This is a genomic window from [Leptolyngbya] sp. PCC 7376, assembly GCF_000316605.1.
In the GTDB taxonomy this organism is placed as follows: Bacteria; Cyanobacteriota; Cyanobacteriia; order Cyanobacteriales; family MRBY01; genus MRBY01.
In genome coordinates this window covers 115,343-576,715 of sequence record NC_019683.1, presented here as the reverse complement: position 1 = coordinate 576,715, position 461,373 = coordinate 115,343, and the positions used below count along the sequence as shown (strand labels likewise).

The window sequence follows — 461,373 nt, the reverse complement described above, 5'->3', positions numbered from 1 at the left end:
TTGTTAGAATTGATCCCGAATATAAACAGCTGTTTTTTTCGTCAAAATCTCCACTGATTACATCAAAACAAAAAACGTATCTACTTGTTTACATAACGCAATGGAGAATATAAAAAAAAGCTGAATAAAGACAATGTTTGAAATGCTCCATATAGGCTATTGCCTATGGTTTTGAGTCCGCTTTGTAGCAAATCTTACACAAGTCATAATAAACACACATAAAAGCTCCGATCAATATTTCCCTTTAGCTCCAGCCACCGTAATGAATAGCCAATCCTGCTCTATTTCCTCTTGCAAAAATTGTAGTCATTTCCGTACAGAAGGCAGAAGGGGTGGCATTTGTGAGCAATTTGGGACATTCACTGATCCCGCCTGGAGCGCTTGTCCTCTGGCGATCGCAGCTTTCGAGAGTGCAACAGAAGAAATCCAACCACTCGCTGCATTAGAGCATTCCTTCACTCTAGAGCTACCAAAAGTGCCTATTGTGAAAAAGTCCCCTGACAAACCAGCTTATTCTGAGTTGACATAAGCCTAGTGAGCGATATGTTATGTTGCTTTTGACTTGAAACATTAAGACATAAACTTGTTAGTAAATGCTTATATCTCAGAAGGTTATCTTAATGAGAACTTAAGATGATTCTGGGATGAATTTGCTGTGTTTTATATTTTGTTCATTACATAAATGACAATCAATGTGGATGTCACTATCGGTGTTATTCTCAACATTTATTGTTGCATGAACTTTTAAACAAATAACTTTCCATAACATAAATATTGCTAGCTTAGGCGATTCTTTATTTGTTGAAGCATTGGTTCAGACTCACTATTTTTGCATCCTTCAATTGCAAAGATATAGATATTCTGTAAATGCCCGACTACATAGATAAGTATTTATTCTTGGGGGATATCTTCACCATCAAACATCAAAAAATCTCCCTTTAATCGACAAAAATCGGTAAAATAAAGCGTAAAGGCAAGATTAAATCATTTTTTGAGCCCAATTTTTAGACCTCAAAACTATTGCTGCTTTAATAGCCGTTTTCCTTTCGATCTATGCTTCAAGACAGCCTGACAATTCGTTACTACCAACGTTTGACTGATGCCATGGTAGAGCTATGGCGGCGGGGCAATCGTTATGAAGATATACGTAACTACATGGATGGTTACATTGCTTGCTTGCGCCATACAGGTTCATTAGAGGCGTACAAAATCCATCGTCTAGAGGATGAGGCTTTCCGTTTTCTGCGTGATCCCTCGAATTTTGAGCTGGCTTATCCGCAGACGCAAACGGAAACAGACTACCGTTATTAATGTCTGTTTTGACAAGTGAGTTTTTTTTGCATCAATAGATTGAATAATGCCTCGACTAAAAAAAATATATCGCTGCTACCAAAGTGAATATTGATGTTGTTTCGTTGTGTGTTTTATCTCTCATGCATTAATTTTCTGGTGCAATGCTCAGAGCCATTATTCTCTTTTCCTGATATTTTTATACTCTTAAACTCGGCATTTTAGAAGATTTTTTTAGAGGATCTGCAAGGAGGAGGGTGCTTCCAACATATGGCATGAAGCCTATTGAAAGCCTTTCTTCTCAATATTTCCCAGGATGGTGACTTGTTCTGATTACTCCGCCAAAATCATCTGGAGACGGTGAGTCTGAGTCAATTGGATTTCTGCCTCGGTAATTTGATTCAGCATATAAACGACATGTTCAGCATGGAGCAATGTGCCATCATTTCGGCAGCTACCTCGGTAGCGAATTTGCACTTGGTTACCTTCTAATACTTGTTTGAGAGTAATGGCCGTGAGGCGATCGCACAAATTAATTTGCCGAATTTTACCTTTCTTCGATTTTTTCTCGAAAAGAATTTCTGTTGCATCCTGTACCTGCTGAATCCAACTCTCCCAAGTTTCAGTGGCGATCACCTTATCAGTTTTGACATTGATCAAATATTCCGCTTCTGTGAGTAATTGTGTGGCAGCCTTGGATTTGACGGGCACTTCCTCAACCTTAAGTACTGGAATATCGACTGGTAATTGCTCTACTAAGCGTTGTCGAAAATCATTTAGATCGAGAATTTCTTTTAATTCAAAATCAATAATTTCCCCTTCACTAGTAGCGCCAAGAGTCAGAGCGTTGGCGATAGAAATTCTGGGACTTGGGTGGAAGCCATTGGTATAAGCAACAGGCAATGATGCTCGACGGACGACGCGATCAAAGAGACGCACCAAATCAAGGTGACTCACTAAACGCATATCGCCTTTTTTCCCGAACCATACTCGAAATCGTTGGAGACGAGGCTGATCTTTTTGGAAGCCACCAACAAATTCCGGGATTTCTGGAGGTTGATAAACAATGTTGTGACCAAAATCTGTGCCGCAAATGCCACAGTGGGAACAACCATCAAAAGCGCAATCCGGAATTGTTGCTGCCTCTAGCGCCCGATGTAAATCATCCTTGAGCCATTGCTTGTCGATACCTGTATTGATGTGATCCCAAGGCAATGGTGCATCTAGAGGATCTTTATCGTCGAAATTCTCGAAAATATTCCATTCGCCACTTTCAACTTTGCGATATTTCCATGTGAGGTTTGATTCGGCGATCGCTTGTTCCCATGCCCCATAGGCTTTATCGAGATTTTCCCACCAGGAGTCCATCCCTGCACCAAGTTCCCATGCCCGATGGACAACTTTTGATAGACGGCGATCGCCCCGCCCGACAAAATCTTCCATTGCCGAGATTCGGTAGTCAGTGTAATTAACTTTGAGACCCTTAATCTTACGCATTTCTGGTTCAAGGAGGGCTCGTTTACGTTGGAATTCTGTGCTCGAAACAGAATGCCATTGGAAAGGTGTATGTGGTTTGGGCGTGAAATTAGAAATAGTGATATTGAAATTTAGGCGCTTATTACTGAGATGCGCACATTCTTGCCGCAACCAACGCAATGTTTCCGCAATGCCTAACACATCAATATCTGTTTCGCCGGGTAGACCAATCATGAAGTAAAGTTTGACCTTATTCCAGCCTTCTTTTACTGCTGTTTGAATCCCGCGCAGCAACTCCTCATTCGTCAGACCTTTATTGATGACATCCCGCATCCGTTGGGTTCCAGCTTCCGGCGCAAAGGTTAGACTTGCTTTCCGCGTGCCACCAACGACATTGGCAATATTTTCATCGAAGCGATCTACTCGCTGACTCGGCAGTGATAACGAGACATTTTCATCCTTAAGACGATTTCGGATTTCAATGCCTACCGCAGGCAACGCCAAATAATCAGAACAACTTAGCGAAAGGAGTGAAAACTCGTTATAACCTGTTGCCCGCATGCCTTTTTCGATAGCATCTACTACCTTTTCTGGTTCTACGTCAGTGGCAGGTCGCGTTAACATTCCTGGCTGACAAAAACGACAGCCCCGCGTGCAACCTCGACGGATTTCTACCGTGAGGCGATCGTGAACCGTTTCAACAAAAGGCACGAGACCAATGGAATACGCAGGGATCGGTGTGGCAACCCGTCGTAAAATCCGCCTAGGTACATCGTCACGAATCGGATGCACTGAGCCATCAGCTTCCGCCATTTCATAAAAACATGGCACATAAACACCTGGGACTTGTGCCAAATCTAGTAGTGTTTCCTCTTTGCTTAAGCCGTTAGCTTTCGCTTCTTCGAGAATAAAGCCAACTTCTGGTAATAGTTCTTCGCCATCACCAAGCACGACAAAATCAAAAAAGTCTGCATAGGGTTCAGGGTTAGATGTTGCTGTTTGTCCCCCCGCAAAAATGAAAGGATAATCACCATCTTTTCGTTCCTGCCAGGTCAAAGGAATCTGAGCTAGAGATAACATTTCGAGGATATTGGTTGCCCCGAGCTCATAACTCAAACTAAAACCTAAAATGTCAAATTCTTGCAGCGATCGCCGTGACTCTAGGGCAAATAATGGATAATCTTTTTCTTTTAATTTTTCTGCGAGATCAGCAGAAGGAAGATAGGTGCGATCGCAGAGTTGGCGAGGCTGAGCATTGATCACGTTGTAGAGCAATATGTGACCAAGATTTGAGGAGCCAACCTCGTAAATCTCTGGGTAAGTCAGCACCCATCGAATGACGGCTTTATCCCAAGGCTTGTGGACTGCACCCAACTCATTCCCCAGATAACGGGCTGGCTTAAAGACATCCGTTGTGATTAACGCTTCGTAATCAGCTGGTTTGGGACGAGAAACAGCAACTACCACAAAAAAGATCTCCGCCAAATAAAGGAAATTTATCAGTCCTCAATTATAGCGGAGACCTATGAAGATATAGGCAAAGCTTTCTAAGCAATAAACTCTATGCAGCCATCAATTCGTAGCGATGACCCAAGAAATCTGCCTCATCTTCGTAAACTTGGACAAAACGGTCGAGCTGAGTGAGCTCTAGAATCATCCGAACCTGAGTATTCGCGAAACACAAACCAAATTCTTTTCCTTGAGATTTAGCGAGACGATTTGCTTTAACGAGAGCAACAACAGCCGCACTATCAACTAATTTAACTTCTTTTAAATTGATTAAGATTTTGTTAAAGCCATCTTCTCTGATTGCTGTAGTTAATAATTCACTAAACTCAGTAGCATTAGCAGCAGTCAAAGGCGTTTCTGGACAAATCGTTTTCAAGTTTTGGTAAGAAGTCATTGTGCTTATATTCTCCATGTGGGTTTCCCCTTGCAATCATCTTATCCAAGGATTTAGCGAAAAATCAGCTCTGAATAAGAACATTAAGTAAAGCTTGGAGGCCTTTTTTTTCGAAGTATTTATACAATCTTTAAAAAGATTAGAATCCCAGTATGTACTATTGCTATCACTGTAATCTGGCTCATAATAAAATCTGAACACCAAGGGATGGTTCGTGAAGGTCTAGTTATTTTATTTGCACTTTGTATGCTTTTTTACAGTTTTATGAAGCTCAAAAAGTGTGAATCGTCTAAAAAAAAATTGAACGTCTAAAATGAAGTTGAGATAAGAATCAGGGTCGTGATCTTAATCACAATAGAAATGCGGTGTAATCACCCAATAAACAGTAGTAAGGAACAAAAATAATAGTGCAGGTCTCTAAATAGTTAGGTACTGTTCCATCTTTATTATTATGAACACTCCATTTGCAATTCGTCGTTTGGTTGAGAAGGCTCTTTTTATCAAGCAGATGACTCCCGAAATCGAAAATGCCATCAATTCAGAACTGACTCGTCAGGGTCATGTGTCCGATGTTGATTATGAAGCCCTGGAGCTATTAATGTCGGAAATGGATGCTGGCCGCATTCAGCTCGTTCCTAGCCGTTTCCTCGCCTAAGGTCTCTAAACTTTTCCCGCTGAGGGACAGAGGTGGGCGATCGCACAATGTTCGCACTGAGGCTTTCTTGCGTTACAGACTGCGCGTCCATGGTAGATAATCCGGATCGACCAATTTTCCCATTCTGGCTGGGGCAAAAGCTTCATGAGATCCCGCTCGATTTGGATTGGGTTGTCTGATTTGGTAAGGCGCAAGCGATTTGTTAGCCGCTTTACATGGGTATCTACTGTTACACCGGAAATAATCCCAAAGGCATGGGCTAGAACAACGTTGGCTGTTTTTCTCGCTACACCTGCCAAGGTTAAAAGTTCTTCCATGCTCTGAGGTACATCGCCACCATACTGAGACATAATGCGCTCACAGGCCGCTTTGATGTTTTTTGATTTGTTGCGATAAAAGCCTGTTGAACGGACAAGTTGTTCTAATTCTTCAATATTTGCACCAGCAAAGGCTGGGGCGTCAGGAAATCTGGCGAAGAGTGAAGGGGTAACTTTGTTGACGCGCTCGTCAGTGCATTGGGCAGACAAAATGGTTGCAACCATCAACTGGACTGGCGTCTCATAGTCTAGGCTGCAAGTCGTGTCTGGATAGAGTTCATGGAGCATTTCGAGGACAGCTAATGCCCGTTTCTTTTTGCTGCGGGGGTAAGTGACTGCCATTAGGATTGCTGATAAGCGTTCAAGATTTTGTATTGTAATAATCTTTGGCTACAAAATCTTGAAATAAGGGAGTCATCTGCAAGGTGAAACTTAAATCCCGTTGATTTTTACCAGCCGCTTCATCCCCTTCAGAAAGTAGATACCTAGACAGCTTAGCGAGTTAATCCGGCGTTTGAAAAAGAGTGATTTCTTTGAGGTCTTGGGGATGGGTCACAAGATGGTTTTGCACCCATTTACAGCTCTGACTCAGCAGATTGTCTAAATCCAAATTTGACAATTGCATTTTCTCATCGCTATTGGACACTGCCTAATTTATAGCGCCACCATCATGCTCAAGGGTTTGCCGCTCTTTCCCCCTGTAAGTTCCACAATTTCGCTTGCCCGTCATCAAAACTAACAGAGATCAGGGTCTTCCCATCAGGACTAAACACTACTGATCAGATAAAACTGCCATGGTCAAGGGTTTGCAGTTCTTCTCCTTGCAAGTTCCACAATTTTACTTTCCCGTCCTCACCATAAGAGGCAAAGGTTTCCCCATCGCCACTAAGCACCACATCAATGACATAACTGCCATGGTCAAGGATTTTTTGTTTTTCCCCTTGTCGGTTCCACAGTTGCGCTTTTCCGTCACTAAGAGAGATGAGGGTCTCCCCATTGGGACTAAATACCACCTTGGCGACAGAACTGCCATGGTCAAGGGTTTGCAGTTCTTCCCCTTGCAAATTCCACAATTTCACTGTCCCGCCGCCGTTGTCACGACCAAGGGAGGCGAGGGTTTTCCCATCGGGACTAAATACCACATCAAAGACATCGCCATGGTCAAGGGTTTTCAGTTCTTCTCCCTGCAAGTTCCACAATTTTACTTTTCCGTCTTTGCCGCCAGTGGCAAGGGTCTCCCCATCAGGACTAAACACCACCTGCCAGACATAGCTGCCATGGTCAAGGGTTTGCAGTTCTTCTCCCTGTAAGTTCCACAATTTTACTTTTCCGTCTTTGCCGCCAGTGGCAAGGGTCTCCCCATTGACACTAGATACCATATGCCAGGCATGGCGAAGGGTTGTCAGTTCTTTACCTTGTAGGTTCCACAATTTCGCTTTTCCGTCATAACCAACAGAGGCTATGGTTTGCCCATCAGCGCTAAACACAACCTGCTGGACAAGACTGCCATTGCCATGGTCAAGGGTTGTCAGTTCTTCTCCCTGTAGGTTCCACAATTTTATTTTTCCGTCATAATCAACAGAGGCGAGGGTCTTCCCATCGGGACTAAACATTACCTCAGAGATAGAAATAGGGCTGCCATGGTCAAGGGTTTGCAGTGCTTCTCCTCGCAAATTCCACAATTTCACTGTCCCGACACTGTCATAACTACCTATAGAGGCTATGGTCTTTCCATCAGGGCTAAAGGTCACGTCGACTGCATTTTCTATCGTTGTATATTCAATTTCTATGCTGGCTAATTGCTGTTGTGCTGCATCCTGAGCCGACACAGCCTTCACCGAAACTGGTGCAACAACTGCCGTAATGGTCAAAGCGGCGATCGCCCCCATGACATTCAACAAATTCCGCCGATTCGCGTTTTCTAACGGCGTTTTCATTTTTAGTTTGCGCAATAGGTTTTGATTGATTTTGATTTTCGCCATTAGCCACAGTCCTAGAACTTTACCGACGGAACCTTTGCCTCCGTTGTAAATTTATTTTTTGCGGCTGGCGCTGAAAAGATACAAGTCTTTGAATGCCCGCATCCATGCATCAAGTAAGATCAGCGGGAATTGAGTAAATATTGGGCAGGCGATCGCTAGTTTGAGTAATGCTTTTGGGACATCAGCTTCATCTTTAGATAGTCAATTAAAGCTAAAGTCCCACCGCCCTAAAGCTTCCCACCACCAAGATTTTATGAACCAAATTTGTAAGGGTATCTTCGAGGTTCTTGGGGGATTTGGGATTATCTGCCATTGGGCTTCGGGATGCGGGATTGCTTGTATTTCAATTATGGAGAAAATTACTCAAACGGTTCGACAATCATCGAAAATCCCTAGCATTGTGATCCCTCCGGCTTCGCCACCTCCCTTTGTCAGGGAGGCAATGGGGAACAGGAACTAAAACTTTAAAACTTCAGAGCCTGAGCGGTTTTTGCGAGTTGGATAAATTCGCTGCGATAACCCTCAAGATCTGCGCCTTTCGCATCTTGGGCAAGTTTGATAACTTGGTCGAAATTGCTTTCGCCACGATATTCTGAATCTCGCAATAGCATCCCAAATTCTGCCACGGCCGCCGCAAATTGGAAATCTTCTGAAGTACCACGCCATGGAATGATTTGGTTGGCGATCGCCTGTGTAATCAATTCAGACGTATCACCAGTGGGCTGCTTATAACGTAATTTGAGTTGCATTAGCTCATCACTGAAATCAGATGTGGTGGTTGTATTTTCTTGATATTTCAATTCATCAACCTGCGGCAAATCGATAGGTGATTCTGCACCAACCGGAACGACCTCATAGAGCGCTGTGACCTGGTGGCCTGCGCCTAGTTCTCCTGCATCTTTTGTGTCGTCATTGAAGTCTTGCGCTGCCAATAAACGATTTTCATAGCCGATCAATCGATAAGCTTGCACCAAGTTGGGGTTAAACTCCACCTGAATCTTGACATCCTTAGCGAGGGTCACCAGAGTGCCACCCATCTCGGTCACAAGGACTTTTTTCGCTTCGAGAATGCTATCGATATATGCGTAATTACCATTACCGTTATTGGCGAGTTGTTCCATCTTTGCATCCTTGAGATTACCCGATCCAAATCCCAAAACCGTTAGGAAAATATCCTGTTCTCGCTTCTCTTCAATTAACCGAACGAGTTCTGAATCGCTAGACATGCCGACATTGAAATCGCCATCGGTCGCCAAAATTACGCGATTATTACCATTCTCGATGAAACTGTCTGCTGCTTGCTGATAGGCCAATTCAATTCCTTCACCACCAGCCGTTGAGCCACCAGCTTCCAAGCTTTCGAGGGCTGCCAAAATTGTTTCTTTTTCTGCCCCGGATGTCGGTGGTAAAACTAATCCTGCGGCTCCAGCATAAACCACGATTGAGATACGATCTTCTGGCCGCAATTCATTGATAAGCAACCGGAAACCCGATTTCAGCAATGGCAATTTGTCAGCGTCATTCATTGAACCCGACACATCAAACAAAAAGACTAAATTATTTGGTGGTAATTCTTCGCTGGCTAATTTTTGACCCTGAAGTCCAATGCGCACAAGACGATGTTCTGGTTGCCAAGGTGCAGTTGCCACTTCGGTATTAATCGCAAAGGGTTTGCCATCGGTGGGTTCGGCATAGTCGTAACTGAAATAGTTGATTAACTCTTCGATGCGCACAGCGTCAGGTGGCGGCAACATTCCATCATTAAGAAAACGACGCACATTGCTATAGGCTGCGGTATCTACATCGATCGCAAAGGTAGACAGTGGGTCAGTTTGGGCGAGGAAAAACGGATTATCTTCGATGAGATTGTAATCTTCTTGGCTGAGATCTTCACCCTGAAAGGGTTCGCTAGGGGGTTGCATTTCCCTTTCTGCTGGGGCTGCCGCTGTTGGCATTGGTGCTTCTTCTGCTAATTCCGTCGCTTGGTCACCCTCTGCCATAGGCGATCGCCCAACTGTTTCATTTTGAGGGCCACTCGAACAACCCGCTAAGATTTGCCCGCCCGCTAGAAATAATGCCAACAGTAATGCAACTTGGCGATCGCCTAATTTTTTTTGCCCGAAACTGCCAAGAAAATAACCCATAACCTTTATTCCTCTATCGATTACTTTCAAATTAGCAGCAGGATTTATCGAGATGCTTGGGGTTTAGAAAATGGAAACGTTAGCCCAACGGCAACGGCATAACTGAGATAACTTCGTAGATTCAGAAGGGCGATCGCCTCGGATCACCCAATTAAAGTGTGCAATTAAATAGCCTGCTCAAACCGCTTGATTTCACCGCAAGCGATATAGGACTTTCCGTCGGGGCCTGTGCGGACTTCCTCGACCACGTACATCATGCCTTCCTCTCGTACTGATCGCGGAAAGCGCATATTCCAATTTGGCTCGTAACCATCGGCAACCACTCGCGCCCGTACTTTTCGACCTGCCTTCACACATTGCACCAACACACCATCACCAACCGCATCTGTAACAGGAAGAGCTGCAGCATTGGCTGGACCTCTCGATGCTTTGCGAGCTTTAGCTGGACTAGAAGGCGATCGCCGGGCAAACCGATCCACTTCCCCTGCTTTCACGAAACGTGTAATCGTCCCTTGTAACCGATAAAACGTCCCATTCTTCGACAACTCTAGTCCTTCCACCACATAGCGAGCGCCTTCAGCGCGAATCGCTCGGGGAAACTGGATATTTTTATCGGTGTCGTAACCCTCGGATAGCACTTTAATGCGTAATTTGCCCTCTTCGCGAATACAGTGCAATTCGATACCATCACCAAGCTCATTGACCACCGTCATAGCAAATATTTCATCCCCGGCAGTGACACCACGACCCACCAAATCACGACGATTTCGGCTCAGGGTTTGATAGGTCTGATCCCGCATCTCCTTACGGCTGGCATTGCCTAGGGCTTTTTGAGCGATGCAATCGCCGAAATACTCTAACTGCTCAATTTCCTCAGCAATTTCAAAATTCTCATCTAGCCCTTGATCCTTCAGCTGTTGAACCAATTCCCGCAGGATTCGTTCTCCTTCTGGATGTTGCCCTTGTTCTGCCAGAGCCAGCGCTGTTTCTTTGGTTTTGGCGATGGTCAAATGGCTAATCTCCAACAAGATATGACTGGAGGATGCCGCCGCCGCTTCTTCCACAGTGCCAATCTTAGCCACCACATCCACCGTGCCGGAAATAGGCTCAATGCGATCGCTCTTCACCACATCAGCACTATAGTGAACTGTCATCACAGGCAACTCTCCCACCGATGCCGCGGGCAAATTCAAGCTCAATCCTAAAAGCTTATCCTCTCCCTCATAAAGTTCTCCCAAACTAATCACAGACTGTCCCGCATTGTTTTGACTTACCTGCGCCAAACTAAGCGTTTCAGCTAACTCAACCTCAGGGGCTAGCTCTAGAGTTGTAACCAAATTTTGGCCAACAACTGCTCTCAAACTAGCTAGTTCAATACCAAAAACATCGGTCGCATCATCAATACTTTGAATGAAGTAAAAATTCCCACCAGCAACTCGCGCCATACCAATCAATAGGTCTTCATTAAAACCCTGTCCAAAGCCCAATGTTGTGGTAACAATTCCTTCTTCCGCTTTTTGTTTTGCAGTATTAGTTAAAATCTGAGGATCACAAATACCAACATTCGCTAAACCGTCAGTTAGTAACAACACACGATTGATTTTTTGTGGATCAAATTCTGCCTTTACATGTTCACAGCTTTTCAACCATCCTCCAGATAAATTAGTGAGTCCACCAACTTGAATACTACGGATTGCTTTCTTCAGCAATGCTTTATCAGTGACAGCCTGCGGGGGAATAACGGTATCCACCATGTCGTCATATACAACCAACGACAAGGTATCGTTTGGCCCCATTTGGTCGACCACAGCCTCAGCTGCTTGGAGAGCAAATCGTAAGCGGTTTCCAGCCATTGAACCAGAGCGATCAATCGCTAGGGAAAGATTTAGATCCCGACGAGGCGTTTGGGGGATATCAACCTGGAATTTAAGCAGTAGGTTATTTTTTGCAGCGGCACCAGCCGGTAAAATGACTCGATCAAAATCGTAGTTCGTCTTAAGCATGGTTATCTTTTAGAGTGAACAATCTAGGCCATTTAGCTCTCTACTATTATAACAATTTTGCAGACTTATTGCCTTCATTTAAAGCCATAAAAAAACAATTTTTTTTAAAATTTTAAGATGGCGTATTTTGTGGCAAAAATAGGAATTTTGATTGTTTTTTTGTCGGTGATATTTTGGGGATATACTATGGTGTTTGTCTCTCTAATAATTATTCCAGAAAGATTGCTTTAATCGCTTGGTGATCACTCGAAATTAGCAAGCTGAAAGCTTAGGGAAAGTAATGATGGGAGATGAGATTTTGCGGATTTTACAGGTCACTAAATATTGCTGGTATGCGAGCTTGGTGCATGCAATTTCTGAGTAGGCTAAATACTTTTACTAGAATTGGAGATTTTTAGTTTTTCCAGTTGAGCCAATGACGCTCGTGACTACAGTTGCTAGTGCCCACAAACCTTTAGAGTCATCGCTGATTTCTGCCTTGCCTTTGGATCTTGTTGTGGTTTGAAGAGAGGTTCAAGGTAAACTAGCAAAGTTAATTTATTGTCCTTTGTCCTTTCCCATGGCAACTTACCTCATTGAAGTTGGTACAGAAGAACTACCTGCTGATTTTGTCGCTTCGGCGATCGCCCAATTACAGACTCGCGTTTCGGAGAGTTTGGGTGAGCAGTTTCTGACTCCAGAATCTATTGAGGTTTATGGTACGCCTCGTCGTTTGGCGGTTCTATTGAAAGGCTTAGCGGAAAAGCAAGCGGATCGCGAAGAGGAGATTAAAGGGCCTCCGGCATCGGCAGCATTTAGGGATGGCCAACCCACTAAAGCAGCGGAAGGTTTTGCGCGGAAACAAGGAGTTGCGGTTGAGGATTTAGAAGTTCGCCCGACAAAAAAAGGCGATTTTGTCTTTGTACAAAAAACAACTCTCGGTCGTGAAACGAAGGGCATTATTCAAGAATTAGTTTTGGGTTGGTTTACGGCGCTGGAAGGTCGTCGCTTTATGCGGTGGGCGGATGGTGATTTGCGTTTCCCTCGTCCTTGGCGTTGGTTGATTTCTCTCTGGGATGACGAGATTTTGCCTCTCGAAATCACTATTGGTTCTGACACCTTAACCTCGGGTCGCCAATCTCGTGGTCATCGCGTTCTCTGCAAAGATGAGGTGATTATCGATACCGCTGAAAATTATCAGGCGAAGTTGCGGGATGCGTTTGTAGAGGTTGATTCTGATAAGCGTCGTGCAACCATCGAGCAGGCGATCGCCGAAGCTGCGGCAGGTATTAATGGTGACGCAGACATTCCCGAAGATTTGTTGGATGAAGTGATTAACCTAGTGGAATATCCCACGGCGGTTGTCGGTAATGTCGAGGAAGAATTTTTAGAGTTGCCAGTGGAAGTGATTACGACGGTGATGGTGACCCACCAACGTTACTTCGCGGTGAATAGTAAGGAAAATCCCGATGAGTTGTTGCCGAAATTTATCACGATTTCCAATGGCGACCCGACAAAAGCAGACATCATTGCAGCGGGTAATGAGCGAGTGATTCGGGCACGTTTGGCGGATGGTCAATTTTTCTATAAAGCTGACTGTGACGAGCATCTCGATACTTATCTACCGCAACTCGAAACCATGACCTTCCAGAAGGAATTGGGCACAATGCGCGAAAAAGTAGACCGCATTATGGAGATGTCCCAGCAAATTGCCGAGCAACTTGATTGTTCTGATGCCGAGAAAGAGGCGATCGCCAGCACTGCGATGTTATGTAAGGCAGATTTAATGACGCAGATGGTCTACGAATTCCCTGAGTTGCAAGGGATTATGGGTCAGAAATATGCGGTGGTCAGCGGTGAATCGAAAGAAGTTGCCGAAGGTATTTTCGAGCATTATCTTCCCCGTGGCGCAGATGATATTATGCCCCAAACCCTAACGGGTCAAGTCGTTGGTATGGGCGATCGCCTCGATACCTTAGTTAGTATTTTCGGGTTGGGGATGTTGCCGACGGGTTCCTCTGATCCTTTTGCGCTACGCCGGGCAGCGAATGCCATTGTTAATGTCACTTGGGAAGCGCAACTTGGGATTAACTTGGCAGATTTGCTAGCCCAGGGTGCAAAGGCATTTGTTACGGCTCACTCGGATAAAGAATCTCCCCTCGATAATCTCCAAAAGTTTTTCATTCAACGCATTCAAACCCTGCTTCAAGATGAAAAAGGCATTGATTATGATTTGGTCAATGCGGTGTTGGGTGGTGACTCTGAGTACACCGAACGCGCTTTAACCGACCTCCTCGATGTCGGCGATCGCGCGAATTATTTGCAGAGTATCCGTAACGATGGGCAACTGGAAAAAATCTATCCCACGGTTAATCGTTCGGCAAAGTTAGCGAAAAAAGGCGATCTTGATACCACCAGCTTGAATCCTGAAGGTCTCGTCAATCCCGATAAATTCGAGCAGAAATCTGAGCAGGAACTTTACGATGGCCTCGTGAAACTTGTTCCCACCACCGAAGCAGCCCAAGCGGAACGCAACTATCAAAAACTTGTGGATGGTTTAACGGAACTAGCGCCAACGGTTGAGCGATTCTTTGATGGGGAAGACAGCGTCCTCGTGATGGCCGAAGACCCTGCTATTAAAACGAATCGTCTAAATCTCCTCGGTTTACTTCGTAATCATGCCCGTGTCCTCGCTGATTTTGGGGCGATCGTTAAACAATAGATATCGCTTGAGTCTTGATAGTTCCCCTCCTTGTAGAGGTTAGGGGTGGGTTCTCGATCGGTTATGTAACCATGTTTGGGTGCTTGCTGGTTTGGAGGCGAGCCAAACAGTAAATTTCTTGTTTACATAAATTCTTCGATAAGTGAGCTGCGTTAGCATCACAGGTGAAATGTTTTTCGTCTGTACATCATGAGAGAAGCAAGATAATGAGTAAATCGAAGCCGCCACAAAGCCCACCACCGCCACCACCATCTTCTGAACCACCAACATCATCTGAACCACCACCATCATCTGAACCACCTCCAACGACTGAAGCTCCTCCTCCTGCGCCACTATCGACTGAAGTGCCTCCATATGACCCACGAGATGAAATTGATAGTAAGGTAAGGGCAAGGGAACAGGCGTTTGATTTTAAGACGGTTCAGTTAGATGAGCGGGGTCAGATTGTTAAGCAGATTCATACCAGAGTATGGCAATTGGTAGAAAGCCTTAGAGGTGGGGTCAAGCTAGAAATGGTGCGGATCCCCAAAGGGGAATTTGACATGGGGGCATCGGAAAGTGAGAAAGACCGAAATAATAACGAGTCACCCCAACATTCTGTCGCGATAGAAAAAGACTTTTACTTTGGTAAGTTCCTCGTTACACAGGCTCAATATGAAGCTGTAATGGGAGAGGGTTCTGTCGAGAATTTCAATGAAACAGGTCAATATCCAGTTGCTGACATTTCGTGGGATGATACTCAGAAATTTTGCGAGAAGTTAACGGAGATCAGCAATAAGAGAGAAAGTGGCTTGAAATTACAATATCGACTGCCTAGTGAGGCGGAGTGGGAGTATGCTTGCCGCGCTGGAACAACGACGCCTTTTTACTTTGGAGAAACTTTAAGTCCAGAAGTTGCCAACTACTATCATCAAGGGATGAATAGAATGACAACCCCAAAAGGTAAATTTCCGCCGAATAGGTGGGGCTTACAAGATATGCATGGCAATCTCTGGGAGTGGTGTCAGGATGATTATCATGCTAGTTACCAAGATGCGCCAACTAATGGCAACGCATGGGTTGATGAACCACCCAATGACATTAAAATTCTGCGCGGCGGTTCTTGGAACTACTCTCCTACTTACTGTCGTTCTGCGTCTCGCATCAGGTGTAACCGCGACTTCAGGCTCAGCGACGACGGCTTTCGGGTTGCTGTTTCCCCCCAGTGATTGCCCTCTTTGCACTCTTGCCCTCCGCCGTTTTTTGTAACACACTTGTAGGATGGGTGGAGCGAGTAAATAAATTATTACCCTCACCAAAAAATCATCATCGAGCGCAACCCATCTTTTTTTGAATTTAATATCCGAAAAATCATCATCGAGCGCAACCATCTCTTTTTTGATTTTGATATCGATCTCCAAAACGATGCGTTACGACGGAACATGATTTTTCGGTGGAGATATTTTTATTTTTGCCGTCTCCACGCATCCTACGGTTTATTCTCTACCTCGAAAAAGATGCGTTACGACGGAATGGGATTTTTCGGTGGAGATATTTTTATTTTTGCCGTCTCCACGCATCCTACGGTTTATTCTCTACCTCGAAAAAGATGCGTTACGACGGAATGGGATTTTTCGGTGGAGATATTTTTATTTTTGCCGTCTCCACGCATCCTACGGCGGTGGATTGACGAAAATTTCCAATCTTCGGGCTTCTCACACAATTGATGCTTGACGGGGTTGAAATGAATGTAATTCAAATGATTCATAAAATCCCGCTCATCCCGAATGTAATGCTCCCAAAATCGCCGCTGCCAAACATATTTCTCGCCCCGCTTCTCCCGCGATAAATTTGGCTCATGCTGAAATTGTGGCAAATGTCCGATCCTGCGGGTCACAAAACCTTTGATGCGCCTCATCCGCCCCGAAAAATCATTGTCCCCTTCCGGCAAACTCATCAACAAATGAAAATGGTCGGGCAACAACACAAACCCTTCAATACCAAACGGATAATCTTGCCGCACAGATTGAATCGCCTGTCGCAATACTTGCCGCGGTAAATCATCACATAACCAAGATTGCCGCTGATAGGTGACCTGCGTGATGAAATATGTACCACCTTCCAACTTTACCCGTCGATAATCCGTCATCTTTTCACATTACATTTCATGGAACGGGTGGCACGAACAACAAAAAATTTGCCGTAGGATGGGTGGCGCGAGCAATAACAACATGACACAAACCAATAATTTCACATCGAGCAAAACCCATCAATAAACAAGCCCCATAAAAATGATCCCAAAAAGATGCGTTACGACGGATGAGAAATGATTGGTTAAATGCATGGTTTTACCACCGTCTCCACGCATCCTACGTAAAATATAAAAGCGGTATGTGTTGTGCGAGAAAACCATGATTGCCCTAACCGAACACCCTCAAATGACCCCTGAGGAATATCTAGAGTTTGAAAAGACCAGCGATATTAAACATGAATATATCGATGGTGAAATTTATTCGATGGCTGGCACTGGAGGCTTTCATAACATCATCAGTGGAAACCTCTACATTCTGTTGCGCGGTAAACTCGGCAATTCTGGATGTCGTACCTATTTTGCAGATATGAAGGTCAGACTTAATGAGGGTCGAAAATTCTTTTACCCAGATCTTTTAGTCACTTGCGACGAACGAGACCAACCAACAAATACTTATACAGATTTCCCGAAGGTAATTGTAGAAGTCCTATCACCATCAACCGCATCCTTTGATCGTGGCGCAAAATTTGGGTTTTATCGCAGTATCCCGAGTCTGCAAGAATACATCCTTATCAACTCCGACACATATTTAGTGGAATGTTTCCGCCGTCAAAAAGAAGACATGTGGTTATTCCAAACCTATAGCGGCTTAGAGGCGATCGTCGGATAGGTACGCAATTATAGTAAGGAATAGGGCTCAGGGTGCAGTAATAACTACGTCTTAAGCTTTGTATCCATTGCCATAAAACTATCCAGTCACTGCTATATGTCAAAAAAAGATTATGACTAATACGCCATAATCCTAGTGAAATAATCTCTATCTTGATGAATCGCGCGATTTACGCTTCGTCAATTTCTTTAAGAATCTCAATCGACATCTGGCAAAGATCTTCATGGCAGTGACCATTCGACGCCATAATGCCACCCCACTTTTTCACATCGCCTTGGTTGTAGGGCACTTCACCTCCTTCAAAATAGGTAAACTTACCACCTGCTTCCGTGAGAATTAATTCTGGCGCGGCAAAATCCCAATCCTTTGCCGCCGATTTACCAGAGACGGAAATGTAAACGTCGGATTGCTGTTCGAGAATAGTCGAAATCTTACAACCAACACTACCCACATAATTACGGTCTTTGAAGGGCAAACGATTCAATAAATCTTGGAACCGTTGGTCGCGATGGGTACGGCTTGCCACAAGCAATAGCTCTTCAGGCTTGTTACGCTCGGAAACTCTAATCGGAGTTACGATGCCATCACGAGTTTCCACGAAAGTACCATTACCTTTCAAAGCAAAATAAAGCTTTTCGGCTTCAGGAACAACGACGACACCAATAACGGGGCGACCTTCATTTGTGAGACAAATATGCACTGCGTATTCACCAGTTTGGTCAATAAAGTCACGGGTGCCATCAAGGGGATCAATAATCCAGACCCAAGGATGGTCAACTTTTACGCCATCGTAAGTCTCTTCACTTAGATATGCGAAATCCTCTGTGCCGAGCTTGGCATGGAAATTTTCAATGATATAGTCGTTGGTCGCAAGATCAGCTTTGGTCACTGGGCCATCAGCTTTATCGGAAATATCTTTGATGTCACCTTTGTAATAGCTACGGAGTACATCTCCTGCCCCCCAACCAATCTCGCGGGCGATCGCCAAAACTTCTTCTAAACGTTGTTGATTCATCCTAAAAAATTATCCGTTATCTACTGAACTTGAAACCGAACTACACCTAAACCCTAGCGATTTCGGGAAAACAAGAAGACGTCTTGCTCCTGGTAAATCGTATCAAAACTCTGATCTTCTGAAACACGCATGATTAATTGGTCAACAAAAGCTGCATCACTCAGCCAACCAGGATGTCTACGGTTCAACAAAATATAGTCAAATGTTTCGAGAGTTTCTTCAGGTTGCTCTTGACGAGTAAATCGAATATTTTCTCGATGACTGAGATGGGGAGCAATTTGGGAGGCTGTATACACTCCTCCTTTACCTTCAACTAGGGCGATCGCCTCGTGGGTTTGCCAGAGATTATCCGTAGCAGAGAGATAGTGCCCACCAAAATAAGTAAATTTAGCCAAACAGGCAAAAGTGATCAATGACCAAATAATAATGGCCCTCCGCTGCTGAAAAAAACCTTTCTCTGCTGCCAAACTTGAGATTAAGCCAATAATCAGGAACGGCAAAATAGGCAACGCATATTGATGTACCAAATCCTTTTGAGCAAGATGGTCGGCCAATAAATTTAAACTCATCGCGGGAAAAGCACCGACTAGTGCACTAAAACTAAAGCGAGACCATCCCCAAGCAACAGGCACAAACAATAAAACCAAGTATTCAAGATTACTTAGAGAAAATAAAATCGAGAAAATCCGTTGGGGTTGCAGAATCAAATTCCTTAAAATCTCAAAAACAGAATCCCCTAAATAGCTGTAACGCCCAACCGCAGCAGCTTCACCACCACTAAAATTCGGGATAATCCATTGAGTCGAGAAAATAAACCAGGCCACTCCTAAACTAATGGCGATCGCCCCATAAAGATTTTTTCTTTCCACTAATAAAAGCCATATCCCCAATCCCAGCACTGTTAACGACAAAACAGCCTTACAGCCCAGAATGAAAACCAAACATCCCAGAAATAACCATAATTGCTGACGACGCGCAGCCAAAATTGCCCAGAACAAAAACGGAACTGCGATTACCTCAGGATGAAAATCAAACAGATTGGCATTAAAAATAACTGGATACAGCAGATAGACAAACATCATCGCCTGAGCCTGATATCGACTTAAACCAGCATCAAGCGATAAATAATAGGTCGGAAAAATCCCCGCCGCCAAAGCACAAGCTTGAATCAAAAATAGCCAATAAACCGAAGGAAATAATATATACGGAATGGCAAGCAAATAATGCATCCAAGCAGCATGATCCCCCAGTATATGGAAACCCATAAATGTGCTGAAAGGAGATTCACCCTGACTAATCAAATAAATAGCTTGATCAAAAATGCCTAAATCATAGGCATCTGACTGAAACAGCCAATGCCGTAGACTACTCAAACCAAACAAAATTGAACTAGAGACTAGAAAAACAATCCATAGTTCTTTCGATGCTTTGCTGGGACGAATCGAGGATTCCATGATGTTGGCGAGATTTATACAGAGGGGAAATTAAATTGACCTTCAGTATTTCAGAGATCAACAATTCCTCAAACTAAATCACCACAACATCGAAATTGTTTAATCAAGGATTTTCCTGTCATGCAGCATTGGGTCAGGGAACTCACACTATAAGCACTTAAGCTTCTTCCGTAGACTTCTACTCATCTTCAGATTGAGACTTATTTTGTGTCTTCAATAATGGGAAAGCAATGACATCACGAATACTTTCGGAATTGGTAAGCAGCATCACAAGGCGATCAATACCGATACCTAAACCAACTGTGGGAGGCATTCCGTATTCGAGAGCAGTGACAAAATCTTCATCCACGTCACAAGCTTCCACATCACCAGCAGCTTTTTTCGCTGCCTGAGCTTCTAATCTTTCTCGCTGATCAATAGGATCTGTTAACTCAGAAAAACCATTCGCCAACTCACGACCCACGACAAACAATTCAAAACGCTCTGTCAAACCAGGCTTATCGCGATGAGGCTTAGCAAGGGGAGATACTTCTACGGGATATTCCGTGACAAAAGTCGGTTGAATTAAGGTTTCCTCTACTTTCTGCTCAAAGGCTTCATTAAGCAGTTGACCAATACTATTCACTTTCTCTGGTACGCCCACACCCGCATCTTCCGCAGCTTTAACCGCAGTGTCAAAGTCATCGAAGGCAAGAAAATCAACACCAGTCGCATCTTTCACTAGGTTTTGCATCGTTTCCCGTCGCCAAGCAGAGCCAACATCCACAATTGCCTCACCATAGGGAAGCTTCACTGTGCCGATAATGTCCTTTGCAAGGGTACGAATGAGATCTTCCGTTAAATCCATCATGTCGTGATAGTCACCATAGGCTTGGTAAACTTCAATCGATGTAAATTCGGGATTGTGCTTGGTAGAAACGCCTTCATTACGGAAGATACGACCCATTTCAAATACCCGTTCAAAACCACCAACGACTAAACGCTTTAAATGGAGTTCCGTTGCAATCCGAAGATACAGCGGCATGTCGAGGGTGTTGTGGTGAGTAATAAATGGACGTGCTTCTGCACCGCCAGCCTCACCTTGGAGTACAGGGGTTTCAATTTCGAGAAAATCTTTGTCTTCTAAGTAACGACGAATTGCAGCGGTAATTTTTGCACGACAGCGAAATGTCTCTCTAACAGCGGGATTGATAATGAGATCGACATAACGTTGACGGTAGCGTTTTTCGATGTCAGTCAAACCATGCCACTTGTCAGGAAGGGGCAAGAGGGATTTAGTAAGCATGGCAAATTCGCTCACTTTGACGGATAGCTCACCTTTTTCTGTGCGCTTAATAATTCCTTTCACGCCGATGATGTCGCCGACGTCAGTTAATTTTTTGAGATGATTAAATGCGCCTTCGAAATCGGGCATTCCTGCATTAATCAGTTTTTTGTCGAGATAGAGCTGAATTGTGCCAGTTTCATCTTGGAGGCTAAAGAATGCGAGTTTGCCAAAAACCCGTCGCGCTAAAATCCGTCCCGCAATGGAAACATGATCTTCGACTTCTTCGCCCGCTGCAATGTCCTTATATTTGTCTTGAAGTTCTGCAGTGTGGTGACTGACTTCCCATTTATACGCATAGGGATTCATGGCGATCGCCTGAAGCTGTTGTACCTTTTCTAGGCGAGCAGCACGAAGTTCGTCACGGGTGGAAGAAGAGGAATCAGACATGTATTTGGGCTTAGCGTAAAAGGGATAAAAGTCGCAGAACTCGGTTATTATAGCGGCTCACCCTTCAAAAGAGCATTATTTTCTAGGCTCTCTTTTAACAGGGTTTTCATCACGAATCTCTATCGCTTTTGTTGATCTACCGATATTGCTCCACTTAACCGCACCATGGGTGGGCGATCGCCTCTCAACTTTCTCAGCACATTTATATAAAGCCAATAAAAAACCAGCCTGAGCTTAAAAGACTGGTCTACCTGAGCTTGCTGTATGAGAGGAGAAACTCAATGCCAAGATGGCACAGAACATATTGCCTACTGGAAAAGACTGTTCTTAAAAAATCTTGTGATGAGCTTTCTGTAAATAAATGTAACAGATCTTCTGGGATCTTGCAATATTTCGTTACAAACATTCTTGCATCAATCTATTTGGCAAAATCAGAGCTTCTAGTGGGTAGGGATTTTCGGTAGATCATCTATGGATTAGAGATGGCAACAATGATCCCCTTTTTTCTGCTTTGATCATTTCTCAAATATTTTTCTAACACAACAAAATAATTATCTGGAGAAACGGTAGAGAATGAGTACTTGTGCTCACGGAGTTTGTTTGAACTTTCTTGAATACTTCGCCAGGGAACTAAATTTAGTTGATACGATAAAATCCATTAGTTTAAGAGTGAGAAAAATATCGCAGTTAACTAAGCAGAAAAATGTTCATAGCTCATAGGCTAAAACAGCAAAAAGAAGATTCAAATTTAGTTTAGTTAAACAGTCGAAATATTTTAGGAAATAGAGCATATGAGGCATTACTGCGACGAGTGGATACAAGAATGGTGTGACGGCAATGGTTGGACAGAACCGACTCCTGTTTCACCAAACTTCTACTGGGCATTTCCACCAAATGCAGTAATGCCAGAACCAATTCCAATGGAAATTTTGCGGCTTATTAAGGCAGAAAAAGGATTAACTGCTGATGAGAAAAAATGGCTGGGTTCCGCCGTTTTGTTTAGCTTCGGTTGTGCTGTTCTTAGTATTTTTTGGCGTTGTCCAGTGCCATTAGTAATGGCTTTTGCATTTAGTGCGATTACCGTGGCGCGACTTGATGTTGAAGATTAAGTGCTGAAACAAAGTTGTCATTTAGTACTGTTTTACGCAGGTGTTTCTAGGAAGCTTAACGACAGGTCTTAACATCATTTCCGAAAGAGAAAATCTGTAATTATTTAGTGTTCCCCTCGCTTCTTGTCATAATAGTGAGGGATTTTTCTTAATCATTTAAATTTAGTGCTGCGGTTGTGCTGAGATATTTTCTGCCATTTCTCGATTCTGAAGTTAAACATTGGGCATTGGAGGCAAGGTTAATCCGTTGGTTAACATTTCTCTGGCTCTGCATTGGTCTTGTGGCCATGTTTTCTGCCTCATATCCAGTGGCAGATCTCCGGCAAGGGGATGGTTTTTATTTCGTCAAACGTCAGCTAATTTGGATTTTTATTGGTCTCTTCTTTTTTAATGTCATTGTGCGATCGCCCCTGAAATCGCTCAATAAATTATCAGGCTGGTTGCTCTTTCTGTTTTGGGGTCTGATTATTCTTACCTTGATCCCCGGCATTGGTATTGAGGTGAATGGCGCAACCCGTTGGCTTGGGGTAGGGCCAATTCGAATCCAGCCATCAGAATTAGCAAAGCCATTCTTGATTTTGCAAGCAGCTCAGGTTTTTGGGCGATGGCGTAAACTCATGTGGCATGTGCGCTGGAAATGGATCGGTGTGTTTGCCGGAATCCTCGGTTGCATTTTGATTCAGCCAAACTTAAGTACAACAGCTCTTTGTGGCCTAACGCTATGGTTTATTGCGGTGGCAGCGGGTTTATCTTGGCTGCAGCTCGGCGGTACAGCAGGGTTAGGGTTAGCAACGGCGATCGCCAGTATTAGCGTCCATGAATACCAGCGCCGACGCCTGATGTTTTTTCTGAATCCCTTTGCGGATGCTCGCGGTGATGGTTACCAGCTGGTGCAAAGTCTCTTAGCTATTAGTTCTGGGGGAGTTTGGGGAGAAGGCTTTGGTTTATCCCAACAAAAACTTTTTTACCTACCTTTTCAGGACACTGATTTTATCTTTGCGATTTTCGCCGAAGAGTTTGGGTTGATTGGCTGCATTTGTTTTTTACTATTGCTCCTCACCTACGCCAGTCTCGGCACCTATGTCGCTCTCCGTTGCCAGCATTTAGATCGACGATTAATTGCCATTGGCGTCACCTTTATGTTGGTTGGCCAATCGATTTTAAATATTGGCGTTACCACTGGTGTTTTGCCGACGACCGGATTGCCTTTACCGATGTTTAGTTATGGCGGTAGTTCGGTAATTTCAAGCTTAATCTCCGCTGCTCTATTGATCCGTGTGGCTCGGGAAGGCAAGGAAGCTCAGGTCATTACCCTACGAAATAAACGCCAGAAACTAGTCGCTCTGACCCCACCAACGAAATAACAAATATCACTTAATTCTTGCTCCACTGAGGAAAAGCTATCGCGATGTTCACCTTAAAAGATGTTTTCTTTGCTTTTGTCTGGATTGCCTTACTCGTTTTAGCGGGGCGTCTAATCAAACAAAAGATTGGTTGGATTCGCCGCCTTTATCTACCGGAATCGATTGTCGCAGGAGTATTAGCATTATTGCTTGGCCCTCAAGTTCTCGGGGCGATCGCCACCTCAGTTTCTGGAGAAGGAACATTATTGGGTGACGGTCTTTTCCCAGAAGCTATCCGTACCATCTGGTCTCAGTCTCCGGGAGTATTTATCAATATTGTTTTTGCTGCTTTATTCCTGGGCGAAGTAATCCCCAGCCCCAAGCAAATTTGGCGACGGGCAGCTCCCCAAGTGGTCTTTGGGCAAACCCTTGCGTGGGGTCAATATGTGATCGGAATTTTAGCGACTTTGCTGATTTTAATCCCTGTCTTTGACGCAAATCCTATTGCTGGCTCACTAATCGAAATTGCCTTCGAAGGCGGCCATGGTACGGCCGGAGGGATGGCTGATACTTTTATTGAGTTGGGCTTTGAAGAAGGTGCTGATCTTGCCCTAGGCCTCGCCACAGTGGGTATTGTTTCAGGGATTATCACGGGCACATTGTTAGCTGAATGGGGACGTAAAAAGGGTTATGTGGCAGCAGCAGAAAAAAATGTAGAACAGCCCGATGACCTGCCTGAACTCTCCCATAGCAATAATCCAGCAGTGAGGGAAAAACGACGTCAACTCACCCAAGGATTGTTGATTGATCCCCTATCGCTTAACTTCGGTTTTGTGGGTATTGCCATTATTATCGGTTGGCTCATTTTGAAAGGTCTGGTGTTATTGGAATCGGTCACTTGGGGATTGAGTGGTTTCACGATGATGAGCTATGTACCGCTATTTCCAATGGCCTTGGTTGGTGGCATTATTGTGCAGATGATTATGGTGCGCTTAGATTTAGATGCTTTAATCATCCCTGAACTCACCAAAAATATTGCGGGAATGGCTCTAGACGTCGTTGTCGTGACAGCCCTTGCCTCAATTTCCCTAAAAGTCATTGGTGGAAATTTAGGGATCTTCTTGACTCTGAGCGTCGTAGGGATCCTGTGGAATGTGACGTTCTTTTTATTTTATGCGCCTAAAATTTTTCCCGACCATTGGTTTGAAAAGGGTATTGGCGACCTCGGTCAATCGATGGGTGTCACAGCAACAGGCATCTTATTACTCCGCATGGTTGACCCAGATAATCGTTCTGGTGCCTTTGAAAGTTTTGCGTATAAACAACTCTTTTTCGAGCCAATTGTGGGTGGTGGTCTCTTTACCGCAGCAGCTCCTGCATTGATTGCCCGTCTCGGTTTAACGACAACTTTACTGATTACCAGTGGTCTACTCATCTTTTGGCTTGCGATTGGTTGGGTCTTAATGCGTCGGCGATCGCCTGCAATTCGGCCATAAAAAAGGTGAGAGCCTTCATCGGCCATACCAATCAAAAATTCATTCAACAAAAAAGCGTCTCTAGAACCCGGAGGTTAGAAACGCCATACATGGAGAAAAGATTGATTTTTTATAGTTACTGAGTCGCCGAATTAAGCATCATCGCGCTTCTTACGCTTAGCAGCCAAACCACCGAGACCGAACAGTGTCGGTAAGATTGCTGCTGGTGTAGGAACCTCAGTGATTTCATCTTCACGCTTCACACGAAGTGTGCCGGAGAAGGTTGCAGTATTGTTTGAACCATCCTCAACGATAAAACTAGTACCGATTTGGCTACTGAAGGAGCCAAGCGCAGCCGCAGTTTGACCAGTGCTTGTTTCGATGAAGCCATCGAACACGAGATCAAAAATTGTATCAGCACCCACTTCACGGGCAGAAAAAGCGACAGAACTTACATCAAAGTCTGCAATAGAACCATCAGCCAAAAGAATATCGGTGATGAAATCATCTAAAGGTGCAGTGCCGAAAGCATCTGCATCGGGCAAAGAAATATCGCTGATACCAACAAAGTCACCTAGCTGAAACTTACCTGCAGTACCAGTGGCACTAAGGCCCTCTTGTCCAGATGTGCCAAATTCCCAAAAGTCAAAATCATAATTTCCGCCACCACCATTTGTGACTTCGAGAGTACCAAGGATGTCGATTTTGTCGTCACCTTCAAGGGTGAGAGCCTGAGCGGGCGTTACAGAGACCATGGATACTCCCATAACCGTAGCTGCTGCGACCCCTAAACTAAGCTTATGTTGAAACATATTCATGTGTCTCCTAAAAGAGAAAGATAGGATATTAATCAAAAACCAAACGGTCGTTTTTTTTATAACCGTAGACAATTACTATAATCAAACCACAAAAAATATTTTGTGCGCATAAAATCGGAGCTTTTACATCAATCTTTTTGGCAACTTTAAAAACGCAGAAGAAATCAAGTATTTTCACGCAACCTATCTCAAGCCAGCTTGTCCCAAAATACTTAGTAACCGATGAAATCTTTGTTTTTAAAGGATTACAGGAGACACATAAGTGGTTTATCCGAGTCAAACAAACATCAAACTCTAAAATACTTACGCAAAAAAAACTACGTATTTTTCAAAATCTAGACTAATATTTTCATCACTTCTTAAAATCAAAATATCGATTATATGTATTTCAAGATGCAAGCCTTTTTGTTCATGTAAAATAATTCATTCCCGAAAACTTTCTTTTGGATAAAAACTTTAAATCCTCTTTTTGTATACCTAAGAGAGCCAAATACAATCCTTTATTTTTTACAATTGATATAACTAGGTATTTTGATTTCGCAAATCGATTGTGTTATCCAAATAGCTCTGTAAGTCAGCACGATACAGAGTGAATTCACCGACAAAGATTCAATCTAGGCCATAATGCTGTAATGCTTCTAGGGTGTGATCGCCCCCAATAGCAGCCTCGCAAAACAGTAGAGAAGAAACCATAGCCCTCCTCACACCACCCATTACTGAATGCTTTTTCTCAAATTAAGCAGCAAATATTAAGCGGCGATCGCCACCGAACTAACAGGTAAGGTAATCTCAAACTCGGTGCCTTCATCAGGAGTGGAGTTGCAAGTCAAGTTACCGCCGTGGTTTTGGACAATAATCTGATAACTAATCGATAGACCAAGCCCTGTCCCTTGACCAACAGGCTTCGTCGTAAAGAAGGGGTCAAATAGCTTCGATTGGATATCTCCCGGAATGCCGAGGCCATTATCTTTGATTTTGATAATGAGGCGATCGCCTTCCGGAGAAATATTGGTCGAGATCTTAATTTGAGGCTTGCGATAAAAATCATCTTGGAGAGCCGGAGTCGATGGTGTTGAGGCAGAAACCAACATTGGGCGCGATGGCTGGGATTGTTGAGGATATTTCTTCTGCGCTTCATTTACAGCATCAATCGCATTTAACAGCAAATTAAAAAAGACTTGATTCAGTTGACTGGGATAGCATTCAATCTTTGGGATAGTCTCATACTGACGAATCACCTGAATCTTGTGGAAATCATGGTGTGCTTGCAATCGATTTTGAATCAAGAGCAAAGTGCTATCAAGACCATCATGGATATCCGCCATTTTTAATTCCGATTCATCCAGACGCGAAAAAGTTTGGAGCGACATCAACAGATTCCGAATCCGGTCAACCCCTGTGTGCATAGAGGAGACTAATTGCATAATATCGTCCTCCAAAAATTCGAGATCGACAGCTTCGCGCTGCTGACGAATTTCCTGGGGAGGATGCGGATAATACTTTTCATACAAACTCAAAATATCTAAAACCTGCTCCACATACCCCCGCGCATGCTGCAAGTTGCCATAGATAAAGTTAATGGGGTTATTAATCTCGTGAGTAATACCAGCCACCAGCTGCCCTAAACCCGACATTTTTTCAGTTTGAATGAGTTGTAACTGTGTATGCTGCAAATCTTGCAAAGCCTGCTCTAGTTCTGCGGTCATCCGTTCCCGGTGGGCAAGGTCTTCTTGAAGTTTGGCATTGGCTTCATGGAGTTGCTGAGTGCGTTCTTTAACTACTGTTTTTAGGTGATCATGGGCCACTTGTAATTGTTCTTCTGCATGTTGGCGTTCTTGAATTTCCAGCTCTAACTGCTGATTTTTCTTGGATAATTCTTCAGTTTGCTCATCGACCATTTCCTGCAAGAGGTCGATCATATGGGACATCTCGTTAGGTCGCAGCACTTGGAAAAAACTGGTTTGGGACAGGAGACCAAGCATTTCGCCGGTGTCACCCACCACCACCAGACGACGCACCCATTGCCGATTCATGGTTTGGTGGGCTTCCCAAAGAGACGTTTTTGGGGAGAGGGTAAAGAGCGGACTACTCATCACCTCGCCTGCTTTTGTGGCTTGTAGATTGAGGTCTAAGCTCTGAAACTGAACGATGTCTCTTTCGGTAACAATGCCGATAGGTTGGGGGCGATCGCCAATGTTTTCACAAATAACTACACAACCGACTTGATGGGTTGCCATTAATTTTGTGAGATCAAGTAATGATGTTTCGGTTTCAGCCGTGACAACCGTTTTGACCATCACATCTGCTACGCAATGCAGTTTGGTCAAAAGACTTACTGGCGGTAAAACTTTGCGCAGACTGTCATATGTGATTACGCCAAGGGGACGATCTTGCTCATCGACGACAGGTAAATGCTTGAGATGGTGATGCGTCAGTAAATTGAGCGCCGTAAAAATATCTTCGTCAGGAGTACAGCGGATAGAGATAGCAGGAATCTGAATTGCTTCGCCGAGGGTCAGGTTTTTTAGCTCTTCGCCTTCTGCAATGAGTCGAATGAGGTCTTTTTCTGTAAAAATGCCGCAGAGTTTGTCGTCTTGTTCAACGACTAAGCAATTTGGGGCGCGGAAGACAATGGCACCGTGGTCGCTCAGATCGCAATGATCTCGTTGACGCACCATCTTTTCTAGGGCGATCGCCAAAGTCATATCTAGATTCCCGGTGAGGAACTGCTCCTCAATGACTGAGGTAATCCCTAAAGCTGCATTAAAAGAGTTCAACACGACATTATTGCCAGAGGTACGGAATTGAGAATCTCAACTGCTTTGCAAGTAGCCTGAATCTTGCACCAAATCTGAGTCAAGAGATCCCGACACTGACTAGTCTGCTCTGTGAAATACAAAAATGTAATTATGCTTAAGGGAATTTAGATTTTATTTATATTTCTTGACAAGGCTATTCCGGATTATTGGCAGAGTTGGAGAAAGACAAGGGCTTAATTAGCTATGGATACGGGGTTCTGGGTGAAGTGTAGATAGGATTTCACTCTCGGCGATCGCCAACTCTTCTAGCCGTTCATTAACCAAATCGGTGTCGTAATAAATGGTCGCGAGCACCCAATAAGCACCATAATGTCTAGCCTCGGATGCCATCAGTCCTCGATAAAACGCCGCAAGTTCTGGCTCTGGGCAATGTTCACCTATTAGACCAAGTCTTTCGTGGGAACGTGCCTCAATTAAAGCGGAGATTAGTAAAGAGTCAAGCATCCGGTCTGGTTCTTGGGGTCGGATCAGTTTATGCAATTTGCTGCCATAGGGCGGTGCATTCAGGGGGGCAAGGGGGATATTTTTGCGTTCGAGCCATTGATTTACCAGCTCAAAATGTTCTAATTCTTCTTTGGCGATCGCCGTCAGTTCTCGCACCAACTCTGTCGATGATGGATAGCGAAACATCATATTAATGGCGACACTGGCAGCCTTCCGCTCGCAATGGGAATGGTCGAGCATCACTTCATCGAGATTATTTAATGCCAATTCAATCCACTCAGGAGAAGTTGGTTCTTTGAGAAATTTAATGCGGGGCAGCGTCGCTGTGGTCATCTGTTATTACGTCTTCAGTTTTGGCAGGAAAAGTAATGCTCTCGTAAATCTCGGTTAATGGTGCGTCAATGTCAAGGGCTGGGAGTTCGGCGATCGCCTCCAAGCCACTATAGGTTTGAAATAGCCAGATGTCTTCTTGGCATTGCAGAATATAGCAGGCAAGGAGTGGGTTAAGACAGAATAGGATAGAAGCAATAAACATAGATGCCATGCCTGCTCCCCATAGTCTTGATTTACGCCTAAAAGCTGTTGCCGCCTTCGATAAAGGTGAACGAAAAAGTGATATCTGTCGCTTCTTTGGTATTAGCCGAAATACGCTAGACCTGTGGCTGAAACGACGAGAGAAAATCGGTTCAGTCGCTCCGAAGACAGATTACCGTCGAGGCCCTCAACCGAAGATTAATGATCTAGATGCTTTTCGTGCTTTTGCAGAGAAATATGGGCATCTAACCCAGAAGGAAATGGCGGAGAAATGGCCAGAGTCTATTAGTGATGCATCCAGACGTGAAGCTCTACGGAAAATTGAATTTACTCGAAAAAAAGACCTATCGATATCAAGAGAGAGATAAAGAATTAGAAAAAGCATTTGTGGCACAACTGAAGCAGTATGGCCAAGAACGACTCGTATATATCGATGAAAGTGGATTTGATAATACCTTAGATTATGGGTATGGCTACTGCCATAAGTCAGAGAGGTTTATCGCAGAGAAGTTAGGTCATCGTACAGAACGAGTTAGCGTGATTGGAGGATGGCGAGAGGGAGAGCAGATAGCACCGATGGTATTTGAGGGCTATGCCAACAGCGCCTTAGTTTGCCAATGGGTAGAGGATTGCTTAGTGCCAGAGTTGATTCCGGGTCAAATTATTATTCTGGATAATGCCAGTGTTCATCCAAAGGAAAGAATACAAACATTGGTGGCGAAGGCAGGATGTGAAGTGATATTTTTGCCACCCTACTCACCACACCTGAACAAGATAGAGAAGTTTTGGGGGAGGTTAAAGAAGGAGGTAAGTAAGCTCATCAAGAAGACTGAGGATTTGTTCGATGCCATCAGAATAGCCTTCTGTTCTATGTCCTAACCTTCTCCTTCGCTGCTATAGAGGTATGAATCCATGAAGGTCAAGGTACAGGAACATCCCAGAACTTGAGATAATGAATCAGCAATCGAATCGAATGCTTTAACATCTCTAAAGACTTGGAATAACATAAGGTCTTTCGATGGAGTCGAGCGAGATAATGCCGCAATCGAGTGTTCTCTCCTTCGACACGAGTCATGTAGGTCTTACTGATAATCTGGTCACCATCGGGTACAAACATGGGATAAACATGCCAGCCATCTGTGATGTAGAAGAAGCATCTCCAGAGACTAACCATTGCCCATAATGGTTTGAATGTCTCTGCACTTCTGTCACCAACAGTCCAAGCGAGAATACCTGGTTGGAAGTGGTCTACGGCAGTCCAGAGCCAGACCTTATTTTTTTAGCACCGACGAATGTTTGAAGTTCATCGAGTTCGCCAACCTGAGGCACCTGCTCAGGTGCATAAGCATCAGGTAGCAATTCAGCGACTTCTTTGACCCAAGTGATTACGGTAGTGTGGTGCACTCCTTTCACCCGTTCAATGGCTCGAAAGCCCATACCGTGGGCATACATTTTGAGGCATTCACGTTTGAAGGCATTTGAGTAGCCGAGCTGGCTGTAGCGGTCGATAAACTGACGACCGCAATCTACACAGATGTGATTCTGTTTGCCTTTTTTCTTTCCATTCTTACGGATATGAGTAGATTGGCATTCTGGACATTCCATTGCGTCAACAACCTCCATTCATACCTCTATTCTGCAACGCCGTCTTCTTTATGACAGCGGAAGCACTCCACTAAATATATAGCAATGGACACAAGGCTTCATAAGTAGCTGTTATTGCCCCCTAAGAGGATGTCTGAAAAGGGTCTGACCGTAACTTTTGTCGAAATGAGTTGCACGTAAAAATAAGCACTTCAGGCGATCATCGATCTGGATAACGCAGCGGAATCAAATCATGCACCATCGCCACATTGCAACAAGAGGTATATAGAGGCGTTTCGGGCAACGGCGAAAAAATCAGATTTGCTTTTAGTTTTTTATAAAGTTTCGGGAGTCCAAACTGCGTCCATAGTAGACGTTTTGCATGGCCTTTCATCCCAAAATCTGGACTCATCCCTGCCGGAATCGTCGCTTTTATTCCGTCTTTGATAAAGGAATCTAGGGAAGATCCAGATCGCAAGATACAAGTATCTAGCTCTTCTAAATAGGGCACCACATTTTGCGCGTAGATGCTAATATCAGTTGGTTTTGCTGACAGAACAGAAAGATTAACTAGCATCATTCATGATCAATTCCCAACGTGGGTCAATATCAGTTTGCTGTACTTGATATTCTGTCGCCAAATGTTTAATTCCTGCTACTACACCAAGACCTGCAGCACCTGCGGCAATCGGAAAAGCGGCTGCAACCATAACTCCTGCGACCATGCCACCACCAATTAATCCTCCAAGTGTCGCTAATCCAGAGGTAATGCCAGCAGCAGACAAACCAGCAACTGAACCCAAAACACTAATTGCTCCTGTAATCGCCCCCATTCCTACTGCACCGCCGCCAACAGCACCAATTGCCTCTGAAATTTTCTCTTTTTCCGAGTTAGATAATTTTGAATACTTGTTATGACCCAGAGTAATTAAAATTGCCCCTTGTTTGAGCATGTCATCAGAAGGATACGTCACAGCTGATAATAACCTTGAAATCGTTGCCTCAGAACAACCAATAACATAAGCCAAATCTTTGAATGTTGGTTTCTTTTGATCAGTTTTCAGAAATTGAGCCATGGTAGAGGCAAAATTAGAGCGATTAAGTTCAGACATTAAAACTTACAAAATATTCAATAAAAGCTGTTGTCGGTGACGGAGTATAGAAGATATCTTGCGCTTTAGGTTAAAGATATCGCTAACACACGACCTATACGTTGAATTTACAATAACTTGTCTTGCGGATTATTGCAGTTCTCTCATTAGATATGACAGGTTGTTTTATTGAGAAATAGATATTTGGCGATCGCCCATTCACGACACAAAAGCGATATAAAATTTTTGCAAAAAAAAATCCCAGCCCGAGGGCCGAGACTATCAATCAGGGTGCATCTACCAATACTGTTATCCCAATCCCATAGCACTCAATCCGGAACATAAAGGGCGATCACCCATTTATTTTTCTGGATGGCAAACTTCGCTAGCCTAAAGCATGAGAAAAATATGCAAACAAAGATGAAACCAAAAGCATTGATGTCTTGGAGTAGTGGCAAAGATAGCGCTTGGGCACTCTACCAACTCCAGCAAAATCTGGACATTGAGGTGGTTGGTCTATTTTGCATGGTGAATCAAAATATTGAGCGTATCTCTGTGCATGGCATACGCATTCAGCTGCTCCAACAACAAGCCCAGAGCATTGATTTGCCTCTAGAAATTATTGGAATTCCTCTTCCTTGTAGCAATGTCGAATACGAAGCCATAATGGCTCGATTTGTTGAACAAGCTAAACAAGAGGGAATTCAATACTTTGCATTTGGGGATTTATTTCTTGAGGATGCTCGCAATTACCGCAAAAACATACTAAAAGATTCGGGGATTAAGCCACTATTTCCGATTTGGGGAATACCTACCGCGACCCTTGCAAAAACGATGATTGGGAGTGGTTTAAGGACGATGATTGTCTGCGTCGATACTAAGCGAATGCCACCTGAATTTGTCGGCAGAGAATTTAATATCAGTTTTTTAGAAGACCTATCACCACAGATTGATCTCTGTGGAGAAAATGGAGAATTTCATAGCTTTGTATTTGATGGCCCGATGTTCACAGAGCCAATCGGAATTGCTTTAGGGGAAACATTTACACGAGAGCATCTCATTTTTGTTGATGTACTGCCACAAAATATTTAAGGGACTAGAGAAAAGTACTAGCTGACTTTTATCATCTACTCCCTTATTAAACACTCGCTTGAATTAATTCAAATTTCTAGCTGCGAGCAATACCTTCTTGTCGGGCAGCTTGGCCTACTGCTGCCGATACAGCCGTTGCGACACGCTCATCAAATACAGAAGGAATAATATGTTCCTTATCAAGTTGAGCAGTACTCACTAGAGAGGCGATCGCCTGAGCCGCTTGGAGACACATATTTGTTGTAATGCTTGAAGCACGACAATCTAACGCCCCCCGGAATACGCCAGGGAAAGCCAACACATTATTAATTTGGTTGGGATAATCACTACGACCCGTTGCCACCACTGCCGCTTTATCAAAAATCAGTTCAGGTTGAATTTCGGGGATAGGGTTAGCCATCGCAAATACGATTGGGTCATCGGCCATCGATTCCACCATTTCGACAGAAACCACGCCCGGCGCACTTACCCCAAGAAAAATATCAGCACCTTTCATCGCATCGGCAAGGTTGCCTTCAGTCTCCACCGCAAAGGTCGCTTTCTCTGGCGTGAGGTTTTCGCGTTTAGTGGAAATAATGCCCCGCGAGTCACACATTAAAATATCCGTCACGCCTGCTTGACGGAGCAGTTTGGCGATCGCAATGCCCGCAGCCCCAGCACCATTAATCACAACGCGGACATCCTTGAGTGTTTTCTTCACGAGTTTGATGGCATTAAACAGAGCGGCAAGGGAGACGATCGCTGTGCCATGCTGATCATCATGGAAAATCGGAATATCAGTTTCAGCTTTGAGACGTTTCTCGATTTCAAAACAGCGGGGTGCAGCAATATCCTCAAGGTTCACCCCACCGAAAACAGGCGCTAAATATTTAACGGTTTTGACGATTTCATCAACATCTTGGGTATCGAGACAGATGGGAAAGGCATTAATACCTGCAAATTCTTTGAAGAGCATTGCTTTCCCTTCCATCACAGGCATCGATGCTTCTGCTCCAAGATTTCCTAAACCCAGCACAGCACTACCATCGGTGACGATCGCCACCATATTGCTTTTTACTGTGAGATCAAAAACCCGCTCTGGAGATTCGGCGATCGCCTTACAAACACGACCAACACCAGGTGTATAGGCCATTGCCAAATCTGATTGCACCGTTAGGGGAATACGACTTTCTACAGTGATTTTTCCACCACGGTGAATCGCAAAAGTACGGTCAGCAACATCTACAACTTCGATATTTTCGACAGCTTTAACGGCCTCGACAATTTCATCGGCATGCTTATCACTAGACGCATCCACGGTGATATCCCGCAGCAAAAATTTCAAATCCCGTTCAATCAGCTCAATATTTCCTAAGCTACCCCCGACCTTGGCAATCGCCTGGGTTACTTGCGCCAAAGTCCCTGCTTGGTTGGGAATACGCAGACGGAGGGTAACGCTGTAACTCGGATTTGGGGTGAGGGCAACCATAATTTTCTGTTTAAGGCTCGGTAACTAAGGGCTATGAGAAAAATTCCCATCCCATTTAACCTCACTTTCCCCGATTGCAGAAGCCGCAGCTCCGCAGAATTGTGATCAGGCGATCGCCTATTTTTATCTTCACTTCTAACCAACACTCCCATGACGAGCATTGGGCAACAAATGGGCGATCGCCTCAAAAGCAGGAGCAATCACAAATTAAGCAGACTCTTCCGAGTACCCCTGTAAATTTTCGGGATTTGTATCTTGGAAAATCCGAGTTGCTAAATCACGATACTGACTCACATCGTACTTATAAATAACGAGATACTTACCCATATTGAGACGATTACGATAGGGCAACGCATCACCACTACCCATTAAAACACCGATACTATTCCCTACGAAAAAACTGCCCATTGCCCCACCGATAGCACCAGCCAAACCACCAACAATATGATTCCCTGGCGTTCCAGCCCAAGCGAAAGTATTTAGCCCAGTGATGTAGTCAAAAACAAATCCACCGAAAAAGCCAAAAGGCACCAACCAAAATGACATTAACTTTGCTTGTTTTTTCCCTTGCTGAGTGGGATCGATAAACCCAAACTCATCTGCTGTTTGATAGCCTTTCCCAAGGATCGTTAGATCAGACTTCGGAATCTCGGATTGCTCTAGATCGGTGTATGCAGCTTCAGCGGTGATGCGGTCAGGGTAAACAGCGATCAAATAGTTCATTAGACAGGCAAATCAAATACAACTCAACATCAAGATCTGATTGTAGGCGATCGCCATCCGCATCGTAGCCAAACATTTCTTCACAAAGGCACTTATTTAAGCCTAGCCAGATACTTTTCGGAAGATTGTTCCTAAAATCACCGCGATCAACATCAGAAAACGGCCTTAAACATTAAGAGAACACTACTAAAATTTATATTTCAAGCACCCGTACTGTAGATACTAGAAAAGCTTAGCTAGCAGCATTTACAGTTCACACCAAACATTGGAACTTTTTGAACCATGAGTGTCGGCGCGTGACGTTCTGTAACGTTTATTACGTTATATTGCGTCCACCGATAGTTTGTGTCCGGGAGAACGCAATATTTGTCTTGAGTATCCAATGTTTTTCGTTATATATGCTACGGATTTCTCTGGCGCTGCTGCTCGGATAACGCGTAGCAGTACTTTGTGCTAGCTCGGTATTTTTTTGAGATTTCGAGCTGAAATTCAGCATTAAGAGATGCACTAGGATTGCTCAGGGATCGGGTTGGGAACCCCACCTTTAACGGTCATTTCCCCCACCGAAAACCCAAATATTGATTGATAAAGGAGATCCTCTTCTTATGACTTTTGGACCCGCATCCAGACTCGGCGTTGCTCTCTTTGAAGAGACTGACCCGATTGAGTCCATTCCGGGACAACGTGCAGATGAGCAAGAAGCTATCATTCGTGCTATCTACCGCCAAATCTTAGGTAATGCCTATGTAATGGAAAGCGAGCGTGCTTCTGTAGCAGAATCGCAATTCAAAAGAGGCGAATTGAGCGTTCGTGAATTTGTACGGGCGATCGCCAAATCCGATTTGTACAGTAGCCGTTTCTTTGAAACAACACCTCGTTACCGTTTCATCGAGCTCAACTTCAAACACTTCTTGGGTCGTACTCCCAAAGACCTTGAAGAAATGCGTGTGCATAGCACCCTCCTCGACAACGGTGGCTATGAAGCAGAAATCGACTCTTACCTCGACAGTGACGAATATCAAGCGACATTCGGTGAAGACTTTGTCCCTTACCTCCGTGGTTATAAGACTTCCGCTGGCATCAGCATGGTTAGCTTCACGCATACATTTGCAATGCAGCGTGGCGCATCTAGCAGTGACCTAAAAGGTAGTATCTCTGGCATTAACCCTGTCCTCAACCGCAACGTGATCAACAACACTCCAATTCCTGTTGTTTCACCTTCTGCTGGTTCTGCTGGTAATGGCTGGTCTTTCCAAGAGTCCAATGTGCGCGATGCTGGCTTGACTCGTCTTGGTTCTGGTGCAGGCGAAAACGGCAAGATGTTCCGCATCGAAGTTACAGGCTATGCTTCTCCCGGCAAAGTCAATCGCATTTCCAAGTTCCGCCGTAGCAACAAAGTTTACTACGTACCTTTCAATCGTCTTAGCGATGAGTACAAGCGGATCCATGCAACTGGCGGTGTAATCTCTAGCATCACACCTTGCTAGATCTCGCAATTCTAAGCTTTTTTTAAAAAAACCTCTTTAATTTCTTTAGGAGCTTTCATTCCATGAGTGTAGTTTTAGATACTCCAGTCGAACTTTCCAGTACAAGCAATGCCGATGTATCCACTGTCGTTCGTGCGGTTTACAAGCAAGTGCTTGGAAATCCCCATGTAATGGAAAGTGAGCGTCTAGTTGAAGCTGAGTCTCAGCTTGCTAATGGTGAGCTAACAGTACGTGAATTTGTTCGTGCTGTTGCAAAGTCTAGTTTTTACCAAAGCCGCTATTTTGAATCCTGTGCGCCCTACCGTTTCGTAGAGCTAAATTTCAAGCATCTTCTCGGTCGTTCTCCTGCTGACCAAGCAGAGCTTTCTGAGCACATCTGCAAGACAGTTGATGCTGGCTACGATGCTGAGATTGATTCTTATATCGACAGTGAAGAGTATATTACCAACTTCGGTGAGAACATCGTTCCTTACTACTGTGGTGCGCAGACTCAGGTAGGTCAAAAGAACGTAACTTATAACCGTACGCTCTCTGTTTATCAGGGTTATGCAGGTGTTGACAGTGCGTTTACTGATGCGCGTCTTGTTGACGATCTTGCTTGTGATCTCTCCACTGATGCTGAGACTCCTTCCACTGGTGGTCGTATTGCTGGTTATGCAGATGCAACTGGTAAGACTTTCAAAATTGTTGCAACTAGCTTCAAGTTTGACAGCCCCCGCCGCGTCAGCAACAGCGAGTACATCGTTCCTGGCAATCGCATGACACCTCAGATTCAGCGCATTCACCGTGCTGGTGGTCGTATCGTCAGCATCACTGAAGTCAACTAGTTATTGTCCTGTTTCGGTTGTGTTCAATCGATATTGGTCAGGATAACTAGGCAAACCCCACATTGAGCATGGGTTTAGTCGTTGGTGATCGCCGCTCTCGACAACGAATTCATTAGATTATTCATTGCCTTTAGGGGCGATCGCCAATTGCTACCCATGCCTGTACCGACCCCTTTTTATAAAAATTTAAATTTTTAACACCATGGCTATTCCTCGACTTGATTACGCGCCAAACAGCCGAAACCATAGAGTAAAAGGCTTTGAAGTCGCTGGTGAAGAACAATCTCAATTTTTCAATGTCGAAAATACATCATCGAGCTTAGAGATCGAGTTAGTAATTAGAGCTGCATATCGCCAGATTTTCAACGAGCAACAGATGTTAGTTGCGAACCGCAAGCGCGAATTGGAATCCCAGCTCAAAAATAAACAGATTACGGTTAGAGACTTTATTCAAGGTCTCCTGCTATCCGATTCATTCCGTCAACGTAATGTTGATGTCAACAATAATTATCGTCTTGTCCAGATGTGCGTTCAGCGAGTGCTAGGACGAGAAGTCTACAACGAGCAGGAAAAAATTGCTTGGTCCATCGTCATTGCGACCAAAGGCATGCAGGGTTTTGTGAATGACCTGCTCAATAGTGACGAGTATCTGGATAATTTTGGGCTCGACACAGTACCCTACCAAAGACGTCGTATTTTGCCGCAGCAACTCCAGGGAGAGTCTCCCATTGCTCGGATGCCACGCTATGGCAACGATCACCGTGATCGCCTAATTGCACAAGGCTACTTCGGTGATATTCCTTTTGTAGACAAGCCTTGGGTGGCACCTACTTGGGTCAGTGTTGTCGGCAAAATCATCACCTACGGTGGTGCTGGGCTACTTTTACTGGGAACAGTTTCAGTTGCCCTTGCTGCATTTGAAATCATCAATTTGTAAGGCGATTTATTTCCATTGCCCCTGCAAATTGGCAGCATAAACAACCTTTTAAAAAATCACTAATACTTTAGGAGACAACGAATGTCGACTTTAACAGCTGGCTTTACGGGTGCCCCCGTCGAGCTCCGCGACAACGCGACTGAAGACGAACTGCAAGTCGTTATCCGCGCAATCTACAAGCAGGTCCTCGGCAACGTTCATGTTCTCTCTGCACAAGCATTTGAAAGTGCAGAGTCCATGCTTCGCAACGGTGACATCACTGTCCGTGACTTTGTCCGCACAGTTGCTCAGTCTGATTTTTATCAGAGTCTCTTCTTCGAAGGCAGCCCTGCTTACCGCAGCATTGAACTAAACTTCAAACATCTGCTCGGTCGTGCACCTGAAGGTCAAGGCGAAATCTCTGAGCACGTCACAACTTACACCACAGAAGGCTATAGCGCTGATATCGATTCTTATATCGATAGCGAAGAATACGCTAATGCTTTCGGTGAAAACGTTGTACCTTATCCCCGTACAATCAGCACTCAAACTGGCTTTAAGAACAATACGTTCAATCAAACTGTTTCCCTCCTTGGTGGCTATGCAACTAGCGATCGCGGTGGTGATGCAGCACTCGTTGGCAGCATTGCAGGTAACCTTCCCCAAGAAGTTAAAGTTGCAAGCTCCCGCGGTGGTGCAACAGGCGCAACAAACAAGCGCTTCCGCATCGACATTGCTGGCGCAGGTACAACTCCTGTCAAGAAGTTGAGCAAGACTTACATCGAAGTCAACTACAAGCAGCTCTCTCGTAACATTCAAAACATCCAGAAGGCAGGCGGCACTATTCTCGGGATCACCGAAGTCGCGTAAATTTCTGTTTAAGCAATTCTGAACTTGTTTTAGATTGCACTCATCTCACAAGTATTGCGGATCCAAATGCAGCGGACTATTTCGGTAGTCCGTTTTTTATATTGCGGAATATTACGACATATCCTTCGCAAAAGCATCGCCATTAATTTAAACTAAAGAAATATTTTTATAATAATTCCTTTTAAAAACCTGGCAATTTAGTCAAAACAAAAGTCGATTTTTAATTCTTTTTTAAGATTTTTATGGATATAGAAAAATTTGTAGAGAGTTCGCTCGGTCAGTGGCGATCGCAGCGTAGTGCTCACCATCTTGCCTTCGGTCACTTTGAACAGGTGACATCGACAATTAATATCGAACCTCTCCCGAAAGAAAATCCTGACGTTATTGCTCTTTGCAAAACCTACGATATAGACCCAGAAGTTACAGCGACACCATTTCGGATGAGCTGGGAAGGAGAATCTGACTGGGATGACGATGAAACCTTTTCTGGCACAACAATTCTAATTCCGATCCCTGATACAACAGATTCTCAAAAAGGAAAGTTATTACGTGATCAAGGATATGCTGAAACAATTAGCTCTGCCGGTGAATATTACTTCGATCAAGATGGTGCATTTGTTTTAAAGACAACATATGATCGTGCCGCAGCAGAAGAGAGAATTTGGTTCGCAAATCCTAATTTCAGAATGCGAGTCTCATTGATTAAAACAAGTGCGGGTAGTGGTGTCGTGACAGCTTCTTTTTCATCAGAAATTCGCGAAGAAGCGACAGCCTAATTATTTTAAAAATACTTAAAACTGACTGTAGCTATGGTTTATCAAGTCGATAAAAAAAGTCCCTCTCCAGCAGAGCAGACATTAATGTATTCTCTGGCGCGCACCATGGCCGGTGGATTTAGCAACCAAAAGCAATCTTTTGCTGATTCAAAAAATTACGCCCACATCCGTGTTTTCTTTCGCCCTTTGCCCTGGGAATTTTTTAATGGCATTGGGTTTTATTCAGAGCAAGTCTATGACTATGATCTCTGGTTACCTTACCGCCAAGGCATTCATCGGTTCGTACCCCATGGCGATGAGGTTTATATCGAAAACTATAGTCTCAAAGATGCTTTGCTCTATGCTGGTGCTGGTCGCAATCTAGATATCCTCCGCAGTATTAAACCAGAGGTAATCGAACGCCGCTGTAATTGCTCAATGATCTTTCGGCCTGAAAATAATGGTTTTCAAGGTCGAGTAGAAGGGAAATGTTGTGTAATCGAAAAGCGTGGGAAAAGAACTTATTTGGTGAGCGATGCACGTTTTACGGAGACAAGCTTTATTGGGTGGGATCGAGGTTTAGATGTAGATACTGATGAACAAGTCTGGGGCTCAGCTATTGGGCCTTTAGAATTCGACAAAACAGATTCTTATGCAACTGAAGTTCTAGAGAATTATTAGGTTAACCTGTTTTTTATTTGGTCATTATTTACAGATTAAAACGATTCAATCAATGTTTGAAAATTGTCTAGATAGATATTCTGAAAAACAGTCCACTTTGAGGAAGAAAAGTCGCTATCATATTGTTTGATGATTTTATTTTTAACTCGCGTTTAGATAGCTTAGTGACTTGACTTGGGATTGCGATGCTACCTCCGGTTGCCAACAAAAAAATGAAAGCTTGGATTCGGAGTCGTCACTTGATTTGTTCCGGTAATTTTTTTATTTTTGAAACACTTGATTATTCAACGATTGAACGATTTGAGCAATGTGTCGAAAGTTTGGGCGGCACTTTGATTTCAGTTGAGCCTTTGAAACGGGTTTGGATCGGAACTCATCGTCGAATTTTGTTATACCAAGCGAAGGCCAGCTTACATACACCACACCATGCTTTAAAGCAATATTGGTATCAGAAAGGCAGTTTCAAAAGTCGTTTTGATGAATCTGCTTAAGGGGATCTATCTAGGATATGTGTGTGTTTAGAAACGACTAGTTGCTGTTTAGATCTGGGTGATTTGTACACGAGGTAAGTATTGAGTTTTCTATGTTTGGGGTGATCGCCGATTATATTTGTTAACCCTTCAGAGTTTGGGGGGATCGGAAGGTATTTTTACTGACTCATTTGAATGTGTTATTTTCCAAGGAAGACTTTTTATGACTAAAGCTTCATGTTATTGACCGATGATTTGTTGTTGAATTTTAAGCGGTGCGAGCGGCGAGCTTTTCTGAATCTGTATGGCGATCGCCGCGAAAAGTCTTCGGAAAAAGATTTTTTGATGAAGCTCCGCAAGGAAAACCAACTGCAAATCGACGCATATTTAGGTCAACGTCCTTATAGCCAGCCGCAATCAAAGGACTGGGAAACGCGGGCGCAGGAAACGGAAGCGCTCATGGCGGAAGGGGTGGAGTGCATATATAAAGGTGTGTTGCTGCATCATTTCGATGGGTGGGAAGGGACAGAGATTGAACAGCTCACTCTGATTGGCAAACCGACAGTATTGTTGCGGCAAGTGGGTGAATCGCGTTGGGGCAAATGGCATTATCGATCTGTGAGTGTCAAGCTTGGTCAAAAACCAAAGCCTGAATATAAGCTCACCTCGATGCTTTACAGTTTTTTGCTCGAAAATATTCAAGGGCGATCGCCACGGCTAACTCAAGTAATTTTGCGATCGCGCCGGCCTCACAAAGTTGACATGGAGCTTTGGTCAGAGAAACTCCAGCAAACAATTACTGACTGTGTCAAAGTCCTCAGTCATCCAATAGAACCGGAAGTTTTTATCTCACGGCAACGCTGCCATCTCTGCTCTTGGCATAATCATTGCTATGCGATCGCCCAAGCCGACCAACACCTTTCTCTTGTCCCTGGTGTCACCCCCAATCGCTACGAATCTCTGCAAATCATGGGCATTGATAGCATCGAAACCCTCGCAAAAACCTCTCCGAAACATCTCGGTCAACATCTCGGTGCCGATATCGCAATGCAACTGCAACAGCAGGCTCGCGCAATTGTCCATAAAGAAGTGGCATGGCGGATTAATCGTCCGAATAAAGTGCAGCCTCTCCCCAAACAGGATGTTGAACTCTTTTTTGATATCGAAGCAGAACCTGACCGCAATGTTGATTATTTGCTCGGTGTTTATTTTGTCGACCATCGCAATCAAGTCGAAAAATTTTATGCTTTTGTCGCCGAAACTTTAGACGAAGAAGAAAAAATTTGGCATGAGTTTGTAGAGTTTGTGCAACAATTCCCCACTGCACCGATCTACCATTTTTCCCCTTATGAGCGAGATACTCTCAATCGCCTCGGCAAAAAATATGGCACACATTCCAACGACATACAAAGTATTGTGAGTCGGTTAATGGATATTCACCAATGGGTTACTAAATATCTCATCTTCCCTGTCGAGAGTTATTCTCTAAAATCCCTTGCTAATTCCTTAGGTTATCGCTGGTATGAAGCGGGAGTCAGCGGAGATCAAACAGTTTGTTGGTATGACACCTGGCTTGAAACGGGCGATCGCCAACTTTTAGATGCGATCATTCGCTACAACGAAGATGATTGTCGGGCGACTCATCATCTCAAACAATGGGTTACAGAGTTTATTGACTCCAAAGCAAAAGTTGCTCTTTTATCTTGATCCCCAATTGGTTTATGACCAAATAATGCCACCTGAGCCACTAACTATGTACTTTTCTTAAAACTCTTTTCAAAAGTACTGCTCTTTACGAAAACGCTTCATAAGCAATGCTAATGTGAAGAACAAGTGAAGCTGAACAATCGCAGTTTTTCTAACAGTTGACTTGCAGTTTTCGGAAGATGCGGAGGCAACAGCATGGTGAGTTTTTTATTGATCGCATTTCTCTGGGTGATCGCCCTAGCGAGCGTTTATCTTTATCAATCATCTGATCATGAAGTCATGAAACTTCTTGCTATCTCAGCCGCCGCAGTCTGCATTATTTGGGGCTTTGCAACCACCCACTGGGGCTTACATTTACTTTGCCTATTGGTCTTAATGCGCTACCGGTTTCGCTTCCAACTTAAACCTATTCCGGTAGACGATTTCTAAAGCAAATGCGATGATTGGGGTGGCTTAACTTACGCCACAAATAGTTGAAATAGAGTTTTCGCTTTGTGCAATATATCGGGACTTATCTGACGTTTAGGTAGGTCTCTTTTTTTATCCGAGTTGCCATTTGCAAATATTTCAAAAGTGAAACTCACCATACTCTGAGCATGGTGAATTTCAAAATCTAACGGCATCTAGTTGGCGATCACCTCTTAACTTCTACACCTTAGAGAGTATCGAGAAGTGATTTCGCTAAATAGAAACTTGCAATGGTTTTTGCATCGATACGATCGCCGCGCTTGATCGCCTCTTCAAATTCAGCAGGTGTCCACAAAACGACTTCGATATCCTCATCCTCATCCTGAGCTGGAGGATTTTCAAGCTTTGTTAGACCCGTTGCTAAATAAGAGAAAATCCACTCATCTGAATAGCCAGGACAAATTGGGAATTTACCGAGGAATTGCCAGTTTTTTGCGTCATAGCCAGCTTCTTCTGGTAACTCATGCTTCACTGTATCGAGAGATTCTTCACCATCCTCAATCGTGCCAGCCGGAAACTCAAAAATACGACCTTGCATCGCAAATCGATATTGCTTTACCAAAACCAACTTGCCATCATCTGTCACAGGCACGATCAAGGCACCACCTGGATGCCGCACGCAACCATATTCCCCCACAGTCCCATTCGGCAAACGCATCCGACTGACTTCATAGCTGAATTTTCTCCCAAAGTATTTAGCAATTGGTCGTAGCAACTGAGGCAACGCGTAATCAGCAGACATAGATGATAGTTCCTTAAAACTGAACAGATGATAGCGGATGATGGCAATCTCACCAAAAATCCTGTAGTATTGATTATTCTGAAAATTTAGAAGTTAGGCGCTGGCAACGCTAGCTAGTTCATGAGTACTATTTTAGCGGATAATCACGCTACGAGTCCTGCCAGTATTAAATTCAGCCTAAATATCCAGTCTTTTCCGCACGCAAACCAGTTCTCGAAATCCTATGAAGCTCCCTATCATTGCCGTAATCGGTCGTCCCAACGTGGGTAAATCGACCCTTGTGAATCGTATTGCTGGTGACCAACAGGCGATCGTCCATGACGAACCTGGCATTACTCGTGATCGTACCTATCGTCCTGGTTTTTGGCAGGATCGCAATTTTCAGATTGTGGATACAGGCGGTATCGTCTTTGATGATATTGAAGAGTTTTTACCACTCATTCGCGAGCAGGCGGCGATCGCCCTCAGCGAAGCATCTGTTGGTATTTTTGTAGTGGATGGTAAAAACGGTATTAGTGCAGCAGATACCGAAATTGCAGAATGGTTGCGTCAACAGAAAGTGCCCATTGTGATTGCCGTAAATAAGTGTGAATCTGCTGAGCAGAGTTATGCCCAAGCCGCTGAATTTTGGGAATTGGGTATGGGTGAACCGTTCCCGATCTCTGCCATTCACGGTAGTGGTACGGGCGACATGCTCGATAAGGTGATTGAACATCTCCCGGCAATGGGTGATTTAGAAGAAGATACAACCATTAATGTCGCAATTATTGGTCGTCCAAATGTTGGTAAATCAAGTTTGCTCAATGCTATGACTGGGGAAAAACGGGCGATCGTTTCTCCCATTTCCGGCACAACTCGCGATGCCATTGACATGCTTGTCGAGCGTAATGACCAGCAATATCGACTGATTGATACTGCCGGGATTCGCCGTAAAAAGAATGTCAATTACGGCGCAGAATTTTTCAGTATTAACCGTGCCTTTAAAGCAATTCGTCGTTCCGATGTAGTGCTGTTTGTGGTGGATGTGCTCGATGGCGTAACAGAGCAAGACCTTAAATTAGCCGGACGGATCATTGAAGAAGGTCGGGCAGTGGTGCTGATCGTGAATAAATGGGATGCTGTCGAAAAAGACACCTACACGATTAATGAGCACAAGAAAGAATTACAGGCGCGTCTCTTCTTTATGGAATGGGCGGAAATGCTATTTATCAGTGCTCAGACGGGTCAGCGAGTCAACAAAATTTTAGACCTCGTCGATCAAGCTGCCGAATCTCACCGTCGTCGTGTCAGTACTTCTGTTATTAACGAAGTCATCAAAGAAGCAGTAACCTGGCACTCCCCACCAACCACTCGCCAAGGTAAGCAGGGCAAAATTTATTACGGCACACAAGTGCGCAATCAACCACCAACAATTTCACTGTTTGTGAATGATCCGAAGCGATTTAATGATAATTACCGCCGTTATATTGAAAAGCAATTCCGTAAAGATTTAGCGTTCCCTGGTACGCCCATTCGTCTTGTTTGGCGTGGTAAGAAGGTTCGGGAAGTGGAACGCGGCGGCACGAGTAACCGAGCCACTAGAGTTTAGAACTTGAAAGCGGGGCGATCGCCCATCTCTCTGAAATAAAAAATAAGTAGGTTTCACTATGCAAACATGGCGAGCAAACGAATATGGGCAAAACGCAGCTTTTGTCTCAGAACTTGGGTCACCTGTTTTAGCCTTGCTGAGTCCCCAAGCAAGTGAGCATATCTTAGATCTAGGCTGTGGTGATGGCACGTTAGCGCTGCACATTCAGCAAGCTGGCAGTTCTGTGGTTGCGGTGGATTTTAGTGAAAGTATGGTTGCTGCTGCACAACAAAAAGGTCTCAATGCCCAAGTCATGAATGGTGAGGTATTAACTTTTGAGTCGGAATTTGATGCCGTATTTACGAATGCAGCATTGCATTGGATGTTGGATTATAAAGCAGTGATTGCTGGCGTTCACCAAGTATTAAAACCAACGGGTAGATTTGTCGGAGAGTTTGGTGGAGCAGGGAATATTCAATGTTTGCTAGAGGCGATCGCCGCAGTATTTAATGAGAATCCAGAATTTGGAGAGTTCCAATCACCTTGGTATTTTCCCAGCCCAGAAGACTATACAAAAGCCTTAGCAGAAGGCGGATTTCAAGTTGATTATATGGAATTGATTCCTCGGGCAACTCCTCTTAAAGCAGGAGTACAGCCATGGCTAAAGATTTTTGCAGATCAGGTGATTGCCGACCTCACTCCAAACCAACAGCAAACTTTTCTTGATGCTGTCACAGAAAAAGTGAGACCTCATTTATATACAGACAATGCCGGTTGGGTCGCTGATTATGTCCGGCTGCGATTTGTCGCGAGACCAATATCCTGAGCTTCTCAAGAGACTAGCAATAAAATAAAAAAAATCAGCCCCTGATCGACAGGAGCTGGTCATCAAAATATTTTTTTCTCTGAGTAGAAGATCAAGAAAGATTATCCACTAGCAGGAAAAATCGATTTACCACTTGTTGTTTTCAGCTTGATCAGCAACATAAGCTGCAACGTTAGCGATCTGATCTGCAGGGAGGCGACCACCAAAAGCAGGCATTGCATTCTTACCATTTTCTACCTGGTAAGCAATAGCGTCTGCAAGGGATTTGGAACCATCTTTGTAGCCTTCAAGATTAGCCTTTAGAGCATCTTCTTTAAGGGTTTTGGGGGGCATAACTGCATTGTTACCACCGATGTGGCAAGCATTACAGTTAGCGGTGAAAACTTGTTCACCAGCAGCAAGATCAGCCGCAAATGCAGCAGTACTGAAAGTGAAAAGGGATACGAGTACAGTTAAAGTAATAGCCAGTAATTTTTTCAAGGATCTTCCTCTTAAAGCTCTCAACGAAAAAAGATTTGATTAAGGTTTAATATAATCAACCAGTGATCATTTTAGCGATGTTACTGCTTCGTTCAAACGCTTCTGCCAAATTAATAAAAATTGTTTCAATTCGTCACAAAATATTGCTATGCAGACTGACCCCAGAATCCTAGATAACGCGGCGATCCTGACAACAAACCGTATCAGTAAAATTTATCGCACAGGGTTCTGGCTCAATAAAACAAGTCAATCTCTAAAGAACTGTTCTCTTGAGGTGATGCCGGGGGAAACGTTTGGGCTATTGGGGCCTAACGGTGCTGGTAAAACAACCATGCTCAAGATTTTGTTGGGGATTATTCGGAAAAGTGCAGGGCAGGCAACGCTCCTAGGTAAGCCGATCGGCGATCGCCAAACGAGAGAAAAAATTGGTTATCTACCGGAAAATGCCTATTTCTATGACTATCTAACGGCTTGGGAATTTTTGGACTTTACGGGGTCACTCTTTCAAATCCCCAAGAAGCGTCGCCACAAACGTATCAACACACTGTTGGATACGGTGGGTTTGGCAAAAGAAATCGCCAAGAAACGCCAAATGCGCAAGTATTCCAAGGGGATGCTCCAACGAGTTGGGATGGCACAGGCATTAATTAATGACCCAGATTTGGTGTTCCTCGATGAGCCGATGTCTGGTCTTGATCCACTGGGACGCTTTCAGGTGCGGGAAATTATTTTGTCGCTAAAGGAGCAAGGCAAAACCATCTTTTTTAATTCTCACATTCTCGCTGACGTCGAACAAATTTGCGATCGCCTCGCAATTTTGTCGAAGGGCGAAATCATTTGCACAGGTACTCTGAGTGAATTATTGGGGACAGAAGATCGTTATCAAGCCATCGTACGCGGGGGAGACCAAACCCAGCTCAAAAAATGGCTCCCAGATCTACAGTTACGCGAGGGGAAATGGCATGGGCATCTGGTCGGTGATCAACAAGCCTTTTTAGCATCTCTCAATCTGATGGGTGCAAAGCTCATGGATCTAAAATTGGCGCGACCGACCCTCGAAGACTTTTTTATTGAGCAAATCCGCTCCCATGACCCGAACGCTCACATCGAAGAAAATCTACAGGCGATCGCCTAACCGTTTTTATCTTTCGTCAGAGTGGCGATCGCCATAGTGCTTATAAAAAGCTGTTGCGCACTAACTTAACGCCAGGGTTGATCTATATCCATATTGGCTTCTTCATGGATATAACTAGGCTTTTCTGTACGTGGCAATTGACCAGAGAGCACAAGCTGAGCCATCGTATCGCAAATCACACGGGTCGCCATCAGCGAAGTCATATCGCTCACGTCATAGGGCGGAGAAACTTCAACTATCTCTAGGCCACAAACCGGCGCACGTGAGACAATTTTACCCAACAAATAAAGCGCTTCACGGGGGAGTAATCCACCTGGCTCAGGCCAACCTGTACCCGGCACGAATCCAGCATCGATACAGTCAATATCAAAGCTAATCCAGACACAGTCCGTGCCATCCATCGCGCGCTCTAATGCGAAATCTACCGCTGCATCCATGCCCATATCCATGATGTCGGTCACAGTTAGGATATTGGTCGCACGTTCCCGGCAAACTTTGACGCCCTGGCGAGGCACTTGCCAGCCACCGATGCCTAGCTGTACCAGATTCTTCGCGGGGGCATTGGCCATATTGGTCGCATGAAACCAGGGACAAGTGTGCATCCGCTCGTCTAAGTCCGTTTCTTGGGTATCGACATGGCGGTCAAAGTGAATAATGCCGACTTTTTTATCGCCTAAATGACGACAAATTCCACGCACTGTCGGAAAGCCAATGGAATGGTCACCGCCCAAGATAATTGGGAAAGCACCCGAACTAAAAATGTGAGCGATTCCTTTAGAAATTTGATCAAATGATTTTTCGTTATTGCCAGGAATCGTAAAGATATCACCGACATCGCAGAGCTTAATTTGTTCGCGAAGATCAACGCCTAATTCAAAATTATAGGGAGTGTACAAAGCTGATATTCGGCGAATACCTTGGGGACCAAAGCGAGTGCCCGGACGATAAGTGGTTCCGGAATCGTGGGGGACACCGACGATCGCCACATCATAATTACCGACTAGGCGAACATCCTCGACATAAGGCGCCTTCATGAAGGTATTGATACCCGCATAGTGGGGCAGCTCACCCCTAGAGAATGTAGAAATCGTGCGATCACCGATACTGTCTGCGGCCTCTAGACCATATTCCAGACCTTGGTCAACTTCCTGCTGCCAACCCGTTAAGGGAAGATGAGTTTCGAGTTCCAGTGCCCGTTTAGCTTCTGACATCGGCTCTGAATTGGAGTCTGGTTCCTGAAAAGTTGGGTTATCTGTCATGATTTACACGTTCATAATCAAAATTCTGAGTTGATACTTTTACCAATTTCTTTTGGTCAATGTTGAGGGGATTAGGCTGATATATTCCCTCGACAATTAGGTTTGCCTATCGAGGGATACACCTTGGTTTAGACAGACAGAAGAAATGATTTTCTTCTTTGCTGAGCGAAAACCACTTCAGAAGCATTAAAGATGTTTGATTTCCTCTAAAGTTCTTTCCCGTAACTTGCCAGCATCAAGGCGACGGTAAGTGAGATTAGAGACGAGGACGAAGGCAATCAAACCCACGATTGGACTAATCAGCGTTGGGAAACCGTCAAAATCAATGGTGAATGTGCTGTTGGGAATATAAAAAAGGGTGTTGTCAATGCCAAACATGGTGGGCATAAAGGCAAAGAACACAAGTCGGGTGATAGAACCTGCAATGATACAAGCGAAAGCTCCTTCTGGCGTTGCCTTTCTCCAAAACAGACCACCCAACAGAGGAACAACTAATCCAGCAAAACCCAGGTCAAAGCCCAGCAGCAATAGCACTCCCGTTTGGGGAACCCTAAGTCCCAAGAAGACCCCTAAGAGCGTAATAAAAATAGCCATTAAGCGGGTAATGAATAACAGGCGATCGCCGCCACCACTATGGCCATCACCAATTTCATGGCGAATTCCAAAAACATTGTGGGCTAAGACTGACGATGTTCCTAAAATTGCACCATCAGCAGTTGAGAGAGAAGCCGACAAAATTGCCGCTAATACAAGCAGACCTAACAAAGGCGGCACAGCATTTTGAAGTAAAGCAAACAGTACTGGTCCATCAGCGACAACTCCAGCCTCGTCGAGAATTCTATTCGCTGAAAGTGCAATGACTGAAAATGGGATACCAATGATTAATGTGCCAAGAGAAGCTGCATAACAAGATTTTTGAGCTGTTTCGGGGCTTGCAGCCGCAAAAATTCGAGCCATAAAATCAATCGCTACCATATTGCCTAGTCCTAGAGCCAAAATACTAGCCCAGTTAATCGCAGCCCCAGAACTTACCGCCGTCAACTGTTCCAGTGCCAGAGGACCCATCCCAGGCTCGATCACAATACCGAAATTGGCCACGAGATAAAACAACAAACCTAATGTACCAAGCAAAGCAATCACGACTTGCATGGCATCGGTATAAGCCACAGCAAATAAGCCTCCAGATACCGTATAGGCAAAGACAAGAGCTGCGAGCAAAGTAATGCCACCGACATAGCTAGTTCCGAGGAACGTTTGGAACATATAGCCACCCGCAACGAGGTTACCAGCCAGCAGAAACGAAAAACTCACACACATAATGCAAGCTGCAATCAGCTCAACAGTGCGACCATACTTAACTCGATAGAAGTCAGGAATGGTAATCAATCCCATGCGATTCATGGGTTTTGCCAAAAATGTCCCAGTTAAAAATAAGCATAAAGATAAGCCGATAGGTAAAGCTGCACCAGCCCAAAAGCCAAACTCAGACGACAAATCTGTATTACCCAACGTTGCATTAGAATCCACCGACTGAGCCATCAAAGTAGCGGCGGCCAAGGGCAACGCTAATCCCCGTCCAGCGACCAAAAAGTTAACGCTATCACCCTTAATTTGCTGGGAAGCCCAGGCTCCAATCCCCAATGTTCCCAATAGAAAAATAATAATTCCATAGGAAAAAGAAGTATGTTCCATTGATCTATCTCCAAACTAGATATCGAACATTTGTAAGTTTCTGCAAAAACGAAAGCCCAAGAGACAGTGTGTGATCTTGAAAAATCAACAAACGCCTCCCGGGCTTTTATCCCTCCGTGAACCAGTATTTCTGGATGTGAGAAATCGACTGGCTGTATCTCTCGGACCAAACACCCAGTCATGTCAAAGAGCTGGAACCCTAGATACAAATTATTAATTATTATTTTTTAGAAAACTGATAATCAGGTCGGTGTCAACTATCTCTTTAGATTAAGTTTTGGAACTTAAAAATCTGCTTGAAATATAGCAAGTATCAATGGATACGTACGTATCCATTGATACTTGCTAAGTCTAAAATATTTGCATTTTATGACTTAGCAGAAGAGGTATTAATGTTGAATTTCATCGACATTATTGTACACAGAGAGCCACGTTTAACCGTCTATATCAAATACATCGAATCAATTACATATATTGGCCTGTAAGCTCTATGGTGAACCAGAATTTTCTTGATGTAGATTCTTAGTGAGACAATACTCTTCATTCCTCAATAAGATATTCTTCCGTAAATCAATTGAGAAACCATTTTTTTAAATGTTTTTGACGATTGCCTCTTCTTACTTATGCCTTAGTCGCATGATGTACTGAAATATTGAAATGTAAGGAATATTCTCTCTGAACTAGATTTGTATAAAGGGCGGGATCTTGGTAAATGCCATTGATACGTTGAATGACGCTAGTCTTCACTTTAATCTCAGAAAATCAGAGCAACATTCTCTTCAGACAATAATTTGCACTGAGATAAAAAATCATCATGCCAAAATAAAAATTTCAGATAATAGTCGCAAAATTTCTAAGACTATAAAAGAAAAGATTTTTAAGCATTTGTTTACACAAAAAACGAAAAACGGAACTGAGCTAAGGATGGCGATCGCCCATCAAAATTATCACTAAAAAACTTGGTGGCAGCATCACCGTCCAATCTGCACCTAATCACGCCACAGCATTTTGCATTCAAAGACCTATATCCGAAAAAAATAATTCTCCGGTATCGAGAATCTCCAACTCAGATCATTGCCTATAGTCTGGATAATGACGTGATCGCTGTTTGAGATCACAGCCTACTGTCTAGCCTATAGCTAAGATTCTAAAAGTTCTTTTGGGTGTAATTGTCAGCTTCATCATATGGCTCGAATATATGCAGCGCAGCAAATTCTAGAGCGATGCTTAGCTGATATTTAAAACAAATCAAATTGTCCATCTTGTTAAAGCCTCCATACACTCCCCATGACCGCCATCGACAATCGATCTAACGTAAAGCCCGAAATTGCGGGTTTTAATATTGTCGAGCAACTATATCTGGGGTCTCGCACAGCAGTTTATCGCGCTAGACAATCAGGCTCAAACAATCCAGTTATCCTCAAAGTATTACAGCGAGATTACCCGAGTTTTAAAGAACTCGTTCAGTTTCGCAATCAATATACGATCACTGCCAACCTGCCGATTTCAGGCATTATCAAGCCCCTTAGTTTAGAGGCCATAGATAATAGCTATGTGCTGGTGATGGAGGATTGGGGTGGTATTTCCCTAGACACTTTCCTTCAAGAGCAAACCTTAGATCTAACTGATGTGCTGGCGATCGCCAGCCAACTCGCCGATATTCTTCACGACCTTCATCAGCATCGAGTTATTCATAAAGACATCAAACCTGCCAATATTCTGATTCATCCTGAGTCAAAAACAATAAAGCTAATTGACTTTAGCATCGCCTCTCTACTGCCCAAAGAAACCCAGGCACTCCAAAGTCCCAAAAGCCTAGAAGGCACCCTCGCCTATCTTGCCCCAGAGCAAACGGGCCGGATGAACCGAGCAATTGATTATCGTACTGATTTCTATGCCCTCGGGGTAACGCTATACCAGCTATTGACTGGGCAATTACCTTTCCATAGCGACGAGCCGCTAGAACTTATCCATTGCCATATGGCACAGCAACCCACTCCCATCGCTGAGGCCAATCCAAACATACCAACCATGGTGGCAGCGCTCGTGGCAAAACTGATGCAAAAAAATGCGGAAGACCGCTATCAGAGTGCTCTGGGTCTGAAATACGATCTAGAACAATGCCTCACACAATGGAAAAAACAAGAAGAGATTGCTGAATTTTGCTTAGGACTAAGGGACGTCAGCGATCGCTTCCTCATTCCCGAAAAGCTCTACGGACGCGAAGCCGAAACAAAAACCTTACTCAATGCCTTTGAACGCGTTGCCCAGGGTCAAACCGAAATGATGCTGGTAGCAGGCTTCTCAGGGATTGGTAAAACAGCAGTCATCAATGAAGTTCATAAGCCGATTACCCGCCAGAACGGTTACTTTATCAAAGGAAAATTTGACCAATTTAACCGTAGCACTCCCTTTTCAGCCTTTGTCCAAGCCTTCCGTAGCTTAATGGGACAGCTTTTAGGAGAATCTGATACTGACCTCACCCGCTGGCGGACAAAAATCCTTGAAGCTGTGGGCGAAAATGGTCAAGTCATCATTGATGTCATCCCAGAACTAGCGACAATCATTGGTGAACAGCCTCCCTTGCCCGAACTATCCGGCATCGCCGCACAAAATCGATTTAATCGCCTCTTTAGTCAATTTGTGCGAGTCTTCACCACGAAAGAACATCCCCTAGTCATTTTCCTAGATGATCTGCAATGGGCAGATTCGGCTTCTTTGGGGTTGGTCAAACTCTTAATGGGAGACTCAGATGCAGGCTACCTATTGGTGCTTGGAGCCTATCGGGACAATGAGGTTTCCCCAGCTCATCCGTTGATGCTCACTTTGGAAGAGATGCTTCAAAAGGGAGCAAATATTGGAACCATTACGTTAGCCCCTCTAGATCTAGACGATATTACGAGCCTAATCGCGGATACATTACTATGCTCCCAAGAATCGGCACTAGCATTAGCTAAATTAGTATTCCAAAAAGCCCAAGGTAATCCATTTTTTACGACGCAATTTTTGCAAGGCTTGCATGAAGATGGTTTTATTGCCTATTCAGCAGAGGGGGGATGTTGGCAATGCGATATCGCCCAGGTCAGAGCCTTAGCACTCACTAATGATGTGGTGGCTTTTATGGTGAGTCGGCTGAAAAGACTAAGCAGTGCAACTCAAACAGTGTTAAAGCTTGCAGCTTGCATCGGTAGTCGTTTTGACTTGGTAACACTGGCTGTGGTGTGTGAGCAAAGTCAAGAGGAGGTCGCCACTGCGTTATGGGCCGCCCTAAAAGAAGGGTTGGTGATTCCAGAAAGTGAAACTTACAAATTTTTTCAGAACCATGATGATTGCATCCCCACCGTAGACAAGCTAGCAGTGGGCTATCAATTTTTACATGATCGTGTACAACAGGCGGCTTACGCCTTAATCCCTGAGGCCGAAAAAGTAGCAACTCAGTATCACATCGGTCAGTTGCTACTGGCCTGTATGAATGAAGCAAACGACGATGCCCTCCTCTTCAATGTGGTGGGTTATCTTAATTTCGGTCGCGATTTTTTAGTGGACGACGATGAACAGCGACAACTCATCCAGCTGAACTTAGCCGCCGCCCAGAAGGCTCTTAATTCAACGGCTTACGATGCCACTATTGATTACTGTAAAACGGGTATCGAGCTATTGGGGGATGAAGGATGGCAACATCACTATGATCTGACACTGTCTCTCTATCAAGCATTGGGGTCAGCTCAACTGAGTAGTGCGAACTATGTGGAGTTGGAACAAACTACAGACAAAGCCTTTGCAGAGATTACATCAGCAACCGATCGCGCCGAAATTTGTGTCTTACAGTTAGTCGGCTGTTGTTTGCAAGGGCGCTATGCTGAGGCGATTGATTGGGGTTTAACAGGGCTGCGAGATTTGGACATTGACATCCAAGAGGACAATATTCCAGCACTAGTTGAGCAAGAGTTTATTCGCTTAGCTGAAATGATGGGCGATCGCCACATCTATGACTTATTAGAACACAATGATCAAGTCCCACCCCTCAAAATCCAAGCCGCAATTAAGTTATTAGTGGCGATTGATCCGCCAGTCTACATTACGGGCAGAAATAGCCTCTATGCGTTAGTCGGTCTCCTCGGAACTCGTTACTCTATCGAATATGGCAACATTGCAGAATCATCTAAATCCTATGCCAACTACGGTATGCTGCTCGGCTCAATTCAGGGTGACTATCAACGAGGCTATACTTTTGCTGAAATGGGGGTTGAGCTAGCCCATCGATTCAATAGTAAGGCGATGCAATGTCAAGCGGGACTCATGCTTGGCTCATTTGCCCATCCTTGGGCTCGACCAATTGCAGGTTCCTCGAAGGTCAATAACGACAGTTTTTTAGCCGGGATGGAAGCAGGAGAAACCCAGTATGCAGCCTATAACCTCTTTGGCAGTGTCTTGAATCTCCTCTTCCAAGGAGAAGACTTAGGGAGTTTAGCGAATACTATTCTGCCGAGCTATGACGCTGTTGAAAAACAGGTAGATAGTGAGATGCTCCGAATTGCACTGGCAGGTGCCCAGATTTTTGTGCAACAGTTAGTCGCTGCCAATACCACTAGCCCGGAACAAACAGAAATTATTACCGAAGCCCAAGCTGTTATCCGAGCAGGGGAGATATCTCGTAATCAGTTGGGGTTAGCCATTCACTACTCATTGGAAATGCATCGCTGCTGCATCATCGAAGACTTTGAGAAAGGGTGGCAATTTTTTCAGCAGCTTCAACCGATAGTGTCTTCTCTAGTGGGCTTTCCAACCCATAGCTACTACTTTTACTATGGCTCCCTCGTTCTTCTAAACACGGAATTTGACGAGGCATCAGATCTTGAACACAAGCGTTGGGAATGGATTGAGGCAAATCAAAAACAGCTCAAAATTTGGGTTGATAGTTGCCCAGAAAATTTCCTGCATAAATATTTGTTGGTAAAAGCTGAATGCTGCCGAGTAAAAGGCGATCGCCTCGGTGCAATGGACTTATATCATCGGGCAATCGACGAAGCGCACACTAATGGATTTATGCAAGAAGAAGCACTCATCCATGAATTTGCGGCTCGGCTTTACCACCAACAGGGTAAGGATAGCTTTGCGATGCCCCATATCCAAGAGGCTTTTTATGGCTATGCCCGTTGGGGGGCTGGAGCCAAGACGATTCAGATTGAAACCCAATCCCCTCGGATTTCTAGACCAGCACAAAGCACTGGGAGCGATTCAGTTTCTACTTCAATGATTAATCGCTATGTTGGCGTGCAGACGAGAGCGCAATCGAATACGAGTTACTCCATCAATGCAACGTTAGACCAACAGGCTATCTTTAAAGCCTCTCAAGCGATCGCCAGTAACATTGACCTCAATGCCTTACTTACCGAGGTCACTCGGATTATTTTGCAAAATTCTGGTGGCGATCGCTGCGCCTTAATTTTGCCGAGTGAAGCTAACGAGTGGCAAGTCAGAGCGATCGCCACCCCAGAAGAACTCCAGCTTTGTACAACTCCCCTCGATAATAATCCCGACCTTCCAGTCAAACTTATTCAATACGTTAAAAATACGCAGGAGATTATTGTCATCGATGATTTAGAAACGGACTTACCTGTCATTGATAACTACCTCATCCAGCGTCAACCCAAAAGTGTTTTGTGCATGCCGCTACTCAACCAAGGTAGCCTCATTGGCATTTTATATCTCAAAAATCGTTTGACTAGAGGGGTGTTTACAGAAGAACGGATCCAGACGATCAACATCCTCTGCACTCAGGCGGCTATTTCTTTAGAAAATGCGCGGCTATATGGAAAGGTGCAGCAGACATTAACAGATTTACAGCAAGCCCAATTAAAACTGGTACAGAGTGAAAAAATGTCAGCCTTAGGTGGCTTAGTGGCGGGGGTTGCCCATGAAATTAATAATCCTGTTGGTTGCATTCTCGGCAATGTCGGGGCCACTCAGGAATACATCAGTGATTTACTCGGGTTGCTCGATCTCTATGCCGAAGAACTTCCTCATCCCAGCGATGGGCTCAAAGAAGAATTGGAAGCTGTCGATCTAGAGTATGTACGCGAAGATTTACCCAAACTGATTCGAGCCATGGAAGATAGTGGCGATCGCATCACATCTATTAGTAAAAGTTTGCGTGTCTTTTCTCGTGCTGACACAGATCAAAAGCAACGTTTTGATATTCACGAAGGCATGGAAAGTACCATTTTAATTCTGCGCCATCGTCTCAAAGCAAATCCTGAACGTCCTGAAATTAAAGTTATTAGCGACTATGGTGACATTCCGCCTATTGATTGTTTCCCTGGACAATTAAACCAAGTCTTTATGAACATTTTGGCAAATGCCATTGATGCTTTAGACGAAGCTAATCTTCACTCTCATTTTGCAGACATCGAGAAGTGTTCACCTCAAATTACGATTCGCACAGAGGTAGACAATAATCAAGTCAAAATCACCATTTCAGATAATGGTCGCGGCATTTCTGAGACGGTACAAGATAAGATTTTCGAGCATTTGTTTACCACTAAAAAAGCGGGTCAAGGCACTGGGCTAGGGCTGGCGATCGCCCATCAAATTATTGTTAAAAAACATGGCGGCAGCCTCACCGTTCAATCCGAGTTAGGCCAATCTACGACATTCTGTATCCAATTACCCATATCAAGTATTTCCTAGGCGTAGGGCAATTACATCTTTTTGTATCCTCTCTTCAAGCCATCAATTCCGGCTGAACCGAAACATGGCAATACGATGTATTAAATCGAGTTTTTAGCTCAATATCGTATGCAAATCAAAGTCTGGTAAATCAATGAGGAAAAGACTTCAGTAAGTCCAAGATCATTGGGCAAGATGGGCAGGTAATAGGGAGATGGCCGTGGTGGCTAAAAATAAGATTGCAGTGATTGTTTCTAAAAAGGCAACATTTTTGATCTGAGTCGTTTTGTACCAATCCCGTTGCCAGAGAATCAAGCTAAATTTCGCGAGAACAATGGTAAAGGTGATCGCACTTAGGCTTGCTAACCAACCAATCCACCACAGTCCTAAAATGATCAAACTGGCGACCGCATGGTAAATCATGGCCGGAATGAGTGAAGCAGTCTTTGGCTTGCGCAACTTTACCGTAAAAATAGTGCTGCTAAAAAACAAGGTATTGAGACACCACAGACCGAAGAGAGAGATTGTCCAAGTGCCAGTGGTAGCAACATAGGTAAACGGGACGGCTAAACAAACGGCAGCGAACGTTAAAATTTCATTGAATACGGTCTTTTGTCGACGATAAAACACGGCAATGCTATCAATAATCAAAGCGGCGATCGCCCCTAGATAGATCCATAACAATGAGGGAACTTGTAGATATAAATACATGGCAGCACCCAACGATAGCCCAGCATAAAGGCTCCCCCACAAGAGCAATCGAGGCTTCCAACTGCGTCGTTGTTTAATTTGCAACACCAAAGGATGCTCTGCCTGAAACCCAGCAAATGCACAAACTAAAGCCAATGTGGTTAAGAATGTCCATCGTTGAGCGGCAGCAGCTCCCGTGATAAAAGACACCAACAAAATCACATACACTCCATGTTCCGGAGAAACAACTGGACGATACCAAGTCCGAGCACGGGATGAAGACGAGGATGTAACCGCTCCAGGTTTAGTAGTTGTGTCGGGATTAGAAAGGGTCATGGCCGTCTCCTATCTTCATTGCAGAGATACCCAGTGAGATAAGGTGAAAATTAGGTGAGTCCGCCCAAGCGAATGCCTGCTCCCATGATGACAAATAAAACAGCGAGGGTCGTCACACCCACAATATGGAATGCTAAAGAATTCAAGGTTTCAGAGGTGAGGTTGGGGATGATAAAAAAGCGAGCATGGATAGCTAATGCCAATGTGCCTAGTAGCAATAGCAATTTGATGCCGATATAGGTGGAGAGAAATGAATCAAATGCCCAGAAGGTTTCGAGTCCGGGAAAATAAATCCAAGTGAGTCCCAGACCAGTAATGACCTGAAGGAGTAACGCTGCCAAACCAAAGTTCTCAAAGTGTGATTCAAATTGATGGATGCGATCAGGATCTCGGTGTTTGAGAGCTTGGGGTAGTACCGTGGCAGCAAGAACGAGATGTCCTCCAGTCCAAACAGTTGCGCCGAGGGTATGTAAAATCACCAAAATTTTAAACAACATCAGCGATCGCCTCCTGTTATTTTCTGCAAGCTGTGAATCAGAATCGTGATCGTGATTGTCTTCATATTTTTATGGCGATAGATACCTCATATCCCTGGATGATAATGGAAAGATCGTTGAGGATTGAAATACTGTGCCGAAGATTTCAGCTAAAACAAAAAAATTGGTAATGCGATGTATTGGTGAAAAATCATGATTCCAACGCGCTACAAAAGTAAACTCTCACATTTAATGTCTTACCCAACTAGTGCGGGAAAACTTTCAGAAGCTTTGAAAGATACACCACAATTTGAGGAGTTATCGGTTGCATTTTTCGACTCTTGCCAACACCCAAATAAGCTAGAAAATCCTTGTTGTATTTTACGGATTGGCTATTCCTATCGGCGAGTCAATTTGAGCAGTGATAACAAAAGTATCGAGCAAGGTTGGTATGACCCAAAATGGAAAATCATAGTTTATCCTGTCCCAAGAACTTCTGTCAGTGCGGTAAAAAAGTTGCTTGATGAGCATGGATTTGAGCAGATGCGGCAATGGCTATTGTCATATAAAAGTGCGACAGGGAAAGATGGAAATTGTTGGTTACATCTGCTCTACGATCTGGATGAAAACAATCTCAAGTTTGAAGTCAAAGATGAGCTAATTGGTTAGGCTAGCGGGCGATCGCCAATTTTCCTGTTATTTCCATTCCTAATTATTGTTGTTCTCCTAAATTTGGAACATTGGCATATTTCCAGAGGCAAAATAACGAAGCTAAACCAAGCACTATCTCGATAACGGCAGCTGTGATTAATGATTCACTCGGCCATCCATCAAGACCAATACTCACAATCCTAGCGACACCATAGGAGAGATAAAAAGTACTGGCGAGCAATGTTGCGGTGAAGGTCAGTCGCGAGATAAAGATGCCTGCCAGAATCAAAATGCCATAGGACAATAACGCCATTGCTGGAGCACGAATTTCGCTGAGTAAATTCAAGTTTTCGCCGATATCAATGTGGTTCATGGCATAGAAGTCGGCTGGGGATAATTGAATCATTGCACCGACGGCGATCGCCACAAGGGCATCAATGGCCAAAACGAGTTTTAAAGATATTGCGTCTTTCATGATTTTTTGCTCCAACTAACGGGCGATCGCAAAACAGATGGAGGCAAGCATTCCAGCAATGGTGCGTACATGATTCCACAATGTCCAGTCTTTAAGAAATTTCGTCCAGAGGGTAAAACCTTCATTACTACTGGGATTGACCACGGCAAGGGCATCGTTGAGCGGGATATTTCCGGCAATGGTGACGCCAATTGTGCCAATAAGATACAGCAAACTGCCAATCAATAAGTAGCTGGAATTTGGATTGCTCCAATCTCGTAACGCGGCAATCGCCAAGATTAAGGAAGCGACCGCAGGCAGGAAAAATGCAGCCATAAACAAGGGATTAATCACCGTGATGTTGATCGATTGCATGGTTGCAATGCCCGATGCCGAGGGTTGTTCACCGAGGGCTTGCATCACAAAGGTTGAAAACGCGTAGAAAATACCACCGCTAACAGCACAACCCACCGCTGCAAAAAGGATTAGGGGCGATCGCCAAGTTTGAAAAATGTCCATAATAGTCCTCGAAAATAATGTGATTTAGAAGTTGTGAAATTGCTTGGTGATTAGTAGGACAAGCCCGGAGTTTTGCCGATGTAGAGAGAGTTAGTGAGCTGCTGCAATAGAAAGTCTGCGACATCTGCCGTGGAGATTTTGAGAGTGATAGTGCGATCATCCGTCGGAAAACCATGGCGATAATTTCCAGTGCGATCGCCGTCGATAAAAGCGCTGGGACGAACAATTGTCCAATCGAGTTGACTCTGGGCAACAAGCTCTTCCTGAACCAGATGATCTGCGAAAACCTTTCTGAGGATGAACCCAAACATCACGTATTTCCAATAGAAATCGAGGTTATTCCAGCTTTCACCCGCACCGAGCGTAGACTGACAAATGAGGCGACGCACCCCAGTTTTTTCCATCGCTTGGATAATGTTGCGAGTGCCTTCCGAACGCACATGACCCGACAGTTTTTTGCCTGAACCCAACACACAAACCACCGCATCTTGTCCGGCGATCGCCTTCTCAACAGTTGAAGAATCCATCACATCCCCCGCAAAAAGTTGCAAGTTTTTCTGTGGAATCTCTAGCTTTTCAGGATGGCGAGAAAAAGCAGTTACCTCATGACCTTGCGCCAAAGCCTGCTCCACAACCTGATGACCAACTGTTCCAGTAGCACCAAAAATTACGACTTTCATTTGTTTCTGTCCTTCGTTTGAAATTGACTCTTTCAGATTAGGCAAAACAACTTTTTGAAACTTGCACATTCTTGTGGAACTATCATGATCTTGCGACAAGTTTTTTGCGGTGGTTGCATGCAAACATCGAGAACCCCTTTACAATCGAGGCAAGACGAACGGCATTGGTGCAATGAATAGTCCTTCTTCCGAGCCAGACCAAGGCAATTTTTTCTTCCATTCATCCGACGAAACCCAGAGCTGGCAAAACATCCAGCTTGCCCATATGCGCCATCCCGCCGGGGAATGTGACTCGACCGCGCCAAATGATCACATCCTCTGTATGTCGTTAGCGCCCCGCCCTGTGCATCTATTGCAAAAACAAGACGACAAAACTTATACAGGGATGTATGGCAAAGGGGACATGGTTATCACCCCAGCCCAATCCCGTTTTTTTGCCCGCTGGGAAACCGACGATCATCTTTTGCAAATTCGTCTCAGCGATCAATTTTTACGCACCGTCGCCACAGAAAGTCTCAACACCGATCCTGATCGCATTTCCCTCATCACAGAATTTCGCACACGCAATACTCAAGTCGAGGCGATCGCCATGATGTTGCTAACTGAATTAGAGCAAAATCAACCCACTAGTCAGCTATATATTGACTCCCTCGCCAATATTTTTACCGTCAATTTACTGCGTCAATACACAACGAAAAAGCCAAAAATCAAAACCTATGAAGGCGGTTTGCCTCCACATCAACTGAGCCAAATTTTGGACTATATCGACAGCTCACTAGAACAGGATATTAAGCTCACTGACCTTGCTCAACTATTAGATATGAGCCAATTTCATTTTGGCCGCCTGTTTAAACAATCTATCGGTCTATCTCCCTATCAATATCTCATTCAGCAGCGAGTCGAACGGGCAAAAAGACTTTTAAAAAATACCGATTATTTAATTACAGATATTGCCCTAGAGTGCGGTTTTAATAGCCATAGTCATTTAACGAATAAATTCCGCAAAATGACCGGAATGACCCCAAAAGCTTTTCGAGTGCACTAATATTTTTTGCAGAAAAAATGAACAGAGTTGCAGTTTTTGGTAATACTGGCGGCGGAAAATCAACTCTTAGCAGACAGATCGCCGCAGTCACAGGTTTACCATTACATGTCTTAGATAAAGTTCAATTTAAATCGGGTGGAATCCCCGTCTCTCCTGAAGAATTCACACAAGCTCATCAAAGAATTCTAGATAGTGAAAGATGGGTTATTGATGGCTTCGGCAATCCAAAATTGCTGTGGCAACGACTGGATATTGCCGATACTCTCGTTTATATCGACTTGCCGATCTATATACATTTTTGGTGGGTAACCAAGCGATTTATCACGGGTTATATTCATCCCCCTAAAGGTTGGCCAGAGAATAGTCCCCTTTGGAAAAGTTCGATGAATAGCTACAAAACTCTTTATCTCTGCGAAAAGTACCTCACTCCGAAATATCGAGAGTATGTAGAGAAATCAAAGACAACTAAAAATGTCTACCATCTGCGATCGCCCAAAGAAATCACTCAATTCGTAAAATCACTGAGTTGAATTATGGAAGAGAAACAAAAGCTAGTAATAACTCTTGAAGAAAATGCTCTCGACTCTCTTGTTCATGGCATTGAACATTATCTCCATGGAAAACGAAAATCAGATTGGAAGTACACAATTCTGCATGTTTTTCATGCAGTCGAACTTATGTTGAAAGCTAGACTTGCTAAATATGATGAGAAGCTTATCTATAGCAATCGAAAAAATGGACATACCATTAATTGTTCAGAAGCAGTAAAACGCTTAATCGATGAAGCAAATATTCCACTAAGTGGTTATATAGAGCGCATATCAAATAGTAAGAAAGCAGATAAACATAGGACTCTTTTATCACTTTACTGGAAAAAATATTGTGTGGTACAAAATACTCCAAGCTTAAAAGACACTTTGCTAGAGCTATGTTTACTCAATTGGTGTGTAATTAATCTTGACAAACATGTTAAATTTCAAAAAGTCGAATATCAATTTTCTAGAGAATTAGAAGAATTACGACAATCAAGAAATAATATTGAACATAAAGAAGTTGAGATTAGCAAAAGTGATGTTGAAAGTTTCTTAGGTGTAGCATTTCGCTTTTTGGATGACTTCGTTAGTTTAGAGCTCGGAATAAGTTTGTCTGAGAAATTAGAAGAGCTTGATGAACTTCGAATAAATGAGTTGATTGAAGCCGGTGTTTCAGAAGAGAATATACAAGATCAAGACAGCTATAAAACACTTTCACTTGCTTTTTTATCTTATATACATTCTTTGTCAGATCAAGGTATACCACTGCATCCAAAGAGAAGAGTTGATCATACATTCTACACTTGTGAGCTATGTAGCGAGGAAGCAGTTGTTCTACCAGATCCGAGAACATATTCCATGATCACTCATTGTTATAATTGTCGTTCAAAATACAAAGGCTATATATGCTCAATGTGCGATCAATTTTATTTAGAGTATATGGGTGAGTGGGAAAAAGGTGAGTGCAGAACTGAGCTTTCAGAAAGAGAAATTTTACAGATACTCGAAGATGATGACGTATCTTTCTGTCCAGCATGTCAGGATCGGATTATAGACCTATAGTGGAACAGAGAACTTCATAATAGTGCTTCACTTGAATACAGTTTTTGTATCAAGAATCAACTATTTTATAAACACATCAATCTGTTGTTGATTCAACTCACTTCAACTATACAGTTGACCGACTACTCTCGCTAGTAGACAAATCAAGATGACAAATACTTTAAAAGTTTTGGTGACTGGTGCAACGGGACGAACTGGCTCCCTTGTTCTACAGAAATTGCAGGCGTTACCGGAGCAATTTACCGCTAAAGGTTTTGGGCGATCGCCTCACGCATCTTTTCTTCGTTCATTTCAAGCACAACTCAGAATCTCTAGTGGAGAATCTTGTAAGTCTACTTGCTGGGAAGAGTGAATCGCATAACCTTCTTTAGAAAGCGCAGAAATAATTTTCTGGAGGTGTTCCGTTCCCCGCGTCTGCAACACAAACTGAATATTGACAGACTGAAGCGGCAAACTGGTAAAAGCTCGCTGATGTTGAACTTCGATAATATTCGCACCGGCATCACCAATACATTGAGAGACTGCGGCTAATCTTCCGGGCAAATCCTTTACATCGACATTTAGCCGGACTAATTGGCCAGAACGCACTAATCCTTGCTGCACAATGCGAGACAAAATCGGCAAATCAATATTTCCGCCACTCAGAATGATTCCCACTGACTGATCGGCAAAGCGATCACCCAAACAAATCAAACAATTCATCGACTCACTGTCAAACTAATGCAGCCCGTGAGAGTGACGGTAGCCATTGATCATTTGCTTCATTCCTTTGTGCTACGGCCTCTAATGAACAGTGGAAAGCGAGACAAATAAGATAAATATTTTTTGTGGCAAGGAACAATGCAAAAAAACTTCGTTATGGTGAACTTACAGAAGGCATAAAGCGACCTCAAAACCGATAGAGAGAAAAGAAGTCACTATGGATAAAAAAAAGGGCGAGAATAAATATCTTCAGCAAGTCTTACAAGAAAAAGCAGAAATCGATCGGAAACTTCGACGTCGTGCGCCATCCTCTCCTATTCCCCAATCCAATACTGGTGCGGTAATTCCACAGCCCATCCACAGAGCTATCGATTATCGCATTACAGGTTTCTGGCTTTGGAAAAGTGTCATTGTTCCGCCTAATGTATACATTGTGCATACGCGTCGTGGACATCAGCAGCCGATTCATATTGGTAAAGGTATTTCGTTTCGGTTTAATCCCCTAACTGATGCATTTCTCGTTATTCCGGCTGCGGTACAAACCATCTTGATTAATGCCAATTGTATTTGCATCGAGCGGCAAGGGATTTTGGTGCAAGCCTATGTGCAGTGGATCATTGATGATATTGATACTGCCTATTGGAAGCTTGATTTTTCAGATCCAGAAGATCCCATGGGCATTGTGAATGTACAACTGAGGGAGCAAGCCGAAGCTGCAATTAAAGATAAAGTCGCAACCCTCAGCATTAATGATGTCTTGAGTGATAAACAGTCAATTATTGAAGAGTTGACTCATCGTTTGCAGACGGTGGCAGAGGGAAGCCGCAATGATGGCGATCGCCTCAATACATCGGAAGGGTTAGGGCTAAAAATTGTGACAGTACAAATCAAAGAAGCAGTCGTCAGCTCCACGCAACTGTGGCAAAACCTTCAGGCTCCTTTTCGGGCAGAACGGGCAAAAATGGCTCGGCTAGCGCAACTCGAAAGCGAAGAAGAAATCAATGAGCGGGAATTAACCAATCGTCTGAGTAGTGAACGGGGCGACCTAAACGTTACGAGTGAAATTGAACAGTTGCAAGCTCAACAAGCGCGGGTTGCCTATGACCGGGAACAAGCAGAAAAGTTACGACGGAACCAAGTTGAACAGGAAGCTGAACGGCAAATGTTGGCAGAACAAAATCGTACTGCCCAAGCGAAAAATCAAGCCCGTTTAGAGTTGGCGTTGCAAGAGCTAGAACTGGAACAACAACAAATTACAGCGGAAATAGACAAGTTACAACAGCAAATGCAGTTAGACGCAATCGAAGCTGAAAAGAATCGTGCTGAGGTTGCAGCTAATTTGGATATCGCAGAGCTGCGTCACACCACAAAAATGGCTCAGGGCGATCGCCAACTAGAATTGGATCGGAAGCAGCGGGAAATTGAAAATGAATTATCGGAAGCAAATCTTCAGGCACGATTGATCACTCAGTTACCAGAAATTGCAAAGAACTTGCCTGCTCCCCAAGAACAACGAACAACAATTATTTCTGCTGATGCCCAAGAAAGTGCACTCAATCCCCTTTTAGCGCTGCTCGCTGGCGTTTCAAATTTCACTCAAGATTTTTTGAGAGAGAAAAACTCAGGAAATGATTAATGCTTATTGATCAGTCGGCAGATTTGCACAATTAAAACAGAAGAAGTCTGCGAAATATTAATGCGATAGATTTGTTGGTTTTTCTCACCAATTATTTCGCTCATCCCAATACTTCCACCACCAAACATCGAGAAATCCAAAGAAACTAAAGCTGTCTATCATCTGCGATCGCCCAAAGAAATTGCACAATTCATAGAATCTATCAATAACTGATAACAGCCGTTTATCTAAAAGTGAATATCTTACTAATTGCTTAAAACGATTTGTCAAATAAGTTTATTGAAAAATCACTGTTTCAATTCAGTTTCTCTAGTTTTACGCTCATCCCAATACTCAGTGCAAGCGGCCACATTATAAGGGGATTCGTTCATTGCTTTTTCAATAACCGCTACACCAAGAGAAATACGTTTCTTTGTTTGTTCATCCCAAACTGTTATGCCATTGTCCCAAAAGCAGGACTGTTCAAGCTGTTCCAGTGTGAGTTTTTGGAAGTCAGAGATGCCTCCTAAAAATTGTATCTCTGACAGATTGGCCTTCGTAAAATCTGCCTCATCTAAATTTATACTGACAAGCCTCACTCCTTTTAGATTCGCTTTGGTGAAATTTACTCTTTTTAAATTTACACCAGTAAGTCTTGCTCCTTTTAGATTTGCTTCAGTAAAATTTGCTCCTTCCAGATTTGCACTTATAAAATCTGTTTTCTCTAAATTTGCGCTCATAAGATATGCTTCTTCTAGACTTGCAAGCATAAGATTTGCTTTTTCTAGATTCGCATTCACTAGCCCTGCTTCTTGTAAATTCGCCTTAACAAGATCTGCCCCTTCTAAATTCGCATCCCAAAGCAATGTTCTTTCTAGATTTGCCCAGCTAAGATCTGCGTCTTTTAAGTTCGCATTGACAAGATATGCCTCTTTTAGGTTGACTCCTGGAATATGAGCATTTTGGAGATTGATCCCAAGTAATGACACATTATTTTCATTTAGATCCTCTAGAGCATCTGTACGACCACCACCATGAACTTGTCCAACCGCTGAATTAATAACTTGCCAAGCCTGATAATTTGATTGTTTCTGTCGATCTTCTGCTCCTGCAAAATAGCTGTAAACAGCAATAATTATGGCTGCTTTCCCTGCGAAATCTAGGATCTCAAAAATTGCCATTTTATAAAGTAGCGCAGCTAAGTCTTCCAGTCTTCTTTCTGTCTGAAAAGCGAAGGTAATCACATATTGTTTTAATTGCCACAAGCGCACTTTGAAACGATGCTTCTGTAAATACTCTATTGCTTGCTGCCAATCTGCATCCGAATTCTCTTCGATACCATGCTTTAAACGTTGCTGATAAATCTCAAATGCCGTCTTTTCAGTTAACTTTTCAGGAATAGGTTTTGGTGGTTTTGCCATTGTTATTTTGGATCGATGCTTCCAAACACCTTAAGCCATTAGAGACTAGAGATAAAATCACTCGTATTCTCCTTGCCACAACAGAAAAATACGGTAAAGTTTTGCTGTATTAGTGATCGCCCGCTAAATTAATCTCCCACACACTGATTCATGTCGTGGAGCAGATTGCTTTAAGGTGTGGCTTAGAGGATGTCTGAAAAGTCTTTATGTTCGATAAATACTGCGTAAATTCCGCCAGGTTGATCGCCTGAAGTACTTATTTTTACGTGCAACTCATTTCGACAAAAGTTACGGTCAGACCCTTTTCAGACATCCTCTTAGTATTTTCATTGGTGATAAATCGAGATGGCAACTCCTCTCAAAGTTTTGGTGACTGGCGCAACGGGACGCACAGGCTCCCTCGTTTTACAGAAATTGCAAGCATTACCAGAGAAATTTATCGCTAAAGGTTTTGGGCGATCGCCGGAAAAAGCGACTGAGATTTTTGGCAATACCGATAACTTTTACTTTGGTAGCATTCTCAACCCCACGGATCTTGAAGTGGCGATCACCCTGCCAGCGATGACCATCTACCAAGTTAAAGGCAAATGGCTAGAGGTTGCATAATAACCAGAAGTTTCTAGATCGAGCACCTCTTCAACACGTTGGTAATGGGCTTCCGCTTCGGCCAGTGAATTCCCAATACTGGTGAGGCCAAGTTTGCCGTGTTGGGATAGGGTTCCCATCAAATGAAATACAGTACCTGTTTTCGTGCTGCTATCGAAATGTAAGCCGTGCGCCGCAATGATATCCATCAAATCACTGGGCAAAAGTCCTTGGTATTGGTTTTTCTGGAGATTATCAGAGGCAATGTAGTATTTTTCTTGTCCTTGCGGTGTAAAAAATAAGCCTGATTGATAATCATACTCACCATTAGTCAATAACTTGAGGGTCATCAGAGGATGGGTTGTTCCTCCTTTACGGAGGTTAATTTCAATTGCTTGGAGATCCCAGGATTTGTCTGGCTGTTGGGTCGCGATAAAGTCAACACCAAAGCGCTCCATTGCACCCTTTGCTGCCAGAATTTCACCGACCTTTAAACCGAGGATTTGTAACTGGAGACGATATTCTGCCGCAGCAGGGAAGGTACATCCCAAGTAAATTTGACCATCCTGCCCACCTAAAATTTGATCATGGGTAGAGAGAATTTCGACCTTTCCACTCGGCAAAATCAACCCTTGCACACTCGGTGATCGCTTGGTTTCCCCTTCGATAAATGCTTCGGCGATCGCCCCAAGTTCTGGAATTCGTGAAGCAAAATGTTCCCAAGTTTCCGTTGCTGCTTGGAAATTCATTTCCGGTAAAGCTTTCGCAATTAATGTTTGCCGTTCAGTCAGGGTTGAAACGGGAGGCAATGGGCGCAGATCAAGCACTGCATTTCCCTCCCCGGAAAACCCCTCATTCAGCTTAATTACAATCCTCTGAAGTTCCGGCTTTCGATGCCATAGCGACGCTGTGACTTCAACTAAATCTGGGACTGTTTTCACGAGATGACTACCATCAGGGAATGGAATTTCTGCCAACTCAAAAGCTTGACGACTACCACTTTTTGAACCCCAGTGACTCACGTCTGGACTAGCTGCAAAGAGTGGCACTTGGAGCTTTTCCGAGAGTTCTTTTTCTAACTCAGTGGCGTTATAACACACCATAAATGACTGATTGGGACGCAGTGCCCGTCGGATTTTAGCGACGAGGCGGGGTCGATCCAGAATTTTTTTTGTTAGTGGCTTGTAAGAGGTGTCGTAGGTGGTAATCAGCAGCAGGCGATCGCGGGCATGGGAAAACGGAATTCCCGATAAAAGTTGGAGATAGTAATCAATGATCAGAGGGGCGAGGGGCTGCGCGGTGACATAGATGAGCCGAGTGAGGGGATTACGCAGCCGAATGAGAGAGAAGAGTAAACGTTCCTCGTAGTGCAAGAAACCTGGCACGTTCTGACCAACCTGCTGGTCGATACTAAAGGACGGAATCACTAAAATATCTTGGTTACCCGTTTCTAGCTCTTCGTCATCTTGCCAACATTTTTTCAGCTGATGCTGCAATGCGGCGAAGGATTGGAAATCATCGGAAGCACTCGGCACGGTTTTCTCTCAGCTGAACATCAATCGAAATACCTGTAGCCTCCATACTAAAGACCAAAGGATACGGTGTGGCGATCGCCTTAATAGTATTAGAGATCTTATAGCAGGAACTAGCGAGCGACGAGAGCAATTCCCAGTCTTGGCGTTATTGCGTTTGAACTTAGCGCGGCGATCGCCCCAAGAAATCTCACAATTCCTCGAATAAACCAGCTCTTGATTTTGTTCTCGCATTTCATTATCACTAGACAAAATTTACTCAGGTAGCACTGTTTATAATTAGAATGCAATCTTATTTTGAGGTGATCGCCATGGTTTCGACAGATGAGGTTGTCGTATTAAACCCAACAGTTAAAATCCCAAGCCGCGCTTTAGAAGAGATTTGTCAACGTTGGAAAATTACTGAGCTATCCTGTTTTGGTTCTGTACTGCGGGATGATTTTCGAATAGATAGTGATATTGATTTGTTGGTTAGTTTTGCCGCAGATGCCAAGATTACTTTTTTCAATCTCGATACCATCGAACAAGAATTTAGCGAGCTTTTTGGCGATCGCCCCATAGACATTGTGACCCGCCATTCCATCGAAAACAGTCATAATCCAATCCGCCGCCGCAATATTCTTGAACACAGCCAGGTTTTATACAATCGATGAATCGAGACCAAGAGATATTGCTAGATGCAATAGAAGCGTGTAATCTCATTTTGCAATTTAGCCAAGGCTACAACTATACAAACTTTGAGGAAGATAAAAAGACACAATCGTCAGTTCTATATCAGATAGCGATTTTAGGAGAAACAACAAATCGCTTTTCTACAAAATTCATTGCGGAAAACCCTCAAATACCATTCCATGCAATTCGCGGCATGCGAAATCGCGTCATTCATGAATACAAAGAAGTAGACTCTTCAATTTTGTGGGAAGTAATTCGGATCGATATTCCAAACTTATTAAGCTCATTGCAAAGGATTAAATTTTAGAGATGATTGCCCAACGAAATCGCAAAATTCATTGAATCAATCGGCAGTTAGTTTTGTTTTTTACATTTGCCCATTCAAACATAATTTAAAATCCCTGATGGAGAATTTTGTCAGTCAACTTGTTGGGAAGTATGAATTGGATAACCTTGTTCCAAAAGCGCGGCAATAATTTGCTGGAGGTGTTCCGTTCCTCGCGTTTGCAACACAAACTGAATATTGACTGATTGAAGCGGCAAGCTAGTAAATGCCCGCTGATGCTGTACTTCGATAATATTCGCGCCAGCATCACCAATACATTGGGATACTCCGGCCAATCCTCCCGGCAGATCTTTGACATCTACATCCAGCCGAACCAATCGACCGGAACGCACCAATCCCCGCTGCACAATGCGGGACAAAATCGGTAAGTCGATATTTCCACCACTCAGAATGATTCCCACTGACTGATCAGAAAAGCGATCGCCATATTTCATTAAGGCTGCAACCCCAACGGCTCCGGCTCCCTCGACAACCGTTTTTTCTCGCTCTAACAAAAACCGTACGGCATTTTCAATCTCAGCTTCCGACACCAATAAAATCTCATTCACCCATTCCCTCGCAATCGGTAACGTCAATTGACCAGGAGATTTTACGGCAATGCCTTCCGCAATTGTTGAACTACCGCAAACTGCCAACTCTCCTTGCAAAGCTCGGAACATCGAAGGAAATCGCTGGGTTTGTACGCCGATAATTTTGATCTCAGGTTTTATACTTTTTGCGGCGATCGCATTCCCACCAATCAAACCACCACCACCCACTGGCACAAGGAGCACATCCAGCTCAGGGTAAACGGTCAACATTTCAAGGGTGATCGTTCCCTGTCCCGCAATAATGCGCTCGTCATCGTAGGGATGAACCGTCTGCAATCCCTGCTCATGGGCTAGTTTTTGTCCGAGCATAATCGAATCGTCTAGGGTATCCCCATGAAAGATCACCTCAGCTCCAAACGCACGGGTACGCTCCACTTTGATATTGGGAGTGAATTTTGGCATCACAATCGTTGCTGGAATACCAAGCTGTTTCGATTGATAAGCCACAGCCTGAGCATGGTTGCCCGCAGACATTGCCACAATGCCTTTTTCTCGTTGTGCTGCATTTAAAGACAGCAATTTCACCAAAGCACCACGCTCTTTAAATGAGCCAGTAAATTGCAGATTTTCAAATTTCAGTACAACTTCTGTGCCAACCAGTTCCGATAGCGATCGCGACTGACGACAGGGCGTATTTGATACTCGTTCATGAATAATCTCAGCAGCCTTGCGAATATCCTGAAGCGTGACAGTCATCTCAACCTCCTCGACTCGTGTGCTCGGCTAGGACAGGAATTTTATCTGAGATAACACCATACTTTCTGCCAATTCGAGCTAATGCATCAATGCAACGATCGAGATGTTTGCGGGTATGGGCAGCGGAAATCTGTAGACGAATGCGAGCCTGACCTTTGGGCACAACCGGATAGCTAAAACCAATGGCATAAATCCCCTCTTCCAGCAAATCGCGGGACATATCTTTGGCCAGTTGAGCCTCGTAAAGCATAATCGGCACAATCGGATGGATACCAGGTTTAATATCAAAACCCAAATCCGTTAGCCTCTGGCGAAAATAGTGGGTATTCTCAGCAAGGCGATCGCCTAACTCTCGATTCTGCTCAATTATCTCTAACGCTTTGAGACTCGTGTAAACAATGACTGGAGCCAGACTATTGGAAAATAAATAAGGGCGCGATCGCTGACGCAATAAATCAATAATGACTTGGCGACCGGAAGTGAAGCCCCCCGAAGCTCCGCCCAAAGCTTTACCCAGCGTGCTGGTAATAATATCGACTCGACCCATTACACCGCAGTATTCGATAGAGCCTCGACCTGTTGCACCGAAAAAACCAGTGGCGTGACTATCATCGACCATCACTAAAGCATCATAGCGATCGCCTAAATCGCAGATTTGCTTTAACTTGGCGATCTCCCCATCCATGCTAAAGACACCATCGGTGGCAATTAATCGAATTTTGGCAGACTGAGTTTGCTGTAGAGCCTGCTCCAAATCCGCCATATCACTGTGGTTATAGCGATAACATTTCGCTTTGCATAACCGTAATCCATCAATAATGCTGGCATGGTTAAGAGCATCACTAAATACCGCACAGTCATCATCTAAAAGCGTTTCAAACAAGCCACCATTGGCATCAAAACAAGACCCATAGAGAATGGTATCTTCTGTGCCGAGAAACTGTGAAATCTTCGCTTCTAACTCTTTATGGATAGTTTGAGTACCGCAGATAAATCGCACCGAAGACAGACCAAAACCATATTTAGCAAGACCTTCCTGGGCGATCGCCACCAGCTCTGGACTATTGCACAACCCTAAATAGTTATTTGCACAAAAGTTAATCACGTCTAGCCCTGTGCTCACAGAAATATCGGTTCCCTGAGGCGATATAAGAATGCGTTCTTCTTTATGCAGACCGGACTGGCGAATCTCTGCCAAAATTGACTGAAAGACGGGGGAAGCTGTTTTCATCATCGTGGTATCTCCTGCTATTTCGACATAAAACCTGTCTCTAACTAATTGCCAATACCTTTGCGAGACAGTTGCTGGAGCATATCTGTCACAATTGCCGACAAATCATAATGATGTTGCCACCCCCAATCCTGCCGCGCTTGGGAATCATCAATTACCATTGGCCAAGAATCGGCGATCGCCTGCCGGAAATCGGGAGCATAATCACAACTAAAATCAGGCAAATGCTTTTGAATCTCTGCAACGAGTTCTGCGGCGGAAAAACTGACAGCGGCAATGTTATAGCTAGAGCGAACGGTAATCGAATCAGATTTCGCATCCATCAGACCCAAAATAGCGGCGATCGCATCCGGCATATACATCATTGGTAAGCGAGTATCAGGGCGGACAAAACAACTGTAATTGCCAAATTTGAGTGCATCGTAAAAGATTTCTACTGCAAAATCCGTCGTGCCGCCTCCGGGCAAAGTGCGATGGCTAATGATGCCGGGTAGACGCAGACTGCGTACATCCACGCCAAATCGATCAGCGTAATAGTGGCAAAGCATTTCCCCTGTAGATTTTGTAATGCCATACATGGTGGAAGGATCTTCGATCACGATTTGGGGAGTATTAATCTTGGGAGTATTCGCCCCAAACACAGCAATCGAACTTGGCCAAAACACTTTCACTTGGTGCGCTTTCGCCACTTCCAGAACATTTCTGAGACCCTCGATGTTTACCTGCCAGCAACGATAAGGTTGCATTTCCCCCGTTGCCGACAACACCCCTGCGAGATGATAGATGGTATCAATATGATCTTGCTCTACAAGTTCTTGCAGTCGCCATATATCTGTGACGTCCAGAATCCGATACGACTGGCGATTTGCGCCTGAGTTAGAGGGGAGTCGGCGGCCAGTTTCAATTACTTTTTTCACGCCATGATAGTCATGCAGGGCGATCGCTAAATCACTTCCAATCTGACCATTAGCACCGGTAATTAAAATACTTTCTACTTTAGTCAAAATCCCCTCCCAGCAAATCATTTTCAGAGTTAAATTCAAGCAACAAAAAACATCAGAATGAACTGAGAATGCCCATTTCTATTGAATTCGGGAGCTTTATTCTGGGTAGATCGACGCCTTGAAATCCACTAAAATCATTAGAAACAAAAAACAGAAAAACTTATAGGGTTAGCTGAGAAGTTTATTGACAGATAAATTTTCAAATGGATTTAGGGAACTCATCAATAGCAGCTAACACAATCATTATTGACGGTTTTTATATCGAAATCGACCCGTCATGACTAGAATCCAAAAATTGAACGCTATTACATCTATTGTATTCATTCTTTTAGAGAGTGTCAGGTTTTGTGTAGTCTTTTGTGTAGTTTGTCTCTCTGTTTCTTCCTGCTTTAAGCAACAACAAAAAGAAAGCAATTTCGATTGCAATAAGCTCGGAATCAGCATCTCTAATCTAATACTTATCTGCGTTATTTTTTGATGGCAAATCAAACGTATTAAATCAAATTAAAACAATGGTGCCAAAGTCAATATGAGTGTTCCAGCTACAATAGTCATTTATAACAGTGCAGGAATGATGAGGGATAACTTTGGGGCGATCGCCTGGAGAGTTGCCAATAGCCGATCTATCTCTGCCAATGTGTTGTAGTGAACTAAACCAATCCGCAAAAAACCACCCTTTGATTCAATACCCAACCGCTCAGTGAGATTGAGAGCATAAACATTACCGTGCCAAGTGAAAATATCGCGATCGCCTAATGCTTTAGCCAGTTCATAGGGCGTATATCCTTGCAGATGAATTGAAACAGTGGGGACACGCCAATCAAAATGTACCAGTTCCGTAATGCCATAGATGGTGACCCCCGATATCTGCAACAATCCCATCACTAAATGCTCGCAAAGTTTTCGTTCGTATTGGCGAGTCGCATCTAGAGCCGCAACTAAAAGCGCATGGCGATCGCCACGGGCAGATGATACCCGACGACCCAACTCAGTCAGATAGTCAATTGTGCCGATGACTCCAGCCAACCCCTCAAAATTCAGTGTGCCAGTTTCCCAGCGAGAGGGAACGACATCCGCCGCAGGTCGAACTTTGTAGGGACGCAAACGTGCCAAATGTTTCCGTTTGCCGTAGAGAATACCGACATGGGGGCCAAAAAATTTGTAGGCAGAACAAACAAGAAAATCGCAGTCCATTGCCCGCACATCGATCGAACCATGGGGAGCATAATGCACTGCATCAACAAATACCCAAGCCCCTACCTGATGAGCTAAACGAACGATCGCCGGAATATTATTAACCGAGCCACTGGCGTTAGAGGCATAGACCACCGCGATTAACTTTGTGCGATCGCCCACCTTCTTTTCAAGATCTGCCATATCCAAGGTGCAATCACTCGGGTTGATATCCACCATTCGCACCACAACCTCTTTTTCCTCCAATGCCATCCACGGCGCAACATTAGCATCATGGTCTAATCGCGTCACAACAATTTCATCGCCCGCCTTTAGTTCTCTGGCGATCGCCCGACTAAAGCGAAAAGTGAGCGAGGTCATATTTGCACCGAAGACAATTTCATCACCATCGCAACCCAGAAAATCGGCCATCGCCTCCCTTGCCGCTGTGATGGTGGCATCGGTACGTTCACTCGTGATAAAAGCACCGTGGGCATTGGCGTTCGAGTGCACCAGATAGTTTGTCATCGCTGAAATCACTGAATTAGGGACCTGTGTCCCACCCGGCCCATCGAAAAAGATGACGGGTTGCCCATTGTGTTTCTGGGTTAGTGCTGGGAACTGTTGGCGAATCCAATCAATATCAAAAGACATGACACTCTCTCCTATCGCAACGGTATGGATAAACGATGTGCTGAACTAGGTTGACAACATCGGTTTGTGAAAATCGGTAATCACTAAACCCGGACTCGTAAAGACAAACACATCTCTAATTCCTGTACCTCGCTCAGCATCATCCACAAAGAAAGGAGATGTGTAATGGAAATATCGGCGATCGCTAATCACAAGAAATTCACCGGGATTCAGAATTTTCGTGATGATTGGCTTACTCTCTGGGGAAGTGTACAAAGACGTTTTCGCCCCATCAACATTTTGACGACTCAGACAAAAGATCCCCATAGTTTCCCCGCCATCCTGATGAATCCCTTCTGGACAAGGTTGTGCAGGTTGTCCACTCGTCGCCACAGTACGAATTTGGTGGATACCGACTTCGCTAGACCCAGAACAAAGGCGGGCAAAATCAAAGAATTCAAGCACTAATTTTTGAAAATCTGGCAAGGTAAATAATTCTGGCTCTAATTCTGCATATTCTCGTACAGCCCCCCCTAGTAATGAGTTGCCATCTTGACCTTGAGAGAAATAGTTGGGTGCTAATGGATAGAGGCGATCGCCCAAAACTTGCACACGAGAAAAACGTCGGCAGCGATACCCTCTCTCCAAATATGGATCGACTGGGAGATTCTCAAAGAAGGGTTCAAATTTTGCCAAATCAATGGCATTAAGGCTTTCAATCGCATAGTCAGTTTTGCAATTAAAGTTTTGAGTCTGTCGTGTTTGCAACATGATTACTCCTATTTGGATTTGGAATACTTCAAAAATGTGGCGATCGCCCAACTAAACAGCAAAGTTAGTGAGAGCATGTTTGCGCCAAAAACACTCTCATCGTTTCGGTAATTCTGTCGTGACTAAGTCAGGACAAGTGAGGACAAATACATCCCGAATACCGTTCTCAGTCGAGAGTGCACGGGTGGGAGATGTGTAATGGAAATATTGGCGATCACTGACCACGAGTAATTCCCCAGGATTGAGGATTTTTGTCATCACAGGTTGCTCACTATCCTTCGATTTAAATAGCGAGGTTTCAGCTCCTTCAATGTTGTGGCGACGCAAACAAAAGATACCGATCGTATCCACACCATCTTGATGGCGACCTTCTGGGGCAGGATGACCAACATGATCCATCCTGGCGATTGTGCGAATTTGATGAACACCAATCTTATTGGAGGTTGTGCATAGTCGCGCAAATTCAAAGAATTCAAATATCAACTTCTGGAAATCAGGCAGATCAATCAATGCTTGGTCACATTCGGGATAATCTCTCACCACGTCACCTAGCAAGGGATTGTAATCTTGACTCTGGAATAAATAGCCATGGGGTAATCGATGAATGCGATCGCCAACCACTTCTATATGCGAAAAACGTCTGAATCGATAACCACCTTCGAGATAAGCATCAGCAGGCATATCCTCGAAAAACGGCTCAAGTTTTTTCAGGTCAATCGAATTAACATGCTCCAAAGCGTAGTCAGTTCGACAATTGAAATTAACACTTGGAATATTCGTCGCATCCATCGTCAATGCGGGAACATGATGACTCGGCAGCTGTTCTTTCCGCAGCCCAGTTTGCCTTGCTTGCTGTAAATCTTGGGTAAGTTCATCGATCATTTCATGAGTGACATGACCCATCGTGAAGATGTGGGACATATTTCCGACCGTTGCCAAAGACCATTTGCGAACAATCCACTCCGGCGGACGATCAAAGATCACGGATAAACCAAGATCATTTTTCCAAACATTCAAGCCTGCATCGGTAATCCGCTGAACGGCATAGTCTGCGGTTTCGAGCATTTTTAACGCATATTTAGTCAATCCACTAAATCCTTTTGTGGCGATCGCATACCAAAGGAAGATGGGAGCCAACCCATTACGTGACCCTGACATCGTGGAATCAAGACTACCCACGTAGTCAATTTTTTCCCACTCATGCCTCATGTTGCCTTTCAGCGTCATAAAAATGGCGCAAGGAAAAGGCGTCCCAATAAACTTATGTCCGGAGACCGCGATACTGCCGATGGGGAGACGAAAATCGAAAATAGGAATCTTGTTTGTGGAGAGCTTAGCATCATGATCATTTTCCTGACTCACCTCAAGAAAAGGTAGAAATAGTCCACTCAATGCCGCATCAACATGAATGTAAAACTTCTCGATATGGTGTTGACGCAATTGTTTAACAATCTCCTCCAAATCATCGTAGGCACATTTAAAGGATGTCCCCATGGTCACCACAATCAGAGGAGGATTCGCATCGATATCACTTTGCAGAATGGCATCCATTAATTTGGATACCTTGATAGATCCTTTTGGCGTAGACGAGATAATCTCAGAGTCAATCGCCAACATTCGCAGCGCCTTACGGATCGAATAATGGGTCTCCTCAGAAAAATAGGCGATGGGCTTGGGAGATACAGACGATGTTGATTCTGACTCTAGAAAAACACGGCCTGTATACAGACCATACATATTTGCCTCAGTGCCACCACTAGTCACATAACCCCAATAATCCTTCTCTTTTGCATGAAAAAGTTTGGCAAAGAATTCGATGATAGGGCGTTCCATCATCCGTGAGTGAATGCCATAGGTGCCCGCGACAAATGGGTCACCAACATTATTAATATGGAACTCCAAAAAATCAGACAGAGCAGAATAATCAAAGTCAGCGTTAACTTGATATCCTGCAAAGTGAGATTTTTGGTCACGAAAATACTCTTTCAAACCATCCATATGACTTTTTATTTCATGCCTTTCTAATTTCTTTGACTGATTAACCAAAGAAAAATCTTCCAATACAATCTTTTTTTTGTCTTGTAATTCATCACTAATTACTGACATAATTTAACCTCCTGACCGGACATCCCTGTCGCAAGGGAGCCACATTAAAAAACGGCCTATATTTTTTTCGAGAATCCGAGCTTTATCTCATTATTCAGCCAGCACAATTTACTACGGCATAGACTTTTTCTACTGCCACAAACCCAAATATCAGATAAACTCTCGACTTTACCTGGCTACTAAAGGACGATCGTCAATTAGGGAAGCATTATGCAACCTATATCTCTTCACGAAAAATACTTCCCTATCAACGATTTACTGATAAAGGATTACTTCAGTCCTAGTTATTTTTTACCTATGTTGATTTTTTCAAACCAGGGAATCCAGAAAAATGACATTCTCTGAACATTTGATGAATCCAGTTATCTTTTAACATCAACTGCCTCGAAGCTTCGAGAAAAAGCTCCTCTAGTTGCTCATGGCTAGCACCTTTCACTGCATCGCCTAACATCTTCAAACGAAACTGCTGCTCCATTCGGAGCGTACTTGGATTATCTGTCATTGTCTTCACCTCAAATCAGAAAATACTGCCTTATGCACTTTTGAAACAGGAGTATTTACTGCGAAGTGAAACTTTTTGAGCAAGTCCTATTCAGAAAATCAATGTGGACTTGTTTCTTTAAAGTTTTAATCAGAAGGCAATAGAATCACCTATCACCTCACAAATATCCTGTTACCGAAAGGCTAGTCTATAAGATCTTACAAAAACACAATCGATCACCTTGACGAAAGGTCGCCATAGGCGGCAGCTTACGATCATTTGGCTTCCAAGAAAAGATCTTAATAAGTTACAACAGAGAATTGGATTCACCTCCAATTTCTTTAGACTGACACTTTACTAAGACTATTATAACAAATCTCTTTTTTCATTATTCTTTAACAATTCAAGCAATAACGAAAAACCATTTACACTATCTTTAAATTCTTCCAGAGATAAGTATTTTCGATTTCCATCTTATAGCGGCACTCTATTATCAACGATTTTTAAGCCTATATTTTTTCAATCAAAAGTAGATCTAAATCCGAATGCCACGAACTTTGAATAAAGCAATCTTTTCAGAACACTAACTATATACTTCAAGCATGAATAAATTAGCAATAAAGAATTCTCTCTAACCTTTTTTATTGAGTATGGCGATCGCCTCAACGGATTACACAATTTCTAGAGTCAATTAGCTCTTGATCATCGAAGTATTTTCAAGAGGGTAAGTTTAGACTAATCCCACCAAAGCGTTAATGTCTTTGTCCTTAATAAATCTCTCTGCATCACCTCTAATCCAAAATCATCGGAATCTGGATCAAGCCCTTCCATTAGCTCTAGATTTTCAGGTGGTATCTGTTGCCCATGTGCCTCCGCGATCTCGATGAGATCCATTAAACAGCCATATCCTTGATCAATAGTGTCAGGGCAAAACTCATAGACTTCTTCGCAAAATTTACGCAGCTCTTTCGGCATTGTCTTGAAAGCTAATTTCACTGTGGCATAATCGATTTCTAAAACATCGAACTCAAAATTCTTTGACCATGTTGATAGGCGTTCAATAATATTTTCTGTCGTCACATCGCAATTGATGCCATTCGTTCCTAAAGTTCGTATTTGGTTAAATGCTTGATTTAAATCCATATGTTTCATCATAGATAATCTAGAGATATTGGATTGTCTCTATTTTTTTCAATCAAGTATGGCGATCGCCCCAGAAGATGCCACACTTTCTAGAGTCAATAACTCATGTTAGGAGTTTGTTTAAGACTGACGATTACTTTAGAGTATGGCTTGGTATTGCTATTTTTATTTGCTGTTAACCGGAATGTCTAATCCTCTCCAAATTCTTGTCACTGGTGCCACTGGACGCACAGGCTCCTTAGTCGTTCAAAAGCTGCAAGCATTACCAAAGCAATTTTCGGTTAAATGCTTTGGGCGATCGCCTCAGAAAGCCACAGAAATATTTGGCTCCACTGAGAATTTTTACTTCGGTAGCATTCTGGAAACACAGGCTCTTGAGACAGCTATTGTAGGCTGTGATGCCTTAGTGATTCTCACCAGCGCAACACCTCAAATGAAAGCGCCTTCCCAAACCGGACAACGGCCAGAATTCGCCTTTCCAGACGGAGAAATGCCCGAACAGATTGACTATCAAGGTCAGCTTAACCAAATTAATGCCGCAAAAAAGGCTGGAGTTCAGCATATTGTGCTCATTGGTTCGATGGGCGGTACTGACGAAAATCATTTTCTGAATACCCTCGGCAACGGCAATATTTTGATTTGGAAACGCAAGGCAGAGCAATATCTTGTCGACTCCGGCATTGACTACACCATCGTTCGGGCAGGTGGTTTGCTCAACGAAAAAGGTGGTAAACGAGAACTCGTCGTCAGCAAAAATGATGTCTTGCTCAAGAACACTCCTGATGGCATAACAACAGGCATTCCTCGCGCGGATGTTGCAGAAGTTGTAGTGCAAGCTTTACTCGAACCCAATGCCCGCAATAAAGCATTTGATGTGGTAACCAAGCCGGAATCTCAAGCAACAGTCACCAATAATTTCTCCGCTCTATTTGCCCAAACTCAACCGGGTTTATAGCGGTTTACTCTTTGAGATTTACCAAATGTTGATGCTGTAAATTTGCGGTTCTGACTCACCAATAATTTCGCTGATCCAAATTCCACCACCGCCAAACATCGCGCCATATTGATTAAGCAAAAGGTCATCAATTGTATTTGTCATAATTCGGGCTTCCCACTGGGTTAGGTCAGCTTCGCTTAAGATATCGGGAAGGTCGCTATTGGAGACCTCGGTGGACTTTTCCTCATCAGGGTAATTCACTTTGACAGGGTCTGTACTGAGAGAGGCAAGTGCCTGCCAATTTCTCTCATAAACAGCTTGATAAATTTGGTCAGCGGTGGCCTTGAGTTGAGCCTCAGAAATACCAGTCACATCTTCTCGGTCGGCAGGAATATCATCATCCGAGGTATAAAACGGCTCTAAATAAGGCTCTTCTAGTAGGACAGTATCACCTTGGCTCACCAGCAAATTATTGCCATACTCAGAGATTTCAGCTTCGTAGGTGATGTCACCTGATACCCACTCATAGATACAAACATCACCACCACAGGTACGTGTGCCTTCTGTCAGAACGATACAAGGGTCTTCGAGACCATCCCCAGTGTTACAGCCATAATAGGTAAATCCTTGGGCGCCTTCTGCAATGGTAATCTCCCATGACTCACTCTGATATTGACTCAAATAGAAAATCTCGCTAACGGTATCAGTGGATGGCGATTCCAATTCACTTTCGTTGTCGATTTCCGTTTCGGGAGCCTCGGCAACAGGAGTTGTTGCTGGACTTTGGGCAATAGGTTCACCAAGTGTTCGGTTGTCTTCTAAAGTCTCACCGGCCTCATTTGTTATTGCGTTAGAGGTTTCTGATGGGGTCTCTTCAATTGCCTCTTCTTCAATCGCAGGGCTACAAGCTGTCACCGTCAGAGCAAAGACACTCAAACCAACCGTTAATGTTTTTGTGAGCCAATCATTTTTCATAGGAGCCAAGGCTATTTTTTCGCGCCACCAAATTCCGTACTCTCCCATTATGAAAGTCCGGTCTGGAGACGTTCGATTGTTGCAGCGTTTTGTTACCTCTTCAGGCGATCGCCCTACACACAAACCTAAATTTCAGTGAGAGATTTTTTCAGAGCAGCCACCACTTGCTGCTGTTCTGGTTCGCTCAGATCGGGAAACATCGGCAGCGACAAAACCTGATGGGAGCATTCTTCCGCAATAGGAAATTGACCTGATTGATAGTCATATTCCAAAAAGACAGGCTGTAAATGTAGAGGCTTTGGATAATAAATCATAGAGCTAACCCCCTGTTCCTGAAGTTTTGCTTTGAGAGTATCCCGCTTGCCATCCTTCACTAAAAGTGTGTACTGATTCCAAATATGAGTTCCGCCATTAGGGCTAGTGGGTAATTGAATCTGCTCTTCTAAACCGGCCAATAATTTTGTATAGCGTTGGGCGATCGCCGCCCTCTGTTTATTCCACTGGTCGAGATGGCGCAGTTTGATATTGAGGATGACTGCTTGGATGGTATCAAGACGACTGTTTACACCCATTACATCATGTTGATACCGAATTTTTGAGCCATGTTGCCGTAGCATCTTGACTTCAGCGAGCAGTCTTTCATTGTGGGTCGTAATGGCACCACCATCACCGCAACCACCAAGATTTTTCGTGGGGAAGAAACTAAAACAACCGACATCACCAATCGCCCCAACTTTCTTATCACCCCATGCAGCTCCAGTGGCTTGGGCACAGTCTTCAATGATTTTTAAATTATGGTCAGCGGCGATCGCCATGAGCTTATGCATATCAACGGGTCGTCCGAAAAGATGCACTGGAATGACGGCTTTTGTCTTGGGAGTGATGGCAGCTTTAACTTGGTCGAGATCGAGATTAAAACTATCCGCTGTAATATCAACAAAAACGGGCGTTGCCCCCATCATACAAATTGCTTCGGCTGTGGCAATAAACGTAAAGGTAGAAGTAATAACTTCATCGCCAGCCCCAATGCCTAATCCTTTTAAGCCGAGAAATAATGCGTCAGTTCCAGAGTTGCAACCTGCTGCATAGGGAGTTTCGTGATAGGCCGCAAAATGAGTTTCAAAGTCTGTGACAGGTGCGCCGCCGATGTAACGCCCAGAGCTGAGAATATCTAGAACGGCTGCATTGGCTTCATCTGCAATGGTTGCGTATTGGCGTCCTAAATCAACGGGAGGAATTTGGCTCATAGGTGGCGGTGACGGAGAAGTGGCATAAATATAACTGTTATAGGGTATTGGAGTTTAAAAAAAAAGCAAGATGGACGAATTTATTCAGCTCGACGGAGGGGATTTGGGATGGGCTTTTGGATTAATCGCATTGGCGATCGCCCTATCTCGGTGGCAAAAGCTTGATCTCGAAGGACAATTTCTCATCGCCACAGGACGCACTCTTCTCCAGCTTGCGGTGGTGGGCTATGTGCTGGGAGCGGTCTTTGCATTGGCACATCCGATACCTGTGTTCGGCATTATTCTGGTGATGCTCTCCATCGCGGCGATCGCCTCAAAAAATCGTCTACAGGGCGCAGGCAATTTTCCGTTAATGTTTGGGTCAATTTTTCTTGGGTTTGCGTTGCCTCTAACCTATGTGTTGATCTTTATCGTGCAACCTGAGCGTTGGTATGACCCACAATATTTGATTCCGTTGTCAGGAATGATGATGGGCAATGCGATGAATAGTGCGTCTCTTGCGGGGGAAAGACTCAGTAGCCAAATCAAATCTAGTCGCCTCGAAATCGAAACTCAGCTCTGTCTCGGCGCAACTCCAAAACAGGCGATCGCCACCTATCGCCGCGAAGCAATCCGAGCCAGCCTAATCCCAACTATTAACGTCATGATGGTTGTCGGACTTGTCAGTTTGCCCGGTATTTTTACAGGACAAGTTTTATCTGGCATCGATCCTTTAAACGCAGCTTCCTATCAAATCCTCATTCTGTTTATGATTGCTGCCACTAATATGCTCAGTACATCTCTCGTCACAGAAGGCATTTATCGGCAATTCTTTAACAATGAGTCTCAACTAGTTCTGGAATAAGGCGAGCAATTGTAAGTATAGATTTTTATGATTTTTCAAGGACAAGACCAAAATGTCATTTACTAGTCAAACATCAAAAGAATGTTAGATAGCCCAGCGCTCCGAACACCTATCGCGATTAGTTTAGGGGCAATTATAGGTGCACTCTGTCGCTATTTTGTCGGTCAGTGGCTCACTCAATCCCTAGCGCTAGAGTTTCCTATTGGAACTATGCTCATCAACATCAGTGGCTGCTTTTTAATGGGATTCATAACAACTTTAGCTAGCCATCGCCTATCATTAAATCCAGACGAATTGCTGTTAATTACCACAGGCTTTTTAGGAGCCTACACAACATTTTCATCCTATGAGCTAGATGCCGCTAACTTGCTGGAGACTAGAAATCTACTAGGAGAGTTGACATATTGGATAGGTAGTCCGTTACTAGGTTTTTTTTGTTTTGGTCTAGGGGTGACTTTAGGTAAGGTTCTTAAATCTTGGAGTATTTCTGAAGATTAATAAGAGAATCAATCGTCGGTTTTATAGCCAATATCGACCCAAGAAAATTCCTAGCTCAACACAAACAAATCCTAAGATAGGACTGCCCAACCAATATAAAAAGGCGACGGCAAGTCTATCACTGCGGAATAAATTGGCTGAGTCGAATATGTAAGAAGAAAAAGTCGTATAGGCTCCCAAGAAACCAACTAAGATAAATTTTTGAATCACAATCGGCAGCTCATAAGCTGCAGCGAGAGCTGCAAATATACCAATAATTAGCGCCCCAGTCAGGTTCACAAATAACGTCCCATAGGGATATTGAGAACCTTGTTTTTGTATCCAGAATAAGCTTATGTAGTAACGACTTAATGCACCGAAGACAGCTCCGTAAGCGACGATCAAGGGAATCCAATCCATAATTTTAAATATTGTGTGAATATCCTTAAAAGTAATTCGGTAGTCCTAAAAATATAAGATGGCAGGCTGAAGTGAGATGAAGTTGCACATTTTAAGTGACTTACACAATGAATTCGAACTATTTGAAGCACCTCAAACGAATGCAGATGTGGTGATTCTTGCTGGCGATATTCATGTGGCCAAGAAAGGGATTGATTGGGCTATCAAAACATTCCCAAATAAACCTGTTATCTACGTTCTCGGGAATCATGAATATTATGGCAGAGCATATCCCAAACATATTGATGCTCTAAAGTGTCTAGCTCAAGATACCAACATCCATATTTTGGAAAAAGATAGTCTAGTTATTGATGGAGTAACCTTTCTAGGCTGCACATTATGGACAAATTTTGAGTTGTTCGGCGCACCTAAAATTGCAGGCTATGAAGCAACTCAGGTGATGACGGATTACAGGAAGATTCGCGTTAGTCCACAGTATCGAAAGCTTCGATCACTAGATACCGCCATTATTCATCGAAAATCTTTAGATTGGCTAACTCAGAAAATAACAAAGCTCAAAAATAATGAGCAAAAATTTGTTGTGATTACACATCATGCTCCTAGTAAGCGATCAATTGCAGAGAAAGAGAAAGCGAATATACTCAGTGCAGCTTATGCTTCTCATCTTGACGATTTTGTTGCAAAATCCAGCGCTATGCTGTGGATACATGGCCATATTCATCACACCCAAAACTACTTCATTGGTCAAACGAGAGTAATTGCTAATCCCAAAGGTTATCCTGACGAATTGAACCCTAGTTTTATTCCTGATTTCCTCGTTGAAGTGTAAATATCTCAGGTTGCAAAATCTAGATAGTGACGTATTCAGTCGACTTTGATACTCACTAGAATCAGGGAAGACAGACTAATTTGGGAAATAAACAGTTATCATGTTTTGCCTAGGTTTCTATACCCATAAGTGAGAGAACTGCTGCACCATGTTTACTGCTGCCCGCCCCACTACTCCCAAAATTCCTACTGATCTGTTTGCGGCGATCGCCGACCTAAAAAAAGACTTAAACGCGATTGTCTTGGCGCACTACTACCAAGAGCCAGATATCCAAGACATTGCCGACTATATCGGTGATTCTCTCGGACTATCTCGTCAAGCTGCCGAAACAGATGCAGAGGTGATCGTTTTTGCTGGAGTGCACTTCATGGCAGAAACCGCGAAGATTTTGAATCCTCACAAATTGGTTTTGTTACCCGATCTCAATGCAGGATGCTCTTTGGCTGATAGTTGTCCCCCTACCGAATTTGCAAAGTTTAAGGCCGCAAACCCAGACCATATCGTCATTTCCTATATCAACTGCACCGCCGAAATTAAGGCAATGAGCGACATTATTTGCACCAGCTCCAACGCCGTCAAAATCGTCAATCAAATTCCTGAAGATCAGCCGATTATTTTTGCACCAGATAAAAACCTTGGTCGGTATGTGATGGAGCAAACGGGTCGAGATTTATTGCTGTGGGAAGGTAGTTGCATTGTCCACGAAACTTTCTCTGAGAAACGCATTATCGAACTAAAGGTGGAAAATCCAGGCTCTGAAATCTTGGCGCACCCCGAATGTGAAACTCCTGTGCTTAGCCATGCTGATTACATCGGTTCTACGACAGCATTGCTGAAATATTCAAAAGAGAGCGATCACCAAACATTTATCGTGGCGACAGAGCCGGGCATCATCCACCAGATGGAAAAGGATAGTCCCGACAAAACCTTTATTCCTGCACCTTCAACTGACGAGACCTGCGCCTGTAACGAATGTCCTCATATGCGCCTAAATACCCTCGAAAAATTGTATTTGGCGATGAAAAATAAGACCCCCGAAATCACATTGCCTGAAGCGACTTCAACCGCTGCCCTCAAGCCTATCCAAAAGATGCTGGAGATGAGTCGTTAAACAGGCCATTTTTACCGCGAGTCGGCTCTAGCGTTACGATAATTTGTATAGCTAGAAAGGCATTTAACTATGGTTGCCACTGCGCCACGCCTCATTTCTCAGGAACAGGCATTTGATTGGGTAGACAAAATCATTGCGCGAGCCGAATCAGATGGGGTCTCCGTCTACATTGAGGAGCGGGAATCTGCGCTAGGGCGATTCGGGGAAAATCAAATTCGCCAAAACCTCCAGAAAAATCAGTTTGAAATCCGCATCACTAGCTATTTCAAACAACAAAGTGCCAGCGTAACAACCGTTGCACAGGACTTGGACGGCATTATTTCGGCTCTCCGTCGGAGTGAGGATTTAGCACGCGTTGCTCCAGCTGATCCAGAATGGATTCCGCTTTTAGAACCACAAACCTACGTAGATTTTTCAGCAAAGTTTGATGAGGCAACCTACAGCTATTCACCTCTGGAGCGGGGAGAACTGATCCAAAAAGTTTGTCAGCAGAGTGCCGCAGCGGGGACAGAGGGGTCTGGCATTCTCAGTACGAGCGCAACCGCCTATGCACTAGGCAATTCGGCAGGGTTACGAGCCTACGACAAAAAAACCAACGCAGAGTTTAGTTTTACCGCGAAGATTGGAAATGGTTCGAGTTGGGGGAGTCGCACTGCCTGGGGTCTTGAGGAGCTGCCCATTGAGCAAATTGTTGCAACAACTTTGCAGCGGGCGACCATGGCTCAAAATCCAACACGATTGGAGCCAGATACTTATCCGGTGGTCTTTGGAGCTGGGGCGATCGCCAATCTCATTCCCCGAATGATTTGGAATATGTCAGCGCGGTCGGCTGATGAAGGTCGTAGCTTTTTCTCTGGTGAAGAAGGAAGTAATCGTCTCGGCGAAAAACTGTTTAACGACAAGGTCAATCTTTATCGCGACCCGAACCATCCGTTGTTTCAATTTAGTGCGTTCAGTAGTGGCGGCTTACCGGGCGATCGCCTACCGATTATTGAGGCGGGCGTGGTCAAAAATCTTAATTACGACCGCTATTGGGCCACCCAAAAAAACTGTGCACCGAATGGCAGTTTCTTCCCATTAGTTATGGCTGGCACAGACCAAACCTTGGCGGACTTGATTGCTGGTACAGAGCGGGGCATTTTCGTGAATCGCGCTTGGTATGTTCAGTCGGTAAATCGTAAGACTTTAGAGCTAACTGGCATGACACGAGACGGGGCATTTTGGATTGAGAATGGGAAACTCGCCCAACCGATCTATAATCTCCGTTTTAATGAAACCCTCCCGAATCTACTGAATAATATCGAGGCGATCGCCACACCAGAACGTCATGGCAGTTCAGTTGTCCCAGCCATCAAAACCAGCGCTTTCCATTTCAGTAGTGTGACCGATAGCATCTAAAAATTGGGCAAAAAAAATCCTCCCTAAATTAGGAGGATATCTGGAGAATTAAGCTTGTTCTAAACGAGCTTGATATCGGGGTAGTAGGTCAAAATATCGTCTGTGCTGAGGGTGTCACCTTTTGCTTGGGGTGTCCATAGAACCTCCAGAGCTAAGAGGCGATCGCCACCGAGCGCACCCACTTGACGAATGGCTTTTTCAAGACTTTGGGAATCATTAATTTTCGGTAAATCGAGTTTTCCGAGAGAACCAGCAATGATGGTCACCATAATGTACTCGTTATTATTTTCTTCAGTTTTAACGAGATCAGACACATCACTTTTCGCCTGAACATTAAGCTCATTATTGACGTTGGTTAGGGTCTCAGCAGTGAATTTACTACGTTCACCGAGCGCCAACTGATTAAATTTTGCTTCTGCCGCATCAACACCAGACTTTGTTGTCTCAGCCGCACCATACACCCAATATTCAGGGTGACGGAGCAAGGCCAAAGTGGACTCTTGCAGCACCTTCGCACGACCAGCTTGGGTACCAGTGTCAGCAGTTGCCGCCAACTTGTCTAAATCTTTTTGTAAATCCCGCGCCTGTGCCAACAAACCCACTTGCACTTTCGCTACAGAGATTTGGTTGGACGGAGTACCAGAGTAGGAGTAACCATTAAGGCTATCTCCTTCATTACCGCCAGCCATCACATTTTGGAATGTGCGCACCAAGAAACTGGCGATCGCCAGCATGATGAAGATGCCAAAGATACCGCTAAAGCCGCCAAAGCCAAAGAAGGGTAAGAGGAAAGGGAAACCAAAGCCACCGCCATAGCCATAACCATAGCCACCACCAACGGGCGCACGGCGAGCAGGAGCCGAATAACTCCGACTGGGCATACTTCTACGGAAAGAGCCGCCACCCATACGACCACCACTGCGCGCCGCCCAAGCATTATCTGCTGGGGTAAAAATGAGCGCAAAGGACAGCATCACTGCCAAAGCTCCGTATAAAAAGCGTTTAAACATAATCGATTATCAAAGTTATTTCAGTAAAAATTCTTAGATTTATTCTATCAATCTGAAGAATTTAAGACATTTATGGTTTTCCCTAGTCAAACCAGCCAATATCTTCTTCAGGAATGCTAGAAGCCGGTTGTGTCGGAAATTGCAAATTAGCTTGATAGCTAGAAATACGCGCCAACACTAATGCTCGGTCTTCATCCACAGTGCGCTCTTTAGGCTCTGGTTTCGGTTCTGGCTCTGGTTTATTCACTTCAGCTTCAAGCACCTGCACCTGTGCATAGAGTTTTTCCACTAAACCCTGCTGCTTCGTTAACTCTTTCTTTAATTTTGTTTTTTCAGCAGAATCTGTTTTGAGAGTTTTAATGGTTTTCTCTGCCGTGGCGATCGCCTTGTTTTGAGTCGCGATTTCACCTTCTAGCGCCTTAACCTGCTTCGCTAAGGCTGCATTTTTCGCAGCCACTTTTTTTGCTTCCGCAGCCGCTTTTTCAGCTTCTGCATCAGGAATAGGAGCCGCCTTCACCTCAGATGGCTGACTTTGCAACCATTCAATATGCTTTAAAAGTTGTGCCTTTGTCATCCGGGACAACGCAGTTGCCGAGGGTTGCGTCGGTAATTCAACCTTTTTAGCTGCGGCCTTAGGCTTAGCGGCGGCTGCCTCCTTACCTTTCTCTGTGGTGTCCTGTTTTACTTCCTGCCGGAGTAGATCCGATAAATTCTGTTTACTCGTTGCCATAAGTCCCCCGTTAATTTATGTCCAATCCCGTTGCAATTCATCCGCGACGCGACGATAGTCCGTTTCTGCATCCTTAGTCTTTTTACCACGCATCTGACTAATGGGAACGCCAGCTAAGACCGCTTGTTCATGAGCTTTATACGCCCGCACAAACGAATGGCACACCGGAATGCCCAGCTCGATTAAAGTATTTTGGGCATCGATACTTTCCCGCAAACTACGACTATCAACCTTCGTTAGCAGAACGCGATGTGATACTCCCACAGGCTTAATCGCCGTTTGCACAGTTTCGATGAGCGCACTTAAATCCATCGGTGCAGGAGGCGTTGGTAAAACAACAGAGTCTGCTGTTTGTAGCACTGCTTTGAGAGCTTCTGAGCGCAAAGCTGGCGGCGTATCTACCACAATCAGATCGTAGCCTTCTATTTGCCGTAAATTCTTAAGTGAATTTGGCTTCTTCTCAATACTAATATCCAGGTTCCACTGCTCAGGATTGCGATCAACCCACCAAGCTGCCGATCCCTGAGGATCACTATCGACTAACAATACCTTTTGTTTTTCCGCAAAAATTGCCGAGAGATTTACTGCAGTCGTGGTTTTTCCCACGCCACCCTTCCCGTTGATCACCGCCAAAATCCGATTGGACGCCACAGTCTTCTCTACTCTTGCGCTAAGTCAATATTTACGGTGTGTAATTATAGCGGCTTCGTCTACGCTCCTCCCCAAAACGCAACTATTCTTGAATTGGCGCTCATACAGCGATGTTCAGAATTCCAAGGGGAAGTGGGCTAATATGAGCAATAAATTCTAATGTTTGTTCTCTTCTGTTCAGTCATTTTGTAGAAATTATGAGTACAGCTTCCTCTGCAGTTTTCGATAATCCTCAATTTGATGAGTGGCTTAAACAGGAAATTCTCAGGCTGAGTGTCGATGCACTTAATAAACATATGGTCGTTTGCACTGCTTGTGGACAAGTCAAAGGCGATTACATCATTGACTATCAAGCTAATGAGTATCGTTTTGATACGCCAAAAACCTATGCGTTTTTAACCTTTATCCTCTCTCAAGGCTAGGTAGTTTCAGGCGATCGCCATCACCTTGCAATAAAAAATCCCCTCGATTCAATCGGGAGGACTTTCGTAATTACACTACCTCAAATGCAAAGGTGAGTTAGTTCATCAAATTAGTTCGCGTCAGCGACGCCTAAACCAATCGAACAAGTAACACCTGTACCGCCTAAACCGCAGTAACCACCCGGGTTCTTAGCGAGATATTGCTGGTGATATTCTTCAGCATAATAAAATTCGGGCGCATCAAGAATCTCTGTGGTGATTTGGCCGTAACCTTTCTCGGCGATCGCCCCTTGATACATTTTCAGAGATGCTTCCGCAGCCTGCTTTTGAGCATCCGTATAAGCGTAGATACCAGAACGATATTGAGTGCCAGCATCATTACCTTGGCGCATGCCTTGGGTGGGGTTATGACTTTCCCAAAAGACTTTTAATAATGTGTCGTAGGAGACCTGAGCGGGGTCATAGGCAACGAGGACAACTTCGTTATGGCCCGTCATCCCAGAGCAAACTTCTTGGTAAGTAGGATTTTTGGTGTAACCCGCCGCATAGCCTACCGCAGTGCTATAAACACCTTCAGTTTGCCAAAATTTGCGTTCTGCACCCCAAAAACAGCCCAAACCGAACATTGCGAGTTCAATAGATTCAGGGAAAGGCCCCTTAATGGGATTGCCGTTTACAAAGTGCTGACCGGGAACAGGCATCTGGTGATCGCGACCGGGAAGTGCCTGATCTGGCTTGGGCATTTCGGATTTTTTACCGAGTAAACCAAAAAACATAAAACAGTAGGCTCACAGTGAGATTGTCCCCTTGATTGTAGACAAAATCCCAAAACCCTTGGAGAACCTCTTTGGGGGGATATCCTCAGGAATACCGAACAATTTCTGATAAGATCTTATAAAATCTTAAAAAAACGTTACTTAACCGAAATTTAAATGAATGTACTGGTGGTCGGTGCTACGGGCACTTTAGGCAGACAGGTCGCGCGGCGAGCATTAGATGAAGGTCATCAAGTGCGTTGTCTTGTTAGAAGCGCCCGCAAAGCCTCTTTTCTTAAGGAATGGGGTGCAGAATTAGTTGGTGGAAATATCTGCCAGCCAGAATCTTTGCCGCCTGCCCTCGAAGGTATTGATGCCATTATCGATGCGGCGACCGCCCGTGCGACGGATTCAGCTGGGGTAAAAGAAGTTGATTGGCAAGGTCAAGTCAATTTAATCCAAGCAGCAAAGGAAGCTGGTATTACACGCTTTGTGTTCTTCTCGATCCTCGATGCCGAGAAGTATCGTGAAGTGCCGCTCATGGACGCAAAGTATTGTGTAGAGCGCTATCTCGAAGAAGCGGAGATGGACTTTACCATCCTCCGTCTTGCTGGTTTCATGCAGGGTTTGATTGCGCAATATGCAATCCCCATCCTCGAAAATCAGGCGGTCTGGATCACCGGAAAAAATTCGGCGATCGCCTATATGAATACCCAGGATATTGCCCGTTTTGCGGTACAAGCATTAAACATTCCAGCAACCGAAAAAGGCTCTTTCCCTGTTGTTGGAACCCGTGCTTGGAAAGGTGATGAGATTATTAGTATTTGTGAACGATATTCTGGTCAGCCGTCTAGTATTGCACGCTTATCCCTCGGTTTCCTTAGGTTGATGCGAGCGATTACTCGTTTCTTCCAGTGGAGCAAAAATGCATCTGACCGTCTTGCCTTTGCAGAGGTGATGGCATCTGGCAATTCCCTTGACGCACCGATGGAAGAGGTTTACAAAACCTTTGAGCTAGACCCGGCAGATACCACAACTCTTGAGAACTATCTCCAGGAGTACTTCAGTCGTATTATGCAGAAGCTCAAGGAAATCGATTATGAGAAGAATAAGAATAAAAAGAAAAGTGGTAAGAAGAAGCCTAATATTCGTACTCCGTTCTAAATGACGCTCTGGGAAGAGACATTAATGCGTAAGCTTAATCGTTAATATCTCTTCCCATGAGGTCAAAATGCTTGCTATCCACTCATTAGAGGAATGCAGCATAAATGATAACCTATAGGCTTATATCCCCTAAGTTTTCAGGACAATTTTGCTTGTGCCTAAAGCTGGCATTATTTACAACGATATCAAACCGATCGCCTGCCAAGTTGCCCAAAAACTCACTAAAATGTTGCGGCAGAACGATTGGGAAGTAGAGACTGCAACTGGTTTTGGTGGTTTGTTAGGATATGCGAAACCAGCAGATGCAACATCCCCTGCTGTCACAAATCGCCCCGTTTGCCATACGCAAATTGATCAATTAATCCCACCCAATTTCGATAAGGAGATGGCATTTGTCATTGTGTTAGGGGGAGATGGAACAGTGCTATCTGCAGCACGGCAAGTGGCACCGATGGGTCTGCCAATGCTGACGGTAAATACAGGTCATTTAGGATTTCTAACGGAAATATATCTCCAGCATCTCGATGAGGCGATCACCGAACTCCTAGCCGGAAATTATGAGATTGAAGAGCGGTCGATGATTGCGGTGCAACTCTTCCGTGATGATGACTTGTTGTGGGAAGCCCTAAGCCTAAATGAGATGGTACTTCACCGTGAGCCATTGGCTGGGATGTGCCACTTTGAACTTCAGATTGGTCGCCATGCCCCGGTGGATATTGCAGCAGATGGCATTATTATTGCGACTCCCACAGGTTCAACAGCCTATTCTCTCAGCGCAGGTGGCCCGGTTGTGACACCGGATGTCCCAGTCTTCCAGCTTGCGCCGATTTGCCCCCATTCCCTTGCCTCCCGTGCCCTCGTCTTTTCGGATAGTGAGCCAGTCAATATCGTGCCAGCCACTTCCCACCGTTTGATGCTGGTGGTAGATGGTAATGGTGGTGCCTATGTACTCCCAGAAGACCGGGTTTATTTAGAGCGATCGCCCTACAACGCAAAATTTGTGCGGTTACAACGTCCTGAATTTTTCCGTATTTTGCGAGAAAAGCTCGGTTGGGGAATGCCTCATGTCGCAAAACCATCCTCAAGTAAATTTACTTAATATCTCTGCTTACTCCTTGAAGTGAGTTGTGTGCGGCGATCACCACGCGTCTACCTAGGGTAAATGAGAATGGGTTTATAAAAATTTATGCTGTAGCCCTTAGGTAATTTTTAGAATCAAGACAGTGTCAGTATTCATTTGCCTGAGGAAAAAATTAATCCTTTTCCATGACCCAGTTCCCTGCTTTTACCGATGGTTTAGCCTATGTTCTTCTTATAGGTACTAGCCCTAGTTTCAATCAGAAAATTAGCGCAGATCTCGCCAAGGTAGGTTATCAAACTATCGCCGTCGAGGATCCAGAACAGGGATTTCAGCGAATTCAGCAGACATCTCCCAGTATGCTCGTCGTGGACTATAACGTCCTTGGCAAAAAAGGTATTGAATTTTGTCGGATGCTCCGCAGTGACAATCGTGTGTTCCCCATCTTGTTTCTCGTTACCCAAGATCGGGTAGAGGAAAGGGTGGTGTGTCTTGAAGCAGGCGCCGATGACTATTTACTACAACCTTATCAACGAGAAAAGCTGAATCAAGTACTGAGCGTTTATCTCCAACCACAGCCAGAACAACGAGAGCAGCTCTTATTTGGCGATCTTGTCCTCGATCTCAATAGTCGGCAGGTATGGCGATCGCCCACAAGCATAGACGCAGAATCAGAAGATGATCAAACGCCTGAAATTATTGACCTCACCGTCAAGGAATTTGAACTGCTGAAGTATCTCATGTCCTATCCACAGCAGGTATTAACACGGGAGCAAATCTTAAAAAATGTTTGGGGTGAAGACTTTCAGGGAGAATCGAACGTCATTGAAGTTTATATCCGTTATCTACGCCTCAAAGTGGAAACCAAAGGCCATAAACGCCTTATCCAAACAGTGCGTGGTGTCGGCTATGTTCTTAAAGATGGTTAACCTTTTTGCTAATTACAAGCTCATAATTTAGCCCAAAAGATTGTGAGAGTGGGAATCAATACTCCATGGTGCAAAAAATTATTAGCCCTTATTTATTAAAAATTTATGATGACTTTGCCCCAACGCTTATTGCCTTATCTCTTCTGTGGTGTTCTGCTAATCGGTTGTGTACCGGCACCTCCCGATAGTGTTAATCCAGAAACAACAGCTCCTCCGGAAACATCCCAACCTGTTGTGACAACGCCAACACCTCAAGGACAGATGCTCCCCATTACCGCTACGGCAACAATTGAGTCATCGAGTCAATCTTTTGAACTAGAGGTAGCTGCGACCCAAGAGCAACAACAGTTAGGGCTAATGTACCGCGACTTTTTACCGGACAATCGGGGGATGTTGTTTGAGTTTGAGCCGGCTCGTCCTGTGAGCTTCTGGATGAAAAATTGTCTGATTAATCTCGATATTATTTTCCTAAAAGATGGTGTTGTTCAGGCGATCGCCCGCGATGTGCCGCCCTGTGAAACGGAACCTTGCCCCACCTACGGAACACCACGCGATATTGATCAGGTGATTGAAATTCGCGGTGGCTTGTCTGATGAGATTAATTTGACAGAAGGGGATGAGATGACGGTGAGCTTCATTGAGTCTTAAAGTCTAGAGCTCGGGCGATCGCCTAAAATTTGTGGAGGCAGAACTGACACGATGCCACCCCTCGCAAACTTTAGAAAGGATGGCGAATGAGCTATAGTCCCCGTCTTCAAGATATTCCAGCCAGTGAAAGACCCAGAGAACGACTTGTCGAAATTGGTGCCAAATATCTCTCCAATGCGGAACTTCTCGCTATTTTGATTGGCTCGGGCGATCGCCACCAAGGATTATCAGCCATTGGCCTCGCTCAATTGATTTTGCAAACCTTTAGTCAGGGCAAGCGAGATCCGTTTGATATTCTCCGTAGTGCCAATCCCCAAGAACTTACCAATATTCAAGGAGTAGGGCCTGCCAAAGCTGCCCAAATCCTGGCAGGTATCGAACTTGGCAAACGTGTTTTTCAAGCAAAACCCAGAGAAAAAGTCATTATTGATAGTCCCGAAGCGGCGGCGATCGCCCTCAGCAATGACCTGATGTGGCAGGAACAAGAACGATTTGCGGTGCTGTGCCTCGATGTGAAAAACAAGCTAATTGCGACCAAAGTAATTACCATCGGACTCGCCACCGAAACCCTCGCCCATCCTAGAGAAGTGTTTCGCGAAGTGATTAAACAGGGAGCTGCCCGCATTATCATTGCCCACAACCATCCCTCCGGTAGCCTCGAAGCCAGTAATACAGACCTCCAACTGACCGAACGCCTCCTCCAAGCCGCCCAAATCATTGGGATTCCTCTCATGGATCATCTCATTCTTGGGCATGATAATTTCAGCAGTCTTCGTCAAAACTGTAGCCTCTGGGATGACTATCCTCAACCGGAATAATCTCCGAGTAATACACGTAAAGATCGTGAAGTGATGGGCGATCACCTCCGACTTTTAAAACAGGTTCTTATATCTTCTTAAAATACCTTTACACCACTCTTAACCTAACTTGATATCTCAGCTCTCCATAGCCTCAAGAAACGAAGAAAAATAGCATTTACAACGAATACCCTAAGCAATCCTTAGATAAACATTAAAATTTTAACTTGCGAAGAAACCCGTACAAGAAAACTCGTATTAACCCACAGCATAAAATCGAAGAAGCTTTTAGCATGATCCCCAGAACACAAGCTATTAGGATTCATTTTCCTAATCTTAATATTATCTTTTTGTTGATCAGAGAATATTGTCAAAGTCATGGGACTTTCAAAAAGAAATCAAACATAAAATCACATTAATGTTTAAGAAAAACGACAAAATATTCGATTAGAACTCTCCTCAAAAAACTTCACGCTAACGTTAAAGAAAGCTCTCCTTATCTGTAGACATAATCTAGATTTGAACAATATGACTAAACGAACTTTTGGCGTAATTGGACTAGCCGTAATGGGTGAAAATCTCGCCCTCAACGTAGAGAGAAATGGCTTCCCTATCGCTGTCTATAACCGCACCGCCAGCAAAACCGAAAAATTCATGGCAGAGCGTGCCGTTGGCAAAGACATTACAGCCGCTTATAGTCTCGAAGAATTTGTGCAGCAGCTTGAGTCTCCTCGCAAAATTTTGGTGATGGTAAAGGCTGGCAAACCCGTTGATTATGTCATTGAAGATTTGAAGCCGCTCCTCAACAAAGGAGACATGATTATTGATGGTGGGAACTCCCTCTATGAAGACACCGAGCGCCGCACCAAAGATCTAGAAGCATTAGGTCTTGGTTTTGTTGGTATGGGTGTCAGTGGTGGTGAAGAAGGTGCCCTCAATGGCCCTAGCCTCATGCCCGGTGGTACAGAAGCGGCTTACCGCGAACTCGAACCCATCGTCACAAAGATTGCTGCGCAAGTTGATGATGGCCCTTGTGTGACTTACGTTGGCCCCGGTGGCGCAGGTCACTACGTCAAGATGGTTCACAACGGCATCGAGTATGGCGATATGCAGCTTATTGCGGAAGCCTATGACCTCCTTGCTAATGCAGCAAAGCTAAGCCATACCGAACTCCATGAGGTATTTGCCGAATGGAATCAAACAGACGAGCTAAATTCCTTCCTCGTTGAAATCACGGCTGATATTTTCAAGAAAATTGACCCTGAGACAGAAAAGCCTCTCGTTGAACTGATTCTCGATTGTGCAGGTCAGAAGGGTACTGGACGTTGGACTGTGGTCAGTTCTCTAGAATTGGGTGTTCCCATTCCAACAATGTATGCAGCGGTAAATGCACGGGTGATGTCTGCTTATAAAGACGAAAGAAAAGCAGCTTCCCATGAGCTCCCTGCCCCAGAACGAGTTTATCGCGGCGATATCAAGACATTTATCAACCAAGTTCGTGACGCGTTGTATTGCTCGAAGATGTGTTCCTACGCCCAGGGTATGGCGCTTCTCGGCAAGGCTTCTGAAGAGTATGGCTACAACCTAGATCTCGGTGAAACTGCTCGCATTTGGAAAGGTGGCTGTATTATCCGTGCGGGCTTCCTCGACAAGATTAAGGCGGCTTATGTCGAAAATCCTGAGCTTCCCAACCTCTTGCTTGCCCCTGAGTTTAAGCAGTCGATCATCGATCGTCAGACGGCTTGGCGGACAGTAATCCTCGCAGCAAATGAGCTTGGTATTGCGGTTCCTGCGTTTAGTGCGTCCTTGGATTACTTTGACAGCTACCGTCGTGAACGTCTCCCCCAAAACCTGACTCAGGCTCAGCGCGATTACTTCGGTGCGCACACTTATGAGCGTACGGACAAGGCTCGTGGTGAATTTTTCCACACAGCTTGGGCTGAGTAAGCTGAGTACAGCGATTTATAAATTCTGATCCCCCTAAATCCCCCTTGAGAAAGGGGGACTTTTTTTATGCTTTAAACGGCTGAGAAGAGAGGCGATCGCCGCACTGGCAAGGTATTTCCCTGTCATGAAGATTATTTGGCATGATGCAAGCATTAACGGCATATCTTTCGATGTTGAATCTTCAGAGCTGAAATTATTTATTGAATTCAACGCCAGTTTAGGTGACGAACTTCTTACAAGCCCTGATGAATTCGTTGCTGGAGTTTGTCTATTTCGAAATGTGCAGGGCACACAGGAAATCAAAGAGCTATGCAAACAGTTTTCTGAAAATGAAAAAATATTCGGTGATGTATTGTCTTGTGAAACGATTCAGAAAGATGTTTTGAGCACAACAGTCTTGAAGTTCATCTTGTTCAACTTGGACTCAAAAACGCAGGAGTTTGTAGTGCTCGAGATCGATTCGGAGCCTTATAAATTTCAAGTTCTTGGATAATTACAGAGAAAATTCATGAGGTTATGCCAGAAATCGTTAAGATGAGGGACAATTCTGGTTTGAACGACAGCCCATGGACTTAAAATCACTCATTCGCGATATCCCGGATTTTCCGAAGCCCGGCATTTTGTTTCGGGACATCACCACCCTCCTCAACCATCCCGAGGGCATGCGCTACACAATGGATGCGTTGACACAGCTTTGCATTGAAGCGAATCTCAAGCCAGATCATGTAGTGGGGATGGAGTCACGGGGTTTCATTTTCGGACCAACCCTTGCCTACAATCTCAACGCTGGTTTTGTACCTGTACGGAAACCGGGAAAGTTACCTGCGGCGATTCACTCTGTGGAATATGAGCTGGAATATGGCACTGATACCCTCGAAATGCACCAAGATGCAGTGGGTAAAGGGGACAAAATTTTAATCGTTGACGATCTGATTGCGACGGGCGGCACAGCGAAAGCGACGGCGGATCTTCTCACGAAGGTAGGATGTGAAATTGTGGGCTATGTCTTTGTTGTTGAACTAATCGCTCTCAAAGGGCGCGATCGCCTGCCGGATGCCCCTGTTTTATCCCTTGTGCAATATTAATTTTTTCTCTTTAGTAACTCTGTAATGGCTCTTCGTAAACTGCGTGAACTTTTTGATCAAGAAACGTTGCTCTATATCCTCAAGCGATTGGGGCAGGCTCTTTTGACGTTGTTCTTGGCGTCAATTTTGAGTTTTCTGATTATTCAGCTCGCACCGGGGGATTTCCTTGATCCGCTCCGCCAAAATCCCCAGTTATCGGAAGAGACATTACTCGATCTCGAACGACGGTTTGGATTGGATCAGCCAGTATTTGTGCAATATTGGCGGTGGCTATTTAATGTCATTTTCCGGTTTGATTTTGGCATTAGCTTTGAGTCTTTCCGCCCGGTGCATGAGCTCCTCCTCGAACGGATGCCCGCAACTCTCCTACTCGCAGGAATCTCAATTTTTGGGACTTGGGCGATCGCCATTCCATTGGGTATTTTGAGTGCGGTTAAACAAAACACCTTTCTTGATAAAGCCTTACGAGTGGTGAGCTATGTTGGACAGGGTTTCCCCAGCTTTATCACCGCGTTGGCATTGTTACTGGTTGCGCAAATTCTTTCGCCGCTGTTGCCTGTGGGCGGCATGACAAGCATTAACTACACTGATTTACCGTGGTATGGCAAGATTCTCGATATCGGTTGGCATATGATTTTGCCGATGATTGCGCTGAGTTTGACGGGCTTTGCGGGCTTGCAAAGACTAACTCGTGGTCAATTGCTCGATGTGTTGCGGCAAGACTATATCCAAACGGCACGGGCAAAAGGTCTCCCCGAAAATAAAGTCATTTATGTCCATGCGTTGCGGAATGCAATTAACCCTCTGATTACACTGCTCGGTTTTGAATTTGCGAGTTTGTTGAGTGGGTCTTTTATTACCGAGTTTTTCTTCAATTGGCCGGGACTGGGTACATTAACGCTTCAGGCAGTGCAATCGCAGGATCTGTACCTCGTGATGGCAGCGCTGATGATTAGTGCGACGATGTTGATTATCGGTAATTTACTGGCAGATTTACTGCTCAAATTTGTTGATCCACGTATTCAGCTCGCCGATTTGAAATAGAGTCTCAGAACGTAGGATCCCCCTAAATCCCCCTTTGTAAGGGAGACTTGAGCTTATTGGTACTCTCACAATCTTTTGAAAGACGAATACGACCTACTCTTCGTCTCGCTGAAGTTCTTCGGGGAGGTCAATAAAGACTTTGTCGTTCGGTTGCACGCCGCTAATAATCTGAGTGCGATCGCCAACCGTTGCGCCAATAACAATGGGTTTAAATTCAGGCTTTCCTTCATCATCTGGGACGAGTACCCCGGTATCGCCCTTTTCGGTGGCGATCGCCACGGTGGGGACAGTCATAACGCTGGCAAGATTTTCACCAATAAATGTGACGTCAGTATTCATCTTTGAGCGTAGGAAACCGCGACCGGACAACAGTGCAATTCTCACCTCAAAGGACGTGACATTATTTTCGATAATCGCTTCAGGTGCAACGAGTAAAACTCTGCCTTGAAAGACTTTATCGGGGAATGCATCTGCCACAATTTCCACATCTTGACCCGGCAGAATTTGGTCAATATCCACTTCTGGAACCCTTGCTACCACTTCTAATCCTTTGGCGATCGCCAGAATCGATGAAGATGTTGCCGAAGCCGTTGCTGAAGCAGAAGTTGTGGGTGTAACGAAAGCCCCTTCTGACGCAAACTTTTGGGTGATTACGCCATCAAACGGCGCACGAATAATCGTGTCATCATATTGCACTGAAATGATTTCTTTTTGGGCTTGGGCTTGTTCAATAAGGGCGTTGAGGCGCGTTAATTCTGGTTCCGCGTTACGTTGCTGCCGATCATAATTAATTCTGGCTTCCACAGCCGCTGCGCTAAGGGCTTCCAATTCAGGATTAGCTGTATTTTTTAACTGTTCTAAGCGCCGTTGGGTTTCCACTAAACGTGCTTCAGCATTGCGAAATTCATTGACCACATCATCACGGCGATCTTCATCAATTGCACCACTTTCCAACAGCGAATCAAACCGTTGTGCTTTCTCGGCAGCATTCTCGAAATTAGCTTCAGCCGCAACGAGTTGAGCTTGAACTTGGTCAATCTCCTTCGGGATGCGCTGTTGGGCTTGCATCAGGCGGGCATTAGCTTGCTCAAATAGTGCTTCGGCGCGGCTAATGTCTGCATTGAGATTACTCTGAGTGGCACGAAATTCGGCGATGCGCTGCTTCAGGAGGGATTCAGCCTGTAACCCTTGATTAAATAATTCTTCGTTGTCCATAATGGCCAGCTCTTGCCCTGCTGCAACCACTTGACCTTGCTCGACTAATAATTTGTTGAGAATACCGGGATTCTTCGGGCTAATATTAACGCTCTCAATCGGCTCTACAGTGCCATTGGCCTCGATCCGTACCGCTAAATTTTCGAGGGTGACAGGAACGGTTAAATCCGCAAGGCGCTCTTCAATGCTGGCAGGACGACTACTCAAAACCCTGTGGACAGGAAGGCCTACGAGAAAGACACCACCAGCAAATGCCGCGAGTACAAGCAAGATTTTCTTAGGGTTAACGGCAGATTCAGTCATAGAGCGTTTAGCTGGGGCGGAATAGGTCAACAGTTTCGTAGTCTACTGTAATTAATCAAAATTGACTGCCTCGATTCCGGCATCGTTCCGAAATAATTCAGTGGCGATCGCCCTCATGAAGAGAAAGCTTCCTGCAATCTGATGCTCCCATTTGCCTCCCTTACAAAGGGAGGTGGCGAAGCCGGAGGGATCCACAATCACGAAACCATACCTATTTTCATCGACTAAACTAAGACTATCGACGCTCAACGAAAGCTATGGTTGCAAATGCGGTTCGCTGGACAGTTCAGGATCTCGAAGTCATGCCAGATGATAGCGGCTGGAAACGCTACGAAGTTATCGATGGAGAATTATTTACAACCCTTGCACCCTCCATTTGGCATCAAAGTGCTGCTGGTCAGCTTTTAGTTGCTTTGGCTAATTGGTCAAAGAATTCTGGATCGGGTCGTACTCTGATGTCTCCTGGTGTTGTTTTCTCACCTGAAGATGCAGTGATTCCTGATTTAGTCTGGGTAGCGGATCAGCATCTAAAAAACAGGATTAACGAAAACGGGCATTTCACTGTTACACCAGAATTGGTTGTTGAAGTGCTTTCTAAAGGAGAAAACTACGAGAATTGGGATAGGGTGACCAAACGTAAGTTTTATTCCATCCACGGGGTGCGGGAATATTGGATTGTGGATTGGCGGCAGAAAACCATCGAAGTCTATCGTCGAAATCAAGCGCAATTAGAGTTGGTCTGTACGCTCCTAGAAGATGACATTCTCACCTCGCCTTTATTGCCGGAGTTTGAGGTGGCGATCGCCAAAGTATTTAGCTGAAGTACGCAGGCAATAAAACTACGAGAGCAGCGATAAAAAAAGGAGAATTAACGGATGGTTGTCTCTACTGAGCTTAAAATTACGCCTACTGAATATTTAGAGCGCGAGAAAACAGCAACAGAACGAACAGAATTTATTGACGGTCAATTATTTCCCATGGCAGGAGCCTCCGCAAATCATAATCAACTGACAAGTAAACTGACTGGTTTTCTAACTGTTGGTTTAGACGATGAAATTTTTGATGTCTTCGTCAGTGATATGCGGGTCTGGCTACAAGAAACAGAGAGCTATGTTTATCCCGATCTTGTTGTTTCTAAATGCCCTTCTGTTTTTATTGATGACAGTCAAATGGAATTAACAAATCCTTGTTTTATTGCTGAGGTACTCTCTCCCTCAACGGCAAGATACGACAAAAAAGCCAAATTTGATCTCTACAAAACAATACCGACCTTAGAAGAATATTTAATATTGCCTCAAAACCAACAGAAGATTGAACTCTACCGCCGCCTCCAACAAAATCAGTGGCTTTTAACCGAGTTCGAGATTGATGATTCACCAATTATGCTTGAATCGCTTAATCTCGAAATTTCGTTGCCAAAGCTCTATAAAAAAGTCATCTTTTAATTAAACTCTAGGCATGCCAAGGTATTTAGCTGAAGCAAACAGGAAATGAAATTACGAGAGCAGCTACAGGAAAAACGAGAAGAGATTTTGGCGATCGCCGCGAAACATGGGGCGTTTAATGTGCGAATTTTTGGGTCAGTGGCGCGGGGTGAAGAAAGAGAAACGAGCGATATTGATTTTCTGATTGATTATGACCTCGACAAAATCTCATCTTGGTTTCCAGTCCAGCTAATCAGGGATTTGGAAACCAGTCTTGGCATGACAGTTGATGTCGTTACCGAAGCTGGTTTGAAGCCGCGTATCAGAGAAAATGTGCTTCAGGATTGTATCGACTTATGAGAAATGATCTAGAACGATTTAGAGATATTGAGGAGGCGATCGCCAAAATTGAGCAATATGCGATCAAAGGGAAAGCTGAGTTTTTTGAGAATGAATTGATTCAAACTTGGGTTATCTTCCAAGTTCAGATAATCGGTGAGGCTGCGCGTTCCATATCAGAAGAAACTCGCCAAAAATATCCTCAAATCGAATGGCGTAATATCATTATTTCCGAAATGTGCTTGTTCATGAATATTTTCGGATCGATCTCCAAATTGTTTGGCGAATAGTGGAGACAGAAATTCCCAAGCTGAAACGCCAGATTCACGAAATTCTATTTGAATAAAAATTTTTCGCGGAGGAAAGTTTAGTTATGAAATTGAGAGAGCAGCTACAGGAAAAACGAGAAGAGATTTTAGATATCGCAGCAAAGCATGGTGCATTGAATGTGCGGATTTTTGGATCTGTGGCGCGAGGTGAAGAGACAGAAAATAGCGATATTGATTTCTTAATTGATTATGACCTCGATAAAATCACGCCTTGGTTTCCCGGTGGTTTGTTGATGGACTTAAAGGATTTACTGGGTTGTGATATCGATATCGTCACAGAGAAAGGTCTCAGTCATCTCATTAGAGATCGAGTGATGGCGGAAGCAAAACCACTATGAGCACATCCAAAGATCAGATTTATTTGGAACACATTATCGAGTCTGCTCAGCTCATCCAAGACTATACGCAGAATAATACAGCAAATTTCAGCCTAGCAAGGTGTATGAAGTAGTATAGGTGAGTTGACTGGTGAGGAAGAAAGTAGCATCTTGCCGAAAGCCTACTCATTAGACTTAAGACAGAAAATAGTGGATGCCTACGAAAGGGGTGGTGTGAGTCAAAGTAGTCTTGCCCGACAATTTGGAGTGGCGAAAAGTTTTGTACAAAAGCTCCTCGACCAAAAACGACTGACAGGGTCGATTGCTCCGAAAAAACGAAGCCAACAAACACCTCCCAAATTAAACGAAGAGCATCAAACAATATTGCGCCAGTTGCTCACCAAGAAAAACGATGCGACGCTAGCGGAACTATGTGATGAGATGGAGAAACGCACTGGTCTCCGTGTGGCCAATAGCACCATGCATCGCACCTTAAGAAGAATGGGATATAGCCTCAAAAAAAACATTCTATCCAGACCTTAAGGCGACAAAACGAGTGCAACAAGCCAGATATGATTTTTGGCAGAAAATGCAAGCGACTCTAGCGAAAAACTTGATTTTTATCGATGAATCGGGCGTGAACTTAGCCATGACAAGACTGAGGGCACGTTCTGAGAAAGGGAAACGAGCTTATAGTCCGAAATCCAGTAAACGAGGCAAGAATGTTTCTTTGATTGGAGCATTAGGCTTCAAGGGAATGGTCGCTAATTATCATCTGCTGGGGAGTACGGATGGATTAACCTTTGAAGCATTCATCAGCCAGAAGTTAATACCAAACTTATGGGCGGGAGCATGTGTGGTGATGGATAACTGTTCGATTCATTTAGGAGAGTCAGTACGCACAATGATTGAGGCCGTGGGAGCTAAGTTGATTTACCTTCCTCCCTATTCTCCAGATTTTTCACCCATTGAAAATTGCTGGTCAAAGTTGAAAAGTACCTTGAAAAGTATCGGGGCAAGAACTTATCTAGCTCTAGACAAGGCAATTGAGGTAGCTTTTTCCAAGATTACCCTTGATGATATTCGATGCTGGTTTACACATTGCTGCTATTGCACCTCACTCGACTAGAAATTGCTATAAAAGTCGTTTTCTAAATAACCGCCTAGTGCAAGATGGGGTGATGCGGCGGCTTCAAACAATGGCGGAGTCAACGCAAAGATTGTCCGGTAGTGGTGCACTAGTAATGGTTGTGGAAGAATAGGGGCAAGATTAAACGTCAAGTCTCACCGTGCTCACTTGCCCTCAATGTCAGTCTCCCAGCACCATTAAATATGGTCACACCCATTCGGGAAAGCAGCGCTATCGTTGCCATGAATGTGGTCGCCAGTTTGTGGAACATCCTGCCCACCCTCCCATTGCAACTGACACTCGTCAATTGATTGACCGTCTCCTATTAGAACGTCTCTCTCTCGCTGGTATCACTCGTGCCACAGGGGTCTCTCTGCGCTGGCTACAGTACTATGTCAATGCCAAATTAGAGACTGTGCCTCACGAGTTACCTGTGACTCAAAAAAAAGAGGGCAACTGACCATCGAAATGGATGAATTGTGGTCTTTTGTCGGTAGTAAAGGTGAGAAAGCATGGATTTGGCTGGCTCTTGACCGAGACACCCGAGAGGTGGTGGGATATGCCATCGGAGACCGTAGTCAAAAGACTGCGAAACAATTATGGGATTCTCTGCCTCCTGTGTATCGTCAGTGTGCGCTGGTCTACACCGATTATTGGGATGCCTATGGCTGTGTCTTACCGAGTAAACGTCATCGAGTTGTGGGCAAGGAGACTGGACAAACAAATCATATTGAGAGATTCAACAACACTCTACGTCAGAGAACGTCCCGCTTAGTCCGTCAGGCACTTTCCTTCTCGAAGAAGTGGGAAAACCACATTGGAGCAGTGGTCTATTTTCTCAGACACTATAATCTCTCTCTTCAGTTATGACCATTACTTGTGCATCACTACCGATTGTCCGAGGACATTAAACAGAAAGCTCCAAATATTGACTGGCGTGGCTTATCTGGCTTCAGAAATGTGTTGGTGCATGATTATCTCAATGGCGTTGATCTGGAAAGGGTTTGGAGTGCCATCGCCAACGATTTACCAGAGCTAAAGAAAACCGCCAAATTTTTATTGAAAACGATTGACCTGCGACAAAAAGAAGATGGGTAGGATGTGTGGAGACGGCAAAAAATTGTGATTTTATTGAAGATTTAATGTCCGTCGTAACGCATCTTTTTTGATGGCAAATAGATCGAAATTGATGGGTTGTGCTCGATGGAAAATGGTTGCTTTACGGAATGAATATCTCCTCGCGTCACCCATCCTACATTTGCGTTAATTCTCTTCTGGTAGTGGCTCAAACTCTTTAGCTTTGGCCTCATTAATAATCTTTTGAGCTTCTTCCAAACTTAACGACAAATCTTTCTCCGCCAAGATTTGAGGGAGTTGGTCACAGTCTCGATTTGGATCAATATCTGAAATATTTTTTGGGAAAGCAACATTGCAAAGAAATGGTTGTACTTCTCCTGACAACTTCCTTGGAGTCAAGTTTTTTGTAAGCCGTAAATCAGTCGCTAATATTGTGCTTGTTCCGAGGTCAATATTTCTGAAGTCAACGTCTCTGAAGTCAATCTCCCTAAGGTTCGCAAAACTAAGGTTCGCAAAACTAAGGTCGGCATAAGCGAGATCCGCAAAACTAAGGTTCGCAAAACTAAGGTCGGCATAAGTGAGATTCGCAAAACCAAGGTTCGCAAAACTAAGGTCGGCATAAGTGAGGTTCGCGGAGTCGAGCTCAGCGCTTAGTAGGAAAGCATCTCTGAGATCGGTATAAGCGAGGTTTGTAGAACTGAGGCTCGTATTGCTAAAATTTGTAGAACTGAGGTTCGCATAACGAAGGTCGGCATACTTAAAGTCAGCAGAAGTGAGATTTGCAGAGCTGAGGTCGACAGAATTGAGGTTTGCAGAGCTGAGGTCGGCAGAACTGAGGTTGGCAGAATTGAGGTTCGCATCTCTGAGGTCAGCATAACTAAGGTTTGCAGAATCGAGCTCAGCAGAATTGAGAGGAGCGACTTCTAATGAACGACATAAACCAAACATACGCTCTGCCAAATAGCTAAATATCCACTGCTGTCGATATTGTTCACTACAACCTGCTACCAGTACTTGCACTGCCTGTTTTTCTTCATAGCCTCCTTCTTGATCGAGACTAATGTAATGTTGCTTGACGCTATTTTCTCGGTATTGTATTTCAATCAATCCTCCAACTATTAAAACAGGGATGAGTGATAAACTCACTATTCTAAAAATATTTATACGCCTATAGCGAATACTTTTTTTGATAAAAACTCTTGCTATGTCTGATAAAGGAAATTCATCTTGATGTTGATCCTGAAAAAGTTTAGCCTCCTTAAGTGGTAGACCTTGTAGCAAATAGCCAGACTTCCCATTTTGTTCCTGCCAAGCTTCTGCACCTGCTTCAATTTTTCGTTGCTGTCGTAATCGATCACGATTCTCCTCAATCCACTGGCGAAGGAGTCGCCAATGACGAATAAGAGCCTCATGTGCAATGTCAACAATTGCCTGACTTTCTTCCTGTGAGTTTTTTTTTGTCATTTTACTGGTGACAATTAACCGATTATCAGGAGCAGCTAATTTTTCAATCACTTTCTTTACCAATGCCGCTGGATATTTTGGCTCTACGATCAAGCGACTCTGCAATACCCGTCGTCTCGTATCTTCTACTTCTTCCCCTAGTTGCGTTAGCTTAAGAAAAATATGTTGTGAAGTTTCTTTTTCTGCTGTTGTCTCAAAGCTGTTATGGATTTCTGTTGCTCGTTTATCCAGTGTCCCTGTAATCCCGCCAAGCTCTTTGTAATATGCAGCTAAAGTCAGCAGATTCCCTGCTCGTCGGTGCCATAGTTCCTTAAGTGTGTATTGCAACAATGGTAAACTTCCTGGCGCTCTTGCAATCTCATTGAGTATCTGCGTGACAAGGGTTTGCTCCACCTCTAACCCCACTTGTTGTGCTGGCTGACAGATCGCTGCTTTTAGTTCCTCCGCTTGCATCGGCAATACCGAGATCATATTTTCCTGCACCCGTTGCGCCAGCCCACTGTATTCATGCTCTAGACATTTCCCAACAAAATCCGCCCGCATCGCAATAATCAGACAGAGCTTTGCTTCCGTTCCCGCCAAAGCCCCCATCAAACAACTTTAAATATTGCTCCCGTTCCTCAGCACTCTCACAGCGAGTAAATACCTCCTCGATCTGATCCACCACGAGAATTATCCTTGGCGCAGACGACACCTGAATTAAGCGCTTTAATCCCTCTGTCCCTTCTTCCAGCAAACCCTTTGCCTTACCGAGTTCCGCCGCCCGATCCAGATCCGACAATCCCTCATCCACAAACGCCAACGCTAGATTTTCGAGAGGATTTTTATCCGGTCGCGTGATCCGAATTTGCCAACTATCACTGCCTGTAATCCGTCGCCCCAGCTTTAGTTGATGCAGTAAACCCGCCCGCAACACCGATGATTTTCCATTCCCAGAAGCTCCCACCAACGCCATAAAGTTTGAGGTACGAACTTTGTCCAATAGCTCATCGACTAGCACATCCCGCCCAAAGAAATATTTCGGATCTTCGTCATTACAATCAAAAAACTCCAACCCCTTGTAGGGACAAATCCCACTATCCGTTTGAGCCCCAGATTTTTGCTCCGCTTCGACCTGCCATGATCGAGTGAGATTGATTGCTTCCCCAAAGTTCGTACAGATCGGCGTTTGTAATTCCCCTTTGAGCGTTTGATTTACATAATCTGTCAGAGCAAAAGTATCAACCCAGCGCCCCGGCAAACGGTTGGGGTCAAGGCCATCCAGTAGCGCCTTAGTCATCACACTGTAGGAACTATTCAGATCCGACCAAGACCCTTCAAACTCCCGCGATGACGCAATAAAACAACGATCTTTCGCGAAGCCATTATTCCCCGGATTTGCTTCATGGATGAGCAGCTGCCCACTGTGACAACAATCCAACCAAATAACCTGTTGCCGAATCGGACTTTCTTCGAGTAACTGCCGGAGCCAATTCATCGATAGCCCATAAAACTCAAAATCTGGGTGCGTATCGCTCGTCGCCAAAAAACCTTCTGAAATGCCGAGGGTATTTCGTAGCCCATGCCCCGAAAAATAAAACAGAGCCGTATCTGGGATATGTTTACCTTCTGGCTTAAATAATTGCACCAGAGCTTGTTTGAGTTCCTTTAGCCGTACTTCGAGTGACTGCCCCACAACAGGCTTATTCTCATCGTCGATCGCCTCTGGTAACCGCCGCACTACATCAAAATCCCCGTGCTTTTCCAGCATCTGGGCGATCGCCTCAGCATCTGCCGCAGGAGAAGTGAGATTTTTTAGACTTTCATTTTGATAAACATTAACCCCAACAACAAGCGCGTCCCGACTCATAACTTTGGCGATAATCTGGTGGCAATGACACCTCCAATGTATAAGACCAATGGCGAACCTAGTCCCCATCCAGCTCGACGACGGCACAATTATTCATATCCAAGTCCAGGGCGATCCCGCTGAGTCCCCAGCCCCTACCCAAGAACGTACCCGTGATGATGTGGGCGATGGAGAGAAAGGATTACGGGATGCTATTTCAGGAGTAGGGCGGGCGATCGCCAACCCTACCGAAACCACTGCCTCAACCTTTGAAAATATCGAAAACACCATTCGCGGCTATACCCACTACACCCTGAATGCATTCCGCAAAGTCGCTAACGCAAACATTGATAAAGTAACCCTCGAATTTGGCATCCAGATCGAAGGAAAAGCAGGCATTCCCTACATCACCGAAGGTACCGCCGCCAGCAACCTCAAGGTCACCGTTGAGTGCTCTTTCCCCGACGACAACTCCGCCCAATCCGAGGAAGAATAACTAAGGCGATCGCCGACCCAATCCAGCAGAGGAAAACAAAAGTGTGCTTCCTGTAAAAATCAACCAATCTTATTGCAACTTTTGCCTAAAACAGCCTGTGCATATATGGTTGAAAGTATTCATTCTTGATATTAATCTGTCATTATTTTTGTTGTTAAAAATCACAATAAATATCAAGTTTTTTGTCCAAAAAGATAGTCATTGATTCGCTGTCTTTTTGTCTGTCGTCTATTTTCTTAATTAATGTCTAACACCAATGTCAGTCAAACTAATATTAGTCAATTAGAATATGATGCATCTAGCCATTTTTATGATGTGATCATGAATGGTTTTCAGATGGATTTTTCATTATATGAAGATCTAACTGCCATCCTTAAACCGGAGTCTGTTCTCGAACTCGGATGCGGTATGGGTCGTTTATTTCCGATTTTTGAGCAGACTGCCAATCATATTTGTGGTGTTGATCTTAGCGATAACTTATTGACCCAAGGTAGAGAATTTTATGTCAACCGAAATAATCAGGATATAACAGTTTCTTTTGTCAAGGAGAATATGTGCTCTTTCCAGGAAAATCGCCAATATGATTTGATTGTTTTTGCATTGTCTGTACTCAAGCATTTACCAACCATTGCCGATCGTTTAGAAGCTTTAGAAACCGCAAAAAAACATCTAAGGCAAGATGGTTTTATTGTGATTGACCACACAGCTTTTTTGTATGCATCGAGACCAGTGGAATGGACAGATGCCAAAGATTCATTAGTGGAAGGTTGGCTCCCTGAGCCTAACATCCTTGACAATTACCAATGGAAAAAATCAATTGATGGCGATATAGATATCCTCGAATGGCGTCGTTTAGAAGGCAACAAGATTCCATTCCAAACAAAATTCACCACTTATCGCTATGACGTTAGTGAGCTGCTTGGCCATATCGAACAATTGGGTCTCAAACACGAAACGTTACTTACAGAATGGGGAATTAATGGTTTAACCAGCAAAGGTAAACGCTTTATTGGTTTGGTGAGTCATCCTGAAAATACGAACAATCCGAAGGCAGCACTGCTCGAAAAGGTTAAACAACGTCAAGAAAAGTTCTGGTCTGATCATGATCTGCATCTAGCTACTCACAATAACTAACGTGAGTTCTGGATAAGGAAAGAAAAGAAGAAAGCTCATATCGTGGCAGTTGAAACCAATCCACAGCTTTCTCCTATGCTTAGTTTAGACGCTTTATTTTGTGACGTTGACGATTTCTGCCAGGTCTTTGAACCTCAGTGGCATCAAGAATTACTGAGCTCTTGCAAAAGGTATCGTCACCGTTCTAGAAGCCTAAGCTTGAGTGAGGTGATGACGATACTGATTGCATTTCATCAATCTCACTATCGTAATTTCAAGCATTTCTATCTCCTGATGGTGCGACACTATTGGCAAAAAGCCTTTCCCAAAGCAGTGAGTTATCAACGCTTTGTGGCATGGATGCCCTCCAGCTTAGTGCCTCTATGTGCCTATTTATGTGACTGTTATGGAGATTGCACAGGCATTAGTTTCATTGATGCCACCAGTATCAAAGTTTGTCACAATCGCCGTATTGCCCAACATCGAGTCTTTAACGGTCATGCCGCTAGAGGCAAAACCTCTGTTGGGTGGTTCTTTGGCTTCAAACTCCATCTGGTCATTAATGACCGAGGAGAATTACTTCATGTACAAATCACTCCTGGCAATATTGATGACAGAAAGCCTGTCGTTGAACTGTTACGGAATTTATTCGGCAAAGTTTTTGGAGATAAGGGCTATGTGTCCCAAGCTCTGGCACAACATCTCAAAGAAGAACATGATGTGATGTTAATTGCTAAACCTCGCCGCAATATGGAGAATCGCTTGATGCTCTGGCAAGATAAATTCATCGCTCGTAAACGAGCTTTGATTGAAACCGTGATTGACCAACTGAAGAACATTTCTCAGATTGAGCACTCTAGACATCGTAGTCCAGCAAACTTCTGTGTCAATTTGCTGTGTGGCTTGATTGCCTATTGTCATCAGCCTAAGAAACCTTCTCTCCAACTCAATTAGAGTCTCATTTCCTTATCCAGAACTCACGTTAATAAGCAATCCACCACTTTCTCCCATGACCAGTCTAGAACCTTTGTTTTGTGCCGTTGATGATTTCTGCCAAGTCTTCGAACCTCAATGGCAACAACAGCTGCTGGCCTCGAAACAACGGCGGCGACGTCGCTCAAGAAGCTTGAGTTTAAGCGAGATAATGACGATATTGATTGCATTTGATCAATCTCATTATCGTCACTTCAAGTATTTCTATCTCATTAATGTGCGTCATCACTGGCGAGGAGCTTTTCCCAGAGCAGTGAGTGACCAACGTTTTGTGGAGTGGATGCCTTCGACGTTAGTACCTCTCTCTATGTGTCTACCTACAGCACTGTTATGGTCAATGCACAGGTATCAGCTTCAAGTATCAAAGTTTGTCACAATCGCCGCATCTCTCAACATCACGTTTTTGATGGCCATGCCGCTCGAGGTAAAACCTCTGTGGGTTGGTTCTTTGGTTTCAAACTACATCTGGTTATCAATGACCATGGCGAATTACTCAATGTTAAAATCACGCCTGGCAACACCAATGATAGAAAGCCGGTAGTGGAGCTTTTGAAAGGGTTATCGGGAAAAGTCTTTGCCGATAAAGGTTACGTCTCTCAAGCTCTGGCACAGTATTTACAAGAAGAATATGATGAGAGGCTTCTAGCTAAGCCTCGTCGCAATATGAAGAATCACCTGATGCTTTGGCGTGACAAAGTGCTGGCTCGTAAGCGAGCTTTAATTGAGACCGTCATTGACCAACTGAAGAATATTTCTCAGATTGAACACTCTCGCCATCGCAGTCCAGCGAACTTTTGTGTCAACTTGCTTTGCGGTCTCATTGCCTACTGTCATCAGCCTAAGAAACCCTCTCTTCAGCTTGATTAGAACCTCATTTCCTTATCCCGAACTCACGTTAACTAGATAACGACTACACTTCTAATCCACTAACTAGAGAGTCGGGTGATCCCAACTATACTTAACAGCAGTCAAGACGGCGATCGCCTAATTTCTCTCCCCAAAAAACATAAATTTGCGAAACTACCCGATTTCTACCCGAATTCTTCCCCAGATTCTCCCAATTCATTTCTTAGGGTGTGAATGTAAGCGAATTCTACTCACTAACCTATGAAATCTTTCTCTATCAAATTTGCGGCGATCGTTCTCGGAGCAATGGCTATTTCGGCAACAGCATTGGGGATGTCTTCTAGAGCCGACGAAATGGCCGACTGTCCTGATGTCTTTGAAGGCGTCAATCTCAGTGTTCAACAAGAAGCAAAACTCTGGAACTTAGAAGATAATCTTGATGCACAAATCGATAGCATTTTCCCACTGTCCGAAGCTGAGGAAATGAAAATTGAGCAACTCGAAGTTCAGTACGAAGGGCAGTTTGAAAGCATCTTATCTGCGCAACAGCTTCAGCAAATTGAAGCGTTGGATGAAGAAATCGATCAACAACTCATGGCGATCGTTCCGGAGTGGTTTGAGGAGGAAGAAAAAGAACCTGTCTTGACTCAGGCACAAATCCAGAAAATCGATGCCCTCGATCAAGAATATGAGGAGAGTTTCCAGAAGATTTTGACGACGGAGCAAAAACAAAAAATTGACAGCCTAGAATACCAACTCGACGAAGAAATCGAAGCACTATTGCCCAAACCTACAGAGAGCCAAGAAGAGCAAATTATTGCAGCGGAGGAAGCGTTCGAAGCAGAAGTGGGTCAACTCCTAACACCGCAGCAGTTGGAAGTCGTTGAGCAAAATCTTGCTTGTGAATGGTCTGAAGACGAATAGTCGCTATTAGGGAGGAGAAATCTAGCATTTCCCTCCCTAAACTTGTTTGAGACGATAGCCAACACCATGAACAGTTTCAATCAAATCTGATGGCGCACCAGCTTTACGGAGTTTTTGGCGCAAACTTTTGAGGTGAGATTTCACCGTTTCCTCATCCGGTGCAACATCCAGATCCCAACATTGATCAATAATCACAGCACGACTCAAAACCCGCCGACCACTCCGTAAAAATAAGGCAAGTAGACTAAATTCTTTTGGGGTCAATCGCAGCAACTCGCCATCATAAAAAACTTCATGGGTCGCTTGATCAAGTTGTGCTTTTTCCCAAGTCAACAGAGAGCTAGCTTCACCGAGATTTCCTCGCCTCGCTAAAGCCCTTAGACGAGCAAGCAACTCCAATAAATCAAAGGGTTTAACGACATAATCATCAGCTCCCGCGTCTAATCCAGCAACTTTATCTGTGTTGGTATCCCGTGCTGTCAACATCAAAATCGGGACACGTTTCCCGGCTTGCCGTAACCGCTGACAGAGATTAATACCATTGATTTTGGGGAGCATTACATCCAGGATGAGTAGGCCATATTCTAAATCCGTTGCCTGAATCCAGCCCATTTCGCCATCGGTCACCCAATCCACGATATAGCCTGTATCGGTTAAGGCTTCGGTTAAACTTTCACCCAATTGTTGATCGTCTTCGACTAGCAGGATTCGCATATTAGTAGATTACACAAACACAAAAGAGGCGATCGCCAAACAAAAAAAAGACATACGCTACGATGGCTCTAGTATAGGCAAATCAAACGTTTTAGAGTTATTCCTGCTGTTCTCGAAACATAACGACAACTATTCTATTTTGATGAAGTTTCCCTCGACACAAAAGTGGCTTTCCTTTGGTTTTGGGGCGATCGCCATACTTCTAGGGCTAAATGGCATTGTGTTACATCAGAAAATTGTCGGTCGGCAGGAAACCTTAGAAACCTCTGTCGCGATCTGGGAAAACTATGGTTATTTAAATTTCTCGATGACCATTGTGGCTTTAGCGGAGGTGAGTCAACAAAATTATCTCGCAACGGGTAATCCAGAGGCTTTAGCGACCTCCTCTGAGCAACTCAATATTTTGCAGGAAATTCGTACGGAACTTTTGGCAGAAAAAGAGGCTATTGAGGCGATCACCTCCGAAGAGTTCCCAGATGATCTGGAGGCTGAAGAAGAATTTTTTGAAACCCAAGAATATCAAGAATCCCTAGACGCCCTTGATAATGCCCTAGTAATTTATATCCAGCGTTTACAACAGGGCATCGAACAGTACGATTCCAACAGCCTAGATGTAACGATCCAACTCCAACTGGCTCAACAGCTGAATGAAGCTCAGCTCGAAATACAGGAAGCTCTACTTAATTTTGTCGAACTTGAGCTGATTGATCTTGAGATGGCCGAGTCCGATACCCGCGTCCAAATTAACAATGACCTCTGGTTAATGTGGTTAATGTTGGGATTGAGTTTAGTCGCTTTAGGCATTTTGTATGGTTGGCTATTGCGAACTTCCAATCAGGGCGATCGCCACGCAGCAGAACTCAGTAAAAACAATAAACTTCTTTCTGAAAAATTAGAGATTGCCATGCGTGAACTGAAGCAATCTCAGTCTTCACTACAAACAGAATCCGATCTGCGACAAACTTTGGAAGCCACTTGTCAGGAAATTGAAGAAGCAAAGGAGCTCACTGACCTTAAACTGAATTTTTTCTCTCTCGCTTCCCACGAGCTGCGAACGCCTCTCAGTGCGATTCTGGTTTCCGCCCAACTGCTCGATAATCCCAATGCCAAATGGACAGAGGAAAAGCGCTCACGCAACCTTCGCCGGATTCAATCTTCAGCAAAAACCATGACCCAACTCTTGGCTGATATTTTGCTATTGACAAGGGCAGAGGCTGGCAAACTCGAATTTAATCCACAAGTCATTGAGCTGAAACCTTTTTGTCAAAAATTGGTTGAGGAAGTCAAATTTAATAGCCAAGCCCAACATGACATTGAGGTGATTCAGCAGGGAGAATGTGACCATGCCTATCTCGACGAAATTCTGTTGCGGGCGATGTTGATGAGCCTATTGACCAATGCCATTAAATATTCACCACAGGAAAGTCAGATTCTCTTCACCATCAAGGGAGAGGTAGAATGCGCCAACTTTCAAATCAAAGATCAAGGCATCGGAATTCCATTCACTGATCAGAAAAATCTATTTGAAATGTTTCGCCGTGGCACCAATACAAAAGGTATTACGGGTACAGGGCTAGGATTAGCTGTCGTCAAAAAATGCTTGGATATTCACGGTGGGGCGATCGACGTGCAGAGCCAAGTTGGTGTGGGAACAACTTTTTCGATAGAAATTCCTTGGAGTGCCCAAACAGAAAATCACGAAAAGCGACCGCAATTTTGAGTTCAGATAATTTTTTGCAACGTGAGTTATTGGAACCTTCTTCCATGGGATTGTCGTCAGTTTGCCTAATGAGTCGCTAGACTAAAAATCTAAATTGTTTTTTGTGAAGAGTTGAACTGTGCCTAGACATCATTGGTTAATTGCCCTTGGGGCTTGTGCGAGTGTTTTAATGACCGAAGCTCCTGTGCGATCGCAGGTAGCGGTGCCGCTGACCCCAAAGTTGAACCAAGAGCAACTCGAAGAGGAAGGTCTCAAACTGATTGATGATGCGATTCAGCTGTCGCGATTCCAGCAGTACGAATGGGCGATTCCTCGGGCAAAACTGGCCACACAACTTGTCCCCAATCGCTTTGAAGGCTGGTACATCCTCGGCACATTATTGGTGCAAGAAGAGGAGTTAGAAGAAAGTATTGCAGCTCTCAAACGGGCAAAGCGTTTAGAGTCGAGCGAAGGTGGTATTTACAGCATCCTCGGTGCAGCTTATTTCCAGAGTGGGGAATATGAGCTGGCAGTGCCAGAACTAGAAACAGCGTTAGCTCTCGGTGATGAGTCTATCGAAGTGTTGTTTGACCTCGGTAATGCACAACTCAAACTCAAGGACTATAACAAGGCGATCGCCACCTATGAGCGTGCGGTTAAACAGCGAGATGACTTTTGGCCTGCAATTAACAATATCGGCTTAATTTATTACGAGCAGGGTAATCTTGAAGCAGCTATTAAAAAATGGGAAACAGCTATCAATATTGACTCGACCATGGCAGAACCCAAGCTTGCGGTAGCAGTGGCAACCTATGCCCTAGGTAACCAAGAGAAAGGGTTAGAGTTAGCGCGCGAAGCTCTCAGTTTAGATGGGCGCTACGGTGATATTGAGTTTCTTGATGAAAACCTCTGGGGCGAAAATCTCCTCCAAGCCACCGAAATGGTTTTCCAAACGCCCTCTTTGCAAGCTGTGTTTGAAGAGCTGACAGAAAAATCTTTCCAACCCGAAGAAATGGAACCTTAGGCTCAACAGTGCGATACCATAAGCATCATTTCTGACGTAGGAAAATAGATTGCCGTGGCACAGGTTGCGCTTCAAAATATCCAGAAATCTTTCCTTGACCGCTCGACGCGTAAGCCAACGAAGGTATTACGAGGTATTGACCTCAATATCCAAGCTGGCGAATTCATGGTGCTCGTCGGCGCATCAGGGTGCGGTAAAAGTACGCTCTTACGGCTAATTGCGGGCTTAGAAACAGTGACAGGTGGGGAAATATGGATCGGCGATCGCCCCGTCAATAAATTGCCATCAAAGGCGCGGGATATTGCGATGGTGTTTCAAAATTATGCGCTGTATCCCCATCTCAATGTTTACGACAATATTGCCTTTGGTTTGCGACGGATGCCGACAGCAGATACGAGTACCAACTGGCTGAGTAATCTTGGCCGTGGGGTCACCGGTGTTTTACCAAAATCATTACGCTATCAACCGCCCCAAGAAAAAGTCATTCGCAGCAAAGTCGTACAAGTCGCGCAACTTTTACAGATTGACCATCTCCTCACGCGTTTACCAAAGCAACTTTCAGGTGGCCAAAAACAACGGGTTGCACTCGGACGGGCGATCGCCAGAAATCCCCAAGTTTTTCTCATGGATGAGCCACTATCCAACCTCGATGCCGCACTCCGCAGCGAAACCCGCACTCAAATTGTGCAACTTCAGCAGCAACTGGATATCACAACCATTTACGTCACCCACGACCAAACCGAAGCAATGACGATGGGCGATCGCATCGCGGTGATGAATGAAGGTGAAATCCTGCAAGTAGCCCCACCATTAGAAGTTTATAACTATCCCGTCAATCGTTACGTTGCAGAGTTTATTGGGTCGCCTCCAATGAATTTTCTGCAGGTTGCAGTGTTGCCGAATGGCGTCATCGAACATCCTCAATTCCGATGCACTATCACTGGTTTCTGGAAAGAAACTCTCAAATCATATGAAGGGCGATCGCTTCTTTTGGGGATTCGACCAGAACATTTGCGAGTCAGTCCAGCAGCAACAAAAAATATGGAAGTTACCGTTGATGTGGTAGAAGCTCTCGGGAACGATACATTTTTAACAGCTCACCTCACCGAAATTTCGAGCACCACCATCCGCGTCAGAACTGAACCACACACCACTTACCGTCCCCAACAATCTTTGTGGCTACAGCAAATTTCAGCCTAGCAAGGTGTATGAAGTAGTATAGGTGAGTTGACTGGTGAGGAAGAAAGTAGCATCTTGCCGAAAGCCTACTCATTAGACTTAAGACAGAAAATAGTGGATGCCTACGAAAGGGGTGGTGTGAGTCAAAGTAGTCTTGCCCGACAATTTGGAGTGGCGAAAAGTTTTGTACAAAAGCTCCTCGACCAAAAACGACTGACAGGGTCGATTGCTCCGAAAAAACGAAGCCAACAAACACCTCCCAAATTAAACGAAGAGCATCAAACAATATTGCGCCAGTTGCTCACCAAGAAAAACGATGCGACGCTAGCGGAACTATGTGATGAGATGGAGAAACGCACTGGTCTCCGTGTGGCCAATAGCACCATGCATCGCACCTTAAGAAGAATGGGATATAGCCTCAAAAAAAACATTCTATCCAGACCTTAAGGCGACAAAACGAGTGCAACAAGCCAGATATGATTTTTGGCAGAAAATGCAAGCGACTCTAGCGAAAAACTTGATTTTTATCGATGAATCGGGCGTGAACTTAGCCATGACAAGACTGAGGGCACGTTCTGAGAAAGGGAAACGAGCTTATAGTCCGAAATCCAGTAAACGAGGCAAGAATGTTTCTTTGATTGGAGCATTAGGCTTCAAGGGAATGGTCGCTAATTATCATCTGCTGGGGAGTACGGATGGATTAACCTTTGAAGCATTCATCAGCCAGAAGTTAATACCAAACTTATGGGCGGGAGCATGTGTGGTGATGGATAACTGTTCGATTCATTTAGGAGAGTCAGTACGCACAATGATTGAGGCCGTGGGAGCTAAGTTGATTTACCTTCCTCCCTATTCTCCAGATTTTTCACCCATTGAAAATTGCTGGTCAAAGTTGAAAAGTACCTTGAAAAGTATCGGGGCAAGAACTTATCTAGCTCTAGACAAGGCAATTGAGGTAGCTTTTTCCAAGATTACCCTTGATGATATTCGATGCTGGTTTACACATTGCTGCTATTGCACCTCACTCGACTAGAAATTGCTATATCACTTGATTTGGAAAATTTACACTTTTTTGACCCAGATACCGAGTTTTCGATTCGTCCTATGGGAGCATAAATTGTAATCGGTTTATTTTCCTGTAATTCCTAAAAAACATGTCGCTTTTCGAGCAAATTCAACAGACGACGACCCATGCCAAAAATCTAGGGGCATTAATTTCACTCACGACAAAACAAGAGCTCGTAGAAGATCAAGGCATTTCGTTTGTGGTCAGAATTCTCGAAAGAATCAATAAAAAAGAAAACTATCAGGCTAAACAGGTCAAGCGGCAGATCAATCCTTTTTTGCCCTACGAGCAAGATTTATTTGTGTGCGATCTCTCGGCAAATCATGTGTGCTTGCTGAATAAATTTAACGTCGTCGATAACCATATTTTGATCATTACGCGGGATTTCCAGTCGCAAGAAGATTGGATCACGCAACCCGATTTTGCGGCTCTCGCGACCTGTATGGCAGAGATTGACGGTTTAGCGTTTTACAATGCCGGGCAATCAGCCGGAGCCAGCCAACCCCACAAACATTTACAACTTATCCCTTTCTCTGATGGCCTTGATCAGTTTGATGTGCCGATAGAGAAGGTGATCACCCAACTAGATTTCACCACAGCCCAACCGACTAGCCTTACTATTTTTCCGTTTAAACATGCGATCGCCTCAATCCCAGAGCATCACGATGGCCAGACCCTCTTTGAGATTTACGAAAGCTTACTGAACTATCTAAATTTCATCGATAAACCCCTCGCCCAAGGTCAACAAACTCAACCCTATAATCTCCTTGCCACCCGCCGTTGGATGATGCTCATTCACCGTACCCAAGATTGCTATGAACGGATTTCAGTGAATTCCCTCGGATTTGCTGGAGCTCTACTAGTGCGCGATCGCCCTCAACTGGACTTCCTCAAAACTCTGACCCCAATCCAACTCCTTGGGAAAGTAGCTCAAGCTATTTAAACAGCAACATCAAACAGAAGTAATCCTTAAAAATTAGAGAACTGGAGGCGAGTAGTCCGACCAGTCAAGCTTCTCCCTTCAACCAATATGTCGGCACTTATGAAACCACCACAATCATGATTGATGGCGAAATCGTTGACATAGAAGAGTCTGGCATAGTGGGTTTGACCTTAGAGCAAAAAGGAGAGGTATTGATCGGGTCGCTCTTGGTTGGCTTTCCCGTTAATGCATTTAGTTTTGGTGTACTCAGTACGACCTACGGTGATGGCGAAACTTCTGGGGAATATTGGTTGCCCACATTAAAAAATATTCGAGAGTTTCAAGAGAGTAATGTTAAACGCCAATTGTGCAGTAGCTCAATACTTCCATTCACTCTAAATTTCGCAAACAGTGCCATGCTCAAGTCCACCATGTGTTTTGATTTAGAGACGACCTTCGTCCTGCGATGAAACCGAGCAAACCAATGGCGATTGTCTGAGTTGTTTCTCTCAATTGCTATTGTCTCTTTCTTGCTAATGACATGAAAAGCATCTGGGTGATTCTCTAATAGCTGTTGATAGGGTTTCCAATTATCGGTGCAATAGACAGTGATTTGCCATTGCGATAACCGCTCTAGTAAATGACCTAAAGTTCGACTATCACGACTTCCCAATTCCCAGTCAATGAGTCGCCCAGTATTACGGTCATATGCTTTCCAGACCCAAAGTTTGTTTTTTTCTCTTGGATAAAATGCCATAGCTCATCTAGCTCCACCACGACAGCAGACTCAGGAGTGGGCTTTTCATAATTGGCTTCACCGAAATCTCTTACCCAATTGAGCACTGATTGAGCTGATACACCGAGAATCTTGGCTGTCGCATTCATGGACATACCACTCATATACATCAATACAGCTTCTAATTTCATCCAGAGAGGCTTGCCCCGCTCTTTAGAAAAGCTTGTAAATTGATAATTACACTGCTTACACTTAAATCGTTGACGATTTTTAGCAAATCCACTTTTGATGATGTCTTGAGCATTACATTGGGGGCAGTGAATTGTCATAGCGAGAATTTCTAGGAAACGACTCACTCCATTTTGCTATAGCATTACTTACTTGAAACTCTCAAATATACCTACTCCTATCCAAAAGAACTTGTCTCTGAGTGGAAATGCAATGTGAAGTTTTGCGCTTCATCGCAAGACTGTTAATTAGACACTGCGTTAGCATACTTTTACATAGAGACAATAACTGAACATCAAGAATAGCAATGGATTCAGCCGTGGAACGGTAATGCATAGCGAACTTCCCGACCCTAACTTCACACAATAGATTCCTCGCCTCATATGGACATCAAAGTAACTGGTTTAACGCAAGATGAGCTCGACTTGGCAATTGTGCGATCGCCCTTGGTTGTTTCTCCAGAAACGATGGTGATGGATGTCATCTCCCAAATGAGTGGCTTACGCAATCTCTGTTGGGTGGAAAAAGAAATTAATCGTATCGATATCGAAATTGCAGCCCGTTCTAGCTGTGTCATTGTGGCTGAAAATAATCAATTGCTCGGGATCCTCACAGAGAGAGATGTCGTGCGATTAACCACTCAACAGATTGTTTTGGACAATTTGCGTGTGAGTGATGTCATGAGTGGAGAGGTCATTACCCTACGTGAATCAGAGTTTGTTGATATCTTTTGCGCTTTAAATGTTTTTCAGCAGAATCGTATTCGTCATTTGCCTGTGCTCGATGACGAAGGTAATCTCACTGGATTATTAACCCATGAAAGTTTGCAGCATATATTACGCCCTATAGATTTGCTGCGCCTCCAATTGGTTAAAGAAATCATGGCCACCAATGTCATCTATGCAAATGCTCATGTGGACATGTTAGACGTTGCGACTCTCATGGCAGAGAGACGGATTAGTTCCGTTGTGATTGTGCGGCAACAATTAGATCAAGATCAGCAACCTCTCCAGATTCCCATCGGAATTATTACTGAACGCGATATCGTTCAATTCAAAGCATTGGGGATCTCATTACATGCATGCCAAGTGAATGCTGTGATGAGTTCGCCTGTTTTTTCGGTTCAGCCTGAAGATTCTCTCTGGGATGTGCAACAGCTGATGGAAGAGCGGTTTATCGGACGTGTCGCAGTTACGGGTTCCCAAGGAGAATTACTCGGTATTGTGACTAAGACCAGTGTCTTACAAGCATTTAACTCACTAGAACTCTACAAACTAGCTGAGATCCTAGATGCAAAGGTACTGCGGTTAGAAGCTGAAAAAATAGAACTTCTGGAGAATCGTGCCCTTGAATTGGAGCATTTGGTTGAACAACGAACATTAGCCCTGAGAACTCAGGCTGAGCATTCTCATTTATTAGCCAGTGTTGCTTCTCAAATTCGACTCTCTCTAGAGTTGCAACCAATTCTTGATACAACGGTTGAAAAACTCCAGGCATTTTTGGGATGTGATCGCGTTGCAATTTGGCAATTTCAGTCTGATCATGCTGTGATCAGTGTTGCTGAAGCGATCTCCGATAAGGTGAGGTCTCAGCTCGGACAACGGGTTTATGATCCCTGTTTTTCACCGGAGTGGGTTGATGCTTATCAAAATGGACGAGTCCGAGTCGTTGCTGATATTTACCAATCTGACATGGCTAAATGCCATCTATCTTTATTAGAAGAACTACAAACACGAGCAAAAGTATTACTCCCCATTATTGAAGGGAGAAAGCTGTGGGGTTTACTGGAGGCTACAGAAAGCTGTGCTCCTAGGCAATGGCATCCTGAAGAGGTCACTTTACTTGAGCAATTGGCAACTCAGTTGGCGATCGCCATCCAGCAGGCGACAGCTTATCAACAAGCTCATGGCGAATTAATTGAGCGTCGTCAAACAGAAATTCGTTTGAAGGAGAGCGAAAAACGTCTTGCGACCCTTGCTGCTACAGCTCCAGTCGGCATTTATCGCACCGATGCAAAAGGCAATTGTGTCTATGTTAATGAGCGCTGGTGTCGGATTGCAGGAATCGAGGCAGAAAAAGCCTTGGGGGCTGGCTGGATGCAAGGACTCCATCCAAGTGATCAAGAAGCCATTCTCAATGAATGGCAGCAATCAATCCGAGAAGAACGGCCTTTTAATTTAGAGTTTCAATTTAAAAGACCAGATGGTTTTGCTACTTGGGTGTTTGCTCAGGCAGTAGCAGAACATGATGAAGATGGACAGATTATTGGCTATATCGGCACAATCACGGATATCAGCAATTTCAAGCAAGCTCAGGAGCTGATCCTTCACCATACACTTCATGACCCTCTCACGAATTTGCCGAATAGAACTTTGTTAATGGAGCGGTTAAGATTTGTGCTTGCTCGCATGCAGGAGATGGATGACTATCGTTATGCCCTTCTCTTCCTTGACCTTGATGGCTTTAAAGTAATTAACGATAGTTTGGGTTACTTGATTGGGGATCAGCTTTTATTGGCGATCGCCCGGAAGCTAGAAAAGCATGTACGGGAAGTTGATTTTGTCGCAAGGTTTGGCAGCGATGAATTTGTAATCCTATTAGAAGATATCGATAAAACTGAAGACATTATTCAGATTGTTGAGCAGATTTTAGTCGATTTTAAAACACCACTTTTTATTGGTGAATATGAAATATTTACGAGTGTAAGCATTGGCATCGTGATTGGCACCCATGAATATCATCAGGCTGCTGATGTAATTCGCGATGCTGATATTGCCATGCACCGTGCAAAATCCCGGGGACGAAACTTATATCAGTTATTCGATTCGGCGATGCATGAACAAATGATGTATCGGCTAAATCTAGAAACAAGTCTCCGCAAGGCTGTCAAACGAAAAGAATTTATTGTTTATTATCAGCCTTTAGTTGATATTTTAAATCGTCAGCTGGTGGGCTTCGAAGCCCTTGTTCGCTGGGAAAATCCTGACCATGGCATGGTTTCACCAGCAGATTTTGTGCCGATCGCCGAGGAAACTGGTTTGGTTGCACAAATAGATCGTTATGTTTTTAAAGCTGCCTGTCATCAATTGGCCGATTGGAAATCGAGATTCCCTGATTGTTTCCCGCTCAAAATGAGTATCAACCTCTCTGCCCAGAGTCTTCATAGAGCCAACTTAATTGAAGGCATTGAAAAAACGCTAGCTGAAACAGGTTTAGATGGCACTGACATTTGTTTGGAGGTGACTGAAAGTATGGTGATTGACGATATTGACCAAACTATCAAGTTGCTCAACCAACTTAAAGCTCGCAACATTCAAATTAGCATTGACGATTTTGGGACTGGTTATTCGTCTTTGAGCTATCTTCACCGATTGCCTGCCAATAATTTAAAGATTGATCGATCTTTTATTGGTTTTATGGAAGTGGGCGATCGCAACTATCAAATTGTTCAGGCGCTGATTACCTTGAGTAAGCAATTAGATTTAACGGTTGTTGCAGAAGGAATCGAAACAAAAGAACAGCTGCAATGGTTGCAAGATCTTGAGTGTCAATTAGGGCAAGGTTATTTATTTTCAAAGCCACTAGGTTGCAGTGAAATTGAAAAAAGTTTTCTCGCAATGGATGTCGCTAATCAGTCATTAGACTGTTTAAAGTGATTTTGTGAGTTTCGCTAAAACAGTTTCGATCGCCTCAACAACCTCTTTGGACTTTTGAGGATTCTCGACATCGGCATGGGCGATCACAAACCGTTTGGAGTCGTTATCAAAATATTTACCGGAAGCTGTGGCGAATTCTTCAGATAGTGCCGCACGAGTCAGGATATCTACGCCAATCTGAATATCCTTGCCGGCCATCCCAAATCCTTCTTTGACCATTTTGCTACCAAGAAGTGAACCCGGATTAACAGCAATAATGATAGGGTTTCCGTTTGTTTGAGCAAGGACATGTGACCAAATTGTGATGGCTGTTTTGCTCTGGGCATAGGCCTCAAAATCGTCGGCAATTTTAATTTGACCCGCTAATGCTTTTAAATTTACGGTGGCTTGGGCGGCAGAGGATAAATTGATAATTCTTCCCTCAGTTGTCATTAGAGGCAACAGTTTTTGGGTGAGGAAATAAGAGGCGATCGCATTCACGACAAATCTCACATCTAGACCATCATCAGTAATGGGATTTGCTGTCTTGAAAATGCCTGCATTGTTAATGAGGATATCCAACTTAGAATATTTGGCGGCGATCGCCTGTGCCATAGCTTCAACATCAGCCATGTGGGACAAATCAGCAAGATAACTTTCTACTTGGCCATCTTCAGCAGCAAGAGCATTCGCAACGTTTTCAAGCTTGCTTGGATTACGGCCGTGGATCAAAACTGTATGGCCGAGGGACACAAATTTCTTGGCGGTTTCAAGACCGATGCCGTCCGTCGAACCTGTAATCAAAATTGTTTTGGTCATGGTTTTCTTCTAGGTAAACTCCGGCAAAATTTCATCGGCGAGACGTTTCATGGTGGTCTCAATATTGGCTTTATTAAAACGCAGGTTTAGCGCCACATGGTTCACGCCAATTTCTTCTAAAGATTTGAGGTGGTTAAATAAGTGTTTGGTGCCGAGGCGAAATCCCAGATGAATCGGTTGCGGTTTTGCTTGGGGATCATCGGCCAAATCAATATAAAGTGGTTGCAGCACGGGCTTATTCGGTTGACCAGAAGCTTTGAGATGCGATCGCCAATCATTAATAATCTTTGCTTGTAGCGGAATATTGCGCGGATAAATCATCCAACCATCGCCATTTTCCGCAAGCCAATCAGGATTTTGTTGACTGCCCCCAGTGATCAGCAACGGTAATTTTTTAGCGGTTGGTTTCGGCAACATATCCATTCCCCCCGTCACCACACCATAATCATTCGAGAAAGAAGGTTTGTCCTCGCTCATGTGCCGAATATATTCAAAACTCTCTCGAAATCTCGCACCACGATCATGAAACGATAAATTTAAAGCGGGATATTCTTCCGGGCGATCGCCGGATGCAACTCCCAGAATTAATCGACCACCGGAAAGTACATCAACTGTTGCCGCAGCTTTAGCGATATGGGCAGGATGTCGCACAGGCAAAATAATACTGGAAACACCCAGGGCAATTTTTTTTGTTTGTGCCGCCAAAAAACCAAGATAAACAAAGGGATCATAGGTTTGGCCTGCATCTCCAAAAGTCGGTACATTAAACGGCACATCCCGTAACCAAACCGATGCGAAACCTAGTGATTCTGCTAATTGAATTTGTTCAAGATGATGCGCCATAGTCGGCACAGGATTATAGCCATGGTTTTCAAGGGGGACGACCAAACCCACAGTCAATCGATTCGCTTGAAAAACTTGGTCATAGCCCCGATTAATCGTTTGAAATGCTTGTTCTTGTTCTTGTTTTGTTTTAAGCATCTGAACTTCTGACCTCCTAATGAGCCAGCTTTAAAGAAATTTCATCCTTCCTCGGGGAAGGTGCCGTAGGCGGAAGGGGTTTCAGTCGGTTGCGCCACTTATCGAAAACCCACCCCTAACCCCTCCCAAGAGGGGAACTTTTGTAGAGATATTAATTAATCTCCTGAACACCAACGACCAGCTTTTCCCAAGCTCGCTGATTATCCATATCGAACTGTGCACCATTATCGTCAGCCCACTGAAAACGTTCGAGGGCAGGGGTTTGACTTGTCGCCTGATAGAGCCAATATGCTTCCGCTTTTAGTGCTTCATCAATCGGTTTATCGATGGATTCATAAACACTTTGCTTACAAGCATTGATGGATTCAGCAGGCCAAAGGGCAATACGATGCGCCAAATTTTCCACATAAGCACCAATTTCATCGGGGTCAAGGGCTTTGTTCACTGTGCCATAGGCTTCCGCTTGGTCGGCATCAAAATCCTGCGCCCCCAAAATAATTTCCAGCGCCTTACCTAAACCTGTTTGTCGAGCCATCCGCGATGCGCCACCACCACAAGGCAAAATCCCCATGCCCACTTCCATTTGCATAAACTTTGCTTTACCACGAGCTGCAAATCGCATATCGCAGGCCAAGGCAAATTCATGGCCGCCACCCCGCGCAAAGCCTTCAATTTTAGCGATTGTGGCCTGGGGTAATTTACTGATACGTTCCAAAACCACCTGCAAATCAAGGAGTTTTACCTCATCGCGGGACACAGCTTGGGCAGACATTTCTTTGAGAAAACTGGTGTCGGCATGGGCCACAAAAATCTCAGGATGAGCCGATTGAAACACCACCACCTTAATGTCGCGATTGGCTTCAAGGTGCTGCGCCAACATATTCAAATCAGCCAACATCGGTAAACCCTGCACATTTACAGGCGGGAAATCGAAAGTCACCCAGGCGATCGCCTTTTCGACGCGAACGGTAAAGGTTGTGAACTTATCATCCATGGGATTACTCCTAAATCTTTTGAATTTGCAAAATAGTGATTAAAAACCAGTGTTTGTCCCTAAATTTTGAAAAGGTTAGAGACAAGATGGAAGGGAACAAATCAATTGATATGGGGTGTTGTTCCTCAATAGCTAGCTTAGATCCGCTACAAAGATATTGACAAGTACCTACATTTTTGTAAGTAATGGAGGTGATTGTTTGTATTACGGGAACGTTTAGGCTGTGGCAAGAAAATATAATTGGAAAACAGGCTGCGATGTGGAGGCGACGCTGAGCGTTATTGGCGGTCGCTGGAAGGCAATTCTAATTTGTCATCTCCTCGATGGGCGCAAACGTTTCGGAGAATTGCGGCGACTCACTCCCAATGCCACAGAGCGGATGATTACTTTGCAATTGCGGGAACTAGAAGCTGATGGGGTGATTTCGCGCCATGTTTATGCCGAAGTGCCGCCCCGTGTGGAATATGAACTTACCGACTTTGGCCGCACCCTAGAGCAAATTTTGGTTGATATGCAGGAGTGGGGGCGTGATTTTAAAGCGCGCCGATTAGCGGAAGAAAAAACTGATGAAGAATCATAGTTTAAGTTGGCGATTATTCTGAGCTGATACATCAAAAAAATAAACTTTCACTAAACTGTAGTGTTTGTGTCAATAACACGATCTATTCTTGTGGCAAGACTATGAATGTTGCCGAATTCTAATCACCAATCAAATCAGAGTTAACGGCAGTACAGACATAAATCCTTTGATTCAGGGTGAGCCGATGACTACAAATGAGAGACCATATAAAATCCTAGCTTTAGATGGCGGGGGCTTTCGAGGGGTAATGACAGCCCAAATCCTTGCCAAAATTGAAGCTGAGATCAGTGCCAAATATGACGGCTGTAAGCTTCATGAGTATTTTGACCTCGTAACTGGTACATCCACTGGTTCTCTATTGGCGGCAGGTATTGCACTGGGGATGTCCGCCAAAGAATTGCTCGATTTGTATGAAGAGAATGGCGATCGCATCTTTCCTTCAGGGATGCGCTTTCGACGTCGATTTACAGGCCTTCTCTCAAACCTGGGACTATACAACAATAAAACTGGTTTAGGGAAAGTCCTGGAAGAAAAATTCGGTGATGTTGCGATGGGTGCTCTTCCGGATGAAGCGCCTGTTTTATTAATTCCTTCTTATGATTTAACAGCCCGTCGTACAAATTGGTTTTGTAGTAATAATCCGAAGACTGATCCCGTTTGGTATGACTCAGTTCCTATTTGGAAAATTTGTACCTGTTCTTCCGCAGCTCCAACTTTTTTCCCGCCATTTGAATTGCCTTATAAAGATGGCACCGAAAGACCTTTTATTGATGGTGGTGTTTCTGTAAATAATCCCGCTTTAATTGGTATTGCCCACGCTTTATTTTTGCCCTATCGGGATGCTGTTGATAATCCGCCAGATTACACACTGAATGATTTAGCGGTGCTGTCTATCGGTACTGGAGAATCGATTGAGCCGTTTAGTTATAAGCAAGTGCGACGTTGGGGGGCATTGAAATGGGTGCAACGTTTGCCAGATTTATTTTTGCCTGCTCCTAATGAGGTTAACGCTGCGATTTGTTGGCAGATTATTCGGCAGGAAAGCGATGAAAATGCGAAGCGAGTTTTGCGTTTGGATTATGCGCTTCCGAGTCGAGAACAGTATATGGATAATGAAGGATATTCAAAATTAAAAGAGGTAGAGTCAGTTCATCAGGCTTTTCTGAAAAAACAGTTTGGAGCGATTGATAATCCTGACCTATTTAAGGCTTACAAAGATTTTGCTCAGTGTTATTTAGATGGAGAATTATTGTCTCGGGATTTGGCTCGTACTACTCTTCGAGATTCTGTTCCTCCTAATGAGGCGATCGCCGAATTTATTGAGAATAATCAGTATCCGACTAATAAGTATCCCCATAAGTGTGACTAGGTATTAACGGATTGGAGAGAGGTATTACCGTAGAGAGGTCTAGGTAGTCTGGGGATAGTGACAATATGGCTCGTAATATCGACACGGCGATCGCCGCGGTAACGGTTCTAAGTGACCGGGCAATGGTGACGCGTAAGGGCAATTTTTCGGTAACGCCCGAGGATCAACATTGGCTCATTTCGCCGTTGCCGCTGACTGTTTCCCCTGATTCGATTCGAGTAAAAGGCCGTGGTACTGCCGCCGTGAAATTCCTGGCGATCGCCACCGAAACTATTGTCACTGTCGAAAGCGCTGATCAGAAAATTGCACAACTAGACCGCGATATTGAGGCGCTACAAACACAGCTCAAAACCCAGAGCGATCGCCTCAAAACCCTAGAACTCCAACAAAACTTTATTGGTAATCTCAGTGAAGAATCCATTGAGCGATTTGCGAAAAATTTAGCGGCGGGAAAAATCACCCTGGATAAAGCCAGTAACTTTCTCGACTTTGTCGGCCACCAACATCAAACATTTGCTGAGCAGATTCAGACGTATAACGAACAAATCCGTCAGCTAAACCGCGAAATCCAAGCTCTCGAACAACAAAAATCTCTTCTGCGAAATCCCTCAAAAAAACGACATTATGAGTTGGCTCTCTCTGTGGAAGTGGATGGCAGCGGTGATTTCGAGCTGGAAATCAGCTATCAAGTGAGTCAGGCCTCATGGTTGCCGCGTTACGATCTCGCCATCGATACCGCCACTAAAACATTGACCCTCGATTACCTTGCCGATGTGGTGCAAAGTACTGGCGAAGATTGGCAGAATGCAGATCTCACCATTTCGACTGCGCAGGTGCAACAGGGTATTATTCCGCCGGAACTGTCACCTTGGTATCTCAATATTCGGCAGCCGGTTCCACCTCCAGCTCCCCGTGCCGCTGCCATGCCTCGCAAAAAATCAAAATCGCGATCGCCACAGCCTATGGTTGGAGCAGCCTTTGATGATATGGCAGAGTCAGCGGCGGCACCAGAGGAAATTATGGAAGAGGCTACTCCTGTCAAATCCGAAGTGAAACGGCAAGGCAGCACCGTGACTTTTCATGTGGGAGCCGGCGGTGATATTCCTAGTGATCGCAATCCCCATCAAGTCACGCTTTTTCACGGAGAATATCCTCTCAAGCTGAATTATTTGGCTCTACCTCGCAAGGTGAGTTTTGCCTACCTCCAAGCCACTTTCCTCAATCCCACTGACGGCGTGACATTATTGCCGGGGGTTGCCAATCTTTTCCGTGACCAAGCATTTGTCGGTAAAGATAATCTCAAAAATATTTCGCCTGGACAGGAAGTTACTCTAAATCTTGGCATTGATGAAGGGCTGCAAATTGAGCGTAAATTAGGCGATCGCCAAGTCGATAAAACCTTGATCAGTAAGTTGCGTCGGATTACCTATGCCTATGAAGTGAAAGTCAAAAATTTGCGGGAGCAGTCGCAATCACTGACATTACAAGAACAGATTCCGGTGGGACGCCATGAAAAAATCAAAGTAAATCTTCAGAAAGTCGAGCCAAAAGTGGAACCCACTAAGCTTGGAATTCTCGAATGGAAAACAGAAATTGTGGCTGGCGGTGAGCAACTATTCGCCTATCAGTTCACTGTAGAATATCCGCCCAATCTTGAAATTAGAGGTTTATTGGAATAAGTGGGATTGGCGATCGCCAATTGAAATTGCAACTAGATGGCTTTCAGCTCCTGATGCAATTCACGAGTTTTTGCTAATAATGTTTGCGTTAGTTTTGTACTTGCTTGAGTGATTTTGTCGCGATTGAGATTATCAATATATTCAATAGAATTTGCTTCAGCGACAGCGTACTCTGAACCTGAAAAAGATGATTTTGCTAGAGAGAAAAGATTTTGGATTTCAACAGTACTTTTTTCAACAGTTTGATTGAGTTGGTTGACGATATCTAATAGATTATCTGGCATCAAAAAAGTATTGAAATAGAGATTGAGTTCCTTATCTTTCGTTGCAATTTTCTCTATTTCAGTTTTGATTAAATATTGCTCCTCAGAAAGAAGGTATAACTCATCAAATACCGTGGCGATCGCCTGAAGATTTTGTGTAGAGAACTGCTTTGCTTCCGGAGCGATCTGACGTTGTGGTAGAAAACCAACAAGATCGAGGGCTACATTATCAGCAGCTAGATCAGCCACGATAAATCCAAGGGTGTTCAACGGCAAAATTGGCGGTAAAGTGACCTGCCCACTTTGATCTGCGAAACAACATAAAATACGGCCATGTTCAGGGAGCAATAAATCTGCCCAGCCGGTCAGAATGCGGGTTTGAGGGTGCCAACTGTAGCTTTCCTCTAAGGCTGTTGAGATGTCTCCCAATTGCAAATATTTCTGTAATCCATAAACCGCTAATGTTTGTTGGAAAATTTGGGTTTGGGCTTCCAGCTGGATTTGTTCCGCTGCAAATTTTTCGGCGATCACCAGCCAGGCTTGGGGAATATTGATCGTCGTTTTGGTCTCTGGATTAACCATGTTTATTCCACCTCCAGACGATCCGAAATCTCTGACTCTAATTCAAATGTGATGAGGCTAATCAGAAATAAACATTTCATTTTCCAAAACCGAATTAGAGTATCCCGATTGAGTTGGTAATACAAAGCTAAATTTTTCCACTTTTCGGGTTTTGGGGTGAAAAAAATCAATAATTTCTTCGCGAGATTTTGGCTGTTACAGTCGGGATATTCGCCGCCATTTCTATCGATATAATAGCATTTGCCTAAACGAGATTCTGGATCTGTTTCGATGTACTGTTTTAGTGGGCTTTCCTGGGTTTGTGGGTTGATTTGGCTTACCGGTGAGGTGTAGATTGCCAATTCCCAGAAGGCTGGGAGACATTTGCGTTCGAGGTGTGATTGGTAGGTCGGACGTTTGACTCCTAGCAGTCTGGTGATGCTTTCTTCGTTGATTTTGACTTGATAGAGTTGCTGCTGAAAATATTTTTCGAGCAAGAGAGTGCAGTGACAGTTGGGATTATTTTTGACGCAGATCTTTTGTAAGGTTTTTCGGTGTTCAAGGAGAAGATTTGAGATCTTTGTCGCTAGGGTCGGGGAATCAGATGTAGATTCCGATGAAGATGGCGCAGGAATTTTAGTGGCGATCGCCGGGTCGAGACTAACGGTGTACAGTTGCTGTTGCATCTGATCGAGATAATCCTCTAACCGTTGGCAATCAAAAAAGTAGCGATCATCTTCCGAGGGCGCTGACCAAAACTGAGGCAACAACTCCATCAAAAATTCAGTAGCCCAGGTCGATGAAATATTATTTTTCTGCTGAATAATTTCCAGAAATTCTGACTTGGTAAATCCATCTAGCGATCGCCCAGCTAATTCCAAAATGATTTCTAGAACTTTAATTTGATTGGTCTTTTTCTGAGGCGTAATAAGGTCGAGCAGCCGCCACTTTAAACGCAATTTACAGTTAACCCAAATACTCAATTTTGCCGTTAAACTTTGTCCTTGGGTGACCTGTTCTGGCTGAAATTCTGTCAAAATACGTGCGACAAATTCCATCGCAACATCATTGAGCAAACTATCATAATCCTCACGGTATTGTGCTGCGATTTCCCGTTGTGGACGTGAGAGGGAAGGCAACCGATAAAACACATCTAGCAATAGGTGCGATCGCCACTTTTTCCACTCAAACTTGAGACGACGTCGTTGGCGAGGAGTGAGGCCAAGATTTGCGGATTGTTGTTGAAGATCGAGTCCCCTAAGCAAAATATCCAGCATTTTCCGTTCGACCACATCTTGAGGTTGATAGGTCAACAGAAATTGACGGAGTGAAGCCACAGGGTTTGTCGTTGACACAGTGGAATTATCCTAAATATTGTAAAAATTTGAATCTGAAATCGAAAGCGCCAATATCCATCGGATTACCCTGAAAATCCTTATGGTTGGCAAGCTATTGTAGAGACGCCACTGTTGATGCCCACTAATCTAACAGATCCTTATGGAGAGAATGATTTCGCCCAGTTTTTATAGATTGACTTCGGGCTGATTTTGGGAGCGGTCGATCGCAAGTTTAAGTTGATGATAGGCTTCTGAGAGATACCCTTGTCCCCTTAGAAAACCAATATTGGCAGCAGGTAAAATATTGCTCACTGTTGCTGCATTAAAGTGTTGGACGAGTTTCTCGATGCTTTGCAGTTGGCGTTTCCAGTGAAAAGTTTTTGCCGTACGGAGTGCTAAAAGTTCACCATTTTGATTGGGAAGCAAATGTCTACCTGTAAATAAGCAGCCTCCCTCATTTTCGTAGTAGAGGCAAGAGGAACCTGGGGAAAATCCTGGTGTCCAAATTGCCGTTAAATTTCCCCGTTGCCAGTTGTCCTGAAAAGATGTGACCTTTGCCTCTGGCATTAAATAAGCTTCTTGTTCTTGGATCACAATCTCACAGTCGAGAGCACTCTGAATCTTTGCAACTTGGTTGCTGATTGCTGCTCGGTGAGTAATATATAACGTCTTAACGCCACCCTGTTTCTGCAGAAAATCGGAGATCGCCTCATGCCAAGGGGGACAATCTACCAAAGTATTGCCGCTTTTTTCTACAATGAAGTATGATCTCCCTCCCAAAGTTTCGCGATTTGGTGTGAAGCTATAGACCGTGGGGAATATCTCGCGAGGGGGCTTGGGGGGACGGGGATTGTTCAACGCGGTGTCGCCTATTTCTGTGCATAAATCGCTACTATTGTTGCATTCCCTCGGGGTTTCGACAATTTATTTGTGGTGGCGATCGCCGTCGAGAGTCTGAAGTATTTTTAACAAGGTTAAACATCGAATTTCATGGAAGTCTGGCTGCTATTTTTTATCATGGGTATGTTGACCTATGCCCTAATCCGTCGCACTGTACCGCCGGAAAATAAGGCACCCATTGGCTTGCTGTGGTTAGTGATGATGTTGCCTGCATCGTCTTGGCTCATCTGGATTTTGATCTATGGTGCGTCGGTGCCAATGCCAATCTTGGCGATGTTACCGCTGCTCATTATTTCGCCAATTACCTATTGGTCACTGATTGAATGGGGTAAACCGCCAACGAAAGAGGGTGAGGATAAACCTCAAACTGATGAAAAACTTCCCGATGCTGCCACCCTTGCTAATCGGATTTCCCTAAAGAAAGAAGAACTAAAAAATTTAAACAAGCCGAAAAAAGCCAATCGCCCCATCAGTAGTAAAGAGGAAGAAGCCCTGAGGCAATGTTTCCCGTGGGGGACTTTTTATCTACAGAATATTGATTATTATCCCCAGGCTGTGATTTGTAAGGGTAAGCTGCGGGCAGTGCCAAAGGATGCCTATCAAACGATTCGCACCAATATCGAGAATTTGTTTGGCGATCGCTTTGTCGTGGTATTCCAAGAAAGTTTTAAAGGTCAACCCTTTTTTGCTCTCGTTCCAAATCCTTGGAAGGCAGAACAAGAGTCAGAAAATCAAGAGCCGTTAACCCGTCCTTTGTTAGCGATCGCCTTGATGCTGATTACGGTATTTACCACGACAGTGATGGGCTTGGAATTACAAAATGTAGACCCAGAAATCCTCCAACAGAATCCTGATTTGTTGTGGCAAGGATTACCCTATGGTTTGCTCATTGTTCTAATTTTTGGGCTGCATGAGCTTGGTCATTATTTTGTGGGTCTCTATTACAAAGTGAAGGCGCACTTGCCCTATTTCGTGCCGATTCCATTTTTTGTGGGAACTCTGGGTGCTTATACCCAACGAAAATCCCCCATTCCCCACCGCCAAGCTCTGTTTGATATTTCGGCTGCTGGGTCGTTTATTGGCATGGTGATCACGTTGCCTTGTCTATGGATTGGTCTCAGTTTGTCGCAAGTCGTGCCGCTACCGGAAGAAGCCACATTATTAACGTTGAATGAGTTTGATCCGAGGTTTTCATTTCTCCTCGCATTAATCAGTCGCTTGGCAATGGGCGCACAGTTCACAACCGATATGGCCATTGATCTTCATCCTGTGGCGATCGCCGGATATGTGGCCTTTATTTTTGGTGGAATGCAGCTTTTACCCATTGGGCAATTGGATGGCGGATTAATGACCCATGCAGTATTTGGTCAACGGACAGCGGGTGTGATTGCCCAAGTAACACGCCTTTGTATGATTGCGATCGCCTTTGTGCAGCCTAATTTTGTATTCCTCGCGGTGTTTGCGATTTTGATGCCACTAGCCCATCAGCCAGCGTTAAACGATGTCACGGATCTGGATAATCGCCGCGATATTTTGGGCATTGTTAATTTAGTGTTTGTGATGCTAATTTTCTTGCCACTGCCAGGGGCGATCGCCACATGGTTGAATTTTTAGATTAATTGTCTCAATGACATCTCTGCTAAAAGGGTGATTCTTGTGCTGAAGCAAGGATAAAACGTTTAAACTGATCTGAAATTTCTACTGATTTTTTAGTAGAAAGACTGTAAAACTACAGCATCTTTGCGCCGCAATCTTTCTCTGATTCTGACAGTTTATTTGCCCAGTCACTCTTGCCACCAATGAAGATATCTGCATCTCTTTCCCAGCTCAGTCTTGCTACTGTTTTTGCGATCACTCCGGCCATTGCACTTTCCAATCCAGTCTTTGCAGAAACAGCATCTCCCCTCGCAATTTTGGTGAGTGATAATGCGTCCCAGATGACTACGATTGAGTCTGCCCTAAAAGATTTAGATGCCGAAGTTTGGCAGGTATCCCCAAGCGATTTTATTGGTGGCCATAATTTGCCATTAAGTATTCAGCGGCGATCGCCCAATAGCGTGTCGGTCATTGATGCGAAATATACCTTTAACAGTATCCCCGAAGGTCGTCCGATTTTTCTGATTGGACAAGGAGTCGGCGTGCAATCCATCGCTAAACTTGTCCCTTTGATCGAGCGGCCGATTGAGCTTGTGGCTTTTGTCGAGCCACCAAAGAATCAAGCGATTTCATATTCCGCTGTCGTAGGTCCGCAAGTGGGGATGTTTCTAAACTATTTCCAACTGCCCAACGAGAATAAGAATGCGAGCCTTGGTGACTTGCCTTGCGACCCGAACTTTGGTTGCTATCAATTTGAGAATCAAGGCGATCGCCTCGACACAAACGATTGGATTCAAGAAGACATTATTGCCAACTTTGACGCAGCACTAAATCAACCTAAAATCCCTCGGGCGATCGCCGTTGTGCCAGAAGTGCGTCCTCTTCAAACCGTTCTATCTGGACTACAAACTCCTAGTAATCAACCCTGCCAAGACGATATTTTGCTGCGGGCTGGTGGCGCAGACTTAATCATTAAACCTGGTACTGAATGGAAAACTTGTGGTGGCTACCGCTTAACGTTTCAGATCGATGGCAATTTCGTTCTCTATAACTCGACGGGCCGACCGATTTGGTCCAGTAATACATGGACGCCAAGAGATCCCTCTGATTTGCTGACGATTAAACCTAATGGCAATATTATTATTTCCCGAAGAGGTCAACCCCTTTGGTCAACTCAGACTGGCGGTAATCCCGAAGCGGTTTTCGCCTTTCATAAAACCGGAGAGGTGGCTCTATATACAAAAGATTTCCAACCTCTTTGGTCAACTAATACTCAAGGCCAATAATTGAGTAATAAAAATCTCCTGTTAGAACGACTCTAAATTGGGGGCGATCGCCTCAAGAGGGTTTGGCGTGGCGGGCTGAGATTTACGGGAAGGAATAACTGTGAAATAAGGTTCCAATTGAGACTCCTCTACCCAACCCGAAAAATATTGCACCGTTGTGCTTTCTGATGTCATGTCAATCAAATCTAGCTCGCCGCGCAGGGCATTGGCATCCAGAATGCCCGCATCCGTAAAACCGTTGGCACTAACACCAGACGCACCCAACGCTAGGAAATTAATATTCACCTCATCAAAACCCCGTACAAAGCGATCGTCTTCCCAGTGCCATTCTCGTCCTGGCCAGAAAACATTCGTTTCCCAAGGCGGTGTTGGCTGCACAGAATCCTCATTAAGCCAGCGATAGCCGCCCTCTGGAACCGTCACCTCCAGTCCGACCGGATAAGCTACCTCAAATCGACCAAGTCGCTCAGACTCTTCTTCAAATCCCAGCGGCTCCATGCTAGACCACCAATACACTTCCGTCATTTCATTGTCGTCTGATGGCGTGAGAGTTGTAATTGGCGTTGTGCTCAAAAGACTCCCATATAGCGGAATACCCGCTGTCGGAATCTCTGTCTCTAAGATAAATTCCCAACATTGCCAAGCATCCCAATCCTTCACGTCTTGCCATGGAAACTGACAAATACCGCTGCCCGTAGCAACCCACATCACCTCATCATCCAAAGTCAAATCCGTTGGAATAGCACCCACAAGCGGACTATTGTGCACACTGTAAGCTGCTGTTTTTCCCTGTCGCCATGAATCAGCCGTAAACGTATAGGTCACTAAACCTTTGGCTGGAATTAAACCAGAACCCTCAGCGGAATATTTCGTACCAAACCATAGCGTCACTTCCTCATCAACAGTGGTGACGAGCATATCGGTGATTTGCTCTGCGATGAGATTAACTGGTTGTGTTTTTTCTAAATCATTTGTGTTGATGTCGTAGCGAATTAGAGTTGTTAAGCCGTTAAAGCCCTCACCCTGCTCTGAAGAAACCGCAAAAAATAATGAGTCACCCACTTGGACAGCACCATTTACCTCTGGAAAACCGAGATCATAGCCAATCCCAGAGGCGCGGAGTTGCTCAAGGTTGTAGAGATCTAGAGTGTAGGGACTACTGGCATCCGGAGGGGTGATCTCAAAAATTACCTTATCTGGATTTTCGGTGTAATCAGGAAAAGGGTTTGGGGAAAGGTTGGTGCGATACTCGAATGATTGACCATCTGCTTCAATGGTTGTAGGAGGCGGATCACTCAATTCCTCAAAGGCTGCTTCGTCAAATTCATCACTGGGTGGTTCAATACTAGGTGGCAAAATTGACCACTCGCTATTCTCGCGGCAGAAAACCAGATCATGATTGATTGTTTGAAAGGTCACAGTATCAGTGCTTAGCTCTATTTCCTGAGGGGCATAGTTGAAAATATCAGTGAGGTAGGGTTGGCTGTTAACGTCAAATTTACGAGCCTCAGGATCACTGCTTGGGCAATTGGCAGTAGGCGTTTCCTCTACAGTGTTATTAGCAGACTCGCCAGGATTAGTTGCTGTATCTTCACAGGCCACTAATAATGCAACAGCGCAGCTCCACAGTAATGGCGATCGCCAAGATATTTTCATGCCAAACCTACTCCTAACAAAGCAAACTTCAGTGTGACGGCGCAACCTGATTGCACTGTGTCATCATCATATAAGCAGGTTTTTGCCACGGCTCACCCGTTACAAAAAATGATCAACACAGAAACATCTGCACAAGATTCTTATCGCAAAAAAGCGCTGCGTATTCTTCGACGTTTTGTGATTATTTTGGGTTTAAGTCTGTTGTTACTGCTTGGTGATAGCTTTTGGGCACCGCTTAGCAATGCAGAAATTCGTCAGTATCACAATGGCACTGGAGAAATGCTCGATCAGTCCCGTCGATCAATGCGAGATATTGATCGTCGATCTTGGCAAGTCGTGGTATTCCAAGATGTTCAGGATGGCGTGATTGGTCATACAGAACTACGTCTTGTTGGGTTTCCGGGGCAGATCGAGTTTCAGCATCCCCAGCCTTTAGTTATCCGGACTCGCACTGGACAAGATTTTCAGGCTCATGATGAGTTTGAAGACGGCGCACCTATGGCTAGTGTTGGGCAATTTGATGTGACAGAGATTGTTTCGCAGCTCCCAGAGGATGAACCTGTAATCCTTGAATTGCCGACTATCCCAAGGTCAATATTGAAAATCCCTACGTCATTTGTACTAGAGTGGCAACTGATCTCTTAACCAAAACTTTAATCAGATGATTAGCAGAACGCTCAAGGCTTTGCCCTGCAAGCTTTTAATCTCTTTTTGAGTTGTTATCCAAATGATAATCAGTACTCTGGAAGCCTTGTAATACAGGCAAGTAATCCTGTCAGCCGGAAATGTATCCGTAGTAACAAATAGAAAATGCTGCGCTGCTTTTTTAATGTCGAAAGATTACGGCCTGGGTGTCGTGAGTGAATGGCAGAGAATTTGGTGCGGCGGTTGTTTGTTCTGTCAGGTTCGGCTATATCGGCACTATGGAAAAGTCTCGGCTAAATCGCTACGCAAAACAGGGAGAGCCTCAGGCGATCGCCAGTTTTTTAGGAAATCACCTCGCACGCTTCAATGTGTGGGTGATCGCAACGCCGGATCGTCATTGCCTCAATCTCAGTGTCGAAAGCCTCGAACCGCCTTCGCCTGAAGAAATTATGCCGTCTATTGAGCAATTGCTGTATGAGTTGCAGCCGGAGAATGTTGAGCTCGTCAAAATCTCTGCAAGACACTACGGCGAACTTCAAGTGGTCTGGCAGAAAACATTTTTGATGAGTGAGATTGCTTTAGATGAAGGTAATGATCTGTCTGAGGCGATCACCACGACAACGGCAACGAGCACCATCAAACAAACGGAGACTTTTACCTCGTCAGCGCAATTGGCGATCGCCATTAATGAAACTTTGAAAGACTTTAATGTAGCAGCTAGGGTAATAGAGCAAAAGAGAGGCACTTTGCGGATCGAGCTGCGGGGCCAAGAAGTGCCTAAGCGCGCAGATTGTCTGATGGTGATTTATGAGCTGCTGCAATATTCTGCTTTGCCAGAGATGGAACGAGTGCATGTGATGGGTTCTGCCTCAAGGCAAGTGGCACCAGATTGGAACGAAAAAATTTTACTGGAAGATTTACAGCCCAACCGCAAACAATCTTTTTATGAAAAGATCGCTTCGATGGATATTGAGGAAGAATTTTGGATTCCCCTTGGCATTGGTCTTTTTGTTGGCGCTTTAATGTTTGCAGTACCGTTATTTGATTTTGCTTTTAGTGCAGCTGGAAGGTTGATTTATGATTTTGGGCAAGCCATTGGGTATAGTCTGATGGGTTATCTGCCGATGGGTATTGTGAATCCTTTTGAAGGGGGTGGTGTGCTGGCAAATTCTGTGCGATCGCCACTGTTGTTTGGCTGCTCTTATGCTTTATGGGGACTACTGCTATTTCTGGGTCGGCGCAAATTTTTTGTGATTTTTGCAGTCGTAATGATGGCTTTGTGGCATGGTCTTATTTACCAATCAACTATCCTGACAGAATTATTTTTGGGTGTGAGTGGGCAGTTAACCCTGTGGGGGATTGCCTCAATTTTGTTTTATTGTGCCCTCGGTGGTTATTCCTGCCGTAATCAAGGAGAGCGATCACTGTATATGGTTTTCGGTACATTTTTTATGTTTCACCACCTCGAAATGTATTGGCAGGCATGGCAAGAAAACACCGCAAATGGTCTGGATTGGGGGGCTCTGTTGGGGATTGCTTTAACGTTAACGCTACCCTATTTGACCTACCGTATTTTCGATGCCAATAAGCCAAAAAAAGATACCAATGAGGATTCTGCAACAAATCCGCCGTTGCAAGTTGGTTTAAATGTTTGATTAAAAATCTGACTGAAAGATCATAGTGAGGCGATCGCCTTTTCCACTGCGGCAGACCAACCCAGGCAGCCTGTTGCTGGAGCAATTTGCCAACCATATTTTTCGATGTAGGGAATTAGGTTGGGATGGGCACCTTTAACTCCCGGCACAACAATGGGGACATCCACAGCTTGAAGCATCGACAGATCATTGGGGCTATCTCCCAAACCGATTGTCGTGATTTTTTGCTCAGTGCTATGGGTGAGTTGCCATGCTTTTGTCATCAGCTGAACAGCACGACCTTTCGCAGCGCCAGCACCAAGTAAATGACAAAATCGATTACCCACTAAAATTTTGAAATTAGCGGTTTTGGCGATCGCCTCAAGAGTATCAACAGAAGTTTTTGGTCGAATAAAAGGCTCACTAAATTGGCGATCGCAAGCCCGTTTTAGCGCATTCTCTGGCAAATCTGTGACTGCCTGTAATTCAGCGATTGTTAAATCTCCGAACCCTTTTAAGATTTCGTCAATCTCCTCTGAGAGGTGTTTTAAACCCTGTCGTGCCTGTTCATATGTCACGCCTAAGGTCACTGTATTTAAACCATCGATAGGATTTAGGCTCAGATTTTCGGCGATCGCCAAGGACTGAAAATCAAACCGTTTGTCGTCCAGCTCTAGAAAAATACCGCTGCCATTTTCCACAATAAACGGGTCATTGAGTCCCAATGCTGCCCGTAAATCAATCACTTCCGCTTTGGTTTTACTGGTGGTGGGCATCACCGGAATCCCCGCCGCCTGAAGTTTTTTTATGGTGGGGATGGCCGCATCATAACGGTAATCGTCGTGGTTTAATAACGTGCCGTCGAGGTCACTAAAGCAAAGGAACATTGGTAATCCAAACAATTTGGTAGGGGTTCAAATGTAGTGTTTCGGTCTGCTCATCAATTTGCAAGCCACCAAGGAGATCATGCCACTCGTCTGTACAAATCAAGTTTAAATTTGAAACTGCCACAGATTTTGGGCGATTGCTAAGGTTATACAGACAAAAAATACTCTGACGGCGATCGCGACTTTGCCGCCATACCCCAAAAATTGCCTGACTCCGAAAATCGAGTGTATATTGCGTGGCATTCGGATGAAATGCAGGTTGTTGACGCCGAATGCTAATTAACCGTTTAAGTTCATTAAAGACCCAATGTTGATCGGTCTCAGGGTCAACCAGTTTGGCGCAGAGTTTATCGTAATCCCACTGGTGGCGGTTAATGCTGCGATTATGCTGCGTCGCTTCCAACTTGGCATAATCATTCGGTGTCGCAAAAAAACTGTGGATATAGATGGCGGGTACACCTTCTAAGGCCATCATGATCGCTTGAGCACAGAGAAATCGTTGCCGTTGCCATTCATCGGCTCCTTTAACAGTGCCTTTGAGTGCATCAAACAGAGAAATATTTAATTCATAGGGTTTGTTCGTGCCATCACTTTGACTCCGATAGTTAATCTTTGCGCCAAAACTCTTCATCGTGTCGATCAGTTCGGTAAATTCTTCCCCTTCGATTAATCCCTCTACTGGGCGTAATCCGATGCCATCGTGGGAGGCGACGAAATTGAAGTAGGCACAACCATCTTGGGCTGGCGGCATACTCTTCATCCATGTTTTGATATGCTTCGCCTCACCCCGGATAAGAGCATTGAGCAGGAGTGGTGGCAGGCTGAAGTTGTAGATCATGTGGGCTTCATTGCCCCGCCCGAAATAACTGAGATTTTCGCGATTCGGTACGTTCGTTTCTGTGATGACCACCGTTTCAGGATAGGTGACTGCTAACATTTCCCGAATTAGCTCAATCACGAAATGGGTTTCGGGGAGGTGGATGCAGGGAGTATTGAGTTTTTTCCAGAGAAAACCCACCGCATCGAGACGAATAAATCGTGAGCCATTTTTGCAATAGCTCAGCAAAATATTGATAAATTCCAGCAGCACATCAGGATTAGCAAAGTTAACATCGACTTGATCCGCGCTAAAGGTTGTCCATACGTGTTTGGTGCCATTGGCTGTCTCGACAGGAGTGAGGAGCGGGCTATTCCGGGGTCGGATCACTTGGTGGCAGTCTGTTTCTGGGGGATATTCGATGAAATAGTTGCAGCCAGGTTCTTCTTGGCGTAAAAACTGTTGGAACCATTCTGATTTGCTGGAAATATGGTTGATCACGAGATCTGCCATCACTTCGAAGTTCTCGGCGATCGCCGCAATATCCTCCCAAGTCCCCAGTTTTGGATTCACCTGTAAATAATCGATGACCGCAAAGCCATCATCAGAGCTATAGGGGAAAAACGGCAAAATATGGACGCCGCTGAGGACACCCTTGAGATGCTTATCTAGAAACTCTTTCAAGATCGGTAGGGTAGGGCGATCGCCATCAGACTCACTATCACTGGGCAATAATGTGTCTCCATAGGTGATCATCAGCATTGTTTTCTCGTCCCACAGATTTTTGGACGTGGTTCTCTCCGGCGGTTCTGCTAAAGCATGGGGGGCGATCGCCGCTAAAACTTTTTCTTGTAACGCCTCAAACTCAACCTCTGGATAGAGCGTGGGCAAATAATATCGGAGACGTTTAGCAAAATCAGACAAAACATCAGTCATAGTTACATCAAACAAATAGACATAATTCTTTGAGCACCCCAAAATCATGCATTAACGAGCCGCTATGTCATCCAAATAAAGCAATAGGACATCTGCATAGATCCCATCACCTTACGAGAACCAAACGTCGATCAAGATTCCCCTGCTAGTTCGGCCCACATAAAAATCCCAAAGTTAAGGAGTCGTTCAAATTAAGCCTTAGTCTAAAGCCTACTGCCAATAGCGCTGTAAGGGTTGTTACAACTTTTTTCACATATTCAAACGAGAATTAATGTTATATAAAAAACAGCTTTTTTTGTGACAAAAGGTCGCCAAATATGGATTTTAATCAAGAATTTATTACGACTATTCACGACTTTGATGCTGATGTCAGCTACCTAGAAGAGCGTTTAAATACCCTGAGCGAGACCATTCCGATGGCGTTGCTCATCCCCTCACTATACGAAGAGCTTCAACGACCTGCGCTCACGACAATCAAAGAACATCTGAAAAGTTGTAACTATATTCGTTTCGTTAATGTTTGCCTGTATGCGGAAACCAAGGAGCAATACAACCATGCCGTCGAATTTTTTAGCGAGCTGCCCCAGCAAGTTAATGTGATCTGGACGAATGGCCCCAGAGTTAAAGAACTAATCAGTAAACTGGCAGAGAAAAAGCTCGACTTATCTAGTTATGCCGGGAAGGGATGGGCCGTCTGGCTCGGTCTAGGCTTATCTTCCCAGCACGCTGATGTCATTGCTCTCCATGATGCAGATATCATTACCTTCGACCGCTCTCTCGTGGCCAAACTTTTTTATCCTGTTATGGAACCAGAGTTTGGTATTGCCTATAATAAAGCCTATTACACTCGCCTAGGCGCTGAAACTCGGGCAATGAACGGTCGAGCTGTGCGACTTTTTGTTGCACCGTTGCTGTCGACCCTTGAAGATGTTTTGGGTCGCAATGCCTACTTACACTATTTGAGATCCTTCCGTTATCCGCTAGCTGGGGAATTTGCCCTAACTTCCGTCTTAGCTGTTAATTTACGCATTCCTTGTGACTGGGGATTAGAGGTTGGGTTGCTCGCTGAAGTGTATAGAAATGCTGCACCTAAACGGATCTCGCAGGTTGATCTCGGATTTTTTGATCATAAGCACAAGGAAGTTGGGGCAGCACCAACGGAAGGCTTGCAAAAAATGTGTACCGAGATTTTGTCTTCCATTCTCCGCACGCTAACGGAAACCGAGTCTGTTGTTTTCTCAGAAGGCCATCAAACGGCAGTACAGGTGAAATTCCGACGAGTAGCTCAGGATTTGATTCGTCAGTATTTTGTTGATGCGACCTGTAATGGCATTCCCTATGACCGCCATCAGGAAGAAATTACGGTTGAGCGCTTCGAGAAAGTGATTCCGATCGCGTTTAAAAAATATCTCAATGAGCCTGTGGCATCGCGCATCCCGGATTGGACTAGGGCATTAGCTGTGATGCCTAATTTGCGGGAAATGTTGCAAGTTGCCGTCGAGAGGGATATGGCTGATGCAAAAGCGGCAAAAGTCTAGTTTTTAGATAATTTAGTTTTTGGGTTGATAGAGAGGCGATCGCCTCTTTTTTCTTGCTGGATTTTGATAAAAATCGTTTAGGCAGGATTAGCCGAGGAATTGGTTGATGAGTAATGGTGCAAACCGATTTAAGAGATAGAAGAAAACGAGAAATAAAATAGCTTTATTGATCACCATATCCCAACGTTTTTTAGGGAGCTGATGCTCTGGATATTTCACTTTCCAACGTCTTTTTGTGGCTGCTTGTCTCAAAATATCTGGGGTAATTGCTAATCGTTCGACTCGCTTGTAGGGAGGCGCAATGATAAACCCACCAATGTTTAAACCTGCCTCACCATGGTGAAAATACCAAAGATAATCATCGAGATCGACTTTGAATTTTGCAGCAAAGTTTTCGATAAAGTCTTCGCAAGCATCCGCTTGGATATCAAAGGTTTGAAAGAGATCGATATCGGTGTTTAATAAAGCTTCTGGCACCTCTAGTTCTGCTTCGATAAAGCGATATATTTCGGCGATCGCCACCATTTCTATAGCCTCAAATCAAGTAATTCAAATTTATTTTGGAAAGTAATTAAGATCAGAAATTTCTGCCATTGAAAATGGGACATTTTTTGGAAAAGATTCCGCCGGAAAATGTTCGACTGGGACATGATCTTCGATGGACATCGTAGTGCAAGCAGCTTGATAACAGTCAAAAAGGGCTGATTCAGCAAACTCTTTTAACGTTGGACTCGCTGAAAAATAATCATTAAGTTGGTAACGATACTCGCTCATTATTTCAATCCACCGATGACAACGATTTTGAGGTTGATGTTGCCATTTCAGCAGTTGTAATAACAACAACCGCAGCGTACTTTTAATCTTTAGTTCTTCATCAATCGCCATTGATTTTAGTACTCGACACAGTTGTTTGACATCATCTTTAGATAATTTATCTGTATTCATTTGACTGGAAGTCTGGGTTAACCACTGATGAAAATCTTGCCGTGGTAAAGACGACCACCCACTTTTAAAATTTTCCATAGAATAAAACGTGATTACCAGTTAATTTCGATACATTTTGACGAGTTCATCGAGGCTATTTTTAGACCCTTCACCGATTGCTTTCATTTGCCAACCATTATCTGTGCGGCGTAGTTCAGCCATCTTCATTAATGTTTGGTTTGTGAAAGCGGATTCAGATAACTTGTAATAGGCAATTTCGCGATTGGTATTAAAGTCAACTAAGCGAACAAAGGCATTTTTGATATTACTAAAATCCTGCCTTCTATCTTTACCCATATAAATATTCACTGTGAATAAAAGGCTAGAAATATTGTCAGGAATTTTGCTCAGTTCTACCATGATTTGCTCATCATCGCCTTCTCCTTCGCCTGTCAGATTGTCGCCTTGGTGATGGATGGCGCCAGAGTTATGGTGCAAGTTGGCGTAGTAAACAACGTCGTTACGGCTACCAAGAGCATCGTTTGAGTTTAGACAAAAAACAGCGGAGTCGAGATCAATGGTGGTGCTCGCTTTGAAAATATTAAAAATACTTCTGCGAGCAGGCTCTTGTGCCATATCCCAACCCAACCCCAACATGATTTTGTTGAGCTGAGGAGCTTCTTTTTTTAAGGAAATACTGTTTCCTTTTTTGAGTTGAATTGCCATAGGTCTTGAGAATGAAATGCTAAATTTTATTTACTGCTGCCAATGGGGGCGATCGCCGACAGTTCTAGATGGGGATGATCACCTCGAATTTGATTGAGGTTCCATTCATTTTTTAATAATAAAACGGGGCGTTCCCATACATCTTTAACAACCATTGTATTGAAAATCTTTCCGGCTTTATCTAGAGCCTCCCAACCATTAAGTACCCAACGGGCAACACTATAACCCATTGGTTCAAGGCGACTTTCAACACCATATTCATTTTGAAGACGGTGTTGCACGACTTCAAATTGCAGTTGACCAACGGCGGCAAGAATCGGCTCGCGCTTAAACTCATCAGTGGAATACATAATCTGTACTGCACCTTCTTCTTGGAGTTCCTTAATTCCTTTCTGAAACTGTTTGAATTTCGAGGGGTTAGGATTTTTTAGGTAAGCGAAAAGCTCAGGTGAGAAACAAGGAATGCCCTCATACTCAAGTTTTTTTCCTTTATAAATCGTGTCGCCAATGGCAAATACACCTGGATTATTTAGACCAATCACATCGCCAGCATAGGCTTCTTCAAGGGATTCACGACCTTGGGCAAACAGTTTTTGGGGACGGGAGAGCCTCACCGTTTTGCCAGTGCGGGCATGACTGACGGTCATATCTTTCTCAAATTTTCCGGTACAGACCCGCACAAAGGCGACGCGATCGCGGTGTTTCGGATCCATGTTGGCCTGAAGCTTAAAGACAAATCCAGTGAATTCTGGGTATGTCGGTTCAAGTTCGCCTAGGGTTGAGTTACGGGGTTCTGGTTTTAGGGCGTAGTCGAGAAAAGACGTTAAAAATAATTCCACACCAAAATTTGTCATCGCACTACCGAAAAAGATCGGCGTTTGTTGCCCTGCATGGATCGCTTCCATATCGAATTCGGCACCGATTTCGTCGAGGATTTCTAATTCTTCGCGGAATTGATCATAAAGTTCTGGCTCAATCAGTTCTTCGAGAATCGGGTCATCTAATTGGTAAATCGTATCTGTGGCAGCTTTTGTGCCGTGGGCTGCTCGTTCAAATAAATGTACTTGGCCTTCTCGTCGGTCATAAACACCTTGGAAGCGATCGCCCATTCCGATAGGCCAATTCACGGCATAGGTTGAGAGTCCGAGTTCTTGCTCAATCTCGTCGATGAGCTCTAAGGGTTCTCTGCCAGGACGGTCTAGTTTATTAACGAACGTAAAAATTGGGAGCGATCGCAACTTACAGACTTCAAATAATTTGCGGGTTTGAGTCTCTAGACCTTTCGCTGCATCCACGAGCATGACTGCATTATCTGCTGCCGCGAGGGTACGGTATGTATCTTCACTAAAGTCTTGGTGACCCGGTGTGTCGAGCAGATTAATTTGATAGCCATCGTATAGGAATTGCAACACGGTCGAGGTAATCGAAATTCCCCGCTGTTGCTCCATTTCCATCCAGTCAGAGGTTACCTTTCGCTGTTCCCGCCGCGCTTTGACCGCTCCTGCCTCATGGATTGCGCCTCCATAAAGCAATAGCTTTTCGGTGAGGGTTGTTTTACCCGCGTCAGGGTGGGAGATAATCGCGAAGTTTCGTCGCGTTCGGACGGCTTCTTCGATTTCGTTGAGTAATTCTGCTGACATGAATTTCTGTGAGCGCCTATATCTTGCTTAATTTAAGCCATCTTCTATTGTACGTCCTCATTCTCCTTCGGTGGCGATAGTCGCCATTACTCGCTTCAGCTTGAACTTTTACTTTTTACTAAATCCATAAACTGAGGCCAAACTTCATGTGGTTGCCAAATTGTCGAGATGAGTGATGCTGTTTCTGTTTCAGAAAACCCCAGATATCCCATAATTTAGCCATCGAAGTTGTCACTCCCAAACTCCAACTCAAAAGAAGAAAGAACTAAAACTTTATTATTTTTGACCCGTGATTTGTTATCAGATGAAAATCTTGTGAGTTCAAAACTTTGGGGATTTTCAGCAAAAAGAGAAGTATCAGCAGGCTGATTGTTAGAGCTGTAAAAGTTCTCTACACTGGATTTTTCGATTTTTTGAGGTGCAAAATTACTTTTGGCTTTCGTGGAAAACCATTGCCAATTTTTTAATATCTGTTGATTTTTAAATCATATTTTGAACCGCCTCTGGTTCCACGAGGTGCAGTTGAAATAAATGAGCTTATTCCAAATGTAAAACGAACATTAATACCATAGTTTATCGGCTCTCCATTAGATCCATCGTTATATTGTGAAGTTACACTTTCTACAATATCGACTGAATTCAAATATGCAACTGTTTCTTTATGGGCAAGAGCGATACCTTTAATTGGCAAAAGTTCTTCGTATAACATCAATGCTTCATCTAATGTGTCAAGCATTGATTGAATTTGCTCTGGAGTTGGAGTGTTTGGATCCAATGCAAATATCCTTAGCGGTTCTGAGAAATACGTTTTGCCACCAACAGTTACTTTTGATCGCAGCCAGATAGTCGTTTTAGTACTGAAATTGTAGGTCTTTCTAAAACTGAAAATCCCGTCGCCACGAATATCATCTCCAAGAGATAGTTGTCCGTTATCTTGCATAAAACCTTCCGAACCAATCACGGCACCTGTATCGCCGTCTAATCTCTGCAGTTCAACAACAGGTCTTGGTTCATTGGGTGAGCTTGGAAATTGATAAAAAAACTGTACTCTTGTTGGTACGTTAATCGGGAAACTACTAGGTTGGGCTCTGATAAATGCTGAACCCACTAGTGATGGCAAAGCTGGTGTACTAATTTGTACTCTCAAAGAACTGCCCGGTTTACCTCTTAGCTCAACTTCGAGTTGGTTATTTTGCTGTAGAGATACACGTTTGGAAACGACTTCAACATTTTGGTTGAGTTCTCTAGGGGAGAGAATTTCCACCCCATTCAATTTGATCACTGCGCTAGTAACTTTTCCTCTTTTTCCCTGAGGATTATTCGCGACGAAAGCAAAGGGAGCTTCCGTGTCAGCAACAGAAAAATTTTCAATGATTGTCCTTGGTTTACCGTTTTCGCGAGTATAGATTTTTTGACCGAAGACTAAAATTTGGGACTGGCGAGAGATATTAGTTTGAGCGGATATTTGCGGAAGTTTAAAAGATATCCCTATGCCTACCGAGAGCGCTACTGTCACTAGTAGAAATGAGAAAAACTTTCGTAACTTCAACATAATTTACAACTGAGGTGAGATCAATCAACTTTGACGATGAACTTGATAGCTTTAGTTTCCTAACTCAATTGTGGAAAATCATTGCCAATTTTTTAATATCTGTTGATTTTTAAATCATATTTTGAACCGCCTCTGGTTCCGCGAGGTGCAGTTGAGATAAATCCATTCATCCCAGTAACAAATCTAATGTTAATGCCATATGTTTTTGGTTCTCCGTTAGAGCCATCGGTATATTGAGAAGCTGCAATTTCTACAATATCTAATGAATTCAAGTATGCAACTGTCTCATTATGGGCTGCAGCCTCTCCTTTTATAGACAATAGTTCCTTATAAAGCTCTCGTCCTTCATTTGAGGCATCGATTATCGCCTGAGTTTGCTCTGGAGTGATGGGCGAAAGATCACGAGCAATTAAGCTATTAGGCTCTGAGTAATAAGTCTTGCTATCTACCGTTACTTTTGTTCGTAGCCAAATAGCTGTTCCTGTACTGAAATTATAGGTTTTTCGGAAGCTAAAGCTCCCATCATTACGGATATCATCTCCGAGGGATAGTTGGCCATTATCGCGAAGAAAACCTTCTGAAGCAATAACAGCCCCAGTATCTCCATCTAACCTCTGTAGTTCTACAACTGGATCTGGGCTGTCCGATGAGATTGGAAATTGATACGAGAACTGTACTCTAGTGGAAGTGTTAAGCGGGATTGTACTAGGCTGCACTCGAATAAATGCAGAGCCAATTGGTGGAGGTAGAGCTGGCGTACTAATTTGTACTCCCAAGGCACTGCCCGGTTTATCTCTTAGCTGAACTTCGAGTTGGTTATTTTGCTGTAGAGATACACGTTTGGAAACGACTTCAACATTTTGGTTGAGTTCTCTCGGGGAGAGAATTTCTACTCCGTTCAATTTGATCACTGCGCTGGTAACTTTTCCTCTTTTTCCCTGAGGATTAGTCGCGACGAAAGTAAAAAGAGCTTCTGTGTCGGCAACAGAAAAATTTTCAATGATTGTCCTTGGTTTACCGTTTTCGCGAGTATAGATTTTTTGACCAAAGACTAAAATTTGGGACTGGCGAGAGATATTAGTTTGAGCGGATATTTGCGGAAGTTTAAAAGATATCCCTATGCCTACCGAGAGCGCTACTGCCACTAGTAGAAATGAGAAAAACTTTCGTAACTTCAACATAATTTATAACTGAGATGAGGCCAATAAACTTTGACGATGAACTTAATAGCTTTAGTTTTCTAACTCAATAAAACGAAGAGCTTTAGTAAAAAAACAGCCTCAAAGCCATCTCACTCAAGAAAATCTAAATTTTCTGTTGCGATACGTTTTTGATGAAAAAAAGTGATTTTTTGATGATTCTGTAGGGTGAGAAAAAAGCAGATGAGGTGATCGCCTTCATCACTTGTTTTAGTGTGAATTTTTGCTTTGCGCTAACGACATAAACTGAGACCAAACTTCATTCGGTTGCCAGATTTTAGAAATAAGCGATGCTGCCTCTTTGTCAGAAAACCCAAGATATTTCATTCCGTACAAAGCAACGAAACAAGACACTCGCATATTTTTGGCGCAGTGAACCCATACTTTGAAAGGTTTATGCGCCTCCATCACTACACAAAACAATTGATATTGCGACAGTTCTGGCTTCTCCCAAATCACAGGAATGTGTATATAGTTCATATCTTGAGCTGTGACTAATTCTCCTTCATGGGCGATCGCATCGTCAGAAGTAGGTAATGCCAAATTAATCACTGTTCTATATTCAAGATTGGCAATTTCGGCGAACTGCTCAGCACGGGGCTGGCCAGAAGTCGCAAGCCCATCATTTACTTGGAGATAGTTGAGAATATCCATCTTGGTACGCCGAAATATAAAGCTCTTTCAGATCATTAATTAAAGGATAGCGAGGATTTGCGCCAGTACATTGGTCATCAAAGGCACGCTCTGCCATAGCTTCCACTTGCTCATAAAAGGCTTTATCTTGATCGCCCAATACATCCTTAATAGTTAGTGGGATATCGAGCTGCTTTTCGAGGTCTTCGATAGCACTTACTAAGCGTTCTACTTTTTCATCGGGAGTGCCACCACCAAGTCGCAAATGATCGGCGATCGTCGCGTACCGAGCTTTGGCATGGGGATATTCATATTGTGGGAAAATCGCCTGTTTGAAAGGGGCATCGGTGGCGTTGTAGCGGATGACATGGGAGATCATTAGGGCATTGGCGAGGCCGTGGGGCACATGGAAAGTGGAACCCAGCTTATGCGCCATCGAGTGACAAACTCCGAGGAATGCATTCGCAAAGGCCATCCCCGCAATTGTTGCGGCATAGTGGACTTTTTCGCGGGCTTCTTGGTCGGCAGCTCCCAGTTGATAGGCTCGCGGCAAATATTCAAACAACAATGAAATTGACTGTAATGCCAGCCCATCGGTAAACTCTGTCGCCATCACCGATACATAGGCTTCAAGGGCATGGGTCAACGCATCGATCCCACCAAAGGCCGTTAAACTCTTCGGCATATTTAGCGTTAACTCTGGGTCGGCGATCGCCATATTGGGAGTTAGCGCATAATCGGCGAGAGGATATTTGATTCCGGTTTTCTCGTCGGTCACTACAGCAAAAGGAGTTACTTCTGAGCCAGTACCCGAGGTCGTCGGAATCGCCACCATAATTGCTTTTTCACCAAGGGGTGGCAGTTCATAGACTCGCTTGCGAATATCCATAAATCGCATCGCAAAGCCTTCAAATTCCACTTCTGGATGTTCGTACAGCAGCCACATTACCTTTGCTGCATCCATCGGCGAGCCACCCCCAAGGGCAATCACCACGTCGGGTTTGAAGGAATTAAAAATCTCCAAACCCCTATTAATTGTCGCCAAACAAGGATCTGGCTCCACATCGAAAAAGGTGTGGTGTTCAACGCCGATTTCATCTAAAACTTTGGTGACAGGCTTGGTCATGCCGAGATCGAAAAGCGGCTTATCAGTGACAATGACTGCCCGTTTTTTTCCTGCCAATTCCCTCAACGCCACAGGCAAACAGCCATATTTGAAATAGACTTTCGGCGGCACGCGGAACCACAACATATTTTCTCGCCGCTTCGATACCGTCTTGATATTCAGCAAGTGCTCTGGCGTAACGTTTTCCGAGATGGAGTTCCCGCCCCAACTGCCGCATCCGAGAGTTAACGATGGCTCTAGATGGAAGTTATATAGATCGCCGATCGCCCCCTGAGATGCTGGGGTATTAATCAACAAACGTCCTGTTTCCAGCTTCTCTTCAAAGGCTTTAATGTGTTCGCTGTTGGCATCGTTGGTATAGAGCACCGAAGTGTGACCCCGCCCCGCAAACTCAACAAGGGCGATCGCCTTATTGACCGCATCAGCATAATCTTCGGCACAATACATGGCGAGGATGGGCGATAACTTCTCATAGGCAAAGGGTTCTGACGCTGAGATATCAGTTACCTCTGCAATTAAAACCCTAGGATTTTCTGGGATTTCAATCTCTGCCAACTCAGCTAATTTTTTAACGGGCTGTCCAACAATATCTGCATTCAGGCGATCGTTTTTGAGGATAATATCGCCGAGCTTTTGCCGTTGCAGATTATTAATGATGTATGCACCACGTTTCATAAACTCTTCTTTGACGGCTTTGTAGATAGATTTCTCGACAATCACCGACTGCTCACTGGCACAAATCATGCCGTTATCGAAGGTCTTACTGACGAGAATAGAACTCACTGCCTGTTGAATATCTGCCGATGCATCAATCACCGCTGGGGTATTGCCTGCACCCACACCAATCGCTGGATTGCCCGAAGAATAGGAAGAGCGAACCATGCCAGGGCCACCCGTCGCCAAAATTAACGCAATATCATCGTGCTGCATTAAGGCTTGCGATAACTCGATGCTCGGCTCATCAATCCAACCGATTAATCCCTCTGGTGCGCCGGCTTCGACTGCTGCCTCGGCAATGATTTTTAATGTGGCGATCGTGCATTTTTTAGCGCGTGGGTGGGGAGAAAAAATGATTGCGTTGCGAGTTTTTAGCGCTAGTAATACTTTGAAAATCGCTGTCGATGTGGGATTTGTTGTCGGAATAATGCCCGCAATAATTCCTAAAGGTTCCGCTATTTTTTCGTAGCCATAGGTCTCGTCAGATTCGACCACACCACAGGTTTTAGTGCCTTTGTATTTGTTGTAAATATATTCCGAAGCAAAATGATTTTTAATCACTTTATCTTCGATCACTCCCATGCCTGTTTCTTCTACTGCCAGTTTGGCGAGAGGGATTCTGGCTTGATTCGCTTTTAGGGCTGCCTGTTTGAAAATATGGTCAACTTTCGTCTGAGGAAAAGTTGCATATTTCTGCTGAGCTTCTTTAACTTTCAGCACTAGCTTTTCCAAATCGTCGAGGGTTTGGACAGTGAAGTTATCGAGGGGAAGAACCGTTGTCATAGCCAGAGAAGCAGGTGAAGTGAAATGGTAGAAAAAGTGGAGGATTTAGGAGGCGATCGCCGCACCGGAGTAAACAGGTAAACCTTTGGTTTTGAAAATATCGATGGTGTGGGAAACCTGTTGTGGGCTAGCGGGAGGCGTATCTTTAAGTTGATAGTCGTAGCCCAGCTCCTCCCATTTGTACGCACCCATTTGATGGAATGGCAGCACTTCAACCCGTTCCACATTGTCGAGAGTCGCCACAAAATCCGCTAAACCCCGAATATTTTCATCAGCATCAGTGAGGTCAGGCACTAATACAAATCGCACCCAAGTTGGCTTGTTAATTTCATTGAGATAGCGTGCTATTTTCAGGGTGGGTTCAAGATCTTTTGTCGTAACTTTTCTGTAGGTTTCTGGGATAAAAGATTTGATGTCGAGCAACACTAAATCAGTAAATTCAAGGATCGATTGTGCGATTGTGAGAGGTACAAAACCAGATGTATCAAGGGCAGTATGAATTCCTTCCTCATGGCATCGCCGAAAGATTTCTCGAACGAATTCTGGTTGTAATGTGGGTTCGCCACCGCTGATAGTGACGCCACCGTTTTTGATGTAGTTTTTGTACTTCAGAATTTCGGCCATCAGCTCATCGACGGTGACTTCTTTTCCGCCTGTGATTTCCCGGCAATCGGGGTTGTGGCAGTAGAGGCAACGGAGGGGGCAGCCTTGGGTAAAGATGACAAACCTGAGTCCAGGACCATCGAGGGTTCCGCAGGTTTCGACAGAGTGAATGCGTCCGGTTTGAGTCATGGTGATGACGTGAAAAAAGTTACTTGCTGAAATGAGATTTCTCTGGTTTCTCATTTGCCTCCCTTAATAAGGGAGGTGCCGAAGGCGGAGGGATCTTCAGTAGGTTATGCAGCTTAGGAGGATCCCCCCCCAGCCCCCCTTTACTAAGGGGGAGTTTAGATCCAGAGACCTTTATGGAAGGTGCGATTTACTACGTCTAACTGTTGTTCGCGGGTGAGCTTAATGAAGTTCACTGCATAACCCGATACACGAATAGTGAGTTGTGGATACTTCTCAGGATGATCCATCGCATCAAGCAAGGTCTCGCGGTTCAACACATTGACGTTTATGTGATGGCCAGTGCTAGCAAAATAACCATCTAATAAATTCACGAGATTGGTGCGGCGATCGCCTTTTTCACGACCGAGGGCATCGGGCACAATCGAGAAAGTATAGGAAATACCATCTTGGGCATCATCGTAGGGAAGTTTCGCCACGGATTCGAGGGCAGCAACAGCACCTTTATAATCTCGCCCATGCATGGGGTTTGCGCCGGGGGCAAAGGGTTCACCAGCCTTACGGCCATCGGGGGTACTGCCAGTCTTCTTGCCATAAACCACATTCGACGTAATGGTCAAAATAGATTGGGTTGGCAGAGCATCGCGGTAGGTGGGATGTTTGCGCACTTCACCCATAAACTTGCTGAGAATCTCACAGGCGATCACATCCACCCGGTCATCGTTATTACCAAAGGCTGGATAATCACCGTCAATGGCATAATCTACCGCTAAACCATTAGCATCACGAATCACTCTCACACGAGAATATTTAATCGCCGCGAGGGAATCCGCCACCACCGACAAACCAGCCATACCGCAGGCCATGGTGCGGAATACATCCCGGTCATGGAGCGCCATCTCAATCCGCTCATAGCAATATTTGTCGTGCATGTAGTGGATGATATTGAGAGCATTGACATAGGTTTTAGCGAGCCAACCCATCATCAGCTCGAACTTCGCCATCACATCGTCGTATTCCAAAACATCACCAGTAACTGGCGCAAATGCCGGAGCCACTTGGTCACCCGATTTCTCATCCTTGCCGCCATTGATCGCATAGAGCAAAGCCTTCGCGAGATTTACCCGTGCGCCGAAAAACTGCATTTGTTTGCCGATGCGCATACCCGATACGCAGCAGGCAATGCCGTAGTCGTCGCCATAATAGGGACGCATCAAGTCATCGTTTTCGTACTGGATCGAGCTAGTATCAATCGAAACCTGGGCACAAAATTCTCGGAAAGGTAGCGGCATCCGTTTAGACCAGAGCACTGTCAAATTAGGTTCTGGGGCAGCGCCGAGATTGTAGAGGGTTTGGAGGAAACGAAAACTGTTGCGAGTGACCAATGTCCGCCCATCTTCACCCATACCACCGATGGATTCGGTTACCCAAGTGGGATCGCCAGAGAAAAGCTGATTGTAAGCTGGTGTCCGAAGGAAACGTACCATCCGTAACTTGATAACGAAATGGTCTACTAACTCTTGCAATTCAGCTTCTGTAGTAATGCCTTCAGCTAAATCGCGCTCGAAGTAGATATCAAGGAAAGTAGAAACCCGTCCGAGGGACATCGCTGCGCCGTTTTGTTCTTTCACCGCGCCGAGATAACCGAAATAAACCCATTGGGTGGCTTCTTTCGCGGTTACTGCCGGACGACCAATATCAAAGCCATAGCTCGCGGCCATTTCTTTGAGTTCATAGAGCGCGCGGATTTGCTCGGAGATTTCTTCTCTCAGTTGGATTACCTTTTCGGTCATGGCATCCACTTCGAGGCTCAACAGTTGCGATCGCTTATCTTCTACAAGACGATCAATGCCATAGAGGGCTACCCGTCGATAATCACCAATAATGCGACCGCGACCATAGGCATCCGGCAAACCTGTAATGATGCCGGAGTGGCGGGCTTTGCGCATATCGGAAGTGTAGCCATCGAAGACGCCGTCGTTGTGACTCTTGCGGTATTTCGAGAAAATCTCAGTGACTTGGGGGTCAGGAGTATAGCCATAAGCTTCAAGGGATTTATTCACCACCCGAATACCACCAAACGGCATGATTGCGCGCTTGAGCGGTTTGTCAGTTTGCAACCCGACAATTTGTTCTAGGTCTTTGTCGATATAGCCGGGGGCATGGGCGGTGATTCCTGTGACAATGCTAGTGTCTGCGCCGAGAATGCCTTTTTCCCGCTCCTCTTTCATTAGGGCAGCAACTTGATCCCAGAGCTGGCGAGTCCAGTCAGTGGGAGGTGATAAAAAATCTTTGCCAGCAGTGTAGGGCTTATAGTTGCGTTGAATAAAATCCCTCACATCGATGGCTTTACACCAGTTCCCTCTGGCAAATCCCGACCATGCATCTTGTATTTCTTTTTTGGTCTGGGTCTCAAAGGTTTTTGGAGTAGCGATCATAGCTCGAACCTCCCGCGTTTTTTTGAAGCGATAGGTAGCTAGAAGTCCATAAAGTACTTCCACTAACTATATTGGTTCGATGTCGCACAATTATGCCTTCTCTAAGCTATGGTGAAACACCTAATAGTCTGTGGCTGTAATCATTAGAGTGGACTTCTATCTACACCTCTATTATCCTGCGGAAATTCGCACATAAGTGGATATTTTTACCAAGCTAAATAAGCAAGCTTAAAGTTGTTTTTCTTAACTGAGATGAGTGCTTATTTCGGACGTTATAGATTTCGAGAAAGGATATTTCTCTTGACCTTCTCCCTTTTGAAATTTCCCCAACAACACAAAACCCCTACCGACTCGGTAGAGGTTTTGTTGTTTTATTAAACTAAGCCTTTCGACTTTGGCTAAATCAAACTAATGATTAACCGTTGATTGCAGGCGCTTGGAGAGCTACAGGAGCCTCAGTACCAGACGCCAAGTCGAGAGGGAAGTTGTGAGCGTTACGCTCGTGCATTACTTCAAAACCGAGGTTTGCACGGTTAAGAATGTCAGCCCAAGTGTTGATTACACGACCTTGACTGTCAAGAACAGACTGGTTGAAGTTGAAACCATTGAGGTTGAATGCCATGGTAGAAATACCAAGAGCAGTGAACCAGATTCCGACTACAGGCCATGTACCAAGCAAGAAGTGCAAGGAGCGGCTGTTGTTGAAGGAAGCGTATTGGAAGATCAAACGACCGAAGTAGCCGTGAGCTGCAACGATGTTGTAAGTCTCTTCCTCTTGACCAAACTTGTAACCGTAGTTCAAGGACTCAGTCTCAGTTGTTTCACGAACGAGAGAAGAAGTAACGAGAGAACCGTGCATAGCGGAGAACAAAGAACCACCAAAGACACCAGCCACACCGAGCATGTGGAAGGGGTGCATGAGGATGTTGTGCTCAGCTTGGAAAACGATCATGAAGTTGAACGTACCAGAGATACCCAAAGGCATACCATCAGAGAAAGAACCCTGACCGATGGGGTAAATCAAGAATACGGAAGTTGCTGCGATTACAGGAGCACTGTAAGCAACACAGATCCAAGGACGCATACCAAGACGGTAGGAAAGTTCCCACTGACGACCCATCCAGCAATAGATGCCGATGAGGAAGTGGAAGATTACCAACTGGTAAGGGCCACCGTTGTACAACCACTCATCGAGGGAAGCTGCTTCCCAGATGGGGTAGAAGTGGAGACCAATTGCGTTAGAAGAAGGAACAACAGCACCAGAAATGATGTTGTTACCGTAGAGGAGAGAACCTGCTACGGGCTCACGGATACCATCAATATCAACAGCTGGTGCTGCGATGAAAGCGATGATAAAGCAGATAGTTGCGGATAAAAGACAAGGAATCATTAAAACGCCGAACCAACCAACATAAATGCGGTTTTCAACGCTAGTAATCCACTTACAGAACTTTTCCCACAAAGAAGCGCCTTCGCGCTGCTTTAGAGTAGTAGTCATGTTTCTTTATGATTACGGGTGAATTTTAAAAAAGTTAAGTTCTGGCGAACCAAAACTTGTTTGTATTTACGCAACATCTTATGTATTGCTTCTAAAATTCAAAAAGCATCTTTACATTTCTTGCCTGAGCTTTTTATTTCTTTACTAAAAGCCGGTAAAATGACCGCTCTGAAGCATTTTTTGAAATTTAAATACAATATTTTTGCCGTGACACTCTCATTTTTATTGAGTTATGTAAATGAGATTTGAGACTAATTCGGAAGGAATTTCATAAAGATTTTCAAGATCTTAATTTAATATTAAGGTCATTGTGGCTTTGGTGTCTAGGTGAGATTTCGTTGGAGAAATAAGAGCTTATGCTGCTTGTAGATAAGGCTGTTTTGTTGTTTTTAGTAGCGCAATATTTGATAAATAATGGTGCAACCAAAGGTTAAGAAAAATAGGCCTAGTAACCCAAGGAAAATAAGTATCAGCATGAGGTCGCGGCGAGGTGAGTGGCTGATTAACCATGGATTGAGTCTTTTTTGATGGCGATCGCCGCGAATGATTTTGCCCCAGAGATAAATAGGGTCACCGACTTGCCGCGTGTATTCTCGAATGGCGATAGACTTGCGATTGCCAAGATAGCCTTCACGTTTAATGTTGTTCTCCTCTAGGAAGGCGATCGCCTGTTTATCTGAAAAGTCTTGGAAGATATAGCAGGCAAGGAGTGGGTTAAGACAGAATAGGATAGAAGCAATAAACATAGATGCCATGCCTGCTCCCCATAGTCTTGATTTACGCCTAAAAGCTGTTGCCGCCTTCGATAAAGGTGAACGAAAAAGTGATATCTGTCGCTTCTTTGGTATTAGCCGAAATACGCTAGACCTGTGGCTGAAACGACGAGAGAAAATCGGTTCAGTCGCTCCGAAGACAGATTACCGTCGAGGCCCTCAACCGAAGATTAATGATCTAGATGCTTTCGTGCTTTTGCAGAGGAATATGGGCATCTAACCCAGAAGGAAATGGCGGAGAAATGGCCAGAGTCTATTAGTGATGCATCCAGACGTGAAGCTCTACGGAAAATTGAATTTACTCGAAAAAAAAGACCTATCGATATCAAGAGAGAGATAAAGAATTAGAAAAAGCATTTGTGGCACAACTGAAGCAGTATGGCCAAGAACGACTCGTATATATCGATGAAAGTGGATTTGATAATACCTTAGATTATGGGTATGGCTACTGCCATAAGTCAGAGAGGTTTATCGCAGAGAAGTTAGGTCATCGTACAGAACGAGTTAGCGTGATTGGAGGATGGCGAGAGGGAGAGCAGATAGCACCGATGGTATTTGAGGGCTATGCCAACAGCGCCTTAGTTTGCCAATGGGTAGAGGATTGCTTAGTGCCAGAGTTGATTCCGGGTCAAATTATTATTCTGGATAATGCCAGTGTTCATCCAAAGGAAAGAATACAAACATTGGTGGCGAAGGCAGGATGTGAAGTGATATTTTTGCCACCCTACTCACCACACCTGAACAAGATAGAGAAGTTTTGGGGGAGGTTAAAGAAGGAGGTAAGTAAGCTCATCAAGAAGACTGAGGATTTGTTCGATGCCATCAGAATAGCCTTCTGTTCTATGTCCTAACCTTCTCCTTCGCTGCTATATTTTGATGCAAAGAGACCGTGGGTTGTCCTAAACCGACAAAGTCATGGGCTGAAAAATTATAGGTAGAGAAGAAAAAACTATCGTTGCCGAGCTTGATTAGAGGGCGTTTGTGAGAAAGAGACTGCACTTCAACCATGCCACTTCGATCGCTCACCATGAAGTGCTCTTTGGACTCTTCGTCTAATAGGGTTAGGGTGCTATTTTTGCTTTTGGTTTCAGTAACGATAATCCGCCAGCTGACACAGGGAGTCTTTGTTAGAGGTGAATACTGACTTGCTCTACCCGCTAACTTGCCCGCCACATAAATTTTTTCGCCAATCTGTGCTGAGGTGATCGCTTTCGGCTTGTAAGCAAAAAGAGTCACTAGATTTTTCCACGCCACAAAATAGGCAAAATTTGCGCCAACCAAAGCTAAGCTTATGCCTACTAGGAGTTCAACTATTACCATGGCTACAATTGTCTGACGATACTGATAGATTTTCCTGGAATATTGTTTGTCTTAATCATCTTCTATTCTGTTGAAAAACGATTTTCATGCAACCATTGCTTCAAGATTACTCGAACAAAATAAAATTTCAATTTTCGATTATTCTGCCTCTTCATAATCGTCTGAACTATTTTGAATCTTGTTTGAAATCAATCTGTCAGCAGCAACATCAATGTCGCACTGAAATCCTTCTATTAGACGATGCGAGTCAAACATTTAGTCGCCAAGATATACAACAAATAGTAGAGAAATGCCGACCCTATCTACCATCTGAGAAATATACAATTTACTATCTACGACATCCTCAAAACCTTGGGGAATACTCCAACATAAATTGGGGTATAAAGCTAGCAAATAGCCCTTGGATTTATATTGTCCATGATGATGATTTATTACTGGAAAATACACTCCTCTGGTTTGAGGAGATTATTCAGAAGCAACCCTCTCTAGATTTGGTTAGCGGCGCTTCTTATACGATTGACGACACCGATAAAATTATTAAGAAGTCTTCTTTTCTGGGTAATCAAGGATTAGCGAATCAAGAATTTTTAAATTTGTTTTTAGCGAATAATCCATTGGAGTGCGTGGCAACAATTTATAGTAAACAGATTTTTGAAAAGGTTGGCTATTTCAAAGCAGATTTAGATGTTTCGGCAGACTGGGAACTGTTACGACGCGTAAGTAAAGTGACAGAGTTGCAATGGTATTACTTGCCCCAATATATTGGTGCTTGTCGTCATCATGAACAGCAAAAATCCAAGCAATATCAAACAAGTATTTCAGACCAATATATTTGGCAAGTTCTGAATTTATCGCAGCATTATTTTTCGTCTTTAGAACAAAGAACTTCAAAAAAAAGTCGCTATTGGCAATGTTTTCAAGCTGTAGAACATTATTTTGATGCTGGAGAAATGGATTCAGCTTTGTCGTTATGCCTCGATATTGTGGAGTTTTCTGACCTGGGTGATCGCCTGTGGCTAGAAGTGCTCAATCAATTTGAGTTGAAACATAAACAGCAAATCTATGAGCTGATGGTGATGCTGATCGACAAAGCTACTGAAGTGCACTAGCTCTCTAAACGTTTTTGCCAGTCGGCATCGAGAGTGGCTTGGTTATCCAAAGTTTGGTCGAGGAGGTCACGGTCTGTGCCATAGGCAATATCGGTTTCTCTAATGACTTTTTGTGCGGCAAATTGTTGGGCATATTTCAGTTTTTTCTGCATTGGTGGATAACCTTCTGCGAGGACAGATGCAGTGGCTTTGCGTTGGCTATTGCGGGCTTGAAGTTTGCCATTACGGCGTTGAATCCAAAAATATCGGACGAGGGGCACTGTCAAAAAGGCGATCGCATAGGCGATGAGAGCAGGATAGAGTGCACTGACTAAGCCGATAAAGCCACCGATTTGGGCAACCACTGCCGGGTCTTGGAGCATCGTGCCAAGGACAAGGGCGAGCACTAAATTCACGCCACCTAAGCCGATGGCGAGGAATTTTTGATTAACTGGTGCAAGGGTAAATGTCCAGCGATTTTCTTCGAGAAAGATTGGTACAGATTGCTTGCGACGTTCTTTTGCTTTGACCTGTAGCTCAGGGAAATAATAGATCAACTCGCCTTCCGGAGACACTTCGGGATAGCCGTTAAATCGTGCCATCACCGCCATCATGTGGTTTTCTTCGGCAATGCTATCGAGGTCATCAAAATAGGGGGCAATTTGCTCAGCAATCACTGCGCCATCGTTATTTTGAATCACTTGGCCAATACTTTGCCAGCGGCGATCTTCGAGGTTTGGATTCGGGTCGCCATCGCCAAAGAGGAATGAAAATACCGACTCCAAAAAGTTCATCTCAGAATCTTGGCTATTGCCCGCCGTCTGTACTCGCAATTGAGGCGATCGCCCGTAGCCACGACGGTAATAGCCTGGAGTAAACATGCGGAATAAATCAGGTCCCCACCAAATGAGCCATGTCGTTGGGATACCACCGCCACGGGAACGGGAATTGTTGTTATCATCGCGACTATTCGCTGCAAAAATGAGTGCCAGAATGGCGATCGTCATGATTGCAATCGAGGCCACGAGAGCAACCCCGAAGGAAATACGGATGATGTAGAAAACCGCTTGCCAGACTTTGTCGAGGGGAGCTTTGAGCCGTAATTTAAAAGATTTACTGGATAAAATCGACCGAAAATTTGACGGAAATTCGTAGATAATATCGCCTGTCTCAGCCACTTGGAGATTACCTCCTGCTTCTGACGCAAGACTGGCAAGTTGATTTTGGGCAAGCTGTACACTGAGTCCGGCTTGGCTGGCAACTTCCCCGACTGTGGCGCGATATTGCAGCGTTTCCACTGCTTTCATTAATTGGGGTGAAAAACTCATAAATTCTCGTCTTTCGTCACGAAATACAGAACTGGTCTTATCTACCAGTATAAAATTTGAGTTAGGTTCTGGGGAATTTCACAATGATTGTTACAGGTCTCATAATTACGGTGGTGGCGATCGCCATTGGATTTGCCCTAAACCGAATCATCGCCGCAGATCAGCGCTGGTTCTTTCAACTGCGCCGTCCCAACTGGCTAACCTTCGAGCAATTTATCCCTATCGTCTGGATCAGTATTTTCATTTGCGGCATTATCTCCGCAAACTATATTTGGCACACTGATCCCTACGGATTTCGCACATGGTTATTGCTCGCAGGCTATGGCATCCTTGAGATCGCAATTTTGGCCTATACCCCAGTCATGTGCAAGATGCGGAGTTTAATGGCTGGCGTGATTATTGGTGGTGCAGGTTTTTTTATTGGCCTGATTTTGGCGCTACTGGTTTTTCCAGTTTCACTTCTTAGTTTTGCGTTACTCGTCCCCTTCTTGCTCTGGAGCCCTATCGGTACATATATCACTTGGGAGATGCTTTGGCTTAATCCCGGCAAGCGTTAGACTCACCACTTTCAGTTTCTATTTGAAGTATCCAATTAAGAAAAAGATGGTTTGATCCTAGTATTTTATATCCTTGAAGCCATAAAAAATGCGCGTTTCTCTAAAAAAACAGAGATTGAAAATACACAATATTTGATGTGCTGAATAATGTCTATGCATGCTTTTAATAACCCAATCTTTAGATAGAGAAAATCCAAAGAAATAGGGTATTTCTTGTTATAATCTTTGAGGTAATAAAAGATATATTTTGCCTGATGAATCAGCCACAATTTTTGACCGAAGATGAATCTCTCAGCGTTGATGCTGCTTTATTATCCAGCCCAGAAAAGTTCCTCGCACGGCTGACAATTTCTTCCCATCGTCTCCTCGCGATTATTGCAGCTGACCGTGATTGTGCGATCGCCGATTTAGAGTATCAACAGATTATTGAATGGTTTGAAAAAGACAGTAAGGTGCGCCGCGAACAAGGAGTCGATGCTGCTGTCCTAAAGTGGTAGAGTGAGGGCGCAAGATGCCCATAACCGTGTGACGATGATCGCCCTCGAATCCTTTATTCCTTTTCCTAGACATATTCTTTTGGAAGCTTGCCTTACAGAGCTTGAGACGACAGCTACTGATGTGCAAGCCTTCAGTGATTTTTGCCAAAGTCTGTCACTTTTTTATCATCTCAGATACCACAAAAGTACCGAATCACTAAAAGCACAATATCTACCCTTCGATCCTGAGGAAGTGGATTATGGTGAAGGCGATCTCAACACTGGTGCCGATTTTATTGCGCAGTTTAGTCAGATATTAGAGGAAGCAAACTTTTCCTCGCTGTCGAAAGACACACTCAAAAAAGCCTTTGCAACAGAATCTTTGATTTCCCTCAAAACAGATGTGGATTTTGATGACTTTATTGAAGTTGTTTGCTATTGCCAAGGAGATATTTTTCAGGAAGTTAAGACGAAAAAAATCTTTAGGGAATTCAACAAAAAAGTCGATATTTATGAGCGAGTTGTTTTGCTTGTTCAGTTTAAATCTGCTGATTATTTTAAGCAAAAAAAGATTGATGTAAAAAAGCTTCCTTTTAAACCAGGGAAGATTTATATTTCGATGTATAAAAATATCCCTAAAAAGGATATCGAATTTGTCTTCCCCAATGTCGAAGTTGGGATGTTATTAAGGGATAAATTGTTATTTTGGATTCCGGCGATCGCCGCTGGTGTGCCGACTGTTTTCAAAATTATTCCGCAGTTTACCTTAATTATCGGCGTGATTTTATTTGTCGTCTTTGGGTATTTCCATATTGACTGGAATTTTGTACAGATTCAGTCAGAAGAAGCGAAAGACGTGATGCCTATTCTGGTGGCTATGCTCTCAGTTTTATTGGGCTGTGGTGGTTTTGCCGCACGACAATATGCGACTTATAAATTTAAATATCTCAAATTTCAGAAAGAAGTCACTGATACGCTATTTTTCCGTAACTTATCCAACCAGTTTGGAGTTGTGCAGCTTTTAGTGGATGCAGCTGAGGAAGAGGAATGTAAGGAGATTTTTCTCGTTTATTGTTTTCTGCTTAAGCATGGCAAGCCTTTGGACGCCAAAACTTTGGATCAAGAGATTGAGACTTGGTTCCTTGAGAAATGGAATTCAGCGCTGAATTTTGACATTGTGAACACCCTCAAAGTAATGGAAAACTTTGCTGGCGATCGCCCCTTAGTCACTAAAACAGAGGACGGTAGATATGTCGCAATGCCGATCGAAGAAAGCAAAACTCTCTTGCAAAAACTATTACAAGAGAGCGTTTAGATTTTTTTTAGTTAAAGGTCTGTCGGCTTTGTGGGAGCTATGCTTCCAGCGGATCTTTAATCATGAGTTTTGCGAGGAAGAAACATAAAATTGCATTTGCAATTAAGAATCCCTGTGCCAAGACGCCAGAACCAAGACCCCAAACGAGTGGTGAAGTAAAGGCATAAACTGTGAGGCAGGACGCCACACCGAGGCTTAAACCAACCCCGAATTTCTTTCCGAATTCTGTCCCAGCAATCAGGACGATCAAGCCGAAAGGAATCAAGACACTTGCGAAAATGGGGTTAAGAACGGGACTACCATTAATGGCATTACCGAGTTCAGGTAGAGAGCTACCGAGGACGCGGAAAGGTGCTTGGGAGAGATCAAAAATGTAAAAACCTTTGAAGAAAAATAGCCCTGAGCTACCCATCACTAGACCGCCATTAAAGGCCATGCTCCAGCCAAAGGGGAAATAGTTGCGGAGGACAAAAGCTAGTAGATAGGAGCCGAGCACCATCGCAATTTTTGGGAGGATGGCGATCGTGCCACCATCAATCCAGAAACGAGGATTCAAATAGCCATTGTCGCGCACCCAACGGAAGAAATCTTTGAAAGTAATCTTGCCTTTCACCGCTTCTCGGAGTGCTTCGCCAGCATTCAGATAACCCGCACCATAATGGTTAAAGGGATCGTCTTTAATAGTTTGGGCAGATTGTTTGAGCACTTGTAAAACTTCAGCGGGTTCTTCTACCCCTGCCGCTTTAATCATCGCTGCCACACCAGCCACATGAGGAGAGGCCATACTCGTACCTTTGTAATCCTCGAAAACGGCTTGACCAGAACTAGGATCGATAGTTTCTTGAAGAATGCCACCGGATTCACTGCCACCGGGAGCTGTAATATCAACGCCTGCACCATAGTTGGAATAAGGCGCTTTTGTTCCTGCTGCATCGATTGCGGAAACACCGATGACTTTCGGATAACGGGCGGGATAAGAAGCACCGTTTTGGTTTGCATTACCCGCTGCGGCGATAACCACTACATTTTTCTTGTACGCGTAATCAATTGCTTCTTGCATCAGACGACTTTCGCCGCCACCACCGAGGCTCATATTGATTACGTCTGCGCCATTATCTGCCGCAAATTTGATGCCTTCTGCGATATCAGAAATCGTGCCGCCACCATCTGCGCCTAGTACTTTAATCGGCATGATTTTTGCGTTGTAGGCTATACCCGCAACGCCATAACCATTATTGGTAGATTGGGCAATGGTTCCAGCAACGTGGGTGCCATGACCAACGTCATCAGCAGCTTTGGGGCGATCGCCGACAAAATCGTAACCCTTTACAAATTCTGTTTTTTCTAAATCAGGGACACGACTAACGCCAGTGTCAATCACAGCAACGGTAATACCTTCACCCGTATTTTCTGTCCAAGCTTGTTCGACATTAATTTGTTTGAGATTCCACTGCTTCGCGTAGTCGGGATCATTCGGAGCAGCAGTTTGGTAGATGTAGTTTGGTTCGATATATTCTGTCGATTTGGTGAGATCAGAATCTCGGAGCGCCTTCAATAATTTCGAGTGGCCTTCAACGATATATAGGTTATCTCCAAGGGAAAATTCGCTATTCAGCCTCGCTGTTGTGTTGAATTGCTTGGCCAAATTTTCGACTTTCTGGGCAATATCACCCTCGCTCAAATCTTCTCGAAAATCTATAACAACCGAATCATAGGTACCTTGGGTGGCTAGGCTAGGCATATTGATCAGCGCCAATCCCAACCCCACAATGAACAATAGTGTAATCAGTAACTTCCGCATGGGTGCATACCAAACCGACTCACCCACTGTAGCCTATTCTTTTTTTGATGCTGGTGAGGTTGCTTTTTTTGTAACTCTTTTTGTCGAAATTTTTGTCGAAGAATATCGAAAATGGCTAGGGGAGATCGCCGCATTGTCGCAGCTTGGCATTTGTTGCACAATGAGACGGAAGAAATGTCGAGACTTAAAAAATATGACTGCATTAACGATTCAGGCTGAGCAGTTGGAATTGGTGTATCTACTGGAGAAAGAAGATTTAGGCGAGACAGGAAAACAATTGCTTGAAGGCTTAGGGCGATCGCCGAAAACTATTTCGCCACGGTATTTTTATGACGCAAAAGGCTCGGCATTATTTGAACAAATTTGCGAATTGCCAGAATATTACCCAACGCGCACAGAAGCAGAAATCCTGAAAACTGTATCTCCAGAAATTGCCGAAATTACTGGCAACACTGAGCTAATTGAATTAGGTAGTGGAAGCTCGACGAAAACCCGATTTTTATTGGATGCTTATCAGCAATTTGGGCAGCTGGATTATGTGCCTGTGGATGTTAGTGCCAGTATTGTCGAGTTTGCCGCCGAGCATTTATTTCAGGAGTATAAAAATCTTTCTGTGACAGGCTTGATCGGAACCTATGAACAGGCGATCGCCCATCTACCTGACCCCGAAGACTTACCTCGAATGTTGGTTTTCTTAGGCAGCACCCTCGGTAATTTTTCAGCAGCGGAGAGTGATCGCTTTTTTAAACAGACTCGTCAATCTCTCCGCAGTGGCGATTATTTTTTGTTGGGAGTTGATCGCCATAAATCAACAGATATCCTTGAAGCAGCCTATAACGATAACCAAGGAGTCACTGCCGCGTTTAATCTCAATATGCTCAGCCATTTAAATGAGCGTTATGGATCAAACTTCGACTTAAATAATTTTCGCCACCGCGCTATTTACAACGTTTCAGAGCGACAGATCGAAATGCATTTGGATTGTTTGCAGGATCACACAGTTGAATTTCAAGATCTCAATGCAACTGTTGAGTTTCAAGCTGGCGAAAGTATTTTGACTGAGATTTCCCGCAAATTTGAACTCGGAAAATTACGGGACAATCTCGCAATGCAAGGACTCAAAACGGTGAAAGTGTGGGGCGATCGCCAAGACTGGTTTAGCCTTATTTTGACCCAGGTGATTTAAAGTTTTTGCCAGGCTATTTCTTCGCGGGTTAACCGGATTTGCGCCAAAGTTACAATCATCGGAATAATTCTGCCGTAATTTGTGGCAATCGCCCGCCACCCGAGATCCGCGAGGAACCAGCCCCACATCGCTGGCACCACCACGCTAAACACACTCCGCATTGCGCCATACTTTACAGCGGTTGTCGCTAACCCTTTTTTCGCAGCTTGAGATGATATTACTGTGGCTAATTTTCCTGCACCACTCGCTGTAACTCTCGCCATTTGGGATGACGCAAAATACAAGGCAAATTGTTTGGCAATATTTTTGAGAATCGCTGTTTTTAATAACGTGCTCACCGCTAGCGTGCTGCTACCCTGCAACAAAATTTGGAAAGGATTATGTTGGAGTTGCACTGGTAAGGGTTCTGGTAGAGATGCATCTTCAAGCGATCGCCGAACTTTGTGGAGTAAAGATGTCTTGTCCGCTGCGGGTAATTTCCGCCAAGCTTTCCCGGTGAGATGGAGAAAAATTTCTGCTTCGAGATCCGTAGTCGTAATCCCTGCGACCCCAGACAATTTCAAAAAAGTACAGACTTGCAACAACACTTGGCGATAGGTCAATGTTTCTGTCTGACCTAGCAAAACCGTAAATCCATCCGCGGCCAAATGACGAAATCGCTGCTCAATACATTCGATTTGGCGATCGCGATGTTGCGTTTGAATAAAAATCGGCTGTGGTGTATTGAGATAATCCAGCGGGTTAAACTTGCGGCTAAACAAGATTTGAGTCAAATGCTGCAATTCCTCATCCGTCGCTAGATTGAGGGCTGTTCTTAGCTCGTCCACGACAAACTCTCCGACAAAATTCTCGTCCATTCTAAACGAAGCATCCGAGAAATCACTGATACTAAAGTCGCAGAAATAGCCAATTCAAAAACTATTTTGTTTTCGTGGATTTTCGGCGGCCTGTCCGTCTTGAACGAGTCTTTAAAAGCTCACTAGTCTTTTCGACCTTGGGTGGGATGGAGTTCATATCAAAGACTGGAATGGTGAAGGAAAACTGACTACCTTGATTTTTCCCCTTGGATTCTGCCCAGATAGAACCTTTCCATCCAGTGACAATTTGGCGACAAATCGCTAAGCCCATACCAGTGCCTCCAGCGCTACGTCGTAGTGCCCCTTCTTCTTGGTAAAACAAATTAAAAATCGTTTCGAGACGTTTGGGTTCAATGCCGCGACCACTATCGCGAATACTCAAGGTCAACTGCTTCTCACTTTCGGCTGTGATATTCATTTCCACCGTGCCATCGTCATCGGTAAATTTGCAGGCATTATCGAGTAATTTTGCGATCACTTCCACCAGCCATTCACCATCGGCTTGAATCAATGGAAGCTCTGCTGCCACATTGTTAACGAGATTGGGTAATGGTTGACCGCCACTTTGGAGACGACGAGCCTTCATATGACTAATGGCCAGTTCCACACATTCTCGCAGTAACAAAGGTTCTTCTGTCCATTCGACGCGACCACTTTCGAGTTTGGACAGAGTTAAAAAGTCTTGCACCAGATTCCGTAATCTTTCGGCATCTTGGAGAGCTGTGTCCAGCATGACTTGGCGCAACTCTTCTGGCATATCTGGCTCATTGGCCAAACTTTCGAGACAAACTTGAATAGTTGAGAGAGGCGTACGCAGCTCATGGCCTGTAATGGCTACAAGGTTTGAGCGGGTACGGTCGAGGGCAGCGAGTTGTTCGTTAACTTCTTCGAGGTTGTTATAGGCTTCGGCTTGGATTAGAGCAACACCTACCTGCACGGCGATCGCCCCCACGAGGGCAATATCTTCCTGCCGCCAATGGATAGACTCAGCATCACAATGGTGAAGTTCGATCATCCCTAGCAATCGCCCTTGGTACAAAATCGGCACCAACAGCCACGACACAATCGAACAATTCTGCGCCAACTTTTTAATTTCACCCTTTACAAAATAGGGATCATTTTCTGTCCTATCAACGCCTAATGGTTCGCCAAGCGCGACGACTTCCTGAAAGAGAGGATTATTTTTTAGTGGCCAACTTTGGGTTTTAACCGAAATTTGTTCGCCTGTCAGAAACTCATGGCCAATCGTTGCTGTGTCAGAGTTTTCTTCGCAGCGGTAAATAATGCAGCGACAGACCCCTAGGCCATCCCCCAGCTTTTCTACTGCCAACTGCAAAATATCTTCTGTATCGAGCGATCGCCGGATTGCTGCGGTAACAGTATTAATTAATCGCTCCTTCTGCTCTTTGTTAGATAGGGAACGGTTGGCCTTAATGATTTTGTATTGACTCGCCTGTAGATAATTAACGAGGCGCTGTACAAACGGGTCTGCTGTGGCTGTTGGTGGCTGCTCAATAATATCAGCGGGAACCCCAGAAAAATAGGTATCTTTTGCAGTTCGAACTTTCTCTGCTAATTCTGGGCGGTAAACCAATACCCGATCTAATAGAAGATCCGCTGTCTTTTCCGTGATTAGGCGATCCTCTGTCCATAATCCCTCAAATCGTCTGGCGTTATCTGCGGCAAAGCTACCCGTTTTTCCCGGAGGAACAACCTTTTCTCGACAGACTAAACAGCTCGCAAATGAATCATTGAGGACAATTAAATGCCATTCATTACTGAGGGTATCCTCTGGCTCAAAGGCCACCATCTCAAACTCTTTCGATGCGTTTTCAAAGTCCGTTTCTGGTGCTGCAAAGACATACACTTGGTCTGATTTTTCAGCAATCCGCCGATAACGATTCGCCTCTTGACGGTAATATCGTTCCCGCTGAAAACTGGCAATGACAAGGGAAGCTCCACCACTGGCTAAAATCTGATCCTCCATTGCGTGAGACAACGCTGTGAGGGAAGACTTGAAGTAAAGCTGAGGCTGCCCATTAGGCACTGCAATCAGTAATTGCTCGACAATCGAGGGGTGAATGCTCATTGAGAAATGCTGTTGATCCTTGGGGGTATCGCCAAAAAAATTGGCACTCTTAACACTGGAATCCCTTTGATTATCCTTGATTCCACACTATTGATCAATTTTTACTCAGAATTTGTACTTAAGTATTCATCTCTGCTTCTGGAGGAGCTGGCAACACTCGCATTCTTGCGTACTTTAGGCCAGTAACACCCTGTAATGGTTCCACTGTGCCGGATTCAACTGCTGTGTCGAGCCACTTTTCACGTTGTAGATAGTAAACGTATTGTCGATATTGATCCCATTCATCATCAGTGGAATAAACAATCGTTAACATGCCAGGCTGGGTAATGCGACTTTTTGTATTCAGGTCACGCCCTTTATCGATACGTTTTTTGACGATTTCGTAGCGGGTATCCTTACTGCCTCGCACATCAAAGCTCTTTTCAGTTTGCTCATCGTGGTAGATATCGATGGTGATGTCCTGCACCAAAATCAGATGGGTGACTTCGATAGTAGTGTCGTAATCATTTTTGAGCTCAAGGCAAGCGCGGGCACAGTCACAAACTGCCCGAATTTGTTCATAACGCAGTGCATGGAGATGAAAGGCAGAAAAGCTGGGGTTAATCTCCGCGCCACAGTAAATCATATGGTCAATGCCATCTGTTACTTCCACATCACAGTAGTGAGGGATAATCGCCTGCATTTTTTGTTGCCAATAGTCCCAGGCTTTGCGGAGGCGATTGGTGATGTCGTGGATCATGTAGTCATAATGCTCACGGGCCACACAGACAGAGTCATGGGAATTGTCGCAGGCGGTTTTGTAGTCGGCGATCGCCTGGGGTACTTGACCTTTTAGAGTTTGGAAATAGTCAAAATAAACTTCGAAGTGTTGCCGAAGATATTCGATGGCAGTGACTTCGTCTTCGACATGGATGCCTTCCTGTAATCGCTGGGATTTTTCGGTGAGGTTAACTTCAAGCTGTTGTAAAAACTGAATGTTGTGTTGTTCTAGAACCGCCTCAATCACAGCGATCGCCAAAGCATATTGATCAAGCAAATCTTTCTGCACTGCTAGGTTTCGCTCTTGTGAGGAGCCACGAATATCTGAGATGCCATACATCGGATAGACTTTCTCAAAAATAATCGGGGCTGGTGCTAAACCCCAACTGCGTCGTTCTGCCTCTTCCCTAAACCGCCATTCTACAGATGGGTGAATGTGATTAAACGGGAGTTGATTTGCTGTTCTGAGGGCTGTTCTGAGGGCTGGGATTAGTTTTTGGCCGTGGCTAATATCCAGATGGTCAAAGTTATTGCGGCGATCGCTCAGCATGGCCACCATACCCATGAGCTGTTGCGTGTCACTATTTTCCTGCTGACAAGCTAAAACCAACGGAATGAGCAGCATTGATTTGATCCCTTGACTGACCAACTTTTTCTCAAAATCAGTCACACAATGGGAGGCTAAATCCGGCACATTCAGCACATGGTTGTGGGAGGCTGCCCGCAAAAAATGAGAGTTGTCGAGAGCGCGGATTGAGGCCAGAGTCGTTTGACGAATGCGACCATTTTTAATGCGATAGAGCTTGATCTTTTCGTGTTGGACGCTTAACAGAATGCCACCATGGGATCGAAATAACGATTTCATCTGGTGGGTGAGACTCTGAAATTTCTCTTCCTCAAAAATAGATTCGCGATCAACGAGGGATGCAATTAAACGCTGTAATAGTTCGCGGTTGGTGACATCCAAGCCTTCCCAGAGCCATTCTCCTGTCACTTTGTAATTGTCTAGATTGAGACGTTGTTCCCATTCGGGGTATAGAACGATGTCTTCAGGGGCAATATCCTGGAGGCCAAAGTCAGCAAACTCATCAATATCATTGTTAATCCGTTGGACGTGGAGGTGCTGCGATCGCAACCAAAACTGGATGTAGCGAGGATCTGCGCTGTCGGTGAGATTAAAAGTTGTGACGAGGGGCTCATCGAGAAAGCGCCATCGATCGTGGGAAATGCCATACACATCTCGCAAAACGAGTGGAAGCAGATGTCGGCGGTAAAGTTGTTCTGGAAACTCTTCGCTCACATCTTCGAGCAGATCAAAGATGCAAATATGTTGATGTTTAAGCGGCAGTTGCTGTTGATCAATCCCCGTTAAAGTTTCAAAGGCATGGTTGATTTTTCGCAGGACAAAAGACCCTGGTTCGAGCACTGCCATGAGGAGTTTGCTGTGCTTGTGGAGCAGGTCGTGCCAAGAGAGGCTGGGTTCCTCAAAGTCAGCAGTGGCAATGTTAAACGGATCACTGAGGGGGTTGTCGACGAGTAAAAGGGGCTGATCTTCCATAAAAATTGCTTCCGCGATGGGGTCACTCAAATCCGGATGGGATAAATCAACTCGATGCACCCAAAAAACTCCCCCCGAATTTTTACCTATTTTGCTATCTCTACGATAATCAAGGATCCGCAAAATGTCCTATGCCTCTAGTGTTGCGTATCGGCAGGAGCAAAATCCTGCCAAGTCGCAAATCTGTTTAGGCGATCGCCTCGAAGAGCTCGGAGTATGGTTTTTCTGGTGCGGCTTCATCGGTAACTGCTTCGATGATCTGATCAAAGGTATTGGCATCATCCAGAGCCGCCACACAAATTTCGGCGACGAGCTGGCGGGGAATACGTCCTTCAAATACCGTATCTGCACCAGAAAGAACGACAGAGGCGATCGCCTCAGTATTGAGGCCGCCGGGACGGACAATTGTATGTTTCAGCGAGCTACCGATGAGATAAGCTTCTGCTTGCTTTTTCCAAAACAATACTAGGCCGAATAAATTGAGTGGGTGGAAGAATTTCGAGACGCAGAGTGAAGTGACAAGAATAAATTGTTTTACGCTTTTTGCCTCAGCCGCATCAACAAGATTTTTTGTGCCAACATAATCCACTTGATAAAATCCAGCAATATTTAAACTAGGTCGCGAAGCTGCCGCCGAAATCACATAGTCACAATCGGCGATCGCCGCATCGAGAGTTGATTTTTTCTGGAGATCTGCTTCTATCAACTCAATGCCCTCAGGCAAAATCTCTTTTGCTTTGTCGATATCCCGCACCATCGCTCGTACCGAAATTTGTTTGTCCAGTAGAGTTTGGACGACACGACGTCCTGTTTCACCCGTTGCCCCAGCCACTAAAACTTTCATCTCATCGCCTCTTTCGTTACAAAACTACAAAATAAACTCTTGTTAAATATAATGAATTGGTGTTTCTTGGGATGCAACTTTACAGAAATGTAGGCATGATTCTAGGTACAACAAGCATATTCCTTGTCTTTTGAGTCTATGGACGCTTCAGAATCTTCGTCTCAGTTTGCGGATAGTCCGAATAGTGTAGCCTTGCCCCCGATGTCTTTCCAGACGCGTTTTAAGGGCATCATGCTCATGTACGCCGAGACGAATGTCGTTGCGGAGTATCTCAATCGTCATGAAGGGTGGTTTCATCGTTGTGCCCATCCGATGAAGGTAGAACCCTTTACAGAAAAAGGATACATTTTGACGGTTGGTAAGTTTGGGAATTTTGGATACGAGGTTGAGCCCAAGATTGCGGTGCTGCTCGATCCACCTGTGGAAACGCTCTACAAGATGTACAACGTGCCGGTTCCTGATGAGCCAAATCTTGGCTATGCCATCGATTATTCTGCGGAAATGTTGCTCAGCGATACGACCTGGCATTCAACGATTCATGATTTAGACAAAGCGGCAAAAATATTTGGCGATCGCCCGATTCCTGAGCTTATTACTCAAGTCGATTGGAATCTCGATCTGAATGTGAAAGTGCAGTTCCCAAAATTTATCTACAAATTCCCCCAGAAAGTTCTCCAAGCGGCAGGCGATCGCCTTCTATCAAGCATTGTTGCCCAGGTATCCCCGCGATTAACTGTTAAAGTACAGCAAGATTTTCATAGCACCCTTAACCTGCCCAAACCCCCCAAAAGCGCTAGCTGTTTTACTTGTCTGCGTCGCCCAGAACAATCAGAGTCTTTTAATACAGCACCAACATCAGCACAAAAAAAAGAGGGCATTGATCAGACCAATGCCCCTACACAAAGTATTGTGTTGTAGTTCTATTCCTAGCTATCTTTTAGCTTGAGGTCGGACTGGCTTTTGCTAATCCGCACACCTCGAAGCTTACATACGACCGATAATCTTGGTGACGATATCCATACCAGAAATTGCTTGCCAGCCGAATAAGCCGACGAGCGCTGTATTAAGACCGATATGGGTGATGCGTGCGAGTTCGTTGCCGCGCTGCATAAATGGTGTCAGAGAAGCTGAAACCGCAATAATACCGGTCATTGCGAGACCAACAATTAAGTGGGGACCAACAAAAAGTTTATCGTTGTTGATATAAGTAACTGTCATGCCGCCGATGGTACCGAGAACCATAAATGCGAGCAGGGCTGCACCGATCTGATGGTGCTTGAAACCAAACTGTTTTTTAATGAGTTCTTTGCGGACTTCTTTTTCTGCAGAACGGGTACGACGACTCTGAAAACCGAGATACATTGCATAGATTGCCAGTCCGAAGAGCACCCACATCATCGCGGGGTGAGCAAATTGTGACCAGACTTTAACTGATTCTGGGATAGCCATATCGAGTTAAATTTTTCCTCAAGTAGTGTTGCGAATCTTTATAAAAGTTAACTCATCCCCTTCATAAATGAAAACAATGTATTGCTGATTGTCGCGTCATGGGGAAAGGTTATGCTTCGATCGTTTTAGATAAGGTTTTCTGAAGTTATGGAGTCTGGTTATGGGTCTGCCAATTGATCTGGCATTTTGCCAAGCGATACGACAACAGGAGATCGGCACGGTGCGGTTGATGCTGGAGAAGGGGGCTGATGTGAACTGTGTAGATGGCGATCGCACGAGTCCGTTGATGTATGCGAGTCAACTGGGGAATTTGGATCTGGTCAATCTCTGTTTAGAGTTTGGGGCAGCACCTGATTTGCCGGGTCGTCATGGGTTGACCGCGCTGATGGTGGCAGCTATGGCTCAGCAGGAGCGGGTAGTCGACAAGTTGTTATCTGTTGGAGCCAGTGTCAATTTAGTGAATGAGGACGGTACAACGGCGTTAATGGTGGCCGCTTATAAAGGGTCAAAAGCTATTGTCGAAAAGCTCTTGGCGGCTGGGGCAACAATTAATCAAAGCGATCAAGATCAAGATACTGCTTTGAATTTAGCGATCCAAGGCCGACATCCAGATGTGGTTAGGTTACTGCTCGAAAAAGGGGCTAATCCCTATCAAGGTCATGGAGGATTAGTTTTAGCTGTGTCAGAACAGGCGATCGCCTGTCTAGAGGTGTTGCTGGAGTTTGGTGCAAATCCGAATTTACCCAGTGGTGATGGGCGCACACCATTAATGCACGCTGCGATGACTGGCAATATCGAGATTGTCGAGCTGCTTTTAACTGCGGGGGCGCAGGCTACTTTTAGTGATTTAGACGGGGATACGGCGCTGATTTTGGCAATTGAACAAGGAGATGAGGCGATCGCCGAGAGGCTATTAGCTGCTGGTGCAACTTTCCCTGAAACAGAAAATGTATTGCCCCTGGCTGCGATGTCTGGCAGTTTAAAATTGGTTCAATTTTTACTGTCTCGTTCCCTTGCGATTAATGGGAAAGATGATGCTGGCGATACAGCACTGCATGTGGCAACCCTTGAAGGTCATGGAGATATCGTGAGTTGTTTGTTGAAAAATGGTGCAAAGGTTGATCTTGTGAATGACCAAGGCGATACGCCACTCCTCATTGCTGCCTATCAAAATCATCAGGCGATCGCCCAGCAGTTATTAGATCGTGGCGCAGATATTAACTTCAGCAATGATGGTGAAACGACATTAACTATTGCCATCAAAGAACAATATGAACAATTGATTAATATTCTGATTGATCGAGGTGCTGACCCGAATCAAAAATTGGCAAAAGGCAAAACTTTATTGATGCAAGCCGCTGATAAAGGGAATTTAGGGTTAATGAATACCCTGATTGCTGCGGAAGCTGATGTGAATGCCCGCGATGATTTTGGCGCAACACCATTGATGTGGGCCGCTCACCGTGGCTTTATTGATGCTGTTGCATTGCTGCTCGACCGTGTGTCAGAGCTTGATCTTAATGCCACTAATCAACGCGGTGATACAGCACTAAAAATTGCGCAATTTAATAAATGCGACGCAGTTGTGACTTTTCTCAAACAAAAAGGAGCCTCTAGCTGAAGCTCCATTTAATGATGATGACAAAGTAATCTGTCTCTATTCAACCGCTGCGGCGTTGAGAAATTCTTCGAGCTCTAGACTTTCTGCAACATGAGGATTTGCGTCGATTGGTGCTTCTGGCGGGTTTGCATGGCGGGCATCGGTAATCCACCAGTCGAGAGCTGTTTCTTGAAGATCAATAGTTGCCCCTGTTTTATCGACGCAATAGCGACCAAATACCAGCTTGTCTTTGATTCTGACCCCAGAACCAAGGCGGGAATATTCAAAAATCACGCTACTATCGACTGTTGCTCCAGAACAAATCCAGCAGCTGGGGCCAATCATGGTAGGGCCAACAATTTTTGCACCATCTTCAATGCGGGTCATGCCACCAATATAAACAGGGCCTTCGATTTCGACCTTGTCCCAGTTCACTGCAACGTTTAAGCCTGTGTAAACACCTGGTTTCACTTCGATACCAGGAATACCAACATTTTTGACTTTGCCCTGCAACACATCTTGAATCGCTTGCCAATAATCAGGGACTTTACCGATATCTACCCATTCAAAGTCCATATCAAGGGCGAAAAATGGAGCCTTTGCTTCAACCAGTTTCGGGAAGAGTTCGCCACCAATATCAAATTCGCAATTGGGTGGGATATAGTCGATTACTTCGGGTTCAAAGATATAGATGCCAGTGTTGATCTTATTGCTGAGGGCTTCTTCGACGGAAGGTTTTTCTTGGAAGCTTTCGATCCGACCTTCGTCATCGGTGACCACAACGCCATAGCTTGGCACATCTTCGAGAGGGACAGATTTGGTCACAATTGTGGCGATCGCCCCTTTTTCGCGGTGCCATTTTACTGCTTCAGTGAGGTCAAGGTCGATTAAAGCATCCCCGCACATCACGATAAAAGTATCGTCAAAAAAGGGATTGAAGTCCTGAATCTTTCGGATACCACCTGCAGAACCAAGGGCATCTCCTTTTAGCTCACCATCTTCGATACTGCCCTCAAAGGAATAGGCAAGGTTAACGCCATAGCGCTGCCCATCCTTGAAATAGCCTTCAATTTCGTGGGCGAGGTGGCTGACATTCACCATAATTTGGTCGAAGCCATGTTCGGCGAGAAGATCCAGTAAAAATTCCATTACTGGTTTCTGCAAAATTGGAATCAGAGGCTTGGGGATGGTATAGGTGATGGGGCGTACCCTTGTGCCCCTGCCCGCTGCCAGAATCATGGCTTTCATGAATATTGTTGTCCTCGAATTGTTCGTTTACGGTGATCAGAAAGAAAAGCGTTATAGGCTTATGACACCCTGGGTGAATTGCTCATTATTCTACCTAAAGCTGCAATCTTCCTTAGGTGATTTGTCGCACAAATGATGATGTTATGTCTTTTGGTCTCCGTATTAGGCGATCGCCCCAGAGAAAATTCAGCATAGGATAGAAGAACAGATGTTTTATTTTGCAAGCAATGGCGATTAAACGAAGCCAAGGTAATACACCGCCAAAACAGGAAAAAACAACCCGTAGTTCAGGGCGTGACCCGCTCACTAATAGCCAAGCTTTACCGAATGAGACAGATCACTCTACGTCTGAAGATCGTATTCGTCCCCAAACTTTGGCAGATTATCTGGGGCAAAAGGATTTAAAGGAGGTTTTGGGCATTGCAATCGCCGCGGCGAAATCCCGTCAAGAACCGCTAGATCATATGCTGCTCTATGGGCCACCGGGGTTAGGGAAAACCACAATGTCGTTGATTTTGGCGGCGGAAATGGGAGTCAAATGCAAAATTACGGCAGCTCCAGCTTTGGAACGTCCTCGCGATATTAGTGGACTTTTGGTGGGGCTAGAGGCAGGCGATATTTTGTTTATCGACGAAATCCATCGACTGAACCGTATGGCGGAAGAATTGCTTTATCCGGCGATGGAAGATAGTCGGCTCGATATCACGATTGGAAAAGGGGTCAGTGCGAGAACTCGGAGTATTCCTCTGAAACCCTTTACGCTCATCGGCGCGACGACAAAAGTTGGTTCTTTAACGTCACCGCTGCGAGATCGGTTTGGTTTGATTCAACGGCTACGATTTTACGAAGTGGATGAGCTGGTTGCTATTGTGCACCGAAGTTCCAAAATTCTTGGACAGCCTGTCACTGAAGAGGGGGCGATCGCCATTGCGAGACGGGCGCGGGGAACGCCAAGGATTGCGAACCGATTGTTACGACGCATCCGGGATTATGCCCAAGTGAAAGGGTTTGATGAGATTAATCAAGAGGTGGCTGCCACGGCCATGGATTTGTATAACGTTGATCCGTTGGGTTTGGATTGGACAGACCGTCTAATTCTCGAAACGATGGTGAGTCATTTTGGCGGTGGCCCTGTGGGTGTGGAGGCGATCGCTGCTGCAACTGGAGAAGACAGCAAAACTATTGAAGAAGTTTACGAACCTTACCTTCTACAAATTGGATTTCTAAATCGTACGCCGAGGGGACGGGTTGTGACGGTGAATGCACGCAAACATTTAGGCTTGATAGATGGAGTCAAACCTCAAACGACACAGCTGGATTTGTTGTCGGATTAGGATGTGATGCGGCAAAGTAATAACCTGAGTTTCAGTGATTGGGCGATCGCCACCGGAAAACCTTTAGCTTCAAATCCCCTTAGAATATGTAGAACATAAAAAACAGATATTTAACAACACATTATGGTTTTTTCTCCGGAAACCTCTGCACTAATCTTTTTAGCGGTCACAACGTTTGGCATGGTTTTGTGGGGATATCAGCGATCACAGAAACAAGGTCGTGTTGGCCTACTCGCTTGGGGGCAATCCCTCACAGTGACAATGCCATGGCTCGTCTTTATCAGCTGTGTACTGCTTGGTATTAGTCTCAGTGTGCTTGGGGTATTAATGCTGTTGGTCTCGTCGGCAGGTATGTATATGTACCTCGGTAATTTGCGGCGAGAAGCAGGACAAGCTGAAGAGCTTAAACAAAAGGCGATCGCCCGCATTCAGGAAGAAGAAAACCGCCAGAACGAATCAACTCAGGAGACTGCACCAAATTCCGCTGCGAATGATACTTCTGAGCCGATGATTGATCCTATCGATGCCGAAGATTTGCAGGCTATTAAGGGGATTTTTGGGATTGACACTTTTTTCTCTACGGAGTCTATTCCCTACCAAGATGGCGCGATTTTTAAAGGGAACTTACGTGGAGATCCGGAGTTAACCCACCAGAAACTAACAACAAAATTAGGCGATCGCCTTGGAGATAAATACCGTTTATTTTTAGTGGAGGATCCTGAAAATAGACCCGTTGTGATTGTTTTACCCAGTACCAATGATCCGAAAACGACCACTCTTGTCCAGAAAAATTTAGCCTTAGTTCTCTTACTCGCCGCCCTCGCCACGACCCTTGAAGCCCTCGGCATTTTACAGGGCTTTGATTTGTCTAGTAATATTTCCCGCTACAAAGAAGTATTACCTCTGAGCTTGGGGTTATGGGTGGTTCTTGGTGCCCATGAAATTGCCCACTGGGTCGTCAGCAAAAAATATGATGTGAAGCTCAGCGTTCCTTTTTTCCTTCCAAATTGGCAAATTGGTGCATTCGGTTCAATTACTCGTTTTGAATCTCTATTACCCACTCGCACTGCCCTCTTTGACATTGCGATCGCCGGACCAATTGCAGGAGGATTACTCTCTATCTTGATGTTGGTGAGCGGTTTTGCCCTATCCCAACCAAATAGCCTTTTCCAAATTCCGAGCCAATTTTTCCAAGGCTCAATCCTTGTGGGAACCCTTGCCCGTCTCTTTATGGGTGATGCCATTCAAGAAGCCGTTGTCGCTATCCATCCCCTCACTATTTTGGGGTGGCTCGGTTTGGTGATCAGTGCCTTAAACCTAATGCCTGCTGGTTGCCTAGACGGTGGTCGAGTCATTCAGGCGATTTATGGCCGTAAAACGGCACGACGTACAACCCTCGCAACTCTTGTCGTTTTAGGTTTGGTCGCGTTATTTAATCCCTCCAATCCCATTCCCTTGTATTGGGCGCTGATTATTGCGTTTCTCCAGCGTGATGCTGAACGTCCTAGTCTGAATGAATTGCTAGAACCAGACGATGGTCGAGCAATTCTTGGTTTAGTAGCATTGTTATTTATGTTGATCACCCTCATTCCTCTGAGCCCCAGTTTGGCAGGACAACTTGGCATCGGGTCGTAGTCGCTAGAATAGAAACGCTAGCTAAATGGCCTCTGAAGCTTCAGACAGAGGACTACAGATTATGACGACAGTGAATGAGCCGTTTTGGGATGAAGGTTGGTTTGTGCCGCAGCAAACATTAGATCAAGAGCTAATTGCCCAGCTCAATTTTGTGCCAGGATTACGGGAAGCTTTGGTGGTACGTCAAGTCCATGCTCTCGAACATGGCACAGTGTGGATGTTGACGGAGATTGCTGAGCAATTTCCCGCAGAATGGCGGCGAGGCTATGCCGAACTCGGTGGGATGTCTACTGAAAAGGGGTTTTATCTTTATGGCGCGGTGGACAAAACGGATCTCTATCGAGCTGTCGCGAATGCGGGCGATCGCCTCCGGTCTGGCGAAGGGAATTTAGCCGTACATCCCCGCTGTGGCACAAACTTTTCTGTAACAATGTTTTTAACCGCTGGCTTAGCTGCTGGAGCCTCATGGCTTCTGCCCAAAGATCCGATTTCTCAGCTTGTTGGGATGGGCACTGCCGCTGCCACTGCCATGGCGATCGCCCCAGAGGTTGGCCGATATGCCCAGAGATATCTCACCACCGCAATTCCTTTTAATCTCGCCATTGAAGAAATCGAAGAAAGCACCGATTGGACTGGCAATCAGAGTCACTTTGTACGTCTGCGCTGGCAAGATTCGCAATAAAACTTAAACTCACTGTGTTACAGAAATCTACTCTGCGATAGTACGCTTATTTCATAAGTCTAATTACTTTTTTAGTATTCGTTTTAGAGGAAAAATAGAATGGCAATTGCACGCGGTGCTAAAGTTCGCATTCTCCGTAAAGAGTCCTACTGGTACAAAGACGTTGGTACAGTTGCCAGCGTTGATAAGAGCGGCATCATCTATCCTGTTATTGTTCGCTTCGACAAAGTAAACTACACCGGTTTCAGCGGTAACCCCAGTGGTCTCAACACTAATAACTTCGCAGAACATGAGCTTGAAGTTGTTAGCTAAATCTTCAATCTCGTGATTTCTGACAGTAAACTCAATTTCCCACATCGTCTTCTTGTAAGGCGATGTTTTTTTGTTGTTACTTCAATTTCCTGAAAGACAATGGGAAAATATTAAACCTAAACTAAAAACTTATACAAAAGGATTAACTCTGTGACCGTTCGCGTTCGTATTGCCCCTAGCCCCACTGGTAACCTCCATATTGGTACTGCCAGAACTGCCGTATTTAATTGGCTCTTTGCCCGCAACCAAGGCGGTACTTTTATTCTCCGCGTTGAAGATACTGATACCGAGCGATCGCGCCCCGAATATACCGAAAATATTAAATCCGGTCTTGAGTGGCTGGGCATGACTTGGGATGAAGGCCCATTCTTCCAAACCCAACGCCTCGATCAATACAAAGCCGCTATCCAAACCCTCCTAGATAAAGGCTTGGCATACCGTTGCTATTGCACTCCCGAAGAACTCGATGCAATGCGAGAAACACAAAAAGCGAATAATCAAGCCCCTCGCTACGATAACCGCCACCGCAATCTCACTGATGAAGAGAGAACTGCTTTTGAGACAGAAGGTCGTACTTCTGTGATTCGTTTCAAAATTGATGATGGCCAACAAATTATTTGGAAGGATTTAGTCCGCGGCAATATGTCTTGGCAAGGCAGTGATCTCGGTGGCGACATGGTGATTGCAAGAACACCCGAAGGAGACGAAGCTTTTGGCCAGCCTCTCTATAATCTTGCTGTTGTGGTAGACGATGTGGATATGCAAATTTCTCACGTCATTCGTGGTGAAGATCATATTGCCAATACCGCAAAACAAATTCTTTTGTATGAAGCGCTTGGCGCAAAAGTGCCTCAATTTGCCCATACGCCGCTCATTCTTAATCAAGAAGGCCGCAAGCTATCGAAGCGTGATGGTGTAACGTCAGTGGATGATTTCCGAAAGATGGGTTTCACTGCTCCGGCTTTGTCGAACTACATGACTTTACTCGGCTGGACTGCACCTGATTCTACTCAGGAAATTTTTACGTTGGATGAGGCTGCCAAGCAGTTTTCTCTCGACCGTGTGAATAAAGCTGGTGCAAAATTTGATTGGGATAAACTTGACTGGATTAATTCCCAATACCTCCACGAGATGCCTGGTGCTGAGCTGACTGATGCTTTGATTCCCTACCTTGAAGAAGCTGGGCACGGTGAATATTTAGGCGATCGCTCCTGGTTAGAGACTTTGACTGAACTGGTGCAGCCGAGTCTAACGCGATTGACTGATGTCGTGAAGGAAACTGAATTGTTGTTTGGTAATGCTATCGAACTTGATGAGAAAGCAACCAAGCAGCTCCAAACTGAGGGTGTTGTGACGGTATTGCAGGATGTTTTGAAAGCACTTAAAGAAACTGACGAGCTAGATGTCGCTGGTTGCAAAGCGATTATCAAAGATGTCACTAAAGTCCACGGTGTGAAAAAAGGCCTTGTAATGAAATCTCTTCGTGCAGGTCTAATGGGTAAGTTGCAAGGGCCCGATTTAATGCAATCTTGGGTACTTCTCCACCAGAAAGGTTGGGATGGCGATCGCCTTTCCCAAGCATTAAATGCCGTTTAATCTAAATATTTGAACCCAAGAAAATAGAATGCTTATTCCTCCCTAAATTTAGGGAGGATTTTCTTTGAAATTTAGCCGAAGAGATTGTATTTAACGTGAGTTCGGGATAAGGAAGAAAAAGGAGAAAGTGCATATTGTGGAAGTTAATAAGCAATCCACCACTTTCTCCCATGACCAGTCTAGAACCTTTGTTTTGTTCCATTGATGATTTCTGCCAAGTCTTTGAACCTCAATGGCAACAACAATTACTGGCCTCGAAACAACGGCGGCGACGTCGCCCTAGAAGCCTTAGTCTCAGCGAGATAATGACGATATTGATTGCATTTCATCAATCTCACTATCGTCACTTCAAGTATTTCTATCTCATCAATGTGCGTCATCACTGGCGAGGAGCTTTTCCCAGAGCCGTGAGTGACCAACGTTTTGTGGAGTGGATGCCTTCAACATTAGTACCGCTGTGTGTCTATTTGCGTCACTGTTATGGTCAATGCATAGGAATCAGTTTCATTGATGCCACCAGTATCAAGGTTTGTCACAATCGCCGCATCTCTCAACATCGCGTTTTTGAAGGTCATGCTGCTCGAGGTAAAACCTCTGTGGGTTGGTTCTTTGGCTTCAAACTACATCTGGTCATCAATGACTGTGGCGAATTACTCAATGTTAAAATCACGCCTGGCAACACCAATGATAGAAAGCCGGTAGTGGAGCTTTTGAAAGAGTTATCGGGAAAAGTCTTTGCCGATAAAGGTTACGTCTCTCAACCTCTGGCACAGTATTTACAAGAAGAATATGATGTGAGGCTTAGCTATAGCAGCGAAGGAGAAGGTTAGGACATAGAACAGAAGGCTATTCTGATGGCATCGAACAAATCCTCAGTCTTCTTGATGAGCTTACTTATCTCCTTCTTTAACCTCCCCCAAAACTTCTCTATCTTGTTCAGGTGTGGTGAGTAGGGTGGCAAAAATATCACTTCACATCCTGCCTTCGCCACCAATGTTTGTATTCTTTCCTTTGGATGAAAACTGGCATTATCCAGAATAATAATTTGACCCGGAATCAACTCTGGCACTAAGCAATCCTCTACCCATTGGCAAACTAAGGCGCTGTTGGCATAGCCCTCAAATACCATCGGTGCTATCTGCTCTCCCTCTCGCCATCCTCCAATCACGCTAACTCGTTCTGTACGATGACCTAACTTCTCTGCGATAAACCTCTCTGACTTATGGCAGTAGCCATACCCATAATCTAAGGTATTATCAAATCCACTTTCATCGATATATACGAGTCGTTCTTGGACATACTGCTTCAGTTGTGCCACAAATGCTTTTTCTAATTCTTTATCTCTCTCTTGATATCGATAGGTCTTTTTTTTCGAGTAAATTCAATTTTCCGTAGAGCTTCACGTCTGGATGCATCACTAATAGACTCTGGCCATTTCTCCGCCATTTCCTTCTGGGTTAGATGCCCATATTTCTCTGCAAAAGCACGAAAAGCATCTAGATCATTAATCTTCGGTTGAGGGCCTCGACGGTAATCTGTCTTCGGAGCGACTGAACCGATTTTCTCTCGTCGTTTCAGCCACAGGTCTAGCGTATTTCGGCTAATACCAAAGAAGCGACAGATATCACTTTTTCGTTCACCTTTATCGAAGGCGGCAACAGCTTTTAGGCGTAAATCAAGACTATGGGGAGCAGGCATGGCATCTATGTTTATTGCTTCTATCCTATTCTGTCTTAACCCACTCCTTGCCTGCTATAGAAGCCTCACATCATATTCTTCTTGTAAATACTGTGCCAGAGGTTGAGAGACGTAACCTTTATCGGCAAAGACTTTTCCCGATAACTCTTTCAAAAGCTCCACTACCGGCTTTCTATCATCGGTGTTGCCGGGTGTGACTTTCACGATGCAGCGATTGTGGCAAACCTTGATACTGGTGGCATCAATAAAGCTGATGCCTGTGCATTGGCCATAACAGTGACGCAAATAGATGCACAGCGGTACTAATGTTGAAGGCATCCACTCCACAAAACGTTGGTAACTCACGGCTCTAGGAAAGGCTCGTCGCCAGTGATGACGCACATTGATGAGATAGAAATACTTGAAGTGACGATAATGAGATTGATCAAAAGCAATCAGTATCGTCATTATCTCACTGAGACTAAGGCTTCTGGGGCGACGCCGCTGTCTTTGTTTTGAGACCAGTAATTGTTGTTGCCATTGAGGTTCAAAGACTTGGCAGAAATCATCAATGGAACAGAACAAAGGTTCTAGACTGGTCATGGGAGAAAGTGGTGGACTGGTTATCAGCTTCCACAATATGCACTTTCTCCTTTTTCTTTCTTATCCCGAACTCACGTTACAGAGAGGAATCAAGCTCGAAGGTATCCATGTCACAAAGCGTTGATAGCTCACAGCTAGAGGAAACTCTTGTTGCCAATCGCATTTCACCTTGATGAGATAGAAATGCTTGAAATTTCGATAGTGAGATTGATGGAAAGCAATGAGAATAGTCATCACCTCACTCAGACTGAGGCTTCTCTGACGGCGACGGTATTTTTTGCCAGAGCTGAGTAACGCTTGATGCCATAAGGGTTCAAAGATTCGACAGAAATCATCAACATGGCAAAACAGAGCCTCTAGACTGGACATGGGAGAAAGCCGTGGATTCGTTACAACTTCCACGATATGGGCTTTCTCCTTTTCTTTCCTTATCCAGAACTCACGTTAAATAGGTTGTTTGTTTGGTACTGAATTTTTTAAATAAATCTCTGATGTGTGGCGATCGCCGCAATCCTAGCTCATTTTTGGACGGCGCATTTTTTGATCTTCCATTTGAGACTTTGCTTTCGATGCACTCTTTCGCAAAAACTGTAATCTGGTTTCAAAGTCTTTACGCTTGCGACGATTTGGCGTTTGCTCGATCAATGTCTTGAGCGCGCTACCCAAACTTTTATAAGCATTCGGCAAAGTGTAGCCAAAGCGGGTTGCCAGTCGAATGGCTTGTTCATCAGCTTCAATGGCTACTGTCATCCGTTTTTCACCACTATTTTTTTGCCAGAGGCGATAGCCAGAAAAACCACAAAGTGCCAAGGCCAAAATTAAGAGCAGACCATCCTGTACCCACAGCTCACCGACTGCTCCACCCAGACCAATTGCTAAAGCTGCCATTTCCCAACCTTCGCGGGGAATCGTGTCGTTCTGAACTTTTGCGACTTCATGCCAAAAAATTAGATTACGTTGATCGATCGCCAAATTCTCCCACTTCGCGAGATCGATCTGTATTTCGATATCATCTTTCCCCAGTTCTTCGGAACGGATCAGAGGCGGGTTCACTTCCGTTGTTCCCTCAACCATTACCCAACTTTGCAGCTCAGGGGGCAGTAATGTTTTGAGGCGGCGTAGTTCACTCATTTCGGCTCTGGCAGAAAAAGTGGAGTAGGAAGTCATAGGATCGCGGTTAACTGAATATCTAGGGAATGTATAAGCAATGTTTGCAGAGTTTGGATTGAACCAACCCTGTCTTGCTAGGTTAGCAATAAATTTTAGCGCAAGGGGCGATCGCCACTGGTAAATTCCCTCACCCTTTAAAATTCACCGCAAGAATTATCTTGATGCATCACACTCAGGAATATTTATCTTTGCCATCATGAAGATTTGAATATCAAGCAGGCTCGATCAACATCAAAGTTTGACCAAACTCGATGGGTTCACCATCTTCAACTTCAATTCTCACGACTTTACCGCTCACCTCAGATTCGATTTCGTTCATGAGCTTCATCGCTTCAATAATGCACACCGTATCGCCGAGACCAACGTGTTCGCCAATGGATACAAACGAATCCTCACCGGGAGCAGGAGCGCGATAAAACGTGCCAACCATAGGAGAAGTCACAGCGATCCATTTCTCATCAATGCCCGAATTAGCAAGAGCTTCGGGTGTAGGAGCTGGAGCCGGAGCGGCTGTAGGAATCGCCACAGGTGTTGGGGCGATCACCGGCATCGCTGTAGTCATATCCTGAGGAATGATGGTGGGAGCAGCCACCACTGTTCCTTTACTCACACGCAGCTCAAAGTCATCGGTTTTGAGTTCAAACTCAGTGACATTAGTTTGCCCGATAGCATTTAGCAGCTCCTGAATTTCTTGTAAATTGATAGCCACAGAACGATTTATTCCTCTCGATGATTATGAACAGCAATGGAAAGTTCAGACTAGCTGAAGTTTCCTCATTTCTGATTCCCCTGATAATCTTTCTGGGGTTAGAACCATCAGCTGTGATGGTAGAGCGAAGATCTTATCTTCTTTAGTTTTCGCGACCTAGATACTTATCTTCACGGGTGTCAATTTTGATTTTCTCTCCAATGGAAATAAAGAGGGGAACATTAACTTGTGCACCAGTTGAAACGATTGCTGGTTTCGTGCCACCAGTGGCAGTATCTCCTTTCACACCAGGATCGGTTTCGGTGACTTCTAGAACGACAGTGTTGGGCAGTTCAACGTCGATGACTTGCTCATTCCAGAAAAGGACATTAACTTCCATTTCTTCGAAGAGATATTTAACGCGATCGCCAATTTGTTTTTCGTTTAGGCGAACTTCTTCGTAGGTCTCCATGTCCATGAAAACGTACTGATCCGAATCTTTATAAGTGTGCTGCATTGTACGCTTATCCAAAATCGCTTGGGGAACTGTCTCTCCAGCACGGAACGTTTTTTCAACAACGCTACCGGTTTGGGCATTCTTGAGTTTAGTTCGTACGAAGGCAGAACCTTTCCCTGGCTTTACGTGGAGGAATTCAACAACACGCCAGACGTTTCCGTCTAATTCAATGGATGTACCACTACGAAAGTCGTTACTAGAAATCATGGAGCTTAAGCTGCATTATGAGGCTTGCATCATCAAACCATATTTTACCGTTGTTGGGGAATTTCCTCGTAATTTACTCGCTAGGTTCATTAAACGATAGCTTTGGGTCAGAAAAGGGGTTTCTCTGGGTTTAAAGCTTGATTGCGGTGAAGATTATGGGATTTCAGGACTAAAGTCGCTTAATTGCGGAGATTTTGGCGAATGGCTCGGTTATTGTCATCGGGAAGTCTTTGGGATGGGCTTGACTGGATGTTGTTTTTTCGGGGTGGCGATCGCCGCAATGCCCATCACGGAAATTCCTTTTTGAGTGAGAGTGCGAGCTACTTCTTGGGCTGTTGTACCAGATGTATAAATATCATCAAGCAACAAAACGCGTTGCCGCTTTAATTGTGGAAGAGTCTTGGGATTAATCGAAAATGCTTGCCGAATTTCTTGTTGCCGCTCTGAGAGATTTAGATTAAAGAGTGCTTTTGTTGCTTTCGTCCGTTTGAGAGCATGGGAGACATAACGAAATCTATTGAGCTGTGCAAAGCGTTTTGCGATCAGGGCTGCCTGATTAAAACCTCGTTCCTTATATTTCTGAGGGTGCATTGGAATTGGGATGACCGTTAGCTTTTGAGAATCAGCAAAAGAGCGTTGCCAAGTTTGGGCGAGTTGTTCTCCAAGCCATGCACCCAGTAAAGGTTGATTCTGATATTTCATGGTGGCGATCGCCCGTTTCAAAATATCGTCATACTTGCCCCACACAAATAAAGGCAATGAATCTTGCCAATAGAGTTTTGGATTAGGTAGTTTGCATTGATGCAGTTGGCGATCGCAATCCCTACAGACCAGATCTCCCTTGGCCACACGTTGACAGAGCGGACATTGCGCCTCTAGAAAAATTGAAAGAAACCAGTCGAGCATTATGCTGATCCTCCACAAGGCTCAATAAAACGCAAAGATCTTCATCTAACTATATTCAAGCTTACAAGTCCCTCAAACCCTCAGATATAATTAGGGCAATTACATTCAATATTTATCTACCAGAGATTGAACGTTATTAACCTCTACAACAGTTTCTTTTGTGCAGGCAGAGATTTTTTGTGCTAAACACCAACTCGAATAAGAAGACTAGATATATTCATCTTCCTACATAAACTCTTATCTATAGCGGATTTATACGAAGCTCCATTGATTAAATAGCCATTCTTTTTACCTTCGATGACTGATCGCTTTGCGCAATTTTCTACTCGCCATGTCTCTGCATTGTCCATTGAAATGAGCACAATCTCACCTCATTAGGACAAAGCATCTCAAGCGCTTTTTAATCACTATTATTGCGACGGCCTCCTCCGAAAAAAAAGCGGCATTTCAGATTGTCTATGTCAATCTGAAATGCTGTGAAATCATGAGCCGTCCAATCTACGACCATGAGTTATCCTGCTTTTCCTAGAACTCCACATATTCTGATTGTTGATGATGAACCCGATAACTTCGATGTCATTGAAGGGTTTTTATTTACTGAAGACTATCAACTGAGTTATGTTGGCTCTGCCCAAAATGCTTTGGCGAGACTGGAAAAACATCTACCAGATCTGATCCTTATTGATGCGATGATGCCGGTGATGGATGGTTTTGGCTTCTGCCGACATGTACGAAAAAATCCACAATGGCAGCATATTCCAGTCATTATGATTACTGCTTTGGGTTCTGATTATTTGGCAGATTGTCTGGCGAGCGGAGCTGATGATTTCCTTGCGAAGCCCATTAATAAGGTCGAGCTGCGAGCTAGAGTGATTTCGATGCTGCGCATTAAATTTCAGTATGATGCGCTCAAAAATTCGCGTCAGTTAAGAAACGATCTGACGGATATGGTTGTCCATGATTTCACTAACCCAATTACGACGCTTTTACTGCAAACAGAAATCCTAAATCGCATGGAATTGCCAGAAAAGGTGGCGCAGGGCCTAACGCGCATTCGCCGGGCAGCTAGAGTTCTAGATGGTCTTCGGAATGATTTTTTGACCTATGGCAGAGCGGAAGCTGGATCTTTGACGTTGCAGAAACAATGTTTTGTAGTCCGAGAGTGGGTGGAAGATGTTGTTGCTGATTTTCAGGATCTGGCGAGATCAAGGAAAGTTGAGATTCAAATTGTGTTTGCTGATGGTTTACTAGAGACTTTTACAGGCGATCGCCCTTTGTTGGCGCGGGTCTTAAATAATTTATTGACAAATGCCCTTAAATTTTCGCCGTTTCAAACCGCAATTGAGATTGCACTCACCTCGACAATCGAACCTGTGTCTGGCAATGCGCTCTTGAGATTTGCAGTAAAAGACTGGGGACAAGGCATCCCGAATGAGAAGAAAGACTCAATTTTCCAAAAATATAGTATTGATCAGAAACCATTTAATTTGCCGCAAACGGGCTTGGGTCTAACGTTTTGCAAAATGGTGGTCGAAGCTCATGGTGGTGAAATTTCTGTGGTGGATAATCAACCAACCGGGACAATTTTTCAGGTAGAAGTCCCTGCGCTAGCAGCGCTGCCGCAAAACTTTTAATAACTTCTCAAATTCTGGAGGTAATGGGGCGATCGCTTCGATTATTTCACCAGTTATCGGATGTTCAACAATTAACTTACGGGCGTGGAGAGCTTGACCGGTTAAGTTTACTTTGAGAGTACGATTGCTGGAATAGAGCGGATCACCGACAATCGGATGTCCCATATGGGCACTGTGTACCCGAATTTGATGGGTTCGCCCTGTTTCCAGACGATAATAAAGCAGCGAATAATTACCCAGTCTTTCCTGTAATTCCCAACGGGTAAGCGCCGGACGACCAGACTCGATGACCGCCATCTTTTTTCGATCGATTTTGTGACGATCGATAGGAGCTTCAACGATGCCAGCTGGTTGCTGCGGACAACCGTAAACAACACCTAAATATTCTCGTCGTGCGGTTTTTGCTTTAATCTGTGCCTGTAAATGTTGGTGAGCTTGATCTGTTTTGGCGATAGCGATCGCCCCGGTCGTATCCTTGTCCAATCGATGTACAATTCCTGGCCGTTGTACTCCACCAATCCCTGCGAGGCGATCGCCACAATGGGCAAGCAAACCATGGACTAATGTGCCTGTGTAATGACCTGGAGCTGGGTGCACTACTACATTTGCTGCCTTATTGACGATCAGAAAATGGTCATCCTCGAACAGAATATCTAGATCCATCGCTTCCGGTTGGAGCTCTAAACTCACTGGTGCTGGAATTGTCACCTGCAGGCGATCACCCCCACTCAACTTATATTTTTTAGTCGTACATACCTTTTCGTTAATAGCAACTTGACCCTGACCAATAAGCTTTTGGATACGAGATCGTGAGAGATCATCTAATTGCAGCGACAACCATTGATCGAGTCTTTGTCCCTGTGCTTCTGCTGTTACTTGATACTGTCGAATATCTACCATTTCTGCTCTCCATCGATAAATTACAGTTCTTCTCGAAGTCTCCCAGCAGAACACTTACCGCCTTTTTTAGTCAACCCTAGCTTTCCATTTCAGAAGACAAAACAAAACAAAATTCAAACAATTTCAGAAAAGGGGCTAATCTCAATCGCACCCAATTTCATTTCAACGAAAAAATGTTAAAGTTATAGCAAAGTTCAGAATATTTTGGTTAATAAAAATGGATAGTGTAGCTTACATTCTCGTCTTGGCGATGTCCTTGTCCGTCCTTTTCTTTGCGATCGCCTTCCGTGAGCCCCCTCGCATCGAAAAATAAAAAAGTAAAAAGAACCTTTTTAGATTGCTTTTCCTAAATCAAGCTCCGAGCAGTGCCGAGACCGTAACGGGGATCTTGATTTAGGGTTTTGTGGTAAACACATATATCCCGCAATCACACACATTTGAGAGTTTATTAAATAAACTGTTTCGATATTATGCATTGCCCCTATTGTGACCATACTGATAGTCGTGTCCTCGAATCAAGAGCGACAGGAGCTGGGCGTAGCATTCGCCGTCGTCGTGAATGCCTAAGCTGTAAACACCGCTTCACTACTTACGAACGGATTGAATTTGTTCCGATCTCAGTCGTTAAACGCAATGGGCAAAGCGAAACCTTTGATCGTTCTAAACTTATCCGTGGTATGGCACGGGCTTGTGAAAAGACGGCAGTCTCCCCAAGCATTATTGAAACAATAACCGAAGAAATCGAAACCCAGCTCCAACAGAGCCCGAAGCGCAGCATTTCCACTGATAAAATTGGTGAGCTTGTATTGCATCGATTGCGTCAAGAGAGTGAGGTTGCCTACGTGCGTTTTGCATCGGTATATCGTCAATTCCAAGACGTTGATGACTTTATCAATACTCTCAATCATTTGCAAGATACCGCTAAAGAAGCGAGTGAGTGGTTGCAGGATGCTGAAGAAGAAGGAAATAATAATATTGTCTCTAAAGAAAAGTCCCCATCTAAGAAAACAATCCTGGCTTCCCCGACTAGTAAGTAACTGCGAAGCTGTTATTTATTGATTTCATTACATCGTGAAAAAATACTGCGATTTAAATTTGTATCTCAACCGTTTTTTGAGATACTATTGGTATCCTGTATCTTAGATATATTTACTTTTTGTCATTTTAAGATATCGATGATGGTCATACTTCGATTTATAACGTAGTACGACTCATTTTTGCTGCTGTAAATTACGATGCACCGCACTCCTAACTGCGATCGCCATTCCCTGTAATTTACCCACGCTGGTGAAGGAGATGCTTTCCCATCCCTTAACTATTCCTCTGGCGCGTTGGCATGATGATTTGATTTGGCTCTGTTCCCAATAGAGTAGCGAGAATCAAAAAAAATCACCACCCATCATCAAAAGAGGCAAGCAACAAACAGTTTAGGAGATTAAACACTAGGAATAGAACACACATGGTCAGTCAGAACACAACTACAGTAGATATTGGTTTTACCCACGAAGATTTTGCCGCGCTTTTAGATAAGTACGATTACCACTTTAGTCCTGGGGATATTGTTCCCGGTACAGTGTTCAGTATGGAGCCTAGAGGCGCACTGATTGACATTGGTGCAAAAACAGCAGCATATATTCCTATTCAGGAGATGTCCATCAACCGTGTTGATGCTCCCGATGAAGTTTTACAGGCGGAAGAAACACGCGAATTTTTTATCCTTACCGATGAAAATGAAGATGGTCAGTTGACGCTCTCCATTCGTCGTATCGAGTACATGCGTGCTTGGGAACGTGTTCGCCAGCTTCAGGCAGAAGATGCAACCGTTCGCTCCCTTGTTTTCGCGACAAACCGTGGTGGTGCGTTAGTTCGCATCGAAGGTCTACGCGGCTTTATCCCCGGTTCTCACATCAGCACTCGCCAAGCAAAAGAAGACTTGGTTGGTCAAGAACTTCCTCTCAAGTTCCTAGAGGTTGATGAAGATCGTAACCGCCTCGTCCTTAGTCATCGTCGTGCGCTTGTTGAGCGTAAGATGAATGGCCTGGAAGTTGGTGAAGTTGTTGTTGGTTCCGTCCGCGGTATTAAGCCCTATGGTGCATTTATTGACATCGGTGGTGTTAGCGGTCTGCTCCACATTTCTGAAATCTCTCATGATCATATCGATACACCTCACAGCGTCTTTCAGGTGAATGACGAGCTGAAGGTAATGATCATTGATCTTGATGCTGAGCGTGGTCGTATTTCCCTTTCTACGAAGCAGCTTGAGCCTGAACCTGGTGATATGCTCAAGAATCGCGAGCTTGTGTTTGAGAAGGCTGAGGAAATGGCTGAGAAGTACCGCCAGAAGTTGCTTGCTGAAGCGGCTGGTCTCACTGTTGAAGAACAGGAAGCTGCGGCTGATACTGTTGAGGTTGAAGAAGAGTTTGTTAGCGCAGTTGAAGAGTAAACTCTCACTCAATATCCTGGTTATTCAACAATTTAAATTTAATTAATAGATATTAGGGGCTTTATTGTCCCTTTTTTTATAAGCATTTCTAGAGAGGATATGAGAGGTCGCAGTAAGCTTATGAGGAATTCAATTAACCTTGATTGAGTTGATTGAGCAAAAAAATATTTAAAAACGACCAACTATTTTATGGCTGTTTTAGTCACAAACTATTGTCATGGCACAAGCTGCTAAGCAACAAGAACTATTCGACAGATATCCAGAGGGGTTTCCAGTGAGGACTCCGGGTGCAATACAATCCCATGGTTTTTTGTTGGCTGTTAATCCGACAACTTTTGTGATTGAGCATGTGAGTCAAAATGTCTCGTCATATTTAGATCAAACTGCAGAAAAGTTACTTGGAGAATCTCTACACTTCATTTTCTCTGAACAGCAAATTCTTGATCTAGAGGCCATTCTAAATAAACAATTTCATACTCCTCAAACGCATCATTTCGCAATTGAAGTGCAAGGAAAGCAATGTTGTTTTTCTGCTCTTATGCATCAGATAGAAGAGCTTCTTATTCTTGAATTAGAACCCACTGAAGCTAAGTCGAAACAAAATATCGCCTCTTTTCAGGAGGTTCTTGAAGATGCTTTGATGCAAATGCAGCAAGTTACTTATCTACGTAATTTATTGTTGTTTTTCGTCGAAAAAATTCGCCATTTAACTGGATTTGAACGGGTTTTGGTCTATCGTTTTGATCGCGATGGGGTTGGGATAATAGAGGCAGAAAGCAAAGCGGAACACATGACGTCATACTTAGGTTTGCATTTTCCAAATGTTGACATTCCAGTCTCGGCCCGTGAGTTGTTCCAGATGAATGCTTTGCGGCTTATTTCTGATGTTGAAGATGAACCTATACCTTTGCTCGCATTGAATGATTCAGAGCTTCTTGATCTGAGCTATGCAATTCTGAGGCCACCATCGCCTTGTCATGTCCAATATCTCCAAAATATGGATGTTGCAGCTTCTATGGTGATGCCGTTGATCAAAGATGGGCAATTATGGGGACTGATTAATTGTCATCATTCAAGCCCAAAGCATATCCCCTGTGACATTAGAACAGCTTGTGTTTTTCTGGGGAAATTGATGTGTTTGGAGCTGAATAATAAACTGAACTACACGGAACTTCAGGCTCAAAAACAACAACAAGCCTACTTATCGGAATTTATTGAGGCGATCGCCCAGGCCGATGATTTACAAACTGCATTAACTGAGCCGGATCAAACCCTGCTTGCCTTAATAGATGCTCATGGTGCTGCAATTTGCCTTGATGGGGAGATTACCTGTATTGGCAAAACACCAGAGATCAAAGACATTCGAGACTTTCTTTCTTGGGCAAACTCGAAAATAGAAAACAATATTTTTTATACAGAAGCGCTAGCGGAAGAGTATTTGCCAGCCGAAAATTTTCAGGCGATCGCTAGTGGTATTTTTCTGCTACAAATCTCGAAAGTGCGTCAGTATTCTATCCTTTGGTTTCGCCCAGAGGTTTCCCAGACGATTAAATGGGCTGGAGAGCCAGAAGCTCAGCTGGTAAAAAATGATGATGGTGACTTAGAACTTTCACCACGGCGATCATTTGAAGTGTGGAAAGAAACAGTACATCATCGTTCGTTACCTTGGCGTGACTCAGATATCAAGATTGCTTTGGAGCTACGTAGTTCTCTAGTGGGTATTGTCCTGAATAAAGCTGATGAGCTTGCCAACCTTAATTTAGAGTTACAGCGCAGTAACAAAGAGCTTGATTCTTTTGCGTATGCAGCTTCCCATGATTTACAGGAACCATTACGCGGCATTTATAATTATGCCAACTTGATGATTCGAGATTACCCAGACGCATTGGAAGAGGAAGGGGTTAAGCGTTTAGCGACAATTATGAAGCTGACCCAGCGGATGCAATCTTTGATTGAAGCGTTGCTGTATTTCTCGCGTTTAGGTCAGACTGAAATTAAACGGCAGGTCACGGATCTCAATGTCATCTTGAGTGAAGAGATGAATCTTCTACAACTGAATCACGAGCAAGCAATAACGGAGTTTGTGATACCGCGATCGCTACCGATTGTGAAGGTTGACCCAATCGTCATTAGAGAAGCTTTTAGTAATCTGCTCAATAATGCCCTCAAATACAATACGCAATCTCACAAACTCGTAGAAATTGGCTACTTAGCCCCTGATGATGATGAGTTTGGAGTGATCGCCAAAGAACATCACATCAAAAATCAGTTCATTTATTATGTGAAAGATAATGGCATTGGGATCCGTGATCGCCATCTACACAAAATTTTCACGCTATTTAAACGACTCCATGGCCGTGAGCAATTTGGTGGCGGTACTGGAGTTGGTCTCACAATAACCCGCAAAATTATTGAACATCACGGTGGAACGATCTGGGTAACTAGTGATTATGGAAAAGGTTCGACATTCTACTTCACACTGAACACATCCTGTTCAGAAAAGGCTGCGGCTGAGATATCAGATCCAGACGATTTCCAAAAGAAAAATGGTGGATGATTCCTAAATTAAAAATTAAATATTCAGACAATAGGGTTTGATGACATTAATATTTGTTCAAATAAGTTCACATTTCTTCCTGGCCCCCTCTTTTCTATATGGATAAATTGTTGAAATCTCCCCTATTAGTTGTTGAAGATAACGACGAAGACTTTACTGTTTTGATGGAATTTTTGGGTGATATGAATATCCAGCAACCTATCTATCGTTGCAAAGATGGGGATGATGCTCTAGATTTTTTATCCTATAAAGGAGCCTATACAAATAAGCAATTGATCCCCCAGCCATCAGTGGTACTGCTAGATCTAAATTTGCCAGGAACTGATGGCCGTGAAGTGTTAGAGCAGCTTAAGGAAGATGAGAACTTCAAAAAAATGCCGATAGTTATCTTCACGACCTCTAGTAATCCTCAAGACATTGATTTTTGCTATCGCCATGGTGCAAATGGTTATCTGGTTAAGCCAATTAACTTTGAACAAATGAGAATTACGGTACAAGCATTTGTTGATTTTTGGTTGAATGCCAACACTTTGCCGCAAGTTGTTTGATGTTACGATAACTATATATTTTTACTATGTTGTTGTGTCTTGACTAATCCCTAAAGTTTTTGGAAGATGACCGATTTAACCGGGATTGAGTTGGACGAACAGCAGACACGAATGTGGAAAAAATATTAGATTCTCAGTCTCTAACTGTCTTGATCATTGATGACTCTCCTGATGAGCGAGATATCTATGAACAGTTTTTGCTGCGTGATACCCATCAAAGTTATCTGACTGTAGGTACGGATACTGGTGAAGATGGCCTTCAGCTTTTAGATGCTCATGTGTGTCATCTGATTTTGCTGGATTTTAATTTGCCAGATATGAATGGACTGGAGTTCCTCGAAATTCTCCAGACATCTAATACTCAGATTCCTGTGGTGATGATGACCGGCCAAGGTAATGAGGCGATCGCCGTTCAGGCCATTAAACAAGGAGCCTATGATTATCTTGTTAAACGACAAATAACGCCTGAAAGTTTGCAATCTACAGTGCGAAATGTTTTAAAGCAGTCAAATTTACAAACTCGACTGCACAAAAGCAAACAACGCCAAAGTCTTATTACCTCTATCGCGCTCCGCATTCGCCAGAGTCTGGATCTAGAACAAGTTCTTGAACAGGCAACAGTTGAAACCCGTCAGTTACTAGAGTGTGATCGGGTGCTGCTTTATAAATGTGAATTGGATATGAGCGGTGTCATCGTAGCAGAATCAGTCAATTCTCAATATCAATCGACCTTAGGACAAAAAATCGTTGATACTTGCTTTCAAAATAATGGCGCTCAGTATTATGTCCAGGGTAAATGTACGACGATTAATGACATTCAGCGAGCAGGATTAACGTCCTGTCACATTGAACTGTTAGAACGATTTCAGGTCAAAGCTAATCTAGTTGTACCGATTTTACTTACGACGACTAGCCGTAATTCATCGGATCAGTCGCAGTCAACCCAACTCTGGGGGTTACTGATTGCCCATCAATGTGATGAACCGCGTTGTTGGACGATTGAAGAGACAGAATTAATCAAATTATTATCTTTACAGTTGGCGATCGCCATTCAGCAGGCGGAATTGTTATCTAAAACCGAACGATCCTTGCAGCGAGAGCAAGAACTGAATGCTCTAAAGTCCCAAATTATCGGTACTGTTTCTCATGAATATCGCTCACCATTAGCTTCAATTTTGGCCTCAGCTTCTACATTGAGAATTCATGGTGCGAGTCTACCAGAGGCTGCTCAAAAAAAATTGCTGAATATGATCGAGAATAAAGTCCGTCATATGAATCATTTGATCGAAGATATGCTCTTCTTTAATCAGATAGAAAGAGGGCAGATACCAATACAATCGACACCGGTTAATATTTCGGATTTTTTATTAGAGCAAATTGAAGAATATAAATTGAAAAAACCAAGCTATGCTATTAATTTGGAAGTTAAAGGGACAATAGAACCCTTTGAAAATGATCCTAAAATTCTTGGTCAAATTTTCAATAATCTTTTATCAAATGCCATTAAATATTCCCTAGATAGTCGTCATATTGATATCCAATTAAAAGGTTTGGCTTCCCAGGTGATTGTAATTATCAAAGATTATGGTATCGGGATTGATATTGATGATCAAGACTCTATTTTTGAACCCTTTCATCGAGGTGCTAATGTTGGCACAATTCCAGGGACTGGATTGGGGTTATCCATTGTTCAAGGGTGTTTAGATATGTGTGGTGGAAAGATTTCTTATACTAGCGAGCCTAACCAAGGGACAAAAGTAACGGTTGGTTTTCCTCGAAAAATAGATTGTCGTTTAAGTTCAGCTCGAAACTGTATGTAAATTGCTAATTGAGTCTATTAGAAATGAGCCGTGAAATACTTTAAGGATTACGGGAAGTAATGCCTGACCATTGAACTTTCTTTTCGTTACTGCGGCGGTAGGAGAAAAAGTTATCGGGTTCTTGAAATGTACAATGTGGAGCGATCGCCACTTGTGTTGGTGCTAAACCGAGTTGTTCGAGTTGGATTTGATTCACTCGACGGACATCGAGACGTAATTTGTCTGGCTCTGGATCGAAGAGTAATGGAGACTGTTCAATATTTTCGAGAGCAAGAATCATTGCCTCTGGGTCGTGCTCTAAATCTTTAAAGCCCAAACTTGTTCCCATCGCAAGGGCAACGTCGGTAGATACTTGATAAACTTCGCCACTAATTGCTGGGCCGAGCGCAACACATAAGTTGTTGAGTTCTGAACCTGCATCAAGAAATTTTTGAATTGCAGTGGGTAAAATACGTTTCGCTGTGCCGCGCCATCCTGCATGAACTGCTGAGACTTGTCCGGTGAGGCGATCGCCGATCAATGCTGGCGTACAATCTGCCGAGGCGACAAAAACTGCTTGTTCATTTCCATCGGTAATAATGCCGTCTGCCTGCGAGAAATGCTCCCCTTCCCAACTGATTTCTGTAGGAGATAAAACAACATTGCCATGTACTTGTTTCACTCGGTAAGCGTTTGGTTTGATGTCAAAAACAGCGGCAAATTCCTCTGGCATTTGGGGCGCAAAATGGGTTGTGAAAAAGCCGTGTTGCCAAGGTCGCAGAAGTTCACAGGTGAGATAAGGTTTCCCTTGCCATTCCTGCCATTGCCACTGTTCCGAAGAGGTCACGTCGATCATCCCACCAAATCCTGCCCTTTGACTAGAAATATCTGTCCCTTAATAGTAATAAAATCAGGTTCTCTCTGGGGCGATCGCCAATCTCAAAAGGCTAAGTAAGGCTAAGAATAGTTGCCTCCGTTGTCCATTACGAAAAGCTGGTATTTTAATGGAGGCAAAAAGCAAATGAGATAGAAACGGGGCGACCGATGGGATACCAACGTGTACTTTTAAAGTTAAGCGGTGAGGCATTGATGGGGGATCTCGGCTACGGGATTGACCCAAAGATTGTGTCTGATATTGCCCGGGAAATTGGAGAGGTCGTTGCGAGTGGTGTGCAGCTCGTGGTTGTGGTCGGCGGAGGCAATATTTTTCGGGGAGTACAAGCCTCGGCAAAAGGTATGGATCGCGCCAATGCGGATTATATTGGCATGATCGCAACAGTAATGAATGCGATGACCTTGCAGGATGCTCTCGAACAAATTGATATTCCCACTCGCGTACAGACGGCGATCGCCATGCAAGAAGTGGCAGAACCTTATATTCGTCGTCGAGCAATTCGTCATTTAGAGAAAGGACGCGTTGTGATTTTTGGCGCTGGCTCTGGTAACCCCTTTTTTACTACCGATACCACTGCGGCGCTGCGGGCAGCTGAGATTGATGCAGAAGTGATCTTTAAGGCCACAAAGGTCGATGGGATTTATGATAGTGACCCCGCAAAAAATCCTGATGCAAAACGCTACGAAAGCTTGACCTATACCCACGTTCTAGCCAATGATCTAAGGGTAATGGATGGTACGGCGATCGCCCTGTGCAAAGAAAACGATATTCCGATCATGGTGTTCAATCTCTTTGAAAAAGGCAATATCGTCCGCGCTGTCAAAGGTGAACCAGTTGGAACAATTGTGGGAGGTTCCTGTGCAGTTAAATGAACTCAGAGACAACATGAAAAAAACTATTGATGCGACCCAACGGTCTTTTAATAGTTTAAGAACCGGTAGAGCGAGCGCAGCACTTCTCGACCGAATTACAGTGGAATACTATGGTGCAGATACGCCCTTAAAGTCCTTGGCTAGCATCACGACGCCAGACTCTAGCACGATCATGATTCAGCCTTTTGATAAAGGCAGTGTCAGTGATATTGAGCGGGCGATTTCGATGTCTGACCTTGGGTTAACGCCCAATAACGACGGTACGATTGTCCGTTTGAATATTCCCCCTCTCACGAAAGAACGCCGTAAAGAATTAGTGAAAACAGCCAGCAAATTGGCGGAAGAAGGTAAAGTCGCGATTCGGAATATCCGCCGTGATGCGATTGATGATGTGCGAAAGCAAGAAAAAAATAGTGATATTTCTGAGGATGAATCCCGCGATTTACAGGATGACGTTCAGAAGATCACAGATGAGTTTACTAGCAAAATCGATGAGCTACTCAAAGTCAAAGAAAAGGACATTATGACCGTCTAATTTCTAGACTTGATATGATAGCGGGAAGGCTTTTTAGTCTTCCTTTTTTTATTTGTAATGTAATTAATCTGGATGTAGTGCTATGGAAGTTTTAAAGTCAGAGTTAACAACCCACGACAGTTTAGAGCTTGCCGAAGCCCTTGCCGCAAAGTTGGTGATCGCCCCGAATGATTGGCACCGAATGAAAGGGAATCGCAAAGCCCAAGCCAGTCAGCAACTCTCCGCAGCCCTTGTTTTTTTGTTGAATGATAATCCCAAAGCCGCATTAACCCATCTCCAGCAAGCAACTGGTTGGCTCGATAAAAGCTTGTCTGCTCCCCGATGCCCTGACCATAATCGCTAGAGTTCGAGTTCGTTCATTAGACGGTCAGTTGGCGACCACTTTGCTCATGGGTGATAAATGCCTGAACCTGCTGGCGATATCTCCAGATGGTTTTCTCTGACCATTCGCGGCTATTACTATTCACGAAAATATGAACAAGGGGTTCTCCTGCATCCGGCAGAATCAAGGCCCAATTATCGGACACCGGATCAACAATTTTTACCCCATCAATCAATTCCAAATTGACATCATCATGGGTCTCGACCAGATGACGCATTAAAGATCCCTTGATTCGCCATGGACAACGCAGCGTAAACGACTTGTGATAAACCGTTGGCAGTTCTACCCGAATCTGTCCCAGCGATCGCTCCTGAATCGTCAACATCTCAATTAATTTGGCGATCGTAAACATCGCATCAAAACCTGGGTGCAACTCCGGAAAAATAAATCCCATATCACCACTGCCACCCATCACCACGTTTATATTATTGCGACAGGCTTCCATCAGCGCTGTGGGATTTGCTTTTGTTCTAACCACTTTCGCATCATGGCGACGGGCAATTTGTTCTACCGCGCTTGACGCATATACAGGCACAACCACCGTACTGCGGGGATTGGAGGTTAGGAGAATACTGGTCATTAGAGCCGTTAAACTTTCGCCAATAATCGCTAAACCCGTCTCATCTACAAGGGTTAATTGCTCACCATTGCCTGCAACTTGTACGCCCATACTGGCACGTAACGCTTCCACCACATGGCCGAGTTGCAACAACAGCAAATCCTTTTCCTGACCCAGTAATGATGTTTGCTTCAAACTGGCATTCAGCACAATTGCATCACAACGGAATTTGGAAAGTAGACGAGGTAGTACCGCATTGGCAACGGCATAGGCATAGTCAATCACGACTTTAGAGCCACTATTTGTGAGTGCACCCACATTTAAATACTGTTCAAACCTCTGGCTATAGATGTCTACCACTTGGGCAGGCATTGCCATATCACCAATTTCTGTAATCGAAACCCGTCGCAAATCCTCTTTAAAGTAAGTGCCCTCAATTTTTTTCTCCTTTTCTTTAGAGATATTGATCCCTTGGGCATCGATAAATTCGATCAAGATATGATCGCGTCGTTCTGGATGGAGGCGCACATGGATGCCGCCTTCCACATCGAAAATGGTGGCCATTGTTCGGGCGATGGGAATAGCCGTAGCCTGTAGATTTTGAATATTAATGCCTGCTGACATCAGCCCTGCAATGAGTGACCGACTTACCATCCGAGAGACGCTGCGCTGATCACGGGAGACGATGACCGTTGCACCAACTCTAAGCGTTGAACCATAGGCTGCTCCTAGTTTGACGGCGAATTCTGGGGTGATATCAATATTGGCGAGTCCAGCGACACCCCGCTGCCCAAATAAATTTCGGTGGGCAGTATTGCCCCAAATGAGATTGATATTGAGAATAGCTCCGGCTTCAACCCGTTTATTTGGCCAAATCCTGACGCCCGTGCCGATATGAGCTTCTTCTTCAACGGTGGACAAAGCACCAATGACTGCTCCTTCAAGGACATGGGCACGGCGATCAACGCGGCTACCTCGAACAATGGTGCAGGCACTGAGATGAACTTCCTCGCCCAGCATGACGCCATTCCAGAGAATGGGTCGTTTGAGATCGGCGTGAGAGCCAACGGTAACGTTATCGCCAATTACGGTGCCGGATTCGAGATGCACTCTCGCACCGATACGGCAGTTATCGCCAATCATTACTGGAGGCTGAATCTTGGCAGTGTCATCAATAAAGGTATTTTGGCCAACCCATATGCCTGGCGATCGCTCTGTGTATGCATATTCCACTTCAACTTTACGTTCGAGGGCATCATATTGGGCGGTGCGATACGCCTCAAGATGGCCAACATCACACCAATAGCAATCCTCTGCAACATAGCCATACATCGGTTCACTATTTTGGAGGAGGAGTGGGAATAAGTCTTTCGAGAAATCGCACTCTTTGTTGTCAGGGAGATATTGGAGAACGTCAGGTTCGAGGATATAAGTGCCAGTATTAACGGTGTCGGAAAATATTTCGCTGGTAGATGGTTTTTCGAGGAATCGACAAATTTGGTGGTTATCGTCGGTGATCACTACGCCAAATTCAACAGGATTTGGAACGCGAGTAAGGATGAGGGTGGCTTTGGATTGTTTTTCGCGATGGAAGGCGATCGCCGCCGTGAGGTCAAAGTCAGTAACACTATCGCCACTGATCACGAGAAAAGTATCAGTGAGTAGCTCTTGGACATTTTTGACGCAGCCTGCTGTGCCGAGGGGTTGCTCCTCCTCAATGGCGTAGTGCATCTCGACCCCGAATTCGCTGCCATCCTGAAAATAATCCCGCATTACATCCGGCTCGTAATGGAGCGTTGCAATGACTTCGGTGATGCTATGACGTTTTAAAAGATTGATGATGTGTTCCGCGATGGGACGATTTAGCACGGGCACCATCGGCTTTGGTATATTGCACGTTAATGGGCGCAATCTTGTTCCTGCTCCCCCTGCCATCAAAATTGCCCGCATACTATTCAACTCTCCCGACGCTATTTGTCGTCCATAGTGGTTGGAGAAGACAGCTTGACCGGATTTATCTTGTCTAGCCCAAGAGATTTTGGACAAATATTTATATCTTCATCACACCAAACAATTACAACGCAGGTCAGAGGTCTCTAATGGCATTGTATGCGGTGTTTTTCGGGACTGGGAGCAGGATAGAGAAACTCGACAATTTTATTAAAGAAATGAGGGTTGGGTGACTTTAGGTTGTTATGTAAGCAATGTATTAAAAGGGCTATTAGGTTGCTGGGTAAGGATTTTTTTCAAATCCGACCGAGCATAACTTAATAGCCTTTCGATAAAGTATTTTGGATGGCGATCGCCACACCTATTTTTCTAAGAATCTATTTTGCAAATTGAATATCAAGGGTGCGCATATAAATTTGCATCCCTGCATCCTGTACTGGGAAGACATAGGCATCTTCATCGGATTCGTTGTGGTGGGAATGCCATAGACCAGGGGGCGTGACAAAAACGCTATTAGGTTCCCATTTCATTTTGATGGGATTGATAATGTTGCCTTCGCCATCAAGGGATTTGCCAATAAGGGTATAAGTATCTTCCTTCGCCGAAACCGCTAAGTCGAGAGCGATGGAGTTGTGGCGGTGAGGTTTTTGGGAAGAATGGGGCGGCACAAGATTGTATAGCGACCACATGGTATGGGTGACTGTGCGGGTGTCTTCACTCTCAGGGTTACCGAGAATAACGCCATTTCGGTTGAGGTTGCGACGGATGCCTTCTTCCCGAATACGCTCAATTTCGCTCGTCAAAAATTCACCAGAATAAAAGGCTGGTTCAAAGCGAGGCGTGGTGGGCTGAACGCCTAAATAAGCTAGCATCGGCGAATCATGCACCCAATACAACGCCGCATCGTCATCGGCATAGTGGGTCACGCCAGTGTTCATCGGCAGAGTGAAAGAATCACCTTTGCGCCATTCGAGAGTGCCATATTCTGTTTCGGTGCGACCAGAACCGCGCATCACATAAAAGACTTCGGAACTCGCTGCGGCGATCGCCTCAATCTGTTCTCCAGTTTTAATGCGAATGAAATTGGCGAGGAGATTAGGAGTTGTTGCGGGGTAACTTGTGCCTAGTTCAGTGGCGAGGTCGAGGGGAATAATGCGTGTCTCACCCGATTCGTGGAGGCTGGCAGGAAAAGCACGGATAGGTACAGCAGTGAGGGTTGGATTTGCTGCTTTGTGATATTCCCAACTTAAAGCCGTTTTTTGCCAAGTCGCATTGGTCAAATTCATATTGCCACTCTCACGAAGATAATCGTTATTAGGAAAAAAATTTCTCCCCGACAGCCCAGTGAAACAGTGTTGATAACGCTGGAGCAGACCGAAGAGATTCTTTACCTAAGTTAACACGCATGACAGCAGAAACTGTACGGATTGCAACAAAATCTCTGATTGCTCCAATAAGGGCGATCGCCCCTGATTTATAATTCTGCAATGGAAAATTTGACGATTACTCGGCCAGACGATTGGCATCTACATTTACGGGATGGCGAGGCGCTCAAGGCTGTTCTACCGGATACTGCGAGGCAATTTGCGCGGGCGATCGTCATGCCAAATCTCAAGCCTCCGGTGCGGACCGTTGCTGATGCGAAATCCTACCGTGATCGTATTCTTGTGGCGTTGCCAAAGAGCGTGAACTTTGAGCCGCTAATGACGCTTTACCTTACGGACAATACAAATCCCGAAGATATTATTGCCGCGAAAGAATCTGGGTTTGTCAAAGCCGTTAAATATTATCCTGCGGGCGCAACAACAAATTCTGACTCTGGTTTAACAGATATTCGGAAGGGCGATCGCGTATTTGAAGCGATGCAGGAAGTTGATTTACCTTTGCTGTTACATGGAGAAGTAACCCACAGAGATGTGGATGTATTCGATCGCGAGAAAGTTTTTATTGAGCAATATTTGATTCCGCTCAAAGAAAGATTTCCGAAATTACGAATTGTGCTGGAACATATCACCACTGAGAATGCAGTGAAGTTTGTTCTATCGGCCGATGAGCGAGTTGCTGCAACCATCACACCTCAACATCTTCTGTTAAATCGCAACAGCATTTTTCAAGGTGGCATCCGTCCCCACTATTACTGTTTGCCTATCCTCAAACGGGAAACTCATCGTCAAGCTCTCATCGAAGCTGCAACATCTGGAAACCCTAAATTTTTTCTTGGAACAGATAGTGCACCCCATGCCCGTGATCGCAAAGAAACATCCTGTGGCTGTGCAGGCTGTTATTCGGCGCTTCATGCAATGGAGTTGTATGCAGAAGCCTTTGAAAGCGTAGATGCTCTGGATAAACTTGAGGCCTTTGCCAGTTTCCATGGGCCAGATTTCTATGGTTTGCCTCGCAATAATGAAACAATCACATTAACGAAAAAAACTTGGCGTATTCCCAATGAGTTACCTTTCCCGGATTCTGGCCTAGTGCCGTTGCGGGCAGGGGAAGAACTGACGTGGCAAATGGCATGATGCTTGCAATGCCAGCTCTAAGTTAGTTGCGACGTTATTTAATATCCCCTTCATCGCGTTCAGTAAAAGACCTATTTGAACGTGAGTTCTGGATAAGGGAAGAAAAGGAGAAAGCCCATATCGTGGAAATTGATAACCAATCCACGGCTCTCTCCCATGCTCAGTTTAGATGCTTTGTTTTGTGATGTTGATGATTTCTGTCAAATCTTGGAACCTCTGTGGCAGCAACAGTTATTGACATCTACGAAAAAATATCGTCGTCGCTCTAGAAGCCTGAGTCTGAGCGAGATGATGACAATACTAATCGCCTTCCATCAATCTCACTATCGTAACTTCAAGCATTTTTATCTCATCCATGTGCGTCACTATTGGCGACCAGCTTTTCCGAGAGCCGTGAGTTATCAACGTTTTGTGGCATGGATACCCTCAACTTTGATTCCTCTATGCGTCTATCTGCGTCACTGTTTTGGACAATGTACAGGCATTAGTTTCATTGATGCCACCAGTATCAAAGTCTGCCACAATCGCCGCATCTCTCAGCATCGCGTTTTTGATGCTCATGCCGCTCGAGGAAAAACCTCTGTGGGATGGTTCTTTGGCTTCAAACTCCATCTAGTGATTAATGACCGAGGAGAACTACTCAATGTACAAATTACGCCGGGTAATATTGATGACCGAAAGCCTGCATTGGAGCTTTTGCAGGATTTATTCGGCAAGGTTTTTGCCGATAAAGGTTATATTTCACAGACCTTGAGACAGTATTTGCACGAAGAGCATCATGTGACTTTACTCGCTAAGCCTCGCCGCAATATGAAGAATCACCTGATGCTTTGGCAAGATAAGCTTTTGGCTCGTAAGCGAGCGTTGATTGAAACGGTCATTGACCAACTGAAGAATATTTCTCAGATTGAACATTCTCGTCATCGTAGCCCAGCCAACTTCTGTGTCAACTTGCTTTGTGGACTCATTGCCTATTGTCATCAACCTAAGAAACCTTCCCTCAAGCTTGATTAGAGCTTCATTTCTTTATCCAGAACTCACGTTATTTGACTAGGATTTCAAGGTGATTAAGTCATTCGGTTCAAACACACCATGCTCGGTGATAATGCCTGTAATCAAATCGGCTGGCGTGACATCAAAAGCTGGATTATAAAAGTCCACACCCTCTGGGCAAATTCTGGTGTCACCCACTTGGTAAACTTCTGCCGTATCTCTCTCTTCGATAGGGATTTGGCTACCGTCACTCAAACTAAAATCAATGGTTGACAGGGGCGCTGCGACGTAAAAAGGAACGTTATGGGCTTTGGCCACGATCGCCAAACTATAGGTGCCAATTTTGTTGGCAGCATCACCATTTGCCGCGATCCGATCTGCGCCAACTACAACGATATCAATCATCTTTTTCTGCATACAGTGGGCAGCCATATTGTCGCAAATATGGGTTACGGGGATACCTTCCTGCACACATTCCCACGTGGTTAATTTCGAGCCTTGTAATCTCGGACGAGTTTCATCGGCAAAAACTCTGTCTAAACGTCCTTCTCGCCATGCTGAGCGAATTACCCCAACAGCTGTACCATACCCTGCCGTTGCTAGGGCTCCAGCATTGCAATGGGTGAGGAGGGTTAATGGTTTTGATGTATCGGGTAACGCGGTTAAACCATAGTCTCCAATGGCTTGGCAGGTGGCGACGTCGTTTTGATGGATTTCTTTGGCTGTGGTTAGGAGGAGTACTTTGATGGCTGCAACGGATTCTGTTTTTGCTGCTGTTTTTGCAGTTTCTAAAACTCGGTTAATAGCCCAGAATAGATTGACCGCAGTTGGTCGCGTCTGGCTCAAAACGGAGGCGATCGCAGCCAATTCCTCTAGAAAAATTGCTGGATCATCAGTCTCAATGTCCCTTGCTCCGAGGTAGAGACCATAAGCCGCTGAAACACCGATTGCTGGGGCCCCTCTTACCACCATCGTTTTAATCGCTGCGGCCATCTCTTGATAAGTGTTGATTTCGAGGATTTCGTATTTGAGGGGAAGCACTCGTTGATCTATTAGCAAGACGCGCTCATCTTGCCACTGGATTGGGTTAATCGGCTTATTCATATCTTTTATTCGAGAAGGCTATGGGAAATAGCTTGCCTTAATTTCATCCCACAGCAAAATATAGACTCACTCAATCCTTCTGGTTAAGCGATCGCCGAACATTTCTCTGCGAAAGATTGCAGCCACTCTAAATCCATAATTGTTTCATTTCGAGTGACATGATAAGTCTGTAAACCTAGTTGATTTGCGCTCTTGATGTAAGCCACCGTATCGTCAATAAATAATGTTGTGGCTGGGGTTAAAGTTTGTTCGTAGATGACCCGTTGGAAGAAACTGTGATTTGGTTTGCGATCGCCCGTGTGATGGGAATAATAAGCCTTTTCAAATAGTTGATCGAGATGCTCATAACGATCGCCACACGTATCTTGGAAAATCTTGTCAAAAGCGAGTTTATGAATTGGATTTGTGTTCGATAGCAAAAATAAACGCTTGTGTTGGCCGAGGGTTTCGAGCAACTGAATTCGACTCAATGGAATATCCATCAACATTGCATTCCAAGCATTATCGAGGTCGGCATCACTACAATCCAAGCTCAAAATTTGCCGTAGCCCTTCCCGAAATTCCCACGCTGGAATTTGTCCCTTTTCAAAGGCATCAAATAGCTCTACTTGCCTGTCTTGACTATAAGGAAATTCTTGATCCTGACCATGCAACGCATTAAACGCCAAGATCATGCGAGGGTAATCAATATTTAAAATCACCCCACCGAGATCAAAAATAATCGCGTCGATTTTACTTAAATCCATAAGTTTTGCGGTTACCATTTGTTCTCAAACTTGATTTTACCAATTTCCAAAAATACATTGAGTAAACTTCTAAGGCGATCGCCGAATATCTCCGCTACCATGGCCATTAGGAATTTTTTGGGAGAAAAACGAGATGAGTGAAGCCACAGATTTTGTCACTGCGATGCACGATGATCTCGGGGAACATTACCAGCGCCTAATGATGAAGCATAAGGGAAATATTTCTGCGGATACTGCCCTCCATGTTGCTGCAACTCTGACTGCTGCCCAAAATAATGCTGCTTATATGAGCATGCTCCAGGATGAAGTGATGACCCTCCGTAAGGCGATGATTGCAATCGAAAAATCACGTCAAAAAGCCTAGAAGTCCTCTGCCCCCTTATAAAGTCTCTCGGTAGAAAGTGTCGCATTTGCAATAGATATTGTTGTGATTGCTGCTGTCACAGCCCTGAGGATTGACCTGCCTAAAGATACAGTTTCCATACCTTGGGCGATCGCCTGTTCAATTTCTTTGTCTGTCCAGCCCCCCTCTGGCCCAATACAAAAAGACAACTTAGAAGAATGTTTTGATGGTGGACTCGCTACGAGCACATCAAGTAAATGCTTAGATTTAGCTCTAGCTGCACAGAGATAATGTGGATGCTCAAGACTGTCTAGATAATCAGTAAACTTTAGCGGTGTCAGGATCTTGGGCACAAAAGCACGTTCCGATTGTTCTGCTGCCTCCGTCGCAATTTTTTGCCAGCGTTTTAATTTATTTGCACTCGGTTTCAGAATCGTTCTCGCGGAAATAATAGGTGTAATGCGAGTGACCCCCAGCTCCGTACAACAGCGCACCACCTCATCAAATCCAGATTTTGGCAGTGCCGCCACTAGATGAATTGGTCGAGATAATTCAGTTTTAAAAATATAAGGCTCTAATAGATTAAGCGTTTCCTCTGAAGTTAATGCCGCCAGCCAACCTTTGCCGCAACCATCCAAAACAATTAGGCGATCGCCAGGACGTAACCGTAACACACTTAGCAGATAATGTCGTTGCTCATTCGTTAAATTAACAATAGAAGCATCGCCAAATTGCTCTGGCGTAATTACCAATCTCTGCATAATCTTCGTTTGTCAAAAATCTGAAGTAACACTTCTTTCTGTCACTCACCACAATGGATAAGAAGCTAAGTGCCCAAGCTTTCTATAACTTTGGATAGATCTCTGTTAGTATTTATACCTAATCAATTTTCTTAACAAAAATTTAGATATTTTCTTAACCTCTCACCCAGTCTAACCCATGGTAAGCACTCAACTCCCAGACCTAACCCCCAAAACAGATAAGCACAAGGTTGTCATTATTGGTGGTGGCTTTGGTGGTCTATATGCCGCAAAAACCCTTGGTAAAAATGGTGCGGTAGATGTCACGCTAATCGATAAACGGAATTTTCATCTTTTTCAACCCCTCCTCTATCAGGTGGCAACGGGGACATTGTCTCCCGCTGATATTGCGTCACCACTTCGAGGGATCTTAAGCCGTAACGAAAATACCCATGTTTTGTTGGATCAGGTGCAAGATGTTGATCCAGAGACAAAAACTGTGGTGATGACAGAGGGTACTGTTCAGTACGATAGCTTGGTGGTGGCGACAGGTGTGAGTCACCATTACTTTGGTAATGACCAGTGGAAACCCTATGCGCCAGGTCTAAAGACTGTTGAAGATGCCCTTGAAATTCGCCACCGAATTTTTGCGGCGTTCGAGGCAGCGGAAAAGGAAACAGATCCTGCCCTACAACAAGCATGGCTCACCTTTGTGATTATTGGTGGTGGCCCGACAGGTGTGGAATTGGCTGGGGCGATTTCAGAGATTGCCTATAGTGTCCTGAAAAAAGATTTTCGGAAGATCGATACGGCAAAGGCAAAGGTGATTTTATTGGAAGGGATGGATCGGGTATTGCCTCCCTATGATCCTTCGCTTTCCGCAAAAGCGCAGCAGTCTTTAGAATCCCTTGGTGTTGATGTCCAGACGAGTAGTTTGGTTACAAATATTGAGGGCGATCGCGTCACAGTGAAGCAAGGTGAAGAGCAATTAGAACTTCACGCGAAAACGATTGTTTGGGCCGCAGGTGTCAAGGCATCTGGTATGGGTAAGGTTTTGGGCGATCGCCTAGATGCCAACCTTGATCGAGCTGGTCGAGTGATTGTGGAGCCAAATCTCAGTGTGGAAGGCTATCCCGATGTGTTTGTCATTGGTGACCTTGCCAATTTCCCTCACCAAAATGAGCGTCCCTTACCAGGAGTTGCTCCTGTGGCAATGCAAGAAGGTCAGTATGTTGCAAAGCTGATTAAACAACGCATCCAAGGTAATGAGATGGCACCTTTCCGTTACACAGAAGTGGGAAGTCTAGCGGTTATTGGTCAAAATGCAGCGGTTGTTGATTTGGGCTATGTGAAATTCTCTGGATTCCTTGCATGGCTAGTCTGGATTTTTGCCCATGTTTACTATCTGATCGAATTCGATAACAAGATGGTGGTCATGATTCAGTGGGGCTGGAACTATTTCACAAGAGGTCGTGGTGCTCGTCTGATCACTGGTGAAAAAGATCTAGCGAATGGCTTTAAGCTTTACCAGGATTATGCCGAGAAAGATACTAAGGTAAACGTTAAAGTCGAAGCCTAAATGATTGGTGCGTTGGTTAACTTTTGAGCTAATTAATTTTTGGAGAGAACCCTAAGTCAAATTCGTTCTTGACTTAGGGTTTTCGCTGAAAGATTCTCCAATATCCTTGTTTTGGCGATTAGGGACAGAATTAATTATCAATGTTAGAAATCAATTACCAGGCCGCGACAATTGATTGTCCATTCGGATATGCTTGACCTCGTCGCTCCAATGTAGTGCCATTTGTCGTTTTGCATCACGTCCGGATTACTTCATAAAGCCCAGGGTAATGAGGAAAAAGCTCTTTTTCTGGTTCTGTGAGCGATTTGAATTCGTCGCTGTTAACGACATTTGCAAAGTGCTCAGCACTCTCCCATTCTGCGATATTGACGAGTCCAAAGCGAGCCCCAGGAGAAACAGATTTATGTAGGCGCGTGGAAATAAAACCTGGCTGTGATCGCATATAGTCTGCCGCCAGTTCCCAGTAACGAATCGCTTCGTTTTCTTTGTCTGCTGGAAACTCAAAAGAATTGATCAGTATAATGTGGCTCATGGCATTCTCCGATTTAATATTTTTAGAAATCTGAGTTGATTGACAGCATGCTGTCAAGTTAAGTATCCTGTGTTGACAACATGCTGTCAACTAACAAGGGGCAATCATGCACACAAAAGAAGGCGAAGTGTTTACGCAAATCGTTCTTGAAATATTTAGGCTCAACGGTCTGCTCTTGGCTGAAGGTGATCGAATTACTGAACCATTTGGGCTATCGAGTGCCCGTTGGAAAGTCCTAGGCGCCGTTGCGATGTCGAAAATGCCATTGACAGTCGCGCAAATCGCCAAGGAAATGGGTCAAACCAGACAGAGTGTGCAGCGAATCGCAGACCGAATGGTGGAAGGTCGTTTCTTTACCTGGGCGGAAAATCCAGCGCATAAGAGGGCAAAGTTGCTGCAGTTATCAGCATTCGGGCGACAGGTATACCAAAAGCTAGATTCCGCTCAAGCACCGTGGGCTAACGCTGCGGTTAAGCAGCTTGACTTAACTGAACTGGAACATACGTTGGGTGTCCTTCATGAGTTGGTGAAACATTTTGAAAAATAACATGATGTTCACAGCATTCCGGGGCGATTGCACAGAAACACGTATGTTCGAATAAATAATCAAAATAACCTTTGTGAGTTTTTTCTAAATTAAAGATGTCCTGCTCTAAAGTTGTTAAGGAGACTTCTTTCTCTTGTGCAAGTTCTTCTGTTGCGGCGATCGCCGATGGTGCGAAATCTACCGCTGTTACCGCAAGACCTTGATCGGCCAGAAAAACTGCATCATGACCTCTCCCACATCCCAAAACAACAATCTTTCCCGATGAAGGGGTGATCGTTCCTTCAAAAAAAGCAACCAAAGGCGGTGTCGGCTGACCTAGATCCCAACGATATTCTGCTGTGCTATATTTTGTTTCCCAAAAAGATGACTGTTCAACTGACTTAGACATGATTTGATTTTGGAACTTTTAAGTGTGGCTGAGGATTTCATCGAAATTCTCCCTCCGTTGATATAGAAACACAGAAAATAAAGATTATTTAGTCGTGGATCTAAAATATTCAATTTAAAACCATTTATCATATTCTTGTGAATCCTATTACTTCTAGACGATTGCTGGTGATGCTCAGCTGCTAAATACGTCAATTTACGCCATTTTGTGTATGGATCCTCTCGATCTCAAGCATCACAGCACACGAATTATGGTGGGTGATAGTTGAACATAAAGACTAATTTTGCCGATGACCATTCATCTTAATTTGATAAAACGCTCATTGATTTTTTACCGATATGGTGTCATCGCACCCTAAACGTCAGACACTCCATGCAATATAGTCAAGCCCTTATTAAAGCCCTTGGTGATGTTATTTACGAGCGTTGTCTTGAATCAGGACAAGTTAGTTGGCGCGGAGATTTTGAGAGAATCCTCGGCTATGATCCCCAAGAGATGGGCAACGATAATAAATTATGGTTAGAGCGTTTATATATTGAAGATAAAACTAGGGTTCTGACAGAGATTGCGAGTGCCTATGAACAGCATCGACCCTACAATGTTGAATACCGTTTTCGGCATCATGATCAGTCCTATATTTGGATTCAAGATCGAGGAGTTCCCTATCATGCGACTGGTGAGGATGGTTGCTCGATAGTGAAGGTTGTAGGTGTCATGCGTAATATTAGCGATCGCAAACAGGCAGAGCTAGAGATGAAAAATGCTTTGTCGCGAGAACGGGAATTAAATCAGCTAAAAACTCGATTTATTGATATTGCCTCTCACGAATTTCGTACACCCCTCACATCAATTTTGGGATTTACAGAGCTATTAGATCAGTATTCTCATAAGTTTAGTCGCGAGACTCAGCAGAAACATCTCAAGCGAATTCGTAGTGCGGCAGAGCGATTGCAAGAATTGGTGGATGATGTTCTATCGGTTAGCCGTGCGGATGCTGGAAATGTCAGTTTAGAGTTGTCGCCCCTCGATATTGAGTATTTGTGCCGTGATATTTTCCATGAGCTGAATGCAGCCTTTGTTGCCAAGTCAGAATTAGAACTTTGCCTTGACCCAATTTTTCTTGGCGATCGCCCCCTGCGTCCTGTAATTGACGCTCGCATTATTAGGCATATTTTGACGAATTTGTTGTCGAATGCACTGAAATATTCTCCTTCCCGAGAGATAGTCAAGTTAGAAGTTCACCACACGAAAAGACAAATTATTTTTATTGTCAGCGACCAGGGTATTGGTATTCCGGCTGCAGATCTACCTCATTTATTTGAGCCATTTCACCGAGCGACTAATGTTGGCAAAATTCCTGGTACAGGTTTGGGATTGCATATCGTAGAGCGATATGTGGAATTACATAATGGTGCGATCATGGTAACGAGCAGCGTGGATGCAGGTACGACTTTTCGGGTCACACTCCCATGTATTTTCGTTGAAGATGTTTAAGTACTTTTGAGGTAAGTCCCGATGGAGAACTCATCTTTGCCCACCCAAGACAATCAGCAGCCTACTGTTTTGGTCATAGAAGATGATGATTCTATTCGTGAACTGATTGTGACATTGTTATTGGCTGAGGATTATGACGTTCTTGAAGCTGAAAATGGTGAGCTTGGATTAGCTGTGGCGATCGCCACTCCCCCAGCCTTGATCGTGTGCGACATTATGTTGCCAGGGATCGATGGCTATGGCATCCTCAATAGTCTCCAATCTGATCCCAAAACTGAAACAATTCCCTTCCTTTTTCTGACTGCCCTTGGCACAAAAGACAATATTCGTCAGGGCATGAACCTCGGCGCAGATGATTACCTAACGAAACCCTTTACCACTGAAGAATTACTCGATGCGATCCAAGCTCGTCTCCGCAAACATCGGCTATGGCGCACCCATTTTCGACAAAAACAGCAGGGCAACAGCAAAAGTATTAACTATACGGTTACCCATGATCCGATTACCCAGCTTCCGAATCAGCTAGCCCTCCGTGATGATCTCAATCGCCTACTAAAACAGTGGCAGCAAGAAAATTTAGACCATGTGACTCAAGATTCTGACGATGCATGGGTTGTGCCAATCTTTTATTTAAGCGTTGATCGATTTGAACGTATTAATGAACTGTATGGCTATCATTTCGGCAATACAGTGTTGAAAAATATTGTGCGCTATTTAGTGGGAACCATCTCCGAAACGGATTATTTAGCCTGCATTAATTACACAGATTTTGTGCTCATTTCTCCGCCCACTCGTAATGCCCAGCCTGCGGATCTGAGCGCTATCGTGAACCAAATTCTACAGGCATTTACCCAGCCCATTACGGTAGAGTCGCGAAAAATTTTGATTAATTGGCATGTCGGTATAGTGACAATGCCCCAAGCAGAATATAACTTTGATCGCTATCTCAATCAGGCGAAGGAGGCGATGGATATTGCCCGAAATCAAGGTAAGCAGAATTACTATATCCACCGTCCAGAAGATAAACAGCGTGGCAAATCCTCAAAGCTCCTGCTGGATACAGATTTATATGAGGCACTCCACCGTGAGCAACTCGTTTTATACTATCAACCAAAAGTTGATACGAATACAGGGAAAATACTGGGTGCCGAAGCATTAATTCGTTGGCAACATCCAGAGTTTGGCCTAGTGCCACCCGTAAACTTTATTCCCCTCGCTGAAAAAAATGGTTTGATTAGTGGGATTGGTCAATGGGTTTTTGAAGCAGCTTGTCGCCAATTGCAACAATGGCATGAACAGGATCTACCGCCAATTCGTTTAGCGATTAATCTATCGGGACGGCAATTTTACCAACCAAATCTCGCGCATAATTTGGCCGAGATTTTAGACTGTTATCATATCTCTGCAAATCAAATCGAGCTGGAAGTCACTGAAACGATTTTGATCTCTGACGTCGAACTGGCGATCGCCAATCTCCAGTCCCTAAAAGACCAAGGCTTTCCCATTGCAATTGATGACTTTGGCACAGGCTATTCTTCCCTAAGCTATCTCCAAAATTTCCCCTTTGACATTCTTAAAATCGACCGTTGCTTTGTCCGAAATATCATGCGGAATGTGACCAACTCCACCATCGTTAAACACATTATTATGATGGCAAAACAGCTAGAGTTAACGACTGTTGCTGAGGGCGTTGAGAGCGCAGCCGAATTTGAATTCCTAAAAGCCCATCACTGTAATGAAATTCAAGGCTATTTATTTAGTCCGCCTGTCGATATCGCGACCTTTAATCAAATGCTGAGAGATGATCCAAACTTCCTTGAACGCTTAAAACTTCATACCCAATAAGTGCCTGATTATATTACCCATTCCACAAAAATCTTTCCATAGGTTAATTCCCCTCTAGGCAGACAATAAAAGCTGCGGAGTACGATAGGATTAAGCCTATTCATATCAAAAATTTCGCACAGCTTAATCCAGCAATGACTTCAGATAATCCTTCAATTGCTTTCTCAATGGACGATTTCGCAGATGCCCTCGGTGAGCATGAATATCACTTCGAGCAAGGGCAAACTGTTAAAGGGAAAGTAGTTGAGCAAACTTCAGACGGCGTATTTATTGACATTAAAGGGAAATCTCCTGGCTTTGTCCCCACTGGAGAAGCACTCCTTGCTGGAGAAACGGATCTTCAAGAAGTTTTGCCTATGGGTGAAGAAAGAGAATTTTTGATTATTCGTGAACAAAACGCTGATGGTCAGGTTACTCTCTCCCGCCGTAAGCTCGAAGAAAAACGTATTTGGGAAGAGTTAGCACAGGCCGCTGAATCTGGAAGCTCTGTGCAAATTAGGATTACCGGCAGTAACCGTGGTGGCGTCACTGGCGATGTGAAAGGATTACGAGGTTTTGTGCCAAACTCTCACCTCGTGGATAAAAATGTTGAAGCGCTGATGGGTCAGGTGCTGACCGTCAATTTTCTTGAGCTTGATCAAGAACGACGTAAATTAGTGCTTTCTCAACGCCATGCTGCCCAAGTAGAAATTATGCGGAAGCTGTCGATTGGGGCATTGGTCACAGGTAAGATTGCCAACATTAAGCCTTACGGTGTGTTTGTCGAACTAGATGGCATGACTGGATTACTACACCGTAGTCAAATCAGTGATAAGCAGGTCCCTCAGCTTGAGGACTTGTTTCAGGTTGGTCAGGAAGTTCGCGTTCTCATTACTGATGTTGAGGAGAGTTCGAAGCGTATTTCTCTTTCTCTCAAGGCTCTCGAAAAATTCCCTGGTGAGGTAATTGAGCAGTTTGATGAGCTACAGGCTGATGCTGATGGACGGGTTGAGTCTGCTCTGAAAAAGCTCAACATTGTCGTCTAAAAACGAAAGATGATTCAAAAATAAATATTGATCCCCCTAAATCCTCCTTATGAAAGGGGGACTTTTTTTGTTATTTGACTTGAAGTTGGGAGGATGTACTACGTCCGAAAGTTTCGGGGTTGTACTGGAGGGAGACTTCGGCGCCAGGATAGTCGAAGTTGCCAGGTGTCACGGCTCTCACAAGATAGTGCAGGTTATAAACGCCAGCATCTAGGCGATCGCCATAAGCTATGACTTTATCTTTGTAGATTTTTTGATAATCAAGTTGCCAACTGTCTTGTTGAGGTTGGTAATAGGTGGTGGCAGTTTGGAAATCGGTATTAATAGCCTCAAATCCGGCGGGTAGAGGATCACTAATCAACACATGGTCAACAGGGTGATCAGTGATAATTTCGAGACCAATATCGAAGACTTCGCCAGCACCCACGGTGAAAGGTTCCTTGAGATCGTAGAGTCCATATTTACGAATCACTTCTGTTTTATTGGCAAGTCGGATATTGCGGGTAATGCGCATACCATTAAGTTTGCCCGGTTGGTTTCCTGTGAGCCGATACTCAAATTCGCTCAGGTAATGGAGTTTGCCATCGCCTTCTTTCTTGATAATCAGTTGGCGATCGCCCTTCGGGAGATCTTCCATCGGCACATTGAGAGTGGCACTGGGTTGTGTGTAGCCCCAGAATTCAAAGTCAGCCAGCTTTTTGCGGTCAAGTTTAACCGTGCTATCGAGGTTTGGCGGGGTGCTTTCAGTATTGCTATAGCGGGTTAGGGCCGTCAGAGCTTGGGCATTATCATAGCTAGTCTGCCATGTGCCATCGCGCCGTTGGTCGAGTAATCCTTGTAAGACTTGACTGACGGTCTCTGGAGTTTCGCTGAGTTCGACAAAGAGTTGCAGGGCTTGGGCTTGGGCGGTGGTATTGGAGTGATACCAGTACCAGCGTTGGGGCAAATTAATTTGGGCAGTGCGTCCAGTTTGATAAATTAGTTCACCCACATCGGTGGCGATCGCCTGAGCTTGGGTTTGCCAATCGGGGAGTTTCGCTAAATGACGAGCCAGTTTAATTTTGCCGACGGTATCAAATTCCTCGCGAGCATCATACAAGTCTGACGCAAAATCACCCCGCACGTTTTTAAACTGATCTAGTGCAACCAAGTTCCCCAGACGAACAGTGTCTTTGCAACTTGTGGATTCGCAAACGCTAAATTGGGTTGGGTTAGCCAACGTTTGGTCGAGGTAGGTTTGCAAACGATTGACCATATCCGCTGGTACGCTGAGCTTCGCTTGTTCGGCAAGGGCAATCGCCTCAGCAGCATAGGGATTGACATAGGGATCTGGTGTTTCATCACCAGGGAAAGACGCAAATCCACCGCTGGGCAATTGCAACTGCGCTAAATCCTCCAGAGCTTGCTTTGCTTCCGTTTTGATATCAAAGTTTTCAAAAGTTTGACCATAACGTTCTTTCAAAATGGCAATATTTGCGGCGATGGTAAGACGGCTCGCGGTAGGTTCGAGGAATGGGAAATCATCGTTATAAAAGGTTTGGCGGGCGGGTGCGGTCAATTCAGGAATTAAGGTACTCGCCAAAGTCAAGGTTAATCCCCCTTGATCACGCACCATATCACCGTCAATCTTTAGTGGGATGATCGCTTTGTCTTCCGTCAAAATTCCTGTGGTGATCGCCTGTTCTCTGACAGAAAGCTGCTTCACTTCAAGGGGCACTTCAAAAGCATCGGCATCTCGACCTTTTTGGGTGGTGAATTTAAAAGTGGCAGTGCCAGCTTTCGTGGCAACGACCGAAATTCTAAAGGCTTCAGAGTTATTGCCGATATCTTCTTTGAGAGTTTGACGTTGCTTGCGACCCTTCGCAAATTCCATCGCACCATTCACTTCCGCTTGGATTTGCACCTTACCTTTGCTACCCGTTGTATTCGTGACTAATACACCTCCTTCGAGGCGATCGCCCACCCGCGCAAATTGTGGCAACACAGGATTCGTGAGAAGTGGTTGAGTGGCAATGAAATCGGCTTCGGCATTACCAAAACGGGTTTGTTCATCAGTCGCTACCGCCAAAACTCGCCATGTGGTCAGGTCGTCCGGCAGCGTAAATTTCACTTCGGCTAAACCCTGAGCATTCGTTAGCACTGAACCGTTGTAATAGGCGATCGCCCGAAAATCTGTGCGAGTGCGTGTATTGGCTAAAGCTGATGATGCACCACCGCCATAACCCCAGCCTTTTTGCTCAGATTTATCGAGGGGGGCAATGCTGACATTCGGACGATTATCAGCCCAACGAGTGGTAATCGGTTGATAGCGATAAACCTCGTCGAGCAGATTTGGCGGACGGTAACCATTGAGTTGCAAAATGGCATCGTTCACCACCATCACTGTCACTTGTCCCGCAACAGCTTGACCCTGCTGATCTTTGAGTTCGAGCTGTAATGTTTGCTCTGCTCCAGGTGTGATTTTCTCCTGTTGAGGCTTAACGTCAACGGTTAACTCTTTCGTTTTGAGGTCAGTTTTAAAATCCGTAAAGCCAATTTTCATCAGCTTATCAACACCATTTTTGCGTGCTTCTTCGAGGGATTCTCCTTGCCGTACCAACACCGCTTCCACCGCTGCATTGGGCATCATATCGGACGTCACTGTAAAATTCACCGTCGGCGCTGCCCCGGAGACGGTTTGCTTCGTTTCATAAATTACACCGTGGCGAATCACAGAAAAATATAATTCGGCTTTTTGATAAGGAGACTGAATTAAAGCCGTTGCAGTGTCGCCAATGCCGTAATTCTTTTTATCGAGGGTCACCTCAATACGGTTATTGTCGAAGCGATCGCCCCAACTAAACCAATCGCCGCCACTCACCCAAATAAAACTATCTGTTGCCGCAGCTTCCTCCTGACCTTTGATTAGTGCATGGATGCGGTAGGAACCACTGTCGGGCGAGGTGAGATCGAAAGTAATCGGTTCGAGGGTTGACTTAACGGTTTCGGTGTCGACTGTTTCATAATCCACCTGGGGACGATTGACGCGACTGCCTTCAATAATTTGCGTGACGCGACTGTAATTGACCTTTTGCAGTTCAACTTTGACCGTTTGTCCAGAGATGGGTTGCCCTTCAGGATCAGTGACTAGCAGTCTAGTATTAAAAGGTTTTTCGGCTGCCGCGACAAAATCATGGCTTAAACCAATCAGGCGATCGCTGGGTAAAGCAGTAAAAACTTGAGTATTGGATACCGACAGATTTGCAGCATCGGTAACGGAGGCTTCGACGCGATAGGTGACGGGATAGGGCAAATCATTATCGACTTGAATTTCTTGAGAGCCTTGGCCTGCATCATCTAATTTTTTCTCTGTTTGCAACACGTCACTGCCGATAGATGGCTCTGATTCTGACCAATGCCATTGCCGCCCAAAGGTAAATTCATCCCACGCATCTGGTCGATAAAAGCCCCGCATCCGCGTTACAAAGTAATTCACCTTGCTATTGCTCACCGGCGCACCAAACAGATAAGTCCCCGTGGTTTTCGCAGTGAGGCGATCACCCATCTGGACAAACTTTTTACTAAGCCCGAGATCTACTTTGAAATTCGGGGGACGAAACTCCGCCACTCGGAAATTGCCATAAATGCTGTTGCCATTGCTTGCTTCGGCGCGGAGATAATAACTGCCTAAATCTTGATTTTCTGGGACATCCCATTCCACTGAAAACGTTCCAAATTTATTGGTTTGGTAGGTGTCGAGGGTCGTTTCTTTGCCTTCGGGATCGCTCACAATCACTTTGTAACTTTGGTTGATATCGCGACGCAGCTTACCGTTTTTGAGATAATAGGCAACGCCTGTAAAGTAAGCTTTTTCGCCAGGTTGGTAGAGTTGGCGATCGCTGAAAATTGTGCCACGACTTTGGGTTTCACCTGTATCCCAGCTTGCATAAACGCCATAGCCATAACCGCCGCTATATTCATGGGTTCTGACAAATGCCCAATCAGTATTCTCCTTTGCCACTACCAATAATTTGGGCCCATATTCCTGACCTCGTAAACATCGCTGCCATTCGCCGCCAGAAAGAATTAAATTCCCATCAGCGTCTGTTTTGCCTGTGGCACAAGCGCTGGGATTACCGCGTGTTTTACTCTCTAATTTCGATTGATAAATTTGAATTTCTGCATTGGCAACGGCTTTTCCTGTGTCGAGATGATGTACCCGTACAATGCCTGATTCTGGGAACCACTGGGCAAAAACGCCCAAATTAGTGAGTTGCACCATGCCGTAAAATTCCGGCGATCGCCACTGTTGTTTCCCATCTTGGAGATATTGATTAGCTTTTGCTTTTACCCCATAGGCCAGCATTCCAGTATCTTTTCCTAATTTTTCGCGAATGGGAATTGGCGTTTTGATAAGGGTGTTTTTTGTTTGCTCCACTGGCTGACTTTTCCAAGTGGATTTTGCAGGGGCGAGATCTGTGCTATTGCCCGCAGGATAGGGATTTTCGGCATAAACCAAATCGGTAGGCTGCACAGTGCGATAGCCAATGTCAAAACTTTGGTCAGGCAGATTAATCGTTTCGACATCAAGGCTTAAATCAGTGCCAGCGGGAAAAATATGAAAGCTCTGTTGCGCCCAAATATCCCCAGCTACATTGCCTGTATTGAATTTAATTTCCTTCGCAGTGCCAAGGGTTTGTCCAAACTCATCCTCTAAATTTTTGCCGAGGGCCACTGTATATTCTGTGGCTGGCTCCAGCACCCAAGGATTAATTTCTACCGAATGGCTGCCATTGTAAGCTCGCAGAAATAAATCATCGTCTTTAACTGGTTTCGGACTAATCGAAATATTGGCGATCGCCGAATCCGCGTTAATACCATTATTGAAATAGAGATAAGGACTACCCTGCTCAAATCGCCCGAATGCTTTTCCTGCACCGGGTTCCCCATAAAATTCCATCCGTTCATAGCGTAGAGGTTCATAGGTTTGGAAATGGGACGTGATCGCCTTGTCCAGCGGCAAATTTCCCTGTAGCGGCCGTAAACCTGGTTGCGCTTCAAACCGATAGTGGGAGGCTTTATTTAACGATTTTTTCGGTTTGACTAGATAATGCCATTGCTCCTGATCCGGCTGAAATTGCCCTTGGGTCACTTCATCACTCGTTTCCAAATTTAGCGTTGAAGCAACAACCTGACTTTCATCGTCATCGTTTACGAATAGGAGGCGATCGCCAGCAATATCGAGATCGAGAGGAATATTGCTAGTAAGACGACTTTCAACCTGTAAATCTAAAGGCGCAGAACTATCATCTAATTGATTTGGCGTACCCGGTAGACCCGACAACTTGATTTGTTCTGTTTCAAAAGTCCACTTCACATCCTGCGTCAGTTCGTGAGCTTCAAGATCCGCTAAACCAGCCTGCATCGTGACCTGAAAACGAGTGGCTTTAGGTAATGGCTGATCGGCTTGAAACCCAATCATTTTGGGCGTGAGAAAACGAAATTGCCCAGGGATGGGCGGAATTACCTGAAATTTTTTGAGAATTTCTTTTTGTTGAGGCGTATCAATGCGCTCAACAGGGATGAGGGGATGCTTAAAGAGCACTCGAATCTGGGCCAAACTTTCCGTGGCTCCCTTCGGACTAATCGACTCAATCCAGTCCGGTAATTCTGGTGTGGGTAATGAGTCTACGTGCGGGAAAACAATAGGCTTATCGGTCACCTGTACCTGATTGACCGAGGTCGTATTTTGGCAACCCGCTAGTCCTGTCACAATCAGGGAAACCGTCATCACAAAAAGCAGGACATATTTCCAAATACGACGACGAAAACCCATAAACTTCCCCACACTCTATTTTCTGTAATAACGGATTGCTAAGGGGGTTTACATTTTTTTCTATATTTCTTAAACACTACAATCAAGATGCCGTTGCCTTGGCGATCGCCCTATCCCTACGCATTTTGGCGGATAGAGCTCACTAAAAAAAGACCTTCCACACTGGAAGGTCTGCATCATACATAGGGAAAGTTGCAATTAAAGCTATTGCTTGGTGCTCGCTGTGCTCTGTACTGCATTGCTTTGCTGACCTTGAGCTCGGGACGTGAATGCACTGCTGATCTCCAATCTCTGCTTTGATTTATCTGCTTTCGTCGCTTGAACGAGATTTGCAGCTTGATCAATCGGGATGGGCTCGTAGGAAAAAGTTAGACCGTTAAAAGATAGTTCTGCCATAGCTATATTACGAGAGTATTGTTACTTGAAAGAAATAAAAAATAGGCGATCGCATTAAGCCAGCGCTCTAAAATCCACGTCACCAATAATTAACTCATCAAGTAAAGCCTCTAAAGCCTGAATATCCGCCTCATCAAAATCTACAAGACATAGCGATTCTTCCAGGAGTTTTGGCATCTCTGGCGCGTTAACTTGGTCATGAGTGGTTATGTTAATGGTCGTTTGAGAAGCCATAAATGAATACCGTAAAAAGGCGTAAATTTGAACAAAAAAGTATGATGGATATCCGAAAAACACGATTAATAAATGCATTTTTTGCACTGAAGCACTGAATCTTTAGTTTTAGGTGAAAACGCCTAGAGAGATTCTGGGGTATGGATACGGATATATCCCGATTGCACAAAGCTTTGATTGATTAAAAGCCAGCAACACAAGTGTTTTTTCTCGAAAAAAGAAAGAAATTACGGCAAAAAAATAGAAAGATACTGCTCAAAAAAGAACGAAAATTTCCTTTGTCTTCTGTGCCAATAGTATCGTATTTACACAATGAAAAATCTGTGACCATACGCCAAATTGCGGATGTCTATGATCAATAAAAATCGTGAGTGAAATCCTGAAAAATTCTAATTTAAATCAATTGATTATGTGATTTGAGTCACAAGAAATTGTCAGCAAACTAAGTCTTTGTTTGTGAAAAATAAGATACAAAAATGCTGAGCATATAAAAAATCCCCACACGTCTCAATCTTTGACGTCCGGGGATCTGGTGCAACAATTTCTTTCTTAGTCTTATTCTCCAATATCGACCATGAAAATGGCATGGGTGGATTCCCGCAAAAGATATATCGTTTCTGTGAAGGGCGATCGCCATAACAAGATCTTTTATGAGGATTCGATATATTTTTACGTAATTACCCAGATGATTTAAACATTGCAATAGGTGACTGAACCTCAGGAATGCAAGGTGGTTTCTGTACAATTCTCTAAGCTCAACCTTCGCAATCCCAATGACCGATAACACCCAAGTTCGTAAAGCTGACCATATCCGCATTTGTCTCGAAGAAGATGTTCAATTTCGCCGCAACACCACAGGCTTTGAACGTTATCGGTTTGAGCATTGTTGTTTGCCAGAGCTGGATCGGGCTGAGCTGGATTTGCGCACCTGTTTTCTGAATCGGCAGTTGGGTGCACCTATTTTGATTTCCTCAATGACTGGCGGTACGAAAAAGGCACAGGAGATTAATTTCCGTCTTGCAGAACTGGCTCAAACTTATCGATTAGCTATGGGCGTGGGTTCTCAGCGGGTAGCTATCGAAAAACCAGAAGTGGCGAAAACCTTTGCGATCCGTCAAAAAGCACCTGATGCATTACTCTTTGCCAATGTTGGTGCCGTGCAACTCAATTATGGTTATGGCATTGAGGAATGTCGTCGCATGGTGGATCTGTTGGAGGCAGATGCGCTGATTTTGCATATTAATCCTCTCCAAGAATGTATTCAGCCCAATGGCGATATTAACTTTAAAGATCTGCTAAATAAAATTGAGCAGGTTTGTCGTCAGCTTGAAGTACCAGTAATTGCAAAGGAAGTGGGCAATGGTATTTCCGTCAAAATGGTGCAAAAACTTCAAGATGTTGGTATTACAGCAATTGATGTGGCGGGGGCTGGCGGCACGTCTTGGGCAAAAGTAGAGAGTGAGCGATCGCCAAATAAAATGCTCCGACAACTAGGTCAAACCTTTGGCGACTGGGGTATTCCAACGGCAGAATGTGTGGCAGGGATTGCCCATTATGATCCAGAAATTCCTCTAATTGCTTCTGGTGGTTTGCGCAATGGACTAGACGCGGCTAAGGCGATCGCCCTCGGTGCAGATTTAGCTGGATTTGCCTATCCTTTCTTAAAGGCTGCGACAGAATCGCCCCAAGCCCTTGAAGAATTGCTACAACTGTTAATAGCGGAGCTGACCACAGTCTTGTTTTGTACAGGCAATGCAAATTTTGCCCAACTCCAACAGTCCCGGTGCTTGCAGAAACTTGCGAGCTAGCCTGCTACCGTTTGCCCTATCTTCATTTTTTGCCTGTCAGCATGAAAGATTTTTTTAAACAAATTTTCAGTAGTTGTTTGGGGACAATGCTTGCCCTTGGTCTACTGTCCACCCTCTCGATTACGGCATTTGTTGCCCTGATTGCATTATTTTCGTCCCAAGATTCCACCAGTTATGTTGAAGACGAATCAATTTTGGTGTTTGACAGCAGTTTAATTATTCAAGATCGCCAGCCATCGAGCAGTGTGGGAGATGTCCTCGTCGGTGATATTCCTAATGTGATGAGTCTACGGGACGTCACGAAAACTATTCGAGCAGCGGCGGAGGATGCGAAAATCACTGGCCTCTTTATTGATGGTCGTATGGATGGCTTTAATGGCTATGCCACGCTAAAAGAAGTGAGACAGGCGCTCAAGGCATTTAAAGAAGCGGGAAAAAAAATCTATGCCTATGATGTCAATCTCACCGAGCGGGAATTTTATCTAACCTCCCTGGCAGACGAAATTTGGCTAAATCCCATTGGTGCGATGGAGATCAATGGCTTTGGTGCAGAGCAAATGTTTTGGACAGGAGCCTTAGAAAAATATGGCATTGGTGTGCAAGTGGTGCGAGTCGGTTCCTATAAAGGGGCGGTGGAACCTTTTACATTGAAGGAGTTTAGTCCAGAAAATCGTGAACAAACCCAAGCATTTCTCGGAGATCTCTGGTCTGAGTTTAAAAACACCACGGCAGGCGATCGCCCCTTCGATGCAAATGCTTTGCAGACGATTGCTAATAACCAAGGCATTATCGAGCCAGAGGCCGCAAAATCCGCAGAACTGGTGACTCGATTAGCTTATTTTGATGAAATTCTTGCTGAGCTCAAAACCTTTACAGGGACGGATGAAGATGAAGATTTACCGCAAATTTCCCTGACTGCCTATCGAGATAAGCTTGCTTTGGAAGATTTTGGAGAATTTTCCGACAATATTGTCGCAGTCGTTTATGCAGAAGGCGGCATTGTTGGCGGTGAAGGAACACCCACTTCTATTGGTGGTGATTCTCTCTCGCGGGAATTGCGGCAGTTACGTTTTGACGACCAAGTAAAAGCCTTGGTTCTCCGCATTAATAGTCCTGGTGGTAGTGCGATCGCCTCAGATATTATTCTGCGGGAATTGAAATTAATTCGTGAAGCAGGCATTCCAGTGATTGTCTCGATGGGCGACATTGCAGCATCGGGAGGCTACTGGATTGCGACCGAAAGTGACTATATTTTTGCCCATAACAACACAATTACAGGTTCGATTGGCGTCTTTGGGTTACTGCCAAATATCCAAAAGATCGGTAATGATAACGGCTTTACCTGGGATACCGTCCAAACAGGAGATTTAGCGACCTTGGGCTCTGGTTCCCGCCCGAAAACGGAAAAAGAATTAGCGATTTTCCAAGGGTTTGTGAACGATATTTATGATGATTTTCTCGAAAGAGTGGCGCAGTCGCGAGGATTAACAAAAGACGAGGTAAACAAAATTGCCCAGGGTCGAGTATGGTCTGGGGAAGATGCCAAAAATATTAAGCTCGTTGATGAAATTGGTGGTCTAGATGCGGCGATCGCCCATGCGGTTAAAGTTGCGGAATTGGGGGATGACTATTCGGTTGGTGAATATCCATTGCAACAAACTTGGGAAGAAGAACTTCTCGAAAATCTTTTCGGCAATCAGGATGCTTTCCTCGGTGATGATGTCGTCACCCAAGAATGGCAAAAATTTCAAGAAGGTTTAGAACTGTGGCGATCGCTCAATGATCCCAAACAAGTTTATGCGATTTTCCCATGGCAAATGGATATTGACTAAGCTGCATTGTTGAATGAGAGCTTATTCAAAGAAAATTAAATAGTCATCATTGACATAGCCCACCGTTCCGCAAGCTTCCGTACGATACCAACCGTCAAAGGGTTGACTTAAAATACTTACTCTTTGACCAGGCTCGACGGAACACATGAGTGCGCCATTGGGAGCGGTGCGAATTCGGGCAGGAGCTTCACTTACCGTCGCTACCGTAAAACTCAATCCTGAGTTTGCTTCTGGAGCATCACTGCGACGCACTTCAGTTTGCCAAAATGTGTGACGCACTGGGCAATCGGTCTGATGTTTGGCATTGATGATATCCCATTCCAATTTGGCTGTATATTCATCGACAAATGCGATTGAAATGTTTCCTTCACAATGGGTTTGTCCGGTGCCAGCAACACTAAATTCACCTTTCACCTGATCCCCAGCTTCACAGCCTGTAGTTTTAAAGACTCGATTTAGCTGAATGGTGCCATTGTAAACTCTACCTCCAAATTCTGTTCGAACCTGCTCTAGTTGGCGATCGCCTCGACAAAGATTATCAAGTGCTTCAATAGTGGTGCGATTTGACTGCCACGGTAGAGCTTGCGCCTCTGTCGCGATCATCCCGATAGCTAACCAACAGCCTGCTGCTACAAGTCCAGCTTTCATGCTCACAATTCTCCCGCAAAAGATCATTAACCAGAGTATGCCCTGATTTTATCGAGGAAACACAAGTTGATTTTTTATCTTCAGGGCTGAGAAAAATGACACAGTATATGATGACGATAGATCTCTTATTGAATGTCTGGATTTATCGAGGTAGATGTTAGCGTTGTTGAAAGCTTGAAAAGTGTATTTTTTTTGTCAAATAATCTCGTCAGTTCAAGAAAAATCTAAAAACATTGTTGTATAACGAAAAAAAGGGAAATCTAGTTAAGGAATAATGAGTAGTGTGCAGATAGCCGATAATGGAAAAGCAGATAATACTTTAAAAAAAATATTATTGTTATTTATTCTCGCTGTTGTGGCTTACTGCGGGAATATTTTTAGTCTAGACCTCTTTTTTGGGGTCAATTTTTTATTTGGATCTATTGCGGTTTGGATTGTCTTATCTCTATATGGATCATTCTGGGCGATCGCCGTCGGCGTATGTGCGAGTACTTATACCTTTATCCTCTGGCATCATCCCTATGCCATTCTGATTTTTACCGCTGAAATCCTTTTTGTTAGCTATTTCTGGAAAAATCACCATCAAAATATTGTTTTCTATAACACGATTTATTGGCTGTGTTTAGGCCTTCCCTTATGCCTATTTTTTTATGGCGTGATTTTGCCCATAGGCTGGCAAGGCACTTTGATGATTGCTTTAAAGCAAGCGGTAAATGGAATATTTAATGCCGAAATTGCCTCTTTAATTCTGACTTTTATCCCTTTTCAACAGAAATATTTAAAGAAAAAAAGGCAAAAAAAAGCTTCTTTGCAACAGATTTTATTTACGCTTTTAATTGCTTTTATTTTGTTGCCTATTTTGGCTCAAATGGTTCTCTATGGTCAGGAACGGTTTAGCAAGATTGGAGAAGATGTTGAAACCGTTTTAAGGCAATCTAGTCAAGGTCTAAATGAGAAATTGCAGCTAGCTGAAAGTCAGTATTTAATTCTTTTTGATGATCTTTCGGATTTAATCGAGCGAGATGGAATTCAGCCTACTGCTGTGGCCGCATCAATGCAAAGTGTCCTTACCTTTTTCCCTGAGGTCGAGCAGGTAGAGTTTTTTGATCAAGATTTAGAATTGGTGATGCGACAGGGTCGTGATCTACCCGTATCCCCATCTGAAGACATTGATAGTTTTGGGATGTCTCACCAACTCCAGCTGATGGAAGCACAACAAACTGGGGAGACAGTTGCTGAGACTCATCTAGAGGATGGAGTGCCTTTTTTTAGCTATTGTTCGTCACTCCAGAATGAGCAGGGGACTGTTTGTGCTGACATTAATGTCAATTTCTTGAATGATTTTTTACAAACTGAGTTAAAAGGATGGCAACTTCCTCACTTACGGGCTGTGGTGGTGGATCAATCTCTGCAATGGGTATTGGCAGATTCTCGTGGTGTAGAGACGCCTGGGCAGTTATGGTCTTGGCTAGAGGGGCGGGATTTAGAACAGTTATCAGAGAATGTTTCGTTATCTCTACCGCCTGTGCAGTTGGGATTACCTGCAATCGCTCGCTGGTTTCAATCTGTGGGATTTTTGTCTTTCTCGCCGCCGGAAATGTTACTGCCAGTTGATATTTGGGTGACTTTAGATATTGCGCCCTATATTCAGGATTTAGAGGCTCACTATATTCGAAGTTTATCTCTGGTCTTAATCTTGCTCCTGGGGGCGATCGCCACAGCATTTTGGGTAAGCCGATGGTTAGGGATGCCGCTGAATCGTCTGAGTGCCATGACAACTGATGTGCAGCATAGTTTTCAGGAAGATCAAAAAATTATCTTGCCGACTAGCCAGATTTTTGAATTTGATAACTTGAGCCACAATTTTCAGATCATGCTCAATGTTTTGCAGCATCAGTTTGAGGCTATTCTCCAAAATGCTGCAAGTTTAGAGGAACAAGTCGATATCCGCACGAAGGATCTCCAGGAACAAATTCAACAACGTCAGTCAGTAGAGGAGCAACTGCGGCTAAGCGAGGAACGCTATGAGTTGGCGATGGCCGCGACGAATGACGGCATTTGGGATTGGGATTTAAGATCTAATGAGGTTTATTTGTCCCTGTCATGGATGCATATTGTAGGTTACGAAGATGAGCCTTTACCCCATTTGTATGAATCTTGGGCGCAGCTTGTTCATCCAGAGGATCTGCCCATTGCCGAAGCTGTGCTCAAAGAATATCTTGCTGGCAACACGCGATTTTATGAATCAACCCACCGAATCTTACATCGTGATGGTAACTATCGTTGGGTCTATAACAGGGCTAAATGTCTGCGAGATGACCAAGGGAAAGCATTTCGGATAGTTGGCACGATGACGGATATTAATGACCAAGTGGCTGCGGAAAATCAGCTTAAACTCGCTAAAGAAGAAGCAGAAAAAGCGAACCGCGCGAAGAGTGAATTTTTGGCGACCATGAGCCACGAAATCCGAACACCGATGAATGCGGTGATTGGGATGACTGGATTATTGTTGGATACGCCTTTAAGAAACCAGCAAAAAGAATTTGTCGAGATTATTCGTAGCAGTGGCAATAATCTTCTGACGATTATTAACGATATTTTAGACTTTTCCAAAATTGAATCTGGCAAACTTGAGCTAGAAAATCAACCCTTTCAAGTGCGACAGTGCGTTGAAGAATGTTTGGATATTGTGGCGTCGCGTGCCAATGAGAAATCTTTAAATATTGCCCATGTGCTCGATCCCCACCTTGCTCCTTGGGTGATGGGGGATGTCACGCGTCTACGGCAAATTTTGGTAAACCTTTTAGGGAACGCGGTCAAATTTACTGAGAAAGGAGAAGTTGTTGTTTTTGTGCAAGCGAATACCTGCGAGCTAGGGACAAGGCGATCACAACGGCTGACGTTTGCTGTTTTAGATACGGGGATTGGTATTCCGCCAGAACGCATGGATCGTCTATTTCAATCTTTTAGTCAGGTCGATGCCTCAACCACAAGGCAATATGGTGGCACCGGTTTAGGGTTGGTCATTAGTCAACGGCTGACCACTGCGATGGGTGGCAAAATGTGGGTGGAAAGTAATGGCAAAATTGCTGGTGACAAGTCAGAAATTACGTCGCCTCTCTCTCTTGAAGGTTACGAGTTTAGTCGCGCCCAAACGATTTTTTATTGTCAGCTACCGTTGGCGATCGCCCCTGAACAACCATTGATTCAGTTACAACAAAAAACAACTGAAGCAATTCAGCTCCCTCAAAAGAACGCTCTCATTTTGCATCCTAATAATCTCGTCAGCTGTAGCCTTGCTAGCCATCTTGCCCATTTTGGTGTGCAAACGAAAATTGCCGCATCTTTGCCAGAAGTTCTTGAAAATTTAAAAGAGCAAAAACCTTCTTTTGACGTTGTCCTGATCGCTCAGCGCATGGCGGATTCGGTGGGGATTTCTGCCGTGCAACAGATCCGTGAACAACACCCCACATTACCGTTGATGTTGTTAAGTAATCGTGGACGACAGTCTCACACCGACCATGATTCTGAGGATAAGTTTCGGACAACGTTATACCAGCCTTTTAAGCAATCGCATCTCTACAACAATCTGGTAAACCTATTTACTAAGCAAACTTCTAACTCAGCCCAAGCCGTAAAGGCTACTCCACTAAAACAATCACCGTTTGATAGTCGCCTTGGTGAAGTTTATCCCTTAAGCATTTTGTTAGCTGAAGATAATATTGTGAACCAAAAAGTTGCGCTCAATGTTTTGCAGCGATTGGGATATGTTGCTGATGTTGTGGCGAATGGTTTAGAGGTCTTGAGTGCTCTGAAAATCAAGACTTACGATGTGATTTTAATGGATATTCAGATGCCTGAAATGGATGGCTTAGAAGCGACTAAGCTCATCAAAGAACATTGGCAATCGATGAATCAGACTGCGCTTTGTCCATCAATTATTGCGATGACAGCAAATGCGATGACCGGCGATCGCCAGATTTGTCAAGAAGCAGGCATGGAAGACTATCTCAGTAAACCAATTCAAGTTCCTGCTCTCGTGCAAGTATTGAAGCAAACTGCTCAGCGCCGCCAAGCTTAATTGTCTAGTTTTTTATGATTTCGTCTAAGACCAGAGCGATCGCCAAACAAATTGAGGTAATGCTAACATGCGTCGCCAGCGAGAAGGCTCTTGGACAAGACGGTACAACCATTCGAGATGGAGGTTTTGCCAAACTTTTGGGGCTCGTTGTTTGAGACCAGACCAAACATCAAAACTGCCACCTAGACCAATCCATGTGCTGTCGGGACAGAGGTGACGATTTCTCCGAATCCAGAATTCTTGTTTTGGGACTCCCAGACAAGTGAAAATTAATTGTGGTTGTAACCGCTCTAATTCTGCTTTCCACTGCTCTTCTGTTTCTGGCGTTAGATAGCCATGATGGGTTGTGATCTGAAGATCTGGAAGATATCTCAACCATCTTTGTTTAGCTTTTTCCGCAACGCCTGGTGCGCCACCAAAAAAGACCACTTGCCAGTTGTGTTGCGCGGCTCTAGCGAGGAGGGCTTCTGCAACTTCGATGCCGGGAAAACGAGCTTGGTTTTTACCCCGAAATTTCAAATAAAAAACAACACCTGCTCCATCGGGAATAATCAGGTCGGCTTGTTTAATAACTTGGGCGATCGCCTTATCCTGCTGCGTCATCATCGCAATTTCTGCATTGAGCGTCACAACGTGAGTTCCTTCACCATTGTGAATGCGATTGGTTAGCCATTGAGGATAGTCTCTATGGAGATGGACGGGAATATCGAAGACTGGCAGACTGGGCAAAGCTTCGGTGGTCAAGATAGATGGCTGGGAATGGAACTCTAGGTGATGAGTCACAGCGTAATCAGAGAATTAGGTCTGAAGATTAAATATACGTCACACTTTACAGCCTTAGACTATGCATTGTGTGAAGTTTTATAGGCTAATGGAACTTTATTTTTCAAGAGATCCCCGCTCCTCTCTACATGCTGCGCAGTATTTTGGCGATCGCCGGACATTTTCACGAAGACGTCATAAAAATTTGAATCGACGCTGATCACTCGCCACAAAGCAAAGCCGGACGTGCTATCTTTACACACTGAAATTGGCAATTATGACTGGGGTCAAAAGCATGGGCGTCCAACCAAAACTAATTATTCATGGCGGAGCAGGCAGCTCCCTAAAAGGTAAGGGCGGTTTAGGAGTCGTGCGAGACTCTCTCCACAAAATTGTCGCTGAAGTGTACACTCTCCTCGAAAATGGTGGTAGTGCTGTCGATGCTGTCATCCTTGGTGCAAAACGTTTAGAAGATGAGCCCCGATTTAATGCAGGTACAGGTTCGGTGTTACAGTCCGACGGTCAGATTCGGATGAGTGCCTCGCTAATGGATGGCACAGCTCAAAAATTTAGTGGTGTTATCAACGTTGCCCGCATCAAAAATCCCATTGAGGTAGCCAAAGTTCTCCAAACAGAAACAGACCGTGTATTGTCAGATCTTGGCGCTGCGGAAATGGTGCGTGAATTACAAATGCCGATTCATGATCCTCTCACTGATTTACGTCTTCATGAGTGGATGGATGAGCGTAAAGGTAATTTCAGTAGCAGCATGGCTGGCGTCGTCGCCGAAGATGAGATGGCAAATTCTGCACGCCATGGAACGGTTGGTGTCGTCGCTTTAGATAAAGATGGCAAGGTTGCAGCGTCTACTTCCACTGGTGGTAAAGGGTTAGAGCGGATTGGTCGGGTGAGCGATTCGGCGATGCCTGCGGGTAACTATGCAACGGCGGCGGCAGGTGTGAGCTGTACAGGAATTGGGGAAGACATTATTGATGAATGTTTAGCGGCGAAAGTTGTGATTCGGGTGACCGATGGGATGACCTTAACGGAGGCGATGCAAAAGTCTATTAACGAATCGACCGAAAATAAACGAGACCTTGGTGCAATTTCTCTTGATGCAGAAGGGAATATTGTTTGGGGTAAAACCAGTGAAGTTCTGCTTGCTGCATACCATGATGGCGACGCAATTGGCGATACGCTGGAATGGCAAATTGAACCCGGTGTTGGTTCTGTTTGAAGCTGAAGATTTGATCCCCCTAAATTTCCCTTATGAAGGGAGACTTGGGACTACCATTACCCCCCTGAATGATTCGTTCCATCTTTAAAAAACTGGCGATCGCCATCCCTACTTTGCTGGCTATTAGCTTTGTTATTTTTACGATTTTGGCATTGGCTCCGGGCGACCCCATGAGTGAATTTGCCACGAATCCGGCGATTACCCCAGAGGTGCGGGAGGCAATTCGGCGATCGCTCGGTTTAGATCAGCCATTTTATATTCGTTATGTGAAATGGCTTTGGGCATTATTGCAAGGAGATTTAGGCTATTCGTTTACCAGTCGTAGTCCTGTTTTTAGCCTTATTCTGCAACGGCTACCGACAACGCTCTGGGTGGTGGGGATTTCCTATGCCGTCAGTGTGGCGATCGCCTTTCCCCTGGGGATTATCTCTGCGATGCGCCGAAATTCTTTGCTAGATCAATTGGCGACAACCTTCGCATTTTTGGGTTATTCCTTACCCACGTTTTTTACAGGTTTATTGCTGATTATCATTTTCAGTGTGCAGCTTAAATGGTTGCCTTTTATATATAACAGCACTCTGGAAGTTACAAATTTTTCAACCTTTTGGCAACAAATCCAGCAATCTATGATGCCTATCGCGGTGCTGGCGCTATACCAATCGGCAGTTCTCACTCGTTTTATTCGAAATGCCATTCTCGAAGAATTACCACAGGACTATGTTCGCACTGCCTACGCGAAGGGATTAGATGAGTTTGCCATTCTTCGTAAGCATATTCTCCGTAATGCATTGATTCCGGTTGTCACACTCATCGCTATCGATATTCCAAGTATTTTTACTGGCGCACTAATTACGGAACAAATTTTTCGCGTTCCTGGTATTGGCGCACTCCTCATCGAATCTATTAATCGCAATGACACACCTGTCATTATGGGCATCACGATTATCTATGCATTGTTGGTGGTGATTTTTAATGCGATCGCCGATCTAAGCTATAAAATCCTAGATCCCCGTGTTTATGATTAAGTCATAAGATTGTGAATAAAGTTTTTCCTTGTCGTATTTTGAAATCTATATTTTTATAGAGTTCTCCTTGTTCATAGAATTTGAAATTCCGCCAGTATACCTGTTTGTCAATTAAGCTTGTTTACAAGAAAAATAAGAGGTGATACTAGTATCTTGAATGAAAAATAAAATCTACTATAATTTGTTTTATTATACTTCTATACAAGCTAGATAAGGAAAAATAAAATATGTTTCAAAAAGTAATAAGAAAGATTTCTGGAGAGAAAGTGGAATCACATGAGATAGACACTCTAATTCTCAATGAGGCTGTGAATTTTGAGAAGAAAACAATTTTTATTGCTGTACCTAAAACTGGGACAACGTCTGTTCGAAAGCAATTAAGACAAGAGGGAAAAGCAATCGTTGAAAACCCACATCTTGATATTTTGCAAATACGCGATTCTCTATATGTATACTTTCTAAAAATAGCACTAGGAAATAATCGGACATTTCCCTCTAGCTCGGTTCCCACTAATAAGGAAGTGCATATTAGAGCAGATGAAACTTTCCGTACTTTTTTTAAATTCTCAGCAGTTAGAAACCCTTGGGCAAGAGCTGTTTCTCTTTACCATAGACGCGAAGGAGTGTTAATGAGTGAACAATTATCATTCGATGATTTTTGTAAGAAACATTTCTATGCTAGTGATACTTGCTTTCATCCAACACTACATAAAAACCAATTGGATTGGTTATGTGATGATGAAGAAAATCTTTTGATGGATTATGTTTATAAGTTGGAAAACTTTGATGATGCAATTACTGAAATAGCAGAACGCACAGATGGACGCATTCAGCTAGTGAATAGAAGGGCGAATAGCAATCCTAATTCTCTGGCCTCTAAATATAGGGAACTATATACAGAAGAAACCAGAAGGATAATTGCCCAAAGATTTGAAAAAGATATTGAGTATTTTAAATATACTTTTTAGTTAGATGCGATCGCCGATCTAAGCTATGCAATCCTAGATCCTCGTGTTACTCACTAATTTCTATATTTTGCTTGATACCAATGCGACAATGGTTGATGTTTCGTTACATTATGGAAGCTGAGTATTTTGGGATTTTTAGAGCCGCGATGACAAGTTCGCTTTGGAATTATTTCTTGATAGGTGCAATTTTCGCAACAGCATTAGAAGTTGTTTGGTTTTATTCTTCGAATCTATAGTGTCCCAAATCTCTGGCGATCGCCCTGTCCCTAATCACCTTTCAACCAATATTTGAACCAAGCTGGTACTTCCCGTAAATAAGAATAGATATCGCGCCTCTCAGTGAATACGGGATAGGAAGAACCGACTATTTGAAAACCATTATTGCGTAGGGAAAGTTTGGCACGGGAGAGATGATAAAGCTGGGATACGGCAATGACAGAGCTATCAGTCCCCAACATTTCTGTGGCATTTACGGCAGTTAGATGGGTATTGTTGCCATGGGAATCCACCACAATATCTTCACTGGGAATACCTGCTGCCTCAAGATAAGCTCCCATCACGATCGCCTCATCATGCCCTTCTTTCCCAAAACCGCCACTCACCATAATCCCCTTCACTTGATCGTTTTCATGGAGGGTGATCGCCCGATTTAATCGTTCTTTCAATCTTTGGGAAGGGACACCACTGATATGAACTTTATTGCCATAAACAATTGCATAATCCGCTGTCTGAATTGTGCTGCGGCTACCATCGACATAAATTGCGCCTACCGCAAGACCTGTACCTGAGACAAGGGCGATCGCCGAGATTTTGAGAAGACGGAGCGGCTTGATATATGACTTGAAATTCATCGGAATTAATGCAAAATCGCAGATAATGACAGCTTTTGCTTCAGTCTATTAACCCAACTTTCCGAAACAAACAGGAATATTGATTATGGCGAAAACGACTAAAACCTACTGGAATCCCCTGCATCCTAAAAACGCCGAGCAATGGGAAGTAATTGAAGGAACAAATGGTTTAATTGAGCAACTTTTTCTCGCGATTGATGAAGAAACTGGCGACTATACAAGGCTGACTCGCTTCAAGGCAGGGGCAGATACCACAGACTTTGGCGCGCAGATTCATGATTATCCCGAAGAAATTTTTATTGTGTCAGGACAGATCTATGACAAAGCTTTTGATCGTTGCCTCGAAGCTGGAGACTATGCCAGTCGTCCACCAGGTGAAGTACATGGCCCTTTTGTTGCGGAGACCGATTGCCTTGTATTAGATTGCTCCTACCCTAGCCAAAACACTGTGACTGAAAAACCATACAAATAAAAAAACTGCCCCCAAATTTTAAAAATCTAGGGACGAGCTGCATCTACCACTTCGTTATTCACTGGGATGGTAGGGATAATCAGGATGAAAAGAAAAACCTTTTTTTAGTCAGCGCTGTTATGGGACAAAATCTTCTCGGAGACTTTTTCTGGTACTGCCTGAAGATGATCATATTGCCAATCAAAGAAGCCGACGCCAAAAGTGAGCGATCGCAACTCAATAATTAGATCATGCATTTCTGCAATGGGATAGTGAGCTGTGATGTGATCCCAACCTTGCCAATCCGTCGAACTTTCATAGCCAAGGATTTGACCGCGCTTACCACTCACCAATTGCAGTGCATTGGAGGTGAACTCATTCGGGATATAGAGATTAATGGTCAGGATTGGCTCCAGAAGCTGTGGGTCACAATTCTGCATACCTTCTTTCATCGCAATCCGTGCAGCCTGTTTAAATGCTTGCTCAGAGCTATCAACGGAATGGTAGGAACCATTGGTGAGGGTTACATCCACATCGACAACGGGATACCCTAATGGCCCCTGCTGCAAAGAGTCTTTCACACCCATCTCGACGCCGGGAATATATTGTTTTGGCACGACGCCGCCTACGATGCTCTGGTGGAACTGAAAGCCACTGCCCCGTGATAAGGGTTTAATATCGAGATGAACATCACCGAATGCACCATGGCCACCTGTTTGGTGCTTATAACGTCCATGGGAATGGCCACTCTTACGGATGGTTTCCTTATAGGGAACCTTGGGCATTTGAGTGGACATCGGGATGTTGTATTTGCGGTTGAGGCGCTCTAAGGCCACCTGCAAATGGATGTCACCCTGTCCCCATAGAATCACTTCATGGGTATCACCATGTTGTTCCCATGCGAGGGACGGATCTTCGTCAATGAGTTTGCCGAGAGCCGCGCTAAGTTTCACTTCATCTTTACGACGTTCTGGGGTGATCGCCAATGCATAGACGGGTTGCATAATGTCAGCTTTGCGTAGCGGTTGAACCGTTTTCTCACCAGTGCTGAGAGTATCACCAACCTTAATTGAGTCCATCCGTGCTAGAGCCACAATTTCCCCCGTGACTGCTGTTTGAATTGCCTGTTGATGACCACCCATTAAATGATAAATGCCCCCCGGGCGATCGCCATTGAGGAGCATTCCATCTTTGAGTTCACCTTGCCACACTCTGACAAGGGACAATTTGCCGCCTTGAGGAGTGTAGAAATTTTTGAGAACTTGAACAATCGTTTCGCTCGCACTGGCTTTAAGTTGGCGACGACTGGTTGTAACTGTAGGGGCCGGAGCCTCTTTAACCAAGGCATCCAGTAATGGACGAATACCGTAATCCTGTTCCGCAATTCCGAACATCACTGGAACCACTTGGTCTGCACTGAGCTCTTGACGGAGATCCTGCAAAATTTCGTCTGAGGATGGCGCCACTTCTTCCAGGAGTTTTTCGAGGAGCTGGTCATCAAAATCCGCTAGGGTCTCCAGCATTTCTTCTCGAGTAATCTGTTCTTCAATCTTGAGTTCGGCAGGGAAGGGAACAGGATCAGCGGGCGAATCAGGATGGTAGTGATAGGCTTGCTCAGACACAAGATCGATAAAACCAATCAGTTCACGATCTTTGCGAATCGGGTATTGCTGAGGAACGAGAGGACGACTTGATGCTTCTTTGAGAGCATCTAAAATCTCAAGGAAATTATTTTTCGCCCGATCCATTTTGTTAATAAAAACAAGGTGGGGAATATCCCAGTCATCCAAGAATTTAAAGAGGGGCGCAAGGGTTAAAATACGTTCAGTTTCTGGTTCACAGACAATAATTGCTGTCCCGACTCCGACGAGGGCATTATATGTTTCTTGGAGGAACTCAATGGAACCCGGACAGTCTAAAAATGTGAGGTCAATATTGGCGTGAGTTGTACTGGCGACAGATACCTCAACGCTCATGCCGTGATCACGAGCTTCCGGGCTACTATCACCAACGGTATTGTGCTGGGCGATTGACCCTTTACGACTAATTTTTTCGGTTACAAATAAAAGACTTTCGAGGAGTGTTGTTTTACCGGAAGAATAGGGCCCAATGACCGCAATATTACGAATATTTTTTATTGAATTACTCATACTAAATCCCTAATTTTTGAGTTGAAATAATAAAAGCTATGCTAGAAAAGATTGTCGCGAATACCTCTAACGACAAGGACAGTAAAAGTACTCAGTTTAGGTGTGGGATCAGTTGCTTTTACTGCCTTAATCTGTGATTAGCCTATCTTTGTTTGGGGGCTTACCCACTAAAATCGATATGTCTTGTAAGGTATCTAGAGCTGGATTTAAAGTTCAATAAACATCTGTTAATCTTGTGACAAATCTATTCATTTCTCGTAATCTTTTTCGCTTAAGCTGTTGCTTATTTTTTTGCAGTGTGGCTATTAATCCAGTTTTTGCAGAAGAGCGATCCCCACAGATAAAACACAACTCTTCTTTGCCTGTAATCACACCGACGACGCCTGCAGCTAAAGAGAAAATGACCCAGGGATTGCAGCGCATCCAGCAAGGACAAGTTGCTCAAGCTATTCAACTCTTTAATGAGGCGATCGCCCTTGACCCTGAGCTTTGGCAAGCTCATTACAATCTGGGACTCGCTTATCGACAAGCTGGAGATCTCCAAAAAGCCGCAGATGCTTTTTATCAAACAGTCGTGATTCAGCCGAATTTTGCTTTAGGTTTCGCTAGTATCGGCGGTATTCTCCTCGACGTTCAGAACTGGTCGCAGGCACAGCAGTATCTTGAACAGGCGATCGCCGTTGATCCCAACCTTGCCATTGCCCATTACAATTTTGGTCTTTTGCACCGTCAATTTGGCCGTACAGCTGCCGCCATCCAAGCTTGGGAAACAGCGAATCAACTTGCCCCAAACTTAACTGAAGCTGCTATCCAACTTGCTGAAGCCTATCTCGATGGCGATCGCATCAAACAAGCAGAACATCTCATTACGACTGCTCTCAAACAAAACCCTCGCTTACCCGCTGTCCATTACTTACAGGGACGTGTCGCCGAAGCCCGTGGTAATCCTGAAGCTGCCCTTAGTGCTTTCCGAAAAGCTAGCGATTTAGATAAAAACTATGCCAATGCTTACTTTGCTGCCGCTCAAACTCTGATTCGTAATGAGCGAGAAAGTGCTGCGATCCCTTTGTTAGATTACGCCTTGCTCCTCTATACCCAGCAAGAACAAACTGAGTGGATGCGGGCTGCACAGAATTTACGCCAACAACTTTGAAGTTTTTGCTCAGATATGCGTCAATGCATACTAGCGGTCACTACAGAACAAAAAACCCCTGCTTCTATAGCAGAGGTCTTGCTGGAAAAAATCAATTAGTTCAAAAAATCAAAGCATTTTGCTTCAATTCATTCTTTAGAACTTGAAGGTTGTGCGGAGAGCACCAATAACGATGTCATCATTGCCACTGTCTTGGTTCGGAGAAGTTAACCAAATAACGCCAGGAGTGATAGAAATATTCTTGGTGAGTTGGTACTTGTAGAAACCCTCAATGTGCCAAGGTGTGTCATCACTTGTTCCAAGTTGGTCAGCACCAGCACCGTTAGTTAATTCAGTCGCATGGGGTTCAGCACCAACAATAATTGCACCCATGTTGCCTTTCTTGCCGAGGTCAGGGAAGACAGCTGCAACAGCGTAGTTCCAGATATCAGCTTCACCACCGCCAATAGCATCAACATCGGTGTAACCACCCCAAGCACGGAGACTAAACTTAGGACTAATGTCGAATTGTCCTTGGAGGCCGAAGGAATTACTTGTTAGACCACCACCACCAATACCAGTGAGGCCATTGGCAAAGTTTGTACCAGTACCACCGAATGCAAAAGTGCCAGTGGAGGTATCATAACCACGAACGTAAGTCGCACCGAACTTAAACTTCTTGCTGGGCTTAACAACTAACTGAGCGAGAGCGGAATAAGTACCATCGAAGAGACCTGCCTCTTCGGAGGGATCACTACCATTCTTGGCTAAATAACCAGCAGAGAGTTGGAACGTATCGTTAAAGTTGTGTTTGAAACCAATACCTGTAGTAGGGGCGCTGATGCCAAGACGATAAATGGGGTTCCGCTCACCGAAGCGAGATAGAGCACCATTTGCACCACCACCAGCTTCAAGACCTTTGTTGAAAGTGTCAGCGTAGAAGTGGTGGGCACCAAGACGGGCCATTGTGGTTACAGTGGTCTTTTTACCGAGCGGGAAGACATAGTGTAAACGGTCAATCACAATGTCGTTAGTTGCATCGCCAGTGTCGTGAGCAAAGCGACCTTCGTTAGTGCCAGTCTCTGTGGAGAAAGACGCTGTAGTATTACCTGCTGTTAGACGTGTATAAAGCTTGTCTTTACCAGTGAAGCTTGTAACCAATTGGAGACGAACTTTGTTGTGGAAAACAGTGTTTGCTTCTAAATCGTTGCCGTTAACATCATCTTCACCGAAAGCATCAGCAACAACAAATGCAACTTCACCAACGAGCTTCGTTGTTGTGGAGAATTGGTTGTCTTCGAGGAACTCAACGCGACCTTCGATATCGTCTACGCGAGCACCGAGAGTCGCAAGCTCAGCTTCAAATTCTTGAACGAGGGCACGGAGGCGAGTGATGTCTGCTGCATCGGGAGTTTCACCACCAACGATAAGACGCTCGATCTGCTGCATACAAGCGTTAAGACCAGCAGCAAATTCATAACGGCTGAGGGGACGGTTGCCGCGGAAAGTACCATCGGGATAACCGGCGATACAGTTGTACTTTTCAACGAGGTTACGGAGTGCATCGAATGCCCAGTCGGAAGGTGCAACGTCACGTAGTTGGAAGACGCTGTTGACTTGCATCATCGAGTCTTCTGTATTTTGACCAACGTTGTTGATGTCAAAATAGTCTTCGGCGATCGCCTGACCCGCGGGAACTAAAACCGAGGTTGCCGCGATAGCCAACGAAAGGTTTTTAATAAAAGTCATAATTTCTAATTCTCCTCACACTGAGAATCTATGCCCAAGGTAAAAACTCACGAGCTATACCCTGAGTCAATTCCATGACACATAATATCGTCATTCCATAAAAAAAGTTTAGTAGTGCAAGATACATAATGCTCAATCCCATGCGTATTCAGCACTTCCTATATATTTTTTTACATTGGAATTATTGGGATTGGTTTGCGAGTTCACACGTCTCGAACTTAACGCGATACAGTAAATAATGTAATTTGGTTCGTCTTTTAAAATATCCGCAGGTATGAAAATGTTTTTGTCCGAGCGAGGATTCCATCCATTACAGCAACTGGCCAGAAAATTGGTTGTTGTCTTTGCTATTTTGGTACTTGTTCTAGGGCTGACATTTCCGGCGATCGCCCAAGACAGCAAACTGAACTACACTTATTCGGAGCTTCCCAACAGCGATTTTTCTCACCAGCAACTACAAGCCGCAAGCTTTGCCCGAGCCGATGTACGTAGTAGTGATTTTTCTGGCAGCGATCTAAGCAGAGCTATCCTTTCAGAGGGGAAATTTATGGATACTAACCTGAGCGGAGCTGATTTAACTGAAGCATTTATGGATCAGGTCAATCTGTCTGGTGCTAATTTGACAAATGCCATTTTCACAGATGCAGTTGCCCCCGGCACAAATTTTACGGATGCCAATATAGCTGGAGCCGATTTCTCTGGAGCCTTGCTTGACCGTTATCAACTATCGCAGCTTTGTAAGCGAGCATCTGGAACTAACGCTATCACTGGCATTGAAACTCGCTACAGCCTCAATTGTGAAAATTGAGTCTTCAATAAAACAATTGCAAATTCACTTAGTATAAAATCAGATTTCGAAGAAAAAATTTCTGAGTTTAATAAGCGCCACCAGCAGCACACTGGTCATCGCCACGGCATTCCCCGCCATTGGCTGGCTCAAACATGACTTCCATGGCGATTTGGCGCTGATTATTAGTCATCTCAACAGCTTCTCCGGTCGTTACGGAGGCAATCGCACCACTTGGAAGAAAAATATTCACAAGCGCCGCATTTATCAATAAAAACTTAGAAGCTGTGCTCATGATCATCGTCTCGACAACATCGAGGATACACTTACCAAATATTCTAAACTAATAATTCCGTACATTCACGTATTTTAATAAATTAATTTTATTTTCTCAGTCTGTTGTCACTTTGACTATAACTATAGCAGCCTGGGAGTGAATCACACAAAATAGCGGATTTTTCTCACCTAGATTTCAAAAATTATATAATTCTTATTTGAATAGTACCTAATTCCGTGGCGAAAATGACAAAGAGTTTCATCAAGATATTGTGACTTTTTTGTAAAGCTTGTCAATTATGCTTGTTTCTCTAGGTTTTGTTCGATGAGATTGGCGAGATTTTGAGTCATCCGATATTGATTGCGCCCTCCTCGTTTAGCCTCATACATTGCGATGTCTGCCAGCTTTACAAGTTCTGAAGCCTTTGTATGATCGTCAGGGTAGACGCTGATCCCAATACTAACTGTAACTTTGATGTCGTGACCGTTGAGTTTATAAGGTGACGAGACTGTATCAAGAATTTTTTGCGCGACGATTAAGCTATCTGAGGGTTTTTTGATTCCAGGTAAAAGAACAGTAAATTCATCGCCTCCTAGTCGACTAACAACGTCACTCATTCTCAGACAATTTTTGATGCGTTGAGCGACAGCTTTGAGAAGGATATCGCCTACATCATGACCCATCGTGTCGTTCACCGGTTTAAAGCCATCTAGATCAAGGAATAAGAGACTAACGAGTTGTTGTTCAGCTTCACCCCATTCTAAAAGCTGCTCTAGGGTCTCATTAAAGAGTTTGCGGTTGGGTAGACTTGTTAGAGGGTCATGATTCGCGAGGTGACGTAGTCGTTTTTCAGAGGCTTTGAGCTCATGATTAGAGCGAGTTAACTCTTCAGCGGTGCGGCGGAGCTTGGCTTCTAATTTTTTGCGTTCGGTGATATCACGAATTACGCCAACGAGAAAAACGTTCCCTGCACCATCTTTGTGAATTGAACGCTTGGTTGCCAGGAGATAGTTGTCACCTTCTGAATCGGTGAGGGATTCTTCGGTTTCCTGAGCAAGATTTGTTTGTAGTACGTTTTCGTCTTGCTGGCGGAAATTTTCTGCTTCTGGAGAAATGAAAAGATCATAGTCGGATTTTCCCAGAACAGTGGATGCTGGACGGCCAATAAGCTGGCAAAAAGCATCGTTGACAACGGTCAAGATATAGTTCTTGTCTTTAACGAAAACAGGGTCAGGGATGTTGTTGATAATGAGCTGAAAAAACTCTTTTGAGCGGCTGAGCTCTTTTTCTTGGTGGGCGAGGTACATGGTGACGACGGTGGCTGAACCCATTAAGCTCAGCAGGCAAGGCACAAGGGGAAACATGATGCCTAATGTAAAAAAGGAGGATATAGCTACCGCCAAGGATACTGCTAATGCAGGTGATCAATATGGCGCCACCACGAATGGGCGATCGCCACCGCCAGATGACTCCTGATCCAAGCACTGCCCAGATGCAAATCCAGATGGCATCCTGCCATAAAGGAAAAAACTTCAGTAAAGGGCGATTATCTAAGGTTGCACTTAAAATTTCGCTGGTGAAATTTGCATGGACTTGTACACCACCAATGCGATCAACCGTCTGACCTAGACGTTTTCTGAAGGGACTAAGAAATAGATCTTTCGTATTTTCTGAAATATTACCAATGACAACAACGCGATCTCGGAAAAAGCCTGGGGGCACTTCATCATTCATCACTTCCGATAAGCTTACAGAGCGCAGCTTATCGGGGTTCCGCATATTCGAAATAATCTGATAATTATCGTCGGGGGATAGCCAGCCATAGATACTGTAAAATTCTCTGAGGTCATAGAAAATAGCAGAGCCAAATTTTAGGTGCTTTGGAGCTTCTGCTGGGTAACCTTCTGGAGGAATACCTTCCATGATTTGAAGATATTGCCATGCAAGCTGTAGTGAAAAGCTACGCTTGGTTTCTCCTTCCACAGACCAATACAAACTATTACGGCGTACAACCCCATCGGCATCAAGGGGGAAATTATTAAACCCAACACCATTTTTTAACTGGCCCGTTTCATCTTCCTTCCACATGATGGGTAAAGCCGGTGTGCGAAAGTCAGGATCGGAATGTAAAACTTCAATGCCAACGAAATAAGGCAACTCACGAATAATGTCTTCCAGTTGCACTTGGCCACGACCGATGGGGCGATCGCGAACAATATCTAAACCGATAACCGCTGGCTCCTGAGCATTGATTTTTTCAATGAGCTCTGCAAGGATCTCATCTTCGAGGGGCCACTTATATTTATTGATATCTCTTTGGTCAATCGCAACAATACGGACTCGATCATCAATCGGTTCCGTTGGACGGAGATTTAAGAGTGCATCTAATGCCGTTAGCTCAAAGAGTCGTAGCAAAGATATCAATCTTAGGCCGATAACAACAGCACTAACTGAACCTGCTGTTGCAAAAACACGGGCATTTTGTTTGGCCCAGCGCCTGGTCTTTACCCACAGCTTTCGGTTCAGTTTTGCCATTGTTGTTAATTTAAGAAAGAGAGTCGCTTGTTTTTACAGTTTCAACCTGCGGTGATCCGAAAGTTATTAAGAATGACTTTGATTTAGCGCGGTAATGCATACTTAAAGTCTTGTGATCCTTCAAAGCCAGAGGCTTGAGCTAATTCTTCTAGGCTTTGTGTCCCAGAATAACGTTCACCGTTGATGTCCCAGGTTGGAAATCCTTCGAGGTTCGCAGCAGAACAAACTTGGGGTTGAGGATTTTTGCCGCCCTCTGCACATTCTATGTAGTCTATTTTATCGAAGGCTTCGGAACCAAATAATTGCTTTTGTTCGTAACAGTGAGGACACCAGAATGCGCCAAATTTTTTTGCACCAATCTCGGTGAGGTGTTCTGCTAGGGCTAGTTCTGCTTCGCCTGAGGTTGTCGTAATGTCCCAACCACTTGGTGGCTGTGGTGCTTTGTTGGCAGGGACTGACGTGATAATTTCTTGGCCCGCATCGTTATAGCTTGGTGTATTGACTTGGGAAGCCCGCTCGATGCTGTTATAGATGCCGAGGGTACTAATTATTGTGATAATGCCAACGACGAAGGTAATCAGAAAAACTTCGCCAATATCTTCCCAGGCACGACCAAGAATTACGAAGATCAGGAAGGATAATGAGAACGCGGCTGAGGCAATGCAATATAAACAAATTCCGCCAATTTTAGCGAAGAGAAGATACATCAAATAACTACTGAAGATACTCATGGCTGTTGCGCCAATCAGTAGAAATAGCCATGTCCATTCTTCAAGTTTGGTACGGAGCTTCTTGTTTTCTTCGATACTGATGGCTAGAGGCGAGAGTGCAAATCCGGACATCCCTAGGTAGGCGATCGCCCCGAAGAGGGAAAGCGGTAATCCAAAGACTGTTGCGTAGGGACTAGAGAGCACATCGCCACAACTGGCAGCAGCTTCGGTACCACAGGCGACATCTCCACCGAGAATTCGAGTAAGCGTGAGATAAGTGGTTAGACAAAAACCAAGTATGGCGATCGCCCCGATTATCGGACGAGACCATTGATGAATCCAAGGTTGGGAACGTCTGCGTACCATAGCGTCTGAAACAATTTTTATACGAACAATTTACATCTTAGTCGCCAAAGACCGATGCTGACAGCCAACAAATACGAACTCTAGACAAATTTAGAAAAACCTTAATAGTGCCTCAGGGAACTCTCAGGATTTTGTGTTTTTGAGTTTAGGCAAACTGTTGCTGGCGCATTTGACGAATTTTTATGCCCTGTTGTGCCGATTCCATAAATTGCGAGACTCGCAGTGGATCAATCGGCTGGGAAATTTTACCGTGGCGCTTGAGGGAGCTTGCCACAATTGCCCCATCCGCAACCTGTAGCAAATTACCAATATTTTCCCAAGTTGCACCACTGCCAATCAAAATCGGTGTATTGCCTGAATTTTCGCGGGCGTCTTTAATATCGTCAATTTTTGGTGCATGACCCGTCGCCCAACCGGAAAGAATTACAGCATCGGCTAAACCCCGTTCCACGGTGTCGTGGATAGCTGCTGTTAAATTTGGTGTGCTGATAGGATGGGCATGTTTAACGAGAACATCGGCGAGGATTGCGACATCAGCGTCGAGTTCGCGGCGATATTTTAAAAGTTCGTGGGCATTACCTTCGATTAACCCTTGGTCTGTAGCCATAACGCCAGTCAAAACATTAACGCGAATAAATTTAGCATTAGTACAGGCGGCGATCGCCATCGCACTTTTCGCATCATTACGCAGTACATTCAGACCGAGTGGCACTGTTACCAAGCCGGCTAGACGATCCATGATCAAGGTCATGGCACTGATCGTTGCGGGATCTACCTTTCCTTTGGTGAAGGGGGCATCAAAAAAATTTTCAACAATGATGCCATCAATCCCACCAGCTGCTAAGGCTGCCGCTTCTTGTTCGGCACGGTCGAAAACCTTACGGAGATCACCCCCCCAACGCGCAGAGGTCGGTAGAGGCAACAAATGAACAACACCGAGGATCGGATTTTCGGTTTGGAAAAGGTGTTTGAGATCCACTGATTTCTTTTTCGCTTGTATGTACACAGTCGTCCCACTGGGAACGATGCCTCATCACCTTTTATAGGCTCGGAACAGGGCGTAAATTAGTATATCAGGGGCAGGACTCGCTTCCTTTTCGATTTATCTGAACGGCTTTTTTCTACAGTTAATGGCACTACATTCCTCGACTTTTTCAAAAAAAATACAAAAGCTCACTCCCTATTCAGAAGCAAGCTTTTAGAGTCTTAATCGATTTCATGCTGTGGCAGATCGTTTAAAGGGCGATCGCTACCTTTCTAGCCACCGCAGCTACAGCTACTCTCGGCACAACAACCACCCTCTGGATGTCCGTTAGCACAAGTCGTGCTGCAATAATTTTTTCCATCTTTTTTCACTGCCGACGCCAAATCCACCATGCAGGTGCAGTTGGGACAGTCACATTTTAGTTGCGTTGCAGTTGCCATGAGGATGTACCTTACCTATTCAAAATAAATGAAAGCTTGAACGAATATTCATGCTTTGGTGAAGTCTAACACATGAATAACTGTTCAGGTATCTGTGTGCGAAAAATGTTATGGCAAGAGGAAGAACGATATGGTGAGACAATGACTCAACGTTGCGTAAGAGTTTGGTGGGCTTAATGGCAGATGCGGAAACGGAAACCAGTAAGGTGTGCTGCGAGGAGCACTCAGTGTTTCCTTTTGAGCAGGTTTTAAGTCAAGAGCAAGCGCAACGGATGGCTGAATTTTTTGGTGTGCTGGGCGATTCAAATCGATGGCGCATTTTGTCTGCCTTGGCATTGCAGTCGATGCGGGTGAGGGATTTGGCGGCGAAGGTTGCCATGTCAGAGTCAGCTGTTTCGCATCAGTTGAGGATTTTGCGGACGATGCGCTTAGTTCGTTATGAAAAGCAGGGGCGTAATGTTTTATATAGCTTGAAGGATAGTCATATTTTTAATCTGTACCGTGAAGCTTTAGAGCATATAAATGAGCCGTCGGATGACTGAAAATTTGTAGTGTCAATGTCTGTGTCTGTTTTGATTGGCTTGGTAGAGAAGGGCGATCGCCAATAATTTCTTTAAAGCCATCAAAGGTGTCAATTTAGCGATTGACCATAGCCATGTCACAATGATGAGATTGCAATATCAATGCCAACCAACAGAGTTTAAGCGCAGTTAGCCCATGAATATTCGAGACGGTTTTGTCGGAGCAGTCGGTAATACTCCCCTCATTCGCCTCAACAGCTTTAGTGGAGAAACAGGCTGTGAAATTTTAGGAAAAGCAGAATTCCTTAATCCCGGCGGTTCCGTCAAAGATCGTGCCGCATTATTCATCATTAAGGATGCAGAAGAAAAAGGCTTACTCAAGCCCGGTGGCACAGTGGTCGAAGGGACAGCAGGCAATACTGGCATCGGCCTTGTTCATATCTGTAATGCGAAGGGCTATAAATGCGTCATTGTTATCCCTGAAACTCAATCGAAAGAAAAAATTGATTTGTTGCGGACGCTCGGAGCAGATGTGCGGACGGTACCAGCTGTGCCCTATGCCAACCCAAATAACTATGTGAAGTGGTCTAAGCGTTTGGCTGAAGAAACAGAGAATGCGATTTGGGCAAACCAATTTGATAATGTGGCAAATCGTCGCGCCCACTACGAAACCACTGGCCCCGAAATTTGGGAGCAAACAGAAGGCAAAATCGACGCTTGGACAGCAGCAACTGGTACAGGTGGTACCTATGCGGGTACAGCCTTGTATCTGAAAGAAAAAAATCCTGATGTGAAATGTGTTGTGGCTGACCCAATGGGTAGTGTGCTTTATAGCTATGTCAAAGAAGGCAAGCTCGAAAAAGAAGGCAATTCAGTCACTGAAGGTATTGGCCAAGGCCGTATCACCGCGAATATGGAAGATGTGCCGATGGATGATGCCGTGCGGGTGACAGATCCAGAAGCGCTAGAAGTGGTTTATCGACTTCTCCGCAAAGACGGCTTATTCATGGGCGGTTCCGTCGGCATTAATGTCGGTGCTGCTTACAAAATTGCGAAGGAAATGGGCCCTGGCCATACGATTGTGACAGTGCTGTGTGATAGCGGTGCGCGTTATCAATCTCGTCTATTTAATGATGAATGGCTTGCGAGTAAAGGCTTGTCTGCTGGCTAAAGATCGAAGGTTAGCGATCGCCCCATCAAATCATTCAGCGTTTAATACCGAGAGTTGGAGATGGTTGGCAACTTGAGGATTGACTACTTCATAGACCGATTCCTGCGGAGTAACCAAGGCTTCATAATTGCGAGTCAACATATGTTGCCGTTGTTCTGCGATAAATTCGGAAATATCTTCAATCGATATAATCCACTCCCGTGAGTATTTCTCGGCGATCGCCCTTTGTAATCCCAATTGAATTGCCCGTCGTTGTAACTTGCCTCCAGATGGCGAATGGTCTGGATCCCACTGCAAGCGCACATCAGAATTTTGTACTGCTCGCTGCCAATCTTTTTGGCTGGTATAGAGCTTCGGGATAAATTGTGAGTGCACAGCTTGGGCAAGGATTTCATCAAATGCAGAACGGTGAAGCTTAATCGCCAAAATTACTTCTTGACCTGGTTTTGTTCCCCAGCCAGAGCGGTACATCATCCAGAGGAAGTTGGGTTTAATCCAAGTCATTCTGGAAAGCTTGAAATGTTCTCCGCCAAAATAGCCATGTTTTGCAGCAAAATGACCAATTGCTGGTCTATAAGCTTGATAAACCGTGACTGATTCTGCATCGTATTGGGCCAAAATAACCTTCCCGGTTTGGGGCCAGCGGGCTTTTTGATCGAGATAAGGTTCAATGCGAAGGGTCATTTTCTTCAAAGGATCTACTAATTTTGATTATGCCGTAGAGATTTCGGGATAAAAGTTCTAACAATTTACGTCTGGTTTGGGTGATTTGCTCTTACGTTTGTGTTTGGGGCGATCGCCCATATTTTTTAGCTAGCCTGCGACCTACCATGTTCTTTTTCCCTGGATTATTAATTGCGCAAACCCCTGTTGAAGTCGTTCGACCGCAGGAGGTGCGGGTGTTGCCAGGGGAATTAAATGATGTCCCTGTGTTTAATAGCAATAGTCCCGAGAAGGTTTTGGGTGAAGGGGTTTTGCTCTCCACGTTTCCAGCGGCGGGTATGGCAAATCCTGAGGCGCATCTAGATTATGCGTTTGATGGTCGCTTCGATCTGTTTGCCCATCATGTTGCCCATGCCCAAGATCCTGAGGATTTACGGAGTCTCTACGTTGGGGCGATCGCCTACAATCCCAGCGACAAACCTGTAACAGTCTATTTTTTGACCGGGGCGAGCTATCTGAGCCAGCCCGATGCGCCGTTTTTTAATATTGATCCTTATATTTTGAATCCCAAGGGTGATGTGTTTGCAGGGCCAGGCAGTCGAGTGATGAGTGATGTCTTACGCGATCGCCGCCAAAGTATTTTTCCGCAATACATTACGATTGCGCCCCAGAGCTACGAAATGCTCGTAGATTTGCCAATCCCTGTAAAAGAACTGGAGCCTCCCCTTAATGGACGCTCCACCTATCTTGAACTTTATAGCGATGCACCGATTTATCTAGCAAGCCTTGCCCTCTTTGAAAAAGAAAATGATGATGGCACTTATCGTGCTCCAACCTTAGATGAATGGCAAGAGACTTTGATTTCTACTGAACTCTCTACACCCCGTGATCGCGCTCCCACAGTTCCTGGAGCAGGCGGTGGAATTATTTATGGCAGAGTCGCTGGAGTTTCCCTTGGTGGTGGCTGGAAAACTCAGATTTACGATACCGACCAATGGGATTTGACGATTCCCGCAGCTGGCGAAACTTTTTCCTACGGCATTAGTACCCTTGCTGCCGGAACCCATGGTACAGGACAAGTTCAAACTGCTGAGATGATTCGTCGCTATGATGACACCGCTTACGCAGCTCACGGCAACTACGGCGTGCACTACGATTTAACCTTGCCACTCCATAACCCCACCGACGAAACTCAAACCGTTATTGTCTCCTTTGAAACACCAATTAAACAGGATGCCACTGACGAGAAATTACGCTTTTTTGAACCTTTGCCCACATCGACATTTTTCCGAGGAACAGTGCAAGTGAGTTATAGAGATGACGAAGGCTTGCCTCGCACTAAATATGTCCACCTCGTCCAAAAGCGTGGCCAAGAAGGGAAACCTCTAGTTCAACTCGAAATGCCAGCTGGCGATCGCCGATTCGTGAATGTGCAATTACGTTATCCCCCTGATGCAACCCCACCCCAGGTGCTCAGTGTTTCGACGGAAGAGCTTGATTAAAGAACTTTAAAACTGCCTAAATGGTCTAAATAAATCGCTGTAACAGGTTACTATTTTCTTCGTTGAAAACTACATTTTGAGCCATCCTTTACGCCAAAAGAAAATCAGCAAAGCAACAGTGATTCCACCCATAACGCCGAGGCAAATAAAGTAACCATATTCCCAATTGAGCTCTGGCATATTCCATTTAGAATTTGCCGTATTGAAATTCATGCCATATAAGCCAGAAATGAACGTGAGAGGAATAAAAATTGTAGAAATAACAGTGAGTAGCTGCATCACTTCATTCATTTTGTTACCCATGGCTGAAAGATAAACATCCATCAAACCAGAAGCAAGCTCACGGTAGGTTTCAATGATGTCAATAATCATCACTGTATGGTCATGACAATCTCGAAAATATTGAAAATTATCGTGTTGAATCAAAGGACTATGGTCACGAATTAAATCACTTAAGGCATCTCTTTGTGGCCAAATAGCACGTCGCAATGCCAACAATTCTCGTTTGACCTGGTGGATTGCCGCAAGGGTTTCAGGAGTCGGGCGAATGACCACTTCATCTTCTAAATCTTCAATGCGATCGCCCAGCAATTCTAGTACTGGAAAATAGCCGTCAATCACCGCATCCCAGAGCGAATAAGCTAAAAAATCAGTGCCATGTTGCCGGATGACACCTTTATTCTGTTTGAGGCGATCGCGGATACCATCGAAACAATCAGATTCATCTTCCTCCTGCACCGTTAAAAGATAACGATTCGCCAGAATAAAACTGATCTGCTCTAGCCAAAAACTTTTACGATTGGCCATTGGCACAACCATCTGAGTAATAATCAATAGCTGATCATCATAGACCTCAAGCTTTGGTCGTTGAGGGACATTTACAATGTCTTCCAAAATTAATGGATGTAACCTAAAAACTTTGCCTAACCTCTGACAAATTTTTTGATCCCCAATACCACCTACATCGACCCAAGAGACTGAACTATTGCCTAAATGTTTTCCACATTCTTCCGGCGTTGTCTCCTCAATATTGAGCCAATCTGTTGCGTTATATTCAACCAATGAAATGACAGGTGGCAAAGCATTATGGTCAATGCGTAATGTGCCCGGCATACTTCCTGGTGATTCATAGGAATAACCAAAGGAATCTTCCCCACCAATCTTCTTTTTTTTCGAGAGAGACTGTAGTTTTCTAAAAGGACTAATCTTCATAAAGAGTACCAATAACTAAAAAGAAAAAACGGAATCACTATTAAGCTAATGACCCCGATTATTTAGTCTTCTGAAATGGAACTTTTAGACCGTTGCTTCTTCTTTTACCAATTTGTCCCAACCCAAATCTTTGAGATTATTGTTACGGCGTAATGGGCGAGTGACCAGCTCTAGAATGTCACGGGCATTAGTAAAGCCATGAATCTGAGCAAAGGTGAATTCCACTGACCATTTGGTACTGATACCACGTGCCTCAAGGGGATTTGCATGAGCCATTCCTGTAATCACAAGATCAGGCTGCAATTCTTTAATGCGCTGGATTTGATTGTAGTTATCGGGCTTTTCGATAATCTTTGGAACTGGCGTATTCATCTCTTGGCAAGTTTTTACCAGAAAATCTAATTCAGCTTTCTGATAGCGCTTATCCATATAGGGAATGCCAATTTCATCAACAGTCATGCCGCAACGAATCAGGAATCTCGCAAGAGATACTTCCAAAAGGTTATCGCCCATAAAGAAAACGGATTTGCCACGGATGAGCTGGAGATAATCTTCTAAGCTCTCCCAAATCTGGGCTTCACGCTCTTCGAGACCTTGGGGTTCGATGCCAAAGACAGAACAAATTTTCTCGACCCAAGCACGAGTTCCATCAGGGCCAATCGGGAATGGTGCGCCAATAAGTTTGCATTTACGGCGACGCATTAGAGTGGTGGCGGTACGGCTGAGGAATGGGTTTACGCCTGCAACGTAATAACCAGGCTTAACAACGGGCAACTCTGTGTAGAGTTTGGTGGGTAGCCAACCGGAAACTTTGACTCCTTGTTTTTTTAATTCGTGGGAAAGGTTCGTCGCAACGGGATCAGGTAATGAGCCAAACAGAATTAATGGATCATGCTCTTTGTACTCAGGTTCGGGAGGAGTATCGGAGGTAGGCTCATCTTTTTTCAAGCCTAGATTAAGTAGCTTCTGGAAACGAGTGAGGTTTTCGCTTGGCTCTTCGACAACTTGGGGAGGTTCTTCGGTGGGGCAACGGTTTGCCATTGCTGCAAGAACGGTGTCTTCGCCTTGGGTAAAGGCGTAATCGAGACCATTCGCACGGGCAACAACGATAGGAATGCCAATCTCTTCTTCGAGGCGAGGGGAAAATCCTTCGAGATCCATTTTGATGATCTCGGTGGTGCAAGTGCCGATAAAGACAATGACGCTGGGGTTGCGATCGCGCTTAATTTGTTCACAAAGGCGCTTCAGCTCATCATAATCGTTGAGCTTGGCGGAAATATCTGCTTCTTCGAGTTCTGCCATGGCGTAGCGAGGCTCGGCAAAAATCATTACTCCCATCGCGTTCTGGAGGAAGTAGCCACAGGTTTTCGTGCCAATGACGAGGAAAAAGCTATCTTCAATTTTTTGGTATAGCCATGCGACACAGCTAATGGGGCAAAAGGTATGGTAATTGCCGCTTTCACATTCAAAGCTTAACGCTGATTTTTCTTGGGCAACAGTCATAAAAATCTCCTGAGATACAACTTAGGGCGATTGTTTGAAATCGATTATTTTGAAAGGGTTTTGAGAAAAATGTTTTTTCCAAGTCTGATATCTGGGAGCGGCAAATCCGACTGCTGCTGAGAGAGGCGATCGCCCCCCAGTTTTAAATGAGGGGAAATCTTCTTTGCTGTAACTATTCAGCAGGAGCGGGAGCCGGCACTTTTGGAGGAGGAGCGACTACTGGTTTTGCCGCAGCACCAGATGATTGGAGGTTTGTTAATGTTTTCGTTGGGTCAAAGTTTAAGCCGATTACATCGACGACGGTGTCATAGTTCGCGTGAACCAAGAAAAAGTGATAGAGAATCTCTGCGAGGCGGGGCTCCATCGAACTCACCGCACCAATCACGACAGAACCTTGGGGACGACGGCCACCATCAGGGGTTTCGACAAATTCGCCACCTTCCATGAGGAGTTTTAGCCATTCATGGTTATTTTCGTAATAGTCCAGCCATTTACTTTTGATGCTGGGTTTGATTTGTTCAAAAAAGCTCACTGTTTACTCCTCGTCTAGTCAACTACAAAACTATGGGTTAAAGGTTTACGGGGTTGAGGTCTAAGTCCCATCTTCAAATATGGTTCTGATCGTGGGAAGAAAACCTACTCTGGATCAAAATTTAACCCAAGTTCATCTTTTACATCGAAGTACAAGCTGCGATTTTTTCAACAAGTTACAAAAATTCTGCCTTTTGGCTAGGTGGCGATCGCCTCGCAAGTTTTCTAAACCATCATCAGATCAAGCTCGTCTTCTTTCTCCTTGGGTGGATTGAGATAATAATCAGACAGCAAACTAAACAGCTCACGATCCGGCGCTTCACTAGGTACAACACCTTCAGGAGCAGCAAGCACTTGGTCGGCAATATTTAAGTAGAAATCACAAACATAATCCAACATTGGATCCTTCTCTGCCATCTCAAATAAAGTCTTACCCTTCACTCGCGACACACGAATATCTTCGATGAGCGGCAAAACTTCCAACACAGGCATGGGCACGTGGCTCACATATTTTTCGATGAGATCACGCTTCGAGGTGCGATTACCAATCAAGCCAGCTAGACGTAGAGGGTGAGTCCGCGCTTTTTCTCGTACCGATGCCGCAATGCGATTCGCTGCAAATAAAGCGTCAAAACCGTTGTCTGTAACGATGAGACAGTAATCTGCGTAGTTCAAAGGAGCCGCAAAACCGCCACAAACCACGTCGCCTAGGACATCGAAGAGAATGACATCGTATTCGTCGAAGGCGTTGAGTTCTTTGAGGAGTTTGACCGTTTCGCCAACAACATAACCGCCACAACCAGCGCCTGCTGGAGGGCCACCTGCCTCTACGCAATCAACACCGCCATAACCTTTGTAGATGACATCTTCTGGCCAAATATCTTCGTAGTGAAAATCCTTTTCTTGGAGGGTATCAATGATGGTGGGGATGAGAAACCCAGTGAGCGTAAACGTACTGTCATGCTTTGGGTCACAGCCAATCTGTAAAACCTTTTTGCCGCGCTTAGCAAGGGCAACTGAAATATTACAGCTTGTGGTTGATTTACCGATGCCACCTTTGCCATATACCGCAAGGGTCATTGTCATGGCGTTTGCTCCTAAATGTTGCAGGTCTGAGTGCATTATTAGGAATTTGTCTTTGGAATTAAAGAGCTATTTATTTTGAATCAATAATCTTTTCGCTTTTAAAATGATCTTGAAATTGATTAGGAGACTTTAAATCCATAAAAAGGCTATTTTTGGTTTTATAAATAAACTAATATAATTTTATATTTTATTTCTATATAAATAAAGACAATAAGCAAAAAGGTTCATTTTTACTACTATTGAGCATTTGCACTCAGGGATGATCACCATATTGTTTTGAGGCTAAAAAGATGACTTTTTGGAGAAATAGAAAGGGTTAAAAGTCTAGACACCAAAGCTTTGAGAGATGTGCTTGGGTGAAAAAACAAAAATGCTTTGTAACGGGATCAAGGAATGGGCGATCGCCAACTGAGATTCCCCACAGGATTTTTGATGAAGAAACATAACATCAGGGGCGAACATACAAAACTTCATGAAATAGGCCGCAAAAAAAGGGGTGGCGATTCGCTACCCCTCATTTGGGTCATAAGTAAATTGTTTAAATCAAAAAAACTAGACTTTTTTTACAGACTTAGAAGAGAAGCCGTGTTCTTTCAGTTCTTCGTCGAGGGCAATTTGATTGTCCACGCGGTCAACAAACATCACGCCATTGAGATGATCGATTTCGTGCTGGATGACACGAGACAGCAAGCCTGATGCTTTGATTCGTTTCGGCTTACCAAGTTCATCACGGTAAGACACTTCAATTTCGTCAGGACGCAATACTTCAAAATTAACGCCGGGAATGCTGAGACAACCTTCCTCGAAGCCACACATGTCTTTCCCGAATTTTTTTATTTCAGGATTGATCAAAACGTATGCTTCGTTTTCTGGATTTTCGGGGTCTGTATCCACGACGATAAGGCGCTTATTGATGCCAACCTGAGGTGCAGCTAAGCCAATGCCATAGGAGCTATACATTGTCTGAAGCATTTCCTTTGCCAAGACCCGAATCGAGTCATCAACCTTCGCAATTCGCTTTGCTTTTTGTCTTAGGACCTTATCGCCTAAGTAATGCAAATCTAGGGGGGGATTCTCTAACTTTTCCTTGGCAACAGCAACGGCAGCAGACATAAATTTTCTAGAACTCTTGGGTTAAACGACAGCTTTAGTTGTAATATATCCTCCCATTTTAACAACATTTCTTATGGCTTCCTGCAATTGGGCGATCGCCGATCTACCTGGATTGAGTGAGGAACATCAAAAACTCTTAAATGCCAACGATATTCGCACGACTCATCAGCTTTTGTTGGCGACTCAGAGCCCGAAAGCAAAGCATGATCTGGCGGCAAAATTACAGATTCATCCGCAATATGTGTCGAAATGGATCGCCTTGGCAGATTTAGCGCGACTAAAAAGTGTTGGGGTGGAATATTGCGGTTTGATTTTACATTGCGGGATTGCGTCGGTTCCCCAATTAGCCCAAACACCCTTTAATCGATTGCACCAAAGTATTGTCAAACTCCACGTTGCTAACATGCGTCGTCGAGATCTAGCACCATCGGTGGGGATTGTGAAGCAGTGGGTAGCAGAAGCGAAAAATCTTGCCTAATAATTTGAGGCAAAATCTTTGTCTGTGGACATAAAAATCAATGGGTTTATTTTATCGTCACCGTAAAGAAAAAGCAGTGGTGATGCACGAGTAATGGTCACAACTGAAGAGAGAGATTATAGTGTCTGAGAAAATAGACCATTGCTCCAATGTGGTTCTCCAACTTCTTCGAGAAAGAAGGTGCCTGAGGAAGTGTCAAGAATTTTCTTTGCTTAACGTGAGTTCTGGATAAGGAAAGAAAAGAAGAAAGCTCATATCGTGGCAGTTGAAACCAATCCACAGCTTTCTCCTATGCTTAGTTTAGACGCTTTATTTTGTGACGTTGACGATTTCTGCCAGGTCTTTGAACCTCAGTGGCATCAAGAATTACTTAGCTCTTGCAAAAGGTATCGTCACCGTTCTAGAAGCCTAAGCTTGAGTGAGGTGATGACGATACTGATTGCATTTCATCAATCTCACTATCGTAATTTCAAGCATTTCTATCTCCTGATGGTGCGACACTATTGGCAAAAAGCCTTTCCCAAAGCAGTGAGTTATCAACGCTTTGTGGCATGGATGCCCTCCAGCTTAGTGCCTCTATGTGCCTATTTATGTGACTGTTATGGAGATTGCACAGGCATTAGTTTCATTGATGCCACCAGTATCAAAGTTTGTCACAATCGCCGTATTGCCCAACATCGAGTCTTTAACGGTCATGCCGCTAGAGGTAAAACCTCTGTTGGGTGGTTCTTTGGCTTCAAACTCCATCTGGTCATTAATGATCGGGGAGAATTACTTCATGTACAAATCACTCCTGGCAATATTGATGACAGAAAGCCTGTCGTCGAACTGTTACGGAATTTATTCAGCAAAGTCTTTGGAGATAAGGGCTATGTGTCCCAAGCTCTGGCACAACATCTCAAAGAAGAACATGATGTGATGTTAATTGCTAAACCTCGCCGCAATATGAAGAATCACTTGATGCTCTGGCAAGATACATTCATCGCTCGTAAACGAGCTTTGATTGAAACCGTGATTGACCAACTGAAGAACATTTCTCAGATTGAGCACTCTAGGCATCGTAGTCCAGCGAACTTCTGCGTCAATTTGCTGTGTGGCTTGATTGCCCATTGTCATCAGCCTAAGAAACCTTCTCTCCAACTCAATTAGAGTCTCATTTCCTTATCCAGAACTCACGTTACACAAAATTCTTGACACTCCCAGAATTACACAACATTTTCAATACCGCTTAACACAAAGCTTATCGAAGGAAAATGATGATTCATCTGGAATACTGACTTGGCTACCCAATCCTGACAGTTTCAAAGCTTTCAGTAATCTCTAGTGCTTTGAACTCGACTAGATTATCTTGAGTCATGGTGTATTCCTTTTCTGGGAATTGCTTCTCTAGAAGGATACGCCTTTTTGAATCTCCTACCCTGTACCCCAGAAATAGTATTAGCTCAATGAAATTAGTATTAGCTAGGCTTCAAAATAATAGTTGTTCGTTCTTCTTACGAAGAATCCTGTTAGTTTTATGTTGCTTGCTTTTGTTAAGACATACACTAACCCAAATCGCTCAGTCCAATAGCGAACAAGATATTATCCGCATTGGAGTAGAGGATTCAGGTTGGCCGTTCTCATTCAAGGATCAGGATGGTGAGACAAAAGGATTCATAGTTGATTTGCTTGAGTATCTTGAAGAAGACAAAAACTGGCGCATTGTAAGAGTCGAAGGGACTTCAAGAGAACTGGGTGCTCAGCTAAAGAGCGGTGAATTGGATATTCATTTTCCGTATGTGAATCGAGACCGCGATGATGTATTTATTGTAAATGAGCCCATCGTCATAGCATGGGGAGGTGTGTTTGTTAATCAGGACAATGATATTGACTCTCCATTTCACTTGAAGGGATTGCGTGTAGCCGTAATTAAAGACGACTACTTTGGTGAAAAATTCAGGGAACTTACACAAAAGCTTGGTCTAGAGACAGACTTTATTACGGCAAACGGCACACGATCGGCAATGCAGCTTGTCGCCAATGGAACAGCAGATGCTGTAGCAATAGAAGAAATCGCTGGCAGCTATTATGCACGCGAGTTCGATCTCAAGGATACTCGGATGCAGTATGCCCATACTACCGGGCATTTCGCGGTATCAAAAAAGCGTGGTTTAACATTTGCCGTTCAGATATCTGAGGCATTAAAGGACTTCAAGAATAATAATCGAACCCAATACCTTGATCTGGTGAACAAGTGGTACGGTGATTTGACTAAGCCCCCATTACCAGCATGGGTAGAAGTCTCGCTTACTTATGGGACAGGAGCATTAATATTACTGACACTACTGTTATATATATTGACGCGTGAACTAAACCAGAAAAAGAATGAAATAAGAGTTAGAGAAGAGAATGAAGCACAACTCGAATACCGTTCGACTCACGATGAGCTAACTGATTTACCAAACAGACGAGGTCTGTTATCTGAAATTAATCGTTGCATAAACGAGCAAGGTGCATCAAGACGTAAATTTTATGTTTTATTCTTAGATATTGATAACTTTAAACGAATAAATGACAGTAAAGGTCATATCTTCGGTGATGAATTACTAGTTTTAGTTGCTCAGCGACTTAAAGCTCAAATCGCCGAGTGTCACACCTTGTCAAGATTTGGTGGTGACGAATTCGTCGTAATTGTAAAAGGCCGAAATGATAACAGCCTTCATCAAACATTGACGACTATCATCACAGCCATAAACAATGCTTTTCTTGACTCATTTCAGATAAAAGATAGCAACATTTATGTAACGGCTACCATTGGATTTTCCATATTCCCTGACCACGGGAATAATGCTACTGAGTTGCTTCGAAAAGCGGATATCGCATTATATTCAGGCAAAACATCAGGTAAGAATACTAGAATCTTCTATTCCGCCGACATTGAAAACAATTTTAATAAAACAATACGCGCAGAGAATTTTCTTCGTGAATCATTGCGTGATGGATTGGTTAAGATCCACTATCAGCCACTGGTAGATTTAGCATCTAAGAAGATTATCGGCACGGAAGCTTTGTTTCGTTGCGATCATCCAGGGTTATCTGGCGTATCTGTCGAAGAACTGATTTCAATAGCTGAGATGACAGGACTAATCTCTGAAATTGGTCAGTTTGTCTTAGTCTCAGCATGTAAACAACTCAGCAGTTGGCTAAATGAAGGAATGGAACTCGATTACATTTCTGTTAACGTGTCAGTTGAGCAGATTATTAGAGGAAATCTAGTAGAACTTGTTAAGAGTGCGCTTAGCACAACAGATATGCAAGCAGATTTCTTGACGTTGGAGGTAACAGAAGCTGTGCTGGCTAAGGATTTCAATGAGACTAGAACGACACTACAACAGCTACGTGATATTGGCGTAAACTTATCTCTTGATGATTTTGGAACAGGTTATTCTTCTTTAGCACTTCTGAAATCAATGCCATTTACAACTCTGAAACTCGATCGCAGTTTTCTTCAGGGGATCCCAAGTGAAGCCGCAGACAGATCCGTGGCAGAAACTATAGTTGGTCTAGCGGATGCATTTTGCATGACGACAGTAGCAGAGGGAATCGAGACTCAACAACAAGTGGATTATTTGCTAAAAATCGGTTGTAGCACTGGGCAAGGGTATCTGTTTGGAAAACCAGTCGATGCAAGCCAGTTCGCCTTAGATTATGGTAGAGGTGTTAAGAAATAGCTGACATTTAGGCGAACTGACCCCTGAGCAAGATACGCTGATTTCCCCCACATCAGCTTGAGAGCTTCTTTCAGAACTGAGTTGTCAAAATAGGTTTGAATGTGACTGTCTGATATTGTTTGAATCAGCCTAGAGATTCTGTCAGGCTTTTGATGAGGTGAATGATTTTCTCAGGCCTCGCCGTCAAATGGGAGAAGTCGTCTCTCTATCTGAACGAAGGGAGAAATTTCTTCAAGGAGTCGAAGAACTAAACAACATGTTCAATACCGCTTAACACAAAGCTTATCGAAGGAAAATGATGATTCATCTGGAATACTGACTTGGCTCACCAATCCTGACATTTTCTTTGCAAGGGGTCGAATAATTAAGAGGCGTAAAAAGTTGCCTAAATGTCCTTGGTTATTCTCTAAGATCAAAGAAGAACTAACCATGCGAAAAGATAATGGTTGCTCGCAAAACGACACCAAAAACGTTTGGGGATTGGGCATATCAGGCGATCGCCAAAAGTTCGGATCAAGTTTTTCGGTATGAGGGTGCGGTTTTAGAGGATAAGGATCCTGAAGATCTGCATCAAATGCGGGTTAATCTCAGGCGGCTTCGGAGTGTTTTTGCTGGATTTAATGCGGCATTAGATTGCGCGATTACCGAACGAAAAATTGCGAAATGTGGTCGTTTTCTTGGTCGGTTGCGGGATTGTGATGTCATGCTCGAAACGTTGACTCAGCTTGCAGATGGTGACTTGCCGAAATCAGAAAAACAAAGTCTAGGAGATTTGATTGCAGTCCTAAAACAGGAGAGACAACAGCAATTTAAGGCTACGAAAGCATTTCTTCTCTCTGGTAAATACCAAACGTTAAAATCGCAACTACAGGGCTGGTTGGAGAAACCAAAATATCAGGCGATCGCCGCTGTTGATATTCGTCTAATTTTGCCTGATTTATTGTTGCCACAACTTGCGACGTTATTAATGCATCCTGGCTGGCGGGTTGGTATTAGTCTGAAGAAAGCGACGACGGCTCAGCTCAATAAGCTCTTTGCTCAGCACAGTAAATATCTTCATAATCTCCGTAAAGTCGCCAAGCGATCGCGCTACAATCGAGAGCTATTTTTGTCGTTCTATGGCAAAGCTTATAAACGAGATCTCAAGCAAATTAAACAGGTGCAAAGCATTATTGGTGAATTTCAGGATTTAGATGTGCTCACTTGTTTTTTGCAGCAGCATTTCGAGCAGCCTCTCAGTAAAAAACTGCCAACAATTTCTAAACAGCTCAACTGCAAACGGCGATCGCTCTGGCAAGAATGGCAGCTATTGCAAAAGAAATTTCTTGATCCTGATTACAGGCGGGCATTACATCAAACATTGATTGGCTAAATACTGCTGTTTATATTTAGGCCACATTAACCTTGATCACGAATTCGGTGCCTTGTTCTGAGGAAGAATTGAATGTGAGTGTGCCGCCATGTTTATCGACGATAATTTGTCGGGCGATCGCCAACCCTAAGCCTGTCCCCTTACCAACATCTTTTGTGGTGAATGAATTGTTGAAAATCTGATTTTGGATGTCTTTTGGTATACCGATGCCATTATCTTGAATTTTGATTGTCACCGAATCCTGAGCCGAAGAGAAACGCGTTGAAACGGTCAGACGATTCGGTTGCGATTCGAGCTCTGCGAAACCCTTACCTTCATTAGACTCCTCTAGGGCATCGATGGCATTAGCGAGTAAGTTCATAAAAACCTGATTCATCTGTCCCGGAAAACAGTTTAGCGCTGGCACTTCCTTGCCGTAGTCCCGAACAACTTCGATTGCTGGGCGTTCCTCATTGGCCTTTAGCCGATGTTGCAAAATCAGGATTGTACTGTCTAATCCTTCATGCAATTGAAACAGAATGCGATTTTCAGTATCAGCTCTGCTGAATGTTCTGAGACCCTTGCTAATATTGGCAATGCGCTTAATTCCCTCACCCATTGAGTTCAAAACTTTGGGGAAATCAGCCTGGATATACTCTAAATCGATAGTCTCGATTTTTTCGATAATTTCTTCACTCGGCTCCGGCAAAGCATTTTGATATAAATCTAGCAATTCGAATAAATCTTGGACATATTCTTGAGCTGGTTCGAGATTGCCGGAAATAAAACCAACTGGATTATTTATTTCATGGGCTACCCCAGCAATGAGGTTTCCGAGGGCTGACATCTTTTCCCGCTGGATTAGTTGTAGTTGGGATTGCTGGAGTTGCTCTAGTGTGGCGGCGAGCTCAGTTGTTTGTTTCTCTAACTGTTGATTGAGTTTTTGTAGGGAAAGTTCGGCTTGTTTACGCTCGGTGATGTCGTGATAAGTGCCTAAAATTCCAATTATTTCACCATTAACGTTGCGAAGAGGGGCTTTATTTGTCTCTACCCAAGTATGTTCGCCTTTGCTATTGAGCTGAGGTTCAATAATGCCAAACTCTGGTTGGTCTGATAACATGACGCGGCGATCGCAAGCCCGATAAAATTCGGCTTCTTCTGTGGTCCAGGGCATATCAAAGTCTGTTTTCCCTAGGGCTTCTCCAGGAATCGTTAAGCCTGCATCATTTGCGAAGTTTTGGTTATAACCGAGGTAGACGGAATCTAAGTCTTTCCAGAAAATCGTTTCCGGTAGAGTATCCATCACGAGTTGCAACATTTGTTGCGAGTTTTTTAGCTCAAATTCGATTTGCTCGCGTTTGTTTTTTTCTTCCGTACGAGCTTGTTCGAGCGCTGCTATTTTGGCTCGCGCTTGGGATAGCTCTTGTTCTAAGCGAGCCATGGCCTCATCTGAGGGGAGATTTTGTATTTGTTGGTCTTCCATAATCAAGTCCCCAGACTGAGAGCAGATCTGATGTTTTGCACTACTGGCTGTAATGGTGATTCGATGATTGTGCCGCTCACCGTCAAACTGATGGGCTCAAACGATTAACGACTTGAATATTTTGTTATACCTATCTCGATACTTTAGCGCAGGATTTATTGTGAGATGTAATTTTTATGGAGACGTTAATCCGCAATCAAAAGGGCTGAGAATGACGTGGATGTTGTCAGGAAATACGGCGATAAAGCTAGGTGTCATCTTACAGCTATTGGGTCTATATCTTCGGCCTTCTGATAACCTCAACATCTAGAAGTGGCACTACTTCCTCTAGATGTTGAGATTCGCATCGATTGGAGGTTTATTCGTCAATTAATAAAACCAGGATGCTATTAGATGACGCGCTCATTGCCGCCATCAATGGGGACTTGGGCCGCGGTTGTTTTGGAGAATAAGACCCCACACATTTCTGCGGCGAATTCAGCGACATCATGGCTTGTGATCTCAACCTTTAAGACATTATTCGTTTTGTACTCATCGACAGTTAAACCATAGGCTTTCGCGCGATTTGCCAGCACTTCTTCTGTCCAAATCCCGGTGTCAAAAACGGCATTGGGGTGGAGGGAATTAATACGGATGCGATCGCCACCCCATTCGAGGGCTGCAACCCGTGTAAGTTGTGTAAGGGCTGCTTTTGAAGCGGAGTAAGCTGCTGCACCTTTGCCAGGAGCTGGAACATTTTTTGAGCCAATCACCACGACTCGACCACCATTGGGCGCAAGCTTCAGAAAAGGTTGACATTCTCGTAATAGCACCAGATTAGTATCAAGATTGATGTCCATGACCTGTCGCCAACTCTCGGTTGTCAGGGACGTGATCGGGGCACTTGCTGGAAAAATCCCGGCATTGAGAATCAGCATATCTAAGCCACCAAAGGTTTGAATCGCTGTTTCTAAGGCTGTGGCGATCGCCTGCTCATTGGTGAGATCACAGGTGATGCCACAAAAATCAAGACGATCATAGAGTGTTTCAATCTTTGAGTTGATGTCCAAGCCGATGACCGCTGCACCTCGTTTTAATAGAGAGTCAACACAGGCTTTCCCAATTCCCGATGCTGCCCCTGTCACCAGGGCAATTTCCCCTGTAAATTCCGCTGGAGTGCCACCTTTTTTTAGTTTGGCTTGCTCTAAATCCCAGTATTCAATCTCAAAAATATCTTTAGCTGGTAACGCTTGATAATTCTCTAATGCTTCTGAGCGGGCGATGATGTCCATGGTGTGGTCATAAATATCTGCTACAATCGCCGCTGCCTTAGCGTTACGCCCTGCACTACAGAGTCCTAATTCTGGATCGAGGATAACTCTGGGGGCTGGATCCAGCATGGTTTTGTCCGCCACAATTTGACTGGATTGGACTTGAAAATAGTTCTCATAGGACGCTGTATATGCTGTAATATTTCGACCAATTAAAGGGATACGTTTAGTGCGAATCACATGATCTGGGGTGGCTGGACCCTGTTGGGAAATAGTAGAGAGATCATCCCGTTGAGCAAATGACATGGCTTTTGGGTGGCGATCACATCTCAAAATCATTGGATAACCAGCAGCTTCAGATACTTCATGACGTAACTGAGCAAGGGGTTGAGCGATGGGTTTGGCTTCTTGTGTGGTCGTTGGATGGGAGATATCCCAAGCTTGTTGACTTTTTAAATATTCTTCTGCTTCGTTTACCAAGGCGATCATGAGTTCATAGGATTCCTTTGCCGTTGCGCCAAAGGAAAAAATACCATGGTTCATTAAAATCATCCCTTCGGTTTGGTCTGTCGCTTCAGCTGCAAAGCGTTCCGCACAAACCCGTGCCAAATCAAATCCGGGCATGACATAGGGAATAATCACCAGGCGATCGCCATAAATTGATTTAATGCGGTCGAGACCACCAGGCGTATTTGTAATCGTCACAACCGCATCGGCATGGGTATGATCCACATACTTATAGGGCAAAATGGCATGGAGAATCGTTTCCACAGACGGCGATGGCGCACTGGCTTGGGTCATTTGAGTTTTTAATTCATTGACCATCTGCGGGTCACTAAGGGATGGCAATTTCGCCAGCTTTAATAAATGAGCCATGCGCACAGGTGAAAAACCAGGCGATTCAATCGTTGCGAGATCCCAGCCACTACCTTTGACATAGAGAATTTCTTCGGACTCACCGACCAAATTAGTCTCAGTAATTTTGACCGATGTATTGCCACCACCATGTAAAACCAAGGAAGGATCACGCCCTAACAATCGTGAAGTATAGACCCGCAAGCCCAAATCATCCTGATAATTTGCGGCATCCTGATCATTCCACAAGCTTTCCATCGAGTGACTCTCTATATATTCTTCGTACAAATTTTACGGTTGTTTGGTCGCTAGAAGAAAATAAACTGGCATAGAGCAGCCAGTTATGTGATTGAGACAAAAGAGTTTGTGGTGATTGTCTCAAGGCCAATGGCGATCGCCGAGTTTCTTTGAGCTGAGACTGGTTTACAAACAAAATTCATGTACAGATTTTCTTTTGCGATGCTTATCTTGTAATACGGCGTTACTGTCGAGATGTTTCTTAATTCAGCAACGCTGGATAATCTGCTAAAACGTTTCTAGAAACACCTAAACATGGGTAACTCCACACCACAGAAACCATACCTATGAAACTATCACCTCAAGAAAGAGATAAATTAACCATTTTTACCGTTGCTCTACTGGCAGAAAGACGCAAAGACAAAGGCGTTAAGCTCAATTATCCTGAAGCCGTGGCATTCATTTCGGCTGCTATTTTGGAAGGCGCGAGGGAAGGAAAAACAGTTTCAGAATTGATGAGTTATGGCAAAACATTGCTAAAACAAGACGAGGTGATGGAAGGTATCCCAGAAATGGTTGACGAAGTACAAGTGGAAGCGACTTTCCCTGATGGCACTAAATTGGTGACCGTCCATAATCCCATTCAATAGCATTAACAATTAATCCAGCACTAGAGATATCGAGCTATGATTCCCGGTGAAATAATTACGAAAGAAGGCGACATCGAATTAAATGTTGGTCGTGAAACTCTGACAATTTCTGTCGCAAATACAGGCGATCGCCCTGTACAGATAGGCTCCCATTTTCACTTTTTTGAGGTGAATGCAGCCTTAGAATTTGACCGCGAACCGACGAAAGGAATGCGCTTAAATATTCCGGCAGGCACAGCCGTGCGTTTTGAACCCGGCGATGAAAAAGAAGTGGAATTGGTGACAGTTGCAGGCAGTCGCGAAATCTATGGGTTTAATGCCCTCGTCAATCAAAAATTAGACTAGAAAGGAATTGAGAGCTTTGGCAACAGCAGCAAGGTTAGGTATTGGTGGTCCTGTCGGTAGTGGCAAAACGGCCTTACTCGAATGTATTGTTCCCCTCCTCATGAAACAGGGGATCGAGGTGGCGATCGTCACAAATGATCTATTGACAACAGAGGATGCTGATCGCCTCAAAAGTGGTGGCATTTTACCGGGCGATCGCATTGTTGGTGTGGAGACTGGAAGTTGCCCCCATACTGCTATCCGCGAAGATCCCACAATGAATTTGTTGACGGTGCAAGATCTCGAAATCCTTTATCCCGATCTTGATTTAATTCTCATCGAAAGTGGCGGTGATAATCTCGCTTCGACCTTCAGTTATGACTTGGTTGATTCTTATATTTTCGTGATTGATGTGGGTGCTGGGGATGATATTCCTCGTAAAAATGGCCCCGGTTTTGTGCAAGCTGATCTCGTGGTGATTAACAAAATCGATATTGCACCCTATGTCGGTGCTGACTTGGATTTGATTCGTAAACAAGCTCCAGAACATCGACGTGGCAAACCGATTGTTTATACCAATTGCAAAACAGGTGAAGGATTAGATGAGGTGGTGAATTTTATCCTTGAGACGGTGTTATTCCGTAGTCCAGCATCGACGGCAGGATAAGTAAGATGACTCGGAATAATTTGGAGGTCGTACTAAAGTGCGATCGCCTCGATCAAACCATTGTTACCCACCAATACACATCCTATCCGTTGCGATTATCTGGGGTGTTTCGGCTTGATCGGGCTGATCCCCACCGTGCATATCTCTACATTACGAATACGTCACCGGGACTATTAGCCGGGGATGAATTAAACGTTTCTGTGACGCTGGAGGCTGGAGCTAGCCTGCATTTAACTGACCAATCCGCAACGAAGATTCATGCAATGCCCATCGCAGAGACCAAAGCGAAAAGTCATCTCCAGATCTCAGTGGCAGAGGGCGCCAGTTTAGAGTTTGTGCCGGAACCTCTGATTTTGTTTGCCGATTCTTCCTTAGAGCAGACCACCCAAATTCAACTTCACAATGATGCGGAATTGTTTTGGAGTGAGATTGTGTTGCCCGGAAGATTGGCAAGGGGAGAATGCTACGACTTTACTCACTATTTCAATCGCTTAGAGATTACGTCAGATTCGGGAGAACGGTGGTTTCGGGATTCAATTCACTTGGATGGTAAAGACAATTTGTTTAAAGATAGTGAGCTGTTTGCAGCCAAACGGGTGTTAGCGAATATCGTTATCGTTCAGCCAAATGTAGATCTAGAAGTCTTGAGTCAAAAGCTGGAAACCCTCGATATGGTCAATGGTTCAGAGTTGATCGTATCGAGTTCGACCTTGCCGGATGAGCGGGGTTTATTGGTGCGTATTTTGGCGAATAAAACTCTAGAGATTAAAAAATATCTCAAATATGCTTTGAATTGTGTCCGTTCCTGTGGCGATCGCCCGAGTTTGCCCTATATTCCCAAGTGAAGTGGTCATGGCAATTTTGGATTGAAACAAAAAAATTGACGTTTGGTTGAACGATGACAAGTGACAAGATCGAAATCGCACAAAATTATCTCGGTAATCTCGCAGAAGATAATGACCTCGCCCAAAGAGTCTCAGCAGCAAAGGCGAAAGGTGATTGTTTGGAAGTGTCTTTAAGTCAAACAGATCGCGGGAAAGGCCGAATCCAAGCAACCGCTACCACGGGGATTTCTGTCGGCATTATCAAAAGTCGGGATTGGTCACTGCGTCCAGATGATGTCCTTCTTACCGAATCTGGTGATTTATTGCTGGTTCATCTACAAGAACAGAAAGTGATGGTTTTAAGCTTTGCAGAATCCATCGAGAACCACGCGATAAAGTTGGTGCACCTTGGTCATACTCTGGGCAATCATCACTGGCCGATCACAATTCATGACCACAAAATTTATCTTCAACTTGTTGCTGATGAGAGCGTTGTGGAAAAGACTATTCACGATTTTCATATTCCCGGTTTAAAGATCGATTATGAATGGCGATCGCCCCAACAATCCCTTCACTTTTCCCACCACCATCACTAAAGAATGCAGTCTTCGATTTCCCAGCAACTGGCGTTAATGCAGCTCTCCGATTCCTTTTTGCCGACAGGTTCTTTTACCCTTTCTCATGGATTGGAAACTTTGGTACAAACAGGTCAAATCGACTCAGCATCAGCATTACAGACTTTTATTCGGATCCTATTACGGAAAAAAGTTGGTGTTACCGATACGGTGGCATTAATTTATGGTCATCGAGGGATTCAGGCCGATAATTTGGACGCAGTGAGACAGGCTGATCGACAACTTTTTGTGCAGACGGCGATCTCCAAAAACCGTACCACCCAGCGCCAAAGTGGCCGAGCTTTATTAATGGTGGCAAGTCAAACTTGGCAGGACGAGCGTTTAGATATTCTGAATCGAGAAGCTGCCCAAGGAACAATTCATGGCTTACATCCCGTGATTTTTGGGGCGATCGCCGCCGTTGCTGGATTGAATGAACGAGATACAGGATTAGCTTTTTTACATGGATTTGTGACGAGTATCTTGGGGGCAGCCATTCGGTTAGGCGTTTTGGGACATATTCAAGCCCAGCAGATTTTACTCCAGCTCGCACCAGATATTGAGGCCGCATGGTCAACGGCGGCAGCGATGCAACTCGAACAAATGTGGTCTTGTACCCCCTCCATCGATATCGCTCAAATGCAACATCCGAAATTACGCCAGCGATTGTTTGCCAACTAACCAACTTTTCTTTGCAACCTTTATCCACACACCAGAACAAGAGGAACTAAACCCATGAGTTACCGTATGAATCGCCGCTCCTACGCCGATACCTTTGGCCCCACCGTTGGCGATCGCGTTCGTTTGGCGGATACCGAATTATTTATCGAAGTCGAGCGGGACTACACAACCTACGGTGACGAGGTGAAATTCGGCGGAGGTAAAGTTATCCGCGATGGTATGGGGCAATCGCCAATTTCTCGGGAAGATGGCGCGGTAGATATGGTGATCACTAATGCCCTAATCCTTGATTGGTGGGGCGTTGTGAAAGCGGATATTGGCATCAAGGACGGCAAAATCCACAAAATTGGCAAAGCTGGAAACCCTTATATTCAAGACGATGTTGACATTATTATTGGCCCCGCAACCGAAGCTGTTGCTGGCGAAGGTCATATTGTCACAGCGGGTGGCATTGATAGCCACATTCACTTTATTTGTCCCCAACAAATCGAAACGGCGATCGCCTCTGGGATCACAACGATGATTGGTGGCGGAACTGGCCCAGCAACGGGGACCAATGCAACCACTTGTACGCCTGGCCAATGGAATATCTGGATGATGCTGCAAGCGGCCGATGCCTTCCCGATGAATTTAGGTTTTTTGGGAAAAGGCAATAGTAGTCAACCTCAAGGCTTAGTTGAACAAGTGAAAGCTGGTGCGATGGGATTAAAACTCCATGAAGATTGGGGCACAACTCCGGCGGCGATCGATACTTGTTTGGATGTTGCCGATGAATATGATATCCAAGTTGCCATCCACACCGACACGCTTAACGAAGCAGGCTTTGTTGAAAATACCGTTGCCGCTTTCAAAGACCGGGTAATCCATACCTATCACACGGAAGGCGCTGGTGGTGGACATGCCCCAGACATCATCAAAGTGTGTAGCTATAGCAATGTTTTACCCTCTTCGACTAATCCAACCCGGCCTTTTACCGTTAATACTCTGGAAGAGCATTTGGATATGTTGATGGTGTGTCACCACCTCGACAAAAATATTCCTGAAGATGTAGCCTTTGCCGAATCCCGGATTCGTCGCGAAACCATTGCTGCCGAAGATATTTTGCATGACTTGGGTGCTTTTAGTGCGATCGCCTCTGATTCCCAAGCGATGGGTCGCGTTGGTGAAACCATTATTCGCACTTGGCAAACTGCCCACAAAATGAAAGTTCAACGAGGTGTGCTCTCTTCCCCAACCACTGAAGTTGCCGATAATTTCCGCGCTAAACGCTATGTCGCTAAATACACCATCAATCCTGCAATTATGCACGGGATCGCTGACCATGTGGGTTCTTTAGAAGAAGGCAAGCTCGCAGACATTTGCCTCTGGAAACCTGCCATGTTTGGCGTTAAACCCGAAATTGTCATCAAAGGTGGGGCGATCGCCTGGGCACAGATGGGAGATCCCAATGCCAGTATCCCCACCCCTCAACCCATCTATATGCGTCCAATGTTTGGGAGTTTTGGTGGCGCAACAGCACCAACATCCCTGACTTTCGTTTCCCAAGCTTCATTAGAATTGGGTATTCCAGACCAAATTGGTATTAAAACCCCTGCCGTTGCCGTGAGCAATACCCGCAAGATTAGCAAAGCTGACATGAAGCTCAACGATGCAACCCCCAATGTCGAAGTTAATCCCGAAACTTATGAAGTGAAAGCAGATGGTGAATTGTTGACTTGTGAACCGGCTGATGTTTTACCAATGGCACAGCGTTATTTTCTGTTTTAATTAGTCACAATGATCAGCATTAGTTTCCCTGAACAATAATAAAAGAAAACGTGAACAAGACACCTTGTTTGCTGTTGGTGGCGATCACCAATTCATTAACTATTGATTAGCGAAACTAAATCGAAAATTAGCTTGTTCAATAACCTGTAAATCTCAAGAGGCGTTGATAATTCTTGATAAACCGAATGAGGGCTGAAACCTTGCAAACTCGTTCATAAATGAGAATGACTGGCGGCATACATATAGTAAGCATCATTTTGTTCATGATGATCTTACTTTTCTCGACTTTTTACGTATAATGACGCCACGATAATATTTTCTTAAATACAAGAAAAAACTTAAACTCCCCACACACACAAGTCTATCTCTTCACGAGTAGCATACCTAACCCACAATATTTATCAACATCTATCCATGTCGAAATTAGGAAGACGTAAATTCTTACTGTACGGGTCAACCGGCCTGGTAGCCACTCTATTCCTCAAGGGTTGTGCTGATGGTGGTACACCTGATACGCCAGATTCAGAACCTACTGCTACCGATGGTGGTGGTGATGATGGTGGCGATAGCGGAGATACGATTAAAGTCGGTATTCTCCACTCCCTGAGCGGAACCATGGCCATTAGTGAAACCACAGTTGTCGACGCAGAAATGCTCGCGATTGAGGAGATTAATGCCGCTGGTGGTGTTCTCGGTAAGCAAATCGAACCGATCAAAGAAGATGGTGCATCTGATTGGCCAACCTTTGCGGAGAAAGCGACAAAACTCATCGACAAAGACGAAGTTGTTACCGTATTTGGTTGCTGGACTTCTGCAAGTCGTAAAGCCGTTCTCCCCGTATTCGAATCTAAGGGCCATATGCTATGGTATCCCGTTCAATACGAAGGCCAGGAATGTTCCAATAACATCTTCTACACTGGCGCAGCTCCCAACCAACAAATTGAGCCCGCTGTTGATTGGCTCCTAGAAAATAAAGGAAAAGACTTCTTCCTTGTTGGTTCTGACTATGTATTCCCTCGTACCGCGAATACAATTATCAAAGCACAACTCGAAGCCAATGGTGGTAACACTGTTGGAGAAGATTATCTTCCCCTAGGCAACACAGAAGTTACCCCAATTATCACCAAGATTAAGCAAGCACTTCCTGACGGTGGTGTTATCTTCAACAGCTTGAATGGTGACAGTAACGTTGCATTCTTTAAGCAGATGCAAGGTGCTGGTCTCGATGCTGAGAAGTATCCTGTAATGTCTGTCAGTATTGCAGAAGAAGAAGTTCGCCAAATTGGTACCGAATACCTCAAAGGTCATTACGCAGCTTGGAACTACTTCCAAACCGTTGAAAGCCCTGCAAATGAGAAGTTTGTTGCGGCATTTAAGGAGAAGTACGGTGAAGATCGCGTCACAAACGATCCTATGGAAGCGGCTTACATCATGGTTTACCTCTGGAAGCAAGCTGTTGAAGCAGCAGGTACCACTGACCTTGAGGCTGTCCGTGCAGCTGCAGTAGGTCAAGAGTTTGATGCTCCAGAAGGCAAAGTAACAATGCAAGCAAACCATCACATTTCTAAGACCGTGAGAATCGGTGAAGTGAGAGAAGATGGTCTGTTTGAAATTGTTTCTTCTACTGACGGCCCTGTTGATCCTGTGCCCTGGAACCAATATGTTGCAGAGACAAAAGGATATGCTTGTGACTGGACTGATCCTGAAAAAGGCGGCAAGTACAAAGTCTAAGGTCTGAAATCAGACTAGAAAAATGAAGCTCATTAACGTGAGTTGGTGAGCTTCATCGGAAAGCAAATTATGTTTGCGGAAAAGTAAAAGGTTAAAGGTTAATTTTTTATCCTTTAACCTTTTGTCTATGGTTCTTTCTCAATACAACTTGTCGAACTGAAATTGACTAGTCGTACCGCATAGTTTGGTGCAATAATCTTTGATTAATTTCAAAGATTAGTTTGTTACTGAGCTTTGTAAGATGTCTCAATATTGTCGGAATATACATGTCTGCATTAATTGAAGGCTTATTTAATGGAATAAGCATCGGTTCAGTATTGCTAATTGCTTCGTTGGGATTAGCAATTGTTTTTGGACTTATGGGGGTTATCAATCTTGCCCATGGTGAGTTGATGATGTTAGGCGCATACACGACATTTGTGGTGCAGAATATCTTCAAATCTCTCGGAGATCCCTGGTTCGATTTCTATATTATTTTTTCGATTCCCGCAGCCTTTGTGGTCGCAGCAATAATGGGTTTGATTTTAGAGAAAGGAGTTATTCGCTTTCTCTATGGGCGACCATTAGAAACTCTACTGGCTACCTGGGGCGTTAGTTTGATTCTGCGTCAATTTGTCCGTAGTGCGAATTGGCTACTCATCATTTGTATTGGCGTATTTTGTCTTCTCTTTTTCGGTGGAATGACTGCATTAAGTCGCCGTTCTAATTGGGAAAGGATTAGAAATTCAGTGATTGCCATTTTATTGCCAATATCCGCTGGTATCTCAGTAGTTACAGGTTTTTTGATTGGTAAAAATGCAGTACTCACGAAAGCTTGGTTTAGTGCAAGAAATGTTGATGTTACTGCTCCAGTCTGGTTAAGGGGAGGCGTTAAGGTTTTAAATTTCCAAATGCCTTATGCTCGTCTATTTATTATTGCTCTCACGATTATTTGTTTAGTGGGAGTCTACTGGTTTTTAAATCGTTCCACCTGGGGTTTAAAGATTCGCTCTGTTACTCAAAATCGTGAAATGAGTTCCTGTTTGGGAATTCCCACGGCAAAAGTCGATGCGTTGACATTTGCCCTTGGCTCAGGATTGGCTGGGGTTGCTGGCTGTGCTGTGAGTTTGCTCGGTTCAGTGGGTCCGAATACTGGCCAAAACTATATTGTTGATACTTTTATGGTTGTCGTTGTTGGCGGTGTTGGTAATTTATTGGGTTCAGTGATTGCTGCTTTTGGTATTGGGATTATTAATTATCTGATTGGTTCTGGAACTCTTGCTTTAATGTTTTCCTCGTCAGACTTTTTTAAGCCGCTAGTGGATATTCTGCTGTTTTTTGCGACCAGCAGTATGGCAAAAGTAATGGTATTTGGTCTGATTATTTCTTTCTTGCAAATTAAACCTGCCGGTTTATTTCCACCAAAAGGAAGAACAGCAGAGTTGTAATTAGGATTGATCATGAATAGTAAGAAAGAATTTGATAAAAAACAAAAACAGAAAAAACAATTACTTGAAATAGGCATTCTTATTGGCCTCGTAATTATTTTCGCTGTTGTTTTACCTGCGATACTCCCTGCTTTTCGATTACGTCTTGTTGGACGTTTCTTTTCCTTGTCGATTGTGGCATTAGGTATTGATTTAATTTGGGGATATACCGGATTACTCAGTCTCGGTCACGGTATATTTTTTGCACTGGGTGGCTATGCTCTCGCAATGCACCTGAAGTTACAGCTACCTGATGGTCAATTGCCAGAATTTTTTACGTTGTATGGCGTGAAAGAATTACCTATATTTTGGCAGCCTTTTTATTCTTTTCCCATAACGATAATTGCCATTATTGTCATTCCTGGGATTGTTGCGGGTTTACTTGGTTATTTGGTATTTCGTAACCGGATTAAGGGGGTCTATTTTTCGATTTTGACGCAAGCAGCTTTGCTCGTATTTTTCAACTTTTTTAATGGACAACAAAAACTGATTAATGGCACGAATGGTTTAAAGACTGATACTGAAACTATCTTTGGAGTACTTGTCAGTTCAGATAATGCTCAAAAAACCTTCTATATCTTAACGGTCGTACTTTTAGTCATCATCTATTATCTTTGCCGCTGGTTGACGAGTGGTCGTTTTGGTCGTTTGTTGATTGCAATTAGAGATGATGAAACTAGGGTTAGATTTTCTGGTTATGATCCCACTGGCTATAAGGTTCTAGTGTTTGCTATTTCTGGGGCGATCGCCGGAGTTGCGGGCGCTTTATATACTGTCCAAACAGGCATTATTACACCGAGCTTTATGCAAGTTGCCTTTTCGATTGAAATGGTGATTTGGGTTGCTGTGGGTGGTCGGGGCACTTTAATTGGTGCAATTATTGGCACACTCTTAGTGCGATTAGCCCAAACATTTTTAAGCGAAAGTTTCCCGGAAGTGTGGCTGTTTTTCCAAGGCGCATTATTCTTGGTCGTCGTCACAGTGCTGCCCAATGGCATTGTTGGTTGGGTCAGAGATGAAGGCTGGAAAAACGTTTTATCTTGGTTCGGCTATCGACCACAGGTTTGGACCTATCCGAGTTTGGAGCAAGATCCTGAAGTAATCAAAGAAGAACAAGATATGGTCGGGAAATAAATATCGTTGTTGATGGCTAGTGATGAAGGATTGATAATGGACAAGATTTTAGAGATAAAAGACTTAAGTGTCAGTTTTGATGGCTTTAAAGCTTTAAATAATTTGAACTTCAGTATGAAAACTGGAGAGCTGCGCGTCATCATTGGCCCTAATGGAGCTGGGAAAACGACTTTTCTTGATGTAATTACAGGAAAAGTTCAGCCAACAGAAGGGAATGTTTTCTTTAAAGGCAAAAACCTCAAAAAAATTCCTGAGTTTAAAATTGCAAGGTTAGGAATTGGGCGTAAATTTCAAACCCCCAGAGTCTATCTGAATCTGACTGTTCGAGAAAATTTAGACTTGGTTTGTAATCGCAATAAAAATGTGTTGTCAACTTTATTTAGTCCTCCTAAATCTGCCGAAACGAGGACAGTTGTAGGACTTATTGAAACCATTGGCTTGGAAGCAAAGGCTGATTTGGCCGCTTCTTTGCTATCTCATGGTGAAAAGCAGCGCTTGGAGATTGGCATGTTAGTCGCTCAGTCTCCTGATTTATTGTTGGTGGATGAACCTGCTGCTGGTCTAACCGATGAGGAAACAGAAAATGTTGGTGCTTTGCTTTTGGCTTTAGCTGAGAGTCATTCCATCATTGCAATTGAGCATGATATGGAATTTGTCCGCCAAATTGCCAATGATCAAGTCACGGTCTTACACCAAGGTTCCGTACTGTGTGAAGGCACGATGGATGAGGTGCAAAATGATCCTCGGGTGATTGAAGTTTATTTAGGGGAAGCGCCTTCAATTACAGCCGAACAGATGAATATTCTACGCATTGCAGCGTCTATGGCTTGGGCTGATAATAATTTTGCGCCTGAACAATTAGATGTGATTTTATCTAATTTGAGTCAAGAATTTGCAACGAGTGAAGAGCACCGTTTCAGCCTTCAAAAAGAACTGCAAAATTATTTGGCTCGAAAGATTCCTCTAGATGAACTTGTTCCTAAATTACAAAATTTGGGTGAAAAGGAAAAAGTCTTAAAACTGAGCTATGAAATTATCAGGTCAAATGAAATTAATAAAGATGAGCTGATGGTTTATCAAAGGCTTTTACAATTACTAGCTTTGCCCAAAGAAACTATTGACCAGATAGAAACTGAAATCGAAACTAAATATAGTAATTAGAGATGCATAAAGAAGAATTTCACAAACAGCAAGGGGTTAATCTGGCATTAAGAATATCGAATCTTAATGTCTATTATGGGGAAAGTCATATTTTACGTAATGTAGATATGAGTATTCCCACAGGTCAAATGGTTTGTCTGATTGGCCGTAATGGTGTGGGTAAAACGACGCTTCTAAAGACGGTAATGGGTTTGCTCAAACCGCGTACTGGTGAGATTTCTTTTTCCGATAAAACTATTACGAAGTTATCGCCAGATCGTCGGGCAAAGTTGGGGATTGGTTATGTGCCTCAAGGGAGAGAAATTATTCCTCGGGTTTCTGTCGAAGATAATTTATTACTAGGTTTAGAGGCACGTCCTAAAGGTAGAAAGAGAGGCGATAAAATACCTCAGGAAATTTTTGATCTGTTTCCCGTTCTTAAAACAATGCTATCTCGTATGGGTGGCGATTTAAGTGGTGGTCAACAGCAGCAGTTGGCGATCGCCCGTGCTTTGATGGGTAAGCCTCGTTTATTGGTTTTGGACGAACCGACTGAAGGTATTCAGCCTTCAATTATTTTAGAGATTGAAGCGGCAGTCAAAAGAATTATTGAAACCACAGGTATTTCGGTTTTACTAGTCGAGCAGCATTTACATTTTGTCCGTCAAGCTGATCGATATTATGCAATGCAGAAAGGGGGCATTGTTGCATCTGGTAGTACTGCTGAGTTGAGCCAAGAAGTTATTCAACAATTTTTGGCGGTTTAGCAAACGCATCGCGCGTTATTTTATTGCCAAAGTGAAATCGATCATCCAGCCAAACCCTTCCGTTCTCAGGCTGGGAATTTTGTGATGGCGTAATTATGGCTTAGTGCGAAAAATCCCAAAAGGTTCGTCATAATTAAAGTGGCGTGAGACAAGCTTGGATTAATTGATGATTGATTGGTTAGTTGTCTGGGGAGCAGCACAGGTCGGTGGGGCGATCGCCAGGCCAATTTTAGAAGAACTGGCAAAAGGTGCGCTGGAAGAGTACGTCACAGATTTTTTCAAGGATTGTCTGGGGGATTTAGTCGAAGGATTAAAGCCGGATGATCTGAAGAAAGCCTATGGTCTGGCGCTAAAAGAATTTCTGAAGCTGGTAGAGGAAGAGCTGGAATTTAATCAGTTTCAACCCGCGCAAATCAAAGAGTTTAAGCAACCTCTGAAAAAGTTTGTGCAGGATGAACGAATCGCGGCAACATTGGGATTAGCGTTTCAGGAAGAATGTCGTAGTATTCCCGCCAGAGAGCTGATTAAGGTTTGGAAAGAGCTTGATTCACCTTACTTACCGGATGCATTTGATTGGGGGCAAATCAGCAAAGGTTATATTCGAGCGGTCAAAATTTTACTGAAAAATTCGTCGGAATTGCGAGAAATCTTTTCTGCGCAAAATCTTGAACAAATTGCCGCCAACACTGCCAATCTCGCAGGCATTCAACCGGATTTTAATCTCGCAAAATACGCGGAAACGATACAGGAGCAATACGGCAACCTCAAACTAGATTCTTTAGATTCGTCAAGTTCTGCTTACAACGGCTTACGACTCTGGAAGATCTTTGTCCCCCAAACTGTACGGGAATGTCAGGAGTTTTTGCCACAGGTATTTGATATCCCGAAGGATCGTCTCAAAGAATTACGGGAACGGGGAGAAATTGATGATATCGAACTGGAAAAATATCATCTAGAGGAATCCCGCCGTCGGTATGTGAGTCAGTCGCCGCGCTCGGTGTTGGAGATGTTACAGGAGCCGGACAAAAATTATGTTGTAATTCTCGGTGATCCGGGGTCGGGGAAATCAACTTTACTGCAATATTTAGCATTGGATTGGGCAGAGAAACCGCTACGGGAGTTGCCAGCGCATCCTTTACCGTTACTAATTGAACTGCGACTTTATGCACGGGATAAGGCAGCAGGAAAATGTAATAGTTTTCTCGAATTTCTACATCAGGGAAATGTAGTCACGAAGCTTAACCAATTGGATTTGGACGAAAAGCTCCGGGAAGGCAATGTTCTCGCGCTGTTTGATGGGGTGGATGAAGTTTTTGATTCACAGCTCCGGGAAGAAGTGATTAACGATATTCATGGCTTCACGAACGATTATCCCCCAGTGCGGGTAGTGGTGACATCGCGGTGGCTCGGCTACAAAGCTCAACGACTCAGGGATGCAGAGTTTCAACATTTTATGCTGCAGGATTTTGAGAATGAACAGGTCACAACGTTTATTGAGCGGTGGCATGAACTGACTTTTGGAGGGGATGGTACAGAGCAAAAGTTGCGTGAGCAGAAGGAAGCTCGTTTGAAGAAGGCTGTGACTGATTCAAAAGCCATTAAACAGTTGGCGGTAAATCCGTTGTTATTGACTATGATGGCAATCCTCAATCGACATCAGGAGCTACCACGGGATAGGGCAAGGCTTTATGAACGGGCATCGGAAGTGTTATTGCATCAGTGGGATATCGAACGAAATCTAATTGATCAAAATCTTGATCCAAGAACGATTGATGTTAGTGAGAAACAAGCTATCCTGCGACGAGTAGCGGACTATATGCAGTCGAGTAAAGACGGGCTAAAGGGAAATGTCATTAGCGCAAAAGAGTTAAAAAAGATTTTAAGGAATAGTCTCAAAGAGCTAGATATTCAAAATCCGAAAAAAGTTGCTGGAATAATGCTAGATCAGTTGCGTAATCGTAATTTTATTCTGTGTGACCTAGGTGCTAATAATTATGCTTTTGTTCATCGAACATTTTTAGAGTATTTTGTAGCTGAATCATTTCTATACCGTTTTAAAGAAGCTCAAGATTTAAGTTTTGATGCATTTAAGAAAGCAACTTTTGGAGAGCATTGGTGTGATGAATCATGGCGAGAAGTTTTACTTCTGATTTCTGGAAATATTTATCCGAGCTTTGTAAAAAAGGTCATTTTCTATTTGTTGAGTCTTGATGATGAATCTGGAAAAGAACAGAATGTTTTCTTGGCTCTCGATTGCTTCATTGAAATCAGTCATCGATTATCGAATCCCAAAGAGCTATCTGACGTACTCTTGAGTAAAGTAAAAGATGTCCTTCCAACTGTTCAGAATCAAGAGAAATATTGCCCGGACAAAAATTTTGGTGGAGTAATAATCACTCAAAAAATACAGACTCAAATAAAACTGTTGAGATATTTGGATCAGTTATGGCTTGATAAACAATCGCTAGTCAGTTATTTAGAAAGCCTTCTTGATTTAGATTGTAAGGGTCTCTATCACGAAATTGTCAATTTTCTTGTTTATTTATCCGATAATAAAGAAAAACTTTTGAGCTGGTTGAAAGTACAAATAAAAACAAGAAGAGATGATTATTTTATAGAAGAAGTTGTAGGCTATCACTTAACTTGGTATGGAATAAATGATCTTGAATCGATCAAGATAATCATCAAGATGTTAGAAGAAGAGTTTAATAGCTTACCTATCGACACAAATAATGAATTTTGGGAACGTATAATTTATTCGGATAATATAAGAGTAGACATCTTAAAGTTTCTAGATGAAAAGGCTTTACATTATCTATCTTCATTTGATGTATTACCTGAATTACAGGAAAATTTTCTTCGATACCTAGCATACAAACGAAATAACTTATTTGATGTTGACTCAATTCTCAAGTTTCATGCACAAAATAGCCCTCATCAAGGCATTAGAAGTTCGGCTGTCAGAATATTAGGTTTATCTCAGCATAGTGAGCTATGGTTATTCGATTTTCTCAAATCTTTACTCCTTACCGATACATTCCATCGCGATCCTGGCAATGGCTACTACTATTCACATAACATCAGAACTAATATTTTAGAGATTCTACTTAACAAATATGAACAGAAAGTAGATCTAACTCCAATTTTTATAGAGCGTATTCAGAATGATCCGGATGAGCAAGTTCGAGATTATGCTACTAAACAGCTCGAAAAACTAAAATCTGTCGCTGAGGATAAATCTTAATGAATCAATCCACTCAGACAATAGAAATAAAACCTAAAATTTATCACCGCCTCCAACTCACTCCAGAGCAACTGTATGAGTTTTGTCACCGTTGGCAGGTCGCAGAATTATCATTGTTTGGCTCAATTCTTCGGAATGACTTTAACGATGAAAGCGATATTGATTTTTTAGTACTGTTTCAATCTGAATCAAACTATGGTTTATTTGAGCGATTCGATATGAAGGAAGAATTAGCTGAACTTATTCAACGACCAGTTGATCTTATTAGTAAAAAAGGAATCGAAAATAGTAGGAATTGGCTACGAAAAAAAAATATTCTCGAATCTGCTGAGGTGATTTATGTTGCGTGATGCTGAATCTCTAATCGATATTTATGACTCTGCTCAACTAATCTTGAGTTACTGTGAAGATCTTGACCGAGATGCTCTGAGAGATAATGTAGAAAAACAGGATGCGATCCTACGCCGGATTATCATTATTGGTGAAGCAACGAAGCGTCTATCTCCAGCATTTAGAACCAAAAACAATCAGATTCCGTGGCGAGAGATTGCAGGAATGCGCGATATGGTTGTCCATGAATATGACAATGTGAATTTACAAGAAGTATGGAAGGTTGTCACCGAAGATTTGCCTCAACTTCTCAGGAATATCGAACCACTACTACCATCTAAACCTGATTAAAATATCATCAAAATGTAGGGTGCGTTAATGAAATGTAACGCACATTTAATTAAGAATATAAACAAGAAAAAAGGCGCGTTACATTTCATTAACGCACCCTACAAAATTTTCTGTAGCTTGTGAATTAGTGGAGGAAATGGCGGGAACCAGTGAACATCATAATGATGCCGAGTTCATTAGCTGCCTTAATCGAATCCTCATCACGAATAGAGCCACCGGGCTGCACGATCGCCTTAATGCCCACTTCAGCGGCACTACGAACAGAATCATCAAAGGGGAAGAATGCATCACTGGCTAGATAAGCACCTTTCGCTTTTTCGCCTGCCTGTTCAAAGGCAATCTTCGCAGCACCTACTCGATTCATCTGACCCGCACCCACACCGACAGTTGTGCGATCCTTCGACACTAAAATCGCGTTAGATTTCACGTGCTTACAGAGCTTCCACGCAAAGAACAATTCTTCTAAATCCTCAGGACTAGGCAGTTTGCTTGTGACACATTTCCAATCCTTAGGAGCTTCAATTTGAGTATCGGCATCCTGCGCTAAAAATCCACCGGCGATCGCCTTCACTGTTTGGGTCGGGCCAGTCAGCAAATCAGCCAAAGTTAGAACCCGCAGCTTTTTCTTCTTGGCAATCACTTCCCGTGCTTCAGGCGTACATTCCGGAGCCACAATACATTCAAGAAAGACCTTGCTCATAGCCTCAGCAGTTGCCGCGTCAAGAGGTTTGTTGAGGGCAACAATGCCGCCAAATGCCGAAATTGAATCGGCTGCAAAGGCTTTTTCGTAGGCTTCGACCAGCGTATCTGCAACGGCCACACCACAGGGATTTGTATGCTTCAGAATTGCCACTGCCGGGTCACCATCGGGAAATTCGGCGATAATCCGGCGAGCAGCTTCGAGGTCAACGAGGTTGTTATAGCTGAGGGCTTTACCCTGAATTTTTTCAGCAGCAGCCCAACCACTATCTTGTGTGCCAGTTTTATACCAAGTGGCGCTCTGGTGGGGATTTTCGCCATAACGGAGGGTTTGAACTGCCTGTCCACCAATACCAAAACGCTTCGGTAAATCGGCTTCGGCATTGACGCTGCTGGAGAAGTAACTCGAAATTGCTTGGTCGTAGGCACAAGTTAACGCAAAAGTTTCCCCCGCCATGCGCTGACGAAATTCGATGGTTGCATTGCCATCATTCGCGCGTAATTCTTCAAGATATTCGTCGTAATAACTGGGGTTAGAAATGACCGCCAAACTCCCAAAATTCTTTGCTGCCGCCCGGAGCATTGCAGGGCCACCAATATCAATTTGTTCTACTGCTTCGGGGACAGTCACGCCATCTTTGGCGATGGTTTGCTCGAAAGGATAAAGATTTACTGCCACAAGGCTGAGGGGACGAATATCGTTATCCTCTAAATCTTTGAGGTGTTCTGGGAAATCCTGACGCGCGAGGATACCGCCGTGAACTTTGGGGTGGAGGGTTTTGACACGGCCACCGAGGATTTCGGGGGAACCAGTGTATTCGCTGACTTTCGCTACTGGCACACCACCTTCCTTAAGCGCTTTTGCTGTACCGCCGCTACTGATGATATCGAAGCCAAATTCCTCGACTAATGCGCGGGCAAATTCAACAATTCCAGTTTTGTCGGAGACGCTCAATAAAGCCAGACGTGCCATTTCCAAATCTTTTCCTTATCACTTAACAAGGGATTAATCATAAGCGATTATGTCCTGTGACTCAAACGACAAAATTAAGACTGTTTTCAACCCAAAGGATCCAGGCGATTATCGATATGAACTCTCCCCACACGCTTATTGACTTAAGGCTCTGTAAAGAGTCTTTTAAATCTGATCCTTGCAACAGATGGCTAACCGAGTTGGTTTTGTGTAAAGTCTGAAGTCCCGATGCCTTCTCTCTCTTTAGGAAATCTCTATAAGCTTTTCTTTTGGCGATCGCCATAATTGAAGATCTGTTAGTTTTGATGAACTTGGATAGGTGATTTGAAGTGTGATGGAACATGTCATCAAGCCAGAAATAAAGCAAGAGATTTTGCGTCGTCTAAGGGCAGCGGAGTTTGAACATAATGTCAAAATCCTCTATGCCTGTGAATCTGGTAGTCGTGCTTGGGGCTTTGCCTCCCTCGATTCAGATTATGATGTGCGCTTTATTTATGCCCATCTTGTGGATTGGTATCTATCGTTTGATGTGGAACGGAAGCGAGATGTTATTGAATATCCCATTGTGGATGAGATTGATTGCAATGGTTGGGACATACGCAAAGCAATGTATTTGTTTTCGCGTACAAACGGTGCATTGTTAGAGTGGTTGAAAAGTCCAATTAGATATCTTGAATCTAGTGTCTTTGCGGCAAGGTTACGGAATCTAGAAAATCGTGCGGCTAATCGGCGGGCTCTCTGCTATCACTACAGTCATATGGCGAGAGGTAATGCTAAAGATTATTTATTCAGAGGCCAAGCGCGACTAAAGAAATATTTCTATGTATTGCGACCTCTGCTTGCTATTCGTTACATCGAAGCCTATGATTTGCCGCCACCAATTGAGTTTCAAAGTTTAGTTGATACGGTAGCTCCCGCTGTCATTAAACCGGCGATTAGCAAGCTGTTAGCTCTGAAAAAACAATCTTCTGAGCTTGGCTATGGGCCACCAATTAAAGAGATCAATGGTTTTATCGCTGCGGAAATCACACGGCATGGTAGTCATTTCACCGGGCCAGGCCGCCCTGATATGCATGAAAGGGAAGAAATGCGTATTGCTCTAAACGATTTATTTCGGGAAGTGCTCTCCAATTAATCGGGAATGGTGATCGAGTTACTCCATTTCGCTGTACTAGAAAGTCAAGCATTCCATCAGAATTCTGGCGATCGCCTCAGGATTTTCAAAGTGGAGATTATGACCTCCATTCACTGTTAGGCGTTGAGCATTGGGCATCGCTGCTTGGGTAGCTGCAAGATCCTCAGATCGATTAAATTCGCTTTGATCACCATAAATAAGAGTGATTTTTGCTTGGATATTTTCGAGGAGAGCCAGGTATCGGCGGCGACTAATGCCATTGAATTCAATGCCTGCACGGGTACGTAAAAAAGCATCCCAACGCCATTGGTAACCAGTCTCAGTTTGTTCTGTGCTGCGCTCTACCAGTTTTAGCGATAGCTCTTCTGACAATGCTGGTGTGACTTGCCGTAAACGACGGGCGGCGATCGCCACATCAGGAAATGTGGGATGTTCCTGCGGTGTTGCCAAATAATCAAGGTGAGTGACAAGGTGATTTGCTGTTTCTGCATCGTCAATATCATTGGGCACAATCGTTTCAACAAGGCAAAGATGTTTTACTTGATCACGACGAATCCCTGCATACATTGCTCCAATAATCGATCCCATCGAATGACCCACTAGGGTAAAAGATTGGTCGGTGAGTTCCTTTGCTAGGGTATCTACATCAGCTAAAAAGTCGAGCATACTGTAGGACTGGGCATGGTCAGATTTGCCATGACCTCGCAGATCTGGTGCCACAACCCAATAACCTTGGGCTGCCAATTGCGGTGCAATTAGTTGCCAGGAAGCGCCTTGTTCGAGGATGCCATGCAGCATCAAAATGAGTGGCTTGGTGCGATCGCCCCATTCACAAAGGCAATAATTTAAACCGCGTACAGTCACCGACCGTTCGGTCATGGTTGGTACTTCACTAACCGTTAAATCTTCATTGGGCAAGTCATAATTAAAGGTTTGCGCCAAACGAATTGTTGTGGGATTGAGGGGTTGGGGAAGCTGAACGTTACGCCATTTATCTGCTAGCGCCGGATCAATATTTTTATGTTTGAGGAAATTGGGATCGCCTACTCCCATCGATTGTTGATGGAGGCCATCAGTTAGGCGATCGCCACTGTAGGGATTCAGTAAGGATTCATCAAAATCGACGCCGAGAAATTTACAGATTTGAGTGAGGACAACGCGGGGATTTTTAACGAGATCTTCGTACACCACTTGTAAATATTTATCGGGGGATAAAGTCTGACCCAAATGCAAAATATTTTGGTTGCTTTTTGTCCAAATTGATTCAGCTAAACCAAAGGGATTGGCACTTGTATCACCCAACAATTTATCCATCCGCAATCGACTAAAAGATTCAATCATTGCGTAGGGATGGCGCACTAAATGAATATATTTAGCGTTCTCAAACAAAATTTCACTGTGCTCTAATGTTTGGCGATCGCTGCCATAACTAGGGGATTTATCGATGAGTAATCTACCCGTTGCTTTGGTCTGCAATTCAGAATAAATATCACCAATGGAACGATTTTCTGTGAGCCATTGATTAATGGTTTGTTGGCTTTCCTCTGCTGTTAGACCATCGAGATCCATGATGGCTCGTTGCAACCCTTCCCCAAGATGAGATAGGCCTAATTCCTCTTGGCGATCGCCCATCGTTTCGAAGGGTAATAGGTGCAATTCCGGTGGGGAATATAGTTCTGGATGCCCGGCTAACATCACCCGCAATAGCGTTGAACCGGAGCGAGGACTCGATAAAATAAAGGCGATCGGTTTCTCATTTTTCTGAGCCGGAATCTGCCAAGTTTTATTGGTTTGGCTGGGAAGTTGAGTCGGAATGGAAACCGTTTTTTGTTGATAATCGGGATTGTGAGCTTTCTGGAATTCGTCACCCAAATACTTAGCCAACACCTCTAATTTCGGACGTTCGTAGATTTCGCGTGGATACAGCATCAACCGTAAATCCTGCTTCAAATGGGCGATCGCCTCCATCACCATCAACGAATCCATCCCCAAATCGAGGAGATTATCACTGGGCTGAATTTGGGTAGAGTCTAGCTTGAGAATGCGGGCGATAGATTCACGTAAATAATCTGTTAATTGCTGCTGTTGCTCAGTGGTGGGCAATGTTTGCAATCGCTCGAAAATGTCGTTTTGGGTGGAAACTTCCTCCGTTTCCCCCATCACTGCGCGGAAATAATAGCTATTGGCGATCGCCGGAAATTGTCGCGATAACTGTTGCCAATCAGGTTTGAAAACGCCAACGTTAGTTTGTTGTGCCAAGACCGTTTCGAGGATGTGCAACCCTTGTTCTGGCGCTAAAAAAGCCATGCCTTGATTGCGCAAAGCCGTTGCCATGCCGTCTGTCGCCCAAGGCCCCCAATTGATATTAAGAGCAGGTAATCCTTGTCCTTGGCGATATCGGGCGATCGCATCCATAAAGCCATTGGCCGCCGCATAATTTCCTTGGCCGGGAGAACCCACTATCGATGCTACCGACGAGAAGGTCACGAAAAAATCAAGGGGATTAGTAAGGCTATGGTGATGTAAATTCCATGTGCCCTGGACTTTCGCTGCAAAAACTTTCTCGAAATTTTTCCATGTTTGCGTTGCCAGGAAACCATCCTCAAGGACACCCGCTGCATGAAAAATACCGCTGATATTTGGATACCGTTGAAACAGGTTTTGCACCTCATGGTCATCTGCAATGTCGCAGGTGTAGGCGATCGCACTTTTCGGTAAATCAGCTAAGCGCGAATCATCAGTTGCTAGACTCCGACGGGTTAGCAAGAGTACTTTTGTCGCGCCTTGTTCATCTAGCCATTGCGCTAAACGACGACCAATACTGCCTAGACCGCCCGTAATGAGATAGACAGCTTGTGGCACAATAGCCGAGATTTTCGTTTTTGTAACTGTTTGCGGTACTAGTTGGGAGCAATAAATCGAACCATTACGACAGGCTAAGTGCTGAATTTTGGTTTGGTTGCAAAGCTTAGTGAGATTAGGAATCGCTGCATCGAGATCAATGATGCCGCCCCAAAGTTCTGGATGCTCAAGGGCGATCGTCTTCCCCATTCCCCACAAACTATTTTGGGTAAACCCTTCAACTTTGTCATTCTCCAAAACGGCCTGACTATTGCGCGTTAATAACCAACAGGGAATTTGCCGTTGTTGGCGCTGCAAGCTTTGGATTAATTGCAATGTGGTGTAGCAAGTTAACCATTGGCTATGGTCAAGATTTTGCTCCTCGGCGGCGATCGCCCAACCGTGAATAATCCCAGCAAGTTTTGTGTTGGCTAGGCTTGTAAACAATTGATCAAACTGGTCGGGATGCACTTCCCAATGATCTGAATGTTGCTGAAATTCATCGCCGAGAGAAACGATTTGAGACTGCGGAAATTGTTGAGCTATTTCTAATGTTTGAGAGTGATGATCGCCCAAAATCAACCATAAACCTTCTTTTTGCTCAGACGCTTGCGGCAATTCCACTTGATGCCATTGCACCTCGTAGAACCACTCTGAAAAATCTGCCTCGATCGTTTCTGAGTTAGTCCAAGACTTTTCGCTAAACCAATAGCGTTTGCGTTGGAATGGATAGGTCGGTAAATCGGTGAGTTTCTGCTGAGTATAATCTGCTTCAACCGCTTGCCAATTAATATTTAGACCCTGCTCATAAAGCTTCCCGAGACTCGTAAACATCTCTTGCCAATCGTCATTTTGCGGTCGCAAACTCGGCAACCACAATGCTTCCACATCCGGCAGACAATGACGACCCATACTTAATAGAACAGGCTTTGCTCCAATCTCTAAAAAGACATTTACACCTGCCGCTGCAATGGTTTGCATACTCTGCACAAATTTCACAGGTTCCGACACATGGCTCACCCAATAATCTGCTGTGGCGATCGCCGACCCAATTTCCTGCCCGGTAACATTAGAAATCAGCGGTAAACGGGGTTCATGGAACTGAATTTGCTCGGCAACCTGACGAAATGCTCCTAACATTGGCGCCATCAATGGTGAATGAAAGGCATGGGAAACTTTGAGGGCTTTTGTTTTAATGCCTTGCCGCTGTAACTTCGATAGGCTTTGCTCTAAACAAAGGGTCTGCCCTGATAAAACCAAATGGGAGCCATTTTCAGCACCAACGGTTAAATTTTTAGATAAATAGGGTGTAATCGCTGTTTTATCTGCAAAAACCGCTGCCATTCCACCATTACTGGGCAAATTCTGCATGAGCTTGCCCCGCGCAGTGATCAGTTTCATGCCATCCTCTAGTGAGAAGACACCAGCCAAACAAGCCGCTACATATTCACCAACGCTGTGCCCCATACAAAAATCTGGTGCAATACCCCATGACAACCACAATTGGGCGATCGCATATTCCACCGCAAAAAGTAGAGGCTGAGTGTAAATTGTCTGGTTCACGATCTGTGGGTCATGACCGCCATAGAGTAAGTCAATTAAAGTTGGTGCATCGGACGAAAAGGATTGCCATAGGCGATCGCACTCATCTAATACCGATTTAAAAAGCGGTTGAGTTTCGTAGAGTTGCTGACCCATACCGACATATTGCGACCCTTGCCCTGTAAATAAAAAGGCAATTTTTTGAGGCGTAATCGCGGGTGGCGAGGAAACCGATGTAGCGAGTTGCGACTGTAAATCAGCTTGGTCTTGAAAAATAATCGCTCGACGCTGATTAAAGTGCGATCGCCCTGTATTAGCCGTTAAACATAACTTCTGCAAGTCAAGATCAGACTGCGTTGTTAGATATTTTGCATAGTTCCCCTGCACTGCCTTCAAAGCCACTTGGTTCTTTGCTGAGAGAGTTAAAACATGCCAAGGACGCTTTTTAGCTTGGGATTGTTGAGGAGTTGTTGTGGGGCGATCACCGACAATAATATGTGCATTTGTGCCACCAAAACCAAAAGAGCTGACCCCAGCGAAACGCGGTTGATTGAGCTTAATCCATAGTTGCGCGACGGCGGGAATAGTAAGGGTTTGCTCTAAGTCAATGCGGGAATTGAGTTGTTGAAAATGGAGATGCCGAGGAATTTTGCCATGCTGTAATGACAAGACAATTTTGATTAAACCTGCGATACCAGCAGCAGCTTCAAGATGACCAATATTGGTTTTCACTGAGCCCACCACACAGGGCTTTTCGCGCATTTGCCCATCATTTTTGAGGACAGATTTTAAAGAATTAATTTCAATTGGATCGCCGAGGGGTGTACCAGTACCATGGGCTTCCACATAATCTAAATCCGCCGCTGACATCCCTGCTCGGGCGATCGCCTGCTGAATGACTGCCTGTTGTGCCAAACCGTTGGGAGCCGTTAAACCATTACTGCGTCCATCCTGATTAATTGCCGAGCCGTGAATCACTGCCAAAACTGAATCGCCATCCCTTTCCGCATCCGCTAAAGGCTTAAGAATTACTGCGCCACACCCTTCGCCTCGCACATAACCATCGGCACTTTCATCAAAGGTTTTACAACGACCCGCACCGCTCATCATCCCCGCCTGCGAAAAGGTTTGGGTGACATCCGGCGTGAGAATAAGGTTAACTCCAGCGGCGATCGCCTGTTTACATTCCCCGTTGATTAGACTTTGACAAGCGAGATGAACCGCTACCAGGGATGACGAACAAGCCGTATCCACACTGAGCGATGGCCCCCGCAAATCGAGAAAATAGGACAAGCGATTTGCCGCAACGCTGTGGGCATTGCCCGTTCCCATATAGGCATTGATCGGATTTTTTTCCCGCACCTGAAGCTGGGCATAGTCACTATTACTAATGCCAACAAACACACCCGTTGGAGAATTCGCTAACTTGTTCGCCGGAATGCCAGCCCGTTCTAAAGCTTCCCAACTCACCTCCAGCAAAAGCCGCTGCTGGGGATCCATCTGTTCTGCCTCTCGGGGAGAAATCCCAAAAAAACTTGGCTCAAACTGATCAATTTCGTCTAAAAAACCGCCCCATTCATCCGAACCCCAGCGATCGCCCAACTGCCGAATACCGTCTTTACCTTGTGCCAACAGTTTCCAAAATGCCTCGGGATTGTTGGCTTGGGGGAATCGACAACTGAGACCAATAACCGCAATTTCCGAATTTTGCAGTTTTTTTTCCGGTGTGATCGCAAAAGTTTGGGTCGCGGTTTCGCCCGTAATCAAAAATGCTGCCAATGCTCGAATCGAAGGGTAATCGTAAGCTAGAGTCGGTTCTAATTTGCGCTCTAGGCGATCCTCTAGATCTGCCGTTACCTGAACCGCCTGCACAGAATCTAAACCATAGCTGGCAAAAGGTTCCAAGACATTGATTTTGTTCGAATTTACCCCCAATCGCTGGGCAATATTATCGATTAACCATGCTTCTAGCTCTTGCTGTTGGCGATCACCTTTCCCTACTGCTGCCCAAGTATGAGATGGTGCTTTTTGTTCGCTGGTAACGGGTTGTGATTGACGCGTCTCTAACCCCTGCACCCATTGACCTACCACCGACAAACTCTCATCGAGAAACCCTAACTTACAGGCATGGCGACGAATTTTACCGCTGGATGTTTTCGGAATACTGCCTGTTTTAATAAAACAAATGGCATAGGGCTGTAATTGATGTTCCGTGGCGATCGCCCCCCGAATCGCTTGGGACACTTCTTCGACATTTAAATGACGAACAAACTTACGCTCCACTTCTTGCACAATAACGAGCTGTTCATCACCATCAACCTCTACAGAAATCGCTGCTCCTGCTCCTTGTCGAATGGCTGGATGAGCTTTTTCTACCGTTAGTTCAATGTCTTGTGGGTAATGGTTGCGTCCGCGAATAATCAATAAATCCTTGAGACGACCCGTAATGTAGAGTTCACCGTCCCGCTGAAATCCGAGATCTCCTGTCCGCAAAAAGCCCGTTTCGCCATCCACCTGTGCCTGAAACGTTCTTTCTGTGAGCTCATTCTTTTGCCAATAGCCTTTCGCTACGCTTTCGCCATTGACCCAAACCTCACCAATAATGCTGTCCGTACACCGCGCCAATGTCTCAGGATTAACGATCCTAACCGCTAAATCCCCAATGATTTGACCGCTACCAACTAAGGTTACTGTTGGTTCATCGGCGATCGCCTCCCGCACCTGATTCTCTTCGATAGCTTGCTTACTAACGGTAATTTCCCTAGGTAATGCCTGTGGTTCAGTGCCTGAAACCATGAGCGTTGTTTCCGCCATGCCATAGCAGGGATAAAACGCTTTTTTATCGAAACCGACTTCTGCAAAGTGCTGACTGAAATTATCGAGGGTCGCACTACGGATGGGCTCTGCTCCTGAAAACGCTAGTTGCCAAGATTCCAATTCCAGTGTGGATTTCTGCTCCTGCGTAATTTGTGAGACACAGAGGTCGTAAGCAAAATTTGGCGCACCACTAGTGGTTGCTTTATATTTACTAATTGCTTTTAACCACCGAAATGGACGTTGCAAAAAACTGACCGGGGGCATCAAGACTTGAAAAATCCCCACATAGATTGGCTGTAAAATGCCGCCAATCAAGCCCATGTCGTGATAGGGCGGTAACCAAGACACAGCTCTGACATCTTGGGAATTTTTAAAGCCTGTTTGAATAATGTGGGAGTTGTGGAGCAAATTACTGTGGGCAACCATTACTCCCTTGGGATTACCAGTAGAGCCGCTTGTATATTGCAAAAAAGCTAAATCATCAAGGCCGACATTCGGATTTTTCCAAGCTGCTGCTAAATCGAGTGAGAGATTATCTGTTGACAGACATTGAAATGCCGAATTTTCTAATTCTTCAAAGCGATTGGCGATTTTGCCACGCAGTTCAGCTGTGGTTAGGGCAAATTGAGCTTGGGCATCTTGAATAATGCTGTAGAGTCGCCCAAAAGAGCGATTCGGACGTGGCGGATAAGCTGGTACTGCAATCACACCTGCATAAAGACATCCTAAAAAAGCAGAGATAAACTCCAGTCCTGGGGGATAAAGGAGTAGCGCACGTTCACCACGGGCATGGTGAGTCTGTAAATAAGCGGCGATCGCCCGGGCACGAGTATGTAGATCACCGTAGGTCAAAGAATCAGTTTCCGCCTCGCCATCAGCTAGGAAAGTGAAAATGGTTTTATCGGGTTGAGACTCAGCCCTGTACTGAAGCAGATCGACGAAACTTGTAAATTGACCAAACATGTACGCCTTAGCAACTCCTGCGAATTGAAATTCTGAATCCCGTATCCTAGCAGTTCGCGTGGATAACATCCGGTTTTACAGCCTAGTTAACCATATTAAACCTTGAGCCACCTGTTCATGGGCAATTCACGGCAATGATTCCATAGAATAATCGCGTTTATTCTGCTGGGTTGCCATAACTAATTTGAATGGTACACCTCATTGATTTTGCTGACATTATTTGGGGACGAGTATTGATGATGACGAGCGATCGCCGTAAGTTGTTCTCGTAAAAGTCACAAAAATCAGCGATTTTACTGAGATGACATTAGTGTTTTAGCGGGCGTGCTTATGAGCTATAGCGAGTACCTTGATACGTACTGTTTACCTCCTGTGGAGCACAAATTTTGCCATGTTGCATCAGTTGCTAACCAAGACAGCAAAAGGCGTGACACACCAATATGCCGAAATCTTCCCAACCCTTTCTTACTCGTGTTCTCATCGTTGAAGATGACCATATTAATCGTGCTGTGTTCAGCAAACAAATGGAACAGATGCAATATGATGTGGCATCCGTGAAAAACGGTAAGGAAGCAGCAGAATATTGTTCCAACAACTGTGTGGATATCATTTTGATGGATTGTGCGATGCCCGTAATGAATGGCTATGAGGCGGCCACAAAAATTCGACAAGAACAGTATGAGCAGTCCCACTCCCCTGTGATTATCGGGATTACAGCCTATGCAATGCCTGGCGATCGCCAGAAGTGTTTGGCAGCAGGGATGGATGATTATCTTGCCAAACCGGTTTATATCAAAGATCTCAAAACGATGTTAGACAAATGGTCACAACCATTAGCTGTTTAATTTGCGATTGAGACTAAGCTTAATTGCGATTTATGCTTCTTGAGCTGCGAGCCACTGCATGACTTGAGCATTGACTAATTCTGGTGCTTCATCCTGTGGGCAATGACCAACCCCTTCAAGAGGAATAAACTCGATGTCGGAATACTGTGCCACCATTTTTTGCCCTAGGGCGATTGGTTCCCAAGGATCTTCTGTGCCCCACATTACTACTGCCGGACAGGGTAACAAAGGTAAGAGCTCGTCTGGTAATGCTCCCTGTGAATAACTAATAAATGCGAGAAAAACATCCACAGCACCCTTGTCTTTTGCAGGAGTGAGCAGAATATCGATTAATTCATCAGTGATTGCAGAGGTGTCGTTGTAAGCCTGGGAGAGGACATTGCGGATTGCTTTGGGTTGGGCAATTTGTTTGAAAAATAATTTACCGAGAGGTGTGCCCGTTAAAACTTTTTGGAAAATTGGTACTCCCCATTTTTGATAAATGGGTGATTTTGCAAGGTTTTTTTCGTGGAAAAGTCTTAGGGAAAAATTTAATGAGACAATTCCTTTTACCCATTCTGGATAACTAACGGCGGTTTGCATCGCGACCACACAGCCGATGGAGTTGGCGACTAAAAAAGCCGGTTCGCCGATCACCTCTTCACAAAATGCTTGAATTTGAGCTGCCCAAGTATCAAAAGTGTAGTCTGCTTCAATGTGTGGAGTGGGCTTTGCTGATTTGCCGAATCCAAGTAAATCAATGGCATAACAACGGTATTGCTGGCCAAGGACAGGTAGATTTTTTCGCCAATGTCCCACCGATGCGCCAAAGCCATGGATCATCACAACAGGGGGTCCTTCTGTGCCATAGCAGCGGTAGTTGATGTCAAAGCCCTGCCATTGCCATGTGTTATCGGTCATCGGGGCTGTCGCAGTTACGGTCATAGCGGCGTTCGGAGGGGTGATGGTTCTAAAAATACTTTCTATGTTTGGTTATAGGGCGATCGCCCCGCAAAAAACAAGGTAAGCCATTTAGAATTTAATCGGGAGACTGATGATCGCAGCGGTGAGGCACCGGATCATAACCACCCTCTGCAAAGGGATGACATCGCAAAATTCTCTTGATGGCTAGCCAACTCCCTCGCAGCACACCATATTCCTCGACGGCATCTAGGGCATATTGAGAGCAAGTCGGTTGGAATCGACAGCTCGCCGGAAAGAGCGGCGAAATAAGAACGCGGTAACCGTGAATGAGACCTAGTGCAATTTTTTTCATGGCTGACTACCTAGGAGGCGATCGCCTGTTTTTCGAGCACAATGTCAGACTTTGTTGCCTCAGCGACAATCCGACGAAATTCCTCACCCTCCATCGTTTCCTTCTCGATCAGCAAATCCACCAAGCGATCCATCAAAGTACGGTTTTCTTGGATGATCTGTTTGGCACGCTCTAGACCATCAAATGCAATTTGACGTACTTCCTCGTCAATGGCGCTAGCAATCTGCTCAGAATATTCTGGCGGTGAGTTTTGCCAATTATTTTGTAAAAAGACTTCACCACCATCTTTCTCGAGGGCGAATTGGCCCAACTGAGACATACCGTATTTCGTAACCATTCGGCGGGCCAAAGCTGTTACTTTCCGAATATCGCCTTCTGCACCACGAGTAACCTCATCTTCGCCAAATACAATGATTTCTGCTGCACGACCAGCCAATGCACTTTCGATATCCGCCAAAATTTTCTGACGCGTATCTAAGCCCATTTCTTCACCTGGTAAATACCAAGCAGCCCCCACCGCTGTTCCTCGTCGAATCAAGGTTACTTTCTGGAGGGGATCATGGTGAGGATTAAGAGTCGCAACAAGAGCATGACCAACTTCGTGGTAAGCCAACAAGCGTTTATTTTTACTATCTGCAATTGGTAAGCCTTCCATCCCTGCCAATACCCGGTCGATCGCCTCATTAATTTCTGCCATGGTGATTGCTTCTTTGCGACGGCGAGCGGTGAGAATAGCTGCTTCATTGAGTAGATTGGCAAGGTCTGCACCCGTGAAGCCAGGAGTACGGCGGGCAATAACTTTGAGGTCAACTTCTTCTGCGACTTTCTTATCTTGGGAATGTACATCCAAGATAGCGAGACGACCGATATGATCGGGATAATCAACAGTGACTTGACGGTCAAAGCGCCCCGGACGCAATAAGGCTCTATCAAGGACATCAGGGCGGTTTGTGGCGGCGATGACAATGACGCCAGAGTTGGTTTCAAAGCCGTCCATTTCCGTTAGGAGCTGGTTAAGGGTCTGTTCTCGCTCATCGTTACCACCGCCGATGCCTGCACCGCGTTGACGACCCACTGCATCAATTTCATCGATAAAGACGAGACAAGGGGCATTTTCTTGGGCTTTGCGGAATAAATCTCGGACTCGCGATGCACCAACGCCGACAAACATTTCGACAAATTCGGAACCAGAAATACTAAAAAATGGCACACCTGCTTCTCCAGCGATCGCCTTAGCGAGGAGCGTTTTACCTGTACCGGGAGGGCCAATGAGAAGCATTCCCCGGGGAATCGTGGCACCAATCGCTGTAAATTTATTGGGTTCTTTGAGGAATGTGACCACCTCTGCCAATTCTTCTTTGGCTTCCTCGATACCTGCTACATCATCGAACATCACACCTGTATCAGCTTCCATCTGAAATCTCGCCTTCGATCGCCCGAAATTCATGGCGTTATTCTGAGCATTGGCAGAGCGACGGATAATCATCACTAAGCCACCAATCAACACGAAAATGAGTAGAAGGTTTGTGAAGAGGGCGATCGCCACGGAGTTGTCCTGAGAGGGCACCACCTCAAAATCAACGTTGTTTTCTTTGAGAGCGTCCAATAATTCTTTGTTGTTGCTCAGGAGCTGGAGTGTTTCAGCTTCTTCCTCGCTCTGACCAACTAGCGTTACCGTTGCCTTATTCGTCTCTGGATCGAGGACAAATTTTTCGACCCTGTCTCGCTCGACTTTCTCTAGTAGCTCGCCATAGGTCAATCCCTGCTCTTCCTCTGTATTTTGGGCGATCGCCGGTGCGCCGAAAACTAGAGCTTGCCCTAGAAGTAGTCCCAACAAGCCAGCCTGAAACTTGAACTGCTTGGAGCTGGAGGACTGGTTTCGCTTAAAGATAGAGGAAAACGGGCTCTTCATAGGGCACAAACGGAGCAATAACGAATTTTTTCTATTGTAGAGTTTTCGCCCATAAAATAGGTATCTGAGTTGATACTTGTGACTTTTTTGTTGCAGTGATAGTTTTCACCTCTAAATAAATAATGGCTTTTTATCAAGAAAACTGTTTGGTCTCAACCCTTTCAATCAACAGAAAAGTATAGGAGAAATCAATAGAATGAGACCTATTTCTACGAGATGAGAATACCAGCTCTTTATTCTATAGATGTTTGTCTTGATAAGAGATTGCTCTAGCTACATACAACGTGATTTGTTTAACCAGCAATACTTTGAATTTTTCCGGAAGTTATTATTGCTTGATGACCTGAACTGGCTCTGGTTTTTCTGCTTTTCTTGCAAAAATCTTTCAGTGCTGGAGTTGAGTGATATTGCTATAGGCTCTTCGATATTTTGCTCTATCGGAGAAATGTTATCTGAAGTAGAGTCTATCGGCTGTTTCGATTGGAGATTCAATTGATGATTGAATATTTGAGTAGAGAATTCTTCTTGCTTGGAATTTGAGTTTTTAGGTGTCTCTATATTGGCAATCTCTGCTAGAAGAAATGCATCGGAGTTAATAGGATTTCGTTGAGTTTGTTGGCTTATTTGGGGTCGGTTGAGTTCTGCTATGCTAGTTTGATTTCTGCTTTGGAGATCAGATACTCTTTGTTCTACATTTAAAGGTTCCAGCACTGGTAAGCGTTTCGAAAACTCACTCCTAATCACGGGAGTCCTCTGAGCCACATATGTTGGTTTCTGAGTCGATTGAGAGTTTAGAACGGAAGGTCTAGCAGTCGTTACGTTGGCATTAATCGTTCTTGCTGTAGTGTTTTGCTCTACGATTACTGCTGGTTTTGGTTCGCTGCTGAATTCTTGGGCGATCGCCGCCACATTATTAGACTCTAGATTGGGTAAGCGATCTGTAAAAGATGGAGCTAGTTGGTGCTTTAGTGCTTCTGAATTTACGTGCTTGACTGATTGTTTCTGGATGGGTTGATTTTCTAGTGTGGCGATCGCTTGCGGCCTGGAATTTTCGCTCATCGGCAATACTGGTTGATTGAGTTGTGGATTTGCCGTGGCCTCTGAAGGCGGAGAAGGAATCTGTTCCTGACGAAATTCTACTATCGGAGATTGTTCGGGCTGACTAATTGCATGGCTAATCTCAATGGCTGGTTGTTCACTTGCCATGGTGTGGTTGTGGGATGGCAGCTCTGGTTCGGGCATTTCCGGCAAAGATGCTGCCTCTGCTGCATTTGCCATCAGTGGTTGGGCTAGGATGCATAGCTCTGCAACCAATAATTTAGTGGTTGGCGATCGCTTTATCGTATTGTGCGCAAACAAGTGTGTTTTGGTGTTTTGAGGAATAGACATATAGGGCAATCGACTTCCAAACAATCAGAGAATACGTGTCCATTTATTTCTTCAATCGTTTCAAGAATATGTCCGGATAAACGCCTCCCAAGATGAGCTGATACAATCTTGTGACGATCGCCCTCAGATACCCTTCACCTCGATTTTCGTAAGATATTTTTTCAACAAAAATTAATAGCGGGATGATTACTCATATTGGAAATGCTGAGTTGGTAACCATCAAACATCTTTAAATAATTTCTAAATTTACCCAATCCTAATAGTTGAGCTAAGTCATTAAGAGCGAGAAAAATATGACAGATCTACTCATTCAATTCAGACCAGTGGGGATAGATATTCTTACTGTGATGGCTCAGATAGTCATTTTTCTAATCGTGATTTTTATTGTTCGCTATCTTGCTTTCAATACGATTGAGCGTCTCTCACAATGGTTTCCTGATACTCCTCTAAATCCTTTAGGCGTTACTAAAGTTGTCTTTAGAAAAGGTCTAAACATCATCGTTTTTGTGGGTTTAGGCTTTATTGTTTCCGTTAATAGCTATTTGTTTTACACCAGCGAATCTATATTGGCTTACATGCAAGGCTTAGTCTTTGGTGTACCAAGGGGACAATGGCAATCTTTTGGGATTGGAATTTTTAAGAGTTTGTTATTGCTGTTACTAACGGCATTAATTATTGCCTCCCTTAGGCCTTGGTCAGAACGGCTAGGAAATCGCCTCAAAACATCACAGCAAAATGAAGCAAACGAGCAGAGTCTTAATAAGCTTTTATGGGCGGTAGAGCTGAGTTTAGAGACAGGTCTATGGTTACTCGCACTGGTGATTTGCTTAGAATTCGTGTTTTTGCCAGATAAGGCGATCGCCTACTTCTATGTGGCATTGGAATGCTATTTACTCACTTGCCTTGGCGTAATTTGTGTCTATGGCATCTTTACACTGATTGATACCCTCAATGCCTTAGCCGATCCTTACATTGCTGAACATCCCAACTCCCTTTTACGATTTTATCCACGGTTTCGATATCTTATTCGTCTGACCAAACGATGCTTAGAATATGGTGTTTTTATCGCGATTGGCGGACTGATTTTTACACAGTTACCTTGGTTTAAACCCCTTGCGATTTATTCCGTTACCATTAACCAACTCATCGCTATCATCTTGGGGACAGGCATCTGTGTTGAGTTGGCCAATATTTCCATCGAAGAGTTTTTATTACGCCATGACAACCTCGATTTTTCGCAACGTCGCCGTCGCCTTACCTTTATTCCTCCCCTACAAAATATTGTTCGTTACCTAATTTATTTTGGGTCTGGGGTTGCGATTCTTAGTGTTTTGAAAGTTGACCCAACCCCTGTGTTAGCTGGTGCTGGTATTGTCGGTCTTGCCCTCAGTTTGGGTACTCAAAATCTCATTAATGATCTGGTTAATGGCTTTACGATTTTGCTGCAAAACTATTATTTGATTGGCGATTTTGTGGAGACAGACAATGCAACAGGTGTGGTGGAAGCGATGGATCTACGGGTCACCCGTTTTCGCTCACCGGATGGCCGGTTACATATCGTTCGTAACGGTGACATTAAAACCATCGTGAATTATTCCAAGGAATATGTATATGCTGTGGTGCTTGTAGGGGTAGATTATGACTCCGATTTAGATCATGTGTATGGCGTTCTGACCGAAGTTGGTAAACAGGTAAAGGAACTTCATTCGGATGTGTTGGAGCCGACACGTATTGATGGTCTGGATAATTTTTCGGAGTCAGAACTGACGATCCGCACCTCAACGAAAGTGAAACCGGGAAGACATTTACCTGTTCAGCGTCTTGTCCGCAAGCTCATTAAAGAAGCTTTTGATCGTGAAAATGTAGAGATTCCTTTTGCGCGGCGTGTCCTAATTCTTAAAAATGACACATCAGAAAATGTAGAAAAAATCAAGGATGTGACGGATAAGTTAGAGAATTAGTTGCTAAAACGGACAATTGTAAAAGTGTCATGCAGAAATGGCTCAAAATCTCTGGCATCCAGTCTAATAAAAGCAGTGAATCTCAATTAAGGATAAACATCAGATGTTTAAGACTGCTCTACCGTTGAAATGTTTGGCGATCGCCGCGACTACTGTTGCTACAACTTTTGTTCCGTTCCAGAGTGCACAATCCCAAAGTATCTTTGGGGAAGACAGCATTAACCAAAGCCAAATGGCAGCGGTGGCAGTGCCTCTCAAATCCGGTGACTTTAATCTCCTCGTGATTGAGCAATTTGAAGGGAAGCGGGCTTGTTGGTCAGAATCCGGTAGCAGCCCCACCGTCATTGATCCTTTACTGCTCAACTTTGTTTTTACCAGTGATTGCCGTCGTAGCACCGACAGTAACGGCTATTCGATGCGGATTGATGGCGAAGATTTGGGGACAAAATATTTGCTCCAGATGAAACGCTCCGAGAATAACGTTCGTTTGATTGCGACCCCGAGTGATCGTTCTAAACCTGAAATTCTCATTGGTCAAACCAATGGTCTTGCTGACGATTATCTAAAAATTGATCTCTTACCCGGTTGGGACTTCACCCGCCGTACTTACGAAAATAAGCCCCTCGGACATTTCTACTTCTCTGCTGATGGGACTCAAGTTGTGACGCTTGAATCTGGCTCTACTGGCGGTGGTACTGTGGTCGTTACGCCTCCTCCCGTAGATGAAACGCCTGATGATACTGCGGCATCTCGTTTTACTGATATTGGTGGCGATATTTACCGCAGCGAAATTGAGCAAGCGGTTAGCGTTGGCTTTATTGCGGGCTTTAATGACAATACTTTCCGCCCCACTGAATCTTTGACTCGTGAGCAACTTGTCTCGATGGCGATTGAAAGTCTCAAAGTCGTTCCCAACAGCAATATTCAAGTAGCGAGTCAAGGCAGTTCTTTCCCTGATGTAGCATCAAATCGTTGGAGTGCAGGAAAAATTGCTTGGGCACAGCAAAACAATATTGTCAGTGGCTATAAAGATGGCACTTTCCGTCCCACTCAACAAGTTACTCGTGCTGAATTAATGGCGATTCTCCGTCGTACTGCGGAATATGCCAACCAACTCCAAGGCAAAGGTGCGACCCTCGCAGCAACATCTACAGCATTCTCCTTCGTTGACCTTGATGGGCACTGGGCAAATGACCTCACCACTCAAATGTCCACTTACTGTAATGCAGCAACGCCTTATCAAGAGTCTGGCGATCGCTTCTTGCCTGACACTGCTTCTCAGCGTAACTACGCAGCAGCAGCAACTTTGAGAACAATCCGTTGCGCAACTAACTAATACATGGCCTAAAGCTTAGAACATATGAGATAGCAAAATCGGGATATTGCCAGTGCAATATCCCGATTTTTTTAGGTGGTTACTATGTTGTGATCGCGAAAAGCTCTAGGCGATCGCACAATTTTTTTTGTAACACCATCGCCAGAGGGTTAGGCCCAGAGCAAATTTAGTGAGCTCCAAAACCCAGTAACAAGCGTGCAGCCAAATCATCGGTTGCGGCATGGTGGGAGGAACGGTTATGGTTTCCATTTCTAGTCCCCAACCGCTAATTTGTGGGGTCAGAACATAGGTATAGGCGAGGGCTATATTTAATAAAACACTCGCGATAACCAAGGCATTCAGGCCACGGCGATCGCCAAAATTATTTTGAGTTCGAAAAATAAAAAATGCGGTAAGAATAATTGCGGCGCAGACTAGTTCAAGGCGATTAAATACGCCAAAGAGCACGTAGCCAGCACTAATAAATCCGGTATCTGCCATCATCCCCGTCGAGAATAATACGGGTACAATCACAGCATCCAATAAAAAAGACGCGCTTAGCCAGAAACCCAATACCACCATCACGACAAGGTTCCAGTCGATAGTAAATATTGGGCGTTTAATTGATGAGGTATTCATTTCTACTTCCCGCTGCTATTGCAGCTCAAGTCTTCTTCAGCTTAGAACTCTGGTGAGATGCAAATCCAAAACCGCTGAAAATCATATTGTCTGGCAATAATCCTTGATGAAACGCAATATTTTACTGGCGATTTGACGCAATATTTTTATGGCTCGCCTGCATGGTAAGAACTCCGCACCAAAGGCCCTGAGCGAACATGGCTAAAGCCCATCTCTCTGGCGATCGCCCCTAGCTCTTCAAACTCTTCGGGTGTCCAATATTTTTGCACTGGTAAATGTTCAAGGGAGGGTCTTAGATATTGACCTAAAGTGAGGCGATCGCAGTCTACTTTTCTCAAATCCTGTATCGCTTCAACAACTTCATCTTTCGTCTCACCATGCCCAAGCATTAATCCTGATTTTGTCGGAATGTCAGGATTAAATTCTTTAACGAGTTCTAAAACTCGTAGCGATCGCCCATACTTTGCCCCGCGTCGCACCTTATCCTGTAGCCGTTCTACCGTTTCAATATTGTGGTTGTAACAAGCCGGATTGGCCGTTACTACAGCTTCGACCCTTTCTTTTTGGCTGGTTTCTCGTCCCTTACCACTCCAAAAATCTGGTGTTAAAACTTCGATTAAAGTGAGTGGATTACTAACACGAATGGCCTCCATCACTTTCACAAACCAATCTGCACCACCATCCGCAAGGTCATCTCGCGCGACTGAGGTGAGCACCACGTAATCCAAGCCTAATAGCTGCACCGACTCTGCCACTTTTGCTGCTTCGTCTTGATCCAGAGGCATTGGTTCATGCCCTTTATCCACCTGACAAAAGGCACAAGCACGGGTACAGGTTGGCCCCATCAGCAGAAAAGTTGCCGTTTTATTGGCATAACATTCGCCCCGATTCGGACATTTTCCCTCTTCGCAAATCGTGTGAATGCCGCGTTGCTTAATGATGCGTTGCACTGTCGAAATTTCACTGGCTTTACCGAGGGGAGCCTTTACCCATTTTGGGAGAGGTTGAGTCGGCAGAGTAGAAGGACGATCACGTGGGGTTGGCATGGGACTCGAAGAAAAAGCAAGTTTTAAATAGCGTTTGGAATTGTGTTTTGATCTTTAAAAATTAGCTTACACTGTGTATGTTAAGCGTAAGCTTTGTGTTAAACCTGATTATGGTCTCGTCTTTACACTGTCCGATGCCGGAACCACTAGAGTAAAGACATTTAAAGTCTGCCATTCTTTTTGTGAAGGAGTGTATTGTGGCCCACAAAATCCTAGTAATCGACGATAGCAAGGTTATCCGCATGCGGGTAAAAGATATGCTGCCTGACGGTAATTTTGAAGTGATCGAGGCGAAAAACGGCCTTGAAGGCTTTAACTTGATTAATACCGAGCAGCCAAATTTGATTATGTTGGATTTTCTCCTTCCGAAAATGAGCGGTTGGGAAGTCTACCAAGAAATTCAAAAGCGCCCTGATCTAAAGGTCATCCCACTAGTTTTGATGTCTGGACGTAAGGAAGAAGTCACTGAAAAGCTGACTGAACCTTTTGAGCTGTTTTCTTTTATTGAAAAGCCGTTTGATCAGAAACAGCTGATCGATGCGATTAAGGATGCTATGGCGAAAGCCCGTAAACATCCCAAGGTTGTATCTGCACCATCAGCAGATGCTGCGGCTGAACCTTCTGGTGGTGGCGTCGCTTCTGCTGATGTTCAAGCTTTGCAAAAACGGGTTGAAAGTCTTGAGAATGAGATCGAAACGCTGAAGAAGCAGATGGGTCAGCTTGTGAGTTTCATTAAGCAAAAGCTTAAGTAATCCGCTGCTAGTGTATTGGGTTTAGATGATATCGCCATTTTGATTCAGGGTTGGTGATCGCCCATTTGTTGTGGGCTCATGTGAATGAGAGTAAATATTTTTTTGGAAATGATGTCCAGCTATGGCAGAACAATTTAATGTCCTTCTCAAGATCCTTGTTCTGTCTGCGATTGGCTCAGCAATTATTAAGTACGCTATCCCGTTTGGTTTTCATGTAGAGGCGATCGCCCCGTCCTCCGCTATTGCACTTGTTACTGTTTTATTACCCTCAATTGTGTTGGCTGTTTTGCTCTGGTGGCGATCGCAACAAGACTCCTCCCCCGTAAAATAACGTTGCATTTTCTCAAACTTCCAAGAATAGCTGTTGCATAATCGAAAAAACACAGCTTGGAGTCCAAAATCACGTGAATTTTCGCAAATGGAGTGGCTTTATCGTCTTTCTGGGATCGCTCTATATCCTTTGGCAGCTCCGAGAATTTCTATTGCTACTGCTCACGGCAGTGATTTTGGCCAATGCCCTCAATGTGCTCGTAGTCAAACTCCAGAGCCTCAGTGCAACCCTTGCTAAAAAATTTAATCAGCCTCGTTTTTGTTTGGGGCGATCATATGCTGTCTTTGCCTCACTCTTTTTAGTAGGGTTTGTGATTTGGCTGGCATTTACCATCGTTATCCCGCCGTTTATTGGGCAGTTTCAGATTTTGTTTGAAAAACTCAATTCTGGTTTGTATCAAATTGATGATTGGGTTGAAATCCAGATCATTCAGATCGAGCAAAATCTCAATATTGATGTCAGTGAGCAAATGCCCGATTTTACCGGATTGATTGAGCAAATCCCGACATTATTCAATGAACTACTGGGACGTGGTTGGACGTTCTTTTCAGACTCCCTTAAAGTCTTGCTGAATATTTTATTGCTGGTTGTCTTGACCTTAATGTTCCTTGCGGATCCACAACCCTATCGCCGAGGCTTTATTCGATTATTCCCCTCCTTTTATCGTCGTCGCATTGATGAAATTTTGACCCTCTGCGATGAAGATCTGAGGGGTTGGGTCGCAGGCATCATGTTCAATATGTTCTGTATTGGCGTGTGTAGCTTTTTAGGCTTGTCGGCACTTAGATTGTCATTGGCTTTACCCCAAGCGATTTTGGCTGGACTACTCACGTTTATCCCCAATATTGGCCCTGCGCTAAGTGTTGTCCCACCGATTATGATTGCTCTCCTCGAAGATCCGTGGAAAGTCTGGGCTGTCATTCTTTTATATTTTGGTATTCAGCAGCTTGAAGGAAATTTACTGACACCTTGGGTGATGTCTAGGCAGGTTTCATTGTTGCCTGCAGTGACTTTGTTGGCGCAGGTATTGTTTGCTGTCTCGCTGCAACTGGGTTTTCTAGGATTATTTTTGGCATTACCGCTCACCGTTATTGCACAAGTTTTGGTGAGAGAAATTTTAATAAAAGATATTCTTGATCCTTGGCAAGAAATTAATGGGTTAGCACCGGCTGGGAATGTGGCAATGTTAGAGCCAGCGGCTCTGCCATCAGAAAATATTGCAGAATTAACGACTGACGGCCAGCCGAAAGAACCACACGAGAATGAAACTTCTCAGTCGGACGATGATGCCGATTAAAGATTACGACTGGGATGTGCGTTGACGAAAAGCTAATGGCTAATTTTTAGGTCTAGCATTTAGTTAACGTCATTCATCCCAATCACATATTTTTTCCACTCTTTGTTTGCCTCGCCACGGGTATGCTTAACTAGCTCGAAGTACAGACTGCTGTAAGGCTTACGAGGTTTTGTATTGAGGCTCATCTCGGCTTCTTTCGGTGTGCGATTGCCTTTGTGGACATTGCATCGCATACAGGCAGTCACCAGATTTTCCCAGCTATCTGCGCCACCCCGCGATTTCGGGAGGATGTGGTCGAGAGTGAGTTGTTCGCCTCGCTTTAGGCAGTATTGACAGGTTTGGCGATCGCGCTCCAAAATATTTTTACGGGTGAGAGGGATCTCGCGGTAGGGGATTTTAATGTATTGGCGCAGACGAATAACGGTCGGCAGCGGAAAATTTCGGTGAACAACGCGGCCATTATGTTCGAGGCTTTCTGCTTTGTCCTTGAGCAACAACACTACCGCCCGTCGCCAGCTCGTAATATTGAGCGGCTCATAGGAGGCATTGAGAACCAATACTTTGCCCATCTTCTCCTCTCTAATCCCTAGGGAACACAGCGGTTTCAAGTATTTCCGCCTATGCTAGCACAGCCCCATTGAAAGGGTTGGATGTTGTATCCTGTCCGAAGGCTCTACCTCAATCGCCTACTTTTTATTACTCAACTCTCTTAAAAATTCGTCTATTTGTTGCCATGAAAGTTGCTATCTCTGGAGCCACTGGTTTAGTTGGTCAACGTCTTGTTGATCGTCTCCACAAATCTCATGATGTCGTTGTTTTTACCCGCAGTGAAGCGAAAGCTCAAAAGGTTTTTCCTGCATCACGCTACCCAAATCTCAAAATTGTGGCGTACACTCCCAAGACTTCTGGGGCATGGCAAGACAATATTTCTGGGTGTGATGCTGTGGTGAATTTGGCAGGAGCACCCATCGCTGAGCAGCGGTGGACGGCAAGTTATAAGCAAGAAATTCTATCTAGTCGTCAAGTGGGTACTGAAAAAATTGTTGAGGCGATCGCCAAAGCAACAGACAAGCCAAAAACCCTCATTAATGCCTCTGCAATTGGCTATTACGGGACAAGTGAAACAGCAACTTTTGATGAAACTAGTTCCCTTGGCAATGATTTCCTCGCTGAAGTTTGCCAGAAATGGGAAGCAGCTGCGGAGAAAGCTCGTGAATCTGGTACTCGTACCGTGATTCTACGTTCTGGAATTGTACTCGCTAAAGAAGGTGGAGCCCTCACAAAAATGCTCTTGGCCTTTAATACGTTTGTTGGTGGCCCTCTTGGCACAGGCCAGCAATGGGTTTCTTGGATTCATCGTGATGATCTTGTCAGCCTTATTGAAACAGCGCTCCAGTCAGATGCTTGGCAGGGAATCTATAATGCCACCGCACCTAATCCCGTGACCATGCAACAACTCTCCGAAGCACTCGGATCAGTAATTAATCGCCCTTCTTGGCTACCTGTTCCCGGTTTTGTTCTTGAGCTTTTACTCAGTGATGGCGCAAAGGTTGTTTTAGAAGGACAAAAAGTTCTCCCAAGTCGCACTCAAACAGCAGGCTTTAAGTTTGGATTCTCCACGGTAAAAGAGGCGCTTCAAGATCTACTGTAAAAACTATAATCTTTGCTTTAATCAGACACAGCTTTTGAAAGTTGTTCTTTTACACTGATTGTAAGTGTTATCTCAATTCATTTTTAAGAAAGTCCTATGTCAGAAATTATTACGTCTGCTGTGAGTGACCGCATCTGTAACCACATGAATAAAGATCATGCGGATGCAGTCCTAACCTATGCTCAATATTTTGGTAAACGCGATGATGCCAATGCGGCTGAAATGTTAGCTCTCGACGAAGCGGGTATGGATCTCAACATTACGGTAAATGAGCAACTCGAAAAGTTGCGTATTCCGTTTCCTCAAGTTTTGACAAATCCAAAAGACGCCCACACAGTACTTGTGGACATGATGAATAAAGCAAAGGGTGAAACTGCAGCAGCAGAATGATCCCAACCTTTCAACCAACAACACTAAACGGTAAAAAAGCCGGGCGATCGCCTAACTCTTTTACCATTTTCTTCGTTTAGATCTCAGGCCAAAATACTGGGCAAAACACTCCGGAAATAATACGGAATGTAATGCCAAACTTTAAAAAATAAGAATAAATACCGCTTATCGTGCCAAAAAGAACGAACTTCTTCCAGAATGAGTGAGTGAAATCCGAGGGCAACCAAAGAAATTTTATAAAGATTTAAGATTTGTATTGAAAGCCCCTAGTGGTAAGCCCGCTTCGTTACGCTTAAGGCAACCCAACCCGGAGTGAATTCTAGGTTACAACTATTCTCGACTAGAGAATTTTCTTCCCATGAAAAGCACGCTTAAACTATTACCCTCGCTGCTTGTGACGATTGTCATGAGTTCCTTAGCGCCTGTAATGATCTGTGGCTTAGTTTTAGCTGTGTGTTCTCTATTGTTGTTGTGCCCGGGGGTAACCGCGTCGATCTTGCGGGACGGCCTAAAAGAGTTTTTGCAGGTCTTTGGCAATGGCAATGCTGTGGAAGGGATTCTGACGATCGCCATCACTTGCGGTTTTGTGGGCGGTATTTTCGAAACGTTTAACTTTTACTATTACCAAAACAATAGTTAGAAACTTTTCAGAAGAAGATTCTGATATTTCGGTTCACATGGTGAGGCTCATTTTCTTCGGGAGGTGAGTCATTTACGTTTTGGGAACATCGTTACCTTTGCTCACCGTCTAAGCAATTAAGATAAAAATTGTAGGGATAGACTATTTGGCCCTCAAACCAAATTCTCATCTCTGAAAGACTTACAGCATAAGCGCAACAGGAAAACTAAACCCATGCTGCATCGGAAAAAGAATCGTTGGCTATATGGTTGCATGGCAGGCATCACTGCTATCAGTATCAACCTCGCGACCCCTACAGTCAGTCAGGCTGGCTGGCTCGATAATATTTTACGAGGCGTTTTGATTTGGGGGGTGCAGAGTTATCAGATCTCGAATCTGTCTGATGCTGATGAAATGGATTTCGGTAAGCAGATCCATAATGAGATTATTGGATCAAGGCAAGGGCAAGTTCAGCTCTATAACAATACAAAAGTTGTAAATTATATCGAAGAGATCGGTGAACGTCTCGCTGCGAATAGTAGGCGTCCTGGCATCGACTATAGGTTTTTTGTTGTGGATGACGATAGTATTAATGCCTTTGCAACAATGGGCGGCTACACCTATGTGAATACGGGTTTGATTGAGGCCGCAGCGAATGAAGCAGAGCTCGCGAGTGTGATCGGTCACGAAATTGCCCATATCGAAGAGAAGCACTCCATTGGGCAAATGCAAGCCCAAGCGCGAAATCAAGGATTGCTTGCGGCAGCAGGGCTCGATAGTAGTCAAATTGTCCAGCTCGGTGTGGCGATCGCCTTTGATTATCCCCATAGTCGTAGCGATGAACGGGACGCCGATGATCTGGGTTTTGAGCTGCTTACGAAAGCGGGTTATGCACCAGATGCAATGGCTTCATTTATGACAACTTTGATGAATGAGAGTGGTGGTAATGGTGGTTCTTCTTTTTTAAGTACACACCCCGGCACCGCTGAACGTATCGATACATTGCAAAAAAATGCTGATGATTATGTCGCTGATAGTGATTATACGAAGGGCAGCTTCCATGACATTGGCCTTAATGAACAGCACTATCGCAATAAAATCTCGCCTTTACAGTAAGTTAAGCGAGAAATTCAGTTGATATGATCCATCAGTCCGTTTCAGTAGAACATTTGTTAGGTGACATGTTAAAGAAATTTTTACTTATGCCTTTGTCCGTTGGTTTACTTGCTCTGCCGCAATTGCAGCAAAGTACGGTTGCTGTAGAGGCGGTCACCAATTGTGAGCTACCAGCTTGTACGCAGGTTCTGGGAAGCAAGCAATCCAAAGAGAATGAAATTCCTGAAACGGACTTTATAGCTTGGTTTGAGCAAGGTCTCGAATATGGCGCTCAGGGTCGCTATGAAGATGAAATTGCTAGTTATGATAAAGCTCTCGCCATCAATCCTGAGTTTCACGATGCATGGTTTTATCGAGGCTTAGCATTGGGTTTCCTCAATCGTTATGAGGATGAGGTGATTAGCTATGATCGGGCGATCACCCTCCAGCCCAATAATGGTGATACTTGGTTTAACCGTGCCGTTGCCCTGGAAAATCTTGGTCAAATAGATGCGGCGATCACCAGCTATGAAGCAGCAGGAGAAGCAAACCCCGAGGATGCCGAAGCTTGGTATAATCGCGGGATTTTGCTCGGTGGTTTAGGACGTTTTGAAGAAGAAATTGCCAGCTATGATAAATCCCTTTCTATTGATCCAACAAGCACAGACACTTGGTACAACCGTGGGGTTTCATTAGGAGATTTAGGTCGTCTAGAAGAAGAAATTGAGAGTTACGATAAAGCACTCGAACAAGATCCTGAAAATCAAGATGCTTGGTATAACCGAGGGGTTGCCTTTGGTCTTTTGGGAGAGTTTGAGAAGGAAATCGAGAGCTATGACATTCTTTTAGCGCTCAATCCTGAAGATGCCGATACTTGGTACAACCGTGGAATTTCCCTCAGCGATCTTGGTCAAGAATCAGAGGCGATCGTCAGTTATCGTGAAGCCATTCGACTTGATCCCCAAAGAGATATAGTCTTCTATAATATTGCCGTTTCTCAAGTGCGTCTTGGCGAGATAGATGCAGCCTTAGACAGTTTAGAAAAAGCGATTGAGCTCAATCCGGCTAACCGTAGTTTTGCTGAAACAGATGTCGAATTCACTGAACTCTTTGATCATCCTCGCTTCCAAGAATTAGTGTTGCAAGAAGTGTTGAGCTAAGTTAACTGTATTTATTGTAATTTTGTAGGGATTGACCATGGCCAATCCCTACGGCTTAGTAGTTTTTTGCTAGATTTATCGACTAGAAGAATTAGGCTTTCTACTGCGAGAAGGGCGGGATTTTGCACCATAGCTTTTCTTGCGACTTTGGCTATTATTGCCCCGTCTTTTTCTTCTTTGTCCGCCGCCACCACCACGCTTTGGTTTTTCCGTCGTTTCTAGCTCAGACTCTGGTGTGGGTTCATAGCCTGGTAACACCTCCTTATCCAGTTTGCGGTTAAGGAGTTTTTCAATATCTTTTAGAAGGGGCTTTTCGTGGTGGGCAACGAGAGAAAGAGCTTGTCCTTCATTGCCTGCACGACCTGTACGACCAATACGGTGGACATAATCCTCTGGCACATTGGGCAGCTCGAAATTGACGACGTGGGGCAATTGGTCAATATCTAAGCCACGGGAAGCGACATCGGTTGCTACGAGAACGCGAACTTTTCCTTCTTTAAATTCTTTGAGGGCACGAGAACGAGCGCCTTGGCTTTTATTGCCGTGGATTGCCGCAGTGGTGAGGCCATCTTGCGCAAGTTGCTTTGCTAGGCGATTAGCACCATGTTTTGTGCGGGTAAAAACTAAAACTTGACGCCAATTTTTAAAGCCAATGAGGTAAGACAATAGTTCTCGCTTTCGTTTTTGATCGACGAGATGCACCATTTGCTCCACTTGCTCCGCGGCGGTGTTGCGGGGAGCGACTTCGACTTGTGCTGGGTCATCCAATAATGTTTTCGCTAATTTTTGGATGGCTTGGGAGAAAGTCGCTGAAAACATCAGGGTTTGGCGATCACCTGGAATCTTCGCCATAATTTTGCGGATATCGCGGATAAATCCCATATCTAACATGCGATCGCACTCATCTAGGACAAAAATCTCAATGTGGGATAAATCAATTGTTTTTTGGAAGACATGATCAAGCAGTCTTCCCGGCGTTGCTACCACAATATCGCAGCCTCTTTGTAAGCCTTGGATTTGGCGTTTAATATTGACGCCACCGTAAATGACAACTGGCTTTAGTGGAAGATATTTGCCATAGGTGTTAACGCTTTCACTGACTTGAATAGCGAGTTCACGGGTTGGGGTGAGAATGAGGGCGCGCGGGGCACGAGAGCCTTTTTTGAAAGGTACTTCACTCAGTCTTTCGAGGAGAGGTAGGGTGAAACCTGCTGTCTTACCTGTTCCAGTTTGGGCACTGGCGAGAATATCGCGTCCTTGCAAAATCGGAGGGATAGCCTGCTCTTGAATCGGGGTTGCTTCGCTATAGTTTTCGTCGACGACGGCACGGAGGATTTCGCTCGAAAGACCAAGGGTCTGAAATTTCATATTTATTAAGGTGCTCCTGGAGGTGACCCGGCCCGAAATGCTGGGATGCAGTCTTAAGAGCTGTAGGGTGTATGGCTTTTTGTGCAGCGGCTCACTCGACTCGAAAACGGCCAACGCTAACACGGACTAATTCAATGCTCTATCTTAGCCTATGGTCGTGGCTCTCTTTTTGCGGCGATCACCCCATGATTGAAGTGGCCATTTTATTTAGTTTGGGTAACTTTTGTTTTTTGTTCCTCGGCTTGGGAGAGAAGAGATTCGGCGAACGAAATGGCATCCTCTGCGGAATGTCCGCCAGTTAACTGAGCCAATTCATCACGGCGAGTTTGGATTTTTTCGAGTTGTTCCACTATGACGATGGTGCGGGGGTCTTTGCCGTTTTGTTTTTGTTTAACGACTTTTTTAGCAACACGGAAATGGGAATCTGCCATTGCTGCAATAAGCGGTTGGTGGGTAACACACAAGACTTGGTGGAACTGGCTGAGTTGATGCAATTTGGTGGCGATCGCCTGGGCAACTTTACCAGAAACTCCTGCATCAATTTCATCAAAAACAAGGGTTTTGGCTGTGCTTTTTTTCTGGGTGAAACAGGCTTTGAGGGCGAGGAGAAAACGACTCATTTCACCACCGGACGCAATTTCAGCGAGGGGTTGCACTGCTTCACCGGGGTTCGGACTAAAGTAAAACGTGATCAGGTTTGCACCTGTGGCAGTGGGTTTCGCAGGGATAAGACGGCATTCAAAAATCACCTTCTCCATCGCCAATGGTTTGAGTTCTTTGATCAATTGTTTTTCGAGTTTGGTCGCGGCTTTCTGTCGTAATGCCGTTAACTCACTGCAGAGATTTTCCAGCTGTTCTAACTTGATTTGACAGGCTTCTTCCAACTCTTCGATAGACTGCCCGCCACCAGTGAGCTCTTCTAATTCAGCTTGGAGTTTGTCGCGGTAGGCGATCGCCTCCCCTAGGGTTGCGCCATATTTACGGCAAATTTGTTTCAGCTCACGGATGCGTTCTTCGATGTGGGCGAGGTGCTCTGGATCGGTTTCGAGATTGTCGCCATAGGTGCTGATTTGATGTCCTGCTTCAACCACTTCAGTGAGGGCATTTTGTACCATCTCCAAAAAGCTTTCGAGCTGCGGGTCATACTCAACCATTTCTTGAAGCAAATTTTCGGCATCACCCAGCAAGTCTGCCACTGCTGGATTATCGCCACCATCATTTTGATAAAGAATTTGATTTGTTTGATAGCTGAGCTGCTGCAACTCCACCACATGGGACAGGCGATCGCCATCGTTTTTTAAATCATCTAGTTCATCAGGGTTTTCGAGGTTGGCATCGTTCAGTTCTTGCAATTGGTACTTGATTAAATCCAATCGCTGCAACCGTTCCTGCTCATTTGTGCGTCGTTGCTCGATTAGTCGTTTTGCCGCTAAATATTCTTGGTGGGCGATCGCCACTTTCTCAACTTGTTTTTGGACTTTTGCACCACCATAACTATCAAGCAAAGTGCGTTGCCGCTCAGGAACCATCAATTCAACCGTTTGGCCCTGCGCTGTGATTTCCACCAAAAATTGACGCAACTCTGCCATGAGCGATTGGTTGAGCACCACGCCATTCACTCGACTGCGCGATCGCAACGAACTTTTTCCCACCGTTAGCTCTCGACTACAGACCACTGTGTCATCATCGAGCAGATCAATTTCCTGCTGCCCTAGCCATTTTTTGAGCTCTGGCGTTATCGAAAAGGTTGCTTCAATGACAGCGCGATCGCAGCCAGTCCGGAGCATTCGAGCATTAGCTTTGCCGCCTAGCGCTAAATCAATCGCATCAAGAATAATTGATTTTCCCGCACCTGTTTCCCCTGTAAGCACCATCAAACCTGCTCGCCAATCCAGTTCGAGACGATCAATGAGTGCAAAATTTTCGATGTGTAACAAACACAACATAAATCCTCTAAGGGAATTTGGTGAGTAGAAATATTATGCCTAAATTCTTGATGCTCGCGAATTTATTCTCGGATGCTGATAGTCAGAGGGCGATCGCCTCCAGCTTCAAGAATCTAGACAACTTCTGCTGAAAAGTTTTTGATTTTTTTGAATTCAAATGCCCCAGCCAAAGAACCCCACACAATTTCATCAGTGACTGGATCGCGACCCCGATCGATACTAATCAAGTTATTCGCTGTAATTTCAAAACGATTATCGAGGTAGCTTTCTGTGTTGTTGCGGAAAACTTTGCAACCCTTGCCTTCTTGAACCACACCTTGAAATGCACCATTCTCAAAGGTCACGATCATGTCACAACCTGGCATTGGATCGAGCGCTTCCATCGTGACGGTTTTCAGGATATCGAGGTTACGGGATGCCCCAAAAAATTGTTCTTTAATCTCTTCTTTGGGCTTGTAGTGAATCAGTTCTAAATGATCACCGACAGGCTTGATATGAAAAACACGTAGACGGTAAGGCTGCTCTAACCCAGAGCTATAGGCCTGTTCGAGAAATAAGCCATACCCCTCAAAAAATTCTTGGGGCATCGGGCGCATACAAACTTTGATATGGGCGAAGAGAGCCGAGTTTGCGAGGGCTTGGTCAAAGTTTGAAAATTCACCTGCCATCCAAGTGGCGAGGGCTTTTGCATCGGTGGAATGGCTCATGGATTACGGTACTAAAAAATGATGTAAAAAAGATGTTTTATGGTTCCCCTCGGAATTATGCGGGGTTAACCTACGGCCTTGCAAATTATGGGTTCTGAAAATGGTGGCGTGATAGTGCTGAGAGAATGACTATCCTTAATACAATAGTGTTAGAACGGGCGGCATTATAGATTGAAAAGGGAATGGATAGAAGAGCAAACACGACGAAAATTTTATTGCTTGCGGTAAATCCCAAAAATACAACGCAGTTACGTTTGGACAAGGAAGTGCGGGAAATTGATAATGCCTTAGCTCGTTCCAAGGAGTGCGATCGCCTCCAGTTAATTCAGAAGTGGGCAGTGCGAGCCAAGGATATTCAGCGGGCTGTTTTAGATCTAGAACCGGATATTGTGCATTTCTCTGGGCATGGTGCTGGAGAGCAAGGTTTAGCGATAGAGGATGAAGCAGGATTTGCAAAACCTCTCGATACGCAGGCGATCGCCAATCTATTTTCGTTGTTTGCTGACCAAGTGAACTGTGTGGTGCTCAATGCTTGTTATTCCGAGGTGCAGGCCCAGGCGATCGCCGAACATATTCCCCATGTCATTGGGATGAATACAAAAATTGGGGATGTGGCAGCAACCAAATTTGCAACGGGATTTTATGATGCTCTGGGTGCGGGACGAGATATCGAATTCGCCTATCGATTTGGCGTTAGCAGTATCAGCATGGAAGGAATCGATGAAGCGGACACGCCAGTACTTTTGCAGAAAAAATCTGGCTCCAAGCCGACCGTTGAAGAATTTGATCCGAATGCGGATTTTCATGTGGTGTTGCCCGATGAGGCGAAATGCAACGAGGAAATTCAGAAGGCAGGTGCGCTCATTCGGATGAAGTCGCCGAACAATATGGGTAAAACGGTTTTGATGAATCGGGTTTTAGACGGCGGCAAAGAATTAGGTTATCGGGTTGCGTCGTTAAATCTGGATCAAACTAACCAAAAGTTTTTTGATGACATCGATCTATTCATGCAGTGGTTCTGCGCCTCGGTGGGAAAGCAACTGGGAGTGCGGGTCAAAGTAAAAGAGATTTGGGATGACATTTTTGGGGCGAATGATAACTGCACCGACTATTTCGAAAATTATTTATTAAAAGACGATCAGACACCTATTGTTTTGGCGATCGATAATTTTGACCGGGTGTTTAAATATCCCGATATTGAGACGGATTTTTGTGGGCTGTTGCGGGGTTGACATGAACGTTCAAAAAGCCACAGTGAATGGGAGCAGCTACGTTTAGTGATTGTGCATTCTCAGGAGCCTTTAGCTCAGCGGGATATTAATCAGTCTCCTTTTAATGTGGGGATGCCAGTGGAGTTACAAGAGTTTTCGGCAGAGCAAGTGACGGAGTTAGTGGCACGGCATGGGTTGCAATGGTCGACGTCGGAAACAAAACAACTGACAATCTCATCGGAGGACATCCTTATCTCGTACGGACGGCCTTAAAAGGTCTTGCTTCTGGGGATTTGAGCTTAAGGGAATTGCTTAAGACTGGGCCAACGGAAGCCGGGATTTTTAGTAGTCATCTGCGAGGGCATCTCAAAATGCTGGAGGATTTTCCAGAATTGGGGACTGCAATGCGGCAAGTTCTTAGTTCTTCTGAGCCAGTGCGATTAAAATCAGAGGAAAGTTTCCGGCTCTATAGTCGCGGTCTCGTGGTTCGGGTACAAAATGAGGTCGTACCTCGGTGCAATCTCTATCGTCTCTATTTCGGCGATCGCCTGGAAGTTTAGTCCTTCTTTTGGGGAAGATACCCCCTAGCCTCCCTTGGAAAAGGGGGGAACCAGAAAAAAGTCCTTCCCCAAGGAAGGACATGAATTGTCTCTATTTCTTAATCGAATCGCGACGCGACACTAACAGTCTCGCCAACAGGAGTGTATTCCATGGGTTGTGGTGAACCAAGACTCCTGGCGATGCCTTAAATCTCTGGCACATCTTCGAGGATGGCATCTTCATATAGCAAGGCCACTGAGCATTCAAATTCAATGCTTGGAATCGTTAAAATCTCGTCTAAACCGTAATCCGTATAGCCCCACATTTTTCCAGTTTGGCGTTGATACATCTCCACCGAGACCTTCTGACTATCGATGAGAATATATTCTTGCAGACTAGGAATTTGACGATAAAGTTTCAGCTTACGACTTTTGTCATAGTTCGCAGTGCTGGGAGATAACACCTCAATAATCGTAGAGGGATATTGAATCCATTTTTTTGCTTGTTTATCCTCTGGATGACAACTAATGACTAGATCTGGATAAAAATAGCGGCTATTTGCCTTGCCCTGAACTTTTACATCCGCCACATTAATCCGACAACCCCGTTTCTTGAGGTGAGGTCTGAGTAAAGAGTAAAGATTTAGAGCAATATCATTGTGGGCGAGGGAACCGCCCGTCATCGCAATAATTTCCCCATCAATGTACTCATATCTATATTCCTGCTGTTCTTCCCAAGCAAGATATTCTTCGGGAGTCATTTTTCTGGGAAAGTCAGCGACGGCAATCATGAGCAAAAAATATTGATGGTTGCGTTTCTATTTTAATCGCGGAGTTTGAAATCACCGTCTGCTCAGTCAGAATCTCTATTGCATCTATTACTTCAGCGTATAAATTTCAATTGGCTCTGATTTTCCTTTGACCATCTGCGGCTCCAAGGCCTCTAAACGAGACTCAAATTTCTTTGGTAAGGCTGCTTTTGTTGTGCCAGAGAAAACCAGAGGTTTACCCACTACTTTGGTTAACGACTCGACCCGCGACGCAACATTAACCGTATCTCCCACAGCTGTATATTCCATCCGTTGCGGTGAGCCAATACTCCCGGCGATCGCCAAGCCTGTGTGTAACCCAATGCCAATTTGTAGCGGCTGAATCCCTTCAGCAATCAGTTCTTGATTCAGGCGTTCCAGACCCCGCATCATATCTTGAGCCGCATTCACTGCTTGCTCCGCGTGATTACTCGCCGTATCACCGACGCCAAACAGTGCCATAAACCCATCCCCGAGAAGTTGATTCACCATGCCGTGATGGTCTTGTTCAACAATCTCAACCATTATGTTTAAAAAGCGATTCAGTAGCAGCACTATATCGCTCGGGCGCGAAATAGCGCTTCTCGCTGTGAAATTACGAATATCGGTGAACATGACCGTTAGATTTTGCTCAGTACCGACTAATTCTGGGTTACTTTGCAAGATTTGCTGGGCAATCCCTTGTCCCACATGACGACCAAACATATCTCGTAAATATTGCTTCTCTTCCAGCTCTGCCACCATCTGATTAAATTCGTCGATGAGGGGGCCAAATTCATCTGCTCGCTTGAGATTAATGCGTGTCGTTAAATCTCCCATCATTACCGCCTGTGATGCTTTTTTGAGAGCCATGACAGGTTCCACGACGGTACGCCCCAACATCCATGCACTGATAAACCCAAACCCGATACCAATTAATCCCACTACCAGCGCAAAATATAGATTTTGCCAATCACTCGGCGGTGGCACAGAGAGCAACAATAGCAGCGAAATAATTGGGCAAATTCCCACAGACACAACCACCAAAAATCCTCGTTCATAGAGGGAGAGGGAATGGGCTGCCAAGGATTCAGCTACTTTTGTATTGCGAAAGAGAATTGGGTAAAACTTTTGTTGACTACTCAGTTCGATGGCAAAAAAGCTTTGGGTAATGGCGATCAGCGCAGAGATGGTGATTGAAACGGGCAAGTACAGAAAAATATTGGGATTCGGGTCATCCGGTGCCAGCAGCAATGCCCCTAGAAAAACTGGGATACACAAAAACCAGGCGATCGCCGCAATGGTTGTCCCAAGCCAAGGCAAATTTAAAGCTTGTTTACGAGCCTCATGCAATCGTGCTTCCGAAATTGATTTACCTTGCTTTAGTGCTCGAATCGTTTTACCGAGGGAACGCACCCGACCTATCCAGCAGGCGATCGCCAGCGGATAAATCAGCACATTATAAAAAAGGATAGTGCTCGTTAAGACTGATTGTTGCGTGGGGGTTAGGAGGGGCTGAACACGGGTGACGTTGTACCAAATATTGAACATACTCCCCAAAATCTGGGGGAGCAGTGGTGAAGGGCCTACAACCCAAATGGCTGACGGACGAAAACGCTTTAATTTGCTCAGCAAGATCAAAGGCTTTCTTGATAAGAACCTAAAATCATCAGAGCGCTTATGGGACACATCAATTCCAAATCAACTTTCTCTTCTGTTTGCAGTGTAATTGCCAATTCTAGCCTTGCTTGCAGTTCAACAATAATTATTTATTTCTAACGACCTACCCTTGCCAATAATCGGGAAGACCGACCCAAAAAACTGAAACCGTAACATTTCAAAGCGTGGCGATCGCCCTGAAGCCATGAATGCGATAGAGTAGCATTTGACTAAACGCTAAACAATCAAAAAGGAATAGCAACCGTGAGCGAACAGGCAAACCCCAAAGTATTTTTTGACATGACTATCGGTGGCGAAGCAGCAGGCCGCATTGTCTTCGAACTTTACGCAGATGTCGTCCCTGAAACAGCTGAAAACTTCCGTGCCCTCTGCACTGGCGAAAAAGGCATGGGTAAGCGCGGCAAGCCTCTCCACTACAAAGGCTCTAGCTTCCACCGTGTCATTCCCGAATTCATGTGCCAAGGCGGGGACTTTACCAATGGTAACGGCACAGGCGGTGAGTCTATTTACGGCGATAACTTCCCCGACGAAAATTTCCAGCTCAAGCACAGTGAAACTGGTTTGTTGAGCATGGCAAACCGTGGCCCAAATACCAATGGTTCTCAGTTCTTCATTACCACCGTACTAACCCCTTGGTTGAATGGTAAGCACGTCGTGTTCGGTAAAGCTGTTGAAGGCCTCGATGTGATTGAAAAGATCGAATCCCACGGCTCCCGTAGTGGCGCAACTGATGCACCTGTCGTTATCGCAGATTGTGGCGAAATCAAATAATAATTTGGCCTTGAATAGCATATTTATAGACATTTCGAATAAGGATTAAGAGTTCTCCTGGGAGAGGTCAGAGGTGGGTTCTCCGTAAGCGATGAAACCTATTGAAACCTCTGCCGCCCTTCGGGTATCTTCCTCAAGGAATGATATCGGCTGTCTCTAAAACTTATGCGAAATTACTATATCCGTTGTGATTGAAGTATTCACCACAACTTTAAGCAGACTTGATTGTTTCTGATGAAGCTTACAAGTCTGCTTTTTGCTGGCTATTATTTGTACCTGATTTAATTGCGACCGACTAAAAAATAAGTTTGCATCTCGCCCTTACCTTTCACGCGAATAGAGCCCCGTTCTTCCCATTGATAATTATCCTGAGGGAGTCGCTCATAGGTGGCGAGAGAGCATTGAATTTGGTCGGGGACACCGTGAGATTCCATCCGGCTGGCAATATTGACGGTATCGCCCCAGAGATCGTAAATAAATTTTTTCTGACCAATGACGCCAGCAACTACCGCACCACTGTTGATACCGATGCGGAGCTTGAAACTATGACCTGTTTTTTCGTTTAGATCAGTGAGAGTTTGTTGCATGTCTAAGGCCATATTGGCGATCGCCGCCGCGTGATCTGGGCGAGGCTCTGGTAAACCACCGACCACCATATAGGAGTCGCCAATGGTTTTGATTTTTTCGAGTTTATATTTTTCGGTAAGCTCATCAAAACCAGAGAAGATTTGATTGAGAATTTTTACAACTTCGATGGGAGACAGATTTGCAGAAAATTCTGTAAAGCCTACAATATCGGCAAACAACACAGTCACAGCACTAAATTGGCGGGCGATCGTCCGGCCAGACTGTCGTAGCTGTGTTGCAATTGATTCCGGCAAGATATTAAGGAGTAAATTCTCTGTTTGTTGCTGCTGCTCTTTGAGCGCTTCTTCGGTTTGCTTGCGGCGAATATATTGCCCTAACTGCTGACCGATGGCATCCATAATTTGTAGCAACTCTGGATTATCCGATTGGGGATGCTCCGAGAAAAAGGTCATAATCCCGAGGATTTCTCCCGCTGCCATCACCGGAAATGCAAACGCAGAACTTAAGCCCTCGCGACAAGCGAAAGATTTCTGGCCAAAGTCTGGATCATCCACCAAATCGTAAATCCACTGGGGCGATCGCTGTTCCCATACCCGACCGGCTAAACCACTACCTGGCACCAACAACACACGATCACTGACATCAACAAAGCCAACTTGCTTATTATCAAAATTGGCAAGGGCGACTTGATGGATGCGTTGGAGGTAAATGGGACTCGTGGGATAGGACTGGATGGCCGGATAATTGCTCGCATCAATCTCACTCAGAGAGACAGGTTGCCAGAGTTCGCCCACATCAAATTGCAGTTGATTGCAAATGATGGTGAGGACATCTTTTATCACTTTCTCAATAGATGCCACCTCAGATAAGGCACGGGCAATCATATATTGGGCCGCTAACCGTTTCTGGTCGAGGCGATCGCGCGTCACATCCCGGGCAACATAAATAATTTCTAGTTGATCATTGGCGAGATCTAGCCGTGAACAAGAAAAGGCCAGAATAATTGGTCTGCCACGCTTTCGCAGACAGTTGACCTCAACCCGAGGACTTCGTCCTTGAGTCTGTTGTTCAAAAAAGCTTAGTGCTTCGTACCGTAAAAGTTGTGCTTCAGGTGTTTTTAAAACATCAAAGAGCGATCGCCCTAATAGTTCTTCTGATGAGTACTCTAAAATTTCGGTTGTGACCGAATTAATCCGTAAAATTTTGCCGCTTGGGTCAGTGACAATTAACGCCTCAGCAATCGATTCAATAATGGTGTCTGCATATTGCCGCGCATTTTCAAGAGCGGTCACCAGCAAACTGGTCTCATTATTGCTCTGCACCAATGTCTGTTCTAGAGTCATCTTGTCAGTGACATCCTCTAGAAACATTAATAGCTGGGGAGAATAAGTGTCTTTGAGCGTTGGATAGGCCCGAAAATAAAGGTCAAGATAGACTTGTTTATCAGCAACCTGACGATTAATTGCCTTCACCTCAAATTGCTCTTGTGTCCCAGCGAGAATTTCCGCAAAAATATCTTCTAGGCCATAAAGCTCTGGGAAACTATCACAAATATCTGCACCTACTGCTAAAGCTGTCGCATCATCGACGTACGAAGATGCCTTAGCTGATGACACAACAACGCTTAACTCCTGATCAAGAACGATGTAGTGCAGGTGCTTTGGAATAATAAGTGAGAAATCAATTTGGGGCATTACGGATCGAAACCCTACAACTATCGATGAAGTTTGATGCAATTCCCCAAATTATGTAATGTTCAAGCGATATGTTGAGAGGCTACTCACTAACTTGATTGATAATATTAGGAACCATCGGGCTAACTCGTAGATCCAACGGGAATGAAATTAGACCATTAGCACAAAGGAGTTTATGAATCCTGTTCTTCGGGTTGTTCGTCAGGTAATAAGAAACTCGATTTAACAGGGCTTTCTCCTTCCTCAGTGAGGTTAGGAAAGACATCGCTGCCTTTGACCTTAATACACATTTCGAAGAGAACTTCGGCGAGAACTGCACGGGAAACTTTGGATTCTCTGAGGTAGGTGAAACCTTTATCAAGCTCTGTAAAGAGTTGTTCTTTCAGTACGTTGAGGTCTGCATCAAATTGCTCTCTTGTTTCGGTGAGCTGTTCGCGGAGGAGACCGTTTTTGTCAACAACAGACTGGTTGAGATTATCTAGTTCTGCTTCATTTTTAACGTTACTATTTTTGAGCTGCTGTTCGAGATTACTTGTGGTTTCGTGGGTTGTGAGGCTGAGGTATTTTAGCTTTTTCTCAAGGGAATCGAGGGTTGTGCTGAGTTCTGTTGAGAATGTCTCTTGGAGTTGACGGAGGCGATCGCTGGTGTCGGTTTGCAGCTCCATTAATTCTGCTTCAACTTTATCAAGGCGTTGTTCGTAGCTGGTGAACTGCTGTTCATATTCGCGGGCTTTCTGACCAAAGAGAACATCTCGGATCTGGTCAATGTTGCCGAGGCGATCGCGTGTTAGATCTGGAGTACTGTCTGACATGGTGTGCTACGAAGGGGATGACGGGAAATAATTGGAAGATGAGATGTAAGGATTTTAACCTAGTTTTCTGTTTCTCACAGCATTTGATTCGGTCTAATAGTACATCTTTTGCTTTAGGGGTTTACAGTCTATAGCGTGAGTAATCCGACAAAATCACAGTGAGTTTTCGAAATTTGTTGGATTGAAATCGGAAATTTGGCTGTTGAACGCGTGTTTATTTCGCTGTTGGTGAGCTTTGAATCCTTTGCATATCTGGCAAGATTACTTGTACTTCCGTGCCTTGACCTTCTTCGCTATTGATCGTGATGGTGCCTTGGTGCAACTGAGTATATTCGTAGGTGATCGCCATACCGAGTCCGGTACCGGGGATACTGCCAACATTTGTGGCACGGTGAAAGGAGTCAAAGACGTGGTTGAGATCTGCTTGTGGAATGCCGATGCCATGGTCGCGAATTGTAAATTGGAGATAGCCGCTCTGTTCTGTTTCTTGGACGGTAAAATCAACGGGGCGATCGCCGGGGGAGTATTTCAAAGCATTGCTTAAGAGATTTTGCAAGATATGTTGGAGGAGTTTGCCGTCCATACTGACGGTTTCAATATCAGTCTCGTAAGTTGCCTGAATCCGCTCTTCATTCATCGATAAGTGAATTTGCTGGATGAGAGTGTCACAGAAGCGTGGGAGATTGATGTCAGCTGGCTGGAACTCGACTTTCCCTGCCTCTGCCTTACTAATCATCAACACATCTTCAACCACTTCTTGGAGGTTTTTGCCAGCTTGCTGAATAAACCCAATATACATATCCATTTCTTCTGTCGTCAGCTGAGCGTCCTCATTTTGCAGGATCTCTGCACACATCAAAATACTGCCAATAGGATTGCGGAATTCATGGGAAGCCGTGGAGAGAAACCGGGAGCGCAATTCGACTAATTCCCGTTCTTTGGCGATCGCCTTTTGTTCTTCGAGTTCTGCTTTTTTGCGAGCAGTGATATTACGACCGATATAAACGAAAGATTCTGTTTGATCTAGATCCGTGAGAACTTTAGAGCAGTTAAATTCGACGGTGAGAGGTTCGCGACTTTTTGTTAAACAATCGACCTCGACATTTTTGATGCTGTCCTGGTGGGCGGCGATCGCCTTAGGTGCAAACTGCTCTAGCCAAAGGTTTGCAGGCAGTAGATTGGCTAAGGATTGACCATGCAGTTCTGCCTCTTCATACCCGAACATTTCAACCGTTGCTTGATTAACCGTCAAAATCAAACCCTGTTGATCAGTAATGAGTAGGGCATCACCCATCGATAGCATTACTTTATCGAGATAGTCTTTTGAGTTCTTGAGGGCATCGAGGAGCAACCCTGCTTCATTGGCCCGTTGAACGAGGGATTGCTTGAGCGTCATCATCTCGGTGATGTCTTCAAAGAGCAACACTAAATAATGATCTGTACGGTGAGCATAGAGATTAAAGTACACGTCATCCCGTGCAACACCCCGCAGCTCATACTCACGGATTTGACCGCTACGAATCTGCTCTAGGATATCTTCCACCCCGATGAGCTCGGGAAAGGCATCACAGGCCGATTGGCCATACTGTAATAGCGCTGGGTCAACAGCAAATGCAGCAAGATGTTCGGAAAATTCGACAACTTTTAGTGCGCGACCCAAGAGCAGGTAGCCCACATGGGGCGGCATTATAAATTTTTCGGGCAATAGGCTCATGGTCGCAGGGTGTTTTTAAACCCTAAAGCGGTTTTACGATGACATTATCAGCTCTTTAGCCAATCTTTCAAAAATTAAATCAACATTTTTCGAGGTTTTCGCAGAAGTTTGGTATACCGCCAATACATTGCTGATCGCCCCTAACAAAAACTGCTCTAATTTCTGGCTCACTTCTGCTTCAATTAAGTCTGTCTTATTGAGCGCCAAAATCACTTTTCCGGCTGGACTAGCATTGTAAAACAGCTCGATGTGCTCCTGAAAATGCTGAATGGTTTCAGGGCGGGTCACATCACCAACAATAATTACAGCAGCAGCACCTTGGAGATAGGAGGGGGCAACAGCTTTGAATTTTGTTTGTCCTTCAATATCCCAAATTAAAAGATCGATACCTTTGGGCAAGTCGGGAGTATCAATCGTTTTTCTGGAAATTTTTACGCCTACTGTCGAGAGGTATTCATCAGTAAAAGAGCCTTCGACAAAGCGACGGATAAGGCTTGTTTTGCCAACGCCGAAATCCCCTAGCATACAAATTTTTTTCTTGATCGTTGCCATGCTTTAACTTTTTACCTATTGCTCCATGATACGTTCAAAACGTACACAGCGGCTTAGCCATGAATCATCGGCTTGGGTAAGATTTGGCGGGGCAGAAGGTGCTGCCACAATTTCTAATCTTGCTTCGGCAATACCCAGTCCGAGTAGACTATCGCGGACGGCGATCGCCCGTTGTTCAGCGAGGGAAGCCTTTTGCTCTGTTTCGCTGGGGTGAATATGGCCAATAATTCGGAGCTTCATATCGGGATATTGCTGTAAAAATTCCTGAATGGAGGGCAATTTTTCTTGGGCATCTTTGGGGTTGATTGCTTTCGCATTTGTGCCGAAATATAAGCGTTGATCGATGGGGAAAGCTTTCGCAGTTGAGGCAATCAGGACATTGTCTACTCCCGGAATTTGACTGAAACCATCCGCGATTTGTTGTAATTGCACCTCCGTACGGAGATGTCCACTTACTGTGACCTGGCGATCGCTATATTCGGTAGTGATAATCGTGTTTTCATTTTGATTGAAGACATCAGTCAAGCGCACAACCTCGGCGATCGTTACTTCTGTCGCTGGCTCAACTTCAACAGTGATAATTTCATTAATGACTTGCCATTCGCTCGGTTCGGCTAATAATGTCAGTTGTTTATCGGTGATAGCTTTAGCTTTTTCCTTCAGGCGGGCTGACGGCACTTTTCCTGACAATATAATCTGGCGATCGCCTTTCACTTTTTGAGCTACTGACTCGACTGGATATACTGCCAATTGTGGATCCACATCTAGCTCTAAATCTATTTTCGATTCGATGGCAGCCAAAGCTTTCAGTTGTTTGTCCTGCCAAGTGCGCCAGCCTCCCCATGCTAAAAGCGGGATAAAGATTAGGAGTAAGAGGGCAATTGGCCATCCTTTTTTACCGACTTTGTCTGTTTTTGGGGCATAGAGGATTAAATTATCTAGTTCTTCCTGGACCGCATCATCCACAGAACTTGGATCGCCTGAATAGTAATGGATGCTTTGATCACGGTCATAGTTCAGAATAATGTTAGCGAGGGATTGCCGCATATTCTCAATATAAGCCTGCTCAATATTTCCTTTAATCACTGTCGCCATATAGCAATAACCAGCGACTTCCATCAAAATCTGAAAGCTTTCATATTCAATTTCCTTGAGTTCCGACGTATTGCCTGGCTCAATAGCGCATTCCGATGCAAAGCTCCGCATCGCTGTTAACATGCCCGCCATTAAATCTCCTTCAAGGGAAGACTCTTGCTTGTCTGCCTCTTTTTCCTGTTTCGCGGAGGCAATAATTAAGCCTGACTGTTTATGGATCAGAAAAATGGCTTGGATCTGAAAAGGCATCGACTCTTGAAAAATCAGTTCCGCTTCAGAAACCCCTTGTATTTTGGCTTGGACTTTGCGGCGAATTCCTGCTGGAGTGAGGGTACTTTCTACGCGCGAATTGATTTCCTGCACCACTTCCTGCATGTACTTCGAGATCGTGCTGCCGATGACTGGATAAAGGGCATCAACCATGGCATCCCGTTCAATGCGGATTTGTTGTTTAATAATTTCTCCCATTGCTGGTGCTAGGGCTTCGACAAGATCGTCGGAATTGCTCCGAACTTGTTGATCGATCGCGCCAGGGATGAGGTTGGCGATCGCCCGAATCATCGCGACTTTATCTTCGCCTGTTTTCTCGACGATCACTTCATCAATAATGGGGACGATCGCCCGCACGATACTATCTTTCGACTCCATCACCTTACGGTTGAGCAACTCGGAGATAATCGGCATGAGCAGCTTGATCACCTCTTCTGGGTCATATAACTGATGCTCGATCTGCTTTATTTTTTGCTCTAGAGGCGTAAAGTCTGGGTGTTGACTACTCGTAAAAACAAGATTTGCGAGGAGTTCTTGTAATACATTTTCGTCAGGTGGGTTTTGTTGTTGAGGGTCGTTGGAAGACACGATATTGGCTGCCACAGCTTGCGACGGATTGCTGGCATCTGTTGGGTTGGCAACAGGGCGATCGCCGTTGGATTCTGGACGTTTAGCGGGGTGAAGACCCTCAGAATTCTGTTCCATTGGCAACCAAGAAAACCAGGATAGAGTAGTCAAGGGATATCTAGAAAATAGTTATCCCATCGAACAAGGCCGTTATCGGGGAACTTTGGTAACTCTTTAGACTTGTTAGATCGAATATACCCATCTGCCCATTTTAGCCAATCAATTTTTTACGATTCTAATTCCGCTTCCATCTGTTCTTGCATGCTTTCAGGAAGCTCTGCGAGGAAACTTCCGTCACGCGTTTTTAAGGAAAATTCAAAGAGCATTTTGCCGAGCTGGTCTTTGGTTAGCTTGCCATCGTTGGTTTCACCATAGAGATTATTCCACTCACTGGAAATAGCATCTTTAAGATCGCTCAACTGGGCGGTGAGGTGTTGACGGATATCTCTCAGCTCATCTTGGATAGAACTTTGTTTTTGACCAAAATCACGCTCAAAAGAATTTAGCTCCTGAAAAAAGCTATACATATCGTCATTCAGCATTTTTTCAAGCTTCGTGAGCTCGCTGTTGCTGGCGGTACTGAAATGTTTCAGTTTATTGTCTAGTCCTTTATTGAGTCCGACTAGCTCGCTTGAGATCATGCCTTCAAGTTCTTTGAGCTGGAGTTTCATCTGTCCCCGAAAGTCGCCCAAGCTCGTCTCGATCCGCTCTAGGCGATCTTGATAGCCTTGAAACTGATCTTCATAAGTGCCGAGTTGCTGACCGAAAAGTAGGTCACGGATCTGGTCTAGATTATTGGCGGATTCTGACATGGAGACAACTCTGGGTGCAATAAATAGGTGAGCGGAATGACATCAATTACTTGACCTTGATATTAACAAAATCCTGGGGATTAACAAGGGTTTATCGATGGCCACTGGACAGGCGATCGCCATAGCTTAATAGCTTAGGGCGACTTTCCTGTTTTCTAATAATTTCTGCACTCAGCAGGACAAAAGCTTTGTTTGGTAGACATAGAATACGTCTAGATAACACACAAACTTATGTTTCCAGTGGATTAGAAAGCTATGGCGCAACACTCATTTTCTGCATTAATCGTCGATAAACAAGACGATGGCACTCAATCCACTGCAACTTTTACGACATTAAATAATGTTGATGCTCTACCGAATCAGGCTGATGGTGAATTGCTCATTCGAGTGACCCATTCCTGTCTTAACTATAAGGATGCGCTGGCAGTCACTGGTAAAGGCAAAGTATTAAGAGCATTCCCGATTGTGCCGGGGATTGATTTGGCTGGAGTGGTGGCAGAAGCCGACCCAAACAATGTTTTTCAAGTGGGTGATGAAGTTCTCGTAACAGGCTATGGCGTTGGGGAAACAGTTGCGGGGGGTTATGCAGAATTTTGTCGAGTGAAAACAGATTGGGTTTTACCAATACCGACCGGACTTTCACGCAAAGATTGTATGGCGATCGGAACTGCGGGTTTTACAGCGATGCTTTCAGTACTGGCGCTCGAAAGTCATGGTGTTTCGTCAGAGCAAGGGCCTGTGTTGGTGACTGGTGCAGCAGGTGGTGTTGGTTCCATTGCAATTCTGGTTTTGGAAAAACTGGGTTATGAAGTGGTCGCTTCTTCGGGTCGCGTTGAAGAGCAAGGAGATTATCTGAGGCATTTAGGGGCAACTGAATTAATTCATAGAAAAGAGCTGGCAACACCTAGCAGTAAACCTTTGGAGTCTGAACGTTGGGCGGGGGCGGTTGATACGGTTGGTGGTGAAACGCTCGCCAGTATCTTGCGACAAACGAAATATCGAGGCAGTGTAACGGCTTGTGGGTTGGTGGGTGGCGCGAATTTGCCGAGCACTGTCTTTCCTTTCATCTTACGGGGCGTAAATTTACTGGGGATTGACTCGGTAATGTGTCCACAAGCTTTGCGAGAAAAGGCTTGGCAGCGACTAGCCACAGATTTAGAGCTTGAAAAATTGCGAGGTTTACAGAACGTTATTGCTCTCCAAGATGTGCTGAAGACTTCTGAAGAGATGTTCTTGGGGAAGATACGCGGCAGAGTGGTGGTTGATCTGGGTCTTTGAGGCGATCGCCAATTATCTAAGCATGAAAGAGAGTTACATTGCGTGGAGACTTGGGTCGAGTTATAAGGTCTGACGCCTCAATTCACCATGCTTAATTTCTCGTGACCCACATCACAGCCAAACCCTCGTCAAGTCACTGTAACAATAATTTACATTGCGTTATATTTATTTATGTAAGCAACTGAGGTTCTTCCATGAATTCCACATACGTCTCCAACGAATACGGTCAACTCGATAACTTTGCTGTTGAACCTGAAGTTTATGTTGATGCAGAAAACACCGCTGGTTGGACTGCCTACGCTGAAAAGCTCAATGGCCGCCTTGCAATGATTGGTTTTGTTGCTCTTCTCGCAACAGAGTTAATCGGTGGTGACACACTCTTTAATCTTCTTCTTTTACGTTAATTTCTTTTTTCGTTGTTTGTCTCTATCTTTCTCCACTAGTTCACGAGGATAATTACGATGTTTGGTTCTCTTGTTATTGTGCTCCGCAAATTTATGGGTACTTCTCGCTTCAACCGTACCCGCGGCAAAGTAATCGGTTTGCACTGTAAAACGATTACCAACTTCTGTAATTTCGTCGGTATTGAGGCGAAATCCCGCCAAGGGTTAATTCGCCTCGCTAAAGCTAATGGTCAACGTTTAGGTTTCCTGGCTTAAGTCTTTAAGGTTTTCTCTCCTCTCTAATAAGAAATTGTTGTCATAGCTCTAGATGCCTGTTGGATGGCTATCTAGGGCTTTTTTTTGACTAAGATTACGAGAGTTTCAATGTCTCTGAGTGATGCTCAGGCTTTTTCTTTGGAATGTGCTTTTATTTGTTGATTGCTTTCGCTTGCCGTTTTCTCAAAGTGCTAGGGCAAGATAAAAATGATCTAGCACCTGAGAACGGCTGTGACACATTGCCAATGTACCCACCATTCTAGATCTGTTGTTTATTTCTGTGTGATCGATCTAGACAACATTTCTTGGCGATCGCCCATCCATTTCTCTACATCTGATTTTGAGAAATATCTTGAAGTTCTAATCAATCATTTATTTCTTAGTCAATAATCTGGAAAATTTGCAAATCACAAGCTTTGCTTTATTGATATATAGTCAACTCTTATTTGTCAAAATATGGTTGTACTTATATTGTTTTTATCTTTGATTATTTTATAAAAAAAAAGTTATCCTAGAAGTGAGTTGAGAGCAAAATATTTTTGTGTGAAAGTATTTCTCAAAATATGCTTTTTGTAGTCTAAGCAAAATCAGACTTATCCATGAATAGTTACTCCCATCTGAAAATGACATTGAGTTTTTCATGGCCCAGTTGATGCTCACTCAATATATTGACTAGATGTATTTTCTCTAACTTTGATATTAATTAAAGGATTATCTGATGAACAAGACACCAGTACAATTAAAAGAACAGATTAGCTCCGGTTGGTCTCTACAGTTTTACAGTGGCGATCGCCGTTTACTTTGGTCTCTGGATCCATCACATGCCTGGACATTTCTGATCGGCACTATTTTAGGACTTTCTACCACATTATTATTTGGTTTCTCTTACCCTGAAGAAACTGTCAAATCTGTTGATCCGGTTATTGACCAAACAGTAACTCCTTTATTGAAAATCGATTGATTTATATAGCTTGGCTACAAAAAATATTGTCAGTATTAGATAGTCTAAATACCGTAAAAATGGCAGATTTGTGATCTGTCGTTTTTTATGAGCTTTGATATTTTTCAAACGAAAAAAATCCGCTCTGATTGCTTATGTCAGAGCGGACATGCTTGATGGAGGAAACTGTTTGGAAAACTAGGGCTTGTAAATCTTCTATATAGGTAAACAAGCCCTAGATAAAGTTGAAATTCAGTTCCTCTATATTTGAAGTCAGTGATAATGCCTAAAATCACTAGCTTCAAAGAGGAATAAAAACACAATCAAACTAAAAGATCGGCCTTTTTGCCTCCTATTAACAGCCTTCTGGCCCGCAGAATGTATGGGCACTTAAGACCTCCGCATCACAGATATAGGTGATGCCCGAATAGTCAATGAAAAATTCCGCAGCAATTTCATCCGAAATCTTTATCGCCATTTCTCGATCATCGACGAGTACCTCGAACTTGATATTCGATTGGGTGTCACCGACGATGGGTCGCCCGGAAGATCGTACGTTGCGGCTACCTTTGCCACCGGTTTCGATTAATGTATAACCGCTTGCTCCGGCTGCATTAATGATTTTGGCGATCTTTTTTAACAGTAATTTTTCAGTAATAATGACGAGCTTAATTGCTGGCTTAGCCATGCTGATTACCTCTCAATGCGTATATCTATTGAACGACTTGAAAATTTAGGAGAGTGGCAGCGTTTCAGTTGTATGGCTGATTTTGCTGCCGTGCTAGTTGCCAATCCAAGAGGGACTGGCAAATTTCTTACTTTTAGACTCCGCTATGGACAAGTGCTTGGGCGAGTCCGATGAAGAGAGGGATTCCGATTGCAAGGGCAACTGGCGTACCAACAGCAGTTGAAGAACCGATATAAGCAGAGGGGTTAGCAGAAGGAATACCTGCTCGTAATGTGGGTGGCCCAGAGATGTCAGAACTGGAAGCTGCAATCGTTGCGAGAATCACGACGCCGCCTAGGCTAAATCCTGTCATGTAGTGGGCAACCATGCCGAGACCGAAGGCAATAAGGCCATGGAGAAGCGGTGCGAAAAAGGCATATAGAGCGTACCATTGACCCACTTTACGTAGTTCACCAAGTCTGGCCCAAGCTTCCATACCCATGACCAACATTAGAATCGAGAGCATGCCACGAAAACCGGGAGCGAAGAAGCTGTCATAAACACTCTCTGGACGAGTGATGATTCCTAAGGCTAAGCCAAGTAGTAGCGCGGATAAGGCAGATCCTTGAAGGCTTTCTTGTACGATAGGCCAGATCTCAACTCGCTTGCTTTTTGTACCGCGTTGCTCGCTGAGATACTCCTGCCTACTGCTGGGATAATCACCTGCTGCAACAGACTGTTTGTTTAATGCTTCTTCTCGTGCAGATTTCTCACGTTTCTTTTTAACGTAAACACTGGCTAGAACGATCGCCAACACAAGTGCTGGGATATCCATAAAAGGATAAAGTGCAGCAGCCCAAGGTTCATAGAAGACATTTTCTGTCTCGAGTAGTGTTAAAGCAGCGGCAAGGGTTGAGCCACTCACCGCGCCGAATAAGCCGGCAGTGGCAATGCCATCTACAGCCCTAACACCGGGCAATTTGGCTAATGTGTAGCGGCCGATAAATACAATTAAAAGACCTGTGATAACTGCGAACAATGCTGGTAGCAACATCTCTACGAGGTTGGCGTTGCGGATAGCAATACCACCGCTCAGACCAACTTTGATGAGCAGCATGAAGACAATAAATTTATAGACTGCATCGGGAATGGTTAGTCGGCTATTAACCGCAGCAACAACCATACCTCCAATCAAAAATCCTAGGGTTGGCGACTGCAACTTTCCTAGGAAGAGCGTTAAGAAATCGGAAAAAAAATCCACGTTGTAATTCCTCCTTTAGCAAATCTTGGGGGGTCAGGGTGGATCGGAAATAGTGGAAACACTTGGAAAGCTAATGGAAGACATTGAATAGATTTAAGTCAATTGCAATGTCGTTTTGCATTGACTTTAGTCTATCCTGTTGGCGGCACAAAAACTGGCTAAACTCCTGGAATTTAGGACGTATTATCCTATTTGATTAATAGCCTGAACTTATAAGTAAAGCTCAAATGATATTTAAATGTGACTAATGATCAATCTATTCTGAAGGAGAAAAGGTTAGTAAACTTTGTTCTAAAGTCTTTTCTCGTAAACCTTGTGGGGTTTGATGAGGATTGATTGAGTGGTTGATTTGATTTGGAAATGTATAGGATGTGTAATTAATTTCAGGCGATGGGCTGTTCGCTATTAGAGTTCACTCCAGTGCTTCTGTTAAAGGTTGAGATACTAAAGTTTTAGTGGCAACCATAAATAAATGGCGATCGCCATTACTGGTCAAAAATTCTGTGAAGAAAATACAGTCTCTCGGAAATTTACTGGTATTTTTTGATTGAAGCTTTGCTCTCTTGGTTCACTAGGTGTCTATACAAGACTCATAAGTATTTTTGTTAGCTGAGTGCCACCAGTCTTTTTGTTGATGGATGGTTAGTGGCGACAGCGAGTTCTGTGGCCAGATTGTCTAACTGTGTGTGTGAAATATCATCGTAAAAACGCTTCCTAGAAATGTCTGCAGTGTAGGGATAACTGCGATTAATAAGCTTGGATTATGGCTTTACCACAAAATTTGAAAGTCCGGCTTATTCACATTTGCATAGCAAAAGAGTTATGATGAATCAAATCAACATAGGATAAAATCTATGTGACGTTGACTTTATGTTTGGCGTAACCGAAAGAGTGGAAAACGCTTTCGATAGAGATATCTAAAGCATTTTGCAGCTTGGTTTTGAGCTCATCGGGTTTGCAGGTTATCTCTCAATTAGGTCACGCCAAATACTTTTTTGACCATGTGTATCGGGTATGGGAATAAAAATCTTGCGCTTTAAAAATTTCATCTCACCTCTTTTTTAAGGACATTAATTATGTATGACCAAATTGTTATGTTTTTTGCCGTTGATTTTGGGGTGATGATTTTGCTTTATTGTCTGAAATCCTTTCTGCTAAAGGATGATGTCGAAGACATGAACATTCCTTCTGGCGATCGCCTCTAATCTGCTCCTCAAAGATTTTTTCATCCTGCGTAATCGCTTTGTAATTTGGATTACCTGATCTCTACATTTTGAACAAGTTTCCTCCATCAAGCTTATTCGCCCTGACCTAAGCAATCAGGGCGATTTTTTTTTGTTTATAAACATTGAAATTAAGGAAATAGGCGCAATGAAAAAAATAAATGGCGATCGCCATCGCCGGGTAACAATCCTGTTGGGAGAGTATTATCTCTCGCCTTTTATAAGATGAAGCGATGATGTTTAAGGACTATGGATATCCGCCTTATATTAAAAGGTAGACCATAACTCTCATGAAATTTCAGCGTTTTTTGTCTCTCAGAATTGCACTGTATAGGCTAAGATAAGCCCACTTCTGGGAGCAACCATGACACTCCGTGCGAGATTAATAGATAGGTATTGAATCCCTTCACTGACTCTCATCTTTGTAGCTCGATGGCTGGTTCACATCTGGTTTCTGACCCAGTACATATAAAGTGGTGAGATTATCCCAAATGCCTTCCTCCGTCTGCTGTGTGACCAAAGCGGCTTCAAATTCTGACTTTATCTCCGCCAGCTGGGTTGGTGAACACTGAGATATATCATCAGATATCTTTAGGGAGAGTGCGGTAGGTGCTTCCACAATACTTTTCCAATAAGCACTAGCACTCTCGAAACTGATATATCTACCATGCTGCTCTTGTTTAATCTCGATGTTTCTAAAGCCTGCCGTGGCGAATAGCTCCTTGCATTGCTCAATTGAACCCAGCCGATTACTCGGCTCTAATTCAATATTGTGGGTTGCAAGAACTCTGCGAAGGACAACCGAACCCACATAAGCGGTATCCGCGGGTGTATGAACGGCAATACGACCACCAGGCTTCAAAAAGCGATACCACGATTTGAGAGTAGTCTCTTTATCTGATATCCAAGGAAAGGTGTTTGCACACAAGACATAATCGAAACAGGCATCCTGATAGTCAAGCTTCTCGGCATCTGCAAGCTGGAATTGAATGTTAGACAGCTTTATTTCCTTAACCTTGCTGCGTGCCTGGTTCAGCATCTTGGATGATAAATCCACACCAACCACGGAACCCTGAGAACCGACTTTCTTTGCAACTGCAATTGCTAGGTAACCTGTCCCTGTCCCAATGTCTAAAACAGCCTGACGTTTGTGGACTTGCGAGTAACTCAGCAAATGTTCGCAGATGAGTTTTCGCCACTCTCCCTCATCGTAGGTTGAGCTTCTACGGTCATAGGAATCGGCGATCGCCTGCTTATAGCTGTCTAGATTAAGGGATGAGGGCATGTAAGTGAGAGCAGTCCTACCGAGGAAAGTATAACTTTAGTCTTCTACCAATCTATATAGAAACCATTTGAGAGCTTTGGGAAAAGTTAGAACCCACAAAAATGCAGTATTCCAAGATGACTTGGGCAAGCGGCATTGTTGTGTAAACCAAATTCTAAGGCTTGAATGCTCGATTCAATGGCGATCGCCCCACTAAGCTGCCACAGCATCTAGAGGTTTAAGTTTGCCGTCTTCTAAATTCACGATGCGGTCAGCGACGTCGAGGATCCGGTTATCGTGGGTCACCATCAAAATTGTGCAGTCTTGTTCTCGGGCAAGGGTTTGCATCAGGGTCACAACATCCCGACCAGTTTTACTATCAAGGGCTGCGGTGGGTTCATCGGCTAAAACGAGTTTAGGGTGACTGACAAGGGCACGGGCGATCGCCACCCGTTGTTTTTGGCCACCAGAAAGATTATCGGGATAGTAATTGATATGCTCACCTAAACCGACCTGATCAAGCATTTTTGCAGCTTTTTTATTCATCTCTTTGGGCGAAAAATGAGGATGCACCTCTAACCCCATACGGACATTTTGAAGCGCGGTCAAACTATGGTGAAGATTGTGGGCTTGGAAAATATAACCGTGTTGACGACGGGCATGGGCAAGCTGTCGGGTAGACGCGCCAAAAAGTTCTTTATCTAAAATTTTGAGACTACCGGACTGGGCAGAACGTAGGCCGCCAATTAGGGTTAATAATGTCGTTTTCCCTGACCCCGATGGCCCCGTCATTAAAATAATTTCCCCAGCATTAATGTCGAGGTTGATATCAAAGAGCACCTGTTTTTTTAGGTTGCCATGTCCGAAGGCATAGTCGAGATTTTTGACGGCGATCGCCACATTATTTTGATTAGTATTGGCACTCATAACTCCCCCCTAAAACATATCGGCAGGATCAGCAGATTGGAGACGGCGGGTGGCGATCGCCCCGGATAGCATACACATCATGACCGTAAGAGTTAGCACTAGCCGCGCCCGAGTGAGAGTCATATAAATTGGTAGGGCGGTGGCATTGGCAGCAACTTGATATAGGCCAATGGGCAACAATGCACCGGGAATAAAACCCAACAACGCGAGGATGATCGCCTCCTCAAAAACCACCGTGAGCAAATAGGTGTTTTGGTAGCCCATCGCTTTAAAGGTGGCGTACTCTTTCAAATGGGCATTCACGTCGGTGGAAAGCACTTGGTAGACGATGACCACGCCGACAATAAACGCCATTGCAGTGCCCAGTCCAAAGACAAATCCCACAGGACTTGCTACCCGCCAATAGTTTTCCTCGAAAGTGACATATTCCGCCTTCGTAAAAACCCGTACATCCTCCGGCAAGTATTCCCGTAACCGTTGCGCCACGGCATCTACATTGTAATTAGGAGCTACTTCGACGAGGCCAATATTGACGCTGCCCGCTTCCCGCCGCCGAAAAATTTGCAAAAAGGTTTGGTCACTGGTCATTAGACTGGCATCTGCGCCAAAGGATGCGCCCAACTCGAAAATACCGACAATGCTTAAGGTGCGTTTTTCTGCTTCAGTCGTGACTATTTCCCCTGCATCAATGGCGGCGATCGCCTCGCTATATTCCCCCCGTGCACCCCGATCGAAAAGCACAGTATCCGCCATTTTAAGTTTGTCGAGCTGCTTGTTTACTTCGGGTAAATTGAAGGCTGGTTGATCGGGGTCGAACCCCAAAACTTGTACCGTTGCGGTCAATTTTGTTTGGGGATTTTTCCAGGTGAGGTTGTTGATATATAGGGCATTGGCACTCACCACACCGGGAATATCTTGCGCCTGAAGCAACCGCCGTCGCGCAAAAGTCGAAGTGTTTTGCAGATTTAACGCTTTAGGGCTAATCAAAACAATATCGCCGCGCATATAACGGTTTACGCGTGTATTGCTGTCATACAACGAAGCCTGAAATCCCAACTGCATAAACATCAAAATATCGGCAAACGCAATCCCGGCGATCGCCACGGCTAGTCGTCCTTTATCGTGACTGAGTTGAAGCCATCCCAAGGGAGTGCGCCGCCGAATTTTATTAATCAGCCTGATCATTGTTCGATTACCGCCTGCACTTGGAGATTGGTGAATTTCGCAGTTCGTTGGCTAGATTCTTCATTGAGGTCGATATAAACTTCCACCACCCGCGCATCGATATTGACGCTGGGGTCTGTGTTCACTACCGATTGGCGTAAAACCTCCGACCCAATTCTGGTGACAGTGCCCCGCAATGGTTCGGCGATCGCACTGCTAGTGACGGTGACGGATTGACCTAACTTCACCTTCTGAATATCGCTTTGGTACACTTCGGCGATCGCCCGCATCTGGGTATTCTGAGCGAGATCAAGAATGCCATCAGTCCCAACCACTTCTCCTGGTCGCGCATAAATTGTTAGCACTTCCCCTGCCATCGGCGCGTAAACAATCGATTGTTCAAGGGATGCCGCTGCTTGGTCACGACTGGCGATCGCCCGATCCACATCGGCCTGTGCCACCTGAATATCAACCGGACGCACTTCCGCAATTTGGGAAAGAGTTGCTTTGGCGCGGTCAAGATTGGCGGGATTGGTGTTGCGAGTTCGATTTAAATTGGCTTGGGCTTCCTGCAATGAATCTTGCGCCGTCTGCCAAATTAACTGCTTACTATCGCGTTGGGATTCTGAAATTGCTCCGGCTTCAAACAAAGATTGATACCGCTGATATTCCGCTTCTGCATTAATTACCTCTGCCTCCAAACGCCGCACTGTCGAACTCTGTGCTGCAATATCACCCTCATACTGGGCTTCGATACGGGAAATTTCCGCTTCCTGTGCCAACACTTCTCCTTGTTTTGCGCCCGCTTTTACCTTGGTTAATTGGGCTTCGGCCACTTTAATCTGCTGTTCCGCTTCGAATAATGCTGCTTGTCTTTGGTCATAAGTATCGAGGAGCGCCACCACTTGTCCTGCTTTGAGGCTATCGCCCTCCTCCACTTTTAAGGATTGAATCCGATTTCCTTGATTGGAAGTAGGTGCAGACAATTGAACAATTTCACTAACAGGCTCTAAGCGCCCCAGTGCTGTGACTGTTTGAATTTCTTCAAGAACGACAGTTGTCTCAGGAACAGGCTCTGACAAAGAGTTTGACCGCCAATAAATAAAGCCGCCCACCGTTAACGCACTACCCACGGCGATCGCTCCAACCGTTAGCCAGTGTGATGTCGCATTCAGGCTGTCAGGCCTTGCTTTAAAACCCTGCATTATCATCTGTTTACTCCAAGAACTAAACTGTTTAGTTTATTGCTCTTCTGTCTCTAAACTAGTCGGTTTAGTTTGGAACTGTCAAGAGAAGTTTTATGATTAGAAATAGAACGCAAGCGGACGACATATGGGACAGGTAACCCCAATAGAAAATGAGCGAAATTTATCGTCAGAGAAAACTGAGGCGATTTTGCAGGGGGGGATGCGGGAATTTCTCGCGAATGGTTATGCCGCGACCAGTATGGATCGAGTGGCGAAATCCTCAAAGGTTTCTAAGGCAACGGTTTATAGTCATTTTCAGGATAAAGAAAGTCTTTTCGTTGCGCTGATTCAGCACCTTGTAGAAAAGAAATTTCGGTCGGTATTTGATCCAGTTAATGCTGGGAAATTGTCTTCTGAGCCAGAGATTATCTTGAAGCAGCTGGCCTATCGAATGCTGGATGCGGGTTCAGAAAAACCTTTATTTCAAAATTTTATGCGGGTGATCATTGGAGAATCGGGAAGATTTCCGCATCTTGCCCGTGCCTTTGTGACAAATGTCGAAAAAACAGGATTTCGTCTGCTCACCGAATATTTCACCACCGCACCCCACTTTGACTTTGAAGATCCCGAGGCGATCGCCCGAATTTTTGTGGGTTCCTTGGCGCATTTCATCATTGTGCAAGAGATGTTGCATGGCAAAGAAATTATCCCGATGGAAAGGGAACGGTTAGTCGGTAGTTTAGTGGATTTAATCCTGAAAAAATAAGCTCCAAATAGTGATCATCATCCTATTGTCACCTTGCTGGAATTCTGACAAAAGCTTGGCACAATAGAAGAGGTAACTGCATAACGCTCTAAACCATGATTGCTCTCAACTCCGGTAGATATCTCACCCCAGAAGAATATTTGGAATTCGAGAAAACCAGTGAAATTCGTCATGAGTATATCGATGGTGAAATCTATGCAATGGCTGGTGCGAGCAATGCTCACAACATTATTAATACCAATTTGTTGGTGAATCTACGCCTTAAGCTAAAAGACACAGCTTGTCGAGCTTACATTAATGACATGAAAGTGCGTGTTGCGGATGGACAGCGTTTTTTTTATCCAGACATGCTAGTCTCATGCGCTTCAGAGACTAAAGACTTAACCTCTTACTATATGGAGCAGCCGAGGCTCATTATTGAAGTTTTATCGAAATCCACTGAGGGTTTTGATCGTGGTGATAAGTTTAAGTTTTATCGATCTATTCCCAGTCTAGAAGAATATGTTTTGGTGAGTTCGGATCAATATTCTGTTGATTATTTTCGGCGTGGCGAGAATGATTTTTGGCTCTTGCAAAGCTATCAGGAATTAGATGCGACACTTCAGCTTAAGTCGATTGATGTTGAAATTTCCCTAACTGAGATTTATGAAACGATTCTCTTTGAGACTACTCTCGAAGAAGCATCTGAAAAATAAAAGGCGATCGCCTCGTCAATAATTTAGTTGCCTTATTGCTTCAAGAGTAGTGAGTTTTAGGGTAACGCTAAACCATTATTTTCTTGATACCAAATGCTACAACGCTATTTTTCGACACTGTTAATTTTGTTGGGTCTCATGGGCTGCCAAGCGACAGTGACAGAACCAGAAATTGAGCTGACAGATATTACAGAAGCTCAACTCAATGATCTGATTTTTGCGGTGGATTATGGCCAACTCATTAATAACAGCTTGGATGATGACCAAAAGAGCTTGGTGAAATTAATGCGGCTTGGCAAGTCTGTTGATGGCGGTGGTGCCTATGGTTTTGGGGTGATGCTCCAAACTATTGCCCTGGAGATTGGTGATGATGATTTTGCGGGAGCTACCGCCAAATTGACCTCAGCTGAAAAGAAACTAATCCATGAATTATTATTGGCGGGCTTTGATTATGGCGATCGCCGTTATGAGGTGACAGATTTTGAGATTGTCTTACCTCAGACTTACGCAACTACAAATATTCAATGAGTCCATTAATTTGAAGATCAAGTTGTCGGTGTCTTCCCTTCTGTTTGCAACCATTGAGCACGGACTAGGCGAATTGCGTCGTAGCTAAATCTTTCGTTGAGGTGAGTACGAATTTTACTCAATGATTCATGCCCAATTTTGGCGATCGCCTCTGTGATTTCTTGTTGAGCTTCTGGTGTGACAAGCCGATTGAGATCAAGTGCTTCGCCGTTATCGATCAGATCCGAGAGATGTTTATTAATTGTGCCCGCCGTAAGGTTTCGTTGCTTAGCAATTTCAGGGACAGATAGATTTTGTTGGAATAGTTGCAAAGTGAAAATATGAGTCTCAGAGACTTTGGGCTTAGGAGATGGTTGCGTACGACAAAACTCTTTGATTTTGTTGAGAAAAGGTTCGCCATAACGTTGGGTTTTCGCAATGGTTACCCCAGAAATTTGCATGAAATCTGCACGGGTTTGAGGGCGTTTTTTTGCCATTTTTTTGAGGGTCGAATCCGAAAAAATCATGTAAGGTGCTACCCAATTCACATCGGCTAAATGTTTTCGCAGACGACGTAATTCCTCGAATAGCATTTCCACATCCATCCGACTAGAGCTAATGCCCAAGATTTCCTCGGTTGTTTTCCGACGCTCAACCGCAATTTTGACTTCCCGCTGTTTTCGCAGAATTTCCCAGCTCAACGCATTGAGTTTCAGAACACGATAGCCGTCACTGGTTTCTGCCATAAAGCCTTGATGCAACAGCGATCGCCCCAAATTTTTCCACTCATCTTTCGTGTGGTCGCGCCCAATGCCATAGGTCGAAAGCTCGTTGTGTCTGTTTTGTAAAACCTTTTCCCGCTTGGAACCTTTGAGCACGTCGATAATGTAGATCATGCCGTAACGTTCTCGGCAGCGAGCCACACAAGATAGAAATTTTTGTGCTTCAATCGTCCAATCTTCAATGGGTTTTGGATTTTTACAGTTATCGCAAGTGCCGCAATTTCCAACAAAACTTTCCCCAAAATAACTCAGCTGAATCGTCCGCCGACATTCGATACCCTCGGCGTAATCAATCATTTTTTGGAGCTGCTGATAGGCTACACGTTTTTCCTGTTCATCGTCCTTGAGTTCGATGAAATATTCGGCTTTTTTGATATCACCCACGCTATAAAGCAACGCGCAATCAGCGGGTTCGTTGTCCCGTCCAGCTCGCCCCGACTCTTGGTAATATCGCTCCAAATTTCCCGGCAAATCGTAGTGCAACACAAAGCGAACATCTGGTTTATTGATACCCATCCCAAAGGCAATAGTTGCAACGATAACTGGCACATCATCCCGAATAAATTGATCTTGGTGACTCGCCCTCGCCTTGTCAGACATCCCCGCATGGTAGGGCAATGCATTAATGCCATCATTTTTTAGGCGATCGCTAATTTCGTCTACTTTTTTGCGGCTCGAACAATAAATAATGCCCGATTTACCACGATGTTTTCGGGTATATTTCAGTACTTGGTCATAGCTGCGACTACTCTTTGGAATGACCTCGTAGTAAAGATTAGGACGATTAAAACTAGTGCAATGGAAGCTTGGGGTGTGCAGCGCTAATTGCGTGATGATATCCTGCCTAACCCGCTCTGTGGCTGTTGCCGTAAATGCATGACAAGGAACCTGGGGATAGTTGCGGCGTAACCTTGCCAGTTGACGATATTCTGGCCGAAAATCATGGCCCCATTCCGACACACAGTGAGCCTCGTCCACCACAAATCCTGACAATCCAACAGAATCGGTTACATCGTTGAGAAACTCTTGAAATCCTTCATTGAATAATCTTTCGGGAGCAACATAGAGCAATTTAATTTTGCCGTTCAATATCGCCTGAATCCGTGATCGCGCCTGATTGAGATTGAGAGTGCTATTGAGAAAGGTTGCGCCAATGCCATTGTCTGTGAGTGAATCAACTTGGTCTTGCATCAACGCAATAAGTGGCGAAATAACGACCGTTAAACCTGATTTCAGTAAGGCTGGCAACTGAAAGCAAATGGATTTTCCCGCACCTGTTGGCATTAGGGCGAGGACATCCCGATTTTGCAAGGCAGCTTCAATGACAGTTTTTTGTCCCGGACGGAAAGATTCGTACCCAAAGAAGTGTTTTAGGGCAGCTTCTAGGGTGGGAAATTGGGACATTTTAGAAGGGTAGAGAAGACTGTGAAAATTTAGTTTTGGTTTGGGGCCGAAGTCGAATGATTATAGATAGAGAATGCCTTGGTGCTTTAACCAACCATCAACATGCTTGCCTGCTGGGTCATGGTGAGTCCAGTGAATAACGCCACCTTCAGGATTCCATTCATATTCACCATAAAATTCAACGAGATCACCCTCTTTTAGGGAATCAATTTTCTGTGCCAAATCAATGTTGTGGGCGATGAGTACGGTTTGACCGGAAGCCAACTCAATTATAAAACGTTGGTGCTTACTCCCTTTCAAATCATCGGGCAATAATTTGATGACATGGCCTTGTCCTTCAACTTGGAGATCGCCTTGCTGGGTTTCAAAGGCAGTCGCAATAATTTCATCGCTGTTGGGAGTGGATAAAACGCCACTTGATGTTCCTAGGTTTGACGCCTCAGCACAACTACTGAGAAGGGCGATCGCCAAAATAAAGGGTAGAACTTTCCGCATAATGAATTTTACTCGCAATATATTATTTCAAGGGAACTTCAACCTTCTTTATTCACGTTCCGAGACTAGGAATAGCACCTTACACAAAGTTAGACTCCCACCCAAAATATACAAGGGATTGAGACCCAGAATGGCGAGATGGAAACCCTGAGCCACAACAAGAAAACAAGCGGCGATCGCTAAACATAACCAGATATTTGCAATTGTTTCAGCGAGTTTATAGCCAGCACTAAGACATCCAAACGCAATCACAATTTCAAAAATCATCGCGGACACCGATATAAAATTCCGTCCTTATCGTTTTATACTTCTCGCTACTAAACTCTAGAACCAAACAACGTCAGAAAATCTCAGGAATTCTCACTCATGAGAGTCAGGATGTTGCCGCTGGTATCCTTAAAGTTTGCCAAAGTTCCGCCCCAATCTTCTTTTTTTGGGAGAGAGACAAACTCCACACCTTTTGCCTGTAGTTCTTCGTAGGTTAATTGCACATCATCCACTTGTAGAGAAACACCAAGAAAGCGACCGACTAGGGCCTGATCCTCACTGCTACTATTCTCATCGACCCTCTCTATACCAAATTTTGCACCGCCCACATCAAATTCTGCCCAACCAAATGATTCGTCTTTAAACTCTAAGGCCAATCCTAATTTCTGCTCATAAAATTCACAGGCAGATAACCAATCATTAACGAGTATTCGGACTGCATAAAGTTTCATTTTTTTCTCCCACAACTGATCACAGCAAAAATCAAAAGCAATATTAGGGCTCGACCGTATTTTAGCCTCAGATTATGCGTCTCATTATGGCAAAGGAAAAGTGGGGAATCTGTTGCAAAATGAAGAGTAAGCAAGATTCAGCTTTACAAGGATGTGTGCCAATGTTATTCCGATTTCGGTTTCCTCGGCTGCGGGCGATCGCCATATTTTGTGTGGCTAGCCTCATGGCATTGGGGATAGCTCTCCAACCGAGTTTGGCACAATCACAGTCATCCTCAATGTCGGTCGAGCGGGCAGCAGTGGTGCTTGATGGTCGTGTCTTATTTCGACTGGGCAGCATTGATGGCTTTACGGCAGAACGGCGGGTACAGAGTGTTAATGCCGATTTACAAAGGGCGATTTACACAAATCCTTTGGATACATCGATTCCAGTACTGGTGGTGCAACGCTCTGAATTAACGACGATTCGCGTCAATAAACGTCATTTACTCACCGTCACCGAAGGGGATTTTCGGCGCGGGATTACCCCAAAAGAACAGGCGGAAGAATGGGCAGTTACTCTAAAAACAGCCTTGGGGCGATCGCAGCGAGAAAGGCTCCCAAGTTATCACGAGCAAATGTTATGGCGTATTGTTTTTGCCCTAGTTGGGGTGAGTATTCTGTCGGGACTGATCCGATGGGGACGTCGGCGGCTATGGCGATATTGGACGCAACAGGCCAAAAATCCTCAGCCTCAGTTGATTATTCCAGTATTGCTCTGCCTTGAGGTTGGCGTATGGCTCGTATTTTTTACCTATGTGTGCGAAATTTGGCCTTTGGCACGGAGGGTGCGTTATCAAATTGTTCAGTTTTTGGGTGGTGCGTTTACCAGTGGATTGATTACGGCTGGTGACACAAGTTATTCGTTACTTGATATTGCTAAATTGATTGCCCTTAGTCTTGTGCTGCTGATTGTGGTGCGGGGATTAACGGCGATGTTTAAATCCCGCATCTTGAAAATCACCATTCCAGATCGAGGGATGCAGGATGCGATCGCCACCCTGATTCAATTTGTTTTGATGGGATTGGGATTATTTATTTTGTTGCAGGCTTGGGGCATTGACCTGAGTGCTTTGGCGATTATTGCTAGTGTGTTGGGTGTGGGTCTTGGTTTTGGCCTTCAACATATTGCAAATAACTTTATTAGTGGTTGGATTTTGCTGATTGAACGTCCGGTGCAAGTGGGCGATTTTATCAATCTCGGTGATGTGATGGGAACCGTCGAAGTGATTGGTTGGCGCAGCACCGAAATTCAAACCTTAGATCGCGTTTCAATCATTGTGCCCAATGCCGAATTAGTACAAACAAGGGTTATCAATTGGAGTCACGGCCATTCTGTTTCGCGGCTACATCTTCCCTTGGGAGTTGCTTATGATTCACCAATTGATACTGTCCACAAAGCGATTATGGAAGCTGTTCAAACCCACCCCGAAATTCTGCAATACCCTCGACCGCAGCTACGATTTTTAGGATTTGGCGATAGCTCCCTTGACTTTGATTTACTGATTTGGATTCGTGATCCGCGCCTGCAATTTGATATTAAAAGTGATTTGTATTATCTGCTAGAAGCCAATCTGCGCCGCTACAACATCAGTATTCCTTTCCCACAGCGAGATTTGAATTTACGAGCTACCGACATCAACGCAATTCTCCATGAACGCGACCAAGAACAAGGCGATCGCCCCATCACCCCAAAAACAATTACCCCCTCAACATCTAATTTGTTGAAGGATATCAGCAAATATTCAGCTATCCTCCAAACCCCAAAAAACATCACCACCGCAGAGATCACACAACTGATTAAACAAATGCGCAGTGACGATGGCCTAGATATAAAAGATCATCGATTTCGCCTAACCAAATACCCCAAATCCTTTATCGGCAGCGAAGCCGTAAGCTGGATTGTCCAAACTCAAAAAGCTACCCGCGAGGCAGCAGTCCGCCTAGGCCAACTTTTGGTGGAACGAGGCATTATTCACCATGTCACCGATGAACATGCCTTCAAAGATGAATATTTGTTCTATCGCTTCTACGAAGATGAAGGATAAATCACTATAAATTAAGCTTTTTCGTCAAACTCACTTCCTCAACGCACCTCTAGAAGACTGCTATGAACAAACAAGACATTATCAAAACCCTCAACCTCGAACCCCATATCGAAGGCGGTTATTTCCGAGAGACCTACCGCGATGCAGAGACGATAGCGACTTCGCGAGTGGGTGGCGATCGCAGCCTAATGACTTCAATTTATTACCTGCTAACCGACGATAGACCTCTCGATTATTTCCACTGTAACCAGTCTCCCATCATGCACTATTTTCACGGTGGCTCTGCGATTACCTATCACCTCATCACTCCAGAAGGAGAATGGCAGACCTTCAAACTCGGGATGAATATTGTCCAGGGTGAAATGTCACAGCTCCTTGTGCCTAGTGGTTACTGGAAAACAGCGATTCTCGAACAGGGCGAATATGGATTGCTCGGTGAAGCTGTTGCACCTGGTTTTGACTATCGCGACATGGAAGTGGCAAAACTAGAGGTCTTAAACCAACTTTTCCCTCAACATCGTGAACGATTAGCCGCCTATATCCACCCCGATAGGACGTAAAAAAAGATAATAATATTGCGCTCTACACCAATAATTTGAAGTAAAGTATCTGGGTATCAAGCAAGCATTTATGTCGAGAATTTTTCCAATCCTCAACTTGTCCCTATGCCTTATCTGATCCGTAGCTCTGGTGATTCTTCTGGTGAACAGCATCAGTTACAAGCTGGGGTGAATTCGGTTGGGCGTGCTTTAGGGAATACGATTGTGGTGATCGATGACAGTATGTCGCGTCGCCATGCTGAGATTGAAATCTCTTTTGACCAGGTTGTTGTCCGTGATCTAAAGAGTCTGAATCACACTTTTGTTAATAATCAATTAATTATCGAGCAGCGTCTCCGGAATGGCGATGTATTGCGCTGTGGCACTGTGGAATTTCGGTTTGTAGATCTGCGGCCGCCGCCACCAAATCCGACGATTCCACCAACAGAAGTCGAGGAGAATTCTAGTTCTTTTATTAAAACGATTGATCCTAAAGTAACGAGTATAAAATTCAAGGATTTATTAACAGAACAAGAACATAAAGGTAATGTCTCTGTTTTACGTTTAAGGCAGGCTAATGAAGACCAGCGTGCCTTAGATAAACTGAATATTTTGTTAGAGGTTGCAAAGGAATTATCTTCCCCAGATGAGCCCGAAAATTTATTACAAAAAATCCTCGATCTCTTATTTGAAATAATGAGTGTTGATCGGGCTGCAATTTTATTAAAAAATAATCAAAGTAATGAGCTTGATTGTGAAGCGATTAAACTCAGAGATGATGTTCAGAAAAGTACGAGGTTTTATAGTCAGAAAATCACTGATTATGTCTTTACTAAAGGCGAAGGCATCGTAACATCTGATGCTCGTGTTGATCAGCGGTTTGATAGTTCTGAGTCGATCTTATTTCAGTCGATCCATGCCTCTATGTGTGTGCCACTGAAACCGCGTGAAGAGGTGATTGGGGTGCTGTATGTAGATAATCTGACCCTCGTTAATCTTTATAGTGATGAGGATATGAATTTCCTGGCGGCATTGGGAAATCAGGCGGCGATCGCCATCGAAAATAATTTGCTATTTAAGCGCATTCAGGCGGAAGCGGTAATGCGAGATAAGCTCGAACGTTTTTTCCCGACTGCCGTCACCCAGAAGATTAAAGAAACAGATCGTTTAGGCATTATTGAAACCGAAGTAACGGCCTTATTTGCAGATATTAGTGGCTTTACTCAGATGTCTTCGACGATGGAACCCCGCCAGATTATTTCAATGTTAAATGAATATTTTCAGGTGATGGTTGAGGAGATTGTATTTCAGTATGAAGGCACTTTAGAGAAGTATATTGGCGATGCATTGTTTGCAATTTGGGGTGCTCCTTACCAACGTGTAAATGATCCTCAGCTCGCGGTTCAGGCTGCTATCGATATGCAATGGGCTGTGGCCAAACTGAATCGTAAATGGATAAAGGAAGGAAAGGAACCAATTTCGATTCACATTGGCATTAATACTGGAGAAGTTGCCGCCGGAAATATTGGTTCTCAGAGGTTAATTCAATATGCGGCAATTGGCGATACGACAAATGTAACCAGCCGTATTTGTAATATTGCAAAAGCTGGTGAAATCATTCTGTCTGATGCAACCCATGGTCGTTTGACCAGTCTGAATTTACCATTTGAAGCTCTACCTCCCACTAAAGTTCGTGGTAAAGATGATCCCTTAATTTTATATAAGCTTCAATGGCGAGATATTCCCGCAGGAACAACAAAACCTTTGCTGCAAACAAAGGAATACCCATCATAAATTAGAGGATATTTAGGCGATCGCCTCCACCTCAAAAAGATATTTGTCACCTCTCCATCAGATGGTTTTTCATAAGGTCAGAAAACTCCCTAAAAAACATTATTTTTTAGGGAGTGTTTGCTTAGGGAAATCGATGCTTTAATCTGTTTTATAGTTTGGCATGGGCACCATCACAGAAAGGTGGATTCTGAGAATGCTTACAAAGACACATGGCAACTTTTTGTTTTTCCTCTAGAGTGAACTTTTGGGGTACAAAATCGGTGCCTTTGTGACCACCATCGCAGAAGGGTTGATTGGCAGAGTTGCCGCAAGTACACCAGAAATAATTTCCGGCTTCCAGCTCCATAACCATTGGTTTTGTGTCTGCAATTTTGGGGATAGACATGGTTTTTCCTCAAATGAATTTAAAGCGATCAAGTGTGTTTTACTGGGGCAAATTCAACCAGGCAAAGACTACAAAGTATTGCTGATTTCAAACAATGATATTGATTGTGTGACGCAACTTTAGTCCTGCGTGGCGATCGCCCCAGGAGTTTTAGAAATTACGAACGTTAGGGAAGGTCAAAGAGAATGAATTCAGCTTCTGTATCTTGACCAATCAGGGTGAGCGTTTTTTCGGTTTCGATACCTGCACCATCGCCAGCTTTTAGAGTTTCGCCATTAAGGGTGAGAGAACCTTTGGTGATCTGAATCCATGCGCGGCGATCGCCCTCAGTTTCGTGGGTAACGGTTTCACCTGCCGCCAAAATAGACGCATACATAAATGCATTTTGGTGAATTTTGACAGAGCCATTTCGTCCATCGGGAGAAGCTACTAGACGCAATTTGCCTTGCTTTTCTTCAGGACTAAAGAACTTTTGCTCATAGCTCGGGTCGATGCCAGTTTGGTCAGGCGTAATCCAAATTTGCAAAAGATGCACTGGGTTTTGGGGAGAAGGATTAAATTCGCTATGACGAATCCCCCGTCCTGCACTCATCCGTTGGACATCGCCGGGACGCATGATCGAACCGTTGCCAATGCTGTCTTTGTGCTCCAGTTCTCCTTCGAGGACATAGGTCACAATTTCCATATCGCTGTGACCGTGAGTACCAAAACCTTGGGCTGGGGCAATGTAGTCCTCGTTGATAACCCGTAGATTTGAGAAGTTCATGTGGGCAGGGTCGTAGTACTGGGAAAACGAAAAACTAAAGTAGCTATCGAGCCAGTCAAATTTGCCTCTGCCGCGCTCTTCGGATGGACGTACTGTAATCATTTTGACCTCCTGAAAACTTGGGAATCGAGGTTTTTTGTCGTTGAATTCATTCTATTTTGAATCCCTAAAAAAGACAATACAGCAATTTTGATTCAGATTGTTTCTTGAAAAGATACAATGAGTTTGTGGAGCGATCGCCTAATTAGGAGGAAGAAATGGACAAGCTCGAAAGTATGTCTGCGTTTGTGCGGGTGGTGGAAGAAGGAAGTTTTGCGGCGGCGGCTCGGAAAATGTTGATGGGGCGATCGGCGGTCAACAAAATGGTGGTGGCTCTCGAAAATAGTTTGAAAGCGCAATTACTTCACCGCACGACTCGCCAAGTCACTCCTACGCCAACGGGATTAGCGTTTTACGAAAAGTGTTTGCAAATTCTCGCGGATATCGAAGAAGCGGAATTATCTGTCTCGCGATCGCATGGTGAACCCCAAGGATTGTTGCGGGTAAATGCGCCGATGACCTTTGGGACAATGTGTTTTGCGCCCTTGCTTGCCGACTTTATGCAGCAATATCCCCAGCTACAAGTGCAATTGACCCTAGAAGATCGATTTGTGGATGCGATCGCCGAAGGATTTGATTTGCTCATCCGGGTGGCGGAACCGACAGAAAGTGCGAGTTTAATTAGCCATGAGTTATTCCAGACACAATTATTGCTTGTGGCCTCACCGGAATATTTACGGCGATCGCCCACCATCAAAACTCCCGCAGATTTAAAGGAACAGAACTGCCTACTCTATGGCTACCAAAAATCTAAATCCCAGTGGCAAATCGGTGAAGAATCAGTCACAGTATCAGGTTCCTTTTGCGCAAATAATGGAGAAGCTTTGGCGATCGCCGCGACAAAAGGTTTAGGCATTGCGTTGTTGCCCTGTTTCATCGTGGATAGCTATTTGCAATCTGGTGCATTGGAAAGGGTGTTGCCGGATTATTGCCAGAAGGTTTTGACAGTGTCGGTGTTATATCCCATCAATCGTCATCTCTCCACCAAGGTCAAACTATTTACTGAATTTCTGCGGGAACAGTTTTCGGAGGAGGTTTAGATCCCTAACTTTTCGGAAGTCAGAGATTTAAGCTGACAACATTTAGCGCAAGAGCCAATCGAGATACAGCACCAACAAATTGAGCTTGATTTTGTGAGTGAGGGCCTGCCAATCGATCTGCGCGAAAAGCCATTCCCACATTTGGGCAAAGACGATCTCCCAGAATGCGTCGGATGCTTTAACTGCAAGGAATAGAAAGAATAAACCAACGAAATTAATATTCATGTGAATTGCTCTGTTTAAGTGAACAATCCCAAGATATTTCGGCTGGAAAAAGAGTGAAATCCCAAACAATTCGCTAACACAGACTAACTTGCTAACATTGGCTAACATGAGAACATCTGCCGTAATTTTCTCCCTTGGGGAAGGTGCTGAAGGCGGAGGGGGTTTCGGTAGGTTTCGCAATCCACAGAGAACCCACCCCTAACCCTTCCCAAGAAGGGAACATGAGTTTGGAGCATGATTGAGACGATGCAGCCTTTCCCAAAAGATTTTTTAGAGCAAGTCGCTACAGAAAAATATCTCACAGAGGAACAAAGGGCTGTTTTTGTTTCGCTGTATCAGAATGCCAATCGTGCGCCTGATGATATTGCTAATGATTTATTTATTTCGCCAAATGCGTTTCGGACAAGGCTCACAGGAGTTTATAAGGCTTTTGAGATTGATGGGAAAGGCTCGAATAAAAAGCGGCGGCTTCATAGTGCATTGCTGGAAATTTATCGGCAGCGGCAAGGGAGAGATTCAGATGATCCGATTTTGGATCGAGGGATTGACGATTTTGTGGAGCGAGTACGACGGCAAGTTAAACCGGATATCGTTCAGCGGTGCGGAACAATGCGGGTGCTGGATATGGCGCAACCCGTCGAGCTAGGCGAAATCTATACCGACGTAAATATCCTTGCGAAGATATCCGCAACCAGTCGCAAAGGTCTTGCGCAAATTCAAGAGATGGTGGGGCTAGATCTAGAGAATTTTGAGCGGTTTAGTTTTGGGGAAATTGCGAAGGAGCGGGTCGCAGGTCTAGAGGTCGTTAGAAAGCATCGCAAGTTGATGATCTGGGGAAAGCCCGGTGCGGGGAAAACGACTTTTCTCAAGCACTTGGCGATGAGTTGTACTCAGGGTGAATTGTTTCCGGAACTTGTGCCATTTTTTGTGACGCTAAAGAATTTTGCGGAGGAGGAGGATCAACCAAATTTATTTACCTATCTGCAATCTCAGGCGGTAATTCATGGCGTTGATTCAGAACGACTAAGACAAATCGTTGTCGGCGGGCGGGCGATGATCTTGCTGGATGGGCTGGATGAGGTACGGCAGGAAGATAGTCAGCGTGTGATTCAAGGCCTTCAAAAGTTTGCGGATATTTGGCGAGATAACTTTTTTGCCATAACTTGTCGGATTGCGGCAAAGGAATACACCTTTCAAGGGGGCTTTACAGAGGTTGAAGTTGCGGACTTTAATTGGGAACAGATTTCTTGCTTTGTAAATAATTGGTTTCGGTGCAAGGGTGAAGAGAAAAAAGTCGACGAATTTCTGAGTGCGCTGAAAAAACAAAAAACAATTCAAGAGCTAGCATCAAGCCCATTACTTTTGACGTTGCTTTGTTTAGTGTTTGAGGAGAATTTCCAGTTCCCGCAAAATCGAGCAGAACTTTATAAAGATGGCTTGGATATTCTGCTGAAAAAATGGGATGGAAAAAGGGCAATTCAACGGGATGAAATCTATAAAAATCTGACGGTAAAGCGACGGGAGCAAATGCTCAGTGAAATTGCTTTTAAGACGTTTGAGAAAGGAGAATATTTCTTCAAGCAAAGTCGTGCCGAAAGTTTGATTCTGGAGTTTATTCAGAATTTGCCGGATGCAAAGGATGATCCGGAAGCGCTTAGATTGGATAGTGAAATGGTTCTCAAAGCAATTGAGGCACAGCATGGCCTTTTGGTAGAGCGAGCCAAGGGGATTTATTCATTTTCCCATTTGACATTTCAGGAATATCTCACCGCACAATATTTGGCCAATAAACCAAAATCTCATCATCTCATTCAAGATAACTTTGGGAAAAAACGGTGGCGGGATGTAATCCTGCTCGTTTTTGGAGAAATGAATGATGTAGATTTCACATCCTATTTGGCAGTTACTCTTAAATGTCTCTGGGATAGGAAATTAGTTCATGATGAAGATTGTCAGAAATTTCTCCAGTGGCTTCATCAAAAAGGAAAGTCAATTGGTCAAAGTTACTCCTCTCAGGTATTAAAGTCATTGAGTATTAATATCAAGACTGACTTTTCACTCAATAAGCCTGAACCTATTTTCAGGGCGTTTTATCTATTTCTTTCCTCATCTACTTTTCGCTCTACTTATCGTTTCTTTGAGAAACATAGTTTGCTACTAGATTCGTATACTTTTTCTTTTGACTTAAAACTTATTTACTGTCTATTTCTTGCACAAGATATAACAGCGTCTATGCATTTTTATTTGCCTATATCATCATCTCAATCTATCACATACTCACTGTTTCCTAATCTGTATTATTTTCTTTCACAAATCATAGAAAAGACGAGAGAAAAAGATTCAAATTATATAAAAACAATTACATTACTCCGCAACCAACTGCCATTTAATGAGGATTTAAAACAATCTGCGAGCTGGTGGTATCAAAATGGTTATTCTTGGACACAACAACTACAGGAAATATTAGTTATATATAGAAATATTGGTCATGATTGGCAGTGGACAGACAATAAAAAAAAGACTTTGACAAAATATTGGTATGTTAACCGCTTTTTGTTGGAATGTTTGCAGTCCGCCTATATCCGTCGGGATGTGCGGGAGTGGATAGAAAATACGATGTTTTTACCGATGTCTGAGATTGAGAAGATGCCACCCCCAGAGATTTAAGAAGAGTTATGAGTGGGTTTTTCATGAGTTGCGCGACCGACTAAACCCCTTCCGCTTTCGGCACTTTCCTCAAGGAAGGATGTAAACTTATCGCTGTTTAGTCATGGCCATCACTTTATCCACGGTTAAACCCGCCACATTTCCCAAAGTGGGTAAAAGACTATCCCCTGCGTAAATAATCGGTAGCTCATCATTTTCCCAAATCCAAACCCGTTCCCGCTGAATATCAATCAACCACGCCAATTCTGTTTCCTGTCCCAAACAATGCAAAATCTTATTTTGTAAATCGAGAGTACTTTGAGCAGGCGAACGAATTTCAATTAACCATTCCGGCGCACCATCTAAAGCCCCATCTTGCTCAAGACGTTCTTGCTTGACCACTGAGATATCCGGCACAGGCGACAATGGCGGAACAAGACAACGCAACTCTTGAATTGCTTCATATTCCGTCGTTTGTTGATTAATCGCATTCACTAAATTCCGTTGAAGCCTTGAATGAAAAAGAGTGGGCATTGGTTTTTGTGTTGCGACTCCCCCGATAAATTCCCATGCCGGCGATTCCTCAATATTGGGTCTTGCCAAAAACTCCCTTAACGAATCGGTCTTTAATGGAGACTGCATAGTGAATAAAGCCGATAAATGAACAGTACTGCGCCATCACCGTGATTTTAGCCCAGAGTCAGAGAATTAAAGCTAGTTATCAGTTTCCAACGGAATCAAGATGCAGCGAGCCGGAAACAGTATCATTCTTGTTTAGGTATTTCCCCTCCAGATTTCTATGAACCTTGTCAGGCGATCGCAACAGTGGCTCAAGAAAATTCGTCGTCCCCAATACCGTTGGGTGTGGTGTATTGTCGCCACGATAATTTATTTTGTGATACTGGCTTTACCTCTTAACGGGTTTAGCGAAGCTGCCCAAAAATCCCTCGCAATTTTTGGCGTGACCGCTTTTCTGTGGAGTACCAGCGCTTTACCTGTGGCGGTAACGGGTTTGCTCGTGCTCTTCCTGATTCCTTTTACTGGTGTCCTTCCCCCCGAGCAAACCTACGCCTATTTTGGGAATCGTTCAGTCTTTTTTATTTTGGGCGTATTTATTCTGACGAGCCCGATCCGAAGGTCAGGATTGAGCACGAGATTAGCCCTCACCGTTGTCTCGAAATTTGGGGGGACACAGCGGGGTTTAATTTTATCGGTACTGATTTTGTCGGCGGTAATGTCGTTCTTTCTTAGCTCCCATGCGGTGGCAGCAATGCTATTTCCAGTGGTGCTAGAAGTCGTGCAATCGGCAGGTGCGAAACCCGGTGGACGATTCGGCAAATCGGCATTTTTAGCCTTGGGCTGGGGGGCAGGGATTGGCGGCATTCCCAGTTTGCTGGGTGGTGCAAGGGCGGCATTGGCCTTAGGACTATTGCGAGAGAGTACAGGTCAAGGCATTAGTTTTATTGAATGGACGTTGTGGTCATTACCCTTGGCGATCATTTTATTGGCACTGGCTTATTTACTCATCCGGAATATTGGGCGAGGGACAGCGGTGTCGATGATCCGAGCAAAAATGTTGCTGCAAGGACGGACAAAACGTCTGGGTAAGATTTCCCGGCGAGAAATTGGGACGGCTGTGATTACGCTGTTGACTATTGTTTTATGGATTGTGCGAGGCGAAGTTTGGGGACTTGATACTGTCGCGTTTCTCGGGGTGTCACTATTATTTATTTTCCAGATCGCTGATTGGCAGGAAGTGGAAGAAGATGTGAACTGGGGAATTTTTGTGATGTATGGCTCGGCGATCGCCCTTAGTGCAGTACTCAAAGAAACCGAAACTTCTACTGCCTTAGCCCAAGCATTATTGGGTTGGATTGACTCCGGTTGGCTTGTATTTATTGCTGTGGCACTGGTGGTGGTGGTCTTCACTGAAGGGATGAGCAATGCTGCCACCGTCGCGATGGTAATGCCCTTGGCGATCGCCTTTGCTGCCGAACATGGCATCGACCCCCGCGCTATAACTATGGGTGTGACCATTGCCTCAGGATTAGCCTTTATGATGCCAGTCAGTACACCTGCGATGGCGATCATCATTGGTAGCGGCTACGTTCCACCGTCCCATGCACTGCAACGGGGTTTCTTTCTTAAAATACTGGGCTTTATTGGGTTACTTGCCCTCGCGCAACTATATTGGCCGCTCTTTGGACTTCAGGTGTAACACTCATGAAAAAGATTTATCTCGTCATTCTCAATCCCTATGCCTACGATGGCGCGATGTATAAAGCTGAGGCGATCGCCAAAGAAGCCAGTGTCCCTTTAAATGTGGTCTTTTTTATTAGCGAAAAATCAGTGTGCCGGATGATGAATAACCTTGGCGAAAATGGCTGGCTCAGCGCTGCATCAATTCGCAGTCTCCAGAATTCTATGCTCGAAGGTTATCGCGGTTTGGCGGATGATGTTCTCGACCGAGTTCAACGCAAACTTATCGATCTCGAACTCAACATTCTGCCTGTTAATGAGCAGCCTACTGTCGAACCCTATCTCCATCGTTTGGTTGCAGAAGGTGCAGAACAAATCATTGTGGCAGGCTCCAGTGATGTACAGCTCAAACAGGATATTCTCCCTGAACAAGTCATCGTGGCGATCGCCTAATCCGAGAGTTTCAAGAGAGTAATGTTAAACGCCAATTGCGCAGTAGCTCAATACTTCCATTCACTCTAAATTTCGCAAACAATGCCATGCTCAAGTCCACCATGTGTTTTGATTTAGAGACGACCTTCGTCCTGCGATGAAACCAAGCAAACCAATGGCGATTGTCTGAGTTGTTTCTCTCAATTGCTATTGTCTCTTTCTTGCTAATGACATGAAAAGCATCTGGGTGATTCTCTAATAGCTGTTGATAGGGTTTCCAATTATCGGTGCAATAGACAGTGATTTGCCATTGCGAGAACCGCTCTAGTAAATGACCTAAAGTTCGACTATCACGACTTCCCAATTCCCAGTCAATGAGTCGCCCAGTATTACGGTCATATGCTTTCCAGACCCAAAGTTTGTTTTTTCTCTTGGATAAAATGCCATAGCTCATCTAGCTCCACCACGACAGCAGACTCAGGAGTGGGCTTTTCATAATTGGCTTCACCGAAATCTCTTACCCAATTGAGCACTGATTGAGCTGATACACCGAGAATCTTGGCTGTCGCATTCATTGACATACCACTCATATACATCAATACAGCTTCTAATTTCATCCAGAGAGGCTTGCCCCGCTCTTTAGAAAAGCTTGTAAATTGATAATTGCACTGCTTACACTTAAATCGTTGACGATTTTTAGCGAATCCACTTTTGATGATGTCTTGAGCATTACATTGGGGACAGTGAATTGTCATATAGCAATTTCTAGTCGAGTGAGGTGCAATAGCAGCAATGTGTAAACCAGCATCGAATATCATCAAGGGTAATCTTGGAAAAAGCTACCTCAATTGCCTTGTCTAGAGCTAGATAAGTTCTTGCCCCGATACTTTTCAAGGTACTTTTCAACTTTGACCAGCAATTTTCAATGGGTGAAAAATCTGGAGAATAGGGAGGAAGGTAAATCAACTTAGCTCCCACGGCCTCAATCATTGTGCGTACTGACTCTCCTAAATGAATCGAACAGTTATCCATCACCACACATGCTCCCGCCCATAAGTTTGGTATTAACTTCTGGCTGATGAATGCTTCAAAGGTTAATCCATCCGTACTCCCCAGCAGATGATAATTAGCGACCATTCCCTTGAAGCCTAATGCTCCAATCAAAGAAACATTCTTGCCTCGTTTACTGGATTTCGGACTATAAGCTCGTTTCCCTTTCTCAGAACGTGCCCTCAGTCTTGTCATGGCTAAGTTCACGCCCGATTCATCGATAAAAATCAAGTTTTTCGCTAGAGTCGCTTGCATTTTCTGCCAAAAATCATATCTGGCTTGTTGCACTCGTTTTGTCGCCTTAAGGTCTGGATAGAATGTTTTTTTTGAGGCTATATCCCATTCTTCTTAAGGTGCGATGCATGGTGCTATTGGCCACACGGAGACCAGTGCGTTTCTCCATCTCATCACATAGTTCCGCTAGCGTCGCATCGTTTTTCTTGGTGAGCAACTGGCGCAATATTGTTTGATGCTCTTCGTTTAATTTGGGAGGTGTTTGTTGGCTTCGTTTTTTCGGAGCAATCGACCCTGTCAGTCGTTTTTGGTCGAGGAGCTTTTGTACAAAACTTTTCGCCACTCCAAATTGTCGGGCAAGACTACTTTGACTCACACCACCCCTTTCGTAGGCATCCACTATTTTCTGTCTTAAGTCTAATGAGTAGGCTTTCGGCAAGATGCTACTTTCTTCCTCACCAGTCAACTCACCTATACTACTTCATACACCTTGCTAGGCTGAAATTTGCTGTAGCGAGACTTCCAAGGAAACGACTCACTCCATTTTGCTATAGCATTACTTACTTGAAGCTCTCCCTAATCCTAATGTCAAAAAGATCAATGTGCTGTATTTACTCCTTGGTGTCACAATTGGATTTATAGACCATTACAGATCCTTAGTGATGACTGATTTAGAGCATTATCGTCAGCTATTAAACGTCACCAAAGACTCATCAAAAGTAGATATTAAAAAAGCGTATCGCAAACTAGCAAAGCAATGGCATCCAGATAAGTTTTACCAAGATCCTGAAAAGCATAAAGTAGCGGAAGAAAAGTTCAAAAGTATAACTCTTGCCTATGAATTCTTAATTAACAATGGAGCCGAAGATAATACGTCGACCCCTGTGAGTAATGCAGGCAAAACGACTAATGTCAAAACTGAAAAAACAGATCCTGCGACCTACTATAGGCTAGGAGTTTTTCTAGCCAAAAGAGGTGATCTAGAAGAGTCCCTGGAGTTTTTAGGAAAAGCCATTAAACTTAATCCTGATTATTTAGAAGCATTAGAGTATCGCCACCAAGTCCTATCTGATTTAGGTTTCGAACATCGAGCCGTAGTAGATCGCTTAAAAATCCGCGACTTGAAACGCTCTACTACGAAGAATAGAGCATCTGAGGAATCATCTTCGAACTCAGATCCCCGTCAAACCTCGACCCAGAATCTTTTCAAATTACTCAAACGTTTTGCCTGTACTAAAACTGCAATTCAGGACATGGCCGTAGATCGCCGTCGCCGATTAATTACGATTGAAAAGAATAATACAGTACAAATTTTTCAGTTGGGATCATACCAATTGATTGAAAAGCTGAGCTTACATACGAAAAGAGTATTAAGTCTTGATTTACATCTATCTCACAACTGGATTTTAACAGCTAGCGATGATAATACTGTTCAAATATTTGACCTAGACCAAAATCAACATATCACTTCATTGAAAAAGACTTTCTTGAATCGGAATTTCTCCAAAATAAAAGATGCTTATTTCCTCTCTGAAATACATTGTGCTCTATTACTGACAGAAGAAAACACCGTCAAAAAATGGGACTTCAAAAAGAATAAAATCTTGTATGAGAAACCGAACCCGATGAAGTTGAAATCTACTTCAATCAGTCCAGATCGAACAAAATTAGCTTTAGTGGATGCTCGAAATACTATCCGAATCTATGAAACGGCCACAGGTAAACTTCTTCATTCGGTAAGAACAAAATCTAGGGTGACAGCAATCTCCTTCTCGACAACAGGGAATTTATTGGCGATCGCCACAATTAAAAATCAGATTGAAATTTGGGATATTGCTCAAAAGCATCAAATCTTTCAATTACAAGATAATGTTGGTGCAATTGTTTTCCTTGCCTTTGCCCAAAATCAAGAATCACTCATTAGTTTTGATAACAATGGTGTGATTAAAATTTGGTCGCTTAAGACTAAACAAAAGCCAATGACTCAAGCCACGCACTTTACAGATATTACAAGCTGCCAACTTATCGATAAAGGCAGAACTCTAATATTAGGTACGACAAAAGGAGAAATTATGATATGTCGCTTACCATCCTTCAATTAATGCGTATTTGAGAACAACGAGTAATCCTAGCCCGTCCCACGCAATCGTTTACAATATTTAATAATTTGTTTAAGGAATAGGACGTAGGACAACAGTAATGCGTGTAGCAATCGTCGGAGCAGGACTAGCGGGATTATCCACAGCCATTGAATTGGTTGATGCTGGTCACGAAGTGGAAATTTTTGAGGCTCGTCCCTTTGTCGGCGGCAAAGTCGGTAGCTGGGTAGACAAAGACGGTAACCACATCGAAATGGGTCTACACGTATTTTTTGGATGTTACTATAATCTCTTCGCGCTCATGGAGAAAGTCGGTGCAGGAAATAATCTCCGGCTAAAAGAGCATACCCATCAATTTATTAATGAAGGCGGTAAACTCGGCGAACTAGATTTCCGTTTTCCTGTCGGTGCTCCTTTCCACGGTTTAAAAGCATTTTTTACATCCTCACAATTATCGCTAATTGATAAAGCTGCCAACTCCCTTGCTCTCGGTACTAGTCCCATTGTGCGCGGCTTGGTGGACTTTAAAGGCGCAATGAAAACCATTCGCGACCTTGACCGCATTAGTTTTGCAGATTGGTTCCGCAGCCATGGTGGTAATGATGGCAGCCTCAAGAAAATGTGGAATCCCATCGCCTATGCCCTCGGTTTTATCGATACCGAAAATATTTCTGCACGCTGCATGTTGACCATTTTTATGTTCTTCGCAGCGAAAACTGAAGCCTCTGTATTGCGGATGTTAGAAGGTTCTCCAGCAGAATATTTGCATAAACCCATCGTTAATTATCTTGAAAGCAAGGGCGCGAAAATCCATACTCGACATCGCATGAAGGATATTCACTACACCCTCGATGGCACACCCACAATTGATGGTCTAGTCATTAACAATGGCGAAACAGATGAAACAGTGAAAGCTGATACCTACGTTTTGGCTCTCGATATTCCCGGTATTCAACGCGCTGTCCCCGATGCTTGGCGCAAATGGCCTGAGTTCGACAATATTTATAAGCTTGATGCTGTTCCTGTTGCCACAGTGCAATTACGATTTGATGGCTGGGTTACAGAACTCAACGACCCTGAAAAGCGTGCGCAACTCGAAAAAGCTGAAGGTATCGATAATCTTCTCTATACTCATCAAGCTGACTTCTCCTGTTTTGCAGATTTGGCATTAACCAGTCCTGGTGATTTCTACAAAGAAGGTGAAGGCTCTTTGATGCAGCTTGTGTTGACCCCTGGTGATCCCTTCATCAAGAAGAGTAATGACGAAATTGCCCAACACGTTTTAGAACAAGTCCACAAGTTATTTCCTTCTTCACGCGAACTGAATATGACTTGGTCTAACGTGGTGAAGTTGGCACAATCTCTTTACCGTGAAGCACCGGGTATGGATCCCTATCGTCCAGCACAAGATACTCCCATTTCTAATTTGTTCCTTGCGGGTAGCTACACCCAACAGGATTACATCGATAGTATGGAAGGTGCGACAATTTCTGGTCGTCAAGCCGCAGAAGCAATTTTGGCTAAAGCTGGTGAATTGGAAAAGCCTTTAGTCGCAACGATGTAGAGTGCGATCGCCGAACAAATTGAAGTTTATCCCATTTCATATTTATCTGAGATGGGATTTTTTATGATGAGGGTTCGAGTGGATAATGTTGTTCTAAATAACTTAGGGCAGAGGAGCGATCGCCAATTTCGCCATCTAGGGTTTTTTGAAGTAAATCTTGCAAAATAATCCGAAACTGTGGGCTTGGTTTGTAGCCTAATTCTTTCAGATCAGAACCATCGAGAGGCGCTTTCATAAATTGCCATTGCCGTAGATAACACCACAAATCATGGCGGATTTTTTTCGGAGCGATCGCCGCTAACAAGATAATGTCTGGTAGTTGTAACCCTTTTAGTGCAAACACTTTGCCACTCAGGTTTGTAGTCACCGCTAATTTTGGCAAGATGTTTTCTTGATGTTGAGTGAATTCTGCAAGGCGCTGGAGACTGTCTTTTGGCAATTGCAGGCGATCGCCCACTTCGAGCCGTGCAGAAGTCGGTAAATTAATCAGTAAACTCTCCAAGCGCATCCGCCAATGTTCGAGGGTTTTATCTGAATCCTGATGCCGTAACCATCGATCGACACAACGCACTTGCCACCACACATCAGCAGTTAAGGCCAAGTTTTTGTGAATACATTGTAAGGCTCCCAAAGAATCGAGCAATTGTAACGCTGGCTTCCAATAATTTGCCGTTAGTAAATATTTCAGTTCGGCGCGAAGTCGTGTGGTTAAAGCAGGAGCTTGGGGTTTTTCGTGGTGCAATCTTTCATAAATCCCCGAGGCGATCGCATACTGAATATACTCTTCTGTTTGAGATTCGAGGGCAAAGTTTAGTCGTACCGCAAATCGCACCGCTCGATAAATCCGTGTTGGATCTTCAATGAAACTATTAGCATGGAGCACCCGAATTTGATGCTTTTTGAGATCTATTAGCCCACCGAAGAAATCTAATAAATCTCCCGCCCGTGGTTCCGTTAAGCGCAAACACAACGCATTAATCGTGAAATCCCGCCGATATAAATCCTGCCGAATTGAACTAGCTTCCACCTCAGGATTCGCTGCGGGATAGGGATAAAATTCTGTCCGTGCCGTCGCGATATCCATACAAAGGGCACCTAAGATCGGATCCTGATGCCAGACAATTGCTGCTGTTTGAAACTCGCCATGCACGGCAACTTTTGCCTCTGGATAAAGTTCTTTAATGAAACTCGCCAACTCCACACCGGCTCCCACATCTGCCGCTGCGTGGAAGCCATCCACCACCAAATCAATATCTTGCAACAGCAATTCTGATGCTTTTTCTGCCAACAGCAAATCCCGTACGCCACCGCCGACAAGATATAAATGCCAGCCTCGTTTTTGGGCGGCGATCGCCACCGACTGAAGCAAATCCCAGAGCGAAGCGTCCAATTTCTCCGCCAACATTGCCGTTAAAGGTTGCGCCGTTTTCTCCTGAGAGTTCAGCAATAAATCCCCACGCTGTTCCTGATGATGTTGCCGCAAAATATCAGTGCGCGTCACAATCCCCACGAGGCGATCGCCATCCACCACAGGTAAGCGCCCCACATCGAAATTGACCATAAGTTTTTCGATATCACGTAGCGTTGTCGCTGGCGAAATGGTTCGCACCTTGCGACTCATGTAGCCTTTCACTGGCGCGTGTTGAAACCCATGATGCAACGCCAAATCCAAATCTCGTCGCGAGATTACCCCCACCAATTTCTCCGCATCATCGACGACAACCAAACCCGAATGCCCATACCGAAATAACACTCGCTGCGCTTCTCCGATAGATGTTGCGGGCAAAATTGTACGCACTGGAGCGGTCATCAAATCCCTTGCTGTTATAGCCTGTGGGATTTGTTGAGTAAATTTCTCGTAGATTGTTTTAAGGGTTGATTCTGGCGTATCGACCCGCATACTTAATGCCGATGCTTGATCATGACCACCGCCGCCATAGGGTTCAAATAATTGATTTAAGTTTGTCCCTATAATTCGCGATCGCCCAATAATAACTAGCTTTCCTTCTGATTCAGTTTGGTGATAAAAATGTCCGACCAATAATCCATCCAAATCGGTCATCTGCATCATCCGCTCCGCCATACTCGATAAACCCGGCACAAAAGTAGGCGATCGCAACAATACCTGAGCGACCTGATATCCTCGCACAGTTTCTCGCTCTAATGACCCCATAGCCTCAGCAAATAGCGATTGTACTTGCGGTGAAAAACTGGGTTCCACATAATCCGCAATAATTTTCACCACAGCTCCTTGCCCCATCAACCAAGTCAGCGCCTGAGCATCTCGCACTGTCGTTTGATCAAACGTGAGTGAGCCCGTATCGACATGAATCCCTAGTGCCATTACTGTTGCTGTATAAGGATCTAGCTCTATCCCTCGTGCCTGAAGCTTTTCAGTAATTAATGTCGTTGTCGACCCAACATTTTCGATTTCCACATAGGTCGCTGGAATATCCCGCTCTTGATCCATATGGTGATCATAAATTTCAATTTGCTTGACCTGTGGTTCTTCAAACCAATTTGTGGCTTTCCCTAAGCGTTGGCGCTGCTGGTTGTCCACCACCATAATTGTTCGTAGTTGTTCCGGATGTACACTCCGCATTTCGAGCAACGGAAATTCTCCCCGGTAGAGTGCCAGAAAACGTTTCACTCCTGGATGAGCACCACCAGTTAACACAACCCTTGCCCCCACTCGCAGACAAGCTAAACCCACCGCCGCACCTAGTGCATCAAAATCGACAGTTTGGTGACAAAGAATAACTTGCATAAGCCCACAAAAAAAGAAAGATCCTCGACTTTTAGCATCTCGTTGACGATCTAATCTCAGTCTAAGCCTATACAAGCTAGGGATCTGAATATATTGTTCTCACGCAACAAAAAAATGCGACCACCACTATCGGCGATCGCATTCTGCATGATTCAAACTAAATCGGCTTATTGAAGCCAGAGAAATTTAGTAACGAGTCTGGTTAGGCTTGTAAACGATGAAGCTTACAGTCTGACACTGCTTGATGTTGTCGAAACCAACAACACGGATGTAGCAATCAGAGTACTCGCTGCGGCACTCACGTACTTCATTGAGAACGTCTTGAGCACTAGTTGCGCTGAAAAGAGGAAGCTTCCAAAGTGTCCAGTGGTGGAGATCGGGAGCAGGATCCTTTTCAAACTCAACACCAGGAATAAAGCCTTGGTCAATCATCCATTGAACTTGGCGAGAAATCTGCTGGTCACTGAGAGGGGGAAGATACGAAAGAGTTTCGTAACGCTTTTCCTTAGGTAAAGTCTTCATTATTAGTAATGTCCTCTTTAGGGTCAAAAATTATTCAGAGTCTTCTGAAACATCTGGCTCAACATCTGTTGAAGCCGGATCGGTTGACGATAAATCAACCCGAGTTAAACGCTCTAAAAGAGAACGACGATGATCCGCATTGGACTGTTTAATTTGAGTTAGTACCATTTCTGGTAGAAATTCAAGAACTTCGCCTGCTAAATCCTCCCTAACGGTCAGAATCCTCAGGACAATTTCCTTGTTCTCAGACATCATTGCCTCAAGGTAGCGATCACTATCCTGCACGGAATGGGTCTTCGAAAAATTTCCTAACCAAATTGCCTGTCCCGGATTAGTTTCACCTAATTGCTGACTAATTAAGCGCACAGCTTGATAAGTCAAATAATTACGTAAAGTCTTCGCCGTTTCTTTGGCAATATCTTTAAACTCCATGAGAGCTAGCCACCAGTGAACCAGAATTTAATTGTGACAAAAAATTCAGTTCACTGATGCTCATCAGAAGCTTAGAGAGTGTCGACTGTGTCGAATTCGAACTTGATTTCTTTCCACAGGTTAAGAGCAGCAGCCAATTCAGGAGACCACTTACCTGCTTCACGGAGGACATCATTACCTTCGCGAGCCAAGCTACGACCTTCGTTACGAGCTTGAACACAAGCTTCAAGCGCAACACGGTTTGCAGTTGCACCAGGAGCATTCCCCCAAGGGTGACCCAAAGTACCACCACCAAACTGGAGGCAAGAATCATCGCCGAAGATGTCAACGAGTGCAGGCATGTGCCATACGTGGATACCACCGGAAGCAACAGGCATAGTACCAGGTGCGGACGCCCAATCTTGTGTGAAGAATACACCGCGTGAACGATCTTCTTCCACGTAGTCTTCACGCATGAGGTCAACGAAACCAAGAGTACCTTGGCGATCGCCTTCAAGCTTACCTACGACAGTACCGGAGTGTAGGTGGTCACCACCAGAAAGACGGAGACACTTCGCAAGAACGCGGAAGTGAATACCATGGTTCTTCTGACGGTCAATTACAGCGTGCATTGCACGGTGAATGTGAAGGAGAAGACCATTCTTACGACACCACTTAGAAAGACTAGTGTTTGCAGTGAAACCACCAGTGATGAAGTCGTGCATGACAATCGGAGTACCGATTTCTTTTGCAAACTCAGCACGCTCAATCATTTCTTCGCAAGTAGCGGCAGTTACGTTGAGGTAGTGACCCTTAACTTCATTAGTTTCAGCTTGTGCTTTCTCAATCGCTTCTTGAACAAAGAGGAAGCGATCACGCCAACGCATGAAAGGCTGAGAGTTAATGTTCTCATCATCCTTAGTGAAGTCAAGACCACCACGGAGGCACTCATAAACTGCACGACCGTAGTTCTTTGCAGAAAGACCGAGCTTAGGCTTAATAGTACAACCGAGAAGAGGACGACCATACTTGTTGAGAAGGTCACGCTCTACAGTAATACCGTGGGGGTTACCGGGGCATGTCTTAATGAATGCAACGGGGAAACGGATATCTTCGAGGCGAAGTGCACGAAGCGCTTTAAAACCGAAAACGTTACCAACCAAAGAGGTCAAAACGTTTGTGATCGAACCTTCTTCAAACAAGTCGAGAGGGTAAGCCACGAAACAGAAGTACTGATTGTCTTCGCCAGCAACAGGCTCAACATGGTAACAACGACCCTTGTAGCGATCGAGGTCAGTAAGACCATCAGTCCATACAGTTGTCCAAGTACCGGTAGAAGACTCAGCTGCAACAGCTGCAGCACACTCTTCAGCGGGAACTCCAGCTTGGGGAGTCATCCGGAAACAAGCGAGTAAATCAGTGTCTTTGGGTGTGTAATCAGGCGTGTAATAAGTTAGACGATAGTCTTGTACACCAGCCTTAAACCCAGCAGATTTGGTCTGAACCATGCGGTTTTCCTCCAGCAGTAAAAATGCTTATCTTTAAACAAACAAATACTCTAAGTATTGTTGCTCTGAAATCCTGAAATTCTTAGTGACAATAGACACAAAAATAAACTTCAAAGATTTAAGTCTTATGACTTTCTTTAATCTGTGGCTTATGTTATCACAGGTCAGGCTTATTTTATTTTTTTTTGAGCAAAAAAAGATTGCTTTTGATTCTGAAGCTGATTAGCATTTCTAATGCTGTCAAAAAATGACCAAATACGAGTAATAGACAGATGAAAAAAGTCCATCTCCCTAGGTTTTAGGAAAATGAACTTAAATAATCTATAGCAAGAAAATTGCTGCCAAAATCTTGTCTGAAGTCTGTGAAGCGTAGTCAGACAAGGCATTTAGACAAGAAACAACATCTTTTTAAACATTCATGATAATCAACTTTAAATAGCGTATTGATTCTCAATACAAAGAATGACGCTAAGAAGATGGTGGTTCTGGCGGTTTAATTGGTGTGTTGTGTGGAAAAAGCGTCATTAATAATTGATTAATATAAACTTGCCCAACTACAGGTTCTTTCGGCAAGTCTTGTTGTTTGTCTGGTCTTGATTCTGGCGAAACTTCTGTGATTTCTGGCGTAATAGAATCTGTTTCATCTGGTGAGGAAATGGATTCCTTATGGCCAGATGAAATTGTGGTTGGTGATTTAGAAACTTGATTGACTTCTGCACCCCAAGGATCTGTTTCAGCTGATGGAGTAGAGGGTGAACTTTTTGGAGATTGAGTGACTGGTTTTGTGTTGACTTTACGAGAAGTGTCACCAATTAAACTATTTGGTTGTATAACTGTGCCACCTAAAACTGACGCTCGAAAAATAGTACTGCCATAACCAACGCAAGCATTTTCTCCGACTACGGCATCGCCAACAATAAGAACACCTGCACCAAGCATTGCGCCTTGGTGAATTTCGATGTTGCCTTGGTGAGCTTGTAAAATGCAGCCCATTCCCAAACAAACTCCTGCGGCGATCGCCACAGAACAGTCAGGAGCAGCCAGAATGATTACACCCGGTGCAATAACAGCATGGTCATCGATTCTGACATCGCCACTAATATGAATATCGGAATTGAAAACCGCTCCAGAAGTCACAACTATCCCCAACTTGTGATCAAATCGACCACAGAAAAACCAAAAAAGCAAGGAGAGATATCAGATATCTCTCCATCTAAACCCTACTGATCTAAGGTCTTTGAATAATCGTTTCGAGAATACGACGTCTCGCTGCCGTATCAACCCCAATCAACTGGACATACTCACCAGCATGATCTTGGAGGCAACCTTCAAGGCGGCGCAAAACTTCCGATTCTTGCTGAGTATCAATAGTGCCGCAGCTCTTCCAAGACTTTGTACGGAAACGACGCTTATCTGCATGCTCCGTCGCAATTTTATAGCCTTGATTTAGAAGAGAACGTACTTTGCTGACAACATCGCTGCTCAAGGAAGCGCTACTACCACCATTCCCATTGCTACTGCTGGAAATACTATAGGAGTTTGAAGAGTTAGAAGAAGCCGTAAAGCCATTGCCACTACTTTGAGCAGGTGCGTTGCCACCAGGACGCTGCACAATAATTTCTGCTGCGCGTTTTCTAGTGTTAGGGTCAACCGCAATCAACTGTACATACTCACCAGGGTACTCTGCTGCAACACGGTTAATGTTTGCAAGAATTTGTTCTGCGCTACGGCCTTCAACAAAGCCCCCGCTGAGCCAAGACTTCGTTTTGAAACGACGTGTATTCGCGTGCTCAGCTGTAAAGCTGCAACCTTGAGATGCAAGGGAACGAACCTGAGTTGGGACATCTCCACCACTGACTGTGACGGCGTTGGATGTAGAAGCTCGGTAACTAGTTGAAGAACCACTGCCAGCACTCAATTGAGTTGCTTGACCTGGGCGCTGAACAATTACCTCCGCTGCACGTTTTCTTGTGTTGGGGTCAACCGCGATGAGTTGCACATACTCATTGGGAAATTCCGACATGATGCTGTTGAGATTGCCGATTATTTGTTCTGCACTGCGACCTTCAACAAATCCTCCACTGAGCCAAGACTTCGTTTTGAAGCGACGTGTATTGGCATGTTCCGCTGTGAAGCTGCAGCCTTGGGATAACAAGGAACGAATTTGTGTGCTGACATCACCATCAACGCCTTGTGCTGAAACACCAGTAGTAGATGAAGTCACTGAAGCTGAAGAGAAAGACTGGCCGGAAACCGGTGCCTGGTCCCCAGGTCGTTGGGCAATGATCTCAGCGGCACGTTTTTTCGTATTGCCGTCAACAGCAATAAGCTGAACATACTCACCAGCATATTCAGCCATTACGTTATTAAGATTTGCCAAAATTTGATCTGCACTACGTCCTTCCACAAATCCTGCACTGAGCCAAGATTTTGTTTTAAAGCGTCGCGTGTTAGCGTGCTCTGCGGTAAAGGTACAGCCCTGGGCGACTAAGCCTCGAACCTGCGACAGAATGTCTCCGTTTAAACTCATTTTTTCCACCGATTGATTTTCGCGAATACCGTTATTGCTTTGAGAGGAGGATGATTTCTCATCTGCTTGACCACGGAATGAAGTAGTACAAGCGTTATTTTGGACACCTTGATAGCCTTCAGAGAATGCTCCATTTACCTCAACAATGTGTTGGGTAAAGGCTAGGTCGGCATCAGTTACGTCAGAAAGTCGCTCAACTTGTTGTTGATTCGTGATTACTGCACCAGAAGGTATATATTTTCCGGGCGGAATCTCGACATCTTGGATAAGGGCATGCATCATGACGACGCAACCGTCACCGACTCTGGCGTTAAAAATAGTTGAGCGGAATCCAATAAAACAGTCATTGCCTATGAAAGCTGGGCCATGGACTAAGGCCATATGGGAGATGCAGGAGCGATCGCCGATCCAGACAGAATAATTTTCGCCATTTGCACCAACAACGCGTCCCCTATCCATGCCGTGGATCACCACACCATCTTGGATATTGGTTGCTGCACCGATATAAAAGGGCGCACCCTCATCGGCACGAATTGAGGTGCCAGGCGAAATGAGTACATTCTTCCCAACCGTGACATCACCGATCAAATTAGAAAATGAGTGCACATATGCACTCTCATCAATTTTCGGTTCTGCTAAATCCTTTGACCAAGGTGTTGGGGGAGCCGCTCTCCTGCGGACAACCATCGACTTATTCCTCCTCTCAATGTAAAGAGTTGCTTATCCTGCTAAACCATCCGAACCTATCTACATAAACCAAATAAAGGCCGATGTAGATAGTTTTTTCGTCCAAACCCAAATTTGAAAGCCCGCTCACTAACCAAGGCGATCCGCATCTTTTTTACTGTAGAGGGAGCGATTGTCAACATTAACAGTATCGATAATGCCGACGACCATTGCATCCAAAGGACGATCTTCCATACCAGCTTCTTTGCGGGCGGCGCTGCCACGGGTGACGAGTACCCACTCGTTCACGCCAGCACCAACTAAATCCCCAGCAACTTCGTACTTTGGTAGAAGTTCACCTCGCTCGTTAACAAACTGCACAAGGATAAACTTGATACCGCGGAGACTTTCCGCTTTATAAGTGCTAACGACAGTGCCACGAACCTTGGCAATTTGCATACAAATTTATAATGACTAGGGATAAAGTGAAATGTCTATACTCTTCTCAAAGGCTGGGGATTAACGCTTTCGCGGAATTGTTCAACAGCTTCGGTATAGCGGATGGGGAGAACGTACTCGAGGTTTTCGTGAGGACGCGCGATGATGTGTGTAGAAAGTACTTGACCACCGTTAACACGACCAACATTGTCAGTTCCAGCGGAGACGGAAGCTTGCACCTCAGAAACGTCACCACGAACGATAACAGTGACACGACCGCTACCAATTTTTTCGTAACCAACTAGGGTGACACGAGCTGCCTTCACCATAGCGTCTGCTGCTTCTACTACTGCGGGGAAACCGAGAGTTTCCACCATTCCGACTGCGATAGACATTTGAGTTTATTCCTCTTGCTTATAAAGGTTGTTTTCTGTGCTCTGCTTTCTGACTAAAATTCAGGTCAAGGCTACCAGCGCGAAAGTCTAAATGACTCTTTCTATGTAGATTTGCTAGACCTGATTAGTTTGGATAGGCTTAGTAAGTACGGAATTGTTCGACTTCTTCGGTGTAGCGAATCGGTAGAACGTATTCGAGGTTTTCGTGGGGACGAGCAATGATGTGAGTGGAAAGCACTTCACCACCATTGACGCGATTTGCGTTCTCGACACCAGCGGAGACAGAAGCTTGTACTTCAGATACGTCACCACGGACGATAACGGTTACACGACCGCTACCAATTTTCTCGTAACCAACCAATGTTACGCGAGCGGCTTTGACCATCGCATCGGCAGCTTCCACAACGGCGGGAAAACCACGGGTCTCAATCATTCCAACTGCAATAGGCATGAACTAAATCCTCGCTTATCAAGCTTAAAATCTTAGATATTAAATCACTAAAGTTTGACAACTCACTCGTGTGCATTTTCCAAGTAAAAAACTCAGAAAAATCTAATGAGCTGGCAACTAAGTCCGATGAGGCAACTCTGACGAGGTGCGACTCGAAGATTGTCTTTTTAAAATGAATTCTTCTAAATCCCTAATTTAAAGACAGTCTATTGTCGGCAAGCTAGGAAAAGCATAAGCAACTATGGCCTGTTTGACAACATAAAGCTTAATGATATTCCGTAATATTGGTCTTAAGTAAAACTAATGATACGGGGCTATTGCGAATTTTAGTTAAGCAATTTTTGCTACAGAAAAACCTATAACCTTGTTGCAAATCATTTGTGTAGAGATTGAGGTTTGGGCTCTGAATTTTGGTGATTCTCAATAAAGGCGATCGCCTGTTCTAGGGCATCGAGCCGATTTGTGACATGGTGGCGCGATGGCAAAAGCTTTAGAATCTCAAGACTTTTTAGACGTTCTTTGACTGGGCCTGTGGCGCTGACTAGAAAAATCTCCCGACGTTTTGCATAGGCTTCACGGAGCATCGTTTCGACAGCAAGGGTGGCAGTTACGCCCATTAATGGGACTTCTAATAAATCTAAAATCAGAACATCATATTGTTCGACAATGCTCATACGTTGTGAAATCCCTTTTGCCGCGCCGAAACTCATTGGGCCACTGAGATGGAATAAGAAAATACGTCCTTGTGCCCGCCGCAATAATTCTTTCTCTCTTTGACTAAGTTGTGGCGAATCGTCAGGGGACGTGATGGCTTCGAGGCCTTCTATCTGTAGGTCAGTCAAGTTTTTGACGGTAAGCAGATTTGCAATAAATACACCCACCGCAACGGCAGTAATTAAATCTACAAAAACGGTTAACCCGAGGACGCAGTACATTAACATTGCCCCTTTCAAGGAGAGGCGGTGGGCACGCTTCAGGAAACTCCAGTCAATAATGTCGATGCCAACTTTAATGAGAATACCTGCAAGGACAGCATGGGGAATAGGTGATGTGAGGGGAGCCGCCCAAAAGACGACAATGAGCAGAACAACGGCATGAATCATTCCTGAAAGGGCAGTGACGCCACCGGAACGAACATTGATCACTGTGCGCATGGTTGCTCCAGCACCAGGTAAACCTCCACATAAGCCCGACAAGATGTTACCGATACCTTGCCCGATTAGCTCTTGGTCTGAGTCGTGCTGAGTGCGAGTAATGTTGTCAGCGACAAGAGAGGTTAATAGAGAATCGATTGCACCTAAAGTGCCGAGAATAATGCCATAACCCAACATGCTTCTCAGTTGGCTGAAGTCAAAGAAAGGTAGATGGAATTCGGGTAAGCCACGAGGGATCTCGCCAATGCGGGCGATGCTTTCGGTGGGGAATTGTAGCGAAATAATGGTGCAGGCGATGAGGGCTAAAAGTGGTGAAGGGATAAGGCGATTGAGCTTTGCTGGGGAAACGAAAACAATGAGGAGAGTGAGGATTCCCAAGCTTGTGGCGGCAGGATCGGGATGGGTGAGATTGTAAGGGATTTGTTGAACGGATTGGATAATGTCTGCATTCCCCGCATGGCCGAGGAATGGGGCAATTTGGATGATGATGATGATGATCCCAATGCCAGACATAAACCCGGAGATAACGGTGTAGGGAATCAGGGTGATGTATTTGCCGAGTCGTAAGGCGCCGAGGGCAATCTGAAATAAGCCACCGAGCATAATGATCGTGAAGGCGATCGCCACGCCAGTTTCAGGATTGTCTGAATTTGCAGCCACCGCAGTAAAGACTGTTGCCATCACGACAGTCATGGGGCCTGTGGGGCCAGAAATTTGGGAGGGAGTACCACCAAATAACGCCGCAAAAAAACCTGTACATACTGCGCCATATAGTCCAGCGATCGCCCCAGCACCAGAAGAAACTCCAAAAGCTAAAGCGAGAGGCAGTGCGACAATCGCTGCCGTTAATCCCCCAAATAAATCACCACGCCAATGTTTAAACGAAAAACCTGTAATCGAACGAGGTAAATGAATTTTTACGCGAGAAAAGTCTGTCAACATACACCATGGGCGATCGCTACAACCTTGGACAAAACGCCATGCAACTCAGGCATTATCGTTGTTCCCCATTGAGCTCAAACGCAGAAACTTTGATGGACTAGAAACGGTGATTTTAAACAAGTGCCGTCCCTATAGACCGAGTCTAACCAGACCTTTCCACAACGCTCGATCATTGCTACAAGAGTTGACAAAGTAATGATTTCCAGAAAATCACAAAAATAACTAACCTTTTGGGAATGGGCAGGGAATCGATTAAACTCTCTTAAAACACTCCTAACTATTGCCTAAACTCTATTTTTAGAAATAAGCAATTTCAGCCACCTATCGTGCTAGATACACAAATCGATGACTGAATTTTTGATCCAAACTGTCTGGTTTGTTCCGCTATACGGAATAATCGGCTCCCTGCTGACCCTCCCTTGGTCGCTAGGCCTCATCCGCCGTACAGGTCCTCGTCCTGCTGCATACATCAATTTATTGATGACCTTTATTGGTTTTCTCCATGGGTCATTAGCCTTTCGCTCCCTCCTCAATAGCCCCCCACAGCAGCTATCCCTTGAATGGCTCCATGTGGCGGATTTAAGTCTATCAATCGTTGTTGAAATTTCCCCCGTTAATTTGGGTGCCTTGGAATTGGTCACAGGAATGTGCCTTTTGGCACAGATTTATGCCCTGGGCTATATGGAAAAAGATTGGTCACTAGCACGTTTTTATGGCTTGATGGGCTTTTTTGAAGCGGCATTATCAGGTTTAGCCATTAGTGATTCATTGTTGTTTTCCTATGGATTATTAGAAGTCCTCACGGTTTCCACCTATCTACTTGTGGGGTTTTGGTATGCTCAGCCTCTGGTGGTTACCGCTGCAAGGGATGCATTTTTAACAAAACGAGTGGGCGATATTTTGCTGCTAATGGGGATGATTGCTCTCTCCAGTTATGGCACGGGTTTGACGTTTAGTGAGTTAGAAGCTTGGGCTGCGAATCCACCATTGACGCCTTGGGAATGCAGTTTATTGGGCTTGGCTTTAATTGCTTGTCCTATTGGTAAATGTGCGCAGTTCCCTCTGAATCTTTGGCTTGATGAGGCGATGGAAGGTCCTAATCCAGCGGGTATTTTACGGAACTCTGTGGTGGTTTCTGCTGGAGCCTTTGTCTTGCTCAAAATGGAGCCAGTTTACACGATTACGCCAGTTACATCTGATGCGTTGATCATTGTCGGTACGATTACGGCAGTGGGTGCTTCCCTTGTGTCTCTAGCGCAGATTGATATTAAGCGAGCCTTATCTCATTCGACGAGTGCTTATATGGGTTTGGTGTTTATCGCGGTGGGTTTAAATCAGGTTGATATTGCCTTGTTATTGCTCCTGACCCATGCGATCGCCAAGGCTGTTTTATTTATGAGTATTGGTGGTGTCATCCTCAATACCCATGGCCAGAATATGACGGAAATGGGTGGTCTCTGGTCCCGGATGCCCGCGACGACAACGGCGTTTGTTGTGGGTTCGATGGGTCTTGTTTGTATGTTCCCTTTTGGGACGTTCTGGACGATGCGTCGTTGGGCTGATGGGTTTTGGGATACACCATCTTGGTTGTTGTTGGTTTTGATGGGTGTGAATTTCTGCACGAGTTTAAATTTGACCCGAGTTTTTCAATTAGTCTTTGCAGGTGAACCCCAAGCTAAAACACGGCGATCACCTGAAGTGATTTGGCTGATGGCTGTGCCGATGGTGGCGTGCACGATTTTGACATTGCTTGTGCCTTTGATGCTACAACGTTGGCAGCTCCTATTGACTTGGTCGAGTATTGATTTTGCAAACCGTCCAGCCACTGTCGTTTGGTCTATGCCACTGTTGATTGGCTCTGGAGTCTTAGGTCTGATTGTGGGCTTGCTCTTCAAGCCTAACCGTTCCCTCAGCCGTCCGACACAGTTCTACAAGCGCTTCGTACAAGATCTATTGGCCTACGATTTTTATATTGACCGCCTTTATGATGTCACCGTGGTTTGGGCAGTGACTCAGCTGTCGCGTCTGATGTCTTGGATTGACCGTTACATAGTCGATGGTGTGGTTAATCTCACTGGCTTGGCAACGTTATTTGGCGGCAGCGCCCTGAAATATAACGTTTCAGGTCAGTCGCAGTTTTATGTTTTAACGATTGTGATTGGTATTGGCTTAACACTCGTTTGGTTTATGACGACGGGTCAATGGACCACAATTGTTGAGTTTTGGTCGGAACGTTTAGCTTGATGGCGATCGCCACTGTATCCCTATGATTTATGACTGTTGGAGGAAAGAATGCTCAGTGTTTTAATTTGGTTACCTTTAGTGGGGGCATTACTCGCCGTCATTCTTCCACAACCAGAAAAAAGCCTATTGTCCCGTAGGGTTGCCCTAGCTACCGCTGCTTTAGTCTTCGGTTGGACTGTTTGGATTGTCTGTAACTACGATGTGGCGATCGCCGGATTACAGTTTAGTGAGCATCTCCCATGGGTGGAATGGTTGGGGCTGAATTACGACATTGCCGTTGATGGATTGTCGTTGCCGCTGATTGCTCTCAATAGCTTTCTGACCTTCGTTGCTATCTGGATCACGAGCAAAGACATTAATCGTCCACGGTTCTATTACGCTCTGTTTTTGTTATTGCAAGCCAGTGTGAATGGAGCATTTTTGGCACAGGATGTCTTGTTATTCTTCCTGTTCTACGAGATTGAAATCATTCCCCTCTACTTCATGATTGCGATTTGGGGTGGAAAACGTCGAGGTTATGCTGCGATTAAATTTTTGCTCTACACTGCTATCTCAGGCATTTTGCTGCTTGCTGCATTCCTCGGTTTAACATTCCTGAGTGAGTCGAATACTTTCGCCTACGCAGCCCTCCAGAACAATATGCTGCCCCTTGGGACACAGTTGATTTTGCTGGGTGGAATCATTATTGGCTTTGGTATCAAGATTCCCTTCTTCCCATTTCATACATGGCTGCCTGATGCCCACGTTGAAGCATCTACACCTGTATCAGTTATTTTGGCAGGTGTTCTCTTAAAGCTGGGAACTTATGGTCTTTTGAGATTTGGTATTGGTTTATTCCCAGATGCTTGGGCTGTTTATGCGCCTTGGTTAGCGATCTGGGCTTCCGTTAGCGCGTTGTATGGTGCCTCCTGTGCGATCGCCCAAAAAGATATGAAAAAGGTTGTTGCCTATTCATCGATCGCCCATATGGCCTTTATTCTGTTAGCTGCTGCCGCTGCAACCCCTCTAAGCCTTGCTGCCGCTGAAGTGCAGATGATTAGCCACGGTTTGATTTCTGGTTTACTCTTCTCACTTGTGGGAATTGTCTATAAGAAAACTGGCAGTCGCGATGTGGAATATCTACGTGGTCTTCTCAACCCAGAACGTGGCTTACCTCTGGCGGGTAGTCTAATGATTTTAGGGGTGATGGCCAGCGCAGGTTTACCCGGAATGGCTGGTTTTGTCGCTGAATTTTTGATTTTCCGAGGCAGTTTATCCAGCTATCCTATTCCCACTCTGCTGTGCCTTGTTGGTACGGGTTTGACGGCGGTTTACTTCCTGCTGATGATTAATAAGGTTTTCTTTGGACGGTTAACCCCAGAATTGGCCGAGATGGATCCTGTCAATTGGTCAGAGCAAGCTCCTGCCGTTGTCTTGGTGATTTTACTCTTTGTTTTTGGCCTCCAACCTCAGTGGATGATTCGTTGGAGTGAAGCTGATACTGCTGCGTTGGCGACACCGACAACAGCGGCTTTGGTTGCAACACCGATCACTACCGAAATTTCTTTAAAATAGAACCATAACTTTTATCATCATTCCTCCTTTATAAAAACTTGTTTTACTAGAGAAAACATTGCCATGGTCACCGCTTTAGAGCCTTCCCGTCATCCCCTCGCTAAATATATCCATCAACTGGAGCAGGGTTTACCTATGCTCATTCACTCTGATCTTCGGGTGATGGAAGTGGTTGGAATTCTGAAGAGTTATGGGGTGGTTTTGGATGCCTACTCCAATAATTTGAACTACATTGCTGAGCACCAGTTTTTAAATTTATTTCCTTTCTTCAAATACTTCAACGGAAAGGTGACACCGGGTCGTCTGGGTCAATTTTGGTGGCATGACCGCATTAACTATGAATATGCGGAATATTGCATGAAATCGATGTTTTGGCATGGGGGTGGTGGTCTGGATGCCTATGTCGATACGCCGGAATTTGAAGAGGCTGCTCGTAAGGCGATCGCCGCGCGTTGGAAAAATAACCCCTTAATGTTGGGGTTAAATAAACTCTTCCCCGACTATTTGCTAGAGCAAACCCGTGTGATGGCCTATTACACAGGACTCGGACAGTTCTGGCGAGTGATGAGCGATATGTTCATCACCTTGAGTGATCGTTATGATGCAGGTGAAATTAAAACCACCTCCGATGTCACCCAACATGTTCTCGCAGGCTTGGTTGCTGATGCCGCAAAACCTATCACCTATAGCGTTGATATTCGAGGTGAAAAATTTGACCTCATCCCAGAATCGGCAGGGATTACATTTTTGATGGATACAGGTGTGCCCTACGTTGAAGCAATCTTTTTCAGAGGCACTCCTTTTGCCGGCACGATTTCCTTTAATGCCCAAGCATCACAGATTTCCCCTGACCAATCAACGTTTACTTACGGTGCACTATATGCAGATCCGCTTCCCGTTGGTGGTTCGGGCATTCCGCCAACATTATTGATGCAAGATATGCGTCATTTCCTGCCTGATTATCTGATGGACTATTACAAGGAAACAGGGCGGAGTGAACAGGATATCCGCGTGAAAATCTGTAAGACTTTCCAAAAGTCGATGTTTTGTGTAACCAGCGCAGCCTTAATGGGGCTTGTCCCTAATGGCATCGGACCCGATACTCTCGAAAAGCAGCAAGAAAATCGTGAATTCTTTGAGTTTTGGATGGATCGTCTCCTGCCTTCCCAAATTCATGTTGTAAATGGATAAAGTCTTTATCTAAGACCCATTGCTTGGGATTCACTGATGATTGAACGTCAATTTCAATGGTTACTGAAATCGCTGAGCTTACGGGGCAGTGTTTTTGGAGTGGTTTTGCCCCGTGCTCTTGTGTTTGGGGCATTGGCCATTGGGGTGAATTTTTTATATCAAGCCCAGCCTGAGTTGCCGTGGGATTTCTGCCAATATCTGATGGAGAATGTGGCGCTCAATCTCATTTTGGGTTTACTGCTCGTGTTTCGCACAAATACTGCGTACGAAAGATTTTGGGAAGGACGTAAGGCTTGGGACGAGATTATCGCGAATATCTGTAATTTACTACGGGAACTTCATGCAGCTGAGTTGTTGCAACCAGAGAATAGCAAGCCACGTTCTGTGATGATGGGTTGGCTAGTCGCGCTGGCGATCGCCACGAAATCCCATCTTCGCCAAGATTTTCAGGTTGAGCAATTTGAGCAAGTATTGGCAATAGCGGAGTTTGAGAAGATTACAAAATCTGCCCATGCGCCTATGCTGATTTTGCAATGGCTCAACATTTCTGCTCAAAAACAGTTGTCCATTCCTGAAAAAATTTCTATTCAGGAGAAATTCGCAGCTCTCACGAATGGCATCACCACCTGCGAGCGTATTTTCAATACACCTTTGCCATTTGCCTACACAATTTTTCTGCGGAAATTCATTTTGCTTTATTGTTTCTTTTTACCCTTTGGTTTGGTGGAAACATTGCTGTGGGGCACAATTCCAATCACGCTTTTAGTTGCTTTTGTCTTGTTTGGAGTGGAGGCGATCGCCGAAGAAATTGAAGACCCTTTTGGAAAAGATGAAAATGATTTACCTTTAGAAGAACTATGTCAAATGATTACAAAAGAAGCCCGAGAATTCGAGGCTTTTCAAGATGAGCATAAAGTTATTTCTCTGTGAGATTTAGGTACGCTTAATTCAAATAGGTATAACCTTTAAGATTATTTTCGTAGCGATCAATTAAATACTGCGCTTGTTCGATATTGATTTTTTGTCTATTCGCAGCTGAGTCTACTTGAGTTTTGATTTTTTCTAAAAGTTCTTGATGCTTGTATTGCACTGTCTCTAAAATATTTTCAACTGTACTTCCTTGAGTCATTGAATCTATGCTGTGACCTTTCTCTGTTAGGCGAACTTGAACAGCATTTGTTCGACCAAATAGATTGTGAAAATTACCCATGATGTCTTGATACGCACCCATAAGAAATAAGCCGATGTAATAGGGCTTGTCGTTTAGAGGATGTAATTCAAGGAGATTTTTATGTTTTGTTTTAATATCAATAAATTGATTGAAACGACCATCACTATCACAAGTTAAATCAGCAATAATTCCTCGTCGGTTAGGCCTTTTGTCGAGACGATGAATCGGCATTATTGGAAAGAGTTGATTGATCGCCCAACTATCAGGAATGGATTGAAAAATTGATAGATTGCCATAGTAAATAGTGGCCATGTTTTGCCAAAGATCTTGCAGATCTGTAGGGATGCTGACAGCAGTTTGCATAATCTGAAAAATCTTTTCGCAGCAACACCAATACAATTGTTCCGCAGTGCCGCGATCGCCGAGAGTTAGATAACCGAGACTAAATAAGCTAATGGCCTCTTCTTTGAACTGCATCGCATCGTGATAAGTCTCTTGGTAATTTTCGAGTGTAATGAAATCGTAGGTTTCCCGCAGGTTACGGATCACTAAATGTTCGCGATGGCTAGGTTCGGGCGGCAAAGTTGGCGTGATATCGCTGCTGCTGAGGATGTCAAAAATTAAAATGCTTTGGTGCGAGGCGATCGCCCTGCCACTTTCACTGACGAGAGTTGGCGCAGGTACTTGTTTTTCATCACAACTATCCTTTACCGTCGCCACAATGTCATTGGCATAGTTCTGCATGTTGTAATTTTTTGAGGCTGGCACATTATTTTTTGAGCCGCTGTAATCCACTGCTAGACCGCCTCCCACATCCAGATATTTGACATTCGCCCCTAGTAAAACCAACTCCGCATAAATCTGTGATGCTTCTCGAATTGCAGCTTTTATTACCCCAATGGATGAGAGTTGTGAGCCGATATGGTAGTGCAATAGTTGCAAACAATCTAAGGAATTTTTGTCCCGTAAAGTCTGCACAATTTGCAAAATCTGAGGCACTGTCAATCCAAATTTGGCGCGATCGCCAGACGAACTGCCCCATCGCCCAATCCCTTGGCTCGCTAACTTTGCCCGAATGCCTAACGCGGGACGAATCTCTAATGCTTGACTGGCGGAAAGCGTTAAATCCAATTCTTCCGGTTGCTCAATCACGATGAGGGCGCGATGTCCTAACTGCGTGGCGAGGAGAGCGGTTTCAATATAGTCACGATCTTTATAACCATTGCAAATCAAAAGGGGCTGATGATCGGATGTTGGCTCTAACATGGCGATCGCAATCATCAATTCCGGCTTTGACCCCACCTCTAATCCAAAGCGATAAGGTTGTCCCGCCTCCAATAGCGCTTCGACTACTGGGCGATGTTGATTGCATTTAATTGGATAAACTCCCTGGTACTCTCCTTCGTAGCCATAACGGGCGATCGCCTGCGCAAAACACTCATTTAAACGCTTGAGGCGATCACTCAAAATATCTGGAAACCGCAACAAACAAGGCAATTGAATACCTTGGTTTTTCAACTTTTCCACGAGTTCAAATAGATCAACCCCATGCTCCGCTTCTCCCGTCGGCGCAACCTGCACATGACCCGCTGCATTAATCCCAAAATAAGGTTCTCCCCAGCCCTGGATTTGGTAGAGTCTTTCGCTGTCTTGCACCGACCAAGAATGCTCATCGGGAGATTGAGAGGGAGATATAGCCATAAAATCCTAAAAATCTGTCGCGATAAATTAATCGTTTGAGACGCTTGGGCGATCGCCAAACAGAACCATTATTCTGACCCATTTCCCGAAGCTTTACGAACCAAGACAAGGTTGCATTGCGCTACAGAGATCTAAGCTAGAATCAATCCAATGACGATATTGACTACCAATACGTCAATTCCTCGAAAAAACGCCTTATTGCTTCATCTCCCATGAGTCAACTCAATCCAGAGCAAAGAAACTACGATTATCTAATCGAGGCAGCACGGGTCGGCATCCACAAACCTATTTTGGCGGCACTCTACGCAGTGCACCGTACCCCAAACCTTGCCGATGGCAACACGGGCTTGGGCATCACCCCAGCTAACCAGGTTATTCCCATCGAGCTGGATACCTTTGCCGAACAGACCCAATATGCGGCGAATACCATTCGTGCCCTCACCGATGCATTAATTGAACAAGGTTGGAAAGGTGGCGATCTCTGGGATGGAGCAGAAGGACGATACAGCAATATTTTCCTAGAGCGCATTGCAAAAGGTTATATCCCCAGAACCACCGAAAAAAATGTGGGTCGCCTCGATGTGAGTGACTTCGAAGCACTTAAAAAAGCTTATATCGATGACATTCAGACCGATTATGATGGCGCAGACCTCCCGAAAAACCTCGGTCGCCTTGACCAATCCCTCGTGCAATTTGTTGAACGAGTCGGGCAATATTACCAAGGACTTCCTCACCAACGGGAAGGCATGCTCGAAACAGTACGCATTTGGCGGAAGCTGGATAGCCATGATGCTGTGATCGAATCCTTGGTAAAAGGTACAGACCTCGATGCTGAAGTAATCGACGAAACAGAACTGGATCTATTGCTCAAACATTTTATTCAGCGAGTTTCTCCAAATTATGGTGGCTATCCCCACCAACGTGAGGCCTTGATTCGATTTGTTCAGCTCTGGCGACAAATGGAATCCCGCGAGGCAACGATCGCAGCACTCGACAAAGAAGATTTTAGTGCTGAAGATTTAGGCGTTTTAGACCCTGCCATCATGGAATTTGTGAAAAATGCCGCGCAATATTATGCGGGTAAGGGTAGCCAAAGAAACTCTTTAACTGAGGCGTTGCGACTTTGGCGCCAGTTGAATTCGCGGCAAAATGTTTTGTCGAGTTTAGGGGTAGAGCCAGCGCAATTGCAGGCCGCTAGTAGTAGTGTCGAAGCGATGCGTGAATTAGCGCGGAAAATTGACCAAGAGCTTGTGTCGTTTATCAAGCGGGTGCCGGGTTCATACCAGGATAAGGATCATCAACGGGATGCCCTTATTCGAGCGGTACAACTTTGGCGAGAACTTCCCAACCGCGAACAGGCGATCGCCGATTTGACTGAAGACCTGAAACGAATTGTGGTTGAGCCAAAAAAGGTTGTCGAACCTGTTAAGCCAATTACTGTTGTTGTCCCACAACGCCCAAGTCGCTGGACGCCGGCCACCGTTCGCGCCAACCTCAACCTTTCAATTATCCCAAATGGCAGTTTCACTTGGTTAGAAGCAACCCATGGCGGTAAACGTTCCCCAACCAGTCAATCCACCGTTGATGCCATGATTCGGATTGCAAAACTTGCCCAGCAAGCCCGCGATCGCCTTGGCCGTCCGATGATTGTCACCAGTTGGTACCGTCCCCCTGCCATTAATAGAGCCGTTGGTGGTGCAACAAATAGTCGCCATATTGTAGGTGATGCCATTGATTTTGTGGTGAGTGGTTTGTCCGGCAACCAGATTTATTGGACATTAGACCCTTGGTGGCCTGGTGGATTAGGACGTTATCGCAGCTTCCCAAACCTTGGTCACATCGATGCCCGTTCTTACCGCGCCCGTTGGCGTAATTAGACAGGTCAAGACCCCTGGACAACTCCCTTAACTTTTTGCAGCATTTTTAGCAAAAACAATTTATTTCGTCACGCCAATTGCTAACCTGTTAATGGCTGCGTATCGACCCAAAACGCCATAGGCTCTTACTTTTTACCTACCTGTAGGTTCCATCTCATGTCCCACACCTTGGTTACGGTTCAACCCGTTATTGCCCAGCAACAACCAACACCTCCCCCAACCGAAGAAACTGCAGGGTCTGGGTCAACGTTATGGATGATTTTTACACTGATCTTTTTTCTAAGCTCTGTGGGCTTATTCATCTACAACAAATCGCTAGTTGAAAAGCATGAGAAAGCAACAAAACTGGATCGTTACAAAATTCGCGATCTCAAAAAAAAGCTAAAACTTGCTCTCACGACCATCAAGAAAATGGAAACAAATCCAGACTTGGTGCATTCGCGTGACTTTAACCTCGACTACCTCCGGATGCGGATGGAAGAGGGGATGTTTAATTCGGCGATCGTGAACCAGATGCAGGTCAAAGTCAAGCAAATTATTAGCGTTGCTCTGCGTCCAAGTACTGCTGATATTGCGACCGTGGGAATTGCTGCAACTGGTGGACGACAAGTGGATGAAATGTTTGATGTCCACTATGAGACGGATGATGGTCAGGGCAAGCGTGCTAAAGGTGTTCTGTTTCGGGTTCATATTAAACTCACAAAACTACCTACTCAATCTTCCAGTAGTACAGTTGAGCAGATTATCGCTTGCATCAAAACGTTTCTCAATCCTTCTGAAGATCAAGAAAATTGGCAACCCAGTGTACAAGGGAGAGTCGCCGTTTTGGAATGGGATCAAAAGGCAAAACCGACCCCATTGCTTGTGTTAAGGCAATCTGAGGAAGGTGGTAATGTTAGTTTCCGGACGCAAACTGCTCGTCCCCCTCGTCCATCCTCCCGAACGCGTTCTCAATCTGCAACGAGGCAGAAAAAGCGGAGTGCTGGAGGAGGAAATACCCAACAGCAGCGTCGTCGCTCATCCTCATCAGCAAACCAACAAAGACGTAGATCTTCTAAAAATAAATAAGGGATTAAGTCTAAAAAAAGAGGAAGGCGATCGCCTCCCCTTTTTTGTGTTTGATTTTTTATGCTCGATGAAATTTTGAGGAGTTACTCAGCCATACTCGTAAAAAAGTCGATTGTTTCTTTGAGTGCTGCCACAAAAGAATCAATTTCAGCGAAAGTATTGTAGAAATAGAGACTCGCGCGAGCGCTACCAGATGCTTCAAATAAACGGTGTAAAGGCTGAGTACAATGGTGTCCGGAGCGAATAGCGACTCCTTCATGATCGAGCAATGTTGCTAAATCATTGGCGTGAATACCCTCAACATTAAAGGCTGCTAAGGCTGCTCTGCCATGACCTTTACTGTCAGGCTGTTGGCCATAGATTTTAAGCTTGGGTATATCCGCTAATTTTTTAAATAGGTAAGCAGTTAATTCTGCTTCGTAGGTTTGAATGCGCTCCATCCCAATGCCAGATAAATAGTCCACTGCTGCACCGAGGGCGATCGCCTCACCAATTGCAGGAGTACCAGCCTCAAACTTGTGGGGCAGCTCACCATAGGTTGAATGATCAAAATAAACTTCCGAGATCATTTCGCCACCACCGAGGAAAGGCGGCATCGCTTCTAGGATCTCCTTTTTGCCGTAGAGGAAACCAATCCCGGTCGTGGCACACATTTTGTGGCCAGAACCGACAAGCCAGTCACAATCCATGGCCTGCACATCGATAGGCATGTGGGGCAAACTTTGGCAGGCATCAATCAAAACCTTTGCATCAAAACGACGGGCTGATTTAATAATCGCTTCAACCGGATTGATATTGCCGAGAGTATTAGAAACGTGGACAACAGAAACCAGCTTTGTTCGTTCTGAGAGCAAACTTTCATAGTGCTCAAAATCAAAAGCCTCTTCGTTGGTCAGCTGCACATATTTCAAAACAGCCTCAGTTTTCTCAGCGATCATTTGCCAAGGCACAATGTTGCTGTGGTGTTCCATAACCGAGAGGATAATCTCATCCCCAGCGGTTAAATTCGCTAAACCCCACGTATAGGCAACAATATTAATCGCTTCACTAGCATTGCGGGTGTAAACAATTTCGTCTCGACTAGTGGCATTAATAAACTTGGCCACCTTATCCCGTGCTCCTTCATAAGCATCTGTGGCTCGGGAACTGAGGGAGTGAATCCCACGATGGACATTGGCATTATCACTGGTGTAGTAATGCATCAACGCATCTAGGACTGCCTGAGGTTTTTGGGATGTCGCCGCATTATCAAAATAGATAAGGGGCTTGCCATGCACCTCTTGGTTCAGGATGGGAAAATCATCTCTGACTTCAGCAGCTAAAGATTTTGTTGGCATCACAATCATGGGATTACATCTCTGTAGGGAAGAAAGGGTTGGTTAGGAAGCGGGTATGGTCGCAGGGATTACACCACAAGCAAGTCGTGGACCACCACCACCGAGAGGTTTCGGATCGTCGGAGAAGTTATCACCGTGGAAATGGATCATCAGTGAACGACCGAGAACATTTGCCACATTCAGGCGTGGTGCAAGGACAGGTATGGTGCTGTTACCATCTTTATCGGCATAAAGAGGAGGCAGATCTCCTAAGTGACCATCTTCATAGGGGCCACCATGGTAACCACTATTGAGAGGATCATAATGTCCGCCAGCGGCTAAACCAGGGACAATCGTGCCATTCTTTTCTGCGGGTTCACAGCTAGGGTTTTTATGGACATGAAAGCCATGAGCTCCGGGCACAATATTTTCTAGATCAGGAGTGAGGATTAGACCATAGCCTGTATCTTCTAAGGTGATTTTGCCTACTTCGGGGCCGATGCCTTGGGTACTGGTGAGGTTGATGGTAACGGTTACGCTACCGGCGATCGCCGCTGCCGGAAAAGCAAGGGTGGTGAGGGTACTAACCAGAGCGAGTTTGATGGTATTAGTCATCATGATTTTTTGCTTTTGGTAGATAGAATCCACTTATGCTAGCGCCACCTAGCTGTCTTGGATACGCACTTGTTTAGAAATTTTTTCTCGTAATGATGGGATGGTGATCGCCGCCAAAATTTCAGTAGCGAAAGCATCAACTAGGAGATAGCGAGCGGCATTCTCATCCAGTCCACGACTCCTTAGATAAAAGATTTCATCGGCCTCAAGTTGACTCACTGTTGCACCGTGGGCACATTTCACATTGTCCGCAGTGATTTCTAATTCAGGCTTCGTATCTACCCGCGCTTTTGAGGACAACAGCAAATTGCGATTTAGCTGAGCTGCATTAGTCATCTGGGCATTTTGAGGGACACAAACTCGGCCATTAAAGACAGAGCGGGCGGAATCATCAACAATACATTTATGGAGTTGATCGACAGTGCCATGGGGGAAGTTGAGCTGAACATCACTGTGGGTATCACAAACCTGTTCACCGTCTAATATCGCTAAGCCCTTAAGGTTGGTTTCTGTTTGTACCCCTTCCTGATGGATAGTGAGGCTATGGCGACTGAGTTTGCCGCCCAGATTTACTTCTGTGATGCTGTAACGGCTGTGTTGGGATTGGCCAACAATCGTATTGCTGATGTGGGTGGCATTGGGGATTTCCTGTTGCACTCGCACATGTTTGATCTCCGCATTTTCCTGAACAAAAATTTCAGTTAATGCGTTGTTGAAATAGGTCTGCTCACCGCTACCCCGACCAACATATTGCTCAATAAGGCTAAAGCTAGAGGATGGAGAGGCGATCGCCAAACATCTTGTTTGCATTGCCGTAGGTCGCCCAGCTGCTTGGTTGACAAATAACACCTGAATCGGTGCTTCGACCACAACATTTTTTTCAGCCCAGATAATCGCCACATCATGAAAACCGGCATTATTAAGTGCGGCAAAAACATCCCGCTCACGGCTATGGACACCGATATATTTGATTAGTTCTTCAGCCTGATCCGCGGATAACTGCGCTAAATTGCCAACGAACAAACCTTCTGGAAGCTCTTCTGTATTGGAAAGCTCAGCAGAAAATTTACCATTGACAAAGACCAATTGATGAATCGCTTCTCCGACAAGCTCAGTAGCGATATCTGCGGCATCGAGTTCGTAAGTTTTCGCATTTAAAAATCTCGTTGCCCTGAGGGTTGAGATATCAGTAACTCGCCAATCTTCATCGCGTTTAGTCGGAAATATTGCGTGGGAAACTTTGTAGGCACCCTGTGTTCGCAATTCCTTTAGCCAACCTGTACTGCCTTGGTTAAAGACTGTTTTATTTGTCTCTGCAAGCTGCAAAAGAGGGGAGAGAGACAAATCAAGCATTGTGATGGGGTTGTCAAAGGAGGCGATCGCCTGTTCACCTTTTGCCATAACAATTACACAGCCCCTGTCGTAAGTTCTTGGTCGAGGAAATCATAACCTGTTTCTTCCAGTTGAAGTGCTAATTCCTTACCACCACTCTTTACGATCCGACCGTCATACATCACATGCACAAATTGCGGCGTAATGTAATTCAGTAGTCTTTGATAGTGGGTAATGAGAAGGAATGCATTTTCACTATTCGCGAGAAAATTGACGCCCTCAGAAACTATTCGCAACGCGTCGATATCCAGACCAGAATCAATCTCGTCAAGAATCCCAAGACTCGGTTCTAAAAGCGCCATCTGAAGAATTTCATTACGCTTTTTCTCACCACCAGAAAAACCCTCATTGAGACTACGTTCCAGAAAACTGGGGTTCATCTTGACCACGTCGAGTTTTTCCTCGACGAGATCCTCAAAATCAAACGCATCGATTTCTTCCTTGCCTTGATGCTTGAGCTTTGCGTTGTAGGCAACCCGCAAAAAATCAAGATTACTCACGCCGGGGATTTCAAGAGGATACTGAAACGCTAGAAAAATACCATCCAGCGATCGCTCTTCAGCTTCCTTCTCTAAAAGATTTTCACCCTTATAGATGATTTCACCACCTGTCACTTCATACTCAGGATGACCCGCAATAATCTTGGAAAGTGTGCTTTTGCCAGAACCGTTACGACCCATAATTGCGTGGATTTCGCCCGCTTTAATTTCGAGGTCTACCCCTTTCAGGATTTGCTGACCATCCACAGTCGCAGTCAGATTTTTAATCGATAAAATAACGTCACTCATTACCTAATAAAGGCTCCTCAACAACTCACAAATACAATTGATACGTTTCCTTCCGTTTAAGTCGATTCGTTACAGACTTACCCGACAGTACCTTCTAGCTTCAAGCTCAAAAGTTTATCAGCTTCTGCCGCGAACTCCATTGGTAATTCGCTGAGGACATCCTTACAGAAGCCACTGACTAGCATCGAAATGGCATCTTCTTCAGAAATGCCTCGTTGCGCAAAGTAGAAAAGCTGCTCCTCGCCAATTTTCGCCGTCGAAGCTTCATGCTCTACCTTGGCGTTTTTGTTATCCACTTGAATATAAGGGAAGGTATTTGCTTCCGCGCGATCGCCGATCAACATCGAGTCACACTGAGAATAGTTACGCGCACCGTCAGCTTTAGGATTCATTTTCACCAAGCCACGGTAGCTATTTTTGGACTTACCAGCAGAAATACCTTTGGAGATAATGGTGCTGCGGGTGTTTTTACCCACATGGATCATCTTCGTGCCAGTGTCGGCCTGTTGTAGATTATTCGTTAGCGCGATGGAATAAAACTCACCGACAGAATTATCACCAAGTAATACACAACTTGGATATTTCCAAGTAATTGCAGAACCTGTTTCCACCTGTGTCCAAGAGATTTTTGAGTTGACCCCCTTACATAAACCACGTTTCGTTACGAAGTTGTAGATACCACCTTTACCGTTTTCGTCGCCAGCAAACCAGTTTTGTACTGTGGAATATTTGATGTCCGCATTATCGAGGGCCACCAATTCAACCACGGCTGCATGGAGCTGATTTGTATCAAACATCGGCGCTGTACAGCCTTCGAGATAACTAACCGAAGCACCTTCCTCAGCAATGATTAACGTCCGCTCAAACTGCCCCGAATCACCATCATTAATCCGGAAATAGGTGGACAATTCCATCGGACATTTAACACCCTTAGGAATATAAACGAACGAGCCATCACTAAAGACAGCTGAATTTAGTGCGGTGAAATAGTTGTCTGCGGTGGGGACAACAGTGCCCAAGTATTTTTTGACAAGCTCAGGATGCTCTTCTAACGCTTCTGAAATGGAACAGAAGATTACACCATATTTTGCAAGATCTTTCTTGAAGGTTGTCGCGATAGAAACACTATCGAATACTGCATCGACGGCGACATTTGATAAACGCTTTTGCTCATCAAGAGGAATACCAAGCTTCTCAAAGGTCTCAAGGAGAGCAGGATCAATCTCATCAAGACTCTCTGCTTTCTTAATATCTTTCTTCGGCGCAGAGTAGTAAACGATGTCTTGGTAGTCGATGGGCGGATAGTTAACGTGAGCCCACTTTGGCTCCGTCATATTTTTCCACTGACGATAAGCTTTGAGGCGAAACTCCAGCATGAATTCCGGTTCTTTTTTCTTCGCGGAAATAAGGCGAATCACATCTTCGCTTAATCCACGGGGAATTTTTTCGGTCTCGATATCTGTGACGAAACCGTACTTGTATGGCTGATTGACAAGGGTTTTGACAGTCGCGCTCATTGCTAGGGAGTTTCTCGTTGACGTATTGGGTAATGCTTTCGTAAGAGCAGTCAAATAAAAATGCTCTTCTGACCATCGGCGTTGTCCAAATGGAGAAACGCGATTATGATGATTAAAACAACAAATGTGTTGCTTTAATTTATTCTAAGGTACTTTAACAACAAAAAAGTTGTCAAACCTACTGAAATCTATTTTGCTGATCGCTGGATCTATGACTATTTCCGAAACTCGTTCAACTAAGCAAGATATTCTGAACCATTTATTAAAGCATGGTCAAGTGAAGGCTGTGCAACTGGCGGAGTCGCTACAGATTAGCCCCCAGGCAGTACGACGTCATCTTAAGGACTTGGAGTCTGAGGGGTTGATTGAGCATAAGGCGCAGCGAGCAGGTAAGGGACGACCAAATTTTTTCTACGGGTTAAGTCGAGCAGGCCGCGATCGCTTTCCCAATCGCCATGGGGATTTTGCGGTGTCTTTTCTGGATGCGGTGGTGGAAACGGCTGGGGAAGAGCAAGTCGAAATAATTTTGCGTAGGCAGTGGCAAAAAAAGGCTCAAGAGTACCGCGATCGCCTCGGAGATGGAACATTGGCGCAGCGGTTAAAAAAATTAGTTGGGTTACGACAGGCTGAAGGTTATATGGCTGAAATTAAACCTGCGGAAGAGCATGGCCGACAAGGTTTTTTCTTGATGGAACATCATTGTGCGATCGCCGAAGTTGCTGAGTCCTTTCCTGTTGTTTGTGGGAATGAGCTCGAAATGTTTGAGGCAATTTTGCCCGATTGCAAAGTGGAACGCACGCAATGGATTAATGAAGGCGAACATCAGTGTGGCTACGTAATCCAATCTCGCGGCTAATTTTGAAACTTGCCTGAATTTTTGGTCGCCTGAATTTCTTGTGACATTATTCTCTGCTGAAGCACTTCAATTCATTTGATTGCGAATAGTCCAGCGCTCGAAATGGTAGGACAGTTGTTGTATAAAGGGAGTTGATAGTTGATGATTTGTGTCACCATCACTGCTGTAATAAAGCTGAGCTAAGCCGCCGATGAGCAAATCCCGTAAAAAGAAATCTCGTTCTCGAAATCAAGCTAAGTCCAAAGCTTTCACGCCAAAATCTGCCAATATGGGGGCGAGCTCACAACAAATTTCGGCCCTCTGCAATCAAGGAATTGCTCAATATAATCAGCACGATTTTAAACGAGCGACTCAGACCTTCGAGCAGCTTGTTCGCAGTCAACCCAATAATAGCGAGTTTCATTTTTTATACGGTGCATCACTCGGCCAGGATTCACAGCCAGCCCTAGCAATAAAAGCGCTGAAAACGGCGATTGAACTCAATTCAAAGGAAGCTAAATATTATTCTTTCCTTGGTAATAATTGGCAAGCCTTAGGCGATATGCCACAGGCGATTGAGGCATTTCAAAGAGCTATTCAACTTGATGAAAACTATGTTGATGCTCACTTTAACATCGGTAATGCGTATCTGCTGAATAATCAATATCAGCTTGCCGTAGAAGCATATAATATCGCTTTAAAGCTTGAGCCTCGGAACGCCAACTTCCATAATAATTTAGGTCACGCTCTGCTTGGTCTTGATCAATATGAACAGGCGATCGCCACTTTTAAGAAAGTCTTAGCAATAGATCCAAATCGCCTTGATGCCAAAATACATGTAGGGATGGTTTTGCATGAAAAAGGCGACTATAAAGATGCTATTCAACATTACAAAAAAATTTTAGAGACTCATCCAAGACATCCGGGACTCTTAAATAATTACGCTAATGTTCTCAAAGAATATGGCGAATTTGATTCGGCAATTCAATGCTATAGACAAGCAATTCAAACAGAAAAAAACAATCCTGAATATCACCTTAATCTTGCCTTATTGCTGTTGCTTAATGGTGAATTTGCGGAAGGGTGGCAAGAACATGAATGGCGTTTTTTAAAACAACCAACCTGTATTCCCCTTGGACTCAATCAAAATGTATGGCAGGGAGAAAATCTTTCAGCACAAGAGCCCTTATTGCTGTGGAGTGAGCAGGGCTTCGGAGATGCGATTCAGTTTGTCCGTTACGCACTGCTAGTAAAGTCAAAAGGTATCAAGGTTACAGTGGCAACAAGACCTTTATTAGTGAAGCTTTTTAGAGATTCTTTGCCCGAAGATATTGAGGTTATAGATCAAAATAGTGCGACCTTAAGTCAATTTCAGCATCACACATCTTTGATGAGTTTGCCCAGGCTTTTTCAGACGGATTCGGCTTCTACTCCTAACAATATTCCCTATATATCTGCTCCACCAGAAACCACACAAAAACTGCAGCTTGGCAATACTAAAAAAATAAAAATTGGCTTGGTTTGGTCGAGCGGCAATCTTGTAACAAGGTGGTACGCTTCCAAATCGATCAATATCGATGAGTTTATCGAGGCTCAAGGAGATGTAATTGCTTCAGAGAAAGTCGCCTTTTATAGCTTGCAAGTGGGTGATGATGCAAAGCAGATTCGGGATTGGTCAGATGGCGAAAATATTATTGATTTAAGTGAAAAGATTGGTGATTTTTCTGATACTGCTGCAATTATTTCACAGTTGGATTTAGTGATTTCGGTAGATACTGCTGTTGCCCACTTGGCTGGAGCTATGGGCAAACTAACTTGGATTTTGCTGCCAAAAGTTTCAGATTGGCGTTGGTTATTGGAGCGAACAGATAGTCCTTGGTATCCCACTGTTCAATTATTTAGGCAGCCTGACTTTGATGATTGGCAGAGTGTTTTTGAAGATATTAGTGCCCAGCTTCAGAAATTAGTTTCTGGTGAAGTTAATCTGCCTGAAATTATTGCACAAACTCTGGATAATCAGGCTATTGAAAATCTACCATTGAAAGTCATAAAAGATATTTTGAATTCTGCTCAAAGCCATATTGAAAAGGGTGATGTTCATCAAAGTCAAGGAAACTTAATTGGTGCTATTTGGGAGTATCGACAAGCATTAAAACAGGAACCCCATAATATTGATCTGCTTAATAAGCTGGGAACAGTTTTACAGAATAATCAGCAATTTAGTGAAGCTGTTGCCGTTTTTGAGGAAGCTCTCGAATTAAGACCCGACGCGACAGCTTTATATTTTAATCTCGGGAATACTTATTTATTAGATAGTAACTATCAAGAGGCGATCGCTACCTATGAGACTGGACTAGAAATCAACCCGAAAGATAGAGGGATTTTAAATAATTTAGGTCATTCATATTTAGGTATCAATGCTTATACAGAGGCAAGATCTGCTTTCCGAGCTATTCTAGATTTTGCACCTGAAGATGCGGAAGCATGGAATCATCTTGGTAACGCTTATCAAGCAGAACAAAACTTTGATGAGGCGATCGCCCATTTCCGTAAGGCAATTCAATTAAGCCCCGATACTATAGACTTTAAATACAATTTAGCTAATGCACTCCAGCAAGATAAAGAAATTACCGAGGCAATCCAATATTATCGAGAAGTATTAGAGAAAGATCCAGAAAATCAGAGTGCACATTTCAATTTAAGCTGGGTTTTATTACTGAGTGAGCAATATGCAGAAGGATGGGAAGCCTATGAATGGCGATTCGATCCGAATTACTCCAGTTGTAAACTGTTAGGTTCACCGATGTGGACAGGTGCAGTCGATAAAAATACTCACCTTTTACTCTGGAGTGAACAAGGTTTTGGTGACACAATCCAATTTGCTCGTTACATTTCCATCTGTAAGGATTTAGAGATAAAAGTAACAGTCTCAACGCGATCACCTCTGGTAAAGCTATTTCAAGAGTGTTTGGATTCGTCTATTTCTGTAATTGACCAATTGGAAATTAAGGATATACAGCAATATACTGCTCATGCTTCTTTGATGAGTTTGGCAAGAATTTTCAAAACAACCTCAGCTTCAATTCCTGATCAGAATCCCTATCTCAAAGCACCACAGTTTATTGCACCACAACTCACATTGCCAAAAACAAAAAATAAGAAAATAGGCATTGTTTGGGGAAGTAGCGTCAGTAACACTTCAATGTACAAAAATAAATCCATTGAGTTAGATGTTTTTCTCAGAACTCAGCAGGATCTACTTGAAGAAGAACAAATCACTTTCTGGAGTTTGCAGGTTGGCGAAGACTCCGCTTATATTGAGCCTTGGCTGGGAAATAAAGGTATTTTTGATGTCAGTCCAATTCTGACTGATTTTTATGATACGGCCTGTATCATTGAACAGTTGGATTTGATTATTACGATCGATACAGCCGTAGCTCACTTAGCTGGCGCTTTGGGAAAACCAGTCTGGTTAATGCTGCCTTATTTGCCTGATTGGCGCTGGATGCTAGAGAGGAAAGATAGTCCTTGGTATCCGACTATGCAACTTTTTCGTCAGCCTGAACATGGCGATTGGCAAACTGTCTTTGATGCTATTTATGAACAGTTATGTGGAGAGTTGCTCCTAGAGAGTTTTGCCAACTCAGTATTCGAAAATCAGCATTTAGATCTATTAATTCTTGCAGCAAATCAAGAAGCATCCTTCTTTCAGAATTTAGGAGGAGCTTTTTTAGAGGTAAATCGTATTGATGGGGCGATCATCTACTTACAGAAAGCTTTGGAATGTCAGCCTAAAAATCAAGAATCTTTGATCAAATTAGGTGAAGCTTTTGCAAGTCGAGAAGAATATTCAGAGTCACTAAAATATTTTAATCAAGTTGTTGAACTTTATCCTGAGGTAATGCATGGTTACTTATTATCCGGTGATGCATTAAAACAATCTGGAGATATACAGGCTGCCATTAAAGTTTACCAAGAAGGGTTGAATTTGTTTCCTCATAACACTCAACTTTGCTTACTATTAGCAGAATTGATTAATGAAGTTAATGATATTGAACTTGCTCAGGAAATTTTTAAGCAGTTAGTTAAGATAGAAATAAGTGATTTAAATCTCTATAATAATTTTGGGAATTTTTTTCAAGCTCACGAAAAATACGATGAGGCGATCATCGCATTTCGACAAGCCTTAAAATTTGCACCTAAACAATTAGATCTAACCTATAATTTAGCTAATACACTACTACAGGCAGACTATTTAGAAGAAGCTGTTGATACCTACCTTGAAATCGTTCAGCTTGCACCTGGAAATATTGATTTTCAGTATAACTATGGTTGTGCTTTACAGAAGCAAAGTAGATATTTAGATGCTATAGATGTATTTAATCGTATTATTAAACAAAACTCTCACCATACTAGTGCATTAAATAACCTAGGTTTTTCATTAGAGATGGAAAATCGATATCTAGAAGCAATTGAAGCCTATCGCCAAGTACTCGCTCTTGAGCCAAATAATGTAGAAACCCACTGTAATTTGGGAATGGCTTTACTTCAAACACTGAACTTTAAAGAGGGTTGGGAAGAATATGAATGGAGATTAAAGGGTTGGCAAATGCCAAGCTCTCACCCCATGTGGCAAGGAGAGACTCTGGCAAAATCAGAAATCTTACTCTGGACTGAACAAGGCTTTGGAGATTCAATTCAATTCATTCGTTTTATTACTGCTTTAGAAGAATCTGTTGAACGGATTGTGATTGCAGCAGCAAAACCTCTAGTCAAACTGTTTGCAAAATGTTTGAAGACAGAAAAAGAGATTGATGTTGTTCCTATTAACCAAGGTGGTTTAGGAGAATATCGTCAGCATATTGCGATCACGAGTTTGCCTCATATATTTAATGCAAACAATGAAACTTTACCAATAGAATCGTATCTTCAGATCAACGAAGATATTCCTCAACATTTGGAATTGCCAAATAATAAAGGATTAAAGGTAGGTATCGTCTGGGCAAGTGGTGCTGTCAATAGGACCTATGCTAACCGTGCAACGACAGCAAAACTTTTCTTTGATGTTTTTAATCCATTACTAAATTCACAAGAAATTTCGTTCTGGAGTTTGCAAGTTGGTCAAGATAGTCAGAAAATCAAGCCTTTTTTGAATTACGAAAATGTTTTTGACCTAAGTCCAAAAATTACCGATTTCTATGACACAGCTTGTCTAATGAAACAGTTGGATTTAGTGATCACTGTTGATACAGCTGTTGCTCATTTAGCTGGTGCAATGGGTAAACCTCTCTGGATTTTACTGCCTATGAAAGCAGATTGGCGTTGGCAGTTAGAACGATTAGATAGTCCCTGGTATCCTACTGCTAAACTTTTTCGCCAAGGTCATCATGGTGATTGGCCAAATCTTTTGCATGAAGTGTACCAAGAGCTTCTTCAATCTTTCTCTCTTACACCTTCAGAAAAATCTATCAAATCTTCATTCGATACTTCGCAAGTTAATACTGCCAGTAAATATTTGACCCTTGGTAATGACTGCCTCGCTAATGAAAATATTGAAGAGGCGATTAAATATTATCTAGAAGGACTAGATATATCTCCAGAGAACTTGATTTTAATCAATGCATTAGGTAATGCTTATCTACAAGAGAAAGACTACATCGCTTCTCAAGAACTTTTTCTGCGTGCGACTCAAATAGAGCCATATAATCCAGATCTCTTCTATAATTTAGGGAATGTACTTCTGCTGGAACAAAAATATAGTCGAGCAGTGGAAGCTTATCAAAGAGTTCTTGAACTCAATCCAGAAAGTGGGGGGACTTTAAACAATCTTGCTATTGCCTTGACCTCATTAAAACGGTTTGATGAAGCAATTGGTTATCTAGAAAAATTTCAGCTATTGGAACCTGAGAATCCAAATATTCCTAATCAATTAGGAAATATATTATCAGAACAAAATAAAGAAGATGAAGCAGTTCAATACTTTCAAAAGGCAGTAAAACTGAATTCTCAAGATAATTGTTCTCTCTATAATCTGGCAAATTCTTTTCACCGCTTATCTGATTTTGAGCAAGCTCGTGAACTCTATCAAAAGATTGTGGAAACGGAACCTGGAAATCTCGCAGCTCAGTATAATTTAGGGCGGGTTTTACAAGATTTGGGACGATATCAAGATGCTATCGAGGCTTATGAACGGGTGATTACTATTGATCCTAATGATGTAAAGAGTCACCATAATTTAGGTTTGATTTTACTTTTAAGAGGTGAATTTTCTAGAGGATGGATTGAGTATGAATGGCGCTTTAATCCCACAGAACCTAGATTTCTCAATACCAAAATGTGGAATGGAGAGTTTATCAATCAACCTTTATTGGTCTGGGGTGAACAGGGTATGGGTGATTCGATCCAGTTTATTCGATATATTGAGCTACTTTTAAAGCAAGGATTAGATGTGAAGATTGCCACATTTTTGCCGCTCATCAAACTCTTTGAAAAATGTCTCTCTATTGATGTTGAAATTTTTGATCAAAACGATGCGAACAATGATTTCGAGCAATATAAAAAACATATCCCATTAATGAGTTTACCTCGTATTCTTGCTCCTCTTGAAACAGGTATTCCTTACATAGACTCTTATCTGAGCATTTTTGATTCGATACCAAATACATTAAGACTGGAACAACACTCTAAGCGTAAAAAGATAGGTTTAGTATGGGCAAGTGGACGTCAAAACACTGGTATGTATGCCAATAAATCTCTGTCTTTAGAATTAATAATGGAAAATTGGCAAGGATTATTTACAGATCAATGCCTATCTTGTTGGAGCTTACAGGTTGGTGAAGATGCCGCGCAAATTAATAAATGGGTCGATAATCAGACGGTCTTTGATTTAGGCAATCGCCTTAACGATTTTTACGATACGGCTTGTGTGGTTCATCAACTAGATTTAGTTATTACTGTCGATACAGCTGTGGCACATTTAGCAGGAGCGATGGGCAAACCTGTGTGGATATTGCTGCCATTTAATGCAGATTGGCGATGGCAGATTGAGCGAAATGATAGTCCTTGGTACTCAACAGCTCGCCTTTTCCGACAAAAAGTTCGTGGTGACTGGAGTGAACCATTGCAGGAAATTTATCAACAGTTGTTGCAAAGATGGGGTGAGGATTTAGATATTGTCTAACGATGATTTTAAACTGTTATTTGAAAATATTTTATTTAGCAAGATTCGTTTTGTTTTCTCGGGAAAAAAGCTTAGGAGATGACAAGCGGAGTGAAAAGCATATAGAGAAGGGGCGTTAGGCAACCAAGCAAGAAAAAAAATAGGATAACTAACGTGAGTTCGGGATAAGAAAGAAAAAGGAGAAAGTGCATATTGTGGAAGTTGATAAGCAGTCCACTACCTTCTCCCATGACCGGTCTAGAACCTTTGTTTTGTTCCATTGATGATTTTTGCCAAGTCTTGGGAGCGTCAAGAATTTTGTGTAAGCAAAGAAAATTAGTGAAGAAAATACTCTGGATGATCAATGGCAAAATAGCTCAAAGCTCTTTTCCAATGGAGTATTGGTATCGTCCATCTCTTCATCAAATTCTTCAGGGCTAAATACAGCAATTTCAGGGCAGCATCTGCATGGGGGAACATGCTCTTGGTTTTTCACACCTTGCCCAAAGAGCGATTGACTGCTTCGATGGCATTAGTGGTGTAAATGATGCGACGGATGGGAGCTGGATAATCAAATAATGGAATGATGTTTTCCCAATGATTCAGCCATGTCTGGGAAATAGTGGGGTAGATGCCGTCCCAACGCTCCGCAAAAGCAGTTAAGGCAGATTCTGCCTCGGCAACTGTGGCGGCCGGATAAATGGGCTTGAGGTCTGACACCACGGACTTACGGTCTTTCCAAGAAACGAATTTCAGGCTATTTCGTATCAGATGAACGATACATAATTGCACTCTCGTTTTTGGGAACACCGCTTCAATGGCAGCGGGAAATCCCTTCAACCCATCCACACAAGCTATGCAGATATGTTCGACCCCCCGATGGTGGATTTCATTCAGCACTGACAACCAAAATTTTGCCCCCTCTCCTCCCGAGGATAGCCACATTCCTAAGACCTCCTTGTGACCGGACTGCTTCACTCCCAGTGCTAGATAGAGAGTCTGATTCGTGACTCGTCCTTCCTCTCTGATTTTTATTCTCATGCCATCTAGCCACAATATCGGATATATCTCCTCCAGAGGACGATGCTGCCATGCTTTGATTTCTTCCATCACTGCCTTGGTATTACAGTTGACCTCTTGCAAAAGGGGTGAGAGTAGGTAACGTGAGTTCTGGATAAGGAAAGAAAAGGAGAAAGCCCATATCGTGGAAGTTGTAACGAATCCACGGCTTTCTCCCATGTCCAGTCTAGAGGCTCTGTTTTGCCATGTTGATGATTTCTGCCAAGTCTTTGAACCCTTATGGCATCAAGCGTTACTCAGCTCTGGCAAAAAATACCGTCGCCGTCAGAGAAGCTTCAGTCTGAGTGAGGTGATGACTATTCTCATTGCTTTCCATCAATCTCACTATCGAAATTTCAAGCATTTCTATCTCATCAAGGTGAAATGCGATTGGCAACAAGAGTTTCCTCTAGCTGTGAGCTATCAACGCTTTGTGACATGGATACCTTCGAGCTTGATTCCTCTCTGTACATATCTGCGACGATGCTTCGGACAATGCACTGGTATTAGCTTCATTGATGCCACCAGCATCAAGGTTTGCCATAATCGCCGTATCTCTCAACATCGTGTTTTTGAAGGTTGCGCGGCAAGGGGCAAGACTTCGGTGGGATGGTTCTTCGGCTTCAAACTACACCTGGTCATCAATGAGCGAGGAGAATTACTCAACGTCCAAGTGACGCCCGGAAATACCGATGACCGCCAACCTATAGTGGAGTTATGGCAAGACTTATGGGGTAAAGTCTTTGCCGATAAAGGCTATGTCTCACAATCTTTAGCCCAGCATCTTCAAGAGGAACATGAGGTGACCCTAATGGCTAAACCTCGTCGAAATATGAAGCATCATTTGATGGTTTATCAAGATAAACTTTTTGCTCGTAAGCGGGCTTTGATTGAGACAGTTATTGACCAACTGAAGAACATCTCACAGATTGAACATTCCCGACATCGCAGTCCCACAAACTTTTGTGTGAACTTGCTGTGTGGGCTGATTGCTTACTGCCATCAACCCAAAAACCTTCTTTACAGCTTGATTAGACCTATCATTCCTTATCCAGAACTCACGTTAGGTAAAAAAGAGGAAAGTAACAGAGCCATAGCGATAAAAATGTCAACTTACGAACAGCTCCAACATTTATCGACAGAACAATTCAGGAGAGCTTGTGGAGTTAAACTTCAGACTTTCAATCGTCTGGTAGAAGTCCTAGCAGAAGCTAAAGCAAAGCAAAAACCCGGTCGTCCCAGTGTTTTATCCCTGGAAAATCAGTTACTCCTCACCTTGGAATATCCGAGGGAATATCGCACTTATTTTCCTATCGCTCAATCATGGAGCATTCATGAATCAACAGTTTGTCGCATGGTGCAAAAAACAGAGAATACACTCATCAAAGAAACCGATTGCCACTGACCCGGCATGAAACAGCTCCATGGTTCAGAAGAGTTATCTCTAACAGTAGTGGTATGGATGCCACAGAACAGGCGATTGAAAAGCCCAAAAAAACAACATCTTTACTACTCAGGGAAAAAGAAGCATCATTCCCTTAAAGCTCAAATAGTTATTGCTTGGCAGTGGGCACAGATTATCTGTTGTGACTGTGAGAAAGGTAGCACCCATGACTTCAAACTACTCAAAAAGAGTAGAGTGCATTTTCAGCAGGGACAACTCTGCCTTGCCGACGCTGGATATCAAGGTCTACACAAGCGACATCAGCGGAGTCACACTCCTCACAAGAAGCCTAAAGGTGCGGAGCAGAAACAGGAGAATCAGCTCTTAGCAGCTCAAAGAATCATCATTGAGATGGTATTCAGAATGCTCAAAAGATTTCGTATATTATCCAGTCGATATCGTAACCGCCGTCGGAGATGGGGATTAAGACTTAATCTCATTGCTGGTCTCTACAATTTTGAATTGCTACAACCTTTTGCAAGAGGTCAACTCTTTATCGACAACGCTGGGTTATTGAAACGATGTTCAAAGATTGTAAAACTGGTGGCTACAATCTTGAGTCTAGTCGGGTCAACCTACCCAGATTTTCGGCTATATTTCTACTGGTCATGATGGCTTATAGCCTAGCCCCTATTACAGACAATCTTCTTCACGATAGCTGTTGGAAATCTTATCTTGTATGCTTTGCTTCGAAACAACGGCGCTCTAATCCTCGTTATAGTTCTTTTACTCTTGGATTAGCTCGCTACGGATACCAATATATTCATCCACTTTTAAGAGGATGTCTGAAAAGGGTCTGACCGTAACTTTTGTCGGAATGAGTTGCACGTAAAAATAAGCACTTCAGGCGATCAACCTGGCGGAATTTACGCAGCATTTATCGAACATAAAGACTTTTCAGACAACCTCTAACAGACTTGGTTCATCACTTAATTGCCACTAAACCTCATAAGTGGCTCTATTTCCACAGATGTTTCATCGCTCTATCCCACCTCCAGAACACTTTCTAACCTGCTTGTCATCCCTTGAGGTTTGTCACAGTTAACGGAGTGCGCATCACGATGACACCCCTACGATAATTTTGTTGGCGATCGCCCGACAATTGCTACAGTCGAGGGACGAACACTTTTATTGAGAAAATAAGAATGGTTAGAACAGCCTCTACAATGATGCCTCTTGGCTCTGCTGCTCCCGATTTTGTCTTACCGGATGTGACTACAGGCGAAGATGTCACCCTCGAAAATTTTCAAGGGAAAGACGGATTATTGGTGATTTTTATGTGTCGCCACTGCCCCTTCGTGATTCATTTGCAGGATGAGCTAGCAAAAATTGGACAAGATTTTATCCCGAAAAATTTAGGAATGGTGGGCATTAGTGCGAATAGTGTTGAGACTCACCCGGCTGATGCGCCCGACAAACTAAAAGAGATGGTGGCAGAGCTAAACTTTAATTTCCCAATTCTCTACGACAAAACCCAAGAAACAGCAAAAACTTATCAGGCGGCTTGTACCCCTGACTTTTTCTTGTTTGATAAAGATTTGAAATTGGCTTACCGTGGTCAACTCGATGATTCTCGCCCCGGCAATGACAAACCTGTCACGGGCAAAGATCTACGAGAGGCGATCGCCCAAGTATTAGCAGGCGAATCTGTCAGTGCTGATCAGAAACCGAGCATTGGCTGCAATATCAAGTGGAAGCCCGGCAACGAACCGAGCTATTTCGGTTAGATCACTGGATAAGACTTGATCGTAAACCAGAGAATGAGGACTAAAGCGAGCACTAATAACTTGGAAAGAATGTAGAGTGAACCGCTATGGAACAGGTAAGAACTCAGCATAATATCTCCTCAGGTTACCGATGATAGAGCCTGTTAATTGCTGTATAGGTGGAGGACAGTGGTAGACGCTGTTCTTTACCTTTATTCTCTCTCTGAAAATTTATGACGTGACCGTTGCAGTCACTTTTGTTGGGAAATGTTGTAGTCCTTAAAGCAACGACATTATTTTCTCATCTTCAAATCCCTATAAATCTCAGTCCTAAGATCAGGTGATCGCCACACCCTGACTGACGACTTCACCAAAACAATCTTGAACGAAATTCAAACTTTTTTCTAGAAACCTAGCGCCACTATGCCCTTTTTAGACCGATTTGGCGAAGCGTTTGCCATGTCATAGCATCGCAGCAACCCGTCACCTGAAGCCTTAGATACGCTTGAGCTTGGCGGAGAGATACAGCTGTTTCGGGGCTGAGATAACCATCAATGGGGCCGTCATAAAATCCCAAACGAATTAAATGTTCTTGTAATTTTTGTACTGAGAAGCCAAAATCCCCGAGTTCCAGCTCGCCCGAGGCCCTAAGTTTTATTGAGCGTTCTGGTAATTTTACGAAAGTCTCTGAAAAGGCAGTCATGGTAGATCTCCAGGAGAAAGAAGAGAGTATTGCCAAAATCTTTTGTTATATTCAGTATCTTCTAAGAATGTCGTGATTCGTGTGAGCCTGTAGTTAGATTTTCTGTGAATCTTATCAGGCGATCACCCCACGGAAATTACGTGGAATTGAGACAAAAATCGTCCCAAAAGTGTGATCGGAATCACGCTATTTGACAAAAATACCGAGAGAAAAATCGTTTACTACCAATCTTAGTCCGTATTTCTGCTGATATAGTTCCCCAGATCACAGAAATTTATCAAACAAAATACTGAAGCAAAAAAGCAGCTGAGACTATAAACGCCACCCAGAAGCGGAAAATAGACGATTAAACTAGCTCAGAAAAGTCTAATTTGGCTGTCAAGCGCAAAAAGTATTAAAAAGCTCAGTTGGCATTACTTTTGCCAAAATTTGCACCTTTAATCGGATTTTTCTTGCACTAATCGGCCTTCGAGAAGAAAATCTTCCCCCAACTGTTGTAATTGCATTTGTTCAAGAACCAGTGCCTCATCCATCAGCGTTAGCCCTAAATCACCCACCGGAGTCGGTGCAGATTTACCGCCAATAATTTTCGGGGCAATAAAGGCCATTACTTTTTGGACTGTACCTTCGGCGATCGCCTGGGCAGAGAGCGTGCCACCACATTCCCAAAGCACTTGCAAACAACCGCGTTCATAGAGATATTGCATCACTGTTTTTGGAGAGACAAGGTCGAGATGGGCAATTTCGACACCTTGTTCTTTGAGGAAGCTTTGCATCTCGGGATTAATTTCAGGCTTCGTAATGACAACCGTCGGGGCGATCGCCACATCCCAGAGATGACGATCTTTCGGGAAATCTAACGTCTGACTCACTATCACCCGGAGGGGATTATGGTCTGTGGTGTCGTGAGTCGTTAGGTGAGGATTATCCAGCCGCACAGTATTACCACCGACAATAACCGCATCACACACCGACCGCAATTCATACACTCGATTACGAGTTTCTTGGTGGGTAATCCAAGCACTGTGGCCTGTTGTTGTCGCAATTTTGCCGTCTAAAGTCATCGCATATTTCAGAATGCCCAAGGGTTGCTTCTGTAAAATCCGGTGAATAAACCCTTCATTAAGCTGCTGACAAGCCACTTCCTCCACACCGACAAGGGTTTCAATCCCGGCATCCTGAATTGTTTTGATGCCACCACCTGACACCCGTGGATCGGGATCAACCATACCCACAACCACTTTCGCCAATCCGGCCTTCACCACTGCCAAACTACAGGGAGGTGTCCGACCATAATGGTTGCAAGGCTCCAGACTGACATAAATCGTCGCCCCTTTTGCGGCATCCCCTGCTTCTCTGAGGGCAAAAACTTCTGCGTGGGGCTTTCCGGCTCCTGGATGGAAACCCTCGCCAATAATTTCACCATCTTTGACGACAACTGCACCAACCATAGGATTTGGAGCTGTGCGACCTGCTGCTTTCTGTGCCAACTCAATACATCGCCGCATCATCTTACGGTCAAAGGCAGTTCCAACTTCAACAGGATTTGAGGTCATGGTGATAATACAAAATTTCCATTCTTCATTGTAAAAGGATGTCCGGTTTGTCCCATCACTTCTTTATAAATAGAGCCGTTATGGCGATCGCCACTCAGACCAATCGACATCATGATAAGAGGGCATTTTCACCCTCTGCTCAATCATGCTTTCTCTCAGGGCGATTGCCTCTATTGCATCAATTTCAGCCAAACGAAAGGATTCATGATCCTCAAGCTTAAACGCTTTTCATCGTTGCTCTAACTCAACCAGCCAATCAAACATATCGAATCAGCCATGAGCAAATCTTCCACATAGTTTAGATGGGCTGGCTTCAAGATTATTCACTAAAAAGCCTTGAATTTTGTTCAGAATCTCAGCAGAATCTCAGCGATCGCCCTTAAGATGATCAACACGTTTCAAACCAAATTAGAGATCGAAGAGATAGCGACGAAATCTATGCTAGATCAGAGCACAACCCCCACCTACGATATCGAGAATGAAGTTCTCAGCCGTTACCAAGCAGGTGCCCAAGAACATGAACCCAGCCTCTGCTGTCCTACCGATTATCAAGATGTCCAGTACCTCGACGTTATTCCCGACGAAATTTTAACGAAGGACTATGGTTGTGGCGACCCCACTCGTTATGCCGAAGTAGGTGATGTGGTCGTTGATTTAGGCTCTGGTGCAGGCAAAAATTGCTATATGGTTGCCCAGAAAGTTGGCGCCACAGGTAAAGTTATCGGGGTTGACTTTAACGATGTGATGCTCACCCTCGCCCGCAAATATCAGCAGGATATTGGTGGAAAAATTGGCTTTACCAATACAGAGTTTGTTAAAGGTAAAATCCAAGATCTCAAATTACCTCTAGACGCATTGCAGACATGGTTCACAGAGAATCCCATCACGTCTGTCGAGCAGTTAGCAAATTACGAAGCTGAAGCCGAACGGTTACGCGAAAAAACGCCTCTCATTGCTGACGATAGCGTGGATCTCGTGATCTCCAATTGTGTGCTTAATCTCGTCAAACCGAGTGATAAAAAACAGCTATTTCAAGAAATTTACCGCGTACTCAAAAAAGGTGGCCGAGCGGTCATTTCTGACATTGTTTGCGACGAAGTGCCCACTGCCAAGATCATGAATGATCCAGAGTTGTGGAGTGGTTGTATTTCTGGAGCATTTTTAGAGTCAGAATTCCTTGAAATGTTTGCGGATGCGGGTTTCCATGGCATTGAAATTCTCAGTTTTGAGAAAGAGCCTTGGCAAACGATTGATGGCATCGAATTTCGCTCTATGACAGTGCGTGCCTACAAAGGAAAAGAGGGTGTTTGCCTAGAACGAAATCAAGCGGTGATTTATAAAGGCCCTTGGAAAGAGATTAAAGATGACGATGGCCACACCTATTATCGCGGCGAAAGAATGGCGGTTTGCGACAAAACTTTTAATTTATTGACCAACGAAAATAGCCCTTATGCGGGTCAATTTATTTCGGTATTGCCCTACGACAATATTGAGCTAGAAAATGCAGCTACTTTCAATTGTCGTGTGGATGCTCGCCGTCACCCGAAAGAAAGCAAGGGTCAGGATTATAACGTGACTGATTTAGCGGATGGAGCGGCTTCTTGTTCGACTGATAGCTGTTGTTAAAGGCCATATAGAATACGAAAAATCATCTACTAAAACTTCTAAAAGGGTCACTCAACAATGCCCCTTTTTTATTCACCACCTTTTAAAAATTAGGCGATCGCCATGGTTCAGACTCCGACAAAAACCACTGTCACTCCCTTCGAAAACAAGATTTCTCAGCCCCTCACAAAGCAACCGATCACAACCCTCCAGATCAACCTCGGCAAAAAGTGCAATCTCGCCTGTATCCATTGCCATGTAGAGGCTGGCCCCAAACGAACAGAGGAATTGTCTCCAGAAATTTGTGATCAGTTGCTCGAACTGTTGCGGCGTTTTCCTCAGATAAAAACAGTGGATTTAACGGGTGGCGCACCGGAGATGAACTATGGTTTTCGGGAGCTTGTCGCCACGGCGATCGCCTACGGAAAGGAAGTAATTGTCCGCTCAAACCTAACCATTTTTTTTGTTGAAGGCTACGAGGATTTACCCGAGTATTTTGCGGAGCACAAAGTACGAGTGGTAGCGTCTTTACCTTGTTACCTCGAAGATAATGTCGATAAACAACGGGGGGCAGGCGTTTACCAAGACTCCATCACCGCGATCCAAAAACTTAATGCCTTAGGCTATGGTACTGATCCAAATCTAAATTTAGATCTCGTCTATAATCCACCGGTTCCTCGCAATGCTGATTTTTCTTTAACACCCGATCAAGTTGCCCTAGAAAAAGACTACAAAAAATATCTCGCTGAGCACTTTGATATTAAATTCAACCATTTATTCACCATCACCAATTTGCCCATTGGACGAGTAAGAAATTATTTAGAAACAAAAGACTTATATTTGCCCTATCTGAGATTTTTAGAAACGCACCATAATGAGTCTACCGTTACTAATTTGATGTGTCGAAACCAACTCTCCATCGACTATCTCGGCAATATTTTCGATTGTGATTTTAATCAGATGGAAAATCTACCCGCCCGCACCAAATCTGGCGATCGCCTCACTGTCAGCAAATTACTTGCAGCGAACACATTAGATCTCATCGACCTCGTTGCAACAAAACCTTACTGCTACGGCTGTACAGCGGGCAGCGGCTCTAGCTGTGGTGGCGCACTTGTTTAATCCTAAACTTTCCCTAATCCTACTAAAACCATGACTTTAGAAAAGCGTTTACCATTAGCTCTCTTTTTCCTTCGCATCAGTGTTTTTCTCGTTCTATTGATGTGGACATTAGACAAATTCTTTCGTCCAGAACATGGTGCAGCGGTTTTTGAGAAATTTTATTTTATTGGTGGTTTAGGGAATACTCCTGTTTATATAATCGGTGCGGTTCAATTACTGATTATCTTGGCTTTTGTCGCGGGATTTCAGAAGAAAATCAGTTATCTTCTCGTGCTGTTTATGCATGCTATCTCAACATTTTCTAGTTTTAAGATTTACCTCACGCCCTATGCTGATGGGCCAAACCTTTTATTCTTCACAGCTTGGCCAATGTTAGCGGCTTGCTTTGCGCTTTATTACCTAAAAGATTTCGACACACAATGGTCTATTGAGCGCTAGTCAGAAAGATTTTAGGGCGATCGCCATGAACTTTTATTGGATTGATCTCGTCGAGACTGCCACTAGTCTTCATTTTCTGCTCTAATTGATTTCAGTGATTTTTTCAGTGTAAATGTCAGGGTACGTAGGTTTCATTTGTTTGATTTGAAACCAAAAACATCAAAATATTCAGGGGATTTGCTACCACTACGCATATCCGAAAGTGAGCAAAGTTCCGTGAATAAACAATTGTGCGAGTCAGTAGAAGCGCTGAAAATGAAGGAAGCATAAACTTTTGATGTGCATCTCGTAAAGTCTACATTTACTGCGGTTTGTACCGACCTGACTTATGAATCGACGCTCCCAGTTTTCTGAAGATCTAGCTTTATTTAAGCGTTATGCGCAACAGCCAACGGTTTGCCTCCGCAATCGTCTGGTGAAATCAAATCTAGGGCTTGTTCGTAAGGTGGCTTATCAAATGAGTCGCACCTGCGCAGAAACTTACGAAGACCTAGAACAGGTCGCATCATTCGGTCTGATTCGGGCAGTGGAACGCTTTAATCCAGAACGAGGAGTCGCCTTCAGTTCTTTTGCGATGCCCTATATTCGAGGCGAAATCTTACATTATCTTCGTGACCGCGGCAGTGTGATTAAAATTCCTCGGGTTTGGCAGGAGCTACATTCTAAAGGTCAAAAGTTACGCCGTAAGCTCCGCACTCAACTTGGGCGATCGCCTTACGATTACGAGCTAGCAGAAGCACTTGGTGTCAGCACAAAAGATTGGCAAGATTGCCAGTTAGCTTGGAAAAACCGTCTTTTAATTAGCCTTGATGTGAGCTTTGGTAGCAGTGCAGACGACACAGTTACCCTCGGCGAAACATTACCCGATACTCACAATCTAGAGCAACAACAACGCGAAGAAATCAAACTACAACTCCAAGACGTTTTTACTCACTTAGAAGAACGGACACAAAAAGCAATTCAACTTGTGTGTTTAGAAGAATTACCGAGGACAGAAGCCGCAAAATTAATTGGCATTAGTCCAATGACTGTCTCGCGTCATCTCAAAAAAGGTATGCAGCAAATGAATCAACTGCTCGAACCGCAAGCTGCCTAATTGAGATTTTAAAAATTTGAGTTTGTTTGGCACACTGATGCAAAAGCCTCTTTATTTCATTGAAGTAAAGAGGCTTTTTATTATTCGTGTTTTGTTTTAAATACTGAGTACATTTGGAAAAAGTATTTATTGCATTACCATGCCGCCATCAACGTTAAAAGTTTGGCCTGTGATGTAAGCAGCTGCAGGGTCAGCAGCAAGAAAACGAATCATTCCGGCAATGTCTTCGGGCTTACCGAAACGTCCCATGGGAATGTATTTAAGAATATCTTCGTTATCTAGCCCTTCGGTCATATCAGTCGCGATAAATCCAGGGGCAACTGCATTAACAGTGACATTACGGCTAGACAATTCTTTTGCAACGGTTTTAGTGAAACCAATTACACCGGCTTTTGCGGCACTATAGTTTGCTTGGCCAGGATTACCCATCAGTCCAGAGACGGAAGTGATATTAATAATGCGACCATAACGCTTTTTCATCATCGTTCTTGTCACAGCTTTAGTACAGAGAAAAACACCAGTTAAATTGATATCAATAACAGCTTGCCATGCGTCGGGCTTCATCCGCATCAAAAGAGTGTCTTTGGTGATACCAGCATTGTTTACCAAAATGTCGATTTGTCCCCATTTTTCAAGGGTATTTTTGATCAATGCATCGACTTGATCAGCCTGGGAAACGTCTGCTTGGAGAGCGATCGCCTCGCCGCCAGCATCAGTAATCTCAGCCACTAAAGCTTCTGCTGCATCGCTAGAACGAGCGTAATTAATAACAACTTTTGCACCTTCTGTCGCGAGGGCGATCGCCGTGGCTTTACCGATACCCCGTGAAGCGCCGGTTACAATTGCGACTTGATCTTTGAGACGTTGTTGGGGAACAGGAAGTAACTCCATCACCGATTTCTCCAAAAAATAATGCTTATTTTCGACTGGGCTATCATAGGAGGATGACAAGGACGAGCGCAACATTTTCGTCCATAACGCCTCCGGGAGACATTTAAATAATGGCTGTAAAAAAACAATTTGCTAGTTTTCAAGAAATGTTAGAAAACTCTCAAAAACCAGTATTAATTGATTTTTATGCAACTTGGTGTGGGCCTTGCCAAGTGATGAGTCAAGTTTTAGAACAAGTCAGTGTACAAATGCTTGATGAAATTCAAATTGTCAAAATTGATGGCGATCGCTACAACACCCTCGCTTCTCAACATGGTGTTCATGCCTATCCCACTATTGTGCTCTACAAAGATAATCAAATTGTCTTTCGAGTTGAGGGAGCAGTTCCTGCGCCGCAACTAATGCAACAGCTACGCCAAGCTATTCGCAAATAGCCTTGATCACGACTCTGCCCTGTTCCAAAACGCCCATTCTTGTGACGCCGATCATTGTGACGAGCACTTCGAAAACTTAAGGTTTAACTTATACTTCACGTCTTTTTTCTGCTTAGAAAATACTTCGTAAACTTATGAGAAGAAAGGCGCTCTTTTGCTTCCATTCGCATTTGCTTTTACGTTACATTCGAGACAGGGAAATAGAAATAGATATCGTCAAATATTTATTGTTTTAACTCATCAATGAATTATTTCAATAAAGTGATCGATTATTTCTATGGGCGTTAAATGGTAGAGGTGTAAGGGAACAATGATTCGGCAACAATTTCAAAAAAATTCTCGTTTTTTTTCTCGTAGTGCAGCAAAAATTGCTTTAAGTTTAGGTTTAATCGTGATCGCCCCAAGTATGGCTTTAGCAATGCCTGCAGGCGACAGCATAAATGCCTATCTCTTTGGCACAACACCAGAAGCTGGACAGATTGGTCACGACTATATTGTGATGCAGAAAGGCGAAGGAGACAATATCCAAGGCGCTTTCTATCAAATCAATTCTGAGTATGCTTGCTTTTCTGGTGAGGTCGCAGAAGGAAAATTAAACCTTGCAGTGATTGATCCTTACGAAGAAGTCGCCTATGACTATCAAATGGATTATACAGATAGTGCTTTAATTGCCAATTCCGAAGAACAAACCCAAACTCAAATCGTGCCCGAAGGATTTCATTTGATTGATATTGTCACTGATTTAGCCAGTACTATTCTTGCTCAATGTTCAGCTGATAATTCTTTAGCAATTTAGGTTTTAGGTATTTAGACGTATTCTATTTTTATTATTAGAAAAGTCGCGTCATTAAATATTTCCAGCAATAATCCCCCTTGAGATAACAAGGGGGATTAGTTTTATGTGGATTTTCTGTAATAGAAAATGATCAAATTGAGTGATTGAGTTTTAGGCAGTGATTTTGGCGCCTGTTTGTACTTGCCAAAGATTATTGTAGATACCTCGATTTTCGAGTAGTTCTTCATGGGTGCCAAATTCGACAATTTTGCCCTGATCCATCACATAGATGCAGTCAGAATGGCGAATCGTGGATAAGCGATGGGCGATCGCCACAGTTGTCCGATGCTGGGTGATTTTTTCGAGAGAGCGGGCAATGGCAGCTTCGGTTTCGTTATCCACTGCAGAAGTTGCTTCATCGAGGATGAGAATTGGTGGATCTTTGAGAATGGCACGGGCGATCGCCAGTCGTTGGCGTTGACCACCAGATAGGCGTTGGCCCCGTTCCCCAACAATCGTGTCATATTTATCTGGTAGCGCCTCAATAAATTCATGGGCTTCCGCTTGCTTTGCTGCCTGCATAATCTCGGTGAGGGAAACATCCGCACTACCGTAGGAAATATTTTCAGCCACCGTGCCGTGAAAGAGGAAAACATCTTGACTCACTAAACCGATGGCTCTCCGCAAATCTTTCAAGTAAATATCGCGGATATCAAGACCATCAAGGGTAATTTTGCCTTGCTCGATTTCGTAGAAACGCAATAATAATTTCACAATGGTGCTTTTACCGGAACCCGTCGCCCCAACAACAGCAATGGTTTGACCCGCTGGCACACTCAACGAAAAATTTTCGAGTACAGCTGGACGATCTTTATAAGCAAACTGCACATTAGCGAGATTGATTGCACCTTTAACCGTATGGGTTGGTAATTCTTTTTCACCAGAGCGAATTTGAATAGACGTATCGAGCAAATTAAAAACGCGCTTAGTCGAGGCCATGGCCCGTTGGTAAAGATCTAGGGTTTGTCCTAAACGAGTTAACGGCCAAAGCAGTCGTTGGGTCATAAACACCAAAACGCTGTAGGTTCCCACCGCAAGGGTTCCATTCTCTACTTGTAAACCACCAAAAAATAGAATTGCCGTAAAACCAGCCAAAATTGCGATGCGAATTAAGGGGACAAATGCGGCACTGAAGGCGATCGCCCGATTATTACTTTTCAGATAAGCAAGGCTATCAAACCGCAATCGATCTAGCTCAAAATGCTCTGTCGTAAAACTTTTAATGGTGGTGATGCCACTGAGATTATTGGATAGGCGGGTACTAAGCAAACTGACTTTTTCGCGGACATCTCCATAGAGCGGCGCTAATTTTTTCTGGAACGCAATCGATCCCCAAATAATCACAGGGATTGGAGCCAAAGCCATCCAAGCAACCGATGGCGTGAAGTAAATAAATACACCACCAATGAGAACGACAGTGGTCAACACCTGCAAAATTTCGTTGGCACCAACATCCAAAAATCTTTCAAGCTGATTAATATCGTCATTTAATAACGCTAAAAGTTCACCAGTGCTGCGCTCCTCAAAATAAGCCAGCTCTAAATCCTGTAAATGGCTGTATCCATCCAATCGCAACTCATGCTGCATTTTTTGGGCGAGGTTACGCCACAACCTTTGGTAGAGATATTCAAAAACCGATTCAGCCCCCCAAATAATGAGTGAAATCGTACAAATCACAAATAGTTGCCCGATTAAACTAGTCACCCCAAACTGCGCCACAAACGAGTCTTCTTTTTCGATGACGGTGTCTACTGCCATCCCAATCAGTGCTGGAGGTGCGAGATCAAAAATCTTGTTTAGGACAGAGCAGGCGATCGCTTGATTAATCTGAGTGCGATGGCGATCGCTATAGGTAAATAAACGTTTTAGGGGGGATGACATAAAGGCAGAAAACTGGTTTCGTATCCAGCGATCATAACCTTTTCAGTATTCCCTCTCCCTTTCTCGCTACAACTTGAACCGATAGATGGTCTCACCATCGGGCATCTGACGCACATCGCCATTAAACTCTTTTACCCTCGCTTCGAGGTAACGCTGGGATTCTTTGCCTGATAATCTAGACGTTTGGGCAAATTTCAACAATGATATTTCACCTTGATTAGCCTCAATCACTTGATAAAAATTGTGCCGCAACCAATCTGAGTCAAATTTTTCTTTACGCACCCGCTGATGCAAACTCCAAAGCATCCAGCTTCCGGAACCTGTCAGAGGCAACCCTAAAATCACGAGGGCAGCCATCGCGTCGTCTCGCTCATTTTTCGGGACTGACATATTATTCACTTCGAAAACGGCGTAGATGCTGATCGGTAAACCTAAAATCAGAAAGCACACGGCAATGAACCGCTGAAACCCACGAAATGCAACCCTTGCCCAATGTCTTTTAATCGGAGCAGGTACACCTACACCCTGTGGAGACTTCGCAAGATTGATGGGTGGTTTGGGGATATTAATAGAAGTGGCGGGAATTTCTTCTTGAAAAACGGTAGCGATCCCGCCTTTATCGGATGTAGTGGCAATGGTGCGGGAATTTGTGGAGAGTTGGGCGATCGCCTGTTTGACTTCCATTGCAGAACGATACCGTTGGCGAAAATCATAGCAAATCATTTTGTCGAGAATGCCCGCAAACTCTGGTGAAACACTGGCATCCTGATGCCAAATAATTTCGGCGGTATTCGGGTCTTCGTAAAGCTCATCAGCCGTGTTGTAACCCACTGGTGGAATTTTTCCAGTGAGAGCTTGCACCACGATCATGCCTGCCGCATAAATATCACTACTGAGTTTAGGTTTGCCGCGCCCCTGCTCACTAGACATATAGCCTGGGGTTCCGATAATTGTGCCAATTTGCGTTTGGCCTTGGGCATTCACCTGTGTCGCAGCGAGCTCTTTTACCGCGCCAAAATCAATCAGTACAACTTTGCCATCCTGTTGCCGCCGAATTAAATTCGCTGGTTTAATATCGCGGTGAATCACATTTTGCTCGTGGATAAAAGCCAGTGGCTCCAACATACTTTCGATGAGGGCGATCGCATAAGCTTCACTGTGCTTTTTTCCAACCGTAATTTCCTTTTCGAGACTGTGGCCTTCCACAAAATCTTGAACTAAGAAAAACTCTTGATTGAGCTCAAAATAGGCCAAAAGATGAGGAATCTGATCGTGATCTCCCAGACGATTCAGTAACTGAGCTTCAGCTTCAAATAATCGTCGCGCCACAAGCAAGGCCTCTGGATTACTAAAACTCGGCTTGAGCTGCTTTACGACACAGATCTTGTTGAACTGCTTTATATCCTCTGCCAAAAAAGTCTGGCCAAAGCCCCCAGCTGCAAGGGACTCTGTAATTTTGTATCGTCCGTCAAGAAGTTGCCCAATCATAATCGCCGTTTACAAATACCACACCACAACTGCATAACTCCATTATGAATCAAGCCTTTGACCCCATGAAGAATTTTTTTTTCGGACACCCACAAAAAAAGAAAGCCACGAAGGCTTTCTCTAAAACAATGAAATGGAGAATCAAAGTTGAATTAATCTTTCATCTTGGCCAATACCACAGGCGATCGCCTAATGAGATAACCATAAATTGCTTGATTCTTGGCGCAATAAGCTAACGAGATGCTGATCACCTCTGGCTTGTGCCGACTGAATCCGACTCTCTAAACTGCGGCGCATATTTTCAAGATGAACCTGTCGTACATCCTGACTCATCAATCTTGATAATTGAGGCAGTCTTACAGGACAAGACGGAGCAGGCGCTTGATTGACACGACGCTCTCGCAAAGAGGCTGGAATCGCTGGCTGCATTGTTGCGTATGATCCACCACGATAGTGGAGCAATACAGACTCAACATCAGGACGCTCAACAGAACTCACAACACAACGGCGACGAGTCACTTGGCCACGGTACTTTCCAAGAATATTTCCTTCAGTCACTTCTAATGAGGCGGGAGCGCGATCATAAGAAACACCACGATATGTCAATTTCATATTTTGCCTCTTCAAAATCTCATAACTCTTTCTGTAATCATTGTTACACAATTAAATTTTACTTATCTGAAATATCAGGAAAACTTTATATTCTCAATTATCTTGATCCCCACAAAAAAAGAAGCCCGGAGGCTTCTTTAGAAGTTTATAAAATTGTGTTAGATGACTTGTCTGAACCGAATAATGAGTGTCACTAAACTTGCTCTACGAGTTCAGGTTTACGCTCTTCTTTACTGACAGCAACTTTGCCTTCTTCGTTGATATCAACGAGAGCCGTATCGCCAGAGCTAACACGACCAGAGAGAATTTCTTCAGCAAGGACATCCTCTAAGAGACGCATAATTGCTCGGCGTAATGGACGTGCACCGTAAGCAGGATTGTAACCTTCTTCCACAAGACGTTCTTTGAACTTCTCAGTAACTTGCAGCTCGATTTCCTGTTCAGTAAGACGTTGGAAAACATCCTTGAGAAGAATTTCAGAAATCTCTTTAACCTCATCCTTAGTGAGTTGACGGAAGACAATGATTTCGTCAAGACGATTCAAGAATTCAGGACGGAAGTATTGTTTCAATTCCTCATTCACAAGAGAACGAATGCGGTTGTATTGAGATTCAGCTGCATCATCACCGAATTCAAAACCGAGACCACCACCACCTTTCTCAATGACCTTAGAACCAATGTTCGAAGTCAAGATAATGAGGGTGTTTTTGAAGTCAACGGTACGACCTTTCGCATCGGTTAGACGACCATCTTCAAGGATTTGCAGAAGCATATTGAAGATATCGGGGTGTGCCTTCTCAATCTCATCAAAGAGAATGACAGTGTAAGGGCGACGACGAACGGCTTCAGTCAATTGACCACCTTCGTTATAGCCAACATATCCTGGAGGAGAACCGATCAACTTGGATACGGTGTGACGCTCCATGAATTCGGACATATCCAGGCGAATCATGGCATCTTCAGAACCGAAGAAGTAGGCTGCTAAAGATTTGGTTAGCTCAGTTTTACCAACACCGGTAGGACCAGAGAAAACAAAACTTGCAATAGGACGGTTGGGGTTCTTCAGGCCAACACGGGCACGGCGGATGGCGCGGGATACAGCTCTTACTGCTTCCTCTTGACCAATCAAACGCTGGTGCAAGGTATCTTCCATATTGAGGAGTTTGGTGGATTCACTCTCAGTAAGTTTGTTGAGGGGAACACCTGTCCAAGATGCAACGATATGGGCGATTTCTTCAGCGTCAACCACGGCATCGATGTCAGTCTTTTTCTCTTTCTGGCTTGCGGCGATCGCCCGAATTTCTGCCTTGATCGACATTTCACGATCACGGAGTTCACCGGCTTTATCAAACTCTTGGGAACGAACTGCTTCGTCCTTCTCTTTAAGGACACCGCGGAGTTCCTTATCAAGTTCTTTTGCTTCAGCAGGAAGTTGAGAATTGATTAGACGGACGCGAGAACCAGCTTCATCAATCAAGTCAATCGCCTTGTCAGGAAGGAAGCGATCACTGATATAACGATCTGCCAATTTTGCTGCCGCATCGAGAGCTTCATCAAGAATTTTAAGCTTGTGGTGTTGCTCATAACGTTCGCGAAGACCGAAGAGAATTTCGATGGTTTCTTCAACGGAAGGCTCACCAACCATTACAGGCTGGAAACGACGTTCGAGAGCCGCGTCTCGCTCAATATGCTTGCGGTACTCATCGAGAGTGGTAGCACCAATACATTGCAGTTCACCACGAGCGAGAGCAGGCTTGAGGATATTCGCTGCGTCGATCGCCCCTTCTGCTGCACCAGCGCCAATAAGGGTATGAACCTCGTCAATCACAAGGATTACATTACCCGCTTGGCGGACTTCATCCATGATCTTTTTAAGGCGTTCTTCAAATTCACCGCGATATTTTGTACCCGCAACGAGCAGACCAATATCAAGGGTAACGACACGCTTTTCTTCGAGAATATCTGGTACATCACCAGTAGAAATACGCTGTGCCAAACCTTCGGCGATCGCCGTTTTACCAACACCCGGTTCACCAATTAGAACAGGATTATTCTTTGTCCGACGACCAAGAATTTGGATAACCCGCTCAATTTCCTTTTGACGACCGACAACGGGATCAAGTTTACTGTCTTTGGCTAACTGAGTAAGGTTGGAGCCAAACTCATCAAGGGTTGGTGTCTTATTACTACGAGAGCCGCCACTGCCAGCCGCGACCTCGGCAGTTTCACCCAACATACGGATAACTTGGGTTCTTACCTTCGAAAGATCAACCCCTAAATTCTCTAGAACTCTAGCGGCAACACCTTCACCCTCACGAATAAGGCCTAACAATAAGTGCTCAGTGCCGATGTAATTATGGCCGAGCTGACGGGCTTCTTCAAGGGAGAGCTCTAAAACTCTTTTTGCTCTAGGTGTGAAAGGAATTTCTACGGCAACAAAGCCAGATCCCCGTCCAATTATTTTTTCAACTTCGATGCGAGCATCCTTAAGATTAACTCCCATAGACCGGAGCACCTTTGCGGCGACACCAGTCCCCTCACCAATGAGACCGAGGAGGATTTGCTCCGTGCCAACGAAGTTATGGCCAAGGCGACGCGCTTCCTCTTGGGCAAGCATAATCACCTTAATTGCTTTTTCTGTGAAGCGTTCAAACATGATCTGTTCTTGTACCTGCTGCTAGTCCCGTATGTAAGGTTGATTCTAGCACAGGGGAAATTTTTGTTTTCGCGCTCATAGAACGGTTTTTGATTCGGTTTCTACCCCTTGGCAGCATCCCGTATCATTCGTTACGAACCCAGCTCTAATGCCTCAACAATCAACCCGTAAATCAACCCAATCTTAAAAATATTAAGCAGATCGAAGCATAAATGATTACCTTTGCTGATGTCCTGATCTGTAGAAGTCTGAAAGAGTTTTGGGCGGCTGTAATAGATACGACTTACGAGCTCAATAAAAATCAGGATGCCAGCACCGACAACCGGATCCCAAGCCGCTTTCTGTCCTGAGGTGGTGGGAACAACCGTGCCAATAAAATTTCCAAACAGCAGACTAATAATAGTTAGCGCAAAGCGCCGCCATGGATTTTGGAAAAATCGTCCAAATTTCCCAAGGCTTTCATCAAACAGAGTATTGAGTCTGGTGCGTTGCATGGTCGGGGATTAGCCAATTGTTAGTTGTATGGATAGTCAGGAGTTACTTGTTGAGTTGGTTCAGCAACCAAAGGGCGACAACGATCCCTGTGAAGTGAGAGGCGATCGTATGGGTATTGGCCAAAATGATAAAGAGATCTTTGGGTTGAATAAGCTGGGATGTATTCGAAAAAACCGCACCTTGGGGAATCGTTAGGGCTTTACCAATTACGAGTCCGACGAAAGATTCTGCACCAATGATCGCAGCCATCATACCTATTAGATTCGCGAGTAACCCGAATTTAATGGTCTGTAGGGTGTAGGATTTCTTCGGTCGCAAAGCATTGTCATTAACAAGCATCAAGCGGGCAATGGTTTTATAGCGAAAGAAAAAGAAAATGCTGACCACTAAAGCAACAATGCCACCCGCTGCACAAAAAACGCCAAAGCTACTACCTTGACTGAATGTGGGGTCTTGTTGGGCTGCAGAGGCATCACCGCCGACGAGGCTAGCGCTAGCAAAAAGCAAAATTAACGCTGCAATAACACCTAAAACAAGCTGTACCCAAAAACCGATATTGCCTGCGAATTTCAAGGTCGCGGAGGCTCGAAGAATGGCGGCAGGTATTGAGCTACCGGCTAAGGCTCCTGATGGGGAACGTTTCATGGGCAATCTTGTGGTTAGTTAAAGTGCTTTTGTCTTCATCTATTTTGTCATAGGTCATTATTGTTTCCACTGCAAACTCATTCATGTGGTCTGAAAAAGGACAGGCTATGATAATCATTCGATGTTTTTGTCTGTTCGCGGTTGATGAATCCGATTCGGTTAACTCTATTTTTTGTTGGTCTCAGTGTGGTGCTGGGATTAATTTTGTGGTTAATCAATTCGCTCTATCGACTTTATCTTCAGGTTTCGTTTACAGCTCCATTTTTGGCAAATATCCTGATTTTGCTGCTGATTGGGCTAATTGGGCTGATTCTTTGGACATTTATTCGCTATTTCAATCTGTTTGATCTAAAAAAATCGGGGAAACGTAAGGTTCGTCGGTCAGTCTCTTCGCAAAATGTGCCGCAATTACCGACAGAGAAAACAGAGGCAGCGGCAGTAAATCTTCAGGTTGTACAGCAACAAGTTTCGCAAATTCAAGATGAGGTTGCACGCAAGGTTCTGTTGGGGCGATCACAAGAAATTCAGGCGAGTTTCGAGCGTAATGAATTGCAGGTAGCAGTATTTGGAACAGGTTCTGCGGGTAAAACTTCGCTGGTTAACGCGATGATTGGTGAGATTGTTGGCAACGTTGAAGCGACGATGGGCACAACCAAACTCGGCAAACAGTTTCGTCTCAAGCTCAAAGGTCTCAAACGCGGCATTGTGATTACGGATACTCCCGGAATTTTGGAGATAGGAGAGGCCGGTGTCCAACGAGATGAGTTGGCACGAAATTTAGCAACGGAAGCGGATTTATTAGTATTTGTAGTAGATAACGATCTCCGCCAATCGGAGTTTGAGCCGCTCTGTGAGTTGGCTGAACTGGGGAAGCGATCGCTCCTAGTTTTCAATAAAATTGATCTTTATACCGCCGAAGACCAAGAAATTATTTGCGATCGCCTCAAAAGTAAAGTGCATCATCTCATTGCCGAAGAAGATGTAATTCCTGCATGTGCCAATCCGCAACCCTTTGAGCTGGAAGATGGCGAACTCTATGAACCAGAACCAGAAGTTGTCTTATTAATGGAGCGGTTAGCGACAGTATTACGGGCAGAAGGGGATGATTTGTTGGCGGATAATTTATTGTTGCAATCGAAACGTCTCACCGAGGAAACTCGCCGTATTATCGATCATCAACGCAAAAAACAGGCGGATCAAGTGATTGAGCGTTACCAATGGATTGGGGCAGGAGTCATTGCAGTTACGCCTTTGCCTGTGGTGGATATGTTAGCGACAGCGGCGGTAAATGCTCAGATGGTGATGGAAATTGGACGGGTTTATGGTTGTGAAATTGATGGCGATCGCGGCAAAGAATTAGCAGTGTCTCTCGGTAAAACGTTGGTAAGTTTAGGTGTTGTAAAAGGTGCAGTAGAAATGCTGGCGCGGGTTTTGCAAACTAACGTCGCAACGTTTGTCGTAGGAAAAGCGATTCAAGGGGTTACGGCAGCCTATTTAACACGCATTGCAGGCAAAAGTTTTATCGAATATTTCAGCAATGATCAAGATTGGGGTGATGGTGGCATTACAGAAGTGGTGCAAGAGCAATTTCAGCTCAGCAAAAAGGATGAATTCGTCAAAGATTTTGTGGGGGATGCGATCCTAAAAGTTGTAAATCCCTTTAAAGATATGTGGCAAATTGAGTTCGAAGAAGATCCGGAGCTTTCAGAATTAGAATGGACAGCACCAAAACGTCGCCGTCATGACGAATGGTGACGCCTTAAGAGGACTAGGGAATGGCTACTCTACGAAAAATTGATTGGCAAAAATTAGCAGAAATTCCAGAGTTAGAAGAATTTTTTGAGGCTGATTTTGAGGGATTCAAAGCTCATATTGAGGGAGACATAAAAGATATTGAGCAGTTTTCCGATGAGTCGTTAGAAAAAATTGCGAAGTTACGGGCGCTAGAGGTTACCAATGGTGTGACGCAATGGGCGTTTCGACGGGGTGATGAGAAGGCGATCTCTGTGGAAAAAGCGCGAATTTGCATGAATGTCGTCATGGGCTTTATGAAGAAAGTGGAATTAGATTTCCCGAGCATTGGCAAGGTGGAGTTTACGCCCGAGGAAAAAATTTTTGTGCGTAAGGTCCGGGAAACCTATATGGATGCGTTTAAACATGATTCGGAAGAGGCGAAAAAAGCTTTTTATGCGAATTCAACAGCACAATTTATTGTTTGTGGCCATGAGCGTTTAGAGGAAGCGATGGCATTGGTTAAGCAGGATTATGAGGAAATGTTTTCGCCTTATTACACTGGGCGAGGGCAGGGTTATATTCGCTCTTATTTAAAGAGTTTTGAGGAAGTAGCGGCCTAATTTCAATGCTGCACTTGGCAGGCGATCGCCTTTTCGTTCATGATCTAAATCTGTGCGTGGAGGTAGGACGATGAAAATACAAGCGGTAGACTACACAACGTTGGTAGCGTTAGTGGCGGAACTTCGGCAGGATTGGGTTCCAGCAAAATTGGAGCAGGTTTATCAATATGACAAGCAAACGATTTGTTTAGCTCTGCGCACGCTCAAAAAACGGGATTGGCTCTGGATTTCTTGGCATCCCCAAGCGGCACGCATTCATATGGGCGATCGCCCGCCGCGTGATCCCGATACGTTTACTTTTAGCGAACAATTGCGCCATCTGATTAAAGGATCGGCGTTAATTGGTTTGGAGTTTATTCAGCCTTGGGAACGGGTCGTGGATTTGCAATTTGGTACACGTCCCGGCGACCCAGCAAAATTTCATCTTTATGTGGAAATTATGGGGAAACACAGCAATGTGATTCTCACAGATGCTGATCAGAAAATTATTACCACCGCCCAACAAATTACCAGCGATCGCTCCTCTGTACGTCCAGTAGAAACCGGACAGCCCTATCAAGTCCCACCTGCTTTAACGAAAACTGCGCCAAGGCTCGATGAATCTTTTGAACGTTGGCAAGAACGAGTCGCCTTACTCCCAAAAGCCTTAAAGAAACAATTACTGTCTAATTATCGTGGTGTGAGTCCATTACTCCTCGAAAATATGATTCAGGCAGCGGATTTAGCATCGGCTCAGAATACCAATGAGGTAACTTCTGAGCAATGGCAAGCTTTATTTACTCAGTGGCAAAACTGGCTACATTGTCTAGAAAAAGAAGATTTTTCGCCAATACAATTTGACGGTGGTTATAGCGTTCTTAACTGGCCAAATTCTGAGGGGAAAGCCACTGATAATTTACAAGGGGTGGTGAGTCAATATTATGGCGATCGCCTCAACGAACAACAATTTCAGCAACTGCGTCATCAGCTCCAACAAAAACTAAACACCATCCTGAAAAAGCTGCGACAAAAAGCAAAAACTTTTGGCGATCGCCTCGCCCAATCCCAAGGCGCCGAAACCTTCCGGCAATACGGTGATTTAATGATGTCTTTTTTGCACGAGTGGCAAGTCGGCATGACAGAAATCACTTTAACCGACTTTGAAACAGGTGAACCCATCAAAATTCCTCTCAAGCCCGATAAAAATGCTGTTCAGAATGGTCAAGCCTTTTATAAACAACACCAAAAACTAAAACGCGCCAATCAAATCGTGCAACCTTTACTCGATGAAGTAAATGCCGAAATTCACTACCTAGAACAGATCGAGGGTAGTTTAGAACAACTGACTGAGTACAAAAATCGTGATGACTTGAAAGCATTACAGGAAATTAAAACAGAGCTAATTCAAGAAAAATACCTTGCCTCAGATCGCAGCAACCCCAGCGTCAAAGACATTTCCAAACCCCATATTTATCCCACACCATCCGGCGGTGAACTATGGATCGGCCGCAATAACCAACAAAACGACAACCTCACTTTCCGCATGGCGAATGACTACGACATTTGGTTCCACAGTCAAGAAATTCCAGGGAGCCATGTGTTGTTAAGGCTCCAACCAGGTGAAGTGCCTGACGAAAAAGAATTACAGTGGGCTGCAGATTTTGCAGCTTACTATAGTCGCGCTAGCCAAAGCGAACAGGTACCCATCATCTATACCAAACCCAAAAACGTTTATAAACCCAAAGGTGCAAAACCCGGCATGTGTATCTATAAACGTGAAACGATTCTCTGGGGACAACCCCAACGCGCAAAACAGGCGATCGCCTCCCAAACCAATAACCAAGACTAGCGATTGAATTGCCTCAATAAAAAAGCGAGATCACAATGACCTCGCCTCTTCCAAACAATTAAATTGTTATTTCTAATAAATTACAGACTTTTTTAAAGCTAAATAATCTCGAAATTAACCTTCCCAGTTCTTAGCAACGATCTCAGCAAGGTCAACAACACGCTGAGAATAACCCCACTCGTTGTCATACCAAGCAACAACCTTAATCATGTCGCCATCAAGAGCGAGAGTAAGGCTACTGTCGATAGTGGAAGAAACATCAGTACCACGGAAGTCACAAGAAACGAGAGGCTCGTCAGTGTAACCGAGAATACCTTTCATGTAAGTCTCAGAAGCTTCCTTAAGAACCTGGTTCACTTCCTCAGCAATTGTCTGCTTCTCAACCTGTGCAACGAGGTCAACAACAGAAACGTTAGGAGTTGGTACACGCATTGCGATACCAGTGAGCTTACCCTTCATCTCAGGAATCACGAGAGCAACAGCTTTCGCAGCACCAGTGGAAGTAGGAACAATGTTCTCAGCTGCCGCACGAGCACGACGCATATCACGGTGGCTGTTATCAAGAATACGCTGGTCGCCAGTATAACTGTGAACAGTTGTCATCACACCTTTGATAATGCCAAAGCGATCATTGATGACTTTAACAATGGGAGCCAAGCAGTTAGTTGTACAACTTGCATTACTAACGACGTTTTGCTTGTCGTGAGCATACTCATCGTCATTTACACCAACAACATAAGTACCGATATGACCACCCTTACCAGGCGCAGTGATCAATGCTTTCTTTGCACCAGCGACAAAGTGCTTCGAAGCACCATCTTCAGTATTAAAAACACCAGTAGATTCGATTACTAGGTCAATGCCCCATTCTTTCCAAGGAAGATTTAGGGGATTTCTGTCGGAACAACACTTAATTACATGACCATTAACTGTGATGGAATTCGCATCATAGCTAATCTCGCCGTCGAATTTGCCCAACATCGTATCGTAACGAAGCATGTGAGCGTTGCTCTTGGTATCGGTCGTAGCATTGATACCAACAACTTGAATCTGACTGTCAGTGCGACCAGCCCAACATCTCAAGAAATTACGCCCAATACGTCCGAATCCATTGATCGCTACTCTAATCACCGCGTCTTACCCTCTGTTTTAGACTAAAATTGCAATAAAAATTTTCATTTCGTGACCCCAATCATATCAAAGACTGCACAATTCGATCCCCGAATTTATGAAAACCCTCTATGGGGTCATTTTTTTTACTTTTTGTCTAGGAAAGGCTACTGGCGTTTGTTCTAGGGATCTCAAAGCTTTAAAAAAGGTCTTTGAAATGGCGCGAAGTATCAGCATAAATGCTTAAAACAGGGGAGATCACCGTAATCTAGAAGGGTAAATTCTTGTAAAAAATCGTTAATGCTGCATACTTAATGGTGTCCTAAAAAACTTTACAAGAGTTCTTCATTTTAGGTTGTGTATGTGCGAGGAGAAAGATCTTTGAAAACTGTAGATCTAAGCGGTAAACCTTTTCATTTCATCGGAATCGGCGGTATTGGCATGTCCGCTCTTGCCTATGTCCTTGCACAGCGAAATTTACCGGTATCTGGCTCAGATCGTCGATCTAGTCATATCACGGAAAGGCTAGCGGGTGCGGGTGCAAATATTTTTAGTCAGCAAGTTAAGGAAAATCTTCATCCTGTTGAGCCAGAAGCAAACACAGCAACGAAATTGCCCCAGGTGATTTGCTCTACAGCAATCGGCAAAGAAAATCCGGAGTTCCAAGCAGCACAGTCACTCGGCTGTGATATTTTTCACCGCTCTGATGTGTTGGCGGCTTTAGTTAATGAATATGACAGTGTCGCGGTTGGTGGCACCCATGGCAAAACAACCACAAGTAGCTTGATTGGCTACATTTTGCTCAAGGCGGGTCTCGATCCCACAATCATCGTCGGCGGTGAAGTCGATGCTTGGAATGGCAATGCCCGTTTAGGAGATAGCGGCTATTTAGTCGCAGAAGCGGATGAGTCAGATGGCACATTAGTAAAGCTCAACCCGAAGATCGGGATTGTGACAAATATCGAGCTGGATCACCCGGATCATTACCAGTCTATTGATGATGTCATTGAAACTTTCCGCACTTTTGCTGAGCGTTGCAAGGTATTAGTAGCTTGTCTTGATTGCCCAACGATCGCTTCTGGGTCTTTAGATTTTGACATTAGCTACGCAATTGATAACCACACAAATGCGGATTATTGGGCAACAGATATTGATTATGGGGCGATGGCGACGACCGCCACAATTTGGGAAAGGGGCGATCGCCTCGGTGAGATTAGCCTGACATTACTTGGGAAACATAATCTAAATAATGCATTAGCGGCGATCGCCGTTGCCCGTTATTTTGATGTGCCCTTCGCACCAATTGCCGAAGCTCTTGCCACGTTTGGCGGCGCAAAACGGCGTTTCGAGGTGAAAGGCAAACGTCAGGGAATTACTTTTATTGATGATTATGCCCATCACCCAAGCGAAATTTCAGTCACCCTTGCAGCCGCGAGAATCAGATCAGGCAAGGATCGTCGCGTTGTGGCCATATTCCAACCGCATCGCTATAGTCGCACGGCTAGTTTCCTTGATGAATTTGCGGTCTCCTTTAAAGATGCCGATATTACGGTAATTACGGATATTTATGGTGCAGGAGAGGAAAATACCGCTAACCTTACAGGTGAAACCCTCCAGCAGGCGATCGCACAGCACCAAGATAATGTGTTTTATCAACCCGATTTTCGTCAGCTACCCCGATGGCTATCACCGCAATTACAGCATGGAGATTTAGTCTTATTTTTAGGTGCTGGAAATCTCAATCAGATTATTGCTGTTTTTTTTAATGAGAGTTTCCCTGAATAAGTAATTTTGATGATGGATCAGTCAAATGTCCATTGACGAAGTTTGAAATTTCAGATTAAGGTGCGTGCATCGCGAATTGTAACCTAGCAACAAGTCAGCAAAACGAATGGTCTGCTCTCCCCCTTCCCGGTCTTCAATCACGAGACTCCCTGTCTCAACTCCCCAACCCTCATCCTCTTTAATCAAGTCAAAAATCAATCTAGCGAAGTTCACATCATTTCGGGTCGGTGGCGATGCGGAATTCTATGCCGAACCGACATCTCTAGAGGAAACTCAAGCTTGTATCGAATGGTATGTCGACTATCGCGAGGATCTACCGTTAACGATTTTAGGAGCTGGCTCTAACTTATTAATCAGCGACCATGGTTTACCTGGATTTGTGCTTAATACACATCGCCTTAGGTATTACCACGCTGAAACAGAAGGGTTATTGATTGCTAGTGCTGGGGAACCGATTGCTCGTCTCGCATGGAATGCAGCAAAACGGGGTTGGAGTGGTTTAGAATGGGCCGTTGGTATTCCGGGTAGTGTGGGAGGTAGTATCGTCATGAATGCAGGTGCTCACCAAGGTTGCGTTGCTGACGTGTTGCAATGGGTGAAAGTACTTGAGCCTGATGGTTCGATTACGCAGTTAGAGGCGGAAGCCCTTGATTATCGGTATCGAACATCTAATCTTCAGGGAGGCGATCGCCTCGTTCTGGAAGCAGCATTTAAGCTAGAAACTGGTTTTGAAGCAAAAGAAATTAAGCGCACAACCAACGCCAACTTCAAGATGCGTAAAGAAACCCAGCCTTATCACCTCCCTAGCTGTGGCAGTGTCTTCCGTAACCCTTACCCCAAAGCCGCTGGGCGGTTAATCGAAGAACTAGGACTTAAGGGTTATCGCATTGGTGGGGCACAAGTTGCAGAACGCCATGCAAACTTTATCTTGAATTGTGGTGATGCAAAAGCCATGGATATTTTTCAACTGATTCAGCATGTGCAAGCTCAAGTTGAAGAACATTGGGAGATTTTACTAAAACCTGAAGTGAAAATTCTCGGCGATTTTTCCTATGCAAACTCACCATTGAAATAGTAGAACTTTCGCAAATTCACCAATAAGAGCGTGAGGATATTAAGATAGTCTACGGATCGTCATATCGATTTCATCGTATCTTTTCGATCTCTCCACTGAAGCATATTAGACATTTAACTCTGTAACCACTATGGCAAAAGGACAAGGATTTGGTCTCGGACTTGGCAAGATGAAAGAACTTGCTAATGCGTTTCAAAAAGCACAACAGGTGCAAGAAGGAGCGAAAAAGCTCCAAGAAGAGCTTGAAGCAATGAACGTTGAAGGTACAAATGCTGATGGTTCTGTCAAAGTCATCCTTAGTGGTAATCAAGAACCCCGTAGTGTAGAAATCTCTGATGCGGCGATCGCCAAAGGTTCTGCGGATCTATCTGCAGCTGTCACTGAAGCACTCACTGACGCTTACACAAAATCTACTGAGACAATGCGCTCCAGAATGGAAGAACTCACTAGCGGCCTAAACATCCCTGGACTCTAAAAATTAGTCCATCGTTAATTCATTGAGATTGACACTCGAATTCAGATAGATTTTACACTCACAATCTTGAGATAAATAAAAAGCTCCTAAACGTAATGTTTGGGAGCTTTTTAGATGTTAGTGAGGATAACCTCAGCTCTTTAATGCTTGGTAAGCTTTCTGGACATCGGCAATTGTAAATAGACTCGAAAATTTCAAGTTTTGGCTCGCGTAAAATTCAGAACCACCCTGTTGTCGATCAACAACTGCAATAATTTCTGTCACTTGATAACCTATATCTTGTAAACGCTCAACAGCTTGTGCTGCAGACTTTCCAGTTGTAACAACATCTTCAAGGACAACGACTTTTGCTCCTTCTGGTAGAGAAGGTCCTTCAATATAAGCTTGTGTCCCATGACCTTTGGCTTTTTTACGAATGATTAATGCAGGTAAGGGGCGATCTTCGTAGGCAGAGACCACGCTTACAGCAGAAACAATGGGATCTGCGCCAAGAGTTAGACCAGCAACGGCAGCAATATCAGGATCCAACTGCTGGAGAATGAGACGACCGGTCATCACGCCACCAGCCGCAGTGAGGGTCACGAGCTTTCCATTGATGTAATAGGTGCTCTTTTGACCAGAGGAAAGGATAAAGTCTCCTTCCTTATAAGCTTCAGTGGCAATTTGATTTAAAAGACACTGTCTAAGGGTTGCGGTGTCAGCAGTTAATAGAGTTGAAAGGGAAGGATTAGTTGTCATGAAGCTATGGGAAAAGAAAACTTGACCAATTTAGATTTGTGAGCAAAGATGCTGGTAAGGATTTGATTTACGGACGAAATTACCATGCAAAAATGGTCTAATCATTTAATCACAGTTTTCGCGGTTGGAGCGGCAATCCAAGTGGCTTCAGCGCCGGCGATCGCCCAGACTCATCTAGAGGGTCGCCACCCCAACTATCCAGAGCATACTGCGGATGCATTCGATCGTGCCGTCAGTTATGAACTCCGTGATACTGATACAAGTTTCGATACATGGCAAGTGCTGAATGAGTATTTCGGTGTCTTCCCTCTTTCCTTAACTCAGCCAGCTTATCCCGAACATCAAGCAAAACGAGATTACAAAAAGGTTGATCTTTTGTATCGTGATGTGATGCTCCAGCAAGTTGCTAGCGACCCTGTGATTCGTACACCAGATTTGGCGAATCCTTTTAACTCTTCGATACGCAGTGAAGCTCCAGCTCAAAACGGCACACTACAGCTTCTACGCGGCACCGATTTTTCTTTCGACCGCTAAGTAAGTCTAAACGAAAGCTTATTGATTTTTCGGGTGTTTTCCTCAAATATCTATATTGATATTGAGGAGGCATAAGTCAATCAATGTTCTCGTCGAGACATTCCTCGCCATGAAAGACAAATAAGTCCGGATCAAGATCTGAGGCATTGGACTCAATGCCTCTTTTGATTAGCAGCCAAAGCTTTGAGGAAATCCCAATTCCGTTTTGGTTGAGCGTGTGAATCAAGTCCAGGGTACAGGAGTTGAACCTGTCTAACACGAATTATGAGTTCGTTGCCTAAACCGCTCGGCCAACCCTGGTTATATTCGGGAGAAAGCACCCGCTGGTTATCATAATATAATTTGTCTTTACTGCTTTGAACAATTTCTTCTTTATTTAACGGCGATCGCCCATGAAATTTCAGACAACCCTCGCTTTTACCCTACTGTTACTCGTGGCAATGGTTGGTGCTGGAACAGTAAGTGCCCTTTATGGCTTTACCATCGGCTATGACGCTTTACAGGGAGTTCGACAGCCAGAAGGGAACCCCACTCAGCAGTTAATACGAAGCCGCAAATCATCCAAAGAACATGCAAGTGTCAATGGCATTGAGCTTGTCTCTGAGCGGGAAGTCATTGTCGAGGTATATGACAAGATTTACGCGCGTGAGCAAGGTCTCAAAAAAGATAATGCAGCCAATAGTGCCCAGACAGACAGTAATTTCGTTAAAACGATAGAAAAAGAAGGAACTCCAACACCTGAAGCTCAAGCCGAAACTGTCTTTCCTCTCACGAGCACAGCACAAAATATTCAGTTTGATGTGATCGATTCTCGTCTTCTCGGGAATTATTGGGTACTTGATATTAGTTTGCAAAACAATAGCAATTCCGCAGTACGATTTCTCTACAATTTCCTTGAACTAAAAGATGGTCAAGGCCGCCTAGTGAGTGGCCAAACAGAGGGTTTGCCAGCCGAGATTCCAGCAAATAATCAAAGTTACACTGGGCAGGTGCGTATTCCTGCGGTGATTTTGGAAGATGTCGAAACCATTTCAATGAATCTTAGCGATTATCCAAATCAAGAAATCACCCTAGAGATTGCCGATATTCCGGTGGTGCGTTAAGAAGGTAAGGATTAATTTGAGGGTCTTTACGCCAAATTCATGTTGTCCAGCGGTGATATTTTAGTTCGACTATGCTCGGTTTTTGTCCTTATTGCGATTAATGCGTTTTTCGTAACTGCTGAGTTTTCAATTGTTTCAGTCCGGCGATCGCGTATCAGTCAGCTCATTGCAGAAGGGGACACAAAAGCAAAAATGGTACAGGCTTTGCAGTCAAGACTGGAAAGACTCCTCTCGACAACGCAGTTAGGCATTACCTTATCCAGTCTCGCCTTAGGGTGGATCGGTGAGGAGACAATGGCCAGCTCCATTGAGCAACTTCTAGTACAGATGCCGCTACCAGAGGTCTGGACAAAGCCTTTTGCTGCTTCTGTCTCGATTCCTTTTGCGTTCTTTTTAATTGCGTATTTACAAATTATTTTGGGAGAACTTTGCCCAAAATCCCTGGCTCTATCCCATTCAGAGGAAATCGCTCGCTGGTTAGCACCTCCAAGTTTAACGATCGCCCGAATTTTCAATCCGTTTATCTGGATTCTAAATCAATCAAATCGCCGTATGCTACAGCTTTTCGGCATTGCCCCTATTCATCAAAATCTTTGGCAAGATCGTGTAACGCCAGAAGAACTACAACTGATTATTAATACTGAACAAGAATCAATGGGTTTGGAAGCGGAGGAGCGAGAGCTGCTGAACAATGTGATCGAATTTGGAGATGTGAAAGCGGAAGAAATTATGACCCCCCGCACTAATATTCATGCGATCGCCAAAACATCTACCCTGGCTGACCTATTGGCAAAAGTCGGAAAAACCCATCATTCTGCCTATCCTGTCCGTAACGAATCTATTGATGACATTGTCGGGTTTGTTCGTTTTCGAGATTTTGCGGTGCCGTTCGCAGAAGAACAGACCAGCCTTAATCACACTATTGAAGATTGGATTAGACCGATTCCCTTTGTGTCTGAAGAAACGCCTATTGCGGATCTTCTCCCAAAAATGCAACGGACAAAACAACCAATGGTAATGGTCGTAGATGAGTTTGGCGGTACATCGGGGCTGGTCACACTTAAAGATATTATCAATGAAATTATTGGGGATGAGCCGGAACAAGGCATCGATTCAACACCACCAATTCAGTCGATTAATCCTCACACTTTTCTCGTTGATGCTCAGATTGATCTTGATGAGCTCAATGAAGCCCTACAAATTGATTTGCCGAGTACGGATGATTATCAAACTTTGAGTGGCTTCCTACTTTACCAGTGGCAAAAAATCCCCAAAACAAACGAAATTTTCCGCTTTGATGATTTAGAATTCGTCGTCTCTGAAGTCAGTGGCCCTCGCATTAAGCAAATTAAAGTGGTAAAAACAAAATCTGAGTTTGAGGCGATCGCCGAACCGGATGCTCAGCAAAAAACTGACCCTGCCACCAATTTTGACGAAATGCTATCCCCAGAAAGGGATAGTGGTGAAGAGAATCAGTCTGAATAAGTTGAGGGATAGACTGGCAGACTAATTATCTGGCTCTTTATCTTTGTTCTTACTGGTATTCAAGTCAGGGATTAAATCAGGTTTTTTTGCATTTTCCCAACCTACAGGTCGCTTGGAATTAAAAAAAGCGACAAGACCAATGCCAACAGCAGCCACCAAACCAACGGCATACACCAACGTGAAATATAACGGAAAAGACTTGGCGGCAATAGTAACTAAAAAATCTGTATAGTGGCTCATTCTGTTCTAGCTGTTACGTTTTTTTACAATATACCAAGGAGTGGAAGACCACCCAATCTCCGTCAGAAGTAGAAGTCAACGGCTGCCTTTGCTCCAAATAAAAACCATAAACAATTTCATAGATTTAGACGTTGTTGTTTGATGAGTGAAAGACGTATCGTTTTAAAACAGGCGATGTCATAAGATTCGACCCATATTTAGCGGGAACCTGCTGAAATATCGCAATTTTAGTGAACTATTGCCTCAGGACACCATGACTCTCTCGTGATGGTTGCCAGAGTGCCGAACCTATCTTTTTTGTCTATGGCTCACATTTCTGACTCATCTCCAAAGCCTTGGTCACACCAATGGCTTCTTTATCTTGGCCTAATTAGTCTCGGCATTTTTGCTTGGCTGCCAAACAGTTATGTCGCCATGCGGGATTGGTTTTGGTTACCGGTTTGGCAGGGAGGATTTCTATGTGTAGGACTATGGTTTTTGTTAACGCTGCGGGATTACCATCGATCCTGGCAAACGTTAGGTTATGGATTGGATTGGGGCATTGGGGCATTGGCGTTATCACTACTGCTCTCAACCCTAGGGGCAGCATCGCCGAAGGCTGCGGCTTGGTATTTAGTCATGGTGCTTGGTCACGGCTTGGCTCTATATGCACTCCGAAATTGGCTACAGCAAAATCAGCTCTGGCAAAGGTTATGGGTCGGATTATGCATCGTTGGCACAGGATCAGCGGTAGTGAGTTTGGGATTGTGGCTTCCGCAGGCAGATTGGTTTAGTCTCCGAAATGGTCTGCCTCTCGGCTCCTATGGAGCAATGGGTGGTTACCTAGTTCTAATTTTGCCGATGGTTGTAGCTTTGGCGATCGCCCGCAAAGGTCAGCAAAGATTGTTCTGGGGTGTTGGGGCTGGCCTTATTTTGCTCGATTTGTATACAACTGCGGCCCGTTCTGCGTTGGTGGCGATCGCCATTGTGGGAGTTTTTAGCTATATCTTGTCTTTGGCAAATTTACGGCGGGATTTTTCATTTCAGAAATTAACGGTACGTAGCCTTTTGCTCGCAGTGGTGCTCTTAACAGCAGGATTAAATCCAAGGGTATTTGCATCAGCGAATTGGCAAAATATTCAGCCAACAGTGGCATCTGACCTAAATTTAGTGGGCTCGGTAAAAAGTCGCTTTCTCCTTTGGGTCACAAGTACTGATTTTGTACAGCTAAATCCGCTCAATGGAATTGGAATTGGTAATCTCGGGCGATCATTAGATCTCTTTCGGCCACTCACTGGCCAATCCCCTGAAACACCACATTTGTTTAGTACTCCTCTACAGATTTTGAGTGAGATGGGTCTGTATGGTGTGGTAGCAGCATTACTCCTGCTATTTATGGTGATGCGACTGTGGCTCTCGATGCTCCCTTACGTTGAGCAGGGCAGTGCCGCAGAATTATTGATCTATGGCATCGGGGCTGGCTGGGCAAGCTACGGCATGGTCTGTTTTGTCGATTATCAATTGGAATATTTACCAATTAGCCTGACTTTGGTAGCAACCCTTGCGTTACTGTTGGCGATCGCCCAAATCTATAGTCCTGAGGAACAAGAGCCTTTTTCCAATCGACAGCGCCGAGGCATTCAGCTCGTGGGGTTATGGTTCCTGACGGTGGTGTTGTATTTGGGATTGCCGATGACCTTTGCAGTCGCTTTAAATGATCAAGCTCAAGAAGCAAAAGGGGTTAGAAATACAGACCGCTACGAAGAAAAATTACAAGAAGCCCATCGTCTTGTGCCTTGGCAACAGAGCCATATGGTGGATTTGGGGATGCACTATTGGCAACAACGACAGGAGAAATTAGCGACAGGTCTAGCGCCAGGAGAATTTGAAATATTAAGTGGCTCGATTCGGACTTATTTTCAGGCAGCAAGTCGAGCGGTGCCAGATGATGTGCTTTTGAAATATAACGATGGGGCGATCGCCGTTGATTTTGAGCCAGAGCGCAGTACTCAAATTTTTGAAGACCTATTAAAAAATGACGCGAATCGCTTTCCTTATGTCTTTTACTTTTTAGCGCAGAGCTACAGCGAACAAGAACTTTATCCCGAAAAAGTTGAAGAATTGTTAGCGCTCCAACTACTGCGTACCCCTGAATTTCTAACCGCTCCTCGTTGGGACACAGAGCCGACACTCAAAGCATTGCGAGACAAAATCTATCCAAAGGCGATCGCCCACTATGAGGCTTTACTGAAACAATTACCGCCCAATAGCCGCGATTTCCAGCAGCTTTACGAGACCATGCTTTTACTAAAATGGTGGCAAAATGATTTTCTCGGACAAGTGACGCCTAGTCGCCTCCGACCTGCAGTACAAGCGATTATTTTGGCGGATTCCCAACCTCAGCGTTCCCTAGAAATTATTAATGATGCTCTCGCAGAAATTGCTGACGATTTGCCAACGCAATTGCTGAAAGCTTGGTTTGATCCAGAATTTGCCATCAGTATTGAGCGCCCGAATGGTGAAACGGTCATCGTCAGCCAACCAAGTGAAAGCTACGCCAATTTACGGGAATGGATTGCCGATATTTTTCCCAGTGAACTGGTCACAGCAACGCCTGTCCCAAACCGAGACTTTCGCTATCGTGATCCGAATCTCGCTGGCTTGAGTCGGATTATTCCGCCAGCAAATTTACGGTCTGTGCCAATGCTAGACCTTTTAGGATTGTTTGGCGATCGCCCAGTGCCTGAAGTTGAAACATTCCTCACAGAACAGCAACAAACACTATTGGAATAATCACTATCCCGAACTCACGTTTTTTATTGAAAATATCTTGTTGATTGAGCTCAATCAGTAGAATATTGCATAAAATAATTGCTGCTCAATAAAGAACAAAAAGCCTCAAGCCCAGATTGGGAGAGACTTTTCCCCTATTGTTCTTATCCTGAACTCACGTTATCTCTAAAAAAACAGGCATAAAAAAGGAGTAGTCATTGATTGCCACTACTCCATAAAAATCGATTTAGTTAAGCAAGACCTTTCGAAGTCTTAGGCTGCACAGATCTCTAAATTCGACCTCGTAACATCATGGCCATTTCGTTCGGGAGTGGCGATTTTTCGAGGGCGATTTCTTCAGTAATCCGACCTTCTTGGTAAAGGTTAAAGAGAGACTGATTCATCGTGATCATGCCATCGTACTCACCATCCTGCATCAGAGCGAGCATCTCCTCATACTTGGCTTCTTTAATGTAGTCACGCATCGTATCGGTATTCACCAAAATGTCATGATAAGCAGCTCGTTTGCCATCCGTTGTCCGACATAGACCTTGGGCAATCACAGAAACTAAAGATTCGGCGATCGCAACCTTCATCGCATCCTGTTCCTCAGCACTATAAAGGTTCAAAATACGCTCAATCGTTTTAATCGCACTGTTCGTGTGGAGCGTTCCCATTACGAGGTGACCCGTTTGTGCTGCTTTGAGAGCCGTGTTGACCGTTTCTTTGTCCCGCATCTCACCAACAAGGATTAAATCAGGGTCTTCCCGCAAAGCCGCCTTCAACGCATTATCAAACTTGAGGGTATGCATCCCTACTTCGCGGTGTTTAATCAAGGATTTTCTACTCGTGTGAACAAATTCCACCGGATCCTCAATCGTAATAATATTTTTCGGGTGGGTTTTGTTGATATAGTCCACCATCGCAGCCATGGTTGTGGACTTACCGGAACCTGTTGGCCCCGTCACTAACACTAAACCTTTCTCAGAATCCGAAATATTTTTAAAGACGGGCGGCAAACGTAGCTGCTCCATCGTCAAAATTTTCAGTGGAATGAGACGCATCACCATCGAAGGGCCGAGCAAAGAATCAAAAATATTGATCCGCACCCGTGCAAATTCGTATTGAGTTGCCCCATCAAAGTCGAGATTGTCTTTAAATCTTTGAATTTCTTGGGGAGTCAACACCTCATGCAGCCAAGCATAGAAGGTGTCGTTATCCGTCATCGGATAATCCGTCGTTAAAATTTCACCACGATCGCGAAAACGAGGTTTTTCTCCAACACCAACGTGCACATCAGAAAAACCTTCTTTGTGAGCATGGGTAATGATGTGCTCCAGCGTCGGTTGTCCAGCGCCACGTTGGGGAATTGCTGGTGCGGCTGGCACGGCTTTTTGCCGTGGCGGCGGAGGAGCTGCAGGGCGAGCTGGTGCTGGTGGACGTTGGGGCGATCGCCGCTTCTGCTGTTGAGGTGTGACAATCTGCGTTTCATCCTTCGGCATTGGGGGCATCCCGCCACCACGGGGGTTAACAATCTGAGTCTCTTCCCTTGAACCTTGGGAATTGAGAGGCGGCATCGGCATTTTCTGACCCGCATCAGGGCGTTGTGGTGGTGTTGGTGTCATAGGAAAATCGAGAATCAATAATGGGTTTCTATTGGCACGGAAACTGGGCAAGGCGCATTCATTTACGTTCTCCAAAGACTCACAGCATTGACTGAGCCAGACGTGAGTGGAGGATGCCCCAATTCATTTTTCCCATGTTAACTCGGATTGCTAAACCCATCGGCGATCGCCACACCACCTATACAAACCGAGGCAAATAATCACTATATAAATCGCTTCTGAAACAAATTCTCTACACACAAATCAGCAGCTAATCAATAGATTCATCAATACTCTTCCTAACCTTTTTAACCTTCAGCAAAACCACAATAGATATGCCAAAAACGATAGATCAGCCATCTGCCATAGCTTTATCAAAAGGATTAAGTAATTAGACTCACGCAAAGTAAAGTAGTGTAAATTTATGATATCCAAAACAACGGTTTCTCATAAATAGCTTAGGGAAAATAATGTATCTATGAACAAATCACTTTCTAATAGGTGTATATTCCTATTTCTCACAAGTTATTAATACTTAAAACTCTTAAAATCCCTTTCAGACAAGCTATTCAAGCAAAAAACTACCATATTTATTCGGACCTGAAATTAAGTTCTGTAACCATTCTCTAAGCTTTACAGAAAATTTATTTATACTAGGAAACACCAAAGGCATCCGCACAGTTTTGTAGATATTAGCCAAGATGCCTGACTAATTTTTTACAACTGAAAAAAATCCCTCGGAGGGGACACTTTATATGAACTTCTCATCGACTCGCAGCTGGGACACATCTTACTTTTCAATTTTTCTCAAGAGCTTTTTAATCTGGAGTTTTACACTACTTGTTTGCTTACTAGTTGTCGGTTTTCCAATTGTCGTTTTAATGATGACTGTTGGTTCTTTGATGGCAATTGTATTGCAATCGGTACTACCGGTTAGCGCGGTGCTAGTTGTAGCTGGTACGATTATCGGCGGCACATTGATGAGTATTTTCTTGGCAGCTGGAATGCTTACAATTAAAGGCGTACATCCCCAGGAAATGAGTTGGTTGAGTTGGCTCCACGGAAAAGAAGTTGTGGCATCTGAGTCGGTGTATGCAGCTTGTCCCTTAACCTGCGAATTGACTTAGGTATATCTATCCCACATGTTTGGCTAGAGCCTAAATGTATAAGTTCATAAGTATTGATTGAAGTGATATCAAGAAAAACCTGGTAGTAATACCAGGTTTTTTATTTATGCAACCATCGAGTCGAATAATTCAGTCCCCAGCAACGTAAATTTAGGGGCAAGACCCAAATCACAATTTATGATGAGACAAGGGTTGGCTTTAGACAGATATGCAAGCTGGAGGCGATCGCCCCTCCACCAAATAAATTTTTGTCGATACCCCCGAAGATGATGGAGATACATGCAGTAAAAAATGATGACAAGTGACGAGACGAGGATCAATCGCTACACATCAGTCAATATGCCTCTGGAGAGGGACTTCTCTCTGGCAAAATTAATGATTTAAAGAGCCTCGGAACATGTCTAAAAATTTATAAAGACAAGATTAGCTTTTTTCTAATTGAGGCTGGGGATATGATATGTTACGTTACATAAATTATGCTCATAAAACTGATTGTTCATCCTAGTTTTGTGTCAGTAGGAGACCCCTAAAATATGCTCACTCTTAAAATCGCTGTTTACATCACGGTTATTTTCTTCGTGTCCTTGTTTATTTTCGGTTTTCTATCTAGCGATCCCACTCGTAACCCCGGTAGAAAAGATTTTGAATAGAAATTCGTAACGCACCTCTTTATTGAGGTCATGATTTATAGGCGTTCGATCAGTGAGGTTTGTCTTTGGGCAGCCTCGTTTTTTATGCCGATTAATAATCAAATTCGGTATGCTATTGAGAACACAGAACGGTGACGGAAGGTTTTGGGAGATGATCGCAAAGGTATTAGCTTGCTTGGCGCTGGGACTTTGGGTTGCACCTCGTGCAGTCAGTTTGCCGCCTCCAGAAGATTTGCCGGAAGAAGTGTTACGCACTGAGATTGTGACGGAAGCGCGATCGCCGGAAGATGGCTCTGTCTTAACAGCAGCGGAATATGCAGAGGTACAAGCAGAAATTGCAGAACGAGAATTTCCACCGACCGTCAATGCAGACCTTCAACACACAATCTTTTTACTCCGCGTTCTAAAGCTATTTAACGCAGTAACACCTCTTTAATTATGTTTTCTTGATAAAGTCAGCATTTTTGCCGATTCCAGAATTAGACAAGTCTGTACAATAACGACTATGCCATTATGTCGCTTTAGTCAGCCTTAGTGGCGATCGCCCCCGTGGGAAATTATTTTGTCTCTGCCTTCGCCAGATTCCAACTCATCTCCGAAGAAAATTCTTATTGTTGACGATGCCCGCACCAATCGTTTAATGCTGAAGCGGATATTGGCCTTACTGAAGTTTGAGGTTCGAGAGGCAAAAAATGGTTTAGAGGCGATCTATCAATGTTCAGCATGGCAACCAGATTTAATTTTCATGGATCTGATGATGCCGGAGATGAATGGTTTAGCCGCAGCAAAAAAAATTCGGCAGGGAGTACAAGGTAATCAGGTGATTATCATTGCCTATACAGCTGGCCCTGAGGCAGATGAAACACAGATGTGCACCATCCCTCCCGGCTGTAATGACATCCTATATAAACCGTTCAAAATTAATGACGTGATTTCTTTGCTTAATCACTATCTCAATATTGAAATCTCTGTTTAGAGTAAGCGGTGAATGACGAAAGTGAGACCAGCCAATGTTTATTCGTGTTTAATAAGCGTGTATCCATCCGGTATTCTCCCAAAAACCTCGCACTAAAATAGAGAAAGCAACTGTCATTGCGTGGTGGGAACATGAAATCAATTAGCTATCTCGGCATCGCTCTCTGCTTAAGTCTGTTGGCTTTTGGCTGCGATGAAGCAGAAAATACATCAACAACGACGGATCCATCTCAACCAACAACGTCCGTGAAAGATACGGAGCGACCGGAGGGCATTGCAGATAAAGAAGAAAATAAGACGCTCACACCAACAGATATAACACCACCCAAAGTCGCACCGCCTTCAGCGACGAAATCTGCGGAGGGAAAATCGAACGATCCTTTAGCCGTGCCCTCAACAACTCCGCCTGCCGCTGTTCGTTCAGTGCCACAGAATGTGCCGAATGTTAATCCACTTGAAGACAAGAAAAATGAAAGTGTGGCGATCGCCCAGACATTTGACAATCCAGATGTGAGCGACACCATTATTCCGTATCTAATCGCTAATAAAAATCAAATTGGTGCTTGTCAGGATATTAGATACGAACCAGAATTTACGCAATCGGCGTCGAATGTTTATCGTGTCGGAGAAAATCAATACCTCGCCCATTTTGTTTGTGGTTCCACTGCATATCAGTCGCTCCAGGAATATTATCTCTATGAGCAAACGACCGATGCGCCATTAATCACCGTTTTACCTATCACCTATCTCTATACCGATCTCAACGGCAAACTCATCGAAGAATCTGAACGGGCGATCGCCGGCTATTCTGAGTATGATCCAGCCACACAAACCATCAATATTTTCACAAAAGGGCGAGGGTTAGGAGATTGTGGGAGCTTGGGATTCTATCGTCTCGAAGGTTCGCAGCTAGTGGTGAATCGATTCCTCGCAAAAGATGAGTGCGATGGCAACTATATTGACCCCATCAATTACCCACAGGTATACCCCCAATAATCACCCAATTATTCCCAATACTCCAGTTGCAAGAAAGTGGGGCGATCGCCTGCTCCTCCTAATTGGTGGAGTAGAGATGAACATCGCGTTGTGGGAAAGGAATACTGACTCCAGCGGCATCGAAGCGTTTTTTTACAGTTTCAGTGAGGCCAAAGTGAATCGTTAAATAATCCTTACTTTTGATCCAAACTCGCATCGTAAAATTAACACTACTATCGGCCAGCTCTGACAATTCAATTTGAGGAGTAGGCTCACTCAAAATACGTTTATCTGCCTCTGCAATCTCCCGCAAAATCTGTTTTGTCTGATCAATATCAGCCTCATAACCCACACCAAAGATCAAATCGACTCGTATCTTTTGCTTCAAGCTAATATTGATGATTTTGTCGGCATAAATGGCGCTATTTGGAATAATTACCGTTTGATTATCAGGCATTCGAATAGTGGTCGTCAGAAAGGAAATATCTTCCACAAACCCTGTTGACCCCGCAATAACCACCAGATCATCAACGCTAAAAGGCCGGAAAATAATGATGAGGACCCCAGAGGCAAAGTTGGTAAGCGAGCCTTGCAAAGCCAAACCAATCGCTAAACCAGCAGCACCTAAAACCGTTAAAAATGAGGTGGTTTGGACTCCCACCCGCTCTAGGACAGCAACAATGACGAGAACGATGAAAGCAACATAACTCAGATTGACCGCAAAGCTGGTGAGCGTGGAATCAAGACGGGTTTTTATGAGGAGTGAACGGACGCTTTTTTTGACCCATCTTGCAGTCTGTAAGCCGATGAAAAGAATCAGTAAAGCCGTAATCAGACGGATCCCAAAGGTCGTCAGAAACTGGATAATGAGATCAATAGAGTTCTGCATTTTTGTTAGAAATAATCAAAAAATTTAGAGGTTAATTATTTTAAGTTATGGATATAATCACCACCGCGATGTAAGTTATCACGGGTAATGTTAATAGAGAAGAAAAGCTCGAAGGTTGTTGATCATCAGACGTAAGAACCTTAGTTGAGACAAAAAACAGCAGCCCTATCTATAAGATCAGGACTGCTGTTAAGCATATCGGCAAGGCGATCGCCTCATTAAGCTGACAGATGATTGTTAAACGATGGCAGGTGATGCAGCCATACGAGGATTCCAACGCGATCGCCGTTCTTCGATATGCATTGTCTCCTCATTTTTCTTCAGGTGGCGTGGGCTACTTTCAAAGGAGAGAGACGAAGGCATTTCCTCTAAACCATACTCATCCTGAATGAAGGTGATGGTGCTTGCATAGTCTGGCGAGAATAGCTCTGCCTCATTTTCCATCTGTGTTTCAATCCCCTGGGAACGACGCAGCGCCGCAGAGAACATGCCAGTGCCATCGTCAAAGAAACGCTCTGTGGTTTCGCCGTAGGTTTCATAGGGGTAGAAAGATAAATCCTCAGGTGCTTTTGTTGCGACCCAGGAGACATAAGCCCAGAATTCACTGAAAGTTCCAAAATCATTAGCAGAGCGCATCATCAGCAATAGCCAGTGATCTTCGGATTGGTAATAGTCATTGATTTTTGCGGCGAAGGAGCGGAGGTGTTCCTGCTTAAACCACATGTGGTGCGGCACAAAAGTCCCGGTGATGTCGGTGGCGGCCTCAACGCTAAGCACAGAGTTAATCCAGGTTTCCCACTTCGAAACGATCGCCGGATTACCGTAGGCATTGTGTTGGATGAGCGCGAAAGAGTAATCGAGCTTTTCGTCCTTCTTCTGGATTGCAGGCCAAGTCTCCACTGGCAACAAGTCACTATCCCAAACGAGATACCATTCACTCAAATTTTCAATGCCTTCAAACGCACCCAATTTGAGGAGCTGCTGGTAAAACCAACCGGGGTTATAGAGGGATTGTCCGAGGTCAATTTCTGCACAAATTTTGTCTTTATCCAGACCTAAGGTTGCAAAGAATGGCTCTTCGTCATGGACTGTCAGTGGGGCGATCGCCCAATCAGTTGCAGCATCTCGAAGATCTTGCGCACCAGCTTCGGGCGTAATGATGTGAATATGACGGGGCTTATAGTGAAATGTGAGTCCTTCCAAGACAGCCCTAGTATTCCAGCGCATCTGGAACAGTGGAATCACGATATCAAACTCAGGTTGCATAGATTTTGTCCTAACTTAAAAGAAACAGTTGATAAAACAGGCATAGCAAAATATAAAAGCGTAAATCCCCTCGCGGTAATCTCTCTCAAAGAGAGGATCACCAGAAGGGAATTTAAACTATTTTTCACTCAGGCGATTTTGAATGAACAGGTGATCGCCAAAAAATAAACAGTTACTAGACCGATGCGAGGGGCTGAGTGCCATTCGCTTCTGTGGGAGCCGCTTCCTCAAGCTCAAGAGGTCTCATAGAAACAGTCGACGGATCCTCTAGACCCACATCACTACAGAGCGGATCAATTCCGAGACCACCGCGAGGATACTCATCACAAATAACCTTATACTCATCAATTGCGGCATAAAGATCATCCTGAGACAGTTCATTGAGATAAGCACATTGACCAATCTCATTCTTCGGTAGAGGAATCGCCAAATTCTGACCGCGCTTCTGGTAAATTTTTTCTTGAGAAGACCACAACGTCTCTTTATTGAGCATGATGTCATGCCACAAACTCAAACCGAAGGAACTAATCAAACGCATAACCCGGTGCATTTGACGTTCCGAGAGCCAACCCAACTTGTAGCTCATGTAGGCACCGAATCCCATACCAATCGCCACCGAATGACCATGGAGCAGACCTGCCTCGATCTCAAAACCAGGAGACCAAGTGTGACCATAAGCATGAGGACGACATTGATGCGTCTCATACATATTGTCATACTCAGCCGCGACATAACTCCGCAGCGCACCACCTAAAATCTTTTGGGATAGATCATTGATCTCATCTTCTTCGTGACAATTCACTGTGCCAAAGCGAGTCGTGATTAAATTAGGACCAGCCAATTCCAACTGACGGAATAGCTCAGCATCCTTAACTACCGCCATCTTGACAATTTCGATAATGCCGTGGCGCAACCATCCCTCATGCAAACTCTTGAAGAAAAAGCGATCAGTAATAGACAAGACCGGAGGATGGTACGCACCAAAGAGATTTTTATAGCCGAAACCATCACAACAGGTTCGAGGAGAAGGCCCCGCATCGATACCCGCCACAATAGAAGTCGAAAGCATTACATAAGGCGTATTTCGGTGATAAAGCGCACAAGCTAAACCGCCAGTATCCGCAAGAACACCACCACCAACAATTAGGACAGGCTCATTACGAGAAACCCCTAGACGCTTGAAATCACCGAGCATCTTCTCAACAGTATGAATCCCCTTATCTACTTCCATCGCGCGATAGATCAGCTTATCGAGGGGAATACCATGGTGCTCGAAATAGGCATCAAGCTGCTCACTGTAATATTTCTCGACATTCTCATCAACGAGGCAAACGCAACGATCAAGAGAAATGTAAGTATCTCGAAGCAAAGTTTGCTCAGGATCTAAAATCTTGTCGACCAGACGAACTGAAGTAAAGGTGCTTGTACCCACCACAGCTTCAATTACACGGTCATCATCAGTACTCTCCACGAAGCCGCGACTTTCACGATAGCTCGATGTTGGGAAAATCGCGTGGGGATGAGTCTCAACTAACTCAGCAGCAAGCTCTTCATAAAAAGATGCCTGCTCAGTTTGTAGAAGACGATTGAGCAACTTAATCGAACCGAAGTTGGACTGGTGAATGCGGTTTGCAAACTTGTACCAGCTCAATCCTTTTGCCGGATCAAAGGCTGTAATCATCTCTGCAAAAAAGCCAAAGAAGCGACTGAGGGAGAGATTCAAACCACTTCTGAGATTACGGCAGGCAGAGATCCCTTCTACCGCGCCAGCAGCAGCAATTTCAGCACCAAGGTCTTGGCTGAAAGCTGGGCTGTGGATGAGGGATACTAGTAGCTCCTTGAATTTGCCACTCGCACAAACGGCTTCGATTGACTCTTCTAACTTTGTCTGGGAAAGGAAGTCTGTTTCAAACTCCGCAATAAAGGTCTGGATAGCTTGTGTCGTCTTACTCATGACTTAATTGTGAAGAAATGGCTTTAAAACTGTTATTAGAAGCGTCTGCGCTTAAGTTTTTTACTTAAATCAACACAGCATTTTTACTTCGATAATCCTGAGTTTAATTTTTTTTTAATAATCTTGACTGTCGTGATTGATACTAATCGCTTTAAGAAAGGCTATTGTTCAGTTTATTCTTTCTTTATTCTCAGCTAATCATGACTTTTAGAACCTTATATATGTACTGTCTTAGCTTTGGCTTTGAGATAAAAAAATTTGCTTATTTCTTAGCCTTAGTTTGATTCGATGGGATTGGAATGAGCTTCTTTAGACGTCAATGCTGTATCCCTGCAATCTCTAGCTCTATGATTTATTTGGGAGATCTCTCCTCCTAAAAAGCTAAAGGTCTCCATATACAGGAGTTTCAGGGTATGGAATGTGATGTGGACAACAAAATTGAACAGAAAATTGATTTGTTTATTCAGGCATTTTTAACTTGCAATCAGGTTGATGCTGAAAATTTGTTTGTATTTCAGAAGAACTCCATTCAGGAATATGAGCAACTTATTAATACTCAAAATAATTTGCTATTTGTTGCAGCTCTAATGGAATGTCTTAGGAATAAAAAAATAACTGCATTGTTTAATCCGTTGTGGTTATCGGAAAAGCAAAAAATAGTAAAGAGTCAGTCAAAAGTTTTGTCATCTCTATCAATAGATATAGATGTATCTAAACCAAAGTTAGAGGAGGAAGCTGTTTTTTTGATCCCTACAGGTGGAACTTCAGGTGAAATCAAGTTGGTGATTCATGACTTTTTGAGGATTTCAACTTCGGTGTCAGGTTTTCGTAATTTTTTTGGGCTGGAGCGAGTGAATTGCTTCTGTGTTTTGCCGCTTTACCATGTGAGTGGGTTTATGCAGGTGATGCGATCGCTGTTGAGTGAAGGCAGCTTTTATTTGGGGGATTATGGCTCACTGAAGCGAGGCATTTTACCGGAAGGGGATTTCTCTGATTTTTGTATTTCGCTTGTGCCAACTCAGCTTCAGGTTCTGTTGGATGTTTGTCCTGAATGGTTGCAACAATTTCGGTTGATTTTGATTGGTGGTGCTCCGGCTTGGCGATCGCTCCTGGAAAAAGCCCGAGAGTATCAACTTAATATTGCGTTGACATACGGCATGACTGAAACTGCATCGCAGGTGGTGGCGCTGAAACCAGAAGATTTTCTTGCAGGAAAGAATTGTGCGGGACAGGTTCTTCCCCATGCCAAAGTGAATCTTGATGAGGATGGACTGATTTCAATTGAAGCGAAGTCTTTGTTTCACGGTTATTATCCGGAGTTGCGTGGCGATCGCCCCTTTGTGACGGATGATATCGGCTATTTCGACGACGAAGGTTTTTTGCATATTGTCGGTCGCAAAAGTCAGAAGATTATTAGTGGTGGTGAAAATATTTATCCAAATGAAATCGAGGCCACAATTCAGGCGACTGGAATGGTTTCGGATGTGGCGGTTTGCGGGATGCCGGATGAATATTGGGGCGAGGCAGTAACAGCGGTAATTGTGCTGAAATCTGGAGCAACGTCTGAAGAGGTTAAGACGGCGATCGCCAATCGATTAAGTCGCTATAAACTGCCTAAATTATGGTTATGTGTGTCGAAGCTACCGCGCAATGCCCAAGGCAAGCTAAACCGAACAATACTGCGGGAAATGATTGAAAAAGACTATCAGTCCGAAGAAAGCTGATTTTTTCTTGTAGATTTGTTAAGGAATCGTAAAGTATTTACTACAGCCCACGATGACAGCTCTAAGCTCCGCCCATATCAATCCCAGCTACGCCCAGAAACACCCGCTACGAGTTCTCGCGTTTGGCGACAGTCTGGTTTATGGCTTTGGAGATCCGGTACGAGGTGGTTGGGTTGATCAGCTACGTTTGCAGTGGATGAGCAGTCAACCAGGTCATATTCTCTACAATCTCGGCGTTCGGGGCGACACAGTAAAACAAGTGGGCGATCGCCTAAAAGCAGAATTTCAGCAGCGCGGCGAACTCCGCAATAAACAGCCTGATTTGATTATTTTGTCCGTCGGTATAAACGATTCAGCGCGGTTAGGTCGTCTCGATGGCAAGAATTACACTGAGTTCTCAGAATACAGCCAGCATATCGATAAATTATTAGAAGAAGCTCAGGCCCTGTGTCCCGTGATTTTTGTGGGAATGGTGCCTATTAATGAGAGCAAAATGCCATTTGTTGATTGTTTTCACTTCAATCACGCCGACCAACATCGCTACAAAGAAGTCACAAAACAGGCGTGCCAAAAGCTCAATATTCCTTACTTCGATGTTTTTGATCTCTGGATGAGTCGTGGTGAACATTGGATCAATGATCATCTCAGTGCCGATGGTCTCCATCCCAACACAGATGGCTATAGTGTGCTTTTCCAGGACATTATGAATTGGCAGGCGATCGCCAAATTAAATCAAATCGAATTTACGCCAGACTACATTACTATCCAATAGAAAGACGTACCTGCCCTAATTCTTCGGTATAGTAAATTCCCATAATTTAGCCACATTAAAAAAGTCGGATATGTGAATAAACCCTACATTTCAATCGAAAGATTGAGGTCATTCTTTATCTTTAAATAACTTGTTGTGTCTATCGTCATCATTTCCTTGTTTTGACCAAAGGACTGGCAGATGAAATTCCCAGTAGCATTGCAATGGTTGATTGTCCCTATGGGTTTGGGGATAGGCATGCCCGTGGCTGCACAGCCAATCACACCAGCAAATAACTCAGATACAACAGTCACCCAATCTGGCACGCAATTTGATATTGGCGGCGGCATGTTATCTGGAAAGACAACAAACCTTTTTCATGACTTTGGAAGATTTGGTTTAGACCAAGGGCACAATGCCATTTGTTGATTGTTTTCATTTCAATCATTCGGATCAATATCGCTACAAAGAAGTCGCAAAACAAGCTTGCCAAAAACTGAATATTTCCTATTTCGATGTTTTTGATCCTGGATGAATCGTGGTAAACATTGGATAAATGATCACCTGAGTGCCGATGGTCTCCATCCCGGCGTTGGTGAATTGAGGTATGAATCTATGAGGGTCGAGGGATAGGAACATCCCAGAACTTGAGATAGTGAATCAGCAATCGAATCGAATGCTCTAACATTTCCACAGACTTTGAATAACATAAGGTCTTTCGATGGAGTCGAGCGAGATAATGCCGCAATCGAGTGTTCTCTCCTTCGACTCGAGTCATATAGGTCTTACTGACAATCTGGTCCCCATCGGGTACAAAGATGGGATAAACTTTCCAGCCATCTGTGACGTAAAAGAAGCATCTCCAGAGACTAACGATTGCCCATAGTGGCTTGAATGTCTCTGCACTTCTGTCACCAATAGTCCAAGCAAGAATACCTGGTTGAAAGTGGTCTACTGCTGTCCAGAGCCAGACCTTGTTTTTTTAGCACCGACGAATGTTTGAAGTTCATCGAGTTCCCCGACCTGAGGCATCTCTTCCGGTTCATAAGCATCAGGCAGCAATGCACCGACTTGTTTGACCCAAGTGATGACGGTAGTGTGGTGCACTCCTTTCACCCGTTCAATGGCTCGAAAGCCCATACCGTTGACATACATTTTGAGGCATTCACGTTTGAAGGCATTTGAGTAGCCGAGCTGACTATAGTGGTCGATAAACTGACGACCGCAATCTACACAGATGTGATTCTGTTTGCCTTTTTTCTTTCCGTTCTTACGGATATGAGTAGATTGGCATTCTGGACATTCCATTGAGTCAACAACCTCCATTCATACCTCTATTCTGCAACGCCTCCATCCCAATACAAATGGCTATAGTGTGCTTTTCCAGGACATTATGAATTGGCAGTTGATCGCTCAACTGAATCAATTAGATTTTGTGGCAGACTACCAGGCTTATCAAAAGAAAAATCAGTCTGGTATTTGCTAAATCTGAGAATCAGACCAAATCCGATAAGTAGAGTCTGCAAATAAAATAGGAGGGTAACAGGAATGTGAAAATTTTCCTGTGAGACTTATGCTCAGTCTTTACTGCTTCTATTGCCTCTATCGATTCGCCACTGAGCACTCATATATAAGGTAATTCACGGAGAAACGATGAAGTTTACGTAAAAAACTGTCCTAACTGCTGTGCTCTAGCTGATACAAGCAAGAACTACGATAAGATACATGATATTTGATTTTTATTGAGCCACTGTTTTTCAATGACTTCTAGTATCCTCATCCGTGTGTACGCCTTTCCCCTTTTACTAGCAAGTCAAATAGTGGCAGCTCAAACGGTTAATGCCGTTGAAGTTTTTACAACTACAGATAATGAAGCAAAACTATCTGAAGAATCTAAGGTTCAAGAACCAAAAGAGATGCAGATCGCTCAAGTGGAGGACGTTACAGAAACAACGGTAGTCAAGAGCAATTTGGGCGCATCTTTCACAACTGGAGAGGGAGTCGGTTACAGTAGCTCTTTCGGAAGTATCAATGGTTTTGTACCGCTGTCTCAGGAGCCAGGCAGTCGGCTTTGGTACTTATATGGTCGTGCGAATCTAGATACAGAAGATTCCGAATTTAGTAGCAATACTGTACTGGGTTATCGTGAATATTCTCCGGCTTTAGATATTGTGTTTGGCGGTTATGTTGGTCTGGATATCCGGAATACAACTAACGACAATACGTTTAATCAAATTGGTCTCGGTTTTGAAGTGCTAGGCGAACCTTGGGAAATTAGGGCAAACGGTTATATTCCTGTGGGCGATCGCCGCGATATTTTGCGAGAAGGAACAGCAACTATTACAGATCGAACCTTTGTTGGTAATACCCTCCTCTACAGTGCTGCCCAGACCAATCTCTACGAAGAATCTTTGATGGGCTTAGATATTGAAGGAGGTCTCCGCCTAGCAAATTGGAATGGTGGAAATCTCAAAGGTTATCTCGGTCTGTATTTATATGATGGACTCAGTGGTTCAGGCTTCGTCGGTTTAAGTAGTCGTTTACTCGCTGAAATTTCGAACAATTTCAATGCTGGTGTTTCCTTAAAAACAGATAGCGAATTTGGAACGACCCTAAGCTTTACCGTAGGTGCTTCTTTTGGTGGTAATGCCTCTGCCCGTAAAGATCAAACCCCAGAAGAATCCGTTATTGCCCGTCTCGGCGATCGCCTGCTGCGTCAGAGTAATGTTTCCATTCGCGAAGAATTTAGTACGGTTGCAATTGCCAATAATGCCACTGCAATAAATCCCAAGACAAGCAAACCTTGGCATTTTATCCATGTCTCCCCCAATGGAAATTCCGATGGTAGCGTAGAGGATCCTTTTGGCACAATCGACGAAGCTCTTGCCTCCAACCCGCCAGACAATGCAATTATTTATGTTGCAGATTTTGCTGAAGCCCAGGGGTCTTTTACCCTGCCCGATACCATACAGGTGCTTTCGACGGGACCAGAACAGTTTATTCCCATTACTGAACTAGGCTCAATTCAGCTTCCCAACTCTGGTAGTGGTTTATTTCCGGCCATCACAGGGACAGGAAATCTCGGTAATAGTAATACTATCGCTGGTTTTTCTTTTGAACCCATGGCAGATGAAGCAGCAATAATTGGATCTGGCATTACAGACACAACTATCCGTAACAATGTTTTGGCATTTTCTGGGTCGATAGGGGAGTCTTTAATTACTATTTCTGAGGGAGTAGGAACGATCAATATTTTAGATAATCGCTTTTCTGGCGATTCTGACTCTCTTCTGCGGATATCATCACAGACTGAAGTTCCTAGTAGTCAAAATAGCGATATCACTATTTCTGGAAATACTTTCAATTCTCTAAGTGAGGGGTCTGGTGATAATGGTGTTACAGTTGCAACCAATAGCAAATCAGATATCATTACCATTTCAGATAATACCTTCTTGAATCTTGACACTGGGATAACAGTAGCGAATTTTCAAGATACAGGGAAAGTAACTATCTCTGACAATATTATTACAGGAAATTCTAGTTCTCAAGCTATTACATTTTTAAACTCTGGTGCAACAAGTGCAGTATTGCAAGAGCCTGATCTGATTACTAATAGAGCATTAAACCTGATGATTTCTGGCAATACAATCTCTGGTTTTGAACAATCTATTGCTGGTTCATTCAATGCGAATGGTCGTCTCATATCATCAGATATCATCATCAGAGACAACACTATTTCCGAAACCATAATAGGTATTAATATTATTGAATTGAGTGCTAATGAAGGTAAGCTCACAAGTAACCTTACACTTTCTAACAATAATATTTCTGGAACTCAAATTGCTGAGACTGAAAACGGCATCCTAGTTTCTGGAAGTAGTAGTTATGGAGGTGACTTAAGCAGGAATGTCACCATCTCTGGCAATACTATTTCGAGCGTATTGAACGGCATTAGAGTGGGTGATGTCACAGTTGTCAGCAATGATCCCACAGACCTTGAGCTTGCACAAAAACCTGCTGCTTTAAACAGCAGCATCACTATTTCAGAAAATAACATCACCAATTCTGGTAGTGGGGTTCAGATTGCTTCTGGTGCATCTGGAGAGAAAGCAACGGCTTCACAGACTATTTCTATTGAAGGTAATAATTTAGATATTGCAACGAGTACTATTAGCGGTAATATAAGCCTTTCCCCAAGCGTCTTGTATATATCTACAAATGCTGCTGAAGGTGGCACCATAAATTCCACTATTGACCTTGAAAACAATCAAATATCTCTAGAATCAACATCTGATAGATCTGGTATTTTGATCGATAATATAGCGACATCAAAGACTGATAATCAAACAAGTATTGATTCTAAGATTGCGATTTCTGGTAATACTGTGAGTGGTGGTGATGCTAGTGTTCAAGTCATTGAACGATCTGGTGTTAGCAACCCTTCATCATCTCAAGCTCTCTATGGTTATTTGGATTCTGACGTTGAAATTTCTAAGAACATTCTAACTTCAGAAAGAGACGAGAGCAATTTGATTTCCTTTGATATTCAGTCTGCGTCTAATGCTGAATCAGAGTCTAAAATCGTCATTTCTGAAAACAACCTGACGAATACAGGCTCAGGGATTGATATCGCAATAAATGTAAGTGATGAAGCTGATGCTTCCGGAAACATTACTATTTCTGATAATAATATCAACAATAGAGATACGGGAATCAATATCACAAGAGAAGTAAATAATGACGGCAATATTTCTGATGAAATAACAGTTTCTAGGAATACATTAATTAGTAATAATGGTGAAGGAATAGCACTCTCAGTATCGGCTTATAGCTATGGAACTACTACTACGAATGCAACCATCTCGAGCAATACTGTAATGAGCCAAGAGGCTGGCATTAATTTTGATATAGAATCAAATGCGGATGCTGAAATTTCGAACACAGCAAATATTTTAGATAATACAATTACAGTTACTTCTAATTCTGATGACGGCATAGTCATCAGTAATGACATTGGCGCAAGTCCGGATGATAGCGCTTTCAGTGTATTGGAGACTATCATTTCAGGAAATACTATTAATCCTGGTGGCGAAGATGGTATTGAAATAAGTAATACTGGTGCTGAAGACGCTGATGGCGATCAGATCGACGGCATTGCAGAGGCGAATATAATCATTACTTCTAATAACATTTCAGGTGTTTCTGATAATGGCATTAAGATTTATCAAGAGAGCGGGCAGAAAATTTGTGTCAGTTTGAAGGATAATACCGTTACAGATATTGGTGAAAATGGGTTTAATCTGTCGAATATTTATGGTGATTTCTTTATTGTTGATAAGGCAGGCCTTTTAATGAATAATATCGGAGATTTTGACCCAGCAGATATCATCGTAAATGCTGATTTCAGAACTGTTTCAAGTTGTCCTGAGCTAAGTAGTCCCTAGTAGAAAACATTACTTTAAATAAATTTTAAGGGAAGGAAAGCTTCATACAGCAAATTTCAGCCTAGCAAGGTGTATGAAGTAGTATAGGTGAGTTGACTGGTGAGGAAGAAAGTAGCATCTTGCCGAAAGCCTACTCATTAGACTTAAGACAGAAAATAGTGGATGCCTACGAAAGGGGTGGTGTGAGTCAAAGTAGTCTTGCCCGACAATTTGGAGTGGCGAAAAGTTTTGTACAAAAGCTCCTCGACCAAAAACGACTGACAGGGTCGATTGCTCCGAAAAAACGAAGCCAACAAACACCTCCCAAATTAAACGAAGAGCATCAAACAATATTGCGCCAGTTGCTCACCAAGAAAAACGATGCGACGCTAGCGGAACTATGTGATGAGATGGAGAAACGCACTGGTCTCCGTGTGGCCAATAGCACCATGCATCGCACCTTAAGAAGAATGGGATATAGCCTCAAAAAAAACATTCTATCCAGACCTTAAGGCGACAAAACGAGTGCAACAAGCCAGATATGATTTTTGGCAGAAAATGCAAGCGACTCTAGCGAAAAACTTGATTTTTATCGATGAATCGGGCGTGAACTTAGCCATGACAAGACTGAGGGCACGTTCTGAGAAAGGGAAACGAGCTTATAGTCCGAAATCCAGTAAACGAGGCAAGAATGTTTCTTTGATTGGAGCATTAGGCTTCAAGGGAATGGTCGCTAATTATCATCTGCTGGGGAGTACGGATGGATTAACCTTTGAAGCATTCATCAGCCAGAAGTTAATACCAAACTTATGGGCGGGAGCATGTGTGGTGATGGATAACTGTTCGATTCATTTAGGAGAGTCAGTACGCACAATGATTGAGGCCGTGGGAGCTAAGTTGATTTACCTTCCTCCCTATTCTCCAGATTTTTCACCCATTGAAAATTGCTGGTCAAAGTTGAAAAGTACCTTGAAAAGTATCGGGGCAAGAACTTATCTAGCTCTAGACAAGGCAATTGAGGTAGCTTTTTCCAAGATTACCCTTGATGATATTCGATGCTGGTTTACACATTGCTGCTATTGCACCTCACTCGACTAGAAATTGCTATATGAAGAGTTTGAAACTTTGCTTAGGGAATAATTCAAGTCAGTAACTTCAAAGCAGTTATGTCCCTTAATCGATGAATTAATGGCTTTGAGCGATCGCCAATTCTCCTTCCGCATCTCCGAACTCTAATACTGCGGTTAGTGATGCGGGGACGATCGCCGATAACTCTTCAATACCCAATTCTGAAAATGTGGTTAATGATGCGGGGGCGATCGCTGACACCACCAGCACCACCACGGAAACAAATGGGACATCCACAGAACCTAGCACTGCGGCTCAAAATACTAGCGATGAGTCAACTTCCAGTGATACAAACTCCCCATCTAATTCAAACGCAACCATTGCTGTCAACACTTCAGACAACAGCAGTACAAACTCATCTTCATCCAGTGCTTCTGCTAATACCACTCAAAGTGACAGCGAAGGTATGTCTGTTGAGGCAGCCCAAGATCAGCTCAAAAAGGTCCAAGATGCCACAGGAATAACGCCTGTAATTCTCCATGCCATTTTCACACCGACCGAAGGCGAGCTCGAAAATAAAGATCAGCTCCAATTAATTTTGACGCCACCAGAGGGAGAGGCTCTAATTTATCGCATTGATGTGACGAGGGCAGAAGTCTATCGCACCGTAACCAACCTCACAAACACAGTTACAAATCGACGTTTTCCCACAGTTTACAAACGGCCACTCTATCAGTGGCTCATCGAACCCCTACAAGCAGATCTGGAACTTCTCGGTATAGAACATATTGCTCTCTCAGTAGACCAAGGTTTGCGTTCACTTCCCTGGTCAGTCCTCAGTGATGGTAACGAGTTTCTCATCGAAAACTACAGCCTCTCACTCATGCCTTCTCTGGCCTTAACCAATCTGGAATACACTGACATCCGAGACCTTGATGTATTGGCGATGGGTGCAAATACCTTTAGCGATGCTGACCCACTTCCAGCAGTACCAATTGAACTGGATATTGTCAGCAATATTGTGTGGGAAGGGAAAGCCTATTTAAACGAAGAATTTTCGACTGATAACCTCAAAATGATTCGCAGTGAAGTGCCCTATCGTCTCGTTCATTTAGCAACTCACGGCGAATTTAAACAAGGCTTGCCCAGCGACTCTTTTATCCGTTTTGGGGAGCAAAAATTGGGTTTAAACGAGTTGCGAGAATTAGGATTGCATAAACCACCAGTCGAACTTATGGTGCTCAGTGCTTGCCGTACAGCAATTGGCGACTACGAAGCAGAGCTTGGATTTGCAGGATTGGCGGTGATGGCTGGAGTAAAAGCTGCAATGGGCAGCCTCTGGTACGTTTCTGACGAAGGAACCCTTGGTTTGATTGCCGATTTCTATCAGCAACTACGGGAACAACCCATCAAATCCGAAGCTCTCCGCCAAACCCAACTAGCGATGATTCGCGGAGAAATTGAGCTAAAGGATGGCGAATTACTCACTTCAAAGCAAGCTTTTCCTCTAACTGAAGAACTTGAGGATTTGGGCGATCGCCAACTTTCTCATCCCTACTACTGGAGCTCATTTGTGATTATCGGAAATCCTTGGTAATCTCCACACCCGAAAGCCGCACACAAATAGACTCTAAATAATAGAGAAAAAAGAGTTTCTTTAGAATTTCTTTATTATTGTAGAATTATCATACATAGCCATTCCCAATAAGAACTGAAGACTCCTCTTATTGAGAGAAGACCTAGGGTGGTCTACAACAAATCAGTTCCAGCAAAATATCGAAAACTTATTTTCCTCGCCAAATCTTTCCGAAGAATGCATCGATTTCTCGGGACTATTAGTCATTGCGGAACAGAAACATACGTTATCCCTTTTCTCTTATGGAGATTCCAAACTGTGGAGTATTCGAGAAAGTTACGATGCCTGATTTTGCTAACTAGTCTAGGCATTAGTTTGCCTGCTGCATCACAGCCGATCACAGCCATAGACGGAGGCACTGGCACGACAGTCATTTCATCTGGTGATCAATGGGATATTGGCGGTGGCACTTTATCGGGGGATGGTCAGAATTTATTTCATGATTTTGAGCGATTTGGATTAGAGTCCGGGCAGACTGCAAATTTCTTGTCACAGCCAGATATAGCCAATATTCTGGGACGAATTAGTGGTGGTGAAACCTCATTTATTGATGGCTTGCTACAAGTTTCAGGGAGCAACGCCAACCTTTATTTACTTAATCCCGCCGGAATCATTTTTGGAGGCAACGCTAGTCTTAATGTTGGCGGCGATTTTACTGCAACGACAGCAACGGGAATTGGGTTTGGAGAAGATCAGTGGCTCAATGCCTTTGGAAATGTTGAGTATGAGTTTCTCAATGGTTCTCCTACACAACTTGCCTTCGATTTAGAGCAATCAGCGCCAATTATTAATACTGGCAATCTATCAGTGACGAGAGAGTCAAACCTGAGTTTAGTGGCAGGTTCTGTAAATAATCAAGGACGAATCACCAGTGCATCGGGGTTCGTGAACATTGTCGGTGTTGAAGGTCAAAATACTGTTCGAATTACGCAACCCCACAATATTCTGACTTTGGAAGTTGAACCCCCTCGCGATAGTGCAGGTCTGCTATTACCCATCACAGCAGCAGATTTGCCGGAGTTGTTGACTTCCAGCACTCAGCAACAAGACTATCTCGTCAATGGTGCTGATGGAGAATTGGCGCTACTCAATGCACCGGGATTAATCACTAACGACGGCACTCTCCAAGGTCAGACAATAAACATTGATGGCAGAACACTTCTCAATCGAAATGTCATCAATGTCAATGGTACTAATGGCGGCACAGTTGATATTCAGACGCAATATTTCTCGAATAGTGCAGGGGGTGAAATATTAGCGGATGGTACCGAAGGAGATGGCGGTATTGTATCTATTGAGTCAGAGCAGAGCATTATATTTACAGCTGATAGTCGTTTCTCTGCAAAAGGGAATTTCAGTGGTGGCTCAATATCCCTCAATGTAGGCGAAAGTGGCAATCAACTCATATCGGGCACAATTAATGTTTCTGGTGAAAACGGAGCTGGTGGGGAAGTCACAATCACTGGCGATCGCCTCGGCATTTTTGGCGCAAAGATTACCGCTGATGGTGCAACAGATGGCGGAGAAATTCTAATCGGTGGAGATTACCAAGGCTCAGGAGATTTACAGCGGTCATCTACTACCACGGTGGGCTTAAATTCTGAAATTACAGCTAATGCACTCACTGATGGCGATGGAGGTAAAGTTGTTCTCTGGTCTGATGGCATCACAAACTTCGGTGGAGCAATTGAAGCAAAGGGCGGAGCAATCAGCGGTGATGGTGGTTTGGTCGAAGTTTCTGGCTTAGGAGGAGGAACATTTGCTGGAGAAGTCGATGCATCCGCACCCAATGGAGAAGCCGGAAATTTACTCCTCGACCCGAAAAATATTGATATTACCGATGGCGGAATTGCACAGGAAGGGTGGAGTTTAGCGCAAACATTTACGAGTCCTAACCCTGCCTTCAATGATCAAGCAGGTCTCGGCATCGCATTAGATGGCGATAATATTCTCCTCGGTGTTTATCTCGATGACACAGGAGCTCCAGATGCAGGGGCTGCCTATTTGTTCAATACTGATGGCACTTTACTTCAAACTTTTAACAATCCCACACCTGCTAATGGTGATCTTTTTGGTCAGTCTCTAGCAATTGAAGACAACGATATTCTGATCTCAGCCCGAGCTGATGACACAGGAGCAGTAGATGCCGGGTCAGTCTATTTGTTTGATACGAACGGCGTTCTACAGAGAACTTTCAATAATCCTATACCTGGAGGCTATGAATT

Annotated in this window: 397 protein-coding genes, 1 tRNA gene, 13 pseudogenes and 1 riboswitch (1 of these 412 running past the window's edge); of the genes and pseudogenes, 214 read left to right on the top strand and 197 right to left on the bottom strand. The window is 44.2% G+C overall.

From position 1 onward, the window contains the following. Positions 1-262: 262 nt before the first annotated feature. Together LEPTO7376_RS02570 and LEPTO7376_RS02565 are read left to right on the top strand one after the other, a co-directional pair. Positions 263-529: a hypothetical protein gene (locus LEPTO7376_RS02570; RefSeq protein WP_015132724.1), complete on the top strand. Its 267-nt coding sequence runs from the start codon at positions 263-265 to the stop codon at positions 527-529. 524 nt (positions 530-1,053) lie between these two features. Further along, complete coding sequence (locus tag LEPTO7376_RS02565; RefSeq protein WP_015132723.1) at positions 1,054-1,311, top strand: DUF6761 family protein; 258 nt, start codon at positions 1,054-1,056, stop codon at positions 1,309-1,311. A 312-nt stretch (positions 1,312-1,623) separates the two neighbouring features. Here LEPTO7376_RS02565 and LEPTO7376_RS02560 read toward each other — a convergent pair whose 3' ends face one another. Continuing rightward, on the bottom strand, positions 1,624-4,233 hold the full coding sequence (locus tag LEPTO7376_RS02560; RefSeq protein WP_015132722.1) for a TIGR03960 family B12-binding radical SAM protein: 2,610 nt from the start codon (positions 4,231-4,233) through the stop codon (positions 1,624-1,626). Between the two features lie 94 nt (positions 4,234-4,327). Continuing rightward, entirely contained in the window at positions 4,328-4,669 is a 342-nt protein-coding gene (locus tag LEPTO7376_RS02555) for an STAS domain-containing protein (RefSeq protein WP_015132721.1), read from the bottom strand. 451 nt (positions 4,670-5,120) lie between these two features. Between LEPTO7376_RS02555 and LEPTO7376_RS02550 the strand changes: the two genes are divergently transcribed. Further along, positions 5,121-5,324, top strand: coding sequence for a hypothetical protein (locus tag LEPTO7376_RS02550; protein ID WP_015132720.1), 204 nt, complete (start codon positions 5,121-5,123; stop codon positions 5,322-5,324). A 5-nt stretch (positions 5,325-5,329) separates the two neighbouring features. Here the strand turns inward: LEPTO7376_RS02550 and nth are convergent, their stop codons facing one another. The 4 genes from nth to LEPTO7376_RS02530 all read right to left on the bottom strand — a co-directional run bounded on the left by nth (position 5,330) and on the right by LEPTO7376_RS02530 (position 11,770). Continuing rightward, positions 5,330-5,983 (bottom strand): endonuclease III, encoded by a 654-nt coding sequence (nth, locus tag LEPTO7376_RS02545; protein WP_015132719.1) that lies wholly within the window; start codon positions 5,981-5,983, stop codon positions 5,330-5,332. Positions 5,984-6,420: 437 nt separating this feature from the next. Next, entirely contained in the window at positions 6,421-7,578 is a 1,158-nt protein-coding gene (locus LEPTO7376_RS02540) for a WD40 repeat domain-containing protein (protein WP_160148363.1), read from the bottom strand. A 509-nt stretch (positions 7,579-8,087) separates the two neighbouring features. After that, complete coding sequence (locus LEPTO7376_RS02535) at positions 8,088-9,767, bottom strand: VWA domain-containing protein (protein ID WP_015132718.1); 1,680 nt, start codon at positions 9,765-9,767, stop codon at positions 8,088-8,090. A 164-nt stretch (positions 9,768-9,931) separates the two neighbouring features. Beyond that, positions 9,932-11,770 (bottom strand): VWA domain-containing protein, encoded by a 1,839-nt coding sequence (locus LEPTO7376_RS02530; protein WP_015132717.1) that lies wholly within the window; start codon positions 11,768-11,770, stop codon positions 9,932-9,934. Positions 11,771-12,329: 559 nt separating this feature from the next. Here LEPTO7376_RS02530 and glyS point away from each other — a divergent pair. Both glyS and LEPTO7376_RS02515 read left to right on the top strand, forming a co-directional pair. Further along, a complete protein-coding gene (glyS, locus tag LEPTO7376_RS02525; RefSeq protein WP_015132716.1) occupies positions 12,330-14,471 on the top strand; it encodes a glycine--tRNA ligase subunit beta in 2,142 nt (713 codons plus the stop codon). A 206-nt stretch (positions 14,472-14,677) separates the two neighbouring features. Continuing rightward, entirely contained in the window at positions 14,678-15,679 is a 1,002-nt protein-coding gene (locus LEPTO7376_RS02515; protein WP_015132715.1) for a formylglycine-generating enzyme family protein, read from the top strand. Positions 15,680-16,038: 359 nt separating this feature from the next. Here LEPTO7376_RS02515 and LEPTO7376_RS02510 read toward each other — a convergent pair whose 3' ends face one another. Further along, entirely contained in the window at positions 16,039-16,599 is a 561-nt protein-coding gene (locus LEPTO7376_RS02510) for an REP-associated tyrosine transposase (protein ID WP_015132714.1), read from the bottom strand. Positions 16,600-16,861: 262 nt separating this feature from the next. Between LEPTO7376_RS02510 and LEPTO7376_RS02505 the strand changes: the two genes are divergently transcribed. Then, positions 16,862-17,371: a Uma2 family endonuclease gene (locus LEPTO7376_RS02505; protein WP_015132713.1), complete on the top strand. Its 510-nt coding sequence runs from the start codon at positions 16,862-16,864 to the stop codon at positions 17,369-17,371. Positions 17,372-17,540: 169 nt separating this feature from the next. On the opposite strand, the gene LEPTO7376_RS02500 is transcribed toward LEPTO7376_RS02505, so the two are convergent. From LEPTO7376_RS02500 to lysS, 3 genes are all read right to left on the bottom strand, one after another. After that, on the bottom strand, positions 17,541-18,386 hold the full coding sequence (locus tag LEPTO7376_RS02500) for a 3'(2'),5'-bisphosphate nucleotidase CysQ (protein ID WP_015132712.1): 846 nt from the start codon (positions 18,384-18,386) through the stop codon (positions 17,541-17,543). Between the two features lie 53 nt (positions 18,387-18,439). Beyond that, positions 18,440-19,840, bottom strand: coding sequence for a DUF2079 domain-containing protein (locus tag LEPTO7376_RS02495; RefSeq protein WP_015132711.1), 1,401 nt, complete (start codon positions 19,838-19,840; stop codon positions 18,440-18,442). A gap of 178 nt (positions 19,841-20,018) precedes the next feature. Continuing rightward, complete coding sequence (gene lysS, locus LEPTO7376_RS02490; RefSeq protein ID WP_015132710.1) at positions 20,019-21,554, bottom strand: lysine--tRNA ligase; 1,536 nt, start codon at positions 21,552-21,554, stop codon at positions 20,019-20,021. A 791-nt stretch (positions 21,555-22,345) separates the two neighbouring features. Between lysS and LEPTO7376_RS02485 the strand changes: the two genes are divergently transcribed. Beyond that, complete coding sequence (locus LEPTO7376_RS02485; RefSeq protein ID WP_015132709.1) at positions 22,346-22,663, top strand: hypothetical protein; 318 nt, start codon at positions 22,346-22,348, stop codon at positions 22,661-22,663. 148 nt (positions 22,664-22,811) lie between these two features. On the opposite strand, the gene LEPTO7376_RS27140 is transcribed toward LEPTO7376_RS02485, so the two are convergent. After that, positions 22,812-22,952: a hypothetical protein gene (locus LEPTO7376_RS27140; protein ID WP_225901255.1), complete on the bottom strand. Its 141-nt coding sequence runs from the start codon at positions 22,950-22,952 to the stop codon at positions 22,812-22,814. Here LEPTO7376_RS27140 and LEPTO7376_RS02480 point away from each other — a divergent pair. Beyond that, on the top strand, positions 22,951-24,027 hold the full coding sequence (locus LEPTO7376_RS02480; protein WP_264308960.1) for an FtsW/RodA/SpoVE family cell cycle protein: 1,077 nt from the start codon (positions 22,951-22,953) through the stop codon (positions 24,025-24,027). The genes LEPTO7376_RS27140 and LEPTO7376_RS02480 overlap by 2 nt on opposite strands. A 44-nt stretch (positions 24,028-24,071) precedes the next feature. Then, positions 24,072-25,502, top strand: coding sequence for a sodium/glutamate symporter (locus LEPTO7376_RS02475; RefSeq protein ID WP_015132707.1), 1,431 nt, complete (start codon positions 24,072-24,074; stop codon positions 25,500-25,502). A 131-nt stretch (positions 25,503-25,633) separates the two neighbouring features. On the opposite strand, the gene LEPTO7376_RS02470 is transcribed toward LEPTO7376_RS02475, so the two are convergent. The 4 genes from LEPTO7376_RS02470 to LEPTO7376_RS02455 form a co-directional block, all read right to left on the bottom strand. Next, complete coding sequence (locus tag LEPTO7376_RS02470) at positions 25,634-26,293, bottom strand: PTPA-CTERM sorting domain-containing protein (RefSeq protein ID WP_015132706.1); 660 nt, start codon at positions 26,291-26,293, stop codon at positions 25,634-25,636. Between the two features lie 755 nt (positions 26,294-27,048). Continuing rightward, positions 27,049-29,079 (bottom strand): CBS domain-containing protein, encoded by a 2,031-nt coding sequence (locus LEPTO7376_RS02465; RefSeq protein ID WP_015132705.1) that lies wholly within the window; start codon positions 29,077-29,079, stop codon positions 27,049-27,051. A gap of 216 nt (positions 29,080-29,295) precedes the next feature. Continuing rightward, entirely contained in the window at positions 29,296-29,895 is a 600-nt protein-coding gene (locus tag LEPTO7376_RS02460) for a tRNA-(ms[2]io[6]A)-hydroxylase (RefSeq protein ID WP_015132704.1), read from the bottom strand. Next, positions 29,867-30,097, bottom strand: a complete 231-nt coding sequence (locus tag LEPTO7376_RS02455; RefSeq protein WP_160148362.1) for a hypothetical protein — start codon at positions 30,095-30,097, stop codon at positions 29,867-29,869. The genes LEPTO7376_RS02460 and LEPTO7376_RS02455 overlap by 29 nt, the downstream gene beginning before the upstream one ends. A gap of 7 nt (positions 30,098-30,104) precedes the next feature. Between LEPTO7376_RS02455 and LEPTO7376_RS28835 the strand changes: the two are divergent. Further along, positions 30,105-30,975 (top strand): annotated as a pseudogene (locus LEPTO7376_RS28835) (IS630 family transposase). Positions 30,976-31,015: 40 nt separating this feature from the next. Here the strand turns inward: LEPTO7376_RS28835 and LEPTO7376_RS24235 are convergent. The 3 genes and pseudogenes from LEPTO7376_RS24235 to LEPTO7376_RS26885 all read right to left on the bottom strand — a co-directional run bounded on the left by LEPTO7376_RS24235 (position 31,016) and on the right by LEPTO7376_RS26885 (position 32,792). Next, a protein-coding gene (locus LEPTO7376_RS24235) for an IS1 family transposase (RefSeq protein WP_160148574.1) occupies positions 31,016-31,701 on the bottom strand; the annotation gives its coding sequence in 2 pieces (ribosomal slippage) (positions 31,016-31,377 and positions 31,377-31,701; 687 coding nt in all). Positions 31,702-31,909: 208 nt separating this feature from the next. Beyond that, a pseudogene (locus LEPTO7376_RS02435) lies at positions 31,910-32,260 on the bottom strand (glycosyltransferase family 1 protein); the annotation flags it as partial. Next, positions 32,247-32,792 (bottom strand): hypothetical protein, encoded by a 546-nt coding sequence (locus LEPTO7376_RS26885; protein WP_015132701.1) that lies wholly within the window; start codon positions 32,790-32,792, stop codon positions 32,247-32,249. The gene LEPTO7376_RS26885 and the pseudogene LEPTO7376_RS02435, both read right to left, overlap by 14 nt. 399 nt (positions 32,793-33,191) lie before the next feature. Here LEPTO7376_RS26885 and LEPTO7376_RS02425 point away from each other — a divergent pair, with 399 nt between their 5' ends. Further along, entirely contained in the window at positions 33,192-33,863 is a 672-nt protein-coding gene (locus tag LEPTO7376_RS02425; protein ID WP_041764739.1) for an ATP-binding domain-containing protein, read from the top strand. Positions 33,864-33,939: 76 nt separating this feature from the next. Here the strand turns inward: LEPTO7376_RS02425 and LEPTO7376_RS02420 are convergent, their stop codons facing one another. Together LEPTO7376_RS02420 and LEPTO7376_RS02415 are read right to left on the bottom strand one after the other, a co-directional pair. Continuing rightward, on the bottom strand, positions 33,940-35,331 hold the full coding sequence (locus LEPTO7376_RS02420) for an NAD-dependent malic enzyme (protein ID WP_015132699.1): 1,392 nt from the start codon (positions 35,329-35,331) through the stop codon (positions 33,940-33,942). 207 nt (positions 35,332-35,538) lie between these two features. Further along, the gene (locus LEPTO7376_RS02415) at positions 35,539-36,054 is read right to left on the bottom strand and encodes a hypothetical protein (RefSeq protein WP_015132698.1); all 516 of its coding nucleotides are present in this window, start codon (positions 36,052-36,054) and stop codon (positions 35,539-35,541) included. 605 nt (positions 36,055-36,659) lie between these two features. Between LEPTO7376_RS02415 and LEPTO7376_RS02410 the strand changes: the two genes are divergently transcribed. The 9 genes from LEPTO7376_RS02410 to LEPTO7376_RS02370 all read left to right on the top strand — a co-directional run bounded on the left by LEPTO7376_RS02410 (position 36,660) and on the right by LEPTO7376_RS02370 (position 44,196). Further along, on the top strand, positions 36,660-37,541 hold the full coding sequence (locus LEPTO7376_RS02410) for a phycobilisome linker polypeptide (RefSeq protein ID WP_015132697.1): 882 nt from the start codon (positions 36,660-36,662) through the stop codon (positions 37,539-37,541). Between the two features lie 62 nt (positions 37,542-37,603). Beyond that, positions 37,604-38,368 carry a phycobilisome rod-core linker polypeptide gene (locus LEPTO7376_RS02405; RefSeq protein ID WP_015132696.1) on the top strand — a complete coding sequence of 255 codons (765 nt, stop codon included), beginning with the start codon at positions 37,604-37,606 and terminating at the stop codon, positions 38,366-38,368. A gap of 202 nt (positions 38,369-38,570) precedes the next feature. Next, positions 38,571-39,305, top strand: coding sequence for a phycobilisome rod-core linker polypeptide (locus LEPTO7376_RS02400; RefSeq protein WP_015132695.1), 735 nt, complete (start codon positions 38,571-38,573; stop codon positions 39,303-39,305). A gap of 81 nt (positions 39,306-39,386) precedes the next feature. Next, on the top strand, positions 39,387-40,154 hold the full coding sequence (locus LEPTO7376_RS02395; RefSeq protein WP_015132694.1) for a phycobilisome rod-core linker polypeptide: 768 nt from the start codon (positions 39,387-39,389) through the stop codon (positions 40,152-40,154). Between the two features lie 242 nt (positions 40,155-40,396). Further along, complete coding sequence (locus LEPTO7376_RS02390) at positions 40,397-40,930, top strand: phycobiliprotein lyase (protein WP_015132693.1); 534 nt, start codon at positions 40,397-40,399, stop codon at positions 40,928-40,930. Positions 40,931-40,963: 33 nt separating this feature from the next. Next, entirely contained in the window at positions 40,964-41,590 is a 627-nt protein-coding gene (locus LEPTO7376_RS02385) for a chromophore lyase CpcT/CpeT (protein WP_015132692.1), read from the top strand. 185 nt (positions 41,591-41,775) lie between these two features. Continuing rightward, the gene (locus LEPTO7376_RS02380) at positions 41,776-42,081 is read left to right on the top strand and encodes a hypothetical protein (protein ID WP_015132691.1); all 306 of its coding nucleotides are present in this window, start codon (positions 41,776-41,778) and stop codon (positions 42,079-42,081) included. 216 nt (positions 42,082-42,297) lie between these two features. Next, entirely contained in the window at positions 42,298-43,767 is a 1,470-nt protein-coding gene (locus LEPTO7376_RS02375) for a TM0106 family RecB-like putative nuclease (RefSeq protein ID WP_015132690.1), read from the top strand. A gap of 195 nt (positions 43,768-43,962) precedes the next feature. Further along, on the top strand, positions 43,963-44,196 hold the full coding sequence (locus LEPTO7376_RS02370; protein WP_015132689.1) for a hypothetical protein: 234 nt from the start codon (positions 43,963-43,965) through the stop codon (positions 44,194-44,196). 226 nt (positions 44,197-44,422) lie between these two features. Here LEPTO7376_RS02370 and LEPTO7376_RS02365 read toward each other — a convergent pair whose 3' ends face one another. Further along, positions 44,423-44,977, bottom strand: coding sequence for an NUDIX hydrolase (locus tag LEPTO7376_RS02365; protein WP_015132687.1), 555 nt, complete (start codon positions 44,975-44,977; stop codon positions 44,423-44,425). 223 nt (positions 44,978-45,200) lie between these two features. Between LEPTO7376_RS02365 and der the strand changes: the two genes are divergently transcribed. Together der and LEPTO7376_RS02355 are read left to right on the top strand one after the other, a co-directional pair. Next, the gene (der, locus tag LEPTO7376_RS02360) at positions 45,201-46,565 is read left to right on the top strand and encodes a ribosome biogenesis GTPase Der (RefSeq protein WP_015132686.1); all 1,365 of its coding nucleotides are present in this window, start codon (positions 45,201-45,203) and stop codon (positions 46,563-46,565) included. 58 nt (positions 46,566-46,623) lie between these two features. After that, a complete protein-coding gene (locus tag LEPTO7376_RS02355) occupies positions 46,624-47,370 on the top strand; it encodes a class I SAM-dependent methyltransferase (protein WP_015132685.1) in 747 nt (248 codons plus the stop codon). 126 nt (positions 47,371-47,496) lie between these two features. On the opposite strand, the gene LEPTO7376_RS02350 is transcribed toward LEPTO7376_RS02355, so the two are convergent. Next, positions 47,497-47,850, bottom strand: a complete 354-nt coding sequence (locus tag LEPTO7376_RS02350) for a c-type cytochrome (RefSeq protein WP_015132684.1) — start codon at positions 47,848-47,850, stop codon at positions 47,497-47,499. Positions 47,851-47,998: 148 nt separating this feature from the next. Between LEPTO7376_RS02350 and LEPTO7376_RS02345 the strand changes: the two genes are divergently transcribed. Then, positions 47,999-48,985 carry an ABC transporter ATP-binding protein gene (locus LEPTO7376_RS02345; protein WP_015132683.1) on the top strand — a complete coding sequence of 329 codons (987 nt, stop codon included), beginning with the start codon at positions 47,999-48,001 and terminating at the stop codon, positions 48,983-48,985. A 65-nt stretch (positions 48,986-49,050) separates the two neighbouring features. Here LEPTO7376_RS02345 and speB read toward each other — a convergent pair whose 3' ends face one another. Both speB and LEPTO7376_RS02335 read right to left on the bottom strand, forming a co-directional pair. Then, the gene (gene speB / locus LEPTO7376_RS02340) at positions 49,051-50,244 is read right to left on the bottom strand and encodes an agmatinase (protein ID WP_015132682.1); all 1,194 of its coding nucleotides are present in this window, start codon (positions 50,242-50,244) and stop codon (positions 49,051-49,053) included. Positions 50,245-50,430: 186 nt separating this feature from the next. Further along, complete coding sequence (locus LEPTO7376_RS02335) at positions 50,431-51,936, bottom strand: sodium:solute symporter family protein (protein WP_015132681.1); 1,506 nt, start codon at positions 51,934-51,936, stop codon at positions 50,431-50,433. A gap of 93 nt (positions 51,937-52,029) precedes the next feature. Next, a riboswitch (guanidine-I (ykkC/yxkD leader) is annotated at positions 52,030-52,150 on the bottom strand. Between the two features lie 1,073 nt (positions 52,151-53,223). Here LEPTO7376_RS02335 and LEPTO7376_RS02325 point away from each other — a divergent pair. After that, positions 53,224-58,626, top strand: coding sequence for an ATP-binding sensor histidine kinase (locus tag LEPTO7376_RS02325; RefSeq protein ID WP_015132680.1), 5,403 nt, complete (start codon positions 53,224-53,226; stop codon positions 58,624-58,626). A 162-nt stretch (positions 58,627-58,788) separates the two neighbouring features. Here LEPTO7376_RS02325 and LEPTO7376_RS02320 read toward each other — a convergent pair whose 3' ends face one another. Both LEPTO7376_RS02320 and LEPTO7376_RS02315 read right to left on the bottom strand, forming a co-directional pair. Further along, on the bottom strand, positions 58,789-59,631 hold the full coding sequence (locus LEPTO7376_RS02320; RefSeq protein WP_015132679.1) for a YwiC-like family protein: 843 nt from the start codon (positions 59,629-59,631) through the stop codon (positions 58,789-58,791). A 50-nt stretch (positions 59,632-59,681) separates the two neighbouring features. Beyond that, the gene (locus LEPTO7376_RS02315; protein WP_015132678.1) at positions 59,682-60,128 is read right to left on the bottom strand and encodes a CopD family protein; all 447 of its coding nucleotides are present in this window, start codon (positions 60,126-60,128) and stop codon (positions 59,682-59,684) included. Between the two features lie 231 nt (positions 60,129-60,359). On the opposite strand from LEPTO7376_RS02315, the gene LEPTO7376_RS02310 reads away from it, so the two are divergent. Continuing rightward, positions 60,360-60,776, top strand: a complete 417-nt coding sequence (locus LEPTO7376_RS02310) for a hypothetical protein (protein WP_216700277.1) — start codon at positions 60,360-60,362, stop codon at positions 60,774-60,776. Between the two features lie 43 nt (positions 60,777-60,819). Here LEPTO7376_RS02310 and LEPTO7376_RS02305 read toward each other — a convergent pair whose 3' ends face one another. From LEPTO7376_RS02305 to LEPTO7376_RS02295, 3 genes are read right to left on the bottom strand one after another with little or no spacing between them, the layout of a single operon-like run. Then, entirely contained in the window at positions 60,820-61,233 is a 414-nt protein-coding gene (locus LEPTO7376_RS02305) for a DUF4345 domain-containing protein (RefSeq protein WP_015132676.1), read from the bottom strand. Positions 61,234-61,248: 15 nt separating this feature from the next. Further along, positions 61,249-61,731, bottom strand: coding sequence for a DUF1772 domain-containing protein (locus LEPTO7376_RS02300; protein ID WP_015132675.1), 483 nt, complete (start codon positions 61,729-61,731; stop codon positions 61,249-61,251). 50 nt (positions 61,732-61,781) lie between these two features. Further along, positions 61,782-62,411 (bottom strand): NAD(P)-dependent oxidoreductase, encoded by a 630-nt coding sequence (locus LEPTO7376_RS02295; RefSeq protein ID WP_015132674.1) that lies wholly within the window; start codon positions 62,409-62,411, stop codon positions 61,782-61,784. Positions 62,412-62,583: 172 nt separating this feature from the next. Between LEPTO7376_RS02295 and LEPTO7376_RS02290 the strand changes: the two genes are divergently transcribed. From LEPTO7376_RS02290 to LEPTO7376_RS02280, 3 genes are read left to right on the top strand one after another with little or no spacing between them, the layout of a single operon-like run. After that, positions 62,584-63,456, top strand: coding sequence for a helix-turn-helix transcriptional regulator (locus tag LEPTO7376_RS02290; RefSeq protein WP_015132673.1), 873 nt, complete (start codon positions 62,584-62,586; stop codon positions 63,454-63,456). A gap of 17 nt (positions 63,457-63,473) precedes the next feature. Then, positions 63,474-63,986: an isopentenyl transferase family protein gene (locus tag LEPTO7376_RS02285; protein WP_015132672.1), complete on the top strand. Its 513-nt coding sequence runs from the start codon at positions 63,474-63,476 to the stop codon at positions 63,984-63,986. Between the two features lie 3 nt (positions 63,987-63,989). Continuing rightward, entirely contained in the window at positions 63,990-65,051 is a 1,062-nt protein-coding gene (locus LEPTO7376_RS02280; protein ID WP_015132671.1) for a hypothetical protein, read from the top strand. A gap of 291 nt (positions 65,052-65,342) precedes the next feature. Here the strand turns inward: LEPTO7376_RS02280 and LEPTO7376_RS02275 are convergent, their stop codons facing one another. Then, complete coding sequence (locus LEPTO7376_RS02275) at positions 65,343-65,753, bottom strand: ACT domain-containing protein (RefSeq protein ID WP_051188701.1); 411 nt, start codon at positions 65,751-65,753, stop codon at positions 65,343-65,345. Positions 65,754-65,970: 217 nt separating this feature from the next. On the opposite strand from LEPTO7376_RS02275, the gene LEPTO7376_RS02270 reads away from it, so the two are divergent. Beyond that, complete coding sequence (locus LEPTO7376_RS02270) at positions 65,971-67,389, top strand: hypothetical protein (protein WP_015132670.1); 1,419 nt, start codon at positions 65,971-65,973, stop codon at positions 67,387-67,389. 287 nt (positions 67,390-67,676) lie between these two features. Here the strand turns inward: LEPTO7376_RS02270 and LEPTO7376_RS23130 are convergent, their stop codons facing one another. Then, the gene (locus LEPTO7376_RS23130) at positions 67,677-68,789 is read right to left on the bottom strand and encodes a pentapeptide repeat-containing protein (protein WP_015132668.1); all 1,113 of its coding nucleotides are present in this window, start codon (positions 68,787-68,789) and stop codon (positions 67,677-67,679) included. Positions 68,790-69,134: 345 nt separating this feature from the next. Here LEPTO7376_RS23130 and LEPTO7376_RS02260 point away from each other — a divergent pair, with 345 nt between their 5' ends. Next, positions 69,135-69,395: a hypothetical protein gene (locus tag LEPTO7376_RS02260; RefSeq protein WP_015132667.1), complete on the top strand. Its 261-nt coding sequence runs from the start codon at positions 69,135-69,137 to the stop codon at positions 69,393-69,395. Here the strand turns inward: LEPTO7376_RS02260 and LEPTO7376_RS02255 are convergent. Then, positions 69,359-70,909, bottom strand: a complete 1,551-nt coding sequence (locus tag LEPTO7376_RS02255; RefSeq protein ID WP_015132666.1) for a peptide ligase PGM1-related protein — start codon at positions 70,907-70,909, stop codon at positions 69,359-69,361. The genes LEPTO7376_RS02260 and LEPTO7376_RS02255 overlap by 37 nt on opposite strands. A gap of 308 nt (positions 70,910-71,217) precedes the next feature. On the opposite strand from LEPTO7376_RS02255, the gene LEPTO7376_RS02250 reads away from it, so the two are divergent. Both LEPTO7376_RS02250 and LEPTO7376_RS02245 read left to right on the top strand, forming a co-directional pair. Then, positions 71,218-71,559 carry a nucleotidyltransferase family protein gene (locus LEPTO7376_RS02250; RefSeq protein WP_015132665.1) on the top strand — a complete coding sequence of 114 codons (342 nt, stop codon included), beginning with the start codon at positions 71,218-71,220 and terminating at the stop codon, positions 71,557-71,559. Then, the gene (locus LEPTO7376_RS02245; protein ID WP_015132664.1) at positions 71,556-71,885 is read left to right on the top strand and encodes a DUF86 domain-containing protein; all 330 of its coding nucleotides are present in this window, start codon (positions 71,556-71,558) and stop codon (positions 71,883-71,885) included. The genes LEPTO7376_RS02250 and LEPTO7376_RS02245 overlap by 4 nt, the downstream gene beginning before the upstream one ends. 110 nt (positions 71,886-71,995) lie before the next feature. On the opposite strand, the gene LEPTO7376_RS02240 is transcribed toward LEPTO7376_RS02245, so the two are convergent. From LEPTO7376_RS02240 to LEPTO7376_RS02205, 8 genes are all read right to left on the bottom strand, one after another. After that, on the bottom strand, positions 71,996-73,210 hold the full coding sequence (locus LEPTO7376_RS02240) for a threonine ammonia-lyase (protein WP_015132663.1): 1,215 nt from the start codon (positions 73,208-73,210) through the stop codon (positions 71,996-71,998). 1 nt (position 73,211) lies between these two features. After that, a complete protein-coding gene (gene kbl, locus LEPTO7376_RS02235; protein ID WP_015132662.1) occupies positions 73,212-74,444 on the bottom strand; it encodes a glycine C-acetyltransferase in 1,233 nt (410 codons plus the stop codon). Positions 74,445-74,485: 41 nt separating this feature from the next. Next, entirely contained in the window at positions 74,486-75,445 is a 960-nt protein-coding gene (locus tag LEPTO7376_RS02230) for an NAD-dependent epimerase/dehydratase family protein (protein WP_015132661.1), read from the bottom strand. Between the two features lie 555 nt (positions 75,446-76,000). Continuing rightward, on the bottom strand, positions 76,001-77,272 hold the full coding sequence (locus LEPTO7376_RS02225; RefSeq protein ID WP_015132660.1) for a cysteine desulfurase-like protein: 1,272 nt from the start codon (positions 77,270-77,272) through the stop codon (positions 76,001-76,003). 45 nt (positions 77,273-77,317) lie between these two features. Continuing rightward, entirely contained in the window at positions 77,318-78,022 is a 705-nt protein-coding gene (locus tag LEPTO7376_RS02220) for a 2OG-Fe dioxygenase family protein (RefSeq protein WP_015132659.1), read from the bottom strand. 96 nt (positions 78,023-78,118) lie between these two features. After that, complete coding sequence (locus tag LEPTO7376_RS28210; RefSeq protein ID WP_015132658.1) at positions 78,119-80,128, bottom strand: histidine decarboxylase; 2,010 nt, start codon at positions 80,126-80,128, stop codon at positions 78,119-78,121. A gap of 295 nt (positions 80,129-80,423) precedes the next feature. After that, positions 80,424-80,630, bottom strand: coding sequence for an NblA/ycf18 family protein (locus LEPTO7376_RS02210; RefSeq protein ID WP_015132657.1), 207 nt, complete (start codon positions 80,628-80,630; stop codon positions 80,424-80,426). A 714-nt stretch (positions 80,631-81,344) separates the two neighbouring features. Next, positions 81,345-81,752, bottom strand: a complete 408-nt coding sequence (locus LEPTO7376_RS02205) for a DUF4253 domain-containing protein (RefSeq protein WP_071880727.1) — start codon at positions 81,750-81,752, stop codon at positions 81,345-81,347. 184 nt (positions 81,753-81,936) lie between these two features. On the opposite strand from LEPTO7376_RS02205, the gene LEPTO7376_RS02200 reads away from it, so the two are divergent. Beyond that, positions 81,937-82,707, top strand: a complete 771-nt coding sequence (locus tag LEPTO7376_RS02200) for an SDR family oxidoreductase (RefSeq protein WP_041764708.1) — start codon at positions 81,937-81,939, stop codon at positions 82,705-82,707. An 18-nt stretch (positions 82,708-82,725) separates the two neighbouring features. Here the strand turns inward: LEPTO7376_RS02200 and LEPTO7376_RS02195 are convergent, their stop codons facing one another. Beyond that, positions 82,726-83,712, bottom strand: coding sequence for a hypothetical protein (locus LEPTO7376_RS02195; RefSeq protein WP_015132654.1), 987 nt, complete (start codon positions 83,710-83,712; stop codon positions 82,726-82,728). Between the two features lie 77 nt (positions 83,713-83,789). Then, the gene (locus tag LEPTO7376_RS02190) at positions 83,790-84,911 is read right to left on the bottom strand and encodes a DegT/DnrJ/EryC1/StrS aminotransferase family protein (RefSeq protein WP_015132653.1); all 1,122 of its coding nucleotides are present in this window, start codon (positions 84,909-84,911) and stop codon (positions 83,790-83,792) included. Positions 84,912-84,981: 70 nt separating this feature from the next. Here LEPTO7376_RS02190 and LEPTO7376_RS02185 point away from each other — a divergent pair, with 70 nt between their 5' ends. Together LEPTO7376_RS02185 and crcB (LEPTO7376_RS02180) are read left to right on the top strand one after the other, a co-directional pair. Beyond that, the gene (locus LEPTO7376_RS02185; RefSeq protein WP_015132652.1) at positions 84,982-85,755 is read left to right on the top strand and encodes an ABC transporter permease; all 774 of its coding nucleotides are present in this window, start codon (positions 84,982-84,984) and stop codon (positions 85,753-85,755) included. Between the two features lie 81 nt (positions 85,756-85,836). Then, positions 85,837-86,253, top strand: coding sequence for a fluoride efflux transporter CrcB (gene crcB, locus LEPTO7376_RS02180; protein ID WP_015132651.1), 417 nt, complete (start codon positions 85,837-85,839; stop codon positions 86,251-86,253). A gap of 21 nt (positions 86,254-86,274) precedes the next feature. Here crcB (LEPTO7376_RS02180) and crcB (LEPTO7376_RS02175) read toward each other — a convergent pair whose 3' ends face one another. Further along, positions 86,275-86,652, bottom strand: coding sequence for a fluoride efflux transporter CrcB (crcB, locus tag LEPTO7376_RS02175; RefSeq protein WP_015132650.1), 378 nt, complete (start codon positions 86,650-86,652; stop codon positions 86,275-86,277). Between the two features lie 76 nt (positions 86,653-86,728). Between crcB (LEPTO7376_RS02175) and LEPTO7376_RS02170 the strand changes: the two genes are divergently transcribed. From LEPTO7376_RS02170 to LEPTO7376_RS02160, 3 genes are all read left to right on the top strand, one after another. Continuing rightward, positions 86,729-87,481, top strand: a complete 753-nt coding sequence (locus LEPTO7376_RS02170) for a metallophosphoesterase (protein WP_015132649.1) — start codon at positions 86,729-86,731, stop codon at positions 87,479-87,481. Between the two features lie 148 nt (positions 87,482-87,629). Further along, positions 87,630-88,592, top strand: coding sequence for a quinolinate synthase NadA (nadA, locus tag LEPTO7376_RS02165; RefSeq protein WP_015132648.1), 963 nt, complete (start codon positions 87,630-87,632; stop codon positions 88,590-88,592). Positions 88,593-88,661: 69 nt separating this feature from the next. Next, positions 88,662-89,990 (top strand): TldD/PmbA family protein, encoded by a 1,329-nt coding sequence (locus LEPTO7376_RS02160; RefSeq protein ID WP_015132647.1) that lies wholly within the window; start codon positions 88,662-88,664, stop codon positions 89,988-89,990. 59 nt (positions 89,991-90,049) lie between these two features. Here the strand turns inward: LEPTO7376_RS02160 and LEPTO7376_RS02155 are convergent, their stop codons facing one another. From LEPTO7376_RS02155 to LEPTO7376_RS02145, 3 genes are all read right to left on the bottom strand, one after another. Beyond that, a complete protein-coding gene (locus LEPTO7376_RS02155) occupies positions 90,050-91,000 on the bottom strand; it encodes a DUF1517 domain-containing protein (protein ID WP_015132646.1) in 951 nt (316 codons plus the stop codon). A gap of 82 nt (positions 91,001-91,082) precedes the next feature. Beyond that, positions 91,083-91,730: a hypothetical protein gene (locus LEPTO7376_RS02150; protein ID WP_015132645.1), complete on the bottom strand. Its 648-nt coding sequence runs from the start codon at positions 91,728-91,730 to the stop codon at positions 91,083-91,085. Positions 91,731-91,745: 15 nt separating this feature from the next. Then, positions 91,746-92,381: a ParA family protein gene (locus LEPTO7376_RS02145; RefSeq protein WP_015132644.1), complete on the bottom strand. Its 636-nt coding sequence runs from the start codon at positions 92,379-92,381 to the stop codon at positions 91,746-91,748. A 197-nt stretch (positions 92,382-92,578) separates the two neighbouring features. Here LEPTO7376_RS02145 and LEPTO7376_RS02140 point away from each other — a divergent pair, with 197 nt between their 5' ends. After that, complete coding sequence (locus LEPTO7376_RS02140) at positions 92,579-92,803, top strand: hypothetical protein (protein WP_015132643.1); 225 nt, start codon at positions 92,579-92,581, stop codon at positions 92,801-92,803. Positions 92,804-92,913: 110 nt separating this feature from the next. On the opposite strand, the gene msrA is transcribed toward LEPTO7376_RS02140, so the two are convergent. Beyond that, positions 92,914-93,579 carry a peptide-methionine (S)-S-oxide reductase MsrA gene (msrA, locus tag LEPTO7376_RS02135; protein ID WP_015132642.1) on the bottom strand — a complete coding sequence of 222 codons (666 nt, stop codon included), beginning with the start codon at positions 93,577-93,579 and terminating at the stop codon, positions 92,914-92,916. A gap of 156 nt (positions 93,580-93,735) precedes the next feature. Between msrA and LEPTO7376_RS02130 the strand changes: the two genes are divergently transcribed. The 9 genes from LEPTO7376_RS02130 to LEPTO7376_RS02090 all read left to right on the top strand — a co-directional run bounded on the left by LEPTO7376_RS02130 (position 93,736) and on the right by LEPTO7376_RS02090 (position 102,250). Further along, the gene (locus LEPTO7376_RS02130; protein ID WP_015132641.1) at positions 93,736-94,722 is read left to right on the top strand and encodes an NmrA family NAD(P)-binding protein; all 987 of its coding nucleotides are present in this window, start codon (positions 93,736-93,738) and stop codon (positions 94,720-94,722) included. A gap of 154 nt (positions 94,723-94,876) precedes the next feature. Further along, positions 94,877-95,821: an NAD(+) kinase gene (locus tag LEPTO7376_RS02125; protein WP_015132640.1), complete on the top strand. Its 945-nt coding sequence runs from the start codon at positions 94,877-94,879 to the stop codon at positions 95,819-95,821. Positions 95,822-95,988: 167 nt separating this feature from the next. Continuing rightward, a complete protein-coding gene (locus tag LEPTO7376_RS02120; RefSeq protein WP_015132639.1) occupies positions 95,989-96,729 on the top strand; it encodes a response regulator transcription factor in 741 nt (246 codons plus the stop codon). 105 nt (positions 96,730-96,834) lie between these two features. Continuing rightward, the gene (locus tag LEPTO7376_RS02115; protein ID WP_015132638.1) at positions 96,835-97,377 is read left to right on the top strand and encodes a DUF192 domain-containing protein; all 543 of its coding nucleotides are present in this window, start codon (positions 96,835-96,837) and stop codon (positions 97,375-97,377) included. A gap of 86 nt (positions 97,378-97,463) precedes the next feature. After that, complete coding sequence (gene radC / locus LEPTO7376_RS02110) at positions 97,464-98,195, top strand: DNA repair protein RadC (protein WP_015132637.1); 732 nt, start codon at positions 97,464-97,466, stop codon at positions 98,193-98,195. Positions 98,196-98,702: 507 nt separating this feature from the next. Further along, positions 98,703-100,121, top strand: coding sequence for a decarboxylating NADP(+)-dependent phosphogluconate dehydrogenase (gene gnd / locus LEPTO7376_RS02105; RefSeq protein WP_015132636.1), 1,419 nt, complete (start codon positions 98,703-98,705; stop codon positions 100,119-100,121). 124 nt (positions 100,122-100,245) lie between these two features. After that, a complete protein-coding gene (locus LEPTO7376_RS02100) occupies positions 100,246-100,614 on the top strand; it encodes a hypothetical protein (RefSeq protein ID WP_015132635.1) in 369 nt (122 codons plus the stop codon). 73 nt (positions 100,615-100,687) lie between these two features. Beyond that, positions 100,688-101,206: an adenine phosphoribosyltransferase gene (locus tag LEPTO7376_RS02095; RefSeq protein ID WP_015132634.1), complete on the top strand. Its 519-nt coding sequence runs from the start codon at positions 100,688-100,690 to the stop codon at positions 101,204-101,206. 24 nt (positions 101,207-101,230) lie between these two features. Further along, the gene (locus LEPTO7376_RS02090) at positions 101,231-102,250 is read left to right on the top strand and encodes an ABC transporter permease (RefSeq protein ID WP_015132633.1); all 1,020 of its coding nucleotides are present in this window, start codon (positions 101,231-101,233) and stop codon (positions 102,248-102,250) included. A gap of 93 nt (positions 102,251-102,343) precedes the next feature. On the opposite strand, the gene LEPTO7376_RS02085 is transcribed toward LEPTO7376_RS02090, so the two are convergent. Then, on the bottom strand, positions 102,344-103,768 hold the full coding sequence (locus tag LEPTO7376_RS02085; protein ID WP_015132632.1) for an efflux RND transporter periplasmic adaptor subunit: 1,425 nt from the start codon (positions 103,766-103,768) through the stop codon (positions 102,344-102,346). A 51-nt stretch (positions 103,769-103,819) separates the two neighbouring features. Next, positions 103,820-104,017 (bottom strand): hypothetical protein, encoded by a 198-nt coding sequence (locus LEPTO7376_RS02080; protein WP_041763114.1) that lies wholly within the window; start codon positions 104,015-104,017, stop codon positions 103,820-103,822. An 8-nt stretch (positions 104,018-104,025) separates the two neighbouring features. On the opposite strand from LEPTO7376_RS02080, the gene LEPTO7376_RS02075 reads away from it, so the two are divergent. The 10 genes from LEPTO7376_RS02075 (at position 104,026) to LEPTO7376_RS02030 (ending at position 108,404) form a co-directional block, all read left to right on the top strand. Then, positions 104,026-104,589, top strand: coding sequence for a Uma2 family endonuclease (locus LEPTO7376_RS02075; protein WP_015132631.1), 564 nt, complete (start codon positions 104,026-104,028; stop codon positions 104,587-104,589). Between the two features lie 54 nt (positions 104,590-104,643). Beyond that, positions 104,644-105,213: a Uma2 family endonuclease gene (locus LEPTO7376_RS02070; protein ID WP_015132630.1), complete on the top strand. Its 570-nt coding sequence runs from the start codon at positions 104,644-104,646 to the stop codon at positions 105,211-105,213. Positions 105,214-105,258: 45 nt separating this feature from the next. Next, the gene (locus LEPTO7376_RS02065; RefSeq protein WP_015132629.1) at positions 105,259-105,552 is read left to right on the top strand and encodes a nucleotidyltransferase family protein; all 294 of its coding nucleotides are present in this window, start codon (positions 105,259-105,261) and stop codon (positions 105,550-105,552) included. After that, the gene (locus LEPTO7376_RS02060; protein WP_015132628.1) at positions 105,549-105,821 is read left to right on the top strand and encodes a DUF86 domain-containing protein; all 273 of its coding nucleotides are present in this window, start codon (positions 105,549-105,551) and stop codon (positions 105,819-105,821) included. The genes LEPTO7376_RS02065 and LEPTO7376_RS02060 overlap by 4 nt, the downstream gene beginning before the upstream one ends. Next, positions 105,794-105,877 (top strand): hypothetical protein, encoded by an 84-nt coding sequence (locus LEPTO7376_RS28595; RefSeq protein WP_315861604.1) that lies wholly within the window; start codon positions 105,794-105,796, stop codon positions 105,875-105,877. Before LEPTO7376_RS02060 ends, LEPTO7376_RS28595 begins: the two co-directional genes overlap by 28 nt. A 27-nt stretch (positions 105,878-105,904) precedes the next feature. Beyond that, positions 105,905-106,198, top strand: coding sequence for a nucleotidyltransferase family protein (locus tag LEPTO7376_RS02055; RefSeq protein WP_015132627.1), 294 nt, complete (start codon positions 105,905-105,907; stop codon positions 106,196-106,198). A gap of 123 nt (positions 106,199-106,321) precedes the next feature. After that, entirely contained in the window at positions 106,322-106,720 is a 399-nt protein-coding gene (locus LEPTO7376_RS27110) for a transposase (RefSeq protein ID WP_225901096.1), read from the top strand. Positions 106,721-106,733: 13 nt separating this feature from the next. Further along, positions 106,734-107,306, top strand: a complete 573-nt coding sequence (locus tag LEPTO7376_RS27105) for an IS630 family transposase (protein ID WP_041763060.1) — start codon at positions 106,734-106,736, stop codon at positions 107,304-107,306. A gap of 160 nt (positions 107,307-107,466) precedes the next feature. Further along, positions 107,467-108,176 (top strand): IS1 family transposase gene (locus LEPTO7376_RS24225; protein WP_225901104.1). Its coding sequence is split into 2 segments (ribosomal slippage): positions 107,467-107,746 and positions 107,746-108,176, totalling 711 coding nucleotides; the frame shifts between segments, so codons are not numbered across the junction. A 9-nt stretch (positions 108,177-108,185) separates the two neighbouring features. Next, positions 108,186-108,404 carry a DUF86 domain-containing protein gene (locus LEPTO7376_RS02030; protein WP_051188700.1) on the top strand — a complete coding sequence of 73 codons (219 nt, stop codon included), beginning with the start codon at positions 108,186-108,188 and terminating at the stop codon, positions 108,402-108,404. Between the two features lie 165 nt (positions 108,405-108,569). Here the strand turns inward: LEPTO7376_RS02030 and LEPTO7376_RS27100 are convergent, their stop codons facing one another. Together LEPTO7376_RS27100 and LEPTO7376_RS27095 are read right to left on the bottom strand one after the other, a co-directional pair. Next, on the bottom strand, positions 108,570-110,429 hold the full coding sequence (locus LEPTO7376_RS27100) for a pentapeptide repeat-containing protein (RefSeq protein ID WP_225901160.1): 1,860 nt from the start codon (positions 110,427-110,429) through the stop codon (positions 108,570-108,572). Continuing rightward, on the bottom strand, positions 110,353-111,696 hold the full coding sequence (locus LEPTO7376_RS27095) for a caspase family protein (RefSeq protein ID WP_225901159.1): 1,344 nt from the start codon (positions 111,694-111,696) through the stop codon (positions 110,353-110,355). The genes LEPTO7376_RS27100 and LEPTO7376_RS27095 overlap by 77 nt, the downstream gene beginning before the upstream one ends. A gap of 49 nt (positions 111,697-111,745) precedes the next feature. Here LEPTO7376_RS27095 and LEPTO7376_RS02020 point away from each other — a divergent pair, with 49 nt between their 5' ends. The 5 genes and pseudogenes from LEPTO7376_RS02020 (at position 111,746) to LEPTO7376_RS02000 (ending at position 116,047) form a co-directional block, all read left to right on the top strand. Then, on the top strand, positions 111,746-112,171 hold the full coding sequence (locus tag LEPTO7376_RS02020; protein WP_015132625.1) for a CU044_2847 family protein: 426 nt from the start codon (positions 111,746-111,748) through the stop codon (positions 112,169-112,171). A gap of 243 nt (positions 112,172-112,414) precedes the next feature. Next, positions 112,415-113,305, top strand: coding sequence for a class I SAM-dependent methyltransferase (locus LEPTO7376_RS02015; RefSeq protein WP_015132624.1), 891 nt, complete (start codon positions 112,415-112,417; stop codon positions 113,303-113,305). 75 nt (positions 113,306-113,380) lie between these two features. Next, positions 113,381-114,238: an IS982 family transposase gene (locus LEPTO7376_RS02010; protein WP_015132623.1), complete on the top strand. Its 858-nt coding sequence runs from the start codon at positions 113,381-113,383 to the stop codon at positions 114,236-114,238. A 55-nt stretch (positions 114,239-114,293) separates the two neighbouring features. Continuing rightward, positions 114,294-115,144 (top strand): annotated as a pseudogene (locus LEPTO7376_RS02005) (IS982 family transposase). Positions 115,145-115,384: 240 nt separating this feature from the next. Then, a complete protein-coding gene (locus LEPTO7376_RS02000; RefSeq protein WP_015132622.1) occupies positions 115,385-116,047 on the top strand; it encodes a hypothetical protein in 663 nt (220 codons plus the stop codon). A gap of 36 nt (positions 116,048-116,083) precedes the next feature. On the opposite strand, the gene LEPTO7376_RS01995 is transcribed toward LEPTO7376_RS02000, so the two are convergent. Then, positions 116,084-116,761, bottom strand: a complete 678-nt coding sequence (locus LEPTO7376_RS01995) for a response regulator transcription factor (RefSeq protein ID WP_015132621.1) — start codon at positions 116,759-116,761, stop codon at positions 116,084-116,086. Between the two features lie 142 nt (positions 116,762-116,903). Here LEPTO7376_RS01995 and LEPTO7376_RS01990 point away from each other — a divergent pair, with 142 nt between their 5' ends. The 6 genes from LEPTO7376_RS01990 (at position 116,904) to LEPTO7376_RS01965 (ending at position 122,672) form a co-directional block, all read left to right on the top strand. Then, positions 116,904-118,481, top strand: coding sequence for a HAMP domain-containing sensor histidine kinase (locus LEPTO7376_RS01990; RefSeq protein ID WP_015132620.1), 1,578 nt, complete (start codon positions 116,904-116,906; stop codon positions 118,479-118,481). Between the two features lie 118 nt (positions 118,482-118,599). Next, a complete protein-coding gene (locus LEPTO7376_RS01985) occupies positions 118,600-119,484 on the top strand; it encodes a tetratricopeptide repeat protein (RefSeq protein ID WP_015132619.1) in 885 nt (294 codons plus the stop codon). A gap of 54 nt (positions 119,485-119,538) precedes the next feature. Further along, positions 119,539-120,684: an ABC transporter ATP-binding protein gene (locus LEPTO7376_RS01980; RefSeq protein ID WP_015132618.1), complete on the top strand. Its 1,146-nt coding sequence runs from the start codon at positions 119,539-119,541 to the stop codon at positions 120,682-120,684. 27 nt (positions 120,685-120,711) lie between these two features. After that, positions 120,712-121,110 (top strand): transposase, encoded by a 399-nt coding sequence (locus tag LEPTO7376_RS27090; protein WP_225901096.1) that lies wholly within the window; start codon positions 120,712-120,714, stop codon positions 121,108-121,110. Between the two features lie 13 nt (positions 121,111-121,123). Next, positions 121,124-121,696 (top strand): IS630 family transposase, encoded by a 573-nt coding sequence (locus tag LEPTO7376_RS27085; RefSeq protein WP_041763060.1) that lies wholly within the window; start codon positions 121,124-121,126, stop codon positions 121,694-121,696. 121 nt (positions 121,697-121,817) lie between these two features. Beyond that, complete coding sequence (locus LEPTO7376_RS01965; protein WP_015132617.1) at positions 121,818-122,672, top strand: ATP adenylyltransferase; 855 nt, start codon at positions 121,818-121,820, stop codon at positions 122,670-122,672. Between the two features lie 319 nt (positions 122,673-122,991). On the opposite strand, the gene LEPTO7376_RS25495 is transcribed toward LEPTO7376_RS01965, so the two are convergent. Next, a protein-coding gene (locus LEPTO7376_RS25495; RefSeq protein ID WP_315861561.1) for an IS1 family transposase occupies positions 122,992-123,716 on the bottom strand; the annotation gives its coding sequence in 2 pieces (ribosomal slippage) (positions 122,992-123,392 and positions 123,392-123,716; 726 coding nt in all). A gap of 282 nt (positions 123,717-123,998) precedes the next feature. On the opposite strand from LEPTO7376_RS25495, the gene LEPTO7376_RS01950 reads away from it, so the two are divergent. Further along, positions 123,999-127,271, top strand: coding sequence for an EAL domain-containing protein (locus LEPTO7376_RS01950; RefSeq protein ID WP_015132615.1), 3,273 nt, complete (start codon positions 123,999-124,001; stop codon positions 127,269-127,271). On the opposite strand, the gene LEPTO7376_RS01945 is transcribed toward LEPTO7376_RS01950, so the two are convergent. From LEPTO7376_RS01945 to LEPTO7376_RS01935, 3 genes are all read right to left on the bottom strand, one after another. Beyond that, positions 127,263-128,069, bottom strand: a complete 807-nt coding sequence (locus LEPTO7376_RS01945; protein WP_015132614.1) for an SDR family NAD(P)-dependent oxidoreductase — start codon at positions 128,067-128,069, stop codon at positions 127,263-127,265. The genes LEPTO7376_RS01950 and LEPTO7376_RS01945 overlap by 9 nt on opposite strands. A 9-nt stretch (positions 128,070-128,078) precedes the next feature. Beyond that, on the bottom strand, positions 128,079-129,050 hold the full coding sequence (locus LEPTO7376_RS01940; RefSeq protein ID WP_015132613.1) for an LLM class oxidoreductase: 972 nt from the start codon (positions 129,048-129,050) through the stop codon (positions 128,079-128,081). A 151-nt stretch (positions 129,051-129,201) separates the two neighbouring features. After that, complete coding sequence (locus tag LEPTO7376_RS01935; RefSeq protein ID WP_015132612.1) at positions 129,202-130,044, bottom strand: enoyl-CoA hydratase/isomerase family protein; 843 nt, start codon at positions 130,042-130,044, stop codon at positions 129,202-129,204. Positions 130,045-130,267: 223 nt separating this feature from the next. Here LEPTO7376_RS01935 and LEPTO7376_RS01930 point away from each other — a divergent pair, with 223 nt between their 5' ends. The 3 genes from LEPTO7376_RS01930 to LEPTO7376_RS01920 all read left to right on the top strand — a co-directional run bounded on the left by LEPTO7376_RS01930 (position 130,268) and on the right by LEPTO7376_RS01920 (position 133,672). Next, a complete protein-coding gene (locus LEPTO7376_RS01930) occupies positions 130,268-130,624 on the top strand; it encodes a helix-turn-helix domain-containing protein (protein WP_015132611.1) in 357 nt (118 codons plus the stop codon). 184 nt (positions 130,625-130,808) lie between these two features. Further along, positions 130,809-131,993, top strand: coding sequence for a patatin-like phospholipase family protein (locus LEPTO7376_RS01925; RefSeq protein WP_015132610.1), 1,185 nt, complete (start codon positions 130,809-130,811; stop codon positions 131,991-131,993). 65 nt (positions 131,994-132,058) lie between these two features. Beyond that, positions 132,059-133,672 carry a mucoidy inhibitor MuiA family protein gene (locus LEPTO7376_RS01920; RefSeq protein WP_015132609.1) on the top strand — a complete coding sequence of 538 codons (1,614 nt, stop codon included), beginning with the start codon at positions 132,059-132,061 and terminating at the stop codon, positions 133,670-133,672. A 32-nt stretch (positions 133,673-133,704) separates the two neighbouring features. Here LEPTO7376_RS01920 and LEPTO7376_RS01915 read toward each other — a convergent pair whose 3' ends face one another. The 3 genes from LEPTO7376_RS01915 to LEPTO7376_RS01905 all read right to left on the bottom strand — a co-directional run bounded on the left by LEPTO7376_RS01915 (position 133,705) and on the right by LEPTO7376_RS01905 (position 136,691). After that, positions 133,705-134,517 (bottom strand): DUF1822 family protein, encoded by an 813-nt coding sequence (locus tag LEPTO7376_RS01915; RefSeq protein WP_015132608.1) that lies wholly within the window; start codon positions 134,515-134,517, stop codon positions 133,705-133,707. Between the two features lie 2 nt (positions 134,518-134,519). After that, on the bottom strand, positions 134,520-135,851 hold the full coding sequence (locus LEPTO7376_RS01910) for a hypothetical protein (protein WP_015132607.1): 1,332 nt from the start codon (positions 135,849-135,851) through the stop codon (positions 134,520-134,522). A gap of 168 nt (positions 135,852-136,019) precedes the next feature. Next, positions 136,020-136,691, bottom strand: coding sequence for a hypothetical protein (locus LEPTO7376_RS01905; RefSeq protein WP_015132606.1), 672 nt, complete (start codon positions 136,689-136,691; stop codon positions 136,020-136,022). 132 nt (positions 136,692-136,823) lie between these two features. Between LEPTO7376_RS01905 and LEPTO7376_RS01900 the strand changes: the two genes are divergently transcribed. Both LEPTO7376_RS01900 and LEPTO7376_RS01895 read left to right on the top strand, forming a co-directional pair. Further along, on the top strand, positions 136,824-138,347 hold the full coding sequence (locus LEPTO7376_RS01900; RefSeq protein WP_015132605.1) for a site-2 protease family protein: 1,524 nt from the start codon (positions 136,824-136,826) through the stop codon (positions 138,345-138,347). Between the two features lie 185 nt (positions 138,348-138,532). Next, a complete protein-coding gene (locus LEPTO7376_RS01895) occupies positions 138,533-139,615 on the top strand; it encodes a hypothetical protein (RefSeq protein ID WP_015132604.1) in 1,083 nt (360 codons plus the stop codon). Between the two features lie 21 nt (positions 139,616-139,636). On the opposite strand, the gene LEPTO7376_RS01890 is transcribed toward LEPTO7376_RS01895, so the two are convergent. Next, positions 139,637-141,271, bottom strand: coding sequence for a hypothetical protein (locus LEPTO7376_RS01890; RefSeq protein ID WP_015132603.1), 1,635 nt, complete (start codon positions 141,269-141,271; stop codon positions 139,637-139,639). Positions 141,272-141,304: 33 nt separating this feature from the next. Here LEPTO7376_RS01890 and LEPTO7376_RS01885 point away from each other — a divergent pair, with 33 nt between their 5' ends. After that, a complete protein-coding gene (locus LEPTO7376_RS01885) occupies positions 141,305-141,916 on the top strand; it encodes a DUF3122 domain-containing protein (RefSeq protein ID WP_051188699.1) in 612 nt (203 codons plus the stop codon). A 278-nt stretch (positions 141,917-142,194) separates the two neighbouring features. Beyond that, positions 142,195-143,571 carry an MFS transporter gene (locus LEPTO7376_RS01880; RefSeq protein ID WP_015132601.1) on the top strand — a complete coding sequence of 459 codons (1,377 nt, stop codon included), beginning with the start codon at positions 142,195-142,197 and terminating at the stop codon, positions 143,569-143,571. Between the two features lie 20 nt (positions 143,572-143,591). Here LEPTO7376_RS01880 and LEPTO7376_RS01875 read toward each other — a convergent pair whose 3' ends face one another. After that, entirely contained in the window at positions 143,592-144,437 is an 846-nt protein-coding gene (locus LEPTO7376_RS01875; RefSeq protein WP_015132600.1) for a mannosyl-3-phosphoglycerate phosphatase, read from the bottom strand. Further along, positions 144,421-146,190, bottom strand: a complete 1,770-nt coding sequence (locus LEPTO7376_RS01870; protein ID WP_041764700.1) for a sugar phosphorylase — start codon at positions 146,188-146,190, stop codon at positions 144,421-144,423. Before LEPTO7376_RS01870 ends, LEPTO7376_RS01875 begins: the two co-directional genes overlap by 17 nt. 317 nt (positions 146,191-146,507) lie before the next feature. On the opposite strand from LEPTO7376_RS01870, the gene LEPTO7376_RS01865 reads away from it, so the two are divergent. After that, entirely contained in the window at positions 146,508-147,728 is a 1,221-nt protein-coding gene (locus LEPTO7376_RS01865) for a hypothetical protein (RefSeq protein ID WP_015132598.1), read from the top strand. Between the two features lie 87 nt (positions 147,729-147,815). On the opposite strand, the gene LEPTO7376_RS01860 is transcribed toward LEPTO7376_RS01865, so the two are convergent. From LEPTO7376_RS01860 to LEPTO7376_RS01800, 12 genes are all read right to left on the bottom strand, one after another. Next, positions 147,816-148,253, bottom strand: coding sequence for a DUF1493 family protein (locus LEPTO7376_RS01860; RefSeq protein ID WP_015132597.1), 438 nt, complete (start codon positions 148,251-148,253; stop codon positions 147,816-147,818). Between the two features lie 30 nt (positions 148,254-148,283). Beyond that, positions 148,284-148,751, bottom strand: coding sequence for a DUF29 family protein (locus tag LEPTO7376_RS01855; protein WP_015132596.1), 468 nt, complete (start codon positions 148,749-148,751; stop codon positions 148,284-148,286). A 21-nt stretch (positions 148,752-148,772) separates the two neighbouring features. Beyond that, on the bottom strand, positions 148,773-149,378 hold the full coding sequence (locus LEPTO7376_RS01850; RefSeq protein ID WP_015132595.1) for a TerD family protein: 606 nt from the start codon (positions 149,376-149,378) through the stop codon (positions 148,773-148,775). Between the two features lie 26 nt (positions 149,379-149,404). Continuing rightward, positions 149,405-151,018 carry a peptide chain release factor 3 gene (prfC, locus tag LEPTO7376_RS01845; protein WP_015132594.1) on the bottom strand — a complete coding sequence of 538 codons (1,614 nt, stop codon included), beginning with the start codon at positions 151,016-151,018 and terminating at the stop codon, positions 149,405-149,407. A 463-nt stretch (positions 151,019-151,481) separates the two neighbouring features. Then, entirely contained in the window at positions 151,482-152,570 is a 1,089-nt protein-coding gene (locus LEPTO7376_RS01840; RefSeq protein ID WP_015132593.1) for a hypothetical protein, read from the bottom strand. A 92-nt stretch (positions 152,571-152,662) separates the two neighbouring features. Then, a complete protein-coding gene (locus tag LEPTO7376_RS01835) occupies positions 152,663-153,751 on the bottom strand; it encodes a hypothetical protein (protein WP_015132592.1) in 1,089 nt (362 codons plus the stop codon). 228 nt (positions 153,752-153,979) lie between these two features. Continuing rightward, a complete protein-coding gene (locus LEPTO7376_RS01830) occupies positions 153,980-154,423 on the bottom strand; it encodes a protein tyrosine phosphatase family protein (RefSeq protein WP_015132591.1) in 444 nt (147 codons plus the stop codon). After that, on the bottom strand, positions 154,392-157,028 hold the full coding sequence (gene adhE, locus LEPTO7376_RS01825; protein WP_015132590.1) for a bifunctional acetaldehyde-CoA/alcohol dehydrogenase: 2,637 nt from the start codon (positions 157,026-157,028) through the stop codon (positions 154,392-154,394). Before adhE ends, LEPTO7376_RS01830 begins: the two co-directional genes overlap by 32 nt. Positions 157,029-157,073: 45 nt before the next feature. After that, positions 157,074-157,820 carry a pyruvate formate-lyase-activating protein gene (pflA, locus tag LEPTO7376_RS01820; protein ID WP_015132589.1) on the bottom strand — a complete coding sequence of 249 codons (747 nt, stop codon included), beginning with the start codon at positions 157,818-157,820 and terminating at the stop codon, positions 157,074-157,076. Between the two features lie 155 nt (positions 157,821-157,975). Then, positions 157,976-160,255 carry a formate C-acetyltransferase gene (pflB, locus tag LEPTO7376_RS01815; protein WP_015132588.1) on the bottom strand — a complete coding sequence of 760 codons (2,280 nt, stop codon included), beginning with the start codon at positions 160,253-160,255 and terminating at the stop codon, positions 157,976-157,978. A 415-nt stretch (positions 160,256-160,670) separates the two neighbouring features. Continuing rightward, on the bottom strand, positions 160,671-161,753 hold the full coding sequence (gene psbA, locus LEPTO7376_RS01810) for a photosystem II q(b) protein (protein WP_015132587.1): 1,083 nt from the start codon (positions 161,751-161,753) through the stop codon (positions 160,671-160,673). 389 nt (positions 161,754-162,142) lie between these two features. Beyond that, positions 162,143-162,499, bottom strand: coding sequence for a hypothetical protein (locus LEPTO7376_RS01800; RefSeq protein ID WP_015132586.1), 357 nt, complete (start codon positions 162,497-162,499; stop codon positions 162,143-162,145). A 7-nt stretch (positions 162,500-162,506) separates the two neighbouring features. On the opposite strand from LEPTO7376_RS01800, the pseudogene LEPTO7376_RS28830 reads away from it, so the two are divergent. Continuing rightward, positions 162,507-163,377, top strand: a pseudogene (locus LEPTO7376_RS28830) (IS630 family transposase). On the opposite strand, the gene LEPTO7376_RS01785 reads toward LEPTO7376_RS28830, so the two are convergent. Then, positions 163,367-163,846: a hypothetical protein gene (locus LEPTO7376_RS01785; protein WP_015132585.1), complete on the bottom strand. Its 480-nt coding sequence runs from the start codon at positions 163,844-163,846 to the stop codon at positions 163,367-163,369. The pseudogene LEPTO7376_RS28830 and the gene LEPTO7376_RS01785 overlap by 11 nt on opposite strands. A gap of 86 nt (positions 163,847-163,932) precedes the next feature. On the opposite strand from LEPTO7376_RS01785, the gene LEPTO7376_RS01780 reads away from it, so the two are divergent. Next, positions 163,933-164,955, top strand: a complete 1,023-nt coding sequence (locus tag LEPTO7376_RS01780) for a glycosyltransferase (RefSeq protein WP_015132584.1) — start codon at positions 163,933-163,935, stop codon at positions 164,953-164,955. Here LEPTO7376_RS01780 and LEPTO7376_RS01775 read toward each other — a convergent pair. Continuing rightward, positions 164,952-166,262, bottom strand: a complete 1,311-nt coding sequence (locus LEPTO7376_RS01775) for a hypothetical protein (protein ID WP_015132583.1) — start codon at positions 166,260-166,262, stop codon at positions 164,952-164,954. The genes LEPTO7376_RS01780 and LEPTO7376_RS01775 overlap by 4 nt on opposite strands. A gap of 83 nt (positions 166,263-166,345) precedes the next feature. Between LEPTO7376_RS01775 and LEPTO7376_RS01770 the strand changes: the two genes are divergently transcribed. The 3 genes from LEPTO7376_RS01770 to LEPTO7376_RS01760 all read left to right on the top strand — a co-directional run bounded on the left by LEPTO7376_RS01770 (position 166,346) and on the right by LEPTO7376_RS01760 (position 168,610). Beyond that, positions 166,346-166,819, top strand: a complete 474-nt coding sequence (locus LEPTO7376_RS01770) for a TspO/MBR family protein (RefSeq protein ID WP_015132582.1) — start codon at positions 166,346-166,348, stop codon at positions 166,817-166,819. 254 nt (positions 166,820-167,073) lie between these two features. Then, complete coding sequence (locus tag LEPTO7376_RS01765) at positions 167,074-167,316, top strand: hypothetical protein (RefSeq protein WP_015132581.1); 243 nt, start codon at positions 167,074-167,076, stop codon at positions 167,314-167,316. Position 167,317: 1 nt separating this feature from the next. Beyond that, the gene (locus LEPTO7376_RS01760) at positions 167,318-168,610 is read left to right on the top strand and encodes a TMEM143 family protein (protein WP_051188697.1); all 1,293 of its coding nucleotides are present in this window, start codon (positions 167,318-167,320) and stop codon (positions 168,608-168,610) included. Between the two features lie 37 nt (positions 168,611-168,647). Here the strand turns inward: LEPTO7376_RS01760 and LEPTO7376_RS01755 are convergent, their stop codons facing one another. After that, entirely contained in the window at positions 168,648-170,411 is a 1,764-nt protein-coding gene (locus tag LEPTO7376_RS01755) for a S8 family peptidase (protein WP_015132579.1), read from the bottom strand. Between the two features lie 160 nt (positions 170,412-170,571). Here LEPTO7376_RS01755 and egtD point away from each other — a divergent pair, with 160 nt between their 5' ends. Further along, entirely contained in the window at positions 170,572-171,597 is a 1,026-nt protein-coding gene (gene egtD, locus LEPTO7376_RS01750) for an L-histidine N(alpha)-methyltransferase (RefSeq protein ID WP_160148570.1), read from the top strand. On the opposite strand, the gene LEPTO7376_RS01745 is transcribed toward egtD, so the two are convergent. From LEPTO7376_RS01745 to LEPTO7376_RS01730, 4 genes are all read right to left on the bottom strand, one after another. Beyond that, entirely contained in the window at positions 171,594-172,424 is an 831-nt protein-coding gene (locus LEPTO7376_RS01745; RefSeq protein ID WP_041764686.1) for a YaaW family protein, read from the bottom strand. The genes egtD and LEPTO7376_RS01745 overlap by 4 nt on opposite strands. Before the next feature lie 91 nt (positions 172,425-172,515). Then, positions 172,516-174,543, bottom strand: a complete 2,028-nt coding sequence (locus LEPTO7376_RS01740) for a DICT sensory domain-containing protein (RefSeq protein ID WP_015132576.1) — start codon at positions 174,541-174,543, stop codon at positions 172,516-172,518. Between the two features lie 118 nt (positions 174,544-174,661). After that, a complete protein-coding gene (locus LEPTO7376_RS01735) occupies positions 174,662-176,920 on the bottom strand; it encodes a hypothetical protein (RefSeq protein ID WP_015132575.1) in 2,259 nt (752 codons plus the stop codon). Between the two features lie 127 nt (positions 176,921-177,047). Continuing rightward, positions 177,048-177,704, bottom strand: coding sequence for an SDR family oxidoreductase (locus tag LEPTO7376_RS01730; RefSeq protein WP_015132574.1), 657 nt, complete (start codon positions 177,702-177,704; stop codon positions 177,048-177,050). Between the two features lie 138 nt (positions 177,705-177,842). Between LEPTO7376_RS01730 and LEPTO7376_RS01725 the strand changes: the two genes are divergently transcribed. Further along, positions 177,843-178,622: a DUF1997 domain-containing protein gene (locus LEPTO7376_RS01725; RefSeq protein WP_015132573.1), complete on the top strand. Its 780-nt coding sequence runs from the start codon at positions 177,843-177,845 to the stop codon at positions 178,620-178,622. Positions 178,623-178,688: 66 nt separating this feature from the next. Here the strand turns inward: LEPTO7376_RS01725 and LEPTO7376_RS01720 are convergent, their stop codons facing one another. Continuing rightward, positions 178,689-179,153, bottom strand: a complete 465-nt coding sequence (locus LEPTO7376_RS01720) for a DUF4079 domain-containing protein (RefSeq protein ID WP_015132572.1) — start codon at positions 179,151-179,153, stop codon at positions 178,689-178,691. Positions 179,154-179,313: 160 nt separating this feature from the next. Here LEPTO7376_RS01720 and LEPTO7376_RS01715 point away from each other — a divergent pair, with 160 nt between their 5' ends. After that, complete coding sequence (locus LEPTO7376_RS01715) at positions 179,314-180,774, top strand: ankyrin repeat domain-containing protein (RefSeq protein ID WP_015132571.1); 1,461 nt, start codon at positions 179,314-179,316, stop codon at positions 180,772-180,774. Between the two features lie 36 nt (positions 180,775-180,810). On the opposite strand, the gene LEPTO7376_RS01710 is transcribed toward LEPTO7376_RS01715, so the two are convergent. Beyond that, complete coding sequence (locus LEPTO7376_RS01710) at positions 180,811-182,001, bottom strand: sugar phosphate nucleotidyltransferase (protein ID WP_015132570.1); 1,191 nt, start codon at positions 181,999-182,001, stop codon at positions 180,811-180,813. Between the two features lie 227 nt (positions 182,002-182,228). Between LEPTO7376_RS01710 and ruvB the strand changes: the two genes are divergently transcribed. From ruvB to LEPTO7376_RS01680, 6 genes and pseudogenes are all read left to right on the top strand, one after another. Further along, positions 182,229-183,335 (top strand): Holliday junction branch migration DNA helicase RuvB, encoded by a 1,107-nt coding sequence (gene ruvB / locus LEPTO7376_RS01705; protein ID WP_015132569.1) that lies wholly within the window; start codon positions 182,229-182,231, stop codon positions 183,333-183,335. A gap of 123 nt (positions 183,336-183,458) precedes the next feature. Next, positions 183,459-184,970, top strand: coding sequence for a site-2 protease family protein (locus LEPTO7376_RS01700; protein ID WP_015132568.1), 1,512 nt, complete (start codon positions 183,459-183,461; stop codon positions 184,968-184,970). Between the two features lie 61 nt (positions 184,971-185,031). Continuing rightward, positions 185,032-185,652 (top strand): DUF6391 domain-containing protein, encoded by a 621-nt coding sequence (locus LEPTO7376_RS01695; protein ID WP_015132567.1) that lies wholly within the window; start codon positions 185,032-185,034, stop codon positions 185,650-185,652. Between the two features lie 99 nt (positions 185,653-185,751). Further along, positions 185,752-185,964, top strand: coding sequence for a photosystem I reaction center subunit IV (locus tag LEPTO7376_RS24210; protein WP_015132566.1), 213 nt, complete (start codon positions 185,752-185,754; stop codon positions 185,962-185,964). Between the two features lie 150 nt (positions 185,965-186,114). Then, on the top strand, positions 186,115-187,560 hold the full coding sequence (gene gltX / locus LEPTO7376_RS01685; RefSeq protein WP_015132565.1) for a glutamate--tRNA ligase: 1,446 nt from the start codon (positions 186,115-186,117) through the stop codon (positions 187,558-187,560). Positions 187,561-187,730: 170 nt separating this feature from the next. After that, a pseudogene (locus LEPTO7376_RS01680) lies at positions 187,731-188,363 on the top strand (IS982 family transposase); the annotation flags it as partial. A 23-nt stretch (positions 188,364-188,386) separates the two neighbouring features. Here LEPTO7376_RS01680 and LEPTO7376_RS28825 read toward each other — a convergent pair. From LEPTO7376_RS28825 to LEPTO7376_RS01640, 7 genes and pseudogenes are all read right to left on the bottom strand, one after another. Then, positions 188,387-189,258: pseudogene (locus LEPTO7376_RS28825) on the bottom strand (IS630 family transposase). 57 nt (positions 189,259-189,315) lie between these two features. Then, positions 189,316-189,840 (bottom strand): annotated as a pseudogene (locus LEPTO7376_RS01665) (transposase); the annotation flags it as partial. A gap of 78 nt (positions 189,841-189,918) precedes the next feature. Then, positions 189,919-190,209, bottom strand: a pseudogene (locus tag LEPTO7376_RS01660) (IS982 family transposase); the annotation flags it as partial. A 144-nt stretch (positions 190,210-190,353) separates the two neighbouring features. Then, positions 190,354-191,007 carry a DUF3318 domain-containing protein gene (locus tag LEPTO7376_RS01655; protein WP_015132562.1) on the bottom strand — a complete coding sequence of 218 codons (654 nt, stop codon included), beginning with the start codon at positions 191,005-191,007 and terminating at the stop codon, positions 190,354-190,356. Between the two features lie 214 nt (positions 191,008-191,221). Further along, positions 191,222-191,719, bottom strand: coding sequence for an acetyl-CoA carboxylase biotin carboxyl carrier protein (gene accB / locus LEPTO7376_RS01650; protein WP_015132561.1), 498 nt, complete (start codon positions 191,717-191,719; stop codon positions 191,222-191,224). Positions 191,720-191,861: 142 nt separating this feature from the next. Further along, the gene (gene efp, locus LEPTO7376_RS01645; RefSeq protein WP_015132560.1) at positions 191,862-192,422 is read right to left on the bottom strand and encodes an elongation factor P; all 561 of its coding nucleotides are present in this window, start codon (positions 192,420-192,422) and stop codon (positions 191,862-191,864) included. 216 nt (positions 192,423-192,638) lie between these two features. After that, entirely contained in the window at positions 192,639-193,328 is a 690-nt protein-coding gene (locus LEPTO7376_RS01640) for a ComF family protein (protein WP_015132559.1), read from the bottom strand. A gap of 506 nt (positions 193,329-193,834) precedes the next feature. Between LEPTO7376_RS01640 and LEPTO7376_RS01635 the strand changes: the two genes are divergently transcribed. Beyond that, the gene (locus LEPTO7376_RS01635; protein WP_015132558.1) at positions 193,835-194,962 is read left to right on the top strand and encodes a hybrid sensor histidine kinase/response regulator; all 1,128 of its coding nucleotides are present in this window, start codon (positions 193,835-193,837) and stop codon (positions 194,960-194,962) included. Here the strand turns inward: LEPTO7376_RS01635 and LEPTO7376_RS01630 are convergent. After that, positions 194,936-195,862: an RluA family pseudouridine synthase gene (locus LEPTO7376_RS01630; RefSeq protein WP_015132557.1), complete on the bottom strand. Its 927-nt coding sequence runs from the start codon at positions 195,860-195,862 to the stop codon at positions 194,936-194,938. The two genes, LEPTO7376_RS01635 and LEPTO7376_RS01630, sit on opposite strands and share 27 nt — an antisense overlap. Positions 195,863-196,079: 217 nt before the next feature. On the opposite strand from LEPTO7376_RS01630, the gene LEPTO7376_RS24200 reads away from it, so the two are divergent. The 6 genes from LEPTO7376_RS24200 (at position 196,080) to LEPTO7376_RS01605 (ending at position 203,230) form a co-directional block, all read left to right on the top strand. Continuing rightward, on the top strand, positions 196,080-196,175 hold the full coding sequence (locus tag LEPTO7376_RS24200; RefSeq protein ID WP_015132556.1) for a photosystem II reaction center protein T: 96 nt from the start codon (positions 196,080-196,082) through the stop codon (positions 196,173-196,175). A 157-nt stretch (positions 196,176-196,332) separates the two neighbouring features. After that, positions 196,333-196,899 (top strand): transcriptional regulator NrdR, encoded by a 567-nt coding sequence (gene nrdR, locus LEPTO7376_RS01625; RefSeq protein WP_015132555.1) that lies wholly within the window; start codon positions 196,333-196,335, stop codon positions 196,897-196,899. 422 nt (positions 196,900-197,321) lie between these two features. Beyond that, on the top strand, positions 197,322-198,305 hold the full coding sequence (locus LEPTO7376_RS01620) for a 30S ribosomal protein S1 (protein WP_015132554.1): 984 nt from the start codon (positions 197,322-197,324) through the stop codon (positions 198,303-198,305). A 217-nt stretch (positions 198,306-198,522) separates the two neighbouring features. Continuing rightward, on the top strand, positions 198,523-200,862 hold the full coding sequence (locus tag LEPTO7376_RS01615; RefSeq protein ID WP_015132553.1) for an ATP-binding protein: 2,340 nt from the start codon (positions 198,523-198,525) through the stop codon (positions 200,860-200,862). Between the two features lie 98 nt (positions 200,863-200,960). Continuing rightward, entirely contained in the window at positions 200,961-201,410 is a 450-nt protein-coding gene (locus tag LEPTO7376_RS01610) for a response regulator (RefSeq protein ID WP_015132552.1), read from the top strand. 113 nt (positions 201,411-201,523) lie between these two features. Next, the gene (locus tag LEPTO7376_RS01605) at positions 201,524-203,230 is read left to right on the top strand and encodes an ATP-binding protein (protein ID WP_015132551.1); all 1,707 of its coding nucleotides are present in this window, start codon (positions 201,524-201,526) and stop codon (positions 203,228-203,230) included. 40 nt (positions 203,231-203,270) lie between these two features. On the opposite strand, the gene pgeF is transcribed toward LEPTO7376_RS01605, so the two are convergent. After that, positions 203,271-204,065, bottom strand: coding sequence for a peptidoglycan editing factor PgeF (gene pgeF / locus LEPTO7376_RS01600; protein ID WP_015132550.1), 795 nt, complete (start codon positions 204,063-204,065; stop codon positions 203,271-203,273). 188 nt (positions 204,066-204,253) lie between these two features. Between pgeF and pyrH the strand changes: the two genes are divergently transcribed. The 3 genes from pyrH to LEPTO7376_RS01585 all read left to right on the top strand — a co-directional run bounded on the left by pyrH (position 204,254) and on the right by LEPTO7376_RS01585 (position 205,854). Next, positions 204,254-204,976 (top strand): UMP kinase, encoded by a 723-nt coding sequence (gene pyrH, locus LEPTO7376_RS01595; RefSeq protein ID WP_015132549.1) that lies wholly within the window; start codon positions 204,254-204,256, stop codon positions 204,974-204,976. Next, complete coding sequence (gene frr, locus LEPTO7376_RS01590) at positions 204,963-205,511, top strand: ribosome recycling factor (RefSeq protein ID WP_015132548.1); 549 nt, start codon at positions 204,963-204,965, stop codon at positions 205,509-205,511. Before pyrH ends, frr begins: the two co-directional genes overlap by 14 nt. An 82-nt stretch (positions 205,512-205,593) precedes the next feature. After that, positions 205,594-205,854, top strand: a complete 261-nt coding sequence (locus LEPTO7376_RS01585) for a DUF6439 family protein (protein WP_015132547.1) — start codon at positions 205,594-205,596, stop codon at positions 205,852-205,854. 16 nt (positions 205,855-205,870) lie between these two features. Here the strand turns inward: LEPTO7376_RS01585 and LEPTO7376_RS01580 are convergent, their stop codons facing one another. The 3 genes from LEPTO7376_RS01580 to LEPTO7376_RS26140 form a co-directional block, all read right to left on the bottom strand. Then, positions 205,871-208,402 (bottom strand): mannose-1-phosphate guanyltransferase, encoded by a 2,532-nt coding sequence (locus tag LEPTO7376_RS01580; protein WP_015132546.1) that lies wholly within the window; start codon positions 208,400-208,402, stop codon positions 205,871-205,873. A gap of 377 nt (positions 208,403-208,779) precedes the next feature. Further along, entirely contained in the window at positions 208,780-209,688 is a 909-nt protein-coding gene (locus tag LEPTO7376_RS01575; protein ID WP_015132545.1) for a dioxygenase, read from the bottom strand. Positions 209,689-209,716: 28 nt separating this feature from the next. Beyond that, positions 209,717-209,890, bottom strand: a complete 174-nt coding sequence (locus LEPTO7376_RS26140; protein WP_160148361.1) for a hypothetical protein — start codon at positions 209,888-209,890, stop codon at positions 209,717-209,719. Between LEPTO7376_RS26140 and pyrC the strand changes: the two genes are divergently transcribed. Continuing rightward, positions 209,890-210,921 (top strand): dihydroorotase, encoded by a 1,032-nt coding sequence (gene pyrC / locus LEPTO7376_RS01570; RefSeq protein ID WP_015132544.1) that lies wholly within the window; start codon positions 209,890-209,892, stop codon positions 210,919-210,921. The genes LEPTO7376_RS26140 and pyrC overlap by 1 nt on opposite strands. 156 nt (positions 210,922-211,077) lie before the next feature. Continuing rightward, on the top strand, positions 211,078-211,935 hold the full coding sequence (locus LEPTO7376_RS01565; RefSeq protein ID WP_015132543.1) for an IS982 family transposase: 858 nt from the start codon (positions 211,078-211,080) through the stop codon (positions 211,933-211,935). A 36-nt stretch (positions 211,936-211,971) separates the two neighbouring features. On the opposite strand, the gene mtnA is transcribed toward LEPTO7376_RS01565, so the two are convergent. Together mtnA and LEPTO7376_RS01555 are read right to left on the bottom strand one after the other, a co-directional pair. Beyond that, positions 211,972-213,018, bottom strand: coding sequence for an S-methyl-5-thioribose-1-phosphate isomerase (gene mtnA / locus LEPTO7376_RS01560; protein WP_015132542.1), 1,047 nt, complete (start codon positions 213,016-213,018; stop codon positions 211,972-211,974). Positions 213,019-213,101: 83 nt separating this feature from the next. Then, positions 213,102-213,764: an HAD family phosphatase gene (locus LEPTO7376_RS01555; protein WP_041764679.1), complete on the bottom strand. Its 663-nt coding sequence runs from the start codon at positions 213,762-213,764 to the stop codon at positions 213,102-213,104. Between the two features lie 133 nt (positions 213,765-213,897). Here LEPTO7376_RS01555 and LEPTO7376_RS01550 point away from each other — a divergent pair, with 133 nt between their 5' ends. Continuing rightward, positions 213,898-214,128, top strand: a complete 231-nt coding sequence (locus LEPTO7376_RS01550; protein WP_015132540.1) for a hypothetical protein — start codon at positions 213,898-213,900, stop codon at positions 214,126-214,128. On the opposite strand, the gene LEPTO7376_RS01545 is transcribed toward LEPTO7376_RS01550, so the two are convergent. Next, positions 214,125-214,868 (bottom strand): 16S rRNA (uracil(1498)-N(3))-methyltransferase, encoded by a 744-nt coding sequence (locus LEPTO7376_RS01545; protein ID WP_015132539.1) that lies wholly within the window; start codon positions 214,866-214,868, stop codon positions 214,125-214,127. The two genes, LEPTO7376_RS01550 and LEPTO7376_RS01545, sit on opposite strands and share 4 nt — an antisense overlap. A 178-nt stretch (positions 214,869-215,046) precedes the next feature. Here LEPTO7376_RS01545 and LEPTO7376_RS01540 point away from each other — a divergent pair, with 178 nt between their 5' ends. Then, a complete protein-coding gene (locus LEPTO7376_RS01540) occupies positions 215,047-216,426 on the top strand; it encodes an NAD(P)/FAD-dependent oxidoreductase (RefSeq protein WP_015132538.1) in 1,380 nt (459 codons plus the stop codon). Positions 216,427-216,661: 235 nt separating this feature from the next. On the opposite strand, the gene LEPTO7376_RS01535 is transcribed toward LEPTO7376_RS01540, so the two are convergent. Continuing rightward, on the bottom strand, positions 216,662-216,958 hold the full coding sequence (locus tag LEPTO7376_RS01535; RefSeq protein WP_015132537.1) for an antibiotic biosynthesis monooxygenase: 297 nt from the start codon (positions 216,956-216,958) through the stop codon (positions 216,662-216,664). 106 nt (positions 216,959-217,064) lie between these two features. Between LEPTO7376_RS01535 and LEPTO7376_RS01530 the strand changes: the two genes are divergently transcribed. Beyond that, positions 217,065-217,505 carry a MarR family winged helix-turn-helix transcriptional regulator gene (locus LEPTO7376_RS01530; protein WP_015132536.1) on the top strand — a complete coding sequence of 147 codons (441 nt, stop codon included), beginning with the start codon at positions 217,065-217,067 and terminating at the stop codon, positions 217,503-217,505. On the opposite strand, the gene LEPTO7376_RS01525 is transcribed toward LEPTO7376_RS01530, so the two are convergent. Further along, positions 217,429-217,893, bottom strand: a complete 465-nt coding sequence (locus LEPTO7376_RS01525) for a methyltransferase domain-containing protein (protein WP_041763096.1) — start codon at positions 217,891-217,893, stop codon at positions 217,429-217,431. The two genes, LEPTO7376_RS01530 and LEPTO7376_RS01525, sit on opposite strands and share 77 nt — an antisense overlap. 372 nt (positions 217,894-218,265) lie before the next feature. Here LEPTO7376_RS01525 and LEPTO7376_RS01520 point away from each other — a divergent pair, with 372 nt between their 5' ends. From LEPTO7376_RS01520 to LEPTO7376_RS01510, 3 genes are all read left to right on the top strand, one after another. Next, complete coding sequence (locus LEPTO7376_RS01520; protein WP_015132535.1) at positions 218,266-219,387, top strand: PAS domain-containing sensor histidine kinase; 1,122 nt, start codon at positions 218,266-218,268, stop codon at positions 219,385-219,387. A gap of 21 nt (positions 219,388-219,408) precedes the next feature. Continuing rightward, a complete protein-coding gene (locus LEPTO7376_RS01515) occupies positions 219,409-221,232 on the top strand; it encodes a bifunctional diguanylate cyclase/phosphodiesterase (RefSeq protein ID WP_015132534.1) in 1,824 nt (607 codons plus the stop codon). 134 nt (positions 221,233-221,366) lie between these two features. Further along, positions 221,367-222,257 carry a S1 RNA-binding domain-containing protein gene (locus tag LEPTO7376_RS01510; RefSeq protein WP_015132533.1) on the top strand — a complete coding sequence of 297 codons (891 nt, stop codon included), beginning with the start codon at positions 221,367-221,369 and terminating at the stop codon, positions 222,255-222,257. Positions 222,258-222,327: 70 nt separating this feature from the next. Here the strand turns inward: LEPTO7376_RS01510 and LEPTO7376_RS01505 are convergent, their stop codons facing one another. The 3 genes from LEPTO7376_RS01505 to LEPTO7376_RS01495 form a co-directional block, all read right to left on the bottom strand. Next, on the bottom strand, positions 222,328-228,072 hold the full coding sequence (locus tag LEPTO7376_RS01505; RefSeq protein ID WP_015132532.1) for an alpha-2-macroglobulin: 5,745 nt from the start codon (positions 228,070-228,072) through the stop codon (positions 222,328-222,330). Positions 228,073-228,276: 204 nt separating this feature from the next. Further along, entirely contained in the window at positions 228,277-228,468 is a 192-nt protein-coding gene (locus LEPTO7376_RS01500; RefSeq protein ID WP_015132531.1) for a hypothetical protein, read from the bottom strand. A gap of 54 nt (positions 228,469-228,522) precedes the next feature. Then, on the bottom strand, positions 228,523-228,702 hold the full coding sequence (locus tag LEPTO7376_RS01495; RefSeq protein ID WP_015132530.1) for a hypothetical protein: 180 nt from the start codon (positions 228,700-228,702) through the stop codon (positions 228,523-228,525). 773 nt (positions 228,703-229,475) lie between these two features. Between LEPTO7376_RS01495 and fni the strand changes: the two genes are divergently transcribed. Next, complete coding sequence (fni, locus tag LEPTO7376_RS01490) at positions 229,476-230,510, top strand: type 2 isopentenyl-diphosphate Delta-isomerase (protein WP_015132529.1); 1,035 nt, start codon at positions 229,476-229,478, stop codon at positions 230,508-230,510. Between the two features lie 41 nt (positions 230,511-230,551). Beyond that, complete coding sequence (gene sppA / locus LEPTO7376_RS01485; protein ID WP_015132528.1) at positions 230,552-232,342, top strand: signal peptide peptidase SppA; 1,791 nt, start codon at positions 230,552-230,554, stop codon at positions 232,340-232,342. 21 nt (positions 232,343-232,363) lie between these two features. Here the strand turns inward: sppA and LEPTO7376_RS01480 are convergent, their stop codons facing one another. Further along, the gene (locus tag LEPTO7376_RS01480; protein ID WP_015132527.1) at positions 232,364-232,990 is read right to left on the bottom strand and encodes an SH3 domain-containing protein; all 627 of its coding nucleotides are present in this window, start codon (positions 232,988-232,990) and stop codon (positions 232,364-232,366) included. 274 nt (positions 232,991-233,264) lie between these two features. Between LEPTO7376_RS01480 and LEPTO7376_RS01475 the strand changes: the two genes are divergently transcribed. Next, positions 233,265-237,071: a PAS domain-containing hybrid sensor histidine kinase/response regulator gene (locus LEPTO7376_RS01475; protein WP_015132526.1), complete on the top strand. Its 3,807-nt coding sequence runs from the start codon at positions 233,265-233,267 to the stop codon at positions 237,069-237,071. Positions 237,072-237,095: 24 nt separating this feature from the next. Here the strand turns inward: LEPTO7376_RS01475 and LEPTO7376_RS01470 are convergent, their stop codons facing one another. After that, positions 237,096-237,854, bottom strand: coding sequence for a WecB/TagA/CpsF family glycosyltransferase (locus tag LEPTO7376_RS01470; RefSeq protein WP_015132525.1), 759 nt, complete (start codon positions 237,852-237,854; stop codon positions 237,096-237,098). Between the two features lie 256 nt (positions 237,855-238,110). Here LEPTO7376_RS01470 and LEPTO7376_RS01465 point away from each other — a divergent pair, with 256 nt between their 5' ends. The 3 genes from LEPTO7376_RS01465 (at position 238,111) to LEPTO7376_RS01455 (ending at position 241,063) form a co-directional block, all read left to right on the top strand. Continuing rightward, positions 238,111-239,070, top strand: coding sequence for an isoaspartyl peptidase/L-asparaginase (locus tag LEPTO7376_RS01465; protein ID WP_015132524.1), 960 nt, complete (start codon positions 238,111-238,113; stop codon positions 239,068-239,070). A gap of 68 nt (positions 239,071-239,138) precedes the next feature. Further along, positions 239,139-240,095, top strand: a complete 957-nt coding sequence (locus LEPTO7376_RS01460) for an ABC transporter permease (RefSeq protein ID WP_015132523.1) — start codon at positions 239,139-239,141, stop codon at positions 240,093-240,095. A gap of 227 nt (positions 240,096-240,322) precedes the next feature. Beyond that, positions 240,323-241,063 carry a sulfotransferase family 2 domain-containing protein gene (locus tag LEPTO7376_RS01455; RefSeq protein ID WP_015132522.1) on the top strand — a complete coding sequence of 247 codons (741 nt, stop codon included), beginning with the start codon at positions 240,323-240,325 and terminating at the stop codon, positions 241,061-241,063. A 266-nt stretch (positions 241,064-241,329) separates the two neighbouring features. Here LEPTO7376_RS01455 and LEPTO7376_RS01450 read toward each other — a convergent pair whose 3' ends face one another. After that, positions 241,330-241,914 (bottom strand): YdcF family protein, encoded by a 585-nt coding sequence (locus tag LEPTO7376_RS01450; RefSeq protein ID WP_015132521.1) that lies wholly within the window; start codon positions 241,912-241,914, stop codon positions 241,330-241,332. An 85-nt stretch (positions 241,915-241,999) separates the two neighbouring features. On the opposite strand from LEPTO7376_RS01450, the gene LEPTO7376_RS01445 reads away from it, so the two are divergent. Further along, the gene (locus LEPTO7376_RS01445) at positions 242,000-242,386 is read left to right on the top strand and encodes a cupin domain-containing protein (RefSeq protein WP_015132520.1); all 387 of its coding nucleotides are present in this window, start codon (positions 242,000-242,002) and stop codon (positions 242,384-242,386) included. Positions 242,387-242,490: 104 nt separating this feature from the next. Here the strand turns inward: LEPTO7376_RS01445 and LEPTO7376_RS01440 are convergent, their stop codons facing one another. Next, the gene (locus tag LEPTO7376_RS01440; RefSeq protein ID WP_015132519.1) at positions 242,491-244,515 is read right to left on the bottom strand and encodes an elongation factor G; all 2,025 of its coding nucleotides are present in this window, start codon (positions 244,513-244,515) and stop codon (positions 242,491-242,493) included. Between the two features lie 358 nt (positions 244,516-244,873). On the opposite strand from LEPTO7376_RS01440, the gene LEPTO7376_RS01435 reads away from it, so the two are divergent. Continuing rightward, entirely contained in the window at positions 244,874-245,668 is a 795-nt protein-coding gene (locus tag LEPTO7376_RS01435) for a lipopolysaccharide assembly protein LapB (RefSeq protein ID WP_216700276.1), read from the top strand. A gap of 135 nt (positions 245,669-245,803) precedes the next feature. Here the strand turns inward: LEPTO7376_RS01435 and LEPTO7376_RS01430 are convergent, their stop codons facing one another. Next, positions 245,804-247,396: an iron uptake porin gene (locus LEPTO7376_RS01430; protein ID WP_015132517.1), complete on the bottom strand. Its 1,593-nt coding sequence runs from the start codon at positions 247,394-247,396 to the stop codon at positions 245,804-245,806. A 280-nt stretch (positions 247,397-247,676) separates the two neighbouring features. On the opposite strand from LEPTO7376_RS01430, the gene LEPTO7376_RS01425 reads away from it, so the two are divergent. After that, entirely contained in the window at positions 247,677-248,204 is a 528-nt protein-coding gene (locus tag LEPTO7376_RS01425) for a pentapeptide repeat-containing protein (RefSeq protein ID WP_015132516.1), read from the top strand. 67 nt (positions 248,205-248,271) lie between these two features. Here the strand turns inward: LEPTO7376_RS01425 and LEPTO7376_RS01420 are convergent, their stop codons facing one another. From LEPTO7376_RS01420 to LEPTO7376_RS24190, 6 genes are all read right to left on the bottom strand, one after another. Further along, on the bottom strand, positions 248,272-248,436 hold the full coding sequence (locus tag LEPTO7376_RS01420) for a hypothetical protein (RefSeq protein ID WP_160148359.1): 165 nt from the start codon (positions 248,434-248,436) through the stop codon (positions 248,272-248,274). A gap of 320 nt (positions 248,437-248,756) precedes the next feature. After that, positions 248,757-249,791 (bottom strand): bifunctional diguanylate cyclase/phosphodiesterase, encoded by a 1,035-nt coding sequence (locus LEPTO7376_RS25490; RefSeq protein WP_160148358.1) that lies wholly within the window; start codon positions 249,789-249,791, stop codon positions 248,757-248,759. Next, positions 249,691-250,995: a CHASE2 domain-containing protein gene (locus tag LEPTO7376_RS25485; RefSeq protein WP_015132513.1), complete on the bottom strand. Its 1,305-nt coding sequence runs from the start codon at positions 250,993-250,995 to the stop codon at positions 249,691-249,693. Before LEPTO7376_RS25485 ends, LEPTO7376_RS25490 begins: the two co-directional genes overlap by 101 nt. 83 nt (positions 250,996-251,078) lie before the next feature. Continuing rightward, positions 251,079-252,071 carry a vitamin K epoxide reductase family protein gene (locus LEPTO7376_RS01410; protein ID WP_015132512.1) on the bottom strand — a complete coding sequence of 331 codons (993 nt, stop codon included), beginning with the start codon at positions 252,069-252,071 and terminating at the stop codon, positions 251,079-251,081. A 145-nt stretch (positions 252,072-252,216) separates the two neighbouring features. Beyond that, a complete protein-coding gene (gene btpA, locus LEPTO7376_RS01405; RefSeq protein WP_041763088.1) occupies positions 252,217-253,050 on the bottom strand; it encodes a photosystem I biogenesis protein BtpA in 834 nt (277 codons plus the stop codon). 278 nt (positions 253,051-253,328) lie between these two features. Beyond that, entirely contained in the window at positions 253,329-253,496 is a 168-nt protein-coding gene (locus LEPTO7376_RS24190; RefSeq protein ID WP_015132510.1) for a metallothionein, read from the bottom strand. Positions 253,497-253,672: 176 nt separating this feature from the next. Between LEPTO7376_RS24190 and LEPTO7376_RS01400 the strand changes: the two genes are divergently transcribed. Together LEPTO7376_RS01400 and LEPTO7376_RS01395 are read left to right on the top strand one after the other, a co-directional pair. Further along, entirely contained in the window at positions 253,673-254,038 is a 366-nt protein-coding gene (locus tag LEPTO7376_RS01400) for a helix-turn-helix transcriptional regulator (protein ID WP_015132509.1), read from the top strand. 175 nt (positions 254,039-254,213) lie between these two features. Continuing rightward, positions 254,214-255,188 (top strand): cysteine synthase A, encoded by a 975-nt coding sequence (locus tag LEPTO7376_RS01395; protein ID WP_015132508.1) that lies wholly within the window; start codon positions 254,214-254,216, stop codon positions 255,186-255,188. Positions 255,189-255,218: 30 nt separating this feature from the next. Here the strand turns inward: LEPTO7376_RS01395 and LEPTO7376_RS01390 are convergent, their stop codons facing one another. Then, entirely contained in the window at positions 255,219-255,872 is a 654-nt protein-coding gene (locus tag LEPTO7376_RS01390) for a DUF4291 domain-containing protein (protein ID WP_015132507.1), read from the bottom strand. 146 nt (positions 255,873-256,018) lie between these two features. On the opposite strand from LEPTO7376_RS01390, the gene LEPTO7376_RS01385 reads away from it, so the two are divergent. After that, positions 256,019-257,353, top strand: coding sequence for a DUF3370 domain-containing protein (locus LEPTO7376_RS01385; RefSeq protein WP_015132506.1), 1,335 nt, complete (start codon positions 256,019-256,021; stop codon positions 257,351-257,353). Between the two features lie 69 nt (positions 257,354-257,422). Here LEPTO7376_RS01385 and corA read toward each other — a convergent pair whose 3' ends face one another. From corA to def, 5 genes are all read right to left on the bottom strand, one after another. Then, positions 257,423-258,565, bottom strand: a complete 1,143-nt coding sequence (gene corA, locus LEPTO7376_RS01380) for a magnesium/cobalt transporter CorA (protein WP_015132505.1) — start codon at positions 258,563-258,565, stop codon at positions 257,423-257,425. Positions 258,566-258,649: 84 nt separating this feature from the next. Continuing rightward, positions 258,650-260,068, bottom strand: coding sequence for a ferredoxin:protochlorophyllide reductase (ATP-dependent) subunit N (locus tag LEPTO7376_RS01375; protein ID WP_015132504.1), 1,419 nt, complete (start codon positions 260,066-260,068; stop codon positions 258,650-258,652). Between the two features lie 172 nt (positions 260,069-260,240). Next, complete coding sequence (locus tag LEPTO7376_RS01370; RefSeq protein WP_015132503.1) at positions 260,241-260,600, bottom strand: DUF5331 domain-containing protein; 360 nt, start codon at positions 260,598-260,600, stop codon at positions 260,241-260,243. Positions 260,601-260,824: 224 nt separating this feature from the next. Next, on the bottom strand, positions 260,825-261,685 hold the full coding sequence (gene bchL / locus LEPTO7376_RS01365) for a ferredoxin:protochlorophyllide reductase (ATP-dependent) iron-sulfur ATP-binding protein (RefSeq protein WP_015132502.1): 861 nt from the start codon (positions 261,683-261,685) through the stop codon (positions 260,825-260,827). A 552-nt stretch (positions 261,686-262,237) separates the two neighbouring features. Beyond that, entirely contained in the window at positions 262,238-262,798 is a 561-nt protein-coding gene (gene def / locus LEPTO7376_RS01360; protein WP_015132501.1) for a peptide deformylase, read from the bottom strand. A 73-nt stretch (positions 262,799-262,871) separates the two neighbouring features. Here def and LEPTO7376_RS01355 point away from each other — a divergent pair, with 73 nt between their 5' ends. From LEPTO7376_RS01355 to LEPTO7376_RS01345, 3 genes are all read left to right on the top strand, one after another. Further along, positions 262,872-263,276, top strand: coding sequence for a DUF4332 domain-containing protein (locus tag LEPTO7376_RS01355; protein WP_015132500.1), 405 nt, complete (start codon positions 262,872-262,874; stop codon positions 263,274-263,276). Between the two features lie 291 nt (positions 263,277-263,567). Then, positions 263,568-264,425 (top strand): IS982 family transposase, encoded by an 858-nt coding sequence (locus LEPTO7376_RS01350; protein WP_015132499.1) that lies wholly within the window; start codon positions 263,568-263,570, stop codon positions 264,423-264,425. Between the two features lie 296 nt (positions 264,426-264,721). After that, positions 264,722-266,986 (top strand): EAL domain-containing protein, encoded by a 2,265-nt coding sequence (locus LEPTO7376_RS01345; RefSeq protein ID WP_015132498.1) that lies wholly within the window; start codon positions 264,722-264,724, stop codon positions 266,984-266,986. Between the two features lie 260 nt (positions 266,987-267,246). On the opposite strand, the gene LEPTO7376_RS26135 is transcribed toward LEPTO7376_RS01345, so the two are convergent. Further along, a complete protein-coding gene (locus LEPTO7376_RS26135; RefSeq protein ID WP_160148357.1) occupies positions 267,247-267,417 on the bottom strand; it encodes a hypothetical protein in 171 nt (56 codons plus the stop codon). A gap of 11 nt (positions 267,418-267,428) precedes the next feature. On the opposite strand from LEPTO7376_RS26135, the gene LEPTO7376_RS01340 reads away from it, so the two are divergent. Next, positions 267,429-268,358 (top strand): CHAD domain-containing protein, encoded by a 930-nt coding sequence (locus LEPTO7376_RS01340; protein WP_015132497.1) that lies wholly within the window; start codon positions 267,429-267,431, stop codon positions 268,356-268,358. A gap of 16 nt (positions 268,359-268,374) precedes the next feature. Here the strand turns inward: LEPTO7376_RS01340 and LEPTO7376_RS23110 are convergent, their stop codons facing one another. Together LEPTO7376_RS23110 and LEPTO7376_RS01330 are read right to left on the bottom strand one after the other, a co-directional pair. Beyond that, positions 268,375-269,820 carry a sensor histidine kinase gene (locus LEPTO7376_RS23110; protein WP_015132496.1) on the bottom strand — a complete coding sequence of 482 codons (1,446 nt, stop codon included), beginning with the start codon at positions 269,818-269,820 and terminating at the stop codon, positions 268,375-268,377. Positions 269,821-270,209: 389 nt separating this feature from the next. Beyond that, entirely contained in the window at positions 270,210-272,183 is a 1,974-nt protein-coding gene (locus tag LEPTO7376_RS01330) for a bifunctional aldolase/short-chain dehydrogenase (protein WP_015132495.1), read from the bottom strand. A gap of 326 nt (positions 272,184-272,509) precedes the next feature. Here LEPTO7376_RS01330 and ureA point away from each other — a divergent pair, with 326 nt between their 5' ends. The 15 genes and pseudogenes from ureA to LEPTO7376_RS01255 all read left to right on the top strand — a co-directional run bounded on the left by ureA (position 272,510) and on the right by LEPTO7376_RS01255 (position 287,852). Continuing rightward, on the top strand, positions 272,510-272,812 hold the full coding sequence (gene ureA / locus LEPTO7376_RS01325) for an urease subunit gamma (protein ID WP_015132494.1): 303 nt from the start codon (positions 272,510-272,512) through the stop codon (positions 272,810-272,812). A gap of 36 nt (positions 272,813-272,848) precedes the next feature. Further along, the gene (gene ureB, locus LEPTO7376_RS01320) at positions 272,849-273,157 is read left to right on the top strand and encodes an urease subunit beta (protein ID WP_015132493.1); all 309 of its coding nucleotides are present in this window, start codon (positions 272,849-272,851) and stop codon (positions 273,155-273,157) included. A gap of 16 nt (positions 273,158-273,173) precedes the next feature. Continuing rightward, entirely contained in the window at positions 273,174-273,803 is a 630-nt protein-coding gene (ureG, locus tag LEPTO7376_RS01315) for an urease accessory protein UreG (RefSeq protein WP_015132492.1), read from the top strand. A gap of 5 nt (positions 273,804-273,808) precedes the next feature. Further along, positions 273,809-274,648 carry an urease accessory protein UreD gene (locus LEPTO7376_RS01310; protein WP_015132491.1) on the top strand — a complete coding sequence of 280 codons (840 nt, stop codon included), beginning with the start codon at positions 273,809-273,811 and terminating at the stop codon, positions 274,646-274,648. Between the two features lie 53 nt (positions 274,649-274,701). Beyond that, a complete protein-coding gene (locus LEPTO7376_RS01305) occupies positions 274,702-275,223 on the top strand; it encodes a hypothetical protein (protein WP_015132490.1) in 522 nt (173 codons plus the stop codon). 3 nt (positions 275,224-275,226) lie between these two features. Then, a complete protein-coding gene (locus tag LEPTO7376_RS01300; protein WP_015132489.1) occupies positions 275,227-275,922 on the top strand; it encodes an urease accessory protein UreF in 696 nt (231 codons plus the stop codon). A gap of 54 nt (positions 275,923-275,976) precedes the next feature. Further along, positions 275,977-277,689, top strand: a complete 1,713-nt coding sequence (gene ureC / locus LEPTO7376_RS01295) for an urease subunit alpha (protein ID WP_015132488.1) — start codon at positions 275,977-275,979, stop codon at positions 277,687-277,689. A gap of 414 nt (positions 277,690-278,103) precedes the next feature. Beyond that, entirely contained in the window at positions 278,104-279,420 is a 1,317-nt protein-coding gene (gene urtA, locus LEPTO7376_RS01290; RefSeq protein WP_015132487.1) for an urea ABC transporter substrate-binding protein, read from the top strand. 266 nt (positions 279,421-279,686) lie between these two features. Then, complete coding sequence (urtB, locus tag LEPTO7376_RS01285; RefSeq protein ID WP_015132486.1) at positions 279,687-280,847, top strand: urea ABC transporter permease subunit UrtB; 1,161 nt, start codon at positions 279,687-279,689, stop codon at positions 280,845-280,847. A gap of 12 nt (positions 280,848-280,859) precedes the next feature. Continuing rightward, positions 280,860-282,020 carry an urea ABC transporter permease subunit UrtC gene (urtC, locus tag LEPTO7376_RS01280; RefSeq protein ID WP_015132485.1) on the top strand — a complete coding sequence of 387 codons (1,161 nt, stop codon included), beginning with the start codon at positions 280,860-280,862 and terminating at the stop codon, positions 282,018-282,020. Positions 282,021-282,053: 33 nt separating this feature from the next. Then, positions 282,054-282,800: pseudogene (urtD, locus tag LEPTO7376_RS28590) on the top strand (urea ABC transporter ATP-binding protein UrtD); the annotation flags it as partial. Between the two features lie 383 nt (positions 282,801-283,183). Beyond that, positions 283,184-283,927 carry an urea ABC transporter ATP-binding subunit UrtE gene (gene urtE / locus LEPTO7376_RS01270; protein WP_015132483.1) on the top strand — a complete coding sequence of 248 codons (744 nt, stop codon included), beginning with the start codon at positions 283,184-283,186 and terminating at the stop codon, positions 283,925-283,927. 166 nt (positions 283,928-284,093) lie between these two features. Beyond that, entirely contained in the window at positions 284,094-287,171 is a 3,078-nt protein-coding gene (locus tag LEPTO7376_RS01265) for an NACHT domain-containing NTPase (protein WP_015132482.1), read from the top strand. Continuing rightward, positions 287,171-287,521: a nucleotidyltransferase family protein gene (locus LEPTO7376_RS01260; protein WP_015132481.1), complete on the top strand. Its 351-nt coding sequence runs from the start codon at positions 287,171-287,173 to the stop codon at positions 287,519-287,521. The genes LEPTO7376_RS01265 and LEPTO7376_RS01260 overlap by 1 nt, the downstream gene beginning before the upstream one ends. Continuing rightward, entirely contained in the window at positions 287,511-287,852 is a 342-nt protein-coding gene (locus LEPTO7376_RS01255; protein WP_015132480.1) for a DUF86 domain-containing protein, read from the top strand. Before LEPTO7376_RS01260 ends, LEPTO7376_RS01255 begins: the two co-directional genes overlap by 11 nt. A 124-nt stretch (positions 287,853-287,976) precedes the next feature. On the opposite strand, the gene purH is transcribed toward LEPTO7376_RS01255, so the two are convergent. Continuing rightward, positions 287,977-289,524, bottom strand: coding sequence for a bifunctional phosphoribosylaminoimidazolecarboxamide formyltransferase/IMP cyclohydrolase (purH, locus tag LEPTO7376_RS01250; protein ID WP_015132479.1), 1,548 nt, complete (start codon positions 289,522-289,524; stop codon positions 287,977-287,979). Between the two features lie 334 nt (positions 289,525-289,858). Here purH and LEPTO7376_RS01240 point away from each other — a divergent pair, with 334 nt between their 5' ends. Next, on the top strand, positions 289,859-290,659 hold the full coding sequence (locus LEPTO7376_RS01240; protein WP_015132478.1) for a nucleotidyltransferase domain-containing protein: 801 nt from the start codon (positions 289,859-289,861) through the stop codon (positions 290,657-290,659). Between the two features lie 36 nt (positions 290,660-290,695). Here the strand turns inward: LEPTO7376_RS01240 and LEPTO7376_RS01235 are convergent, their stop codons facing one another. Further along, positions 290,696-298,822, bottom strand: a complete 8,127-nt coding sequence (locus LEPTO7376_RS01235) for a type I polyketide synthase (RefSeq protein ID WP_015132477.1) — start codon at positions 298,820-298,822, stop codon at positions 290,696-290,698. A gap of 440 nt (positions 298,823-299,262) precedes the next feature. On the opposite strand from LEPTO7376_RS01235, the gene LEPTO7376_RS01230 reads away from it, so the two are divergent. Further along, positions 299,263-299,667 carry a response regulator gene (locus tag LEPTO7376_RS01230; RefSeq protein ID WP_015132476.1) on the top strand — a complete coding sequence of 135 codons (405 nt, stop codon included), beginning with the start codon at positions 299,263-299,265 and terminating at the stop codon, positions 299,665-299,667. A 30-nt stretch (positions 299,668-299,697) separates the two neighbouring features. Here the strand turns inward: LEPTO7376_RS01230 and LEPTO7376_RS01225 are convergent, their stop codons facing one another. The 4 genes from LEPTO7376_RS01225 to LEPTO7376_RS01210 form a co-directional block, all read right to left on the bottom strand. Next, positions 299,698-300,591: an alpha/beta fold hydrolase gene (locus LEPTO7376_RS01225; RefSeq protein WP_015132475.1), complete on the bottom strand. Its 894-nt coding sequence runs from the start codon at positions 300,589-300,591 to the stop codon at positions 299,698-299,700. Positions 300,592-300,685: 94 nt separating this feature from the next. Beyond that, entirely contained in the window at positions 300,686-300,922 is a 237-nt protein-coding gene (yidD, locus tag LEPTO7376_RS01220; RefSeq protein ID WP_015132474.1) for a membrane protein insertion efficiency factor YidD, read from the bottom strand. Between the two features lie 10 nt (positions 300,923-300,932). Beyond that, positions 300,933-302,834, bottom strand: coding sequence for an ATP-dependent zinc metalloprotease FtsH (gene ftsH, locus LEPTO7376_RS01215; RefSeq protein WP_015132473.1), 1,902 nt, complete (start codon positions 302,832-302,834; stop codon positions 300,933-300,935). 273 nt (positions 302,835-303,107) lie between these two features. Beyond that, entirely contained in the window at positions 303,108-304,223 is a 1,116-nt protein-coding gene (locus LEPTO7376_RS01210) for a hypothetical protein (protein WP_015132472.1), read from the bottom strand. 293 nt (positions 304,224-304,516) lie between these two features. On the opposite strand from LEPTO7376_RS01210, the gene LEPTO7376_RS01205 reads away from it, so the two are divergent. Beyond that, complete coding sequence (locus LEPTO7376_RS01205; RefSeq protein WP_015132471.1) at positions 304,517-306,184, top strand: mechanosensitive ion channel family protein; 1,668 nt, start codon at positions 304,517-304,519, stop codon at positions 306,182-306,184. 103 nt (positions 306,185-306,287) lie between these two features. Next, entirely contained in the window at positions 306,288-307,520 is a 1,233-nt protein-coding gene (locus LEPTO7376_RS01200; protein WP_015132470.1) for a DUF3747 domain-containing protein, read from the top strand. Between the two features lie 105 nt (positions 307,521-307,625). Here the strand turns inward: LEPTO7376_RS01200 and LEPTO7376_RS01195 are convergent, their stop codons facing one another. Together LEPTO7376_RS01195 and lipA are read right to left on the bottom strand one after the other, a co-directional pair. Beyond that, positions 307,626-308,138: a DUF4149 domain-containing protein gene (locus tag LEPTO7376_RS01195; protein ID WP_015132469.1), complete on the bottom strand. Its 513-nt coding sequence runs from the start codon at positions 308,136-308,138 to the stop codon at positions 307,626-307,628. Between the two features lie 146 nt (positions 308,139-308,284). After that, positions 308,285-309,184: a lipoyl synthase gene (lipA, locus tag LEPTO7376_RS01190; RefSeq protein ID WP_015132468.1), complete on the bottom strand. Its 900-nt coding sequence runs from the start codon at positions 309,182-309,184 to the stop codon at positions 308,285-308,287. A gap of 194 nt (positions 309,185-309,378) precedes the next feature. On the opposite strand from lipA, the gene LEPTO7376_RS01185 reads away from it, so the two are divergent. The 3 genes from LEPTO7376_RS01185 (at position 309,379) to LEPTO7376_RS01175 (ending at position 311,564) form a co-directional block, all read left to right on the top strand. Further along, positions 309,379-309,936: a response regulator gene (locus LEPTO7376_RS01185; protein ID WP_041764648.1), complete on the top strand. Its 558-nt coding sequence runs from the start codon at positions 309,379-309,381 to the stop codon at positions 309,934-309,936. A 121-nt stretch (positions 309,937-310,057) separates the two neighbouring features. Next, positions 310,058-310,267 carry a hypothetical protein gene (locus LEPTO7376_RS01180; protein WP_015132466.1) on the top strand — a complete coding sequence of 70 codons (210 nt, stop codon included), beginning with the start codon at positions 310,058-310,060 and terminating at the stop codon, positions 310,265-310,267. A 73-nt stretch (positions 310,268-310,340) separates the two neighbouring features. After that, positions 310,341-311,564 (top strand): AI-2E family transporter, encoded by a 1,224-nt coding sequence (locus LEPTO7376_RS01175; RefSeq protein ID WP_015132465.1) that lies wholly within the window; start codon positions 310,341-310,343, stop codon positions 311,562-311,564. A 59-nt stretch (positions 311,565-311,623) separates the two neighbouring features. Here the strand turns inward: LEPTO7376_RS01175 and LEPTO7376_RS01170 are convergent, their stop codons facing one another. Beyond that, on the bottom strand, positions 311,624-312,133 hold the full coding sequence (locus LEPTO7376_RS01170) for an HNH endonuclease (protein ID WP_015132464.1): 510 nt from the start codon (positions 312,131-312,133) through the stop codon (positions 311,624-311,626). Positions 312,134-312,297: 164 nt separating this feature from the next. Here LEPTO7376_RS01170 and LEPTO7376_RS01165 point away from each other — a divergent pair, with 164 nt between their 5' ends. From LEPTO7376_RS01165 to LEPTO7376_RS01145, 5 genes are all read left to right on the top strand, one after another. Continuing rightward, complete coding sequence (locus LEPTO7376_RS01165) at positions 312,298-313,215, top strand: TIGR01777 family oxidoreductase (protein WP_015132463.1); 918 nt, start codon at positions 312,298-312,300, stop codon at positions 313,213-313,215. A 96-nt stretch (positions 313,216-313,311) separates the two neighbouring features. Continuing rightward, positions 313,312-313,605 (top strand): DUF2470 domain-containing protein, encoded by a 294-nt coding sequence (locus tag LEPTO7376_RS01160; RefSeq protein WP_015132462.1) that lies wholly within the window; start codon positions 313,312-313,314, stop codon positions 313,603-313,605. A gap of 358 nt (positions 313,606-313,963) precedes the next feature. Further along, positions 313,964-314,245, top strand: a complete 282-nt coding sequence (locus LEPTO7376_RS01155) for a hypothetical protein (protein ID WP_015132461.1) — start codon at positions 313,964-313,966, stop codon at positions 314,243-314,245. 213 nt (positions 314,246-314,458) lie between these two features. After that, a complete protein-coding gene (locus LEPTO7376_RS01150) occupies positions 314,459-315,340 on the top strand; it encodes a M48 family metallopeptidase (protein ID WP_015132460.1) in 882 nt (293 codons plus the stop codon). Between the two features lie 86 nt (positions 315,341-315,426). Then, positions 315,427-316,479 carry a tetratricopeptide repeat protein gene (locus tag LEPTO7376_RS01145; protein WP_160148356.1) on the top strand — a complete coding sequence of 351 codons (1,053 nt, stop codon included), beginning with the start codon at positions 315,427-315,429 and terminating at the stop codon, positions 316,477-316,479. Positions 316,480-316,554: 75 nt separating this feature from the next. On the opposite strand, the gene LEPTO7376_RS01140 is transcribed toward LEPTO7376_RS01145, so the two are convergent. The 3 genes from LEPTO7376_RS01140 to LEPTO7376_RS01130 all read right to left on the bottom strand — a co-directional run bounded on the left by LEPTO7376_RS01140 (position 316,555) and on the right by LEPTO7376_RS01130 (position 320,500). Further along, positions 316,555-317,847, bottom strand: coding sequence for a DEAD/DEAH box helicase (locus LEPTO7376_RS01140; RefSeq protein WP_015132458.1), 1,293 nt, complete (start codon positions 317,845-317,847; stop codon positions 316,555-316,557). A gap of 203 nt (positions 317,848-318,050) precedes the next feature. Continuing rightward, entirely contained in the window at positions 318,051-319,793 is a 1,743-nt protein-coding gene (gene recN, locus LEPTO7376_RS01135) for a DNA repair protein RecN (protein ID WP_015132457.1), read from the bottom strand. A gap of 113 nt (positions 319,794-319,906) precedes the next feature. Next, a complete protein-coding gene (locus tag LEPTO7376_RS01130) occupies positions 319,907-320,500 on the bottom strand; it encodes a chromophore lyase CpcT/CpeT (RefSeq protein WP_015132456.1) in 594 nt (197 codons plus the stop codon). 182 nt (positions 320,501-320,682) lie between these two features. On the opposite strand from LEPTO7376_RS01130, the pseudogene LEPTO7376_RS01125 reads away from it, so the two are divergent. Continuing rightward, positions 320,683-322,271, top strand: a pseudogene (locus LEPTO7376_RS01125) (AAA-like domain-containing protein). Positions 322,272-322,456: 185 nt separating this feature from the next. Here the strand turns inward: LEPTO7376_RS01125 and LEPTO7376_RS01120 are convergent. Further along, the gene (locus tag LEPTO7376_RS01120) at positions 322,457-323,041 is read right to left on the bottom strand and encodes a Uma2 family endonuclease (RefSeq protein ID WP_015132455.1); all 585 of its coding nucleotides are present in this window, start codon (positions 323,039-323,041) and stop codon (positions 322,457-322,459) included. 87 nt (positions 323,042-323,128) lie between these two features. Beyond that, positions 323,129-324,589: an adenylate/guanylate cyclase domain-containing protein gene (locus tag LEPTO7376_RS01115; RefSeq protein ID WP_160148355.1), complete on the bottom strand. Its 1,461-nt coding sequence runs from the start codon at positions 324,587-324,589 to the stop codon at positions 323,129-323,131. Positions 324,590-324,961: 372 nt separating this feature from the next. On the opposite strand from LEPTO7376_RS01115, the gene LEPTO7376_RS01110 reads away from it, so the two are divergent. After that, positions 324,962-325,489: a peptidylprolyl isomerase gene (locus LEPTO7376_RS01110; protein WP_015132453.1), complete on the top strand. Its 528-nt coding sequence runs from the start codon at positions 324,962-324,964 to the stop codon at positions 325,487-325,489. Between the two features lie 281 nt (positions 325,490-325,770). Here the strand turns inward: LEPTO7376_RS01110 and LEPTO7376_RS01105 are convergent, their stop codons facing one another. The 6 genes from LEPTO7376_RS01105 to LEPTO7376_RS01080 all read right to left on the bottom strand — a co-directional run bounded on the left by LEPTO7376_RS01105 (position 325,771) and on the right by LEPTO7376_RS01080 (position 333,653). After that, complete coding sequence (locus tag LEPTO7376_RS01105; protein WP_160148354.1) at positions 325,771-327,693, bottom strand: adenylate/guanylate cyclase domain-containing protein; 1,923 nt, start codon at positions 327,691-327,693, stop codon at positions 325,771-325,773. A 251-nt stretch (positions 327,694-327,944) separates the two neighbouring features. Then, positions 327,945-328,583: a hypothetical protein gene (locus LEPTO7376_RS01100; protein WP_015132451.1), complete on the bottom strand. Its 639-nt coding sequence runs from the start codon at positions 328,581-328,583 to the stop codon at positions 327,945-327,947. A 214-nt stretch (positions 328,584-328,797) separates the two neighbouring features. Then, positions 328,798-330,297 carry an ATP-binding protein gene (locus tag LEPTO7376_RS01095; RefSeq protein ID WP_015132450.1) on the bottom strand — a complete coding sequence of 500 codons (1,500 nt, stop codon included), beginning with the start codon at positions 330,295-330,297 and terminating at the stop codon, positions 328,798-328,800. 33 nt (positions 330,298-330,330) lie between these two features. Continuing rightward, a complete protein-coding gene (locus LEPTO7376_RS01090; protein WP_015132449.1) occupies positions 330,331-330,849 on the bottom strand; it encodes a Rab family GTPase in 519 nt (172 codons plus the stop codon). 15 nt (positions 330,850-330,864) lie between these two features. Continuing rightward, on the bottom strand, positions 330,865-332,919 hold the full coding sequence (locus LEPTO7376_RS01085) for an OmpA family protein (protein ID WP_015132448.1): 2,055 nt from the start codon (positions 332,917-332,919) through the stop codon (positions 330,865-330,867). 149 nt (positions 332,920-333,068) lie between these two features. Continuing rightward, positions 333,069-333,653 (bottom strand): hypothetical protein, encoded by a 585-nt coding sequence (locus LEPTO7376_RS01080; protein WP_015132447.1) that lies wholly within the window; start codon positions 333,651-333,653, stop codon positions 333,069-333,071. A gap of 255 nt (positions 333,654-333,908) precedes the next feature. On the opposite strand from LEPTO7376_RS01080, the gene LEPTO7376_RS01075 reads away from it, so the two are divergent. From LEPTO7376_RS01075 to LEPTO7376_RS01060, 4 genes are all read left to right on the top strand, one after another. After that, positions 333,909-334,931 carry an MDR family oxidoreductase gene (locus LEPTO7376_RS01075; RefSeq protein ID WP_015132446.1) on the top strand — a complete coding sequence of 341 codons (1,023 nt, stop codon included), beginning with the start codon at positions 333,909-333,911 and terminating at the stop codon, positions 334,929-334,931. 194 nt (positions 334,932-335,125) lie between these two features. After that, entirely contained in the window at positions 335,126-335,335 is a 210-nt protein-coding gene (locus LEPTO7376_RS01070; protein ID WP_015132445.1) for a chlorophyll a/b-binding protein, read from the top strand. Between the two features lie 57 nt (positions 335,336-335,392). Next, complete coding sequence (locus LEPTO7376_RS24185; RefSeq protein ID WP_015132444.1) at positions 335,393-335,590, top strand: hypothetical protein; 198 nt, start codon at positions 335,393-335,395, stop codon at positions 335,588-335,590. A 718-nt stretch (positions 335,591-336,308) separates the two neighbouring features. Then, complete coding sequence (locus tag LEPTO7376_RS01060) at positions 336,309-336,551, top strand: hypothetical protein (protein WP_015132443.1); 243 nt, start codon at positions 336,309-336,311, stop codon at positions 336,549-336,551. Positions 336,552-336,885: 334 nt separating this feature from the next. Here LEPTO7376_RS01060 and LEPTO7376_RS01055 read toward each other — a convergent pair whose 3' ends face one another. Together LEPTO7376_RS01055 and LEPTO7376_RS01050 are read right to left on the bottom strand one after the other, a co-directional pair. Further along, on the bottom strand, positions 336,886-337,218 hold the full coding sequence (locus tag LEPTO7376_RS01055; protein ID WP_015132442.1) for a P-II family nitrogen regulator: 333 nt from the start codon (positions 337,216-337,218) through the stop codon (positions 336,886-336,888). Between the two features lie 133 nt (positions 337,219-337,351). Then, positions 337,352-338,458 carry a sodium-dependent bicarbonate transport family permease gene (locus tag LEPTO7376_RS01050; protein WP_015132440.1) on the bottom strand — a complete coding sequence of 369 codons (1,107 nt, stop codon included), beginning with the start codon at positions 338,456-338,458 and terminating at the stop codon, positions 337,352-337,354. A 1,076-nt stretch (positions 338,459-339,534) separates the two neighbouring features. On the opposite strand from LEPTO7376_RS01050, the gene LEPTO7376_RS28205 reads away from it, so the two are divergent. Continuing rightward, positions 339,535-339,663, top strand: coding sequence for a hypothetical protein (locus LEPTO7376_RS28205; RefSeq protein WP_015132439.1), 129 nt, complete (start codon positions 339,535-339,537; stop codon positions 339,661-339,663). 424 nt (positions 339,664-340,087) lie between these two features. Here the strand turns inward: LEPTO7376_RS28205 and LEPTO7376_RS01045 are convergent, their stop codons facing one another. From LEPTO7376_RS01045 to LEPTO7376_RS01030, 5 genes are all read right to left on the bottom strand, one after another. Beyond that, positions 340,088-340,966, bottom strand: coding sequence for a class I SAM-dependent methyltransferase (locus LEPTO7376_RS01045; protein WP_015132438.1), 879 nt, complete (start codon positions 340,964-340,966; stop codon positions 340,088-340,090). Between the two features lie 86 nt (positions 340,967-341,052). Then, complete coding sequence (locus LEPTO7376_RS28200; RefSeq protein ID WP_264308953.1) at positions 341,053-341,175, bottom strand: hypothetical protein; 123 nt, start codon at positions 341,173-341,175, stop codon at positions 341,053-341,055. Further along, a complete protein-coding gene (locus LEPTO7376_RS01040; RefSeq protein ID WP_015132437.1) occupies positions 341,159-341,872 on the bottom strand; it encodes a DevA family ABC transporter ATP-binding protein in 714 nt (237 codons plus the stop codon). Before LEPTO7376_RS01040 ends, LEPTO7376_RS28200 begins: the two co-directional genes overlap by 17 nt. 9 nt (positions 341,873-341,881) lie before the next feature. Continuing rightward, complete coding sequence (devC, locus tag LEPTO7376_RS01035; RefSeq protein ID WP_015132436.1) at positions 341,882-343,057, bottom strand: ABC transporter permease DevC; 1,176 nt, start codon at positions 343,055-343,057, stop codon at positions 341,882-341,884. Next, positions 343,054-344,241, bottom strand: a complete 1,188-nt coding sequence (locus LEPTO7376_RS01030) for an ABC exporter membrane fusion protein (protein WP_051188690.1) — start codon at positions 344,239-344,241, stop codon at positions 343,054-343,056. The genes devC and LEPTO7376_RS01030 overlap by 4 nt, the downstream gene beginning before the upstream one ends. A gap of 127 nt (positions 344,242-344,368) precedes the next feature. Between LEPTO7376_RS01030 and LEPTO7376_RS01025 the strand changes: the two genes are divergently transcribed. The 3 genes from LEPTO7376_RS01025 to LEPTO7376_RS01015 all read left to right on the top strand — a co-directional run bounded on the left by LEPTO7376_RS01025 (position 344,369) and on the right by LEPTO7376_RS01015 (position 346,212). Continuing rightward, positions 344,369-344,989 carry a TetR/AcrR family transcriptional regulator gene (locus tag LEPTO7376_RS01025; RefSeq protein ID WP_015132434.1) on the top strand — a complete coding sequence of 207 codons (621 nt, stop codon included), beginning with the start codon at positions 344,369-344,371 and terminating at the stop codon, positions 344,987-344,989. A 95-nt stretch (positions 344,990-345,084) separates the two neighbouring features. After that, positions 345,085-345,684 (top strand): Uma2 family endonuclease, encoded by a 600-nt coding sequence (locus LEPTO7376_RS01020; RefSeq protein WP_015132433.1) that lies wholly within the window; start codon positions 345,085-345,087, stop codon positions 345,682-345,684. A gap of 93 nt (positions 345,685-345,777) precedes the next feature. Next, positions 345,778-346,212: a hypothetical protein gene (locus LEPTO7376_RS01015; RefSeq protein ID WP_015132432.1), complete on the top strand. Its 435-nt coding sequence runs from the start codon at positions 345,778-345,780 to the stop codon at positions 346,210-346,212. Positions 346,213-346,229: 17 nt separating this feature from the next. On the opposite strand, the gene recQ is transcribed toward LEPTO7376_RS01015, so the two are convergent. The 4 genes from recQ to LEPTO7376_RS00995 all read right to left on the bottom strand — a co-directional run bounded on the left by recQ (position 346,230) and on the right by LEPTO7376_RS00995 (position 349,591). Beyond that, positions 346,230-348,377 (bottom strand): DNA helicase RecQ, encoded by a 2,148-nt coding sequence (gene recQ / locus LEPTO7376_RS01010; RefSeq protein ID WP_015132431.1) that lies wholly within the window; start codon positions 348,375-348,377, stop codon positions 346,230-346,232. 60 nt (positions 348,378-348,437) lie between these two features. Continuing rightward, entirely contained in the window at positions 348,438-348,872 is a 435-nt protein-coding gene (locus tag LEPTO7376_RS01005; RefSeq protein ID WP_015132430.1) for a DUF3465 domain-containing protein, read from the bottom strand. A 48-nt stretch (positions 348,873-348,920) separates the two neighbouring features. Further along, entirely contained in the window at positions 348,921-349,148 is a 228-nt protein-coding gene (locus LEPTO7376_RS01000) for a hypothetical protein (protein WP_041763076.1), read from the bottom strand. A gap of 74 nt (positions 349,149-349,222) precedes the next feature. After that, the gene (locus LEPTO7376_RS00995) at positions 349,223-349,591 is read right to left on the bottom strand and encodes a VOC family protein (protein WP_015132428.1); all 369 of its coding nucleotides are present in this window, start codon (positions 349,589-349,591) and stop codon (positions 349,223-349,225) included. 119 nt (positions 349,592-349,710) lie between these two features. Between LEPTO7376_RS00995 and LEPTO7376_RS00990 the strand changes: the two genes are divergently transcribed. From LEPTO7376_RS00990 to LEPTO7376_RS00980, 3 genes are all read left to right on the top strand, one after another. Continuing rightward, a complete protein-coding gene (locus LEPTO7376_RS00990) occupies positions 349,711-351,678 on the top strand; it encodes a mechanosensitive ion channel domain-containing protein (RefSeq protein WP_160148353.1) in 1,968 nt (655 codons plus the stop codon). Positions 351,679-351,740: 62 nt separating this feature from the next. Then, a complete protein-coding gene (locus tag LEPTO7376_RS00985) occupies positions 351,741-352,238 on the top strand; it encodes a cupin domain-containing protein (protein WP_015132426.1) in 498 nt (165 codons plus the stop codon). A 105-nt stretch (positions 352,239-352,343) separates the two neighbouring features. Next, positions 352,344-354,011 carry an adenylate/guanylate cyclase domain-containing protein gene (locus tag LEPTO7376_RS00980; protein WP_015132425.1) on the top strand — a complete coding sequence of 556 codons (1,668 nt, stop codon included), beginning with the start codon at positions 352,344-352,346 and terminating at the stop codon, positions 354,009-354,011. A gap of 148 nt (positions 354,012-354,159) precedes the next feature. On the opposite strand, the gene LEPTO7376_RS00975 is transcribed toward LEPTO7376_RS00980, so the two are convergent. Together LEPTO7376_RS00975 and LEPTO7376_RS00970 are read right to left on the bottom strand one after the other, a co-directional pair. After that, positions 354,160-354,396 carry a CDGSH iron-sulfur domain-containing protein gene (locus tag LEPTO7376_RS00975; RefSeq protein ID WP_015132424.1) on the bottom strand — a complete coding sequence of 79 codons (237 nt, stop codon included), beginning with the start codon at positions 354,394-354,396 and terminating at the stop codon, positions 354,160-354,162. A gap of 166 nt (positions 354,397-354,562) precedes the next feature. Then, on the bottom strand, positions 354,563-355,264 hold the full coding sequence (locus LEPTO7376_RS00970) for a pirin family protein (protein ID WP_015132423.1): 702 nt from the start codon (positions 355,262-355,264) through the stop codon (positions 354,563-354,565). Between the two features lie 155 nt (positions 355,265-355,419). Here LEPTO7376_RS00970 and LEPTO7376_RS00965 point away from each other — a divergent pair, with 155 nt between their 5' ends. Further along, positions 355,420-356,301, top strand: a complete 882-nt coding sequence (locus LEPTO7376_RS00965) for a LysR family transcriptional regulator (RefSeq protein ID WP_015132422.1) — start codon at positions 355,420-355,422, stop codon at positions 356,299-356,301. Positions 356,302-356,343: 42 nt separating this feature from the next. Here LEPTO7376_RS00965 and LEPTO7376_RS26130 read toward each other — a convergent pair whose 3' ends face one another. Continuing rightward, positions 356,344-356,526 carry a hypothetical protein gene (locus LEPTO7376_RS26130; protein ID WP_160148352.1) on the bottom strand — a complete coding sequence of 61 codons (183 nt, stop codon included), beginning with the start codon at positions 356,524-356,526 and terminating at the stop codon, positions 356,344-356,346. A gap of 234 nt (positions 356,527-356,760) precedes the next feature. Here LEPTO7376_RS26130 and LEPTO7376_RS00955 point away from each other — a divergent pair, with 234 nt between their 5' ends. Then, entirely contained in the window at positions 356,761-359,193 is a 2,433-nt protein-coding gene (locus tag LEPTO7376_RS00955) for an NACHT domain-containing NTPase (protein WP_015132420.1), read from the top strand. Between the two features lie 87 nt (positions 359,194-359,280). Here LEPTO7376_RS00955 and LEPTO7376_RS00950 read toward each other — a convergent pair whose 3' ends face one another. Beyond that, entirely contained in the window at positions 359,281-359,775 is a 495-nt protein-coding gene (locus LEPTO7376_RS00950) for a Uma2 family endonuclease (protein WP_264308952.1), read from the bottom strand. 196 nt (positions 359,776-359,971) lie between these two features. Here LEPTO7376_RS00950 and LEPTO7376_RS00945 point away from each other — a divergent pair, with 196 nt between their 5' ends. Next, entirely contained in the window at positions 359,972-361,390 is a 1,419-nt protein-coding gene (locus LEPTO7376_RS00945; RefSeq protein ID WP_015132418.1) for a DASS family sodium-coupled anion symporter, read from the top strand. A gap of 5 nt (positions 361,391-361,395) precedes the next feature. After that, positions 361,396-361,824 (top strand): hypothetical protein, encoded by a 429-nt coding sequence (locus LEPTO7376_RS00940; RefSeq protein WP_015132417.1) that lies wholly within the window; start codon positions 361,396-361,398, stop codon positions 361,822-361,824. Between the two features lie 10 nt (positions 361,825-361,834). Here LEPTO7376_RS00940 and LEPTO7376_RS25480 read toward each other — a convergent pair. The 3 genes from LEPTO7376_RS25480 to LEPTO7376_RS27055 all read right to left on the bottom strand — a co-directional run bounded on the left by LEPTO7376_RS25480 (position 361,835) and on the right by LEPTO7376_RS27055 (position 363,553). Beyond that, positions 361,835-362,558 (bottom strand): IS1 family transposase gene (locus LEPTO7376_RS25480; protein ID WP_173391195.1). Its coding sequence is split into 2 segments (ribosomal slippage): positions 361,835-362,231 and positions 362,230-362,558, totalling 726 coding nucleotides; the frame shifts between segments, so codons are not numbered across the junction. 10 nt (positions 362,559-362,568) lie between these two features. Then, a complete protein-coding gene (locus tag LEPTO7376_RS27060) occupies positions 362,569-363,141 on the bottom strand; it encodes an IS630 family transposase (protein WP_041763060.1) in 573 nt (190 codons plus the stop codon). Between the two features lie 13 nt (positions 363,142-363,154). After that, positions 363,155-363,553 carry a transposase gene (locus LEPTO7376_RS27055; RefSeq protein ID WP_225901096.1) on the bottom strand — a complete coding sequence of 133 codons (399 nt, stop codon included), beginning with the start codon at positions 363,551-363,553 and terminating at the stop codon, positions 363,155-363,157. Positions 363,554-363,749: 196 nt separating this feature from the next. On the opposite strand from LEPTO7376_RS27055, the gene LEPTO7376_RS00915 reads away from it, so the two are divergent. Both LEPTO7376_RS00915 and zds read left to right on the top strand, forming a co-directional pair. Then, complete coding sequence (locus LEPTO7376_RS00915; protein WP_015132415.1) at positions 363,750-365,189, top strand: DnaJ domain-containing protein; 1,440 nt, start codon at positions 363,750-363,752, stop codon at positions 365,187-365,189. Positions 365,190-365,286: 97 nt separating this feature from the next. Continuing rightward, positions 365,287-366,750, top strand: coding sequence for a 9,9'-di-cis-zeta-carotene desaturase (gene zds / locus LEPTO7376_RS00910; RefSeq protein WP_015132414.1), 1,464 nt, complete (start codon positions 365,287-365,289; stop codon positions 366,748-366,750). Between the two features lie 61 nt (positions 366,751-366,811). On the opposite strand, the gene LEPTO7376_RS00905 is transcribed toward zds, so the two are convergent. The 10 genes from LEPTO7376_RS00905 to LEPTO7376_RS00860 form a co-directional block, all read right to left on the bottom strand. Next, positions 366,812-369,517 (bottom strand): CBS domain-containing protein, encoded by a 2,706-nt coding sequence (locus LEPTO7376_RS00905; RefSeq protein ID WP_015132413.1) that lies wholly within the window; start codon positions 369,515-369,517, stop codon positions 366,812-366,814. Between the two features lie 186 nt (positions 369,518-369,703). Beyond that, positions 369,704-370,039, bottom strand: coding sequence for a ribulose bisphosphate carboxylase small subunit (locus tag LEPTO7376_RS00900; RefSeq protein WP_015132412.1), 336 nt, complete (start codon positions 370,037-370,039; stop codon positions 369,704-369,706). Positions 370,040-370,069: 30 nt separating this feature from the next. Next, positions 370,070-370,471 carry a chaperonin family protein RbcX gene (locus LEPTO7376_RS00895; protein WP_015132411.1) on the bottom strand — a complete coding sequence of 134 codons (402 nt, stop codon included), beginning with the start codon at positions 370,469-370,471 and terminating at the stop codon, positions 370,070-370,072. Between the two features lie 71 nt (positions 370,472-370,542). Beyond that, positions 370,543-371,958 (bottom strand): form I ribulose bisphosphate carboxylase large subunit, encoded by a 1,416-nt coding sequence (locus LEPTO7376_RS00890; RefSeq protein WP_015132410.1) that lies wholly within the window; start codon positions 371,956-371,958, stop codon positions 370,543-370,545. 468 nt (positions 371,959-372,426) lie between these two features. Continuing rightward, the gene (locus LEPTO7376_RS00885; protein WP_015132409.1) at positions 372,427-373,095 is read right to left on the bottom strand and encodes a transferase hexapeptide repeat containing protein; all 669 of its coding nucleotides are present in this window, start codon (positions 373,093-373,095) and stop codon (positions 372,427-372,429) included. Positions 373,096-373,186: 91 nt separating this feature from the next. Continuing rightward, positions 373,187-375,175, bottom strand: coding sequence for a ribulose bisphosphate carboxylase small subunit (locus tag LEPTO7376_RS00880; protein ID WP_015132408.1), 1,989 nt, complete (start codon positions 375,173-375,175; stop codon positions 373,187-373,189). Between the two features lie 129 nt (positions 375,176-375,304). Further along, a complete protein-coding gene (locus LEPTO7376_RS00875; RefSeq protein ID WP_015132407.1) occupies positions 375,305-375,613 on the bottom strand; it encodes a EutN/CcmL family microcompartment protein in 309 nt (102 codons plus the stop codon). A gap of 35 nt (positions 375,614-375,648) precedes the next feature. Continuing rightward, complete coding sequence (locus tag LEPTO7376_RS00870; RefSeq protein ID WP_015132406.1) at positions 375,649-375,987, bottom strand: carbon dioxide-concentrating mechanism protein CcmK; 339 nt, start codon at positions 375,985-375,987, stop codon at positions 375,649-375,651. A 139-nt stretch (positions 375,988-376,126) separates the two neighbouring features. Then, positions 376,127-376,438 (bottom strand): carbon dioxide-concentrating mechanism protein CcmK, encoded by a 312-nt coding sequence (locus LEPTO7376_RS00865; RefSeq protein ID WP_015132405.1) that lies wholly within the window; start codon positions 376,436-376,438, stop codon positions 376,127-376,129. A 374-nt stretch (positions 376,439-376,812) separates the two neighbouring features. Continuing rightward, positions 376,813-378,534: a SulP family inorganic anion transporter gene (locus LEPTO7376_RS00860; RefSeq protein WP_015132404.1), complete on the bottom strand. Its 1,722-nt coding sequence runs from the start codon at positions 378,532-378,534 to the stop codon at positions 376,813-376,815. 345 nt (positions 378,535-378,879) lie between these two features. Between LEPTO7376_RS00860 and LEPTO7376_RS00855 the strand changes: the two genes are divergently transcribed. From LEPTO7376_RS00855 to LEPTO7376_RS00840, 4 genes are all read left to right on the top strand, one after another. Beyond that, positions 378,880-380,778 (top strand): NAD(P)H-quinone oxidoreductase subunit F, encoded by a 1,899-nt coding sequence (locus LEPTO7376_RS00855; protein WP_015132403.1) that lies wholly within the window; start codon positions 378,880-378,882, stop codon positions 380,776-380,778. A gap of 48 nt (positions 380,779-380,826) precedes the next feature. Beyond that, positions 380,827-382,332, top strand: a complete 1,506-nt coding sequence (locus LEPTO7376_RS00850; protein WP_015132402.1) for an NADH-quinone oxidoreductase subunit M — start codon at positions 380,827-380,829, stop codon at positions 382,330-382,332. Between the two features lie 63 nt (positions 382,333-382,395). Next, positions 382,396-383,523, top strand: coding sequence for a CO2 hydration protein (locus tag LEPTO7376_RS00845; protein WP_015132401.1), 1,128 nt, complete (start codon positions 382,396-382,398; stop codon positions 383,521-383,523). A gap of 36 nt (positions 383,524-383,559) precedes the next feature. Then, a complete protein-coding gene (locus tag LEPTO7376_RS00840) occupies positions 383,560-384,453 on the top strand; it encodes a bestrophin family protein (protein ID WP_015132400.1) in 894 nt (297 codons plus the stop codon). A gap of 13 nt (positions 384,454-384,466) precedes the next feature. On the opposite strand, the gene speA is transcribed toward LEPTO7376_RS00840, so the two are convergent. Continuing rightward, positions 384,467-386,395: a biosynthetic arginine decarboxylase gene (speA, locus tag LEPTO7376_RS00835; RefSeq protein ID WP_015132399.1), complete on the bottom strand. Its 1,929-nt coding sequence runs from the start codon at positions 386,393-386,395 to the stop codon at positions 384,467-384,469. A gap of 212 nt (positions 386,396-386,607) precedes the next feature. Here speA and LEPTO7376_RS00830 point away from each other — a divergent pair, with 212 nt between their 5' ends. After that, positions 386,608-388,272 carry a D-Ala-D-Ala carboxypeptidase family metallohydrolase gene (locus LEPTO7376_RS00830; protein WP_015132398.1) on the top strand — a complete coding sequence of 555 codons (1,665 nt, stop codon included), beginning with the start codon at positions 386,608-386,610 and terminating at the stop codon, positions 388,270-388,272. Positions 388,273-388,428: 156 nt separating this feature from the next. After that, complete coding sequence (locus tag LEPTO7376_RS00825; protein ID WP_015132397.1) at positions 388,429-389,340, top strand: hypothetical protein; 912 nt, start codon at positions 388,429-388,431, stop codon at positions 389,338-389,340. Between the two features lie 83 nt (positions 389,341-389,423). Here the strand turns inward: LEPTO7376_RS00825 and LEPTO7376_RS00820 are convergent, their stop codons facing one another. The 5 genes from LEPTO7376_RS00820 to sufB all read right to left on the bottom strand — a co-directional run bounded on the left by LEPTO7376_RS00820 (position 389,424) and on the right by sufB (position 394,968). Beyond that, the gene (locus tag LEPTO7376_RS00820) at positions 389,424-390,686 is read right to left on the bottom strand and encodes a SufS family cysteine desulfurase (protein ID WP_015132396.1); all 1,263 of its coding nucleotides are present in this window, start codon (positions 390,684-390,686) and stop codon (positions 389,424-389,426) included. A 33-nt stretch (positions 390,687-390,719) separates the two neighbouring features. Beyond that, positions 390,720-391,274, bottom strand: a complete 555-nt coding sequence (sodC, locus tag LEPTO7376_RS00815) for a superoxide dismutase family protein (protein ID WP_216700275.1) — start codon at positions 391,272-391,274, stop codon at positions 390,720-390,722. A 45-nt stretch (positions 391,275-391,319) separates the two neighbouring features. After that, positions 391,320-392,672: a Fe-S cluster assembly protein SufD gene (sufD, locus tag LEPTO7376_RS00810; protein WP_015132394.1), complete on the bottom strand. Its 1,353-nt coding sequence runs from the start codon at positions 392,670-392,672 to the stop codon at positions 391,320-391,322. A gap of 5 nt (positions 392,673-392,677) precedes the next feature. Next, the gene (sufC, locus tag LEPTO7376_RS00805) at positions 392,678-393,451 is read right to left on the bottom strand and encodes a Fe-S cluster assembly ATPase SufC (RefSeq protein ID WP_015132393.1); all 774 of its coding nucleotides are present in this window, start codon (positions 393,449-393,451) and stop codon (positions 392,678-392,680) included. A gap of 77 nt (positions 393,452-393,528) precedes the next feature. Beyond that, positions 393,529-394,968, bottom strand: coding sequence for a Fe-S cluster assembly protein SufB (sufB, locus tag LEPTO7376_RS00800; protein ID WP_015132392.1), 1,440 nt, complete (start codon positions 394,966-394,968; stop codon positions 393,529-393,531). 211 nt (positions 394,969-395,179) lie between these two features. Here sufB and sufR point away from each other — a divergent pair, with 211 nt between their 5' ends. Further along, the gene (sufR, locus tag LEPTO7376_RS00795) at positions 395,180-395,824 is read left to right on the top strand and encodes an iron-sulfur cluster biosynthesis transcriptional regulator SufR (RefSeq protein ID WP_015132391.1); all 645 of its coding nucleotides are present in this window, start codon (positions 395,180-395,182) and stop codon (positions 395,822-395,824) included. A gap of 190 nt (positions 395,825-396,014) precedes the next feature. Further along, positions 396,015-402,983 carry a tetratricopeptide repeat protein gene (locus LEPTO7376_RS00790; protein ID WP_015132390.1) on the top strand — a complete coding sequence of 2,323 codons (6,969 nt, stop codon included), beginning with the start codon at positions 396,015-396,017 and terminating at the stop codon, positions 402,981-402,983. 471 nt (positions 402,984-403,454) lie between these two features. Here LEPTO7376_RS00790 and LEPTO7376_RS00780 read toward each other — a convergent pair whose 3' ends face one another. Beyond that, positions 403,455-404,201, bottom strand: a complete 747-nt coding sequence (locus LEPTO7376_RS00780) for an IS256 family transposase (RefSeq protein ID WP_083891029.1) — start codon at positions 404,199-404,201, stop codon at positions 403,455-403,457. On the opposite strand from LEPTO7376_RS00780, the pseudogene LEPTO7376_RS00775 reads away from it, so the two are divergent. The 5 genes and pseudogenes from LEPTO7376_RS00775 to LEPTO7376_RS00765 all read left to right on the top strand — a co-directional run. Continuing rightward, a pseudogene (locus LEPTO7376_RS00775) lies at positions 404,200-405,033 on the top strand (IS982 family transposase); the annotation flags it as partial. The gene LEPTO7376_RS00780 and the pseudogene LEPTO7376_RS00775 sit on opposite strands and share 2 nt — an antisense overlap. A 93-nt stretch (positions 405,034-405,126) precedes the next feature. Then, positions 405,127-405,426 carry a transposase family protein gene (locus LEPTO7376_RS28585; RefSeq protein WP_315861555.1) on the top strand — a complete coding sequence of 100 codons (300 nt, stop codon included), beginning with the start codon at positions 405,127-405,129 and terminating at the stop codon, positions 405,424-405,426. Positions 405,427-405,432: 6 nt separating this feature from the next. After that, a pseudogene (locus tag LEPTO7376_RS28580) lies at positions 405,433-405,909 on the top strand (transposase family protein); the annotation flags it as partial. Positions 405,910-405,953: 44 nt separating this feature from the next. Next, positions 405,954-406,095: pseudogene (locus LEPTO7376_RS28820) on the top strand (transposase); the annotation flags it as partial. A gap of 515 nt (positions 406,096-406,610) precedes the next feature. Beyond that, positions 406,611-407,192 carry a thioredoxin family protein gene (locus LEPTO7376_RS00765; protein ID WP_015132388.1) on the top strand — a complete coding sequence of 194 codons (582 nt, stop codon included), beginning with the start codon at positions 406,611-406,613 and terminating at the stop codon, positions 407,190-407,192. Between the two features lie 400 nt (positions 407,193-407,592). Here the strand turns inward: LEPTO7376_RS00765 and LEPTO7376_RS00760 are convergent, their stop codons facing one another. Beyond that, complete coding sequence (locus tag LEPTO7376_RS00760; RefSeq protein WP_015132386.1) at positions 407,593-407,874, bottom strand: peptidoglycan-binding protein; 282 nt, start codon at positions 407,872-407,874, stop codon at positions 407,593-407,595. A gap of 437 nt (positions 407,875-408,311) precedes the next feature. Beyond that, a complete protein-coding gene (ribD, locus tag LEPTO7376_RS00755; protein WP_015132385.1) occupies positions 408,312-409,430 on the bottom strand; it encodes a bifunctional diaminohydroxyphosphoribosylaminopyrimidine deaminase/5-amino-6-(5-phosphoribosylamino)uracil reductase RibD in 1,119 nt (372 codons plus the stop codon). A gap of 438 nt (positions 409,431-409,868) precedes the next feature. Here ribD and LEPTO7376_RS00750 point away from each other — a divergent pair, with 438 nt between their 5' ends. The 4 genes from LEPTO7376_RS00750 to LEPTO7376_RS00735 all read left to right on the top strand — a co-directional run bounded on the left by LEPTO7376_RS00750 (position 409,869) and on the right by LEPTO7376_RS00735 (position 413,691). Beyond that, on the top strand, positions 409,869-411,056 hold the full coding sequence (locus LEPTO7376_RS00750; protein WP_041764589.1) for a methyltransferase domain-containing protein: 1,188 nt from the start codon (positions 409,869-409,871) through the stop codon (positions 411,054-411,056). Positions 411,057-411,158: 102 nt separating this feature from the next. Continuing rightward, entirely contained in the window at positions 411,159-412,157 is a 999-nt protein-coding gene (gene arsS, locus LEPTO7376_RS00745) for an arsenosugar biosynthesis radical SAM (seleno)protein ArsS (RefSeq protein ID WP_015132383.1), read from the top strand. A 30-nt stretch (positions 412,158-412,187) separates the two neighbouring features. Continuing rightward, positions 412,188-412,595: a hypothetical protein gene (locus LEPTO7376_RS00740; RefSeq protein WP_015132382.1), complete on the top strand. Its 408-nt coding sequence runs from the start codon at positions 412,188-412,190 to the stop codon at positions 412,593-412,595. 328 nt (positions 412,596-412,923) lie between these two features. Further along, positions 412,924-413,691: a sigma-70 family RNA polymerase sigma factor gene (locus LEPTO7376_RS00735; protein ID WP_015132381.1), complete on the top strand. Its 768-nt coding sequence runs from the start codon at positions 412,924-412,926 to the stop codon at positions 413,689-413,691. Between the two features lie 126 nt (positions 413,692-413,817). Here LEPTO7376_RS00735 and fabG read toward each other — a convergent pair whose 3' ends face one another. Next, a complete protein-coding gene (gene fabG, locus LEPTO7376_RS00730) occupies positions 413,818-414,582 on the bottom strand; it encodes a 3-oxoacyl-[acyl-carrier-protein] reductase (protein ID WP_015132380.1) in 765 nt (254 codons plus the stop codon). Between the two features lie 110 nt (positions 414,583-414,692). Here fabG and trxA point away from each other — a divergent pair, with 110 nt between their 5' ends. Together trxA and LEPTO7376_RS00720 are read left to right on the top strand one after the other, a co-directional pair. Continuing rightward, entirely contained in the window at positions 414,693-415,016 is a 324-nt protein-coding gene (gene trxA, locus LEPTO7376_RS00725; protein WP_015132379.1) for a thioredoxin, read from the top strand. Positions 415,017-415,326: 310 nt separating this feature from the next. Continuing rightward, a complete protein-coding gene (locus tag LEPTO7376_RS00720; protein WP_015132378.1) occupies positions 415,327-415,812 on the top strand; it encodes a hypothetical protein in 486 nt (161 codons plus the stop codon). Between the two features lie 150 nt (positions 415,813-415,962). Here the strand turns inward: LEPTO7376_RS00720 and LEPTO7376_RS00715 are convergent, their stop codons facing one another. The 6 genes from LEPTO7376_RS00715 to LEPTO7376_RS00690 form a co-directional block, all read right to left on the bottom strand. Further along, positions 415,963-417,732, bottom strand: coding sequence for an ABC transporter ATP-binding protein (locus LEPTO7376_RS00715; protein WP_015132377.1), 1,770 nt, complete (start codon positions 417,730-417,732; stop codon positions 415,963-415,965). A gap of 66 nt (positions 417,733-417,798) precedes the next feature. Beyond that, a complete protein-coding gene (locus LEPTO7376_RS00710) occupies positions 417,799-419,220 on the bottom strand; it encodes a serine/threonine-protein kinase (RefSeq protein ID WP_015132376.1) in 1,422 nt (473 codons plus the stop codon). Positions 419,221-419,409: 189 nt separating this feature from the next. Then, a complete protein-coding gene (locus LEPTO7376_RS00705) occupies positions 419,410-419,832 on the bottom strand; it encodes a DUF4278 domain-containing protein (RefSeq protein ID WP_015132375.1) in 423 nt (140 codons plus the stop codon). 193 nt (positions 419,833-420,025) lie between these two features. Then, positions 420,026-422,488 (bottom strand): ATP-dependent Clp protease ATP-binding subunit, encoded by a 2,463-nt coding sequence (locus LEPTO7376_RS00700; protein ID WP_015132374.1) that lies wholly within the window; start codon positions 422,486-422,488, stop codon positions 420,026-420,028. Between the two features lie 131 nt (positions 422,489-422,619). Then, positions 422,620-422,982 (bottom strand): DUF565 domain-containing protein, encoded by a 363-nt coding sequence (locus LEPTO7376_RS00695; protein WP_015132373.1) that lies wholly within the window; start codon positions 422,980-422,982, stop codon positions 422,620-422,622. Between the two features lie 43 nt (positions 422,983-423,025). Then, entirely contained in the window at positions 423,026-423,628 is a 603-nt protein-coding gene (locus tag LEPTO7376_RS00690) for a DUF3611 family protein (RefSeq protein WP_015132372.1), read from the bottom strand. Positions 423,629-423,772: 144 nt separating this feature from the next. On the opposite strand from LEPTO7376_RS00690, the gene LEPTO7376_RS00685 reads away from it, so the two are divergent. From LEPTO7376_RS00685 to LEPTO7376_RS00675, 3 genes are all read left to right on the top strand, one after another. Further along, positions 423,773-425,383: a YcjF family protein gene (locus tag LEPTO7376_RS00685; RefSeq protein ID WP_015132371.1), complete on the top strand. Its 1,611-nt coding sequence runs from the start codon at positions 423,773-423,775 to the stop codon at positions 425,381-425,383. A gap of 20 nt (positions 425,384-425,403) precedes the next feature. Next, positions 425,404-425,982 (top strand): hypothetical protein, encoded by a 579-nt coding sequence (locus tag LEPTO7376_RS00680; protein WP_015132370.1) that lies wholly within the window; start codon positions 425,404-425,406, stop codon positions 425,980-425,982. A 76-nt stretch (positions 425,983-426,058) separates the two neighbouring features. Continuing rightward, on the top strand, positions 426,059-427,810 hold the full coding sequence (locus LEPTO7376_RS00675) for an NFACT family protein (RefSeq protein WP_041764574.1): 1,752 nt from the start codon (positions 426,059-426,061) through the stop codon (positions 427,808-427,810). Positions 427,811-427,924: 114 nt separating this feature from the next. Here the strand turns inward: LEPTO7376_RS00675 and LEPTO7376_RS00670 are convergent, their stop codons facing one another. Then, positions 427,925-428,941: a type I glyceraldehyde-3-phosphate dehydrogenase gene (locus LEPTO7376_RS00670; RefSeq protein ID WP_015132368.1), complete on the bottom strand. Its 1,017-nt coding sequence runs from the start codon at positions 428,939-428,941 to the stop codon at positions 427,925-427,927. A gap of 360 nt (positions 428,942-429,301) precedes the next feature. Here LEPTO7376_RS00670 and murC point away from each other — a divergent pair, with 360 nt between their 5' ends. The 3 genes from murC (at position 429,302) to LEPTO7376_RS00655 (ending at position 432,255) form a co-directional block, all read left to right on the top strand. Further along, positions 429,302-430,705 carry a UDP-N-acetylmuramate--L-alanine ligase gene (gene murC / locus LEPTO7376_RS00665; RefSeq protein ID WP_015132367.1) on the top strand — a complete coding sequence of 468 codons (1,404 nt, stop codon included), beginning with the start codon at positions 429,302-429,304 and terminating at the stop codon, positions 430,703-430,705. Positions 430,706-430,811: 106 nt separating this feature from the next. Continuing rightward, complete coding sequence (gene murB / locus LEPTO7376_RS00660; protein ID WP_015132366.1) at positions 430,812-431,780, top strand: UDP-N-acetylmuramate dehydrogenase; 969 nt, start codon at positions 430,812-430,814, stop codon at positions 431,778-431,780. Between the two features lie 130 nt (positions 431,781-431,910). Continuing rightward, a complete protein-coding gene (locus LEPTO7376_RS00655; RefSeq protein WP_015132365.1) occupies positions 431,911-432,255 on the top strand; it encodes a YbaB/EbfC family nucleoid-associated protein in 345 nt (114 codons plus the stop codon). Between the two features lie 132 nt (positions 432,256-432,387). On the opposite strand, the gene pyrE is transcribed toward LEPTO7376_RS00655, so the two are convergent. After that, positions 432,388-432,993 (bottom strand): orotate phosphoribosyltransferase, encoded by a 606-nt coding sequence (pyrE, locus tag LEPTO7376_RS00650; protein WP_015132364.1) that lies wholly within the window; start codon positions 432,991-432,993, stop codon positions 432,388-432,390. An 84-nt stretch (positions 432,994-433,077) separates the two neighbouring features. Here pyrE and LEPTO7376_RS00645 point away from each other — a divergent pair, with 84 nt between their 5' ends. After that, positions 433,078-433,527, top strand: coding sequence for a hypothetical protein (locus LEPTO7376_RS00645; protein WP_015132363.1), 450 nt, complete (start codon positions 433,078-433,080; stop codon positions 433,525-433,527). Between the two features lie 227 nt (positions 433,528-433,754). Here the strand turns inward: LEPTO7376_RS00645 and LEPTO7376_RS00640 are convergent. Next, positions 433,755-433,827: transfer RNA gene (locus LEPTO7376_RS00640), tRNA-Ile, on the bottom strand. 92 nt (positions 433,828-433,919) lie between these two features. On the opposite strand from LEPTO7376_RS00640, the gene LEPTO7376_RS00635 reads away from it, so the two are divergent. Both LEPTO7376_RS00635 and LEPTO7376_RS00630 read left to right on the top strand, forming a co-directional pair. Further along, positions 433,920-434,630 carry a hypothetical protein gene (locus LEPTO7376_RS00635; RefSeq protein ID WP_015132362.1) on the top strand — a complete coding sequence of 237 codons (711 nt, stop codon included), beginning with the start codon at positions 433,920-433,922 and terminating at the stop codon, positions 434,628-434,630. A gap of 39 nt (positions 434,631-434,669) precedes the next feature. Beyond that, the gene (locus tag LEPTO7376_RS00630; RefSeq protein ID WP_015132361.1) at positions 434,670-436,115 is read left to right on the top strand and encodes a hemolysin family protein; all 1,446 of its coding nucleotides are present in this window, start codon (positions 434,670-434,672) and stop codon (positions 436,113-436,115) included. A gap of 21 nt (positions 436,116-436,136) precedes the next feature. On the opposite strand, the gene psb35 is transcribed toward LEPTO7376_RS00630, so the two are convergent. Then, positions 436,137-436,355 (bottom strand): photosystem II assembly protein Psb35, encoded by a 219-nt coding sequence (psb35, locus tag LEPTO7376_RS00625; RefSeq protein ID WP_015132360.1) that lies wholly within the window; start codon positions 436,353-436,355, stop codon positions 436,137-436,139. A 303-nt stretch (positions 436,356-436,658) separates the two neighbouring features. Between psb35 and LEPTO7376_RS00620 the strand changes: the two genes are divergently transcribed. Next, positions 436,659-439,127: an O-antigen ligase gene (locus LEPTO7376_RS00620; protein ID WP_041763067.1), complete on the top strand. Its 2,469-nt coding sequence runs from the start codon at positions 436,659-436,661 to the stop codon at positions 439,125-439,127. 269 nt (positions 439,128-439,396) lie between these two features. On the opposite strand, the gene LEPTO7376_RS00615 is transcribed toward LEPTO7376_RS00620, so the two are convergent. Then, positions 439,397-440,731 (bottom strand): type IV pilus twitching motility protein PilT, encoded by a 1,335-nt coding sequence (locus LEPTO7376_RS00615; protein WP_015132358.1) that lies wholly within the window; start codon positions 440,729-440,731, stop codon positions 439,397-439,399. Positions 440,732-441,465: 734 nt separating this feature from the next. On the opposite strand from LEPTO7376_RS00615, the gene LEPTO7376_RS00610 reads away from it, so the two are divergent. The 5 genes from LEPTO7376_RS00610 to LEPTO7376_RS00595 all read left to right on the top strand — a co-directional run bounded on the left by LEPTO7376_RS00610 (position 441,466) and on the right by LEPTO7376_RS00595 (position 444,458). Beyond that, on the top strand, positions 441,466-441,837 hold the full coding sequence (locus tag LEPTO7376_RS00610) for a hypothetical protein (protein WP_015132357.1): 372 nt from the start codon (positions 441,466-441,468) through the stop codon (positions 441,835-441,837). Between the two features lie 533 nt (positions 441,838-442,370). After that, positions 442,371-442,487 (top strand): photosystem II reaction center protein I, encoded by a 117-nt coding sequence (locus tag LEPTO7376_RS24175; protein ID WP_015132356.1) that lies wholly within the window; start codon positions 442,371-442,373, stop codon positions 442,485-442,487. 109 nt (positions 442,488-442,596) lie between these two features. After that, positions 442,597-442,923: a hypothetical protein gene (locus tag LEPTO7376_RS00605; RefSeq protein WP_264308949.1), complete on the top strand. Its 327-nt coding sequence runs from the start codon at positions 442,597-442,599 to the stop codon at positions 442,921-442,923. A 126-nt stretch (positions 442,924-443,049) separates the two neighbouring features. Beyond that, positions 443,050-443,463, top strand: coding sequence for a response regulator (locus tag LEPTO7376_RS00600; RefSeq protein ID WP_015132354.1), 414 nt, complete (start codon positions 443,050-443,052; stop codon positions 443,461-443,463). A gap of 131 nt (positions 443,464-443,594) precedes the next feature. Continuing rightward, positions 443,595-444,458 (top strand): DUF1176 domain-containing protein, encoded by an 864-nt coding sequence (locus LEPTO7376_RS00595; protein ID WP_015132353.1) that lies wholly within the window; start codon positions 443,595-443,597, stop codon positions 444,456-444,458. A 58-nt stretch (positions 444,459-444,516) separates the two neighbouring features. Here LEPTO7376_RS00595 and LEPTO7376_RS00590 read toward each other — a convergent pair whose 3' ends face one another. From LEPTO7376_RS00590 to LEPTO7376_RS00580, 3 genes are all read right to left on the bottom strand, one after another. Continuing rightward, positions 444,517-445,326 (bottom strand): mechanosensitive ion channel family protein, encoded by an 810-nt coding sequence (locus tag LEPTO7376_RS00590; protein WP_015132352.1) that lies wholly within the window; start codon positions 445,324-445,326, stop codon positions 444,517-444,519. Between the two features lie 237 nt (positions 445,327-445,563). Beyond that, positions 445,564-446,592, bottom strand: coding sequence for a DUF6492 family protein (locus LEPTO7376_RS00585; RefSeq protein WP_015132351.1), 1,029 nt, complete (start codon positions 446,590-446,592; stop codon positions 445,564-445,566). Positions 446,593-446,767: 175 nt separating this feature from the next. Next, positions 446,768-448,546, bottom strand: a complete 1,779-nt coding sequence (locus LEPTO7376_RS00580; RefSeq protein WP_015132350.1) for a sedoheptulose 7-phosphate cyclase — start codon at positions 448,544-448,546, stop codon at positions 446,768-446,770. Between the two features lie 413 nt (positions 448,547-448,959). Between LEPTO7376_RS00580 and LEPTO7376_RS00575 the strand changes: the two genes are divergently transcribed. The 3 genes from LEPTO7376_RS00575 (at position 448,960) to LEPTO7376_RS00565 (ending at position 451,450) form a co-directional block, all read left to right on the top strand. Beyond that, a complete protein-coding gene (locus LEPTO7376_RS00575; RefSeq protein ID WP_015132349.1) occupies positions 448,960-450,270 on the top strand; it encodes an AMP-binding protein in 1,311 nt (436 codons plus the stop codon). Positions 450,271-450,322: 52 nt separating this feature from the next. Beyond that, entirely contained in the window at positions 450,323-451,042 is a 720-nt protein-coding gene (locus LEPTO7376_RS00570) for a GDSL-type esterase/lipase family protein (RefSeq protein ID WP_015132348.1), read from the top strand. 180 nt (positions 451,043-451,222) lie between these two features. Then, a complete protein-coding gene (locus LEPTO7376_RS00565) occupies positions 451,223-451,450 on the top strand; it encodes a hypothetical protein (protein ID WP_041763064.1) in 228 nt (75 codons plus the stop codon). A gap of 184 nt (positions 451,451-451,634) precedes the next feature. On the opposite strand, the gene LEPTO7376_RS24170 is transcribed toward LEPTO7376_RS00565, so the two are convergent. After that, positions 451,635-452,329, bottom strand: a protein-coding gene (locus LEPTO7376_RS24170; RefSeq protein ID WP_015132314.1) for an IS1 family transposase whose coding sequence is annotated in 2 segments (ribosomal slippage) — positions 451,635-452,005 and positions 452,005-452,329 — 696 coding nt in all. Because the reading frame shifts where the segments join, the coding sequence is not laid out codon by codon here. A gap of 512 nt (positions 452,330-452,841) precedes the next feature. Between LEPTO7376_RS24170 and LEPTO7376_RS00555 the strand changes: the two genes are divergently transcribed. From LEPTO7376_RS00555 to LEPTO7376_RS27040, 3 genes are all read left to right on the top strand, one after another. Further along, positions 452,842-456,465 carry an inverse autotransporter beta-barrel domain-containing protein gene (locus tag LEPTO7376_RS00555; RefSeq protein ID WP_041763062.1) on the top strand — a complete coding sequence of 1,208 codons (3,624 nt, stop codon included), beginning with the start codon at positions 452,842-452,844 and terminating at the stop codon, positions 456,463-456,465. A 92-nt stretch (positions 456,466-456,557) separates the two neighbouring features. After that, positions 456,558-456,956: a transposase gene (locus LEPTO7376_RS27045; protein WP_225901096.1), complete on the top strand. Its 399-nt coding sequence runs from the start codon at positions 456,558-456,560 to the stop codon at positions 456,954-456,956. A 13-nt stretch (positions 456,957-456,969) separates the two neighbouring features. Beyond that, on the top strand, positions 456,970-457,542 hold the full coding sequence (locus tag LEPTO7376_RS27040; RefSeq protein WP_041763060.1) for an IS630 family transposase: 573 nt from the start codon (positions 456,970-456,972) through the stop codon (positions 457,540-457,542). 87 nt (positions 457,543-457,629) lie between these two features. On the opposite strand, the gene LEPTO7376_RS26120 is transcribed toward LEPTO7376_RS27040, so the two are convergent. Further along, the gene (locus tag LEPTO7376_RS26120) at positions 457,630-457,809 is read right to left on the bottom strand and encodes a hypothetical protein (RefSeq protein WP_160148349.1); all 180 of its coding nucleotides are present in this window, start codon (positions 457,807-457,809) and stop codon (positions 457,630-457,632) included. Between the two features lie 169 nt (positions 457,810-457,978). Between LEPTO7376_RS26120 and LEPTO7376_RS00540 the strand changes: the two genes are divergently transcribed. Continuing rightward, a complete protein-coding gene (locus tag LEPTO7376_RS00540) occupies positions 457,979-459,109 on the top strand; it encodes a CHAT domain-containing protein (RefSeq protein WP_160148348.1) in 1,131 nt (376 codons plus the stop codon). 330 nt (positions 459,110-459,439) lie between these two features. Next, a protein-coding gene (locus LEPTO7376_RS24165; protein WP_216700274.1) for a CHAT domain-containing protein crosses the window boundary here: on the top strand, positions 459,440-461,373 show its beginning. The gene runs 3,631 nt beyond the window's last position; only the first 1,934 of its 5,565 coding nucleotides appear in the window; the start codon lies at positions 459,440-459,442; its stop codon lies beyond the right edge, outside the window.

Coding starts and splice junctions, on each gene's coding strand:
- LEPTO7376_RS01555 (WP_041764679.1), bottom strand. CDS start 213,764: ATGGATTTAAGTAAAATCGACGCGATTATTTTTGATCTCGGTGGGGTG.
- LEPTO7376_RS00575 (WP_015132349.1), top strand. CDS start 448,960: ATGGAATGTGATGTGGACAACAAAATTGAACAGAAAATTGATTTGTTT.
- LEPTO7376_RS01755 (WP_015132579.1), bottom strand. CDS start 170,411: ATGCGGAAGTTACTGATTACACTATTGTTCATTGTGGGGTTGGGATTG.
- LEPTO7376_RS00915 (WP_015132415.1), top strand. CDS start 363,750: ATGACTGATTTAGAGCATTATCGTCAGCTATTAAACGTCACCAAAGAC.
- LEPTO7376_RS01730 (WP_015132574.1), bottom strand. CDS start 177,704: ATGAAAGTTTTAGTGGCTGGGGCAACGGGTGAAACAGGACGTCGTGTC.
- LEPTO7376_RS00740 (WP_015132382.1), top strand. CDS start 412,188: ATGACTTTAGAAAAGCGTTTACCATTAGCTCTCTTTTTCCTTCGCATC.
- LEPTO7376_RS02420 (WP_015132699.1), bottom strand. CDS start 35,331: ATGGTTGCCCTCACCCCAAATCCGAGTTACAGCGTTACCCTCCGTCTG.
- LEPTO7376_RS02510 (WP_015132714.1), bottom strand. CDS start 16,599: ATGACGGATTATCGACGGGTAAAGTTGGAAGGTGGTACATATTTCATC.
- LEPTO7376_RS24185 (WP_015132444.1), top strand. CDS start 335,393: ATGTTTGGTTCTCTTGTTATTGTGCTCCGCAAATTTATGGGTACTTCT.
- LEPTO7376_RS00900 (WP_015132412.1), bottom strand. CDS start 370,039: ATGAAGACTTTACCTAAGGAAAAGCGTTACGAAACTCTTTCGTATCTT.
- LEPTO7376_RS01515 (WP_015132534.1), top strand. CDS start 219,409: ATGGAGAACTCATCTTTGCCCACCCAAGACAATCAGCAGCCTACTGTT.
- LEPTO7376_RS01355 (WP_015132500.1), top strand. CDS start 262,872: ATGGCTTCCTGCAATTGGGCGATCGCCGATCTACCTGGATTGAGTGAG.
- msrA (WP_015132642.1), bottom strand. CDS start 93,579: ATGTTTTTTGGTTTACTCGGTAAAAAATCCGAAATGCCCAAGCCAGAT.
- bchL (WP_015132502.1), bottom strand. CDS start 261,685: ATGACAATGACCCTTGCGGTATATGGCAAAGGTGGCATCGGTAAATCA.
- LEPTO7376_RS01865 (WP_015132598.1), top strand. CDS start 146,508: ATGGATTTTAATCAAGAATTTATTACGACTATTCACGACTTTGATGCT.
- LEPTO7376_RS01800 (WP_015132586.1), bottom strand. CDS start 162,499: ATGTTTATTGCTTCTATCCTATTCTGTCTTAACCCACTCCTTGCCTGC.
- LEPTO7376_RS02150 (WP_015132645.1), bottom strand. CDS start 91,730: ATGGCAACGAGTAAACAGAATTTATCGGATCTACTCCGGCAGGAAGTA.
- trxA (WP_015132379.1), top strand. CDS start 414,693: ATGGCTGTAAAAAAACAATTTGCTAGTTTTCAAGAAATGTTAGAAAAC.
- psbA (WP_015132587.1), bottom strand. CDS start 161,753: ATGACTACTACTCTAAAGCAGCGCGAAGGCGCTTCTTTGTGGGAAAAG.
- LEPTO7376_RS00820 (WP_015132396.1), bottom strand. CDS start 390,686: ATGATTGTGATGCCAACAAAATCTTTAGCTGCTGAAGTCAGAGATGAT.
- LEPTO7376_RS01140 (WP_015132458.1), bottom strand. CDS start 317,847: ATGAAATTTCAGACCCTTGGTCTTTCGAGCGAAATCCTCCGTGCCGTC.
- LEPTO7376_RS02375 (WP_015132690.1), top strand. CDS start 42,298: ATGTTATTGACCGATGATTTGTTGTTGAATTTTAAGCGGTGCGAGCGG.
- LEPTO7376_RS02250 (WP_015132665.1), top strand. CDS start 71,218: ATGGTTTCGACAGATGAGGTTGTCGTATTAAACCCAACAGTTAAAATC.
- LEPTO7376_RS01385 (WP_015132506.1), top strand. CDS start 256,019: ATGTTCTTTTTCCCTGGATTATTAATTGCGCAAACCCCTGTTGAAGTC.
- LEPTO7376_RS01990 (WP_015132620.1), top strand. CDS start 116,904: ATGAAGTTTCCCTCGACACAAAAGTGGCTTTCCTTTGGTTTTGGGGCG.
- LEPTO7376_RS02390 (WP_015132693.1), top strand. CDS start 40,397: ATGGATATAGAAAAATTTGTAGAGAGTTCGCTCGGTCAGTGGCGATCG.
- LEPTO7376_RS00570 (WP_015132348.1), top strand. CDS start 450,323: ATGACAGCTCTAAGCTCCGCCCATATCAATCCCAGCTACGCCCAGAAA.
- LEPTO7376_RS00695 (WP_015132373.1), bottom strand. CDS start 422,982: ATGCAACGCACCAGACTCAATACTCTGTTTGATGAAAGCCTTGGGAAA.
- LEPTO7376_RS02505 (WP_015132713.1), top strand. CDS start 16,862: ATGATTGCCCTAACCGAACACCCTCAAATGACCCCTGAGGAATATCTA.
- LEPTO7376_RS02370 (WP_015132689.1), top strand. CDS start 43,963: ATGGTGAGTTTTTTATTGATCGCATTTCTCTGGGTGATCGCCCTAGCG.
- LEPTO7376_RS02400 (WP_015132695.1), top strand. CDS start 38,571: ATGGCTATTCCTCGACTTGATTACGCGCCAAACAGCCGAAACCATAGA.
- LEPTO7376_RS02095 (WP_015132634.1), top strand. CDS start 100,688: ATGGACTTAAAATCACTCATTCGCGATATCCCGGATTTTCCGAAGCCC.
- LEPTO7376_RS01770 (WP_015132582.1), top strand. CDS start 166,346: ATGATTGTTACAGGTCTCATAATTACGGTGGTGGCGATCGCCATTGGA.
- LEPTO7376_RS01150 (WP_015132460.1), top strand. CDS start 314,459: ATGCTGCATCGGAAAAAGAATCGTTGGCTATATGGTTGCATGGCAGGC.
- LEPTO7376_RS02305 (WP_015132676.1), bottom strand. CDS start 61,233: ATGAAAGACGCAATATCTTTAAAACTCGTTTTGGCCATTGATGCCCTT.
- LEPTO7376_RS01945 (WP_015132614.1), bottom strand. CDS start 128,069: ATGACCAAAACAATTTTGATTACAGGTTCGACGGACGGCATCGGTCTT.
- LEPTO7376_RS01850 (WP_015132595.1), bottom strand. CDS start 149,378: ATGGCAATTCAACTCAAAAAAGGAAACAGTATTTCCTTAAAAAAAGAA.
- LEPTO7376_RS26135 (WP_160148357.1), bottom strand. CDS start 267,417: ATGGTTAGTTCTTCTTTGATCTTAGAGAATAACCAAGGACATTTAGGC.
- sufB (WP_015132392.1), bottom strand. CDS start 394,968: ATGAGCGCGACTGTCAAAACCCTTGTCAATCAGCCATACAAGTACGGT.
- glyS (WP_015132716.1), top strand. CDS start 12,330: ATGGCAACTTACCTCATTGAAGTTGGTACAGAAGAACTACCTGCTGAT.
- LEPTO7376_RS02205 (WP_071880727.1), bottom strand. CDS start 81,752: ATGGATTTAAATCAAGCATTTAACCAAATACGAACTTTAGGAACGAAT.
- LEPTO7376_RS00975 (WP_015132424.1), bottom strand. CDS start 354,396: ATGTCTATCCCCAAAATTGCAGACACAAAACCAATGGTTATGGAGCTG.
- LEPTO7376_RS00715 (WP_015132377.1), bottom strand. CDS start 417,732: ATGTCATCCCCCCTAAAACGTTTATTTACCTATAGCGATCGCCATCGC.
- LEPTO7376_RS02295 (WP_015132674.1), bottom strand. CDS start 62,411: ATGAAAGTCGTAATTTTTGGTGCTACTGGAACAGTTGGTCATCAGGTT.
- LEPTO7376_RS01240 (WP_015132478.1), top strand. CDS start 289,859: ATGGAACATGTCATCAAGCCAGAAATAAAGCAAGAGATTTTGCGTCGT.
- LEPTO7376_RS01450 (WP_015132521.1), bottom strand. CDS start 241,914: ATGAATTTCAAGTCATATATCAAGCCGCTCCGTCTTCTCAAAATCTCG.
- LEPTO7376_RS01465 (WP_015132524.1), top strand. CDS start 238,111: ATGACTGGGGTCAAAAGCATGGGCGTCCAACCAAAACTAATTATTCAT.
- LEPTO7376_RS01585 (WP_015132547.1), top strand. CDS start 205,594: ATGGAAGTTTTAAAGTCAGAGTTAACAACCCACGACAGTTTAGAGCTT.
- yidD (WP_015132474.1), bottom strand. CDS start 300,922: ATGAAAAAAATTGCACTAGGTCTCATTCACGGTTACCGCGTTCTTATT.
- LEPTO7376_RS01615 (WP_015132553.1), top strand. CDS start 198,523: ATGGCACAAGCTGCTAAGCAACAAGAACTATTCGACAGATATCCAGAG.
- LEPTO7376_RS02000 (WP_015132622.1), top strand. CDS start 115,385: ATGAAATCTTTCTCTATCAAATTTGCGGCGATCGTTCTCGGAGCAATG.
- LEPTO7376_RS02495 (WP_015132711.1), bottom strand. CDS start 19,840: ATGGAATCCTCGATTCGTCCCAGCAAAGCATCGAAAGAACTATGGATT.
- LEPTO7376_RS00890 (WP_015132410.1), bottom strand. CDS start 371,958: ATGGTTCAGACCAAATCTGCTGGGTTTAAGGCTGGTGTACAAGACTAT.
- sodC (WP_216700275.1), bottom strand. CDS start 391,274: ATGATGACTAATACCATCAAACTCGCTCTGGTTAGTACCCTCACCACC.
- LEPTO7376_RS00685 (WP_015132371.1), top strand. CDS start 423,773: ATGAATCCGATTCGGTTAACTCTATTTTTTGTTGGTCTCAGTGTGGTG.
- LEPTO7376_RS01890 (WP_015132603.1), bottom strand. CDS start 141,271: ATGAAAATATCTTGGCGATCGCCATTACTGTGGAGCTGCGCTGTTGCA.
- LEPTO7376_RS28200 (WP_264308953.1), bottom strand. CDS start 341,175: ATGCTGTGGCAGCTTAGTGGGGCGATCGCCATTGAATCGAGCATTCAA.
- LEPTO7376_RS00620 (WP_041763067.1), top strand. CDS start 436,659: ATGGCTCACATTTCTGACTCATCTCCAAAGCCTTGGTCACACCAATGG.
- LEPTO7376_RS01400 (WP_015132509.1), top strand. CDS start 253,673: ATGGCAGATGCGGAAACGGAAACCAGTAAGGTGTGCTGCGAGGAGCAC.
- LEPTO7376_RS01620 (WP_015132554.1), top strand. CDS start 197,322: ATGGTCAGTCAGAACACAACTACAGTAGATATTGGTTTTACCCACGAA.
- lysS (WP_015132710.1), bottom strand. CDS start 21,554: ATGTCTGATTCCTCTTCTTCCACCCGTGACGAACTTCGTGCTGCTCGC.
- LEPTO7376_RS02355 (WP_015132685.1), top strand. CDS start 46,624: ATGCAAACATGGCGAGCAAACGAATATGGGCAAAACGCAGCTTTTGTC.
- LEPTO7376_RS00680 (WP_015132370.1), top strand. CDS start 425,404: ATGGCTACTCTACGAAAAATTGATTGGCAAAAATTAGCAGAAATTCCA.
- LEPTO7376_RS00615 (WP_015132358.1), bottom strand. CDS start 440,731: ATGACACCAACACCACCACAACGCCCTGATGCGGGTCAGAAAATGCCG.
- LEPTO7376_RS02365 (WP_015132687.1), bottom strand. CDS start 44,977: ATGTCTGCTGATTACGCGTTGCCTCAGTTGCTACGACCAATTGCTAAA.
- LEPTO7376_RS02065 (WP_015132629.1), top strand. CDS start 105,259: ATGAAATTACGAGAGCAGCTACAGGAAAAACGAGAAGAGATTTTGGCG.
- mtnA (WP_015132542.1), bottom strand. CDS start 213,018: ATGAATAAGCCGATTAACCCAATCCAGTGGCAAGATGAGCGCGTCTTG.
- LEPTO7376_RS02500 (WP_015132712.1), bottom strand. CDS start 18,386: ATGAATCAACAACGTTTAGAAGAAGTTTTGGCGATCGCCCGCGAGATT.
- purH (WP_015132479.1), bottom strand. CDS start 289,524: ATGGCACGTCTGGCTTTATTGAGCGTCTCCGACAAAACTGGAATTGTT.
- LEPTO7376_RS00870 (WP_015132406.1), bottom strand. CDS start 375,987: ATGTCTATCGCAGTCGGAATGGTGGAAACTCTCGGTTTCCCCGCAGTA.
- urtA (WP_015132487.1), top strand. CDS start 278,104: ATGTCGAAATTAGGAAGACGTAAATTCTTACTGTACGGGTCAACCGGC.
- LEPTO7376_RS02470 (WP_015132706.1), bottom strand. CDS start 26,293: ATGTTTCAACATAAGCTTAGTTTAGGGGTCGCAGCAGCTACGGTTATG.
- crcB (WP_015132651.1), top strand. CDS start 85,837: ATGTTAGATAGCCCAGCGCTCCGAACACCTATCGCGATTAGTTTAGGG.
- LEPTO7376_RS02280 (WP_015132671.1), top strand. CDS start 63,990: ATGGAAGAGAAACAAAAGCTAGTAATAACTCTTGAAGAAAATGCTCTC.
- LEPTO7376_RS02055 (WP_015132627.1), top strand. CDS start 105,905: ATGAAATTGAGAGAGCAGCTACAGGAAAAACGAGAAGAGATTTTAGAT.
- pyrE (WP_015132364.1), bottom strand. CDS start 432,993: ATGACAACTAATCCTTCCCTTTCAACTCTATTAACTGCTGACACCGCA.
- LEPTO7376_RS01205 (WP_015132471.1), top strand. CDS start 304,517: ATGACAGATCTACTCATTCAATTCAGACCAGTGGGGATAGATATTCTT.
- LEPTO7376_RS01935 (WP_015132612.1), bottom strand. CDS start 130,044: ATGGATGATAAGTTCACAACCTTTACCGTTCGCGTCGAAAAGGCGATC.
- LEPTO7376_RS00580 (WP_015132350.1), bottom strand. CDS start 448,546: ATGAGTAAGACGACACAAGCTATCCAGACCTTTATTGCGGAGTTTGAA.
- LEPTO7376_RS02540 (WP_160148363.1), bottom strand. CDS start 7,578: ATGAAAACGCCGTTAGAAAACGCGAATCGGCGGAATTTGTTGAATGTC.
- LEPTO7376_RS01120 (WP_015132455.1), bottom strand. CDS start 323,041: ATGATTGCCGTCGCTGACTTTCCCAGAAAAATGACTCCCGAAGAATAT.
- LEPTO7376_RS02130 (WP_015132641.1), top strand. CDS start 93,736: ATGAATGTACTGGTGGTCGGTGCTACGGGCACTTTAGGCAGACAGGTC.
- LEPTO7376_RS01130 (WP_015132456.1), bottom strand. CDS start 320,500: ATGAGCCATTCCACCGATGCAAAAGCCCTCGCCACTTGGATGGCAGGT.
- LEPTO7376_RS01510 (WP_015132533.1), top strand. CDS start 221,367: ATGACTTCAGATAATCCTTCAATTGCTTTCTCAATGGACGATTTCGCA.
- LEPTO7376_RS01210 (WP_015132472.1), bottom strand. CDS start 304,223: ATGTCTATTCCTCAAAACACCAAAACACACTTGTTTGCGCACAATACG.
- LEPTO7376_RS00595 (WP_015132353.1), top strand. CDS start 443,595: ATGAAATCAATTAGCTATCTCGGCATCGCTCTCTGCTTAAGTCTGTTG.
- LEPTO7376_RS24210 (WP_015132566.1), top strand. CDS start 185,752: ATGGCAATTGCACGCGGTGCTAAAGTTCGCATTCTCCGTAAAGAGTCC.
- LEPTO7376_RS25485 (WP_015132513.1), bottom strand. CDS start 250,995: ATGGCAAAACTGAACCGAAAGCTGTGGGTAAAGACCAGGCGCTGGGCC.
- zds (WP_015132414.1), top strand. CDS start 365,287: ATGCGTGTAGCAATCGTCGGAGCAGGACTAGCGGGATTATCCACAGCC.
- LEPTO7376_RS02120 (WP_015132639.1), top strand. CDS start 95,989: ATGACCCAGTTCCCTGCTTTTACCGATGGTTTAGCCTATGTTCTTCTT.
- LEPTO7376_RS02020 (WP_015132625.1), top strand. CDS start 111,746: ATGGCGAACCTAGTCCCCATCCAGCTCGACGACGGCACAATTATTCAT.
- LEPTO7376_RS01080 (WP_015132447.1), bottom strand. CDS start 333,653: ATGTCAGAATCCGCCAATAATCTAGACCAGATCCGTGACCTACTTTTC.
- LEPTO7376_RS01200 (WP_015132470.1), top strand. CDS start 306,288: ATGTTTAAGACTGCTCTACCGTTGAAATGTTTGGCGATCGCCGCGACT.
- LEPTO7376_RS02240 (WP_015132663.1), bottom strand. CDS start 73,210: ATGACTGTCACGCTTCAGGATATTCGCAAGGCTGCTGAGATTATTCAT.
- LEPTO7376_RS01455 (WP_015132522.1), top strand. CDS start 240,323: ATGTTTCAAAAAGTAATAAGAAAGATTTCTGGAGAGAAAGTGGAATCA.
- LEPTO7376_RS02160 (WP_015132647.1), top strand. CDS start 88,662: ATGGTTGCCACTGCGCCACGCCTCATTTCTCAGGAACAGGCATTTGAT.
- LEPTO7376_RS01430 (WP_015132517.1), bottom strand. CDS start 247,396: ATGACTTTTATTAAAAACCTTTCGTTGGCTATCGCGGCAACCTCGGTT.
- LEPTO7376_RS00585 (WP_015132351.1), bottom strand. CDS start 446,592: ATGCAACCTGAGTTTGATATCGTGATTCCACTGTTCCAGATGCGCTGG.
- LEPTO7376_RS00790 (WP_015132390.1), top strand. CDS start 396,015: ATGAGCAAATCCCGTAAAAAGAAATCTCGTTCTCGAAATCAAGCTAAG.
- nadA (WP_015132648.1), top strand. CDS start 87,630: ATGTTTACTGCTGCCCGCCCCACTACTCCCAAAATTCCTACTGATCTG.
- LEPTO7376_RS01350 (WP_015132499.1), top strand. CDS start 263,568: ATGCTTAGTTTAGACGCTTTATTTTGTGACGTTGACGATTTCTGCCAG.
- LEPTO7376_RS00895 (WP_015132411.1), bottom strand. CDS start 370,471: ATGGAGTTTAAAGATATTGCCAAAGAAACGGCGAAGACTTTACGTAAT.
- LEPTO7376_RS01530 (WP_015132536.1), top strand. CDS start 217,065: ATGCACACAAAAGAAGGCGAAGTGTTTACGCAAATCGTTCTTGAAATA.
- LEPTO7376_RS00710 (WP_015132376.1), bottom strand. CDS start 419,220: ATGATTGGGCAACTTCTTGACGGACGATACAAAATTACAGAGTCCCTT.
- LEPTO7376_RS01880 (WP_015132601.1), top strand. CDS start 142,195: ATGGAAAAGTCTCGGCTAAATCGCTACGCAAAACAGGGAGAGCCTCAG.
- LEPTO7376_RS01550 (WP_015132540.1), top strand. CDS start 213,898: ATGAGTGAAGCCACAGATTTTGTCACTGCGATGCACGATGATCTCGGG.
- LEPTO7376_RS01475 (WP_015132526.1), top strand. CDS start 233,265: ATGAGTAGTGTGCAGATAGCCGATAATGGAAAAGCAGATAATACTTTA.
- ureC (WP_015132488.1), top strand. CDS start 275,977: ATGAGTTACCGTATGAATCGCCGCTCCTACGCCGATACCTTTGGCCCC.
- LEPTO7376_RS01005 (WP_015132430.1), bottom strand. CDS start 348,872: ATGCGGAAAGTTCTACCCTTTATTTTGGCGATCGCCCTTCTCAGTAGT.
- LEPTO7376_RS01095 (WP_015132450.1), bottom strand. CDS start 330,297: ATGAGCCTATTGCCCGAAAAATTTATAATGCCGCCCCATGTGGGCTAC.
- LEPTO7376_RS02565 (WP_015132723.1), top strand. CDS start 1,054: ATGCTTCAAGACAGCCTGACAATTCGTTACTACCAACGTTTGACTGAT.
- LEPTO7376_RS01700 (WP_015132568.1), top strand. CDS start 183,459: ATGGTTTTTTCTCCGGAAACCTCTGCACTAATCTTTTTAGCGGTCACA.
- LEPTO7376_RS01445 (WP_015132520.1), top strand. CDS start 242,000: ATGGCGAAAACGACTAAAACCTACTGGAATCCCCTGCATCCTAAAAAC.
- LEPTO7376_RS25490 (WP_160148358.1), bottom strand. CDS start 249,791: ATGGGTTCAGCCACCGTCGTCACCATGTACCTCGCCCACCAAGAAAAA.
- prfC (WP_015132594.1), bottom strand. CDS start 151,018: ATGTCAGCAGAATTACTCAACGAAATCGAAGAAGCCGTCCGAACGCGA.
- LEPTO7376_RS01965 (WP_015132617.1), top strand. CDS start 121,818: ATGTCGCTTTTCGAGCAAATTCAACAGACGACGACCCATGCCAAAAAT.
- LEPTO7376_RS01265 (WP_015132482.1), top strand. CDS start 284,094: ATGATTGATTGGTTAGTTGTCTGGGGAGCAGCACAGGTCGGTGGGGCG.
- LEPTO7376_RS02345 (WP_015132683.1), top strand. CDS start 47,999: ATGCAGACTGACCCCAGAATCCTAGATAACGCGGCGATCCTGACAACA.
- crcB (WP_015132650.1), bottom strand. CDS start 86,652: ATGGATTGGATTCCCTTGATCGTCGCTTACGGAGCTGTCTTCGGTGCA.
- LEPTO7376_RS01835 (WP_015132592.1), bottom strand. CDS start 153,751: ATGTTGAAGTTACGAAAGTTTTTCTCATTTCTACTAGTGGCAGTAGCG.
- egtD (WP_160148570.1), top strand. CDS start 170,572: ATGAGACGGAAGAAATGTCGAGACTTAAAAAATATGACTGCATTAACG.
- LEPTO7376_RS02260 (WP_015132667.1), top strand. CDS start 69,135: ATGGCAACTCCTCTCAAAGTTTTGGTGACTGGCGCAACGGGACGCACA.
- LEPTO7376_RS01165 (WP_015132463.1), top strand. CDS start 312,298: ATGAAAGTTGCTATCTCTGGAGCCACTGGTTTAGTTGGTCAACGTCTT.
- LEPTO7376_RS01565 (WP_015132543.1), top strand. CDS start 211,078: ATGCTCAGTTTAGATGCTTTGTTTTGTGATGTTGATGATTTCTGTCAA.
- LEPTO7376_RS02090 (WP_015132633.1), top strand. CDS start 101,231: ATGGCTCTTCGTAAACTGCGTGAACTTTTTGATCAAGAAACGTTGCTC.
- LEPTO7376_RS02290 (WP_015132673.1), top strand. CDS start 62,584: ATGAATAGTCCTTCTTCCGAGCCAGACCAAGGCAATTTTTTCTTCCAT.
- LEPTO7376_RS01020 (WP_015132433.1), top strand. CDS start 345,085: ATGATTGCTCTCAACTCCGGTAGATATCTCACCCCAGAAGAATATTTG.
- LEPTO7376_RS00655 (WP_015132365.1), top strand. CDS start 431,911: ATGGCAAAAGGACAAGGATTTGGTCTCGGACTTGGCAAGATGAAAGAA.
- LEPTO7376_RS02455 (WP_160148362.1), bottom strand. CDS start 30,097: ATGTTTATTGCTTCTATCCTATTCTGTCTTAACCCACTCCTTGCCTGC.
- LEPTO7376_RS00720 (WP_015132378.1), top strand. CDS start 415,327: ATGATTCGGCAACAATTTCAAAAAAATTCTCGTTTTTTTTCTCGTAGT.
- LEPTO7376_RS02570 (WP_015132724.1), top strand. CDS start 263: ATGAATAGCCAATCCTGCTCTATTTCCTCTTGCAAAAATTGTAGTCAT.
- LEPTO7376_RS01310 (WP_015132491.1), top strand. CDS start 273,809: ATGACTCGGAATAATTTGGAGGTCGTACTAAAGTGCGATCGCCTCGAT.
- LEPTO7376_RS01040 (WP_015132437.1), bottom strand. CDS start 341,872: ATGAGTGCCAATACTAATCAAAATAATGTGGCGATCGCCGTCAAAAAT.
- LEPTO7376_RS00995 (WP_015132428.1), bottom strand. CDS start 349,591: ATGAAACTTTATGCAGTCCGAATACTCGTTAATGATTGGTTATCTGCC.
- LEPTO7376_RS01115 (WP_160148355.1), bottom strand. CDS start 324,589: ATGTTCAATATTTGGTACAACGTCACCCGTGTTCAGCCCCTCCTAACC.
- LEPTO7376_RS01260 (WP_015132481.1), top strand. CDS start 287,171: ATGAATCAATCCACTCAGACAATAGAAATAAAACCTAAAATTTATCAC.
- der (WP_015132686.1), top strand. CDS start 45,201: ATGAAGCTCCCTATCATTGCCGTAATCGGTCGTCCCAACGTGGGTAAA.
- LEPTO7376_RS01580 (WP_015132546.1), bottom strand. CDS start 208,402: ATGCGGGCAATTTTGATGGCAGGGGGAGCAGGAACAAGATTGCGCCCA.
- psb35 (WP_015132360.1), bottom strand. CDS start 436,355: ATGAGCCACTATACAGATTTTTTAGTTACTATTGCCGCCAAGTCTTTT.
- LEPTO7376_RS01330 (WP_015132495.1), bottom strand. CDS start 272,183: ATGGAAAGCTTGTGGAATGATCAGGATGCCGCAAATTATCAGGATGAT.
- kbl (WP_015132662.1), bottom strand. CDS start 74,444: ATGATGAAAACAGCTTCCCCCGTCTTTCAGTCAATTTTGGCAGAGATT.
- LEPTO7376_RS01765 (WP_015132581.1), top strand. CDS start 167,074: ATGAATCAGCCACAATTTTTGACCGAAGATGAATCTCTCAGCGTTGAT.
- LEPTO7376_RS02155 (WP_015132646.1), bottom strand. CDS start 91,000: ATGTTTAAACGCTTTTTATACGGAGCTTTGGCAGTGATGCTGTCCTTT.
- LEPTO7376_RS28205 (WP_015132439.1), top strand. CDS start 339,535: ATGTATGACCAAATTGTTATGTTTTTTGCCGTTGATTTTGGGGTGATG.
- LEPTO7376_RS28585 (WP_315861555.1), top strand. CDS start 405,127: ATGTCAACTTACGAACAGCTCCAACATTTATCGACAGAACAATTCAGG.
- LEPTO7376_RS02410 (WP_015132697.1), top strand. CDS start 36,660: ATGACTTTTGGACCCGCATCCAGACTCGGCGTTGCTCTCTTTGAAGAG.
- LEPTO7376_RS01655 (WP_015132562.1), bottom strand. CDS start 191,007: ATGACTTCCTACTCCACTTTTTCTGCCAGAGCCGAAATGAGTGAACTA.
- LEPTO7376_RS02085 (WP_015132632.1), bottom strand. CDS start 103,768: ATGACTGAATCTGCCGTTAACCCTAAGAAAATCTTGCTTGTACTCGCG.
- LEPTO7376_RS02480 (WP_264308960.1), top strand. CDS start 22,951: ATGTTTTCTGCCTCATATCCAGTGGCAGATCTCCGGCAAGGGGATGGT.
- LEPTO7376_RS00945 (WP_015132418.1), top strand. CDS start 359,972: ATGAACCTTGTCAGGCGATCGCAACAGTGGCTCAAGAAAATTCGTCGT.
- LEPTO7376_RS01075 (WP_015132446.1), top strand. CDS start 333,909: ATGGCGCAACACTCATTTTCTGCATTAATCGTCGATAAACAAGACGAT.
- LEPTO7376_RS02010 (WP_015132623.1), top strand. CDS start 113,381: ATGCTTAGTTTAGACGCTTTATTTTGTGACGTTGACGATTTCTGCCAG.
- gnd (WP_015132636.1), top strand. CDS start 98,703: ATGACTAAACGAACTTTTGGCGTAATTGGACTAGCCGTAATGGGTGAA.
- LEPTO7376_RS00990 (WP_160148353.1), top strand. CDS start 349,711: ATGAAGAGTAAGCAAGATTCAGCTTTACAAGGATGTGTGCCAATGTTA.
- urtC (WP_015132485.1), top strand. CDS start 280,860: ATGAATAGTAAGAAAGAATTTGATAAAAAACAAAAACAGAAAAAACAA.
- LEPTO7376_RS02185 (WP_015132652.1), top strand. CDS start 84,982: ATGGACGAATTTATTCAGCTCGACGGAGGGGATTTGGGATGGGCTTTT.
- speB (WP_015132682.1), bottom strand. CDS start 50,244: ATGACAGATAACCCAACTTTTCAGGAACCAGACTCCAATTCAGAGCCG.
- LEPTO7376_RS01920 (WP_015132609.1), top strand. CDS start 132,059: ATGGCTCGTAATATCGACACGGCGATCGCCGCGGTAACGGTTCTAAGT.
- LEPTO7376_RS00700 (WP_015132374.1), bottom strand. CDS start 422,488: ATGTTTGAACGCTTCACAGAAAAAGCAATTAAGGTGATTATGCTTGCC.
- pyrH (WP_015132549.1), top strand. CDS start 204,254: ATGGGATACCAACGTGTACTTTTAAAGTTAAGCGGTGAGGCATTGATG.
- devC (WP_015132436.1), bottom strand. CDS start 343,057: ATGATCAGGCTGATTAATAAAATTCGGCGGCGCACTCCCTTGGGATGG.
- LEPTO7376_RS01740 (WP_015132576.1), bottom strand. CDS start 174,543: ATGAGCATTCACCCCTCGATTGTCGAGCAATTACTGATTGCAGTGCCT.
- ureA (WP_015132494.1), top strand. CDS start 272,510: ATGAAACTATCACCTCAAGAAAGAGATAAATTAACCATTTTTACCGTT.
- LEPTO7376_RS01410 (WP_015132512.1), bottom strand. CDS start 252,071: ATGGTACGCAGACGTTCCCAACCTTGGATTCATCAATGGTCTCGTCCG.
- LEPTO7376_RS01460 (WP_015132523.1), top strand. CDS start 239,139: ATGATTCGTTCCATCTTTAAAAAACTGGCGATCGCCATCCCTACTTTG.
- LEPTO7376_RS02190 (WP_015132653.1), bottom strand. CDS start 84,911: ATGAGCCAAATTCCTCCCGTTGATTTAGGACGCCAATACGCAACCATT.
- radC (WP_015132637.1), top strand. CDS start 97,464: ATGAGCTATAGTCCCCGTCTTCAAGATATTCCAGCCAGTGAAAGACCC.
- LEPTO7376_RS00780 (WP_083891029.1), bottom strand. CDS start 404,201: ATGGGAGAAAGCCGTGGATTCGTTACAACTTCCACGATATGGGCTTTC.
- LEPTO7376_RS00955 (WP_015132420.1), top strand. CDS start 356,761: ATGATTGAGACGATGCAGCCTTTCCCAAAAGATTTTTTAGAGCAAGTC.
- LEPTO7376_RS01540 (WP_015132538.1), top strand. CDS start 215,047: ATGGTAAGCACTCAACTCCCAGACCTAACCCCCAAAACAGATAAGCAC.
- LEPTO7376_RS00850 (WP_015132402.1), top strand. CDS start 380,827: ATGCTCAGTGTTTTAATTTGGTTACCTTTAGTGGGGGCATTACTCGCC.
- LEPTO7376_RS01610 (WP_015132552.1), top strand. CDS start 200,961: ATGGATAAATTGTTGAAATCTCCCCTATTAGTTGTTGAAGATAACGAC.
- def (WP_015132501.1), bottom strand. CDS start 262,798: ATGTCTGCTGCCGTTGCTGTTGCCAAGGAAAAGTTAGAGAATCCCCCC.
- LEPTO7376_RS01340 (WP_015132497.1), top strand. CDS start 267,429: ATGGTTGCTCGCAAAACGACACCAAAAACGTTTGGGGATTGGGCATAT.
- LEPTO7376_RS01070 (WP_015132445.1), top strand. CDS start 335,126: ATGAATTCCACATACGTCTCCAACGAATACGGTCAACTCGATAACTTT.
- LEPTO7376_RS01995 (WP_015132621.1), bottom strand. CDS start 116,761: ATGCGAATCCTGCTAGTCGAAGACGATCAACAATTGGGTGAAAGTTTA.
- LEPTO7376_RS01015 (WP_015132432.1), top strand. CDS start 345,778: ATGCTACAACGCTATTTTTCGACACTGTTAATTTTGTTGGGTCTCATG.
- LEPTO7376_RS00705 (WP_015132375.1), bottom strand. CDS start 419,832: ATGAAATTGACATATCGTGGTGTTTCTTATGATCGCGCTCCCGCCTCA.
- LEPTO7376_RS01695 (WP_015132567.1), top strand. CDS start 185,032: ATGACGACAGTGAATGAGCCGTTTTGGGATGAAGGTTGGTTTGTGCCG.
- LEPTO7376_RS01305 (WP_015132490.1), top strand. CDS start 274,702: ATGACAAGTGACAAGATCGAAATCGCACAAAATTATCTCGGTAATCTC.
- LEPTO7376_RS00765 (WP_015132388.1), top strand. CDS start 406,611: ATGGTTAGAACAGCCTCTACAATGATGCCTCTTGGCTCTGCTGCTCCC.
- LEPTO7376_RS00605 (WP_264308949.1), top strand. CDS start 442,597: ATGCTATTGAGAACACAGAACGGTGACGGAAGGTTTTGGGAGATGATC.
- LEPTO7376_RS01940 (WP_015132613.1), bottom strand. CDS start 129,050: ATGCTTAAAACAAAACAAGAACAAGAACAAGCATTTCAAACGATTAAT.
- LEPTO7376_RS00760 (WP_015132386.1), bottom strand. CDS start 407,874: ATGACTGCCTTTTCAGAGACTTTCGTAAAATTACCAGAACGCTCAATA.
- LEPTO7376_RS24190 (WP_015132510.1), bottom strand. CDS start 253,496: ATGGCAACTGCAACGCAACTAAAATGTGACTGTCCCAACTGCACCTGC.
- LEPTO7376_RS00750 (WP_041764589.1), top strand. CDS start 409,869: ATGCTAGATCAGAGCACAACCCCCACCTACGATATCGAGAATGAAGTT.
- nth (WP_015132719.1), bottom strand. CDS start 5,983: ATGGCAGTCACTTACCCCCGCAGCAAAAAGAAACGGGCATTAGCTGTC.
- LEPTO7376_RS00845 (WP_015132401.1), top strand. CDS start 382,396: ATGGTCACCGCTTTAGAGCCTTCCCGTCATCCCCTCGCTAAATATATC.
- LEPTO7376_RS00855 (WP_015132403.1), top strand. CDS start 378,880: ATGACTGAATTTTTGATCCAAACTGTCTGGTTTGTTCCGCTATACGGA.
- LEPTO7376_RS00865 (WP_015132405.1), bottom strand. CDS start 376,438: ATGCCTATTGCAGTTGGAATGATTGAGACCCGTGGTTTTCCCGCCGTT.
- LEPTO7376_RS23110 (WP_015132496.1), bottom strand. CDS start 269,820: ATGGAAGACCAACAAATACAAAATCTCCCCTCAGATGAGGCCATGGCT.
- LEPTO7376_RS01030 (WP_051188690.1), bottom strand. CDS start 344,241: ATGCAGGGTTTTAAAGCAAGGCCTGACAGCCTGAATGCGACATCACAC.
- fni (WP_015132529.1), top strand. CDS start 229,476: ATGACCGATAACACCCAAGTTCGTAAAGCTGACCATATCCGCATTTGT.
- LEPTO7376_RS00940 (WP_015132417.1), top strand. CDS start 361,396: ATGAAAAAGATTTATCTCGTCATTCTCAATCCCTATGCCTACGATGGC.
- LEPTO7376_RS02225 (WP_015132660.1), bottom strand. CDS start 77,272: ATGTCTTTTGATATTGATTGGATTCGCCAACAGTTCCCAGCACTAACC.
- nrdR (WP_015132555.1), top strand. CDS start 196,333: ATGCATTGCCCCTATTGTGACCATACTGATAGTCGTGTCCTCGAATCA.
- corA (WP_015132505.1), bottom strand. CDS start 258,565: ATGAAGATTAGTCCTTTTAGAAAACTACAGTCTCTCTCGAAAAAAAAG.
- LEPTO7376_RS02170 (WP_015132649.1), top strand. CDS start 86,729: ATGAAGTTGCACATTTTAAGTGACTTACACAATGAATTCGAACTATTT.
- LEPTO7376_RS02220 (WP_015132659.1), bottom strand. CDS start 78,022: ATGTTGCAAACACGACAGACTCAAAACTTTAATTGCAAAACTGACTAT.
- LEPTO7376_RS00565 (WP_041763064.1), top strand. CDS start 451,223: ATGAAATTCCCAGTAGCATTGCAATGGTTGATTGTCCCTATGGGTTTG.
- LEPTO7376_RS01635 (WP_015132558.1), top strand. CDS start 193,835: ATGAGTTATCCTGCTTTTCCTAGAACTCCACATATTCTGATTGTTGAT.
- LEPTO7376_RS02270 (WP_015132670.1), top strand. CDS start 65,971: ATGGATAAAAAAAAGGGCGAGAATAAATATCTTCAGCAAGTCTTACAA.
- fabG (WP_015132380.1), bottom strand. CDS start 414,582: ATGGAGTTACTTCCTGTTCCCCAACAACGTCTCAAAGATCAAGTCGCA.
- sufR (WP_015132391.1), top strand. CDS start 395,180: ATGACTATTTCCGAAACTCGTTCAACTAAGCAAGATATTCTGAACCAT.
- LEPTO7376_RS02515 (WP_015132715.1), top strand. CDS start 14,678: ATGAGTAAATCGAAGCCGCCACAAAGCCCACCACCGCCACCACCATCT.
- LEPTO7376_RS02210 (WP_015132657.1), bottom strand. CDS start 80,630: ATGACAGATAATCCAAGTACGCTCCGAATGGAGCAGCAGTTTCGTTTG.
- LEPTO7376_RS01900 (WP_015132605.1), top strand. CDS start 136,824: ATGGAAGTCTGGCTGCTATTTTTTATCATGGGTATGTTGACCTATGCC.
- LEPTO7376_RS02275 (WP_051188701.1), bottom strand. CDS start 65,753: ATGAATTGTTTGATTTGTTTGGGTGATCGCTTTGCCGATCAGTCAGTG.
- recN (WP_015132457.1), bottom strand. CDS start 319,793: ATGTTGTGTTTGTTACACATCGAAAATTTTGCACTCATTGATCGTCTC.
- LEPTO7376_RS00905 (WP_015132413.1), bottom strand. CDS start 369,517: ATGCAAGTTATTCTTTGTCACCAAACTGTCGATTTTGATGCACTAGGT.
- LEPTO7376_RS01170 (WP_015132464.1), bottom strand. CDS start 312,133: ATGGGCAAAGTATTGGTTCTCAATGCCTCCTATGAGCCGCTCAATATT.
- pflB (WP_015132588.1), bottom strand. CDS start 160,255: ATGATCGCTACTCCAAAAACCTTTGAGACCCAGACCAAAAAAGAAATA.
- speA (WP_015132399.1), bottom strand. CDS start 386,395: ATGGCTATATCTCCCTCTCAATCTCCCGATGAGCATTCTTGGTCGGTG.
- LEPTO7376_RS26885 (WP_015132701.1), bottom strand. CDS start 32,792: ATGTCTGAACTTAATCGCTCTAATTTTGCCTCTACCATGGCTCAATTT.
- LEPTO7376_RS01300 (WP_015132489.1), top strand. CDS start 275,227: ATGCAGTCTTCGATTTCCCAGCAACTGGCGTTAATGCAGCTCTCCGAT.
- LEPTO7376_RS00985 (WP_015132426.1), top strand. CDS start 351,741: ATGAACAAACAAGACATTATCAAAACCCTCAACCTCGAACCCCATATC.
- LEPTO7376_RS01055 (WP_015132442.1), bottom strand. CDS start 337,218: ATGGCTAAGCCAGCAATTAAGCTCGTCATTATTACTGAAAAATTACTG.
- LEPTO7376_RS01870 (WP_041764700.1), bottom strand. CDS start 146,190: ATGACTGATGTTTTGTCTGATTTTGCTAAACGTCTCCGATATTATTTG.
- murB (WP_015132366.1), top strand. CDS start 430,812: ATGGTCTGCTCTCCCCCTTCCCGGTCTTCAATCACGAGACTCCCTGTC.
- LEPTO7376_RS01710 (WP_015132570.1), bottom strand. CDS start 182,001: ATGAAAGCCATGATTCTGGCAGCGGGCAGGGGCACAAGGGTACGCCCC.
- LEPTO7376_RS27095 (WP_225901159.1), bottom strand. CDS start 111,696: ATGAGTCGGGACGCGCTTGTTGTTGGGGTTAATGTTTATCAAAATGAA.
- LEPTO7376_RS02195 (WP_015132654.1), bottom strand. CDS start 83,712: ATGGGAGAGTACGGAATTTGGTGGCGCGAAAAAATAGCCTTGGCTCCT.
- LEPTO7376_RS01640 (WP_015132559.1), bottom strand. CDS start 193,328: ATGCTCGACTGGTTTCTTTCAATTTTTCTAGAGGCGCAATGTCCGCTC.
- LEPTO7376_RS02425 (WP_041764739.1), top strand. CDS start 33,192: ATGAAACCAAAAGCATTGATGTCTTGGAGTAGTGGCAAAGATAGCGCT.
- LEPTO7376_RS01375 (WP_015132504.1), bottom strand. CDS start 260,068: ATGACTGTTGCCCAAGAAAAATCAGCGTTAAGCTTTGAATGTGAAAGC.
- ftsH (WP_015132473.1), bottom strand. CDS start 302,834: ATGAAGAGCCCGTTTTCCTCTATCTTTAAGCGAAACCAGTCCTCCAGC.
- ruvB (WP_015132569.1), top strand. CDS start 182,229: ATGGCGATTAAACGAAGCCAAGGTAATACACCGCCAAAACAGGAAAAA.
- LEPTO7376_RS01440 (WP_015132519.1), bottom strand. CDS start 244,515: ATGAGTAATTCAATAAAAAATATTCGTAATATTGCGGTCATTGGGCCC.
- LEPTO7376_RS02060 (WP_015132628.1), top strand. CDS start 105,549: ATGAGAAATGATCTAGAACGATTTAGAGATATTGAGGAGGCGATCGCC.
- LEPTO7376_RS00540 (WP_160148348.1), top strand. CDS start 457,979: ATGTCTGTTGAGGCAGCCCAAGATCAGCTCAAAAAGGTCCAAGATGCC.
- LEPTO7376_RS01545 (WP_015132539.1), bottom strand. CDS start 214,868: ATGCAGAGATTGGTAATTACGCCAGAGCAATTTGGCGATGCTTCTATT.
- LEPTO7376_RS24200 (WP_015132556.1), top strand. CDS start 196,080: ATGGATAGTGTAGCTTACATTCTCGTCTTGGCGATGTCCTTGTCCGTC.
- LEPTO7376_RS01255 (WP_015132480.1), top strand. CDS start 287,511: ATGTTGCGTGATGCTGAATCTCTAATCGATATTTATGACTCTGCTCAA.
- LEPTO7376_RS00965 (WP_015132422.1), top strand. CDS start 355,420: ATGGACAAGCTCGAAAGTATGTCTGCGTTTGTGCGGGTGGTGGAAGAA.
- LEPTO7376_RS01520 (WP_015132535.1), top strand. CDS start 218,266: ATGCAATATAGTCAAGCCCTTATTAAAGCCCTTGGTGATGTTATTTAC.
- lipA (WP_015132468.1), bottom strand. CDS start 309,184: ATGCCAACCCCACGTGATCGTCCTTCTACTCTGCCGACTCAACCTCTC.
- LEPTO7376_RS01720 (WP_015132572.1), bottom strand. CDS start 179,153: ATGGCTATCCCAGAATCAGTTAAAGTCTGGTCACAATTTGCTCACCCC.
- LEPTO7376_RS01855 (WP_015132596.1), bottom strand. CDS start 148,751: ATGGAAAATTTTAAAAGTGGGTGGTCGTCTTTACCACGGCAAGATTTT.
- LEPTO7376_RS00875 (WP_015132407.1), bottom strand. CDS start 375,613: ATGCAAATTGCCAAGGTTCGTGGCACTGTCGTTAGCACTTATAAAGCG.
- LEPTO7376_RS01425 (WP_015132516.1), top strand. CDS start 247,677: ATGTTTTTGTCCGAGCGAGGATTCCATCCATTACAGCAACTGGCCAGA.
- LEPTO7376_RS02555 (WP_015132721.1), bottom strand. CDS start 4,669: ATGACTTCTTACCAAAACTTGAAAACGATTTGTCCAGAAACGCCTTTG.
- LEPTO7376_RS00970 (WP_015132423.1), bottom strand. CDS start 355,264: ATGATTACAGTACGTCCATCCGAAGAGCGCGGCAGAGGCAAATTTGAC.
- LEPTO7376_RS01230 (WP_015132476.1), top strand. CDS start 299,263: ATGCCGAAATCTTCCCAACCCTTTCTTACTCGTGTTCTCATCGTTGAA.
- LEPTO7376_RS00590 (WP_015132352.1), bottom strand. CDS start 445,326: ATGCAGAACTCTATTGATCTCATTATCCAGTTTCTGACGACCTTTGGG.
- LEPTO7376_RS01535 (WP_015132537.1), bottom strand. CDS start 216,958: ATGAGCCACATTATACTGATCAATTCTTTTGAGTTTCCAGCAGACAAA.
- LEPTO7376_RS02115 (WP_015132638.1), top strand. CDS start 96,835: ATGATGACTTTGCCCCAACGCTTATTGCCTTATCTCTTCTGTGGTGTT.
- LEPTO7376_RS01780 (WP_015132584.1), top strand. CDS start 163,933: ATGCAACCATTGCTTCAAGATTACTCGAACAAAATAAAATTTCAATTT.
- LEPTO7376_RS26130 (WP_160148352.1), bottom strand. CDS start 356,526: ATGAATATTAATTTCGTTGGTTTATTCTTTCTATTCCTTGCAGTTAAA.
- LEPTO7376_RS02395 (WP_015132694.1), top strand. CDS start 39,387: ATGTCGACTTTAACAGCTGGCTTTACGGGTGCCCCCGTCGAGCTCCGC.
- LEPTO7376_RS02325 (WP_015132680.1), top strand. CDS start 53,224: ATGACCGCCATCGACAATCGATCTAACGTAAAGCCCGAAATTGCGGGT.
- urtE (WP_015132483.1), top strand. CDS start 283,184: ATGCATAAAGAAGAATTTCACAAACAGCAAGGGGTTAATCTGGCATTA.
- LEPTO7376_RS01100 (WP_015132451.1), bottom strand. CDS start 328,583: ATGTCAGACAGTACTCCAGATCTAACACGCGATCGCCTCGGCAACATT.
- LEPTO7376_RS02310 (WP_216700277.1), top strand. CDS start 60,360: ATGTCTTACCCAACTAGTGCGGGAAAACTTTCAGAAGCTTTGAAAGAT.
- adhE (WP_015132590.1), bottom strand. CDS start 157,028: ATGACAACGGTTCTTCCCCTCGATAACTTCACTGTCCAAACCCTCGAC.
- LEPTO7376_RS02245 (WP_015132664.1), top strand. CDS start 71,556: ATGAATCGAGACCAAGAGATATTGCTAGATGCAATAGAAGCGTGTAAT.
- LEPTO7376_RS01045 (WP_015132438.1), bottom strand. CDS start 340,966: ATGCCCTCATCCCTTAATCTAGACAGCTATAAGCAGGCGATCGCCGAT.
- LEPTO7376_RS02415 (WP_015132698.1), bottom strand. CDS start 36,054: ATGAACTATTTGATCGCTGTTTACCCTGACCGCATCACCGCTGAAGCT.
- LEPTO7376_RS01915 (WP_015132608.1), bottom strand. CDS start 134,517: ATGGTTAATCCAGAGACCAAAACGACGATCAATATTCCCCAAGCCTGG.
- LEPTO7376_RS02385 (WP_015132692.1), top strand. CDS start 40,964: ATGGTTTATCAAGTCGATAAAAAAAGTCCCTCTCCAGCAGAGCAGACA.
- LEPTO7376_RS24175 (WP_015132356.1), top strand. CDS start 442,371: ATGCTCACTCTTAAAATCGCTGTTTACATCACGGTTATTTTCTTCGTG.
- LEPTO7376_RS01390 (WP_015132507.1), bottom strand. CDS start 255,872: ATGACCCTTCGCATTGAACCTTATCTCGATCAAAAAGCCCGCTGGCCC.
- LEPTO7376_RS02535 (WP_015132718.1), bottom strand. CDS start 9,767: ATGGGTTATTTTCTTGGCAGTTTCGGGCAAAAAAAATTAGGCGATCGC.
- LEPTO7376_RS01830 (WP_015132591.1), bottom strand. CDS start 154,423: ATGGATATTCTCAACTATCTCCAAGTAAATGATGGGCTTGCGACTTCT.
- LEPTO7376_RS02070 (WP_015132630.1), top strand. CDS start 104,644: ATGGTTGTCTCTACTGAGCTTAAAATTACGCCTACTGAATATTTAGAG.
- LEPTO7376_RS01575 (WP_015132545.1), bottom strand. CDS start 209,688: ATGAATTTGACCAATGCGACTTGGCAAAAAACGGCTTTAAGTTGGGAA.
- LEPTO7376_RS01395 (WP_015132508.1), top strand. CDS start 254,214: ATGAATATTCGAGACGGTTTTGTCGGAGCAGTCGGTAATACTCCCCTC.
- LEPTO7376_RS01785 (WP_015132585.1), bottom strand. CDS start 163,846: ATGGTAATAGTTGAACTCCTAGTAGGCATAAGCTTAGCTTTGGTTGGC.
- LEPTO7376_RS02140 (WP_015132643.1), top strand. CDS start 92,579: ATGAGTACAGCTTCCTCTGCAGTTTTCGATAATCCTCAATTTGATGAG.
- LEPTO7376_RS02380 (WP_015132691.1), top strand. CDS start 41,776: ATGCTACCTCCGGTTGCCAACAAAAAAATGAAAGCTTGGATTCGGAGT.
- LEPTO7376_RS00645 (WP_015132363.1), top strand. CDS start 433,078: ATGCAAAAATGGTCTAATCATTTAATCACAGTTTTCGCGGTTGGAGCG.
- LEPTO7376_RS02200 (WP_041764708.1), top strand. CDS start 81,937: ATGTCTAATCCTCTCCAAATTCTTGTCACTGGTGCCACTGGACGCACA.
- LEPTO7376_RS00830 (WP_015132398.1), top strand. CDS start 386,608: ATGAGTCAACTCAATCCAGAGCAAAGAAACTACGATTATCTAATCGAG.
- LEPTO7376_RS02100 (WP_015132635.1), top strand. CDS start 100,246: ATGAAGATTATTTGGCATGATGCAAGCATTAACGGCATATCTTTCGAT.
- LEPTO7376_RS01195 (WP_015132469.1), bottom strand. CDS start 308,138: ATGAATACCTCATCAATTAAACGCCCAATATTTACTATCGACTGGAAC.
- LEPTO7376_RS01950 (WP_015132615.1), top strand. CDS start 123,999: ATGGACATCAAAGTAACTGGTTTAACGCAAGATGAGCTCGACTTGGCA.
- sufD (WP_015132394.1), bottom strand. CDS start 392,672: ATGGCAAAAGGTGAACAGGCGATCGCCTCCTTTGACAACCCCATCACA.
- LEPTO7376_RS02285 (WP_015132672.1), top strand. CDS start 63,474: ATGAACAGAGTTGCAGTTTTTGGTAATACTGGCGGCGGAAAATCAACT.
- LEPTO7376_RS01500 (WP_015132531.1), bottom strand. CDS start 228,468: ATGGCAGAACTATCTTTTAACGGTCTAACTTTTTCCTACGAGCCCATC.
- LEPTO7376_RS01480 (WP_015132527.1), bottom strand. CDS start 232,990: ATGAAAGCTGGACTTGTAGCAGCAGGCTGTTGGTTAGCTATCGGGATG.
- arsS (WP_015132383.1), top strand. CDS start 411,159: ATGGTTCAGACTCCGACAAAAACCACTGTCACTCCCTTCGAAAACAAG.
- LEPTO7376_RS01090 (WP_015132449.1), bottom strand. CDS start 330,849: ATGGCAACGATCAAGAAAAAAATTTGTATGCTAGGGGATTTCGGCGTT.
- LEPTO7376_RS00825 (WP_015132397.1), top strand. CDS start 388,429: ATGTCCCACACCTTGGTTACGGTTCAACCCGTTATTGCCCAGCAACAA.
- LEPTO7376_RS01860 (WP_015132597.1), bottom strand. CDS start 148,253: ATGGTGGCGATCGCCGAAATATATCGCTTTATCGAAGCAGAACTAGAG.
- LEPTO7376_RS01775 (WP_015132583.1), bottom strand. CDS start 166,262: ATGAGTTTTTCACCCCAATTAATGAAAGCAGTGGAAACGCTGCAATAT.
- LEPTO7376_RS01160 (WP_015132462.1), top strand. CDS start 313,312: ATGTCAGAAATTATTACGTCTGCTGTGAGTGACCGCATCTGTAACCAC.
- LEPTO7376_RS00635 (WP_015132362.1), top strand. CDS start 433,920: ATGAAATTTCAGACAACCCTCGCTTTTACCCTACTGTTACTCGTGGCA.
- LEPTO7376_RS01505 (WP_015132532.1), bottom strand. CDS start 228,072: ATGGGTTTTCGTCGTCGTATTTGGAAATATGTCCTGCTTTTTGTGATG.
- urtB (WP_015132486.1), top strand. CDS start 279,687: ATGTCTGCATTAATTGAAGGCTTATTTAATGGAATAAGCATCGGTTCA.
- LEPTO7376_RS02485 (WP_015132709.1), top strand. CDS start 22,346: ATGAGGCATTACTGCGACGAGTGGATACAAGAATGGTGTGACGGCAAT.
- LEPTO7376_RS23130 (WP_015132668.1), bottom strand. CDS start 68,789: ATGGCAAAACCACCAAAACCTATTCCTGAAAAGTTAACTGAAAAGACG.
- LEPTO7376_RS02315 (WP_015132678.1), bottom strand. CDS start 60,128: ATGTTGTTTAAAATTTTGGTGATTTTACATACCCTCGGCGCAACTGTT.
- pgeF (WP_015132550.1), bottom strand. CDS start 204,065: ATGATCGACGTGACCTCTTCGGAACAGTGGCAATGGCAGGAATGGCAA.
- ribD (WP_015132385.1), bottom strand. CDS start 409,430: ATGACCTCAAATCCTGTTGAAGTTGGAACTGCCTTTGACCGTAAGATG.
- LEPTO7376_RS01875 (WP_015132600.1), bottom strand. CDS start 144,437: ATGTTCCTTTGCTTTAGTGACCTCGACGGCACGTTATTAAACCACGAC.
- LEPTO7376_RS01025 (WP_015132434.1), top strand. CDS start 344,369: ATGGGACAGGTAACCCCAATAGAAAATGAGCGAAATTTATCGTCAGAG.
- pyrC (WP_015132544.1), top strand. CDS start 209,890: ATGGAAAATTTGACGATTACTCGGCCAGACGATTGGCATCTACATTTA.
- pflA (WP_015132589.1), bottom strand. CDS start 157,820: ATGACTCAAACCGGACGCATTCACTCTGTCGAAACCTGCGGAACCCTC.
- LEPTO7376_RS01180 (WP_015132466.1), top strand. CDS start 310,058: ATGGCAGAACAATTTAATGTCCTTCTCAAGATCCTTGTTCTGTCTGCG.
- LEPTO7376_RS01060 (WP_015132443.1), top strand. CDS start 336,309: ATGAACAAGACACCAGTACAATTAAAAGAACAGATTAGCTCCGGTTGG.
- LEPTO7376_RS00880 (WP_015132408.1), bottom strand. CDS start 375,175: ATGGTTGTCCGCAGGAGAGCGGCTCCCCCAACACCTTGGTCAAAGGAT.
- recQ (WP_015132431.1), bottom strand. CDS start 348,377: ATGTCCCAATTTCCCACCCTAGAAGCTGCCCTAAAACACTTCTTTGGG.
- LEPTO7376_RS02075 (WP_015132631.1), top strand. CDS start 104,026: ATGGTTGCAAATGCGGTTCGCTGGACAGTTCAGGATCTCGAAGTCATG.
- LEPTO7376_RS28210 (WP_015132658.1), bottom strand. CDS start 80,128: ATGTCAGTAATTAGTGATGAATTACAAGACAAAAAAAAGATTGTATTG.
- LEPTO7376_RS00610 (WP_015132357.1), top strand. CDS start 441,466: ATGAACTTCTCATCGACTCGCAGCTGGGACACATCTTACTTTTCAATT.
- LEPTO7376_RS02015 (WP_015132624.1), top strand. CDS start 112,415: ATGTCTAACACCAATGTCAGTCAAACTAATATTAGTCAATTAGAATAT.
- LEPTO7376_RS01085 (WP_015132448.1), bottom strand. CDS start 332,919: ATGGAACAGAATTCTGAGGGTCTTCACCCCGCTAAACGTCCAGAATCC.
- LEPTO7376_RS02335 (WP_015132681.1), bottom strand. CDS start 51,936: ATGGAACATACTTCTTTTTCCTATGGAATTATTATTTTTCTATTGGGA.
- LEPTO7376_RS02460 (WP_015132704.1), bottom strand. CDS start 29,895: ATGACCACAGCGACGCTGCCCCGCATTAAATTTCTCAAAGAACCAACT.
- LEPTO7376_RS00980 (WP_015132425.1), top strand. CDS start 352,344: ATGCCTTATCTGATCCGTAGCTCTGGTGATTCTTCTGGTGAACAGCAT.
- LEPTO7376_RS02550 (WP_015132720.1), top strand. CDS start 5,121: ATGAACACTCCATTTGCAATTCGTCGTTTGGTTGAGAAGGCTCTTTTT.
- LEPTO7376_RS02530 (WP_015132717.1), bottom strand. CDS start 11,770: ATGCTTAAGACGAACTACGATTTTGATCGAGTCATTTTACCGGCTGGT.
- sufC (WP_015132393.1), bottom strand. CDS start 393,451: ATGAGTGACGTTATTTTATCGATTAAAAATCTGACTGCGACTGTGGAT.
- LEPTO7376_RS00860 (WP_015132404.1), bottom strand. CDS start 378,534: ATGTTGACAGACTTTTCTCGCGTAAAAATTCATTTACCTCGTTCGATT.
- LEPTO7376_RS01495 (WP_015132530.1), bottom strand. CDS start 228,702: ATGGCTTCTCAAACGACCATTAACATAACCACTCATGACCAAGTTAAC.
- LEPTO7376_RS00690 (WP_015132372.1), bottom strand. CDS start 423,628: ATGAAACGTTCCCCATCAGGAGCCTTAGCCGGTAGCTCAATACCTGCC.
- efp (WP_015132560.1), bottom strand. CDS start 192,422: ATGATTTCTAGTAACGACTTTCGTAGTGGTACATCCATTGAATTAGAC.
- LEPTO7376_RS01630 (WP_015132557.1), bottom strand. CDS start 195,862: ATGGTAGATATTCGACAGTATCAAGTAACAGCAGAAGCACAGGGACAA.
- LEPTO7376_RS01840 (WP_015132593.1), bottom strand. CDS start 152,570: ATGTTGAAGTTACGAAAGTTTTTCTCATTTCTACTAGTGACAGTAGCG.
- LEPTO7376_RS01925 (WP_015132610.1), top strand. CDS start 130,809: ATGACTACAAATGAGAGACCATATAAAATCCTAGCTTTAGATGGCGGG.
- LEPTO7376_RS01725 (WP_015132573.1), top strand. CDS start 177,843: ATGGACGCTTCAGAATCTTCGTCTCAGTTTGCGGATAGTCCGAATAGT.
- LEPTO7376_RS01225 (WP_015132475.1), bottom strand. CDS start 300,591: ATGACCGTAACTGCGACAGCCCCGATGACCGATAACACATGGCAATGG.
- LEPTO7376_RS01145 (WP_160148356.1), top strand. CDS start 315,427: ATGCCTTTGTCCGTTGGTTTACTTGCTCTGCCGCAATTGCAGCAAAGT.
- LEPTO7376_RS02320 (WP_015132679.1), bottom strand. CDS start 59,631: ATGACCCTTTCTAATCCCGACACAACTACTAAACCTGGAGCGGTTACA.
- LEPTO7376_RS01235 (WP_015132477.1), bottom strand. CDS start 298,822: ATGTTTGGTCAATTTACAAGTTTCGTCGATCTGCTTCAGTACAGGGCT.
- LEPTO7376_RS02475 (WP_015132707.1), top strand. CDS start 24,072: ATGTTCACCTTAAAAGATGTTTTCTTTGCTTTTGTCTGGATTGCCTTA.
- LEPTO7376_RS01715 (WP_015132571.1), top strand. CDS start 179,314: ATGGGTCTGCCAATTGATCTGGCATTTTGCCAAGCGATACGACAACAG.
- LEPTO7376_RS00735 (WP_015132381.1), top strand. CDS start 412,924: ATGAATCGACGCTCCCAGTTTTCTGAAGATCTAGCTTTATTTAAGCGT.
- LEPTO7376_RS00840 (WP_015132400.1), top strand. CDS start 383,560: ATGATTGAACGTCAATTTCAATGGTTACTGAAATCGCTGAGCTTACGG.
- LEPTO7376_RS27140 (WP_225901255.1), bottom strand. CDS start 22,952: ATGGCCACAAGACCAATGCAGAGCCAGAGAAATGTTAACCAACGGATT.
- LEPTO7376_RS01345 (WP_015132498.1), top strand. CDS start 264,722: ATGAAATTAGTATTAGCTAGGCTTCAAAATAATAGTTGTTCGTTCTTC.
- LEPTO7376_RS02405 (WP_015132696.1), top strand. CDS start 37,604: ATGAGTGTAGTTTTAGATACTCCAGTCGAACTTTCCAGTACAAGCAAT.
- LEPTO7376_RS01895 (WP_015132604.1), top strand. CDS start 138,533: ATGAAGATATCTGCATCTCTTTCCCAGCTCAGTCTTGCTACTGTTTTT.
- ureB (WP_015132493.1), top strand. CDS start 272,849: ATGATTCCCGGTGAAATAATTACGAAAGAAGGCGACATCGAATTAAAT.
- LEPTO7376_RS01525 (WP_041763096.1), bottom strand. CDS start 217,893: ATGTCTAAGTCAGTTGAACAGTCATCTTTTTGGGAAACAAAATATAGC.
- LEPTO7376_RS02300 (WP_015132675.1), bottom strand. CDS start 61,731: ATGGACATTTTTCAAACTTGGCGATCGCCCCTAATCCTTTTTGCAGCG.
- LEPTO7376_RS00630 (WP_015132361.1), top strand. CDS start 434,670: ATGTTGTCCAGCGGTGATATTTTAGTTCGACTATGCTCGGTTTTTGTC.
- LEPTO7376_RS01155 (WP_015132461.1), top strand. CDS start 313,964: ATGAAAAGCACGCTTAAACTATTACCCTCGCTGCTTGTGACGATTGTC.
- sppA (WP_015132528.1), top strand. CDS start 230,552: ATGAAAGATTTTTTTAAACAAATTTTCAGTAGTTGTTTGGGGACAATG.